This is a genomic window from Stenotrophomonas sp. GSD10 (assembly GCF_056172695.1).
The window spans coordinates 3,716,850-4,177,500 of the sequence record NZ_JAOCMC010000002.1; the positions used below are offsets into that span (position 1 = coordinate 3,716,850).

Consider the following 460,651-nt stretch of genomic DNA (forward strand, 5'->3'; position numbering starts at 1 on the left):
AGGCCCGGCAGATCCGCATGGCCGACGGCAGCACGCTGGACTACGACAGCCTGCTGCTGGCCACCGGCGCTACCCACGCCTACTTCGGCAACGACCAATGGGCCGATGATGCGCCCGGCCTGAAGACCCTGGACGACGCCATCGCGCTGCGCCGCAAGCTGCTGCTGGCCTTCGAACGTGCCGAGGCCGAACCGGACCCGGCGAAGAAGGCGGCGTGGCTGAGTTTCGCCATCGTCGGCGGCGGCCCCACCGGCGTTGAACTGGCCGGCACCCTGGCCGAGATCGCACGGCACACGCTGCGCAACGAATTCCGCCACATCGACCCGGCCAGCGCCAAGGTGCGCTTGGTCGAAGCCGGGCCACGCGTGCTGTCCTCCTTCCCGGAAGTGCTTTCGCTGAAGGCGCGCCGGCAGCTGGAAAAGCTGGGCGTGGAAGTGCTGACCGGCACCCCGGTAAGCGACATCGACAGCCAGGGCTTCAAGCTGGGCGATCAGTTCGTTCCGGCACGCACCGTGGTGTGGGCCGCCGGCGTGGCCGCCTCACCGCTGGCGCGCACGCTGGAGGTGCCGCTGGACCGCGCCGGGCGCGTGCAGGTGCAGCCGGACCTGACCCTGCCCGGTCACCCGGAGCTGTTCGTGGCCGGTGACCTGGCCGCACTGAGCCAGGCCGACGGCAAGCCGGTACCCGGCGTGGCACCGGCCGCCAAGCAGATGGGCAAGTACGTGGCCGAGGTGATCCGCGCGCGCCTGCACGGCAAGCCCGAGCCCGGTCCGTTCACGTATGCCGACTACGGCAACCTGGCCACCATCGGCCGCATGGCCGCGATCGTGCATCTGGGCCGGCTGCAGCTGTCCGGTGTGCTGGCGTGGTGGTTCTGGCTGGCCGCGCACGTGTTCTTCCTGATCGGCTTCCGCAACCGCCTCGTGGTGCTGCTGAACTGGGCGGTGGCGTACTGGAGCTACCAGCGCAGCGCGCGCATCATCTTCGGCGATGACCGCGACGACCGGCGGCCGAAGCGGTAGGGCCGCCAGCCGAAGGGTCGGATCCCTTTCCGCAGGAAAGGGCTCTGACCCCGTTGACGTCATCCACGCATGGTGTGGATCTACTTCATCCGTGGGCGCGACCATTGCTGGCAGAAGTCTTGCTTCCTCGCCGTGTCGGCAATCTGCGCCGCACCCCAGTGCCGGGTAATCCAGATCGTCAGTGCTGCGCTGCTCAGATGCCGGCGCAGCATGCCGCGATGAGGCTGCTGCGACAGGTGGCTTTGGGCAATCCAGAGGGCCTCCCGCTCCACTTCGGGCGCCTTCTTCTTCATCACGTCCTTGTCGAAGAACTGCGCGGCGAATCGCCAGGGATTCATCGATTGGTACTCCGCCTGTGGTTCAGTGCCGCACGCGGCCACATCACTGGCCGCGCGGCCGGCCGGCTTCGGTCGACCGTCCACCAGTGCCATCCCGAGCAGGTACAACAGGCCAGGCAGCAGCGCGATGCCGGCGACCAGCACTGCGATGCCGAGCCATGCGCGGCCAGCAGTGCGCATGGGTTATTCCGCCTTCGACTTCGGGTACCACAGCGCGTTGACGATGACCCAGCGCTGGTCGAAGCGCCCCATGTGGAAGTAGTCGACGAACCACGGGGTTTCCAGCCGCACCGAGGCGGCGTTGCCGGTCACGTCCAGCACCGTGCAGCGGCGGTCCCACTGATCCTTCGGCGTCTTCAGTGCGCCCTGCTTTGTCAGCGCGACCAGCTCCTCCTTCGACATCCGGCGCAGGCCGAGTCGCTCGTCGGGCGTATCGCCGAGCACCGCGCGCTTGGCCAGATCCGGATGAAGGGAACGGGCGACGCGCTGCGGGTCGGCCTCCAGCTGGCCATCGACGTAGTCGTGGCAGGTGGATTCGATGGCCGCGATCGTGGCCGGGTCGGCGGCGGGGCTGGCTGATGCGGAGAGAGCGAACAGCAGGGCAAGGGCGGACATCCGGGTCACCAGCGCTGAGGGCTGGGCGATCATGGCATGGCCGCACGCGCCCATCCACGCATGGCGTGGATCTACTGTAGAGCCGAGCCCATGCTCGGCGGATCCTCGTCGCCAATCCAGCAGCCGAGCATGGGCTCGGCTCTACGGAACAGCCTCGACAGGCGCCTGCAGCCAGGCCAGCTTGCGTTCGCGGGGCTGCTGCTTGAGCTGCCACTCGGCGCGCGAGGCGGCGGCCCGGTCCGGGTACTCGCGCACGGCCAGCACGCGCAGCGGCGGCCGGGCGCGGGTGTAGCGGGCGCCCTTGCCGGCCTGGTGGGCGGCGAAACGCGCGTCCACGTCGGTGCTGATGCCGGCGTAGAAGCTGCCGTCGCGGCATTCGAGCAGGTACAGGAACCAGGGGCGGAGGGACGGGGCCATGCCCGGATTATGCCGTGCTGCACTGCAGCGGATATACTGGCGCCCGAATGCAGGAGAGAGGCGCCGCGCTGGCGCCCGCCGAAGGCGCAGGCTCCCATGATCGCTCAGGCCGGTGGGCTGGAATCCCACCAACCATGCATTCGACTCGCCGAGCTGGAGAGAGGTCACCGGGCATGCCCGGGACGATCCGCCGAAGGGGCACGCGGCCTACGCCGCTGAACTCTCAGGCAAAAGGACAGCGGGAGCGGCACCGGTCGTCGTCATCCCGTCATTGCGCAGGCAGTGGCGGTATATGCGCATGGCCGGCCCCACCGCGCCCGGAGCCTGCCCCATGCTGCTGTCCATCATCTACCTGATCGCCATTTCCGCCGAAGCCATGACCGGCGCGCTGTCCGCCGGCCGCCGCCGCATGGACCTGTTCGGCGTGGTCATGATCGCCTGCGTCACCGCCCTCGGCGGCGGTTCGCTGCGCGACATCCTGCTCGGCCACTACCCACTGGGCTGGGTGAAGCATCCCGAGTATCTGGGCTTCACTGTGTGCGCCGCGCTGATCGCCACCTGGGTGGCGCGCTGGATGCACCACTTCCGCCGCACCTTCCTGGTGCTCGATGGCCTGGGCCTGATCGCCTTCACCCTGATCGGCTGCTCGATCGCGCGTGAGGCGGGCCATGCCACCCCCATCGTGCTGATCGCCGGCATGCTGACCGGTGCGTTCGGCGGCGTGCTGCGCGACATCCTCTGCAACGAGGTGCCGCTGATCTTCCAGAAGGAGCTGTACGCGATCATCGCGCTGCTGACCGGCGCGGCGTATCTACTGCTGCTGCACTGGGGCGTGGCCGACGCCACTGCCATTCTGTGCTGCCTGGGCGGCGGCTTCGCGATGCGCCTGCTGGCGATCCACTACCGCTGGGAAATGCCGAAGTTCGTGTATCACGACGAAGTGCATTGACCGCGGCCTGGCGGGTGCGCCTGCTTCCGGATCACTTGCGCAGGCGGGAGTTCATCGGGCTCCCGCCTGCAAGGATGCGCAGCCGGTAGGCCTCTGAGGGATAGACACTCCATGGGCTGTCACAGTCATCGCTGCCGGGGTCGACCTGCTCGAGCAGCTCGGGATCTATCCATCCGGACAGATAGTCAGGATCGGATCGTCTACTGAAGCCCGGGCAGTGAACCCCGCCCTCAACGACAATCTCGTTCTGGACGGTGGAAACGAAGCTGGCGTGCAGATCACGACCGACCTGTGTGTATGCGCCTGTCTCGAGATAGGTCTGCACGATCATGCTTCCCCTACGGCCAGAGTTCCATCGTTGAGCGAGCACGCGTGGAGATGCTCACACGCAAGATCGTCGCGCACGAAAACCCAACCACCACAGTCAAGATTGCGGGCGCTGAGACTGCCCAGGACGATCACACACAGCGTCTCGCTCAGATCATTGAGCGCCAGCGTGCCTTCCACGCTCAGATCTCCGTCGACGATCACGCAATCTGTTTCGCAGTCCGAGCGCCAGTCGCCAACGAGGGATGCTGCAGGCACCACCTTGAACGAAGAGGGGGACTCACGATCATCGCGCTGTTGGTCGGCAGAGGCCGCGATCATCGCCCTGGCCTTCAACGTCGTACGCAGAAGTGCCTGGTCTCCTTCGTTGCGGTAAAGCTCGATTCTTTCATCAAGTTCCGCCAGCAGGCTGGCCGTGGTCGCGGGAGACGAGGATTCGAACCAGTCCTCGATGACGGAGATCGCGTCATCGGCAATCGGGCCGCCTTTCAAGCGCACGAGGGCCATGGCGGCCTCTCCGGAAACTGATCGGCATTCTGGCTGCAGCGGGCTGTCGTCGGGGAAAACGTGCATCGGCGGGGTCCAACCAGGCGAGGCCCCGATCTTCGGCCGAAGCTGCAGACAGATTCCATGCAACTGTTCCGAAATCGTGCCGTGGCCTGCTCCTATCCACGCATGGCGTGGATCTACCGCGGCAACCGCATCGTCAATGGTCGGGGTTCGTACCACCCCGGCGATGTACCTGGCGCTGTCGCACATACGCAGCGCCAGGCGCATCGCCGGTGCGGACGGGCCGGTCTCCAACTCCGACCGGCCCTGATCGCGGCCGCACCCCCGCAGGCGCTGGCCGCCATCCACACACATGCCGCACTCGGGCGGCTTCCATCAGGCGGCTTCGGACACCTTCACTTCACGACGGGCGCGCACGGCCGCAGCCAGTCGCTCCAGTACCGTCACGGTGGTGTCCCAGTCGATGCAGCCATCGGTGATGCTCTGCCCGTAGACCAGCGGCTGGCCTTCCACCAGTTCCTGGCGGCCACCGACCAGATGGCTCTCGATCATCACACCGACGACGCGCTGTTCGCCGTCTTCCAACTGAACGGCGATGTCTTCGATCACCTTCGGCTGGTTCTCGGGGTTCTTCAGGCTGTTGGCATGGCTGGCGTCGATCATCAGGCGCGTCGGCAGCTTGGCCTTGGCCAGCGCCTGGCAGGCCTCGCCCACGCTGGCCGCATCGTAGTTCGGCTGCTTGCCGCCGCGCAGGATCACGTGGCAATCCGGGTTGCCGGTGGTCGAAACGATGGCGGTGCCGCCCTGCTTGGTCACCGACAGGAAGTGATGCGGATTCGAAGCAGCGCCCACCGCATCGGCGGCGATCTTCACGTTGCCGTCGGTGCCATTCTTGAAGCCGACCGGGCACGACAGCCCCGATGCCAGTTCGCGATGCACCTGGCTTTCAGTGGTGCGCGCACCAATGGCGCCCCATGCCACCAGATCGGCGATGTACTGCGGGGAGATCACGTCGAGGAACTCGACACCGGCCGGCAGGCCGAGCTTGTTGATGTCGCGCAGCAGGCCACGTGCGATGCGCAGGCCCTTGTCGATCCTGAAGCTGCCATCCAGGTCCGGATCATTGATCAGGCCCTTCCAGCCCACCGTGGTGCGCGGCTTCTCGAAGTACACGCGCATGACGATTTCCAGTTCGCCGGCCAGCGCATCGCGCAGCGGCTTCAGGCGCTGGGCGTACTCGATGGCGGCGTGCGGGTCGTGGATCGAGCACGGGCCGACCACCACCGCCAGGCGGTCGTCACGGCCGTGCAGGATCTGGTGCAGGGCCGCGCGCGAGGCGCTGACGGTGTCGGAAGCTTCATCGTCACACGGCAGCATCGCCAGCAGCTGGGCAGGCGGTGTCAGCGGTTCGATGGTGCGGATACGCAGGTCGTCGGTGTGCGGGGGCATGGGGGAGATCTCCGGAACGTTGGGGGTCCCCAGCGTGGCGGCATGAAAAAAGCCGCCAGGTTCGCTGGCGGCTTTCGGGAATGCGTCTGAAGCTTTCTTCAGGGTGAGCGCAGTCCTTCCTCCGCCAGTGGCTTCGGAAAGTAATACCAAAAGTAAAAGCTGGCGCGGGCTGCGTTCATGGGGTGTATTGATAGCACAGCTTTTGCGCAGTGCAAAATGTTTCATCCGCAACTGGGGAGGCGGTTCAGCGATGTGTGCGCGCGCACCGTGCATCGGCTGGCTGGCACGCGAAATCGCTCATTTGCCATGCACTTCCACATCCAACAGCAACCCTTCATGGATGTCGGCCCAGCGCTCCAGCACGCGGCCCAGTTCCTGCCGCGCTTCCTCCAGCTGTTCCGGGTTGAGCAGGGAACGGGCGGTGTAGAGGTCGGACACCAGCCGCCGCAGGACGGGCTCAGGGATGGCCACCGACGGCCCTTCCACTTCCGGCAGCTGCAGTGCCGGCGTGTCGCCAAGCGGGCCGTAAAGCGTTACCTGGAGCGTGCTCTGCATGATCGACTTCCGTGCGGATGACAGGGGCAATGCACTGTTTACCGCGTCCGGGTGACAGGCGCATGTGCCGTGGGCATCCGCAGGCGCTGCTACAAAGCGGCCAGATCGGTCAGGTGCTGCGCCATGCCATCGTCCGCACCCAGTGCGTTGGTGGTGCTGAAGTACCGATGCCAGCCGGTGGCAGCAATGCCTTCGACCAGAGCGTCGGCGTCTTCCCGGCTCGCGCACCTCCAGACGGCATAGAACTGTTCGCCGCTACCCTGCACTACGCCGGTGGCAACGCGGCCCATTGCCACCGACGTGATGCGGGCCGGATCGAACTGCTGCATGCCGGCACCGATGCGGTCGAAGAAGGCGGTGCGTTGCTCGGGCGGCAGAGCGGCCCAGGCGGGAGTGGCGGTGTAGAGCTCGATGAGGGTGTGGGACATGGGGTTCTTCCTTGAGGGTTGCCGGCCAGCGGCCGGCACTACCGCAACGGGGGTTGCCGGCCAGCGGCCGGCACTACCGCAACGGGGGTTGCCGGCCAGTGGCCGTTATTGCCGCAGCGAACGTAGTGCGCGCTTGCGGATGTAGGCGTTGGCGCTGCTGTGGTGTTCGCCTTGCCAGCGCGCGCACAGGTCGCGCAGCCAGCGCGGCTGGGTCTTGCCGGCATCGTTGAGCCAGTTGCCGACCGAATCCTGTACGTAGCGCTCGGGGTCGTTGGCCAGGGCTTCAAGCATCGGCAGTGCATGTTCTGGATGCTGCTTGAACAGCGCGATATGCGTGGCCCACACCCCGCGCGGACGCAGGGCTTCACAGGCGAAGCGACGCAGGTAGGGCGATGCTTCATCTGTCCACGGCAGCAGCAGCTCAAGCGCCTGCAGCGGTGCCGCCACGATGTCCATGCGCAGTGCCAGCCACGCCCATTCGCGCACGCCGAAATGCGGGTCATCGGCGAGTGGGCGCATCGCCTGCAGCTTCGCCGCAAGGGATGCAGAGCTGTCGCCGCCAATCAGGTAACAGGACCAGCCGCGCACGGTATCGGACATGTGCGCCCGCCAGTGCAGCGGATCACCCTGCCCGGCTTCGCGCAGCAGCGTCGCGGCCAACGCCATGCGCACGGTGATGCCTTTGCCTGCTGCGTCACGCATGCGTTGCACGGCGGCCGCTTGCAGCGCGGGCACCACCGCAGGCAACAGTGCGCCGAAGTCCACTGCCAGGCATTCGGCCAGATGAGTGGCGGCGGTGCTGCCGGTGTTGAGGGCACGAAGGCGCTCTGCCGGGATCGCGGCGCTCATGCTGCCGGCTCCCGACCCGCATCGGTGTGCTGCCAGACCTTGTACAGCAGCTGCGACAGCTGCTGCTGTTCACCCGCATCCAGCTTGTCGAACAGGCCGCCGATCCAGTCGCTGTGCTGTTCGAACAGGCGTTCGGCCAGGCGCTTGCCTTGGGCAGTCAGCACGATCTGCAGGCGACGGCCATCTTCGGCATCGCTGCGACGTTGCAGCAACCCTTCGCGCTGCAGGCCATCGAGCAGGCCGCTGATGGTGGCGCGGGTGACGCCGGCGCGCTCGGCCAGTTCATGCGGCGGCAGCGTGCCACCGGCACCGTGCAGCAGGAACAGCACGATGAAGCGGCCTTCACTGAGCCCGTGCGGCGCGAGCCGGCTGGCGCAGTCGCGATCGATCGCCGAGGACAGCGACAGCAGCTGGAAGCACAGACGCAGCTGGGCGACATTGGCGTGACCACGTCGCTGTGCTTCCTCCAGCAGGGCATGGTGCTTGGCTTCGATCATCGGTCGCATCATTATGATTAGGCGCCTAATCATAATATGAAAAGTACGCTCAGGTCGATCAGGCGTTGAGGTCAGGAATGCGTGACCAGCAGCAGCCGGGCGATCAGCCCGCCACCTTCGCGGGGCAACAGCAGCAGCTCGCCGCCATGCCGCCGCGCGGCGTTGGCGGCGACTGCCAAGCCCAGCCCGGTGCCACCGGTGGCGCGGCTGCGCGAGCTCTCGCTGCGCTGGAATGGCTGCAGCAGGCGCGCACGGTCGGCCTCGTCGATGCCGGGGCCGCGATCCATCACGTCCAGCTGCACCCTCTTGCCGGACACAGCTGCCCGCAGCTCTACCACGCCCGCGTAGCGATCGGCGTTGTCGATGAGATTGTCGATCGCCCGCCGCAGCAACAGCGCGTCGCCCTGCCACGGCAGCGCATCCGGCCCATCGAGGGAGATTTCGACGCCGCGTAGCAGCGCGCTCTGCACGCATTCCTCCAGCAGCGCGGCCAGGTCCAGTGGGCGCATCTGCAAGGGCTGCAGCTCACCACGTGCATAGTCGAGCACCTGCTCGATCATCGTGTCCATGCGCTCGATGTCGGCCACCATCCGCGCCGCCTGTTGCGGTGGCGCGAACTCCGCACGCAGGCGCAGGCCGGTCAACGGTGTGCGCAGATCATGCGCGACGGCAGCGAGCATGCGGGTCATCTCCTGCGCCTGTTCGTGCAACCGCTCGCGCCCGGCACTGATCGCGCGGGCCAGTACCTGCACCTCGCGCGGGCCATCGTCCGGAAGCGGTGTAGTGGCCTGCAGGTCCACGTTGGCGCTGGCCTCGGCCAGCCGCCGCAGGGGTCGGCCGAGGCGGATCGCTGCCCAGGCGGCCAGCGGTGCCAGCAGTACGGTTCCCGCCACCAGCGCCAGCACGACCTGCCGGCGCCACGCCGCCAGATCGCTGTGGTCGCTGCCCACCACCTGCCATCGACCATCGGCCCGGCGCACGGCCAGTTCGAACGGCGTCCACTGCATGGCGGTCAGCACCGCGACCTGTGCCTGCAACGCATCCGCACGCGCCTTGGCGTCGAGCACAGCGCCGCCTTCGATGACCTGCACCTCCGGCGCCTTGCCGCGGCTGCTCCAGACCAGCTTCACCTGCTCCAGCGGCTGCCCCAGCTGCGCGGCCACCAGATGGGTGAGCCAGTCATTGCTGATGCCCTCGGGTGCAGACACGCGGGTTTCCAGGTGCAGGCCCAGCGCCGCGGCAGAGCGTTCACCACGCAGCACCTGCATGGCCTGGTCCAGCCGCATCGGCGGCGGCGCCGGTCGCGGCATCCAGCCCACTACCGCCACGCTGACCAGGGTCGCCAGCAGCAGGCTGGCCAGGGCCAGCATCGCGATCCAGCGCGCGGTGGACCAGCGCGCCCTCACAGCACCTGTACCTCGGCGTCGAAGCGGTAGCCTTCGCCGCGCAGGGTCTGCACCAGTGCCTCGGCGCCGGGTGCTGCCTGGCCCAGCTTGCGGCGCAGGCGGCTGATCGCCAGGTCGATGGCACGGTCGACGCTCTCGCTGTCCTCGCCACGGGTCAACGACAGCAGCTGCTCGCGCCCCAGCACCCGCCCGGCACGCTCGGCGAGCGCCAGCAACAAGGCGAATTCGCCACGGCTGAGCGCCAGCTCGCCGCCATCGGGGGCAAGCAGGCGGCGCTGTTCGGGAAACAATCGCCAGCCGCAGAAACGCAGCTCGCTGGCTACCTGGGTGCGCAGTTTGTCCTGCCGGCGCAGCAGTGCGCGCACCCGCGCCAGCAGTTCGCGCGGATCGAAGGGTTTGCCCAGATAGTCATCGGCCCCCATCTCCAGGCCGATCACCCGGTCCGGCGCGGTGCCCATTGCCGACAGCATCAGGATCGGAATGGCGCGCGCCTGCAGCCGGCGGCATACCGACAGGCCATCCTCGCCGGGCATCATCCAGTCCAGGATGATCGCGTCCGGGCGCTCGCTCTGCAGCAGCACATCCAGCGCTGCGGCATCGGCGGCCACGCGCACCTGGTAGCCGTGCAGCAGCAGGCAGTCGGCAATGGCATCACGGATGCTGGCATCGTCATCGACAACGATGACCCGGGCGGGAGTGTTCATGCGGTCAGTATCGTGCAGGTGTGTATCAGGACGGTATCAACGCCGATATTCCGGCGATACGCCGATGCGCGCCAATGGGCCTCCCCATTCAACCCCGGAGACTTCCCGTGCGCCTCACCCTGCTGCCCCTGCTTGCCGCCGCCTTCCCCACGCTGGCCGCCGACACCCCCGAACATGTACTGCCGATGTGGATGCAGGGCGGGCACCCGACCGTGGCGCTCTCGCTGGATGGCCGGGCCGAACCGCTGCGCTTCGTGGTCGACAGCGCCGCAGGCGCGACACTGGTCGATGGTCGTGTGGCACGCCGATATGGCCTCGTCGATGGCAAGGCCGAAGTCTCGATCGCGCAGGGCGCCAGTACCTCGGGCGCGCAGCTGCGGCGCATGCGCACCACCACGTGGCAGCTGGGTAGCTGGCTGCTGCAGGCCAGCGCGCTGCAGGCCGATCTGGCGTCGCTGACCGAGGGCGACGACCCCGCCATCGACGGCCTGGTCGGCAATGACCTGACCGCACGCAGGGACACCCGGTGGGACTTCGTTCGAGGTGAGCTGTCGTTGTCGAGAACCGGCACCCTCCCCTTCGACGATGACAGCTGCCAGTCCAATGCAATGCCGGACCGCGCCGAGGGCCTGCGCGATTTCGGATTCATCACCCTTGCCTTCGGCGGAACGAACATCGCTGCCGTGGCCGTGGTCGATACCGGCGCCGCGCAGACCGTACTCAACGATGCCGCCGCGCGCGCCCTGGGATTGCGCACCGATGGCAGCGATCCGCGCGTGCGCGTGCGCCGCAATGGCACCGAAGGCCTGGGCGGGAAGCCGCACCCGACCTGGCTGTATACCCTGCCCGGCATGCACAGCGCCGGTTGGCAGCACCCGGCCATGGAGGTCAGGATCAGCGAGCTGCCGGTGTTCAAGGCCATCGGACTGGATAAGCGCCCCGCGCTGATCCTCGGCGCCGATGCCATGCGCGGCGGCCAGGTCGACATCAGCACCGGCGCGGCGCGGATCTGCCTGCGCCGCCCGTCCGACAGCTGAGGCCGGGCCATGACGCCGGCGACCGGCTGGCGTAGCATCGCGCCACGTCCCGCCAGGAGGTCCACGCATGCGCCGTGCTGCCCTGTTGTTGCTGACGCTGTTCCCGCTGGCCGTGCTGGCTGCACCGCCCCCGGTACCCACGCCGGCCCGCATCGACACCGAAGCCCGGCGGCTGATGCAGGCTGCCCATGCGCGCGGCATGGCGCTGGCGGTGATCGATGGCGGCAAGGTGGTGCACGTGGCCGCCTATGGCGAGCGCAATGCCGCAGGCGAGCCGCTGCGCACCGACACGGTGATGTACGCCGCATCGCTGACCAAGATGGCGTTCGGCCACCTGGTCGCACAGCTGGCGCAGGACCGGAAGATCGAGCTGGATGCCAGCATTGCCAACGCGCTGGACAAGCCCCTGCCGGACTACGCACCCGAGCCGAAAAAGTATGCCGACTACCGCGTGTTGGCCGATGATGCGCGCTGGCGCCAGCTCACCCCGCGCCTGCTGCTCAACCACGCCAGTGGCTTTGCCAACTTCGGGTTCCTCGAACCGGACGGCCGGCTGAAGTTCCACTTCGATCCGGGTAGCCGCTACGGCTATTCCGGCGAAGGGCTGATCCTGTTGCAGTTCGTGATCGAGCGTGGGCGGCTGGGCCAGGACGTCGGCGCATTGATGCAGCGGCAGGTGTTCGACCGCTTCGGCATGACCCGCACCAGCATGATGTGGCGTGAGGATTTCGCCGCCAACCTGGCCGATGGCTGGACGGCAGAAGGTGCGGCCGAACCGCACGATGAGCGCAGCCGCGTACGTGCGGCCGGGTCGATGGATACCACCATCGCCGACATGGCCCGCTTCGCCGCCGGCTACGTGCGTGGCGACGGTCTGTCCGCATCGATGCGCCGGGAGCTGGTGCGGCCGCAGCTGCCGATCACCACCGCCAGCCAGTTCCCCACCCTGCAGCCGGAGCTGCCGCCTGCACAACGGCACCGCAACCTGGCGGCGGGGCTTGGCGTGGTGACGTTCCAGGGCCCGCAGGGGGCCGGCTTCTACAAGGGCGGCCATGATGATGCGGTGGGCAATACGCTGGTGTGCATCGAACAGGGCCAGCGCTGCGTGGTGATCCTGGGCAACGATGTACGCGCCGAAGCAGCATTCCCGGCGTTGGTGCGCTTCGTGCTGGGTGAAACCGGCGTGCCGTGGGAATGGGAATACGGGGCGAACAAGCCGTTCGTGCGCTGATCGCATCGCCCAGCGCGCCCACAAAAAACCCCGCCTTGCGGCGGGGTTCTTGGTGCATCGGTAACGCGGGGACTTAGAAGTCCATGCCGCCCATGCCACCCATGCCGCCCATGCCACCGGCGCCACCCATGGCCGGCTCGTCCTTCTTCGGAGCTTCGGCAACCATGGCTTCGGTGGTGATCATCAGGCCCGCGATCGAGGCCGCGTTCTGCAGCGCCGAACGGGTCACCTTGGTCGGGTCCAGGATGCCGAACTGCAGCATGTCGCCGAACTCGCCGGTGGCGGCATTGTAGCCGAAGCTGCCGGTGCCTTCCTTGACCTTGTTGATGATGACCGACGGCTCTTCGCCGGCGTTGGCGACGATTTCGCGCAGCGGGGCTTCCATCGCGCGCAGGGCGATCTGGATGCCGTGGTTCTGGTCTTCGTTGGCACCCTTCAGGCCGGCCAGCGCGGTGACCGCACGGACCAGGGCCACGCCGCCGCCCGGGACCACGCCTTCTTCAACAGCTGCACGGGTGGCGTGCAGGGCGTCGTCGACGCGATCCTTCTTTTCCTTCATTTCGATTTCGGTCGAGGCGCCGACCTTGATCACGGCAACGCCGCCGGCCAGCTTGGCCACGCGTTCCTGCAGCTTCTCGCGATCGTAGTCGGAGGAGGTGTCCTGGATCTGGGTCTTGATCTGGCCGACGCGTGCGTCGACGGCAGCCTTGTCACCCACGCCATCGATGATGGTGGTGTTTTCCTTGGAAACCTGCACCTTCTTGGCGCGGCCCAGGTCCTTGATGGTGGCCTTTTCCAGCGACAGGCCCACTTCTTCGGAGATCACGGTGCCGCCGGTCAGCACGGCCATGTCTTCCAGCATCGCCTTGCGACGGTCGCCGAAGCCCGGAGCCTTGACGGCCACGACCTTGACGATGCCACGGATGGTGTTGACCACCAGGGTGGCCAGCGCTTCGCCTTCGACTTCTTCGGCCACGATCAGCAGCGGCTTGCCGGCCTTGGCGACGCCTTCCAGCACCGGCAGCAGGTCACGGACGTTGGAGATCTTCTTGTCGTGCAGCAGGATGAACGGGTCATCCAGGTCAGCGGTCTGCGACTGCTGGTTGTTGATGAAGTACGGGGACAGGTAGCCGCGGTCGAACTGCATGCCCTTGACCACGTCCAGCTCGTTGTCCAGGCCCGAGCCTTCTTCAACGGTGATCACGCCTTCCTTGCCGACTTCCTTCATCGCGTCAGCGATGATCTGGCCGATCGACTCGTCCGAGTTGGCCGAGATGGTGCCGACCTGGGCGATCGCCTTGTCGTCGGCAGTCGGCTTGGAGATGTTCTTCAGCTCGGTGACGGCGGCCACGACGGCCTTGTCGATACCGCGCTTGAGGTCCATCGGGTTCATGCCGGCGGCCACGGCCTTGGCGCCTTCGCGGATCAGGGCCTGGGCCAGCACGGTGGCGGTGGTGGTGCCGTCGCCGGCGTCGTCGTTGGTGCGGGAAGCCACTTCCTTCACCATCTGCGCGCCCATGTTCTCGAACTTGTCAGCCAGTTCGATTTCCTTGGCGACGGAGACGCCGTCCTTGGTGATGGTCGGGGCGCCGAAGCTCTTTTCCAGCACGACGTTGCGGCCCTTCGGGCCCAGGGTGGCCTTGACGGCATTGGCGAGAACGTTGACGCCGCGCACCATGCGCGAACGGGCGTCTTCACCGAAACGAATATCCTTGGCAGCCATTGCGATTACCTCGATGTTTGCGCCGGGCCGGGCCCGGCGACGAAAAGGGATGTCTTACTGAAAAGCAGGTCGCGCCGAGGCTCAGCCGATGATGGCGAGCACGTCGTCTTCGCGCAGGACCTTGTACTCGACGCCTTCGCTCTTGTACGAGCTGCCGGCGTACTGGCCGTAGATGACCTTGTCGCCGACCTTCAGCGACGGCGCGCGCACGCTGCCGTTGTCCAGCGGCTTGCCCGGGCCGACGGCCACGACTTCACCCTTGGTGGACTTTTCCTTGGCCGAATCCGGAATGACGATGCCACCGGCGGAGATTTCGTCGGCTTCGATCGGCTTGACCACAACGCGGTCGTGCAGCGGCTTGATGCTCATGAGAGACCTCTTAAGTTATTGATTGGTCTGAAAAAGTCTGGCGATGTTAGCACTCACCCCAGGTGACTGCCAGCATTGCTCGCGAAAAAGCCCGATGAATCGGGAGCAGGACAGAGATGGAGCTGGCCCCGGACCTTTCAAGGGCGGCCCCGGAAAAAATCTTCGCGGCCAGGCTTGCACGGTGCGGCCCTGCATGAAGACGTTCAGCCCGGTGAAACGCGTCGAATCGCGCGCCGACACCCTCGACTTTTGGTGATCAGCGTCGCACTGTCAGATATCTGACGTTCATTTACGACAAAGTGTCACCGGATCGGCCTTAGGCTCGGCCGCGCATTCCCAATCACAAGGAGTTGTCGATGCGATTGCTGTCCCCGCTTGCCGCCGCCTGCCTGCTGGCGCTGGCCGCCGCGCCGGCCCAGGCCGAGGTCTTCATCAACGAACTGCACTACGACGACAGCACCGCCGCCGGTGACGTCGGCGAAGCGATCGAGGTGGTGGCCACCGCCGGTGAGGATCTGTCCGGCTACCGCCTGTACCTGTACAACGGCAGCAATCCGTCGGCCGCCACGGTCTACGCCAACAACCCGGTCCCGGCCGGCAGCGCCGCCGGCTGCGGCAGCGCCAGCATCGCTGTGGTCAGCTACCCGACCAACGGCCTGCAGAACGGCCCGAACGACGGCATCGCCCTGGTCGATGCCAGCGGCAAGGTGGTCCAGTTCCTCAGCTACGAGGGCGCCATCACCGCCTCCGGTGGCCCTGCCGCCGGCATGACCAGCCAGAACATTCCGGTGGCCGAGACCAACAGCACCGCGCCGGGCACCTCGCTGCAGCTGACCGGCAGCGGCAGCCAGTACGCGCACTTCACCTGGGCCGAATCGGCCAGACAGACGTTTGGCAGCTGCAACAACGGCCAGACCTTCAGTGGTGGCGGCACGCCGGGCCCGAACACGCCGCCGTCGGTGTCCACCACCACCCCGGCACAGGGCAGCAGCACCTTCCCGGCCGCGGCCGATCTGGAAGTGGTGTTCAGCGAGACGGTGAACCTGGCCAGTGGCGCCTTCGCGCTGAGCTGCGGCACCTCCGGCAGCGTGCCGCTGACCTTCCCGGCCAGCGGCCGCAGCGTGAAGCTGTCCACGAATACCGCGCTGGTGGCCGGTGAAGCCTGCCGCTTCGACATCCGCGCCGCGCGCATCACCGACCTGCAGGGCGCGCACCCGGCGGCCGACAGCCGCATCGCGTTCACCGTGGCCAGCACCGGCGGCAACCCCGACCCGGGCAATCCGGGCGTGCCGGCCGGCTACTACTCGAAGGTGAACACCTCCAGCCCGAGCCAGCTGCGCTGCTCGCTGCACGCCACCATCAAGGGCCACACCGCCTACCCGTACAGCGGTTCGGGCACCAGCACCTGGACCATCCTGGAGATCGCCGACGAGGACCCGAACAACAGCGGCCGGATCCTCGATGCGTACCGCAACCGCAGCTACGCCAAGGTGACCGATCGCGCCGGCAGCGGCAGTGGCCTGAAGTACAACCGCGAACACACCTGGCCGAACTCGCTGGGCTTTGCCAGCACCACCGGTGACAAGGGCCTGCCGTACGCGCCGTATACCGACACCCACATGCTGTACCTGACCGATGCACAGTGGAACGCCGACCGTGGCAACAAGCCGTTCGCCAAGTGCGACGCCGGCTGCGGCGAGCGCGCCACCGAGGCCAACAACGGCCAGGGCGGCGGCAGCGGCGGTTACCCGGGCAATTCCAACTGGGTGCGCACGCCGGACGGCAACACCGGCACCTTCGAGGTGTGGGGCAAGCGCAAGGGCGACATGGCGCGTGCGGTGATGTACATGGCGATCCGCTATGAGGGCGGCAAGGATGCGGCCACCGGCCAGTCCGAGCCGGACCTGGAGCTGACCGACGACCGCAGCAAGATCGTCAAGACCAGCAGCTCGCCGGCCTACATGGGCCTGCTGTCGACGCTGATCGACTGGCACCTGTCCGACCCGCCGGATGATGCCGAGCGCGCCCGCAACGATGTGGTCTACAGCTTCCAGGGCAACCGCAACCCGTTCATCGACCACCCCGAGTGGGCGACCCCGGCGCTGTTCACCTCGGCCAAGCCGGCCACCTGCCAGCTGGCCAACTGAGTCCGCCTCCAAGAAGTTGCAGTCGCCCCTGTCCGGTCCTGACCCGGCCGGACAGGGGCCCTATACTCGACGGTCATGTCGACCGTCGATCCCGTCCTGCTGCTGTTGACCACCTGCCCGGACCGGGCCAGTGCCGAGCGCATCGCGCACGCGCTGGTCGGCGAGCGCCTGGCCGCATGCGTGACCCGGCTGGAGGGGGCGCAGTCGACCTACCGCTGGCAGGGCGAGGTCACTACCGACCCCGAGCTGCAGCTGCTGGTAAAGACCACCGCGAGCCGCGTCGATGACGCAATCGCCCGGATCGTCGAACTGCATCCGTATGAACTCCCGGAGTGCATCGCGGTCGAAACCCGGGCCGGTCTGCCGGCGTATCTGGATTGGATCCGGGCACAGACCCGGGAGGACACTGATTGAAGACTCTGTTTGCGCGTGGCGCTGCCTTGTGCGCCCTGTTGTGGCTCTCGCTGCCGGCGTTCGCGCTGGATGAGAAGGACCTGCTGCCGGTGGACCAGGCGTTCGCGCTGACCGCCACCGCCCCCGAGCGCGGCCAGGTGCAACTGCAGTTCAAGATCGCACCGGGCTACTACCTGTATCGCCACCGCACCAGCGTCAAGGCCGACCCGGCGTTCAACGCCGGCGCGTTGCAGATGCCGAAGGGCGACAAGCACCACGACGATTTCTTCGGCGAAGTTGAAACCTATCGCGAGCGCCTGCAGGCCACCCTGCCCGGCGCGCCGACCGACGCGGCCGGCACCATCAGCCTGGAAGTGCGCTACCAGGGCTGCGCCGATGCGGGGGTCTGCTACCCACCGCAGAAGCGCGTGGTGCAGGTCACCCTGCCCGGCGGCGCGGCACCGGCGGCGGCCCCGAGCGCGCGTACCGGTGCCGCCAGCCCGTTCAACAACCCACTGGCCGGTGCCGGCAACGGCGGCGGCCTGCGCCTGCCGGGTACGGCCAGCAACGGCCAGGCGCTGCCGCTGCCGTCGGAACAGGCGTTCGGCTTCGATGCCATCGCCAGCGATGGCAATACCGTGCTGCTGCGCTTCAGCCCCGCGCCGGGCTACTACCTGTATCGCGACCGCACCTCGCTGAAGCTGGAAGGCAGCGCCGGTGTGCTGGCCGACACGCCGCGCTGGCCGGCCGCACAGTCGCATCGCGATGAGCACTTCGGCGATGTCTCGGTGTATTTCAACCAGGTGGAAGTGCCGCTGCCGCTGCGCCGCACGGTTTCCGGGGCAGTCGACAGCACCCTGGTGGTGACCTTCCAGGGCTGCCAGACCGATGGCATCTGCTATCCGCCGATGACGCGGCGGGTGAAGCTGTCGATCCCGGCGGGAAAGATCAATGCCAGCGCCGACCAGGCACCGCCACGCACCGAGGTGATCAGCCCGTTGCCCGCCGCCACCGGAGCAGCGCGCGAAGGTGCCAATGGCGCGCCGCTGCGCCTGCTGCCGACCGTACCCAACACCGATGGCGGCGCTCCGCTTGCCACCGGCGCTGCGGGGCCAGCACCGGCAATGAGTACGCCGCCGATGCCCGCGGTGACAACGCCCTGCGCACGCGCCCACCGGCGAGCACGCCGAATCCGGACCGCTCGTTCGTGTGGGTGCTGCTGCTGGCGCTGGCCGGTGGCCTGGTGCTGAACCTGATGCCGTGCGTGCTGCCGATCCTGTCGCTGAAGGTGCTGAGCCTAGCGCAGAGCGGCGAAAGCCCGCAGCGCGCACGCAGCCACGCGCTCTGGTACACGCTGGGCGTGCTGGTCGCGTTCGCGGTGATCGGCGCGTTGATGGTTGGCCTGCGCGCGATCGGCAACGCGGTCGGTATCGGCTTCCAGCTGCAGCATCCGGGCGTGGTGGCCACGCTGGCCTACATCATGTTCGCGGTGGGCCTGAGCCTGTCCGGCGTGTTCACTCTCGGCGGCGGCATCGGCAACCTGGGCCAGTCGCTGGCCAGCCGCAGCGGCCCCGCCGGCGATTTCTTCACCGGCGCGCTGGCCTGTGTGGTCGGCAGCGCCTGCGTTGGCCCGTTCATGGGCGGCGCGATTGCCTACGCTTTCATCGCCCCGCCGCTGAAGGCGATGACGGTGTTCCTGTTCCTCGGCCTGGGCCTGGCGTTGCCGTTCCTGCTGGTCGGCTTCGTGCCCGCATTGGCACGCCGCCTGCCCAAGCCCGGCCCGTGGATGGAAACGCTCAAGCATGTGCTGGCCTTCCCGATGTATGCCACCGCGCTGTGGCTGCTGTGGGTGCTGGGCAAGCAGCGCGGCGTGGACGGCATGGCGCTGGTGCTGGGCGGCCTGCTGCTGTTCGCCTTCGGCCTGTGGCTGTTCGAACGCAACCGCTGGACCGGCTCGCGGGCGGTGACCCTGCTGGGCGTGCTGCTGGCGATCGGCGCACTGGTGCCGGCATGGAGCGTGACCCAGCTGGAACCGCCGGCGCGGGCGGCGCAGGCGGCCAGCGACAACGTGGTCGAATACTCCCCGCAACTGCTGGACCGCCTGCGCGCCGACAACCGCGTGGTGTTCGTCAACATGACCGCCGACTGGTGCGTCAGCTGCAAGGCCAATGAGCGTGCAGTGCTGTCGCGCCCGGAGTTCAAGGAACTGCTCAAGCGCACCAACGCGGTGTACATGCGCGGTGACTACACCAACGTCGACCCGCAGATCACCACGTTCCTGGAAGAGCACAAGGCGGTGGGTGTGCCGCTGTACGTGGTGTACGGCCCCGGCGCACCGCCGACCGTGCTGCCGACCCTGCTGACCCAGGCGGTGGTGGAGGAAGCGCTGCTGCGCACCGCACGATGAAGTGGCAACGGCCAGCGCTGCTGTGGACAGCGGTGCTGGCCGCCGGCCTGGGCCTGTGGGCCGGGCACCGGCTGGCCCCCACCCCGGCGGCGCCGGTTGCCGCAACGCCTGCACCTGCGGCCGTGCCTGCACCACCCCCACTGCAGGCCGGAGACCGGATGCCGGCCCTGTCGCTGCCCGACCTCGATGGCCGGCCATTGGACCTGCAGCAGCGCTTCAGCGGTCGCCCGTTGCTGGTCAACGTCTGGGCCAGCTGGTGCGCGCCGTGCGTGGAGGAGATGCCTGAACTGGCCCGTTTCGCCCACGCCCAAGGCGACGACGGGGTGCAGGTGCTGGGTCTGGCCCTGGATACGCAGGAGGACGTGCGCCGCTTCCTGCAGCGGGTGCCGGTGGACTACCCGATCGTGATCGAGACCCCGGGCCCACGCGACGCCAGTGTGCAGCTGGGTAATACCCAGGGCCTGTTGCCCTACAGCGTGCTGTTCGATGCGCAGGGGCGCATGGTGAAGGCGAAGCTGGGACCGTTCGCGCACGGCGAGATCGACGGCTGGGTGAAGTGAGGGTTCGGCAGGGTTGCACCCTGCACCCGCTTCAGGCCAGAGCAACAGCCGAAGCAACAGCTACAGCGGGCTTTCCGTGGGATGGCGGGGCGATGTCGGAGTGCGGGGACGCTGCAAGTACGTCCCTGTAAGCTTGGCAGCCGCATCCATGCGGCTGACACCCCGCGCTCCGACACCGCCCCACCTCTGACAGATTCCGATGGCTGTTGGTAGATGTCGACCTTGGTCGACACGGTAGATCCACGCCATGCGTGGATGGATCTCCATCGAAATCGAGTATTCCGACAGTTGAACGAAGAGCATCCACGCATGGCGTGGATCTACAGACCGCGGAGATCTGTCGAAGGCGGGGTGGGTCCGGTGGCGGGGGTGTCCGCGGCATGGATGCCGCGGCCAAGCCCCCAAGGACGGGTTTACGGCGTCCCCCGCCACCGGCCCCATCCTGCCATCCCACGGAATGCGCGCTGTTGCTGTTGCCCTGGCCTGAAGCGGGTGCCGGGCGCCGCCCGGCCGATACCCCTGCTTGACCGCAGGCAGGGCGCCCGGGAGAATTCCGCGACTAATTCTCATTTGCTGTTGCGCAGGATGCGGGCGGCAGCCTTCCGGGCCCCTCTCCTTCGATGTTCAAGAACGTCCTGTTCCAACTGCACTGGCTGCTGGGCATCACCGCCGGTGCCGTCCTGGCCGTCATGGGCCTCAGCGGCGCGGCGCTGTCCTTCGAGGACGAACTGCTGCGCGCGGCCAACCCCGGTTTCGCCGAGATCGCCGAACACCATGCCGACGGCCAGCACCCGCTTGCACTCAGCGAACTGGTGCCGCTGCTGCAGGCCGGCAGCGAGCGTTCCCTGCAGCGCCTGCGCGTGGATGCGACCGGGCAACGTCCCTCGGTGGCGCGTTTTGCTGGTGGCAAAGAACACTGGGTGTACTTCGACCCCTACAGCGGCGAACGCTTCAGCGCGCTGCGCGGGCAGGCTTTCTTTGATTTCGTCGAAGACCTGCACCGCCACCTCGCCGCCGGTGAACGCGGCAAATGGATCACCGGCAGCTGCGCAATCGCCCTGTTGTTCTTCACCCTGTCCGGCCTGTACCTGCGCTGGCCACGGCGCTGGTGGCACTGGCGCAGCTGGCTGGCGGTGGAATGGAAGCGCAGCGGCCGTGGCTTCCTGTGGAGCCTGCATTCGGTGGTCGGCACCTGGGTGCTGCTGATCTACCTGATGAGCGCGCTGACCGGCCTGTGGTGGTCGTTCGACTGGTACCGCAGCGCCGCCAACACCCTGCTCGGCGTCGCACCTGCGGCCAAGCACAAGGTGCCCACCGATGCGACGCTGGACCTGCAGCGCGTCGAAGCCACGCTGTATGCGTTGCCCGGCGTGCGCACCGGCTTCATCGACCTGCGCCTGCCGGAGAAGCCAGGCCAGCCTCTGAACATCCGGGTGATGGCCGGCGATCCGTCGCAGCGCGATGGCCACCATGATCGCGCCCACGATCTGCTGCAGCTGGACCCGGCCAGCGGTGCGGTCCTGGATGCGCGCCCCTATGCGCGCCAGGGCGCTGGCGGACAGCTGGCCACCAGCGTGTTCGCATTGCACTCGGGCAGTTACTTCGGTGTGCCGGGGCGTGTGGTGGTGATGCTCAGCAGCCTGGGCATGAGCCTGTTCTTCGTCACCGGCTGGATGCTGTACCTGGATCGCCGCCGCAGCCAGCGCGCGGCGCGCGGCCTGCGCCGGTCGCTGCCGGTCGCCGCCGCCGATGACGGCGCTGCGCCGTGGCTGGTGGTGCACGCCAGCCAGAGCGGGCTGGGCGAGCAGCTGGCCTGGCGCGCAGCGGCGCAGGTGCAGGCCGCCGGCCATGCGGTGCGGGTACTGCCGCTGGCCCGCGTCGATGCGGCCGAACTACAGCGCAGCACGCACGCGCTGCTGGTACTCAGCACCTTCGGCGATGGCGAGCCACCGGATGCGGCACGACGCGCCGCGCGACAGCTGCTTGCACAACGCCCGGACCTGTCGGGCCTGGAATTCGGGCTGCTGGCGCTGGGTGATCGCCAGTATCCGCATTTCTGTGGCTTTGGCCGCCAGGTCGACCGCTGGCTGATCGGCAACGGCGCACGCCCGCTGTTCGAACGCATTGATGTGGATGCCGCTGCGCTACCGGCCCTGCGCCAATGGCAGCTGCAACTGGCAACCCTGACCGGAATCGCCACCGATGACAGCGTGCTGCCATCGGCCACGGTGATGCACGACTGGCGATTGCTTGGCCGCGAGCGGCTCAATCCCGGCAGCGTCGGCGGTGCGATCTGGCACATCCGCCTGGCAGCCCCGGCGCAGGTGCAGTGGCAGGCCGGTGACATCCTGCATGTGTCGCCCCGCCACAGCGCACGACATGCCAGCGCGGTACTGAAGGCGCACGGGCTGGATCCACTGCAACCCCTGCTGGTGGAGGGTCAACCACGCACGCTGCTGGCACTGGCCAGCGAACGCGAGCTGCCCGATGCCGATACCGCGCTGGTGGTGCAGGACGCCTGCCTGTGGTTGGCCGGCCTGCCCGTACTGCCCGGTCGCGAATACTCGATTGCCTCCGCTGCGCAGGATGGCGCAGTGGAACTGGTGGTGCGGCTGACGCACGACCCGGCCGGTCGCGCCGGGCTGGGCTCGGGTTGGTTGTCGCTGCATGCCCCGGTGGGCGCTGGCATCGTTGCCCGCGTGCACCGCAATCCGGGTTTCCATCGCGTAGCCGCAGCACCGATGGTGCTGGTCGGCAATGGCACCGGCATCGCCGGCCTGCGCAGCCTGCTGCGCGAAGCTGCGCATGCCGGCGCGCACGGGCACTGGCTGCTGTTCGGCGAACGCCAGCGTGCCCACGACTTCCTGTTCGGCGAAGAGATCGAAGCCTGGCAGGCCGAGGGCCATCTGCAGCGGGTGGACCTGGCGTTCTCACGCGAGGGTGACGGTGGCTACGTGCAGGACTCGGCTGCGCGCGGCCTCCGATGTCCTGCGCGACTGGATGCAGCGCGGCGCGGTGATCCACGTCTGCGGTTCGTTGCAGGGCATGGCCGAAGGCGTGGACCAGGTGTTGCGTGAAGCCCTCGGTGATGAGGCGGTGGAAACGCTGCTGGAGAACGGCCGCTACCGCCGCGACGTGTATTGATTCCTGCCGCCGTGCATGGGCGTGAGCCGAGCATGGGCTCGGCTCTACAGTGTTTCCCGCACCTGATGTAGAGCCGAGCCTACGCTTGGCTGATTCCCTGCTGGCCGACAGGACAGCGCAGGCTAGGCCGCTGCGCGTGCCGCCGGCTGCGCCGGCCGCAGCCGGAACGCGCCCACGGCCTCTGCCAGAGCCTGCACCTGCGCCTGCATCTGTGCGGTGGAGGCACCGGCCTCTTCCACCAGACTGGCATTGCGTTGAGTGCTGGCTTCCATCTGCACGATGGTCTGGTTCACCTGCGCGATGCCGGCATGCTGCTCGTGCGAGGCGCTGCGGATACCGGCCAGCAGGTCCGCCAGCTGCTGCACGCTGCCCACGATCTCGCCCATGGTGGTGCCGGCCTGCCCGGCCTGCTGGCTGCCTTGGCCGACCCGCGCCACTGAATCCTCGATCAATCCCTTGATCTGCTTGGCGGCCTCGGCACTGCGCTGGGCCAGCAACCGTACTTCGGCGGCCACCACGGCGAAGCTGCGCCCCTGCTCGCCGGCGCGTGCGGCCTCCACGGCCGCGTTGAGCGCAAGGATGTTGGTCTGGAAGGCGATGCCATCGATCAGCTGGGTGATGTCGCCGATGCGGCGCGATGCCTCGCTGATGCCCTGCATGGTCGCCACCACCTGGCCAACGGCCTGCCCGCCGCGCTGCGCCACTGCCGCCGCACCCTGTACCAGCGCATCGGCACGCCCTGCCGCGTCGGCGTTGCGGCCCACCGTATCGGTCAGCTCGTGCATGGAGGCCGCCGTCTCTTCCAGATTGGCGGCCTGCTGCTCGGTGCGCTGCGACAGGTCGTGATGGCCGGCGACGATCTCGCCCACGCCGGTATCCAGATGCGACGTTGCTTGCTGGATGCGGGTGACGATACGCCCCAGCTGCGCCACGGTGGCGTTGGCATCATCGCGCATGCGCGCGAACACGCCCTGCAGATCACCGCCCATGCGCACACTGAGATCGCCGCTGGCCAGTGCCGCCAGCAGCGCCTGCAGATCGCCGAGATTGGCTTCAAAGGTGGCCAGCAGACGGTTGATGCTGGTTGACAGCGTGCGCACGAAGCCCTGCTTGCCGTCCAGTTCGATACGCCCATGCAGATCGCCCTGCGCGGCCGCATCGACCAGCGCGGCCACTTCGGTTTCCAGCAGGGTTTCCAGCGCGCGGCTGCGCCATTCCACCGCTACGCCAAGGTAGTGCCCGTCATCGATGATGGCGTTGGCGATCAGCTGGTAGCGCACGCCGGCATGGCCGATCTCACGCTCCTCGCGCTGGCGCACGCCGACCAGGTTGGCCAGTGCCGGGTGCAGCCGTACCGCCTCGCGGCCCACCAGCGCGTCAGCCGGCAGCGCCAACTGCTGCTGCAACGCCGGGTTGGCGTAGGCCACCTGGCCCTCGGCATCGATCACCATCAGCCCGGTCTGCGCGCTGTCCAGCGCCTGGCGCACACGGGTGTTGCCTCGGGCCACCGCACGTTCGGTATCGATGCGTGCACGCAGGCGCTGCTGCATGTCGACCAGGCGTTGCGCCAGCTGGCCGATCTCATCGTTGGCGTTGTACACGCGCAGGGTGGTGTCGAGGCGATCATCGGCGATGTCACTGGCAAAGCGCAGCGTGTCCTGGATCGGCTGACGTACCGCGCGCAGCACCAGCACCAGGCTGGTGATCAGCACGCCGGCCACCAGCAGCAGGGTCAACGCGAACAGTACGCTCATGGTGCGCGCGCCCGTCTGCTGGCGTGACTGTGCGGTGGCCAGCGCCAATACCTGGGCCTGCTGGAATGCGGCCAGCGCGGGAGCAACGCCGGCGGCGGTGTCCAGCAGCGACTGCGTCTCCACATCCAGGCCCACGCGGGCGGCGGTATAGGCCAGCAACGCGCCCTGGTAGCCTTCCATTCCGCTGCGCAGGGTGTCCTGCACATCGGCCGGCAGTCCGGCCAGCGCCAGGTCGAACGGCAGCTTTTCCTCGCTGGCACGGTCGGCATGGGCCGCATCGCCGTCGAGCAGCAGCAGCGCCTCCTGGCGGCGCATCTTCTGCAGCGTCAGCGCCAGTGCCGGTCGCTGCAGCCCATCCACCTGGGTCTGCAACGTATCAGCGGCCTGCTGCAGCTGCGCGGCAAGCCCGGCGTCACCCCGTCCCATTTCATCCACGCGCTCGAACAGTGCAGCCACACCCTGCGAGAAGGCGTCCACGGCTTCAGCCAGCGCCTGCAGTGCCTTGCGCCGGCCGGCGTCCATCGGCATCGCCCGCAATGCCCGCAGATCCGCCTGCAGCGCCTTCTGCGTGGCCAGCAGCTGATCGCGGTCGGCGTCATCGAAACTCCGCGCATACTGGGTCTGCAGGCGGCGGGCTTCGGCCACCCGCGTGGCTAGGCGGGCAGCCAGATCACTGCCATGCTGGTAGCTGGCCTGGTTGCGCGCGGCCTGCGCGCTGGTGTGTCCGGTCCAGGCGTAGACGGCGGCGATCGCCACCAGGCCCAGGCCGCAGACCCACAGGGTGGCCTTGAGCTTGTTGGCCACGCTGAGCCGGTGCGGCTGCAACCAGCGCAGCAGGCCGGGGAACACCCTGCGCCATGTGGCAAGACGCGTGCGCAGGGACCGGAGGTGGGGAACGACGGCCGACATGACAGGCTCCAGGCAGAAAGACGCACCTGTATCGGCCGGAATCGATGCACCTTTAGGGCTGTGTTCGATGCCTGCCCGCGCTTGCCGGCGCACGCGGCCTTTGTACCGGGCGCAGGCGACGGCGGGATGACACCGCGGCCGCGCTTGACCTCAACCCCGGTTGGGGAGCACAGTGGACCTCCCTCCCCGCCCGGTGCCGCCATGGCCACGCTCGATATCCCCCGTTACCTGCAACGCCTGCAGCTGGATGCGCCGCCACCGCCGACGCTGGCCGGGCTGACCCTGCTGCAGCAGCGCCACAACGCGTTGCTGCCGTTCGAGACCCTCAGCTGCCTGCTGCGCGATGCGGTACCGATCGACCTGGACAGCGTGCAACGCAAGCTGCTCGACGCGCGCCGGGGTGGCTACTGCTTCGAGCTCAATGGCGGCCTGCTGGCCCTGTTGCAGGCGCTGGGCTTCGATGCACAGCCGTTGAGCGCGCGCGTGCTGCTGGCCGCGCAGGACGATGAGCTGACCGCGCGCACCCACCTGCTGTTGCGCGTGCGGGTGGACGGTGATGACTGGCTGGTGGATGCCGGGTTCGGCAGCCTGACCCCCACCGTGCCGCTGCGCCTGCACGAAGCGCTGCCGCAGCCCACGCCACACGAGCGCTACCGGCTGCAGCGCCTGCCGGACGAAGGCGACTTCGTGCTGTCGGTCGAATCCAGCAACGAGTGGCGGGCGATGTACCGGTTCGACCTGCAGGTGCCTGCGCCGATCGACAACGTGGTGGGCAACTGGTACGTGTGCACCCATCCTGATTCCAGCTTTCCGGGCCAGCTGCGTGCGTCACTGACCGGGCCGGACTGGCGCCGCACCATCGGCAGTGGCAACTACACCGAGTACCGGCCCGGGCAGGCGCCGGACAAGCGCCCACTGCACGACGTCGGTGACGTGCGCGACGTGCTGCAGCAGCGCTTCGGCGTGCAGCTGCCGGACGACCCGCGGCTGGGCCCGGCGATCAACGACTGGCTGCAGCGCTCGCGCGCCGCGATGTTGTAGCGTCGAGCTTGCTCGACTGGGGCGTCGGCGGTGGAATCAACAGCAGTCGAGCAAGCTCGACTCTACGAGAGCGCTCGCGCGCCGCGCTGTTGTAGCGTCGAGCTTGCTCGACTGGGGGATGGGTAGCGGAATCAACAGCAGCCGAGCGTCGGCTCGGCTCTACAAGGTAGCGTCGAGCTTGCTCGACTGGGGCATCGGCGACCGAATCAACGGCCGTCGAGCCAGCTCGACGCTACGGATCGGTGGGCGCCTGCAGCGCGATGCGATTGCCTTCGCTGTCGCGGATCTCGGCGACGCGCCAGTCGCCGGCGTCGGCCGGTCCGAAGCGCAGTTCGGCGCCGGCCAGCAATGCGCGCTCAAGGCTGGCATCCACATCGCCCACGCCGATGTAGATGCGCGCGCCCTGCTCGGAGGGCCGGTAGTCCGCGCCCTGCACCAGCGCCATGCTGGCACCCGCTGCGTCATCCGAAAACGGCAGGTACGCCATGCGGCAGTCATGCAGCAGGATCGGCGCATCCACGTCCACCTGCAGCCATCGCTGGTAGAACGCGATGGCCCGTTCCAGGTCAGTGGTGGGTATCTCAACGTGCAGGATCGGGTTCATGCGCTTTCCTGGTGCTGGCAACTCAGATGATGTGCAGGGTAATCGCCTTCAGTACCGCGCGGGTGCGGTCGCGGGTGCCCAGCTTGTCGAGGATGGCCGAGACATAGTTCTTCACTGTGCCCTCGGCCAGGAACAGGCTGCGCGCGATCTCCTTGTTGCTGTAGCCCCCGGCCAGCAGCCGCAGGATCGCCACTTCGCGCTCGCCGAAGGTATCGGTGGGCGGCGCTTCATCGTGGAAACGATAGCGGGCGCGTACCGGCTCGGTGCTGACCGGCAGCAGCAGGGTTTCACCGGCGGCAACGCGCTCGATCGCCTCACGCAGGTCGGCCGGAGCCGCGTCCTTGAGCAGGAATCCCTGCGCACCGGCTTCGCTGGCCCGCAGCAATAGATCGCTTTCGTCAAAGGTGGTCAACAGCAGCAACGGCGTGGTATCACCGCGCGCACGCAGTTGGCGCAGGGCCTGGATGCCATCCAGGCCGGGCATGCGGATGTCGCTGAGCACCACATCAACCGGTTGCGCGGCCAGTGCATCCAGCAGTGCCTGGCCATCGTCAGCCTCCAGCACCACCTCCACACCCAGTCCCTGCAACAACGCGCGCAGGCCGGCGCGGACCAGCGCCTGGTCATCGGCCAGGGCCACGCGGATCGCCGCGCCGCTCATGCCGGCAACCACGCGGTCAGGTGCATGCCGCCCTGCGCGGTTCGGGCCAGTTCCAGCTGGCCGCGCGCCGCGGCCAGACGCTCGCGCATGCCGGCGATGCCGTTGCCTTCACGGATGCGCTCGGCGCGTTGGCCATCATCACGGATATCGATACGCAACTGCGCGTTCTCCTGGTTGATCGTCAGCCATACCGTCTCTGCGTTGCCATGCCGGGCGGCATTGGTCAGCGCTTCCTGCGCCAGCCGCAGCACGGTCTCGGCGATCAGCGGGTCGGTCACGCGCACGCCCTCGCCGATGCGCAGCTGCAGCGCAGGGCGCGGGAAGGGCGCGGCCAGCGCGTGCAGTGCGGTGGCCAGATCGAGGCCGCGATCATCGCGCATCGATTGCACCACCTGGCGGATATCGCCGAGCAGCTCGCCCGACAGCTGCTCGGCCAGCACCAGTCCTTCGCGCCCGGCCAGTGCCGGATCCGCCGCCAGTGCGCGCAGGTTCAAGCGCATCGCGGTGAGTTTGTGGCCGGCCACATCGTGCAGCTCACGCGCCAGGCGCAGGCGCTCGGCATCGCGTGCACTGTCGGCCAGCAGCGCGCGGGTCGCCAGCAGATCGGCATTGACCCGGGCCAGCGCGTCGCGGGCCAGTGCGCTACGACGCGCGTAGTGGGCGGTCAACGCGGCAAAGGCCTGGAAGCCGGCATACAGCAGCACCACCAGCAGCGGCTGGGTGAAGCCGCTGTGGCGAAGCACCGCGTACAACGCCAGGTTGGCCAGCACCGCAACAACCAGCATGAAGCGCGCCGGCCAATGCTCGGCCAGCTGCGCGACCAGCACCACCAGCAGCACCGGCGCCGTGCCGGTGCGTGGCTGCAGGGCGACCAGGGCGACCGCCAGTACGGCCTGCAGCAGTGCGGCGAACGCACGCGCGCCGGTCGGCATGGCGGCCCAGCCATGCACCACGAACAGCAGCAGGAACGCGACAAGCAACGCCTGGCTGAGGCCGGCGGCGGGGCCCCGCACGCCGAACGACAGGCCCACCACCAGCACGGTGGCCAGACCGGCGAGGCTGAGCGGACGCAACAGGTGGCGGAACAGGCTGGGCATGGCCCGATGCTGACGGGCGCGCCCGCAACCGGCAATGGGTCCGGCGCAGAAAGTGACTTCTGGCACGTCGAATCGATGACCACTGGCCCTGAACCCGGCGCCACGCCCCGCACAGACTGGCTCCACACCGCCGCACACCACCCACTTCCGGAGCCACCGCCATGATCCGCACCGCCCTGCTCAGCACCACCCTGACCGCCCTGGCCCTGGCCGGCAGTGCCCATGCCGCCGATCTTGCAGTGACCGTGCACGATGTCCGCGCGCAGACCGGCACCCTGCGCGTCGCCCTGGTCGACAGCACCAGCGCCTGGGACGGCAAGGTTGCGCCGGTGCAGGCGCAGCAGGCCAGGCCCAGCGGCGACAGCGCCCACTTCGTGTTCAAGCACCTGCCGGCCGGCAGCTACGCGGTGCTGCTCACCCACGACGAGAACGACAACGGCAAGCTCGACACCAACCTGGTCGGCATGCCGGTGGAAGGCTATGGCTTCAGCAACAACCCGCAGGTGATGCGCAAGCCGACCTTCGACGAAGCGCGCGTGACCGTGCCGGCTGCCGGCGCTGCCATCGACATCACCCTGCGCTGATTCCTGCATCCAGACCCGAGGCCACCATGGACCGTCGCCGCTTCCTCCGTACCCTGCTCAGCAGCAGCGCCTGCCTGGCCCTGGGCGCCACCGCACTGCGCAGCGCACCCGCCTTCGCCGGTGACCCGGCGCGTTTCGCGCAGGGCCTGCAGGCCCATCCGTGGCTGCTCGGCTGGCGCAGCGTCAGCAGCGAATGCCTTGGCCCTGCAACGGTACAGCTGCAGGGGCGGCTGCCGGTCGGCCTGGCCGGCACGCTGTACCGCAACGGTCCGGCCTGGACCGAGCGCGATGGCTTCCGCTATGACCACTGGTTCGACGGCGACGGCATGGTGCATGGCTGGCGCTTCAACGGCGATGGCAGCCTGACCCATCAGGGGCGCATGGTCGCTACGCCGAAGTTCAGCCGTGAACAGAAGGCCGGCCGTTTCCAGTATCCGGCGGCCGGCACCCACGTTCCCGCTGCGCTGCCCGTGCGCAACAACGATGACGCCAACGTGGCCAACACCTCGGTGACGATGATCAACGGCCGCCTGTTCGCACTATGCGAATCCGGCTCGGCGTTCGAAGTGGACCCCGATTCGCTGCAGACCCTCGGCCCGGTCACCTGGCGCCCGGACCTGGCGGCGTTGCCATTCTCCGCGCATCCGCTGCCGGACCGCGATGGCAGCGTGTGGAACTTCGGTTCGATCAGCCTGATGGGGGGCCACGGCCTGCTGGTCTGGCACATCGGCAAGGACGGCCAGCTGCGCAGTGCCAATGTGATTGAAACGCCGGAGCATGGCTACCTGCATGCCTTTGCGATGACCGAGCAGCACCTGGTGTTCGTGCTGATGCCGTTCGACTTCACCGGCACCGGCGGCAGCTTCTTCGAGCGCATGCAGTTCGCGCCGCAGCGCCCGGCACGCATCGCGGTGGTGGCCAAGGATGCGCCGGACAAGGCGCAGTGGTTCGAGGCGCCGTTCGCCGCGATCTATCACTTCGGCGATGCCTTCACCCGCGAAGGTGGCATCGTGCTGCGCGCGGTGCGCCACGACGACATCAACGAAGCGCGCTCGCCGATGAAGGAGGCGATGGCGGGCGATGGCGCGCACGCCGCGAACAGTGGCGCCGGCCTGGTCGAACTGCATCTGGACCTGCACCGTGGCCAGGCACGCTGGGAGTCATTGGACATCCGCGCGGTGGAGTTTCCGCTGTTCGACCCGCGCTCGGCCAACACGCGGGGGCGCGGCTGTACGCACCCACCATCGACGGCCCGGCCACCGCGCCGTACTTCAACGCGGTGGCGGCGTTCGACATCGAGCGTGGACGCCGCCAGCTGTGGCACTACGGGCCGGACATCATGGCCGAAGAGCACGTCTTCGTACCGCGCCCAGGCAGCCGCAACGCCGACGACGGCTGGTTGATCGGCACGCTGCTGGATCCGGTGAACCAGCGCAGCGGTCTGGCTGTACTCGACGCGCGCCACCTGGACGATGGCCCCCTGGCACAGGCATGGCTGCCCTACGCGGTGCCATTGGGCTTCCACGGTACGTTCGCTGCACGCGGCTGAGTCCACGCGGCGCGGACGTCCACGCTGGCATGCTGGAGTCCCCCTTTCCGCGGAGCCCTGCATGTCCCTGGCCGACCATCGAAGCGCGCTGGCGCCGCAGGGATTCCTGCGCGTGGCGATCAATCTCGGTAATCCCGTGCTCGCGCAGGGCGATGCGCGTTCACCACGCGGGCCATCACTGGAACTGGCTACCGCGTTGGCGCAACGGATGGGCGTGCAGGCCCGCTTCACCTGCCATGACGCCGCGGCTTCGGTGGTTGCTGCGGCTGCCGAAGATGCCTGGGATCTGGCCTTCCTGGCGATCGATCCGGCACGCGCCGACCTTATCGCCTTCAGTACGCCGTATGTGGAGATTGAAGGCACCTACCTGGTGCGCGAGGACAGCCCGGCACAGCAGGTGACCGATCTTGACCGCGACGGCCTGCGCATCGCCGTCGGTCGCGGCGCGGCCTACGACCTGTTCCTGAGCCGCGAGCTGCGCCATGCCGCGATCGAGCGCGCGGAGACTTCGGCAGCGGCCATCACCCTGTTCGACCAGCAGCACCTGGATGCCGCCGCCGGTGTGCGCCAGCCGCTGGCGGCCTGGGCGCAGGCGCATCCCGGCCACCGTGTGCTGGCCGATCGTTTCACCGCGATCCAGCAGGCGGTCGCGGCGCCGGCCTCGCGCCCGGCCGAGGCGTTGCGCGCATTGTTCGACGAGGTGGAAGCGATCAAGGCCGGCCCGTTGCTGGGTGAAGCGTTCGCGCGTGCGGGACAGGCGGTCACCCTGGTGCGGTGATTGTAGAGTCGAGCTTGCTCGACTGCTGTGCACGAAGACAGTCGAGCAAGCTCGACTCTACCGATACGAGGTCGAGCAAGCTCGACGCTACAGATGCACGCCGGCCATATGCCGCACATGCTCGGCCGCCTGCGCGTGCAGCCAGTCGCGGAAGGCAAGAAAACCACGGTGATGGGCCGAGCGTGGCGGGTACACCAGCCAGTGCGGCCAGTCGGTCTTCAGGCGCTGCTGGGACAGCGCGACCAGCTGGCCGGAGTCGAGCAGCAGGCGCGCACGCGTGACCCGGCCCAGGGCGACGCCCACACCGTCCAGCGCGGCCCGATGATGCGCTTCGGAATCATCCAGCACTGCCACGAAGCGGGGCGGCGGGCTCTGTCCACTCAAGGCGAACCAGGCGCCCCACGCACCGTCGGGATCACCGAGCAATGGCCATTGCGTGAGCGGGACACGATCGATGCCGCCCATGCGCTCGATCAGTGCCGGGCTGGCCATCGGCAGCAGCCACTCATCGAACAGCGGCTCCACCACCAGCCCTGGCCAGTTGCCACTGCCCAGCCGCAGCGCGGCGTCGAACTGGCGCTGGCGTTCAAAATCCACCAGCCGTTCGCTGGACTGCAGATTGATCTCGATCTGCGGATGCGCTGCCACGAAATGCCCCAGCCGTGGCACCAGCCACGCACTGGCCATCGACGGCACCGCGCTGATCGTCAGCACGTGCTCGGCACGCGCCGCATACGGCTGGAAGGCTTCGTTGATCGCATCCAGATGCGGGCCGACCTGGTCAAGCAGGCGCTGACCTTCCAGGGTGAGGGCGACGCCGCGCGCCTGGCGGACCAGCAGCGGCTGACCCAGGCGCTCTTCCAGCTGCCGCATCTGGTGGCTGAGCGCGCTGACCGTGAGGTTCATCGACGCCGCCGCGCGCGACAGGTTGCCGAGCCGGGCGGCAGCGACGAAGCCCTGCAGGGCATGCAAGGGTGGGCGGGTCACAAGGCTTGAACCTCTTTCAAGTCAGGCTTGCGGAAATGTCGCTTTTTGCCCCTCCATGCTGCCCGTATCGTGCAATCCACTCAAGTGGAGGCACGCTCATGAACATCTTCGGCAGCCTGTTGTTCCTGCATGGCCACATCGCCAGCGCCGAGCTGGCGCGGCAGCTGGCCAGCCCCTCCCCGGCTCCGCCGCCAAGCGGCACCCCTGATAGTGCCGGCCGCTGGCCGGCAACCTCAGAATGCCGGGACCACAAGGCTGCCGGCCAGCGGCCGGCACTACGCTAGCGTTGCAGCGCTTGCTGCACGGCGGCTGCCACATCGGTGTTGTCGATGTAACGGCCGTCGTTCCAGCGCACATGCTCGCGGTAACCGGCATCAACACCCCGCACGCGCTGGCCCAGCAGCTCCGCGCCGGCGCCCTTGGCCCACAGCGGCACCAGCGCGTTGGAGTGGTTGCCGGTGGGGCGGAAGCTCATCCCCGGCATGCGGCCACGGCCGTTGTTGCGCACCGGTTCGAATGCGATGTGCTGCGCATCCGGCCCCATCGGCATGCTGTTGTCGTGGTCGGTGGTGACGATCAGCAGGCTGCGTTCCCAACCGCCGTTGTGCTCGATCCATTCGACCACCGCCGCCACCGCGTCGTTGAACTCCACCGTTTCCTCGATCAGCCGCCCGTACTGCGGCTGGTCGCTGCATGCGCCGTAGTGCCATTCGGTGCCACAGGCGCTGGTGTGCGCGGCCCAGTCGGTGGCGCCGCCTTCCACCATCAGGAACAGGCCCTTGGCCGAACGCTGCTGCAGGAACCGCAGGGCGCCACGGGTCATGGTCGCCAGATCGGGCACGCTGTCGATCCTGCGCACGCCCGAAGGCGTGCTCGCATCCTGGCCCAGCACCTGCCGCTGGCGTGCCTGCTGCAGCGTATTGGCCACGCGCGGCACGCCGATCAACGGACGGTCGGCCGGCAGCCGGCCCTGCGCCAGCGCGAGGAAGTCCTCCTTGCTGCGGATCAGGCGCCATGGCCCGGCCGGGTTGCCGCCGATGGTGCTGCCCGCTTCCAGCTGCTGCCAGTCCTGCTGCGAGACCCACTCCCACGGATTGGCACAGCCTTCGGCCGGCGCAGCCGCCGTGCCCTGGCCACAGGCGCGTCCATCGACGCTGTAACCCGGGCCGCCGGTGCCCATCACCAGGTCCATATGCCCCTGCGCCAGCATCTGGTGCGCGATCGCGTGATAGTTGTTGCGCGATGGGTTCTGCGCAGCGAACGCGGCCGGGGTGGCGTGCGCGAACGGCACGGAGGTGACCACGCCGGTGGCCATGCCCAGGCGTTTGGCGCGCAGGGTGTTGAAGTCGACCACCCTGCCATCGTTGTCCACGTTGATGGCGTTGTTGTAGGTCTTGATGCCCGCGGACAACGCGGTACCTGCCGCCGCGCTGTCGGTCGCCACTGCGGCCAGATACTGGTAGCCGGCGAACGGCAGGTCCAGCGCGGCAACCGCCTCGGTGTCCCACGCCCTGGCCGCGTCGTAGCCGAGGGTCTGCGCAGTGTCGCCGGTCGGCTGGCTGCTGGAGTTCAGAGGGAAGGTGGTCACGGCCAGGCGCTGCGGGAACGCCGCATAGGGCGCACCCTCGCGGCTGCCGTACTGCCAGTAGGCGGCCGCATCCCAGGTGCCCCAACCGGCGCCGTCGTTGATCATCACGATCACGTTGTACGGTTGGACCGCAGCCGGCGCCGATGGCTCGGTGTGCAGGTTCGGCTGGCAGCCGCCGACTGCGGCCAGTGCAGCCAGCAGCAGGGCATGGCGCCCGCGACGTGGAAGGAATCGGCTCATCGTGGGTCCTGTCGGGCCACCCGCGGCCCGTGATGACCAAGTGTTATAAAGTTTCAATGTTGCAGCTTCATGCAGCCGCTGCGCGCTACCCTGCGCAGCTACCGTTGCCATCGCTGCCCCCATGCCGACTTCTTCTCCGGCGCGCGCGCCGCTCTCTGCGATCACCATTGACGCTGCAACCCGCGCGGTGATCCACCAGCACAACGCCGACACCGTTCGGCCGCCGGCATCGCTGACCAAGCTGATGACCGCCTACGCGGCGTATGCGTGCATCGCAGAGACCGGGCGTTCGTGGGACGAAACGGTCACCATCGCCGGCGACGACGTGCACGCGGTCGCCGCTGATGAAACGCGGATGGGCCTGCTGCCCGGCGAAACGGTCACCCTGGCGCACCTGCTGGAAGGAATGATGATCGTCTCCGGCAATGACGCCGCGCTGGCGATCGCGCGCCACCTGGATGGATCGCAGGGCGCGTTTCTGCAGCGCATGAACCACCATGCACGCCAGCTTGGCCTGCGCGATAGCGAGTTCGCCAGCGTATCGGGCATCACCACGCCACAGCATGCGTCCAGCGCGCGCGACATGGCGGTGCTGGCGGCCCATCTGCTGGCCGACCATCCACAGATCCTGGCCATCACCGCACAGCCTGCGTTCGCGCATGGCCGCTTCAGCCGCACCAACCAGAACACACTGCTGGGCGATGAAGGCGTGGACGGATTGAAGACCGGCTACACCCAGGCCGCCGGCTTCTGCCTGGCCGCCACCGCCTGCCGGGTGCTACCCGGGCAGGCGCAGCCGGTGCGCCTGATCACGGTCGTGCTCGGTTCGGACAGCCGCCAGGCGCGCGACGCGCGGGTGCGCGAACAGCTGGCCACCGGCTTCACCACGCTGGCCGGCGCCGTCATCGAGGCCTGAGCCCGGTCAGCGTCGCTTGACCGTCGCCACGATCAGGCGTTGCAGCTCGGCTTCGGCCACGCCCTGGTCCAGCGCGCCGGCGGCCACGGCCTCGGACAGGCTTTCGGCCGCGCCCAGGATGGCCCAGCGGCCGGCCAGCGGCACCGTGCCGTCCGCGGCAAACGGGCCCAGCCATACCTCGCAGTTGTCGATGAAGTCCTGCTGGTAGCAGCGCCGCACCTCCTGCAGTTCCGGCGCGCCGACCAGTGCCGACAGGATGCCCTGCACCTCGCGGCCCTGGCTGAGGATGCAGTCGATGTAGCCCGAGGCGATGGCAGCGGCGCGATCGCCCAGCCGCGCCTGGGCGCGATCGATGCGCTCGTGGAATACCTGCGTCTGCCGCGCATCGTAGTCGTGGTACAGCGCCGCCAGCAGGCCATGACGGGTCACGAAGTGGTCGTAGGCCACCGGCTTGGTCACGCCCGCCGCTTCGGCCAGCCGCCCCAGCGTCAACGCATCGGTGCCTTCCTCACCGACCAGCGCCCAGGCCACATCCAGCAGCTGGCGGGCACGTTGCTCTCGGGTCAGTCGGCGGCGCGTGGGAGCGGCGTTGGCAGGCATCGGTGGTACACGGCGATCAGTGCATCGGAGTACCGATTTTACGGCCGATTTCCACCGCGGTCTGCAGATGCGCGGCGGCCGCACCGCTATCGGCATCGAGCAGCAGTTCGGACGACACCACGCGCGCGCCGCAGTAGTCGAAGATGCCCATGTCGATCTGGGTCTTCATCGCTGCGCCATAGCCGCGCCGCTCGATCATCGCCGCGCCGGCCCCGCCGACGCCGACCAGATGCACGCGCAGGCGCTGCAGCTTCTTCTGTACCTTGCCGTCGGCGCCGTCCTGGTAGGCCCAGCCCTGGGTGAATACGCGGTCGATCCACCCTTTCAACAAGGCGGGGAACGACCACCAGTACAGCGGATAGACCAGCACCAGCGTATCGGCCAGGTCCAGCCGCGCGTGCTCGGCGGCAACATCGGCCGGTACCGCACCGGTGCCGCGGAACAGCGCCTGGTCCTCACGGTTGAAGCGCGGATCGAAACCTTCGGCGACCAGGTCGGCATGGGTGACGGTGTTGCCGGCATCGGTGGCCCGGATGGCGTCGCCGATGCGCTGGGCGATGGCATGGGTGAGCGATCCGGTTTCCGGGTGGGTGGTGACGATGAGGCTGTGCATGGGTGAATCTCCAGGAATCATTACCTACCAATAGTAAGTAGCAATATCCGGATCACCAGCACCATCGATGGGACGCTGTTTTTGCGTTCACCGTATAGTGCGCCCCATCCCGTGGAGATCGCCGACGATGCGCCGACGCCTGTTTGCCCCGCTGCTGGCCGTGTTGCTGTGCGCGGGCGCACCCGCCACCGCAGGCGAGCTCAGCCCCGATGATGCGGCAGCCCTGCGCGCGGAGGTGCGTGCGATGGTGGCGGCCTTCAGCCGTGGCGATGCGGCGTTCCTGATCGCGCGCACGCACCCCAGCCTGAAACGGCTGGCTGGCGGCGACGAAGCCTTCGCCCGGATCGCCAGTGATGCGGCGGCCCAGCTGCGCAGTGCGGGCGTGGAGATCGTCAGCGAGGACGTCGGCGTCCCCGGCCGGACCTACGCCGCCGGCGAAGAGGAGGTGTGTTTCGTGCCGCGGCACTCACTGATGCGGGTGCGCGGAACGGCAATCCGCAGCACCACCTTCATGGTGGCGGTGCGCCGCGTTGGTGATCCGGGCTGGACCTACCTGGATGGTTCCGGGTTGCAGGACAACCCGGGCCTGCTGCGCCAGCTGCTGCCCGCACTCGAGGCCGGTGTCCCGCTGCCCAAGCGGCAGATCGAAGCGTTGTAGGCGCCGGCCGATCCCTCCGCGCAGGGGAGACCTACTGGAACAGCGCGTTCAATGCCGCGCCCGGGGCCGCCTGTTGCAGTCCGTCGAAGCGACCGTCCTGCACGATCGGCCGGGTGGCTTGCATCAAGCCTCCCCACGCGGCGCGGGCCAGTGCACCGCCCAGGCTGACCCGGCGCACGCCGAGTGCGGCGATGTCCTGCAGGTTGAGCGGCGTGGGCCCACCGACCAGCAGGTTCACCGGTGTGGAGCCTGCCGCGGCAACCACCGCGCGGATCTGTTCCGGCGTACTGATGCCTGGCGCATACAGCACATCGGCACCGGCCTCGGCATAGGCGCGCAGGCGCTGCAGCGTGTCGTGCAGATCCGGTACGCCGACGAAGAAGTTCTCGGCACGTCCCACCAGCAGCACCTCGCCCCCGCCTGATCAATGGCGGCGCGCGCCGCACGCAGGCGCGCCACCGCGTCATCGATCGGGCGCAGCGGCGCGTCGGTCACGCCGCTGGCATCCTCGATCGACAGCGCGGCGATGCCGGTGTCGAGGGCCGCCGCCACCGCCTCGGCCACCTGCGGCGGGGACGCACCGAAGCCATCTCCGAAATCGGCGTTCAAGGGCAGCGGCGTCGCCGCGGCCATCAGCCGCAGGTGCTCCAGCGTGGCCTGCAGCGAAACCGCGCCGTCGGGCCGGCCTTCGCTCCAGGCGCAGCCGGCGCTGGTGGTGGCCAGGGCCAGGAAGCCCTGCCGCTGCAGATAGCGCGCACTGCCAACGTCCCAGGGATTGGGCAGCACGAAGCAGCCTTCGGCGTGCAGCTGGCGGAAGGTCGCGCGCTTGCGCCGGGTGTCGGCATCGGACAGGGACATGGCGGGCTCCGGGGCGGTACTCCGGCACCCTAGCCCGGTCCGTGCCCAGGCTCAATGGCACCGGCGGGAACCTGCATGAGGTGATGCCGCCTGCTTATTGGACGCCACCGGCCGGCCTGCCCGAGCGTGCCTTGTCGCCCCTGCGCTGCCGCCACGGAAACCCACATGCACCCTGACCTGCCAGCCCCGACCAACATCGCCATCGACGCTGACGACGACGCCCAGTGGGCCGAGCTGCTTTCGCCCAGCCGGCGGCGCCTGATCGCCTCGGCCGGGTTGGCGGCCGGCGGCCTGGCCAGTGCATCAACGGCGGCGGCAACGCCCCTGGCGACGCCACCGTGAACACCACCGAGCCGGGCCGTCCCGGCTTCCGCGCCATCGTGCCGCCGGCGCCCAAGGGCCGCAGCCCCTGGGGCGAGGCGACCGCAGGCGAACCCACCCCGCGCCCGGCCAGTGTGCGCCCCGGCGAAGCCACGTTGCCCAGCACGCCGCGCCCCTACACCGACATCAAGAGCTATCACGCGCACATCTACTTCGATGAGGACAGCTTCGAGAAGGCCGCGCTGCTGCGGCGCTGGGCGGCCGAGCGCTTCCCGGTGGAGCTGGGCAACTGGAACCTCGAACCACGCGGGCCGCACGTCACCCCCTCGTTCTACTTCGGCTTCACCAACGATCTGCTGCCCGTTCTGGTGCCGTGGCTGCAGCTCAACAGCCTGGGGTTGACCATCCTGATCCACCCGAACACCGGTGATGGCCGCGCCGATCACCTGTACTACGCGTTGTGGGTGAACCGGACCCAGCCGGTGAACGCCTACAGCTGGCCGGCGCCGGCGCCGGGCGAGCGCGAGCCGCTGGAAGAGGTGTTCCCGAACGTGGTGCCCACGCTGCCGCTGGAGACCTGACCGCCCTTCCGGTGGGTGCATGGCGACCTTCCGGTCGGTGCGCAGCCCCTCCGGTGGGTGCGTAGCTTGCTGCGCACCGAACTCCTTCCTCCACGCATGGCGTGGATCCATCCACCTGCCGCCATCATCGGTCTACGTGCACATATCCCCCGCCCACACGGCGTTCAGCGCGCCTTGATCCGGCGCGCCGCATACGGCCGCAAGCGCTTCGGCGAATTTCAAACGAACGATTGAAACGCGCCAAACTTCGCCGAACTGGACAGCATCCACCGCTTCCGCCAGACTGCCGCCCTTTCCCGTCTTCCGGATCCCATGGCGAAGCTGCTGGTCCTGCACGGCCCCAACCTCAACCTGCTCGGCACCCGCGAGCCGGAGGTCTACGGCCACACCACGCTGGCCGACATCGACCAGGCCCTGGCCGCCCAGGCATCGGCCGCCGGGCATGTCGTCGAAAGCCTGCAGTCCAACGCCGAGCATGTGCTGGTGGACCGCGTGCAGGCCGCGCGCAACGACGGAACCGCTTTCATCCTGATCAACCCCGCTGCCTTCACCCACACCTCGGTCGCCCTGCGCGATGCGCTGGCGGCGGTGGCGGTGCCGTTCATCGAGATCCACCTGTCCAACCCGCATACCCGCGAACCCTTCCGCCAGCACAGCTACTTCAGTGACAAGGCGGTGGGCGTGGTCTGCGGCTTCGGCGCCGACAGCTACCGCTACGCAATGGATGCGGCGCTGCTGCGGGTGTCCGCCACCTGATTGTCGACCCGGGCGCCACACGGCGCTCTCCTCACCTAGATAGATATCAAAGAGGCCCTCATGGATCTGCGCAAAATCAAGAAGCTGATCGACCTGCTGGAAGAGTCGAACCTGGCGGAAATTGAAATCAAGGAAGGCGAAGAGTCGGTACGCCTGTCGCGCGCCCCGGTGGCCGGCTATGCCGCCCCGGTCGCCGCCCCGGTGTATGCCGCTCCGGCCGCCCCGGCGCCGCAGGCGATGCCGATGCAGTCGCCGACCGAAGCCTCCACCGGCGGCACCGCCAAGCCGGGCCCGGCGCTGCCGGAAGGCCACGTGCTGCGCTCGCCGATGGTCGGCACCTTCTACGCCTCGTCCGCTCCGGACAAGCCGGCTTTCGTCAGCGTTGGCCAGCAGGTCAAGGAAGGCGAGACCCTGGCCATCATCGAAGCGATGAAGATGTTCAACCCGATCGAAGCCGACAAGTCCGGCACCATCGTCGCCATCCTCGGCGAGAACGGCCAGCCGGTGGAGTTCGACCAGCCGCTGTTCGTGATCGGCTAAGGGGCGGACGCCATGCTCGACAAAGTCGTCATTGCCAACCGAGGGGAGATCGCGCTGCGCATCCTGCGCGCGTGCCACACCCTGGGCATCCGCACGGTGGCCGTGCATTCCACGGTCGACCGCAACCTCAAGCACGTGGCCATGGCCGACGAGTCGGTCTGCATCGGCCCGGCACCGTCGCCGCAGAGCTACCTCAACATCCCGGCGCTGATCGCCGCCGCTGAAGTCACCGACGCGCAGGCGATCCACCCGGGCTACGGCTTCCTGTCGGAGAACGCCGACTTCGCCGAGCGCGTGGAAGAGTCCGGCTTCATCTTCATCGGCCCCAAGGCCGACACCATCCGCATGATGGGCGACAAGGTCGAAGCGATCCGCGCGATGAAGTCGGCCGGCGTGCCGTGCGTTCCCGGCTCGGGCGGCCCGCTGGGCGAAGACATCGTGGCCAACACCAAGATCGCCCGTGAGATCGGCTACCCGGTCATCATCAAGGCGGCTGGCGGCGGTGGCGGCCGCGGCATGCGCGTGGTGCACGCCGAAGCCTCGCTGAAGACCTCGATCGAAACCACCAAGAGCGAGGCCAAGGCCGCGTTCGGCAATGGCGAGGTCTACATGGAGAAGTTCCTGGAAAATCCGCGCCATGTGGAGATCCAGGTGCTGGCCGATGGCCAGGGCAACGCCATCCACCTGGGTGAGCGCGACTGCTCGATGCAGCGCCGCCACCAGAAGGTGGTGGAAGAAGCACCGGCACCGGGCATCACCGCCGAACAACGCGAGCAGATCGGCAAGGTGTGCACCGAGGCCTGCGTGCGCATCGGCTACCGCGGCGCCGGCACGTTCGAGTTCCTGTACGAGGACGGCCGCTTCTACTTCATCGAAATGAACACCCGCATCCAGGTGGAGCATCCGGTCACCGAAATGGTCACCGGCATCGACCTGGTGGCCGAGCAGCTGAAGATCGCCGCCGGCCAGAAGCTGTCGATCAAGCAGAGCGACGTGGTGCTTACCGGCCATGCCATCGAGTGCCGCATCAACGCCGAAGACGCTGAAACCTTCGTGCCGAGCCCGGGCACCATCACCGGATTCCATCCGCCGGGCGGCCCTGGCGTGCGCGTGGACACCCACATCTACAGTGGCTACCGCGTGCCGTCGAACTACGACTCGATGATCGGCAAGCTGATCGTGCACGGCCCGGATCGCGAAACCGCCATTGCCCGCATGCGGGTGGCGCTGAGCGAAATGGTGGTGGACGGCATCAAGACCAACGTGGCGCTGCAGCAGCGCATCATGCGTGACAAGGGCTTCCAGGCCGGTGGCCAGAACATCCACTACCTGGAAAAGCGCCTGGCCGAACGCAAGAACAAGCCGATCGCGCTGACCTGATCGGCAGCAGACGCTGGACATGAAAAGGGCGGGGATTTCCCCGCCCTTTTTCCATTCCCGTGGAGCCGAGCATGGCTCGGCTCTACAACGACAGGGTCAGCGCGCGTCGGCCGCCGTCGTCGGAATCTGCGACTTCGCCAGCGGGCGTACGCCGTTGGGCGAGCTCGGATCGACGATCACCATGGTTTCGGTCGAGCCATCCGGCCACACCACCTGGAAGGTGCTGCCCGCCGGAAGCGAGGTGAACGGCATGCCGGTCTGCGCACGATAGACCGCCGCCACCTGGCTGGCACCGGCGCGGCGTACGTCTTCTGGCGTCTTGACCGTGGTCAGTTCCACCTTCGACAGATGCCGGTAGCGGTCCTCATAGGTATCGATCATCAACAGGCCAACGGCACCGGCCGAGTAGGCCACAAACAGCGCCACCCAGAACCAGAACTTGGCCCCGTGCAGGAATCGACGGTAGTTCATCGCCCGTCCCTCTTTCCAATCAATCGCTTGATCCATTCCTTCATCTTCCCAGCACCTTGCGGTGATACCGCAGCGTCATATACGAAATCGCGGAAATCCTGCGTCCCATCCTGCGAACAGATCCCTCCGTTCGCACAAAAACTGTTGACCAGCACACTGTCGGCCCCACACGGTAGACCGAGTTCGCACGCGGCAAGCCGCCAGGCCAGTTCGCTCAGCTGTTCGCCGGCCACCAGGCCGTCCAGCGCGCTGTCGCCGGCCGCCCGCACGCCCATGCCCGGGGCGATGGCCATGTAGGCCTCCGGGTCACGCGAGGTACGCACGCGCTCGACCAGGTCACGACGGTATTCGGGAGAGTCATGCAGCGGTTCGCCTTCTGCGAACAGCGACGCCTCGGCGGCCAGGTTGCCCTGTGCGGCGGCCTTGCGACGTTCGGACAACACCAGCGCCGCCCCCAGCTTGTCGCCCGGCACGAAGCCACCGCATCGCTGCGCGACGCGCTCGCGTGCCTCGACCATGGCCGGCGCGGCGGTCAGCCCCAGTCCACTCAGCACATTGTTGTCCAGGCGGTAGCCGCCGGGGTCCAGTGCGTACTGCGCGCAGTAGTCGTACACCCGGCTGAGCATCCAGCGCGCCTCGTGATTGCCGCCATCGGCCTGGGCCCGCAGGCGCTGCGCGTAGGCGTACAGGTCGTTGGCATCTTCGATGTCGGCCCGGAGATCCAGCGGCAGGCCTGACGGCAACGCATCGCTGCGCTCGAAGGTGGCCAGCCGCCGCGCCAGCGCCTCGGGCACCACCGGCAACGCAGCGGTGTGGTCCACCGCCGAAACCACACCCGGTGAGTCCGCCCGCACGGCGGACGGCGCCACCGCGTGGCCGCTGGCCCGATACCCGGCCACGCCCAGCACGGCCACCGCCGGCAGCACGAGCAACCAGGTTTTGAGGGTCGGAGCCAAGGCCATCAGCAGCGGTGATCGTTCACGGCGCACAGGAAAGCGCCGAGTTTAGCAAGGCCCGGCAGGCCTGTCTGAACCGGCCCCGTTCATCCGGCAGCAGCATCTCAGGCAATACGGAGACGCCCCGATGGTCTAGCATGGCCCCCTTTCCCGCCATTGCCCCCACCGCCATGCCGTTCCTGGAACTGACCCTGCGTTGCACCGAAGCCACCCAGCCCCGCTATGAGAACGCGCTGGAGGACGTGGGCGCGCTGGCGGTCACGCTGCTCGATGCCGAGGCGGACACCAGCAACGAACAGGCCATCCTCGAGCCGGGCGTGGGTGAGACGCCGCTGTGGGACACCCTGGTGCTGAGCGCGCTGTTCCCCGCCGACAGCAACGCGCTGTTGCTGCTGGCCGCCCTGGAAGCCTTCGACCCGGAGCTGGACTGGAGCGGCGGCAGCTTCCGTGCCGTCGATGACGAAGACTGGGAACGCGCCTGGCTGGACCAGTTCCAGCCGATGGATTTCGGCAGCCGCACCTGGATCGTGCCGTGGAACCATGACCTGCCGGACGCCGCGCAGACCGCCGACGCCGCCGTGGTACGGCTGGATCCGGGCCTGGCCTTCGGCTCGGGCACCCACCCCACCACCGCGCTGTGCCTGCGCTGGCTGGACCAGCTGGCCGTGGACGGCCTGCTGCAGGGCCAGCGCGTGCTCGACTTCGGCTGTGGCTCGGGCATCCTGGCGCTGGCCGCGCTGAAGCTGGGCGCGGCCGAAGCGATCGGCGTGGACAACGATCCGCAGGCCCTGGTCGCCACCGCCGACAATGCCGAGCGCAACGGCGAGCAGGCGCGCATGCACGTCTACCTGCCGCAGGACGAACCGGTCACCACCTATCCGATCGTGGTTGCCAACATCCTCGCCTCGGCCCTGGACACACTGGCCGAACTGCTGGCCGCGCGCGTGGCCCCGGCAGGCCGCATCGCGCTGTCCGGCATCCTGCACGGCCAGGAAGGCGAACTGCTGCAGCGGTATGCCGCCTGGTTCGACGATCTGCAGGCCACCCAGGATGGCGACTGGATGCGTATCACCGGCGTGCGCCGCGCCTGATCGTGGTTGAATGACCGCTGGATCCGAGCCCGCGCCCTGAGCATGTCCGAGCCGAACCCGCCGCGCCGCCCCTGGCCACGTTCCTGCGCACCACGCCGGAGCGTACCGGCGCACCTGCAGGTGATGCACACGCACCGGACCCGGTTGCGAATGACACGCCGGCCAGCACCAGCGGGGCGTCGCCTGAGGCGTCGCTGCAAATGGCCGCACCGCAGGTAGCCGACGCGCTGCACGCCGATGCAGCGGTCATCGAAGACGATGCAGCGCTGGACCCGCCCGATGTCGTGCCGACACGGGTACCGGCCGCCGTGCGCGACACCCCGAGCTTCCTCGGCACTGCGCGCCCCCGTACCCTGCCGACGCCGCGCTGGCACTGGGCCCTGGTGGCCGGTCTGGCGCTGCTGCTGTTGCTGCAGAGCGTACTGGCCGATCGCGCGCGGCTGGCCGTCGACGCCGGCAACCGCGGCTGGTTGAGCGCGTTGTGCGGTGTGCTGCGTTGTGACCTGCCGGCCTGGCACGAGCCTGCCGCGTTCACCATGACCAGTCGCGAGATCCGCCCGCTGCCCGGGCAGCCCGGCGTGCTGCAGGTGCAGGCCAGCATCCGCAACGATGCACGCTGGGCACAGGCGTGGCCGGACCTGCGCCTGTCGCTGTCCGACGCCGATGGACGGGTGATCGGCAGTGGCGTGTTCGCACCGGCGCAGTATCTGGGCGAGAGCCCAGGCGCGGCCCTGTTGGAACCCGGCCAGAGCGCACGCATCGCCTTCCGCGTGCAGGAACCCGCTGCGTCCACCGTCGCATTCACCTTCGACTTCCTGTGACAGGTCAGAGACGACCAGCCGTGGCAGGTCGGGCACGCTCGCGCTAGACTGGCCGCCACCACCTCGTCCGGCCGCGCGCCCCGCGCGCACGGGCAACACAGATCGGGAACCCCCTTGAACGCTGTCCTCTCTCGTCCTGACAACAGTCGTGGCGCTCCCCGGCCACCGCTGCGTGAACACGTCGCCCAGTCCGTGCGCCGTTACCTGCGTGACCTTGATGGCTGCGACGCGGACGATGTCTACGAGATCGTGCTGCGCGAGATGGAGATTCCCCTGTTCGTGGAGGTGCTCAACCACTGCGAAGGCAACCAGAGCCGCGCCGCGGCGATGCTGGGCATCCACCGTGCCACCCTGCGCAAGAAGCTGAAGGAATACGGCATCAGCGCCTGAACGCCGCCCGCCGGGCATGGCCCGGCGCTACCGGTGCCGGGTCCAACGGGTTCCGGCAGATCCATGCCATGCGTGGATCAAACCCCGGCCGAATCACCCGCCGCCGCCCGCCTTCCGGCAATACCGCACCACGTGTAAGAACACCGGCGCATAGACGCGCGCCCGGGTAGTGCCGGCCGCTGGCCGGCAACCCATCAGCGATTGCAGGATGTTGCCGTTGCCGGCCAGCGGCCGGCACTACCGGCTCCAGAGAATCACCCGCCGCCGCCCGCCTTCCAGTAGTACCGCACCACGTGGAAGAACACCGGCGCGGCAAAGCACACCGAATCGAGCCGGTCGAGCATGCCGCCATGGCCTTCGATCATGTGGCCCCAGTCCTTGATGCCACGGTCGCGCTTGATGGCCGACATCACCAGGCCGCCCCAGAACCCCATCAGGTTGATCAGCAGCGACAGGCCGAACGCCTGCAGCGGGGTGAACGGGGTGATCCACCACAACGCCGCCCCCAGCGCACTGGCACTGAGCACCCCGCCCACGAACCCCTCCACCGTCTTCGACGGCGACAGCTTCGGTGCGATCAGGTGCCGGCCCAGCAGCTTGCCCCAGATGTACTGCAGCACGTCCGAGGACTGCACCACGATCACCAGGAAGGCGAACAGCAGCACGTTGCGCGAGGGGTCATGGCCCGGCACATGCAGGTTGAGCAGCAGCGGCACATGCGAAATGCAGAACACGCAGATCATCAGCCCCCACTGCACCTTGGCCGTCCGCTCCAGGTAGTGCGTGGTGTCGCCACCAATGGTGGACAGGATCGGCAGGAACAGGAACGCATAGACCGGGATCAGCAGCGTGTACATGCCATACCAGTCGATCCACACCAGGTAGTACTGCCAGGGCAGCACGATGTAGAACGCGGCCAGCAGCGCGTAGTAGTCGCCCGAGCGGGTCGGCGCCAGGGTGATGAACTCGCGCAGCGCGAACAGCGAGATGATCGCAAACAGCACGATCACGCCGGCACGGCCGAACAGCAGCGCGCCACCGACCACGATGGCCATCACCCACCATGCGCGGATGCGCGAGACCAGGTTGGCGATGACCGCGCTGGGTTGCCCGCGCTGGCGCCAGCGCAGCGTTTCGGACACCAGCGTGGCCAGTACCAGCACCGCGCCGACGCCGGCGAACAGCAGGCCGGTCTGCCGGCCCACGCTCTGCGCAGCCAGATCGCCGGAAACATCGATCAGGAAACTCATGCACGCCCTCCATTCGGCGCCAGATCCAGCAACGCCTGGCGACTGCGCGCCAGGAACGCGGCCTTGTCCTCATCGGCCTGCAGGCGCAACGGCGTACCGAAGGTCGCCGTGCACAGCAGCGGCAGTGGCAGGAAGCGGCCCTTGGGCATCACCCGCTTCAGGTTGTCGATCCACACCGGCACGAACTCCAGTTCCGGCCGTTGCCGAGCCAGGTGATAGATGCCGCTCTTGAACGGCAGCAGGGGTTCATCGCCCACGTTGCGCGTGCCTTCCGGGAACAGGATCAGCGAACAGCCTTCATCGACCGCTTCGCGCAGCACCTGCAACGGGTCCTGCTGGCGATGCCCGGCCTCGCGCTCGACCAGCACGCCGTTGAACACCGCGTCGATCAGGTAGCGGCGCAGGCCGTCGCGCTGCCAGTACTCGGCCGCCGCCACCGGACGCACCTGGCGGCGCAGGGCCGGTGGCATCGACGACCAGATCAGCACGAAATCACCGTGGCTGGCGTGGTTGCCGTAGTAGACGCGGTGCTCGCTGGACGGCGCGCAGCCGATCCACAGCGCGCGCGCGCCGGTCACCACGTGGATCGCGCCACTGCAGGCGCGTGCAATCAGTTCGGCGAACATCCCTCCCTCCCGTTCACGTCTGCGGCCACACAACCGCCAGCACCAGCAGTGCGACCTGCACAGCGGTCAACAGATACTGGCGCAGCAGCAGCCGGCGCATGCCGGCCCAGCGGGCGTCCCAGCCACGCAGCGGCGCATCGGGCGGTACGCGGCGCAGGCCACTGTCGTGCAGCAGCTGATCGATCCGGCGCGCAGCGGCTTCACCGTCCAGCCCTTCATCGCGCAGCAACCGCAGCAGGCTGGCATCCAGCGCCACCCGCCACGCGTGATAGGCCTGGGCGACGCCTGCCACCACGCTGAGCAGCAACAGGCCGGCGGCAAGCATCGCCAGTCCAGGTTCGATGCCGAGCAGCAGCAACGCCACCAGCAGCAGCCCCAGCGACAGGCTTGCTGGCCAACGCCCCTGCTGCAGCAGCAGCTGCATGGCCGCCATGTCAGGCGTCGTGCTCATGCAGGGTCTCCGGCGGCAACGGTGATCGCGTGCAGGTGCGCCTGGCCCAGCACGATGCCCGGACGTGCTGCACGCACGATCGCGACGGCCACATCGGCGTCGATCGCGCGACCACTGCGCAGCAACCAGGTGGCCACCGAGGCCGCACTGCGCGAGTAACCCAGCGCGCAGCACACCAGCAACGGCCCGTGCGCGCGCAGGCGCTCGATGGCCTCGGCCGCCTCTCGCAGCTGCTCCGGCTCTGGCACCACCAGGTCCAGCATCGGCACGCTGGCATAGGTGGCGCCCGGTGCGTGGCAGGACAGCTCGGCGCAGGCGTCCACCACGCCCACCAGCGGCGGCGGCAATGCGCCGTTGGGAATGCGGCCCAGCCACACGCCGTCCAGCACCGGCACCGGCTGCGGCGCGCGTCGCGTCCACAGCCGCGAATTGATCCACGCTGCCGCCAGATAAGGTGCCAGCAGCCAGCGTGCGCCCATGCTCAGGCGTCCATCGGCGCGCTTCTGGAACACCGCCGTGCCCAGCCCGGCATAGGCCAACGCCACCAGCAGCAGCGACACTACCGGCCACAGCAGCCACAGCGCGGCATCGCGCAGCAGCACCACCGGCACCAGCAACGCTGCGGCCCCGGCCAGGTACCGCACCGCCAGGCGCCAGCGCTTCGCCTCGCGTGCGGCATGCCAGGCCCGCAGTGGCGGCGTGCCCTGCTCCGGCCACAGCCAGACGCACAACCAACCGACCAGCAGGCCGGTGGGGATGTCGATGAAATGGTGCTGGAACGTGGTCAGCACCGAAACACCGATCAACAGTGCCCACACATGCAGCACCCAGCGCCACACGCCGTGCAGGTACTGCGCGAACTTCACCCACAGCACGATCAGCAGCACGATGTGCAGCGACGGTGCCTGGTTGAACGGCTTGTCGAAGCCCAGCAACACGTCGAACAGCCAGCCGAACACACCACTGATCTCCGGCCGCTGGAAGCTGAAACGCAGCGGCCACAGCAGGAAGCAGGTCACCGCGATCAGCTGTGCACTGAACAGCCGCAGCGCGTGCCGGTCCAGTTCCATCCGCCGCCGGCACAGGAAGAAGGAGACCGCGTAGAACAGATCGATCGACCAGTACGGCACGATCGTCCACGCCACGAACGGAATATGGGCCTCCCAGGCGAACGCAACAACGGGCAGCGCGGCATGCCGGCCGGCCATCCAGTTGGCAAAGCCATAACTGGCAAAGAAGAACGGCCCCAGCAGGGCCAGCCACAGCAGGGCGCGCCGCCAGGGGCGCCCTTCCACGGCCATCGGGGTTGCCGCCAGCGTCGCCATCACGCGGTCCGGCGTGCCAGCGACACGGTGAAGATGCCGAAGTCGTCGATGCGCTGGGCCACCTTCTCGAACCCCGCCAGGCGCACCAGCTCATCCATCTCCTGCTGGGTACGGCGACGCATCACCCACGCGGCGCCACCGCGATGGCTGGTCAGCGCGCGGGCGATGAATTCCAGCTGCGGGTGCCAGGGCTGGCCGGTGTAGGCCAGGTAACCGCCCACCGGCACGGTTGCGGCAATGCCCTGCAGTGAGCGCAGCACCGCGTCGTTGTCCGGGAACAGTTCGTACAGGCCCGACACCACCGCCAGCGTCGGCGCCGGGTCCACCTGTGCCAGCTGCGCCGGATCGAACGCATCGCCCTGCTCGAAGCGGGCGATATCGGCCGCCCCCAGGCGTTCAATCAGGGCCTGGCCCTGGGTCACGTTCAACGCGCTGAAGTCACGCAGCACGATGCGCTCGGCGCGCTGTTCGCCCTGGCCCAACGCTTCCAGCACATAGCGGCCATGACCGGCGGCGACGTCCAGCACACGCACCGGCGTGCCCTGCCCGCGCAGGCGCTGGGCAGCATCGCGCAACAACTCCTGCAGGTGCTGGCCACGCACGCGGATGCCGCGCCAGCCGATCGCATCGAGGTAATTGCGGTCGACCATGCGACCCAGCGGGCCCTTGCCGCGCGCTTCGTCGCGGTAGATGTAATCGAGCGTGCTGCCGGAATCGAAGCCGGTCTGCAGGCCCAGCGCGATGCCTTCGGACAACGTGCCACCAAAGCGCAGGCCACCGCGTACCACGCGCCAACGCAGATCCGCCACGCTGTTGCGTTCGGGCGGCCACGACAGAATCTCGGATTCTTCGAAGGTCGGGCCACGACGGTGCGCATCGCGCCGCGACAGCTCGCGCAGCGGTTCGGCGAAGCGTGCCTGGATGAAGCTGCGGATGCGCGCCAGTGCGGGCGCGCGATCACGTTCGCCCAGCGTGTCATGGAAGAAGCCCGGCAGGTGCACGCGCTCCTTGATCGGACTCGACAGGCGTTCGTAGAAGCGATCCTGCGGGCCACGGTGCACCACGAAATCCGAGCCGGACACCAGCAGCTGCACCGGCACGCTGATCGCCTGCGCATCGGCCACGATGCGGTCGGCCGCCTCGTACAGGCCCAGCAGCACGCGCACCGAAATCGGCCGGGTGATCAACGGATCGGTGCGGTAGCTCTCCACCCGCGCCGGGTCATGGGTCAACCACTGCGGCTTGACGTAGCTGTTGACGAAGAAATTGCCGCGCAGCTTCTGCATCAACGCCAGGCCCGGCCGTGCGAACGGCACGTACAGCTTCACCTTGAACGCCGGCGAGGCCATCACCAGCGCGCGCAGGCGCGGCGCGTAGTCATGCACCCAGGTGGCGGCAACGACCGCGCCCACGCTCTGCGCAATCACCACGATGTCTTCCACCGCGATGCCATGTTCGCTGCCGATGTGGGCGATGAAGCTGTCGAGGTCACGCACCAGCGCCGGGAAGCCCGGCGCATCGCCACGCGCGCCCGGCGAACGGCCATTGCCGCGCGCATCCCAGGCAAAGAAGGCCGTGTCGGGCAGGTCCAGCTCATCGACAAGGTGGGTGACCCGGCCGGAATGTTCATGGCCGCGATGCAGCAGCACGATGGCCTTGGTGGCCGGGGTTGCAGTGGTGCCCGCCCAGTACCGGTAGAACAGCGGTACCTGGTCGAAGCTGTGGAATTCCCGTTCCTGCGCCTGACGCATGCAATCTCCTGATTGTCTTCTTGTATCTGCTTGATTAATTCGTCGAAACCGCCGCTTCCCGCAGTCCGCGACGGACGCGGTTGATCATCGTCAGCACGCACAGCACTGCCATGGCCGCGGCCACGGCGCTGACCGTCAGTGCACCGCCCCAGCCAAACGCCAGCAGCAGGCCCAGCGCGCCGATCACGAAGGCACGGTCACTTTTCCCCATCGGGCCGTCATAGCGGCGGCTGGCACCGGCCATCAGCCCCAGTACGCCGGCGTATTCGCTCAGCGCCGCGGTCCAGGCCAGCAGCCACAGGGCCTCCGGTCGCACGCCCGGCACGCTGAGCAGGCTCAGGTACAGCGCCGCATCGGCGATCACATCGCACAACTCGTTCAGATAGGCGCCCAACCGTGACTGCTGGTCGAACTCGCGTGCCAGCATGCCGTCCACGGCGTTGAGCGCCATGCGCAGCAGCATCCACAGCGGCAGCAGCAGGTACAGCCATGGCTGCGCCGGCGCGCAGCACCACACCGCGCCAGCCACCAGCAGCGAGACCACGGCGGCGGCCACGGTCACCGCGTTGGCGGTGATACCTGTGCGGTACAGGCCGCGCACGGCCGGACGCAACAGGTCCTGGAAACGTCCTTTCAATGCATAGATCGACACGATCTGTACCTGCTGATCCTTGGCAGTCCGGGCACAGCCTACCCGATCGGGACGGTGCCGCCGCATCGAATTGCTTGCAGTCTGCGGCCCACCGGGCTGTGCCGAAGGCGGCCACAGCCCGTGCCGGCCGCCGATTTCGCCCGCCAGCGCCCGCCACCGGCCCCCACCGCCTACAATATCGGCCCCGCTCCGCTGCCGATTCTGTCCCATGACTGCTGATCTGTTGCCCGTCCGCCGGGCCCTCCTCTCCGTTTCCGACAAGACCGGTCTGGTCGAGCTGGCCACTGCGCTGGCGGCACGCGGCGTGGAGCTGCTGTCCACCGGCGGCACCGCCAAGGCCATTCGCGACATGGGCCTGGCCGTCAAGGACGTGGCCGAGGTCACCGGCTTCCCGGAAATGATGGACGGCCGGGTCAAGACCCTGCACCCGATGGTGCACGGTGGCCTGCTGGGTCGTTCGGGCCTGGATGATGCGGTGATGGCCGAGCACGGCATCGGCGCCATCGACCTGCTGGTGCTGAACCTGTACCCGTTCGAAGCGGTCACCGCCAAGGCCGACTGCACCCTCGCCGATGCGGTCGAGAACATCGACATCGGCGGCCCGGCCATGCTGCGCTCGGCGGCCAAGAACTTCGCCCGCGTGGCGGTGGCCACCGACCCGTCGCAGTACGCCGAGCTGCTGGCCTCGCTGGAGGCCAACAACGGCCAGCTGCCGGCCGCCACCCGCTTCGCATTCTCGGTGGCCGCGTTCAACCGCGTGGCCCAGTACGATGCTGCGATCAGCAACTACCTGTCGGCGGTCACCGCCACCGACGCCGCCGTGCCGGCCCGTGCCGAGTACCCGGCACAGATGAACTCCACCTTCGTGAAGGTGATGGACCTGCGCTACGGCGAGAACCCGCACCAGAGCGGCGCGTTCTACCGCGACCTGTACCCGGTGCCGGGCACGCTGGCCACCTTCCAGCAACTGCAGGGCAAGGAACTGAGCTACAACAACCTGGCCGATGCCGATGCGGCGTGGGAATGCGTGCGCCAGTTCGACGCGCCGGCCTGCGTCATCGTCAAGCACGCCAACCCGTGCGGCGTGGCGGTGGGTGCCGGCAACGGCGATGCCTACGAGCTGGCCTACGCCACCGACCCGACCAGCGCCTTCGGCGGCATCATCGCCTTCAACAAACCGCTGGACGCCGCCACCGCCAAGGTGATCCTGGACCGCCAGTTCGTCGAAGTGCTGATCGCTCCGGACTACGAGCCGGCCGTGCTGGAGTACGCGCAGAAGAAGGCCAACGTGCGCGTGCTGCGCATCCCGCACGGCGACGGCCTGAACAACTTCGACAGCAAGCGCGTGGGCTCGGGCCTGCTGCTGCAGTCGTCGGACAACCGCGGCATGACCCGCGACGAACTGAAGGTGGTCAGCAAGCTGGCACCGACCGACAAGCAGTTCACCGACCTGCTGTTCGCCTGGAAGGTCGCCAAGTTCGTGAAGTCCAACGCGATCGTCTACGCCAAGGACAACCGCACCATCGGTGTCGGCGCCGGCCAGATGAGCCGCGTGTACTCGGCGCGCATCGCCGGCATCAAGGCCGCTGACGCGAACCTGGTGGTCGAAGGTTCGGTGATGGCCTCCGACGCGTTCTTCCCGTTCCGCGATGGCATCGATGCCGCTGCCGCCGCCGGCATCAAGGCGGTGATCCAGCCGGGCGGTTCAATGCGCGATGCTGAAGTGATCGCCGCCGCCGACGAACATGGCCTGGCCATGGTGTTCACCGGCGTGCGCCACTTCCGCCACTGATCCTGGAGCGACACGGATGTCCGCAGTGTCGATGAAATCGCTGGCCGTGCTCGCCCTCACGGGCGCGGCCGTGCTGGCCGGCTGCAAGCCTGCAGCGGCGCCTGCGCCGTCGCCGCAGGCCGCCCCCGCGGCGCCTGCCGAGCCGACGGCGCAGATCAGCCGCACCGCGCGGCTGCAGGCCTTCCTGGTCCAGCGCTACGGCAAGAACGCCAGGCTCTCCGGGCAATGGCACGGCAGCTGGATCGACGATGGCGAAACCCGTCCGATGGACTGGCAGGTCTGCGCCGAGCAGCCGGTGGTGAGCGGCGACAGCTGGCAGCAGTTGCTGGCGGTCTGCGGCGCACTGTCCGAAGGCGCACACATCGACCCGGGCACGATCGACTTCTTCGTGTTGCGCCCGAAGGGCGATGGCTTCGAGGTGACCAGCGAACTGACCGGCGAGCGCTTCGGCAGCGGTGGCCAGCCCGGCACCGCCAGCATCATCCGCGCCGGCAGCGATTTCTATGGTTTCCGCGTCGAGGACGGCTGGTTCGGGCAGGGTTTCTCGCTGCTCTCGCAGTCGCTGATCCTGCCGGGCCCCAAGGGCTTGGTAGCCACCGGCAACGTGCGCAGCCATATCGACAATGACGCGCAGTACGAATGCGAGAACATCGACGTCGGCACCGATCCCGACAATGCCGAGAGCTGCCGCACCCGCCGCTTCAGCATCGATTTCGCGCTGCGTTTCGACGACAGCGACCGCAGCGCGCGCGTCTGGCCGCTGCTGATCGAGGAAACCGGCAGCACCTGCGGCGGCAAGCAGGTCCGGCAGGAACACCGCTTTACCCTGGACCCGAAGACCTGGGCCTATTCCTTCCCCGAATCGCTGCGACGCGAAGGCTGCGAGTGAGCCACGCGCGCCGCCGGGGATATCGATCTTCCCTTCCCACGCAATCTGGAATCTCGTGATGAACGTACTTGTCATCGGCTCTGGCGGCCGCGAACACGCCCTGGCATGGAAGCTGGCCCAGTCCTCCCGTGTCACCGAAGTGATCGTGGCGCCCGGCAACGCCGGCACCGCCAGCGAAGACAAGTGCCGCAACGTGGCGGTGAAGGTCACCGACATCGACGGCCTGCTGGCGCTGGCCCAGGCCGAAGGCGTGGCGCTGACCGTGGTCGGCCCGGAAGTACCGCTGGTGGCCGGCGTGGTCGACCGCTTCCGCGCCGCCGGCCTGCGCATCTTCGGGCCGACCGCCGCCGCCGCGCAGCTGGAAGGCAGCAAGGCCTATGCCAAGGATTTCCTGGCCCGCCACAACATCCCCACCGCGTTCTACGCCGTGCACACCGAGGTGGACGCGGCGCTGGCCTACATCCGCGACAAGGGCGCCCCGATCGTGGTCAAGGCCGATGGCCTGGCCGCCGGCAAGGGCGTGATCGTGGCGATGACCCTGGCCGAAGCCGAAGATGCCGTGCGTGACATGCTGTCGGGCAACGCCTTCGGCGATGCCGGCGCACGCGTGGTGATCGAGGAATTCCTCGACGGCGAGGAAGCCAGCTTCATTTCGATGGTGGACGGCGTGCATGCGCTGCCGATGGCCACCTCGCAGGACCACAAGCGCGTCGGCGACGGCGACACCGGCCCGAACACCGGCGGCATGGGCGCGTACTCACCGGCCCCGGTGGTCACGCCGGAGGTGCACGCACGGGTGATGCGCGAGGTGGTGAACCCGACCGTACAGGGCATGATCGCCGACGGCATCCCGTTCACCGGCTTCCTCTACGCCGGCCTGATGATCGATGCCAGCGGCGCGCCCAAGGTGATCGAGTTCAACGTACGTTTCGGCGATCCGGAAACCCAGCCGGTGATGCTGCGCCTGCAGTCGGATCTGGTCGAGCTGGTGGAAGCGGCCATCGATGGCCGCCTGGACCAGGTGCAGGCGCAGTGGGATGCACGCCCGTCGCTGGGCGTAGTGCTGGCAGCCAAGCCTTACCCGGAAGCGCCGATCACCGGCGACGTGATTTCCGGCCTGGGCGAGGTACCGGCCAGCGCCAAGGTGTTCCATGCCGGCACCACGCTGGACGCGCAGGGCCAGGTGGTCAGCGCCGGCGGTCGCGTGCTGTGCGTGGCCGCGCTGGGCGACAGCGTGCGTGATGCGCAGGCCAATGCTTACGCCGGCGTGGCCAAGGTGACGTGGGCCAACGAGTTCCACCGCAACGACATCGGCTGGCGCGCGATCGCACGCGAGGGGTGAGGCCGGCGCGGCATCAGGGCATCCACGCGTGGCGTGGATCCACTGGATCTTGCCGCATCCATGCATGACGTCGATCATACGAGGCTTGGGGTAGATCCACGCCATGCGTGGATTGAACACCATGGAAAAGCGAAGGCCCGGCAGAACCGGGCCTTTGCTTTACAGGACGGCTTCGAGTCCCTTCCGATCAATCAGGTTGAGCAACTTCAGTGATGGTCCGCTGGGCTTCTTCTCGCCCTGTTCCCAGCTGCGTACGGTGGAAACACTGGTATTGAGAACTCCCGCAAAGACCGGCTGACTGAGCTGCAATGACGTACGCAGGGCACGGATCTGGGCACTGCTGTATTCAGGGACCGGCTCAAGGCAAAGCGCTTCGTAGCTGCTCAACCGACGTTTATCAATGAAGCCATGCGCGTGCAGACTCACAGCCGCATCATGCACCGCTTCAAGAAGCGCACTTTTCGCGCGCCGTCGCTCAGGGGCTTCGTCATGGCCGATCTCCTGTAGATCCCCGTATTCCACGGCACGATTCAGCTGCGCCGTACTCATTTTCAGGAACTCCGATGCGTACAACTGCAGCGCATCCCGTTCCGCATTCGTGATCGCAGTACGTTCATTCTTCTCGTAGCCGAAAAGGAAGAACCAATGCCCGCCTCGCTGCGTGGCGACGATGATTCGAACGCTCCCACGCTTTCCTCGCCCCGGCAACGCAACGCGCTTCTTGAAGATTCCGCCGCCAAGATCAGCATCCACCAGACCCGCTTCCATTTCACGTACCGACCGGTACAGCGCAGCGTCGGACAGGGTGGTCCTGCGCATGCTGCGATTGAAACTTCGTGTGCGGAAGATGCGTGGCATGATCATACCGTGCCACTGCGTGGTACGGCGTGAACATCAGCATCCAGCACATGACCCGGTCGGCGCAATCACCGCCCTGGCGTCAGAGTAGAGACACGCCATGCGTGGCTAAGCCCCACAAATGAAAAAGGCCCGGCAATGCCGGGCCTTTCTTCATTCCAACGCCACCCCGCCTTACGCGGTGAACAGCGCCTTCATCTTCTTCAGCGCGTTCGCTTCAACCTGGCGGATGCGCTCGGCCGACACGCCGTACTCGTCAGCCAGCTCCTGCAGCGTCACCTTGCTGTCGGCATCCAGCCAGCGACGGCGGATGATGTCGCGCGAACGGGCATCCAGCTCGGCCAGGCCTTCGCGCAACAGCTGCATCTGGTTGTCTTCGCTGTCGGCACGCTCATAGGCCATCGACGGATCTTCGTCGTTGGCAACCAGGAACGCAGCCGGCGACGGCGGCGCGTGTTCGTTGTCCTCGTCGGTCGGCGCATCGAAACCGATATCGCGACCGGACAGGCGCGATTCCATTTCCATGACCTCGCGCTCGGACACGTTCAGGTCCTTGGCCACCGCGCTGACTTCGGCCGCGTTCATCCAGCCCAGGCGCGTCTTCGACTTGCGCAGGTTGAAGAACAGCTTGCGCTGCGCCTTGGTGGTGGCGACCTTCACGATGCGCCAGTTCTTCAGGATGAACTCGTGCATCTCGGCACGGATCCAGTGCACGGCAAAGGACACCAGGCGCACGCCCATTTCAGGGTCGAAGCGCTTGACCGCCTTCATCAGGCCGATGTTGCCTTCCTGGATCAGGTCGCCCAGCGCAAGACCGTAGCCGTTGTAGCCGCGGGCCACGTGCACCACGAAGCGCAGGTGCGAATGCACCAGCTCACGGGCGGCGTCCAGATCGTTGCCGTCGCGGAAGCGACGGGCCAGGTCCTGTTCGTCATCGACCGACAGCACCGGGATCTGGTGCACGGCACCGATGTAGGCGTCCAGCGAACCGAGCGCACTGGGAATCGGGAGATTGTTTGCCACAAGGGCAGTAGAGGTGTTCTGGCTCATAGGCACCCATCTTAGCAGTCCGGGATTTGGACTGCTAAAGGAGGAAAAAGTTCCAGCGTCCTATTGATGCAACACTGGTCCCAAACAGAGCCCTACCGTAGCGCGATTTGATGACAGTGGCGAGCATGCTTTTCGGGATTCACAATCCCTTGGAATTCAAGCAATTACCTGCCGGAAACCGGCCGAATCCGGTCAAGCGGAGCTGAACGGGCCGTTCCGGAGGCCCATTCAGGACCGAAAACGTTGCCCGGTGTTCAGGCCCGGCCGCCCGCCGGCGCTCAGAGCGCCGAACGCGGCGGCAGCGACCAGTCGATCGGCGTCTGCCCGCGGCGCTGCAGGTACTCGTTGGCCATCGAGAAATGGCGGCAGCCGAGGAACCCCCGGTGCGCCGACAACGGCGACGGGTGCGGCGACTTCAGCACGCGATGGCGACGGGTGTCGATCACCTTGCCCTTCTGCTGTGCATAGGCGCCCCAGAGCATGAACACCAGGCCTTCGCGTTCGCGGTTGAGCACATCCACCACGTGATCGGTGAAGCCCTCCCAGCCACGGCCCTGGTGCGCACCGGCCTTGCCCTCTTCCACCGTCAACACGGCGTTGAGCAGCAGCACGCCGCGTTGTGCCCACGGCATCAGGCAGCCGTGGTCCGGGCGCGGGAGACCGAGATCGCTCTCGATCTCCTTGTAGATGTTCAGCAGCGACGGCGGCACCGGCACACCCGGCGCCACCGAGAAACTGAGCCCATGGGCCTGGCCGCGGCCGTGGTACGGGTCCTGCCCGAGGATCACCACCTTCACCTGCTCGAACGGCGTGGCGTCGAACGCAGCGAAGATCTGCGGGCCGGGCGGGAACACCGCCGCACCACCGGCCTTGCGCTGGCGCAGGAACGCGGACAACTCACGCATCTGCGGCTGCAGCAGGTAATCGCCGACATGCTGCTTCCAGCTCGGTTCGAGTTGGATCGTCGGGGTGTCGGTTACTTCATCGATCATCGCAACACTTCATCGCAACAGGGGTCCATCGTTCAATCGGGCCAGGCGCAGCTGGAACAGCACCTTGGTGACCAGCAGCCGCTCTTCGATCGGCTTGAGCACCAGGTCGTTGGCGCCGGACTGCAGCAGCCCGGTCTGGTTGTGCGGGTTGCCGTCGCCGGTCATCACCAGCACCGGCAGGCGGCGCTTGCCGTAGCCGAAGTCGACGCGCACGCGCTGCACCACGTCGCGGCCGCTCAGTTCGCCCTTCAGGGTGACGTCGGTCAGCACCAGGTCGATGCGGTGGCGGCTGCGGCCCAGCGACTCGGCGGTGAGCAGGGTGAATGCCTCCTCGGCACTGACCACGTGCAGCACATTCAACTGCTGGCGCTCGAGCATGCGCTTGGTGGCCTCGGCCACCACGCGGCTGTCCTCGATATACAGGATGGTCGCGCCGGGAATGGTCTGCGGCTGCACATAGCCGCGGATGAAGGTCGCCAGTGCCTCGTGGCCCAGCGCCTTGTCGAAGTAGTCGGTGACGTACTCGGTGAAGCGGCGCTGTTCCAGGTGCTGCTGGGCATCGCCGGACACCACGATCACCGGCACGTAGGCCTGGCCGGCAGCTTCGCGGACCATCCGCGCCAGTGCCAGGCCGTCGCCATCGCGCAGGGTCAGCGAGGTCGTCACCAGGTCCACCGGGCCCTGCGCCAGCGCCTGCTGCGCGTCTTCGATGCTGTCGCAGCCGATCACCTCCACGCCTGGCAGGTCACGCTGCAGGACGTCGGCGATCAGCTTGCGCACCAGCTTCGACCCATCGACCACCATCACCCGCGTCGCGGGCCCTTCAAGGTGCTTCAGCGCTTGCGGTTGCATGCCGGTCTCAGGTGTCGGTGGGGCGGGTCTGGCGGAGGAAGTGACCGGTGACCAGCCACGCGCCCAACCAGCCCAGCAGCAGCGTGCCCAGCAGGACCAGGCTGCCATGCAGCAGATCCAGACCGTGCAGCACGAACGGGCTGCCGTAGCTGCGCGAGAGTTCGGCCAGCGGCAGGCGCAGCGCGGCACCGGCGGCGCCGATCAGGCCCAGCGCGACCGCGCCGGCGCCCAGGCCGTACCACGCGCCCAGGTACAGGAACGGGCGGCGGATGAAACCATCGCTGGCGCCGAGCAGCTGCAGCACGCCGATTTCTTCGCGACGCGCCTGGATGTCCAGGCGTACGGTGTTGCCGACCACCAGCGCGGCGCCTGCGCCGAGCAGCACCGACAGCACCTGCACCAACCGCGCACCGAACGCCAACCAGGCGTCCAGGCGCTGGCGCCACAGCGCATCGTGCTGCACCAGGTCGGCCTCGGGCAGGCTCTCCAGCGCGCGCGCCAGGCGTGCATCGTCCTTGCCCTGGCCCGGGGTGATCACCAGCAGCGATGGCAGCGGATTGTCGTTGAGCGCGTCGATCGCCTCGCCGAGCCCGGCATCGCGCAGCTCCTGCAGGCCCTGCTCGGGCGTGCGCACGTTCACTTCGGCCACGTCATCGCGGTCACGCAGCTGGCCGGCCAGGCGCAGCGCACCGGGGCCGTCGACGTTGCCCTTGAGGAACACATTGATGTCGCGCGACTGCTGCACGCTGCCGGCGAACTGCTTGAGGTTGTCCAGCGCGATCGACAACCCCAGCGGCAGGGCCAGCGCCAGCGCCATGACCATTACCGTCAGCAGGGTCGCCCACGGCTTGCGGAAGGCGCGGCCGAGGCTGAAGACCACGCTGTGCGCGTGGTGCTGGAACCAGACGCCCACGCGCGAGGGTGCGGCGGCTTCGCTGTTTTCGTTCTTGGCCATGGGTTACTCCGCCAGGTCCTGCGGCGAGATGTCGTCCACCAGCCGGCCGTGGTCGAGGATCAGCACGCGCTTGCGCATGCGGCGCAGCAGCGGCAGGTCGTGGCTGACCACCAGCACGCTGGTGCCACGCGAGGGCAGCTCGGCGAACAGGGCCATGATTTCCGCGGCCAGGGTCGGATCGAGGTTGCCGGTCGGCTCGTCGGCCACCAGCAGCTTGGGCTCGCCGACGATGGCGCGGGCGATGCCGACGCGCTGCTGCTCGCCCGCGGACAGCTGCGAAGGCAGCGCCTTCTCGCGGTGGCCCAGGCCCATGCGCTCGAGCACCGAGCGCACGCGCTTGCTGATATCGCCACGGCGGGTACCGCGCAGGATCAGCGGCAGCGCCACGTTCTCGGCGATCGAGCGGTCCATCAGCAGGCGGTGGTCCTGGTAGACCGCGCCGACTGCGCGCCGGTGTCGGGGCACGTCGCCACCGCGCACCTTCAGCAGGTTGCGCTCGTCGAACACCACCGCGCCGCGGCTGGGCCGCTCGTCCAGGTGGATCAACTTGAGCAGGGTGCTTTTGCCCGCACCGGAATGGCCGGTGACGAACAGCATCTCGCCCGGCGCGACCTCGAAGCTGACATCGATCAGCGCCTCGTGGCCACCGGCGTACTGTTTGCTGACATTGTCGAAGCGCAGGACACTCATGGCCCGATTATGCAGGAGCGGCGCGACAGATCGGTAGCGCCGGGCCGCTGGTGGGTGCCGACCGTTGGTCGGCACACCCTCAAGGTCGCCCGACCAACGGTCGGGCGCTACCACTTAGTTGCCAGACAGCATCCGGCGGATCTTGCGGCCGATGCGGGTCAGGAACGAATCGCCGGTATCGGCAGCGGTGCGCACCGGCTTGGCCACCACCTGCACCGGGGTCACCGGGCTGGCGCCGTTGCCGGCCGTGGCCTGCACGCCCTCGGCACCCTCGACCGGGCGGCCGTGGCGACGACGACGGCGCTTGCGCGGCTTGCGATCGCCCTCGGCGGCACCTTCCGGCGCACCTTCGGCACGCGGCGGACGCGGCGGGCGTGGGGCCTGGGCCACGGCGGCTTCGGCACCTTCGGCCGGTGCGGTGGCCGCCTGTTCGCCTTCCACGCGTGGCTTGCGCGGGCCACGCGAACGGCGCTCGCCGCTGCGCTCACCGTCGCGACGCTCGCCGCGGCCACCGCCGGAGCGGCCACCACTGCGGCCACCGCCACGACGCTCTTCCTCGGCGGCGCGGGCTTCGCGCGCTTCACGGAAGATCTGGCCGACGCTCTCGTTCTCCTCGCCTTCCTCGCCTGCGGCCGGGGCCGGGCGTTCCGGGCGCGGCAGCGCGGTCAACAGTTCCTTGGTGACCGGCTCGGACGGAATCTTCTGCTCGATGTAGGCCTCGATGTCCGGCAGGCCCATTGCGTAGCGCTCGCAGGCGAAGCTGATCGCATCGCCCTCTTCACCCAGGCGCGCGGTACGGCCGATGCGGTGCACGTAGTCTTCGGCATCGAACGGCAGGTCGTAGTTGTAGACGTACTTGATGCCGTCGATATGCAGGCCGCGCGCAGCCACGTCGGTGGCCACCAGGATTTCCAGCTGGCCCTTCTGGAAGCGGTTGAGCAGGCTCTCGCGCTTCTTCTGCGGCACGTCACCGGACAGCACGCCGACGCGGTAGCCGGCCTTTTCCAGCGAACGGGCGACGCGTTCGACGAACACCTTGGTGTTGACGAACACCATGGTGCGGGCGCCTTCGCTGCGCGAGAGCAGGCCCAGCAGCAGCGGAATCTTCTCGTCGTCGGCCGGGAAGTAGATGCGCTGGCGCACGCGCGCAGCGGTGATGGTTTCGGCTTCGACCACCAGCTTCTGCGGCTCGTTCATGTGCTCGTAGGCCAGCTCCAGCACGCGATGGCTGAGGGTGGCACTGAACAGCAGGGTCTGCCGGATGGTGCGCTCGGGCATGCGGCGCAGCAGGAAGCGGATGTCCTTGATGAAGCCCAGATCGAACATGCGGTCGGCTTCGTCCAGCACGCAGATCTCGCAGGCGTGCAGCGAGACCACCTTGTGCTGCTTCACGTAATCGATCAGGCGGCCCGGCGTGGCGATGATCACGTCCACGCCCTGCTGCAGGATCTCGCGCTGCTTGTCGTAGTCGACGCCGCCATAGACCAGCGCGAAGCGCAGGCCGAGGTCGGAACCGAACTTCACCGCATCCTTGTGGATCTGGATGGCCAGTTCGCGGGTCGGCGCAAGGATCAGCGCGCGCGGGTCTTCCGGCTTGCGGTCGGCCAGCGCCGGCCGGCTCAGCAGGCGGTTCACGACAGCAACCAGGAAGGCCAGGGTCTTGCCGGTGCCGGTCTGGGCCTGGCCGGCAACATCACCGCCGGCCAGCGCGACCGGCAGGGTCAGTGCCTGGATCGGGGTGCAACGGGTGAATCCGGCTCCTTCAAGGCCGGCCTGCAGGGCCGGATGCAGCTCAAAGGAGGAGAAGGTCAAATCGGTCAGCGGTTTGTCGCTCATGGGTCCGTCTTGGTATGGCCGTCGGCCCGTGGGGCGGGCGGCACTTCATCGTCTAGGGGCACCGTCGCAAACTGCGGCCCCTGCGGCGGGTTGGCAGGCAGGGACCACCCGGTCCGCACGCCGCACAATGCCCCAGTTTAACGCACTCGGGCCGGCAAACCGGAATGGCCCGTCTCACGCCACTGAGAGACAGCGCCCCTCTTCACCCAGCCACACCGCACTTGAACGCCCTGCCGGCCGCTGCTGGTGTCGCCGGCTGCCATCCCCATTTCCTGGAAGACAGTGAAATCGGACACATACCGGGCTTCGAAGCGATCACGATACGCTGGGTTCCAGCCGGCGCCTGTCCCCGCCCTGCGATAGGGGTACACTGCCGGCCGTGAGCGTCCAGGCATCCCGCCGAACGCACCGCGGCAGAGCGCCGCGAGGCAACGACGAGGGTCGCGCCACCGGGCATGGCCCAGTTCACCCACCTCCGGCATGGCCGGGTGCAATCCAAGACGAGAAACCAAGATGAGCGACAAGGTTGTACATGTCGGCGACGCCGACTTTGATAGCGCAGTGCTGAATTCCAAGGAACCGGTGCTGGTCGATTTCTGGGCCGAGTGGTGTGGCCCGTGCAAGATGATCGCCCCGGCGCTGGACGAGCTGGCCGATGCCTACCAGGGCCGCGCCAAGATCGCCAAGGTCAACGTCGACCACAACCGTGCGCTGGCCGCCAAGTACCACGTGCGTTCGATTCCGTACCTGGTCGTGTTCAAGGACGGCGAGAAGGTCGGCGAGCAGATCGGTGCGGTGGGCAAGGCTCAGCTGGCCGGCCTGCTGGACAAGGCGCTGGCCTGATCCTGCTGTTTCACGGCAGCCGCCGCGTGCGGCTGCCGTCGGGCGCACCGCGTCCATGATGAATGCTGTTCCCGGCGACCCTTGCACGGCGCCGCGGGCCGATGATAGTGTCGGCATATCCGGCCGCGTTCGCGTGCCGCACCCTCTGGACGCCGTTTCTTCCAGACCCATTCCCAACGTTCGCCGCCCCAGCCGGGCGCTCGCACCTTCAAGCGAGGAATAACGCTCTTGTCCGATAACACTCCCGAAACCGGCAGCGCTGAAGCGCCCGCCGAAAAGCGCGTGCGCAAGGCCCGCGTAAGCAAGGCAGCCGCTCCGGCCGCCGCCGAAACCAGCGCCGCTCCGGCGCAGCCGACCCTGCCGCTGGCAGCCGCGCCCGAAGCGCCGGCGCCGGCCGCTGCGCCCCCTGCGCCGAGCGCGCCCGCCGCCGAGGCCCCCGCCAGCAGTGGCGGCGGCGAAGGCGGTGAGGGCCGCGAATCCGGCCAGCCGCGGCAGCAGAACCACCAGGGTGGTGGTCAGAACCAGAACCAGAACCAGAATCCGTACAACCAGAACCAGCAGGGCCAGGGCCAGGGCAATCGCCGTGACCGCTTCCGCAACCGCCGCGACCGTGATCGCAATGGCGGTGGCAACGGCGGCCGCTTCCGCGATGACGGCATGCCCAACGATGGCGGCGACCAGCAGCCGTTCGTGCCGCGCCCGCACGCCAATGTGCCGGAAGGTTTCCCGGTCTACTCGCTGAGCGATCTCAAGCGCATGCCGGCGCAGAAGCTGCTGGAGATTGCCGAGCAGCTGCAGATTTCCGAAGGCGTCGCCCGCGCCCGCAAGCAGGACGTGATCTTCGCGCTGCTGAAGGTGCTGACCCGCCACGGCGACGGCGTCGCCGCCGATGGCGTGCTGGAAATCCTGCCCGACGGCTTCGGCTTCCTGCGCGCGGCCGAAGCCAGCTACCTGGCCGGCCCGGACGACACCTACATCTCGCCCAGCCAGATCCGCCGCTTCAACCTGCGCACCGGCGACCACCTGTCCGGCCGCATCCGCTTCCCGAAGGACGGCGAGCGCTACTTCGCGCTGTCGATCGTGGACACCATCAATGGTGAGCCGCTGGAAGCGTCGAAGAACAAGGTGCTGTTCGAGAACCTGACCGCGCTGTTCCCGCGCCGCCGCTTCACCCTGGAGCGTGGCAACGGTTCGTCGGAAGACATCACCGGCCGCATCCTCGATCTGATGGCGCCGCAGGGCAAGGGCCAGCGCTCGCTCATCGTGTCGCAGCCGAAGGCCGGCAAGACCATGATGATGCAGCAGGTGGCCACGGCCATCACCACCAACCACCCGGACGTGCACCTGATCGTGCTGCTGATCGACGAGCGCCCGGAAGAAGTGACTGAAATGCAGCGCACCGTGCGCGGCGAGGTCATCAGCTCGACCTTCGACGAGCCGGCCGCGCGCCACGTGCAGGTGGCCGAAATGGTCATCGAGCGCGCCAAGCGCCTGGTCGAGCACAAGAAGGACGTGGTGATCCTGCTGGACTCGATTACCCGCCTGGCCCGCGCCTACAACAACGTGGTGCCGAGCTCGGGCAAGGTGCTGACCGGTGGTGTGGATGCCAACGCCCTGCACCGCCCGAAGCGCTTCTTCGGTGCCGCGCGCAACGTGGAAGAAGGCGGCAGCCTGACCATCATCGCCACCGCGCTGGTCGACACCGGCTCGAAGATGGACGAGGTGATCTACGAAGAGTTCAAGGGCACCGGCAACAGCGAAGTGCACCTGAGCCGCCGCATCGCTGAAAAGCGCGTGTTCCCGGCCATCGACATCAACCGTTCCGGCACCCGCCGCGAAGACCTGCTGATCGAGCCGGAGCTGCTGCAGAAGATCTGGATCCTGCGCAAGCTGCTGCATCCGATGGATGAAATGGCCGCGATGGAATTCCTGCTGGACAAGATGAAGAACACCAAGTCCAACGACGAGTTCTTCGGTTCGATGAAGCGCTAAGAGAAAAGCCCCGCACTGCGGGGCTTTTTGCCTCGGGAGCGGCGCATCCACGCATGGCGTGGATCTACCGATAGCGCCGGGCCATGCCCGGAGGTGTGTGTCTACGCGCAGATCTGCCGCGGATCCAGTTCCAGGTCACGACAGACACGATCATGCACCAGGTGCGCTGCCCGATGCCTGAGGCCAACGGCGCCCAGCCAGCCGGGAACAGGGGGCGTCAGCGTCTCCCAGACGTCAGCCTGCAATCGTCCCCGCAACGTGATCAGCAGCAGCCGGGCTTCATCCTTCGCGCCCGCGAAATACGATGCAAACGCAAACGTCTCCATGCAGATGCTGTGATAGCTGTCGCCCTGGCAGGAGGCGATGTCCTGCAGACGACCCTGCAGGGTTTCGGGAACCGCATCGGCCCACTTCAGTATCGCGCGGCGCAGCCGGGCCGCCGTTTCCTCGTCGCCAAGCTGACGGGAGATCCCTCGCATCGTGTGGTAGGCGTCTTCCCCAGCAACGGTCAGCGCGTCGTCCAGAACCGCCTGTGCCGCCACGATGTGCGAGCAGCTGCCAGCGGGCGCACGTTCCACGATCCATTCGGCGAACCGGACATGTTCGTCATATTCCCCACCCCATCGCGGCAACGTGCCACGCGCGTACTGGTAGATGGCCGGGGTGTGGAATCCGCTGGTCGCCAGCACCTGGTTGAACCACTCGGTCCGCTTTCCCTCGCCCACACCGATCACCACGTCGCAATGGATCAGCCCTGCCAGCGCCATCGCATCTGCCGGGTTCCGTTCAACGATGCAGGCGAACTTTTCGTAGGCCTTCGTCATGATCTTCGGATACCGGCGCCGACGCAGGAAAGGAATGTCGTTGGCGTAGGTTTCCGCGCGTATTGCCCACGCATCGACCACATCGCCGTACGCAGCGATCAGCAGCGGATGCGGAGACGTCGGGATGGCGCCTGACCATGCCTGCAGCCTTCGACGCGCGTGGCGATTCGATGCCAGGCGCCACACAAGAGGCTCATAGGTTTCGGCCGACAGCGTTTCCATCCAGCCGTCAAGCGAGGCGAAGTCTCCCTTCTTCAGCGCACCCAAGGCCCGCGAAAGATGCGGTTCGATGAAGTGCGGCCGGTGCATCGCACAGGGAATCACCCGCAGGGTCTGGAGAACGCGTCGCATGATGGATGACCTTGGGCAAAGTCATCCATCGTCTTCCGCGCCAGCCCTTTTGACCATCGGACAAGTTGTAAAACGTGCCGGGGAAACGCCGGGCATGGCCCGGCGCTACCGTGGCCCTTACGGGCAGGCCACCGCGCCCTCGGCGTTGGCCGTGTTGGCGGTCAGCTTGACCTGGGTGAAGGCCGCGGCGAACGGCTTGTCCGCGCTGACCGCGAACGGCGCCTCAACCGCCCCCAGATCCACCCCCTGCCTGGCGAAGCACGCCAACGGCACGGTCACCGTCTGCTTCTGGCCGGGAGAGAGCTTGCCCAGCAACGGGGCAATGTCCACCCCGCCCTCGCAGCCGGTACCGCACTGCATGGTCACCTTCACCGCCGACGCCGGGCGCTTCACCAGCTGCACATCGAACTGCAGCGCGCCGTTGCCGCGTGCCAGTGCGCCGAGATTGCGACGTGAGGTGCTGCGCGCAATCAGCTGCGCGGGCGCCAGCCAGGTCACCTCCCTGGCATCCTGCTGGGTGTTCACCTGCACGGTACGCACCTGCACCACCGGCTTGCCGGCAGGCCAGCGCAGCGTGGCATTCAGATCGTTGCCCAGCGGCTGGGTGGCGCCGCCCGCGGCCACGTTCAGCGCGAACGGCGGCGTGTCGGCACGATTGAAGATCGGCAGCACGGTCACTTCGCCGCAGCTGTCCGGAGTGGCTTCATCGAGCCTCGCGACCTTGCCGCCCTTTGCGTAGCTAAGGCCATAGCCGAGCGCGAACAGCGCAGGCTCCTTCGCATCCTGGCGATCAATCGGTGCCGGGCACGGCACCCCGGGCCACGGGAAGCTCAGGCGGCCACGGAAGTCGTGCGCGGGCTTGCCACCCTTGCCGGCCACCAGCACATCGGTCACGCCCTTGCCTTCGGTACCGGGCAGCCATGCTGCAACGAAGGCGCTGGACAGGTTGAGCAGGTCGTTGGTGTACATCGGCCGCCCGGACAGGTAGACCGTCACCACCGGCTTGCCAGTGGCTGCGGCGGCCTTCAGCACTGCCAGGTCCTGCGGGTAGGCGCGGCTGTGGCTGACCGTGTCGGAGGGCAGGATGTCGCCGTTGGTCTCGGCGTAGGGCGTTTCACCGATCACCGCCAGCACCACATCGAAGGCCTTCGGGTCGATGCCCCGGCCATCGGCGCTGAAGTTGATCTTGTCTGCGCCCAGTTCGGCGCGCAGCGCGCCCAGCACCGAATCGGCGTTGGGGAAATCGGCGTTCCTGTTCTCGGTACCCTGCCAGGTCAGCGACCAGCCACCGGACTGATCACCGATGTTGTCGGCACCCTTGCCGACCACCAGCACGCGCGCGTCGCGGCGCAGCGGCAGCACCTTGCCTTCGTTCTTCAGCAGCACCAGCGATTCGCGCACCGCACGGCGCGCCAGTTCGCGGTGCTGCACGGCGGTGGCATCGCCGGCATAGCGACTGTCCGACGGCTTGTGCTCGAACAGGCCGGCGCGCAGCTTCACCCGCAGGATGCGCGTCACTGCATCATCGATGCGCGCCATCGGAATCTCGCCGCTCTGCACCTGCGCGGTGGTGTTGGCGATGAACGCCTTCCAGTCATCGGGCACCATCACCATGTCGATGCCGGCATTGATCGCCTGTGCGCAGCTGTCGTTGCGGCAGCCCGGCACCTGGGCGATGCCGTTCCAGTCGGAGACGACGAAGCCGTCGAAGCCCATCTTGTCCTTCAACGCATCGGTCAGCAGCGCCTTGCTGCCATGCATTTTTCCGTAGTCGATCCCCGCCGCGCGGTCGTTCCAGCTGTTGAACGAGGCCATCACCGTCTGTGCGCCTTCGCCCAGTGCGCCGTAGTAGCCCTGCGCGTGAACATTGATCATGGTGGCCTTGTCGACCAGCGCCTCGCCCTGGTCGCGGCCATTGTCGGTGGCGCCATCTCCCAGATAGTGCTTGGCCGTGGTAATCACGTTGCCGTCATCCTTGAACGTACCCTGCGCGCCCTTGACGTAGGCGTGGGCGAAGCGACGGATCACGCTGGGGTCGGACGAATAGCTTTCATAGGTGCGGCCCCAACGCGGATCGTGGGCGACTGCCAGGGTCGGCGCGAACACCCAGCCGATACCGGTGGCGCGCACCGAGCGCGCAGTCGCCTCGCCAATGCGCTCGATCAGTTCGGCATCGCCGGCCGCGCCCAGGCCGATGTTGTGCGGGAACAGAGTGGCGCCAAGGACGTTGTTGTGGCCGTGCACCGCATCGGTACCCCAGATCACCGGCACCGGCGTCTTTGCGTCGGTGGCCAGCGACGCAGCGTGGTAGGCATCGGCCAGCGTCAGCCAGGCCTGCACGCCGGCGTGCTTGTCCATGCCCGGCCAGGAGCCGCCGCCGTTGAGCACCGAGCCGATGTAGTACTGGCGTACCTGTTCCGGCGTGATCGTCTTGATCTCGGCCTGGGTCATCTGCCCGATCTTCTGCGCCAGCGTCATCTGCGCAAGGATGGTCTGCACGCGGCGTTCGATGTCCGCGTCGGTGGCGATCGCGCTGTGCACGCGCGGCCAGTCCTGCAGGCGTTCGCCGCTGGCCGGTGCGGCACCGGCGGGGACGGCAAGGGCAGCCAGCAGACAACTGGCAAGAAGGGTCTGGATGGGGCGATTCACTGGGCTCTACCTCCGTGGATGATGTTCCTGGCGTGCGGGCCTGCAGCAGCACGACAGTGCGGGCATTCGCGCAACGGTCCTGACAGCGCTGTCATATAAGTCCGCCTGCGCACTGTCAATCGTTGTTCGAGCGCAGGGCGGTGGCGGTCGCGCAACCACGGGCCCTGGCGCGTTACAGGCGCGCTACAGTGGTGCCCGGGTGCTGCATCGCGACAAGGAATCGGGACGTGCCAGCGCACCGCATGTCGTGGCAACATCCGCCTGCTTCGGCAACACCGACCGGGCCGCCACGCACTACCATCGCCGCGTGCCCGCCGCCTTCCAGGAGGATCCATCGCACCATGCGCAGTCGAATCGAGGATGTGGCCGCCGTTGCCGGGGTTTCGATCAAGACCGTGTCCCGCGTGCTCAACCATGAGCCCAACGTGCGCGAACAGACGCGCGAGCGGGTGCTGGCGGCCGTGGCACGGCTGGGCTACAAGCCCAACCCGTCGGCGCGCAGCCTGGCCGGCCAGCGTTCGTACGCGTTGGCGCTGGTCTACAACAATCCCTCGCGCAACTACCTGATGGAGATCCAGAGCGGCATGCTGGAAGCCTGCCATGCGCAGCACTACAACCTGATCCTGGGGCCGGTCGGCACCGGCCGCCGCACCCAGCCCGACCTGGCGGCATTGTTCGAGAACTCGCGCCCGGATGGGGTGGTGCTGATCCCGCCGCTGACCGACGACGAGGTGGTGCTGTCGTACCTGGAAGAGCACGGGATTCCGTTTGCCTGCATTGCACCGCGGCACCCTGAAGGCCGCATCGGCGTGCGCATGGATGAAACCACCGCCGTGGTCGAACTGATCGGCCATCTGGTCGCGCAGGGCCACCGCCGCATCGGTCACATCAAGGGCCCGCGTGCACACGGCGCCTGCCAGTGGCGCCATGCCGGCTACCGCCAGGCACTGCGTGATGCCGGCATCGCCTACGACCCGCAGCTGGTGGTCAACGGCCAGTTCTCGTTCGAGTCCGGCGTGGATGCCGCCAATGCCCTGCTCGACCTGGACCCTCCGCCGACGGCGATCTTCGCCGCCAACGATGACATGGCCGCTGCCGTGTACCGGGTGGCCGGCGAGCGCGGGTTGCGCGTCCCGCGCGACCTGTCGGTGTGCGGCTTCGACGATACGCCGATCGCCGGCCACATCTACCCGGCACTGACCACCGTGCGGCAGCCGACCTCGCACATGGGCCGGTTGGCCACCGAACAACTGATCGAGCACATCCGTGCCGACCTGGCCGGGCGCATGATCACCGTCGAGCACACTGTGCTCGAGCGCGAATCCACCGCGCCACCACGCCGACGCTGAGGCGGTCTGGGGGGCTCATGGCGACCGCAGCCGTGAGCCATTCCACGCGTAGAAGGCGATGTACAGATAGCACAGCGCCGGCAGCAGGAACGACAGCTGCAGGCCATGATGATCGGCCAGCCAGCCCATCGCCAGCGGAATGACCGCGCCGCCGACGATGGCCATCACCAGCAGGCTCGAGGCCTGGCCGGTGAGCGCGCCGAGGCGGGCGATGGCCAGGGCGAAGAGGGTGGGGAACATGATCGAGTTGAACAGACCGATGCTCACTACGGCCCACGTCGCCAGCCCGCCACCGGTGGTTGCGGTGATGCCCAGCAGCAGCACCACCACCAGCGCGAAGCCACCCAGCAGGTGGCGTGCGTCCAGCCGCGCCAGCAGGGCTGCGCCCAGCAGGCGTCCGACCAGCGCGCCACCCCAGTACAGCGATACGTAACCGGTGGCTTCCTGTTCGCTCATGCCCTGGCCAATGCCCGGCGAGGACAGGAAATTGACCAGCACGCTGCCGATGGAAACTTCAGCCCCCACGTAGAAGAAGATGGCCAGCACGCCCAGCCGCAGATGACGGTGGCGCAGCGCGTCCCACACGCGGCCCTGCGTGCTGCGACTGTCTTCAACACCGGCGATGGTGGGCAGGCGGAACATCCAGATCGCTGCCGCCAGCAGGAACAGCACCAGCGCCAGGCCGAAGTACGGCAGCTGGACCGATTGCGCCTCGGCGGCGCGGTAGGCCAGTGCGTCGGCCGTGGGCAGCAGCGCCAGCTGTTGCTCGCTGCGCGGCTGCGCCGACAGGATCAGCAGTCCGCCGAACAGCGGCGCCAGGGTGGTTCCCAGCGAGTTCATCGATTGCGCCAGGGTCAGCCGACTGGAACTGGTGCGCTCGTCGCCCAGCAGCGCAACGTAGGGATTGGCCGCCACCTGCAGCACGGTGATGCCGGTGGCCAGCACGAACAGTGCCGTCAGGAACAGGCCGTAGACATGCGCGGCCGCCGCCGGCCAGAACAGCAGTGCGCCGATTCCGGCGATGGCCAGCCCGGCCACGATGCCACGCTTGTAGCCCACTGCCGCGACCAGCCGCCCTGCCGGCAGGGACATCAGGAAGTAGGCACCGAAGAAGGTGAACTGGACCAGCATCGCCTGCACCCAGGTCAGGGCGAACGCGGCTTTCAGGTGCGGAATGAGGATGTCGTTGAGGCAGGTGAGAAATCCCCACATGAAGAAGATCGCGGTGACCACCGCCAGTGCGCGCGTGTTGCCCTGGATGTGGTGTCCGCGAACGGTCGTTGCTGTGTCCAATGCCTGTCCTCCCGGTCAGTGTTCGAAGCCATCAAAGGGTCACGCAGGACATGCACGGGTCATCGGCACTGTCCAGCGCTGTCAGACTGCCGGGTCGTGCGCTGTGTCCCCACCTGCAAACGCTCCGCGCAGTTTCGTTTTGCACCGCACAACGATTTTCCGCATTCGGATTGGCAGCGCTGTCATGCCGTGAAAACAGCTGAAAATGCCATCAAACAAGGCAATTCACTGCTGCAGGCACGATCATGGCAACGGTTACATGCGGACCTGCGCGGCCGCCTGCGTGGTGCTCTTGATGGCAGTTTGTTGACAACGCTGTCAACCGTGGCTCCAATCCGGCCACACGCAGTGACCCGTATTGAGACGACGCAGGATCGCCACCACCGAATTCCCTGGGGAGGGAGCTTCCATGAAGACGTACAAGGCTGTACCTCGCAAGACGATGCTCACGTCCGCCCTGCTCGCCGTGCTGTCGGCGCCGGCCTGGGCACAACAGGCCACCGGCACCGCGCCGGCCGATCCCACCACGCTCGACGCGGTACAGGTCACCGGCATCCGCGGCAGCCTGCAGTCTTCGATGAACCTCAAGCGCGACAGCCAGGGCGTGGTCGATGGCATCGTTGCCGAGGACATCGGCAAGTTCCCCGATACCAACCTGGCCGAGTCGCTGCAACGCATCAGCGGCGTATCGATCGACCGCACCTCCAGCGGCGAAGGCTCGAAGGTGACGGTGCGCGGCATCGGTCCCGACTACAACCTGGTGCTGTTGAACGGCCGCCAGATGCCGGCGTCGAACCTGGGCAACGGCGGCGGCGGCCTGTCCGGCTCGCGTTCGTTCGATTTCGCCAATCTGGCATCCGAGTCGGTGTCTGCGGTGGAGGTCTACAAGACCAGCCGCGCCGACAATCCGGCCGGCGGCATCGGCGCCACCATCAACATCAAGACCCTGCGCCCGCTGGAGTCGGAACCGGTGATCAGCCTGGGGCTGAAAGCGGTCAACGATTCGTCCAACGACAACCTGCCGCGCACGCTGCAGGGCTCGAACATCACCGGCGAGCTGTCGGGCATCTTCAGCCAGCGCTACGCCGATGACCGCTTCGGCGTGGCCTTCAGTGCCAGCCACCAGGAACGTGACTCAGGCTTCAACCAGGCCACCGTGGCCGAAGGCTGGGCCACGTTCCAGGGCAATGAGCGCGAGGACTGGCGCGCCCTGCCACAGCCGGGCCAGGGTTATGCCAACCGCATCACCAACCGCCCTGGCCAGGACGATGTCTACGGCCGGCCGCAGAACACCGCCTACAACGTCAATGGCGTGCAGCGCCAACGCACCAATGCGCAGGCTACGTTCCAGTGGAAACCGGCCGACAATGTCACCACGACGCTGGACTACACCTATGTCGAGAACAAGGTGCAGCAGCAGCGCAGCGAACTGTCGGTGTGGTTCAACTATGGCCCCGGTGACAGCACCTGGACCAATGGCCCGGTGGCCGCGCCGATCATCTACAGCGAGGACATGACCAACTCGGACGTGTCGATGGGCGGCGCCAAGCTGGCCACCAAGACCGGCATGCATTCGCTGGGCTTCAACGTGGACTGGGAAGTGAACGACGCGCTGGACCTGTCCTTCGATGCGCACAACTCCACCGCCGAATCGCAGCCGGACAGCCCCTACGGATCGGCCGGCGTGCTGGGCGTGGCCGCGTTCGTGCGTGGCACCACCACCGTCGACTACAGCGGCGATCTGCCCATCATCAACATCGCGCTGCCTCCCGGTGGCGTGCAGGCCTCCGATGCACTGGTCACCGGCTCGGTGTTCCAGAACAGCTACAACAAGTCCAAGGTGCAGCAGTACCAGGGCCGCGGCACATTCCGTTTCGCCGACTACTCGGCACTGGATTTCGGCATCGGCCACACCCAGGTGGAGAACCGCTCGGCGTCGGCCATCATGCAGCGCAATACCTGGGGCGGGCTGGGCACGCCCTCGGACTACGCCGATGACATCTGGTACGCCGACAACATGGCCCGGTACTTCAAGGCCTTCAGCGGCCACAACGATCCACGCCTGACCGGCCAGTTCCTGGTGTTCGACTTCGACCGCCTCATCGACCGTGCCGCGCAGGTCGGCAGCGCGTCCGATCCGGCCTGCCCGAGCTGCTATTACGCACCCACCGAGTATTCCGAAGACATCCGCACCACCGAGAGGACCCGCAGCGCCTACCTGCAGTACCGCACCACCTTCGACTGGTCGATGCCGTTGCATGTGGCCGTGGGTGCGCGTTACGAGCAGACCGAGGTCGAATCCAACGCACTGGTGCGCGTTCCCACCGGCATCAGCTGGAGCTCGGCCAACGAGTTCAACATCGACTATGCCGCCGACCGCGGCTTCGCTGCTGGCAAGGGCAAGTACGATTACGTGCTGCCGAACCTGGATCTGAAGCTGGACCTGAGCGAATCGCTGGCGCTGCGCGGCAGCTACAGCCGTACGCTGGGGCGGCCCAGCTGGACGCAGATCCAGAGCGGGCAGTCGCTGGCCGACATCGTGCGCACCCAGGGCGGCAGTGGCTCGCGCGGCAATCCCGGCCTGGAACCGTTGATCTCGGACAACTTCGATCTTTCGCTGGAGTGGTACTACGGCGAGGCCAGCTACGCTTCGGTGGGCTTCTTCCGCAAGAACATCAAGAATTTCATCAGCGATACCATCGTGCGCGAGAACGCCGGCACGCTGCACACGCCGGTGGGTGGTGCCTACTGGAACGAAGCGCTGGCTTCCGGCTGCGGCACCACCGACATGCCCTGCATCCGCGATTACATCTTCACCAACCACGCCGGTGCCCCGGGCGTGACCTATACCGGGACCAACTCGGCCGGGCAGAAGACCGGCACCATCGTCGGCCAGCCGGGCGACCCGGTGGCCGGCTTCGACATCACCGTGCCTGCCAACCAGCATTCGGATCACCTCGATGGCTGGGAGGTGGCGGTGCAGCACCTGTTCGGGCAATCCGGGTTCGGCGTGGCCGCCAACTACACCAAGGTCAAGTCGGGGCTGACCTTCAACAACCTCAGCCTGGGTGACCAGTACCCGATGATCGGCCTGAGCGACTCGGCCAACGTGGTGGCCTTCTATGACCGCAACGCCTGGCAGATCCGCGCCGCCTACAACTGGCGCGACAAGTTCCTCAACGGCATCGGCGGCCAGGGCCCGAACCCGAACTACACCGCTGCCTACGGCCAGCTGGATCTGAACATCAGCTACGCGGTCAACGATCAGCTGACACTGAGCCTGGAAGCGATCAACCTGACCGACGAGACCATGCGCACGTACTCGCGGCATACCAACATGCTGCGCTATGCCACGCAGACCGGGCCGCGCTACATGTTCGGCGTGCGCTACAAGTTCTGATCCCGCTGCGGGCCCTGCCGCGCCGCACGCACACGCGGCGCGGCCGGCGCAGGTGCATCATGGCGGCACTGACGGCGGCCGGGCGTGGGCCCGGCGCTCCCTGCCCTGCTGGATGTCCAGACATGCTCCCTGCTCCCCGTCCCATCGAAGAAGTGACCGGCCTGGATCCGGCAGATCTGGCCGCGCAGCTGCCCGGCTGGACCACGCCCCGGGTGATACGCGGGCTGGTCTCGCACTGGCCGGTGGTGGCGGCCGCGCGCGCGTCTCCTGCCGCCGTGGTGGCCCACCTGGCCCGCTTCGACCACGGCCAGATGCCGGTCACGGCGACCACCGCGGCGCCCGAGGCGGGCGGCCGGCTGTTCTACAACGAAGACATGAGCAGCTTCAATTTCCGCCGCGAGCAGGTCCCGCTGAAAGTGCTGCTGGCGACCCTGCTGAAGTACGCCGCGGTGGCCTCGCCGCCGTCCATCTACGTGGCCTCGACCACGCTGGACAGCTTCCTGCCCGGCTTCTCCGCCAGCAACGGGCTGCAGCTGGGGTGGCCGACCCGCTCACCAGCATCTGGATCGGCAACCGCTCGCGCATTGCCGCCCATCAGGATGTGCCGGACAACCTGGCCTGCGTGGCCGCCGGACGCCGCCGCGTCACCCTGTTCGCTCCCGAACAGGTGCGCAACCTGTACATCGGTCCACTGGACTTCACCCCGGCGGGGCAGCCGATCAGCCTGGTTGACTTCCACGCACCGGACTTCGAGCGCTTTCCACGCTTCCGCCAGGCGTTGGCGCAGGCGCAGGTGGCCGAACTGGCACCGGGCGATGCCGTCTACATCCCCTCGCTGTGGTGGCACCACATGGAGGGGCTGGAGGCGTTCAACGTGCTGGTCAACAGCTGGTGGCGACCGGTACCGGCATGGATGGATTCGCCGATGAACGCGTTGATGCTGTCGATCCTGGCGCTGCGCGACCTCCCCGAGGCGCAGCGCGCGCAGTGGCGCGCCCTGTTCAATCACTACGTGTTCGACGCCGATCTGTCGACCAGCGCACACATTCCAGCGCAGGTACAGGGCGTGCTGGCCCCGCTGACAGCCGAGAGTGCCACGCAGATCCGGCAGACCCTGCGCCAACGCCTGCAGCGCTGAGCCGGGCAGCGGCCCCTGCTTCACCCGCAGCGGTTGCGTTTGTGGCGATAATGCAGCCCCGCACCCGGCGGCGCCCGCCGGCGCTGCACGCCCTTCGCTTCATGTAGCTCTGCATGCGCCTGATTTCGCCCCGCCTCAACCTGGGCAAGCTGATCCTTGCCCTGGCCCTGCTCAGCGCCATCATCGCCCTGGCCAACACGTTGCTGGCCAGCTACCGCGTGCAGCGCGACCAGCTGGTCGGCAATACCCTGGAAGCCAACCGCGTCTACGCCACCAAACTGGCCGAGACCACCCAGAACTTCCTGCTGGGGGCCCAACAGGAACTGGCCTACGCCGCGACCCGGCTGGGCCAGAGCGATCTCGACCCGGCCCAGGCCCAGGACGAGGCCAGTCGCCTGCAGCTGCAGACCAACAGCTTCAACTCCTCGCTGGTGGTCGATGACGATGGCCTGGTGATCGCCACCTCGCCGCAGACGCTGCAGCTGCAGGGCGAAATCCTGCACAGCGTCGGCAACAATGCGGCCCTGGCGGCGCGCCAGCCGATGATCAGCGATCCGTACCAGTCGGCCACCGGCAAGCTGCTGGTTTCGCTGTCACATCCGATCTTCGACCGCCAGGGGCGTTACCGCGGCTACGTCAGCGGCACGCTGTACCTGCGCCAGCGCAGTGCGCTGCACACGCTGCTGGGCAAGCACTACTACCGCGATGGGTCCTACCTGTACGTGGTGGACCGCCACGGCCGCCTGCTGTACCACGCCGATGGCAAGCGGGTGGGCGACTACGTGGTCGGCAACCCGGCGGTGAAAGCGGTGATGCGCGGCGAGCGTGGCGCGCAGCAGGTACGCAATCATCTGGGCGTGGCGATGCTGGCCGGCTACGCACCGGTCGCCGCCACCGGCTGGGGCATCATTGCCCAGCGCCCGACCGAGGCGACGCTGCAGCCGCTGTCGCGGCTGATGACCGCAGTGATCTGGAACGCCATCCCGCTGGGACTGCTGTCGCTGCTGATCACCTGGTGGTTTGCCCGCCGCATCTCGCTGCCGCTGTGGCAACTGGCGCGCAATGTGCAGGGGGCGAGGACACCGGCAACGCGATCAACCACGTCAGTGGCATCCGCGCCTGGTACTTCGAGGTGGCCCAGCTCAAGCACGCGGTGCTGCACAGCTTCAATGCGCTGCAGGACCGCATCGGCACGCTCAACCGTGCCAACCGTACCGACCCGCTGACCGGGCTGCTGAACCGCCGTGGCCTGCAGCAGGCACTGGATGCGTTGCAGGTGCAGGGCATCCCCTTCGCGATCCTGGCGCTGGACATCGACCGCTTCAAGGCGATCAACGATGGCCATGGCCACGATGTCGGCGATGCGGCCATCGTCCACATCGCCGACCAGATGCGCCGCTACTCTCGCGACAGCGATTTCCTGTGCCGCGCCGGTGGCGAGGAATTCCTGCTGCTGCTGCCCGGCATTGGGGTCGAGCCGGCACGGCAGGCCGCCGAACGCCTGCGCCAGCATATTGCCGATCATCCGTTCGCAGCGGTCGGCAGTATCACCGTCTCGCTGGGCGTGGCCCATTTCCCCAGCTTCCACGTCGATGCCGAGCAGGCGCTGCGGCTGGCCGACAAGGCCCTGTACATGGCCAAGGAGCAGGGCCGCAACCGGGTGGTGGTGTACCCGTACGCGGACTGAAGCGACGACGGCGGCCTGCGCCGAGGGCGATCACGCCAGGCGGTGGCTGGCCGCGTAGGGCGGCGTATCCGGATAGTCGCCACTGACAAAGCGCGCCTGCAGACCCTGCCACCACGCCGGATCGAACAGATGCCGATAGTGCTCGCGCACGGCGGCCAGCTCGCCGGCGGGCAGGCCCATGAACGGACCGAAGCGCTCGGGGAACACATCGCGCGCGCCCACATGGAACCAGGGTTCATCGGCCAGCGCCTCTTCGGGCGTGCGCGGCTGCGGCCAGGCGCGGAACACGCAGTCACTGACCAGGCACAGTTCGTCGTAGTCGTAGAACACGGCACGGCCATGCCGCGACACACCGAAGTTCTTCGGCAGCATGTCGCCGGGGAAGATGTTGTTGCGCGCCATGTCGGTGATCGCCTGCGCGTAGTCAAGCACCGCCGCCCGCACCGCTTCCGCCCCTGCTCGCGCAGGTACAGGTTCAACGGACGGAACCGGCGCTGCACGTAGCACAGCGCGATCTCCACCTCATCGCCATCGAGGCGGACGCTCTGCGCGCATTGCTGCAGCAGTTCATCCAGCAGCGCCGGCGCGAAGCGCTCACGCGGGAAGCGCAGATGCCGGTACGGCTGCGCGTCGAGCAGGCGGCCGACGCGATCCAGGTTGAACACCAGTGCGTACTTCTCTTCCACCTGCTGGCGCGACATGGCCTTTGGCCACGCGAAACGGTCACGGATCAGCTTGAACACCAGCGGGTAGCTGGGCAGGGTGAACACTGCCATGACCATGCCCGGGTGCCTTCGGCAGGCACCAGGCGCTCCTGCGGATGCTCGTTGAAGTGGCGGAAGAAGGTGCGGTAGCGCTCGGTCTTGCCCTGCTTGGCACGCCCCAGCACCGTGTAGATCTCGTCGATGGGCTTGCCCGGCAGCAGGCTGCGCAGGAACACCACCGCATCACCGACGGTGGCCAGGTCGGCCTGGAAGTAGCTGCGTGATACGCCGAACAGGTGCGCGACATCGCGGCGCCGGGTCAGCACCGCGTCGGCACGCAGGCCACGCTCGTCGTTGACCAGGGCGATCACACAGGGCGAGAAGCGGTGCTCGCCGAACACACGACCGACCAGGTAGGCACGACGCTCGCGATAGAACACCGTGTCGAGCAGTTCAATGCTGCGTACCGGTGTATCGCCCCAGTGCGCCAGATCATCCTGCAGACGCACCACGATCGCCGCCGCGCAGCGCAGCTGGTGCGCATAGGGGATGTCGAAGCGGTAGTCGGCCAGCACCCGCTGCAGGGCTTCCACTGGACGCGTTGGCGAGACGGCATAGGTATGCCGCGCGACCGGGTGGGTGATCGCATCGGACGGCTCGACATCGAAGGCGATGAACTCCAATGCCGGGTCCACGCCGCGGGTGGCGAACAGGCGACGCGACAGCGTGTTGTAGTAGGTCTTGTACAACTCGGCGTCGATCAGCCCGTGCAGCAGTGCGCTGTAACGTGCATGCACCTGCAGCCACAGCGCGCGCTCGGCCACCCGCTCGCCGGCCAGGCGGCGCAGGGCGTCCATCTGTCCGGCGATGCACAGGTCGTACAACGCGATGCGCTCGACCGCGTCCTGGCGCGCACCGGCCCAGTCACGCTGTTCGAAGCGCTGGCGTGCACGCGCGGTAATGGTTGCGAAACGGGCGTGGTAATCCTCGAAGCCATCGGCGATGGCCACCGCGATGCGCGGTGCCAGGTCGGCGGCAATGTCGGGCTGGGACATGCACGGCTCGGCAGGAGGACGGGCATCCACCATACGCTGCCGTGGGGTGGCTTGTGTAGCGTCGAGCTTGCTCGACGGCTTCTTGGCCTCCCGTAGCGTCGAGCTTGCTCGACGGCTTCTTGGCCTCCCGTAGCGTCGAGCTTGCTCGACGGCGTCATGCAGAAGCCGTCGAGCAAGCTCGACGCTACGCCGGCGTGCCATCAAAAACGCAACGATTCCTACAGACCCGGAGCCACGGCGTTGCCTACCCTTTCAGGCCCACAACGGCACGAGGTGACGCATGCAGCAAATGACCCTGATCCCACGCATGGAGGAAGGCACCGTGATCCCGCAGCGCGCCCGTGACGGCTACATCAGCGCCACCGTGCTGTGCCAGTCCGTCAACAAGCGCTGGTCGGACTACCGGGCACTGAAATCGACGGAGGAGTTCCTGCACGAGCTGACCGTCCAGACCGGGTTGGCCGAGCATGAACTGATCCACGTGGTCTCCGGTGGCAACCCGACCCTGCAGGGCACCTGGATCCACCCCTACCTGGCCATCAATCTGGGCCAGTGGCTGTCGCGCAGGTTCGCGGTGAAGGTCGCGCAGTGGGTGGTTGAATGGCAGCAGGGGCGTGCCAACGCGGTGATGCCCACGCATATCGAGCGCTATCTGCAGAACCGGGCCAAGGTGCCGTACACCCATTTCTCGATGCTCAACGAGCTGACGTTGAACCTGATCGCACCGCTTGAAGACGCCGGTTACACCCTGCCGCAGGCGCTGGTGCCGGACATCTCCGAAGGGCGCCTGTTCTGCAAGTGGCTGAGGGACCAGCGGGGCGTCGACACCAACGCACTGCCCACCTATGACCACAGCTACCCGGATGGGCGCACGGTGCCGGCCAAGCTGTACCCCAACGAGTTCTACGAGGACTTCCGCCGCCACTTCAACGAAGTATGGCTGCCGGAAAAGGCGCCTGCCTATTTTGCCGCGCGCGACAGCAAAGCGCTTTCATTCGTGACCACGCTGCTGCTTCCGGCGCCGTAAGGGTGGCGTCGCGCGTGCCCGGCAGCCGCTGACTCTCCCGTAGAGTCGAGCTTGCTCGACTGCGCCATGTGGAATCAGTCGAGCAAGCTCGACGCTACGGGAAGCCAGAGCCGTCGAGCAAGCTCGACGCTACAGACCTGGGTGGCTCAGATCGCCAGCTCCGCTTCCACGTCCTGCACCTTGCGCCGCGCAAGCGCCAGGTTGGACTTGGTCCGGTCCAGCACGATGTAGAAGAACAGGCCCTTCTTCTTCGCCACCGGGCGCATGATGTGATACGCCTTGCCCAGCGAAATCAGGATGTCCTCGATGGTGTCGTTGAGGTTCAGCGATGCGGCGGTCTTCATCTTGGCGCGGATCACTTCGGTGTTGCCGGCGGCGGCCACTTCCATGTCCATGCCGGTGCCGGCTTCGCCCAGCAGCATGCCGCTTTCGTAGTCGACCAGCGCCACCGCCTGCGCGCCGTCGATGCCCATCAGTGCGTTCAACGATTCAGTCAATCCAGCCACGTCGCTCCCCTCTCAATGTTGGTTCGAGCCCCTCGGTCCCCTGCGGATGGGCTCACGCTCCGCCGAGTTCGGCCAGGATCGCCTGGCCACATTCCCTGCTCTGCCACAGCACCTGGCCGATCACGCTGCGCTGGTCGCAGGCCGCCATCAGCAGCAGCGGTGCGCGCCCTTCGGCCTGGATGGCCAGCATCAACACCTTGCCGCCGGCGGCCTCCAGCATCAGCGTCTGCAGATCACCCAGCACCAGTTCCCGCCCCACCGCTGCGGCCAGCGCCAGCATCGCGCTGGTCATCGCCGCCAGCCGTTCGCCGCGTCCCTCGGCGCCGGCGCTGACCAGGGCGAAGCCATCCACGCTGGCCAGCACCACCGTGCGTACCCCTCCACCCGCTGCCGCAGATCCTGCAACAGTGGTTGCAGGCGCTCGCGCTGACCGGCATCGGGCAGCACCGCCACCTGCCCGTCAGCCATGCGCAGCCACCAGCGCGTGCGCTTCCATCTCACCCATCAGCACATCCATCAGCAGCAACCCCTGTTCGCGGTCACGGGCGTCCACGGCCAGCAGCGGCAGCGGTTGCCCATCCAGGCAGGCACGTGCGGCCCAGTCGTCGGGTGCGGCGTGCGGCGCCTGGTCGAGGTGGGTCACGGCCACCACCAGTGCCAGCGCCGGCGCGAAGGGGCGCAGCACCTGCAGGTAGTCCTCCAGTTCGGCCGCCACGCCCGCGCGGCGCGCATCCAGCAGCAGCACGGCGCCACGCGCGCCCTGCAGCAGGATCGGCCACAGGAAATCGAAGCGCTGCTGGCCCGGCGTGCCATACAGACGCAGCCGCTCGCCGTTGGGTAGATCGATGTCGGCATAGTCCAGTGCGACGGTGGTCGATGCCTTGTCAGCGCCGAGGCGGTCACTGTTGGCCACGTCGGTGTCGATCACCGCGCCGGCCGCGATGCTGCGCACCAGCGTTGATTTGCCACTGCCCATTCCGCCCAGCACCACCACCTTGTGCTCACGCATTGCGCTCGCTCCCGCGCAGGTGCCGCCACAGGCGGGCGAGCAGGCCGCTGTCGGTACCGGTGCCAGCGCCACCTGCGGTCAGGCGGGGCGTGGCCGGGGCCGCCTGCAGTTGGGCGTAGCCGCACAGGTAGGCGGCATGGATGAAATCGCGGACCGCCGCCGCAGGCAGTTCGAGCAGCGTGGCGCATTCTTCAACCGTGCAGGCACGCTTGAGCAGCAGCGAGCACAGGCGGAAGCCATCGTGATCGTGGCCGAGCACGCGGAAGTCGGGCCAGCGCAGCAGCTTCACCGGGGCACCGCGCAGGCGTTCGTCCAGCGCCTGCCAGTGGCGGCTGCGTTGCGCCCACTGCCACAACAGCGGCCGCAGCGGCTGGCGTGGCCGGTTGCCCGCCAGCGCCTGCAGGCGCTGCAGGGTCAGCGCGTCCAGCTGCAGTCGCTCGAACGCATCGGCCAGGCGCTCCACCAGCGCCGCCGCCGGTTCCTGCAGCAGCACGCCGTGGTCGTGCTCCAGGTCCATCAGCAGCAGAGGTTCACCGGCATCGCTGAGCAGCACCTGGCCCTGGCGCAGCGGCAGCCGCTCACGCAGCAGGCGGGTGATGGCGTGCGCGCCATCGGCCAGGCGGATCGGTGCAGGCGTGTGCATGGGCAAGGGCTCCGGTGCCAGCTGCATGCCACGCAGCGCGCGGCCGATAGCGCCATCGTCGAGTACATCCTGGTGGCCATCGCCGTCGCGCAGCTGGCCACCGATGTCCTCGATCCAGCAGTGCAGGCGCGGGCGCTGCTGGCGCATGCGCTGGGCTGCATTGCGCAGCGCGGGCGTATCGCGGATGACCAGCAGATCGCAGTCGTCCAGATCCTGGCTGCGACGGATCTGGCCATCCGGCAGCGCCGAGGCCAGGCGCAGCCGCTGCAGCAGGGCGTGCTCGCCCTGGATGTCGGTTCCCACTACCAGCACGCGTGCCATCCGTGTTCCCCGTGCGACCACCTCCCCGGTGGTCTCGCGTCGCCAAGGCTAGGGCATTGCCGACGAAGGCCGTCGTGATCGACTGCTCAGATTGAAGGCCGTTGCGAACCCGCGCATATCCGTTCTGCGACAGCCATCATGGGCAAGTTTCATGCCCTCTTGACGGCATTACGACGGTTGACGGATTTCACGGTTCTGGTCGCTGAGGGGATGGGGTCGGAGCCCTCTGCGCGCAGAGGGATCCGACCCCGAAGGCAAAGAAACCCGCGCCGAAGCGCGGGTTCCGAGGTCACACGCGGACGGCGATGGATCAGCCGCGCAGCTGCTCCAGCGCGGCGTTGAAGGTCGCGCTCGGGCGCATCGCCCTGCTCGCCTTGGCCACGTCCGGACGGTAGTAGCCACCGATGTCCACAGCCTTGCCCTGCACCGCGATCAGCTCATCAACGATCTTCTGCTCGTTGTCGGTCAGTGCCTTGGCCAGCGGCGCGAAGCGCGCCTTCAGTGCGGCGTCTTCGTCCTGCGCAGCCAGGGCCTGGGCCCAGTACAGCGCGATGTAGAAGTGGCTGCCGCGGTTGTCGATGCCACCGAGCTTGCGCGACGGCGACTTGTCGTTGTCCAGGAACTGGCCGTTGGCCTCGTCCAGCGCCTTGGCCAGCACTCGGGCGGCGGCGTTGTCGTAGCGGTTGCCCAGGTGTTCCAGCGACGCGGCCAGGGCCAGGAACTCACCCAGCGAATCCCAGCGCAGGTAGTCCTCTTCCACGAACTGCTGCACGTGCTTCGGGGCCGAACCACCGGCGCCGGTCTCGAACAGGCCACCACCGGCCATCAGCGGCACGATCGACAGCATCTTGGCGCTGGTGCCCAGCTCCATGATCGGGAACAGGTCGGTCAGGTAGTCGCGCAGCACGTTGCCGGTCACCGAGATGGTGTCCTCGCCCTTGCGGATGCGGTCCAGCGAGAACGCGGTGGCTTCCACCGGCGGCAGGATGCGGATGTCCAGGCCGGCGGTGTCGTGGTTCTTCAGGTACTGCTCGACCTTGGCGATGACCTGCGCGTCGTGGGCACGGGCGGCGTCCAGCCAGAACACGGCCGGGGTGCTGCTCAGGCGGGCGCGCTCGACGGCCAGCTTGACCCAGTCCTGGATCGGCGCGTCCTTGGTCTGGCACATGCGCCAGATATCACCGGCTTCCACCGCGTGTTCGAAGACCACGGTGCCGGCGTCGTCGGTGACCTTGACCACGCCATCGGCGGCGATCTGGAAGGTCTTGTCGTGCGAGCCGTACTCTTCGGCCTTCTGTGCCATCAGGCCGACGTTCGGCACCGAACCCATGGTGGCCGGGTCGAAGGCGCCGTGCGCCTTGCAGTCGTCGATGACGGCCTGGTACACGCCGGCGTAGCAGCGGTCCGGAATGACGGCCTTGGTGTCCTGCAGCTTGCCTTCGGCGTTCCACATCTTGCCGGAGTCGCGGATCATCGCCGGCATCGAGGCGTCGACGATCACGTCGCTCGGCACGTGCAGGTTGGTGATGCCCTTGTCCGAGTTGACCATGGCCACGCCCGGACGCTGTGCGTACTCGGCAGCCAGATCGGCTTCGATTGCAGCGCGGGTGGCCTCGGGCAGCGACGGCAGGCGCACAGCCAGGTCACCGATGCCATTGTTGGCATCGAAACCGGCCTGCTTCAGCACGTCGGCATGCTTGGCCAGCACGTCCTTGTAGAACTCGTTGACCGCCACGCCGAACATGATCGGGTCGGAGACCTTCATCATGGTCGCCTTCAGGTGCAGCGAGAACAGCACGCCCTGGGCCTTGGCATCGGCGATCTGCTCACCGATGAAGGCGGCCAGCGCCTTGCGGCTCATCACCGCGGCATCGACGATCTCGCCGGCCTTGACCGCGGTCTTTTCCTTCAGCACGACGGTGCTGCCGTCGTTGCCGTGGAAGGTGATCTTCAGCGAACCGGCGTTGGCCAGGGTGGCCGACTTCTCGCTGCCGTAGAAATCACCGGCGGCCATGTGCGCGACATGCGACTTCGAATCCGACGCCCAGGCACCCATGCGGTGCGGGTGCTTGCGCGCGTAGTTCTTCACCGACAGCGGCGCACGGCGATCCGAATTGCCTTCGCGCAGCACCGGGTTCACCGCGCTGCCCTTGACCTTGTCGTAGCGCGCCTTGTAGTCGCGCTGCTGGTCGTCGGCCGGGGTTTCCGGGTAATCCGGCAGCGGGTAGCCCTGGTCCTGCAGTTCCTTGATGGCCGCCTTCAGCTGCGGCACCGAGGCGGAGATGTTCGGCAGCTTGATGATGTTGGCGTCCGGGGTGGTCGCCAGCTGGCCCAGCTCGGCCAGGTCGTCGCTGACCTTCTGCGCGTCAGACAGCAGTTCCGGGAACTGCGAGAGGATGCGGCCGGACAGCGAGATGTCACGGGTTTCCACCACGATGCCGGCGGTGGCGGTGTAGGCGTCGACGATCGGCAGCAGCGACTGGGTCGCCAGGAACGGGGCTTCGTCGGTCAGCGTGTAGAGAATCTTGGACATGGGGGACTTGGACTCTGTAGCAATGCTCAGGGAAGGCCGGCGCCAGCGCCGGGCCACGTGCAACCGTGTCGCTTTCCCCGCCGCGGTCAGGGTGGGCGCGCGGCGGGGAAACCCTGCATTGTCGCGTTTTCAGCCGCGCGGGGCAAAGCCGCGCCATACGCGGCGGTACTGCACGGCGGCAACGCTGTGATCCATCCACGCATGGCGTGGATCTACGGGAGGCTGCCTGATGTGCATCCACGAGTGGCGTGGATGGGCTTGCCCATCGCCCAATAAAAGGACGCAGCCTCGCGGCTGCGTCCATCGTGAGCCCTGCCGGGAGAGAGTCGGCAGAACTTACTTGACCTCGAACTCCTGCGGCGTTCCAGCCGCCTTACCATCGACCATGACTTCAGCGCGGTACTTGCCCGCCGGCCAGCCATTGGCATTCTTGAAGGTGATGTTGGTGGTCTCGGCACCACTGGTGTTCAGCGTGGCGTTCTGCTCGCCGGCCACCTGGCCGTCCTGGAAGGTCAGCTTGGCGCCAACCGCGACATTGTTGGCGCTGCCGTCGGTCCGCACGGACACGACCACGTCGTCCTTCGGCGCGAACAGCGCAACCGGCGCCACCGACTTGTCGGCCGCGGCGGTCTTGCCCACGGTCACGGTGGAGACAGTGACGGCTGCAGCCATCGGCGGCGGCGCGCCGGTCATCGGTGCCGGCGCCGGCTCGGCCGGGGCGGTCGCGGCCGGAGCAGCGGTGCTGTCAGTGGACGACTCTTCCTTCTTCTTGCAACCGACCAGGGCAACGCTGCCCAGCAGGGCGGCGATCAGGGCGGTCTGGAGCGGGGTGGTCTTGATCATTCGGGGTTCCTCCCAGGGATTGTCGGACGGCGTTCGATCGCCGGCTTACTTCGGCGGCAGCTTCAGGGTCTGGCCCGGAAAGATCTTGTCCGGGTCATCGAGCACATCGCGGTTGGCTTCGAAGATCTTCTTCCAGGCATTGGCATCACCCAGGTGCTGCTTGGCGATCTTCGACAGCGAATCGCCCTTCTGCACGGTGTAGGTGCCGCCGCTCACCACGTCGGCGGTACTGTCCACCGAAGCGCTGACGCCGGAGAAGTCCGCCTTCGGTACCTGCTGGGCGGTGCTGTCGACGCTGCCACTGACGCCGGAGAAATCGGCTTTCTTCTCGGTACTCATCCACAACTCCCGTCTGCATGACTACGTGGCTTGCACGGTGCCATGGCGGTTGTTAAATGGGGATGGTGCAGATGTGAAGCCGCCCCCGGGGGCGGCTGAACAATCGGGAGAGCCGGTGCCCGGTAGTGCCGGCCGCTGGGCGGCTTGCCCTTGCCCTGGACGCGGGTTCCTTGCGGTTGCCGGCCAGCGGCCGGCACTACCGGTTACTGGCGCAGCTCGCGGTAGGTCGTGGCCGGGACGGCGATGCCGGGGCTGGCACGCCAGGGATTGATATCCAGGCCACCACGGCGGGTGTAGCGGGCCTCCACTTCCAGCCACTGCGGCTGGCAGCGCGCGGACACCTCGCTGAAGATGCGCTCAACGCACTGCTCGTGGAACTCGGCGTGCTCGCGGTAGCTGACCAGATAGCGCAGCAGGCCGGCACGGTCGATCTTCGGGCCACGGTAACGCAGGCTGACCGTGGCCCAGTCCGGCTGGCCGGTGACCGGGCAGTTGGACTTCAGCAGCGCCGAGACCAGGGTCTCCTCCACCACGTCATCGGCATTGGCCGAGAGGAAGTCTGCCTGCGGCGGGCCGTAGCAGTCGATCTCCAGTTCCAGCCCATCGATGGACTCGCCGAGCGGCGTCTCGCGCAGGCCCGGCAGGCCGAACTCGACCTGGACCGGCGCACCGGCGCAATCCGACAGATCCGCCACGATGCGCGCGCGCAGTGCTTCGGCGCTGTCGATGCGGGTGCTGTTGAGGGAGTTCAGGTACAGCTTGAACGACTTCGATTCGATCAGCCGTGGCGAGGTGCACGGTACCTGCACGGTGGCGACGGCGACCTGCGGCTTGCCGCGCGGATCGAGCCAGCTCAGCTCGAAGGCATGCCAGCGGTCATGGCCGACGAACGGCAGCGCGGCGTCATCGAGGCCGATCTCGGCGCGAGCGCCGCTGCGGGGATGGGAAACAGCAGGCCGGGATCGTACTGCGACGGGTAACTGACCTCGCGACCGAGGCTGGAGTCCTGGGGGTGTTCATGGTGGGCATTGTATCGCGCGCAGGGCGGGCCTTCGGCCGGGCCGGCCAACGGCGGAGCCCCTCCGTGGTGGTTGTGTTGGCTGGTCGCGAAAGGCGGTCTATCGGCTTGGCCGGGAGGGCAGGCGGGTCGGGGGACGCCGTAAACCCGTCCCTGGGGGCTTGGCCGCGGCATCCATGCCGCGGACACCCCCGCCCCGCCTGCCCTCCCGACCCCTGACAATTCTCTGCACGCGGCTACCACCACGGGAAAGATCAGAAAATCAAAATCAAAAGCCGATCCTTCAGACCTTCACGACGTCTGCCGTGCCGACCAAGGTCGACACCTGCCAACAGCCGCGTGAACCTGTCGGGGGTGGGGCGGTGTGGGTCTGCAGGACCGTTGGCGCCATGGATGGCGCCATCGAGCCCCCATGGACGGGTTTACGGCGTGTCCTGCAGGCCCACACCGCCCCGCCCAACCAGCAGAAATCCAGCACCGTTTTTGCCGTTGACGTTGCCGTTGATTTAGGCGGGTGCAGGGCTGCAAGCCCTGCCGGCACCCCTCACCCCGCAGGCGTGCCGGCACCGTGCAGGTAATCCAGGCTCACCTGCATCAACGCACGGAACCCAACATCCAGCGCCTTCTCATCCAGCAGGAACTTCGGCGAATGATTCGCCGGCGCCGTCGCCGGGTCGATGCCCACGCTGGTGGACCCGACGAAGAAGAACATGCCCGGCACTTCCTTGGCGTACAGCGAGAAATCCTCCGCGCCCATCTGCAGCGGCGGCTCGTAGACGTTGTCCTTGCCGACCACCGCCTGCAGGCTCGGCAGCATCTTCGCAGTCAGCGCCGGGTCGTTCACCGTGGCCGGGTTGCCTTCCGATTCGTAGATGTCGGTCACTGCCTTCGCACCGTGCGCGGCGGCGGTGTGTTCGGCCACGTTGCGCAGGTCGGCGAAGATCTGCTGGCGCATGCCTTCATCGAAGGTGCGGATGGTCCCGACCATCTCCACCTCATCGGGAATGATGTTGTAGCGGATGCCACCGTTGATCGCGCCGAAGGTCAGCACCGCCGGCTGCTTGGACAGGTTGGCGCGACGGCTGACGATGGTCTGCGCGGTCCCCACCAGATCGGCGGTGGCCACGATCGGGTCAACGCCGTTCCACGGTGCCGAACCGTGCGTCTGGCGGCCGATCACCTTGATCCCGAAGCGGTCCGAGGCGGCCATCAGCGGGCCACCGCGCACCGCGATCTGCCCGGCCTGCACGCTGGAGAACACATGCAGCCCGAACACCGCCTCCGGCTTGAAGTCGGCGAACAGGCCTTCCTTCAGCATCAGCGCGGCACCGCCCTCTTCCGGCGGCGGCGCCCCTCTTCGGCCGGCTGGAAGATCAGCATCACCTGGCCCGGCAGATCCTTCTTCATCGACACCAGCGCCTGGGCCACGCCCAGCAGGGTGGCGGTGTGCGCGTCATGGCCGCAGGCATGCATCACGCCCACGGTCTGCCCGCGGTACTGGTCGGTGGCCTTGGAAGCAAACGGCAGGCCGGTCTGCTCGGTCACCGGCAACGCGTCCATATCCGCGCGCAGCGCGATCTTCGGGCCCGGCTTGCCGCCTTCGATGATCGCCACCACGCCGTGATGGGCAATGCCGGTCTTCGGCTTCAGGCCCATCGCACGCAGGCGCTTGGCGACCTCGGCCGAGGTGCGCGCCTCGCGGTTGGACAGCTCCGGGTGCTGGTGGAAGTCACGGCGCCATTCGACCACCTGGGCCTGCAGCCGCTGCGCGGCGGCGGTCACTTCCGGGCGCTGCCCGTCCTGGGCGTGGGCAAGGGCCGGCAGGGCCAGCAGCAGGGCGGACAGCAGAAACGAACGACGCATCGCGATCTCCACAGCAAGGGGTTCCAGCTGAATGTAGGGCAACAGTGCGGCCACGGGAACCTCCGGCGCTGGATCCGGTCTTAGCGCCCGTCCCATCCGTCATGCAGGAAACGCGATGTGGCACAGGTATGCTTTGCGCATTGCCGCCGGCGCCCCGCCCGGTCCAGTCCTCTCGGAGTCCTCGTAATGTCACGTGTTTGGAAGATCGTGCTGCTGGTCGTGGCGGTGCTGGTGCTGGCCGTGGTCGGCCTGCGCGTCATGGGCGGCGGCAAGGACAAGGCTGGAAAACCCGCAGCGGGTGCGCGCCAGGGCGGTGAAGACCCGGATGCCGGCCCGGTGCCGGTTACCGTGGTCGATGCCACGCGCCAGGACGTGCCGGTGTATGCCAGCGCACTGGGCACGGTGACCGCGATGAACACCGTCACGGTCAGCCCGCAGGTCGGCGGCCAGCTGATGAGCCTCAATTTCCGCGAAGGCCAGGAAGTGAAGCAGGGTGACGTGCTGGCGGTGATCGACCCGCGCACCGCACAGGCCAGCTACGACCAGGCCGCGGCCGCCAAGCGCCAGAACGAAGCGCTGCTGGCCACCGCGCGCTCCAACTACCAGCGCTCGAACGCGCCGGAGTATCGCCAGTTCGTGGCCAAGACCGATCTGGATACACAGCGAAACCAAGTGGCACAGTACGAAAGCGCGGTGGCCGCCAACGAGGCCAGCATGCGCTCGGCACAGGTGCAGCTGCAGTACACCAAGGTCACCGCACCGATCACCGGCATCGCCGGCATCCGCGCGGTCGATGCCGGCAACGTGGTCAACGCCGGTACTGCACTGGTCACGCTCACCCAGATCCATCCGATCCACGTGCTGTTCAACCTGCCCGAACGCCAGCTCGGCGACGTGCGCCAGGCGCAGGCCGCCGGCGCGGTGCCGGTGGCGGCGCTGGACCGTGCCGACTCGCACGTGTTGTCCGGCGACGGCAAGCTGGATGTGGTCGACAACCTGATCAGTGCCGACACTGGCACGTTCAAGGCACGCGCCCTGTTCGACAACACCGACAATGGCCTGTGGCCGGGCCAGTTCGTCAACGTGCGCATGCAGCTGCGCACCATCGGCGGCGGTGTGGTCATCCCGACCCAGGCCGTGCTGCGCGGCCCGGACGGCGAGTACGTCTATGTGGTGCAGGGCGACAACACGGTGAAGATGCAGACCGTGCGCAGCGGCGTGGAAGTGGGCGACAGCCAGGTGCAGATCGCCGAAGGCCTGAAGGGCGGCGAGCGGGTGGTCAGCGAAGGCCAGTTCCGCCTGAAGCCGGGCAGCAAGGTCACCGCGCTGAAGCCGGGCGAGACCCCGGCCGCACCGACCGAGGCCGAACTGAAGGCGGCCGAGCAGAAGAACGCCGGCGGCGGTGGCCGTCGCGGTGGTGGCCCGCGCTGAGCGCAGGCCACTGATCTCCCTCGCGCCGGCGCACCTGCCGGCGCCGACATTGAAGTGCCAGCAAGGATCAGTCCGTGGGCTTTTCGACGATCTTCATCCGCCGCCCGATCGCCACCTCGCTGTTGATGGCGGGGCTGTTGCTGCTGGGCATCCTCGGTTACCGCCAGCTGCCGGTGTCGGCGCTGCCGGAAATCGATGCGCCCAGCCTGGTGGTCACCACCCAGTATCCCGGTGCCAATGCCACCACCATGGCCTCGCTGGTCACCACGCCGCTGGAGCGCCAGTTCGGGCAGATCTCCGGGCTGGAGCTGATGACCTCCGATTCGTCGGCCGGGTTGTCGACGATCATCCTGCAGTTCTCGATGGACCGGAACATCGACATCGCCGCGCAGGACGTGCAGGCGGCGATCCGCCAGGCCACCCTGCCCTCGTCGCTGCCCTACCAGCCGGTCTACAACCGGGTGAATCCGGCCGACGCGGCCATCGTCACCCTGAAGCTGACCTCCGACACGCGCCCGCTGCGTGACGTCAACAACTACGCCGATTCGATCCTGGCCCAGCGCCTGTCGCAGGTGCAGGGCGTGGGCCTGGTCTCGATTGCCGGCAACGTGCGCCCGGCCGTGCGCATCCAGGTCAATCCGGCACAGCTGTCGAACATGGGGCTGACCCTGGAGGAGCTGCGCAGCGCGCTGACCCAGGCCAACGTCAATGCGCCGAAGGGTTCGTTGAACGGCAAGACCCAGTCCTACAGCATCGGCACCAACGACCAGCTGGCCAGCGCCGCCGAGTACCGCGACACCATCATCAGCTACAAGAACGGCCGCCCGGTGCGGCTGTCCGACGTGGCGCAGGTGGTTGATGGCGTGGAGAACGACCAGCTGGCCGCGTGGGCCGATGGCAAGCCGGCGGTGCTGCTGGAAGTGCGCCGCCAGCCGGGCGCCAACATCGTGCAGACCGTCGAGCGCATCCGCGCCATCCTGCCGCAGCTGCAGGGCGTGCTGCCGGCCGACGTGCACCTGGAAATCTTCAACGACCGCACCGAGACCATCCGCGCCTCGGTGCATGAAGTGCAGTTCACCCTGATCCTCACCATCGGCCTGGTGGTGGCGGTGATCTTCGTGTTCCTGCGCCGGCTGTGGGCCACGATCATTCCGTCGGTGGCGGTACCGCTGTCGCTGGCCGGCACCTTCGCGGTGATGGCCTTCGCCGGCATGTCGCTGGACAACCTCTCGCTGATGGCGCTGGTGGTGGCCACCGGCTTCGTGGTGGACGATGCGATCGTGATGATCGAGAACATCGTGCGTTACATCGAGCAGGGCAAGAGTGGCAAGGAAGCGGCCGAGATCGGCGCGCGCCAGATCGGCTTCACCGTGCTGTCGCTGACCGTGTCGCTGGTGGCGGTGTTCCTGCCGCTGCTGCTGATGCCCGGTGTCACCGGTCGCCTGTTCCACGAATTCGCCTGGGTGCTGAGCATCGCCGTGGTGCTGTCGATGCTGATCTCGCTGACGCTCACCCCGATGATGTGCGCCTACCTGCTCAAGCCCGATGCCCTGCCGGAAGGCGAAGACGCGCACGAGCGCGCAGCGGCGGCCGGCAAGCAGAACCTGTGGACGCGCACCGTGGGCCTGTACGAACGCAGCCTGGACTGGGTGCTGGGCCACCAGCGCCTGACCCTGGCGGTGGCCGGCGGCGCGCTGGTGCTGACCGTGCTGCTGTACGTGCTGATTCCCAAGGGTCTGCTGCCCGAACAGGACACCGGCCTGATCACCGGCGTGGTGCAGGCCGACCAGAACATCGCCTTCCCGCAGATGGAACAGCGCACCAAGCAGGTGGCCGAAGCGCTGCGCCAGGACCCGGACGTGACCGGTGTATCGGCCTTCATCGGCGCCGGCAGCATGAATCCCACGCTCAACCAGGGCCAGCTGTCGATCGTGCTGAAGGAACGCAGCCAGCGCGATGGCCTGGAGGAGATCCTGCCGCGCCTGCAGAAGGCGGTGGCCGGCATTCCGGGCGTGGCGCTGTACCTGAAGCCGGTGCAGGACGTGACCCTGGATACCCGCGTGGCCGCCACCGAGTACCAGTACTCGCTGTCGGACGTGGATTCGGCGACGGTGGCCACCCAGGCCACACGCCTGACCGAAGCGCTGCGCAAGCGCCCGGAACTGGCCGACGTCGACAACAATCTGTCCAACCAGGGCCGCGCGCTTGAACTGAACATCGACCGCGACAAGGCCAGCGTGCTGGGCGTGCCGATGCAGACCATCGACGACACGCTCTACGATGCGTTCGGCCAGCGCCAGATCTCGACCATCTTCACCGAGCTCAACCAGTACCGCGTGGTGCTGGAAGTGGCACCGGAGTTCCGCACCAGTACCGCACTGATGGAACAGCTGGCCGTCGCCTCCAACGGCGCCGGTGCGCTGACCGGCACCAATGCCACCAGCTTCGGCCAGGTCACTTCGTCCAACTCGTCCACCGCCACCGGCATCGGCGCGCAGAACACCGGCATCACTGTTGGCGCCGGCAACATCATCCCGCTGTCGGCGCTGGCCGAAGGCAAGGTCAGCAGTGCGCCGCTGGTGGTCAGCCACCAGCAGCAGCTGCCGGCGGTGACGGTCTCGTTCAACGTGGCGCCGGGCTATTCGCTGTCCGAAGCGGTGCGGGCGATCCAGGAGACCAAGGACAGCCTGGACATGCCCACCCACCTGCATGCCGAGTTCATCGGCAAGGCCGCCGAGTTCACCGGCAGCCAGACCGATGTGGTGTGGCTGCTGCTGGCCTCGCTGGTGGTGATCTACATCGTGCTGGGCGTGCTGTACGAGAGCTACATCCACCCGATCACGATCATTTCCACCCTGCCGCCGGCCGGCGTCGGCGCGCTGCTGGCGCTGATGGTGTGCGGCCTGAGCCTGTCGGTGGACGGCATTGTCGGCATCGTGCTGCTGATCGGCATCGTCAAGAAGAACGGCATCATGATGGTGGACTTCGCGATCGAGGCACGTCGTGCCGGTGCCAACGCGCACGAAGCGATCCGCCGCGCCTGCCTGCTGCGCTTCCGCCCGATCATGATGACCACCGCCGCGGCCATGCTCGGCGCACTGCCGCTGGCACTGGGTACCGGCATCGGTTCGGAACTGCGCCGCCCGCTCGGCATCGCCATCGTCGGCGGCCTGCTGCTGTCGCAGCTGGTGACCCTGTACACCACGCCGGTGATCTACCTGTACATGGAGCGCTTCTCCGAATGGCTTGCGCGCCGCCGCGAACAGCGCGCGTTGCGCAACGGATCGCTGCAGGAGCCGCAGGCATGATCCACGCCCCGCTGCTGCGGGGGCCGCACGATGAACCTGTCCGGCCCCTTCATCCGCCGCCCGATCGGCACCGCGCTGCTGGCCATCGGCCTGTTCATGGTCGGGCTGATCTGCTACCTGCGCCTGGGCGTATCGGCGCTGCCGAACATCGAGATCCCAGTGATCTTCGTGCACGCCAGCCAGTCCGGTGCGGACGCGGCGACCATGGCCAGCACGGTCACCGCGCCGCTGGAACGCCATCTTGGCCAGCTGCCGGGCATCGACCGCATGCGCTCGTCGAGCTCGGAAGGCAGCTCGCTGGTGTTCATGATCTTCCAGAGCGGCCACAACATCGATTCGGCCGCACTGGACGTACAGACCGCGATCAACTCGGCGCAGGCCGACCTGCCTTCGGGCATGGGCTCGCCGATGTACCAGAAGGCGAACCCGAACGACGACCCGGTGATCGCCATCGCGCTGACCTCGCAGACGCAGTCGGCCGACGAGCTGTACAACGTGGCCGATTCGCTGCTGGCGCAGCGCATCCGCCAGATCAGCGGCGTCGCCTCGGTGGACATCGCCGGCGCCTCGACGCCGGCCGTGCGCGTGGACGTCAACCTGCGCCTGATGAACGCGCTCGGGCTGACCGCCGACGACCTGCGCAACGCCGTGCGCGCCGCCAACGTGACCTCGCCCACCGGCTTCCTCAGCGATGGCAACACCACCACCGCGATCATCGCCAACGACTCGGTGGCGCGCGCCGCCGACTTCGCCGAGCTGGTGGTCAAGACCCAGGGCGATGGCCGGGTGATCCGCCTGAAGGACATCGCCAATGTCTACGACGGCCAGCAGGACGCCTACCAGGCGGCGTGGTTCGACCACAAACCGGCGGTGGTGATGTACGTGTTCACCCGTGCCGGCGCCAACATCGTGGAGACCGTGGACCGGGTCAAGGCGCAGATTCCGACCCTGCGCGACTACCTGCAGCCGGGCACCACGATGACGCCGTACTTCGACCGTACGCCGACCATCCGTTCGTCGCTGCATGAAGTGCAGATCACCCTGCTGATCAGCCTGGCGATGGTGGTGCTGACCATGGCGCTGTTCCTGCGCCGGCTGGCACCAACGCTGATCGCCGCGGTGACCGTACCGCTGTCGCTGGCCGGTGCCGCGCTGGTGATGTACGTGATGGGTTTCACCCTGAACAACCTGAGCCTGCTGGCGCTGGTGATCGCGATTGGTTTTGTGGTCGACGATGCGATCGTGGTGATCGAGAACATCATGCGCCACCTCGACGAGGGCATGCCGCGCATGCAGGCGGCGCTGACCGGTGCACGCGAAATCGGCTTCACCATCGTCTCGATCACTGCCTCGCTGGTGGCGGTGTTCATCCCGCTGCTGTTCGCCAGCGGCATGATGGGCGCGTTCTTCCGCGAGTTCACCGTCACCCTGGTGGCGGCGATCGTGGTCTCGATGATCGTCTCGCTGACATTGACCCCGGCGCTGTGCAGCCGCTTCCTCAGCGCCCACGATCATGCCGCGCCGCCGTCGCGCTTCGGCCGCTGGCTTGATGCCGGCCACGAACGCATGCTGCGCGTGTACACGGTGTTCCTCGACTTCTCGCTGCGCCATGCGCTGCTGATGTCGCTGACCCCGCTGATCCTGATCGGCGTCACCGTGTTCCTGTTCGGCGCGGTGAAGAAGGGCGCGTTCCCGCCACAGGACACCGGCCTGATATGGGGCCGCGCCAACTCCAGCGCCACTGTGTCCTTCGAGGACATGGTCGCCCGCCAGCGCCGCATCACCGACATGCTGATGGCCGACCCGGCGGTGAAGACCGTGGGCGTGCGCCTGGGCAGCGGCCGCCAGGGCTCCAGTGCGCAGTTCAACATCGAGCTGAAATCGCGCAGCGACGGCCGCCGCGAAACCACCGCGCATGCACTGGCACGGTTGAGCGCCAAGGCCGACCGCTACCCGGACCTGCAGCTGCGCCTGCGCGCGATCCAGGATCTGCCGAGCAACGACGGCGGTGGTTCCAGCCAGGGCGCGCAGTACCGCATCTCGCTGCAGGGCAACGACCTGGCCGCACTGCAGGAATGGCTGCCCAAGCTGCAGGCGGAACTGAAGAAGAACCCGAAGCTGCGTGACGTCGGCACCGACGTGGACAACGCCGGCCTGCGCCAGAACATCCAGATCGACCGCGCCAAGGCCGCACGCCTGGGCATCACCGTCGGCGCCATCGACGGCGCGCTGTACGGTGCGTTCGGCCAACGCCAGATTTCCACCATCTACTCGGATATCAACCAGTACAGCGTGGTGGTCAACGCCCTGCCCTCGCAGACCGCCACCCCGGCGGCGCTGGACGAGGTGTACGTGCGTGCGCGCAACGGCGACATGGTGCCGATCACCGCGGTGGCGACCCAGGTTCCGGGCCTGGCGCCATCGCAGATCACCCATGAAAACCAGTACACGACGATGGACCTGAGCTACAACCTCGCGCCCAACGTGAGCATGGGCGAGGCCAAGGCGATCATCGACGCGACCGTGGCCGGCATGCGCATGCCGGGCGACATCCGCCTGGCCGACGATGCCGGTTTCGGCTTCAACTCCGACCCCAGCGACATGCTGATCCTGGTGCTGGCGGCGATCCTGACCGTGTACCTGGTGCTGGGCATGCTCTACGAGAGCCTGATCCACCCGGTCACCATCCTGTCGACGCTGCCGGCGGCGGGCGTGGGCGCGCTGCTGGCCCTGTTCGGCACCAACACCGAACTGTCGGTGATCTCGATGATCGCGCTGGTGCTGCTGATCGGCATCGTCAAGAAGAACGCGATCATGATGATCGACTTCGCGCTGGTGGCGCAGCGCGAGCACGGCCTGGCACCGCGCGATGCCGCGCGCGAGGCCAGCATCGTGCGCTTCCGCCCGATCATGATGACCACCATGGTGGCGATCCTGGCGGCGGTGCCGCTGGCGATCGGCCTGGGCGAGGGCTCCGAGCTGCGGCGCCCGCTGGGCATCGCGATGATCGGTGGTCTGCTGTTCTCGCAGAGCCTGACCCTGCTCAGCACGCCGGCGCTGTACGTGATCTTCTCCTGCCTGGCCGAACGCTGGCGGGCACGTCGCGTACGCAAGCGCGAAGCCAAGCTGCTCAAGCGCGCGCAGCGGGCCTGATCGGATCCGCCGGCCGCTGGCCGGCTTTGCCGACGCCCACGCCATGGGGTGGATCTGCCGGCCAGCGGCCGGCACTACCCTGGATGTGGTCGGTGGGAGTTGGTGGGTGCGGACCGTTGGTCCGCACTCTGCACGCCGACAGGTTTGACGCGCCCCAGCGAAAAGAGAACAATCCGCATCCAGCCATGGTCCTGCGCCCGCGAGCGGCGCCCCGCTGCCACCTCCGGCCAGCCTGCGTGATCCCAGCCACCGACCTTTCCCCCACGTGTGGGCGGATGGCCCGTGGCCGTCCGCCGAGGATCAGCCCACCATGTCCCTGCATCCGCTGTGCCGCCCGGCCCTGCTTGCCGTTTCCCTGTCCGTGGCCTGCGCCGCACAGGCCCAGTCCGCTCCCGAACGCAGCGCCCGCGGCCGCAGCGCCACCGAGCTGGATGCGGTCAAGGTCACCGCCGAACGCACCCATGCCGATACCGGCGCCCTCGGCGATCGCGCCCTGCGCGATACGCCGTTCGCCATCACCGCAGTGGGCCGTGAGCAGATCGAGCAACGCCAGGTGGTGTCGTTGGGCGAAGCGTTCGCGCTCGACCCGTCGGTGACCACCCAGGTCAGTGCCTACGCCAGCGGCTGGAGCTCGCCGATCCGCAACCGTGGCATCGACCTGAACTTCGACAGCTATCGGGTCAACGGCCTGCAGGTGTCTTCGTGGGGCACCGAGTGGCCGCTGGAAGTGATGGAACAGGTCGAGCTGCTGAAGGGCCCGCTGGCTTCCTGTATGGCTTTGGTGCCCCCGGCGGCCTCGTCAACTACGTGACCAGGAAGCCGACCGACAGCCCCACGTTCTCAGCGCAGCTGGGTTGGCGGGAGCAGGGCATCATCAGTGGCGGCATCGATGCCGGCGGCCGCTTCGGCAACGAGCAGATGTTCGGCTACCGCTTCAATGCGTACCGGGAAAAGGGCGAAACCTTCAACGGTGGCCATGTCGACCGCAAGGTCGGTGCGCTGTCGCTGGACGCGCGCCTGAGCGATGCGCTCACCTGGATCTTCGACGGCGTGTTCCAGGCCCGTGACCTCAGCGGCGAAGCGCCGCAGTATTACTTTCGCGGCCTGACCTCGGTACCGCGGCCGATCGCCGGCGACGTCGACAACGGCGTTCCCGGCACCTACTACGACACCCGCTCCAGCCTGCTCTCGACCGCGCTGGACTGGCAGATCAACAGCGCCTGGAAGGCCAGCCTCAGCTATGGCGTCACCACCTCGTGGAATGACGTCAACAAGATCTTCGCCTACATCGACTCGCCCAACGGTGACTACGACGTCAATGTCTACGAGCTGGGCGGCAAGAGCGAGTGGAAGCTGGCACAGGCGCAGGTCCAGGGCAGCTTCCGCACCGGCAGGCTCGCGCACCAGCTGGTGGCAGGGCTCAGTCACCAGACCGGGCTGGGCTGGGACCGCCCGTACGAATGGAACCTGATCGGCCGCGCCAACCTCTACCAGCCTTCGCCACTGCGCCACGATGCAGTGGGCTCGCGGGTGATGAGCCGTGGCGACGAAACCGTGCAGACGGCCGTGTTCGCCAGCGACACCGTCGACCTCGGCGGCGGTTGGTCGCTGCTGGCCGGCTGGCGCTACAACGACTACGAAACCAAGGGCCGCTACCACACCTATCCGGTGACCCCGACCTACGCGCTGATGTTCAAGCCGCGCGAGGACGTGACCCTGTATGCCAGCTACATCGAATCGCTTGAAGCCGGCAGCCGCGTCGGCACCGGCTACATCAATGCCGGCGACGTGCTGGACCCGACCCTCAGCAAGCAGTACGAGATCGGTGCCAAGGTGGAGGCGTCGCGCTGGAACGCCAACGTGGCCGCGTTCCGGTTGGAGCGTGGCGCCACCATCGATGCGCTCACTCCGGCCGGCAAGCGCCTGGTGCAGGACGGCATCACCCTGTACGAAGGCGTCGAGGCCAGCGCCGACCTGCACCTGACCGATACACTGACCGTCGGCGGCGGCGTGACCTGGCTGGACCCGACCTACGATCGCCTGTCACCGGACAGCGCATCGCAGGAAGGCAACCGCACCGCCGGCGCTGCACGCTGGAACGGTGTGCTGCACGCCACCTACCAGCTGCCGTGGCTGGATGGGCTGGAAACCTACGCGGTGGCGCGCTACTACGGCGATGTCTGGTACGACGCCGACAACACCCTCAAGCTGCCCGACTACACCCTGGTCAACGCGGGCGTGGGCTATCGCCTGCTGGCCTCCGGCCATCCGGTCGTGCTTCGCGCCAGCGTGGAGAACCTGGCCAACCGCCGCTACTGGTCCAACGCCGGCATCGGCCTGCCACGCACCTTCGCCGTGAGCGTGCGCTGGGAGATGTGATGCACCGTTAGTGCCGGCCGCCGGCCGGCGCCTTGCACCTCGGTCCGGATACATGAGGAGCCGGCCAGCGGCCGGCGCTACCGCGTCGTCCTGCGCAGGCTGTCCCCTTCACCCCACACCCGCAATAATGCAGTTCGACCGTTCCGCCGAGCCTGCATGTCCACCCGCCAATCCCGCCTCAGCCGCCTGTGGGCCCACGAAAAGGCCAGTTATGGCCTGCGCGTGTTCATCGCCCTGAGCGCGGCGATGGCGGTGTGCTGGCAGCTGGATGCGCTCACGGCCCTGCCCGGCGTGTTCCTCGGCATCATCGCCAGCGCCATTGCCGAGACCGACGACAACGCGTGGGGCCGGACCAAGGCCGTGCTGCTGTCACTGCTGTGCTTCTGCATCGCCGCGGCCTCGGTCATCTGGCTGTTCCCGTGGCCGTGGATCTTCATCGGCGCGCTGGCGTTGTCCACCTTCGGCCTGACTCTGCTGGGTGCACTCGGCGAGCGTTATGCGTCCATTGCCCAGGCCACGGTGACGCTGGCGATCTACACCATGATCGGCCTGGAGCAGCATGGTGCCAGCGACCTGCACACTGCGCTGGAGGCGGTCAGCCACCTGCTGGCCGGTGCGCTCTGGTACGGCCTGCTGTCGATCCTGTGGACCGCGCTGTTCGCCAACCGACCGGTGCGCGAACGCGTGGCGCGGCTGTACCAGGAACTGGGTCGCTACCTGCAGTTGAAGGCCGCCCTGTTCGAGCCGGTGCGCGAGGCGGACCTGCAGCGCCGCCAGCTCGACCTGGCCGAGCAGAACCGGCGCGTGGTCGGTGCTTTGAACGAAGCGAAAGCTGCGATCCTGGCCCGCTTCGGCCGCTCCGGCCGCCCGGGCGTGAACTCCGGCCTGTACCTGCGGCTGTACTACATGGCGCAGGATTTCCACGAGCGCGCCAGCTCCTCGCACTACCCGTATGGTGCTCTGGTCGATGCCTTCTTCCACAGCGATGTGCTGTACCGCTGCCAACGCCTGCTCGACCTGCAGGGCCAGGCCTGTACGCGGCTGGGCGAAGCGATCCGGCTGCGCCGTCCGTTCGTATATGGCCAGAGCAACCAGCAGGCCGGGCGCGATCTGGCCGATGCGCTGGCCTACCTGCGCGACCAGCAGCGCCCGCAGTGGCAGCGTCTGCTCGGTTCGCTGGACCTGCTGGTGCACAACCTGCGCAGCATCGAGCGCCGCCTGCTGGATGCCGAGCGCTCCGAGGCCAGCCTCGACAACGTCGATACGCGGCTGCGCGACAGCAACCCGCACACGTTGCGCGAGATGGGCGTGCGCCTGCGCCAGCAGCTCACGCCCGGGTCGGTGCTGTTCCGCCACGGCCTGCGCATGGCACTGGCGCTGATCGTCGGTTTCGCAGCGATCCGCCTGTTCAATGCGCAGAACGGCTCGTGGGTGCTGCTGACCATCGTGTTCGTGTGCCGGCCCAACTTCGGCGCCACGCGGCAGCGCCTGGCCCAGCGCATCGTCGGCACCCTGGCCGGCCTGGTGCTCACCTGGGCGTTGCTGCAACTGTTCCCGCAGCTGCATGTGCAGTTGCTGATCGCGCTGCTGTCGGCGCTGCTGTTCTTCTTCACCCGGACCGACCGCTACCTGGTGGCGTCGGCGGCGATCACGGTGATGGCACTGACCTGCTTCAACCTGATCGGCGACGGCTTCGTGCTGATCGTGCCGCGCATGGTCGATACCCTGCTGGGCTGCGCGATCGCAGCCGCCGCCGCATTCCTGGTCCTGCCCGACTGGCAGGGGCGCCAGCTGCACCGGGTACTGGCACGCGTGCTGGAGACCGCCGCCCGCTATCTCGAATCGGTGCTGGGCCAGTACCGCAGCGGCATGCGCGACGACCTCGCCTACCGCGTCGCCCGCCGCGACATGCACAATGCCGACGCCGCGCTGTCCACCGCGTTGTCCAACATGCTGCGCGAGCCCGGGCATGTGCGTCGCAATCTGGATGCCGGCTTCCATTTCCTGGCCTTGTCCAACACCTTGCTCGGCCACCTGTCGGCCCTCGGCGCACACCGCGACCAGGTCGACAGCTATGCCGGTGATCCGCTGGCGCTGGCCGCCGGCGAGCGCGTGCGCAAGGCGCTGCAGCAGCTGGCGGGCGCCCTCACTGCACGCCAGCCGGTGACCGAGGATGACAATGATGCCGACCGCGCGGTGGCCGCCGAACTGGAACAGATCGACGAGGCGATGCCGCCGAAGCTGCAGCTGATCCGCACGCAGATGGCGCTGGTACTGCGGCTGCTGCCGAAGCTGCGGGCGGCGGCCAACGAGGCGGTGCGTACGCTCACCTGACAACGTGCCGCCGGGCATGGCCCGGCGCTACCAGCGACGCAACAGCGCGTTGCGTCTGGCGCTGCAGCCCGATCACGCAGCCGCGCCGATACTGGGTGACCCCCTGCTCACGGATTCCCGCCATGAAGATCGAACTCAGCGGCCGCACCGCACTGGTCACCGCCTCCACCGCCGGCATCGGGCTGGCCATCGCGCAGGGCCTGGCCGGCGCCGGTGCGCGGGTCATCCTCAACGGCCGCAGCGCCGACAGCGTCGAACGCGCACGCCTGCAGCTGCTCGCCGCTGTTCCGGGAGCCGAGGTGATCGGCGTCGCCGCGGACCTGTCCGACGCGGCCGGCGTCGACACGCTGCTGGCCGGCCTGCCCAGAGTCGATATCCTGGTCAACAACGCCGGCATCTTCGGGCCGGAAGACTTCTTCGAGACCGACGACGCCACCTGGGACCGCTACTGGCAGACCAACGTCATGTCCGGCGTGCGCCTGTCGCGCGCCCTGCTGCCCGCGATGGTCGCGGCCGGCTGGGGCCGCGTGCTGTTCATTTCCTCCGAATCGGCGCGCAACATCCCGGCCGACATGATCCACTACGGCGTCAGCAAGACCGCGCAGCTGTCGCTGTCGCGCGGCCTGGCCAAGCGCGTGGCCGGCAGTGGCGTCACCGTCAACGCGGTGCTGCCCGGCCCGACCCTCTCCGATGGTTTCGCCGCGATGTTCGAAGATGAACGCCAGCGCAGTGGCAAGCCGCTGGAGCAGATCGGCCGCGAGTTCGTGATGGCACACCGGCCGTCCTCGGTGATCCAGCGCACTGCTACGGTCGAGGAAGTGGCCAACATGGTGGTGTACCTGGCCTCGCCACAGGCCTCGGCAACCTCGGGTGCAGCGCTGCGCGTGGATGGCGGCGTGGTCGACGATATCGTCTGAGATCGATGGAGGTGTGCGGACCAACGGTCCGCACCCACCCCGTCCGCACCCACAGCGGACGGGCAGGAATGCTAGGCTGCGCCGGTCAAGGAGGCTCCATGTCCGGTCACAACCAGTTTGCCCTGCTGCGCCAGCGCCGTTTCCTGCCGTTCTTCGTCGTACAGGCGCTTGGGGCGTTCAACGACAATGTGTACCGGCAGGCCATCATCAGCATGTTGCTGTTCATGGCCGTTCCGGAAGAGGAACTGGGCCTGTACGCCACGCTGGCACCGGCCATCTTCATCCTGCCCTACTTCCTGTTCTCGGCACTGGCCGGGCAGATCGCCGACAAACTGGAAAAATCGCGGCTGATCGTGATCACCACTACCATGGAGATCGTGATCATGTCGCTGGCCGCCACCGGCTTCCTGATCCAGAGCCTGCCGGTGCTGCTGGTCGCGCTGTTCTGCACCGGCATGCAGTCGACCCTGTTCGGCCCGGTGAAGTACTCGGTGCTGCCCTCGGTGCTCAAGCCTGAAGAACTGACAGGCGGCAACGGCCTCGTCGAGATGGGCACCTCGATGTCGATCCTCTCCGGCATGATCGTCGGCGGCCTGGTGTTCACGGTGGCCGGCAGCCACGGCACGGTGGTGGCGGCATGCGCGATCATCGCGCTGGCGGTCTGCGGCAACATCGCCGCGCGGCTGATTCCCAAGGTCGATGCCGGCGACCCGAATCTGAAGATCAACTGGAACCCGCTGCCCGAATCGCTGGCGGTACTGCGCATGGCGCGCCAGCAGAAGGCCGTGCGCAACGCGATCCTGGGCGTGTCCTGGTTCTGGTTCGTCGGCACCGTGCTGACCTCGCAGCTGCCGGCGTACGCGGTCGCCAACCTCGGTGGCGAACCGACCCTGTACATCTTCGCACTGGCCCTGTTCTCGGTCGGCACCGGGGTCGGCTCGCTGCTGTGCGAGAAGCTGTCGGCGCGCACCGTGGAAATCGGCCTGGTGCCGCTGGGTGCCTTCGGCATGACCGCGTTCCTGCTGGATCTGTACTTCGCCCGCAGCGGTGAGGCGACCGCGCACGGGTTGACCATCGGCACGTTCCTGCAGCAGCCGGGGAGCCTGCGCATCGTCATCGATCTTGTCGGAATCGGCCTGTTCACCGGCATCTTCGTGGTGCCGCTGTTCGCGCTGATCCAGAGCCGCACGCCGAAGGCACAGATGTCGCGCGTGTTCGCCGCGCTGAACATCCAGAACTCCGGCTTCATCGTGGCCGCCGCGCTGTTGTCGCTGGCCGCGCACAAGCTGCTGCACTGGACCATTCCGCAGCAGTTCCTGGCACTGGCCATCGCCAATGCCGTGGTGGCGATCTACATCTTCACCATCGTCCCCGAATTCCTGATGCGCTTCCTCAGCTGGTTGATGGTGCGCACCCTGTACCGGCTGCGCCCGCACGGCATCGAGGCCAACGTGCCCGACGAAGGCGCTGCACTGCTGGTCTGCAACCACGTCAGCTACATGGATGCGTTGATCCTGTCGGCGACGATCCCGCGCCCGGTGCGGTTCGTCATGTACTACCGGATCTTCAACATCCCGGTGATGCGCTGGATCTTCCGCACCGCCAAGGCGATCCCGATTGCCGGTGCGCGCGAAGACCCGGCACTGATGCAGCGCGCGTTCGACGAGATCGATGCGGCACTGGCCGAGGGCGAGCTGGTCTGCATCTTCCCGGAAGGCGCGTTGACCAGGGATGGCGCGATGGCGCCATTCAAATCCGGCGTCGAGAAGATCCTCGAACGGCGGCCGGTGCCGGTGGTGCCGATGGCGCTGCAGGGCATGTGGTCGAGCATGTGGAGCCGGCGCGACAGCCGCCTGGGCCGCATGCGCGTGCCCCGCCGCTTCCGCGCCACCATCGACGTGGTGGCCGCGCCGGCCGTGGACGGCCATCACACCGATGCCGCCGCCCTGGAAGCCCAGGTCCGCGCCCTGCGTGGCGATCACGCCTGACGCAGCAGTCCGGGCTCGGACCAGCCCCTGGCATACGCCACCGTCAAGTGCCGGTGGCGTCATGTCGCCGATGTAAACGCATACATGCAACGCCGGTTGCGGTAGATTACGCACCCACAGGGGGAGGTTGGCCACGTTCACCGGGGTCCAGCCACCAAGGAATGGAGTCTTGCTTTGAATCAACCACCACCGCTCAGCCGTCCGGTCTACATCCCCAACCATCTGGTCTGGGCGATCCTGACGACGCTGTTCTGTTGCCTGCCGCTGGGCGTGGTGTCGATCGTCTATGCCTCCCAGGTCGATGGCCGCCGCGCGGCCGGCGATCTGCCCGGGGCCTACGATGCGTCGCGCAAGGCAGGCTGGTGGGCCGTGGCTTCGGCCGTGGCGCTGCCGGTCCTGTTGCTGTTGTGGTTCGGGCTGTTCGGCGGCTTGGCTGTGCTGGGCGCTCTTTCCGACCATTGATTCACCACCACCACCCATCAAGGAGCTTGAACCCATGAACACCGCTACTCCGCAGGTCCCGAACAATCTGGTCTGGGCAATCCTGTCCACCCTGTTCTGCTGCCTGCCGGCGGGCATCGTGTCGATCGTCTACGCCGCCCAGGTCAACGGCAAGCTGGCCGCAGGCGACGTCGCCGGTGCCCAGGATTCGGCCGCCAAGGCCAAGAAGTGGGCCATCTGGTCGGCCATCGCCGCCGTCGTGGTGGGCGTGCTGTACGGCATCCTCATCGTGGCCGTCGGCGGCATGGGCGCCATGAGCGGCGGCAGCAGCTACTGATGCCTCCGGACGGATCCGGTGCCCGCGCCGGATCCGTTGCCGCATGTCTGCCCGTCCTGCCCATTCCCGCTTTGCCCGCTGGGCACCGCTGCTGGCCGCCACCGGTCTGGCCGCAGGTGCTGCGGTGGTGCTGCGCCACGTCAATCCATATGTTGCCGGCAACCCGTTGCCGAGCTGCCCGCTGTACGCGCTGACCGGCCTGTACTGCCCGGGCTGTGGCAGCACCCGCTGCCTGTATTCACTGGTCCACTTCGACTTGCCCGGCGCAATGGCGATGAACCCGCTGCTGGTCGTCAGCCTGCCCTTCCTGCTGCTGATGCTGCTCAATGCCGCTGGCTTCCGCCCCCGCCTGCTCGACCCGCTGATGCGGGTGCTGGCCAATCCCACCTTCTGGCTGTGGCTGCTGCCCGGCTATGCGCTGCTGCGCAACCTGCCGTGGGCGCCGTTCACCGCGTTGGCACCGATCTAGGTTTCCGGCCAACGGCGCAGCCCCTCGTGGTGGCGCGATATCTGAAGGTAGAAGCCTGGGAGTTGGCCGGGCGGGATGGGCTTGCGGGGGACGCCGTAAATCCATCCCTGGAGGCTTGGCCGCGGCATCCATGCCGCGGACACCCCCGCAAGCCCATCCCGCCCGGCCACGGACAGTTTCCGTGCGCGTCCACCACGGAAAAGAAAGAGAAGATCAAAAGCGGAAGCCGATCGCTTCGCTCTGCATCCACGCATGGCGTGGATCTACCGTGTCGACCAAGGTCGACACCCACCGAAAATCTCAGTTGACCCACCGTCACCGGGAAACTGTCGGGGGTGGGGCGGTGTGGGGCTGCAGGACCGTTGGCGCCATGGATGGCGCCATCGAGCCCCCATGGATGGGTTTACGGCGTGTCCTGCAGCCCCACAGCGCCCCGCCCAATCCTCAGCAACCCAGAGCCGCTTTGGCTTTGGCTTTGGCTTTGGCTTCAGCCTCTGCAGGTGCAGGGCTGCAAGCCCTGCAAAGCACCTACGTCACCCAGCCTGCAATCACCAGCAGGGCCAGCACGGCCAGCCACAGCAGCAGCATCCGCCACACCAGACTCATCGCATCACGCAGTTCCGGCAGGCGCTGCCACACCGGCAACAAGCCCGCTTCGGTGTAATCGTGCGCGTCCTCGCGCAGTTCGGCGTTGACGCTGGCGCGTGCCACCGCGCCGAGGAAGGCGATGCCTCCGGCCAGGCGCTCGCCATGCGCCTGGCGCCACGCCTTCCACGCCGTATCGAAATTGCCGACCAGCGCCATCGAGAACGCCATCAGCTGCGCCACCGGCCACTCGGTCCAGCCCAGCAGCCGCTGCGCCACTGCCAGCGCCTCGGCCGGAACACGAGCGCGCATCGGGCTTTCCGCCATCAGCGCCAGCAGTCGATAGCCCAGTGCACCGGCCGGGCCAAGCAACAGGAACCAGAACAGCACCGCGAACCAGCGCCGCAGTGCATTGAGCACGGTGGCTTCCACCAGCGACGGTACATCCTCGCGCAGGCTGCCGCCGGCGGCCTGCAGGTTGCGCATGGCCGCCTGCCGGGTCGCCGCATCATCGGCATCGATGACCGCCTCGATATCGCGATCCAGGTCGCGCGGGCCCCAGCACCACGCCAGCACCACCACCCCCAGCAGCAGCGACGGCAGCCCGAACAGCACCCCGCGCAGCAGCCATGCCAGCAACGCCATCAACAGCAGTGGCGGCAACAGGGCAAGGGCGACACCTGCCGGTCCATGCCAGGCCTTGCCACCGCGCGCGTCCAGCCAGCCCAGCCAACGCCGGAAGCCCTCGAAGCGACGCAGCGAAGCGGCAGCGGCCGGAGCGACATGGCCCAGGGCCAGTGCAACCAGCACGGCGGCCAGAGTGGTGAACATGGCAGGTCTCCCTACAAAACAGAACGCGTGGCGCCGCTACCTTACCTGTCGCAGCCGCCGCTTCACGAATGGCCCGCACTGTAACCCGGGCCGTGTTCAGGTGGCGGCAATACCGGGCCGTTGCATGCCCGCTGGCCGCCTGCCGTCACGCCTTCTGCTGGCGGTACCAGTGCTCGATCAGGCCACGCGAAATCGAGATCGGCGGTGACAGGCGGATGCCCTGCCCGTCGTCATGGGCATCACGCGCCAGCGCAGCGCCCACCTCTTCTGCACTGAACCAGCGCGCATCTTCCAGCTCACCGTCCACCGTCGGCAGGTCGTCCTGGGCCTGTGCTCGGAAGCCGACCATCAGCGCGCCGGGGAACGGCCACGGCTGCGAACCGAGGTACTGGCAGGCGGTCACCCGCACCTTGCTCTCCTCGTGGACTTCGCGCACCACGGTCTGCTCGAAGGTCTCGCCCGGTTCGACGAAGCCGGCCAGCACCGAGTAGCGCCGCGGCGCCCAGTTCGACTGGCGGCCGAGCAGCAGGCGGCCCTGGTTCTCCACCGCCACGATCACGGCCGGATCGACACGCGGGTAGTGCTCGGTGGAGCACTGCGCGCAACGGCCCACGAAACCGCCGCGTGCAAACGCCACGGCGCCGCCGCACACACCACAGAAGCGGGTGCGCGCGTGCCAGTAGGACATGCCGCGCGCGTAGCTGAAGGCGGTTGCATCGGCCATCGGCCACAGCAACGCGGCCTGGCGCAGGTCGAGGCGACGCGGTGCAGTGGCGGTCACATTGGCAGCTTCGACCGAGAACCAGGCCTGTTCGCCGCGCAGGCCGAGGAAGATCGCGGCACCGGGGCCACCGCCGATATCGGCGCCGGTTACTGCCAGCGGCTGATCGTCATCGTCGGTGAAGGCGCTGCCGTCGTGATCGAGAACAAGGATGCGCGCGCCCGGCCACAGGCGCGCCAGTGCTTCGGCATCGTCGCGCAGGGCATCGGCGCGCTCCAGCGGTTCGCCCACGAAGGCGAAACCGGAAAGCGGCGAAGGAGTATTGGGCATCCGGCAAGCGTGCCGCCAATCGATGCAGGTGGCAAGCCGCAGGCTTTGCGGAAACCGTGTGTGGAGCTTGCTCCACACACCTTGTCGCGCGGGACACAGGCCCCGCGCCCTGCCTACATGCTGAAGCTGCTGCCGCAGCCGCAGGTGGTCTTGGCATTCGGGTTGCGGATCACGAACTGGGCACCGGTCAGGCTCTCGGTGTAGTCCACCTCGGCACCCATCAGGTACTGCAGGCTCAGCGGGTCGACCAGCAGGGTCACCCCGCTGGTCTGTACCGCCAGATCATCGTCGGCCCGGTTCTCGTCGAACTCGAACCCGTACTGGAAGCCCGAACAGCCGCCTCCCTCGATGTACACACGCAGGGCCAGGTCGGGGTTGCCCTCTTCCTGGATCAGGGATCTGACCTTGGCGGCCGCCGACTCGGTGAAGTTCAGCGGGCGCTCCAGCGACTGGTAATCGGGCGCGGCGGCCGGGGTGGCGCCGGGCAGGGAGACTAGCGTGCTCATGGCGTCAGCATGGGGGCGCCGACGACGGCTTTCAAGCCATCGCCTCGGCCAGCTTACGGCGCGCGGCGGTGTCGCCCTTGCCCGCATTGGCGTCGTCGCCTTCCGGGGCCGGCAGCGCCGCCATCGGGGCGCTGGCATGGATCAGGCGGCCGTTCAGCTGGGCGCCCGCATTCATTTCCACCACCTGGTAATGGACGTTGCCGTTGACCCGCGCGCTCGGCGTCAGTTCAACCTTCTCGGTGGCGTGCACATCGCCGTCCAGGCGGCCACTGATGACCACCACCTGGGCACGGATCTCGCCTTCGATCACGCCGTGCTCGGCCACCGTCAGGGTCGCGCCACTGGCGCCCTCGGCGGCGATCACCTTGCCGTGGATGCGGCCTTCCACATACAGGCCACCACTGAACTCCACATCGCCGCGGATCACCACCTGGTTGCCGATCAGGGCGTCGACCACCAGCTGGCCATCACGGTTGGATTTGCTGTTCCCGAACATCTGCCTACTCCCCTTTGCTGGCCGGCGCACCGGCCTGTTTCCAGTCGAATACCTGGGTGGTACCCCCGTACCACTCCCCAATGTCACCCGCACGCGTTGCGGGGTGAAGTCAGCCGGCAGCATGACGCTGCCGGTGATCTGCTGGAAGTACCGGAACGAGTAATCCTGCCCCGGTACCTTGCTGCGCTGGTGCAGATCATCCCAGCTGATCGTGGCCAGCTTGCCGTTCTTCACGCCTTCCACGGTGAAGCGCATCTGCCCCTGGCTGATGGCACCGCGGTTGAGGTTCTGGGTCAGCACGGCGGTGTACTGCCAGGTGCCGGCGGTCTCCGGGCTGAACTCGATGGAATGGGTGTTCAACCCCTTGCGCTGGCTGGTCGAGCCGACCAGGCGTTCGTAGAAGGCGACATCGGCACGCAGGCCGGCGATTTCCTCATCACGCTCGGCCAGGGAGGACTGCACCTCGGTATTGGCGGCGCGGCTGATGCGGTCGGAGGCTTCCAGCGTGGCCTGCTTCTGGCGCAGCTCGGTCAGTTGCCCCTGCAGCGTCTCGGCGCGCTTCTCGGCGGCCTGCAGGCGCTGGCCCTGGGCATCGCGCGGGGTGGCCATCCAGCAGCCACCGAGGACCGCCAGCACCAGGCTGAGCAGCCAGATGCCGCCGATCACCAGCAGGCGTCGACGGTCGGCGGGGGCTGCGAGGCACCCGGCAGGCGCACCTGCACGCGCATGGGTGGGCGGTTGTTCATGGGTGGATTCCGGGGCATCGCCAGGGCGATACCGGTACGGCCCCTGTGGCAAACGACGGGCTAGTGTATGACAGGACGGGTGGGTTTCCTGCGCAGTGGCCCGCCACGGTCTGTGGCGTTCAGCCACGCCATCGTCGATAGTGTGGCCCCCTGCACAGTTCCGTCGCCGGAGCACCGCCATGACCGAAGCCCACCTGTTCGTGATCGGCATCCTGCTGGCCTGGCTGGCCGGCATCCGCGTCTACCTCACCGTGTTCGGCGTCGGCCTGGCCGGCCTGCTTGGCTGGGTCGACCTGCCCCCGCCCTGCAGGCCACCGAATCGTGGTGGGTGCTGGGAACTTCGGCGGCGCTGGCCATCACCGAATTCTTTGCCGACAAGATTCCCGGTGTGGACTCGGCCTGGGACCTGGTGCAGACCCTGGCACGCGTGCCGGCCGGTGCCTTCCTCGCCGCCGCCACGCTGTCGCCGGATGGGCAACTGGGAACCGGCGCGCTCGCTGCCGGCGCCGGCGTGGCGTTGGCCAGCCATGGCCTGAAGGCGGGCACCCGCGCCCTGCTCAACACCTCGCCGGAACCGGCCAGCAACTGGGTGGCCTCCGCCGCCGAGGACACCGTGGTGATCGGCGGCCTGGCGTTGGCGCTGGCGCACCCGTGGATCGCGCTGGTGGTGGTGCTGGCCTGCAGCCTGGCCGGTGCACTGGCGGTGTGGCTGGTCTGGCGCGCCCTGTGGAAAGGCGTGCGCTGGCTGGCACGCGGCGGCTCGGCGTCGGTAACAAGGCCATCCGGCAGCGGCTGATCACCAGGCTTGTCGCATAATGGACGCGAACACCAGGAGCACCGATGGCCGCAAACGAATCCCCGCGGGCGCCCGCCCGGGACGCGCTGAAACCCCGCCGGCCGACCACTGGCAGCGCTGGGCACACCCGGTGACGGCTCCGGTGATGGCAACACCGCCGCCTCCGGCCAGCCCGGCGGCAACGGCTCCGCCCCCGCTCGTGCCCCCGGCGCTGCCTGGCGCGGCGGCGCTGGCCGACGCCGGCAACTCGGACCCGGCCCCGCCGCCTGCGGACTCGCCCTATCGCGTGCTGATCGTCGAGGACGACCGTGCCCAGGCGCTGTTCGCGCAGAGCGTGCTGCACGGCGCCGGCATGCAGGCGATCGTGCACAGCGATGCCGACGGCGCGCTGCAGGCCATCAAGGAACACCATCCCGACCTGATCCTGATGGACCTGCACCTGCCGGGGCTGGATGGCATGCGGCTGACCGCCCTGATCCGCCAGCAACCCGGCCTGCAGCTGCTGCCGATCGTGTTCCTCAGCGGTGACCCGGATCCGGAGCGCCAGTTCGAAGTGCTCGACAGTGGCGCCGATGACTACCTGAGCAAGCCGATCCGGCCCCGTCACCTGATCGCGGCCGTGGCCAACCGCATCCGCCGCGCGCGTGCGCAGGCCGCGACGCTGCCGGGTGTGGGCGGTGCGCCGGCCACCAGCAATCCGGAAACCGGCCTGCCGACGCGCCACCATGTGCTGCAGCAGCTCAATGCCGCGCTCGCCCACCGCGACGCGGGCGGTGTGTTCTTCATCGAGGTGGCCAGCGCCCTCGGGCTGCGCGAGCGCTACGGCTACGCCGCCTTCGAGCGGCTGATGGTGCAGGCCGGGCAACGTCTGGCCGAGGCCGGCGAACCGCATCTGCTGGCCCGCCTGAACGACAACAGCTTCCTGCTGCTGGCGCGCAATGCCGGCGAAGACTCGCTGGAAGGCATCGCCGCGACCCTGCGCGAACAGCTCTCGGCGCGCGCCTTCGTGATCCGCGATGACGAGTCGGTGCACCTGCGTGGCGTGGTTGGCTATGCGCCGTTGTCGCCGGGCTTCGATGACGCCAGCAGCGCGCTGGAAGCGGTGGAAAGAACCACCCTGCAGGCGCGCCTGCTCAGCGCGGGCGTGGCCGGCCACGTGCATCGCCAGGCCGTGACCGAGCAGGAGCACCTGGCCCTGCTGGAAGGCCAGCTGGAACTGGCCTACCAGCCGATCGTCGCCGTTGCCGGTGGCAATACCGCGCAGTACCAGCTGCTGCTGCGCCTGCGCCAGGCCGATGGCACGGTGCTGGCCGCCGGCCAGGTGATTCCGGCGGCCGAAGCGGCCGGCCGCATTGCCGACCTCGACCAGCAGGTGATGGACCACGCGCTGGGCCTGCTGGACCTGTACCGGCATGCCACCCAGCCGCTGAACCTGTTCGTTTCGCAGTCGCTGCGCACCCTGCAGCGCGATGCCTTCGGCGACTGGCTGCTGGAATCGCTGCAGCAACGCGATCTGCCCGGCAGCGCGCTGGTGATCGACGTGCGCCTGCCCGACGCGCTGATCCACACCGTGCCGTTGCAGCAGTTCTGCCAGCGCATGGCCAGTGCCGGCGTACGTTTCTGCCTGAGCCAGTTCGAGCCCGGCGCCGACGCCGACGCGCTGCTGACCCAGCTGCCGCTGTCGTTCGTGCGCATGGCCGCGCGCTTTTCCAGCAGCCATTCCAACCCGGCCACGCGCGAGGAACTGCGCCGGGCGATCGAACAGGCGCACGCCGCCGGGTTGCAGATCATCGGCCAGCAGATCGAAGACCCGCAGGCCGCCGCGGCGATGTGGGTCGGCGGTGTCGACTACATCCAGGGCAACATGGTGCAGTCGGCCGGCAGCGATCTGAACTTCGACTTCCACAACGCGGTGCTCTGAGGTGCCGCTGTGGGCGGCGCTGCTGGTGGCTCTGGCGGTGGTGGCCTGCGCGCTGCTGCTGTCGAGCCTGCGCCTGCGTGCGCAACGGCATGCGCTGAGCGCGCTGCAGCGCAGGCATGACGCACTGCTCGGCGAGCGCGACCAGCTGCGGCGGACCACCGAGCGCCAGGGCCAGCTGGAGCAGCAGCTGCTGCAGGCCAAGCAGGCGGCCGAGGCGGCGGTGCTGGCCAAGGGCGAATTCCTGGCCACGATGAGCCACGAAATCCGCACCCCGCTCAACGGCATCCTGCCGATGCTGGAGCTGATCGCACGCGGGCCGCTGGGCGACGACCAGCGGCAGATGCTGGCCACCGCGTCGGCCAGCTCGCAACAGCTGCTGCGCATCGTCGACGACATCCTCGATTACTCACGGCTGGAAGCACAGGCACTGGAACTGGAGATCACCAGCTTCAACCTGCGCGATCTGCTCGACGGGGTGGTGCAGCTGATGCAGCGGGCCGCCGACAACAAGGGCCTGGCACTGGCGTTGCAGCTGGACCCGTCGGTGCGCCTGCCGGTGCGCGGTGATCCGGTGCGCCTGCGCCAGGTGCTGAGCAATCTGCTGGCCAACGCCATCAAGTTCACCGCACGCGGCCAGGTGCAGCTGCGCGTGCTGCGCCTGGGCGAAGCGGCCGCGCAGCATCAGCTGCGCTTCGAGATCATCGACACCGGCATCGGCATCGATGCGGCATTGCAGGCCCGCCTGTTCCAGTCCTTCAGCCAGGCCGACGCCTCGACCACCCGCATCTATGGCGGAACCGGCCTGGGCCTGGCCATCTGCAAGCGCATCATCGACCTGATGCAGGGCCGCATCGGTGTGCAGTCCACGCCCGGCCACGGTGCCACGTTCTGGTTCGAGATTCCGCTGCTGAAGGTGCCCGGCGACCTGCCTGCGATGGCGCGCGCCCCGGCCCCGCTGCTGCTGTTCAGTACCGACGCGACGCTGCAGGCACGCGTGCAGCGCATCGCGGCCCATCACGGTCTGCAGGTGCAGGTGCTGGCGCAGCTGGACGCCGTGGTCGAGCGCCTGCGGGCAGCGCCCGGCCCCGGGCAGCTGGCACCGGCCTGGCTGCTGGCCGATGCACGTGCGCGTCGCAATGGCGGGGCCACGCTGCAGCAGGTCGTGGCCGAACGTGGCGAGGATGACACCCTGCAACTGCTGTGGCTGCAGGACGAGGCCATGCCGGCGCGCGCGCGCCAGCACCGGCTACCCACCGACTTCGAAGATGCTGCCCTGCATACACTGCTGGGGGCGCCGGTGGCCCACGCACGGCCCTCGGCCCTGCTGGCCAGTGCCGAAGCCCTGCCGGCGGCGGCGACGCTGGCGCCGCTGCATCTGCGCGTGCTGCTGGTGGAGGACAACACGGTCAACCGGATGGTCGCCGAGCAACTGCTGCGCGTGTTCCAGTGCGATGTCCGCCATGCCGCCGATGGTGAGCAGGCGCTTGCTGTGCTGCGCGAAGGCGGCACGGACGTGGTCCTGATGGATTGCCAGATGCCGGTACTGGACGGCTATGCCGCCACACGCCGCTGGCGCGCCGAGGAAGCCGAGGCCGGGCGCACGCGCCTGCCGATCATCGCGATGACCGCCAATGCCATGGCCGGCGACAGGGAGCGCTGCCTGCAGGCCGGCATGGACGACTACCTGTCCAAGCCGATCGCGCGCACCGCGTTGCATGCGCTGCTGCAGCGCTGGACCGGGGGCAAACCTGCGTCACTGCCCCTACCTGCCGTAGAGCCGAGCCATGCCCGGCTGGCGGAGCTCGACTGCGATCAGCCTGGCGATCGTCGAGCAAGCTCGACGCTACAGACCAAGCCACCCAGCGCGGCACCCCAACCGGTGCTCGACCGCGATGTGCTGGACGAACTGCACGCGGTGATCGGCGAGGCGGCCATCCGGATCGTTACGGTCTTTCTTGAAGATGCGCCGGCGATGGTGCAGCAGTTGCAGCTGGCCGCGCAGAACGGTGATGAATCGCGCCTGCAGGCCGTCGCGCACAGCCTGAAATCATCCAGCGCGAACGTGGGTGCGCTGTCGTTGTCGGCGGTTGCTGCACGCATCGAGCATGAAGCGCGCAGTGGCAGCCTGCAGCGCCCCGCCGTGGCGGTCGCGCTGCTGGTGGCCGAATTCGCCCGTGCACGGGTGGCGCTGACGGGCTACCTGGCGCAGCACCGGTAGCCGGTAGAGTCGAGCTTGCTCGACTGGGCCATGCCGGACACGACGGAGCCGTCGAGCAAGCTCGACGCTACGCGGACCCGGCGTCAGGTCACTCTTCCAGCTTGCTCAGCAGGTACTTCGGCTCGCCGATGCGCTCGATCAGGTCAAGCTGGGTTTCCAGCCAGTCGATGTGCTCCTCTTCCGAATCGAGGATCTTCACGAACAGCTGGCGGCTGACGTAATCGCCCACCGAATCGGCATATGCCACGGCCTCGCGCAGGGTGACCACACCGTCGCGTTCGAGCGACAGATCGCACTGCAGGATCTCGGTCGGGTTCTCGCCGATGCGCAGCTTGCCCAGCGCCTGGAAGTTCGGCAGGCCTTCGAGGAACAGGATGCGGTCGGCAAGCATGTCGGCATGCTTCATCTCGTCGATCGATTCCTTGTACTCGTGCTCGGCCAGTTCCTTGATGCCCCAGTTCTTGAGCATCTTGGCGTGCAGGAAGTACTGGTTGATCGCGGTCAGCTCGTTGTAGAGGACCTTGTTGAGGAATTCGATGACCTTGGTATCGCCCTTCATGGCGGTGCTCCTGCGCGCTGAAAACGCGGGCACTTTAACCCCTTGCGCGCAGGCGTGAAGGAACGCGAATCGTGCGCATTGGCCAGTGCGGCCAGCGGTGAACCGGATGTGGGCGTGGCGTGGGCGCCGCGCGAAGGGCGGATCAGGCCGCCTGCAGGCCCAGCACCGGCAGCGGCAGGTCGTGGGTGTTCAACGCCTTGGCCAGCAGATCACCCGCCATGTCCAGGCAGGAACCGCAGGTCGCGCCGCAGCCGGTACGCATGGTCAGCTCGCCCACCGAGGTGACGCCCTGTGAGGCGGCTTCACGGATCTGGTGGTCGGTGACTCCGTTGCAGATGCAGACGTACACAGGCAGGAACCGGGCTGACAGGCCAGAAGCGGCCTGTTGCCTATTCCAATGGAAACGAGAATGGTTGTCAATCAAGGACATGAACCATTCTCGATACCGTTCAGCCGATCAGCTCGCCGGGCCGTCGCCCTGGGCCTTCTTGGGCCAGTAACCGCGGGTACGGGGGCGCTTGCGCGGGCGGTCGTGACCGGCGTTGTGCCCCGGCATCCAGGCCTCGGCAGCGCTCTTGGGCATGGCAGTGACGCCCTGACCTGCGACCCCGCGTGCCAGTGGCGCCAGATGTCGCAATGCGCGGGCATAGACGCCGCGCTTGAACATCACCACATGCTCCACCGGGTACCAGAAATCGACCCAGCGCCAGTGATCGAACTCGGGCGAGTCGGTGTGGTCCAGCTTCACATGCGATTCGTCGCCGGTCAGCCGCAGCAGGAACCAGACCTGCTTCTGGCCGATGCAGACCTGCCGCTCATTGCGGCGGATGGCGCGCGCCGGCAGCTTGTAGCGCAGCCAGCCGGGCGTTGCCCCGAGCACTTCCACATGCTCAGGCAGCAGGCCGGTCTCTTCCTGCAGTTCACGATACATGGCCTCGACAGGCGTCTCGTCGGTGTTCATGCCGCCCTGCGGGAACTGCCAGCCGTCCCGGCGCACGCGTCGTGCCCAGAACACCTGGCCGTCCTGCCGCATCAGCACAATGCCGACGTTCGGTCGATAGCCGTCCGGATCGATCACGATGCGGACTCCTAAAAATCTACTGTCCGGGACTATCCCATGCCCTCTGCCGGCCCACAAGCTCGGCACAAAAGTGTTGACATGCCCGTTACACATCCGCAGAATAGCGGGCTCACCAAGGCTATGTAGCTCAGCCGGTTAGAGCACAGCACTCATAATGCTGGGGTCGGTGGTTCGAGTCCACCCATAGCCACCACATTGAAAATGAAGTTGTTTTTCAATGTGAAAAGTGAGAAAATAGTTGCACGTTTTGCCCCGTCGCCAAGCGGTAAGGCACCTGACTCTGACTCAGGCATTCGGTGGTTCGAATCCATCCGGGGCAGCCAAACAAAAAGAAAAAAGCCTGATCGAAAGATCAGGCTTTTTTCTTTTTTGTTTGGTCACGCATTCCCACCAAGAGCAGCCGAGCATCGGCTCGGCTCTACAAAGACCGGGGGACGGGCATGCGAAGCCATCGGTAGTGCCGGCCGCTGGCCGGCAACCTCCAACCTCGAAATCCACAACCCAGAAACGACAAAAGCCCGGCCGAAGCCGGGCTTTTGCGTTTCCATCCAGCGGGCTCCCGAAGGAGCCCAACCAGGCGCGATGGATCAGCGCTTGGAGAACTGGGTGGCGCGACGGGCCTTGTGCAGACCGACCTTCTTACGCTCGACTTCACGGGCGTCACGGGTCATGAAGCCAGCCTTGCGCAGCTCGGACTTCAGGGTTTCGTCGTACTCGACCAGTGCACGGGCGATGCCCAGACGGATCGCACCGGCCTGACCGGTGGTGCCGCCGCCAGCGGCGGTGACCAGGATGTCGAAGCTTTCGGTGTTCTTGGTCAGCTCGAGCGGCTGGCGCACGATCATGCGCGCGGTCTCACGACCGAAGAACTCGTCCAGCGGACGGCCATTGACGGTGATGTTGCCCGAACCCTTGCGCAGGAACACGCGAGCGGTGGAGGACTTGCGGCGGCCAGTGCCGTAGTTTTGAGTGATAGCCATGATTAGATATCCAGAACCTGCGGCTGCTGTGCGGCGTGCGGATGCTCAGTGCCGGCGTAGACCTTGAGCTTGCGGTACATCTGGCGACCCAGCGGGCCCTTCGGCAGCATGCCCTTCACGGCGATCTCGATCACGCGCTCCGGGTGGCGCTCCAGCGCCTGGGCCAGGGATTCGGTCTTCAGGTTGCCGATGTAGCCGGTGAAACGGTGATACATCTTGTCCTGCAGCTTCTTGCCGGTGACGGCAATCTTTTCTGCATTGATGACGACCAGGTAGTCGCCGGTATCAACGTGCGGGGTGTAGACCGGCTTGTGCTTGCCGCGCAGACGGCGGGCCAGCTCGGTGGCGAGACGGCCCAGGGTCTTGCCCTCGGCGTCGACGAGGTACCAGTCGCGCTGGACGGTCTCGTTCTTGGCAGTGAAAGTGCTCATGAAGAACTCTAGGTTAGGTCGGGCTCATTGCGGCGAAAGGCTCACCGGAACTCTGCCACGCGTTGTGAAAAGGTGAAGCGTAAGAGGCGGGATTGTACTCACCTTGGCGGCCGGGTGCAAGCCGCACCCAGCGCCGGGTTGGCAGGGGCCCGGGCGCGGGCGAGAATCGGGGGTCTTCCGCCCCATCGCGTACCGCCATGACCGTGCTCCGCCAGACCACCCCGCTGGACCACCTGCTGACCGAGGCGCAGCGCGCCCTGGACACGGTGTTCGGCAACCCGCCGGCGGCCCGCCCCTACCCGGCCGCCGACACCGCCGAGCCGGGCATGGACAACGCCGAGCGCCGGCACGCGGCCGGCCTGATGCGGATCAACCACGTCGGCGAGGTCTGCGCGCAGGGCCTGTATTTCGGCCAGGCCGCCGTGGCCCGCGACCCGGCCACGCGTGAACACCTGCTGGAAGCAGCCCAGGAAGAGACCGACCATCTGGCCTGGTGCGCCACCCGCCTGGGCGAACTGGACAGCCGTCCCAGCCTGTTCAACCCGCTGTGGTATGCCGGCAGCTACACCATCGGCACCCTGGCCGGGCTGCGCGGCGATGGCTGGAACCTGGGCTTCGTGGTCGAGACCGAGCGCCAGGTGGAGGCCCATCTGGACGAGCACCTGGTCGACCTTCCGGCCGGCGACCTGCGCAGCCGCGCGGTCATCGCGGTCATGAAGGAAGACGAGGCCCGCCACGCGGACCACGCCGAGCAGGCCGGCGCACGCCGCCTGCCGTTCCCGATTCCGGGCGCGATGGCGCTGGCCTCCAAGGTGATGAAGACCATCGCTTACCGCATTTGAAGGGTCGCCCGCACCAACGGTGCGGGCCTACCAGGAGGTGCGCCGGGGTCCGACGGTGGGGCCCGACCGTTGGTCGGGCCATCAATCAGTTGGGCGAGACCAGCTTCAGGCCGATCACACCGGCCACGATCAGGCCCACGCAGGCCAGGCGGGCCGGCGATGCGCTGTCGTTGAACAGGTAGATACCCAGCACGGCCACGCCCAGGGCGCCGATACCGGTCCAGATCGCATAGGCCGTACCGACCGGGATGCTCTTCATCGCCTGGCTCATCAGGTACAGGCTGATCAGTGCGGACACCACCGTGACAACGGTGGGCAGGGGCTTGCTGAAGCCTTCGGAGTACTTCATTCCAAGCGCGAAACCGATCTCGAACAGACCGGCCAGCAACAGGTAGATCCAGGGCATGGGTGGGGGCTCCTTACCTTTTTTGACAAAAACGAAACGGCCCGGTGTTTTCACACCGGGCCGTGGGTCGGTACATCACCGTGGAACTATACCGCTTGCGCAACACAGGTTCCACGGGGCGGGTCGTCCCGCCTGGGTGGCGATGCCTGCGGGCATCGCACATGGGGCTTACTCGGACAGGTTGCGGCCGTGGAACAGCTCTTCGATCTCGCGCTTGAGCAGCGCTTCGATCTTCATGCGTTCCTTGAACGACAGGTTCTTGGCCTTTTCCTCGAACAGGTACTGGTCCAGGTCGAAGTCCTTCAGGTGCATCTTCGTGTGGAAGATGTTTTCCTGGTAGACGTTGACGTCGAACATCTCGTAACGCGACTTGATGTTCTTGGCCAGGAAGTTCTGGATCGAGTTGATCTTGTGGTCGATGAAGTGCTTCTTGCCCTTCACATCGCGGGTGAAGCCACGGACGCGGTAGTCCATGATCACGATGTCCGACTCGAGGCTCTCGATCAGGTAGTTCAGGGCCTTCAGCGGCGAAATGACGCCACAGGTGGCCACGTCGATGTCCGCGCGGAACGTCGCGATACCTTCCTGCGGATGGGTTTCCGGGTAGGTATGGACGGTGATGTGGCTCTTGTCCATGTGCGCGACCACGGCGTCGGAGATCAGCTCCTTGCCGGCCAGCTTCTTGTCGATCACCGGTTCTTCGGAGATCAGGATGGTCACCGAGGCACCCTGCGGGTCGTAGTCCTGGCGGGCCACGTTCAGGATGTTGGCGCCGATGATCTCGGCGACATCGGTCAAGATTTGAGTCAGCCTGTCGGCGTTGTACTCTTCATCGATGTATTCAATGTAACGCTGACGCTCCTCTTCGGTGCGCGCGTAACACACGTCATAGATGTTGAAGCTCAGCGCCTTGGTGAGGTTGTTGAAACCCTGCAGCCTCAGGCGAGGCAACGGCTTGACCACGGCGGTCGATTCCTGTGTAAGAAGGGGAAAGGGTGAATTATGGGGCAAACTGCCCCCGGGGGAACGTGAAGACGCAAGAGTTCTGGCACACTGTTTGCCCTTAACAATTGCGCTGGTTAAGCTCCGCTATCGACCCCGTGAATCCGTTCATGCGCAGAGGGAGCGCCCCTATCGTGTCAACCGTGCGCCTAGCTAGCAGTCCACTGGCCCTGGATATCGCCACCATCGATCGTTTCCTGGCGCACAGCCACCGGCGGCGATATCCCACCCGTACCGACGTCTTCCGACCCGGTGACCCGGCGGGAACCCTGTATTACGTCATCAGCGGCTCGGTTTCGATCATGGCCGAGGAAGATGACGATCGCGAGCTGGTGCTGGGCTACTTCGGTGCCGGCGAGTTTGTCGGCGAGATGGGCCTGTTCGTCGAATCGGACCGCCGCGAGGTGATCCTGCGGACCCGTACCGCCTGCGAACTGGCTGAAATCAGCTACGAGCGCCTGCATCAGCTGTTCCTCGGCCCGCTGTCGGCCGATGCCCCGCGCCTGCTGTACGCGCTGGGCCAGCAGATCTCCAAGCGCCTGCTCGACACCAGCCGCAAGGCCAGCCGCCTGGCATTCCTGGACGTTACCGACCGGATTGTGCGCACTCTGCACGACCTGGCCCAGGAACCGGAGGCGATGAGCCATCCGCAGGGCAGCCAGCTGCGCGTTTCGCGCCAGGAACTGGCGCGCCTGGTCGGCTGCTCACGCGAAATGGCCGGCCGCGTGCTGAAGAAGCTGCAGACCGATGGCCTGCTGCATGCCCGTGGCAAGACCGTGGTGCTGTACGGCACCCGTTGATTGCCGGGGGCAGTCCTGTAGAGCCGAGCCCACGCTCAGCTGCCATTGGCGTACAGCAGCCGAGCGTGGGCTCGGCTCTACACGGCCTCTGCGCGGCCTGCTGGGCTAGGCTCGGTGCATGGAACTGAGCAGCGAATTCTGGTGGTTCATCCTCATCGGCCTAGGCGCACAGCTGGTGGACGGCGCGCTGGGCATGGCCTTCGGCCTGGTGTCCTCCTCGGTGATGCTGAGCATGGGGCTGCCGCCCGCGCAGGTCAGCGCCAGCATCCACACCGCTGAAGTGTTCACCACGGGCGCTTCCGGCGTGTCGCACCTGGCCGCCGGCAATGTCGACAAACGCCTGTTCCTGCGTCTGGCCCTGCCCGGTGCGGTCGGTGGCGCGCTGGGCGCCTACGTGCTCACCCAGATCCCCGGCGACATCATCCGGCCGCTGATCTACCTGTACCTGCTGGTGCTGGCCATCATCATCCTGGCGCGCGCCGCGGGCCGCTGGATGCCACAGGGCGAGATCCGCCGGGTGCCGGTGCTGGGCTTCTTCGCCGGCCTGCTGGACGCCAGCGGCGGTGGCGGCTGGGGTCCGGTGGCGACCTCCACCCTGCTCGCCCGTGGTGGCCAGGCGCGCACCACCATCGGCACGGTCAATGCCGCCGAGTTCATCGTCACCCTGACCATCTCGGCCACCTTCCTGCTCTCGATGGGCGTGCAGCACCTGCAGATCGTCGCCGGGTTGCTGATCGGCGGCATGATGGCCGCGCCGGTGGCGGCCATCCTGGTCAAGCGGGTGAAGGAGCGCTGGGTGCTGGTAGCGGTGGGCGTGCTGGTGCTGGGCATCAGCCTGTTCCAGATCGGCCACGCGGTGTACGGGCACCTGTATCGCTGAGGCATCCCCTGTAGAGCCGAGCCATGCTCGGCTGATGGCGCACGGATACCGCAACGAAGAGCAGCCGAGCATGGCTCGGCTCTACAGCAGGCTCGGCTCAGGCCTTGTCGCCGCCGCGCTCGACGCAGCCCCAGTTGAGGATGCGGGTGCCGGCCGGCAACACGCTGCGGAAGAAATCCACCTTGGAGCGCTTCGGGTTCACCACCACCGGCGCCTTGGCGGCCAGCAGCAGCGGCAGGTCGGCGGTACTGTCCGAATACGCGATATCGATATCGCCGTAACCGCGCTCGCGCAGCATGCGCATCTTCTCTTCGTTGTGGCAGTGGCGGGTCGGGCCGACGCCACCCAGCCGCGGACCGACCTCGGTGCCGATCACCGGCACGTCCTGATGGGCGACGAACGCCAGGATCGCGCGCGCCAGCTCCGGCGGCGCGCCGGTGGCCACCACCACCCGGTCGCCCTTGGCGCGGTGCGCGGCGAACACTTCCAGCGCCTGCGGCAGCAGCTTGGCGCGCATCTGCGCCTCGTTGCGCAGCACATAGGCGTCGATCACGCGGTTGAAATCACGCGCGCGATGCAGGCCGAAGCTGCCGATCCACACGTAGACCGAAATGCCGGCACGGCGCGTGGGCAGCATCGCCACCATCGGCCCGGCAATCGGCGTGACCAGCAGTGCGGCCAGCATGCGCAACGGGTTGCGCTTGATCAGCGAGGCGAACAGGTGAGTGCCCGAATCGCCATCGTAGAGGGTGTGGTCGAAGTCGAAGACCACCAGCGGCGCATCCCCGCGCGGCGTTGGATAGTGCGTTGTCATGCCGCGAAGAATAGCTGACGCAGGCCCTCGCCCGGCTCTTCCACGCGCATGAAGGCCTCGCCGACCAGGAAGGCATGGATGCCGGCGTCGCGCATCAGCGCCACGTCCTGCGGGCCGAGGATGCCGCTCTCGGTGACCAGCAGGCGATCACGCGGCACCGCCTTCTGCATGTCCAGGGTGGTCTGCAGCGAGACCTCGAAGGTGCGCAGATTGCGGTTGTTGATGCCGATCATCGGCGCCGGCACCTGCAGCGCGCGTTCCAGCTCGTCGATGTCATGCACTTCCACCAGCACGTCCATGCCCAGCGACAGCGCCAGCTCGGACAACGTGGCCAGCTGGGTGTCATCCAGCGCGGCGACGATCAGCAGGATGCAGTCGGCGCCGAGCACGCGCGCTTCGTACACCTGGTAGGCATCGATGACGAAGTCCTTGCGCAGCACCGGCAGCGTGCACGCCTCGCGGGCCTGCTGCAGGTAGGCGTCGGCGCCCTGGAAGAAATCGACGTCGGTCAGCACCGACAGGCAGCTGGCACCGCCGAACTCATAGCTGACGGCGATGTCCGCCGGGCGGAAGTCCGGGCGGATCACGCCTTTGGACGGGCTGGCCTTCTTCACCTCGGCGATCACCGCCGGGTCGCCGTTGGCCACCGCCGCCTGCAGCGCGCGCACGAAGCCACGTACCGGCGGGGCGCTGGCCAGGGCGGCCTGCAGCTCCTCGAGCGGGCGCTGGGCGCGGCGCTGGGCTACTTCTTCGGCCTTGCGGGCCAGGATCGTCTGCAGGATGTCGCTCATCGTCGTCGCTTCGGTACTGGGGCGGTGAGGACGGCCATTATCGGCCATCGGGTGGGTCAGGCTGAACCGCGCGCTCAGGCAACCAGCGCGCGGGTGGTGTCAACGTACTGCTGCAGGCGCTGGCGGGCGCTGCCGTTGGCGATGGCGGCACGGGCGCGGGCCAGGCCGTCGCCAATGTCGCTGGCCACACCGGCCACGTACAGCGCCGCGCCCGCGTTGAGGGCAACGATATCCAGCGCCGGGCCCGACTCGTTGTCCAGCACCGCGCGCAGCAGGGCAATGGACTGCTCCGGGCCATCCACGCGCAGGTTGCGGCTGGCCGACATGGCAATGCCGAAGTCTTCCGGATGGATCTCGTACTCGCGCACCTTGCCGTCGCGCAGTTCGCCCACCAGGGTGCCGGCGCCCAGCGAGATCTCGTCCATGTTGTCGCGGCCCCAGACCACCATGGCGCGCTCGGTGCCCAGTTCGCGCAGCACGCGCGCCTGGATGCCGACCAGATCGGGATGGAACACGCCCATCAGCACCGCCGGCGCGCTGGCCGGGTTGGTCAATGGGCCGAGGATGTTGAAGATGGTGCGCACCCCCATTTCGCGGCGGACCGGGGCCACCACCTTCATCGACGGGTGATGGATCGGCGCGAACATGAAGCCGATGCCGGTCTGTTCGATGGCCGCGGCCACCTGCGCCGGCTGCAGCTCGATCACCGCGCCCAGCGCTTCCAGTGCATCGGCGCTGCCGGACTTGGAGGACACGCTGCGGTTGCCGTGCTTGGCCACGCGCGCACCGGCGGCGGCGGCGACGAACATCGCGCAGGTGGAGATGTTGAAGGTGTGCGAGCCATCGCCACCGGTGCCGACGATATCAACCAGGTTGGTGGTGTCGGCCACCGGCACTGGCCGGGCGAATTCACGCATCACGGTGGCCGCCGCGGCGATTTCGTCCACGGTCTCCTTCTTCACGCGCAGGCCGGTGAGGATCGCCGCGGTCATCATCGGCGAGACATCGCCACGCATGATCTGCCGCATCAGGTCGACCATTTCGTCGAAGAAGATTTCGCGGTGCTCGATGGTGCGGTGCAGGGCTTCCTGGGGGAGAAGCTCATGGGAATGCTCCTTGGATCAGGCCGCCGGGCGCTGCAGGAAATTGCGCAGCAGGGCGTGGCCGTGTTCGGTGAGGATGGATTCGGGGTGGAACTGCACGCCTTCCACCGGGAACTGGCGGTGGCGCAGGCCCATGATCTCTTCGATCGAACCGTCGTCGTTCTCGGTCCAGGCGGTCACTTCCAGCACGTCGGGCAGGCTGTTCTTGTCCACCACCAGCGAGTGGTAGCGGGTGGCCTGGTAGCGGTCCGGCAGGCCGGCGAACACGCCCTTGCCTTCATGGCGGATGGGCGAGGTCTTGCCGTGCATGATGTTGCCGGCACGGATCACCGTGCCGCCGTAGACCTGGCCGATGCCCTGGTGGCCCAGACAGACGCCGAGGATCGGCGTGGTCGGGCCCAGGCGCTGGATCAGTTCCAGCGACACGCCCGCTTCGTTGGGCGTGCACGGCCCGGGTGAGATGACGATGCGCTCAGGCTTCTGCGCGGCGATCTCGTCCACGCTCATCGCATCGTTGCGCACCACCTTCACTTCGGCGCCCAGCGTCTGCAGGTACTGCACGAGGTTGTAGGTGAAGCTGTCGTAGTTGTCGATCATCCACAACATGGTCAGGTTCCGTCGCTTATCAGGAAAATGGCGTACACGTTTTCGGTGTAGGTGATGGGCGCGGCCACCAGCAGTTCGCCGGGCGCGGGTGCCGCGGCAGCACGGCTGCCGGTCACCTGGACGCGATCCAGCGAATTGCCGTCTGCCGGTGCGTAGGCGTAGCTGTCGGCGGCCGGCCCACTGTTGGGCCATGTGCCGGCCTGCACACCGTAGGCAAAACTCGGGGCCACATCGGAAATGCTGTAGAGACCGGTGATCTTCGCGCCATAGGCGCCGGCCAGGCCCTTGGCCGACGCGCGGGTCTCCGCTGCCGCCTCGGCCTTCAGCTCGGCGCGCAGTTTGGCCGCATTGGCGTAGGTGGGTGTGGCCGTGTTCACCTGCACTTCGCGGCTGACCTTCAGTTCACCCAGGAAACCCTTCAGTGCCTCGGCAGTGGCAAATGATGCGCTCAGGCTGCGGCTTGCCTCGATGCCGTTGTAGACCTCCTCGTCATCGCGGTAGCGCGTCGAGGGCGATATGCCCAGGTTGTCGGCGCGCACGCTGTCGCTGAGGGCACCATGCTTTTCGAACAGCTTCAGCACCTGCTCGGTATTGCCCTGCACGCGTCGGCGGGCACCTTCGGTCTGCAAGTCGATGCTGGCCAGCTCGACTTTCACGCCAAAGCGGTCCGGCATCACCGCCCGGGTTGCGCTGCCCTTCACCAGCAGGTGCGGCTGCGAAGGAATGGTATTGGCCTGTGCCCACGCAGACGGGGCCATCGTGGCCAGCAGTGACGACCACAGCAATGCGCTCAGCAGCTTCATGCGGTACTCCTTGTCGTGGATGGGAACAGCGGAAGGTGCCGCGGCGCAGGCCACGGCACGGAAAGGCTCACAGGCCCTTGGCGGCCTGGGCGACGGCGCGGAACAGCGCGCGGCCCTTGTTCATCGTCTCGTCCCATTCCTTGTCCGGGTCCGAGTCGTAGACGATGCCGGCGCCGGCCTGCACGTACAGGCGGCCATCCTTGATCACCGCGGTGCGGATCGCGATCGCGGTATCGGCATCGCCGTGCCAGCCGATGTAGCCGATGCTGCCGGCGTAGACATTGCGCTTGATCGGTTCCAGCTCGCGGATCACTTCCAGCGCGCGGATCTTCGGCGCACCGCTGACCGTACCGGCCGGGAAGGTGGCGCGCAGCACGTCGGCGTAGCTCAGGCCCGGCTGCAGCTGCCCGGTCACTTCGCTGACGATGTGCATGACGTGGCTGTAGCGTTCGATCACGAACTGCTCGCCCACTTCCACGGTGCCTGCCCTGGACACGCGACCGGCATCGTTGCGGCCGAGGTCGATCAGCATCAGGTGCTCGGCGCGTTCCTTCGGATCGGCCAGCAGTTCGGCTTCCAGCGCCAGGTCCTGTTCGACGGTGGCACCGCGCGGGCGGGTGCCGGCGATCGGGCGCACGGTCACTTCGCCATCCTGAAGGCGCACCAGGATTTCCGGCGAGGAGCCGACCACCTGCAGGTCGCCGACATCCAGGAAATACATGTACGGCGACGGATTCAGTGCACGCAGCGCGCGGTACACATCCACCGGGCGCGCCTTGAACGGCACGCTCAGGCGCTGGCTCAGCACCACCTGGAAGATGTCACCGGCGCGGATGTATTCCTTGCTGCGCTGGACCGCATCGACGAAGCCTTCGCGGGTGAAACCGGAAACAAAATCGGACTCGTCCAGCACGTCGCTGTTGAGCGGCGCCGGATAACCGGCGCCCGGTGCGCGCAGCTTCGCAGTCAGTGCGTCCAGGCGCGCCTGCGCCTGTTCGAACGCACCTTCGACGCGCGGGTCGGCATGCACGATCAGGTACAGCCGGCCCTTGAGATTGTCGAACACCGCCAGTTCGTTGGAATCCAGCAGCAGGATGTCCGGCGTGCCCAGCTCATCACGGCCGGCCGGCGGCGCCAGACGCGGTTCGATGTAGCCGATGCACTCGAAGCCGAACCAGCCGACCAGGCCTCCGGTGAAGCCCGGCAGGCCTTCCAGCTTGGGCACCGAGTGGGCGCTGCGCAGCGCCTCGACCTCGGCGAACGGGTCGGCCACCTCGCGGGTGTCCACCACCTGGCCGTCCTCGCGCACGGTCAGCGTGTGACCGTGGAAGGCGTACACGCGGCGCGCCGGCAGGCCGATGATCGAGTAACGACCAAAGCGCTCGCCGCCTTCGACGGATTCAAACAGGTAGGTATTGGGGCCGTCGGCGAGCTTCAGATAGACCGAGAGCGGCGTGTCCAAGTCGGACAGCACTTCGCGGACGACGGGAATATGGGTGTGGCCTTCAGCGGCCTGCAGCTGAAACTGAGCGTGCGAGTTCAAGACGACTTTCCTTCCGGGACACAGCGTTATGGGGGCGGACGACGGCAACGGGCCACCATCGCCACCAACGGCGTGCGGAAGAAAGGGTATGCGGGGTCGTCAGGCTGGACACCCCTTGACTGTATCGCAGGATCGGCGGGAGGGAAACCCTGGGAAACTGAACCACGGCGAGCACGGGGCCGGCGGCGGGGCCGGTGATGGGGACCGCGGCGGCGATCGGCGCGGAAACCGGTAGAGTCGACTGTTAGTCGACTGCTCTTCCATCAGGTGCCGGAAATGCCCGCGTTGCGCGTGCAAGTCGACTAACAGTCGACTCTACCCAGTCGACTCTACCCAACGGCGCTACCCCTGCCCGCCCAGCAACGGGCAACCGGCCGGCAGATGCATGCGCACCCGGCCTGCCACGCAGTCGATGCGGAACCGCTGGGCCTGCACCGGCTCGCCGTCCAGGTTCAGGGTCAGCGCCTTCGGCGCGTCGATCTGCAGCCACGGCAGGCGCGCACGCGTGGCCAGCTGTTCCAGCGCGGCCTGGGTGCCGGACTTCAGCATCTGGCCGAGGGTGGCGGTGACTTCGCCTTCCAGCTCCGGAAGCACCGTCACATCCAGCAGCCCATCGTCGATCAGCGCCTGCGGGCACAGCTGCTGGCCGCCACCGGCCTGGCGACCGTTGCCGATGCCCAGGGCGATGAAGTCGCCTTCCCACGCGAAATCCGGCCCCGACAGGCGCGCGTTGATCGGCTCGATCCGCCCCAGCTTGGCAATGCCGGTGATCACGTAGGCAAGGCCGCCCAGCATCTTTTTCAGCCCGGCGTCGGTCTCCACGGTGACCTGCGTGCCGAAGCCGCCGCTGGCCAGATTGGCGCACCACCACGGCGTGCCATCGGCGTCCACGCGCAGCAGGTCGATGGCGTGCGGCGCGGCCTGCCCGATCAACGCGAAGGCCCCCTTCGGTTCGGTGGGAATGCCGGCGGCGGTGGCGAAATCGTTGGCGGTGCCCATCGGGATCAGCGCCAGCGAGGGCAGCATGTCCGCTGCTTCCTCACGATGCGCCAGCGTCTCGGCCACCGCACTGAGCGTGCCATCGCCACCGGCAGCAACGATCACATCCACGCCGTGATCAATCGCCTCGGCCACGTAGCGCTCGGCGTCACCGTCCTCCCAGGTCACCCGCACTTCCAGCTGCACGCCCTGCCCGCGCCAGTGGCCGACCGCGTCGCGCAGTTCGTCATTGCCTGCGGACTTGCCGTTGAGGATCAGGCGCCAGCGCGGGGTGGTCATGCGGTGCTTCCAGGGATGGGGCGGCACAGGCTAGCAATGCGCTGTTTGTCCGCAGTGAATGTCACGCAGGTGTCATTCAGCTGCCGGAGAATGGAAGGCCATAGCAGGGACGACGGATGGAGGCAGGATCAGCCTCCCACGCATGCAGCGAGGCCACGCCAGCGATTGGCGTGGCTTTTTTTGGGCTGCGCAGGGAGTGCGCACCCAGGTTCGCACCCACCACACACCTCATCCGTTGGCGAAATCGTGCAGCGCCTGGCCCTGCAACCGGTACACGGTCCACTCGTCCTGCGGCTTCGCGCCGGCAGCGGTGTAGAACTCGATGGCCGGGGTGTTCCAGTCCAGCACCGACCATTCGAACCGACCGCAGCCTTCAGCCACGGCCTGGCGTGCGATGTATTTCAGCAGCGCCTTGCCGGCACCGCCGCCGCGCTTTTCCTGGCTGACGTACAGGTCTTCCAGGTAGATGCCCTTGCGGCCCAGCCAGGTGGAGTAATTGTAGAAATACACGGCGTAGCCGATGGCCTCGCCGTCGGCTTCGCAGATCAGCGCGTGCGCCGTGGCATCGGCACCGAACAGACTCTCGGCGATGCCGATCTCATCGGTCTGCACCGAATGCTCGGCCTTCTCGTAGATCGCCAGCTCGCGGATGAAATGCAGGATCAGGCCAGCATCGGCCACGGTGGCCGGACGGATGTTCAACAGTGCCATGCGCAGATAAAGGGGACGGAGGGAATCAACCGAGATTAATCCCCTCCGTCCCCTTTTTGTCAGCGGGCGGCGGCGACGTTGGCGCGCATCTGCGCGATCACGTCCTGGTAGCTGGTCTTGGCGTTGAAGATGGCCGAGCCGGCGACGAAGGTGTCAGCGCCGGCGGCGGCGATCTCGCCGATGTTGTCGGCCTTCACGCCACCGTCGATCTCCAGGCGGATGTCCTTGCCGCTGGCATCGATCATCTTGCGCACCACGCGCAGCTTGTCCAGCGCCGATGGGATGAACGCCTGGCCGCCGAAGCCCGGGTTGACCGACATCAGCAGCACCAGGTCCAGGTCATCCAGCACCCAGTCGAGGATGTCCACCGGGGTGGCCGGGTTGAGCACGATGCCCGGCTTGCAGCCCAGCGAACGGATCAGCTGGATGGTGCGGTGCACGTGGCGGCTGGCCTCCGGGTGGAAGCTGATGTAGGTGGCACCGGCCTCGGCGAAATCGGGAATGATGCGGTCCACCGGCTCGACCATCAGGTGCACGTCGATCGGCGCGGTCACGCCGTGCTTGCGCAGGGCCTGGCAGACCATCGGGCCGATGGTCAGGTTCGGCACGTAGTGGTTGTCCATCACATCGAAGTGGACCCAGTCGGCGCCAGCGGCGAGGACGTTGTCGACTTCCTCGCCGAGACGGGCGAAGTTGGCGGAGAGAATGGACGGGGCGATGAGGCAGTTGGACATGGCCGGGGCCTTCGGAACGGGGAAAAGGTTCTCCCGCCCGCAGGCGGGGCTCAGGGGTCAGCGCTTGCGCAGGGTCTTGATGCGGTCGTAGGCGGCGTTGATCCGCCGCGACTTCTGCTCGGCCTGCTGCTGCAGCTCGGGGCGGCACCGCCCAGCTTGTCGGGGTGGTACTGGGAGATCAGCTTGCGGTAGGCGCGCTCGACCTCGGCATCGGTGGCCTCCGAGGTCAGCCCCAGCTCCCGGTACGGGTTCTCCTTGTTCAGGCGGAACCAGTCCGAATCAAAGGCGTGGCCGATCAGCAGGCCGACCACCGCGCCGAACAGCGGATTGGGCCGGAACAGCAGGGCGCCGGCGATGAATCCGAGCAGTTTTCCGTACCAGCGCATGGCGCTCCGGGGGCGACCGACGAAATGGACGCTCATTTTACGTCACAGCGGGCCCGGACGGCTTTACACTAGGCCGCCCGCTGGTCAGCGGGCCCGCCGGGTCCGTTGGGCAGCCGTATCGACAACGCCCCAGGAGTGCCCGTGCCAACCACGCTGTTGCAATCCGATCTCCCCGGCCTGCCCTTGCGCCATCGCGGCAAGGTGCGTGATGTGTTCGATATCCCGCGCGAGCGGCTGCCCGCAGGGACCCCGCCGGGCGACTACCTGTTGATGGTCGCCACCGATCGCCTGTCGGCGTTCGACGTGGTGCTGCCCGACCCGATCCCGGGCAAGGGCGAGATGCTCTGCCAGGTGTCCAATTTCTGGTTCGCCAAGACCGCGCACCTGATGCCCAACCACCTGACCGGCATCGACGTGGCCAGCGTGCTGCCCGAAGGCGTGGACCCGGCCCTGTATGCCAAGCGCGCGGTGGTCACCCGCAAGCTGAAGCCGGTGCCGGTGGAAGCGATCGCCCGCGGCTACCTGATCGGCAGCGGCTGGAAGGACTACCAGCGCACCGGCAAGGTCAGCGGCATCGACCTGCCCGACGGCCTGCGCCAGGCCGAGCAGCTGCCCGAGCCGATCTTCACCCCTCGACCAAGGCCGCCGTGGGCGACCATGACGAGAACATCGATTTCGATGCGATGGTGAAGCAGGTCGGTGCCGACCTGGCCGAGCGCGTGCGCGACGCCACCCTGCGCATCTACAAGTTCGCTGCCGACTACGCCCGCGAGCGCGGCATCATCCTGGCCGATACCAAGTTCGAGTTCGGTACCGATGCCGATGGCCGCCTGTACATCATGGACGAGATGCTGACCCCGGATTCCTCGCGTTACTGGCCGGCCGACGAGTACGAGGTGGGCACCAGCCCGCCGAGCTACGACAAGCAGTTCGTGCGCGATTACCTGGAGACGCTGGACTGGGGCAAGACCGCCCCGGGCCCGAGCATCCCGGCCGAGATCATCGAGCGCACCCGCGCCAAGTACGCCGAGGCGCTGCAGCGCCTGGCCGGGATCAGCGTCGATTGATGCCCCTGCGCCCCCGGCCGGAAAGGCCGGGGGCGTTTCGAAGGGTAGTGCCGGCCGCTGGCCGGCAACCGCGCGAACTCGGCTATGCTCTGGATTGCCGGCCAGCGGCCGGCACTACCGTTGTTCGAGGAAGCGACGCAGCATGCAGACATCCACCGAGCTTGCGCGGCCGATCGACCGCTATTTCGCCAGCTACTCCGATGACCACCGCAATGTGATCAACCAGCGCATCCACGTGGTGGCGGTGCCGGCGATCCTGTGGTCGGTGGTGGCCCTGTTGTGGTGCCTGCCGCCGCTGATCACCTGGTTCCAGTACGGCATCTGGTCGGCGTTCGCGATGTTCAGCGCCTGGTGCTTCTACAACAAGCTGTCGCGCCCGCTGGGCATCGGCATGCTCATCCAGTTCTTCGTGTTCGGCTGCCTGTGCCGCCTGCTGGAGGCCGAGATCGGCCTGCACAACCTGTTCTGGCTGGCGGTGGGCGTGTTCGTGGTGGCCTGGGTGGCGCAGTTCGTCGGCCACAAGTTCGAGGGCCGCAAGCCCAGCTTCCTGACCGACCTGACCTACCTGCTGATCGGCCCGGCCTGGGTGATGGCCAAGTTCTACCGCAAGCTCGATTGGCGCTACTGACCTGCCCGCCCGGCCGCGGCCTTCGTTTCCTGAACGGGCAGATTCCGTCACCCTCACTCCACGGCGGCCCTGCCAGCCTGCGCCGGTGACCCGCTCCCCACTTCCCGCCCGTCGACGGCAGCCCCTGTGCGACAGGGCCTGCGGTCTCCCTGCGTGGGCGTAGGGTGATCCCCGAGGGCAGCCAGCGAGGGACCGCAGGAACGTGATGTTGCGCCGCAGAAAAAATGAATCAGCGGACGTTACATGCAATTGATCGCTGTTCGATGGGTTTCGGCGACATTTCGCAGCCTGTTATCCTCCCTGACCTGCTCGTGAATCATGGATTCCCTGCATGCTCCCCAGCCTGCCCCTGCTGCTGGCCCTGCCGTTCCTGATGGCAGCGGCCGTTGCGGCCTTCCCCGTAGTTCGCGCTCGACTGCTGCCTGGCTGGCGGCGCTGGCGCCGTTGGGTGGACTGGCCATCCTCGGCTGGCTGACGCCCGCTGTACTCGATGGCCAAGTGGTCCGCACCCTGGTGCCGTGGCTGCCGCAGATCGGGCTGGACTTCACCCTGCGCCTGGACGGGCTGGCCTGGATGTTCGCCGGGCTGGTGCTGGGCATCGGCGCGCTGGTGGTGCTGTATGCGCGCTACTACCTGAGCCAGCAGGACAACGCGCACCGCTTCTACTGCTACCTGCTGCTGTTCATGGGCGCCATGCTCGGCATGGTGCTGTCGGGCAACCTGCTGTTGCTGATGATCTTCTGGGAAATGACCAGCATCAGCTCGTTCCTGCTGATCGGCTTCTGGTCGCACCGCCAGGACGCCCGCGAAGGCGCGCGCATGGCGCTGGTGATCACCGGTGGCGGCGGCCTGGCCCTGCTCGGTGGCGTGTTGCTGATCGGCCGCATCGTCGGCAGCTTCGACCTGGACGTGGTGCTGGCCGCCGGCGAGCAGATCCGCGCCAGCGCGCTGTACCCCTACGCCCTGTTCCTGGTGCTGGCCGGCATCTTCACCAAGAGCGCGCAGTTCCCGTTCCACTTCTGGCTGCCGCATGCGATGGCAGCGCCCACCCCGGTCTCGGCCTACCTGCATTCGGCCACCATGGTGAAGGCCGGCGTGTTCCTGCTGGCGCGGCTGCATCCGGCGCTGGCCGGCAGCGACCTGTTCTTCTACACGGTCAGCGGCATCGGCGCGCTGACCCTGCTGATCGGCGCCTGGAACGCGATCTTCCAGCACGACCTGAAAGGCCTGCTGGCCTATTCGACGATCTCGCACCTGGGCCTGATCACCCTGCTGTTCGGCCTGTCCACGCCGATGGCGGTGGTGGCCGGCGTGTTCCACATCCTCAACCACGCCACCTTCAAGGCCTCGCTGTTCATGGCCGCCGGCATCATCGACCACGAGACCGGCACCCGCGACATGCGCAAGCTGGGCGGGCTGAGGAAGCTGATGCCGTTCACCAGTGCACTGGCGATCATCGCCTCGCTGGCGATGGCCGGCATCCCGTTGCTCAACGGCTTCCTGTCCAAGGAAATGCTGTTCGCCGAGGCACTGACCGCCGGTGGCGGCCCGGGCGCGATGCGCACGGCGGTGTCGATCGCCGCGCTGCTGGCCGGCGTGTTCGGCGTGGCCTACAGCCTGCGCTTCGTGCACGACACTTTCTTCGGCCCCGGCCCGCATGATCTGGACCGCGTGCCGCACGAGCCGCCGCGCTGGATGAAGGTGCCGGTGGAGCTGCTGGTGGTGATCTGCATCGCGGTGGGCGTGGCGCCGGCGCTGACCGTGGCGCCGGTGCTGCATGCCGCTGCGGCGTCGATCCTCGGCAATGCCATGCCCGAGTACAGCCTGGCGGTGTGGCACGGCTTCAACCTGCCGCTGGCGATGAGCGCGATCGGCGTGGTCGGCGGCGTGGCGCTGTACTTCGGCCTGCGCAGGCTGATCAACCTGCACGCGGTGGAAACCCGCACCACCGGCCGCAACGTGTTCCATGCACAGCTGGATGCGATTTCCGCGCTGGCCATGCGCCTGACCAACGGCATCGCCAATGGCAGCCTGCAGCGCATGCTGCTGGGCCTGGTGCTGGTGGCCATCACCGTGGCCGCCGCGCCGTTCGTGGCCAATCCGGCCTCGCCGAACTGGACCGCGCCGCAGCCGATGCCGCTGCTGGGCTGGGCGTTGTGGCTGGTGATGATGGCCTGTGCGGTGGCCACCCTGCGCGTCTACAAGCAGCGCCTGCTGGCGGTGCTGCTGGTCGGCGGCGTCGGCCTGATGGTGGCGCTGACCTTCGTGTTCCTGTCCGCGCCCGACCTGGCCCTGACCCAGCTGCTGGTGGAGATGGTGACCCTGGTGCTGATGCTGCTGGGCATGAACTACCTGCCGGCGCAGTCCGGCCCGGAGCGGCCGCGCTGGCGCAAGCGCCGTGACGCGGTGATCGCGATCATTGCCGGTGCCGGCCTCGGCGCGCTGGCCTATTCGGCGATGACGCTGCCGCCGAACACCATGGCCGGCGAGCTGCTGGCCCGCGCCTTGCCCGAGGCTTATGGCCAGAACGTGGTCAACGTGATCCTGGTCGACTTCCGCGGCTTCGATACCTTCGGCGAGATCACCGTGTTCGGCATCGCCGCACTGGTGGTGCACGCGCTGCTGCGGCGTACGCGGATGGCCCCGGAGCAGATCATGCCCGGCCCGCCGATCAAGCTGCCGGTGCCGGCCGACCTTGCGCAGATCATGTTCCCGCTGACCCTGACCGTGTCGATCTTCCTGTTCCTGCGCGGCCACAACGCACCGGGTGGCGGCTTCATCGCCGGCCTGGTGCTGGCGGTACCGCTGCTGATCCAGTACGTGATCCAGGGCACCGCGTCGGTGGAATCGCGCTTCGGCTTCGACTACATCCGCTGCATCGGCATGGGCCTGCTGATCGCCCTGCTCAGCGGCTGCGCCTCGATGCTGTTCGGCGTGCCGTTCCTGACCAGCGGCCACCTCGACCTGCACCTGCCGCTGATCGGCGAGGTGCCGCTGGCCAGCGCGATCGGTTTCGACATCGGCGTCTATCTGGTGGTGTTCGGCGGCGCGATGCTGATGCTGTCGATGATGGGCACGATCAAGCCCTCGCGTACCCGCACCGCCCGCAAGGGTGAGATCGACCTGCAACGCCGTTCGGCCCGCACCGGGGAGATGCACTGATGGAACTGGCCCTGGCTACCGCGATCGGCGTGCTGACCGCCATCGGCATCTATCTGCTGCTGCGTGCGCGCAGCTTCGATGTGATCCTCGGCATGACCTTCCTGTCCTACGCCACCAACCTGCTGATCTTCGCCGGTGGCCGCGTGGTGCTGGGCAAGGCGCCGGTGCTGCAGGAAGGCGTGGACAGCCACCTGGGCAACTACACCGACCCATTGCCGCAGGCGCTGGTGCTGACCGCGATCGTGATCGCCTTTGCGATGACCGCAGTGAGCATCGTGCTGGCCATGCGCAGCCGTGGCGACAACCACAGCGATCACGTGGACGCGCACGAGCCGGATGATGACCTGCAGGATGAGAGCGCACCGCCGCGCCAGGGCGGGGACCGCGCATGAACCATCTGGTGATCCTGCCGATCCTGATTCCCCTGCTCGGCGCCGCACTTTCGCTGTTTGTCGAACACCGCCGCTACGGCCCGAAGGTGCAGCGCGCGGTGGCCTGGACCTCGCTGTCGGCGCTGGCCTTGGCCGTGGCCCTGCTGTTCGCCAGCACGGCCAGCGGCGAGATCGACGTCTACCTGCTCGGCGACTGGCCCTCACGGCTGGGCATCGCGCTGGTGGCCGACCGGCTGTCGGCGTGGATGCTGCTGACCACGCTGCTGCTGGCCATTCCCTGCCTGCTGCACGCCTGCTCGGGCTGGGACCGGCGCGCCCCGCACTTCCATGCGCTGTTCCAGTTCCAGCTGGTCGGCCTGAACGGCGCGTTCCTCACCGGCGACATCTTCAACCTGTTCGTGTTCTTCGAGGTGATGCTGATCGCCTCCTACGGCCTGCTGCTCAGCGGTGGCCGCGGCCTGCGCATGCGCATCGGCCTGCACTACGTGGTGTTCAACGTCACCGCCTCGACCCTGTTCCTGATCGCGCTGGGCCTGCTGTACGCCTCGCTGGGGTCGTTGAACATGGCCGAGCTGTCGCAGCGCATCGCGCAGGTGCCACCGGCGCAGCTGACCCTGGTGAAGGCGACGATGGGCCTGTTGCTGCTGGTGTTCTGCGCCAAGGCCGCATTGATGCCGCTGTACCTGTGGTTGCCGGAAGCGTATTCGCGCGCACCTGCGGCGGTGGCTGCACTGTTCGCGATCATGACCAAGGTCGGCCTGTACTCGGTGCTGCGCATCCAGATGCTGTGGTTCGGCGATGATGCGGGCGCGATGGCCGGCTATGGCCGCGACTGGCTGCTGTGGGCCGGCGTGGCCACGCTGGTGCTCGGCGGTCTGGGTGCACTGGCCGCGACCCGCCTGCGCGTACTGATCTCCTACCTGGTGATCGTGTCGGCGGCCACCCTGTTCATCGCCTTCTCGGTCGGGACACCGCAGGTGCTCTCGGCCGGCCTGTACTACCTGCCGCACAGCAGCTTCGTGGCCGCTGCGCTGTTCCTGATCGCCGATCTGATCCGCCGCCGCCGTGGTGGCGCCAGCGATCGCAAGGAGGTGGTGGCACCGATGCCGGGCAAGGAAACGCCGGCGGTGCTGTTCCTGATCGGCGCGGTGTCGGTAGCGGGCCTGCCGCCACTCTCCGGCTTCCTGGCCAAGGCCGCGCTGCTGGCCGGCATGCCGGCGCAGTACACCGGCCCGGTCTGGACCGCGGTGCTGGTCAGCAGCCTGCTGGTGATCATGGGCCTGACCCGCGGCGGCATCCGCCTGTTCTGGCGCGTGCCGCCGGTCGATCCGGAGGCACCGAAGCCGCGCAAGGCACGCCTGCGCCGGGTCGAGTTGTACGCCGCCTGCATCCTGCTGGGCTACGGCATCGGCATGACCCTGGCCGCCGCCCCGCTGATGCGCTACACCGACGCCACCGCTGCACAGCTGCTGCAGCCCAGCGAGTATGTGCAGCAGCTACGTGCGACCACGCCGGAGATCCGCCAGCCATGACCGCCCAGCGCTCCCTGTTCCGTCGCCTGATTCCCTCGCCGATGCTCAGCATCATGGTGGTGGCGTTCTGGCTGCTGATGTCCGACAGCTTCACCCTTGGCCAGATCGTGCTGGGCCTGCTGCTGGGCGTGGTGGTGCCGCTGTTCGCCGCGCGCCTGGACCGCGAGTTCGCCCGCATCGGTACGTTGCGGCCGCTGCCCAAGCTGCTGTGCGTGACCCTGTGGGACATCCTGATGTCCAACATCCGCGTGGCCATCCAGGTGTTGGGCCCGGAGAAGAACATCCATCCGGGCTTCATCTGGCTGCCGCTGGACATCGCCAACATCCACGGCATCGCTGCGCTGACCAGCATGATCACCCTCACCCCGGGCACGGTCTCGGCCGCGCTCAGCGACGACCGCCGATTCCTGCTGGTGCACGTGCTGCACCTGGAGGACCCGCAGGACCTGATCGATACGATCAAGCGCCGTTACGAGGCGCCGTTGATGGAGATCTTCCCATGACCGGTTTTGAAGTCATCCAGACCACCCTGGTGGTATGCATGCACGTGGTCGGCCTGGCCATGCTGCTGGCCACCTGGCGCCTGCTGCGCGGGCCGACCGTGCCCGACCGCATCCTCGCGCTGGACACCCTGTCGGTGACCGCGATCGCCGAGCTGATGCTGTTCGGCATGTACCTCAACTCGCCGATCTACTTCGAGGCGGCGCTGATCATCGCCATGCTCGGCTTCGGCAGCACCGTGGTGCTGAGCAAGTTCGTGCTGCGCCGGGACATCGTCGAATGATCACCGCGATCCAGATCGGCCTGTCGATCCTGCTGCTGTTCGGCTGCTTCTTCATCCTGGTCGGCGCACTGGGGCTGGTGAAGCTGTCCACCTTCTTCAAGCGCCTGCACGCACCGACCAAGGCCAGCACGCTGGGCGTGGGCTGCGTGCTGGTGTGCTCGGTCTGCTACCACATCTTCCTGGGCCAGGACCCCCAGCCGCGTGAGCTGCTGATCACCGTGTTCCTGTTCATCACCGCACCGATCAGCGCGCACATGATGGCCAAGGCCGCGCTGTCGCTGCTGATGGAAACCCGCCCCAGCCTGCCCGGCAACGAGCCGGCCGCCGAAGAGCAGCTGCCGCCGCCGGAACCGGTGCGCGAGGAAGAAGAGCACGCGCAGGGCCGGTAACCCTGTGCGGGTGGGTGCCGACCGTTGGTCGGCACGGAATCCACCGCATCCACGCGTGGCGTGGATCACCGTTACAACGCCGGGGCGCCCACCAGCAGCAGCTCCAGCACGAACCAGCCGACGAACGCGACCAGCAGAATCGCGCCTTCACCGCGGCTGATCTTCAGGTCGCCGCGCAGCATCGGGTACAGCACCAGCGCGAACGCCAGCAGTGCCGGCAGTTCCAGCCGCACGAACGAAGCCGGCAGCGCCAGCGGTTGCAGCATCGCCATCGCGCCGACCACCAGCAGCAGGTTCACCGCGCTGGATCCCAGCACATGCCCCAGCACCATGTCGCCATGCCCGCGGCGTGCGGCCGCGATGGCCGTGGCCACCTCCGGCAGCGCCGTGCCGATCGCCACCGGCAACAGGCCCACCAGCAGCGGCGTCCAACCCAGCGCGGCGCCGAAGTCCGCAGCGGCACCGACCACCAGTCGGGCGCCCCAGTACAGCGCCAGTACCGAGATCAACACCCGCAATACGTTCAATGGCAGGCTGGTGCGGCTCAGCGCGGATTCGGCAATGGCCGCCTGCACCTCGGCGCTTTCGCTGCGACCACGGCGCAGCAGCAGCACCTGCATGACGATGAAGCCAGCCACCAGCACCGCGCCTTCCCAACGCACCAGCCGGCCATCCAGGCCGAACAGGATCAACAGCACGCCGGCCGCCAGCAGCGCCCCCACAACACCGTCTGCAGGCGTGCGCGCAGCAGCAACGGCGCCACCATGGCCGCCACGGCCAGGGTCAGGCCCAGGTTGACCACGCTGCTGCCCACCGCATTGCCCAGTGCCAGCTCGGGCTGCCCGACCGCCAATGCGCGCGCGTTGACCGCCAGCTCGGGCAGCGAGGTGGTCACCCCGAGCAGCAGCAGGCCTGCGGTGAAGGGCGTGGCCCCGAAGCGTTGGGCCAGGCCGGACACCGCCTTGATGATGGAGTCCCCGCCCAGTGCCAGCAGCAGCAGGCCAAGCAGGAACCAGGCAATGGCAATGGCGATCATCGAGCACTCCCCAGCGGTCGTGGCGCGATTCTACGCTGGGCCCAGCCGCGTGGCTGGGCCGTGGATCAAGGATCAGCCACAGCCTTCGGCATAATCGACCTGCGGCGTGCGGCCGACCCGCCAGGCGCCGACCCGGCCGTCGGCACCGAGCGCGAAGTCGATCACCGCCGCGCCCTCCTGCGCCGGACGCACGCGCAGGTGCTGGGCCTTCTCGTCGTACTTGTCGGGGCCAACGTCGGCGCGCTCGGGATACAGCACCTGCAGTTCGCCCAACGTCATCCCGACCTTGCCACCGCCCGGCGCGGTGATCGCCGCACTGCGCACGTCATAGCGCACCAGCCTGCGGGCCTCGATCATCAGGCGCGGATCCTCGGCGCCCTGCGGGCGCAGGAAGTAGCAGCCGTCATTGCTGTCGTCGGTCGGCAATGGCTTGCCGGCAGCGTCGGTACCCAGCCCTTGCAGCGGTGTGCCGAAGCCACTGCGGACCTCGGCGATGCCGGCGCCGAGCGTTGCACCGGCGTAGCCATCCAGCCGCGCGGGGCTGTCGGTACGGGGATCGGCCGGCGATCGGGTCGCCAGATCGGCATCGGCCGCTGCAGTGGGCGGCGCCGTGCCTTTGGCCGGGGCCTCAGCGGGTGTTTCAGGCGCACGGCCGCAGGCGGCGAGCGAAAGGAGCAGAAGACCAGCAAGTGGAAGATGCTTCATCGGTGCGGTTCCCTGGCACGTGGTTGGCTGCACGCTAGCGCAGCGCGCGTGCAGGCGCTGCATTGTCATCGCCGTTTCATCGCCTTCGTTCAGGCTCGGCGTGCACCGACTTGGCTGTCCCTTCCATGCAACCGCGCAAGACCGATCTCGCCCGAACCGCGCTGCAGGCCCACCGCGCGCCGCTGGACATGCGCCAGCGGCGGCTGCTGATCCTGTGCGATGGCCAGCGCAGCATCGCCGAACTGACCGGCCTGCTCGGGCAGGAAGCGCCCGCGATGGTCATCCAGCTGGTGCAGGCGGGGTACCTGAGCACCGGCCCGGCAGCGGCGGCCCCCTCCCCCAGCCGTTGCCGAGCCGGCCAGGGCATTGCCGGCGCAGGTGCCGGCAACGCCCGCCGCCACGCCAGTCGAACGCCGCCGCTCGCTGGTGGCCGCACGCATCTATGTGCTGGGCATCCTGGAAATGCAGCGGCATCCACAGGCAGCGGCGCTGTTCCGCGACCTGCAGCAGGCACGCGCGGAAGACGAGGTGGTGCAGCGGCTGCATTCGGCGATGCGGATGCTGCCCGGGCTGACCTCGGACGGCTATTGCCAGCGCGTGCGGCAGCGCCTGCTGGAAGCCCTGCCGTTGGAGCATTGCGACGCCTTTGCCGAGGTGGCGTAAGCATGGGTTCCGGCGGAGAGCATCCACGCCATGCGTGGATGCGATCAGGATCCGTGCCGACCAACGGTCAGCACCCACCAACCTAGCGGGTCGGCCGGAAATTATTGCGCAGCCCGTTCCAGCACTGCTGGTAGTCGCCCTGGCGATGGCTGGCGGCCAGCGCCTGCGCGGTCGGGCGGATCACCGCGCGGGTCTCGAACATGAAGGCCATGGTGTCCTTGATCACATCGGCCTTGGACAGATCGGCATTGGAGGCCTTGTCGAAGGTCGGCGCGTCCGGGCCGTGACCGCTCATGCAGTTGTGCAGCGATGCGCCACCCGGCACGAAGCCTTCGGCCTTGGCATCGTAGGCACCGTGCACCAGGCCCATGAATTCGCTGGCGATGTTGCGGTGGAACCACGGCGGACGGAACGTGTTCTGCGCCACCAGCCAGCGCGGCGGGAAGATCGCGAAGTCCATGTTGCTGGTCCCCGGCGTATCGCTGGGCGAATGCAGTACCAGGAAGATCGACGGGTCGGGGTGGTCGTAGCTGATCGAACCGATGGTGTTGAAGCGGCGCAGGTCGTAGCGGTACGGCGCGTAGTTGCCGTGCCAGGCCACCACGTCCAGCGGCGAATGGTCGATCGGCGCGCGCCACAGGCGGCCTTCGAACTTGGCGATCAGCTCAAAATCACCGTCCACATCCTCGAATGCGGCGTGCGGGGTCTCGAAGTCGCGCGGATTGGCCAGGCCGTTGGAGCCGATCGGGCCCAGGTCGGGCAGCTTCAGCAGCGCACCGTAGTTCTCGCAGATGTAGCCGCGGCTCGGGCCATCGGGCAGTTCGACGCGGAAGCGCACGCCGCGCGGAATCACCGCGATCTGCTGCGGTTCGATCTCGATCACGCCCAGCTCGGTCAGCAGGCGCAGCGCGCCCAGCTGCGGCACGATCAGCAGTTCGCCATCGGCGTTGTAGAAGTAGCGGCCGACCATGTCGCGGTTGGCGGCATACAGATGGATGCCAACACCCGCGTGCGCATCGGGCGAGCCGTTGCCGCCCATCGTGTACAGGCCTTCGACGAAATCGGTCGGCAGTTCCGGCAGCGGCAGCGGGCTCCAGCGCAGCTGGTTCGGCGACGCCGGCTGCGCGCCGAAATCGCACTGCAGCTGCGACTGCGCGAACGGGGTGAATTCGCCGTGGGTCACCCCGGGCGGATCCGGTACAGCCAGCTGCGGCGGTTGCTGCCGCGCGGCGCAGTGAACGCGGTACCGGTCAACTGTTCGGCGTACAGGCCGTGGGCTACCTTCTGCGGCGAGTTCTGCCCAACCGGCAGCGCGCCGGCGACGGCCTCGGTGGCGAATTCGTTGCCGAAACCGGACTGGTAGCCGCGGGCGGTGATGGCGGTGGACATGGGGGCTCCTGAGATTGCCGGCCAGCGGCCGGCACTACCATTCAATCAGGCAATGCCGGCGGGAGGCCGACATTGCCCGTGCAGACCTTACAGCACGCCGCGGCGGATCTGGTCGCGCTCGATGCTCTCGAACAGCGCGGTGAAGTTGCCTTCGCCGAAGCCTTCGTTGCCCTTGCGCTGGATGATCTCGAAGAAGATCGGGCCGATGCAGTTCTGGGTGAAGATCTGCAGCAGCTTGCGCTGGTGGGTTTCCGGATCGGCATCGATCAGGATCTTGTTCTTCGCCAGGCGTGCCACGTCTTCACCGTGGTTCGGCACGCGCTGGTCAATCACGTCGAAGTAGGTCTCCGGCGTGTCGAGGAAGTCCACACCCTGCGCGCGCATCGCTTCAACGGTCTCGTAGATGTTCTCGGTGAAGCAGGCGATGTGCTGGATGCCCTCGCCCTTGTACGCGTCCAGGTACTCGTTGATCTGGCTCTTCGGGTCGGACGATTCGTTCAGCGGGATACGCACGATGCCATCCGGGGCGGTCATCGCCTTGGACACCAGGCCGGTCTTGAGGCCCTTGATGTCGAAGTAGCGGATCTCGCGGAAATTGAACAGTCGCTCGTAGTAGTCCGACCACTGCTGCATGTTGCCGAAGTACAGGTTGTGGGTCAGGTGGTCGATGAAGGTCAGGCCGAAGCCGAACGGATGCAGGTCAGCGCCGGCGATCGGCTCGTAGTCACCGTCGAAGATGCTGCCCGACGCGCCGTAGCGGTCGACCAGGTACAGCATGCAGTCGCCGATGCCCTTGATGACCGGGGCGTTGACTGCCTTGCTGTCCGGCTTGAAGGCGATGGCTTCGGCGCCGTTGCCCAGCGCGGTCTGGTAGACCTCCTGGCCCGGCTTCTTGAAGCGGATGGCGAAGCCGCAGGCGCACGGACCGTGCTTTTCAGCGAAGTCCGAGGCGAACGAATCGGGGTCTTCGTTGACCAGGAAGTTGACGTCGCCCTGGCGATAGACGGTAATCGGACGCTGCTTGTGCTTGAGCACCGCGCTGAAGCCCATCTTCCGGAAGTACGCGTGCAGCTCCTGGCCACGGCCGGCCGGGGCGGCGAATTCGACGAACTCGAAGCCGTCGATGCCCATCGGGTTCTCGAAGGTGGTGACCTGCATGCCGGGGTTGGGGTGCGAGGCGGTCGGGACTGCGGTATTCATGGCGTGGCTCCGAATCGGTACCGCATCGGTACAAACCAGGTGCGGGCAGGTTGGGACCCGGCGAGAATGCAGGGTCTGGACCTTCCCCTTATAGTTACACTTGAAACCACCAGCAAGGTGCACCGCAACATGAGCCCCGCCGATCCCGTCTCGACCCGCCTGCGTGCCTCGCACGTCCTGCTCGACCTGGAACAGTTCCTGCCGTACCGGCTGAGCGTGCTGTCCAACCGGGTCAGCGGCAATATCGCCAAGCTGTACGGCGATCGTTACGGTCTGGCGATTCCCGAATGGCGGGTCATCACCATCCTGGCGCTGTACCCGGGTTCCTCGGCCAGCGAGGTCTCCGACCGCACGGCGATGGACAAGGTGGCGGTCAGCCGCGCCGTGGCCCGCCTGCTGGAGCGCGGCTTCATCAAGCGCGAGACCCACGGCGACGACCGCCGCCGCTCGGTGCTGGCGCTGTCGGCGGCCGGCTTCGAGGTGTACGAGACCATCGCACCGATGGTGATCGAGATCACCCGCAAGCTGATGTCGGTGCTGAGCGAGGAGGAGGAGCAGCTGCTGGAAAAGCTGATCCTGCGCCTGGCCGGCGATGGCCTGGAGCGGATGGGCGAAGGGGTGTGAGGGCGCATCCTCGCGCGGCGTGGACCCGCCCTGCCTTGCAATCGCGGGCAGCGCATGTCGCCTCCCGCCCGGTTCCGCCCCCGACATCCAGGACACGCCGTGGGCCAACCGCGATGGGCGCCTGCGGAAGGACACGCGTCCCGCTGATGTCGACCGCCCTTGTCGCTTTGGTCTATCAACGTGCCGACATCGGGCCTATAGCGCCCGACCTCATGAGCGCGTGTATCGAAGCAGCCTGATTCAACAGATCTGTCTATTGGACCGCCCGCCTTTGCGGCATGACGGTGTGCGTAGTGCCGGCAATTGCCGTGCCTCGCTTCCAACAAGGCTGGATTTGCCATGGATGACACGCCTTCCACGCTATTGCCTGCCCAGGCGCTGCTGGCGGACCTCAGAACGTTGATCTGCGCTGCGCGCAGCAGGATGCACAGGACCATCAACGCCGAGTTGACCCTGCTCTACTGGCGGATTGGACGCCGTATCCAGGCAGACCTCTTGCGAGGCCATCGGGCGCGCTACGGAGACGTTGCCTTCCGGCGGATCGCTGCCGCGCTGACCGCCGAGTTCGGCACGTCCTTCGGAGAAAAGAGCCTGCGCAGGATGGTGCAGTTCTGCAACGCATTCGCGGATGAGCAGATTGTCGTATCACTGGTACGACAATTGAGCTGGACGCATTTCATCGCGCTGATTCCGCTTGCCGATCCGCTCAAGCGCGACTTCTATACGCAGATGGCCGCCACCGAAGGCTGGAGTGTGCGCACGCTGCGCCAGCGCATCGATTCGATGCTGTACGAACGCACGGCACTGTCCAGCCAGCCCGAACAGACCATTGCCGATGAGCTGGCTGCCTTGCGCAGCAACCAACGGATTTCCCCGGGCCTGGTGCTCCGCGATCCCTATGTGCTGGACTTCCTGGGCTTGAAGGACAGCTGGGACGAGCAGGACCTGGAAGGGGCGATTCTTCGGGAAATGCAGGGATTCCTTCTCGAGCTTGGCGCGGGTTTCAGCTTTGTCGCCCGCCAGAAGCGCATCCAGATCGACGATGACGACTTCCATCTGGACCTGCTGTTCTACAACCGCCGCCTGCGCAGGCTGGTGGCTGTCGAACTGAAGATCGGCGAGTTCAAGCCTGCCTACAAAGGACAGATGGAACTCTATCTGCGCTGGCTGGACCGGTACGAACGTGAGGAGGGAGAGGAGGCGCCCCTGGGCATCATCCTGTGTACCGGGAAGAAGGCAGGCCAGATCGAGCTGCTGGAGCTGGACCGGTCGGGCATCCACGTTGCGGAATACCTGACCACCCTGCCCGCTCGTGAGGTCCTCAGGCAGAAAATGCAGGCCGCGCTGGAGCGGGCCCGGGAACGCCTGCATACGGCAACACCCGGCCCACGCTAGATCCACGCCACGCGTGGATGGCGACTCGCCGGTGCGGCTTCGGTGGGGGCAGCGCCCTTTCCTGCGGAAAGGGATCCAACCCCGGGGCGCTCGGAGTCAGCTCAGATGCTTGCGCCGCGCATGGATCCACGGCACCGCCAGTGCCGCGATGGCACCGCCGGCGAAGCCGAGCGAGGCGGCAACCGTGGCCGCTTCGACCGCCCCCGGCAACGCCAGGGCCGCAGCCACCAGCAGCAGCGACGGCAGGCCGACGAAGGTGCCCAGGAAGAAGTGCCAGCGCGGCGACCAGGTGTTGAGCTGCAGCAGGCTGACCGGCTGCCAGGCTTCGGAGGCGGCGTCCTCGGCGATCTTCGCCACCGCCTTGCCCAGATCCACTTCGGGCAGCGCGCGCCCCAGTCGCGCGGCGGCCAGCAGTTCGGCCACCGCGTCCACCGGCGGGAACGTGGTCGGCCACGCCGCCGGCGCCGGCACGCCATAGGCGGTCAGCAGCGGTACGCTCAGCCAGGGTGCCACCAGCGGCCGCATGCGGCGGCGGCCATGCACGCACCAGATCTGCGGCTGGCCGTGCGCGGTGACGCTGTACAGCGCCAGTTCGCTGGCCGGCGGATAGCCCAGCATGGTCACCCGCGCGGCCAGGCTGTCCTGACCCATCGCGCGCAGGAAGCCGGGCCGGCTGCGCCCTTCCTGCATCCACGCCAGGCCCAGCGCGCCGACCAGGTAGGCTTCTGCCACGTCCTTGCTGCCGGCAGTGGCGCGCTCGTCGCTGGCCAGGTACCACGCCAGTGATTTCGGTTCGGACGCATCGGCCAGGCCCCAGCGGCTGTCGTCGCCCAGCACATGGCGCACCGGCAGGCGCGCCGGAGCGGTCTCGCCGCGCTCGCCCGGCTGCAGGAACGGCAGCACGCCCTGGATGAAGGTGGACAGTTCGATCGCACGCACGCCGTGGCCCTGCCATTCCGGCGGCAGCAGGCCGGCCAGCTGGCCCTCGGCGGCCAACGCGTCCAGTCGCGATTTCTGCTCCACCAGTTTCTGCACCGCGCCCTTCAGCACCACGTTGTCGGGCAGCGCGATCTGCGGCAGGCGGTGGCGGGGCGGCGCCAGTTCAACCGTGTCCGCGCCGGTGCCGGCGTCATCCAGCAGTGCTTCCTGCGGCGGCAGGGTCACGCCCTCGCCTGCTCCGGCCTCGGCCAGGTCGCTGGCGGGTTCGGGCAATCGTTCGGCGTGGTCGCTGTGCATGGGCGTTCCGGTAGGGGGCATCGACGGGATGTCGACTGAGGTCCTTGCCGGTAACGGCGAGCGCGTTGCGAAGTTGAGATACCGATTCAGGGAGTGTGACGGCGCGCGCAGTAGAGCCACGCGAGGCGTGGATGTGCCTCAATGCCGACCAACGGTCGGCACCCACCAGGTTGGTGGCCAGCAGATGGCACCCACCAGAGCCTGCCGGCCAGCGGCCGGCACTACCGGGCAGGTGCCCATTGCTTGAGGAAGGCGCTCACCCGCGCGGGCTGGAACGCTTCGCCCCGACGCAGCTCGGCGGTGGCCTGCGAGACCAGCAGGCTGCCGTCGGCATCCAGCACCAGCAGGTGCGGATAGTCGCGCTCCATCACCGGGAACTGGGCGAAGAAGGCGGTGTTGGGCTGTTCGTCACTGGCATTGACCTTCACCCACACGTAGTGGGCATCGCGGAAGCGGCGCAGGTCGCCGTTGCCTTCCACGATCTCATCCAGCGCGTGGCAACGGTCGCAGGCGGCGTTGCCGACCTCCAGCAGGATGCGCTTCTTGCCGCGCTGGGCTTCCACCTTGGCGGTGGCCAGGTCGTCGGCGGGGTTGCGGGCCGGGTCGAACTGCGCGCCGAGCCCGGCGATGGCGGCGATGTCCGCCGCCACCGGGGTGTTGCCCGAGGCCACCGGTTCGCTGGGGTCAGCGACCGGTGGCTCGGTGGGTCGGGTATCCAGAGGCTGCGTGGGCTCGGCGGCGGCAGGCGGTTGCGGTTGGGAACAGGCGCCGATCAGCGCCGCACAGACCACCACCATTGCACCACCGAGCTTCATGCGCATGCCTTCTACCCTCTCATCATCATTTGACGCCGTGCATCAGCTTGTTGATCAGCGGGGCGATCAGGAACAGCACCACGCCGGAGCCGATCAGGGCCCAGAACCCGAAGGTATACCCCTTCAGGGCCGACTCGACCGTCATGCCGCCTTCACCACTGACCACGCCGGCGAAGATGCCCGACAGGTTGTTGCCGATGCCGGTGGACAGGAACCAGCCGCCCATGCCGAAGCCGACCAGGCGCACCGGGGCCAGCTTGGTCACCATCGACAGGCCGATCGGCGACAGGCACAGCTCGCCCACCGACTGGATGACGTAGACCATGAACAGGGTCCAGAACGGAATCTTGCCGTCCACGACCATCTGCGACAGGGCGTACATCAGCAGGGCGAAGGCGGCGCCATTGAACAGCAGGCCCAGGCCGAACTTGCGCGGGATGGACGGATTGGCGCGGCCCAGGGCCACCCAGATCCAGGCGATGACCGGTGCCAGGGTGATGATCGCCACCGAATTGACCGACTGGAACCACGCGGTCGGGAAGGTCCAGTCACCCATCTGGCGGTTGACGATGTTCTCGGCCAGGAAGGTGAACGAGCTGCCGGCCTGTTCGAAGAACATCCAGAACATCACGTTGAAGGCGAAGATGATCAGCATGGCGATCACGCGGTCGCGCTGCACCTTGCCCTCGCGGATGCCTTCCACCAGCAGCAGGATGGCCAGCGCGGTGAACATCGCGCCCAGGATCCAGGCCAGCGCGGTGGCGCCGGTGGCCAGCAGGAAGTAGGCCACCGGAATGGCGATCACGGCACCGACCAGCACCATGATGATGCGGCCGAAACCTTCGGCGCCGGCCGGCGGTGCGCCGATGCCCTTCAGGCCGGCACGACCGATGTAGAACCACACCAGCGAGATCAGCATGCCCACGCCCGAGGCGATGAACACCACCTTGTACGACGGCATTTCCGAGGTACCGAACACCTTGCGGGCCAGGTACTCGGTCAGCACCGGGGCGATCATCGCGCCGATGTTGATGCCCATGTAGAAGATGGTGAAGCCCGAATCGCGGCGCTCATCCTTCAGCCCGTACAGCTTGCCGACCATGGTCGAGATGTTGGGCTTGAACAGGCCGTTGCCGACGATGATCGTGGCCAGGCCGAGCTTGAAGATGTGCTCCTGCGGCAGCGAGATCATGAACAGGCCGGCGGCCATGATGATCGCACCGGTCAGGATCGAACGCTGGTACCCCAGCACCCGGTCGGCGACGTAGCCACCGAAGATGGCCGCGGCGTACACCAGCGCCAGATAGGCGCCGTAGATGCGGCTGGCGTCGCCCTCACCGGCGGCGTTGCCGCTGTAGAACTGGGAGACGATGTACAGCACCAAGGCCCAGCGGATGCCGTAGAACGCAAAGCGCTCCCAGAACTCGGTCATGAACAGCATCCACAACGGGCGCGGGTGGCCCAGCGTGGTCTTGAAGTCCGGCAGCGCCGGCTCCGGGGTGTTCGCAGTGGCGTTTACGCTCATGCGGGTTTCCTGGTTCGGTGGATGACGAGCACGTCCGATGTGCAGTTGAAGCAACGCGCGAGGATCACCGACTTGTGGCGTTCACGTCAAATACACGCCGTTTGAGGCAGGTGCCAGCCTGCTCGCTGAACTTGCATCTGAAACGATCCAGCCACCTGTCGGGGTCCAAGCTGAATGCGGGTCAGCCCAGCTCTGCCGGGGGCGCAGCCTGCAGGGTGGTGCGCACCTGGAACAGCTCGGGGAAGAAGGTCAGCTCCAGCGCCTGGCGCAGGAAGCCCACCCCGGACGAGCCGCCGGTGCCGCGCTTGAAGCCGATCACCCGCATCACCGTGCGCATGTGGCGGAAACGCCAGAGCTGGAAGGCGGTCTCCAGGTCCACCAGGTCTTCGCACAGCGAGTATTCGCGCCAGTAGCGGTCGGTGTCCTGGTAGATGCGCTCGAACACCGGCTGCAGGGCGTCGTCGGCCACATGCGGCTGGGTCCAGTCGTGGTTTTCATACACGGCCGGTACGGCATGGCCGAAGCGGGCCAGGTACTTCAGGAATTCCTCGTACAGGCTGGGCGCCTCCAGCACCGTGCGCAGCTGCGCCTGCCCGGCCGCATCGTGCTCGAACACCTGCAGCATCTGCGCGTTCTTGTTGCCCAGCAGGAACTCGATGTAGCGGTACTGCAGCGACTGGAAGCCCGAGGACGGGCCCAGCACGTCGCGGAAACCCATGTATTCGGAGGGGTCAGCGTTTCCAGCACCGACCACTGCTCGGTCAGCTGGCGCAGCACCTGCTTGCTGCGCGCCAGCACCTTGCGGCACTGCCAGACTTCATCGCGCTGCAGGAAGCCGATCGCCGCACGCAGTTCGTGGCCGAGCAGCTTCAGCCACAGCTCCGAGGTCTGGTGCTGGATGATGAACAGCATCTCGTCGTGGTGCGGCGGGTTGGACAGCGGCTGCTGCGCGCTCAGCAGCTGGTCCAGCCGCAGGTAGCCGCCGTAGGTCAGGCGCCCGTGCAGATCGGTGTGGATGCCGGCTTCGAGGTCGCGTTGGTTGTTGTCGACGGACATGGGTGGGACCAGATCAGGGGCGGCAAGGGTAGCGCGTTGCCGCCGCGCTGGCAGCCGCCGGGTCCATACCGGGGCGTGCGGTTGGCCGTGGAGCATCGGCCGATGCCGGGGCTGCGCGTGGAACCGATCAGGGCGTTGCGCTGGCGGTCAGCCAGAGGCGTATTCTGATGCTTTGCAGCAACGACTGAATACGCTGTTGTTATTGGCCCCCACCCGCCGGCAGGGGTAAAACGGGGAATCGCCGTGTTGCGGCGCAGGAAGGCTATTCCGTACGCGTTCCTTAACATGGCGATTCATATCATTTGTAACTTCTCTGTCGAAGGTGCAGTACGCAATGACGGTTGCCGCTGAATTCAAGATCGAATACCTGCAGTACCTGGACGCGGACGGCAAGCTCGTCCGCGATGACCTGCCCGCGTCGCTGCGCGACCCCAAGGTCCTGGTACCGCTGTTCAAGCAGATGCTGTTCGTACGCACGTTCGACAGCAAGTCCATCGCGCTGCAGCGCACCGGCAAGCTCGGCACCTATGCCGCCTGCCTGGGCCACGAAGCGGCGCACGTGGGCATCGGCGCTGCGATGCAGAAGGACGACGTGTTCGCTCCTTCGTACCGCGAGTACGGCGCGATGTTCATGCGTGGCGTGCGCCCGCACGACGTGCTGATGTACTGGGGCGGCGACGAGCGCGGCAACGATTACGGTGGCAACGCGGCCAAGGACTTCCCGTTCTGCGTGCCGATCTCCACCCAGTGCCTGCACGCCGCAGGCGCCGCGCTGAAGTTCAAGCTCAACAAGGAAGCGCAGATCGCCGTGGCCGTGTGCGGTGACGGCGGCAGCTCCAAGACCGACTTCTACGCAGCACTGAACTCGGCCGGCGCCTACAAGCTGCCGCTGATCCTGTGCATCGTCAACAACGGCTGGGCCATCTCGGTTCCGCGTTCGGCCCAGACCGGTGCCGAGACGCTGGCGCAGAAGGGCCTGGCCGGTGGCCTGCACTGCCTGCAGGTGGACGGCAACGATCTGATCGCGGTGCTCGCCGCGATGGAACAGGCGCGCGAACGTGCGCTGGCCGGCGACGGTGGCACCGTGCTGGAACTGATGACCTACCGCCTGTCCGACCACACCACCGCCGATGACGCGCGCCGCTACCGCGACGACGCCGAGGTGAAGGATGCCTGGCAGCGCGAACCGATGCTGCGCCTGCGCAAGTACCTGATCAACGCTGGTGTGTGGAGCGAAGAAGAAGAAACCGCCTGGGTTGCCGAGTGCGGCACGCGCGTGGACGAGGAAGTGAACCTGTACCTCAACACGCCGGTGCAGCCGGTCGAGGCGATGTTCGATTTCCTGTATGCCGATCCGCCGCCGGACCTGCTGGCCCAGCGTGCCCAGGCGATCGCCCTGGAGAAGCGCCATGGATGAGATCAAGAACGGCGCGCCCGGCGCGCACACCAACGCCGCCGACAGCGCTGCCATCGCGCGCGGAGAAGAAAGCATGACCACCACGCCGATCACCCTCATCGAAGCCATCACCCAGGCCTTGGCCTGGGAGCTGGAGCACGACCCGTCGGTGCTGGTGCTGGGCGAGGACGTGGGCGTCAACGGCGGCGTGTTCCGCGCCACCGCCGGCCTGCAGCAGCGCTTCGGCGCCGAGCGCATCCTCGACACCCCGCTGGATGAAACCACCATCGCCGGCCTGACCATTGGCCTGGCCGCGCAGGGCATGAAGCCGGTGGCCGAAGCCCAGTTCGATGGCTTCATGTACCCGATGGTCGACCATATCGTCTGCCACGCCGCACGCCTGCGTTACCGCACCCGTGGCCGCCTGCACTGCCCGATGGTGCTGCGCGTGCCGTGGGGCGGTGGCATCCGCGCGCCGGAACACCACAGCGAAGCCAACGAGGCGATCTTCACCAACGTGCCGGGCCTGCGCGTGGTGCTGCCGTCCTCGCCGCAGCGCGCCTACGGCCTGCTGCTGGCCGCGATCCGCGAACCGGATCCGGTGATCTACATGGAGCCCAAGCGCATCTACCGCCAGTACAAGGAAGTGGTCGTCAACGACGGCGAAGCCTTGCCGCTGGACGTGTGCTTCGTGCTGCGCGACGGCACCGACGTGACCCTGGTGACCTGGGGCGCGCAGGTGAAGGAAGCGCTGGAAGCGGCCGACAAGCTGGCCGGCGAAGGCATCAGTGCCGAAGTGATCGACGTGGCCACGCTGCGTCCGCTGGACTTCGCCACCATCGCCGAGTCGGTGGCCAAGACCGGCCGCTGCGTGATCGTGCAGGAGGCCCCGAAGACCGCGGGCTTCGGCGCCGAGATCGCCGCGCGCCTGGCTGAGGAATCGATCTACGACCTGCTGGCCCCGGTCGAGCGCGTTACTGGCTACGACACCCACATTCCGCTGTTCCGCCTGGAAATGAAGTACCTGCCGAGCGTTGAGCGGATCGTGGCGGCGGCCAAGCGCGCGGTGGCGGCCGGCTGACATGCGGGCCCGCCTTCTGGGGGCTTACCGCAGCCAGTATCCCAACCCGCTCCGGTTCCGCGCCGGCCAGATCGTCGAAGTCGGTGTACGTGACGAGGAATGGCCGGCGTTTGCCTGGGTACGCACCAACGATGGGCGCGCTGGATGGGCGCCCATCGCCTGGTTGCAGCTGCTGGACGAGGGTCGCGCCGAAGCCCTGTGCGACTACGACGCCCGCGAGCTGGATGTGGAAAGCGGCGAGATGGTGAAGCTTCATCACGAACACGGTGGGTGGTGGTGGTCCGAGCGCGCCAATGGCGCGACGGGCTGGCTGCCGGCCCGCGAACTGGAACTGCTGGAAGAGAACTGCAAATGAGCCAGACCAAGAATTTCAACCTGCCCGACCTGGGCGAAGGCCTGCCGGACGCGACCATCGTCGAGTGGTTCGTCAAGGAAGGCGATGTGATCAAGCTGGACGAGCCGCTGGTCTCGATGGAGACCGCCAAGGCCGTCGTCGAAGTGCCCTCGCCGTTCTCCGGCAAGGTGCTGAAGCTGTCCGGCGGCGCCGGCGACATCATCCCGACCGGCTCGGTGCTGGCCAGCTTCGAACTGGACCCGAACCTGCCGCAGCGCGCTGATGGCCAGGACACCGGCCACAGCCACGGCCATGCCGCGCCGGCCGCCGCACCGACCCCGCCGCCGCTGCCGACCGCCGCCGCTCCGGTGGCTGCTGCAGAAGCCAAGCCGGTTGCCGCCGAGCGTGATGACGCCGGCACCGTGGTTGGCGCGATGCAGAGCTCCAACGCCGTGCACGCCGAGCAGGCGCTGGCCGTCGGCGGCGTCAAGGCCGTGCCGGCCGTGCGTGCGATGGCGCGCAAGCTGGGCGTGGACCTGAGCCGCGTGCCTGCCACCGGCACCGATGGCGCGGTGACCATGGCCGACGTCAAGCAGGCCGCCGCCAACGGCACCGCCAAGCTCGGCGCTACGCCGGCGCCGGTCGCTGCCGCCGCGTATGCCGCCCCGGCCCCGGCGCAGGTGTCTGCCCCGGTGCAGAGCGAAGCCCGCACCCCGCTGTCTGCCGCCGGCAAGCCGATGCGCACCCAGCCGCCGGGCGTGGTCGCCAAGGGCCAGCCGGAGCCGCTGAAGGGCGTGCGCCGCAACATGGCCCGCGTCATGGCCGATGCGCACAGCAAGGTCGTGCCGACCACGCTGAACGACGACGCCGACATCCATGCCTGGCTGCCGGGCAACGACGTCACCGCACGCCTGGTGCGTTCGATCGTGGTGGCCGCGCAGAAGGTGCCGGCGATGAACGCCTGGTTCGACGGTGAAGCGCTGACCCGCACCCTGCACGCCCAGGTGGACATCGGCATCGCCGTGGACACCGACGATGGCCTGTTCGTGCCCGCGCTGCGCAATGCCGACATGCTCGATGCGCGTGGCATCCGCGAGGGCGTGAACCGCCTGCGCGAGCAGGTCGAATCGCGTTCGATCGCCGCTTCGGAACTGAGCGGCTACACCATCTCGCTGTCCAACTTCGGCATGTTCGCCGGCCGCTACGCGACCCCGGTCGTGGTGCCGCCGTGCGTGGCCATCGTCGGTGCCGGCCGTGCCCGCCACCAGATGACCCCGGTGATGGGCGGCGTGGAAGCGCACAAGGTGATCCCGCTGTCGGTCACCTTCGACCACCGCGCGGCCACCGGCGGCGAAGCCGCACGCTTCCTGCGCGCGATGATGGACGACCTGGCGCTGGCCAGCTGATCGGCCACCCTCTCTGAAACACAGGAAACGCCGGGCAATGCCCGGCGTTTTTTGGCCAAGCGCGGCGATCGGCTGCCTTGGCACCTGCCTTGGTAGAGTCGAGCTTGCTCGACTGCTGTTCGCGAAGAGCCGTCGAGCAAGCTCGACGCTACGAAGAGCGAAAAGCAAAAGGCAGAAGCCGTCGAGCAAGCTCGGCGCTACCTGTCAGCCGACCAGCGCGCTCGATGCCACCACATGCTGGCCCGGCTGCGGTACCAGCGCCGCCTCGACCAGTGCCTTGGCGATTTCAGTGGCCGGATTGATCCGCCACGCACGCGGCAGCACCGGCCCCAGCACGCCCAGCACCTTCAACGCGAGGCGCTCGCCACGGCGCACCTCGGTGCGCTCGCCGCCGATCAGCCCCGGGCGAACCAGGGTCAGGGAATCAAAGCCCAGCGTGGCCAGATCGCGCTCCAGCTCACCCTTCACCCGGCTGTAGAAGATCGACGACTGCGGATCGGCACCCGCCGCGGAGTTCAGCACATAGGTGCGTGCGCCCTGGGCCCGTGCCAGGCGGGCGAACGCCAGCGGGTAGTCATGGTCGATGCGGCGGAAGGCCTCGCGGCTGCCGGCCTGGGCCATGGTGCTGCCCAGCGCGCAGATCACCGCGTCCACACCGGCCCACTCTGGTGCGTCCGGCAATGCGTTGAAGGCCAGCACCGGGTTCTCCAGCTGCCCGTGGGTCCGCACCAGCGGCCGGCGCGTCGGCGCCACCACGGCGCTGCAACGCGGGTCGTCCAGCAGCCGGGACAGGGTCAGCCCGCCGACCAGGCCGGTCGCCCCCAGCAACATCACGCGCATCACCACCTCCACTGCGGCATCCTGTCGCCCATCCTAGCCGTTCAAGCGATCGGCGGCCGCGCCGATATGCTGGAACCTGCCCCTGCCAACCCCAGGATTCGCTCCATGACGGACCAGCCCGACCCCCGCCCCGCACCCGGTACCGCCCTTGGGCCGCCGGCACGCGTGCGCGCGGTGGCCGACGATGGGCGGGGTGACCGCGTGGTACTGCAGGGCGGCGGTGGCGTGGCCCTGCAGCAGCTGTTCGCCGGCGCCGATGCGCCGGAGCCGCTGCTGGCCGCGTTCGCCAATGGCATGGCCACCCTGCCCGGCGAACTGGGTGACATGGGCGACCGCCTGCAATCGGCACAGGCCAGCGCCGATTGGCCGCGCTATGGGCGGGCCATGCGGCAGCTGATCGACAAGTACATCCGTACCATCGAGCAGCATTCGCCGGACGGCCAGCCGGAAAGCCTGCGCCTGTCCGAACAGCTGCGCCTGCTGCTGGGCGGCGCGGTCGTCGCCCTGCTGCAGCACGACCCGGACCTGCGCGAGCAGGCGCAGGCGCTGGCCACGCGCCTGCGCCAGTGGCAACCGGGTACCGCGCTGGAACCGATCGAACAGGGCGTGCGCGAACTTGGCCACCAGGTGGGCGTGCGTGCCGAGAGCTGGCAGGAGCAGCAGGCGCTGCTGCTGGAGCTGTTCGCCCTGCTGCTGGAGAACGTCAGCGAGCTGCTGGATGACCGCAGCTGGCTGCAGGGCCAGATCGCCGCGGTGCGCCAGCTGCTGGATGGTCCGCTGGAAGCCGAAGCGGTGGAGCGCACCCGCGCCGAGCTGCGCGAGGTGATCTACAAGCAGGGGCTGCTGCGCCAGGGTATCGACGATTCGAAGGCGGCGATGCGCGGCTTGATGGGCGAGTTCATCGAGCGCATGGATGGCATGGCCACCAGCACCGGTGAATACCACGACCGTATCGGAAGTTACGCGCTGCAGCTGCGTGAGGCGCGCAGCATCGCCGATCTCAACCAGCTGCTGCAGGACGTGATGCGCGACACCGGCAAGGTGCAGCAGCAGGCGGCGCAGGCCCGCGACCACCTGGCCAACGCGCGGCAGGAAGTGGAGCGTGCCGAACAGCGCATTGTCGAACTGGAGCAGGAACTGCGCGCGGCCGGTGATCTGGCGCGCATCGACCCACTCACCCAGGCGCTCAACCGCCGTGGTCTGGACGAACTGCTGCAGCGCGAGCTGGCGCGTGCCGCGCGCAATCACTCGCCGTTGGGCGTGGCGGTGATCGACCTGGATGATTTCCACCAGACCAACGATGCGCACGGCCATGCTGGCGGCGATGCGCTGCTGCAGCACCTGGTGAGCGTGTGCAAGCTGCTGCTGCGCGCCACCGATGGCATCGCGCGGCTGGGTGGCGACGAGTTCGTACTGGTGCTGCCGGAAACCCAGGGGCCGACAGCATGGCCACCGTACAGCGCCTGCAGCGCTCGCTGGCGCACCGCGTGCTGACCGTGCAGGACCGGCGCGTGCCGGTGCACTTCAGTGCCGGCCTGGCGCAATGGCAGCCCGGCGACGATGCCGACGCGCTGCTGCGGCGCGCCGATGATGCGCTGTATGCGGCCAAGCGCCAGGGCAAGAACCGGGTGCAGGCGGGTTGAATGACCCTTGCGTAGAGTCGAGCTTGCTCGACTGCTTTTCCTCCCCGCAAACAGCCGTCGAGCAAGCTCAACGCTACGGCCGGTAGCGGCGGCGCGCAGCGCCGTAGAGCAGCCGAGCGTGGGCTCGGCTCTACACGTTACTTCCCGCGCAGCTTCTGGAACCCGGTCACTGCCGCCAGCACGATGGCACCGGCGATGATGCGCTGTATGCGGCCAAGCGCCAGGGCAAGAACCAGGTGCAGGCGAGTTGAATGACCCTTGCGTAGAGTCGAGCTTGCTCGACTGCTTTTCCTCCCCGCAAACAGCCGTCGAGCAAGCTCAACGCTACGGCCGGTAGCGGCGGCGCGCAGCGCCGTAGAGCAGCCGAGCGTGGGCTCGGCTCTACAGATTACTTCCCGCGCAGCTTCTGGAACCCGGTCACTGCCGCCAGCACGATGGCACCGGCGATGATGCGCTGTATGCGGCCAAGCGCCAGGGCAAGAACCGGGTGCAGGCGGGTTGAATGACCCTTGCGTAGAGTCGAGCTTGCTCGACTGCTTTTCTTCCCCGCAAACAGCCGCCGAGCAAGCTCGACGAAACCGCCGCTAGCGGCGGCGCGGAGCGCCGTAGAACAGCCGAGCGTGGGCTCGGCTCTACACGTTACTTCCCGCGCAGCTTCTGGAACCCGGTCACCGCCGCCAGCACGATGGCACCGGCGACGATGCCCACCACCATGTTGGCCGCGGCACTGATCAGCCAACCCCACGACCCTTCGCCGCCCATCGCCTGCACCGCGTGGTGCAGCGCCGGCACGTTGTGCACCAGGATGCCGCCGCCGACCAGGAACATGGCGATGGTGCCGGCCACCGACAGGAACTTCATCAACCACGGCGCCGAGGCAACCAGGCCACGACCGAACGCGGCGAGGGCACCGCCCTTGCGCGACAGGTACAGGCCGACGTCGTCGAGCTTGACGATGCCCGCCACCAGCCCATACACGAACACCGTCATCGCCAGCGCGACCACCGCCAGCGTGACCACTTGATTGGTGAACGGCGCAGTGGCGACCACGCCCAGGGTGAGCACGATGATCTCGGCCGAAAGAATGAAGTCGGTGCGGATCGCGCCCTTCACCTTGTCCTTCTCCCACGCCACCATGTCCACTTCGGCGTCGGCCAGCGCCTTGCGGCGCTCGGCCTGGCGCTGGGCATCGTCGTCGGAGGAATGCAGGAAGCGGTGCGCCAGCTTCTCCACGCCCTCGAAGCACAGGAACGCACCGCCGATCATCATCAGCGGCACGATCAGCGGCACGTTCCAGCCGCGGCCATGCAGCCACGCCTCCAGCGCGCTGATCGCCAGCGCCGCCGGTACCAGGATCACCTTGTTGACCAGCGAGCCCTTGGCCACCGCCCAGACCACCGGCAGCTCGCGGTTGGCGTTGACGCCGGTCACCTGCTGCGCGTTCAGCGCCAGGTCGTCGCCGAGCACGCCCGCGGTCTTCTTGGCAGCGACCTTGGTCAGCACCGAGACATCGTCGAGCAGGGAAGCGATATCGTCGAGCAGGGCAAACAGGCTGGCACCGGCCATGGGGCGTCCAAGAGAGGGAATGAGCGGATTCTGACCGATACCGGGGCCGCTGCGGAAGCCGGCGAGTTCACCGCGTGCCTACCCTGCCCCGGCGACACTGCAGGACCCGCACACTGCCGGCCAGCGGCCGGTACTACCCCGTCTTCGCCGCATGGGAGTTCCGCTTGAGCAACCCGCCCACCGCCGCTGGCAATCCTCCGCTGGTCAAGGGCATGAACCGGCGCAGCCAGATCCTGCGCCTGTTGATGCGCTACCGCCATTCGGGCGTGTTCTCGGGCATGAACCTGGACGCGGCCAGCAACCACGCCGACGTGCCGGCCGATGGCAACCCGGAGCAGTTCGTCAGCGACCTGGAAGCGCTGGGGCCGACCTTCGTCAAACTGGGCCAGATGCTGTCCACGCGCCCGGACATGGTGCCAGTGGAGTTCGCCACCGCGCTGGAGCGCATGCAGGAAAAGGTGGCCGAGGTACCGGTCGAGCGCATCCACGCCATCGTCGAGCAGGAGCTGGGGGCGCCGGTGAACAAGCTGTTCGCCGCGTTCGATCCCGAGCCACTGGGGTGCGCATCGCTGGCCCAGGTGCATCGCGCGGTGCTGCACGATGGCCGCCAGGTCGCGGTGAAGGTGCAGAAGCCCGAGGTCGCCGCACAGGTGCGTTCGGACCTTGAAGCGCTGCGCAGCTTTGCGCTGGCGGCCGACCATCTGACCCAGGTCGGCCGCCGCGTTCGGCTGCGCGACTGGCTCAACGAGTTCGCCAAGACGCTGATGCAGGAGCTGGACTACCACGCCGAGGCCGAGAACCTGTCGCGCTTCGGCCGCCACCTCAAGCCCTTCCGCCGGCTGTGGGTGCCGCAGCCGATCTGGGACTACAGCAGCCAGCGCGTGCTGACCATGGAGCTGGCCACCGGCGTGCGCGTGGATGCGATTCCCGGCGTGCGCCGCACCGAACAATCGATGGACCCGCTGGCGGCCGCGCTGATCCGCGGCTACCTGGACCAGATCTTCGTGCACGGCGAAATCCACGCCGATCCACATCCAGGCAACCTGCGGGTGATGCCCGACGGGCGCCTGGCGATCTTCGACCTGGGCATGGTCGCGCACATGCCGCCGCGCCTGCGCGAACGCCTGCTGAAGATCCTGTTCGCCGCCGTTGATGGCCGTGGCGAGGAAGTGGCCGATGACCTGATCAGCATCAGTACGCGACTGGAAGCGTTCGACGAAGAGCGCTACCTGCGCGAAACCGGCCAGCTGATCGCACGCTACGCGGCCAGCGGCAGCTTTTCCGAAGGCCGCGTGGTGCTGGACATGGTGCGCATCGCCACCGCCTGTGGGCTGCGCACGCCACCGGAACTGAGCCTGCTGGGCAAGGCCCTGCTCAACCTGGAAACGGTGTGCCGGCTGCTGGCGCCGGAGTTGGACACACGCCGCATCGTCGAGCGCCAGCTGCAGCACGTGATGCGCGCACGCCTGAAGAAATCGCTGTCGGCGGCCAACATCGCCAGCGAGGCGATGGAACTGCAGCAGCTGCTGCGCGACGGGCCGCGCAAGCTGTCGGACATCATGGCGCTGCTGGCCGAGAACCGCCTGCAGATGAAAGTGACCGGGCTGGAAGAATCGCGGTTGATGGAGAATCTGCAGAAGATCGCCAACCGCGTGGCCGCCGGCATCATCAGTGCTGCCTTGATCATGGCCGCTGCGATGATGATGAAGATCGACACCGGATGGCATCTGTTCGGCTATCCACTGATCGCGCTGGTGCTGTTGTTGATCGGCGTGGTGCTGGGGCTGGGCATCGTGACCAGCGCCTTGCTGTTCGATCGTCGCGCGCGTGCACGCGAAGAACGGGGCCATCGCTGACGTAGAACAAACCGCCGTATTCATGCGGTTTTTAATGCAATCCAACGAAGCCTTTCACGCTCGTTTTACCTTCTGAGCGCGATTTCGCGCGCGTCATTTCAACAAACATTTCAGTCAGGTTCGTGCATGCACTATCGGGTCATCGGCCTGTCATGTGTATGTGCTTGCGGCAGCGCCGGTCGGATGGACACGCGTCGGTACGACGTCCATCGCCACCACCCCGTCACTGCCGAAGCTGCCTATGCTCTGGATACTGCTGCTGTCGTTGTTGCTGCTGTGCTGGTTGTTCCTCGCGTCCGCAAAGTGGGTGTGGTGGAAGGCCGCTGCATTCTCGCTGCTGCTGCTCATGCTCAGCGCGTGGTGGCTGATCGACAAGCTCTCGGGTGATGGGCTCAACGCCGCCACCCTGTACCACCTCGGCGCGGACATGGAGGGCGCCGGCGTCTCCGACTTCAAGGGCTATATCGCCGGTTTCATCGTGCTGGCGCTGGTCTCGCTGCTGCCGCTGTTTGCCACGCGGGTGAAGCGCTGGCGCCGGCCCGGCCCGGGCGGTGCATGGTTTGCCGGTTTCGCGGCCGTGTGGCTGGCCACGGTCATGATCAGCCCGCTGGCCCGCGACGGCCAGCGTCTTTACCAGCAGCTGCGCCCGGTCGATTTCGCCCGCATCGCCCCTGAATACCAGGTACCGACGCAGCCGCTGCAGCGCCCGCGCAACATCGTCTGGATCTACGGTGAAAGCCTGGAGCGCACCTATCTGGACGAGGCGGTGTTTCCCGGCCTGATGCCCAACCTCAACCGGCTGGCCGCCAGATCGCTGGACGTGCGCGGGCTGGCCTCGGCCGAAGGCAGCGGCTGGACCATCGCCGGGCTGGTGTCGTCGATGTGCGGCGTGCCGCTGACCACCTCGCAGGGCGATGAGAACAGCATGGACCGCATGGGCAGCTTCCTGCCCAAGGCGGTGTGCCTGGGCGACTACCTGAAGCAGCAGGGCTATACCAACCACTATCTGGGCGGTGCCAACGGCCGTTTCGCCGGCAAGGGCCAGTTCCTGGCCAGCCACGGTTTCGACGAAGTACACGATCTGGACTGGTTCAAGCAGCAGAAGAAGATCAGCCGCGTGCACTACTCGCCGTGGGGCGTGCACGACGACGTGCTGCTGGATACGGCCTACCAGCGCTTTGAGCAGCTGTCGCGCGAGGGGGCACCGTTCATGCTGACCACGCTGACCATGGATACGCATCACCCGGCCGGGCATCTGCCGGTGGCCTGCAAGGGCCAGCGTTACCAGGGCCCGTACGGCAACATCAACATGCTCAACGCGCTGAAATGCAGCGATCGGCTGATCTCGCAGCTGGTGCAGCGCATCCAGGCCAGCCCGTACGGCAAGGACACGCTGATCGTGATCGCCTCCGATCATCTGGCCATGCCCAACGATCTGAGCCACATTCTGACCCAGCAGAAGCGCGAGAACCTGCTGCTGTTCCTCGGCGATGGCATTGCCCCGCGGCAGCTGGCCAGCGACGCCGGCACCACGCTGGATTCGGGCGCCACCCTGCTCAGCCTGCTGGACCCGAACCTGAAGACGATGGGCTTTGGCCGGTCGCTGATCGACCCACAGCGCGCGCCCAGCGCCAGCGTGGCCACCCGCCGCGAGGGCGGCCGCGATTACCCGCAGTACCTCGCCTTCGCCCGCTCGCTGTGGCTGGGCGAGCCCACCCGCGAACTGAAGATCAACGGCGACGACCAGGTGCTGGTCGGCCTGCAGCAGGTGCAGCCGCCGGTGCTGCTGGAGTACGACAAGAACTGGGGCCTGAAGTCGGTGTACCTGGAGAACACCTCACGCCAGTTCGATGATGCGGACCCGGACAACACGCTGGCCTATGTCGATCGCTGTACCGCGTTCGAGGATGGCTCGGCCGATGGCGACTGGTGTGCACTGCTGGTCAACCGCGATAACGGCATCAAGCTGTACCGCGACAACGACCTGCGTGGCGGCATCGCCGTGGATGCGCCGCTGGATGCGTTCCAGGGCCCACGCCCGAGCGTGCGCCAGGCGCACATGATCACCCAGAAGGGCCGTCGCACCCGTGCCGGCCAGTACATGCTGCAGCTGGTGGCGAGCACGCGCCCGGATCGCGGCTTCTGGATCGAAGCGGTGTCCTCGCAGCGCAAGGTGGTGCTGGCCCAGCAGTGGGTGCTGCCTGATGCGGACGGCAAGATCAACGTGTCGTTCGGGCTGGACCACGAAGTGGACGATCTGGAGATCCGCGCGTGGTTGAACCATGCCGAGAAGCTGGCGGTGGATACCTTCGCACTGGTGCCCTCGCGCAGCCGACCGCGCGGGTAGATCCACGCCATGCGTGGATACGCTCGGCGGAAGGGGTCAGATCCGTTTTCCTGCGGAAAGCGAATCTGACCCCGGATGGATGTTGCCGGCCAGCGGCCGGCACTACCGCGAGGGCAGGGCGTAGCCCAGCAGAGCCCCCTAATCCTGCGGGTCGCGGGTGATGTGGATGTCGGTCGGCGTCGACAGCGGAATGTTCCGCTCGGCCAGAATCTGCAGCAGGCTGAAGTACAGATCGCTGCGGGTGGCATACACCTGCCGCGGGCTGGCCACATAGGCAAAACTGTTGATGGTGATCTGCCCTCCGGCGATGCTGTCGATGTAGACCGACGGCTCCGGCTGCTTCAGCACGTTGGTATGCGCGGCGTAGGCCTGCAACAGCGCATCGCGCAGGCTGCCGACATCGGTGCTGGGCGGCACTGCGAACTGGATCTGGATGCGCCCCTGGTTGTTGCCCATCGTCATGTTGCGCACGGTCTTGGTGACCAGCTCGGAATTGGGCACGATCAGCGTCGACCGGTCGCTCACCTGGATCTCGGTCGAACGCAGGCTGATGCGGCGGATGTCGCCTTCCTGGTCACCCAGCTTCACCCAGTCACCAATCTTCACCGGACGCTCGGCCAGCAGGATCAGGCCGGACACGAAGTTCTGGGTGATCACCTGCAGGCCGAAGCCGATACCCACCGACAGCGCGCTGACCAGCAACGCCAGCTTGCTCAGCGGCAGGCCCATCGCCGAAAGCGCCCAGAACACGGCGATGATGATGCCCAGATACCGGGCGACCGTACTCACCGAATTGCGCGCGCCCAGATCCAGCTCGGTCTTGGGCAGGTAGGTATCGGTCAGCCAGCGCTGCACCAGCTGGGTGACGGCCAGGCCGGCCAGCAGCACCAGCACCGCCAGCACGATCCCCATCGGCTTCAACGTGGTGCCGCCCAGCGGAATGCCGGTGGTGAGCAGCGAAGCGAAACGCTCCACCACCGCACCGATGTTGCCGAACGGCGCCACCAGCGCCAGCAGTGCCAGCAGCACGACCACCGTACGCAGCGCCGCCGACAGCAGCACGCCGGCCTGCTCCAGCCGCGAGACGCTCAGGCCGGTGCTGAGCAGGATGGTCTGGCCGACCTTGCTGTCGGCGTTGAGCATCCAGGTGCTCAGGTCATCCACGAACTTGAACAGCAGGGTCGCGGCCAGCACCACGATGCTGCCGCCGATCAGCTGCTGGTTCACGAACTTGGCGAAGTTCAGGTAGCCCAGCAACGTTGCGACGATGGCGGCCACCACCGCGATGTTGCCGGCCACCCGGGCCAGCACCAGCCAGCTGCTGCGCCGCACTGGCGTGCTCGCGCCCTGCCCGTCGGCCTGTGCCTCCAGCTTGGCTTCGGCTTCGGCGGTCTGCCGGCGGTGCAGGCGGGCCAGCGTCACCAGCATGGCCATGATCAGGCCGAGGTAGGTCAGCGCGATCAGGCCATCCAGCGCCACCGTGGTCACATCGCTGGTGCGCGTGGCCTGGTCGATCGCCACCAGCACCGTGCTCAGCCAGGCCAGGGCTGCCGCGCCCCAGGCGTACTTGCGCAGCTTCAGTGCGGCGGTGTCATCCAGGTTCAACAGGCGCCACGATGGGCGCTTGGGCACCAGCAGGCAGGCACTGAGTGCGGCGATGAAGGCGGCGCGGAAGGTCGCGGTCTCCAGGCCGTCGGCCACCACCTGCAGGCGCGGTGCGATCGCATCGATGGCCTTCAATGCCGCCATCAGTACCACCACCGCATAGCCGGGCAGCAGCGTGCCCACCAGCAGCAGCCACATGGCCAGGCCGGAACGGCGCAGGCGGCCATCGGGCGCACGCTCGGACGCGGCAAAGCGCCGCCCCAGCGTGCGCAGCCACAGACGCAGCGGGAACATCATCACCAGTGCCACCACCACGCCCAGCAGCAGGGTGCCCCAGCCATGGGTGGCGATGCCGGCTACCAGCGCAGCGCGCCCCTGCTCGGCCAGCGGGGCGACGCGCGCGATGTCGATCGGCAAGCGCTCGGCGACGTTGCTCCACAATGCCGGCGACAACGGCGAGGCCACCTTCTGGCCCAGTTCTTCGGTGCGCTGTGCGGTGCGCTGCTGATCGATGTCGGTCGCAAGCTGCTGCGCGCGTACGGCGCTGGCCTTGGCCTGTGCGACCGAGGCGGCCAGGTTGTCACGCTGCTTGGTGAGGGTGCGTCGTTGCGCTGCCAGTTCGGGCGGCTCGGTAACGCCTTCGGCAGGCGTGCCCAGCTGCGCCAGTTGTTCGTCCAGGCGATCCTTCTGCGGCTGCAGCGCCTTTTCCAGTGCCTCGGCGTCACGCCGTGCCTTCGAGGCGTCCTCGGACAGCATGGCCAGTGTTTCGATGGCCTCCGCATCACCGCGTTTGCGGTCAACGTCCTTCAGCTTCGCATCGATGTCCGCCAGCTGCTGCTTGGGCGTGGGGTCCTCATCCTGCGCAAGTACCGGCGCGGACAACAGGAAGACGCTGCACAGCAGCAGGGCCAGCCAGGGCCCCCGTTTACGGATCAATTGCAGGAAGGAAGACAAGCCAGCCACACCGGTTCACGCGGACCACCGCGCCTGCGCGCGACTATACGGCAGAGCCGGTAAAGGGCGGATGGAAGGGCCGTCGAGCAAGCTCGACGCTACGCGGCAACCCCCATTTCCGGCACGGACAGGGCCGCTGGGTAGAGTCGACCGCTGGTCGACTATCGCGCGCAGCGCGGGGTTCTGCGATCTGGTCGAAAAGCCGTCGAGCAAGCTCGACGCTACGCGGCAGCACCCATTGCTGGGATGGAAGGGGCCCGCTGGGTAGAGTCGACCGCTGGTCGACTATCGCGCGCAGCGCGGGGGTGTGCGATCTGGGCGAAAAGCCGTCGAGCAAGCTCGACGCTACCCATCTACGCGGTCACACGCCCCATCGCCAGCATCAGTACTTCAGCCGCAGCTCTTCCACTGTGGGCTGCTGCAGCGCATACCAGTCCTGGAACTCTTCCTCGGTGATCTCATCCGGCGCATACACCGCCACCGGGTGCCAGTCGTGGTCGGTGGGCAGCGGCTGGCGCGGGCCGGCACGCAGGCTGTAGCTGACGCCTTCGTAATCCACCAGGTCATCGACCTGTGGCCACTGCTCGCGCGCGAACGCGGATTCACTCTTCAACAGAATCACCTGGTACATCGGCACCTCCACCTCGGTTGGAACGGAAAAGACCGGCGCTGGTGGCAGGATACCGCCGCGCCGGTGACAGCGGACGCAGCGCCGGGGCGACGCAACGTTCTGGACACGGCCATCGCCCCGGCTTCACCCGTCCGTGGCAGGGCCATCGGCATCGTGGGGGCCCCTGCACAGCCCTGCCCAACGATGACCGAACTGCCGCCCCTGAAGACCGTTGCCGACCTGCGTCTGCCCCGCTACCTGGGCACCTGGTACGAGATCGCGCGCCTGCCCATGCGCCACGAACCGGAGGGCTGCACCGATGTGTCGGCGCACTACACCCTGCTCGACAACGGCAACGTCGGGGTCACCAACCGCTGCCGCATGGACGGTGAGATCGAGGAGGCCAGCGGCGAAGCCTGCGCCATCGACAACGACAGCGCGCGGCTGGAGGTCAGCTTCCTGCCCAAGGGCCTGCGCTGGCTGCCGTTCGCCAAGGGCGACTACTGGGTGATCCAGGTTGCGCCGGACTACAGCGTGTCACTGGTCGGCAGCCCCGATCGCAAGTACCTGTGGCTGCTGGCCCGCGAACCCCGCCTGGACGCCACCGTGCAGGACCATTATCTGGCGGCCGCACGCCTGCAGGGCTTCGATCTGTCCGAACTGATCCAGACCCCGCATACCGGCCAGCCCACGGCCTGAGCCACCACCGCCATGGACCTCAAGAGTGGCTACCCGTGGTGGGCGGTACGCAACGGCCTGATCCACGCCTTCCCGCCACTGCAGCAGGACCTGCGTTGCGACGTGCTGGTGGTCGGCGGCGGCATTACCGGTGCGCTGATCGCCGACGAGCTGTCCCGGCATGGCCAGGATGTTGCGGTGATCGAGCAGCGCGACATCGGCTGGGGCAGCACCGCCGCCAGCACGGCGCTGCTGCAGTACGAGATCGACACGCACCTGCTGGAACTGACCCAGCGCTACGGCCATGACGCGGCGGCGTCGGCCTACCTCGCCTGTGCCGAGGCGATCCCGGCGCTGGGCGAGGTGGCGCACGGCCTGAAGGACGTGGATTTCCGGCGGCTGGACAGCCTGTACCTGGCCAGCCGCACACGCGACGTGCCACGCCTGATGGCCGAAGGCGATGCCCGCCGCAGCATCGGCCTGGATGCCCGCTGGCTGGGGCCGGACGCGCTGCGCGAGCGCTTCGACGTGGCGGGCGGCGGCGCCCTGCTGACCCGGCAGGCGGCCCGCGTCGACCCGTACCGGCTGACCTACGCGCTGCTGCAGCGTGTGCGCCGGCGCGGTGGCCACGTGCATGACCGCACCATCCTGCATACGCTCACGCCCAGCACGCGTGGCGTGAGCGCTCGCACCGAAGACGGTGCCACCCTGCGTGCGCGCCATGTGGTGCTGGCGATGGGCTACGCCAACCAGCAGTGGTTGCAGCAGCGCGTGGCCCGTAACCGCAGCAGCTATGCCTTCATCACCGATCCCATCGACACGGACCTGCTGGGGCGGCTACGGAACACGATGGTGTGGGAAAGCGCACGGCCCTACCTGTACCTGCGCGCCACCGGCGACCACCGGCTGCTGGTGGGGGGCCTGGACGACGCCATCGATATCCCCGCCCGCCGCGACCGCCGCGTGCAGCGCAAGGCCGACCAGCTGATGAAGCAGCTGCGGCACTGGTTCCCACGGCTGGACCCGGTGCCCGCCTTCTCCTGGGCCGGCACCTTCGCCGAGACCGCCGACGGCCTGCCGTTCTTCGGCCCGCACGCGCAATGGGGCCCCCGGGTGCACTTCGCCATGGCCTACGGCGGCAACGGTATTACCTATTCCATGATCGGCGCGCAGCTGCTGCGGGCCCGCATCGCGCGGCGGAAGCACCCGCTGGAGGAGCTGTTCGGGTTTGGGCGGGTGGCCTAACGCCGAGGATTGAACCGATGGCGTAACGCCTTGGTAGAGTCGAGCTTGCTCGACTGCTTCTGCCCATCACAGTCGAGCAAGCTCGACTCTACAAGGGCCTCAGTCGAGCAAGCTCGACTCTACGGGCCCGCGACAGGCATCATTCAAGCTGGCCCTGCTAGCGTCGGGCTGTACCGCCGCATGTTGCGTGGTCCCTGTCCGCTGGAGCGCCGTGATGATCCGCCCCCTCACCCTGCTGCTGTGCCTGGCCCTGCCGGGAACCGTGCTGGCCCAGTCCGCTGCCGGCGCCACCGCGCCGCAGGCCGCTGGCCTGGATCTGACCCTGCCGCAGGCGCCGATGCGCTACCTCAACGATCCGTCCGTACAGCAGGATCCGCCCGGCACCTATTACGGCGACAAGAGCGGCCCGCGCGTGCACGACGACGCGAAGATCGCCGATGTGACCGACGACAAGGTCAAGGTGTCCGGCAGCTTCACCACCGGCATCGGCTATTCCAAGGGCGGCGGCAACAGCCACTACAACGCGGCCACGCTGAACCTGAGCAAGAACTACACCACCGATGAAGGCAAGACCCGCGGGGTCAACCTCAACATCCATGTGAGCGAGGGCAAGGGCCCGGGCTTCTTCGGCCCCTATGGCGGCTACTACGGCCGTGGCCCGGGCTGGGATTACCCGCCGCCGTACGGCTGGTGATCATTCTGTAGAGCCGAGCCCATGCTCGGCTGTTGTTGGCCGCAAAGCCGAGCATGGGCTCGGCTCTACATCGGCCGGAATCAATCCAGCCAGCCGTCGCGCTCGCTGTGCAGGATGCGGCCGTCATGGCCACTCAGGCGCACTTCCACCTTCTGGTTGCGCGCATTGCGGGCTTCCAGCGTCCAGGTCGCGCCATCGCGTTCCAGCGAGTGGATGTCCCGCAGGCCATGCGCCTGTGCCCGTGCCAGCACCTGCTCGGTGCTCAGCAGCGCACGGCCGCTGTGCTCGTCGAAGATCTCGCCGGTCTTGGGGTCCACAAAGACCTCGCTGAAGCGGCCATCGGCGCGGCTCACGTCCGCTTCCCACAGGCCATCCTCGCGTTCGATCTCGTGAATCTGGGTGTAGCCAGCCTTGCGCAGGGCCTGTTCGGCCTGGGCCAGGCCCAGCGGCGCGGCCTGCACGGCCGGCGCCAGCGCCAGGGTGGCAACGGTGGCGAGGGTGAGCGACTTCAACATGGGGGTTCTCCTGTTCGTGGCCGGACCATCCCGGCAACGCCACGATGCCCGCCTGGGTTAACAGCGCCCTAGCCACGGCTGTTAGCCAACGGTTAGTCGCCATCGGCACACTCACGCCCGTTCCCCCTCTCTTTGCGGCGTGCGCGATGCTCTCCACCCTGCCCCTGTTGCTGGCCCTGTCTGGCCCCCTGGTCGCCGCCGCGCCCGTGCAGGACCCTGCCCAGCAGGTCGCACGCCGCGAGGTGCAGCAGGGCCGATACGTGCCACTGGAAGGCGTGGTCCGCGATGCCCTGCGGCGCTACCCCGGCCAGCTGCTGGAAGTGGAACTGGACGACGGCGTCTACGAGGTGGAGATCCTGCGTGGCGACGGCGTGGTGGTGGAGCTGGACTATGATGCGCGCAATGGAAAGCTGCTGAAGACGGAGCTGGACGACTGATGCGTATCCTGCTGGTCGAGGACGATGCCGCGCTGGTGCAACGCCTGGTGCCGTTGCTGGAGCAGGCCGGCTATGTGGTGGAGGCGGTGTCCGATGGGCGCCAGGCCGAGGAGATCGGCCAGATCGAGGAGCTGCAGGCGGCCATCGTCGATCTCGGCCTGCCCGGCCTGGATGGGCTGAGCGTGATCGAGCGCTGGCGCGGCAACGGGCGCCACTTCCCGGTGCTGGTGCTGACCGCGCGCGGGCGCTGGCACGACAAGCTGGCCGGCTTCGATGCCGGCGCCGACGACTACCTCACCAAACCCTTCCAGGCCGACGAGCTGGTGCTGCGCCTGCGCGCGTTGATCCGCCGCAGCCACGGCCACGCCAGCCCGCGCCTGCACTGCGGCCCGTTGCAGCTGGACATCAACGGCGGCCGCTTCGAGCTGGACGGCCAGCCGCTTGCGCTCAGCCCGCAGGAATTCCGCCTGCTCAGCTATTTCATCCACCACGTCGGCCAGGTGATCGGCCGCGACCGGCTGGGCGAACAGGTCTTCGATGGCGGCCTGGATGCGGATTCCAACGCGCTGGATGTGTTGCTGGGGCGGGTACGCCGCAAGCTCGGCGCCGAACTGATCCAGACCGTGCGTGGCCAGGGCTGGCGGCTGGCGGCGCCATGAGCCGGCAACCCTCACTGCGGCGCCGCCTGCTGCTGGCCGGCGGCCTCGGCCTGATCCTGGTCTCGGTGCTGGCCAGCGCGCTGCTGGGCGAACTGTTCAAGCGCAGCGCGCGCGACCGCCTCGACCACGAGCTGCAGCAGGACATGCTGACCCTGGTGGCGCAGATGGAAGTGTCGGCCGATGGCCAGCTGCAATTGCGCCAGGAACCCAACGACGCGCGCTTCCAGCGGGTGTTCTCCGGCGCCTACTGGCAGATCGCCGATGCCGGCGGGCGGGTGCTGCTGCAGTCACGCTCGCTGTGGGACCAGACGCTGCCCGCCGCGGCCGATGGCGCGGCAGAGCGCAACCTGCCCGGGCCGATGCAGCAGTCGCTGCGGGCGCGGGTGCAGCAGGTGCGCCTGCCGCGCGCGCAGGCACCGTTCGTGGCCGTGGTCGCCAACGACCGCAGCGCTCTGGATGCCGACGTCGCCACGTTCCGCCAGCGCAGCTTCATCGCCCTGGGCGTGCTGGTGGCTGCGTGGCTGGCGGTGCTGGCCAGCCAGATCCAGTTCGGCCTGCGTCCGCTGCGCGGGCTGGGCCAGCAGCTTGAACGCATCCGCCGCGGTGAGGCCGAGCGCATCGACCGCGACCGGCTGGACCGCGAGATCGTGCCGCTGGCCGATGAGCTCGATGCCCTGCTCGATCACCACCAGCGCATGGTCGCGCGCGCGCGCAGCAGTGCCGAAGACCTGGCGCATGCGCTGAAGACGCCGTTGAGCGTGCTGGCCGCCGAGGCCCAGGGTGAAGGCCGCGACTGGCGGCGCACCCTGCACGAGCAGGGCGCACGCATGCGGGCCAGCATCGACCGCTATCTGGCCGCCGGGCTGGCGGTGGACCATCGGCAGCGCAGCGAGGTGGCCCCGGCCGCCGAAGCGCTGTGCCGGCTGATGACCCGCGTGCATGCCGGGCGCCACATCCGCTTCCAGATGGATGTTGCCCCCGGCCTCACCTTTGCCGGTGCCAGCACCGATCTGGAAGAAATGCTGGGCAACCTGCTGGACAACGCCGGCAAGTGGGCGCGCAGCGAGGTGCGCCTGCGCGCCCTGGCCCAGCAGGATCGCCTGCATATCGAAGTGCGCGACGACGGCCCCGGGCTGGACAAGGCCAAGCTGGAGAGCGTGCTGCAACGGGGCGTACGCCTGGACGAACGCGTGGAAGGCAGCGGCCTGGGCCTGGCAATTGCGGCCGAGATCGCCGCCAGCCATGGCGGTTCACTGCGGCTGTCGAACGAGAACCCGGGGCTGCGCGCACGGCTGGAGCTGCCGCTGGCGGGGTGATCGCCGGGCTCGGCCAGAACAGCAGCCGAGCGTGGCATCAGCGCGGCGCATATTCCTGTAGAGCCGAGCCATGCTCGGCTCAGCGGTGGTGCATCCACCAGCAGTCGATCGCATCCAGCACGATGTGGATGATCAGACCGATGCCCACCAGCCGCGTCTTCTTCGGCACACACAGGCCGGCATACACCGCAATCGCCGGTGCAGTATGCAGCGGGTGGAAACCGATGCTGCAGCGGTTCGGCGCGTAGATCGGGTCGGCCAGCAGATGGTCCAGGTCGATGATCCAGCCCAGCAGCATCAACAACCACGCCGAGGCGAAACGCTTGCGCCAGAACAGCCATGCCAGCAGGGCTGGCACGGCGGCATGCAGGAACAGGTGGAAGATCGCGCGCGCGCTCATCGGGGCAGGTAGCGCCGGGCCATGCCCGGCGTTCCCATGAACATCAGACCAGCGGTTCGTCAGACAGGTAGGTGTAACCGGTCAGGCCCGCTTCCAGCGCCTGCGACAGTTCCTGCGCCCGTTCCGGCGAAAGGTCGGCCGCCGCCACGCGCTGGGCATAGGCCGCACGCAGGTCGTCCAGCTTGTAGCCCACGTAGTCCAGCATCACGTCGGTGGTGTCGCCACGACGCTGCTGGGTGATCGCGTAGCCATCGGCATCGGCCAGCACTTCCACCGCGTCGGTGTCACCGAACAGGTTGTGGATGTCGCCCAGGATTTCCTGGTACGCACCCACCATGAAGAAACCGATGCGGTAACTTTCGCCGTGCTTGATCGCGTGCAGCGGCAGCGAGCTATCCAGGCTTTCGTTCTCGACATAGGTCTTCACCATGCCGTCCGAATCGCAGGTCATGTCGGCGATGATGCCGCGGCGGTCCGGCGTTTCGTTCAAGCGCTCGATCGGCACGATCGGGAACACCTGGTCGATCGCCCACGCATCGGGAATCGACTCGAACACGCTGAAGTTGACGAAGTACTTGTCGACCAGGCGCTCGTTCAATTCATCCAGCGCCGGGCGATGGCTCTTCTCGTCATAGCTCAGGCGCGCACGCACGCCGTGGGCGATGGCGTAGAACAGATCGTCGATGCGCGCACGCTGCGGCAGATCGATCTGGCCCAGCGCGTAGCTGGCCAGGCCTTCGGCGTGGAAGTGCTGCGCTTCCTGGAACAGCTCCACCGCCGGGCGCACGTCCAGTTCCTCATGGATCTCGCGCAGGTGACGGATCGCCGCCGGCTCGTCGTCGTGCTGGTCCGGCACGCGGCCTTCCTGCGCCTGCTCCACTTCAGAGACATTGGCGATCAGCACCGCGTGGTGCGCGGTCATCGCGCGGCCGCACTCGGTGACGATGCGCGGCGGGGTCAGACCGTGTTCTTCGCAGGCGTTGGCCAGCGGCTGCACGATGTTGCTGGCATAGGAATGCAGGCCGTAATTGATCGAGCAGAAGCTGCGCGAACGGGTGCCTTCGTAGTCCACGCCCAGGCCGCCGCCCACGTCCACATGGGTGATCTTCGCGCCCAGCTGTGACAGCTCGACGAAATAGCGGGTGGCTTCGCGCATGCCGTTGGCGATGTCGCGCACGTTGGAAATCTGCGAGCCCATGTGGAAGTGCAGCAGGCTCAGGCAGTCGGCGTACTCGGTATCGCGCAGCGACTTCCACAGGTCCAGCAGCTGGCGCGGGGACAGGCCGAACTTGGCCTTGTCGCCACCGCTGTTCTGCCACTTGCCGGCACCCAGCGAGGCCAGGCGCATGCGCACGCCCAGGCCCGGCTTCACGTCCAGCGCCTTGGACTCTTCCAGCACCAGCTTCAGCTCGGACGGCTTCTCGATGACGATGAAGGTCTGCAGACCCAGCTTGCGGCCGATCAGGGCCAGGCGGATGTACTCGCGGTCCTTGTAACCGTTGCAGACAATCAGGCCACCCGGGCGCGACAGCGCCAGCACCGCCATCAGCTCGGGCTTGCTGCCCGCTTCCAGGCCGAAGCCTTCGCCGTGGTGGCTGGCCAGGGTGCCGGCCACGCCACGATGCTGGTTCACCTTGATCGGGTACACGGCGGTGTAGCCGCCGGTGTAGTCCCAGTCCTGCTGGGCCTGGGCGAAGGCCGCCTGCAGCTTGCCCAAGCGCTGGCCGAGGATGTCCGGGAAGCGCACCAGCAGCGGCAGCTTGGCACCGGCCGCGCGCGCGGCGTCCACCACCTTGGGCAGCGACACCACCGGGCCATCGGCCCCGGTCGGTCTCACCACCATGTGCCCAGCCTGATCCACATCGAAATAACCATCCGCCCAATGCGGGATCGAGTAGGTCTTGCGGGCTTGGTCGAGGGACCAATCGGTCATTGCAGTCGGCCTTGTGGCAAATAAAGGGGGGCATGATAACGCCTATATGCCCACAGGTTCGTTATCATGCGCGCCCGCGCCCGTGGCAGGTCTGAACCTGAACGGGCCGATCCGTCCGGATGTGGCATCTGTGCCACGCGGCCCCGCCCGCCAGCCCGGCTTTACCCCTCCGAACAGGACCGTACTTCCATGACTGACAGCAACAACTGGTACATCGAACACTTCGAGCGCACCGGCTCGGCCATCGGCTACCGCATCACCGGCAAGCTGGACGAGGTGCAGTCGCCGTTCCAGAAGATCGAGATCTTCCAGACCACCGACTGGGGCAACCTGATGACCATCGACGGGGCCATCATGCTGACCAGCAAGGACAACTTCTTCTACCACGAGATGATCAGCCACCCGGTGCTGTTCACCCACGCCGCGCCCAAGCGCGTGGTGATCATCGGTGGCGGCGACTGCGGCACCCTGCGCGAAGTGCTCAAGCACAAGGGCGTGGAGAGCGTGACCCAGTGCGATATCGACGAGCAGGTCACGGTGATGGCGCGCAAGCACTTCCCGGAACTGTGCGACTCCAACGACGACGCCCGCGCCGAGCTGCTGTTCGACGACGGCGTGGCCTACATGGCCAACTGCCCGGCTGGCAGCGTGGACGTGGTGATCGTGGACTCGACCGACCCGGTCGGCCCGGGTGAAGGCCTGTTCAACAAGGCCTTCTACGAGAGCTGCTTCAAGGCCCTGAAGGACGACGGCATCCTGGTGCAGCAGTCCGAATCGCCGCTGATGCAGCTGGAGCTGATCAACGAAATGCGCACCGAGATGGGCAAGGCCGGCTTCGGCTCGTTCAAGACCCTGCCGTTCCCGCAGCCGTGCTACCCCACCGGCTGGTGGAGCGTGACCATGGCGCGCAAGGGCGACAGCAGCTTCGACTTCCGCCAGGCCGACTCGGCCGCCAAGACCTTCAACACCCTGTACTACACCGCCGCGCTGCACACCGGCGTGCTGGTGACCCCGCCGTTCGTGCAGGCGGCATTGAAGGGTTGATCCAAACAAAAACCCGCGCTGACAACAGCGCGGGTTTTTCATATCTGTAGAGTCGAGCTTGCTCGACTGCTTTTGCACCCAGCCGTAGAGCAGTCGAGCAAGCTCGACTCTACAAAGGCGTTCGGTCAGATCGCCCAGATACCGGCAATCACCGCCACCACCAGGCCCCACTTGATCACCTGGTAGGCCACCACGCTGCGCTCGCGCAGGGCCTTGGCCTTCAGCCGCACCTTGTACAGGCCACCGAAGGCCTTGTTGACGCCACCGGTCGGGTCACCCGGCAGGTTCGGCGAGGCACCGCCGGCCAGCAGCGTGGCCGCCACCGCACGGTTGAACAGGCCCGGCAGGCCGAAGTGCAGCGGGCGGGCGATATCGCAGAACAGAATCACGCGGTCCTGGTCGGTCTCGTTGTGCGCATGGTGGATGTAGGTCTCGTCGAACATCATCCACTCGCCATCGCGCCAGCTCTTCTTCACCCCGTCCACCACGATGTAGCAGCCATCGTCGTTGGGCGTGCTCAGGCCCAGGTGCAGGCGCAGCGAACCGGCGAACGGGTCGCGGTGCGGGCGCAGTTCGCTGCCCGGCGGCAGCTGCGCGAACATCGCCGCGCGCACATCGGGAATCGATTCGATCAGCGCCACGGTCTTCGGGCACATGGCCTTGGCCGACGGGTGCGACGGGCCATACCACTTCAGGTAGAAGCGCTTCCAGCCACGGCGGAAGAACGAATTGAAACCGGCATCGTTGTAGCTGCTGGAGGCGGCGATCTTCTGCGCATCGCGCAGCGCCAGCGCCTCGTCGCGGATCACCTGCCAGTTCTGGCGCAGCGGCTCCAGCTGCGGCAGCTCCTTGCCCGGGTCCAGGAACGGCGTGGTCGGCACCTTCGAGAACAGGTACATGATCACGTTGATCGGGGCCATGAAACTGGAGTGGTCCAGCAGCTGGCGCGACCAGCGCGCACGCACCTTGCCGCGGAAATGGATGTACAGCACGCAGGCCACGAACAGCACTGCAAGGACGATCTTGATGGTCAAAGCACTTTCCTCCAGCCGTGGCCGGAACGGGAAACGGGGGCGATGCACGGCCTGGCGGCCAGCACCGGTGGGGAACGCGGCAGGGAGCGGGGACGTGCCGAAGGGGGCGGCCGCCGATGTCGCGGATTAACAGCTTATGGTCGGCAGGGCGTGCGTCGGGGTCAAGCGGAGCGTGCACCGCATTCAGCCCAGCGTGCCCGGCCTGCCGGGCATTGGACGTAAGTGATTGATCATCAATGACTTGCCAGACAAGTGAGACAGAATTGTCCGAGCAGGCGCGACGAACTGTTCCAGCCACGACCCCGACATTTCTCCGACAAATCGTGGAATACCGAACTGGCGGGTACTAAAATTAACGAAAGCTTAGTAACTTCCTGTAACACCGGTTCGCTTGACGCTCTGCGCCACCCACCGGGTCGTCCGAGACCCCGACATGTATCTTCCTGCCCTGCCCCCTCCTCCTGCGGCGATGACGCCGCCGGCCCGCTGCTGCTCAAGCGCGGCGAACGCTTCCTCGCCCCCGATGTCTACCGCACCTGCCTGGATGGGCGCGAGGCGGTGGTCAAGGACTACTCCCGCTACCGTGGCACCCCGGTCTCGCTGATCGCCCGGCTGATGGTGCGCCGCGAGGCACGCATGCTGCAGCGCCTGGGCGGTTGGAAGCACGCCCCGGCCCTGCTCGGCACGCTGGGCGGGCTGGCGCTGGGCATGGAATTCATTCCCGGCCAGACCCTCAGCAGCGCCCAGGCGGTCGGCAACGAGGTGTTCGAACAGCTGCAGCACGCCCTCAGCCGCCTGCACGCCGCCGGCATCACCCATAACGACCTGCACGGCACCAATGTAGTGGTCAGCGCCGGCGTACCGGTGCTGCTGGATTTCACCTCGGCCTGGCGTGCCCCGCGCTGGCTGCGGCGCAACCCGCTGAGCCGGCAGATGCGCCGCAGCGACATGAAGAACCTGCTGAAGATCCGCCAGCGCGTGACCGGCCAGGCGCCGAGTGCCGCGCAGGCCGCGCTGGTGGCCGACCCAGGCTGGGTGGCCGCCGTGCGCCAGGGCTGGAAGCGGTTCTACAGGTGGGCCAAGCGCCGCTAAGCGCTTTCGTAGAGTCGAGCTTGCTCGACTGCTCTTTGTAGAGTCGAGCTTGCTCGACTGCTCTTTGTAGAGTCGAGCTTGCTCGACCGCCCTTTGTAGAGTCGAGCTCGCTCGACTGAAGCGCAGGGCAGTCGAGCAAGCTCGACTCTACAAAAGCCGGGTTACAGCCCGTCCGCGCCCGATTCACCGGTGCGAATATGCATAAAGCCGGGTTACAACGCGTCCGCGTCCAGCTCGCCGGTACGAATACGCACCACGCTGCCCAGGTCGTACACGAACACCTTGCCATCGCCGATCTTGCCGGTGCCGGCCGCCTTCACGATGGCTTCGACCACGGCCTCCACCTGGTCATCGGTCACCGCCACTTCCAGCTTCACCTTGGGCAGGAAGTCGACCACATACTCCGCCCCCGGTACAGCTCGGTATGGCCCTTCTGGCGACCGAAGCCCTTCACTTCCGTCACCGTGATCCCGGTAACCCCGCGCTCGGCCAGCGCTTCGCGCACGTCGTCGAGCTTGAACGGCTTGATCACCGCCATGACCATCTTCATCGTCGATCTCCTGTATTCCGGCGTGGAGGATAGCGCCTGAACGCGGCCCGTGCGAAACCCCTGCCGCCTGTTCGCGGCCCCGGGGCCAGCAGTATCCTTATGCCTGAACGCCCTGCCCGCGCAGGATGCACGGGCCTAACTCACGGAGCACACCATGATCGACCTGAACCAAATCGATGACCTGGCGCGTCGCCTCAGCGACATGGTGCCGCCGGGCCTGCGCGAATCGCGCGAGGAACTGCAGGCCACCTTCAAGAGCGCACTGCAGGCCGGCCTGGCCAAGCTCGACCTGGTCACCCGCGAGGAGTTCGAAGTGCAGCGCGCCGTGTTGCTGAAGACCCGCGAGAAGCTGGACGCGCTGGAAGCGGCCGTGCGCGAACTGGAAGGGCGCTCGACATCAGATTGAGTTGACGCCACTTTCGCCAGACGGCGAGGCGAAAAGCAGACTACCGCTCATCGTCAAGCGCGAAGTGCCTCACGTCCTCGAGATCGAACACGGCACGATCCTGCGTCAGCCGAATCCGCCCGGACACCTGCACGCTGGCAGAGATATTGCACAGGCCAGGACTGTTACGCTCCAGGCATACACGCTTCTGTTCGGCGTAAAAACGTGCGACCGAACTGGCGGCCCCATGCTTGCCGATATCGAGGATACGTGCGCCATCGCTGCAGCGGGAGTTGCGCAGAACCTCTTCGTGGCGGTTATCCGTTACATATCGAGCTGACAACACGACCTCTTCCCGATCATACTCGCCGGGATTCTTAGCGATGGCACACAGCACTTCATCATGAGGATCGTCGATTACGGTTGTCGCTCCCCCACTGGCACAGGCAGATAGCAGCAGGCCCAGCATGGGCACTAATGACGCTGATTTCATAGTCATTTGTCCTTCTCGGTCTTGGGCTGACGTGCTTCCCAGTTTGCAACAGAACCCTCCACCCCCTTGGCCTGTTCACTCTTGCTGATGTTGATCCCAAGGCCTTTCGCAACAACCGCCTCCGTGCCGTAAGCACTCCGCTCTGTGGCACGAACCTCATCACTGGTGGCCGCGGGGCTGGACGCGCTGGAAAAGGCCGTACGCGAGCTGGAAGGCCGCAGCGCCGCAGAATGAAAAAGGAGGCGCACGGCGCCTCCCACTTACAGAGTATTTCGCGGATGGGGCCTTGCCGCAAGGCCCTTGCGGCGCCCTAGACTCGCCGGCCTGTCGATCCGGCAGGACAGTCAGGGGCAGTGCCGATGGCACAGGACACCGAATGGACACCCGTTACGCATGACACCTGCGGCCAGGTCGCCGGGCCGTTCTATCACGGCACCCGCGCCGATCTGGCGGTGGGCGAGTTGCTGAGCGCGGGCTTCAGGTCCAACTATCGCGACAGCGTGGTGATGAACCACATCTACTTCACCACGATTGCCAAGGGCGCCGGGTTGGCTGCGGAGATGGCCCGGGGTGACGGGCGGCCGCGCGTGTATGTGGTGGAGCCGACCGGGCCGTTTGAGGACGATCCGAATGTGACCAACAAGAAGTTTCCCGGCAACCCGACGCGGTCGTATCGCAGCGCGCAGCCGTTGCGGATTGTTGGGGAGATTACCGAGTGGGAGCTGTACGACGCTGAGTTCGTTAGACAGTTGAAGGCGTTTGTTGCTTCGGGCAGTGGGGAGATCATCAACTGATGAGCGCTACACGCGGAGCGCTGGGCTCTTCTTCATCGGCATCGTAGATGTCCAGCCCGAGCTCGATGCCGCGCTGCCCCAAGGCGAGCAACGCGCGCGGCGAAAGCGAGACACCATCATTGCCGCTGCCCATGAAAAGGCCACAGAACAGGTTCGGCCGGAACGGTGCCAAAGACTGCCATGCAGCGAGATCGCTGGTGAGTTGATCGACGATCTCGAAGATCTGGGCTTCCAGATCCTCAGGCTCACGCCTAGCCGCACCGAGTCGCCAGCTTCCGGTCCTGGCGATACGCACGGCGCCGGGTTGGCTGCCTGTGAGCTGCTGACCCTTGTGATGCGCGGCGGTTGGGCTCGCGTCCAGCAAGGCAGTGACCTCGTCTGGAATGAGGTCATCCCCGAAGAACCGGAGGGTGACCAAGGAGTGATCGAATACGGTCATTGGATTTCAGTTGCGTGCGTTCTGCTCTGTCAGCTTTCGGCCAGAAGCCGACATCCGCTCGGCACAGTTCTAACCAGCACTTGCCCCAACGCCTTGCTACTTCACCGCCGCACGCCACGCGGGCCACGCCTCGCCGATCACGCCCAGCGCGGATTTCAGGAACAGCAGTGCGATCACCGCGCCTGCTGCGATGTCCGGCCAGCCGCTTCCGGTCAGCGCTACGCCACCGGCAGCCACCAGCACACCGATGTTGGCGGCGACATCATTGCGGGAACACTCGAAGGTGCTTTTCATGTTGATGTTGAGCGCGCGGAACCGCCACAACAGTGCCAGGCACACCAGATTGGCCACCAGCGCGATGGCTCCAAACCCCAGCATCAAGCCACTGGAAGGTGGCACGCCGTGGATCAGCTTGCTGACCACCTCCACCACGATGAAGACAAAGAAGGCCAGGATCAGCAGCCCCTTGGCGAGGGCCGCACCGGCCTCCCAGCGCGCCCCCGGTTCACTGCCCACAGGCTCAGGCCGTAGACGATCGCGTCGCCCAGCATGTCCACGGCATCGGCCTGCAGGGCACTGGAGTGCGCCACGATGCCCGCGCCGAACTCGATGAAGAACATCGCCAGGTTGATGATGAGTACCGCCACCAGCACGCGCCGCTGCGCACTGTGAAGGGCCAGCACTTCCAGTTCCTGGCGCTTGTGGCCGCAGCAGTGGTCCATGGGTGTCTCCCGCCAGGCTGTGGCCGGGCTTGAAAAAGGATGGGAGAGTCGTTATCAACCCTGTAGCCCCTACAAGGTCAAGCCCATGCCCAGCCACCTCACCATCGGCCAGCTGGCCCGCCAGACCGGCACCAAGGCCGAAACCATCCGCTATTACGAAAAGATCGGCCTGCTGCAGCCGCCGCTGCGCTCGGAGGGCAACTACCGCTACTACGGCGCGCAGGACCAGAGGCGCCTGTCGTTCGTGCGCCGCGCCCGCGAGCTCGGCTTCTCCATCGAACAGATCCGCGAGTTGATTGCCTTTGGTGAACAGCGGGAGTACGAGTGCAGTTCGGTGGACGATGTGGTGAAAGCGCACATCGCAGACATCACGCGCCGGATCCAGGACCTGCAGGCGTTGCAGGGCGAGCTGGAGCGGATGATCGGCAATTGCCCGGGCGGACGCGTGGCCGACTGCAGGGTGCTGGAAGCCCTTCAGCCGCAGCCTGCCGCTTGACCTTGTAGCCGCATCAAGGTTTACAACGCCGGGCTACTTCGCCACCGCGCGGCCCTGCCGCCCTGACGACCCATGCCCCTGCTGCCCCATCCGCTTGCCCTGGCGCTGAGCGCCACCCTGCTGTCCGCCGTTGCCCCGGCCAATGCACATGAACCGCCCGCCACGCACGACGACCACCACGATGAGGCCGTGGAGCTGGATGCGGTGGTGGTGCAGTCAACCCGGTCAGGGCGCCGCGTTTCCGACGAACCGATCCGGGTAGACGTCGTATCGCAGGAAGAGATCGAAGAGAAGCTGCTGATGTCGCCGGGCAACGTCTCCATGCTTGTGGCGGAGACGGCGGGCGTGCGGGTGCAGAACACCTCGCCGGGCATGGGTGCATCCAACATCCGCATCCAGGGCCTCCGCGGCCGATATACCCAGCTGCTGGCCGATGGCCTGCCGCTGTACGGCGGCCAGTCATCGTCCATCGGCCTGCTGCAGATTCCCCCGACCGACCTTGGCAGTGTCGAGATCATCAAGGGCAGCGCGTCGGCGTTGTACGGCCCGGCAGCGTTGGGCGGCGTGGTGAACCTGATATCGCGCCGGCCCAAGGAAACCGCCGAGGCCGAAATGCTGCTCAATGCCACCAGCCGTGGCGGGCAGGACGTAACCGGCTACGCAGCAGGGCCGCTGGCCGAGCACTGGGGCCTCTCGGTGGTGGGTGGCTACCATCGCCAGGACCGCCAGGACCTGGAGGGAGACGGCTGGGCTGACATTCCCGGCTACGAGCGTGCCACGGTCCGGCCGCGGTTGTTCTGGGAATCGGAAAACGGAGCGCGTGCACTGCTGACGGCTGGCGCAATGCGCGAGAGTCGGCTGGGCGGAACACTGCCTGGTCAACGGGCGCCCGACGGGCAGCCCTTCGCTCTCACGCAGCGCACGGAACGCGTTGATGCCGGCGCGGTGGTCGATGTTCCAATGCGCGAGAGCGACCGCCTGCAGCTGCGCGCGTCGGCCATGTCCACCGATCACGACCACGGGTACGGCCCTGAGCAGGACAACGACACCCACCAGACCGGATTTGCGGAAATCAGCTATGCGTCCGGCGTAGATGCCACCAGCTGGCTGGCGGGCATTGCCGCGCAGCAGGACCGGTTCCGCTCCGCCCGATACCCACAGTTTGATTACCGCTACACCGTGCCCGCCCTGTTCGTGCAGGCCGAGCAGGCGCTGCGCGGTGACCTCACGCTTTCCGGCAGTGCGCGCTGGGATGACCACAGCGTCTATGGCGGGCACTTCAGCCCCCGCGTGTCACTGTTGTTCCGCCCTGACGAGTGGACCCTGCGCGCGTCGATCGGCAGAGGCTTCTATGCGCCTACACCCTTCGTCGAACAGATCGAGGCCGCTGGCCTGTCACGCCTGGAGCCGCTCACCGGCCTTCGCGCGGAAATCGCTACAACCGGGTCCATCGATGCAGGCTATGTGCGTGGCCCCTGGGAGATGAACCTCAGCGTGTTCGCATCCGATATCGACCATGCGGTACGCCTGGTGGAGTCTGCGGCCGCGCCGGGTGAACGTGTGCAACTGGTCAATGTAGACGGCGTCACCCGCACCCGGGGAGTGAGCTGCTGCTGCGCTATCGCTGGCAGGACATCACGGTGACCGGCAGTTATGTCTACACCGATGCGCGCGAACCCGGTGAAAAAGGCGCCGGTCGCCGCCTGGTCTCACTCACACCCCGGCATAGCGCAGGCCTGGTTGCCATGTGGGAACAGCATGACCGTGGCCGCATAGGCCTGGAAGCCTACTACACCGGCATCCAGGCGCTTGACGACAATCCCTGGCGCCGACGCAGCCGACCATATCTGGAAGTCGGTGCACTTGGAGAGATCGTGCTGGAAAGAGTCAGCCTGTTCCTCAACCTGGAAAACATCCTCAACGTCCGCCAGAGCGGCTACAACCCGATGCTGCGTCCTCGCCGCGCCGACGATGGGCAGTGGACCGTGGATGCATGGGCGCCGCTGGAAGGGTTTGTGGTGAACGGTGGCGTGAGGCTGAAGTTCTAAGGTTGAGCTGATGCGAGAGGCGGTGTCCGCTTCCGGCCAGAAGCGGACGTGGACCAATGCAATCAAGTCGCGCGGCGTACGCGCCGGTTCGAGTGAATTGTTGTCCCGCGCTCTAGTCGTTCCCGGACTGATACTTCTTGTTTGCACCCGCAGCAGTGAAGACAACAATATTTGCAAGCCGGTTAACTTCATCTCGCAGCTGAGCAATCTTGTCCGGCGGGTCACCCGCTTCGATGGCATGTCTTTTTGCGACCATTGCACGCGCCAAGAACTCGCCGGCGGGCTCTGCCGCGTTCTTGAACTTGCTAGGGCGGCTAGGCCGCCTCACCATTGCCTGGGCAAATCGACCCTTTAGTATGTAGAGGAGGAACAGCGTGGCCTCCTCGAAGATCGCCCTGGGATTATTTCTATTTGCCAATGGGGTTTTGAACTCGTGAAGCATTTCAAGCTCCAGTGCGTCAGGAACCTGGCGGGGAGGGACCAGCTCTTCTGGCGCCGCCAACTGTCGGCAGCGATCGGCGATTCGTGGGGTGTTAAAGCTAATGTCCTCAGCTAGGTGCGCGAACTCGTTTCTGACCTTAGCTACAAGTGAGAGACGCATTCTCTCTGAGTCGTCAATCAGTCCAAGCATGAAGGCAATCTTGACCCGGCCCATGTAAGACCCAAGCTCCTGTCCAGGTGCAAAAACGTCAAGTCCGGGAGGGTGGTCCTCGACCATGACAGCCGCAAGAAGCGTGCGGAGTGCGTCATCGATGACCGCGGCCGCGACAATTGCCGCGGCTCGGTCACTGGCACCGGCAAACTCTGCATCTAAGACTTCAAGAGGAGTCATGTGTGTTCTGCCATCTAAGGCCTGAGCTAAGCCGGCGCGCGAAGCGACGTCGGCATCAATTAACGGTAAGCCGCCTCATGTCGTTGCGGCACCCCATGCCCAATTCTCACCGACTGCGACAAAGATCTCAGAATTGAATCTGCGGGCTGCGAAAGCAGCCTTAACCTTATTACGAACATAGTCGCGCACTTCGCCAGAACTGCTGCCCTTGAATGCCCCCATCGCAGAGGTAGTTGGAATGACTACGTCCCCACCACTATCTGACGTTTGCACTTTTCTTAGTCCCATCTCTTCGAGGTCAGCATATGCATTCTTGTAGTCCTGGCTGCTCGCGTTCTTGAGGTCGAAAGTGCAGAAAGCTAAATAGCTCATTGGCAATACCTCCGTGTTGTTTGCTATTCCGCCTTAATTATCCAACAACCTGGCCCCTGGCTCCGTGCGACCAATCTGTAGTGCGCCGAATGATCGACTAGCCCTTGATCCAGCTTGATCTTAGGGTAGGTAGGCCCGGCTAACAAGCAGTGATCACCATATGCGGATACGTCTTCGATGACCGCTCTCGGTCGCATCACGCCCCACGGCCAGAAGGGGTAGGCAGATTGACTGCCATTAGCCCTGCGCGGAGCCTTTGAGCGTATTGTAGGCTGTACACGCGATTGGTCCTGACACTGCAGCCTGAACTACGTGCTGCGGCCTTTCCACAGACTTAGTATGCCTGTTGTATGAGAGCGGCATGTGCTGATACCTAAAGGACGAAGTGAAAGAAGATGTGGCATGAGAGAAGATGCTGCCTGACAGAGTAACTATCCTGAGGATTCGACGCATCTCGAGCTGGCCGCATTGATCAATTGGGGGAATTCTATGCGCCTTGTGTTCTTCGATGAGACAAAAAACGATCAGCAGTACCCCTCGTATCACATCGGCGCAGTAGTGATCGAGGACACACATCTTCTAGAGGTTGAGGGCATCGTCAATGCTCTCGCAACGGACGTATTTGGCAATGCGCATCTATCTCAAGACACCGAGTTCCATGCAGCGGAGATCTATCATCGCAAGAAGAACTTTAAGGATTGGGACAGCTTCGATCTTCGAATTGATGTGCTGCGAAGGCTTGTTGGCATTCTCAGTCTCGATTGCGTACATCTAATTGACATACAGATCAATTGCGATCTGTTGACGGAGAACCAAAGCGCTGAGGACATCGCGTTCATGTTCCTCTGCGAACGCTCAAATGACTTCATGCGAAAGCATAAGGATCTCGGTATGCTCATCGGAGATCGTGAGAGTGACAAAGGCGCAGCCAGACATGCTGGATCTCTCTCTCATTACAAAGCGAAAGGGACCGGCTTTGCTTTCGGTCGTGAGATTCGGAACCTTGTCGATTCCGTTCACTTTACGCATTCACATCTCAGTCGATTCCTTCAGCTTGCTGATGTATACGTTTGGCTCCAGCAGTTCCGTGTTAGGAATCGAGGGTCGACGAATCCCCGGCATCAAGCTGTGCTCTCCCTGCTCAAGGAGGAGAACGTGAATCTGTTTGCGAGCAAGTACAAAGAGTGGCCGAAGCGGGATTGAGTTGCTAATCTCACACGATTTCTGAGGCCTCCTGAGCTTCCCGAACATCGAAGACCCACTATCAGCTTGCTATTGCGGCTCCTACTGGCAGAAAGGGAACTTTAGCACTGCAGGCACGCCGCGTCCGACCAAGCGTCCGCTTCCGGCCAGGAGCGGACAATCACAAAGCCCAGGTCAATCCGCTCCACGAAATGGGCCAGGCTTGAAAGAACTGCCAGGCTCACACCCGATACTCCAGCGTTACATAGCTACGGCCGGCAGCTTTCTCCAGCAGGACAATCAGCCGATCATTGAGCTTAAGGTAGCTTGGGAGGCAGCGATCGGCACCAATGAAGCGAATCTGGTAATACTCACCAAATCCGGCGGTGCCATGATAGATCTCGGCCTCGTACCGCTCCCCATGCGGGAGCGTGACTAAGACCAGCTTGTGATCGAGTTTGAGGGAGAGCAATTCATCATGGGCGAACTGACTCTTCGGGATGGTGATTGGATGGCAAGAACCGTGCAGAAACGATCGGTTTGCCGTGAACTCGAAGCTCGCCACATGTCCCCCAATGAGCCACAAGGCCGAAGTAAAACCGGGCCGTGAAACGGCCTCGGCTTGAATGAACTTTCAGGCTTTGCCCGATGCAATTTCGGCCTTGAGTCTCTCGACAGTTGGCTCCCCCAGTCACGGGGATGTTTGATAACGACCTGACCACCATTGCCAATTCGCTCTGCCAGCTCGGCAAGAGATCTGGCATGGCGTTCGGGCCAGCCATTGGCCAAGGCAAGAGCCTCTACAGCTGCATGGGTTAACGGTACTCCTTCCGCATGCAGTGCCTTGAACAGTTCCTTGGCACGAGCCTCATCCAGCGGGTGGGTGATACCTGTTGCAACATTGACAGTGGAGGTCAATACACCGATGGAGCGTTCCAACAGTTCAGACAATTTCTGCTCTCCAATTAGGGACCAATCATCTTTTAGGTGGACCCGTGGATCCAGTGATGCAGACTACCCTCAAAGCATCGCGTGAGGGCTTTCGCCTCGATGATGCTCGATCTTAGGGCGACTGAGTGCAACCAACAAGCCAGCGTATTGCCGTACCCAGCGCCCCGCTCAATGACCATTCAAACCTCGCACGGGCAATAGTCTGGACGCCCATTTTGGGTTGACGGCAGCACTGACCATCCGGCACCGAGTGCCTGGCCGCCAACAGCTGGAAACCTATAGCTCGCTGGCTGGACCCCGCCTTGGTTAAGAATCCGGTTTCGCTGCCCGGCCTTGTTCGAGATTCACGGACATCACAGAATGTCGGGCGCAGGACCGGCGAAGAAGCCCCCCTTGTAATCCCCGTAGCAGAGGGCATACGCTAGCTGCGGCGCCCGCCCTGCTTGCACACGAGCAAAAACAGGCCGTATCCCATGATCGACTCTACTTCTGGCCAGCTGCCGGGGACTTAAACGTGTGCGCCGGACCCGGATAGGCTTGGCCATCGAGGGCGAGTCATGAACATCAAGCAATATGCGTTTCAGGTCCATGCGCACCTTCGGGCGCAGGGCTCCACGTCGCTAACCCGTAGCCAGATCCACGAACTGCTGGCGGCAGCCGCTGGCTTTTCTACTCATGCCGCATTCCATCACCAGGCCACATGGTGCGACGTCGCTTGGCGCGATACCGGGCTCGTGGTGGATGGAGGCAGGATCATCCAGCGATGTCTGCAGTTTGGGATCTCACCCGAGGAGGCAGAGCGCGTAGCCCCCTGCTTGGCCAACTTCCTCGAGGCATCCGGCTACGCGCCGGTGCGTTTTGACGAGATCATTGCGGCGCTGGCGAGCGATGAAGGCGAGTGGATGGAGATTGACGAGAGGGAGTCGCCTGTCGTCGACACGTGGATCTCGACCATCCTGATCAGCCGCATGCAGCAAGACTTTGATGCGTTGCGTGGCGAGCTCCCTCTGCTGCTCGAGGGATTGGAGGCGGCCGCGGCGCGGGGCGTTGCCGCAGCGCACTTGGCAACTGCGTACGTGCTCGATGCGTATGGCGATCTGCCAGAAGAAGACGGCCACCGTTTCGGTAGTGAGCTGCGTCGCCGTGGCCAGTGGTCGACCGAGCCCGTGAGTTTCGCGGAGATCGCCGAAGGCGTAGACAGCTTCATTCAAGTCGTGGCCAAGCATCGGTACCACCTCCTTGAGGCGGGACGGGGCAAGGATAGGCGTGCGCTGTTGCTCACAGCGGAGCGCTACGGAGATCCCGGCGTTCTCGAGCTTGAGCCGTCGGATGACATGGATCCGTATGAAATGGCTGACTTGGCCGATGCGAATGGTCGACCCGAGCTGGCCTATCAGTGGCTGGCAATACGCGCGCGCTCGGGAGACGTAGCTGCCATGCGTACGCTTATTGAAGATCGCGACGAATCGCCGTTCCGCGCTTGGGTCTGGATGCATCTTTCGCGCATGCTGGGTCGAGACCTGAGCCAGGATCGATTTGAAGCGATCAACGAACTCGGTAGGCCGTACGACGACGATGTCGGCGGGCCAGCGTATGTAGGGGGAGACGACGGAATCGAGCTGGAGCCCCTTGCAGCTGATGAGAACAGGCGCGCCGAAGAAGAGGCTGCTCAGCTGTTCGCCGCAATCGAAGAGCACTACGAACTGAACTGATCACGCTCGGTCATGGGCAGGCTCCCGCTGAAGGGGCCTGCCCGTGATCTTGCGGCAGGCATGCCTAGCCGGAACGCAGCAACGATCCGATGAGAAACACCGACGCCAGTGCCGCCCAGGACAGTACCGCGATGGTGATCAGCAGCACCTTCCGATGCATCACCTGCGCCTCCTGCCGATAGGGCGCCTTGCGGTCGTACGGCCTGACCAGCCCCGACAGTTCACCCGGGATGCTCAGCGCCCCCAACAGCAACAGGGCGAGCACGCAGAACCCGAACACCGTTCCGACATCACCCACCCGGGCGACGTCGGCGGGGGCATGGGATTGGCTGACAAGAGCTTCGAAGAACACCCCAACCCAGTCGGCCAAGAGCGCGGCCATGATTGCGACGAACCCCAGATGGCTGAAAAGATGCACCCAGAAGCGGGCCGGTAGTTTCATCGCGTGTGGTCCTTTATCCTGGTACCGGTCACCTTGGTCATTGTCTCCATTCTCCGTGTCGCGCAGCCGCCTGCCGCGAAACAGCCCCAATCGTGCGCCCTTGCCAATCTTGCACCAGACAGTGCAACCATGGACGATCCTCCTGCCACTGATGAGCATCTGAAAGCTTCATCCAAATGGGGATTGAGCATGCGTCTGTTCAAACTATCCTGCTTGCTCGCAACGCTCGGCTTCATTGCCCCAGCCTGCCACGGAAGTGAACCAGGCCAAGCCAGGCATGAGCGCTGCCTGCAGCTGATCGAGCAGCATGTTGAGGACTCGAGGGGATGGGACAGGACGTTGTACCGCATCGAGGAGGAAGGCTCCGGAAATTCGGATCGAGGGTTCGCTGTGCAGTACCTGGAGGACCTGAAAGTGCTCCTGCCCCGCGACGGGTTGAAATCTTTCCACGTTGATGTCGACCCGACGTGCAACGAAATCGTTCGTGAAACCTACTACCAGTAGAACCTCTCGGACGTTGTCGGTACCAACACCTCCTCTTAGCATTGCGCACAACAGCGGGCAATCAGTGTTGCGCCGCTGCTCAGCAGTGATCGGGCCCAGCAGGAGGCTGCGCCCGCAAGGCTGGCTCCAACACTATCCATTGCAGTGTTTCGGTTGCCACTCAATTCGAGTCCCGATAGCGATTGAAGCGATCCGTCGTCCAATCACAAAAGCGGCTCGGCTGTGAAAGAAGTATCGAGCCGGCCCCTACTTGAACATGTCCATCAAGTCGTTGTCTTCATGCCGCTGCTCCCACGTGGAGAGAAAGCAGAAACTCACCCCGCTGCGCATGGCAGCCTTCTGGAAACCGGCCAGTTCTTCCTTCGTGACCGGGTATTCAACCGGATCAAAGTGCAGTAGCGCCCACGGCTTGACGAGTGAGAAACCTGGCGTGAGCTCCGAGAAGATCGCCTTGAGCTGAGGCCCAAGCGTGGTGAAATCCTTGATCGCCCCCGCGCGATTGCCCAGTGCGTGGCACTGGCGGCGAATCGTTCTGTCCCCACCCACTACGCGGGCCATGAAGTGGTCCTGGTGCACTTGAACGTAGATCAGCTGACGGCGAAAGATCTTCATCCCTTTCTCGGCTCCGGCCACTCAACGGCCATCCATGCCCTGTCGCGCCCGCCCATCAAAGCGCGGGGCGCATCTTCGCTTCCCCGAACCCCTGCGCAGCAGGTACATCGCAACCAGGAATGGCCAGAGCGAGTTGATGGACGAGAACACGCGCTGAGTCAGCCCTCTGTAGCCCTCCGGGTCCGCGCCCACCACATTCAACCATAGATAGACGACGCTCGCGATGCTCACCAGAGCGGTCACGGCGTACGCCCTTCGGTTGGCAGACCACGCGCTCAACTCGATGTGCGACATCGCCGGCGCGATGATGTTGGCGATACCGATGGTGTAGAAGCCGTGCATCGGATGACCCATGGGCCAGAGCCCGTTGGTCAGCATCGAGACGCCAAAGATCATCCAGCAGATGGCACCCAATGCAATGCGACGCCCGGATTCGCGCCACACCCCGATAGAGAACGCCACGAACCCCACACCGGAGCCGATGGCGGCGATCCTGGCGCAGATGCTTGCGAGCGTGGGCGCCTGCAGCAGCTCGCTGGCGTGCTGTGCAAGCAGGTTGTAACCCGGTGCGAATACGGCGGCGACGCTGGTCCAGAACAGGAACCACGGAAGCGGGATCAGACCCGCGCAGAGAAGCAGTCGGCTGCGGCGTTGCACGTGCAGTGATCCTTGTATTGGCCTGAGCCAGTGGGTGGAATCCGTTCGAGCGCTGCAGAACTTTGCTGCTGCGGGCAGGACGGTCCTGATTGACTACAGCGGTAGTCAGATTGCGCGCGGCACTCGGTAGGTTCAATAGGCAGGAAGTCATTTAAACCATCTAGCCGGTGTCGCAGCGGTTCGGTTGCATGAGCGATCACGCATGCCCGATGAGCGAGTGCTGTCGCATTTGCCGCACCCTGCATCCTTGATGGAAGGATCTGACGACTCCGTTCCAGAAGTGCCTGTACGCCAAGCCCGTCAAGGCTCTCGCCCCTTTCCGCGCTATGCGACAATGCCGAAAACGTCTTGGGTTTTGGCGGCATTGACCCCTACCCTTGGCATTCCACACAACGGCGAGTAATCGTTGCTCCGCCACCGTGCATCGGTGGCCGGGACTCGAAAACCCGTTGTTGTGATGAAGTTTGCGCTTGCCAGCCGGCATCAACTTTCTTGGTGCCGGCTGGCAATCCGTCTGCCGGCTATGGCGGGCGGGGCGTGGGGGCCTCGTGCCCGCCGGCGATCATCACACACCGGTTTTCGAGCCACGCCCTGTCCGCCACCTTTATCGGTGGCGGCTTCCGCCTGCTTGCACGGAGCCTGCCATGACCACGCCGCACTCCCCGCCCCCGCGCCCCATCCAGGAGGCGCCGTCACCCGCGCCCGCGCCGGACCCCAACAGCCTCATCGCCACCCTGCGCGCCATCGGCGCTGGCGCTGCCGCCGACGGCCGGCCCTGGCCCGAACGTCACCTGCTGCGCAGCCGACAGGTGGCGATGTCCGACGCCGACTGCGCGGCAACCGGCCAGCGCATCGTGCAGGAAATCCTGTTGGCGGCCGAGCGCACGCGACAGAACGGTGAGCCCGAGCAGTACGTGGGCGACCGCGTGATGGAAGGGTTGGTGATGGCCGATATGGCGCTCACGGCGTTCATCCACGAGCGCATGCGGCCCAAGGCCTGAGGTCGGGGTGAGTGATGAAGAAGCAAAGCCTTGTCGCTGCGGCGACCTGCATCGTGGTGATCGCCGTGGTATGGGCCGCGTCGCCCGAGCCAGCGAGTGATCGGGAGTGGGCCTACCAGAAGCTGAAGCCCTTCGATTACCGGTTGCTGCACGGCGACGCGCTGGGCTTTGTTACCGCCAAGGCCATCGAAGGCTTTGAATTCCACACGCGCTATGCTGGGGCGACGTCTTTCGAGATCCGGTGTAGGGGCGTTGTGGTGATGGAGGTGGAGAGTGCGCCCTCGCGCGTGCTGATCCGGATGCCTGCCGATGCCGCGTGGCGGGCACCGGATATCGAGCGCCTGCGCATGAGCTTCGAGCGTTGGCTGTTTGTGCAGCAGATTGAGGGGCGGCTGCTGGTGGAGCGTGCTGGGCCATCTTGGGTTGAGGCGCGGTTGAGGCGCTTCGATGGGTCGATACCGGATACGCAGAGGTGTCTGTTTGGGAATTGAATTCCGAATCGCCGTACTACTCGAAACCAGGGCGACGTCATGCACATGCGTAGGAATCGGCGCACACAAGGCGTAAGGTCGAGACCGCAGAGGCTGCATCAGCAAGAGAGGATCCAACTGGCCAGGAAGCCTTCTGCGCGCACAAGCAGGGTGGGCAGCAGGGAGATAAGAGTCCCATGACAAGCGCAAAGAACAGCTTTAGAGATGCCATTATCCTTCTGAAAAAGGGCCAAGCCAGTGACGCGCTTCTCATAGCCGAATCACTAATAGATTCCGGGGATGAATCTACCCGTCTAGACGGGCATGTCTGTCGTGGAATGATCTACGAAGACGGTGGGCGGGATATTGAGATTGACCTCCCTGCCTCACTCGACAGCTATCGGCGCGCCTCGCTTATTGCTCCCGGCTCGCTGACGTTTCTTCATCTTGCACGCGTCCTCCTGAAGATGGGAGACGCTGCCGCAGCGTATCGCTATCTGGAAGCGTCTTCGAGCTACGGAGTTACTCCCGAATTGCTTCTTGGATTTGCGACGTATCATGAAGAACAAGTACCGATGCATTCGGAAGAAGCCAAGCACTTCTATAGACGAGCTGCCTTACGCGGCCTGTTTTCCGGATTCTTTGGGTATGCCCGGGTATCGCGCAAGATCGGACAGAATGGAAGGGCTCTCGCGATGGACAGCGTGCGCATCATTCTAGGGCCCTTCATTGCGCTCGTTCTCGGCGGTCGGGCGAGGCATCAGTTCTGAATCATGATCATTGGCATCACCGCGTGACAAGCAAAGGTGTTCATTTCGGAATTGGATTCGGAATCCTCGTGCTACTCAAGGCCGGAGGACGTCGATCCGGAAAAATAGGGACGCCAGGATGAAGTCACTTGCCAGCTTTTTCGTCGTTGCCATCATCCTGCTTTGTGGGCTCGGATGGGTGGTGTATCCGACCACATTCGAGGCTGAGCTAAGGACCTATCGAACGATCTCCGACGACGAATTTTCGCTTGTCCGAAAAGAGGCCATGGACCTCTCCGGTGCGACAGCATCAAAGGGAATCAGGATCGTCGCCGGGGAACCTGGGTCGCCGTCTTTCGGCTTCTACTGCAAAGGCGTTCCATTGCTCTTCGTCGATAACAGCTCGATCCTGATGACCATGAGTATCATGGCTGGGGCCGATGCCCGTGCGCCTGATGTCATGCACTTCCGTAGCCAGCTGGAAGCTCGACTGCAGCCGTCGGGAGCCCCTTTGGATCCACGCCCAGCGTTGGATCAGTTCGGCCTGTTGAACTCCATCGTCCTGAAGTACCGCGATGGCATTGATGTTGCCCAGCAGTGCAAGTAGCGGCGGCATCACTATGTTGCACGGTGAAGGGCAGATTGCACCCCTAAATGACCCACCCTGGCTGCTCATCTGCGCCTGAGCGGCTTGCGGTAGTGAGTCACCCTGCTACCCATCTGTGAGAACGAAAAACCCGCCAATTTGAGCATGCCGCGAACTAGCGCGTCAGAGGCTTGGCGGGTGTGTTAGAGCCAGCGTAGCGAGTCGGATACTTGCCTGCAAGAAGTTATGTGTGGGTTTGATCGGTCGCGAATGCCTGCTCGCAGAGAACGTTGCAAGAAGTTGGCCCTGATTCGACAGGCAACGTGGAGCGCGTGTCCAGCCAATCGGAAGCTCATTGGGTCCCTTGGCGCGGCTGTACGGATGGCGGTCGGATTCCGTCACTCAGTTGCCCGCAGGCGTCGCCGCGATAGAGGCCACGCGCATTCCAACGACCTGCCAGAATCCCCCTAGCCGCTTCACCCGCAATTCCCGATGGTTTGCCACAGCGCGCCTGCCGCACCATCAAGCGTCCCTCCGCAGGAAACCGTTCATGAGCCTGGCGCTGGTCCACAGCCGTGCCCGCGCCGGGGTTGATGCCCCGCTGGTGCGGGTGGAAGTGCATCTTTCCGGTGGCCTGCCCGCCACCCAGATCGTGGGCCTGGCCGAAACCAGCGTGCGTGAATCGCGCGAACGTGTACGTGCCGCCCTGCTCTGTGCACGCTTCGACTTCCCGCAACGGCGCATCACCTTGAATCTCGCACCGGCCGACCTGCCCAAGGAAGGCGGGCGCTACGACCTGGCCATCGCGCTGGGCATCCTCGCGGCCAGCGGACAGGTCGATCCGCAGTCGCTGCTGCAATACGAATTCCTGGGCGAGCTGGGACTCACCGGCGAACTACGCCCGGTGGCCGGTGCATTGCCCGCCGCGATTGCCGCCGCTGAAGCCGGACGCATTCTGGTGGTTCCGCCCGGCAATGCCGCCGAGGCGGCGCTGGCCGAGCACGCCGATGTACGGGTGGCGCGCACGTTGCTGGAATGCTGCGCCGGGCTGGGCAACCCGCGCCTGTTGCCGCCTGTGGAGCGCGTGGACATCCCACCGCTGCCGCTGCCCGATCTGGCCGACGTGCGCGGGCAGGGGCATGCGCGGCGCGCGTTGGAGGTGGCTGCGGCCGGTGGCCATCATCTGCTGCTGATCGGCAGCCCGGGCTGCGGCAAGACGCTGTTGGCCTCACGCCTGCCCGGGCTGCTGCCGGATACCGAGGAGGCCGAAGCACTGCAGCTGGCCGCCATTGCCTCGGTCAGTGGCGAAGGGCTGGACCCGAAGCGTTGGCGGCAACGGCCGTTCCGCGCTCCCCACCACAGTGCGAGCGCGGCGGCGCTGGTGGGCGGCGGCAACCCGCCCTGCCCCGGCGAGATATCGCTGGCCCATCACGGCGTGCTGTTCCTGGATGAACTGCCCGAGTGGAACCGCAGCGCGCTGGAGACGCTGCGCGAGCCGCTGGAGTCGGGCCATATCCGTATTTCCCGTGCGGCGCGCAGTGTGCAGTACCCCGCGCGTTTCCAGCTGGTGGCGGCGATGAACCCGTGCCCCTGCGGCTGGGCCGGTGACCGCAGCAACCGCTGCCTGTGCAGTGATGAGCGCATCAACCGCTATCGTGCACGCGTGTCAGGGCCGCTGCTGGATCGTATCGATCTGCATATCAGTGTGGCGCGCATGGATGCGGTGGAGCTGCGCGAGAGCACGCCGCTGGGTGAGCCCAGTGCAACGGTGCGTGCACGAGTGGAAGCCGCCCATGCCCGGCAACAGGCGCGCGGCGGGCTCAATGCGCATCTGCCGCCCGCCGCGCTGCGCGCATGCACGCGATTGAGCGAGGCCGATCAGGGCTTGCTGGAGCAGGCGATTGAATGCCTGCAGCTATCGGCACGGGCGATGCACCGGATTCTGCGGGTGGCGCGCACGATTGCGGATCTGGCCGGTTGCGAGGTGATCCAGACTGCGCATCTGGCTGAGGCGATCGGGTATCGGCAGTTGGATCGGGGAAGACACAGGGTTGACGGTATCGCGGGCAAGGAGGTCAAGTAGCAGGTGCTTGGATAAGGAATTCACCTACACAACTATCAGGAATTCCCTACAAGACATTCTCTTGATCTGAACATCAGAATCGAGGTCTGACAGAACTGATCGAGCAACACTCGACAGTCTCTGTTGTCACAGGGGGCGCAAGGGGACGGCGCAACAGCTTGTTCGTCGGAACGTGACGCCAGCACCGGTCGGCATCTCGCCAAAGGCCGAGATCGCCAACGTACTTGCACGAAGGAAGGCTTCATGCGGATCTGGCAATCGCGCGCGCTCCTCGGTTTCACGCTGGCCGCCTTCTGCGGCGGGGTGGCAGCAGACAACACACCCATCACTCCTCACAGCGAGTACTACAAGCGTATTCGCACGGGCGAGATGGTCTCGCCACTGTCGTCCGATCTCTTCGGTGAGAGAATCACGCTGAGCTCAGGGGCAACAGAGTTCGTCGTTACCGATATCGATCTGCCGGGAAATGCACCTCTGCCCGTGCGCCTGCAACGACGATTCGCGATCCAGTCCTTCAAGGACAGGACGCCGTTGGGAGGCTTCGGCAGCTGGGATGTGGAGGTGCCCTATCTGCATGGCACCTTCGACGCAAGCTCGAAGTGGAACACCAGTTCCAATGGGGGCACGCAACGCTGTAGCGCGACATTCTTTGCCAAGGTACCCGCGAACATTTCGCCCTACGAAGTCTGGTCGGGGAACATGCTGCATCTTCCTGGCGAAGGCGACCAGGAGATGCTGTTCATCGGCAATGCCGACACACCCAATCCGCGGCCTACTGACGGGACGACCTACAATTGGGGAACGCGCAGCAGCATGCGCTTCTCGTGCCTGCCCGGCACGGCCAACGGCTACCCCGGCGAGGGTTTCCTCGGACTGGATGGCGCCGGGAACCGATATTTCTTCAATGTGGGTATCGAGCGGAACGCCGGGCTTCTCGACGTGGGCGTAACGCGCGTCGGCATGGTCCGTGTGCTTCTAATGGCCAGCCGGGTGGAAGACCGTCACGGCAACTGGGTGGCCTATGACTACTCCGGCGACAGACTGGTAGGCATCCGCGCCAGCGACGGCAGAAGCATCGCCATTGCCTATGATGGAGACAGGATTGCCTCTGCCACCACCAGCGGCCGCACCTGGAATTATGAGTACAACGCCAGCTCAGGAACACTTGGCTTCTCGCGATGGCCAACGCTCAAGACGGTGGTGCAGCCTGACGGAACCCGGCTCGGCTACGAGTACAGCTGGCAGGACCCCGGATACGGTGGCCTGAACCCGGGCTATGAAGCTTGGGATGGCGATCCCAGCAGGTGCCGCAAACCCGGCTTCGACCCGTCCTCGTTCACGCTGATCGCAACACATCCGGCAGGCACGCGAGGTCAGTTCGATTTCGAGTACAGCAGGCGTACCCGCACAGGCGTGGGTGCAAACGCGTGCGCCGCAGTTGGGGGCGCTATTACCAGCGCGTCTCAGGCTCATTCGACCTGTACGCCATCAAGCGCAAGACGCTCAGCGGAGCCGGGTTGGGCTCCCAGACCTGGTCCTATGAACAAGGTGGCTACAACTTCGGCATCCCCAACTCTTCGGTAGCCACCGTGGTGGATCCGGACGGCACACGGCACCACAGCGTCTTCGGTATCAAGCTTGACGAGAATGAAGGCCAGCTGCTGCAGGAGTCGGTGCGCGCACCGGACGGTCAGATCGTCCAGGTCAGCACCAATACCTATGTCACCGCAGCCGAAGCGCCGTCCATGCCCTTCCCCGCCAGTTACGGTGCGTTCTCTGCGGCTGACGATCTCTTTGCGAACCGCATTCGGCCCTTGAAGCAGACGACGCTTTCGCAGGATGGCGTGGACTTTGTCAGTACAGTCAACCAGTTTGACGCGCATGCACGCGCGATCGTCCAGACCGAGAGCAACTCGCTGGGCCGTTCGCGTGTGCTGCGAAGCACCCTCTTCGACGACACCGGACGATGGATCCTGGGCCAGGTATCGCGCGCCACACAAACCGTCACGGGCACGGAGATTGAGACACAGAGAACCGAGTTCGACGCGCTGTCCCGGCCGCAGCGGACCTATGCATTCGGCCTGCTGCAGCAGACGCTGGCCTATCACCCCGACGGCACCTTGGCATCCGTCGCCGATGGCAAGGGCAATACGATCACACTCAACTCCTGGAAGCGTGGGCTGCCGCAAGGTGTGGGGTTCCCGGATGGGAGTGGTTCCACCCTGCAGGTAGACGACAATGGTTGGGTGCGCGTTGCGGTTGAACCCAACGGTGCGAGCCGCAGCTTCGACTATGACCCGATGGGGCGTATCGTGCATGCGACGCAGGCGGCATCTGACAGCGTGGCATGGAACCCGACGACAACGCAGTTCTCGGCGGTGGCGGCCGCGGAAGTAGGTCTGGAAGGCGGCCACTGGAAGCGTGAGTCGAGTACGGGCAATGCGCGCTCCGTGACCTACTACGACGCGCTCTGGCGTCCGGTCTTGGATGAGCGGTTTGACGCCGCAGATCGAACCAGCACGTTGCAGCAGACCGTAACCCGTTACGACAGCAACGGGCGGACAATCTTCGCCTCCTACCCCACACGTGGCGCCAACGACTTCCGCTCAGCGCTTCCTGGCACCCATACGAGCTACGATGCCCTGGGACGTGCTGTACGCAGCGAGCAGGACAGCGAGCTCGGCCGGCTGGTGACCACCACCCAGCAGCTTGGTGGCGGATCGGTCAGGGTCACCAACCCGCGAGGCATTGCTACCACCACCGACTACCTGATGTATGGCCAGCCGAGCCAGGACACTCCGATCAGGATTGCTCACCCCGAAGACGTTGTGACCGAAATCCAGCGCGACACCCTGGGCAAGCCGCTCTCGATCCTGCGCAGGAACGGCGATGGCAGTGTCAGCATCCGTCGCCAGTACGTGTACGACGAAGCGCAGCGCATGTGCAAGAGCATGGAGCCGGAATCGGGCGCGACGGCGATGGCATATGACGCGGCGGGCAACATCGTCTGGTCCGCCTCGGGCCTTACCCTGCTGGGCCCCCAATGCGACAGCGGCGCGGCGCAGGCCTCGCCGTCACGTGTGGACCGCACCTACGACAGCATGAATCGGCTGCTGACGCTGCGCTTCTCCGACGGCCAGGGCGACCAGGACTGGAGCTACTGGCCCGGCGGCAGCGTCAAGCGCGTGCAGACCCGCAACAGCGGCGCAGCGACGACCAACGAGTACGCCTACAACCTGCGCGGCCTGCCGACGTCTGAGACGGTGGTCCAGGACGGTATGCAGGCGTGGGCGTTGGGCTATGGCTATGATGCCAACGGTTCATTGGCAACCCTCGTGCAGCCTTCCGGGCTGACAATCGAATACGGTCCGAATGCGCTGGGGCAACCGACGCGCGCAGGCCGTTATGCCAGCAATGTCCGCTATTACGCAAACGGCGGCATGAGCGCCTTCACCTACGGCAACGGTGTCACCCACCAGATGGCACAGAATGCGCGAGGGCTTCCTGATCGAAGTACTGATAGCAGGTCGGACGCCAAGGTCATCGACGATGGCTATGATTACGACGCCAACGGCAATGTCGCAGCAATCAGTGACGGACTCCCCGGCGCACCCGGAAACCGCGATATGCGCTACGACTCACTGGATCGCCTCAGCTCGGTGATCGCGCCGGGCTTTGGCAACGCGAGCTACGGCTATGACGTGCTGGACAACATCGTGTCCGCGAAGGTCGGGGCGCGGCAGCAGGCATTCGAGTACGACTTCAACAACCGCCTGACCAATGTTCGTGATGCTACCAATGGCGCAACGGTCACGGGCCTGGGTTATGACGCGCAAGGCAACCTGAAGATCCGCAACGGCATTGCGTTCCGTTTTGACTTCGGCAACCGCCTGCGCGAGGTGGATGGCAGGGAGGCCTATCAGTACGACGCACATGGGCGTCGCACACTGGCCAGCGCGCAGAGCGGCAACATCCGGTCCTTCTATGACCAAGGGGGCGTGCTGCGCTATCAGCACGACCAGCGACAAGCCAAGGGTCTGGATTACATCCAGCTCAACGGCAGCCTGGTGGCGAAACGTGCCGTCGACATCGCACCTGCAGCACTGGTGGTCACGGCGCCGGGCTACAGCGGAAACGGGAGCTACGCCGTGAGCTGGTCTGCAGTTGCCGGTGCACAGCAGTATGAAGTGCAGGAATCCAGCGCCGGCAACTGGCAGTCCATCTATCAGGGACCTGCATTGACCGTCGCCCTCACCGGTCGTGCCTCGGGCAGTTACCGCTACCGTGGCCGCGCCTGCAACGGCACTGTGTGCGGCGCGTGGGGCGCCGAGACAGTCACCCAGGTTGAGCGTGCGCCGACGTCAGCACCGGTCATGACAGCTCCGGCACAGGGCATCAACGGCAACTACAGTCTTAGTTGGTCTGCGGTGGCGGGGGCTGCGCGCTATGTCCTGGAGCAGGCCGATAGCGCCGGTTGGACCGTCATGATCGATGGCGCTGGCCGTAGCCACCAGATTTCGGCTGCGCCAGCCGGCAGCCATCGCTACCGGGTGAAGGGCTGCAATCCGCAGGGGTGTGGTGCGTACTCCGCTGAAGTCTCAGTCACTTCGCTGTACGCCCCCGCAGTGCCGACAGTCTCAGTGCCGGCCGCCAGCTACAACGGCAGCTTCACATTGACCGTTTCGGCCACCGCGCAGGCCAGCACGTACAGGATCGAGCAGCAGCTCAATGGCGGCGCGTGGACGGAGACCAACCGCATCAGCGGGACGCAGCTGAACATCACCGGCCAGACGGCGGGGAACTACGGATACCGGGCGTTTGCGTGCAACGACGCGGGTTGCAGCGCGGCCAGCGCAACGGCATCGATTGTCGTGACCTTGCCGCCAACTGCGCCTCCGACGATCAGCCTACCGGGATCGATCTACAGCTCAACGGTGAGCATGTCCTGGACGGCCGTGCCCGCGGCGGTTACCTATCAGCTTACAGAGGGGCTCAACGGGAGCGGTCTTGCGCTGGTACAGGACGACCCCGCAACCGGCGCGGCGCGTGGTGGTCGGTCCCCTGGGGTCTGGAGCTATGCGGTGCGCGGCTGCAACATCGCCGGATGCGGCGAATGGTCGGCTACGGCCAGCATCCGAGTAATCGGGCCACCGCCCGCACCCACGATCCAAGCACCACAGACCGTCGGCGCCGGTGCCAACTACGTGATCAATCTGCTGCAAGTTGCGGATGCCACGGGGTATCAGATCGATGAAAGTACCGACGGGGGCAACTGGACGCTGATCTCCCAGGATCTGGCGGTCACATTGAACAAGGGCAACAACGGCGGCGCCTACTTCTATCGCGGCCGTGCGTGCAATCCCGCTGGATGTGGTGCCAACAGCGCCACAGCGCAGGTCTCTGTATTCAGCGCGCCGGCAGTACCTACCAACGTCAGAGTTACTCGGAGCGGCCCGATGAACTGCACCGTCATGTGGAGTTCGTCCCCCGGCGCAACCCGGTACGAGGTCAGAAATGCCCGCGGCCAGGTTCAGGGCACCACCAGCATCGTCTTTGACTACGACGCACGTTGCCAGGCGCCTTACTCGGCGCGTGCCTGCAATGCGCAGGCGTGCTCGGCCTGGTCGAGGGGGACTGACATGATGCGCATGACGCTGAAAGGATTGGCGTGCACGCTGACCGGACTTCTCTTCGTGACCATGGTCCCCACCATGGCCAGCGCAGCGGAGACGGTGACCTACATCCACACGGACGCGCTGGGCTCACCGGTTGCAGAGACCGACGAGGCCGGCAACGTGATCAAACGGTACGTCTATGAGCCCTATGGGGCAGTGGTGGGCGGTGGCGTATCGGATGGTCCCGGGTACACCGGGCATGTGAGCGATGCGTCGACCGGGTTGAGCTATATGCAGCAGCGGTACTATGATCCGCAGATCGGAAGGTTCCTGTCGATAGATCCGGTGACGGCAAGCCTTGGACCAAACTTCAACCGATACAGCTATGCGGCGAACAATCCATATCTATTCACTGACCCGGATGGTCGCGATTGCAAGTCGAAGGACGGTACGACCACGTGCACGGTTCCAATCACCGGAAGCAAGATTCCCGGAAAGATTTCTTTCCCGACTCCAGGAGGCGTAGCAGGCGAGCAGAAGAGCTCGGACCGGTCCTATCACAAGTACAACTACCCGACACCCCACAATAAGTCGGACAAGGCGGTCCAGCGGGCGATTACGAATGACCCGACTCCGGGTGACGACAAGCCAGCAACGCCGACGGGAACAAAGAACAACGCAACACCGAGTGGTGCACGGGGGCTAATGGCGAGGGCTGGAGAAGCTTTTGGGAACGATGGCGATAGCCCGGTTAAGAGCTATTCGGTGACGTACCGTGGGAATACCTGGACCATCAACGTTACCCAGCCCGGGCATGGCCTTCATTTTGGCTACGTACTTCGTGGCTCAGTGGACGGAAAAGCAATGTCGATCGGTGAGGGTTGGGGATGGCCTCAAGCTATCCCGGGACTAGCGGGGTATATCAATGATGTATGGGAAGGACACAACCAGAAGAATATCGACGATGCAAAGTAGAATGCTTCGGGTTGCTATCGCGATTGTGGCAGGAGCAATCCTACTCGTGCCTGGGTTTTTGATGGCCGTTGCTTGGGGTGGCACCTTAAACCTGGAGGTTGCCATCGCAGCCACGGTTGTTTCGATCGCAGTGGCCATCTGGCTGCCAAAATGGAGATGGGGTGGTGCGGTCATTGCTGCTTTGCTGATTGCTGTGCCCCCATTCCCGTACTGGACGAGCTGGGATGAGAATGCGGGGCAGCATTTGCACTTCTTCCACGGCTACAACCTACAAAGCTTGCCTATGTTTAGGTTCGTTGTTGTTTTTTTGGTGGCTATGCTGCTCTTTGCAGTTATCTTTTGGTCGATTGGCAAGCGCCCGGTTACCAAGGCCCCTTAGATCGCAGCGATGTTGATCATCCATGCTTCAAGCAACAAGCCCGCCCTTTGGTGGGCTTGTTGCTTGATGCATGGCCGTCCTGCGCTGCGCCAGGTAACGAGAGTACGGCGGCCCTACTCATGGACGTCAATGCGTGGTTCCGACCGGCTTGCCGTCGGCGTCACCGACGACATCGACGCCGCAGCGAAAGGCAGCCAACGCCCCGACGTTGCCGTCAGTGGACCTCGTAAAAGGCGGCTATTCATGGGGAGCACTTGATGCTCCGGTCGGCATCGACCCTGGTTGGAGATTGACGATCATGACGCCAGAATTTCTAAAGTACCTTGTAGGAGCACTCTGCATCGCCGGAATTGCGTCGACGCTTCTTGCGAATCGTGAGCTTCACAAGATGCAGTCAGATTCCCCGCAGTTGTTGCGTGAAGTGGGGATCGAACGCATCGATTGGTGGCTACGCTGTATTGCGGGCGTCTATCGACTGGCCTTCGGCGATCAACGTCGAAGACTGTCACTCAAGCGCCGCTTGATCTTCAGCGTCCTATGCATTGCATATCCTTTGGGAATTCTTCTGCTCGGGCCATTCTTTCAAACTTCTTAGCGGAAGCGATCTGAGGCTACTTGTCGAATGTGACTTCGAACCGTCGCCACCGCGAGTCACCTAGGCCGTAGAGTTCGTAGACTCAGCGAGGTGGCTGGAGTTCCGATCAGCACACGGCGTTGGCGGCCCGAAGATGTGAATGCGTGAGCCTGATTGCATCGCAGCGGCTGCATCCAGAATCACGTTGGATGCGTCACGAGGCTCCAGACGCTGGGGCGCAGGCTTGCTTGGGAACAGCGGCAATCGGGTGGAAAAATACCCCGGCCGCATGCCCAAAGGACAGAGACGGTACCGGGGTGTACCCGGACACGCTAACGCGCGGGAGACACGCATTGCAATCAGCCGCAGTGGATACGGCAGATGCATCTACCACGCCCAGCCTTATGCAGCCATGCGCGAAGAGCAGTCGACTGACAGTCGACTCTACCAACTACCCACTTCTACAGCGGTCGACTGGCAGTCGACCCCACCAAGGGCTGGCATCACGCCGCCGTACCCAGCCGCCCACGCTTGGCCAGCACCGCCACCCGACGGCTGACCAGCGCGTGGAGCTCCGCCAGCTCCGACGCGCGGTCAGCCGTCATGTTGCCGCCGAACACCACGCGCGACAGTGCCACCTCGTCACTGTCGTGCGGGTACTGCCAGCGGTCGCGATAGACCTTCTGGCAGACCAGCCAGGCCAGCCGCAGCCCGCCACCGGGCAGCGGCTGCACCACACGCTCGTACACCTGCCAGAACTGGTACTCGGCCCGCAGGTCGATCGCAGGCGCCACGGACAGCGCCTGCCGGGGCCGTCCTGGGCCCCGGATGCCGAACAGCGGTGATTGCGTGTGGTGCTGTGCCATGCCAACAGGATGACGCAGCAACATTGTGGGAACCTTGCGCCGCCGCCAGAAAATCCCTGTTGATTGCGCAAGGCAGGGGTTGGGGGTCAGAACGCCATCGAGGTACTGAACATCAGCTGCCGGGGCGCGCTGCGCTGCAGGGTCTGGTAATCGCCCGAGAACGACGAGCCGGCGATGGTGGCGGTGCCGATGTTGTGGCGGTTGAACAGGTTGCTCACGTCCACCCGCAGCTCCAGCCCGGGCACTGCACTGTCCGCGCCGAACCGGTAGGCGGCATAGGTGTTGACCTGCCAGAACGTGGGCACGCGGATGTCGTTCTCGTAGGTGAACGGCTGGCGCAGGTACGAGGTGCTGGTGGCACCGAAGCGCCAGTCGCCGAAGTGCGCGGATAGATCACTCACCAGCGAGATCTGCGGGTAGCCCGGCTGGGCGTTGCCCTTGATCGGGTACACGGTGTCGCCCACCACGAAATCGCTGTCGTAGTACGAACGGGCCACGGCCACGCCCTGGTAGAACTGCAGGTGGTCGGTCAGGTCGGCGGTGATGCCCAGGTCGGCGCCGATCACGTGCATCTTCGGCATCAGCCGCACGGTGTTGATCTGCGCGAACTGGGTGCCGATGGCGGCCGACAGCAGGCGGTTGCGGATATCGCTGTAGAACACATCTCCCGTGATCGTCAGCCGGTCGAAGCGGTGCGACGCGCCCACGGTCAGGTTCCAGTTCTTCTCCGGGCGCAGGGTGCCGGCCACGCGGTCGAACTCCTCCTGATCGGTGATGGTCCACGCCGAGGCGGTGTAGCCGATGTTGCCGCGCTGGGCCACGCGGTAGCCGTTCATGGTGTTGGCCAGGTCGATGAAGGCGTCGGTGGATTCGGTCGGGCTCCAGAACAGCGAGACGTGTGGCAGGAAGTTGCTCTTCGCACGCAGCGTGCCGTTCACCGGCCGGTCCTCGGCATCGCCGAGGCCGCCGCCACCGGTGCGGAAATCCACGGCCTTGAAGCCGACGCCGAGCTTCAGCGTGTCATTCAGCACGATGTCGTCCTGCAGGTAGAACTGGCGCGAGCGGGTCACCCAGCTCGAGGCGTTGTCGGTCTTGAACGCCGGTCCGTACACATCGAACGGCCCGGTGGCCTTCAGCGGCGGGCCCTCGCCCAGCAGCGGCTGCTGGTACCACTCGGTCTTGGCTGCGGCCTTGCTCTTCTCCTGCCAGAAACCGGCGGTGAGGGTATGCGCACCGGCTTCAAACTGCAGGTTGACCATGCCACCGAGCCGGTTCAGGCGTGGCGTCTGCACCTGCTCGGAGAACGGTGCACCGTTGGGCGACGGCACGGTGGGGTCGGTCAGCGTGGCCTGGGTGTGGCTGTTGGCGTTGTACAGCTGCACGTTGCCACGCAGTGCCGGGGTGATCTGGAAGCGGTGGTTGATCGAGGACACGCGGTCGCGGGTGATCTGGCCGGTGTCGTACGGAATCAGTTCGGACAGCTCACCGCAGGTGTAGGCGCCGCAGGATTTGTCTGCGTTCTCCGGCGAGGCCACATACCAGGCCCACGCGTAATCCGGATAGAAGATGTCGGCCTTCCAGCCGAGCTTGCGGATCATGTCGAAGGAGATGTTGTTGTAGCCCCACACCTTGGCCTTGCTGTCGGACAGGAACACGGTTAGATCGCCCCAGGCCACGTCCTGCTGCAGCTTCAGGTCGCCGCGCAGGAAGTTCTGTGTGCCTTCGCCCTGGTACTTGTCGGCCGACACGCGCTGCAGGTCGACCAGCACTTTCGGGCCGTGTTCGCCCAGCTGGCCGCTCTGCCCGGAGACGGTGGTGACCAGGGTGCTGTTGCTGCCCACGCCCTGCTTCACGCGCAGGCTGGGCGTGTCCTGCAGTTCGCGCAGGCGGTATTCCAGGCTGCCGCCGTTGACGCTGCTGGAAAACACGCTGACCGGTGCGCCGCCCGGGCTGACCGTGATCGCGCCGATGCCATCGGGCACACCCACATTCACCACGCTGGTGCCGGTGAGCGAAAGGAAGCCGTTGTCGTTCAGCGGTACGCCTTCAAAGGTGATGCCCATTTCATTCATGCGGAAACCGCGCACGAACAGGCTGGTGGCCGAGATATCCAGGCCCAGGCCGTCGGTGGCGGTGTAGCTGGCGCCGGGCACCTGCTTGAGCATGGCCAGGCCGTTGTTGCCGGTGACCACCGCATCGAGGTCTTCGGCCTTGATGATGTAACGGTTTGGGCCGACCACCTGGGTCGGCGCGACGGCGGCGCCGCGCGGTGTGGCGATCACCTGCAACGCGTTCAAGGTGGTGGGCGTGTCGTGCGCGGTGTCCGCCGATTCGGCGGCATGGGCCGGTGCGGCGATGGCGGTGAGGATCGCCAGCGCCAGGCGCGTCGTGGGTGGGGTGTTCATGCAAAGATCCAGCGTGCAGTGGGGAAAGAGGGCGCAGGCGCACGCCCAGCACGGGGCGGCACCGATATCGGCGCGCTGGCTGGTGATGCGATTGCGTTGGGGGTGACGGCGCAGTGCGCGCCGGTCAGCGGCGGGGAAGACGATCCTCAGCCGCTCAATGCGATGGCGTGATTTCGACGTGCGAAAGTCTTGCATCGCTCGGCCGCATCCGCCATCGCGCGGTGGTACAGCGCCGATGGCGATGGGGATGGGTGGGGTATACGTGGGTATAGCCATGCGTGTGCCAACCCAGGTTGGCACCTACCGGGACTACCGGCACGAATGGGGTCTGGTAGAGGCCGACCTTGGTCGGCGCTTGCCGATTGCGTGTGCCAACCAAGGTTGGCACCTACCAGAGGGTGGCCGCGCGGTTACTGCAGGACAAAACGCTCGATCGCGCGCGCCACGCCGTCATCGGCATTGCTGGTGGTTTCAAACCGCGCCACGGTCTTTACCGCGTCGATGGCATTGCCCATCGCCACGCTGGTGCCGGCATACTGCAGCATGGTGAGGTCGTTCTCCTGGTCACCAATGGCCATCACGTTGTGGCGGTCGATGCCCAGGTGCTCGGCCAGTTTCTGCAGGCTCGGGCCCTTGCCAGCACGGTGGTCGAACACTTCCAGGAAGAACGGTGCGCTTTTCAGCACGGCAAACCGCTCGGTCAGCTCGCTGGGCAGACGTGCGATGGCCGCGTCCAGCACTTCGGGCACATCAATCATCATCAGTTTGATGAAGGACATCGACCGATCCATGTCGGCCACCCGGCGGTACGACAGCGGCATCCGCGAGAGATGCGAGTCGGCCACGGTGTAGTAGCTGATGTCCTGGTTGGGGTGTAGATGCGCTGGCTGTCCAGCGCCTGGAAGTGCACGCCCAGTTCGCGCGCCACCTGCTCGCAGAACAGGAAGTCATCGAAGCTGAGCGGATACTCGACCACGGTTTCGCCGGTGCCGATGCGCTGCACCAGGCCGCCGTTGCAGGCGATGCAGTAGTCGTCGTCGCCATCGATGCCCAGTTCGTGCAGGAACGGGGCCAGGCCGGGAACCGGGCGGCCGCTGGTCAGCACGATATGCACGCCCAGCGCGCGGGCCTGTGCGATGGCCTGCTTGGCCCGTGCAGTGAGCGTGTGGGCCGGGTCCAGCAGGGTGCCATCCATATCGATGGCGACCAGTTCGATGGTCGATTGCCGGCGGCCCATGTCCATTGCGTTGCACTCGTGCGGGGCGGGCCAGTTTAGCGCCTCATGCCCGGTTCACCTCTTTGCCCACATTGGCCGGGATACTTCAGGGGCCTGTGCGTCCCCCACCGCAGGACGGCCCGCTGACCGCCCTTCCCTGGAAACCCTTTCGACGCATGACCTACCGTGCCCCCGACCCCAACGACACCGCGCCACTGGCCCAGCAGATCGAGCAGATGATCGACGAACTGCCCGGCGAACGGGTCAGCGTCGGTACCCTGCTCAGCGCCCTGGGCGATGAGGGCCTGCTGCTGGTGGTGATCCTGCTTTCGGCCATCTTCATCATCCCGGTGTCGATTCCCGGGCTGAGCACGGTGTTTGGCGCTTCGATCCTGCTGATCGGCCTGAGCCGGCTGCGCAACCGCCCGCTGTGGGTGCCGCAGAAGCTGGCACGCCGCGAGATCGCCACCGAAACGCTGAAGACCAACCTCGGCCGTGCGTTGAAGTGGGTGCATCGCATGGAACGGCTGTCGCGGCCGATGCGGCTGGCGGTGATGGTGCGTTCGAAGAAGATGATGCGCCTGAACAACCTGGCGCTGGTGGTGGCCACGGTGCTGCTGATGGCGCCGGCCGGCCCGATTCCCTTCAGCAATACGCTGCCGGCGTTGGCGCTGATGTCCTTCGCCATTGGTTTCATCCAGCGCGACGGCGCGGCGGTGGCGGCCGGCTATGCCTTCGTGGTGGCCACGATGGTGTACTTCGGCGTGCTGCTGGGCGGCGTGGGGTTTGCCGCCGAATCGGTGTTCAGCGGGTTCCGCAGCGGTACCTCATCTGTGTAGCGTCGAGCTTGCTCGACGGCTTCTTCCAACAGCAGTCGAGCAAGCTCGACTCTACAAGCCAAAGCAGTCGAGCAAGCTCGACTCTACAAGGCTACTTGGCTGACACCCGCCACACCACGTCGCCCACGTCGTCGGCCACCAGCAGTGCGCCCTCGGCGTCCATCGCCATGCCTACCGGTGCGCCCATCAGGGTCTTCTCATCCTTCGAGGCGAAGCCACTCACCACGGTCTGTGGCCGCCCGGTCGGCTTGCCATCCTTGAACGGCACGTACACCACTTCGTAGCCGCTCAATGGCGAGCGATCCCAGCTGCCGTGTTCGCCGATGAAGGCACCGCCGTGGTACTGCGCGGGCAGCGCCTGGCCTGTATAGAACAGCAACCCCAGCGGCGCCACGTGCGAGCCGATGGCGTAATCCGGCACGATCGCCTTGGCTACCAGGTCCGGCCGCTGCGGCTGCACGCGCTCGTCCACGTGCTGGCCGTAGTAGCTGTAGGGCCAGCCGTAGAAGCCGTCTTCCTGCACCGAGGTCAGGTAATCCGGCACCAGGTCGGCGCCGATTTCATCGCGCTCGTTCGCCACCGCCCACAGCGTGCCGGTGCTCGGTTCCCAGTCCAGGCCGGTGGGGTTGCGGATGCCCGAGGCGAAGATGCGGCTGCCACGGGTGGCCACGTCCACTTCCAGCACCACCGCGCGGCGGTACTCCACCGCCAGGCCGTTCTCGGTGATGTTGCTGTTGGAGCCCACGCCCACGTACAGCTTGCGGCCGTCGCGGCTGGCCAGCAGCTCCTTGGTCCAGTGGTGGTTGATGGTGCTGGGCAGATCGGTGAACTCGCGGCCCTTGTCGGTCATGCGGGTTTCGCCGGGCACGTAGTGGAACTGCACGATGTTGCCGGTGTTGGCCACGTACAGGGTGTCACCGATGAGCTGGATGCCGAACGGCGAATGCAGGCCCTCGATGTAGACGTGCTGGGCCCAGGTGGTGGTGCCGGGCGTGCGCCGCAGCAGGGTGACCCGGTTGCCGCCCTTGCCGGCCTTGCCCGAGCGCGCCTTCACCTTGCCGGCGATCCACTGCTTGGGCGTGGTGACCGGCTCTTCACCCGGGCCGTTGCCTTCCACCACCAGCACATCGCCGTTGGGCAGGGTCAGCAGGCGGCGCGGATGCTGCAGGTTGGCGGCGATGCGCTCGATCTTCAGGCCCTCGGCCACCGTGGGCGATTGACCTTCGGCCCAGCCGACGCCCTTGGGCACCTGCATGGGCGGCATCAGGAAGTTCTGCGGTGCCGGCAGCGGTGGCTTCGCGCCGGACTGGTCGGTGGGGTGGTACTCGGCCTTGCCCGCGCAGGCGGACAGCATCACCGCCAACGAAAGCATCGCAAGGGTGGGCAGGAAGGGCTTAGCCATGACGACCTCCGTGCCGCACCGGCGGCTGCAGCGACAGCAGGATGAGCCCCAGCGCGATCAGCGCCACGGTCAGCGCCGACAGGATCGTGCCCGGCACGGCAACGGCGTAGGCGTCGCGGCTGTGCACGAAGGCGTTCCAGATGGCCAGCAGCACCGCCACCAGGTTGAGGAAGAAATCGATGCGGTCGATGCCGGTGGCACTGCCGTTACGGCGCCAGACCGCGAACAGGTTGATCAGGCGCGGCACGATGGCGATCAGCAGGCCGAAGGTGATCAGCCAGGCGGCGGCCTTGCCCCACATCACCTCGGCGCTGTTGAGGTAGATCGCATCGAAGATCAAGGCGCCGACAAAGAACCCGAACGGAATCGGGTTCAACAGGCTGAACAGGGTGGTGCCAAGGCCGCGATGGGCCTGGGCCAGGGGATTGACCATCATCGTGCTCCGCGCGGAAGGGGCTCGGGCTGTAGTAGCACAGCCGGATGTGAAGCCGCGCGATGAGACCCGGTCGATCCACGCCATGCACGGATGCGGGCTGCCAACAGAAATGTGTAGTCGTTATTACCGTGCGTCATGAGTGTTTGTGACGCATCTCCCATATCGAAACATTCGTGCCCATTTGACGTAGGGGGGACTCGTGGTGTCGCGTTTGGCTCGTTGCGATGGGGCAGTTCCGCCCCGCCGTCCTGCCATGCCGATTCACAACAGAAGGATTCGTGTATGAAGCGACACACGCAACGCTCCGCGCCACCGCGCTCCGCGCGCCTGGCCCTTGCCACTGCCCTGGTGCTGGGCAGCCTGGCCGCCACCGCCCAGGCCCAACAGGCCGATCCACTGGCCGGAATCCAGTGGCATCTGCTCAATACCGGGCAGACGGTGCCGGCCGATACGCTGCCGGTGGCCGGCAACGATCTGAACGTGGATGGCCTGTTCCGCAATGGCATCCGCGGCCAGGGCGTCACCATCGCCATCGTCGATGACGGCCTGCAGATCGCCCACCCGGACCTGGCCACCAACGTGGCGGCGGTAGCCGGCAAGAACTTCGCCAATGGCTCCAACAACCCCACACCCTCCAACCCGGACGCCGACAACCACGGCACCATGGTCGGCGGCATCGCCGGCGCGGTGGGCGCCAACAACCGCGGCGTGCGCGGCGTGGCCCCGGCGGCGACGCTGAAAGGCTTCAACCCGATTTCGAGTTCGGCCCAGGGCAACCAGCAGAGCAACATCGAGTACGCCTGGTGGGATGGCGCCGAATCGGCCGATGTGCAGGTGTTCAACAACAGCTGGGGCGCTGGCCCGGGCAATCCGAACCTGCCCTTCGCCTACAGCCAGAACGACATCAGCGCCTACGAACAGGCCCTGTCGGGTACCCGCGGTGGCCGGGGTGGCATCTACGTGAAGTCGGCCGGCAACAACCACAACAACGGCACGCTCTCCACCGGCCAGGACATCTGCACCGCCGACACCAAGAACCGCAACACCGGCTGCGTGCCCGCCGGGCGTGACCCGCGCAACAACCTGTTCAACGTGATCACCGTGGGTGCGGTGCGCGCCGACGGCGTGCGTTCGTCGTATTCCTCCACCGGTTCGGCGCTGTGGGTGTCGGCCTTCGGCGGCGAGTACGGCCTGCAGGCGCAGTACGCGCCCGGGCTGGTGGCGCGTGCCTACGACCCGGCCATCGTCACCACCGACGTGACCGGGTGCGCGCAGGGCAGCAACAAGAACACCAACCGCCAGAACACGCTGGACAGCAACCAGTCGGCCATCGACAGCACCTGCAACTACACGGCCAAGATGAACGGCACGTCCGCTTCGGCACCGATGGTGTCCGGTGTGGCGGCGCTGGTGCTGGAAACCAATCCGAATCTTTCCTACCGCGATGTGAAGTACATCCTGGCCACCACCGCCACCCGCACCGACCCGAACCGGGCGGCGGTGACGCTGGCCGATGGCCGCGTGCTGGTGCCGGGCTGGACGGTGAACGCCGCCGGACGCGCCTACAGCAACTGGTACGGCTTCGGTGTGGTCAACGCCGCGCGTGCAGTGCAGGTGGCGGAGAACTTCCAGTCGCTCGGCGCGCTGGTGGACAGCGGCTGGCGCAACACCACACGTACGGTGGCCATCGGCAACACCTCGGCCGCCGCCGCGCGCCTGACCTTCCAGCTGGCCAATGGCGCGCGCAACATCGAGAGCGTGCAGCTGGGCTTCCGCGTCAACCACAGCAACACCCGCCAGCTGCAGTTCGTGCTGGTCTCGCCCAGTGGCACGCGCAGCGTGGTGCAGCCGGCGTTCACCGCCATCGGCTCGGGCACCAATGGTGTGCAGCGCAACTTCACCAGCTGGGACCTGCTGTCCAGCAATGCCTTCCTGGATGAGAACGCCACCGGCACCTGGACGCTGGAAGTCACCGACATGGGGCAGGCCGCGAACGCTGCATCGCGTGGCAACCTCGAATTCTTCAAGATCCGCGTTCTGGGGCACTGACGATGAAGACGACCATTCTGTTGAGCACCCTCGCCTTCGCGGCGATCACCTCCACCGCCTGGGCACAGAGCTCCGGCCAGGCCCCCGCTGCAAGGACCCTGTCGACCGTGGACGCACAGGCACTGAAGGCCGAAGCCACCGGGCGTAGCTTCGATGTGGGCGGCAACCGCTTCCGCCTGGCACCGTCGGCCACCGTGCAGCAGGCCAGTGGTGGCCAGTTCAAGATCACCCCGGCGGCGGACGCCGCCGCGGCAAGCAGCGGTGCCCGCAGCAAGCGCTCCCTCGATGCCGGCAGCACCGGCGCGGCGGCGCGGCTGGATGCCGGTGCCGGCAAGTTCGCCGCGGCGGTGTCCAATGATGGCGCGCCGGTGGTGGCGACTTCGCGGGTCAAGGTGTTCTTCACCGATGCGGCCTCGGCGCAGCGTGCGGCGACCGCCACCGGTGGCACCGTGGTGAAGGTGTCCAAGGCTTCCGGCCGGGCGATTGTCGAGTATCCGTCGGTGAACGCGGCGCTGGATGCAACCACCAAGCTGCTGTCGACCGCCGGCGTCAAGGCGGCCGAGCCGGACGTGGTGCAGTGGGAAGAAACCAAGTAAGGCGTTGAGTGGTGCCCCCGGCCGGTTGGCTCTCCTGGCCGGCCGGGGGATTGGTTCTGCCAGGGCGTGCCGACCAACGGTCGCCACCCACCGGGCGGCGAGCATGTAGAGCCGAGCCTATGCTCGGCTGCTGTCTGCTGGGTGCTCGGTGAACGCTGAGCCGAGCATGGGCTCGGCTCTACAGCTGTACCAACCAAGGTTGGCACCTACCAGGAGCAGATCCGGATGTGCCGACCAACGGTTGGCACCCACCATTTTCCCGACCTGCCGACCAACGGTCGGCACCTACCAGCATCAGCGGGCGGCGAGTGTGCCGGTGTGCTTGAGGCTGCAGCTGGCCAGTGCGTCGTTGCCGGCGGCCGGATGAGCCGGTTCCAGCAGCAGGCGCTGCACATCGGAGAACAGCTTCTCCACCGGCATGCCGTAGGGCGCGAACAGGCGCAGGCGGCCCTGGCGATCGAACACGTAGCCACCGGCGATGTGGCTCATGGTGTAGGTGTCGGGCAGCTGGCCCGGTTCCTTCTCGTAGAACGCCTTGAAGTCGCTGGCCATCGCGGCCAGCTGCGCTTCGTTGCCGACCAATGCCATCGCCTTGGGGTCGAACGCTTCCACATAGGTGCGCGCGACCTCGGGCGTATCGCGGGCCGGGTCGACACTGACGAACACCACCTGCAGCTGGTCGGCATCCTTGCCCATCAGGTGCTTGACCTGGCCCAGCTCGACCATCGTGGTCGGGCACACATCCGGGCAGCTGGTGAAGCCGAAGAACAGATAGGTCACCTGGCCCTGTAGATCCTTCGGGCCACGTACGGTGCCGTGGCTGTCGGGCATCGACCACTGCTGGCCGAGTTCCTCGCAGGCGATGTCCTTGGAATAGAAGTCCATGCGCGACTGCGCGCTGCAGCCGGCCAGCAGCCCGAGCAGCAGGCCTGCGGCCAGCCGCAGGCCACGATGGGGGAACGCAATGCCTTTCACGGGTCGCAGGCTCAGTTGATCATCATGTGGTAGTGCATGCTCCAGATGATCCAGACCGACAATGCGACGACGATGAACAGGATCACCAGGGTGAACACGAAGCTGGCCAGGTTCCACCCGCCTTCGGACTTGCGGTCCATGTGCAGGAAGAACACCAGCTGCACCAGGATCTGCGCCACCGCGAAGCCCACCAGCAGGAACAGCGTGAGCGGCCGCGACAGCACCGGGTTCATCACCAGCGCGAACGGCACCACGGTCAGCAGCACGCACAGCACGAAGCCGATCAGATAGGACTTGGTGGAGCCGTGTGCATTGCCGGCGCGCGAGGTTTCGACGTGGGCCATGTCAGAAGGCTCCGATCAGGTAGACGAAGGTGAAGACGCAGATCCACACCAGGTCCAGGAAGTGCCAGAACAGGCTCAGGCACGAGATGCGGGTGATGTTGGTCGGGGTCAGGCCCCGGCGGTACACCTGGTGCATCACCACCGCCATCCAGATCAAGCCACTGGCCACGTGCAGGCCGTGGGTGGCGACCAGCGCGAAGAACGCCGACAGGTAAGCACTGGTGCTCGGGCCCGCGCCTTCGTGGATCAGGTGCGAGAACTCGTAGATCTCCATGCCGATGAACGAGGCACCGAGCACGAAGGTCACGCCCAGCCAGCGCAGCACCGCCGAGGCATCGTGACGATGCATCGCCAGCACGGCCTGGCCGTAGGTGATGCTGGACACCAGCAGCAGGAAGGTTTCGGTCATCACGAACGGCAGCGAGAACAACTCCTTGCCGGTCGGGCCGCCAGCGTAGGCGGTGCTGAGCACCGCATACGAGGCGAACAGCGAGCCGAACAGCACCAGGTCGGACATGAGGTACACCCACATGCCGAACACCTTCATGCCGCCCTGCTCGTGGGCGTGGTCGTGCGCGTGCAGGTCCTCGTGCACCTGTGTGTTGCTGGCCAGCTCCGGGCGGGTCAACAGGTTCATGCGCGTACCTCCTTCAGCTTGGCCAGATTGGCCGCTTCGGTGCGCGCCACCTCTTCGGAGCTGACGTAGTAATCCACGTCCTCATCGTAGGAGCGCACGATCAGGGTCACGATCATCGCGATGAAGCTGGCCGCGGCCATCCACCAGATGTGCCAGACCAGGGCAAAGCACAGCACCAGGATCCAGATGTTGAGGATCAGCGGCACGCCAGTGTTCTTCGGCATGTGGATCGGTGCGTACTTCTTCGGCGGCGGCGGCAACCCACGCTTCTTCGCTTCATGGAAGGCGTCCAGCTCGTCGGCCTTGGGCACCACGGCGAAGTTGTAGAACGGCGGCGGCGACGGCGTGGCCCATTCCAGCGTGCGTGCATTCCACGGGTCGCCGGTCAGGTCCAGGTTGCGCTTGCGGTCACGCACGCTGACGTAGATCTGCACCAGCATCAGGATGATGCCGGCGAACACGAACAGTGCACCGATGAAGGCGGCGATCAGGTACGGCGTCCACGCCGGGTTGTCGTACTGGTTCATGCGACGGGTCATGCCCATGAAGCCGAGCATGTACAGCGGCATGAAGGCCAGGTAGAAGCCGATCACCCAGCAGGCGAACGACCACTTGCCCAGGCGCTCGTTGAGGGTGAAGCCGAACACCTTCGGGAACCAGTAGACGAAGCCGGCCAGGTAGCCGAACAGCGCGCCACCGATGATGGTGTTGTGGAAGTGTGCGACCAGGAACAGGCTGTTGTGCAGCAGGAAGTCCGCGCCCGGAATGGCCAGCAGCACGCCGGTCATGCCACCGATGGTGAAGGTGACCAGGAAGGCGATGGTCCACAGCATCGGCACGCTGAACTCGACGCGGCCGCCGTACATGGTGAACAGCCAGGTGAAGATCTTCACGCCGGTGGGGATGGCGATGATCATCGTCATGATGCCGAAGAAGGCATTGACGCTGGCACCGGAGCCCATGGTGAAGAAGTGGTGCAGCCAGACCACGAACGACAGGATGCCGATCGCCAGCGTGGCGCCGACCATCGACTTGTAGCCGAACAGCTTCTTGCGCGCGAACGTGGCGGTGACTTCAGAGAAGATGCCGAACGCCGGCAGCACCAGGATGTACACCTCCGGATGGCCCCAGGCCCACACCAGGTTCACGTACATCATCGGGTTGCCACCCAACGTGTTGGTGTAGAAGTTGAAGTCCAGGTAGCGGTCCAGGGTGAGCGCGCCCAGCGCCACGGTCAGGATCGGGAACGCAGCGATGATGATCACGCTGGTGACCAGCACGGTCCAGGTGAACACCGGCATCTTCATCAGGGTCATGCCCGGCGCACGCATGCGCAGGATGGTGATGAACAGGTTGACGCCGGTCAGCAAGGTGCCGATGCCCGAGGCCTGCAATGCCCAGATGTAGTAATCGACACCCACGCCTGGACTGAACTCGATGCCCGACAGCGGCGGATAGGCCACCCAGCCGGTCATGGCGAATTCGCCAACGCCCAGCGAGATCATCATCAGCGCCGCGCCGACCACGAAGATCCAGAAGCTGAAGGCGTTGAGGAACGGGAACGCCATGTCGCGCGCGCCGATCTGCAGCGGCACGATGATGTTCATCAGGCCGACCACGAACGGAGTGGCCACGAAGAAGATCATGATCACGCCGTGCGCGGTGAAGATCTGGTCGTAGTGTTCGGGCGGCAGGAAGCCGTCACTGCCCGGCCCGGCCGCCGCCAGCTGCGCGCGCATCATCAGCGCGTCGGCAAAGCCACGCACCAGCATGACCAGCGCCACCACCACATACATGATGCCGATCTTCTTGTGGTCCACGGTGGTGAACCAGTCGCGCCACAGCGGGCCCCACAGCTTGAAGTACGTCACCGCGCCCAGCAGCGCGAGGCCGCCCAGCACCATCGCCGCCAAGGTGACCACCACGATCGGCTCGTGCAGTGGCACGGCCTCCCACGTCAATTTGCCCAACATGTTCGTTACTCCTGGGAAACCTGGACGCCAGCGGCAGCGCCAGCCGGGGCCGCGGCAGTGGTGTTCTCACCGACACCGATGAACTGGTCGATGACCTTCTTGAACAGCAGCGGTTCAACACTGGAGAAGTGCTGCACCGGTGCGTTCTTCGACGGTGCGGCCAGCGCCTTGAACTGGGTGAAGCTGAGCGCGTCCGGCGCGCTGCGCACCTCGGCCACCCAACGCTCGAAGTCTTCGTTGCTGCTGGCGGTGGCGATGAACTTCATGTTCGAGAAGCCATGCCCGCTGTAATTGCCGGACATGCCGCGGAACTGGCCCGGCTCGTTGGCGATCAGGTGCAGCTGCGTGCGCATGCCGGCCATCGCGTAGATCTGCCCACCCAGCTGCGGGATGAAGAAGGTATTCATCGTCGAGTTGGAGGTGATGTTGAACGCCAGCGGGCGATTGGCCGGGAAGTTGAGCTGGTTGACCGTGGCGATGCCCAGGTCCGGATAGACGAACACCCACTTCCAGTCGGTGGCGATCACCTCCACGTGCAGCGGTTCACCGGCCACGTCCAGCGGCTTGTACGGGTCCAGTTCGTGGGTGGACTTCCACACGATCACCGCCAGCACCGCGATGATGATCAGCGGCACGCCCCAGACCACGATCTCCACCTTGGTGGAGTGCGACCAGTCCGGCGTGTATTTCGCCTTGGTGTTGCCGGCGCGGAAGCGCCAGGCGAAGACGAAGGTCAGCACGATGGCCGGTATCACCACGATCAGCATCAGGCCGATGCAGATCAGGATCAGGTCGCGCTGGGCGAGCCCGACCATGCCCTTCGAATCCAGCAGCACCCAGTCACAGCCCGACAGGCCGACGCAGGCCAGGGCGAGCAGCGCCAGGCGGATGCGGTTCCAGCAGATATTCATTGGAGGTCAACCCTGTTGAAGAAGCGCGCTTGACCGGCCCGCCTGCGCGCAGCGCCCGGGCGTGGAGCGGCTACACTGTGGGTACGAGGTCGCCTACAAGCAGGCGATCCACTCCAATCAAGCCCATACAAGATACATCATTGTATGGACTTGTGCACTCGCACGTATGGAAAAATCTGACCGATGACGCCTCCTGCCGCCGGCCGCCGCCTGAAACACCCCAACCGGACCTGGGTTCGCCCCTTCCGCGAGGGCGGCGGACCGCTGTACCTGCAGATTGCCCAGCAGGTACGCGAGGCGGTGGATGATGGCGTGCTGCGCCCGGGCGACCGCCTGCCGCCGCAGCGTGATCTGGCCCAGCAGGTCGGGGTCGACCTGACCACCGTCACCCGCGCCTTCGCCGAGCTGCGCCAGGCCGGGCTGCTGGACGCGCAGGGCGCCGGCGGCACCTTCATCGCGCTGTCGGCCGGCAACCGCAGCACCTCGGTCGACCTGAGCATGAACATCCCGCCGCTGCTGGGCAGCACGCCGTTCGCGCAGGGGATGGAGGCCGGCTTCCAGCACCTGGGCCAGCAGCTGGGCCAGGGCGAACTGATGAGCTACCACGTCGGTGCCGGCAGCCGCGAGGACCGCGCCGCCGCCGTGCAGTGGCTGGCGCCGATGCTGGGCACGGTGGGTGCCGACCAGGTGGTGATCTGCCCCGGCGCGCAGACCGCGCTGTGCGCGCTGATCCTGGCCCGTACCCAGCCGGGCGAGCTGATTGCCGCCGAACCGCTGACCTACCCCGGCCTGCTGGCCGCCGCGCGCGTGCTGCAACGGGGCGTGGTGCCGGTGGCGATGGACGCCGAGGGCATGCTGCCCGACGCGCTGGAGGAGGCCTGCCAGCTGCGCCGGCCGCGCCTGCTGTACCTGGTGCCGACCATCCAGAACCCGACCACGGCAACCATGTCGGCGCAGCGCCGGCAGGCCCTGCTGGCGGTCGCCAGGCGCCACGATCTGACCGTGATCGAAGACGATCCCTACTGGTTGCTGGCTGGCGATGCCGCACCGCCGCTGGCCGCGCAGCGCGATGCCGGCTGCCCGGTCTACTACATCTCCACCCTGTCCAAATGTCTGGCGCCGGGCCTGCGCACCGCCTACCTGGTAGTGCCGGGCGGCGAGCCGATGGAGCCGGTGCTGGACGCGCTGCGCGCGATCGCGCTGATGCCGACCCAGTCGATGGTGGCCGTGGCCTCGCAGTGGATCCACAGCGGCCAGGCCCAGGACATGGTGCAGCGCTTCCAGCAGGAGCTGCGCGAACGCCAGGCCATTGCCGCGCAGTACCTGCCCTCCGCGCGCGCGCGCACCCGGCCGGCCTGCACGTGTGGCTGCCGCTGCCGCCACGGCTGGACCAGTACCGGCTGATCCAGGCTGCGCAGGAACAAGGGCTGGGCATCGCCAGCTCCGATGCCTTCAGCGTGGAGGAGCCGCCGCAGGGCAACGCGATCCGGCTGTCGCTGGGCGGCGCCGTCGACCAGGGCACCCTCGCCGGGGCGCTGGCCAAGCTGAACGAGATCCTGTCTGAAGCGCCCGAGGCCCGGCACAGCGCCATCGTCTGATCGGCCCGCATGGCGTAATATCCATACAAAGTGATATTTTGTATGCAATGTATGGATGAAGGGACGTGCATCGATGCGCGCCGAGAAACTGAGGTTCCACCTGGTCATGGCCGCCTGTGGTGGCTTCGTGGTGTTGATGCTGGCCGCGCTGGCCTGGGTCTGCCTGCAACCGCAGACCGCCAGCGTGCAGGCCGCCGAGCGCCACGCCATCGAGCAGTGCGTGCAGCGCAGCGAGGATCCGTCGCGTAGCGAGATCCAGCGTCGCGCGCAGGCCGATTCCTGCCGCGAGATGCGCAAGCAGTACGTGCACAAGTTCGGTCGGGAAGATTCCTGATGGGCGCAGCCGCGCCGCGCCGTCGCTGGCTGCTGCCGGCGATGATCGCCCTCGCCTGCCTGTTCATGGCCGGCGTTGCGGCTGCGCTGTGGCAGTACTTCGGCTACAGCGCGCAATCGACCTTCGCCGAACAGGCCATCGTCTTCGACGACGCGCAGTTGCGCCTGCCAGCCGATCTGGCCGGTAATACCGGCCGCATCCGCGTGGTGCATTTCTGGGACCCGGCATGTGCGGTCTGCAACCGGGAGACCGGTGCACACCTGAGCTACCTGATCAGCATGTACCGCCGCGCCGGCATCGACTTCTATGCGATCCGCCGCCCCGGCACCCAGGGCGAGCTGCCCGAGCCGCTGCGCAGCAAGGTGATCACCCTGCCGACCCTCGAAGGGATCGAGCACATCCCGGCCAGCCCGGCCGTGGCGATCTGGGACCGACAGGGCCACCTGGCCTATGCCGGCCCGTACAGCATCGGCATGGTCTGCAACTCGGCCAACAGTTTCGTCGAACCACTGCTGGACAAACTGGTGCGCGGCGAAACCGTGCGCCCGAAAGGACTGCTGGCCGTGGGCTGCTACTGCCCATGGCAGGCCAAGCGCTGAGGACGCGCAATGACATCACTGGCTCCGGGTGGCGTGGCCGCCGCAAACAACAACGGCGGTCACCTGTCCGAACCGACCGATGGTTATGGACAGGCTCCCGCCGTTGGAAGCAACGATACGCCCCGACATGCTCCGTACATGCCGCGACCGGATGTCGCAGCGCGCGAATGGGTGCAGGACGTGTTCGCGCACAGCGGGCCGATCTACCTGCGCATCGTCAATTCGCTGGAACGCACGGTGCGCCGTGGCGGCCTTGCGCCGGGCCAGCGCCTGCCGTCGCAGCGCGCGTTGGCGCAGCAGCTGGGCATCGACCTGACCACCGTCACCCGCGCCTTCGATGAAGCACGCAAGCGCGGCCTGATCGAGGCGCGCGGACCGCAGGGCAGCTTCATCGCACCGCCCAAGGCCGGCTTCGAGCAGCGGGTGGACCTGAGCATGAACGTGCCACCGGTGCCCGATGCCGACGCGCTGGCCGAGACCCTGCGCCGTGGCGCCGCCGCCGTGCTTGCGCGCAGCAATGCACCGAACCTGATGACGTATCACCTGGGCGGCGGCAACCCGACCGATCGCCACGCGGCGGCACGCTGGCTGCAGCCGATGCTCGGCGCGGTGGACGACAGCTGCCTGCTGCTGACCGAAGGCGCGCAGGTGGCGTTGGCCGCCATCCTGGTCAGCCAGGGCCGCGATGGCGATACCATCCTGTGCGATGCGCTGGTCTATCCGGGCCTGCTGCAGGCGGCTGCCGCACTCGGGCGGCGACTGCTGCCGGTGGTCAACGACGAACACGGCATGTGCCCCGACGCGCTGGCCCGGCAGGCACGCGAAAGCGGCGCGCGGCTGGTCTATCTCAACCCCACCTGCCAGAACCCGACCGCGCTGACGTTGCCGCTGCAGCGGCGCGAAGCGCTGGCACGCGTGCTGGAACGCGAGGGTCTGCTGGCGATCGAGGATGATCCGTACTGGCATCTCGCTGAAGATGCACCGACACCGCTGGCGGTGCTGGCCCCGCGCCATGTGTTTCATGTGGCAACCCTGTCCAAGGTGATCAGCCCGGGGTTGCGCACCGCCTTCGTGCGCTGCCCGGGCAGCACGCAGGCCGATGCGATGGCCTCGGCGCTGAGGGCCACCCGCCTGATGGGTCACCCGCTGGTCTCGGCGCTGGCCAGCCAGTTGCTGCTGGACGGCTCAGCGCAATCGCTGCTGGCGCAGGTACGCAGCGAGGCGCGCGAGCGCATCGGCATGGCGCGCTATCTGTTGGCACCCTCGCTGCTGGTGCGTGCAGAAGGCCTGCATGCCTGGTGCCGGGTGCCAGCGCCCTGGACCGATGCCACGCTGGTGCGTACTGCACAGCTGCAGGGGTTGGCGATCGCGCCGTCATCGGCATTCTGCCCGCCGGGAGTGGAGCATCACAATGGCGTTCGACTGTCGCTGGGCCTGGCGGCCGACCGCCGGCAGCTGGAGAATGCGTTGCGTCGGATTGATCGGCTGTTGTTGTCGGACGCGTTGCCGGCAATCGACCGGTAGTGCCGGCCGCTGGCCGGCGGAAGATTCCCCGGCACGGTTGGAATGTGCCAACCAAGGTTGGCACCCACCAAAGCAGGGTCAGGCCAACGCGGCCAGCGCCTGCACCAGCGCGTCCATCTGCGCCGGCCGGGTGAACACCGACGGTGTCACCCGCACGCAGGCGCCCGATTCCAATCCATCACGATGGGTGGTGAACACCCGATGTTCATCCAGCAGCCGCTTCTGCAATGCGATGTTGTCGGCCACGCTGGTGCGCCCGCGCAGACGGAAGCTGGCCAACGCACTGGCCAAGGCCGGGTCGGGTGACGACAACACTTCGATATGCGCCATCTGCCGCGCCGGTGCCGTCCAGCGTTCGCGCAGGTAGCGCAGGCGCGCCTGCTTGTTGGCCGCGCCGATGCGCTGGTGCAATGCGATCGCCTCCGGCAACGCCAGGTAGGCGGCAAAGTTGACCGTGCCGGTATGCACCCGGCTGCCGACGCGGCCATCGTCGGTCTCGCCCATGTACGGGTCCAGATCCGCCACGCGTCCGTTGCGCACGTACATCGCACCGACACCAACCGGCGCACCGATCCACTTGTGCAGGTTGATGCCAACGAAATCGGCCTTCAGCTGCGGCACCGCGTAATCGATCTGGCCGAACCCGTGCGCGGCATCGACGATCACATCGATACCGCGTGCGCGGGCACGCTCGGCGATCTCCGCCACCGGCAGCACCAGCCCGTGGCGATGGCTGACCTGGGTCAGCAGCACCAGCTTCAGGCGTGGCAGCCGTGCGAACGCCGCCTCATAGGCCTGCACGATCTGCGTGTGGTCCGGCACCGCCGGCAGCGCGATGCGCTCGACCTGCACGCCACGGCGCTGCTGCAGCCAGCGCATCGCGCCGATCATGCTGTCGTAGTCGATGTCGGCATACAGCACCTGGTCGCCGGGCTGCAGGCGGTTGTAGCCGCCGATCAGCGCCAGCATCGCCTCGGTGGCACCCCGGGTCAGCGCGATCTCGTCGCTGCCCACGCCCAGCAGTTCGGCCACCTGCCGCTGCACTGCCATGTACTGCGCCGGGAATTCCCGGCGCCCATACCAGGCGTTGCCACGGTTCACCTCGGCCGTATGGCGCTGGTAGCTGGCCAGCGTCTCGCGCCCCATCGCGCCCCAGTAGCCGTTCTCCAGGTGGTTCACTTCGTCGGTGATGTCGAAGTGGCTGGCCACGGCGGACCAGTAATCTTCATCGCGGGCCAGCACGTCCGGCGCCACGGTCGTTGCGGGAATCTGCATGGGTGCAGCGTAACGCGCAGCCGCCGTGGCAGGCAGTGAAGACAGAGCGGCCGCCGCCGGCAGCAAGGCACCGGCACGCAGCAGGTTGCGGCGACGGCGGTCCATCAGAAGGTCAGCCGATACTGCGCGTACAGATTGGCACCATCGGTGTCGTACGGCGCATTGCGCGAATACACCAGGCCACGGCTGGCCTGGAAGGTGGCCTCATCCGGATAGCGGTCGAACACGTTGTCGGCGCCGACGCGCAGGCTGTGGTGTTCGTTGATGCGATAGCCCACGGCGAGGTCGAGGAAGCTCATCGCGCCGAAGCGCTGGTAGATGTCGCCCACCGCGTTGCCGCTGGAATCAGTCCAGGCACCGTAGTAACGCATGCGCGCCATCAGCGACCAGGCGCCGATGTCCCAGCTGCCGGTGAGGCTGCCCTTGTGCTCGGGCAGGCGGTCTTCGAACAGCACGCGCTGGGTTTCGTTGGTGGCCACCGAGGTGCTGCCATTGTCCACGCGGGTGCGGTTGTAGTTGTAGGCCAGGGTCAGCGTCATGCGGCCGGCGCCGAGATCACGCAGGTAATTGCCCACCACGTCCACACCGGTGGTGGTGGTATCGAAATCGTTGGTGAAGAAGTTCACCGAGGTGTAGCCCAATGGATTCGGTGTGCCGGCCGGGATGGCAAAGCTGGCCGACTGGCTGAAGCGGTCGGTGAGCTTGATCTGGTAGACATCCACCGAACCGGACAGGCCCAGGTCGGTGCGCCAGGTCAGGCCCAGCGAGGCGGTACGCGATTCTTCCGGCTTCAGCGGCCTGGCACCGAGCAGCTGCGCCAGCGGATCGTTCGGCGACAGGCGGCCACTGGTGAAGATCTGCAGCGTGCGCGTGTCCAGACCCTGGCTGGTACTGGTGGTGTTGAGCTGGGCCGGCGTGGGCGCGCGGAAGCCGGTCGACACGGTGCCGCGCAGAGCCACATCCGGGGTGATCGCAAAGCGCGCCGACAGCTTGCCATCCAGTGTGCTGCCGAAGCTGGAGAAGTCCTCGTAGCGGCTGGCCGCGCCGATGCTCCAGCGCTCGCCCAGCGGCACTTCCATATCCACGTAGGCAGCCTTGCTGCGCTGGCTCCACTGCCCGGCCTGGCTGGCCGAGAAGCCCGGTGCGCCATTGGCATTGGCCTCCAGGCCGGCCACGGCGCCCGGACCCACCGCGTACGACGCCGGGTCGCCGGCGCGTACCTGGTAGGTCTCCTGGCGGAACTCGCCACCGAAGGCGACGTTGATCGGCTTGGACAGCGCGCCCACATCCCATTCGTAGTTGAAATCGGCGTTGGCGTTCTTCTCGGTCTGGGTCAGGCGGCCGAGATCGAACGCGGTCGGGCTGGCCGGGCCGAGCGAGGCATTGATCGAATTCTTCAGGCTGTAGTCGATGGCGTTGCGGCCATACGAGGCGCTGACATCCCAGCGCAGCTTCGGCGTGATCTCGCCACGCACGCCGGCCACCAGCTGCAGATCGTTCTGCACGTTGCCGTACTGCGGGCTGAAGCCCACCGGATAGATCGAGCGCAGGTTCCAACCCGGGAAGATCGGCGTGGTGCGGTAGGCACCGGTGGTGGTGTCCGGGTTGCGCCAGTTGAAATCGCTGACGCCATCACTGCGGCTGTACAGGCCGAACGCATACAGCTCCAGCGTATCGCTGGCGTTGGCCTTCACGTTGAAGCCGACGCGTCGGCTTTCCAGCTCCGGCTGGCCCCAGCGCTGCACCGGGTTGGGCACGGCCAGTTCGGGGTGCCCGGCCTGGAAGGCGATGGCATCCGGGCGCTGGCGGGTACGCGAGGTGGCATCGGAGTTGGACGATTCGGCGAACAGTACCAGGCTGCCGTAGTCACCCAGCGACCAGCCGGTGCGCGCACTGAAGTCGCGCGACGCGCCATCGCCCTGCGCATACTGCGAATAGCCGGCCGTGATCTCGGTGCCGGGGCCGTCTTCGAGAATGATGTTGATGACACCGGCGATGGCGTCCGAGCCGTACTGCGCCGATGCACCATCGCGCAGCACTTCGATGCGCTTGATCGCACTGGTCGGAATCTGCGCCAGGTCGGCCGCCTGCGCACCGCGGTTGCCGAGCAGCGCGCTGCGGTGGAAGCGGCGGCCATTGACCAGTACCAGGGTCTGGTCCGGCGACAGACCGCGCAGCGTGGCCGGGCGCACGAACACCTGGCCATCGGCCATCGGCAGGCGCTGCACCACGAACGATGGCACCAGCTGCGCCAGCACGTCCTTCAGGTCGGTGGATTCAACGGACTTGATGTCTTCCTTGCTGAACACATCCACCGGTGCCAGCGTTTCGAACTGGGTGCGGTTGGAGGCGCGGGTGCCGGTCACCAGCATCGCATCGAGCTGGGTCGGCGCGGCGCGGGTGCCACTGCTGGCATCGGCCTCCGCTGCCATCGCGCCTCCTGCGCTGGCCATGGAAAGGGCAAGGAGGATGGAACGCGAAAGCTTCGAACGATGCACGGCAGGGCTCCGGGAGAACGCGACAGGGCCAGCGCCAATGCGGACTGTGCAGGGCTGGACAAGGCGCGCAGTCTCGGTGCGATCTGTGAAGGAGGCATGACGTCAGTGCGACAGCTCGGTGCCAGCGATGCGCAAGAACTGCTAAACGCCGCGCCCGTCGATCCGCTACTGTGCCCGGCATTGAAATCGGGGAACGGCAGGATGAGCGCGGCAGGCAAGGCGTTGTGGTACATCGAAACCCATGCGGATCTGCCGCTGGCACTGGCCGATATCGCTGCGGCGGCCGGACTGTCGCCGTTCCACCTGTCGCGCCTGTTCCAGGCCCGCACCGGCACGTCGGTGGTGCGCTACCTGCGTGGACGGCGACTGACCGCTGCCGCGCAGCGCCTGGCCAACGGTGCGGGCGACATCCTGCAGGTGGCGCTGGGCGCCGGCTACACCACCCATGCCGCGTTCACCCGCGCCTTCTGCGAACAGTTCGGGCAGACCCCTGAACGGGTGCGCGAACAGGGCACCGATGGGCTGGCGCTGGTGCAGGCGATCCGCGTGGACGATGCGCCGACCGCCTGTACGCAGGCGCCGCGCCTGCTGGACACACCCGCCTTCCAGCTGGCCGGCATCGGCATGCGCCATACCCGCGACAGTGGCGGTGCGATTCCCGGCCAGTGGGCCCAGCTCAACCGCGAGTGGCCGACGCCTGCACCCGTCAGTTTCGGCGTGTGCTGCAACAGCGACGACGACGGCGGCTTCGATTACATCGCCGCGCTGCCGGTGGGCTCGCTTCGCCCTGTGCCTGCGCACTGGCAGCGCGTGGACGTGCCCGCACGACGCTATCTGGTGGCCTGGCATGCTGGGCATATCTCGGCCATCCGTTCGACCTGGTTCTGGCTGCTGGACCACTACCTGCCCGGCTCCGGCCTCAGCCTGGCCGATGCGCCGGACCTGGAACGCTACGACACCCGCTTCGATGAGCACACCGGCCACGGCGGCGTGGAGATCTGGTTGCCCGTGGACGAACGCCCCTGCTGACATGGAAGTGGATATGCACATGAGAACCACGGCCTTCGGCGTGCTGCTGATGACAGCCTCCCTTTGCGCCCATGCCGACGGCGTACGGGTGGCCGGCGAACGCCACGGCAGCACGACCGTGGCCAGCGCCGCGGTGCGCGATGCGCAGCACCGCGACAGCCTGCGCTACACGGTCTGGTATCCAGCGCCGGCCCGCAGCCGGGAAACCGCCCTGACCATCGGCCCACCCGATGCGCCGCTGTTCGATGTCGGCCGCGCGGCGATGGCGGCTCCGGTCGCCGGCGAGCGCCTGCCGACGCTGCTGCTGTCGCATGGCAATGGTGGTAGTGCACGCATGATGGGCTGGTTGGGCACGGCGCTGGCGCGCGCCGGCTATCTGGTGATTGCGGTCGATCATCCCGGCAACAACGGTGCCGATGAGATGACCCTACCCGGCAGCCTGCTCACTTGGCTGCGCGCGGACGATCTGCGCACCGCGTTGGCGGCGGTGAAGGCCGATCCGATTCTGGGACCCCATATCGACGCCCAACGGCTGGGCGTGGTCGGCTTCTCCGCCGGCGGTTACACGGCGCTGCTGGCCGCCGGCGCACGCCCGGATCTGCAACGCCTGCTGGCATTCTGTCGCGCGCATCCCGATGACGGCGTGTGCCAACCGCAGCAGGAAGCCGCCACGCACACAATGGAAGCACGCCTGGCCGCTGCGGCTTCGCCCGCGCTCGCTGCCTGGATCGCCGAGGCCGACAGGTCACGCACGATTCCCGGCGTGCGGGCGGTGTTCCTGCTGGCACCGGCCATCGTGCAGGCATTCGCGCCTGAACAGCTGTCCTCCTTGCGGCAGCCGGTGTCGATCCTGCTGGGCGACGCTGACAAGGTTGCCCCACCGGCGAGCAATGGCAACGCTGCGCAGGCAATGATTCCGGGTGCGACGCTGACGCGCCTGCCGGATGTTGGCCACTACGATTTCCTGTCCGAGTGCACTGCACCCGGCCGGCAACGGCTGGCGGCGCTGTGCAGCACCGTCGTGCCGAAGGCGCAGACCCACGCACAGACGATTGATGCGACAGAACGTTTCTTCAGCGATGCCCTGCGCTAGTGGCCGCCGGGCAGGGCGCGGCGCTACAGTAGATGCATACAGGGAGGATGGGCCATGCGTCTGCTGCACCTCACGCTGCCGGTGTCCGATGTAAGCGCGGTCGCTGCGTATTTCCACGATGTGCTGCAACAGCGCGTGGTCGGCCACCATGTGCACATCGGCTGGAGCACGATCGAACTGCAACCGGCCGAGGGGCGACCGGTTGGTGGCGTGCACCTGGCCTTCAATGTGCCCGACAACCGCTTCGGCGAGGCGATGACCTGGTTGCGCGAGCGCACGCCATTGCAGCGCAATCCTGCCGGGCTGGACTACTTCGCGCTGGAAAGCAGCTGGCAGTCGCAGTCGGTGTACTTCACCGGCCCCGACGGCCTGATCCTGGAGCTGATCGGTCGCCGCCGCCTGCCGGCCAGTACGCGCGCAGGCGCTTTCCACGGCAGCGAGCTGACCTGCCTGAGCGAGGTTGGCCTGCCCAGCCATGATGTTGATGCGGTGCGCGAGCAGTCCCACCTGCACTTCGGCCTGCAGCCGATCAGCCCACCTTCGGCGCAGTTCGCCCCCATGGGCGACGACGAGGGCCTGCTGATCGTGGTGGCGGCCGATCGCCGCTGGTTCCCGGAACAGAAGGACCTGCCCAATGCACAGGGCCTGCAGCTTCAGGTCGGCGATGTGGCGGGCCCCGGTGTTGTGGAAGACGTTGCGCTGGGCTGGCGGGTACGGGCAGCCTGAACTACCAGCTGCCCGACGCACCACCGCCACCGCTGCGGCCGCCGCCCCGGACCAACTGCTGGAACTGCTTGAGGATGCGCTGGACGATGTGCTGCTGGAGGTGCTGCGTTGGCCAGCGGATGAGCCGCGGCCACCGCGCACCCTGTCAGCCGGCAGCAGGGTGAAGATCCACACGAAGTACAGCAGCAGCGTGCCCGCACTCCAGCCGATTGTTGCCGCAAGACGTGCAGCCGGCTCGGCCCGTTCGATGGCCAGCAGTGCGCAGAGCGCGTAGCCAGCGCTCAGCAGCAACAACACCGCGAACCGCAGTGCAAAGCTGCGGCGATCCTTGTGCCAGCGCGCGCGGCCGGCCTGTACGAGGAAAAACACCAGCATCGCGGCAATGCCCACGGCCAGGTCCAGCAGCGTGTGCAGGGCCAGGCTGGGCGGCAACTGGCCCCGCAGCAGCATCACCACCAAGAAGCCCACACTGACCGCAAGCAGGCCCAGCAACACCACGCGCAGCGCGCGGCTACGACGCCAGCACCAGCCGAGCAGGCTCACCACCGGTACGCACAGCGCCAGCACGAAGCACAGCGCCGCCAGCGCAGCCCGGGGCGCCCACAGCGCCGCCGCCAGCATCCCCATGGCCACGACAGCGGTCACCAGCATCGGGCGGCCCCAGGCCGGCAACCGTTTCGCTCGCGCCTGCGCCGGGGTGGCCGCCGGCGATGTTCCGCGCCGGCGCTCGCGATGCCTGCGTGCGAAGTCGTCCGCTGTCTTTGCCGCCGGTCGTGTGGACGGCGAACGCCACAGACCGGCGAGGAAGCCGGCCAGCAGCGTCAGTGCAACCACCGAATCGGCGCTGCGCCAGTCCGGTGGGAGCACGTTGCGTGCCGACGGCTCTTCCCATTCCGGCAGCGCCTCGCCGTCGATCAGCGCGACCAGCACCTTGGTTCCTTCCAGGAGGCCCTGGTCGAGGTCGCCTTCGCGGAAGCGCGGCACGATCGCCTTGTCGATGATGCGCGCAGCGTAGGCATCGGGAATCGCGCCTTCCAGGCCGTAGCCGGTCTGGATGCGCACGCGGCGGTCCTGCACGGCCACCAGCAGCAACACGCCATCATCGACACCGTCGCGGCCCAGCTGCCACTGCTCGAACACGCGCTGTGCATACGCTTCGATGCCCTCCTCGCCAACGTGGTCGACCACCAGCACCTGCAGCTGCGCGCCGGTGCGCGCCTGCAGCTGTAGCGCCTGCGTATGCAGCGTGTTGCGGGTGTCCGCCGACAACGCATGGGCGCTGTCCACCACCGGATCATCCAGCGCAGGCACCGCAACGGCGGCCATCCCCCCAGCGGCAACAGGCACAGCAGCAGCCACAGCCATACCGTGGCCCGGGTCCGCTTCACCGCGCGCGGCCCGCTCATGCACCCTGCCCCTGCTCGATCCGCGCATGCAGTGCCCGCAGCTGTGCGGCCAACTGGTTGAACACCTGCAGATCGGCCTCCACCAGAGTCGGCCAATCCGGTGTCTGCCCCAGCAGTTGGGCCACCTGTTCGTTCGGCGCGCGATCAAAGCCTTCGCCCAGCACGGCCAGATAGCGCTGGCGGAAGCCCTCCGGGTCGCGCTGATCCTGCACATAGAACTGCACCGCCAGCAGACCCGCATACAGGTAATTGACCAGATAGTTCGGGTCGTCGTACATCAGGCGCTTGCTGATCCAGCTGCTGCGCAGCGGTGGGTAGCGCTCCGGCTGCTGGCCAAAGCGCGCCAGCACCTGCCCGGTGAGGGCATCAAGGTCATCGGCAGTGCCCAGCGACTGGGCGGCCACGCCCTGGTAGATCGACTGCTCCAGCTGCGCTTCCTCGGACGAGGTGAACAGCTGCAGCACCATGTCGTCCAGCAGTGACTTCAGGTAGTAGGCCCTGGCCCTGGGGTCCTGCGCCTGCTGGTACAACCGGTCGCGGAAGCGCAGCTCGTTGTAGATGGCGAACGCCTCGGTCAGCCACGGGCTGCCGTTGCGCTGCAGCGGCGATGCATGGCCACGCTGCATCCACTCACCGTGCAGGGCATGGCCGGCTTCGTGGGTGATCTCGACGTCGCTTTCCAGATCGCCACTGCGCACGCCGACGAACAGCATCGACGGCGCGCCGGGGGCATTGATCGGGAACGCATCCGCACTGCGGTCGCCACGCTCGGTGGCCAGATCCATACGGTGGTTGGCCGGATCAAGCAGCGCACGCAGTTCGGCGACGTACGCCGGCCCGAGAACCTGCATCGCTTCTGCGGCGTTGTCGCGCAGCTGCGCCCGTGTCAGCACCGGCGGCGTATACCCGGCGTCGGGCACCGTGGTATCCCAGATCTGTGGTGCATCGATGCCGGACTGCGCCGCGTGGCGCAGCAGCATGTCCTGGTAGGCGCGACGATCCCCGGCATGCTGTTCGATCGCCCGCAACGTGGCGTCCACCGTCGCTGCATCCAGGCCCATGTGCTGATAGCCCCGCGCCGGTGCCGAACCCTGCCCCTGCAGGCGCGCGGTCGCATCGTTCACCTGCACCAGGCCCAGCAGCACCGAGGCCATCGGTTCGCGGCGCGATTGCAGGCCCTGCCAGTAGCCCTTCCAACCGGCCTCGCGCAGCGCGGTCGCGATGCTGGGCCAGCACCTGCCTGTCGCGCCCGGTATCCCAGTGCTGCCCGTCGCGTTCGATCTGCGGGTACTCGGCCGTGCGCAGGATCTGCCCACGCAGGCGCGCGAAGCTGTCCAGCGCAGGATCGGCCAGGGCATCCACGGCCTGCTCCAGCGCGGGGTTGACCGGGGCGGCGGCTTCCTTCAGCGCACGCGCGCGAAGCAAGCCATAGGGCCGCGCCCAGGCAGCGTCCGCAGGCACCTCGCGCAGCGCGGCGCGGCCGGTACGGGCGATGCGGCTGCACAGCCCCATCACCTCGTCCAGCGCCTGTGCCGGGCGATGATCGCGCGCATTGCGGGCGGCCTGCAGGTGCAGGTAGCTGTGATGGCGCAGGCACTGCGCTTGCATCGCCTCGGCCTGCTGGAAGCGCTCCTCGGGCGCGATGCCGGCCGCGTGCTGCAGGGTCTCCAGCTGCTTGCCCAGTGCCTCACGGGCGGTCTGTTCAGCCGGGGCGCTGGCGAAGTAGGCGCGGTCGTCGGCGCGCAACGACTGCGCGCCCAGGCCGGTGAAAGGCGCCATCGCCAGCAGCACGGCGATGGCGGTGGTGGTGCGCATCCTGCGAGCGTGCATCGGCATCTCCCTGCCTGGACCAGGCGTCGAGCCTAGCAGCCATCCGCCTTCCCCGCCTGTGCGGGTCAGGCATCAGATCGCCTCATCCTCACGCTTGACCAGCGTCCAGCACGGCGCCTGCGCAAAGGTATAGGTCTGCTGGTCGCTGCTGTCCGGCGTGCGGATCTGTACCTGGCGCTGTCCATCGGCCAGCGTGCTGACCTGCAGTTCGCGCCCCTGCCCGGCCAATGCGGCCGGATCGGGCATCACCGGCCATTCGACGTCGGCCAGCGCCAGACGGCTTTCCACCTTGCGCGGTTCGGGTTCGGCCTCGGGGTCGATGTAACTGTCCAGCAGTGGATCGGCGGTGGCTTTTTCCTGCAGCGCGATCTCGCTGCCGAAGTGCGCCAGGAAGGCATCGAACTCCGGGTATGGGCAGTCCGCGCTCGCGCGCGCCGGTGCGCGCTGCACCACGGCGGCCGTGGTCGCCGGCGCCGGTGCGGCGGACGCGGCTTCGGCGGGAAGCGCCTGCGGAGCAGGTGTGCAGGCCGCCGCACCCAGCCCTGCGACAAGCACCAGTACAGCGGATGCGCGATAGCGACGCATGGGATCATCCTGAATCCGGTTCGGTCGCCCCATGCTACCGCGCGCCCTACACTTGCAGCATTCCACCTGTCCGGGACTCCCATGCATCGCGTCCTGCTCCTGATCGGCCTGCTGCTGCCCGCGCTGTGGCCGACCGTGGCGATGGCCGTCGACCTCCACCAAGGCGACCTGCTGTTCGTCACTGCCGGCCACAGCGGCCTGAGCGCGGCCATCGACGATGCCACCGGCACGCAGGGCAGCACCGGCTTCGACCACGTGGCCCTGCTGGCTGCCACGGCGAAGGGCTGGGAAGTGCTGCATGCCGACGAGAAGGGATCGCGCCGGCAACCGCTGTCCGCGTTCCGCCAGGAGGCGCAGGCCAAGCAGCGGCAGATTGTGGTCTATCGCCTGCGTGCACCGGAGCGGAACGCGATCGAGGATGCGGTGGCCACCGCGCGCACGATGCTGGGCAAGCCGTACAACACGTCGTATGTGTTGAACGAGGACAGCTACTACTGCTCGGACTTCATCGAGCGCGCGTTCCGGGCGCACCACGTGTTCGCATTGCAGCCGATGAACTTCCGCAATGCGCAGACCGGCCAGATCGCCCAGCACTGGGTCGACCTGTACCGCGGCATGGGCATGGACGTGCCGCAGGACCAGCCCGGCACCAACCCCAACGACATGTCGGCCACGCCGGTACTGCAGCGCGTCGGCGTGCTGGAATAAGCGAACTGGAACAAGCGAAGCCCCGCACAGGGCGGGGCTTCAGCGGTCACACTGCGCGTGCGGCGCGGTCATTCTTCTTCGTCGTGGCCGCCCTGCTGCTGGTTCTGGTTGCGCTTCTGCTGTTCCTGCTGCTGTTGCTGCTGCTGGTCGCGGCCACGGCCCTGCTGCTGATCCTGCTGGTTCTGCTGGCCCTGCTGCTTCTGGTTCGGGTTCTGGTTCTGCTGTGCCATGTCCGATCTCCAAAGCCACGCGCGGAATGCGGTGGACGTGGCCATCGTCTGCAGCGGTTGGTTAATCACGCGTGGGTGCGCGGCTACATCCATGTGTACGGGCGTGAATGAACACGCGCGAACCCTTGCGGCACAAGCCACTGAAGGATTCATGCGGGTTCGGCATGTGCTCATGCCCGGGTCAGCCGGGCACGCATTCATGGCTTATGCGGGTGGAAACACGCGCTGAACGGATCGGCTTCAGGGCATCACCGGCGGCACATAGGTCAGGGTCATGCCCAGCAACCACAGCAGGCCCAGCACCAGCGGGATATGCACCAGCAGCTGGATGAAGGTGAAGCCCACGATGTCGCGCGCCTTCAGGCCCAGCACGCCCAGCAGCGGCAGCATCCAGAACGGATTGATCAGGTTCGGCAGCGCTTCGGCGGCGTTGTAGACCTGCACCGCCCAGCCCAGGTGCGCCTTCAGTTCGTTGGCGGCCTGCATCACGTACGGTGCCTCGATGATCCACTTGCCGCCACCGGACGGCACGAAGAAGCCCAGCACCGCCGAGTAGACGCCCATCACCAGCGCGAAGGTATCGGTGCTGGCCACGTGTACGAACAGGCTCGACAGCCGGTGCGCCAGCGTCTGCCCGTCACCGCCGGCGGCGTGGGTGAGGATCATTGCAATGCCGCCGTACAGCGGGAACTGGATCAGCACGCCGGTGGTGCTCGGCACTGCCTTGGCCACCGCGTTGAGGAAGCTGCGCGGGCGCCAGTGCAGCAGCAGGCCCAGCGAAATGAACAGGAAGTTGTAGGTGTTGAGGTTGGCGATGGCGGTGACCAGCGGCTTGTTGGCGAACTCGTTGAACAGCCAACCAAAGGCGAGGAACGAGAGCAGCACGGTCAGCAGCGGGCTGTACTCCAGCCATTCGCCAGGACGGGTGCGCTGCTGCAGCGGTTCCGGCTCGGCCTGTGCGGCGCCGGGGAAATCCTCGGCGGTACGCGCACTACCGGCAGCCGGCGCGGTGAGCCAGGCAATCAGCAGCGAGACCAGGATCAATGCCGCGGTCAGTGCGATCGACTGCCACAGGAAGATGGTTTCGGTGAACGGCAACACGCCGGTGATCTCGACCAGCCCCGGCGGCATGCTGGCCGGGTTGGCCTGCAGCTGCGCGGCCGACGAACTCAAGCCCATCGCCCACACCGCGCCCAGCCCCAGGTAGGCCGAAGCACCGGCGGCGCGGTAATCCATGCGCAGTTCGCTGCGGCGGGCCAGCGCGCGCACCAGCAGGCCGCCGAACACCAGCGAGAAGCCCCAGCTGAGCAGCGAGGCCAGCATGCTGATCAGGCCGACGTAGACCACCGCGCCACGACCGGTACGCGGCACCCGTGCCAGGAAATCGATGAAGCGCGCGACCACCGGCGCGGTGGCTACCGCGTAGCCGCCGATGACCACGAAGGCCATCTGCATGGTGAACGGAATCAGGCTCCAGAAGCCGTCGCCGAAGGCAATGGCGGTGGCCTGCGGAGTCGAGCCGAAGCTCATCGCGGCCAGCGCGACGATGACCACGCCGAGCACCGCGAACACATACGCATCGGGGAACCACTTTTCCGCCCAGGCGGCCGAGCGCAACGCCGCGCGCGCCATCCAGCCGTCCTGTACTGCTGCCGTCGAGGCCATCACCTACCCTCCCAGGTTCGATGAGCGGATTCTGGGCGGTGGGCTGCAGGCTGTCAGTCGCCTATTGGTCGTAGAGTCGAGCTTGCTCGACTGCTCTGGCTTGGGCGCGAAGAGCAGTCGAGCAAGCTCGACGCTACCCCGGTAGTGCCGGCCGCTGGGCTCAACGCAGCGCCAGGTCCACGGCGATGCCGGCAAACAGCGCGGCACCCACCCAGTTGTTGTGCAGGAACGCCTTGAAGCACGGGCCGCGCTCGCGCTTGCGGCAGATCCAGAACTCGTACACCACCAGCGCGGTGGCCACCGCCACGCCCGCCAGGTAGTAGCCGCCCAGCCCGCCGCGCACGCCGACCAGGGCCATGGTGGCCAGGAACAGCGCGTACAGCACGCCCTGGATCACCAGGTCCAGGTCGCCAAACAGGATCGCGGTGGAGTGCGAGCCCATCTTCAGGTCATCCTCGCGATCGACCATGGCATACCAGGTGTCGTAGGCGGTAGACCACAGGATGTTGCCGGCATACAGCAGCCAGCCCAGCATCGGCACTTCACCCTGCACGGCGGCAAACGCCATCGGGATGCCCCAGCCGAACGACATGCCCAGGTAGACCTGCGGCAGATGGGTGTAGCGCTTCAGGTACGGGTAGCTGGCGGCCAGGAACACGCCGATGAAGCTCAGGCCGATGGTCAGCCCGTTCATGGTCAGCACCAGCCCGAACGCCACCAGCATCAGCACCGCGAACAGGGCCAGCGCGGCGCGGCCACTGATCGCACCGGTGGCCAGCGGGCGCGCCTTGGTGCGTTCCACGTGCGGGTCGAGCCAGCGGTCGGCGTAGTCGTTGATGACGCAACCGGCCGAGCGGGTCAGCCACACGCCAGCGGTGAACACGAACAGGGTCCACAGCGGCGGCAGGCCGCCGGCAGCCAGCCACAACGCCCACCAGGTGGGCCACAGCAGCAGCAACGTGCCGATCGGGCGATCAGCGCGCATCAGACTCCAGTAATGCCGCCAACGCGGCGTCGCCGGCGACTGCGGCGAAGTGAGGGGGTATCAGCCATGCCGATAGGATACTCCTGGCCCTCCGGCAGGGCTTTGCATGACGGGGGAGATTTGTTCGGCGAAACTGGATAGAATGCCCGTCCCGCACCGCTTCATGGCGCTGCGATGCCCGCCCCGGCACTGGCCGACGGCGCGGCGGTTCTACAACGCGCCCGTAGCTCAGCCGGATAGAGTAGTGGCTTCCGAAGCCATTGGTCGGGGGTTCGAATCCCTCCGGGCGCGCCATCTTCCCCTGCTCCACCCCGTTCCTGCACCTAGGGCATGCGTCGAGCGTAGCTTCGATTTGGGTCCGGTGTGGCACGGCAGATCCGGCTGCGTGCGTGCCTGATCATGCCGGGCAACCAGCACAGCACCGACAGCAGGGCCAAGATCGCGGCCAGCCAGAACCATCGGCCCAGGGTGTAGGCCCAGATCAAGGGAAATACAGCCAGCATGGCGATGAACTGTGTGTACAGCAGATAGAGCGTGTGCATGCCCAGACGTGGGTCCGAGCGCAGCACCACGCCACACCCGCGGCAAGCCGTCCTCGCTTGGCGTTTCCCTGCGGAGTGCAGTGGAAACCGCTGGCCTGCGGCGGCGCAGAGTGGGCAGGTGAAGGTCATCAATCGCATGCGCTGTCTGCCCTTGCACATCCTGATGGATGCCACAGCATACGGCGGATGCAGCAACGCCGGGCATGGCCCGGCGTTGCCGTTGGTACGCAGATCAGTATTTACCGTCGAACGCGAAGATCGGCTTGCGCTGCTTCCACGCACCGGCGGTGAAGTCCGGGAACTCCAGCGTCTGGAAGCTGTTGGCGATCGACTGCTCGCTCAGGGGGTGATCGCGCTCCAGGTCACCGCGTCGTAGATGTCGATCGGCATCGGCGCCCTGGCCTTCAGCGCTTCCACAAAGGCGTGGATGACGAACCAGTCCATGCCACCGTGGCCGGCACTGGCGGCGGTATCGGCATTCTGCTTCCACAGCGGGTGCTCGTATTCGTCCTGGTACTTCTTGAACTCTTCCCACTGGTGCGGCGGGCTGCGGCCTTCAATGTGGATCGAGTGGTTCACGTCCATCCACAGGCCCTTGGTGCCCTGCACGCGGAAGCCCATCGAATACGGGCGCGGCAGCGAGGTGTCGTGCTGCAGCAGGATGGTTTCGCCGTTCTCGCAGGCCAGCGTAGTGGTGACGATGTCACCCAGCTTGAACTTGACCTGGGTGCTGGGGTGGGTGGTGCCGCCACTCTTGGCCACGGTGTACTCGTGCAGACCACGGGCCTTGGTCGCGAAGGCATTGATGTGGGTGAAGCGGTTGCCGCGGTTGATGCCGGTGTACATCGCGCACGGGCCGATGCCGTGGCTGGGGTACAACTCGCCGTTGCGCTCCACCGAATGCTCGGTGCGCCAGCGCGCTTCGCTCCAGCCCTTGGGGCCGAATTCCACGCCGCTGTCGTAGGGCTGGTTCGGGTCGCCGGAATTGAACTTCACCCCGCGCAGGTCGTGCTGGTAGCCGGCCTGCAGGTGCACCAGCTCGCCGAACAGGCCCTGCCGCACCATCTGCAGCGCGGCCATCACGTCGCGCCGGTAGCAGACGTTCTCCAGCAGCATGTACGGCGTGCCGGTGCTCAGCTGGGTCTTCAGCACATCCCAGTGGTCCTGCAGGGTGATGCCGGCCACCACTTCGCAGCCCACGGCTACGCCGGCCTGCATCGCGGCAATCGCCATCGGCGCGTGGTATTCCCACGGCGTGGCAATGATCACGCCATCGACGCCCTTCTGTTCCAGCAGGCGCTTCCAGGCGTGGGTGTCGCGGTCCTGGCCGTAGGTCTTCGGCGCCGGCTTGCCGGCCTTGGCTACCATCTCCATGGCACGGCCGAGCATGATCGGCTCGATGTCGCACAGCGCGACCACCTCGACGTCGTCGCGGCGCACCAGTTCCTTCAGCAGCACCAGGCCGCGCATGCCGGTACCGATCATGGCCAGGCGCACCTTGCGCCCGCGCGCCCATGCCGGGGTCTGCGGCAGCAGGCTGCTGGCGGCGACTGCGGCACTGGCCGCGATGAACTCCCTACGCTTCATGGCAAACATCTCTCCTCTTGGCAGCGTGCCGGCCGCAGCCGGCACGCCAGGTCACGCAAACGGAATTACTTGAACCGGTAGCCGATGGTCACACTGTAACCACGGCCGAAGATGGTTGCGTAGTCACTGGAGTCACCCAGGAAGCTGTTCGGGTCGTAGAACGGCAGGCGATTGAACAGGTTCTTGACGGTGAAGCTCAGGTTCCAGGCATCATCCGGGCGCCAGGTGACGCTCATGTTGGCGGTCCACCACGACGGTGCGCCGTCGCACTTGCTCTTCTGCAGGGCCAGGTAGCCGCCGGTGCAGGTTTCCTTGTTGTTGCTCTCTTCGTCGATCTGGTCGGTAGCCCACTTGGTGCCACCCACATAGTTGACGAACATGCTGGTGGTCACCTGCTTGTAGGTCCAGTCAGCGTTGAGCGTGGCACGCAGGCGCGGGTTGTTGTAGTAGCCCACCACGTCGCCGTAGTACCAGCCGTTCTCCGCATCCATGTAGAAGCGGTTGCGGTTGGCAATGGTGGCGGCCAGGCCGAGGTTCAGGTTGCCCCAGTCACCCAGCGAGAAGCGGCTGCGCGCATCGATGTCGAAGCCATCGATCAGGGTCTTGCCGCGGTTCTTGTACTGGCCCACCACGCTGGCCACGTTGCCGGCCGAGTAGCCCGGCAGCACCGACGGGCAGCTCACGCCGCTGGCCGGGTCCGAGCACATCGAGGCCAGCTGCGCCAGGTTGGCGCGGTCGCTGTCGGTGATCGGCGAGCGCGACATCGAGATGATGTCTTCCATGCGGCGGTAGTCCGGCGCGACGATTTCATTGTCGCGGTAGATGAACCAGTAGTCGGCCGACACCGACAGCCAGGTGGCCGGCTCGTAGACGAAGCCGAGGGTGGCGATCTTGGCCTTCTCCGGCTTCAGGTCCTTGTTCGGCTGGGTCATGCGTGCCACGGTGCGGCTGCAATCGACGTTCAGCAGGTTCTTGCCCAGGTCGACGTCACCCGGCCGCTGCGACTTCAGCAGCAGGTTGGCGATGGCATTGGTCTCGTTGCAGCGCAGCTCGTCGCGGAAGCCGCCCAGCTGCGCGAACACGCCACCATTGCCGGACTCGGCCAGGCTGGGTGCGCGGAAGCCGGTGGAATAGGTACCGCGCAGCATCAGCTGGTCGAAGGCCTGGTACTTGAAGCCGATCTTCGGTGCCACGTTGGCGCTGAAGTTCGGGTACTTGTCCACGCGCACCGCCGCATCCAGTTCCAGCTTGTCGGTAATCGGCGCCACGGTCTCGGCGAACAGCGCATAGGTGTTGCGCTTGCCGTCGAACCACGAGCCACCCTGCTGGGTGATCAGGCCGTTGGCGGCGTCGGCGTTGCCCGGGGTGTAGAAGGTTTCGCGGCTGGCGTTGAAGCCGAAGGCCGCGCGCATCTCACCGGCCGGCAGCTGGAACAGCGGGCCTTCGATCTTGCCGTCGAGGGTGTGCAGGCGGGTCCACGACTGGATGTCGAAAGTCGGGAACGCTTCACGGATCAGCGCGGCGTTGGCTTCACTGATTTCACCGAACTTGTACGCCGGGTGGTCGGAGATGATCACCCGGCCGGTGCCCGGATCGATCGTGTACGGACCGAAGGCCTTCTCGAAGCCCTTGGTGTTGACGTTGATCGTCTGGTAGGTGGTGGAGTGGGTACCGGCGCTGGCGAACGCGGTTTCCCAGTTCCAGTCACCGCGGCTGCCACGCGCACCGGCCAGCACGCGGTAGCTCTTGTCGGTGTTGCGCTGGCCGAAGTAGCTCGGGCCGGCATCCTGCAGCAGGTAGTTCAGGCCGACCACGCCGCCCATCATCGCCTTCATCTGCGGGCTGGCGTGGTTGTACTCGTTGTTCGGGCCCAGGAACGGGTACAGGAACTGGTTGACGTTGTTGCCGGTATTGCGCGAGAACCAGCTGGTCGGGTTGCCGGTGGTGGTGCCGTAGGTGCGCGGGGTGCCGCCGTTGGCGCGCAGGTCGATGTCGGTGTAGGTCGCCTCGGCGAAGATCTCGGTGCTGTCACCGACCAGGAAGGTGCCGTTGAGGTAGGCGGTGTTGCGCTCGGACTTGGCGCCGGCATCGATCTCGTTGTTCATCCAGGTTTCCCAGACGCAACGCGGACCGGCCGCTTCACTGGTCAGCACGTTCTTGCAGCCCGGCGCGGCTTCCTGCACGCGGCGGCCGGTGACCGGATCGAAGGCGAAATAGCTGCCGGGGTTGAACTCGCCCGGCTTGCTGCCCACGCCCAGGCGCAGGTTGTTGAGATAGTTCGGGTTGTTGACGTAGTACTGGTCGGGGCGCTTGTCGTAGAAGTCGCTCAGCGGGATCGCGTCGCGGCGGTACATGTTCACCGCGCCGTAGATGTTGAAGCGGTTCTCGGTCAGGTCGCCGAAACCTGCGGTGATGCTGGCCTGGCGCTCACCGTAGGAGTCGATGCGCGAAGAGGTGTCGTTGGTGAAGGTGATCTCGGCGCCCTGGAAGTTGCGCTTGGTGATCACGTTGATCACGCCGGCCACCGCGTCGGTGCCGTACACCGCCGAGGCGCCGTCGGTCAGCACTTCCATGCGCTCGATGGCGGCGGCCGGGATCGCATCGATGTTGACGAACTGGGTCTGGAAGCCGGCCGGTGCGCCGTAGTACGACAGGCGACGGCCGTTCAGCAGCACCAGCGTGCCCTGCGCGCCCAGGCCACGCAGGTTGGCCTGGGAGGCACCGTCGGAACCGGTGAACAGCGAGCGCGCATCCTGCTGTGCCGGGCGTGCAGCCGGCAGGTTGTCGAGCACCTGCAGCAGCGTGCGCGCGCCCATGTTCTGGATGTCCTGCTTGCTGATCACCTGCACCGGCGAAGCGGTTTCAACGTCGGTGCGGCGGATGTTGGAACCGGTGACCTCGATGCGAGCCAGGTCGGTGGCCTTGTCCTTGCTGTCCTGGGCGAAGGCGGGAACGGCGACCGACAGCAGCACGCCGGCGATGGCCAGCGACAGCGGAGCGATCGAACGACAGGGGGGCGGTGGTGGCGTGCGGGCAACATCGGGGTTCTCTCCTGGCAGGGGTGCAGCGCAAAAGTGAGCGCGTAGGCGTTCGGCGGGCAAAACGCTCCCGGGCCACGGCCATGAGGGCCGTAGTCGGATTGGGCGGGGGAGGAGCGGTGTTACGTGGGGGTCATGGGGCGACGATGCTGGCGGAGTCGCCCTCCTGGCCGATCAGCACGGCGTTGGCCCAGTTGGCGCAGACCTGGGCGGGTTGGCTGCCCTGCGCACCCAGCGTGCGCAGGCTCAGGCTGGAAAGGCCACGGATGTCCAGCTCCGGCTTGACCACGCCGGGCGCCTTCACCAGGCCACTGTCGTACAGCAGGCGGTTGTCACCCCAGACCTGGAACTGCAGGCCACCGGCGTTGCGGCAGGCGTCGTCGATGCCGAGGTCGGCGCGCAGCAGGTGCCAGCCGCCCTGCAGGCGCAGGTCGATGCGGCTGCTGGCGCCCACGCCCAGGCCACGGCGGAACTGCAGGCCATTCATGCGCATGCCGGCATCGCCATGGAAGGCCTGGTCGGCGCGCACCTGGCTGGCCAGCGCGGCCGGCACCGGCAGCTCGGAGAGATAGCGCTGCCGGGCCGGTCGCTCCGGTTCCTGGTGTTCGAGGATGTGGAAGGTGGACAGCGCGATCGGGCCGACGTCGCGCGGCTGCAGCGCATCGAAGGCGCGGGCGCTGCCCTGTGCCGCAGTGACCATCGGGTCGGTGCTGCTGGCGCCATCGCCCTCGGGGTTCTGCACGCTCAGCACGCGGAAGCGCAGCAGGCGACCGGCGTGGGCCGGGAAGTCGATGCGCTGCACGCCCTCCTTCAGCTGCAGGCGGCCACGCGCGATCGGTTCGCCCCATTCGCCGTTGCTGTCACCCAGGTACACCTCGTAATCGCGTACCTGGCCGTGCTTCCAGTTCTTGTCGTTGCGCGGTGCGATGTCGATGCCATCGATCATCCTGCGCTCGCCGAAGCCGATCACCCACTCATGCGCACCGGTGCGCACGGCCTGGTTGCGCACGCTGCGGAACCAGGTACCCGGGTAATCATCGAAGGCATTTTCCAGCGCATGGCCGGGTTCTTCGGCCGGGCGGTTGACCACCAGCAGGCTGTCGGCCGGCAGTTCGCGGCCGAGCACCGGCGCGGCCGGATAGGCATCGTCGGCAGCGGCGGCGGCGACCGCGAAGTCCAGCTGCAGCTGCAGCGGCTGGCGGATGTCCTGGGCGGCGGTGCGCACGTGCAGGGTGCCGCGACGCTCGGCCGCATCGAAGTACCAGCCCTCAGCTGCGCCGTTGAACGCGGCGGCATCGGCCAGCGCCGGCAATGCGCGGCCAGCGGCCTGCACCGCACGCGGCGCCTGCCGGCTGAGCACGCGCAGGCCATAGCGACGCTGCGCCCGCTGGCCGTTGTACTGGCCCTGCACGGCATCAATCTGCACCTGCACCGGGCCGCTGCCCTGCGCCGGCGCCTGCACGCGGACCCGCTGCGTGCTCGACTCGCCCTGCTGGTAGCGGCGGGTGTTGCCATCGTCTTCGTACAGCGTGTACTGCGAATCGCCCTGCGGGTACAGATCGAAGGTCACTTCATCCAGCGGCTTCTCGCCATCGAACAGCATCGACGGGTACATCGGCAGGATCGCACCGGCGCGCACGAATACCGGCAGCGTGGCCAGGTCCACCTGGCGGTCGAGCTGGCGGCCGTCGGCGCCGGCCTGCACGCGGCGGCCATCCCAGTAGTCGATCCAACCGCCTGCCGGCAGGTGGATGTCACGGCGCCAGCCACGGCTGGCGGCCTGGCTGCGGTACACCGGCGCCACCAGCAGATCGCGACCAAGCAGGAACTGGTACTTGTAGGTTTCATCCTGCGCATGCGGATCGCGCGGGTTGTCCCACATCAGGCCACGCACCGGCGGTGCGCCGGTCTGCGCAGCGTCGTGCACCAGCCCGTACATGTACGGGGTCAGGCGCATCTTCAACTTCAGGTAGTCGCGGTTGATGCTGCGGTAGGGTTCGTCGTACCACCACGGATGCTTGCGTGCGTTCGACGACCAGCCGCTCATGCCCATCAGTACCGGCGTGAACGCCTTCCACTGCAGGTCGCGGGTGAAGGTCTCGGCGCTGCCGCCGAAGATCGCATCCACATCGCCGCTGGCGTAGGCCATGCCGGACAGGCCGGAGCCGACCAGGGTCGGTACGTGCCAGCGGATGTAGTCCCAGCTGCTGCTCTGGTCGCCGGTCCAGGCCACCGCATAACGCTGGATGCCGGCCCAGCCCATCACCGTCCACAGGAACGGGCGCGAATCGGAATTGTCGAGAATGCCGTTGAACGCCTGGCGGTTGGCGTCCATCGCGAACTGGTAGCCCTTGCCGGTCCAGGCCACGTCCAGCTTCTGCACGCGGCTGCCCGCCTTGCCCACTTCCCAGGCGATCTTGTCCACGCCGTTCTCGGTCCACAGGCCAGTGCGGAAGCCGTAGCCGGCCAGCCCCTTCACCGTTTCCGGCAGCTGCTTGTAGCCACAGCCGTAGCCATCGTTGGGCAGGATCCAGCCGCCGGGCATGTCGTGGGCGCGGTACTGCTTGGCCACGCTGTCGATCACATCCGGCGTGGTGCCGGTCGGGCCGTCGCTCCAGCCTTCGGGCACGGTGCCGGGCTTCTTCGCGTTGTCGCCGTCGTTGTAGCAGTCGGCATCGCCGTAGGACAGCGCCCAACGCGCGACCATGTTCGGGCGGCCGGTCAGCTGGGTGTAGCGCTCGATCAGCTTCGGCAGGTCCGCGCCAACGAAGTAGTAGGCATCGAAACGGTCTTCGCGATGCAGCAGCGTGGCCTGGTCGGCCTCGCGCAGATCGTAGCTGCCATCGCTCCAGGTATTGCGCAGCATGCCCCAGCCACGGCTGCTCAGCAGCATCGGCGCCGGACTCGGGCGGTCGCCCTCTTCCCAGCCGCCGGAATAGGACACCTCCAGCTCGCGGCCCTTGAACTGGTAGCGGCCGTTCTGCTGGCCGCCACCGTAATAGCCTTCATCGGCCTGCGAGGACAGCACCTGCACGCTCTGCGCAGCATCCAGGTCCAGCGGTTGCAGTTCCTGCCACAGGGCGGTCGGCTGGCCGTTGCCCAGGCGTTCCAGGCGCAGGCGCAGCGGCTGCCGCTGCACATGCAGCACCAGCGCATCGGTACGCACGCGGATCTCCTGCGCGTCTTCTTCCAGCTGCGCCTGCACGTTCGCCTTGGGCTGTGGCAGCACGATCGGCGCGGCCTTGTCGCCGGCGCCGGTCAGCGTGCCCTTGCGCCCAGCCTGCACGCGGATGATGTCGGCAGCCGGCAGTTCGATGCGGATGCGCGCGCCGCTGTCGGTCTGCAGGTCCCAGCCGCGCACGCCGTCGCGGTTGTCGCTGGCGCTGACCGAACGCAGGTTGCCGACCGGCTCGGCATGGGCCGACGTGGACGCCAGCATCAACGCCGGCAACAAGGCCAGCAGCAGCGGCGAGCGACGAACGCAGTTTTCCACGCGGACTCCCAACCCGTTCACCGGGCGTTTCGAAAGCGATTGGGCCGACTCTAGGCCAGCGATTCGAAAGATGTCAACAAATTGAAAGGAAAAAGGAAGATATATTCCTTTGAAACGAAAGTTTGTGCATTGCAATACTTTGTGTAAGCGCTTGCAGGCGCCTGTTAAGCATTGTGCGATACGGCATGCGGTCGTTTCTTGCGTTTTCCTGCAGGGGCGACACAGGGCGAAGCCGGCGTCAGATTTTCTTTCTTTTTGCTTTCGCTATTTGACATTTCGAAAGAAAACGCAGATGGTGCGCTGGCCCAACTGGAACCTCCGAATGGACGTCACCCTGCTTTCCGATGTGTCCGCCTGGCAGCGCCTGGGCGGAGCCGATACCGCTACCGAAATCGCCCAGCAGCCTGCGCTGTGGGAAGCCCTCGCCCAGGACCTGTCGCGTGCCTGCGACCGCCTGCAGGCCTTCCTCGGCGACAGCCTCAACGATCCCAACCAGCGCGTGCTGTTCACCGGCGCCGGCAGTTCCGGCTTCATCGCCGAGATGGTGGCCGATGCGATCAACGCACAGTGGGCCGCCGACGTACGCGTGGTGCACACCACCAGCCTGCTGACCCATCCGGCGCTGTACCTGCAGCGCGACCGCCCGACCCTGCTGGTGTCGTTCGGCCGCAGCGGTTCCAGCCCGGAAAGCGTGGCGGCCGTGGAGCGCGTGCGCAGCGATGTGGATGACGCGCGCTTCCTCGACATCACCTGCAACGCCGATGGCGAACTGGCCCGTCGCGGTGCCGGCCGTGCCGACACCTGCACCCTGCTGATGCCCTCGGCCAGCTGCGACCGCGCCTTCGCCATGACCAGCAGCCTGACCTGCATGCTGCTGGCCGCGCTGACCGTGTTCGATCGCTCGCCGTGGGAGGCACGCGTCGCGCGCCTGAAGCAGATCGCCGCGCTCGGCCGCGAAGGCCTGGCGCAGTGGGATGCACCGGTCGCGGCACTGGCGCAGCGCCCGTTCAACCGGGTGATCTACCTGGCCAGCGGTCCGCTGGAAGCGCTGGCCCGCGAGTGCGCGCTGAAGGTGCTGGAGCTGACCGCCGGCCGCGTGCTGGCGCTGGCCAACACCCCTCGGCTTCCGCCACGGCCCCAAGTCCACGCTGGATGGCGACACCCTGGTGGTCGTGCTGCGCAGCGTGCAGCCGCTGGCGCGCCGCTACGAACAGGACCTGCTGGAAGAACTGCGCCGCGACGGCGTGGCCGGCCAGGTGCTGGCGATCGGCCCGCATGCGGATATCGGTGCGGACGACGAATACACGCTCACCGTGCCGGCACTGGACGACCCATGGCTGGCGCCGGTGTGGCTGGGCTTTGCGCAGCTGTTCGCACTGCAGCGCTCGGCCGCGCTGGGCCTGACCCCGGACAACCCGTTCCCGGACGGCACCGTCAACCGCGTCGTCAAGGGCGTCACCATCCATCATGGCTGAGCTGATCGCCCACGCCTGCTACGGCATCGACATCGGCGGCACCAAGATCGAACTGGTGGCGTGCGATGCAGCGATGCAGGTGACCTGGCGCCGCCGCGTCAGCACACCGCAGGGCGACTACGACGGCTTCCTGCAGGCCATGCTGGGGCTGGTGGCCGAGGCGGATACCGCACTGGGCCGCAGCGACGCGGCCATCGGCATCGCACTGCCGGGCGTGCGTGACCGCCGCACGGGCCGCCAGCTCAGCGCGAACGTGCCGGCGCTGACCGGGCACAGTGTTGCGGCGGATCTGCAGGCGCGGCTGCAACGCCGGCTGCACTTCGGCAACGACCTGCAGTGCTTCGCCCTGTCCGAGGCACACGGCGGTGCCGCCGACGGTTACCCCAGCATGTTCGGCGCCATCCTCGGCACCGGTGCCGGTGGTGGTTTCTGCCTGCAGGGCCGCCTGCTGTCCGGCTTCAACGGCCTGGCCGGCGAATGGGGCCACTGGAGCGTGCCCGGCCACCTGCTGCAGCGTCATGGCCTGCCACTGATCGACTGTGCCTGCGGCCTGCAGGGCTGCGTCGAGCGCTATGTCTCCGGCAGTGGGCTGGCGATGATCGAACGCCACCTCGGTGGCAACGCCGCCGACGCCAGCGCGGTGATCGCCCTGGCCGAGGCCGGCGATGCGCGTGCACGCCAGGCGCTGGACATCCACCGCGACCTGCTCGGCCACAGCCTGGCCGCACTGGTGCTGGCGCTGGACCCGCACGTGATCGTGCTGGGCGGCGGCCTGTCGCAGTACGCGCCGCTGTACCAGCAGCTGCCGGCGGCCATTTCGGCCCATCTGTTCAACGGCGTGCAGGTCCCACCGATCGTGCCGCCGCGCTTCGGTGATGCCGGCGGCGCACGCGGTGCCGCCCTGCTCGCCTGCCAACCTTCGTTTTCCTGATCGACCGGAGCCTGACCATGTCCCCGTTGCAGACCCTGCTTGCCTCCCACCGCGCCGGTGCCAATGTCGGCCTGTACAGTGTCTGCTGCAGCAACGAGCAGGTGCTGCGCGCGGCCATGCACGTGGCGCTGGCGCACGGCACCGTGCTGCTGATCGAGGCCACCTCCAACCAGGTCGACCAGTTCGGCGGCTACACCGGCATGACCCCGCCGCAGTACCGCGACTACGTGGGTGCACTGGCCGATGAGGAAGGCTTCCCGCGCGAACGGCTGATCCTGGGCGGCGACCACCTCGGCCCGAATGCCTGGCAGAAGCGCCCGGCCGCCGAAGCGATGACTCATGCGCGCGTGCTGATCGAAGCCTATGTCGCCGCCGGTTTCCACAAGATCCACCTGGACTGCAGCATGTCCTGCGCCGATGATCCGGTGCCGTTGCCCGATGCCATCGTCGCTGCACGTTCGGCCGAGCTGGCCGAGATTGCCGAACGCACCGCAACCGAACACGGCCTGCCGCCGCCGGTCTATGTGATCGGTACCGAAGTACCGATTCCCGGCGGCGAAGCCTCGCTGGCCGAAGGCCTGCAGGTGACCACGCCGGCCGCCGCCGCGCAGACCCTGGCCATCCACCAGCAGGCCTTCGATACGCCGCAGCTGCGCGATGCCTGGCAGCGCGTGATCGCGATGGTGGTGCAGCCGGGCGTGGACTTCGACCACAGCAGCGTGCACGAGTACGACGCCGCTGCCGCCAGCACGCTGGCCGATTTCCTCGAACAGCAGCCGCGCATCGTGTTCGAGGCGCACTCCACCGACTACCAGCGCGAGAGCGGCCTGCACGCGCTGGTGCGCGACCACTTCGCCATCCTCAAGGTCGGCCCGGCCGCCACCTTCGCCTACCGCGAAGCGCTGTTCGCGCTGGCCGCGATCGAGGCCGAGCTGCTGCCGGCCGCCCAGTGTTCGCGCCTGCCGCAGGTGCTGGACGAGGTGATGGTGGCGCAGCCGAAGTACTGGCAGTCCTACTACCAGGGCGATGAGGCCGCGCTGCGCCTGCTGCGCAGCTATTCCTTCAGCGACCGCTGCCGCTACTACTGGGGCGAGCCGGCGCTGGTACAGGCGGTGCAGACCCTGTTCGCCAACCTGGAACAGCACGCGCCGCCGCTGGTGCTGCTCAGCCAGTACCTGCCGGAACAGTACCGCGCCGTGCGCGAGGGCACCCTTGCCAATACGCCCACCGCGCTGGCGCAGCACCGCGTCGGCCTGTGCCTGGGCGAGTACGCCCGTGCGTGCAGCGCCAACCAGGCCGGAACCCGCGCACAGGCTGCACGCTCGGCTGTCGCCGCTGCGGCGAACGGCTAATCTCTACCTTTCCCCGCGAAACCGAGAATGGCCATGCGCAACACCCGCTCCCGCCGGCAACAGATCCTGCAGCTGCTGATCGAGCATGGCTCGGTGCAGGTGGCCGATCTGGTCGAGCGCTTCGGCGTGTCGGCGGTGACCATCCGCGCCGACCTGACCCACTTCGAAGCGCAGGGCCTGGCCAACCGCACCCACGGCGGCGCCACCTTGGTGCGCACGCCGCCGCAGGAACAGGACATCCACGAGAAGGACGCGCTGAACCTGCCACTGAAGGAATCGATCGGTGCGTGCGCCGCGCGCCTGGTGCGGCCTGGCGACAACATCATCATCGATTCCGGCTCGACCACGATGACGCTGGCCCGCCACCTGCGCGCCCATCGCGATGTGACGGTGATGACCAACGGGCTGAACATCGCCTGGGAACTGGCCAATGCACCCGGCATCAACGTGCTGCTGACCGGTGGCCTGCTGCGCCAGCAGTCGCTGTCGTTGCAGGGCAGCCAGGCCGAGGCCAGCCTCAACTCGTATAGCTTCGACACGCTGTTCCTGGGTGTGGACGGCCTGGACCTGCAGTTCGGCCTGACCACCCATGACGAGGCCGAAGCCCGCCTCAACCATCGCATGGTCGAGCGCGCACGCCGCGTCGTGGTGCTCACCGATGCCTCCAAGTTCGGCCGCGTGAGCCTGCACCGCATCGCCCGGCTGGACCAGATCCACACCATCATCACCGATGCCGGTATCGACGATGCGACCCGTGAGGGCCTGCAGCGTCTCGGCATTGAAGTGATCATCGCCGAGCCACCCGCATGACCGACACCCGCTCCCTGCACGGCCGCGTCCTCACCCCGCTGGGCTGGCGGCGTGGCCAGGTCCACTTCGATTCGCAGGTACGCCAACTGAAGGTGGATGACCACAGCGGCGGCGATGATCCGCAGCTGCCGGTGATCCTGCCCGGCTTCATCGATCTGCACGTGCATGGCGCGGCGGGTGTGGACCTGATGCAGGGTGGCGACGTGGCGCGCACCATCGCCCGCACCCACCTGCGCTTCGGCACCACCACGCTGCTGGCGACCACCATGACCGCCGGCCTGGACGAGATCGAGCACGCGCTGCAGGGCGTGGCCGCAACCATGGCGGCACCCGATGCGGAGGCCGCCTGCATCGCCGGCGTGCATCTGGAAGGCCCCTTCATCAGCCCGCAGCGGCTGGGCGCGCAGCCCAACCGCACGATCGAGGCGACGCTGGCACTGGTGCAGCAGCTGCATGCGCTGGCGCCGATCCGGGTGATGACGCTGGCGCCGGAGATCGGCGAGCACACCGCGCTGATTCCCGCGCTTTCGGCGATGGGTATCCGCGTGCAGCTCGGCCATAGCGCCGGCACCTACGAGGACGGCGTGGCCGCGCTGCAGGCAGGCGCCTCCGGCTTCACCCATCTGTTCAATGGCATGACCGGCGTCGATCACTATCGCCCGGGCATCGCTGCGGCCGCGCTGGCGCATGCGCAGTACGCCGAAATCATCCCCGACCTGCAGCACATCCACCCCGGCGTGATCCGTCTGGCCGCGCGCGCGATCCCTCGCCTGTACGCGGTGACCGACGCCACCGCCGCCACCGGCATGCCCGATGGCGAGTACGCGCTGGGCGAGCAGCGCGTGCACAAGTGCGGAGGCTGCGTGCGCCTGGCCACCGGTTCGCTGGCCGGCAGCGCGCTGACCATGGACCAGGCGCTGCGCAACCTGGTGCGCGTCGGCCTGGAGCTGGCCGATGCCTCGCAGCGCGTTTCCACTTTCCCGGCCGATTACCTGGGCCTGGGCGATCGCGGCCGCATCGCGCCCGACGCCCGCGCCGACCTGGTGGTGCTGGATGCCGAACTGCGCCTGCAGCAGGTGGTGGTCGGCGGGCATGTGATTGATCTGAACGCTGTACACGCCTGAAGTACTGCTCTTCGCAACACCGAAAACGCCTGACGCACCGCCGTTCGTAGAGTCGAGCTTGCTCGACTGCTCTGCCACGCCATGCGCGCTCAGTCGAGCAAGCTCGACTCTACGAAAGCAATCCGCACTGAAACGTTCCCAGGGAACCTGCTGATGACCGCAAGCACCGCCCCGCGCTGGCCCGTACGCTACCTGCTCTTCATCGGCGGCCTCGGTGGCCTGCTGTACGGCATCGACATCGGCATCATCGCCGGCGCCCTGCCCTACCTGGAGGCCACCGCCAGCCACGCCTGGCAGCTCAGCAGCCAGCAGCTCGGCTTCGTCGTTGCGGCGGTGCTGCTGGGCAGCGTGTTGTCCTCACTGTTCGCCGGCATGGTCGCCGACCTGATCGGCCGCCGCGGTGCGATGCTGCTGGCCGGCGTGCTGTTCACCGCCTCGATTCCGATCATGGCGCTGGCCTCCGGCTACACACCGCTGCTGCTGGGCCGCCTACTGCAGGGCGTCAGTGGCGGCCTGATCGGCGTGGTGGTGCCGCTGTACCTGGCCGAGGTCCTCAGCCCCGAGCGGCGCGGTCGTGGCGCTGCCATGTTCCAGCTGCTGCTGACCATCGGCCTGGTGCTGGCCGCGTTGATCGGCCTGTACCACGCGCATGCCGTGGATGCGGCCGCCGAAGCGGTGCGCTCGCTGCCGGTCGCGCAGCAGGCGCAGGAGCTGTTCACGGTGAAAGACCATGCCTGGCGCACCATCTTCTGGAGCTGCCTGGCACCGGGCCTGCTGTTCTGCGCCGGCATCTTCTGGCTGTCCGAATCGCCGCGCTGGCTGGTGCGTCGCGGCCGCGTCGATGATGCCCGTCGCAGCCTGCAACGCGTATTGCCGGCGGCGCAGGTGGAGACCACGCTGGCGCAGATCCAAGCGCCGGAATCGAGCAGCAGCGACGGCAAGCGCGATCCGCTGCTCAGCCGCCGCTATGTGGTGCCGTTCCTGCTGGCGTGCGTGGTGCTGGCCTGCACCCAGGCCACCGGCATCAACTCGGTGCTGGCCTACGCGGTCAACATCCTCAACCAGGCCGGGCTGTCCGGCTCGGTGGCCAACAGCGCCGACGTGGCGATCAAGCTGCTCAATGCGGTGATGACCGTGGTCGCGCTGCTGCTGGTCGACCGCAAGGGCCGCAAGTTCCTGCTGATGCTCGGCAGTGGCGGCATCTGCGTGGCCCTGCTGGCCGCGGCGACATTGTTCTTCCAGGCCGAGCGTGGCCGCGCTGACGTGCAATCGCAGCTGCAGGCCGCCGTCAGTGGCGATGGCCTGCAGCTGGTGCTGGATGACGCGCAGTGGCAGCGCCTCGGCGCCGGCATCGACAGCGAAGGCCGGCCGATGCAGCTGACCGTGTCGTACGCCTACGGTGACTTCACCAATGTGCGCGCCCTGCGCAGCGACAACCTGACCGATCGCGAGCTGCGCATCGAGCGCGCCGGCACCGTGCAGCCGGACAGCGTGATCGGTGCGTTCTTCCGCAAGCTCCATCTGAACCCGTTCGCCGACCCGGCCAGCGCCGTGCAGGCACCGCTGCGCATCGAACAGGCCCGCATCGGGCCGGTGCCGCCGCCCGCACACGGCTGGGCGGTGGCCACCTGCATCCTGGTGTTCGTCGCGTTCTTCGCCGTCGGTCCCGGCGTCTGCGTGTGGCTGGCGCTGTCCGAGCTGATGCCCAACCGCATCCGTTCCAACGGCATGAGCATCGCGCTGCTGATCAACCAGTTCGTGTCCACCACCATCGCCGCGATCTTCCTGCCCACGGTGGGCCACTACGGCTACGCCAGCATGTTCGTGTTCTGGGCAGCGTGTACCTTCGTGTTCTTCCTGGTGGCCGCATTGTGGCTGCCGGAAACCAAGGGAAAGTCGCTGGAAGAGATCGAAGCGCGGTTTGCAGGGAAGCGCGGTTGATTGCCGCGTCGTGAATGCACTGCCCCATTCTTAGGAGTTTGTCGCGAATAGCCTGATCTGATGTCGGCAAGCGTGATCCACTCCACAGGAATGCTCTGACACGTCGTCACCGGCGGCGCCCTGCCCAACAGTTCTCCCACTACCCGAGGGAGATTCTGCATGGGCACGGAAGCCGCTGTTGTCGCACTGATGCGGGCGATCACGCTCGACGCCCGGCAGCCACGCCAGCTGCGTCTGCAGGGGCTGCACGAGGCGTGGGTGGTCGAACGCTTCGAAGGCACCGAAACGGTCTGCGGCGACAACCGCCTGCAGATCGACTGCCTGGCCACCGATGCGTTCCTGGACCTGGACCCGTGGCTGGAACAGCCGCTGACCCTGCAGCTGCGCCAGGCCGACGGCGCGCTGCGGCAATGGCACGGGCTGTGCACCGAAGCGGCGCAGCTGGGCAGCGATGGCGGCCTGGCCCGCTACCGGCTGATCCTGGAGCCGTGGACCGCGCTGCTGCGCCTGCGCCGCAACGCGGTGATCTTCCAGGACCTGGACACCCGCGCGATCTGCGAGCAGATCTTCGCCGACTATCCGCAGGCGGTGTTCCGCTTCGACGTGCAGGCCGCACTGCCGGTACGCGCGATCACCACCCAGTACCGCGAGACCGATTGGGCCTTCGTCACCCGCCTGCTGGCCGAGGCCGGCCTGGCCTGGCGCATCGAGCAGGCGCAGGGCGATGAGGCCGCGCACACGCTGGTGGTGTTCGAGCCGGGGGCCGAGCTGCCCGACACTGGCCGGGTGCGCTTCCATCGCGCCGACATGGCCGAGGCCAGTGACGGCATCACCGCTTTCGCCGAGCGCCAGCAGCTGGTGCCCAACGCCAGTACCGTGGCCAGCTGGCACAGCGAGCAGGTGACTGCGGTGGCCGCGCAGTCCAGCGCCGACGCCGGCAGCCTGCCGGCGCTGGAAGTCTATGTGCAGCCACGCGCCGGCCGCTTCGCCCAGGCCGGCTGGGCCGATGCCGAAGCGCAGGCGCGGCTGGACGCGCTGCGCGTGGGCCAGGTGCTCTACAGCGGCAGCGGCAGCGAGCGCCAGCTGGCCGCCGGCAGCACCTTCCGCCTGGCCCAGCACCCGCAGCACGAAGGCCAGGCCTTCCAGCTGCTGGCGGTGCAGCACGTGGCGCTGAACAATCTCGACCAGGGCATCGCCGAGCTGCTGGGCAGCCCGGCGCTGGAGCGCGGCGCCTACCGCAACAGTTTCCTGGCTACCGGCGCCGGCGTGCCGCTGCGCGCCCTGCCGCAGGACCGGCCGACCCTGCATGGCCCGCAGACCGCCCGCGTGGTCGGCATCGCCAACACCGCAGTCACTCCCAGCCGCGAGCACCAGGTGCGCATCCAGTTCGGCTGGCAGCGCGGCAGCCAACCCAACCCGGGCGGCCTGACCGACACCGGCAGCGCCCAGCCCGGCCATGCGCCCGGCGACCACACCAGCGGCAGCTGGGTGGCGGTGGCCGAATGGGTGGCCGGCCCGAACTGGGGCACCGCGTTCCTGCCACGGGTGGGCAGCGAGGTGCTGGTGGAATTCCTGCACGGCGACATCGACCAGCCGCGCATCACCGGCCAGCTGTACAACGGCGAGGTGGCCCCGCCGTTCGGCGGCGGCATCGACGAGAACGCGCGCCACCCCGGCGTGCTCAGTGGCCTGCACACCCAGGCCCATGACGGCAGCGGCACCCAGCAATGGGTGATGGACGATACGCCGGGCCAGCTGCGCACCCGCCTGCACAGCTCGCTGGCCGACAGCCGGCTGGAGCTGGGCTACCTGATCGCGCACCAGGACACGGCCCGCGGCGCACTGCGTGGCGAGGGCTTCGAACTGGCCACCCAGGGCTGGGGCAACGTGCATGCCGGCGAAGGCCTGCTGCTGTCGGCCAGCCTGCAGGAACGCGCGGCCTCCACGGTGATGGACAACGCCAGCGTGGTGGCCCAGCTCAAGGGCGCCGAGCGCAGCCTGGAGCAGATGCAGCAGACCCTGGCCCAGCAGCAGGTGCCGGGCCTGGCCGAGTTTGAACGTACCAAGCAGCTGCGCGAACAGATCGACCCGAAGGCGCAGGGCCGCTTCCAGGGCGAGGTGAACGGGCAGAGCGCGATGAAGCCCGGCAGCGACGGCCGCAGCCCCGGCGAGCAGCCGGTGGAACGGCTGGGCACACCGCTGCTGCTGGCCGAAGCGCCGCACCACATCGCCTGGACCACCCCGGCCAGCGCGGTGGCCTATGCCGGGCAGAACCTGCAGATGACGGTGCAGCAGGACCTGCACGTCAGCGCCGGCGAGACCCTGGCCACGGTGTCGGGCGAGCATGTCTCGCTGTTCGCGCAGAGCGGCCCGCTGCGGGTGATCGCCGCGCAGGGTCCGGTCAGCCTGCAGGCCAACGATGGCGAACTGGAACTGCTGAGCGATCAGGCACTGACCATCACCGCCACCGACGACCGCATCGACGTGCTGGCGCAGACCAAGGTGGTGCTGCAGGCCGGCAACAGCGCGATCACACTGGAGGGCGGCAACATCACCTTCAGCTGCCCGGGCGAGTTCAAGGTCAAGGCGGGTGAGCATCCGTTCATGGCTGGAGAGTTCAAGCCCGCAGGCATCGTCGCGTTGCCGAGGCAGCTTGCGCCGCGCTTGAAGTATCGCGGGAAGCTTCGGGTAGTGGATGCGCAGCAGCGGGCGCGGCCCAGTACGTACTACAAGATTGTCACCGCTGCGGGCGAGGTATTGGCTCAGGGCGTTACCGATGACAGTGGGCGCAGCATTACGGCCGCCACAGAAGCGCTGACAGGCGTGACCGCCTACATCGGCCGCGGCCGATGGCGCATCGAGGAATCGGTCATCGACGAAGACAACGCCTGCGGTTGCTGATGCCTGCATGCCCTCCCTGTACACAGAAGGAGCTGATCTTGATTGCCCATGAGCACCCGGTGTCGAACGGAATCACCGACCTGAGATTCTCCACATCCCTGGGGACACCCGTCGAAGGCCTGCACTATCGCCTGAGCGATGGACGCGGCAGAACGCATGCGGCGATCACCAGCGCCAATGGTGCTGGCGTCCGACTGCACACACACAACAAAGGTTCAGCCACCAACGCAGAGAACCCGTGGTTGCTGGATGGTAACGTGATTCTCTCGCTAGAAGTGCAGCGTGACGATGGCTCGTGGGCCCTGATCGGCAGCTTTCAGCATGAGGCAAACATTCACAAGCAGGTGAACATCATTGCCCCCGCCATTGCTGTACCGCTGCAGATGGAACCGATCTGACCTGGTAGAGGAGAACATCGAATGAATCGACCGATCCGGCCCCTGCAGGTCCCCTTCCACACCGAGATTGATGGCGACGGCGTAACCATGACCGTCTGCCAATTAGATCGGGTGTACTACGCCAAGATCAAGTTGCAGATGAAGAGCAATGGCCGGATTTCTCCCGCCTCCATCCTGCCATACGTGGTTGTACATGCCACGCCGGAAGCTCCCGACAGATGGAGAGTTGCTCCACATCCATCCGACTTTGTCCAGCGTACAAATAGCACTGGAACCATTCTTGTCAGAGTCGGAGGAGCAGGCTGCTACCGTCTATACGTTAAAGAACCCACAGAGAACTTTGTCGAGAACGACGTATTCGAGATAAAGCAGCACGTGCTCGCTGACGGAAGACAGAGCGGACGTGAAGTTCAACCATTGGTAGAACTTGAAGTGAATGAAGATTCAGACTGCACTCTATCTATACGGACATTGAATCCCAATAGCCTTTCGCGTACACGAGGAGCTGGAGATGACAGCATTCCGAATGACCGGGATGTACTCAGGTTCACTGATGCTCACAAGGACCAAGAGTTGCAGAGCGCCCTTGACCTTGGGAATCACCTCATATCCTTCCAACTCTGGGCCGATGCCTCACGCACCTACGGAACCCAGCATCCAATTGTGCAAGGCAGTGCTTATCGGGAAGCATTGACTACCTTCTACGGTGAAGGACTGACCGTCGGCACTGGTGCGGGTGACAGCACACACGATCGCTTTCTGACTATCGGTGGACGAGAGGTGGAGTTCAATCACCAATCGACCACTGGCGGAAGAGGCAGACTGTCGTTCCTCGAAGACAATGGACAGCCCAGAAATCGCATGACAGCGGATGAATCCTTGCGACGGACGTATCCAGCAACGATGGATTTTCTGCTGAGAATGATGAATGACCTGGATATAACGTACGTACGGGTCACAGGGGCGTGGCGTCCCCACGTCGGCTCTACTCGACACCGCTACGCGTCAGCCTTGGACATCACGCACGTTCGGGCAACAGTAATGGATGAGAATGGCCAACCACAGATTGTCGCGATCCACTTCCATCGCAGAATCTCGCCCGCCTCCAATCCGCTAAGAACTGGCGGAGATGAGTCTCCGCAAAGGACCAGAATGCGTGAGTTTTCTCATAGAGTTCATGAGTACATTGCCAACGCACGAGCGCAACTTGTAGCCGGCTGGCTGGGCGGACCGTGGGCACTCACCTATGGTGACCTAGGCGTTAGAACTGCAGGGAACTCCGGTGATCTCGCCATTCGCACTGACGCGACCCATGAGCATCACCTTCATATTAGTGTGGGGAACGAACAGCCATGAAGCTGATCGAGGTTCTACTTATCGCAGCAGCCGCAGACTTCCACTCGGATTTTGAGAGGCTACCTGGCAGCGCCATCGGCCCAATCAACTGTCCGCCCCCCTGTCACCATACGCACGACGGAGGGTCGCATCTATGAGTGTCGACCGGAGGAGGGACAGGATCCCTACGTCGACGTCACTCCACCCGACGACAAGGCCCACTGGAAGCTTCCCTTCGGCTCACCAATGCCCCCGCCTTACGGTACCGGTAGCTACCGTCCCGTTGAGGATTGGCCGTTCCGGGCAATCATCTCGCGTGACAATCCGGCAGCGCACAACGTCGAGTACTACTACATCTTCGACCAGCATGGGGTAGTGGTCGATTCCAATGCCCCTGATGCAACTGGTGATCGAATGACGGAAGTACGAGTCTCCGGCGTTCGACTGTGGCCCACCGCGAAGATCTACTACCGCATGCGGCTGCCCAACGCGGGCGAGGGCATGGAACCACGCAGATCGATGGAGCGCGTCGCAGCCGCCGCCAATTTCGCATTGATCCTCGATGGAGGAAGGCTATGCCCGGTGCTGGATGAGAGTTACATCAGCGAATGGCCAATCGCTGATGAGTCGACTTACCCCGCAGGGAAATACATAAATGGACACTGTGGAGACGCATACCGGATCCCATCGCAGTTCTCCGAAAATGACCCACGCAATCCACGCTACTACACCTACCCAGGATTCAAGGCCGGCGGCCTCGATCTCTTATGGAGCTTCCAGCGTCATGATGAGCCGGAGCGTCCACTCCTCAACCGAAAAGGTGAATGTGTAGCCTTCTGCACGCACCTGCCCGCCCCTATCGCTCCACCGGCGCAGACCCGGTGATGTGCTTCTCCAGCGCTGTGGCATCACTACCGGTCAACCCACTCAGATTCATCGATTCAGAGAACGGTCCCTGCACCGTTGCCACCATCAGCACCCGGCCATCCACGCTGATCGCCATGCGCTGGCCGACCATGGCCGCCGTGCCATCGTGGATGCGCTGGTGCGCCTCGGGTCGATAGCGGATCTGCAGTGCCGTCAGGCCGTAGTCATCCTGCACAGAGCGCACATCGGCGATGTCCGCGCTGGTGGCAATCGGGGCTCGCGCAGCGTCAATGTCTCGTCCTGCCACTGCATCGGCACGCCCTTGCCGGCCGCATCGACCGCGCTCAGGCGCACATCCACACCGGGAAGTGGCGGGCGGTCCGCTCCCACCCGCGTACCGGGCGTGGCCGCTGGCATGCAGCCGGCCAGAGCCATTGCCGCACCCAGCACCACCGGAAGCAGCGCCCTCACTTCAGCTTCCGCAGCTTGAATGCCACCAGCACCTGCAACAGCCCGTACAACAGGCTGCCGATGCCGATCCACAACGTGGTCACGGCCACACCCGCATACGGGTTGGCGGCGAACAACAGACCCAGCACCACGGCCAGCACGCCACTGAGGATCAGCAGCCACTCGCCCTGGATCTGCTTGCGCACGCGGATCGCGAACACGATGCGGTAGATGCCGGCCACCAACAGCCACGCGGCCAGGAACAGCACCAGCACACTGGCGGTGGCCAGCGGATTGATCACCGCCAGGATGCCGAAGCCCAGCGAGGCGATGGCATACAGGGCCAGCCAGCCCCGCGAAGCGCCACTGCCTCCGGTCACCAGCGCGAACAGGCTGATCACGCCTTCGACAATGGCCACCACGCCCAGTGTCCACGCCAGCGCCATCGCCGCCGACAGCGGCCAGCCGACGGCAACAATGCCGAAGCCCAACGCAACCAGGCCGTACAGCAGCAGGATCCACCAGCTGCGCCCAACCGCCGACAACAAGGGAGACAAGGGGGAATTCATGGCCACTCCTTCGATCCGGAATCGCCCCCATCCTAGCCCCTCCCCATGAAAGCGGCGATCACGGCACCCGCGCGCAGACCCACACGCGCACCTCGTCGGCGCCCGCCAGGCGCAGCGTCTCGGCAATCTCCATGACCGTGCTGCCGGTGGTCATCACATCGTCCACGACGGTCAACCGTGCAGGCACCGGCCCGCGCACATCGAAGGCATCGAACAGGTTCTCCCGGCGCTGTTCGGCGCTGCGCTCGGACTGCGGTGCGGTATGCCGACGCCGGTACAGCCCGTGCCAGACCGGCATCGGCAACAACCGGCACAGTTCCGCAGCCTGGTTGTAGCCACGTTGGCGCAGGCGCCGGTTGTGCAACGGCACCGGGGCCAGCGGCGGGCACGACCACGGCGGTGCAGCACGCAGCATCAGCTGTACCAGCAGGCGTCCGGCGGCCAGATCCTGGTGGAACTTGTAGCGCACCAGCAACTGATCGACCGGTGGCAGGTACAGCAGGCTGGCATGGGTGGCGGCCTGCGGTGGTGCTTCCTCGCGGCAACTGCCGCAGACGATCAGCGCGGTGTCCGGCAGCGGCAGTGCGCAGCGCAGGCAGGCACGGCCGGACCAGGGCAGATCGGCGAGGCAGGCGCGGCAGAGGTCGAGATCATCATGGCCCGGGTCACCACAGACCAGGCAGCGCAACGGCATGAGCAGATGAAGCAGCGAGTGGAACATGCCGTGGAAGGCGTTGGCAGGTGACAGGCGCATGGCCCAGCCTTCCATGGCATCACGCGCGTGACCATCGGCAGACGCCGCATCCCGGTATCAGGCCGCGCTGCCCATGCCATCGGTGCGTACCTTGGTCAATATTCCCTCGATGCGACTAGCTGGCGCGTTCGCGCGCTGCCGCCGGCATCAGCAGCAACTCCGCCAACCCGCGATAGATCGGCACCCGGCACACCAGCCCGGATACGCCACGCGCAATCAGCACCGTGGCCAGGATCGGCAGCAGCAGATCGCCGCTGTCGGTCAGTTCCAGTGAGATCACCGCCGAGGTCAACGGCGCCTGGGTGACGCCGGTGAGGTACGCACACATGCCCAGCAGTACGAACGCGCGCGGGTCCACGCCGGGCATCAACACGGCGAGGTTGTGGCCCAGTCCCGCGCCGACCGCCAGCGCCGGCGAGAACAGGCCGCCGGGGATGCCGGCGACATAGGAGGCCAGATTGGCCAGCAGCTTCATCAGTCCGAACTCGTGGCCGACCAGCGCCTGGCCCTGCACCAGGCTGCGCGCCTGCTCGTAGCCGGTGCCGAACGCCCCTTCGCCGAACACCAACGCCAGCAGCACCACCACCAGACCGCAGGCAGCGGCCAGCAGTACCGGATGGCGCTGCCGCAGCTGGCCCAGCCAACGCGGCCGACCCGCGGCACTGGCCAGCACCGCGCGTGCGAACAGGCCGCCCAGCAGGCCCGCCACCACACCACACAGCAGGATCGCCAGCCAGCCCTGGCCCAGCGGCAGGCGCGCGCTCACATGGCCGAAGTAGGTGTAGTTGCCGAGCAGGCCCAACGACACCACGCCGCCGACGATCACCGCAGTCAGCAAGGTGCCGGAGAAGCGATGCTCGAAGCGGCCACTGAGTTCTTCGATGGCAAACACGATGCCGGCCAACGGCGTATTGAACGCGGCAGCGATGCCGGCGGCGCCACCGGCCAGCAGGAAATGCGAGAGCTCACGCGGATCCTTGAAGCCGAACCAGCGCCCGAACAGATACATCAGACTGGCGCCCACATGCACAGTCGGGCCTTCGCGGCCCACCGACGCGCCGCCCAGCAGCGACAGCGAGGTCAGCAGCAGCTTGCCGGCCGAGACCGCAGGCGAGAGATTGCTGCTGCGGAATGACTCATCCGGCTTGTCCAGCGCGGCGATGACCTGCGGAATGCCACTGCCGCGGGTCGGTTTCAGCACACCTGCGGTCAACCAGGCCAGCAGCGCGAAGATGCCCGGCGTGAGCAGCAGGGCCCACCACGGCGAGTGCGCGGTGATGCGCTGGAACACATGGAAGGCCGCGTCGCTGGCCTTGGCGAACAGGATCGCCACCAGTGCCACGGCTACGGCGCCGCCCCACAACGCGGCGCGCCGGCGCCAGGCCTCGCTGAGAACCAGCGCGGTGATGCGGCCGCGAAGGCGATGGAGATCGGTCATGCTGGGCAGTCTGGACGCGGCGGGAGCACGCGGACGGCGGCTACTGTGGCTGAAGGCCTTGCAGGATGCGGTGAAATGCAGCACCCACCGCAGCGCGACGGACAATCAGTCCTCGTCCAGCGCTTCCGGTACCGTCACTTTCCGTAGCAGCTTCAACGTGTGCCCTTCCAGCACATAGAAGTAGGCGTAGTGTCCGGTCCTGTCGTAGTTGCTGTCGTACTCGGTGCCTTCGGCCACCACCAGCGCGCTGTGCGGATCGATCCTGACGATGTTCGGGCCGAGTTCCCCGCCCAGGCTCTGCGGCAGCGGCGTGCCGGTGCGCAGGCTGATGAAGGTCTGCGAGAAGCAACCGGTGCCGCAGCCCCAGCCAGCGACGGTGTACTCGCCCGCGAACTCGACCTTGCCGTCCTTCAGTGCCGCCGACATCCGTGTCTTGAACATGCGCGCTTCACGCGTACTCATGTCCAGCGCAGCGGCTGGCCCCCTGTAGACCTTCGCCACCGGATAGTCGGCGAGCTTCGGGCCGCCTGCCTCGCCACTGAAGATCGCCTCGCGGATACGGGCGTTCTCGCCGATTTCCGCGGCCGTGCGCTCGTCCGACGTATCCTCCTCTGCCAGCGGCTGTGCGGCCTGCACCTGCACGACGGCGCGCTGCCGCAGACGCTCGTTGCTCGCCTGGAAGCTCTGCGCCAGCGCATCACAGTCTGGCTTTGAGACGCCGCACTTCACCGACATCTGCAGGGCCACCTGACCGTCTTCGGCCACCAGCTCGCGCCGGACAATCGAGGGGTGCCAGCCATTGGCCGGCGTGGTGACGGACCAGAACACCGGCCCGGCCGGATCGTGCAGCACGATCCAGTCGTTCTCCTGGCGCTCGCTGATCGAGGGCTGCGCACGCAGTGCGGCCAGCGCCTGCTGCGGGGAGGTGTAGGTAATGGCGCCGCGCGCGCGGCTTTCCGCGTGGGCCTGCACGGCCCACCCCGTACACAGCAGCAGCGCGGTGATCACCCCGGCCCATCTGCGCCTGCCTGGCACCGGCAACGTCTGCATTCCCTGCTGTCCGAAGGTGGCTCCGGCCGATGGTAGCGCCCGCCGCGATGGGACGGGAATGGCTTCATTGCTGTAAACCATAAAAAGAACATTGCGGTTGACAGTAAATCCTCCGCCACCCACACTGCCGCCCTCGCTCCACTCGTATCCCAAGGTCCCGCCATGGCTGCTGCCATCCGCCACGACTGGCAACACGACGAACTGCAGTCGCTGTTCGAGCTGCCGTTCCCCGAGCTGCTGTTCCGCGCTGCAGCGGTCCACCGCGAGCACTTCGACCCGGCCCAGGTACAGGTCTCCACGCTGCTGTCGGTGAAAACCGGCGGCTGCCCGGAAGACTGCGCGTACTGCCCGCAGGCGCAGCGCTACAGCACCGGGGTGAACGCGCAGAAGCTGATGGACACCGATGCGGTGCTGGCCAAGGCGCGCCAGGCCAAGGCTGCCGGTGCGTCGCGCTTCTGCATGGGCGCGGCGTGGCGTTCGCCCAAGGACCGCGACATCCCGAAGGTGGCGGCAATGATCGCCGGGGTGAAGGCGTTGGGCCTGGAAACCTGCGCCACGCTGGGCATGCTCAGCGGCGAACAGGCACGCGCCCTGAAAGACGCCGGGCTGGACTACTACAACCACAATCTGGACACCGCGCCGGACTACTACGATTCGATCATCCACACGCGCCAGTACCAGGACCGCCTGGATACGCTGGAACACGTGCGCGATGCCGGCCTGAAGACCTGCTGCGGCGGCATCGTCGGCATGGGCGAAACGCGCGCGCAGCGCGTTGGGCTGCTGCTGGCGCTGGCCACGCTGCCGGCGCATCCGGATTCGGTGCCGATCAACAAGCTGGTGCAGGTGGCAGGCACGCCGCTGCATGGCAGTGCCGAGCTGGATCCGTTCGAGTTCGTGCGCATGATCGCCGTGGCGCGCATCGCCATGCCGCGCGCGATGGTGCGGCTGTCGGCCGGTCGCGAGGCGATGAGCGACGAGTTGCAGGCGCTGTGCTTCCTGGCCGGGGCCAATTCGATCTTCTACGGCGACAAGCTGCTGACCACCGGCAACCCGGAAAGCGAACGCGACCTGGCCCTGTTCGCCCGGCTTGGGCTGCAGCCGATGGCGGTGCAGGTCGATGCCGAAGGGCATGACCACGGCGGCACCGTGCATGCCGATATCAGTGCCGATGCGCCCGGCTGCGGCTGCGCTCACGCGGCCTGAGACGCGGCACAGGCAGGCGCCGCAGCAACGCGCTACCCTAGCCGCCCCGTCGCCGCATTCAGCCGCCATGGCCCGCCCCGACCTGACCGCCCGCCTCCACGCCCAACGCGCCCTGCGCGATGCCCAAGGCCGACGCCGCACGCGGCGCACGGTCAGCCGCCGTGATGGCGTCCGCCTGGAAGTGGACGGCCAGTGGCTGACCGGCTTCTGCAGCAACGACTATCTGGGCCTGGCCCAGCAGTTCAGCGTGGTCAACGCACTGCAGGATGCCGCCGCGCGCGAAGGCGCCGGTGCCGGTGCCTCGCACCTGGTCTGCGGCCACCACGCGATGCACGACGCGCTGGAGCGCGAAGTGGCCGAGTGGCTGGGTTACCCGCGTGCGTTGCTGTTCGGCAGTGGCTTCGCCGCCAACCTGGCGGTGCAGCAGGCGCTGCTGAGCGAAGAGAACGACGTGTGCGTGCAGGACAAGCTCAACCACGCCAGCCTGCTCGATGCGACGCGGCTGGCCGGTGCACGCCTGCGCCGCTACCCGCATCTGGATGCGGAAGGGGCGATGCGCCAGCTCAAGCATGCGCCGGAGGGCGCGGCGATGCTGGCCACCGACGGTGTCTTCAGCATGGACGGTGACATCGCGCCCTTGCGTGCGCTGTCGCTGGTGGCACGCCTGCAACAGGCCTTGTTCTATGTGGACGATGCGCACGGAGTGGGCGTGGTCGGCGATGGCCGTGGCGCCGTAGCCGCCGCCGGGCTGGGCGTGGACGACGTTCCGCTGCAGCTGGTGACGCTGGGCAAGGCGCTGGGCGGTTCCGGCGCGCTGGTGCTGGGTCGCGACGACCTGATCGAGCATCTGGCCGAGACCGCGCGCCCCTACGTCTACACCACCGCCCTGCCGCCGGCGATGGCCGCTGCTGCACTGGAAGCGGTGCGCCTGGCGCGCCGGGACAACTGGCGGCGTTCCAAGCTGGCCGACCTGATCGCCCTGTTCCGCGGCGAAGCGCGCCGCCACGGGCTGGATCTGATGGCGTCGGAAACGCCGATCCAGCCGCTGCTGTGCGGCGATGACCACACCGCCGTGGCAATGTCCCAGGCACTGGAACAGGCCGGCTGGCTGGTCGGTGCGATCCGGCCGCCGACCGTGCCGGAAGGCAAGGCACGGCTGCGCGTCACCCTGTCCGCGTTGCACACGCCGGAACAGGTGCGCGGCCTGGTCGAAGCCATCGCCAGCGCGCGCGACCGCGTGGCCCTGTCCGTGCGCGAAGCCGCGCCGCCGCCACTGCCCGCCTTTGCCTGAGTCTGCTGTCGTTCCCCCATGCATATCGAAGTGACCGGCCAGGGGCCGGACCTGGTACTGATCCACGGCTGGGCCCTGCAGGGCGGCGTGTTCGCGCCGCTGGTGGAGCGCCTGGCGGATCAGTTCACCCTGCATCGTGTCGACCTGCCCGGTCACGGCCACAGCCGCGAAGACACCACGCCGCTGCGCCTGCCGTTCGTGGTCAACGCCATTGCTGCGGCCACGCCGCCGGCGGTGTGGTGCGGCTGGTCGCTGGGTGGCCTGTTCGCGCTGCACGCAGCAGCGACGCTGCCCAAGGTGCGCGGGCTGGCGATGATCGCCGCTACGCCGCGATTCGTGCGCGGCGAGGACTGGCCGCATGCGGTGGAACCGGCGGTGTTCGAGCAGTTCGGGCGCGAGCTGGCCACTGACTTCGGCGGCACCCTGGAACGCTTCCTGGCGCTGGATGTGATGGGCTCGGCGCATGCCCGCGAGGAGCTGCGCACCCTGCGCCAGCGCCTGGTCGAGCGCGGCGCGCCGACCGAACGCGCCTTGCTGGAAGGCCTGCGCCTGCTGGAAGGCACCGATCTGCGCGGCGCGCTGCCCACGCTGGGCAAGCCCAGCCTGTGGATCGCCGGCCAGCGTGACCGCCTGGTGTCGCCGGCGGCGATGCAGGCCGCTGCGGCGGTTACCCCGTGCGCGCAGGCGCTGACCATCGCCCACGGCGGCCACGCGCCCTTCCTCGGCCATGCCGACGAGGTGGCCGCCGCCCTGCAACACTTCGTTGCCGGCCTGTCACCGGCCGATGGCGGACAATGAGCGCCTTCCGAATTCGGCAGGACTGACGCATGGATCTGGGTATCACTGGCCGCTGGGCACTGGTCTGCGGCGCCAGCAAGGGGCTCGGCCTGGGCTGCGCGCGTGCACTGGTGCGCGAGGGCGTGAACGTGGTGATCGTCGCCCGTGGCGAGGCTGCACTGCAGGTCGCTGCCGAAGAGCTGCGTGCACTGCCCGGTGCCGGTGAGATACGCACCGTCGCCGCCGACGTCACCACCGAGGCCGGCCGGGGCGCGGCGCTGGCCGCATGCCCGCAGGTGGACATCCTGGTTACCAATGCCGGTGGCCCGCCGCCGGGTGACTTCCGCACCTTCGAGCGCGACGACTGGATCGCTGCGCTGGACGCCAACATGCTGGCGCCGATCGCCCTGATCCGTGCCACCGTGGACGCGATGATCGAGCGCGGTTTCGGCCGCGTCGTCAACATCACCTCCTCGGCGGTGAAGGCCCCGATCGACATCCTGGCGCTGTCCAATGGCGCGCGCAGCGGCCTGACCGGTTTCGTCGCCGGCCTGTCGCGCCGTACCGTCGCGCACAACGTCACGATCAACAACCTGCTGCCCGGCCAGTTCGACACCGACCGCCTGCGCGCCAACTTCGCCCACAGTGCGGGCAAGGGCGGCGACGCAGGTGAAGTGGCTGAGCGCCGCCGCCAGCAGATTCCCGCCGGCCGCTTCGGCACGCCGGACGAATTCGGCGCCGCCTGCGCCTTCCTGTGCAGTGCGCAGGCCGGTTACCTCACCGGGCAGAACCTGCTGATCGACGGCGGCGCCTACCCCGGTACGTTCTGAGAGAATTTCGCAATGCCGTCCCACTTCGATGCCCGCCATGTCCGCCGCGCGTTCTCGCGTGCCGCCACCCGCTACGACGCCGCTGCGGCACTGCAGCGCGAGGTGCAGTCGCGGTTGATCGAATCGCTGGACTACCTGGAGGCACGCAAGCCGGAGGTGGTGCTGGATATCGGCGCCGGCACGGGTCATGCCAGTGCGCTGATGAAGAAGCGCTGGCCGAAGGCGCAGGTGATCGCCCTGGACATGGCGCTGCCGATGCTGGACCAGGCCAAGCGCCAGGCCGGCTGGTGGAAGCCGTTCCAGCGCCTGTGCGGCGACGCCACTGCACTGCCGCTGGCCGACAACAGCGTGGACGTGATCTTCAGCAACCTGTGCCTGCAATGGGTGGATGACCTGCCGGCCGTTTTCGCCGGCTTCCGCCGCGTGCTCAAGCCCGGTGGCCTGCTGCTGTGCTCGACCTTCGGCCCGGAAACGCTGGTCGAGCTCAATGAGGCCTTCGCCGCCGCCGATGACCGCCCGCACGTGAGCCGCTTCGCGCAGATCGCCCAGTTCGGCGACGCGCTGATGATGGCCGGTTTCCGCGACCCGGTACTGGACCGCGACCTGTTCACCCTGACCTACGACGACCTGCCTTCGCTGATGCGCGAGCTGCGCGCGATGGGCGCGACCAACGCCCGCGTGGACCGCCGCCATACCCTCACCGGGCGCGGTCGTTTCGCCGCCGCCGCCGCGGCGTACGAGCCGATGCGTCGCGCCGACGGCAAGCTGCCGAGCAGCTGGGAAGTGATCTACGCCCACGCCTGGGCGCCGGACCCTGGCGCGCCGATCCGCGAAGGCGGGCATGACGTGGCCTCGGTGCCGGTGTCGGCGATTCCGATCCGGCGCAAGCAGACCTGACGGTCTGGTAGTGCCGGCCGCTGGCCGGCAACCTCACGATTCCATGGTGGGCATCTGCCGGCCAGCGGCCGGCACTACCGCATGCCACGCCGATCAGATCGCGGTACCGCCAGTATTGTGCCGACCAAGGTCGGCACCTACCAATGGCAGGTATGGGCCGGCGCGCGAACCGGGTATCGCCGGGCCACGCCCGGCGGCCCCTCAGGTATTGGCCGGTGAACTCAGCGGCGGGCGCACCAGATCGCGGTGGAAGAAGTAGATCTCCTGCACCAGGAAGCGCCAGCTGGTGTGGAAGCTGCGGAAGCGCGTGCTGGGCGTGGACGAGGCCAGCGCATCGATGCCCAGCGCCTTGCTCAGGCGCAGCGCGCGCGCCATGTGCAATGGGTCGCTGACGATGATCACCCGGTGCAGGTTGCGCTGATCCATCAAGCGCTTGGCTTCCACCAGGTTCTGCACGGTATTGCGCGAGGCGGTCTCGATCAGGATCGCGTCGTCCGGCACGCCATGCTTGAGCGCATAGCGCCGCGCCACCTGCGATTCGGAAAAGCGCGCGCCGGTACCACCGTAGCCGCCAGTGAAGATCAGCAGTGGCGCGTACTGGGCCTCATAGAGATCCAGGCCATGCCGGATGCGTTCTTCGAATACCGGTGACGGCTTGGCGTCATAGGCCGCCGCACCGAGCACGATGATGGCGTCGGCCTTCGCCGCCTGGTCACGCTCACCGATCCAGACGATCCAGGCGGTCACACCCAGCAGCCAGATCACCAGCACCACGAACAGCCGCCAGATCCAGCCCAGCAGGCCGGTACGCCGCCGCTGCCGGTCGCGACTCATGGCGCGCCCCAGCGCAGTGCCGGCAGGTCGACATTGCCGCCGGACAACACCAGCCCCACGCGCAGCCCCGCAAAGCGCTGCGGCTGCGCCAGTACCGCCGCCAGCACGGTGGCCGAAGACGGCTCCACCACCTGCTTGAGGACCTCCCACAGCAGGCGCATCGCGGCCATCGTGGCTGCGTCATCAACCACGATCACCTCGGCGCCGGCAGCGCGCAGCAACGCGAAGTTGGGCGCACCGATCAGCGTGCGCAGGCCGTCGCAGATCGTGTCCGGAGTGAAGGCGCCCTGGCGCGCGCCGGCGGCCAGCGAGCGCGCCGTGTCATCGGCACCGGCCGGCTCGGCCAGCACCAGCCGGGTCTGCGGGCTGGCATGCTGCAGCGCCAGCGCGGTGCCGCTGGCCAGGCCCCCACCACCCACCGGGACCACCAGCACGTCGAACGGACCGTCGCTGTGCAGCAGCTCCAGTGCGGCGGTGCCCTGCCCGGCCATGACCGCCGGGTCGGTATAGGGATGCACCAGGGTGGCGCCGGTATCGGCCTGCACCTTGGCACAGGTGGCCTCGCGGTCGGCGATGGTCGGCGGGCAGTGCCAGAGCGTGGCGCCGTGGCGGGCGATGTTGGCCAGCTTGGCCGCGACCGCCCCTTCCGGCACCACCACATGGCAGGGAATGCCCCGGGTGCGGGCGGCCAGCGCGAGGGCAGCACCGTGGTTGCCGGAAGAGTGGGTGACCACGCCGGTGCTGGCGCGATCGGCATCCAGCGACCACACCGCGTTGCAGGCACCACGGAACTTGAACGCGCCGCCGCGTTGCAGATGCTCGGCCTTGAACGCCAGCTGCGCGCCGGCCAGCGCATCGAGCGTGCGCGAGCGCAGCACCGGGGTCACGCTGGCATGCGGCGCGATCCGCGCAGCGGCAGCCAGGACATCATCGGCACGGGGCCACAGTGAATCGCTCATGACGCAAGATTAACGTATGGCTCCTCGCTGGCGACCCCGGCACAGGTCATGCCAGCATGAGGACCTTCACCTCCATTCATCCTGGCCAGTGAAGTTAAGGGCCGATTCAACGCCTGCGCACGAAGCTGACTGCACAACCCGTCCTCTGGGGGGACCCACCATGAAAACGCGCCTGATGCTTGCCGGTGGCCTGATGTTGGCCCTGACCGGCTGCACCACCTACGACTATGTCAGCGGTGGCCGCAGCGGCAGCTACTACCACGGTGCGCCGTCGGTGGAATACCGCTACCCGGCCGGCTATCCCTACAACTACGGCTACCCGTACTACGGCGGCTATGGCGGCTACTACGGCGGCTATGGCAACCCGTACTACTCGCGCCCGATCTACCGCCCGCCGCACAACCATCGTCCGCCGCCGCGCCCGCCCGGCAACGGTGGCGAGAACCGTCCGCCGCCGTCGCGGCCGTCGTACAACGGCGGTTCGCCGTGGCGCAACATGGACTCGATGCGTCGCCCGCCGCAGTCGAACATCCAGCCATCGGCACCCCCGCCGCAGGCCCGCCCGGCGCCGGCACCGAGCGCGCCGAGGATGAACGGTTCCCCCTGGCGCAACATGGATCGTGGGACGCAGCGCACACTTGAGCGCTGAACCGTCTTGCATTTCACACGGTCCAAGCCGCAATCTACGGGGACAGTGACGGCCCGCGTCACAAAGTGACAAAAACGACATGGGCCGTCGCAAACAGCTCTACGTCGATATCCGACAGGAACATCTGGATCCCCCTGTTCCGGCCCTGTCGGATGTCGGCACCTCTGATGGCAGACGGCCCCGCATCGCGGGGCCGTTTGTTTTGGGTGCCGCCGCAAGGGCATCCACGCATGGCGTGGATGGAGCCTTTGCCGGGATGCTCCAAAAAACAGGGCCGGACAGTCCCCCGACTGCCGGCCCTCTGCTCCCCCACCGTGCGCCTGTACCGGCCCCTGTTCCAATTCCGGTCACGGGCGCCTGCGGCGCCAGCCACGGTGGGTGCTATTGGGTTATCTGCAAAAAACCTGCCAACTTTAGTGTTGATTTCGGCGCCGACCCGATGGCGCCGACGCCGCCACCCCGATTGGCGCTAAAATCGCCACCCCGGCGCCGCCCCCGGTCGCGCCCGCCCCCAGCTGAACAGCCTCCATGAACCCGTCCTTCCATCGTTACGACGTCATCGTCATCGGCGGTGGCCACGCCGGCACCGAAGCCGCGCTGGCCGCAGCCCGCACCGGCGTGCGCACCCTGCTGCTGACCCACAACATCGAAACGGTGGGCGCGATGAGCTGCAACCCAGCCATCGGCGGCATCGGCAAGGGCCATCTGGTCAAGGAGATCGACGCACTGGGCGGTGCGATGGCGCATGCCGCCGACCGTGCCGGCATCCAGTGGCGCACGCTCAACGCCTCCAAGGGCCCGGCCGTGCGCGCCACCCGCTGCCAGGCCGACCGCAACCTGTACCGCATGGCGATCCGCGCCATCGTCGAAAGCCAGGCCAACCTGACCGTGTTCCAGGCGGCGGTGGACGATCTGGTCATCGAAGGCGACGCCGTGCGCGGGGTGATCACCCAGACCGGCCTGCGCTTCGACGCCGAGGCGGTGGTGCTGACCGCCGGCACCTTCCTGGCCGGCAAGATCCACGTCGGCCCGACCCAGTACGCCGCCGGCCGCATGGGCGACCCACCGGCCACCACACTGGCCGCGCGCCTGCGCGAGCGCCCGTTCCAGGTCGACCGCCTGAAGACCGGCACCCCGCCACGCATCGATGGCCGCTCGCTGGACTACAGCGTGATGGACGAGCAGCCCGGCGACACGCCGCGGCCGGTGATGTCCTTCCTCGGCTCGGTGGACGAGCATCCGCAGCAGGTCAGCTGCTGGATCACCCACACCACCGAACAGACCCACCAGATCATCCGCGACGCGCTGCACCGCTCGCCGCTGTACAGCGGCCAGATCGAAGGCATCGGTCCGCGCTACTGTCCGTCCATCGAAGACAAGGTCGTGCGCTTCGCCGAGAAGGCCAGCCACCAGATCTTCGTCGAACCCGAAGGCCTGGGCATCGTCGAGATCTACCCCAATGGCATCTCCACCTCGCTGCCGTTCGACGTGCAGCTGGAGATGGTACGCAGCATCGTCGGTTTCCAGAACGCGCACATCACCCGCCCCGGCTATGCGATCGAGTACGACTTCTTCGACCCGCGTGGGCTGAAGGCTTCGCTGGAGACCAAGCTGGTCAACGGCCTGTTCTTCGCTGGCCAGATCAACGGCACCACCGGTTATGAGGAAGCCGCCGCGCAGGGCCTGCTGGCCGGCCTCAACGCCGCGCGCCAGGTGCGCGGGCTGGATGGCTGGTGCCCGCGTCGCGACGAGGCGTACCTGGGCGTGCTGGTGGATGACCTGATCACCCACGGCACCAACGAGCCGTACCGCATGTTCACCAGCCGTGCCGAATACCGCCTGCAGCTGCGCGAGGACAATGCCGACCAGCGCCTGACCCCGGCCGGCCGCGAGATGGGCCTGGTCGATGACCGCCGCTGGAACGCGTTCGAGACCAAGCAGGCCGCCGTCGCCGCCGAGCGCGCGCGCCTGGGTGCGCTGTGGGCAACCCCCGCCAATGCGCTGGGCCGTGAAGTGCAGGACACGCTGGGCGTGGCGGTCAGCCGCGAAACCAACGTGCTGGACCTGATCAAGCGCCCCGAGCTGGATTACGCGCAGCTGATGCAGGTGCCGTCGCTGGGCCCGGCGGTGGCCGACGCCAAGGTGGCCGAGCAGGTGGAGATCGGCGTGAAGTACGCCGGCTACCTGGACCGCCAGCGCGAAGAGATCGAGCGCCAGCAGCGGCATGAAGCCACGCCGATTGCCGAGGCGTTCGACTATGCAACGGTGCGCGGGTTGTCGGCCGAAGCGCTGCAGAAGCTGGAGCGTGTGCGCCCGCAGACCATCGGCCAGGCGCAGCGTATTCCGGGCATGACCCCGGCAGCGATCTCGCTGCTGCTGGTGCACCTGGAGCGCGCGCGCCGCGGCCGCGTGGCGTAACGCGGGACCGTCCGCTTCTGGTGGGTGCCGACCAAGGTCGGCAGCTACCGGAACGAACGCGTTACCGAGCGTCGGCACCGCCGCCCAGCACCTTGAACAACGTCACCCGGTTGCCCGCGTCCTGCTGCTGCAGCGCGATCAGGTCCTGCTGCGCGGCGTACAGGCTGCGCTGTGCATCCAGCGCCTGCAGGTAGCCATCCAGCCCGGTGCGGTAACGCGCGTCGGCCAGCGTGTAGCTGCGCTGGCTGGCGGCCACCAGCGCGCGCTGCGCGTCCATCTGCGCGCTCAGGTGATCGCGCGTGGCCAGCGCATCGGCCACTTCACTGAAGGCCTGTTGGATCGCCTTCTGGTACTGCGCGATGCTGATGTCTCTGCCGATCTTCGAGGCATCCAGCGAGGCTTTCAGTGCGCCGGCATGGAAGATCGGCGCGGTGATGCTGGGCGCGAACGACCAGCCACGGGTGCCAGCCGAGAACAGCGTCGACAACGCGGTGGAGCTGTGGCCGTAGTTGGCAGTCAATGTCAGCGTCGGGAAGAATGCAGCGCGCGCGGCACCGATATCGGCGTTGGCGGCCTGCAACGCATGCTCAGCGGACAGCACATCCGGGCGCTGCAGCAGCACGCTGGAAGGCAGGTTGGCGGGCAGCGGTGCCAGCGCGACGCTGCCCTCCAGCGTCTGCGCGGTGGGCAGCAGAGCCGGATCCAGCGGCGCCCCAACCAACAACTGCAATGCATCACGATCCTGCGCCTGCTGTGTCTGCAGCCTGGCGAGCGCGCCGCGCGCGGCTTCCACGCTGGTCTGCACCTGCGACAGGTCCAGCCCCGAGGCCAGCCCCTGCGCATGGCGGGCCTCGGTGCGCTGCAAGGTCTGCTGCTGGCTGTCCAGGGTCTGTTGCGTGAATGCCAGCGACTGCCCATCGGCCGCCAGCGCCAGCCAGGCCGTGGCCACTTCTGCGACCAGGCTGGTGCGCGCGGCGCGCTGGTTCTCGGCACTGGCCAGCCAGTTCTGCAGGGCCTCGTCCTTCAGGCTGCGGATGCGCCCGAACAGGTCCAGCTCCCAGCTGCTGATGCCGACCTGCACCGCGTCGGACTCGGTCACCTGGGTGGCCCCGGTCTCACTGTTGGCATCGCTGACCCGCGAACGGGTGACGCTGCCGCTGGCGTCCACCGATGGCAGCAGCGCTGCACGCTGGATGCGGTACTGCGCACGCTCCTTCTCCACCTGCAGCACCGCCACGCGCAGGTCGCGGTTGTTCTGCAGCGCCAGCGCAATCACCTGCTGCAGGCGCGGTTCGAGGAACACCTCGCGCCACGCCGGCATCGCCAGTGCCGGGTCGGCCTCGCCGGTGGCGGCATTGCCGAACTGCACCGGCACCGGGGCCTCGGGCCGCTGGTAATGGGGGCCATGCTCACGCAGCCACCGAGCACGGTGGTCATCGTTGCGGCCGCCAGGGCGCGCAGCAGCATCGGCTTCATGGGCTTGCCTCCGCGGCAGTGGCTTCGGCCGGCGCGCGGCCCGGGAACAGGCGGCGCACCAGCAGGTAGAACAACGGTACGAAGAACATGCCCAGCACCATCGAGGCGACCGTGCCGCCGGCCACGCCGGTACCCAGCGAACGGCGCGCGGCCGAACCGGCGCCGCTGGCGAACACCAGCGGCAGCACGCCCATCAGAAACGCCAGCGACGTCATCACGATCGGTCGCAGCCGCAGGTAGACCGCCTGCAGGATCGCCTCGCGGGTGCTCCTGCCCTGCTGTTCGAGGATGCGCGCGAACTCGACGATCAGGATGCCGTTCTTGGCCGCCAGGCCAATCGTGGTCAACAGGCCGACCTGGAAGTACACATCGTTGTTGAGGCCGCGCAGGTTCATCATCAGCACTGCGCCGAACACGCCCACCGGCACCGCCAGCATCACCGCGAACGGCACCGCCCAGCTTTCATACAGCGCGGCCAGGCACAGGAACACGAACAGCAGCGAGATGGCGTACAGCATCGGCGCCTGATTGCCCGACAGCTGTTCCTGGTAGGCCATGTCCGACCAGGCGTGGCTGAAGCCTTCCGGCAGTGTGTCGGCCAGGCGCGCGATCTCGGCCATCGCCTCACCGGAGCTGACGCCCGGCGACGGCTGGCCGGTGATCTCCATCGCCGAGATGCCGTTGTAGCGCTGCAGTGCGGCCGGTGCGCTGGTCCAGTGCGCGCTGACCAGCGATGACAGCGGCACCATCTGCCCGGCCTGGTTGCGCACGCTCCAGCGCTCGATGTCCTGCGGCTGCATGCGCGCTTCGGCGGTGCCCTGGATGAACACCTTCTTGATGCGGCCCTTGTAGATGAAGTTGTTGACGAAGTCGCCGCCCAGCGCGGCATTCAAGGTCTCATTGATGTCCTGTGGATTCACGCCCATGGCCTGCGCCTTGGCGTCATCCACCTTCACCGCGTACACCGGCGCGTCTTCCAGGCTGGCGTAGCGCACGTTGACCAGCTTCGGATCCTTGGCGGCTTCCTTCAGCAACGTGTTGCGCGCAGCCACGGCGGCCGCATGGCCAGCACCGCCTTCGTCCTGCAGTTCCAGGGTGAAGCCGCCGGCATCACCGAGGCCGAGGATGGCCGGCGGCGAGGTGATGAACACCTGCGCATCGGGCACGCTGGCCATCGCCTTGGTGAGCCGTGCCGCGATGGTATCGGCGTCGTCCTTGCGGTCATCCCAGTCCTTCAGGCGGATGAAGGCCTGGCCGACGTTCTGGCCGCTGCCGGTCACACTGAAGCCGGCGGTGGCCTGGATCGACAGCACGCTGTCGTCCTTCACCGCTGCGGCACTCAGACGATCCATCACCGCACGGGTCTGTTCGAGCGTGGCGCCGGCCGGCAGCTTCACCAGCGCGTTGAGCATGCCCTGGTCCTCATCGGGCAGGAATGCACCCGGCAGGTGCCACAGCAGCAGGCCGGTGGCCACGCTCAGCACCAGGTAGAACAGCACACCCAGCGTGCGCCGGCCAAGGAAACCATCCACGCGATGGCGCAGGCCGTTGGACGTGCGCTCGAAGCGGTGGTTGAACCAGATAAAGAACTTGCCCAGCAGGCTCGGTTCGCCAGCGTGGTCGCCATGCGGATGGCCGCCCTTGGGAATCTGATGCAGGATGCTGCCGCACAGCGCGGGAGTGATGGTCATCGCCACCAGCACCGACAGGATCATGGCCGCGGCGATCGTCACCGAGAACTGGCGATAGATCACCCCGGTGACACCGCTGAAGAACGCCATCGGCAGGAACACCGCGGTCAGCACCAGCACGATGCCGACCAGCGCGCCGGTGATCTGGCCCATCGCCTTCAGCGTGGCCGGCTTCGGTGCCAGCCCTTCGAAGGTCATCACCCGCTCCACGTTCTCCACCACCACGATGGCATCGTCCACCAGCAGGCCGATGGCCAGCACCAGCGCGAACATGGTCAAGGTGTTGATCGAATACCCGAACGCGGCCAGCACGCCGAACGTGCCCAGCAGCACCACCGGCACCGCGATGGTCGGGATCAGCGTGGCCCGCCAGTTCTGCAGGAACAGGTACATCACCAGCACGACCAGCGCGATCGCCTCGATCAGGGTGATCACCACCTCCTTCAGCGAGATGGTCACGAACGGCGTGGTGGTGAATGCCACGTGGGCGGTGTAGCCATGCGGCCAGTACTTCTGCAGCTGCTGAAGCCGCGCATCGATGGCCTTGGACACGGCGATCGCGTTGGCACCGGCATTGAGTTCGATGCCCAGCGAGGCCGACGGCTTGCCGTTGAAGGTACTGATGCTGTCGTAGCTCTCCGGCCCCAAGCCGATCGTCGCCACGTCGCCCAGGTGCACCACGCTGCCGCTGGCGTCAGCCTTGAGCACCACCTGCGCGAACTGTTCGGGCGTGTGCAGGCGGCTGCGCGCGGTCACGGTTGCGTCCAGCTGCTGGCCCTTCAGCGCCGGCTGGCCACCCAGCTCACCGGCCGACACGTCGGTGTTCTGCGCCTGCAGCGCGCTCTCGATATCCGAGGGCATCAACGCGTACTGGCGCATCTTCTCCGGATCCAGCCAGATGCGCATGGCGTATTCCTGGCCGATCGGCTGGATGTTGCCGACACCACTGACGCGGCTGATCTGGTCGTCGATGCGCGCTTCCATGAAGTTGGCGACATCGAAGTTGTCCATGCTGTCGTCTTCGCTGGTGAACGACAGCACCTCGAAGATCGAACCACTGGACTTGGTGATGGTCAGGCCGTTCTGCTGCACCGCCTGCGGCAGCGTGGCCATGGCGGCCTGAAGCTGATTCTGCACCTGCACCTGCGCCGTATCCGGATTGGTGCCGGTGGCGAACACCAGGTTGACCTGCGCCGAGCCGTCGGAGGCACTGGTCGAGGTCATGTACATCAGGTGATCGAGGCTCTGCTGTGACTGCTCGATGACCTGGGTGACCGCGTTTTCCACGGTCTGCGACGAGGCACCGGTGTAGGTGGCGCGGATGGTGATGGTCGGTGGCGCGATCTGCGGATAGCGGTCCACCGGCAGGATCAGGATCGCAAGCAGGCCGAGCAGGCTGACCGCAATGGCGATCACCCAGGCGAAGATCGGCCGGTCGATGAAGAAACGAACCATGTGCGGCAGGCCTCAGTGCGACGTTTCGTCGGTGTTGCCGTTCGGGTCGATCGCCGGCATCGCCGCCAGCTGCGCCGTCGTGGCCGCCACCGCCTTCACCTGCTGGCCGAGCGATACCGCGCTGCCGTTGCTGACGATCACCCGATCGCCGGCCTTGAGGCCGTCGGTGATCTGCCACTGGTTGCCGACCACCTGGCCGGTGCTGACCCGGCGCTCGATCACGTGGTCCCTGGCATCGAGCAGGCGCAGCAGCGGCTCGCCGCGCTCGTTGCGCAGCACCGCCTTCTGCGGCACCAGCAGTGCGCGCGCATCAGTGGCCATCGGCAGCACCGCCTTCAGGTACATGCCCGGCAGCAGCAGACCCTCCGGATTCGGGATGACCGCGCGCAGCACCACGTTGCCGGTGCCCGGATCCACCGCGCTGCCGACGAACTCCAGGGTGCCTTCATGCGCATAGGTGCTGCCGTCTTCCAGCAGCACCTTCACCTGCGCCTTGCCATCGATGGCCTTCACCAGGCCCGCATCGAGCTGCTTGCGCAGCGCCAGCATCTGCGTGCTGGACTGGGTGACGTCCAGATACACCGGGTCCAACCGCTGGATGGTGGCCAGCGCGGCGTCCTGCCCGGCCGCGACCAGCGCACCGGCGGTGACGCTGGAGGTGCCGATGCGACCGTCGATGGGGGCGGCCACGCGGGTGTAGTCGAGGTTGATGCGCGCGGCCTGCAATGCCGCGCGCGCGGCAATCACGTTGGCCTGCGCCTGCTTCAATGCCGAGGTGGCATCGTCGGCGTCCTGCTTGCTGGCTGCATCCATGCCCAGCAGCGCGCGGGTGCGCTCGGCCTTCGGTTGTGCCGACAGCACGGTGGCCTCGGCCTGCGCCAGCTGGCCACGGGCGGTATCGAAGGCCGCCTGGTAGGGCGCCGGATCGACCTGGTACAGCAGCTGCCCTGCCTTGACCTGCTGGCCTTCGGTGAACAACCGCTGGCGGATCAGGCCACCGATCTGCGGCCGCACCTCGGAGATCTCGAACGGGACCGCCCGGCCCGGCAGCGTCTGCTGCAACGCCAGCGGTTGCGCACTGGCTGTGATGACGCCGACCTCGGGCGTGGCCGGTGCGTCGGTCCTGCCTTCCGAGCAGGCCGCCAGGGCCAGCAGCAGGGGCAACAGCAGCGGACGGGAAGTACGGAAAAGCGGGCACAGGAGTGGCATGGGGGCGTGGGGGCCTTGCGTTGACCCCGGCACGCTGCCGTGAAACTGTGCAGAGAATATGGAGATTGTGCGACCGGCTCAGCTGGCGCTTGCTTTCAGCGCTGCATGCGCCGCTAATGGCCCGGCAATGGCGAAGATTCGACTCACATTCGGCCTGACCGCGAAGACCTTCCTCGCGATCTTCACCGCCTGCCTGCTGGTGCTGGCAGTGAACGGCATTGCCAGCCGCGTGGCCTTCCAGACCGGCTTCCTGGATTACCTCAACGACCAGGGCGACCTGCGCATGCAGCGCCTGATGCCGCACCTGCAGCGCGAGTTCCGCGAGCACAGCGGCTGGGAGCACCTGCGCGGCAACGCCGATCGCTGGGCACGCATGTTGCGGCCGGATCTGGCCCATGGCCACGAAGGCCCGGTGCCCCCGCTGTCCGACCAGACCGGCGTGCCTTCGCGGCTGGGCCTGTTCGATGCGCAGCACCGCTGGGTGGCCGGCAACCCCGACGCCACCAGCGATGACGAGCCGCATGCGGTGCAGGTGGATGGGCAGACCGTGGGCTGGCTGGGCATGGTGCCGTTCCAGACCGTCATCGCCACCAACGATCTGAATTTCTACAACACCCAGGTGCGCGCCTGGTGGGTGATCGGCATTTCACTGCTGCTGGTGACCGTGCTGCTGGCCTGGCTGGTCTCGCGCGCGCTGCGGCAGCGCCTGGCCAAACTGGCTGCGGCCACGCACCGTCTGGCCGCCGGCGATTACGCCACCCGTATCGAGCGCACCAGCGATGATGAACTGGATGCGCTGGTGAACGACTTCAACCGGATGGCGCAGGCGCTGGACGATACCGAACGCAACCGCCGCGCCTTCATCGCCGATATTTCGCACGAGCTGCGCACACCGCTGGCGGTGGTGCGCGCCGAGCTGGAGGCGATCGAAGATGGCATCCGCCCGCTGGACCGCGCCAACCTCGGCGCTCTGCAGGGTGAGATCCGCCAGCTGGGCAAGCTGGTCGACGATCTGCACGACCTGTCGATGACCCAGTCCGGCGGCCTGGCCTACCGCTTCGCGCCGCTGGACCTGGGCGCACTGCTGCGCAGCGAGCTCAACGGCATGCGTGTGCGCTTGGCCCATGCAGGCCTGGCACTGGAAGAAGACCTGCCCGCCACGCCATTGCAGGTGTCCGGTGACGAACGGCGCCTGCAGCAGGTACTGGCCAACCTGCTGGAAAATGCACTGCGTTACACCCATGCCGGCGGCCGTGTGCAGGTACGGGCCACCCGCATCGCCGACGGCGTGCGGCTGGTGGTGGAAGACACCGCGCCGGGCGTGCCGGCCGACAAGTGCGCACTGCTGTTCGAGCGCTTCTACCGGGTGGAAAGCTCGCGCAACCGCGCCAGCGGCGGCAGTGGGCTGGGCCTGGCGATCAGCCACAACATCATCCTCGCCCACCACGGCCACATCCACGCCGAACCGTCGCCACTGGGTGGCCTGCGCGTGGTCATCATCCTGCCGGAGCCTGCATGAGCACGTCCCCCGCCGACGCCGCGAAGATCCTGATCGTCGAGGACGAGCCGCGCCTGGCCTCGGTGCTGCGCGACTACCTGGCCGCCGCCGGCATGGCCAGCCACTGGGTGGACGACGGCGGCCAGGTGATCGAGGCGTTTGCGCGCTACCAGCCGGACCTGGTGCTGATGGACCTGATGCTGCCGCAGCGCGATGGCGTGGACCTGTGCCGCGAACTGCGCGCCAGCAGCGATGTGCCGGTGATCATGGTGACCGCGCGGGTGGAGGAAATCGATCGCCTGCTGGGCCTGGAGATCGGCGCCGACGACTACATCTGCAAGCCGTTCAGCCCGCGCGAGGTGGTGGCGCGGGTGGTGGCGGTGTTGCGCCGCTACCGCCCCGATCCGGCCACGCGGGCCAGGGCCGGCCTGTGCATCGATGAGCCGGCCGCGCGCGCCACCTGGAACGGCAAGGGGCTGGACCTGACCCCGGTGGAGTACCGCCTGCTGCGCACCCTGCTGGCCACGCCCGGGCGGATCTGGGCGCGCGATGAACTGCTCGACCGGCTGTACCTGGACCATCGGGTGGTGGTCGACCGCACCGTCGACAGCCACGTGCGCAACCTGCGCCGCAAGCTGGCCGACGCCGGCATGGACGAAGATCCGATCCGTTCGGTGTATGGAATGGGATACAGCTACGAGCCCTGATCGCGTTCGCCGGGTACGGCCCGGCAACTCCTGCCGGCCAGCGGCCGGCACTACCGATGCCTCTGCCGCGTATCATCGTCGCAAATGCCCTGATTTGCGGAGACACCGATGAACCCATTGCGCCCCTTCCGCGACAAGATGCCGGTCCTCGGCGAGCGCGTGTACATCGATCCGGCCTGCACGGTCATCGGTGACGTGGAACTGGCCGAGGACGTGTCGGTGTGGCCGGGCACGGTCATCCGCGGTGACGTCAACTACGTGCGCATCGGCGCGCGCACCAACGTGCAGGACGGCACCATCATCCATGTCAGCCACCACAGCCCGTACAACAAGGCCGGCTACCCGACCCTGATCGGCGAAGGCGTGACCGTCGGCCATGGCTGCATCATCCACGCCTGCACCATCGGTGATTACAGCCTGATCGGCATGGGCGCCTGCATCCTCGACGGTGCCCGGGTGGAACGCCATGCGTTCGTGGGTGCCGGTGCGGTGGTCGGCCCGGGCAAGGTGGTCGGCGAAGGCGAGCTGTGGGTCGGCAACCCGGCGCGTCCGGCACGCACGCTCAGCGACAAGGAGGTCGAATCGCTGCACTACTCGGCCGACCACTACGTGCGACTTAAGGACCAGTACCTGGCCTGAGCGGGCAACAGCGCCACGCGGCTCTGCTAAAGTCTGGGCCCGACCAGGACCTGTCGAGACGCCCATGCCCGTGGTTGCCTGCCGGAGAGGACTCCTGCACCCACACCCCAGGCCACGCTGCTGATGGCCGCCCCGATGCTCGACACCTACCGCGAGGTGGTGACGCCGGAGGGTGTACCGCTGCAGCTGCCGGCCGCCGGCCCGGTGCCGCGGGCGATGGCCTGGCTGGTCGACCTCGGCATACGCTTCGCCGTGCTGGTGGTGATGTCGTTTCCGCTGGCACTGCTGGACGAGTTCGGCTCCGGGCTCTATCTGGCGTTGATGTTCCTGGTCTACTGGCTCTACCCGATCGTCTGCGAGGCGCTGTGGGGCCGCACCCTGGGCAAACGCGCACTGGGCCTGCGTGTACTTGCCCGCGATGGCGCGCCGGTGGGCTGGATGGCGGCGATCACCCGTAACCTTCTGCGCACCGTGGACATGCTGCCGTTCGGCTATGCACTGGGCCTGGTCAGCAGCCTGTTCGACGCACATGGCCGGCGCCTCGGCGACCTGGTGGCCGGCACCGTGGTGGTGCACGCGCCGGCGCAGTACCTGCCGCCACCACCGACCATCGACAGCGTGCTGGTGCCGCCGCAGCCGCTGCGCCCGGAGGAACAGGCCGCCGTGCTGGCCTTCGCCGAGCGCGCGCCGCGGCTGTCGCCGGCACGCCAGCAGGAGCTGGCCGGCATTGCCGAGCCCCTCACCGGCACCCACGGCCAGGTGGGCGTGTTGCGCCTGTATGCAATGGCCAACTGGCTGTTGGGGCGGCGATGAAGCAGGAGCAGTTCGTCGCCCGTTACCAGCAGGAATGGCAGGACCTGGAGCAATGGCTGCGGCTGCGCGCCGGTGTCTCGCGTCGCCGGCGCCGCCAGGCCAGTGAGCTGGCCCTGGACGATACCGCCTTCCCGCAACGTTACCGGCGCCTGTGCCAACAGTTGGCCCTGGCCCGCGAGCGTGGCTACAGCCCGCAGCTGGTACAGCGCCTGCAGCAGCTGATGCAGCACGGGCACAGCGTGCTGTACCGCACGCCGCCCACGCGCTGGCGTGCGGCACTGGAATTCCTGGTCGGCGGCTTCCCGCAGCTGGTGCGAAGCCAGGCGCGCAGCATGGGCGTGGCACTGGCGATGTTCGCGCTGCCGACCGTGGCCTGCTTCGTGCTGGTGCAGCTCTACCCGGACCTGATCCATCAGCTGATGGACAACCGCCAGATCGCCGAGATGGAGCGCATGTACGACCCGGCCGCCGAGCGCCTGGGCCGCGACAGCGGCACCGACTGGATGATGTTCGGCCACTACATCATGAACAACATCAGCATCGCCCTGCGCACCTTTGCCAGCGGCCTGCTGGCCGGGCTGGGCACGCTGCTGGTGCTGCTGTTCAACGGCGTGATCTTCGGTTCGGTGGCCGGTCACCTGCAGCACATCGGCCACGGCGACCCGTTCTGGCGCTTCGTGGTCGGCCACGCCGCCTTCGAACTCACCGCCATCGTGATTGCCGGTGGCGCCGGCCTGCAGCTGGGCATGAAGCTGCTGGCACCGGGCCGGCGCAGCCGCCTGGACGCGCTGGTCGAAGGCGGACGCATCGGCGCGCGGCTGTGCCTGGGCGTGGCCTTCATGCTGCTGGTGGCGGCGTTCATCGAGGCGTTCTGGTCGTCGATTGCCGAAGTACCGGCATGGGGCAAGTTCAGCGTGGCCGGCGTGTTGTGGGCCGGCGTGCTGCTCTGGCTGTGGCGTGGCGGGCGCGGAGGCGGCGATGCGGATTGACCGCCTGGACGTGGTGCTGCGTGCACGCAGCGGCTGGGAGGCGATGGAGCTGGGCAGCGCCCTGGTCCGCCGCCATGCCCGCGCGGTGTGGGGCAGCTGGCTGCTGGCCAGTACACCGCTGTTCGTGATCTTCAATGCACTGGGTTGGTGGCTGGATGCCTTCGGCTGGGCGTGGCTGGCCATGTGGTGGTGCAAGCCGCTGTTCGAGCGCGCGCCTCTGTACGTGCTGTCGCGCGGCATCTTCGGCGAACCGGTGACGGCGCTGGGCGCCCTGCGCGCGCAACGCAGCTGGGGCCACAGCGGATTCTGGGGTTACCTCGGCTGGCGCCGCTTCAGTGTGCTGCGCAGCCTGTGCCTGCCGGTGAACCTGCTGGAAGGCAATGCGCCGAACCAGCGTGGTCCCCGCCGCCGCGCGGTGGCCGCCGGTGCGGCCGGCGCCGCGACGGCGCTGACGGTGCTGTGCATGGTGTTCGAAGCGGTGCTGGTGTCCGGCGCGATCGGCGCGGTGTTCATGTTCATGCCGCTGGAGCTGATGTCCGAATCATGGCGCGCGGCCTGGGACATGATCGGCAAGGACACACCGGCCTGGGCACGCTTCGGCTTCAACCTGGCGTGCTGGCTGGCCTCGGTGCTGATCGGCCCGTTCTTCGTCGGTGCCGGCTTCGGCCTGTATCTGAACCGGCGCACGCAGATGGAAGCCTGGGACGTGGAGATCGCGCTGCGCCGCCTGCGTGGGCGCTTGCTGCCGGTCGCCCCGACGCTGGCCCTGCTGCTGTGCCTGGCACTACCACTGGCGGTCGGGCCGGTGCACGCGCAGAACGCACGGCAGACCGCCGAAGAGGCCTACACCGCCGGCCTGGACGACACGCCGGACGAGGAAGCCGCCACCGCCGACAATGACCCGGCCAACGCTCCGGCGACCATCTTTGGCACCGCACCGGTGGATACCGCAGGGTTCCGCCAGGCGGTGAGCCGCGCCTATGAAGATCCACTGCAGCGTCCGACGCGCCAGGTCACACACTGGAAACCGATCGAGCAGGCCGAGGAAAAGAAGAAGGACGACAAGGCGCTGCAGCGCGACAGCCGCAACACGAGTGAACGCAAGGCCCGCAGCAGCGGCATCGCCTGGCTGGCGCGCCTGGCCGAGTGGGGCCTGTGGGGCCTGCTGGGCGTGCTTGTGCTGGTGCTGCTGCTGACCGCCCGGGTGTGGCTGCCGTGGCTGCGTGGCAGTGGCCGGCGCAAGGTCGTCGCCGCGCCAGAGGTGGTGGAAGATCACGTGGAACTGCCGGCCGTGCTGCCACCGGATGTGGCCACCCAGGCCGGCCTGCTGTGGGACCAGGGCCGGCCGCGGCAGGCGTTGGCCCTGCTGTACCGCGCCAGCGTGCGTACCGTGGGCGAGCGCAGCGGCATCGCCCTGCCCCCGGCGCCACCGAAGCGCAGTGCCTGCGCGCATCGCGGCGCATGCCCGAGGCTGCCGACCGTGACCTGTTCGCGCGCATCGTGCGCATGTGGCAGTACGCCGCCTACGGTGGCCGCCTGCCCAGCCGCAGCGACTTCGACGCGCTGGCCGCAACGCTGCGCCAGCAGTACCGGTGGCAGGCATGAGCCCGCGCCTGTTCTGGTCGTTGTTGCTGGGTGTACTGGTGCTGCTTGGCGTGCCGCTGACCATCCTCTACCTGCGCACGCATGAGCGCGTGACCGAAACCATCACGCTGCCCGCGCAGGGCGAGGCCGCCTACAACCCGCTGTACGTGCTCGGCCAGGCGCTGCGCGCCGATGGTATCGAGGTGCATGCACGGCCCCGGCTGGAGCTGCAGCAGATGGCACTGGGCCGGCACGACACGGTGGTGCTGCTGCAGGACAGCAGCGAACTGTCCGCACCGGTGGCGCGGGCGCTTTTGGACTGGGCCGGGCGCGGAGGTCATCTGCTGGTGCGCACCCCACCGCCGGCCGAGGATGACGCCGGCAGCACGCAGGGGCCCTTGCTGGACCAGCTGGGCGTGGACAGCCTGTTCCAGCGCAGCGAGTGCCAGCCGTTCCATGTGCAGGATGATCCCGGCCACGTGGAATTCTGCACGGGCAGGCGCTTCACCCTGGGCTTTGCCGCCAGCGCGCAGGCCGAGCGTCGCTGGGGCAGCGATCACGACCTGGTGTTCGCACGCCTGCACCATGGCCAGGGTCGGGTAAGCGTGCTGGCCGACATGGCATTCATGCGCGGCGAGGTGGATTCGCCTGCCGCGCGCCTGGCGGCCGCCGCCGGCAACGCCAGCGACGGACTGCACGATCGTGCGCACCGCGACCTGACCCGTTACCTGCTTGATCCGAACTACGGCAAAGGCAGCGTCTGGCTGGTCTATGCCAGCCGTCCGCCGTCACTGTGGGCACGCGTGTTCTACCAGGGCTGGCCGCTGTGGGCACCGCTGCTGCTGGCCATCCTGGGCTGGCTGTGGGGCCGCTCGCAACGCTTCGGCAGCCTGTTGCCATCGCCGGTGCTGGAGCGCCGCTCGCTGCTGGAACACGTGCGCGCCAGCGGCGAACTGCTGCTGCGTTTCGGCCAGGGTGCGCGCCTGTACGACGCCGTGCACGCCTTGTTCCTGCATCGCCTGCGCCTGCGCGCACCGGTCGCCGCCGCACTGGAGGGCGCACCGCGCGAACAGGCCATCGCCGAACTGCTGGCCTGGCCGCGCAGCCGCGTTGCCAGCGCACTGACCCCGCCACCGCCGCACGATTCCTCCGCCCTGCGCGAGCGCATCCGCTTGCTGCTCCAGATGAGATCCCTGCTATGACCGAAGTTCCCGAACTGCCGGCGGCGGCCCACGCCCGCCTGATCGAACGCGTCGATGCCGTCCGCCAGGCCGTCGGCCATGCCTTCATCGGCCAGGCCGACGTGCTGGACCAGATCCTGGTGGCCCTGCTGGCCGGTGGCCATGTGCTGATCGAGGGTGTGCCCGGGCTGGGCAAGACCCTGCTGGTGCGGGCATTGGCCCAGGCGTTGGAGCTGGACTACGGCCGTGTCCAGTTCACCCCTGACCTGATGCCCAGCGACGTCAGCGGCCACGCCGTGTACGACCCGAAGAGCGAGAGCTTCAAGATCCGCCGCGGGCCGGTGTTCACCCACCTGCTGCTGGCCGACGAGATCAACCGCGCACCGGCCAAGACCCAGTCGGCACTGCTGGAAGTGATGCAGGAGGGCCAGGTGACCATCGAGGGCAAGGCCTTCACCCTGGCGCCGCCGTTCATGGCGCTGGCCACGCAGAATCCGCTGGAGCAGGAAGGCACCTACCCGTTGCCGGAAGCGCAGCTGGATCGCTTCCTGTTGAAGGTGCTGATCGACTACCCGCAGCTGGAGGACGAGAAGCGCATGGTGGCCGCGATCACCCGTGGCCGCGCCGCCAGCGATTTCGACCTGAGCCAGGTGCCGCGCGTGCTGGGAGCCGGCGAGCTGCTGGAACTGCAGCGTGCCACCGCGGCGATCAGCATCGATGACGAAGTGATCGACTACGCGGTGCGGATTGTCGCCGCCACCCGGCAGTGGCCGGGCATCGCGGTGGGCGCCGGCCCGCGCGGCAGTATCGCGCTGGTGCGCGCATCGCGGGCGCAGGCGGTGCTGGCCGGTCGTGACTTCGTCACCCCGGACGACGTACGCGACATTGCGCGCCCGGCGCTGCGCCACCGTATCGCGCTGGCACCGGAACTGCAGATTGAAGGGCAGGACGCCGATGATGTGCTGGGCGCGCTGCTGGCCAAGGTGGAAGCACCGCGCCGATGAGGCCGGCCCCGCTGCTGCTGGCGCTGTTGCTGGGCTGGGCTGCACTGGGCGGCCTGGTGCTGGGCGGGTTGCTGCCACGCTGGAGCTGGGTGCTGGTGGCCGTGACCATCGCGCTGCCCGCCCTGTGGGATCTGTGGCGGCAGTGGCGGCGTCCGTCGCCGCAGGTGCAGCGCGAACTGCCCGAGGCGCTGGCGCTGGGCGTTCGCCGTGAGGCCGCGCTGCGCCTGCAGGCAGCGCAGGCCATGACCGTGCAGGTGTTCGACCTGGTACCGGGCGGCTGGCCGCTGGAATCGCTGCCGCAGCGCGTGCGGTTGCAGGCCGGCACCGCCTCCACCCTGCATTACCACCTGCAGCCGCTGCAGCGTGGGCACTTCCGCTTCGAAGGCGTGCACCTGCGCATGCGCTCGCCGTGGCGCCTGTGGTGGCAGCAGCGCACCCTGCCACCGGCGCTGGACGTGCGCGTCTACCCGAACTTCGTGCCGCTCACCCGCTTTGCGTTGTTCAGTGCCGACCAGGCCTCGCGGCTGGTCGGTGCGCACGTGAAGCGCCGCCGTGGTGAAGGCACCGACTTCCACCAGATGCGCGAGTACCGCATCGGCGACAGCCTGCGCCAGCTCGACTGGAAGGCCACCGCGCGGGCGCGCAAGCTGATCTCGCGCGAGTATCAGGACGAGAAGAACCAGCAGCTGCTGCTGATGCTCGACAGCGGGCGGCGCATGCTGGCCAGTGAAGGCGGGCTGTCCCATTTCGACCATGCGTTGAACGCCTCGCTGGTGGTGGCCTACCTGGCGCTGCGCCAGGGTGATGCAGCCGGCCTGTTCGCCGCCGGAGGCGAGCGCCGCTGGGTGGCGCCGCAGCGTGGCATGGGCACGGTGGAGCATCTGCTGCGCGCCAGCTATGACCTGCAACCGCGCGCGGTGGCCACCGACTACCTGGCCGCCGCCACCGAAGTGTCGCTGCGCCAGCGCCGGCGTGCGCTGGTGATGCTGGTCAGCAACGTGCGCGACGAGGACATCGAAGACCTGCTGGCGGCCGTGCGCCTGCTGCAGCGACGCCACCTGGTGTGCGTGGCCAGCCTGCGCGAGCGCGAGCTGGACGGCGCGATGGAGGGTGACGTGCAGACGCTGGAGGAAGCCGCGCGTGCCGGTGCCGCCGCCCTGTATCTGCAACAGCGCGCGAAGGCGCACGAGGCGCTGCGCAGCGAGAAGGTGATGGTGCTGGACGTGACCGCCGACGCCCTGCCCGGTGCGCTGGTGGAGCGCTATCTGGCAGTGAAGCGCGAGGGATTGCTCTGATACCAACGATCGCGCTGGTAGGCGCCAACCTTGGTTGGCACGGAACCCACTGCGCCGACCAAGGTCGGCATCTACCAACAACGGTTGCCGGCCAGCGGCCGGCACTACCACTGCAACAACCGACGCATCGCTCTGGTAGGTGCCAACCTTGGTTGGCACGAAACCCACAGCGCCGACCAGGGTCGGCATCTACCAACAACGGTTGCCGGCCAGAGGCCGGCACTACCCGCCCTGCCACCGTCAGACGTAGATCCGCGTCGGCGCCTCGTCCACGATCGCGTGTGGCACGAAGCGCGCGCTGTCGCGGGTGATCGCGCTGTCGTCCTCGCGGATACCGATGCCGCAGGCATGGTCACCGATCACCCAGCTGCCGATCAGCGGGTAGCCACCTTCGAAGTGGGTGAGCGGATGCGCACGCTGGATGATGGCCGGGCCCTCATACGGACCGTCGCTGCGCTGGGTGCTGCCATCGGCCAGGTGCATCTCGATGTTGGCACCTTCGCGCGAGAACAGCGGCTTGCGCACCCAGCCCGACGCCAGCGTGATGCCGTCGTCGAAGTGCGCTTCCAGCAGGTTCGGGTGGCCCACGTTGCGCTGCCACAGCAGCGGCAGGATGCCCTTGTTGCTCAGCACCGCCTTCCACGCCGGTTCCAACAGCTGTACGCCCGAACCAGGCAGCGCGCGGCCGAATTCCTCGGCCATCAGGTCTTCCAGCGGGTACAGCTTGAACAGCGTGCCGATCACCGAATCGTCCAGCGCGGTGAAGCGTCCGTCCTCGGACAGGCCGATATCCTCGATGGCGATCGCCTGGCCATGCAGGCCGGCCTGCGAGGCGCAGTCGCGCAGGTAGTCGACCGTGCCGCGATCCTCGTCCGAACTGCCCACCGCGCTGAAGTACAGCGGCGGCGGCAGCTGCGTGGCCAGTTCGCCAAAGCGCTCGACCAGCGCCTCGTGGATGGCGTTGAACTGGTCGGCGTGCTGCGGCAGGCGGCCGGCATTGCGCTGGTCCTCCAGCCACTGCCACTGGAAGAAGCTGGCCTCGAACAGCGAGGTCGGCGTGTCGTAGTTCAGTTCGTACAGCTTGGCCGGACCGGTGCCGTCGTAGGCCAGGTCCAGGCGGCCATAGAGGTGTGGCTGGCGCTGGCGCCAGCTGTCGGCGATCCAGTCGCGGTAGTGCGACGGAATCGCCAGCTGGTCCATCAGCCGTTCGCTGGCGATGACATCACCGACCAGGTCCAGCGCCATCTGGTGCAGCTCGGCGCTGGGGTCTTCGATGTCCTGTTCGATCTGGCGCAGGGTGAAGGCGTAGTACGCGCTTTCATCCCAGTACGGCTGGCCGTCAATGGTGTGGAAGCGGAAACCCGCTTCGTCCGCGCGTGCCCGCCACTGGGCACGCTCGGCAATCCGGATGCGCTGCATGGGTCGATCAGCCGCCCACGCTGCTGCCGCTGCGGCGGGCGCTGGTGCTGCCAAAGCCGCTGCGGCTGGCGGTGACCGCACGGTTCGGCTCGCTGGTGACCGGCGCCAGGCCGGCCTTGCCGGCGCCGATGCCGCTGGCGGTGTTCAGGCCACCGCTGCCGCCCGGGGCCGGGCGCGCCCAGCCGGCACTCTTGTCCTGGTAGGCCGGCGACGCCGCCGGCGCCTGCGGGGCCAGGCCACCGCGGTTGCTCAGCATCTGCGACATGAAGAAGCCCATCATCATCGGGCCGATGAACGAGGTGCCGGCCGAGGTGTGCTGCTGCACGCACTGTTCCGGCTTGTAGTCCTGCTCACAGGCTTCCTTGCTGGCGTACTTCGGCGCTGCATCGGCAGCCTGCTTCTGCGCTTCGGCGAAGGCATTGCGGCACGACGACGGATCGCCGGTGGCCTCGGTGCAGGCCTCGACGGAGGTGTACAGGCCTTCCTGCACCTTCACCTCCGGCTCCTTCTGGCAGGCGGTGAACAGCAGCGGCGCGGCGCTCATCAGCAGCAGCGCGGTGGTGCGGGAACGTTTCATGGCCTCATGCCCTGTCGACGGATCAATAGCCCAATGATGCCAAATTCACCCCAACAACCGGAATCAGCAAAGTACGAAAGATGAACGGGTTTTCATTTTCGTCCGGCAGCACACCGCTCTGGTAGGTGCCAACCTGGGTTGGCACACACGGCACAGCGCCGACCAAGGTCGGCATCTACCCAGAACGGGTGGTTGCAGCAGCAACCGAAAAATTGGCCATGATCGGCCGACCCCCACGTCGTACGGCCCGCCCGTTCCGCCAGCCATGCCTGAATACCGCTCCCGCACCTCCACCGCTGGCCGCAACATGGCCGGCGCTCGCGCCCTGTGGCGTGCCACCGGCATGAAGGATGGCGACTTCCACAAGCCGATCATTGCCATCGCCAACTCCTTCACCCAGTTCGTGCCCGGCCACGTGCACCTGAAGGACCTCGGCCAGCTGGTCGCGCGCGAGATCGAAAAGGTCGGCGGCGTCGCCAAGGAATTCAACACCATCGCCGTGGACGACGGCATCGCCATGGGCCACGACGGCATGCTGTACTCGCTGCCCAGCCGCGAGATCATCGCCGACTCGGTGGAGTACATGGTCAACGCGCACTGCGCCGACGCGCTGGTGTGCATTTCCAACTGCGACAAGATCACCCCTGGCATGCTGATGGCTGCGCTGCGCCTGAACATCCCGGTGGTGTTCGTGTCCGGCGGCCCGATGGAGGCCGGCAAGACCCAGCTGTCCGAGCACAAGCTGGACCTGGTCGATGCAATGGTGGTGGCCGCCGACGACAGCGCCTCCGACGAGAAGGTGGCCGCGTTCGAGCGCAGCGCCTGCCCTACCTGCGGTTCCTGTTCGGGCATGTTCACCGCCAACTCGATGAACTGCCTGACCGAAGCGCTGGGCCTGTCGCTGCCCGGCAACGGCTCCACCTTGGCCACCCACGCCGACCGCGAGCAGCTGTTCCTGCGCGCCGGCCGCCTGATCGTCGAACTGTGCCACCGCTGGTATGGCGGCGAAGAAGCGAGCGCGCTGCCGCGCGGCATCGCCACCCCGGCCGCGTTCGCCAACGCGATGACCCTGGACATTGCCATGGGCGGTTCCACCAACACCATCCTGCACCTGCTGGCCGCCGCGCAGGAAGCCGAGGTCGACTTCGACCTGACCCACATCGATGCGCTGTCGCGGCGCGTGCCGCAGCTGTGCAAGGTGGCGCCGAACACGCCCAAGTACCACATGGAGGACGTGCACCGCGCTGGCGGCGTGTACGGCATCCTCGGCGAACTGGCCCGCGGCGGCCTGCTGGATACCACGGTGCCGACCGTGCACAGCCGCACCCTGGCTGACGCCATCGAGCGCTGGGACGTGGCGGTCAGCAACGAACAGAGCGTGCACGAGTTCTTCCGCGCCGGTCCGGCCGGCATTCCCACCCAGGTCGCCTTCAGCCAGGCCACGCGCTGGCCCACGCTGGACGTGGACCGCGCCGAAGGCTGCATCCGCAGCGTCGAGCATGCCTATTCGGCCGAAGGCGGGCTGGCGGTGCTGCGCGGCAATCTGGCGGTGGATGGCTGCGTGGTGAAAACCGCGGGCGTGGATGAGTCGATCCACGTGTTCGAAGGCACGGCGCGCGTGTATGAAAGCCAGGACGCGGCTGTGGCCGGCATTCTGGCCGACGAAGTGAAGGCCGGCGATGTGGTGGTGATCCGCTACGAAGGCCCGAAGGGCGGCCCGGGCATGCAGGAAATGCTGTACCCCACCAGCTACCTGAAGTCGAAGGGGCTGGGCAAGCAGTGCGCCCTGCTGACCGACGGCCGCTTCTCCGGCGGCACCTCGGGCCTGTCGATCGGCCACGTTTCGCCGGAAGCGGCCAGCGGCGGCACGATTGGTCTGGTGGAAGACGGCGACCGCATCCGCATCGACATCCCGGCACGCCGCATCGATCTACTGCTGGACGAGGCCATCCTGGCCCAGCGCCGCGCAGACGCTGACGCGCGTGGCTGGAAGCCGCGTACACCGCGACCGCGCAAGGTCACCAGCGCGCTGAAGGCCTACGCCCTGCTCGCCACCAGCGCCGACAAGGGCGCGGTGCGCAACACCGCCCTGCTGGGCGATTGAGTGGCCCTGGGGTCAGAGCCCGGATCGCGGCATGGGGTCGGATCCCTTTCGCAGAAAGGGCTCTGACCCCGCTAGCGCACCTCCATCCGCGCCCCTGCACTCACCAGCACCTCCAGCGAGGAACGACGGACGAAAGCCGCGTAGGCATCGCCACGGGTTTCGAAACGCAGGCCCGTGCTGCTCCACGACTCAGGATCGCCTTCCAGCACCACGCCGTGCCTGTCCAGGAATGCGGAGCGGAAGAAGGCATCCAGTGCCTCGTCCCCCTCCTGCAGCAGGCATGAGCGAAGATGCTGGTCTTCGACGGCATTGATCGGGATTACCCAGTAGGCACGGTCCTGGCCGACATCCGGGAAATCGGCGTGGATGCAGAAGGCATAGAACAGACGGCCTTCATCGGACAGTACGCCCTGGATCAAACCATCGTAGTACTCCGAATAGAACTCGATCTGCATCTACCTGCTCCAGACCTGCAGCGCTGGCGGCTGCTTTGATGGCGGTTATCACAGTGCCCAATGATCGATCAGCAAATCGCCATCCGCTTCGTCCAGGTGGTTGACGCCCCCTGCGGGGATGCAGACGTTGTGCTTTGCCGCGATTTCCATCCACAACGAACGCAGCCTGGATGAGTCAGCCATCTTCATCCTGATTCACTTCCGGGTCGCGAATTCGATCAGGAGCCCTTGGAACATCTGTCCGGTCCAGGTTCACCTCGAATACCTCACCGTCCTCGATGTAGAGCTGTACGTCGTTGTCGTGTGAGAGCCGGATGTCCAGAACCCAGACCTGCGGAGCGCCCGTCAGCGCATCGCAGAGATCCGCCGTGGATGCCTCTACCGGTCCGTTCGTCATCCGATCTCGAAGGTCATTCAAGGCCGTTGGCGAATTTTTTCCCGAAGGAACATCCATGTGCACTATCAGCCACATGTCCTCCGCACCGAAGTTGGCCCTTAGCGCCTCACTTACCCTGTTCCCTGTGATCGGGAACCCCCAAGCGATTTCGGACATGATCATGGCTCTCCGTTGGGCCACCGCGCGGGTTCGTGCGAAGGCGCGCCTTAGCCGTATCAGAATCGTAACGAAGTTCGTGTGGATGCTGATGATCACCTTGTCGGCCATGGCCAAACGTCCAACCTTGTCGCCTACATGCAGCACCCGCGCCTTTTCGCCACTCAATCGGAGAAATAGAGTGGCGACATTCCAGCCAATCAAATGCTGGAACCAAGGCAGGAGCTGCCCCATTTGGCCTCCCTACTACTCTCGATAGTTGACTGATACAGCCACCCCAGCCGCGAGAGCCTCCACATCAGAAAGATTGGCCACCTCAAATACGGAATAGGTAACCTCACCCGTCAACTCCCGCAGCTCCGATGAATCTTCCAGATCCGAGTCAACCGAAATCAGCTTTCTGATTCCAGCGAATCGGTACTCGGCCTTCTGCCCCTCGATCTCCAGATGGCTACTTTCACCGACCTGTTCGTACTCAGCCGCCAATCCCAGCGCCCGCAGCATTGCCTTGTCCTCATCATCCTCTGAAACAAGGTAGACGTTCTCATGAACTACGTAGGAGCTCTGACCTACATAGCTGTAGTAGAAAATTGCATGTGCGCAATACCACATTCAACACCTCACCCGTCTTCTTCCCGCTTCGACTTGTTCCTGGGTCTCCGAGCCTTCTCCCCAGCATGCCGCTTGCACTCTGCTCAAGACGGTACTCGGACGCCATTGGCACGGCGTTCCAGCTGACCTGATCGCTTCCGCTGTTGCTGGCCCCGGTTCGGGATACTCACCGCGCGGTTGCGAGGCTAGCTTCGCAGGCCCTTGGTAATCTCAAGGAGAAATCCATTCAACCCCACAGGATCCCCCGTCCCCGGATCAAAGTCTTCGACCATTCGTGCCATCACATCCGTCAGGCCACCCAAACGCACCAGCACTTCCGAAACAAAATCCACCTTGGCCGCGAAGAGAGTCACATCCTGATCGAGACGAACCACCCACTCACTCGAACGGGACAGTACATAGTGGTCAGCAAGGAAGCGCGCATCCTCGGCAAGGAATTCATGCAACGAGCAAAGGCTGGGCGCGGCAAAGAATCCGTCCCTATCCGCTTCGACATCCTTGAACGAAACAATCTCAATTTGTTTCAAGGAAGATGGGCGGCCCAGGTGCACATCCAACCACGCAATCCATATGTCTTCAGGGGCGAAGTACTCATGGCGATTTCTGTCGAAAGCAATCCCAGCCCAGCCTTCAGCCACAATAGGACTGTCAGGCGGCTGCGCATCAGACAATGTTCCATGAAGAAGATCTTTCGATGAGCCTGCAGCCATATCGCCTGATCCTTCTCGTATCTGATCATCGTGGTTGGAACGTTACTTCCCGCAGGATGATGCCAGGTGGTGTCTGAGCCCTTTGCCGGACCATCCTTGCAAGGAAGGTTGGCGGCATGCCGATTCGCATTGCTGCCATTTTTACCGAGCTGCGCAGATCGGACGTCCCTGCGCCCTGAGCCGGCCCCATCCCAGCGACACGCATCCCGTTGGCGGGCTTCCTTGTAGGACTTGGGAACTTTCCTGCGGTCAGTTCCTTGTCAAGAAGCCCCCATCAACGTCCGAGGTCGGCTCATTGAGTTCATCATTGAACCCTTCCCTGATTGCACTGAGCGCAATCCGCGCATCCACGCCATAACCCGACTCAAGCGCCTTCGAAAGATGGCGCGCAACGTCTGCCAGGATCACGCCCCATGCCTTCTCTTCCGAGATCCTGGAGGTCTCTTTGTACAGTCCAACCTTCATCGAGCAATGGAGCGCTTTTGCAGCAATCCACACTCGAAGCATCTCAACTGAATTCTCATCTTCCAGAGCCGCTTCCGGAACAGGACGCTCATTCATGACCTGACTTCCCACCTGCTTGGTGACACTTCATTCCACTGAAGCGGATGACGCTGATCAACTGGCGTATCCCCGGGCCGAACCGCACCTTTCCCTTCCGCCCGATGCTCGGCCAGCCAGTTCTATCCGATTCCCCCACACCCGGCAATCAAACAACTCTGAAACCGCAATCCCGATACGCCCATCCGTTACCCTGCCCGGCATGACCCAACGCCCGACGCGCCAGCCCCTCATCGATGCCCTGCGCGGATTCGCGCTGCTCGGCGTGTTCCTGGTCAACCTGCGCTTCTTCTCGCTCGACGCGCTGATGACCGAGGCCGCGCAGCAGGCCCTGCCCAGCGCTGCACTCGACCATGCCCTCCGTACCGGCATGGAGTGGCTGCTGGACATGAAGGCGATCACCCTGTTCTCGCTGCTGTTCGGCATGGGCGTGGCGATGCAGATGGGGGCAACACCCCGGGCCGGATGGCCGCGCACCTGCGGCGGATGGCCGTGCTGCTGGTCATCGGCCTGCTGCATTCGGTGCTGCTGTGGTGGGGCGACATCCTGCTGGTGTATGCGGTGGTCGGCCTGCTGCTGCCGCTGTTCCGGCACTTCGGCAATCGCGCCCTGCTGGTCAGCGGCGTGGCCATCGCTCTGCTGCTGCCGCCCCTGCTGTCGCCGTGGATCCGCGACTGGGTGGCCCTGCTGACTCCACGCGCGCAGATGAATGCCATGGCGCTCGATGCGTTGGCCAACGGCACGCTGGCCCAGGCGTGGTGGCGCAACCTGCAACTGGCGGCGTGGCTGAAGCTGAGCAACTGGGCGTTGCTGTTCTTCGTGCTCGGGCGCTTCCTGCTGGGCTACTGGGCTGGCCGTCGCGGCCTGCTGCAGCAGCCGCAGGCGCATCTGCCGCTGCTGCGTTCACTCGCCGCAGGTGGGCTGCTGCTGGGCGCCGCATTCCTGTGGATCGATGCTACGGCCGATGTACTCAAGCAGGCCTGGCCGGTGTTGCGCGGTGGCGTACCGGGCTACCTGCTGCGCGTTTCGTACCGCGTTGCACCGCTGGCTCTGGGCATCGCAGCGGCGGCGATCTTTGCCCTGCTCTATCTGCGCCCATGGGCTGAACGCGTACTGCGCGTGTTCGTTCCTGCCGGGCGCATGGCACTGAGCAACTACCTGCTGCAGAGCGCGATCTGCGTGCCGCTGTTTGCCGGCTTCGGGCTGGGCATCGGCCCGCTGCACGGGCTGTGGCCGGTGCTGCTGGTAGCGGCCGTGGTGTTCCCGCTGCAGTTGTGGGCGAGCGCGTGGTGGCTGCGCGGCCATCGCTTCGGGCCGGTGGAATGGCTGTGGCGCAGCGCCAGCGAAGGGCAATGGCTGCCATTGCGGCGGTAGAAAAGGGGACGGAGGGAATCAAGTCCTGACCGGAAGCCTGGCGTCCGCCGGGCATGGCCCGGCGCTACCGGAGTGCCTCAGCCAATCACGCGCTTGAACGGCGGCAGCGCGTCGATGATGCGCTTGCCGTAACGGCGGGTCAGCAGCCGCGAATCGAGGATGACCACGCGGCCGGTGTCGGTGGAGGTGCGGATCAGGCGGCCGGCGAACTGGGTCAGCGTGCGCAGCGCGTGCGGAATGGCGATCAGGTTGAAGGCATTCAGCCCGCGCCCCTCGAACCATTCGCTGAGGGTGGCGGTCTGCGGGTCGGTCGGCACCGCGAACGGTACCTGGGTAATCACCACGGTGGTGCAGGCCTCGCCGGGCAGGTCGAGGCCCTCGCCGAACGAGTTCAGGCCGAACAGCACCGAGCCCTCGCCGGCTGCGACGCGGCGCAGGTGTTCGTCGATCAGGCGGGTCTTGGACATCTCGCCCTGCACCAGCACCTGCTTGCGGCGCGCGGCCGACATCAGGCCGGCCACCTTCTCCATCTTCCAGCGCGAGGTGAACAGCACCATCGAGCCCTTGGCCCAGTCCAGTTCGGTGTCGAGATAGCGTGCCACTTCACGCGGATGGCCTTCGCGGTCGTCCGGGGTGACCGGGAACTTCGGCACGATCAGCTCGGCCTGGTTGGGCAGGTCGAACGGCGAGGACAGCGAGACCATCTCGGCCTGTTCGGGGATGCCGTTGTCGATCGCCAGCGACTGGAAATCGCCACCACCGGTCAGCGTCGCCGAGGTCATCACCACCGAATCCACTTCATCCCACAGCAGCTTGCGCAGCACGTGCGCGGCCGACACCGGCGAGCCGTGCAGCACCAGGTCGCCGTCACGGGTGGCGGTGACCCAGCGCGCCATCGGCGGCGCGCCGTCCTTGTCCTCGCGGCGCCAGGCCTGCCACAGGTTGTACTGCTGTTCGATCATCTCCAGCGCCATGCCCAGGTTGCGCTGCAGACGCTCGCGTGCGGCGTCGTCCGGCTTGCCCTTGGCCACCTGCGCGGTGGCCGCATGCGCCCAGTTGTAGAGGCTGCGGGTATCGTCGGCCAGTGCTTCGATCGGCTCGCGCCAGGCCTCGGGCAGGCGGCCGTTGGCGGCGCGCCACATCGGTTCCTCGTCGGCCGGCGCCGGCATCCACACCCGCTCGATGTGGTCACGGAACACGCGCAGCTGCTTGGCCACGTTGCTGGCCACCTCGATCGCCTCGTTCGGCAGCAGGTTGCCGAGGCGGTCCTTGTCGACCGCGCGGTAGGCACCGGCGATCAGGATCTGCAGGCGACCGGTGCGCTTGGCCATTTCATCCAGCGCCAGGCTGGCCGCGCCCTGGTCGATGGCCACGTTGCCGATGTGATGGCCTTCGTCCAGCACCAGCAGCATGTCCGACGGCGGTGCGATCAACGGCTGGCCGTTGTCGCTGTCGCCGATCGACAGTGCCGACAGCAGCAGCGCGTGGTTGGTGACCACGATCTGCGCATCGCGCACGGTGTTGCGCGAACGCAGCACCGCGCACTGCGCCGAATACGCACAGCGGCGCCCGGCGCAGCCCGAGGCCGGCGTGGTGATGCGGCTGCGCAGGCCGGGGCTGATGGTCTCCGGTGCGTTGTCGATATCACCGTCCCAGCTGCCGCTGGTGAAGGCGTCGGTCAGGCGCTTGGCGATGTCCATCTCGATCGGCGCCAGGGGCCGGTCGAACAGTGGCGCGTCATCCTCGAACATGCCGCCCTGCGAGCCCTCGCCCTGCGCCTCGGCGGCATTGCGCGTGCACAGGTAGCGGGTGCGGCCCTTGGCCAGCGCCACCGTCGCTTCCAGGCCGGTGGCCTTGAGGAAGTTGGGGATATCACGCTCGACCAGCTGCGACTGCAGGGCCACGGTGCCGGTACTGATCACCAGCTTCTTCTTGCTGGCCAGCGCGATCGGCACACCCGCGGTGAGGTAGCCCAGGCTCTTGCCGACGCCGGTGGGCGCCTCGACCACGCCGACGCCGCCACTTTTGGACAGCGCGCGCGACACCACGCCGATCATCTGGCTCTGCGAGCGGCGGGTGGAAAAGCCGGGCGTATTGGCCTGCAGCGTCGTGTACGCCTTGCGGATCGCGTCCTTCAAGGGGTCATCGAGCGTGCGCGGAGCGGCGACAGTTTCGGTCACGCCGGGAACTACCGTGGCTGGATCAGGCCGGCCATTGTCGCATGGCCGGCCGGGTTCACCGTCGCTGGCAGCCTGAACGGGCCAGCGGCGACGCCCGCTGGCGGTCACGGTCCAATGGCCGCGCCGTGGGTGGGGCAGATGCGCCGGGGCGGGCCGGCGCCAGCGGTCAGGCCGCCGGGATCGTGCGGGTGCGCAGCAGGCGCACCAGCGCCCACACCAGCAGCACCACGCCCAGCGCCTCGACCATCGCCAGCGCGAAATGCAGCACTCCGAGGATGGCGCTCAGGCTCGACACGGCGCTGAAATCACCACTGCGCACCATCCACATCGGCAGGATGCCCGCCGCCATGCCGCCGATGCTGGCCAGCAGCAACAGCAGCAGGCCGACCAGGGCACCGGTGCGGGTGGCATCGCGCGGTGCACCCACCACCCAGACCAGGCCCACGCACAGTGCGATCAGCACCGGCAGGCGCACGCCCACCAGGCTCAACACCGTGACCAGCAGGGTTGCGTTGTCCATCGCTCAATCCTCGCCGGCCAGTACCGCCGCACCCTCGCGCAGCGACTGGTAGACCTCATCGGTCTGCGGGCGCACGCCGTGCCACTGCAGGAAGCTCTCGGCGGCCTGTTCGACCAGCATGCCCAGGCCATCGACGGTATTGCGGCATTCCGCCGCGCGCGCCCAGGCCAGGAAGGCGATGGCCGCCTCGCCGTAGTTCAGGTCGACGGCGGTGGTCATCGAGTTGACCAGCGACAGCGGCAGCTTGAACTCGACGTCGCGGTCGCGGCCGGCCGAGGTGGCGTTGACGATCAGTTCGAAGTCGCCCAGCTCGCGCAGGTCTTCCCAGTAGCGGCTGATCGCGCGGCCCGGCTCACCCATCGCATCGATCAGCTCATCGGCGCGTTCCGGCGTGCGGTTGACCACCACCAGCTCGGTGATGCCGGCATCGAGCAGTGCCGGTGCGACGCTGCGCGCCGAACCACCGGCGCCGATGAGCAGCATGCGGCGGCCACGCAGGTCCAGGCCGTGGCGATCGGTCAGGTCGCGCACCAGGCCGATGCCATCGGTGGTGTCGCCGTGCCAGCGGTCGCCCTTGCGCAGCAGTGTGTTGACCGAGCCGGCGCGGCGCGCGCGTGCGGTCAGCGTGGTGCACACCGAGAACGCGGTTTCCTTGTGCGGCAGGGTGACATTGGCGCCGACACCACCCTCGGCGGCGAAGGCCTCCAGGCCGGCCAGGAACGCCTCCGGGGCCAGATCGATGGTGCGGTAGTCGATCGCGATGCCTTCCTGGCGACCGAACGCAGCGTGGATCTGCGGCGACTTCGAGTGGGCAACGGGGTGTCCGAAGACGGCGTAACGGTCGGTCATGGAATCCTCAAGCTGGCTAGACTGATGCTCTTTCGTGCACGGACCTGGATGATGCGTCTCACCCCGCCCCTGCTGGTGCTCGCCGCCAGTCTACTCTCTGCCCCCGTGGCGATGGCGTTGAACGAGTACGGCATCGAAGGCATGGGCGTGGTCTCCACCCGCGCCGACGAGGGCCGCGCCACGATCAGCGCCGATGGCCAGCGCATCGTCTTCGCCCGCCGTGGCGAGGCGGGCTGGGGCCTGTGGCAGGCGCGCGTGGTCGACGGCCGCTGGCAGCAGGCGCAGGCGCTGCCGGTGGACGTGGCCGGCGAGGTGGTCGATCCGTACTTCAGCCGCGACGGGCGCTGGCTGCTGTTCGCGGCCGGGCGCGATGGCCGGCTGGCGCTGTACCGGGCCGCGCTGGCGGCCGATGGCCAACTGGGCAAGGCGCAGCCCTGGCGGGCGACGGTGGACGCCGCGAAGAACGCGGGCCAGCCCTGAGCGCGGATGGCCAGCGGCTGCTGTTTGCCCGCCAGCAGGGACGTGGCGCTGGCTGGGACCTGTTCGTGGCACCTCTGGACGCGCAGGGCGCGCGTGGCCCGGCCAGCGCACTGGCCGCGTTGAACAGCGCCGGGGACGAGACCGACGGCGACTGGCTGGGCAACGACGGCGTGGTGGTGTTCAGCCGTGGCAGCGGCGCGACCGCGCAGGTGTGGAGCAGCGGTTGTGCGTGGAGCGGCGCGGCGCTGCAGCCGTTGGGTCTGTCGTTCAACCAGGCCGGCGGCTGGACCGGCGCGCCGGTGATCGACAACGCCAAGCCGGGCGAAATGATGGTGGCCAGCAGTGCGGCCAAGGCACCGCGTGCCGGTGGCGTGGACGTGTACCGGTTGGCGGTGCCGAAGGTGGCGCCGGTGCCGGGGTGCGTGCCGGGCGCACGCTGACGGCGCTACCGGTAGATCCACGCCATGCGTGGATGATCGTTCGGTAGATGCCAACCTTGGTTGGCACATGCGCAAGCGCCAACCACGGTTGGCGGCTGCCAGAACGCGAGGGTCAGCGCGACAACACCTTGGCGCGCTGCTGCTCGTACTCGACCTCGCTCAACTGGCCATTGTCCTTGCGCTGGTTCAGCGCGGCCAGTTCGGCCTGCACGCTCTCCGGCAGGGCCTGCTCACGGGCCACGTGGCGGGCGGCCGAGAGCTGCTCCGGCGGGCGCTTGCCGGCCCGCCAGGCGGCGATGAAGACACCGACGATGATGGCGCCGAACACCAGCGTACCGATGCCCCAGATCAGCCATTGCATCCATCCCAGTTCGGGTCCCATCGCCTATTCCTCCGTCTATCGAGGCGCTATTGTCAGCGCTCGCGCAGCCATCGCGCCACCTGCGGCGCGAAATAGGTCAGCACGCCATCGGCGCCGGCGCGCTTGAAGCCCAGCAGCGACTCCAGCACGCAGGCCCGCTCGTCCAGCCAGCCATTGGCGAAAGCCGCCTTCATCATCGCGTACTCGCCACTGACCTGGTAGGCGAAGGTCGGCACGCCGAAGGTCTCCTTCACCCGGCGCACCAGGTCCAGGTAGGGCATGCCCGGCTTGACCATCACCATGTCGGCGCCTTCTTCCAGGTCCAGCGCGATCTCGCGCAGCGCCTCGTCGCCGTTGGCCGGGTCCATCTGGTAGGTCTTCTTGTCGGCCTTGCCGAGACTGGCCGCGCTGCCCACCGCATCGCGGAACGGGCCATAGAACGCCGAGGCGTACTTGGCCGAGTAGGCCATGATGCGCACGTTGAGGTGGTGCTCGGCATCCAGCGCGCGGCGGATCGCACCGATGCGGCCGTCCATCATGTCCGACGGCGAGACGATGTCCGCGCCGGCTTCGGCATGCGACACCGACTGCTTGACCAGCGCCTCGACGGTGATGTCGTTCAGCACGTAGCCCTTGTCGTCGATGATGCCGTCCTGGCCATGGGTGGTGTACGGATCCAGCGCCACGTCGGTCATCACCCCCAGTTCCGGGAAGCGCGACTTCAGCGCGCGGATCGCGCGCTGGGCCAGGCCGTCTTCGGACCAGGCGGCCGAAGCGTCCAGCGACTTCAGCGACGGGTCGATCACCGGGAACAGATCGATCACCGGAATGCCCAGCTCCAGCGCCTCTTCGGCCACCTTCAGCAGCTCTTCGATCGACAGCCGGTCCACGCCCGGCATCGACGGCACTGCGGTGCGGCCGGCCTGTTCGTGCACGAACACCGGGTAGATCAGGTCGTCGGTGGTCAGCGTGTTCTCACGCATCAGGCGGCGCGAGAACTCGTCGTGGCGCATGCGGCGCGGGCGGTACAGCGGATGGGACATGGCAGGCTCCGAGGAGTGGCTATTGCAACAGGTAGCCCTGCGGCAGCAGGGGTTCGGGCAAGGGGCGTTCGCCGAGCGCGTCGAGCTGGTCGATTTCGATGGTGCGCACCAGCGCATCCAGCGGCAGGTCGTTCGGCTCCAGGCCGAACGGGTCCTCCATTTCTTCGCCCAGCTGGTCCAGGCCGAAGAAGGCATAGGCCAGCACCGCCGACAGCACCGGCGTGCCCCAGCCCAGCGAGCTGGCCAGGCCGAAGGGCAGCAGCACGCAGAACATCCACGCGCAGCGGTGCAGCAGCAGGGTGTAGGCGAACGGCAGCGGCGTGGTCAGGATTCGCTCGCAACCAGCCTGGATCGACGACATCGCGTGCAGGCGCTGTTCCAGCTGGGTGTAAAGGATCGGGTCCAGTTCGCCACTGCGCAGCGACTGGGCCAGTTCGGCGGCGATCATCGCCAGCAGTGCGTCAGGGACGTTTTCGCGCTGGCCCAGCTGCTCGCGCTGCGGCTTGTCCAGCCAAGGCACGGCCGCCAGCGCCACCACGCGCCCGCGCAGGCGCGCCGCCAGGGCATGGGCGAAGGCCGTGGTGAGGTAGGCGATGCGGCGGCGGCGGCCTGCATCGTCAGGCAGCAGCAGGTGCACCTGGCGGGCCAGCGAGCGCGATTCGTAGACCAGTTGGCCCCACAGCTTGCGGCCTTCCCACCAGCGGTCGTAGCAGGCGCTGTTGCGGAAGCTGAGGAAGATCGACAGGACCAGGCCGAGCAGGGTGAACGGGGTCACCGAGAAGCGCTCGATGCCGGTCGGCGGCGCCAGCTCCACCACCGCCGCCACGGCAATGGACAGGATCAGGATGGCCAGCACCTTCGGCGCGATCGCCGGAACGATCGAGCCGCGCAGGATGTACAGCAGTTGCCAGCCGTGGGGACGGGGTCGGATGATCATGGGGCAGCCGCGCCGGGCGCGGATTCACAGGCACGCGGGGGCTCGCGCAGTCATTCATTGTACGCCCCTGCCCGGCCACCGGCCGTGCGCCTGCGACGCCCGGTCGCACCCGCCGGCGGTTCAGATCACGCCGCCGCCCAAGCCCAGGCGCAGGATGCCAACCACCACCACGATGCCGTTCAGCACCAGCCCGGCCCAGGCCCGGCCACGCTTGCTCGGGTGGGTGAACAGGATGCCCAGCGCGGCGATCACCGCACCGACCGCGGCGAACGGGATCAGGAACCAGTTGCCCCAGCCCAGCAGCGGAATCAGCGCCAGGATCATCCACAACAGCGCCAGTACGCCCCACAACAGACTGATCACACCCATGCCGCTCTCCTGCAGTTGGTTCCTGGCCCCACCATAATCGTTCCCGGGGCCGCCGCCTACTGTCGTTGGCAGGGCTGTCACCGGCACCGTGCTAGCGTCTGCACTGCCTGCCCACGGGCGGGTGTTGGCGCCGATTCAGAGTGGCCCGCCGATGATCGCAACCAGTCCTACAGGGGTCGTGCCATGAACATCCGTTGGGCCGCGCTGGCGGCCATCCTGCTGGTCAGCGCCGGCTGCGCCAGTACGTCCAAGGTGATGCTGGGCCGCGCCCGGGCACCGATCGATCCGGCGCTGGTGCAGATCTATTCGACGCCACCGGCCGGCTCCCAGGAGATTGCCCAGCTGGAGTCGGCCTCGGCGGTCGGCTTCGGCACGCAGGGCCAGACCGATGCTGCGGTGGCACGCCTGAAGCGTGAAGCGGCGGCACTGGGCGCCAATGGCGTGGTGCTGATGGGGGTGGGCAGCAGCGGCTCGCCCGTGGGCATGTCGGTGGGTGCCGGCACCTTCGGTTCGCATGTCGGCGGTGGCGTCGGCATCGGCATTCCGACCACGCAGAAGCGTGCGGCCGGCGTGGCGATCTGGGTGCCGAACCCGGCACCGCCGGCGCGATTGCCGACACAGGTGATCACCCCGCAACCGCAGCGGTGACCAACGCGGACCACCGCAGGGAATGCCGGCCAGCGGCCGGCACTACCCCTGCAACAACCGACGCATCGCTCTGGTAGGTGCCAACCTTGGTTGGCACGAACCCACAGCGCCGACCAAGGTCGGCATCTACCAACACCGGTTGCCGGCCAGCGGCCGGCACTACCCGGTGATGTTCAGCGCTTGTACTTCGGCACGAACACCTTGTTCACCGCGTCGGCCAGCTGGTCCGGCGGCAGCAGGCCCTGGTCGAGCAGGAAGTTGTTGAACGCCAGGCGGTCGAACTTTGCGCCCAGTGCCAGCTCAGTCTGCATGCGCAGTTCCAGGATGCGGGTGTAGCCATAGAAGTAGCTGCCGGCCTGGCCCGGCATGCGCACCATGTAGCGGTCCAGTTCCTGGGTGGCCATCGCCTTGGACAGGCCAACCTGCTCCATCAGCACGCGCTCGCCATTGGCGCGGTCGGTCAGGCCGAGGTTGAGCATCGGGTCGAGCATTGCGCGCGCCGCACGCAGCAGGCGGAACTGCAGGGCGATCATCTGCCCGTCCAGCGGCTCGTACGGCACCATCTCGGCTTCGGCATACAGCGCCCAGCCTTCCACGTTCACCGAATTGAACGCGAACATGGTGCGCGCCAGCGACACGCCACGCTCGACCATCGCGGTGAACTGCAGCTCGTGGCCGGGGCGGCCTTCATGCGCACTCAGGGTCCAGGCGGCCGAACCGAAGTTGAAATCATCGTACTGTGCGCCCGGGCCTGCAGCCGGATTGCCCAGCGGCAGCACGAAGGTGCCCTGCTGCCCGGTGTTGTTGACCAGCGGCGCCGGCAGGAAGTGCGGGGCCGGGCTGGCCGCGCTCTCGGCCGCCGAACCCAGGCGCATCTGCATGGCGCGCTTGGGTACATCGACGATGGCGTGCTCGCGGATCAGCGGATCGATCGCATCGATCACCTTGCGGTAGTGGCCTTCCAGCTGGTCGTCGGCGATCTTGTCGGCCTTCAGCGCGCGGATCACCGCCACCGGGTCGCTCGGGTCGGCCACCTTCAGGCCCTTGTCCTTCACCACCAGCGGCGCCAGCTGCTGCATCGCCGAGCGGGTTTCCATGAACTCCAGCTGCGCGCGCTGCATCAGCAGCTTCGGGTCGATGTCGATGCCGACCTGCTTGAGCTGGTAGGCGTACAGCGGCGCCGGCAGGCGTGCATCGGTGCGCGCCCTGGGCAGCACGTCCTTGCGCGTCCACGCCGCGTAGTCCTTCATCTGCCCGGCCAGCGTCTTCATCGCTTCATCGGCACCGGCGATCTGGTACTTCTTCAGCAGCGACTCGATGCCGCTGATGTAGGTCTCGACGTTGTCCAGCGACTGCTGCACTTCGATCTTCGTCGGCTGCAGCAGGCTGCTGTCCTTCAGCCGCTCCTCGTAGCGCTGGCGCGCCAGCGTGGTGAAGGCGGTGCCGCCCGGCTGCAGGCCGGCATAGGCCTTGAGACGATCGATCGCCTTGGCCCGGCGCTCGGCTGGCACCTGGTCGGACAACAGCAGGTTGAGGCCGCTGAACACCGTCTGCGGTGCGTCGGTCCACGGCAGCAGATACTTCTCGTTGAGCTCGCTGCCTTCGATGTTCTGGTTGGCGGCATGGATCATGATCTCCAGGTCCTGGCGGACGTTGGGATCCTTCTCGGTGGCCAGCTTCGCCTTCAGTTCGTCGCGCGCCCTGGCCATCGCCGCGCGGTAGCGCTTGTCGTTGTCGGGGCCGAGATCGGCCACCTTGTCGTCATAGCCAGGCACGCCGAAGAAGCCGGTTTCCTCTGGCTGGAACGGGCCCTGGGCATCGAGCAGGATCTGCGCCAGTGCATTGCTGCGGGCCACCCAGGCCGGGCTGGCCGGCGTGGCGGCCTTGGCGGTGGGTGCGGCCAGTGCCGGCGGGGCGGACAGCAGCGGGGCGGCGGTCAGGGCCAGGGCAACGGCCAGCGCGATCGGCTTCATGGTGCACTCCAGGACAGGGTTGCCCGCACCCTACGCGCTCAGGGCGATGGCGACAATCGGCTGGAGGTCATGGGCGGACCGGCATGAATGCGCGCGCCCGCCCGGGTATCCGGTCATGGCTCGGGGTAGAAATTGGCAATCACCCCTCGGGTCTCATTCAACACTCTGACGTTGTGATGGGTCTCTTTCGTCCCTGCGGGCAAACCGTTATGACCGAGGTCAGGCGACGACCAGAGATTTATCCGTTCACATGGTGCTCCGGAGCATTCATAGGACATCAGTGTCCTCCATCGTCCAGGCGCATTTTCCGGCGCCTGATAGCCATGCCCATAAGAAAATCTCGGGGGACGAACGGTGGCGTTCGCGGGCTCATGATCTGCACCGAACAGGTGCCCGATCTCGTGGGCAAGGCTGCTGGTCGTGGCACCGAGACAATTCCGTTCCACTACCGCGAATGCGGTTTCCTTCGTCGCAAGCACGCGCTGCGATTGCCCACAGACCGACCGTGACGGACCGGTATCAATGATCATCAGCACGATGTCTGCCTTCTCGATATCACGAACCTGATGCATGACGCCGAGTGCGCCTCTTCTTCCGGCAACCAGATCGTCAAGCGTCTGCGTAACACCGGTTTCCTGATAGCCGGAAAGGACGTTGGCGGCGCGCTCGAATTCAACCTTGATTCCGCTATGAGAGAAACTCTCGTTGGCTAAACAGACGGCCTCCCGCATTTCAGCGAAGACCACCTCACGGTCATCGCCGAGGGCCGTAGTTCCGTAGCCAAACAGGACACGTACTGTCGATGTCGCCTCCTGCTCAACGTCGCCAGAACTGACCACATCGGGCGCATCCGGACTGGCATCGCGAACCGGTGCCTCGCGTGGAAGCCGGCGAAAATCCTTTCGAATCAGCACACCGTCTCGCAGTTCGTATCGAAAGCTCCCAATGTCAAAGATGGCCCTCAGTTGCCCGTCAGCAGCCTCGGTGATCCGAACCGCTCTCTTCGCATCCATGCACGAAGATGGTGCCTTAGATGTAGATGTAGATGCCATCGTTCCGGTCCAACGAAGCCGGGCAGATGGCATCGCAGCCACTGCTCCTGCATCCGTGCCCACCGGGACATAGACCGGGTCTGGAGCCGCATTCAATCGCGGGCCTGCAGTGCGCTCCAATCGCACGATTGCATCGAAGAGATCCACTTCGATCACATCGTCGGTCAATGCCTCTGGGTGAACGTCGACACGGCGAATCCAGTCGACAATGTTATCCTCGTGCTGCTTACGAATCTGCAGACCGGGATCCCATCCGCCGACAGGAATCTCAATGAACTTGGATGCCGCCTGCGCAGTCCAGGATGCACTACTGAACAGCACGACGGCCAGAGAGAATAGAGCTGTTTTCATGATCTACTCGTAGTATCGGTGCCACATGGCATGACGAACGCTACGGCCTTGCTACTGACCACTTGGAGACTTTCGTCACATAGGCTGTGGGAGACAGCGATGTCGAGTAGCATGCGACAAAATCTCCCTATGCAAGCTCAGGATTGGCCAGATCTGAAGCGCTGAAATTCGGCCCCGCCATGCCAGCGATACTCAATTAACTGGCGCTTGCGACACCTGATGGTCCGGCCGCCGGTCCCTCACATCATTGCGCTCATTGAACACAGCGCGGCGCGTATCGCGCTTCACCAGCTGATTGCCGTTGAGGGTATAGCGCCAGACGCCGTGCCTGAATCCCGCGCGTGCGCCCGAGGCCCTCAATCTGATGCTTATGCGCTGCGGCTGGCTGAGCTTGGGGTTTGCATCCGGGGACGTGCTTTTCACCGTTCCCGTCCATTGCACGCTGGACATCGTGACAACTTCGCGATGGACGCCCTGCGCACCATCAGAGCGGTACATGACCTCTTCCGCGGTTTCGAACAAAGGGACGGAAGGATCGCGGACAAGGTGGAGAACAACGTCATACAGGTTGACGGTAATCTCGTCTGCGGCCAACGCAAGCTCATTCACTCGAACCAGACGCACCCATTCCACGGTGTCGCCACTCGCACGCAGGCGCTGCTCTGCCTGGGCCACCAATGTATCGGCAAGCGCCTCCACGAATGGCTCAGCGGCCATGGCCTGCGAGAGCCATACCGGCGCGTAGAGCAGCAACCCCGCCAGCATCCTGATCGCTTCTCTTCGCATTGCATGGACCTCCGGGACAGGACCGACGTCGGCTGCCTGGGGCAGCACGATACGTTTCGATCAATCTCTAGAGGAATGCGGGCAAGGTCGCAATGGTCAACCGCGACAGCCCCAGCCAAGCATGTGTGGCAGGGCATTCTCACGGCTCAACACCCCGATGTAACAAGTCCCGCTTACGACACGACGACCAAGCCAAAGCCCTGCGCTGCGCTGCGCGCGACAGTCGACTGACGGTCGGCGCTCCTCCCGCCGCTTCAAGTGGAGATCACAGCGCAACGCCCTCGCTGCACCCACCACGATCACGGCATTCCTGCAGCGCACACTCGTCCGCCGCTTCATCGTCATCCAGCGCGCTCAGGTCGAAGGTCTGCTTGTTCTCGCCCAGCACGTACATCACCGGGTAATCCCATACGTCATCGCGGCGGCTGCCCTGCACGAACAACCGCCCGTGCGCGCGGGAGCCCTCCAGGGCCACGGTCAGGCCAACGTCGCGCTGGCCGTCGATCGCGGTCTGCATGCTGCCCAGTGGCATCGATCCGGTACGCAGGGGTTCACCGAACGCTTCCACCAGTTCGACACTGCAGCCGGCGCGCCGCAACGCCTCGCGCATCGGCGGGCTCTCGCGTGCCGCCTCGCTCCAGCGCAGCACGCTCCAGGCAACGATGCCGCCGGCCACGCCCAACACCAGCACGACGGTCAGGGGCATCGCCCAGCGCCAGTGCCGACTCCACCATCCGGCGGGTCGGGCGCAGTGGCTGGGAATGGGCGGTGGCAGGGTCATCGGCGGGCTCCTTCCCGGCTATGGATCAGGGTTTCAGGCAACGCCCCAGGAAGGCTTCGGCCACACGGTAACGATGCAGGGCATCGGCACCGGACAGGCCGTGCTTGGCACCCGGGTAGGTCATCAGCTCGAACGGCTGGCCGCGCTTCTGCAGCGCGCTCATCAGGCTGGTCGAATTGGTGAACAGCACGTTGTCGTCGGCCATGCCGTGGATCAGCAGCAGCGGCGAGCGCAGGCCGTCGATGTGGGTCAGCACGCGCGCTTCGCGGTAGCCGGCTTCATTGCGCGCCGGCAGGTCCATGTAGCGCTCGGTGTAGTGGCTGTCATACAGGCCCCAGTCGGTCACCGGGGCACCGGCCACGCCGCAGGCATAGCTGTCGGAGGCCTTGGCCAGCAGCATCAGGGTCATGTAGCCGCCGTTGGACCAGCCCTGTACGCCGATGCGCGCCGGGTCCACCCACGGCTGCTGCTTCAGCCAGGCCACGCCGCGCAGCTGGTCGGTCACTTCCACCGTGCCCTGCTTGCCATACAACGCGCCACCAAAGTCGCGGCCGCGGCGCGGGTGCCGCGGTTGTCCAGCGAGAACACCACGTAACCCTGCTGGGCCAGGTACTGGTTGAACAGGTGATCGCCACGGCCGGGCCAGCTGTCGGTGACGGTCTGGCTGGCCGGGCCGCCGTAGACGTACACCGCCACCGGGTAGCGCTTGGACGGATCGAAACCGGCCGGCTTGATCAGGCTGTAGTTGAGCGGGGTCTTGCCGTCGGCTGCGGTGAGCGTGCCGAACTCGACCGGGCGCTGCGCATCGCGGTAGCGCGCATACGGATGCTTGGGATCGGCCAGGTCGTTCTCGACCAGGGTGGCGATCTTCTCGCCGTTGGCGCGGAACAGTTCGATCTGCGGCGGCGTGCTGCTGTTGGACCAGCTGTCGACATAGACGCTGGCATTGCGGGCGAAGCTGGCGCTGTGCATGCCCGGTGCCTTGGACAGGCGCTGCGGCTGGCCGCCCTGCAGCGACACCGCGTAGATCTGGCTTTCGCGCGAGCTGTCGATGCCGGCGCGGAAGAAGGCCTTGCCGGCCTTCTCATCGACCGCCAGCAGTTCGTCCACCGGCCAGTTGCCCTGGGTCAGCGCGGTGGTCTTGCCTGCGCTGTCGATGCGGTACAGATGCTGGAAACCGGTGCGCTCGGACGACCACAGCACGCTGCCGTCCTGCAGGAAGCGCAGGCTGTTGTGCAGCGGCACCCAGGTCGGGCTGGTCTCGTGGGCGAGCACGCGCTGGCGGTTGGAATCGAGTGCCACTTCCACCAGGTCCAGCTGCTTCTGGTCACGCGACTGGCGCTGGAAGCTCAGGTGCCGGGCATCGCGCCAGTCGACGCGGGCCAGATAGATGTCCTGTTCCTTGCCCAGGTCGACCCAGCGCGGCTGCGCGTCGGCGGCCGGTGCGATCACGCCCAGCTGCACGCGCACGTTGGCATCGCCGGCGGCCGGATAGCGCTGTTCGATCACATCGGTGCGGTCGGCATAGACCTCGTAGCGTTTCTGCACCGGCACCGGCGCTTCGTCGATCCGGGCAAAGGCAATGGCCGAATCATCCGGCGCCCACCAGTAACCGGTGTGGCGGTCCATTTCCTCGTCGGCGACGAACTCGGCCACGCCGTTGCCGATGGTGCTGCTGCCGTCGCCGGTCAGCTGCAGCTGCTTGCCGCTGGCCAGATCGATCACCCACAGGTTGCGGCCGCGGATGAAGCTGACGAAGCCGCCCTTCGGCGACAGCTTGGCGTCGGTGGCGAAGCCTTCGCCGTGGGTCAGCTGGCGCACCGCCGCCTGGCCCTGCTGCTTGAGGTCGTACAGGTACAGCTCGCCGCCCAGCGGGAACAGCAGGCGCTGCGCGTCCGGCGACCACTGGTAATCGACGATGCCGGTCATCGCGGCGATGCGCTGGCGCTCGCGGCGGGCCTTTTCTTCGTCGCTGAGGGTCTCGGTGCCCGGCAGCACGACCTTGGAATCGACCAGCAGGCGGGTCTGGCCGCTCCCAATGTCGTAGCTCCACAGGTCCAGCTGGTTGCGGTCGCTGTCCTTGCCGCGCAGGAAGCTGACCTGCGAACCGTCCGGTGCCACCTTGGGCTTCATCAGGGTCGGGCCGGACAGCGGCAGCGGGCCGGTGATGGCTTCCAGGGTCAGCTTTTCAGCGTGGGCGGCGGTTGTGGTGGCGAGCATGAGGGCGAGCGAAGCGAACAGGTGGCGCATGGAGGATCCCGGCAAACGGCAGGTCCGCCCCCGCGATGGACGCGGAGCGGTCGTCCCCCATCCTAACCAAGCCTGTGCGGGAAGGCAGCATGACCTTCTGCCCATAAGGCGTGCTGACGAGTGCCGACCAACGGTCGGCACCCACCGTACCGGGTCAGCGCTGGCCGAACAGGTGCTTGCGCTCTTCGTCGCTGAGCGGCTTGCCGGCGTTGGGGTTCACCTGCTGGCGCAGGGCATAGGCGCGCTGGGTGGCCGGGCGTGCGGCGATGGCGTCGTGCCAGCGCTTGAGGTTCGGGAACGCGGCGAAATCCACCGGCAGCTTGTCGTAGGCGCCGATCCACGGATAACTGGCCATGTCGGCGATGGTGTACGCGTCGCCGGCCAGGAAGGCGTGCTGGGCCAGGCGCTTGTCCATCACCCCGTGCAGGCGGCGCACCTCGCTGTCGTAGCGCTCGATGGCATACGGGATCTTGTCCGGCGCGTACACGTTGAAGTGGCCCATCTGGCCACTCATCGGGCCCAGGCCGGCCATCTGCCAGAACAGCCACTCCAGGGTGGTCACGCGGCCGCGCGGGTCGCTGGGCAGGAAGCGGCCGGTCTTCTCGGCCAGGTACAGCAGGATCGCGCCGGACTCGAACACGCTCTGCGGTGCGCCGCCATCGGCCGGAGCGTGGTCGACGATCGCCGGCATCTTGTTGTTGGGCGAGATGGCCAGGAATTCAGGCTTGAACTGGTCGCCCGAGCCGATGTTGACCGGGTGGATGCGGTACTCCAGGCCGGCTTCCTCCAGCAGCAGGGTCACTTTGTGGCCGTTCGGGGTGGGCCAGTAATACAGGTCGATCATGGCAGCGGCTCGGGGTACGGAAGGGAACCTGAAGTCTAGTGCGTGAGTTGGGTTGGCACCGTCATGGCGGGCCAGTAACCTCGCCACTCCCCCGCAACGCAGCATCCCCCGCATGAGTGCAAACCGTCCGCCGATCTCCCCCATGTCGACCCTGATCTTCGCCTCGCGCTGGCTGCAGCTGCCGCTGTACCTGGGCCTGATCGTGGCGCAGTGCGTCTATGTGTTCCTGTTCGGCAAGGAACTGTGGCATCTGATCTCACACTCCGCCTCGATGGGCGAACAGCAGATCATGCTGATCGTGCTGGGCCTGATCGACGTGGTGATGATCTCCAACCTGCTGGTGATGGTGATCGTCGGTGGCTACGAGACCTTCGTTTCGCGCCTGCGCCTGGAAGGCCACCCGGACCAGCCGGAATGGCTGAGCCACGTCAACGCCAGCGTGCTGAAAGTGAAGCTGGCGATGGCGATCATCGGCATCTCCTCGATCCACCTGCTGAAGACCTTCATCGCCAGTGGCGCGCTGGGCGGCATCCCGCTGTGCCCGCCGGAGCGGATGGCATCGGCCGCCGCCAACATCGGCGAGCAGACCTGCTCGACCTTCACCGCCGAAGGCGTGCTGTGGCAGACCATCATCCACTGCGTGTTCATCCTGTCGGCCATCGGCATCGCCTGGACCGACAAGCTGATGTCCAGCAGCCACAGCAAGCCGCACGACCACTGATGTCGTTGCCGGCAGTGGCATGACGCCGCTGCCGCATCCCGGCCACCGCCCCTTGTACGCGGCGGTGGCCGGGATGCTAGATTGCACCCTCGCCGTTGCCGGCGGTGGCGTCGGGAAACGTCACCCTGCCGCGCCCGGACCGCAGGTCCCGGCCATGCGTATCAATGATTTACGTCACGTCGTCTTCTAGAGGGGAGCAGGATGTCGCACGTCTCAACGATCACCGCCGCGCGCCGGTGGCTGCCGGTTGCCCTGGCCCTGGCGCTGGCCGCCTGCTCGGGCAAGGAAGAAACACCCGCACCGGCACCGGGCACCGCACCGGCGGCCACCGCGCCGGCCGCCCCGGCGGTCGCGGCCAAGGTGCAGTCGATGGGCACCGAACAGCTGCGTGAATCGGCCAGCCAGGCCCTGCGCGAGAACCGCATGTATGCCCCGGCCGGCGACAACGCCATCGAGTACTACCTCGCCCTGCGCGACAAGACGCCGGACGATGCCTCGGTGAAGAGCGCACTGACCGACCTGCTGCCCTACACCCTGATCGCCGCCGAACAGCACCTGGGCCGCGAGGATTTCACCGAAGCGCAGCGGCTGGTGGCCCTGATCGAGAAAGTGGATGCGTCCGCGCCGGCACTGCCGCGGCTGAAGGATGGCCTGGCCAAGGGCGTGCAGAACGCCGCCAAGCGCACCGAGGCCGAAGCCGAGAAGGCGAAGAAGGACGCCGAGGACCGCAGCAAGCAGCAGACCGAGCAGCAGCGCCTGGCCGAGCAGCGTGCCAAGGAAGCCGACGCCGCCAAGCAGATCGCCGCGCAGCAGGATGCCACGCGTCGCGACAACGAGCGCCAGGAGGCCGAACGCCAGGCCGCCGCCCGTCGCGAGGCCGAGCAGAAGCAGCAGCAGGCCGCTGCCCAGCAGGCCAGTGCCGCACGCCAGGCCGCCGCACCGGCCGCCACTGCTGCACCGAACCTGCGCCCGGTCAGCACACCGGCGCCGCGCTATCCGGCCGAGGCGCTGCGTGCGGGTACCTCCGGCGAAGTGCTGATGGAAATCACGGTCGGCACGGACGGTTCGGTGATCAACGCCCGCGTGCTGCGTGCAACCCCTCGCGCGTGTTTGATCGCGAGGCGCTGAACGCGGTGAAGCGCTGGCGCTTCGAGCCGGTCGGCGCGCCGGTCACCACCCGCCGTACCCTGGTGTTCGCACCGGGCGGCTGACCGCAGAAAAAGGGGACGGAGGGAATCAAGTCGCTTCCGCCCCTCCCTGACGCCAAGGCCCGGCATGCCCGGGCCTTGTGCGTTTCAGGCCGCCGCATCGATCAGCCGCTGCAGCGCAGGGTCGCGCGCGGCCAGGATCTGGAACAGGCCCAGTGCGTGCAGGCCTGGCAGCAGCGCACGCAGGTCGGCCTCGGCAGTGGCGCGGGTGGCAGCGGAACTGGCCGGATCCTGCCAGTGGCGGACGCTGGCCAGGAAGGCACCCACGCTGCCTTTGCGCACGGTGAGGCCGTTCACCTGCACCTCGTTCTGATGGTCGGGGAGGATGTCCTGTGGCTGCATGAGGGTGCTCCTGTGAGATTGGGGGCCCAGTGTGGCGCCCGCGCGCGGGCGTTTCTGCCGTATAACTGCCAATTGATATGGCAGATCAGACACCAGTGCGCTTGATCGCCCCTGCTTTGGCGAACACCGAAGGCGGCCCCAGCGTGCTCGCTTCCCAGCTGCGTGTGCCCGGACGACGCCGCACCGCGCGCCACCAGCATGTGCGCGGCCAATTGCTGGGCGCCCACCGCGGCCTGCTGCGGATCGAGGCCGGCGACCTGCACTGGCTGCTGCCGGCGGGGCACGTCGCCTGGCTTCCGCCCTCGCTGCCCCACGCACTGGTGGGCGCGGACGAGTTCGATGGCTGGAGCCTGTACTTCAGCGCTGCGGCCTGCATGGAACTGCCCACGACACCGCGCGTTTTCCAGCCCAGCACGCTGTTGCAGGCCGCGACGCTGCGGGCGCTGCAATGGCAGCATCGGGCACTGGACGCGGCGCAGGAACGCCTGGCCGGCGTGATCGCCGATGAGATCACTGCCAGCACACCGCTACCGCTTGCCCTGCCGCAACCGCGCGACCGACGCCTGCGGCGGATCGCCGCCGCACTGGCACGCGCCCCGCACGACAACCGCAGCATCGAGGACTGGGCCGCCAGCGGCGGGCTGTCCAGCCGCAGCCTTGCCCGGCATTGGCTGGCCGAGACCGGCATGACGCTGAGCCAGTGGCGGCAGCGACTTCGCGTGCTGCTGGCGCTGCCACACCTGCTGATGGGTGAGTCGGTGATCAGTGTTGCGCTGTCGATGGGCTACGACACGCCCAGTGCCTTCATCGCCGTGTTCAAGCGCGAGATGGGGGTGACGCCGGCGCGGTATGGAAAAGGGGACGGAGGGGATTAAGTCGCTTCTGCCCGGCCCCACAGCCCTGCGCGGCAACCTCTGATGGCCTTGCCTGCGATGGTCACGGCACGCTGGGACTCCCTTGCAAACGTGGATTCCCATGCCCAGACAAGCGCGCCTGATGTTGGCCGGCTACGCCTATCACGTGACCCAGCGCGGAGTGAACAGAGGTGCAATCTTCGTCGACGATATCGACCGGCAGCTGTTCCTTCACCTGCTGCGCAGTGCATTCGACAAGTACCACGTAGCGCTGCATGCATATGTACTGATGGACAACCACATCCATCTTCTGGCCACGCCAACGACGCCGCTGGGGCTGGCCAACGCCATGCGCGTGCAGGGCAACAACTACGTGCAGGCCTTCAACCAGCGGCATGGACGCAGCGGCCCGCTCTGGCAGGGCCGCTTTCATTCCTCGATGATCGATGCCGATGCCTATCTTCTCAGCGTGTACCGCTACATCGAGCGCAACCCGGTCCGGGCCGGCATGGTCGCCGCTGCGGGAGATCATCCGTGGTCCAGCGCGCAGGCCCATCTGAACCAGCGCGACGATCCTCTGCTGACGCCGCACCCCGCCTTCCTGGCGATTTCACCCGACACCGAACGCAGAGCCGCACTGTATGCGCAGTTCCTGCGCGATACAGGCGCGTCCGCCGACGTGCCTGCCATCCGTGCCCATAGCAGCAGGCAACGACCGTTGGGGGACGCAGCCTTCCTGCAGCGGGTGGAAGAGACCCTTGGGCGATCCGTGGTGATGCGGGCCAGGGGACGCCCTCGCAAAACGGGGACGGAAGAGGCAAAAGCGACTTAATCCCCTCCGTCCCCTTTTTTGCGGTCAGCCGGAAATGGCCAGGCGCTCGTTGTGGTACCGGCGCACGGCGGCGAACCACAGCACTGCGGCCAGGCCCAGGCTGGCGCCGAGGTAGATCGCCCACACCGATGGGGTGATCATCTCGTGGCGGATCACCTTCAGCAGCATCTGGTTCTGCGACAGGAACGGCACTGCGTACTGCCACAGTTCGCTCTTCAGCGGATACGCCACCAGCGCGTAGCCCGGCAGCATCGGCAGCAGCATCAACCAGGTCATGTGGCTCTGCGCTTCCTTCATGCTCTTGGCGGCGGCCGAGAGGAAGGTCAGCAGCGAGGTGCCGATCAGCAGCATCGGCAGCATCACCAGCAACATCTGCAGCATCGAGCCGATGTTCATGTTGAACTGGCGACCGACATTGCCCGGTGCGATCTGCGCGCTCACCTTGAACGCCACCAGGGTCAACAGCAGCGAGATGAAGCCGACCACGCAGGCCGCCGCGATCTTGCCGCTGACGATCGCGCTGCGCGAGCCGGGCGTGGCCAGCAACGGTTCCAGCGACTGCCGCTCACGCTCACCGGCGGTGGCATCCATCACCAGATAGGCGCCACCGATGAACGAGGTCAGGGTCAGCAGCACCGGCAGCAGCATCGACAGGATCATGCCGCGCTTGGCTTCGGCACTTGCCATATCCTGGCGTGCCACATCCAGTGGGCGCGCCACCTGCGCGTCGATGCCACGCGACATCAGCCGCAGCGCGCCCACCTGGCCGTTGTAGGTGGCCAGGGCAGCTTCCAGGCGCGCACTGGGAACTTCAGCGGCGCGACGGGTGCTGTCCTTGATCACCTCCACCAGTGCCGGCTTGCCATCGGCCCAGTTGCTGCCGAAGTCATCGCTGATGCGCAGCGCGACGTCGATGTCCTGGCTGCGGATCGCCTCCGCCAGTTCCTTCGGTGCCGGGGTGGCATTGAGGCCCTGCGCAGCGAGGAAGCGCACCAGGTTGGGCGCGTTCTCCGCACCGATGGTGGGAATCTGCAACGGTTGTTCGATCTGCGTGCGCACCCGGCTTTCGGCCAGCTTGCCCATGCCCAGCAGCAGTACCGGGTACAGCAGCGGCCCGAACAGCAGGGTCAGCAGCAACGTGCGGCGATCGCGCGACAGATCGCGCAGTTCCTTGCGCATCACCGTCATCAAGGTCGACATCATGCTCATGCGTGCAGGCCCTCTTCGCTGCCGATCAGTGTCACGAATGCATCTTCCAGATTGGGCTCGCCGGCCTGCGCGCGCAGTTCATCGGCACTGCCGGCGGCCATCACCGTGCCCTTGGCAATGATCACGATGTGGTCGCACAGCGCCCCGACCTCCTGCATGATGTGGCTGGACAGGATCACGCAGCGGCCTTCTTCGCGCAGCCCCAGCAGGAAACGGCGCAGTGCGCGGGTGGTCATCACGTCCAGGCCGTTGGTCGGTTCATCCAGGATGACATTGCGCGGGTCGTGCACCAGCGCGCGCGCGATCGCGGTCTTGGTGCGCTGGCCCTGCGAGAAGCCATCGGTCTGCCGGTCGAGGATGTCGCCCATGTCCAGTGCATGGGACAGCACCTCGATGCGTTCGCGGATCTTCTGCGCGGACAGGCCGTGCAGTTCGCCGAAGTAGGCGATGTTCTCGCGTGCGGTCAAGCGCTTGTAGACGCCACGCGCATCGGGCAGCACGCCGAGGTGGCGGCGCACTTCCACCGGGTCGCGCGCAGCGTCGATGCCATCGACGGTGATGCTGCCCTGGTCGGGGGTCATCAGCGTGTAGAGCATGCGCATGGTGGTGGTCTTGCCGGCGCCGTTGGGGCCAAGCAGGCCGGTGATGCGGCCATCCTCGGCGCGGAAGCCGACGTTGGACACCGCCTGGATGCGCCCGCTGCGGGTGTCGAAGGCCTTGTGCAGGTTGTCGGCGACGATCATGGTTCCCATCCGTTGAACGAGGTGAACGCCGGCACGTAGCTCAGCGTGTCCAGGCAGCTGGCGTCGAGCGCCTTGGCATCGGTCTTGTCGATGAACTGGCCGAGCAGGCGCGGCATGCAGCCGGCAGCCAGGGTGCCGTGGCCCTGACCGCGGGCCACCAGCGCGCGGCCGTTGGGCAGGCCCTTGAGGACCTGTTCGGCGTAGCGCGGCGGGGTGACCGGATCCAGCTCACCGGACAACAGCAGCGCCGGTACCTCACTGCGCAGAGGTTCGGCATTGGCCGGCGCCGCGGGCTGGTGCGGCCATACCGGGCAGGCGGCGAAAAATGCACTGGCCACTTCGTTGCCGAACAGGCGGTCGGGGTTCGCAGGCGGTGCGCGGTAGCGCGGCGCATCCTCGCTGCAGATCACCGACCACTGCATGCCGCGGTTGATCTGGAAATCCATGCTGCGGTTGGCACCGCGCGCCAGCGACGCCAGCGGTGCATAGCGGCCCTGTGCGGCTTCATCCAGCACCAGCGGCAGCAGCGAGGAGAACTGCGGCACGTAGGAGAAGGCGAACGCCAGGCCCACCACGCTGTCCGGGCTCAGCACGTCCTGGCGTGGCGCGTTGGTGCCCGGGTCGCGATAGTCAACGGTTACCGGTGCACGGCGCAGGGTTGCGACCACGCTGCGCAGCTGGGCAGCGGTATCGACCGGGAAACGCTTGCTGCACGCCGCATTCTTGCGGCACTGCGCTGCCTGTAGCGTGATCGCGTCTTCGAAGGTGTTGGCGAAATCTCCGCCGACCACCAGCTCATTGGGCACTACGCCATCGATGACGATGCTACGGGTGTGCTGCGGGTAGGCGCCGGCATAGCGCTGGGCCACCCGAGTGCCGTAGGAGCCGCCGACCAGGTTCAGCTGGTCCACGCCCAATGCCCGGCGTACCGCGTCCAGGTCGGCGATTGCCTCGCTGGTGGTGTAGAAGCGCGCGTCGGCGCGTCCCTTCAGCGATGCGGCGCAGCGCTGGGCGTAGTCGCGCAGCAGGGCCTCGCTGGGAGCGGCCTCCTCGTCGATGGGCAGCGGCTTGCCGTCCGCGCCGAGGCAGCTCAGCGGATTGGAGCCGCCGGTACCGCGCTGGTCGATCAGGAAGATGTCGCGCTGCTTGCGGACCTGGCGCAGCGCGGTGTCGACGATGACCGCCACTTCGCTGGCGGCCTGGCCGGGGCCGCCGGCAAGGAAGAACACCGGATCGGGTTGGCTGGCACCATTGTCGCCCGACTCCAGCCAGGCAATGCGCAGGTCGATGCGGCGACCGTCAGGCCGGGCGCGGTCTTCGGGTACCTGCAGCGTGGTGCATTGGGCCGCGACGTTGGCGCTGGCGCCTTCGCTGGACAGCGTGCAGGGCTGGAATGCCAGCGTGCCGTAGCGGCGGCTGGGTGCATCGGCACCGCCCTCGGCATTGCCCGAGGGTGATGGACTGCAGCCGGCCAGCATCAGGCTGGCCAGCATGGTGGCCAGTGCGAGGTGGTGTCTTTGCATCGTGCTCGTTTCCCCTGGAGGACGTTCCTGCCGACCACGACGGGCTGCCGCGGAAGATGTGACCCAACTTACACGGGCACGGCGTCGGCGGCGATGGGCAAGGGCGAAACCGCCTCCGGGGCTGCACAGACCAGGCGGTCGCGTCCCTCGGCCTTGGCACGGTAGAGGGCGGCGTCGGCAGCCGCCAGCAACAGCCCCAGCTCGCCCTGCCCGGCGTCCACGGCCAGGCCGACGCTGGCGGTGACGGCCACCGGCCCCTGGGCCAGGGGCGCCGGCCACTGCTGCAGGCGCACACGGATCATCGCCGCCAGTTCCACCGCTTCGCGCTGCGAGCTGCCTGCCAGCACCAGCACGAACTCCTCGCCACCGTAGCGCCCCAGAAGGTGGTCGCGTCCGCGCAGGCACTGCTGCAGCACATGGGCAAAGTGGCGCAGCACGTCGTCGCCGGCCGGATGGCCCCAGCGGTCGTTGATCGTCTTGAAGTGGTCCACGTCGATCAGCAGCAGCACCAACGGTCGTCGCTGGCGGCGCAACTGCTGCAACCGGGCCTGGCCGTCGGCCAGCACCGCACTGCGGTTGAGCAGGCCGGTCAGTCCATCGGTACGCGCGGCATGGCGAAGATCGACCAGCATGCGTTCAACCAGCAGCAGCACCATGGCGAAGCAGCGCGCCAGCTCCAGCATCACGCCGGCCAGATAGGTGGCAAACATCGGTGATCCGGTGCGCATGATGTCCTCGCCGGCGTCAGGCGCAACCGGCAGCCACAGTCGAACCGCATACAGCGCGGCCTCAGCCAGGAACACCGCCGCGGCCAGCCGGCAACTGGTGCGCTGCTGCGGCGGCGCGTAGCGCAGCAGCAGCACGGCAATCCAGCCGTTGACCAGCACCGCGAACACACTGAACACCTGCAGGCGGATGCCCAGGTCGGGCCACATCACCAGGAACGCGAAGATGCAGGCCATGAACGTGGCCGCCAGCAGCAGCGGGCGCCACAGCGGCAACGGTCGCTCCAGATGCAGGGCCACGCCCCGCAGCATCATCAGACCGCAGGCCGCCATTGCCGCGTTGCCGGCCAGCACCGCGGGGACCAGCGGCAGATACGGGCGCAATGCCAGCAGGGTCACCCCCAACGTCATCAGCCACAGGCTGATCGTCCATTGGCGCAGCACCGGTTGCCCCCGCAGCACCAGCAGCAGCAGCGAAAACCCCATCGCGATGCCGATGCAGAGCAGGAAGCCAAGCACGGTGATGGTAGGGAAATGCAGGGACATTCGCCGCTCGTCGGCAGGGGCGCCGCGCGCATCTTAGCGCCTTGCGGCCACCGGCTGAGGCTCCTGCCCCGGGCCGTGGAATGCAAGGTCGGAAAACGGCGAGCACCCTGCGCACGCCCCGGCGCAGAATGCGGTGCACACAAGGAGACCGGCATGCACACGTGGTACCTCGGTGGCATCGACCACCGCCCGTTCCTGCACCTGTTCGAGAAGAGCGACACGGCGTTGGCCGCACTGGGCGTCCAGCGCCGCTGGGCCGGCGCGCACGGCGGCCACCCCTGCCGGGTGGGACTGAACGATCCGCCGCCGGGCAGCGAGCTGCTCCTGCTCTCGCATGTCCATCTGCCGCTGCACTCGCCCTATCACGCGTCCGGCCCGATCTTCGTACAGCGCGGGGCGACCCGATGCGTGCTGCCGCCTGGCGAAGTACCGTCCTATGTGCAGCGCCGGATGATCTCGCTGCGTGCCTACGATCACGCCGCGCTGATGCGGGAGGCGCAGATCGCCGCAGGCAGCGAGGTCGGTGCGCAGCTGGATCGGCTGTTCGCCGATCCGGCGGTGGCCTTCGTCCAGCTGCACAACGCGGCCCACGGATGTTTCTCGTGCCAGGCCGATCGGGTCGCTGTGGCATCCCCACCGCGTGACCTTCATGACGTGATCGATGGCACGCCGGTCACGTGATCGCCCGCGCATCCGTTCAGCCCCACGTGAAGCCCGCGGGAAGGGCTTCACATGCGCAGTCACGGATCGGCATCTTCGTGGTTCCGCCCCCTGCATCGCGACTCGATACTCGCGGGGGTGCCGCCGAAAGTCCGCCGTGCAGCGCAGCTCCTGCGGTCACCGTTCCCTTTCGACGACCACAAGGATGCGCCATGTCATTCCGATCCACACCGCTGCTGGCCACCGCGTTCGCCGCCGCAGGCCTGGGCCTGGCCGGCACTGCGGCCGCCCACGGCACCATGACCACACCGGTCAGCCGCGTCTATGCCTGCTTCCAGGGCAATCCCGAGAATCCGACCAATCCGGCCTGTGCCGCCGCCAAGGCGATCGGCGGCTCGCAGGCGTTCTACGACTGGAACGGCATCAACCAGGCCAACGCCAACGGCAACCATCAGGCGGTGGTGCCCGATGGCAAGCTGTGCAGCGGCAACAACCCGACCTTCCGCGGCCTGGACGTGGACCGCAGCGACTGGCAGACCACGCCGATCCAGCCCGACGCCAATGGCAGGTTCACCTTCGTGTTCAAGGCCACCGCGCCACACGCCACGCGCGACTGGCGCTTCTTCGTCACCCGCGAAGGCTGGCAGCCGGGCAGCCCGCTGCGCTGGGCCGACCTGCAGGAATTCTGCACGCTGGGCAACACGCCGCTGTCGGCCGATGGCACCTACAAGCTGCAGTGCACGCTGCCGCAACGCACGGGCCAGCACGTGATCTACAACACCTGGCAGCGTTCGGATTCGACCGAAGCGTTCTACACCTGCATGGATGTGCGCTTCCAGGGCGGCGGCGGTACGGCCCCGGCGCCGCAATGGCAGGATGCCGGCCCAGTGACCGCACGCGGCGAGCTGCCGGTCGGCACCACCCTGGCACTGCGCGTGTTCAATGCCAACGGCAATGACGTGGAGCGCGTCGAGGCCACGCTGGTCAGTGGCCAGACCGCAGCCGCGCAATGGCCGCTGGTGCTGGCGCGCAAGGTCAATGCCAGCGCGCAGCATGCACGGGTGGGCGTGCTTGCCAATGGCGTGATCACGCCGTCGGCCTCGGCCACCGCCAACCGCGTGTACCTGAAGGACGGCAACCGCTTCCAGCTCGACACCAAGGTGCCGGATCCCGGCACGCCGTCGCCCGGCGGTGACTACGACAGCGTGTATCCGGTCGGCATCGGCAGCTACGTGCCGGGCCAGACAGTGGTGAAGGGCAGCGACGGTAAGCTGTACGCCTGCCGGCCATTCCCGGAAGGCGCGTGGTGCAACGTCAATGCCGAGGCGTATCGCCCGGGCGTGGGCTCGGCCTGGCGGGATGCCTGGATCGCGTACTGAGCCAGGTTCCGGGGGCGGCGTGAGGCCGCCTCCGGTTCATCGGGTTGCCGGCCAGCGGCCGGCACTACCCTGCTCCATGCGGTTGCCGGCCAGCGGCCGGCACCCTGGCTTACTTGCTGCTGACGTACTTCTCGCGGCGGATCTGCGGGTTGCCCAGGCCGGCGCCCTTCAGCAGCTCGGCGCAGGCATCGACCATGTCCGGGTTGCCGCACAGGTAGGCGATGTCGGTGGCCGGGTCCGGGGTGAAGCCGGCCAGTGCCTGCTGCACGTAGCCGTGCTGCACGTCCGGGTGCGGATCGGCCGGCAGTTCGCGCGACAGGCACGGAACATAACGGAAGTTCGGATGCTTTTCGGCGAAGCTGTAGAAATCTTCGCTGTACAGCAGCTCGCCCGGACTGCGTGCGCCCTGCAGCAGCACGATCTGCACACCGCGCTCGGCCATGGCCGTTTCCAGCAGCGGCAGCATCGAGCGGTACGGGGTGACGCCGGTGCCGGTAGCGATCAGCAGGTAACGCGCGTTGTGGTCGCCGGGGTTCAGGCAGAACCGGCCGTACGGGCCGGACGCGCTGACCTGGCCGCCGTGCTCCAGCGCCTCGAACAGGGCCGTGGCGGCGCCACCGGGCACGAAACTGACCGCGATATCCACCGCCTCGCCCGGGCCCAGCGCGTGGTCGTGGATGGTCGCCAGCGAGTAGCTGCGCTTGGTTTCGGTACCGTCGGCGTAGCTGAAATGGACCTGGATGAACTGGCCTGGCTGGAAATCCAGCGGCTGTCCGTCGTCACGCACGAACTGGTAGTGGCCGACGGTCGGGGCCAGCATGCGGCGGCCGACCAGCTTGAGGGGGAATTGAACAGGCACGACTTTTCGGGACAGTGTGTAGCCGGGGCAAGCCCTCGGGGTCTTCTATAATAGCCCCTCCCCGCCCCTCTCCAGCGCCAGCCCATGGGCGCGAAGGCTTCGAGCTTGGCATCCCAGAACGATACGGCGCCCGCCCTGCGCGTGCGCGACCTGCGCAAGACCTACGACAACGGCACCCAGGCCCTGAAGGGCGTTTCCCTGGAAGTGGCCCCGGGCGACTTCTTCGCCCTGCTCGGCCCCAACGGGGCCGGCAAGTCGACCCTGATCGGCATCATCAGCTCCCTGGTCAACCTCAGCGAGGGCCAGGTGGAAGTGTTCGGCAGCGACCTGGTGCGCAACCGCAGCGCCACCATGCGCCTGATCGGGCTGGTGCCTCAGGAAATCAACTTCAACCTGTTCGAGAAGCCCTTCGACATCCTGGTGAACTACGCCGGCTTCTATGGCGTGCCGCGCGAGGAAGCCGAGCAGCGCGCCGAAGAGGAACTGAAGCGCGCGCACCTGTGGGAAAAGGCACAGGTGATGAGCCGTACGCTGTCCGGTGGCATGAAGCGCCGGCTGATGATCGCCCGCGCGATGATGACCCGCCCGCGCCTGCTGATCCTGGACGAGCCAACCGCCGGCGTGGACATCGAGATCCGCCGCGACATGTGGCGGGTGCTGAAGGAGATCAACGCTGCCGGCACCACGATCATCCTCACCACCCATTACCTGGAAGAAGCCGAGTACCTGTGCCGCCACCTGGCGATCATCAACCATGGCCAGATCGTCGAGCAGGGGCCGATGCGCGCCCTGCTGGCCAAGCTGGACGTGGAAGGCTTCCTGCTGGACATCGACGGTGACCTGCCGGCGCAGCTGCCGGTGATTGAAGGCGCGACGCTGACCGCGCCGGACCCGCACACGCTGGACATCGACATGCCTCGCGCAATGGACCTCAACCGCGTGTTCGCCACGCTCAACGAGTCCGGCATCCGCGTGCGTTCGATGCGTACCAAGAGCAACCGCCTGGAGGAGCTGTTCGTGCGCCTCACCGGCAACCTGGAGAAGCCTGCATGAGCACCACCGAGCTGACCGACGGCCAGCGCAACCGCGTCGCACTGATGACCATCGTGCGTCGCGAAGTCGCCCGCATCATGCGCATCTGGGGCCAGACCCTGGTGCCGCCGGCGATCACCATGACCCTGTACTTCCTGATCTTCGGCAACCTGATCGGGTCGCGCGTGGGTGACATGGGTGGCTACACCTACATGCAGTTCATCGTGCCGGGCCTGGTGATGATGAGCGTGATCCAGAACAGCTATGGCAACATCAGTTCCTCGTTCTTCGGCGCCAAGTTCGGCCGTCACGTGGAAGAACTGCTGGTCAGCCCGATGCCGAACTGGGTGATCCTGTGGGGCTACGTGGCAGGCGCGGTGCTGCGCGGCCTGATGGTGGGCGTGATCGTGCTGATCATCGCGATGTTCTTCACCCCGGTGCGCATCCCGCACCCGCTGGTGATGCTGACCACGGTGATCCTGGGCGCGACGATCTTCTCGCTGGCCGGTTTCATCAACGCGGTGTATGCGAAGAAGTTCGACGACGTGGCGATCGTGCCGACCTTCATCCTCACCCCGCTGACCTATCTGGGTGGCGTGTTCTATTCGGTGAAGCTGCTGCCGGGCTGGGCCGAAGCGGCCACGCACGCGAACCCGATCTTCTACATGGTCAATGCGTTCCGCTATGGCCTGCTGGGCAGCAGTGACGTACCGCTGCCGGTGGCCTACGGGTTGATGCTCGGCTTCGTGGTGGCGCTGACGGCGCTGGCGCTGTGGCTGCTGCGCCGCGGCGTGGGCATGCGCAGCTGAGTAGTGCCGGCCGCTGGCCGGCAACCGTCCATCCACACCATGCGTGGATGAAGCTGCCTGTAGAGCCGAGCCCATGCTCGGCTCTTTTTCTGCGCGCCTAGCCGATGGACATCAAGGCACAGCCGAGCATGGGCTCGGCTCTACAGAATGCAACGGCGCCTTCCGCCTGCAATCTCCGGCACAATCGCAGTTCTGATTCCCCCAGAACACGGTGAACGTGCAATGCGCATCCTGATCCTCGGCGCCGGCGGTACCGGCGGTTACTTCGGTGGTCGCCTGGCCCAGGCCGGTGTCGATGTCACCTTCCTGGTGCGCCCGGCACGCGCTGCACAGCTCGACCGCGATGGCCTGGTCATCCGCAGCCCGATCGGCGATGCCCGCTTCCCGGTGCAGCACGTCACTGCCGACGCCCTGCCCGCGCTCGCTGCGGAAAAGCCCTTCGATCTGGTCATCCTCAGCTGCAAGGCCTATGACCTGGACAGCTCGATCGACGCCATCGCCCCGGCCGTGGGTGCCAGCACCAGCGTGCTGCCCATCCTCAATGGCCTGCATCATTACAACGCGTTGGATGCGCGCTTCGGTCGCGAGGCGGTGCTGGGCGGCCTGTGCTTCATCAGCGCCACCAAGGCCGCTGACGGCGCCGTGCTGCACCTGGGCAAGCCGGCCAAGCTCACCTTCGGCGAGCGCGATGGCAGCGCGATCTCCGCGCGCGTGCGTGCCATCGCCGCCGCCTGCGCGCAGGCCGATCTTGATCACCTGGCCAGCGAACGCATCGGCCAGGAGCAGTGGATCAAGTACACCTTCCTGACCGCACTGGCCGCCGCCACCTGCCTGCTGCGTGCGGACATCGGCACCATCGTCGCCACCGATGATGGCCAGGCCATCGTGCGCGGCCTGTACGACGAATGCCTGGCCGTGGCCGAAGCCGCCGGTGAACCGATTCCCGAGGCCGCGCAGGACACCGCGCGCGGCACCTTGACCCAGGCCGGATCTGCGCTGAAGGCCTCGATGCTGCGTGACCTGGAAGCCGGCCAGCAGGTGGAGGCCGAGCAGATCGTCGGCGACATGCTGGCGCGGGCGCGCAAGGCCGACCAGGAAGGCCTGTTGCTGCAGGTCGCCTACAGCAGCCTGCAGGCCTACCAGGCCCAGCGCGGCGGGTGAGCCACATGCCGCAGCCGTCGCGGGTGCTGATCCTCGGCCTGGGCTGCAGCGGCCGCGTGCTGGCCACGCAGCTGCAGGCACGCGGCGTGCAGGTGGCGGGAACAGTGCGCGATCCAGCAGCGGCCCCCGACGATGGCCTGCGTCGGCACCGGTTGCAGGCCGACGCCGCGCCTTCAGCTGCCCTGCTCGATGAGATCGCGCGTGCCGAGGCCGTGCTGTGCAGCGTGCCGCCGGATGCCGAGGGCGATCCTGCCTTGCGCCTGCTGCTGCCGGTGCTGCAGGCCAGCCCGGCCCTGCGCTGGGTCGGCTATCTGTCATCGACCTCGGTGTATGCCGACCGCGCCGGCGGCTGGATCGACGAAACCAGCGTGGCCGACGCCAGCGAGGCCGCCGGCGTGCAACGCAGGCTGGCGGAGGCCCAGTGGCGGGCGCTGGCCGGACAACGCGGCATCGCCTCGGCAGTGTTGCGCCTGCCCGGGCTGTACGGGCCGGGTCGCAATGTGCTGGTGCAGTTGGCACAGGGCCGTGCACGCCACGTGGTGCGGCCCGGGTTGGTGTTCAACCGCCTGCATGTGCAGGATCTTGCCGCGGTGATCATCGCCGCGATGCAGCGACCGGTCGCGCAGGGGATGTACCTGCCCAGCGACGACGAGCCGGCGCCGCCGCAGGAGGTGCTGGCCTTCGCCGCGCAGTTGGGCGGCTTTGCGATGCCGCCTGCGGTGGCCTGGGACGACCCGGGGCTGAGCCCGGCCCTGCGGCGCTTCTACGAAAGCAGCAAGCGCATCGACAGCCGTGGCACGCGTGCGGCGCTGGGCTGGCAGCCGCACTTCCCGAGTTACCGTGAGGGCCTGCGCGACCTGCTGGAATCGCCTTGAACCACTCGTAGCGTCGAGCTTGCTCGACTGCTTTCGCACGGCAGTCGAGCAAGCTCGACTCTACGACGCGGGGTGGGCGCGTTCCCTGCCGCGCTTCCCGAGTTACCGCGAAGGCCTGCGCGACCTGCTCCGGTAGTGCCGGCCGCTGGCCGGCAATCGCGCGATGATTGCCGCGTTCATGCTGTTGCCGGCCAGCGGCCGGCACTACCATCAACCGGCGTCGGGCAGCCGGAAGAACGTGCGTGCGGCCGCCGTGGCATTGGCCGCGGTCACTGCCACGTCCTCGCCACGGTCACGTGCCAGTTCTTCCACGATGTGCGAGAGGAACATCGGTTCGTTGCGGCGATCCTTCGGCATCGGCTTCAGCGTGCGCGGCAGCAGGTACGGTGCGTCGGTCTCGATCATCAGGCGGTTGGCCGGGATGTTCTTCACCAGTTCGCGCAGGTGCGCGCCACGGCGCTCGTCGCACAGCCAGCCGGTGATACCGATGTACCAGTCCTGGTCCAGGTAGTCGAACAGTTCGTCGCGTTCACCGGTGAAGCAATGCACCACCGCCGGGCCGATGCGACCTTCGAAGTTCTTCATCTGCGCCATGAAATCGGCATGCGCGTCGCGCTGGTGCAGGAACAGGGGCTTGCCATTGTCCGCGGCCAGCTGCAGCTGGCGCTCGAACGCGCGGTGCTGGGCCGGGCGCGGCGAGAAATCGCGGAAGTAGTCCAGCCCGCACTCACCCACCGCCACCACTTCCGGATGTGCATGCAGCGCGCGCATCTCGGCATCGCATTCCTCGGTGTATTCCACCGCGTGATGCGGGTGCACGCCGGCGGTGGCATACAGGAAGCCGGGGTGCTGCTGGGCCAACTGCACGGCCAGCGGTGAGTGCTCGCGGCTGGCACCGGTGATGACCATCTGCACCACGCCGGCCTGGCGCGCGCGGTCCAGCACGGCGTCGCGGTCGCGGTCGAAGGAATCGTGGGTCAGGTTGGCGCCGATATCGATCAGGTGCATGGGGGGCTGCAGGACAGTGTTCCCGCCCATTGTAGCCCGCCACTACGGTGGATCATTCCACGTTGCGATCGTGGCGCTCCCAGCGCTCAGGCAGATTGAGCGCCGCGCAGGGTTCACAGACGAGGTCGCCATTCTGTTGGCGGATGAACCGCATCCCCGCGTCGGGGTGCGCTGCGCAGATGTCGCGCGCTCCACCGTCGACCAGCAACCGGAAGCCGTCCGGATCGTGGCACACCGTCAGGGTATTGAAGGTCAACCCCATTCTGCTGCGGGCGAACTGGGCAAGAAAGATGAAGGCCTGGTCGCCGGACAGTTCCAGTGAGGGAAAGTCTGGCGAGCGCAGGACGCCCTGCTCGTACGCAAGCCGCACTGACGATTCATCACTCATGCCCTGCGGCAGGTAGCGCTGCTGGATGTCCGCGCCCAGCAGGCGCGCCATCGGGTGGGCCGTGTCGGATATCACGGCGCTGGCATTGCTGCACGGGGGCAGCAGCAGAAGTGAAGCAAGCAGGAGACGGGTACGCATGTGCAATTGGGAGGCAGGGCGCGCCACCAGAACACCCGCAACCGTGCGGGGTCAAGCCAAGTCGGCGTTTGGGCGCTTATCCTTGGCGTATGAAACCGCCTGTTTTCCCGATTTCCCCGTTGCTGCCGCAGATCCAGCAGCACCTGGCCGCGCAGCCGCGGCTGGTGCTGGAAGCGCCACCTGGCGCCGGCAAGACCACCCAGGTGCCGCTGGCGCTGCTGGATGCGCCGTGGCTGCAGGGCCGGAAGATCATCCTGCTGGAACCGCGCCGGGTCGCCGCGCGCAGCGCTGCTCTGTTCATGTCGCGGCAGCTGGGCGAGGAGGTCGGTGGCACGGTCGGCTACCGCATCCGCTTCGAGAACAAGGTCTCGGCGCGCACGCGCATTGAAGTCGTCACCGAAGGCATCCTGACCCGCATGCTGCAGGACGACCCAATGCTGGAAGAGGTCGGCGCGATCCTGTTCGATGAATTCCACGAACGCCACCTCAGTGGCGATCTCGGCCTGGCCCTGGCGCTGGACGTGCAGGCGCAGCTGCGCGACGACCTGCGCCTGGTGGTGATGTCGGCCACGCTGGATGGCGAGCGGCTGGCGCGCTTCCTCGATGCACCGCGCCTGAGCAGCGAGGGCCGCAGCTACCCGGTGGCGATCAGCCATTTCCCGGCGCGCCGCGATGAAGCGCTGGAGCTGCAGGTGCGCCGCGCGGTGCAGCAGGCGCTGGCCGAACACCCCGGTGACCTGCTGGTGTTCCTGCCCGGCCAGCGCGAGATCGCGCGCGTGCAGGCGGGGTTGCAGGAATCGCTGGATGCCGGCATCGAGGTGCTGGCGCTGCATGGCGAGCTGCCGGTGGAACAGCAGGCGCGCGTATTGCAGGCCGCCAGCGACGGCCGCCGCCGCGTGGTGCTGGCCACCAATGTGGCCGAGTCCTCGGTGACCCTGCCTGGCGTGCGCGTGGTGATCGACAGCGGTCAGGCGCGCGAACCGCGCTACGACCCCAACAGCGGCTTCACCCGGCTGGACGTGGTGGCCATCGCGCAGGCCTCGGCCGACCAGCGTGCCGGCCGTGCCGGACGCGTGGCCGAAGGCGTGGCCTGGCGACTGTGGCCACAGTCGCAGCGGCTGGAGCCGCAGCGCCGCGCCGAGATCGACCAGGTGGAACTGGCCGGGCTGGCGCTGGAACTGGCAGCCTGGGGCAGCAGCGACCTGCGCTTCCTCGATCCGCCACCGTCAGGACCGATGGGCGCGGCGCGCGAACTGCTGCAACGGCTCGGCGCATTGTCCAGCAGCGGCGCGATCACCGCGCTCGGCCGCCGCGTGCTGGCGCTGGGTACGCACCCGCGCATGGCGGCGATGCTGCTGGCCGCGCCGGATGCACGCGCACAGGCACTGGCGGCGGATCTGGCCGCGCTCCTTGAAGCCCGCGATCCGCTGCGCCAGGGCGGCGACGCCTTGGCTGCGCGCTGGCGGGCACTGGCGGCGTTCCGCAACGGCCGTGCACCGGGCGACGCCAACCGCAGCGGGCTGGCCGCCATCGATGCGGCCGCCAAGCAGTGGCGACGACGCCTGCGCTGCGAAGCCACGCCGCCGGCAAGCATCGAGGCGCACGAACTGGGTGACCTGCTCGCGCACGCCTTCCCCGACCGGATCGGCTTCCAGCATCCCAGTGATCCACTGCGCTACCTGCTGGCCAATGGCCGCAGCACGCGCCTGCACGAACTGAGCGACCTGCGTGGCGAACCGTGGCTGGTGGCCAGCGAACTGCGCTTCGAAGCGCGCGATGCGCTGCTGCTGCGGGCCGCACCGGTGGACGAAGATCGGCTGCGCAAGGCGTGGCCGGAGCGCTTCGTCACCGAAGATGTGGTGCGCTGGGACAGTGAGCGCCGCGCCCTAGTGGCGCTGCGCGAGACCCGTTTCGACCGCATCGTGCTGGACAGCCGCTCGGCCGGCCGGGTCGATCCGCAGCATGCCGCGCAGGCGCTTACCGACGCGGTGGCCGAGCTCGGCCTGCAGGCGCTGCCCTGGACCGAAGGCCTGCGCCAGTGGCAGGCACGGGTGGAATCGCTGCGGCGCTGGATGCCCGAGCTCGGCCTGCCCAACTGCAGCGACGACGCCCTGCTGGCCACGCGCGCGCAATGGCTGCAACCGGCGTTCGCCGGCAAGACGCGATTGGATGCGCTGGATGAATCCAGCTTCGGCGAGGCACTGAAGTCACCGCTGGAGTGGTCACAACGGCAGCTGGTCGAGCGCCATGCACCGACCCGCATCACCGTGCCTTCAGGCTTGGAACGGCCGATCACCTACGCGTTGGACAGCGAGAACGGTGAGCCACTGCCACCGGTGCTGGCGGTGAAGCTGCAGGAACTGTTCGGCCTGGCCGACACCCCGCGCATCGCCGATGGCCGCGTGCCGTTGACCCTGCACCTGCTGTCGCCCGGCGGACGCCCGTTGCAGGTCACCCAGGACCTGCGCAACTTCTGGGAGAACACCTACGCCGAGGTGAAGAAGGAAATGAAGGGTCGCTACCCGCGCCACCCCTGGCCGGATGACCCGTGGACGGCCACGGCCACGCATCGCGCCAAGCCACGCGGAACCTGAGGGGCGGGGTCGGATCCCATTGCATCGCAATGGGCTCTGACCCCCGTACATGAGCGGTAGTGCCGGCCGCTGGCCGGCAACGCTTTCCACACGGTGCCACGAGGCTGCCGGCCAGCGGCCGGCACTACCGGGCGTGGACGCGGTCGGCCCTATCGAGTGCGGACCCTGCCCGATCCTGAATGGCTGCGGTAGAGTCACGCCACGCGCAACGCCGACTGACATACCGTTTACGGGCAACACGCGACACTGGACTTCGACCCGAGGCAAAGGACCCCCGCATGAGCAAGCTGACCGTAATCACCGACCGCGCTCTGGAGCGCGCCCTGGAACTGGCACACACGGCCGGCGACGGCCTGAAGAGCGCCGGTGGCAGCCTGCGCAATGCGGACTGGATCAAGACCGGTGCCGCCATCGGCGCGGTGAAGACCGGCGGCAAGGCCGCCACCAAGTTCGTGCGCCGCAACCCGGCAGTGGCGGTAGCCGCTGCAGCGGTCGGTGTCGGCCTGCTCGGCTATGCGCTGTACCGCAAACAGCAGAAGAAGAAGGCCGCCAACGGCCAGGTGGTGGATGGCCAGGCGCATCGCATCAGTGCACGTGACCGTCGCAATGCCACCGTGGTCGACGAGCACAGCGATATCGGCAGCGACGCCTGAGTTGCCGAGTGGGTCAGAGCCCTTCCTGCGGAAGAGGTCTGACCCCGTCAGCCTGTGAGGGCCGGACGCCACAAGGCCTCCGGCCCTTTCTGTTTCAACCGATCTGCCGCCACTGTCCGGGCCGCAGATCGTCCAGCCGGTACGGCCCCATCGATACGCGCACCAGGCGCAGCGTCGGCAGGTTCACCGCTGCGGTCATCCGCCGCACCTGTCGGTTGCGGCCCTCACGGATCGTGATCGCCAGCCAGCTGTCGGGCACGGTCTTGCGGAAGCGCACCGGCGGATCACGCGTCCACAGCGACGGCGCCGGATCGAGGCGCTCGATCTTCGCCGGCAGCGTCGGCCCGTCGTTGAGCACCACGCCGTCGCGCAGCTGTTGCAGCTGCTCATCGCTGGGCGTGCCTTCCACCTGCACCCAGTAGGTCTTGTCGGCCTTGTGCTTCGGGTCGGTCAGCTTGTGCGCCAGCGTGCCGTTGTCGGTCAGCAGCAGCAGGCCTTCGCTGTCATGGTCGAGCCGGCCCGCGGCGTACACGCGCGGCGGCAAGCCGAACCCGGCCAGCGTCGGCCGCGGCGGCACGCTGCGGTCGGTGAACTGGCAGAGCACGTTGAAGGGCTTGTTGAAGGCGATCAGCATTGCGGGCACGGCGGGCGGCGGATGGCACATTGTCCCACGCCGCGCCACGCGCCACGTCCCTGTAGTGCCGAGCCCATGCTCGGCTGCTGTTGTTCCCTGTCGCGCTGCGCGCGATGAGCCGAGCATGGGCTCGGCTCTACAGGGTCAGCGCATGCCCCCTTACGGCTTGATGAAGCGCAGGGTCATGCGGTCGCTTTCGCCGATCGCCTGGTACTTCGCATCATCTGCCTTGTCGTGCTGGTTGGTCGGCGGCAGCGTCCACACGCCGTTCGGGTGGTCCTTGGTGTCACGCGGGTTGGCGTTGACCTCGCTGCGCGCCTCCAGCTTGAAACCGGCGGCCTCGGCCATCGCGATCACCTGCTGCTGGCCGACATAGCCGGTGTCATCGTCGTCGGCCACATCGGCCTTGGCACGATGCTCGACCACGCCCAGCACGCCGCCCGGCTTGAGCACGTTGAAGAAGCCCTGGAACATGCCCTGCGCCTGACCGGCCTTGCGCCAGTTGTGCACGTTGCGGAAGGTCAGCACCACGTCGGCCGAGTTGGCGGGGCCGAACACCGGCTTGGCCGGATCGTAGGCCACCACGGCGGTCTTGCCGAACTGCGCCGGTGCAGCGGCGTACTTCTTTTCCAGGCTGTCGCGGCTGCGCTGCTGGTAGTCGCGGCCGCGGCCCTCGGCCACGGCCATCGGATCGACCACGGCGGCGACATAATGGCCCTTGTCATGCAGCAGCGGCGCCAGGATTTCCGAGTACCAGCCGTTGCCCGGGGTAATCTCGATGACCGTCTTCTCCGGTGCGACCTTGAAGAAGGCCAGGGTCTGCGCGGGATGGCGATAGGTGTCGCGCTTGGCATTGTTCGCGTCGCGGGTCGATGCCTTCACCGCCGCATCGATGGCCGGTGAGACCTGGATCTTCGCCGGCGCCACCGTGGCCGGTGCGGCGAATGCGGGAACAGCGGCAAGCAGGGCCGAAGCAAGCAGCAGGCGGCAACCACGCAGGGACGAAGCAGGCATCATCGGAGCGACTCCAGCGGAAGATGCGGCGAGACTAGCAGCCGCAGCGCCCCAGGTGTTCACAAAACGTTATGGGCGTGCGCGTTGCGGAACACTGTTTTGTGGCCACCGCCGCAGCACGGTCACACAACGCGTTCTATTCTGGAACACTTCCCCAAGGAGTCCGTGCCCATGACGGCAACCCGCGAACTGGGCCGTTCCGGCCTGCATGTACGTCCGCTCGCCTTCGGCGGCAACGTGTTCGGCTGGAGCGCCGATGAAAAGGCCAGCTTCGCCCTGCTCGATGCCTTCGTCGATGCCGGCTTCAATCTGGTCGATACCGCCGATGTGTATTCGGCGTGGGTACCCGGCAATGTCGGCGGCGAATCGGAAACGCTGATCGGCAGATGGTTCGCGCGTAGCGGCAAGCGCGACAAGGTGGTGCTGGCGACCAAGGTGGCCAAGTGGGCCGAGCGCCCCGGCCTGACCCCGGACAACATCAATGCCGCCGTCGAGGATTCGCTGCGCCGCCTGCAGACCGACGTGATCGATCTGTACCAGGCACACGAGGACGACGAGTCCACACCGCTGGAAGCCACGCTGGCCGCATTCGGCCGCCTCATCGAAGCCGGCAAGGTGCGCGCCATCGGTGCCTCCAACTACAGCGCCACGCGCCTGGCCGATGCGCTGAAGGTGTCCACCGACTACAAGCTGCCGCGTTACGAAACCCTGCAGCCGGAGTACAACCTGTACGACCGTGCCGGCTACGAAAGCGAGCTGGAACCGCTGGTGCAGCGCGAACAGATCGGCGTGATCGGTTACTACGCGTTGGCCAGCGGCTTCCTCAGCGGCAAGTACCGCACGCCGGCCGATGCGGCCAAGAGCCCGGCGCGTGGCGAGACGGTGGTGAAGCGCTATCTGAACCCGCGCGGCCTGCGCATCCTGCAGGCGCTGGATGACGTGGCCAGCAAGCACCGCGCGACCGCAGCGCAGATCGCGCTGGCGTGGCAGATCGCGCGGCCGTCGATCACCGCGCCGATCGTCAGCGCCACCGGCGTCGAGCAGCTGCACGAGCTGCTGGCGGCGGCGAGCCTGTCGCTGAGCGTGCAGGATGTCGCGCAACTGGACGCCGCCAGCACGGAAGCGTGAGACCCGGTAGTGCCGGCCGCTGGCCGGCATTGCACACATACCGAAGAAAATAATTGAACAAAATGGTTGCGCACGACTAAATCGTGGTTTATCGTGCGCACCTCGTTTCAACAACCACTGGAAACTTCCCTTGAACGCGCATTCCGTCGCCATCGCCAAACTGCTGCCATGCCTGCGCATGGACGTGCTGGCGCGCGCGTTCCGCAAGGAAGACCTGCTGACAACGGCCTGATACCCGCCCTGCGGAGATCGGCCACCCCGATCTCCGAGGCTTGACGACGCCCTCGGAACGCAAGTCCCGGGGGCGTTTTCGTTTGCGTCGACACAAGGACCCGCGATGCCAGAACTGCACCCCGCGCGGCAGCCCGCCACGCACTGACCCAGGTTTTCCCGCCGCGCCGGAGGATTCTCTTCGTGCCAATGGCAACGCCTGGACATTATCTGCATCGCACCCAAACATTATCGCTCGCGATAATGTCGGTGGCCTGCACCCTCGACTACCAACGGTCCCGTTTCAACCACGGGCTGGTGCGCGCGGCGATGCCGTGGCGTATGCCGGAGGTCGCGGACATGCCATCGCCTGGATCGCCTGCTGGAGGCAGGCGCCGGTTCGCCGGCTCGCGGTTCGATTCCGCGCGGTTCACCACTGGATAGCTCAGTAGGGATAGAGCAACGGATCCTGATTCCGTCTGTCGTGGGTTCGACTCCCACTCCAACCACATGACCTTCCACGTCATGACAAGAAGCAACACCCGGGGCGCACGCCCCAGCGGCCATCGTCGCCGGTTCTGCGAACGCCTCCGGGCGCCGCAGGAAGGGCAACGGACCGCACGCCGGGCCTCGGCCTGTCACCACTACCTGCCCCACCCTGCTCCGGTGCTGTCTGCCGGCAGCGATGGCCGCAAGGGTGACGACGCACCGCAGGCCCCGCGCGCGGACCGTCCGCCGATGGCCGCCCTCTTCCGCCGGCGGCACTGCGTGTGACGCCGGCCCTGCCACGACCTGTTCGACCCGGGTCATGGCATTCATTCCATCGGGTCGAACCACCAGAGCCATACAAGGAGAGACTCCCATGTTCTGGACCATCAAGGTCGTGATCGGCGACGGCGAGCGCGGCCTGGTGTATCGCAACCGTCGTTTCCAGCAGATCCTGCTGCCGGGTGTGCACCGCCTGTCGCTGTTCGGCGGCCGCCCGCAGGTGGACATCCACAGCGCATCGAAGGGCGCGGCCTACACCGGCAGCGACCAGGACAGCCTGATCGAAGCGCTGGGCGCGACGCTGGACACGCACTTCGTGCTGGCCAACGTCGGCGCCGGTGAGGTCGGCCTGTTGCTGCGCAACGGCCGCATCGATGAAGTCCTGCCGCCGGGCAGCCGCCGTCTGTACTGGCGCGGTTCGGTCGACACCCAGGTGCGCGTGCTGGCACTGGGTGACGAGCCGTACGTGCCGGTGGACGTGCAGCAGCGCCTGGGTCAGCTGGGCGTGCTGCCGCGTGTGGCGGTGATCAGCACCGTGCCGAGCGAGTCGGTCGGCCTGCTGTTCATCGATGGCACGCTGCGGCAGACGCTGGGTGCCGGCCTGCACGCGTTCTGGAACTTCAACGGCAACGTGTCGGTGGAGCGGGTGGAGCTGCGTGCGCGTTCGCTGGACGTGTCCGGCCAGGAACTGCTCAGCCGCGACAAGGTGACCCTGCGGGTGAACCTGGCCGCGACCGTGCAGGTGGTCGACCCGGTGCGTGCACACCGCACGCTCAGCAACGCCGATGAGTTCATCTATCGGCAGCTGCAGTTCGGCCTGCGCCAGGCGATCGCCGCACGCAGCCTGGACGAGCTGCTCGGTGACAAGGCCGCGCTGGACGGCGAGATCGCCGCCCATGTACAGGCCGCGATCGAGGGCCACGGCGTACGCCTGCTCGGCGTCGGCATCAAGGACGTGATCCTGCCGGGCGAGATGAAGGAGATCCTCAACGGCGTGGTGCTGGCCGAGAAGCAGGCCCAGGCCAGCGTGATCCGCCGCCGCGAGGAGGCCAACGCCACGCGCTCGCAGCTCAACACCGCAAAGCTGATCGAGGACAACCCGGTGCTGATGCGCTTGAAGGAGCTGGAGGCGCTGGAGAAGGTCACCGAGAAGATCGACAAGCTCACCGTGTTCGGCGGCCTGGACGGCGTGCTGAAGCAGCTGGTGACGATCAGGTAGGGGGCAGCGGCGGCGCAGGGACGCGCCGCCGGCCCATCAAGGACAATCAACAAGACAATGGACACGCAACAGAACTATCAATGGCTGCACGCCGAGGGGACCACGCCGATCAAGGGCTGGGTCAACGGTGTGCCGCTGGAAGCACAGGCCCACGAGCAGCTGCGCAACATCGCTGCGATCCCGTTCGTCGGGCCGTGGGTGGCAGTGATGCCGGACGTACACCTGGGCAAGGGCGCGACCGTCGGCTCGGTGATCCCGACCCGCGGTGCAATCATCCCGGCTGCGGTTGGCGTCGACATCGGCTGCGGCATGGCGGCGGTGCGCACCACGCTGCGCGCCAACGACCTGCCCGATGACCTGCGGCAGCTGCGCAACAGCATCGAGCGCAGCATCCCGGTTGGTAATGGGCGAGGTGGCGAGCATCACCGCATGCCCGACAGCATCCACACCCGGCTGGTGCAGTCCGGGCTGGCCGCCGGGCTGGAGAAGATCAAGGACAGGCATCGGAAGATCCGCACCGACAAGCTCGACCGCCAGCTGGGCACGCTGGGCGGCGGCAATCACTTCATCGAGCTGTGCCTGGACGAGACGGACACGGTGTGGGTGATGCTGCACAGCGGCTCGCGCGGTACCGGCAACCTGATCGGCACCTACTTCATCGAGAAGGCGCGCGAGGAGCTGGCACGGCGTGTGCTCGGCTTCCACCTGCCGGACAAGGACCTGGCGTTCTTCATGGAAGGCGAGCCACTGTTCGACGACTACGTGGAGGCGGTGTCGTGGGCGCAGGACTACGCGCGGCAGAACCGCGAGGCGATGATGTCGCGGGTGTTGGCCGAAATGCGCCACCGCTTGCCGAAGTTCCAGCTGGCGGCGATGGCGGTGAACTGCCACCACAACTACGTGCAGAAGGAAACGCATCACGGCCAGGAGCTGCTGGTGACGCGCAAGGGCGCAGTCAGCGCGCGCGAGGGCGAGCTGGGCATCATTCCCGGCAGCATGGGCACGCGCAGCTACATCGTGCGCGGCAAGGGCAACGCGGACAGCTTCCACAGCTGCAGCCACGGTGCCGGCCGGGTGATGAGCCGTGGCGCCGCACGCCAGCAGATCACGCTGGCACAGCATCGCGAAGCCACCGCACACGTGGAATGCCGCAAGGACAGCGGCGTGCTGGACGAGTCACCGGCAGCGTACAAGTCGATCGACGATGTGATGGCGGCGCAGCTGGACCTGGTCGACGTGGTGCATACGCTGCGGCAGGTGCTGTGCGTAAAGGGGTAAGGGAACGGTGCCGGCCAAGGCCGGCACCCACTGCGCCTCAATCGTGCTCGACGCCGCACCACCCTGGCAGATAGCGCGCATCGGCGTGCCGCGCATGTTCGGTGGCGGTGGCCACCGCCTTGCGGAAGTCGCGGCGGATCAGCTTGCGGGACATCCGCTGGCGGAAGTAGTCGGCCCACAGGAACTCGGCGAACGGCTGCACCGACTTGGCGTAGCCACCACTGCGGCGCACCTCGCCGGCCAGCGAGCGATGCGGATCATCGGCCAGGTCCAGCAGCGATTTCGGCATCGCCGACGGCGGCTGGCGCACGCCCTCGGCATCGAACGGATGCGCCCAGCAATAGCGTTCCATCACCGTCCAGAACAGCTTGCGTGGCAGGTGCGAGAGATCAGCCTGCACGGCGGTCAGTACGTGTTCGATGCCCTCCTCGTGCAGGGCCACTGCCAGATGATGGTGGTCGATCAGGTACAGCCGGTTCGACGGCCCCACCACCACCGGCACCATGTGCCGCCCCAGATAGCGCTCCTCGCCCTCCTTCGGCAAGGTCTTCCACTGCGCGCGCTTGCGCTGCACTTCCAGCAGGCCCACGCTCATCTGCGTCGGCCGCAGTTCGAGGATGGCGACCGGCGACAGCCGCGGTTCGGGAATGCGGGTCATGGCGTACCTCGTGCGTGGTAGTGATCAACGGCCTGCTGCACGCTGGGGGTTGTTCCCCCTGGCCCCAGCAGCGCAGCGATGCCGAAGCGGTCCAGTGCCTGCATCGCGCGCAACGAGCCCAGCCGCGCAATGACGAACACGATGCCCTTCTGTTGGCACAGGCCGATCACCTCGCGCAGGCTCTGCGCTGCGCTGTAGTCGATCTCGACGATCGCGCTGCCTTCCAGCACGATCAGCCCCGGCGCGGGCCTCGCATCAACGCTGGCCAGCAGCTGGCGCTTGAAGCTGTCAGCGTTGGCGAACAGCAGCGGTGCCTGGAAGGCCAGCACAGTCACCCCGGGCTCGGTCTCGCCGCGGCTGCCCGGCCACCAGACCGTAGTGCCCGGCAGGCGCGACAGCACCAGCATCGGGCTGTGCGCGATCATCCACACGCCATGCAGCAGGGCCAGCCCCACGCCTATCGCAATGCCGGACTGGATCGGCAGACACACCACCGCCAGGAAGGTGAGCACCGCCAGCAGCGCTTCGCCGCGCGCCCGGCGAGCGATGTCGATCAGCACGCGCAGGCGGAACAGGCGCACCGCCACGAACAACAGCACACCGGCCAGTGCGGCCTCGGGAATCGCACCGAGCACGCGGCCGCCGCAGAACGCCAGCAGCATCACCAGCGCGGCTGCAATCAAGGCACCCAGCTGCGAGGTCGCACCGGCTTCCACCACCACCGCGGTGCGCGGCGGGCTGGCATTGACCGGGAAGGCGCCGAACGCGGCCGACAGCAGGTTGCCGGCACCGACACCGAGGAAATCCTTGTTGACGTCGGGTTCTTCCTCGCCGGGAAACGCGCGGTCCACTGCAGCCACCTGCATGATGATGACCAGAGTCAGCAGCAGCGCCAGCGGCACCAGGGTGGTGAAGGTTTCCAGCGGCGGAAGCTGCCACGAAGGGGGATAGGGAGACACCGCACCGAGGGTCGTCACGCCCAGCCGCTCGGCCCCCAGCGTGGCGACCAGCAGCGTGGCGATGGCCACCGCGATCAATGCGCCGGGAATGCGCGGATTGATCCGGTCGCACAGTGCCATCGCCAGCAGCACGCCGAAGCCGATCAGGGTCGGCAGCAGCTGCGCGTGCGGCAGTGCCCGCAGCAGCTCGTACAGGCGTTCGGGCAACGCGCTGGAAGACACGCTGACGCCCAGCGCCACCGGCAGCTGCGAAGCTGCGATGTGGACAGCGATGCCGCCGAGGAAGCCGGTCACCACCGGTACCGACAGCAGCGCGGCCACCACGCCGATGCGCAGCAGCGCCGCCATTGCCAGGAACGCGCCGACCATCAGCGCCAGCACCACCGCGGTGCCGGCCAGCGCGCCAGACTGCTGCGCGGCCAGGCCGACCAGGGTAAGTGCGAAGATCGGGGTGATGGTGGAATCGGCGCCGACCGTCAGCCGCCGGTTGCGGCCCAGCAGCACGAAGCCGAGCGTGCCGCCGACAAAGGCGTAGAAGCCGACCTGCGGTTCGAAGCCACCCAGCCGCGCCGTCGCCATCTGTTCGGGCAGGGTGATCGCGGCCAGGGTGATGCCCGCGATGGCATCCCGCGTGGCCTGCGCCGGGCGCCAGCCACGCAGGCCCTGCAAGGGCGCCAGGAGAGATCGGAGGCGGTTCGCTTCGTCCATGCCGGGTCCGGGCGCGGGGTGTTGCCACCACTATCTGCGTTGGACAGTGGATGCCGCGTCAGTAGATCCACGCCATGCGTGGATGGAGCAGCGCCGACCAAGGTCGGCATCTACCGGAACACGTGCGTTCAATGCGGCACGCTGTCCTCGGCCACCAGCGCGTGGTGCATGCCGATACCTGCACGCACGCCTTCGGCAGCGGCCAGGGTGATGTTGCCGACCGTGGTCGCATCGCCGGCGGCGTACACATTCGGCACCGAGGTCTGCTTCATCGCGTCGACCTCGATCAGCACGCCCAACGGGCTTTCCACCAACGCGCAGCCCAGCTGCTGCACCAGCGGCGTCGCCATCGCCTGCGTGGCCGGCACGAACAGCGCGCGTTGCGCGATGCGGCGGCCATCGGCCAACTCCACTTCCAGCCAGGTCGGCTGATCGCCCTGCACGCTCACCACCGGCGTCGTCTCGATCTGCACGCCGCGCTGCTGCATCGCCGCCAGCTCCTCGTCAGTGATCGCCAGGCCCTGGCTGAAGAAGGTGACATTGCCCCAGTCGGCAAACAACGGCGCCTTGGCGGCCGACATCGGATGACCGCCGAGCAGGCCGATGGCGCCGCCACCGACTTCATAGCCGTGGCAGTAGGGGCAATGCAGCACGGTGCTGCCCCAGCGCTCGGCCAGGCCCGGCAACGCCGGCAGCTGGTCGGCGATGCCGCTGGCCAGCAGCAGCTTGCGCGCCGCCAGCACCTGGCCATCGGCGGTACGCACTTCCACACCGTCGGTGGTGGCATGGGCCTGCACGGCCTCGGCATTGAGCCAGCGCACACTGGGGTAATCCAGCAGTTGCTGGCGCGCGGTCTTCAGCAGCTCGGCACCACTGATGCCGTCCAGCCCGAGCACGCCGTGCGAGTGGCTGGCGAAGCGATTGCGCGGTGAACCGGCGTCGATGATCGTGACCGGCCGACGGGCACGCGCCAGGATCAGGCCAGCGGCGATGCCGGCATAGCTGCCGCCGACGATGAGCACATCAGGATTCATGGTGACCTTCCAGGGAGCGATGATGAGCGAGATGACGGGCGAAGTCGGCGCCGAGCTGATCCAGCGTGGTCGCCTGCAGGCGCGCTTCCAGCAGCCGCTGCGCCTCGCGCGCGCCCTCCAGCAGGGCGTTGTTGACCAGCTGCTGGATCGGGCAACCACGGCCGGCATCGCGCGTACCGACCTGCACCAGCGCGGGCGCCCCGACGGCCAGATAGATGTCGTGCAGGGTGATCGCTGCGGCTTCGCGTGCCAGCTGGCTACCGCCACCGTGGCCGCGCGTACTGTTCACCAGCCCGGCCTTGTGCATCTGGGCCAGCAGGCGGCGGATCACCACCGGGTGGGTCGGCAGGCACGCGGCCAGCTGTTCGGAGGTGCGCGGGCCCTGCTGGCCGACCAGGTGGGCCATCACGTGCAGGGCGTCGGAGAGCGGGTTCGCAGATTTCATGTAACTACAGTAGTTACATTTAGATCCCCTGTCGAGAGTCTGCTTTCGTTCCATCTGGACACATTTGTCCTATGAAATGTTTCCTTCACCTCCTTGAACGAAACGCGAATGTGATGAACGTCGCACTTCAGAGGGGATCGAAACCGGTCGATACCGCATCGCCCCTTCCCGAGAGTGCTCCCACATGAATGCGTCCACCCGTGCGCCGCGGCTGCAGTCCAAGCTGCTCGGCGCGGTTTCCGTTGGCCTGGCTGTGGTTCTGCTGTGCGCCCTGGCCGGCCTGGCATCTGCTTGGCTGAAGCTGTCCACCGAAGTCCCGCCCGAAGTCGCGCACAGCCGCGATGCAGAACGCCTGCAGCGCGAGTTCCGCGGCCAGGTGCAGGAATGGAAGAACGTGCTGCTGCGCGGCCATGACGACGCGCTGCGCCAGCGCCATCTGGACGCGTTCGACAGCGAGGGTCGCCTGGTCGAGCAGCTGGCCAAGGGCCTGCTGGCCAGCCCGGATGCACGCACGCGTGAACTGGCGCAGGCGTTCACCGGCCTGCACGCGCAGCTGCAGCGCGATTACCACGCCGCGCTGCAGGCCTTTGCCGAAGCCAGCTACGCGCCGGCCGCCGGCGACGATCTCGTGCGCGGCAAGGATCGCCCGGTGGCGAGTGCGCTGGACGCGTTGAGCACGCACGCCACGCAGGTGGCTGAAGCGGCGGTGGCGGCGCGCTCGCAGCAGGCGCGGCAGACCCTGCTGCTGTGCGCGGCGCTGACCGTGCTGGCGCGGCGCTGCTGCTGATGGGACTGGCCTGGTGGTTGCGACGCGCCGTGGTGCAGCCGGTGCTGGCGGTGGAAGCGGCCGCCCGCGCGGTGGCCGCCGGCGACCTGCAGCACGTGGTGCAGGTGCGCAGCCGCGACGAGATCGGTCGCCTCGCACAGGCCATGCAGGCGGTGCAGTCCACGCTACGCGGCGTGCTGGATGCGCAGACCGCGATGGCGCAGGCGCATGAGGCCGGCACCATCAGCCACCGCATGGATGCCAGCGCCTTCCCCGGTGCGTTCGGCACCATGGTGGCCGACAGCAATGCACTGGTCGAGGCGCACATCCAGGTGAAGATGCGCGCGATCGCGATCATGGGCCGCTACGCCATCGGCGACCTGAGCCAGGACATGGAGCGCCTGCCCGGCGAGAAGGCGGTGATCACCGAGGCGCTGGATGCGGTCAAGCACAACCTCGGCGCGATCAATGGCGAGATCCGTCGTCTGGCCGAAGCGGCCGCCGCCGGCGACTTCAGCCAGCGTGGCGACAGCGCGCGCTTCGAGCATGATTTCCGCGCGATGGTCGACGGCCTGAACCGGCTGATGCAGACCACCGAGCTGAACCTGGGCGAGGTCTCCAGCATGCTGCGCGCGATTGCCGACGGCCGCCTCGGCGCACGCATGCACGGCGATTTCCAGGGCGTGTTCGCACGCATTGCCGGCGACGCCAACACCACCGCCGCACAGCTGGCGACCATCGTCACCGACATCAAGCACGCCTCCGGCAACATCCACACCGCTGCTGCGGAAATCGCCGCCGGCAACAACGACCTGTCGCGCCGTACCGAGCAGCAGGCGGCCAATCTGGAAGAGACCGCTGCCTCGATGGAGGAACTGACCTCCACCGTGCGCCAGAACGCCGAGCACGCGCGCCAGGCCAACCAGCTGGCGATCGGCGCGCACAGCGTCGCCTCGCAGGGTGGCAGCGTGGTCGGCCAGGTGGTGGCGACAATGGGCGCGATCGAGACATCGTCACGGCAGATCGCCGAGATCATCAGCGTGATCGATGGCATCGCGTTCCAGACCAACATCCTGGCCTTGAACGCCGCAGTGGAAGCGGCACGCGCAGGCGAACAGGGCCGTGGCTTTGCGGTGGTGGCCAGCGAAGTGCGCACGCTGGCGCAGCGTTCGGCGGGTGCCGCGAAGGAGATCAAGGCGCTGATCGAAGCCTCGGTGGAACAGGTCGGCCACGGTGCGCAGCGCGTGCGCGAGGCCGGCGACACCATGGCCGAGATCGTGGCGTCGGTGCAGCGCGTGACCGACATCATGGCCGAGATTTCCGCCGCCTCGCAGGAGCAGAGCGTGGGCATCGAGCAGGTCAGCCAGACGGTGATCCAGATGGATGGCACCACCCAGCAGAATGCCGCGCTGGTGGAAGAAGCCAGCGCCGCCGCGCGCAGCCTGGAGCAGCAGGCAAACCGCCTGATCGATGCGGTGGATGTGTTCGACCTGTCGAGCACGGTCGCAGCGAAGGATGCGCTGGCGCGCGCGGCGTGAGGGATCCGGTTGCCGGCCAGCGGCCGGCACTACCGGACGGGATAGCGCCCGACCGTTGGTCGGGCGACGGCAGGATCAGTGCGGACCAACGGTCCGCACCCACCGAAACCTGCGGTAGCGCCGGCCGCTGGCCGGCAACCCAACGACCCGGCCGCAACCTTCAACGCAGGTAATCGCTCTTGGCCATCGCTTCACCCAGGTAATCCAGGAACGAGCTGATCCGCGCCGACACCGCGGTGTTGCGGTAGTACACCGCATGGATCGGCTGATACACATCCAGCGTCTGCGCGGCCAGCACCGGCACCAGCGTGCCGGCGGCACGGTCGCGATCGGTGACGAAATCGGACAGGCAGCTGATGCCCACCCCTTCCACCGCCAGCCGGCGCAGGGTTTCGCCGCTGGATACCGCAATATCCGGGCGTACCAGCAACTGGCCGTCGGCATCACCGGTCAACGGCCAACGGTTCAGCGACTCCGGTTCATTGAAGCCCAACAGGGTGTGCTGACCCAGCGCCGCCACACTGGCCGGTTCACCGTGCGTGGCCAGATAGGCCGGGCTGGCGACCAGCTGCAGGCGGCATCGCCCCAGCGAACGGGCATGCAGGGTGGAATCGGTCAGCGGGCCGATGCGGATGGCCAGGTCCGTGCGCCGTTCCAGCAGGTCGATATAGCGCTCGGAGCTGTTCAGCTCCAGCTGCACCTCGGGGTAGCGCGCGCGGTAGCCGGACACCAGCGGCGCGATCACGTGCAGCACGAACGGCATCGCCGCATCCACGCGCAGGCGTCCGGCCGGACGCTCGCGGCGCGCGGCCATCTGTTCCTCGGCCGACTCCACCGCGTCAATGATCGCCCGGGCGTGGCGCAGGTAGGCCTCACCCTCGGCGGTCAGGTGCAGGCGGCGCGTGGTGCGGGTCAGCAGGGTGGTGCCCAGCTTGTCCTCCAGCCGTCCCAGCGCACGGCTCACGCCGGAAGGGGTCTGCCCCAGCTGCTCGGCAGCGGCACTGATCGAGCCACTGTCGATCACGGCGAGGAAGGCCTGCATTTCGTCGAGGGTGGTCTTCATGCCGCCATTATTGACCAACAGGCAAGAGTGATTGGCGTGAAGACCGGTTTTTCCGCAAAGGTGGGCCGCGCACACTGCGCGCCTTCCTCTCTCTGGAGCCTGCCATGATCCGTGGCATTCCCCTCGCATTGCTGGCCTTGACCCTCGGTGCCTTCGCCATCGGCACCACCGAATTCGTCATCGTCGGCCTGATCCCGACCATCGCTGCTGACCTGCAGGTCAGCCTGCCCTCGGCCGGCCTGCTGGTCTCGCTGTACGCGCTGGGCGTGGCCATCGGCGCGCCGGTGCTGACCGCGCTGACCGGCCGCGTGCCGCGCAAGCAGCTGCTGGTGGCGCTGATGGTGCTGTTCACCGTCGGCAACGTCATCGCCTTCCTGGCGCCGGGCTACACCTCGCTGATCGCTGCACGCATCCTCACCGGCCTGGCCCATGGCGTGTTCTTCTCGATCGGTTCGATCATCGCCACCGCGGTGGTACCGAAGGAGAAGGCGGCCAGTGCGATCGCCATCATGTTCACCGGCCTGACCGTGGCGCTGGTGACCGGCGTGCCGCTGGGCACCTTCATCGGCCAGCACCTGGGCTGGCGCGCCACCTTCCTGGCAGTGGCCGCGCTGGGCGTGGTCGCCCTGCTGGGCGCGCTGCTGTTCGTCCCGCGCAACCTGCCGCAGAGCGTGCCGGCCAGTTTCCGCCAGCAGATGGCCGTGCTGGCGCAGCCGCGCCTGCTGCTGGTCTATGCGATGACCGCGCTGGGTTACGGCGGTACCTTCCTGGCCTTCACCTACCTGGCGCCGATCCTGCAGGACGTCACTGGCTTCTCGGCCAATGCGGTCAGCCTGGTGCTGCTGGTGTACGGCGTGTCGGTGGCGATCGGCAACCTGTGGGGCGGCCGCCTGGCCGACCGCATGGGCCCGGTGCCGGCGCTGAAGCGCATCTTCGCGCTGCTGGCGGTGGTGCTGTTCGTGCTCACCTTCACCGCCTACAACACCTGGCTGATGCTGCTGACCGTGCTGGCACTGGGTGCGGTGGCATTCGGCAACGTGCCGGGCCTGCAGGTGTACGTGGTGAAGCAGGCGCAGCGCTACGCACCGCAGGCCAGCGACGTGGCCTCGGGCCTGAACATCGCCGCCTTCAACATCGGCATCGCCCTGGGCGCCTCGCTGGGTGGCCTGGTGGTGGAGCACGTCGGCCTGATGCACACGCCGTGGCTGGGTGCGCTGGTGGTGGTGGGCGCGTATGCGCTGACCGTGCTGAGCGGCCGCCTGGACCGTCGCGACGGTGTCGATGACCGTGCCGAGGGCATTGCCGTGGCCGCACATTGATTCATGCAATGCAGCGTTGCCGGCATGCATACGGCACCTGCCCTACCCTCTTCCTTCTGCGACGCCCTCCCCTTGGAGCTTCACATGACTGTCCCCGCTTTTGGCCTTGGCACCTTCCGCCTGAAGGACCAGACCGTGATCGACTCGGTGCGCAACGCGCTGGACGTCGGCTACCGCGCCATTGATACCGCGCAGATCTATGGCAACGAAGCCGAAGTCGGCCAGGCCATCGCCGAGTCCGGCGTGCCGCGTGATGATCTGTACCTGACCACCAAGGTGTGGATCACCGAGTTCAAGCGCGATGCGCTGCTGGCCAGCCTGCGTACCAGCCTGGAAAAGCTGCGCACCGACCGCGTCGATCTGGCGCTGATCCACTGGCCGTCGCCGAACGACAAGGTCGACGTGCCGATGGAGGAGTACCTGCCGGCGCTGGCCGAAGCCAAGGCGCAGGGCCTGACCCGCGCGATCGGCATTTCCAACTTCACCATCGCCCAGACCCGCAAGGCGATCGAGATCCTCGGTGCCGAGGCCATCGCCACCAACCAGATCGAGATCCACCCGTACCTGCAGAACCGCCTGCTGGTGAAGTTCCTGCAGGACAACGGCATCCACATCACCGCCTACATGAGCCTGGCCTATGGCGAGGTGATCAAGGACCCGGTGATCCAGGCCATCGCCGGCCGCCATCAGGCCACGCCGGCGCAGATCGCGCTGGCCTGGGCATTGCAGCAGGGCTTCTCGGTCATTCCGTCTTCGACCAAGCGCGAGAACCTGGCCAGCAACCTGGAAGCGGCCGCGATCCGCCTGACGGACGAAGACATGGCGCAGATCGCCAAGCTCGATCGTGGCCACCGCCTGGCCAATCCGGAAGGCATTGCGCCGGCCTGGGATTGATCCCGACCGCGATTGCGGAACGGAATCGGTGGGTGCCGACCTTGGTCGGCACTGACCTGTGATCGATCGTTGAAACAGCGTGCCGACCAAGGTCGGCACCTACCCATGATCGATCGTTGAAACAGCGTGCCGACCAAGGTCGGCACCTACCGTTCACTCCCTGCTCTGCAGCAACCACCCGCGCATCGCTGCACTGACTTCTTCAGGCTTCTCCATCGGCGCCAGGTGCCCGCAATCGGGCACCACCACCAGCTGCGAATGCGGCACCAATGCGTGCATTTCCTCGCTCACCGCCAGCGGCGTGATGCGGTCGTTGGCACCGCACACGATCAGCAGCGGATCGCGGTAGCCCGCCAGCACGTCATGGCCATCGCGTCGCTCCAGCGCACTCTGGCGCAGGAACACTTCCGCCCCCAGGCGGGCGGTCATGTCGCGCACGCGCTGCACCAGCACGTAGTCGTCCAGCCGCGATGCGTCGATGTAACTGCGCATCAGCGCATCGCCGAAGCCGTGGAATTTGCCCGGCAGGCGCACGCTGGCGCGCTGGCTGCGGCGCTGTTCGGCACGCTCCGGTGAGTCGGCATGGATCGAGGTATCGATCAACGCCAGCTGCATCACCCGTTCCGGCGCAATGCGCAGGATCTGCTGGGCGACGAAACCACCCAGCGAGAAGCCCGCCAACGCGAAGCGCTCCGGCGCCTGCGCGAGCACATCCTCGGCCACGGCCTGCAGGGTTTCGCCACGGGTCTGGTCGCCTACGGTGCAATCGGCAGTATCGGCCAGGTCGGCCAGCTGGGCACGCCACAGCTCGGCATCGTTGAGCAGGCCGGGGAGCAGCAACAGGGGGATGCGGTCGGTCATGGGGCTATTGTCGCGCCAGCGGGGTGACGGAACCATGCCGCAACGGGTGATTGCATTGTAGAGTCGAGCTTGCTCGACCGCCCTTGCCGTAGAGTCGAGCTTGCTCGACCGCCCTTGCCGTAGAGTCGAGCTTGCTCGACCGCCCTTGCCGTAGAGTCGAGCTTGCTCGACTGCAGCCATGACAGTCGAGCAAGCTCGACGCTACGAAACCCCAGAGCAGTCGAGCAAGCTCGACGCTACGAAACCCCAGAGCAGTCGAGCAAGCTCGACGCTACGACACGGACGCGACCATGGCAGATCCCTACAACAGCAGCCCCACCTCCCCGCCCGCCCTGCGTTTCGACGACGCGCTGGTCACCACCGCCTTCGAGCTGCCTGGCCATCGGGTGGTGCGCAACCTGGGCGTGGTGCGCGGCATCACCGTGCGTTCGCGCTCGATCGTCGGCAACTTCCTTGGCGGCATCCAGACCCTGTTCGGCGGCAACATCACCATCTACACCGAGTTGTGCGAGCAGGCGCGCGAGGAAACCTACCGCGACATGGTCAAGCACGCGCGGCAGCTGGGCGCCAACGCGATCATCGGCATGCGCTACGACGCCACCGATGTGATGACCGGGCTGACCGAGGTGCTGTGTTATGGCACGGCGGTGGTGGTGGAGCCGCTGCGATAACGCGATGGTAGAGTCGAGCCTGCTCGACTCAGGCGCGCCCGTGCGATGCAGGACAGCCGAGCGTGGGCTCGGCTCTACAAAGGCGTTTCGGGCACTTCGACCTGCTGCACCGGCAGGGTCACCACCATCACCGTCGGGTCGTCCGGGTCCAGCTTGGTCTTGAAGCCCAGGCTCTGGCACATCGCCAGCATGGTGCTGTTCTCGCGCAGCACCTGGCCCTCGACCACATCCAGGCCCAGCCACTTGGCGTACTCGATCATGATCGCCATCAGGCGCCAGCCGATGCCGTGGCCCTTCAGGTCCGAACGGATCAGGATGCCGTACTCGCCGCGGTGGTAATCGGCATCGGCGTGCAGTCGCACCGCGCCGAGCATTTCGCCGCTGCGCGGTTCAATGGCCACCAGCGCGATCGAGCGCGCATAGTCGAGCTGGGTCAGGCGCGCGATGAATTCGTGGCTGAAGTGCTTCACCGACTGGAAGAAGCGCAGGCGCAGGTCCTCGTCACTGACCCGGGCGAAGAATGCGCGGAACAGTGCATCGTCTTCCGGCCGCACCGGCCGCACGAACGCGCGACCGCCATCGGACAGTTCGATGGTGCGCTCCCACTCCTTCGGGTACGGGAACACCGAGAAGCGCGGATGGCCGCGGCCCTTGTGCAGGATGCGCGAGGGTGCCACCGCTACACGCGCGTCAAGGGCGAGGATGCCCTTGCTGTCGACCAGCAGCGGGTTGATGTCAAGCGTGCGCACTTCCGGGATGTCGGCAGCCAGCTGTGCCAGCTTCACCAGTGCCAGGGCCAGCGCGCGTTCGTCGGCAGCCGGCACATCGCCATACGCCTTGAGGATGCGCGAGGCGCGGGTCTGCCCGATCAGCTCATGGGCCAGGCGCAGATCCAGCGGCGGCAGCGCCAGTGCCTTGTCGTTGATCACTTCCACTGCCGTGCCGCCACGGCCGACCACGATCACCGGGCCGAACGTGGCGTCATCGGCGATGCCGACGATGATCTCGCGCGCCTTGGGGCGGACGATGGTCGGCTGCACCAGCAGGCCATCGATGCGCGCGTCCGGCCGCAGCTGGCGCGCGCGCGACAGGATCGCGTTGGCTGCGCTCTGCACCGCCGGCAGCGTGGTCAGGTTCAGGCGCACGCCATCGACTTCCGACTTGTGCGGGATATCCGGCGACAGGATCTTCAGTGCCACGCTGGCGCCACGCTCCAGCAGGGGCTGCGCCAGATCCATCGCCTCGTGCGCATCACGCGCGTGCATCACCGGCGCCGACGGAATACCGTAGGCCTTGAGCAGCTCGTGGGTGGCCAGCGGGTCCAGCCACTGCTGGCCATTGGCCAACGCCGCATCGACCAGCGCGCGTGCGGCCGCCGCGTCGACACTGAAGTCCTGCGGCAAGCTGGGCGGCGTTTCCATCAGCGCGTTCTGCGCTTCGCGGTAACGCACCAGATGCTGGAAGCCACGTACGGCCTCGGCCTCGGTGGGATAGGTCGGCACCCGTGCCGCGTTGAGCGTGGCGGTGGCCTGGTCGTCGTTGCCCAGCCACACCGCGAACACCGGCTTGTCGCGGTGGTGGCGCGGGCGCAGGCCAAGCGTGCGCGTGAGCGCCTGCGCAGCGTCTGCCGATGAGGTGAATGCGGTCGGCACGTTGACCACCATCACCGCGTCATTCTCGTTGTCGGCCAGCAGCGCTTCGATGGCCGCGGCATAGCGATCACCATCGGCGTCGACCACGATGTCCACCGGATTGCTGCGCGACCAGCCCTGTGGCAGCACCGCATCGAGCTTCTCGACCGTGCTGTCGGACAGGTTGGCCAGCGTGCCGCGCAACGCGATCAGCTGGTCCACGGCGAGCCGGCCGACACCGCCGCCGTTGCTGAGAATGGCCAGCCGGCGGCCGGGGAAGGTGCCCAGCCGGCCCAGCGATTCGGCAGCGGTGAACAGTTCGTCCAATGCACCCACGCGCAGCAGGCCGGCGCGGTTGAACGCCGCCCCATACACATCGTCGGCGCGCGCCAGTGCCTGCACATGGGTATCGCGGCTGCCCGGCTGCACGCGTTCGGCGCGACCGGATTTCACCACCACCACCGGCTTGGCGCGCGCGGCGGCACGCGCAGCGGACATGAACTTGCGTGCGTCCTTGATCTGCTCGACATACAGCAGGATGGCGCGGGTGCGGTAGTCGGTGGCGAAGTAGTCGAGCAGGTCGCCGAAGTCGACGTCCAGGGTGTCACCCAGCGACACCACGGCAGAAAAACCGACCGAGCGCGCCACACCCCACTCCACCAGCGCAGCGGCAATGGCCGAGGATTCGGAGATCAGCGCAAGATCGCCAGCCTGCGGGAAATGCGCGGCGATGCTGGCGTTGAGCCGCGCATGCGGCGCGATCACGCCCAGGCAGTGCGGGCCGAGAATGCGCAGGCCGTGCTTGCGCGCCACCGCCTCCACCTGCGCCGACAGCGAGCCCGGGCCTTCACCGAGGTGTGCGGTGAGGATGATGGCCGCCTGCACGCCACGTTCGGCAGCGGTACGCACCACCTGCGGCACGATCGCCGCCGGTGCGGTGATCACCACCAGGTCCGGCACCCAGTCCAGGTCCTTCAGCCGCTTGACCGTGCGGATGCCATCAATCTCAGCATGCCGTGGGTTGATCCACGCCACCTTGCCGGGGAAGCCGGTGCCGCGCAGGTTGCGCATCACTGCGCGGCCGGCCGAGCGCTCACGCGGGCTACCGCCGATCACCGCGACCGACTGCGGACGGAACACGGACTGCAGGTGGTAGGTACTCATGCGCCTACGGTAACCAAAAAGGGGACGGAGGGGATTAAGTCGTTTGTGCCACAAACGACTTAATCCCCTCCGTCCCCTTTGCATGCGTGCCGACCAAGGTCGGCACCCACCAGAGCACGGGGGCTTCGGCTTACAACAACGTGCCGTGCAGGATCATCGCGGCGATGCTGAAATAGATCACCAGTCCGGTCACGTCCACCAGGGTGGCCACGAACGGGGCCGAGGCGCTGGCCGGGTCGAAGCCGAGGCGCTTGAGGATGAACGGCAGCATCGAGCCTGACAGCGAACCGAAGGTGACGATGCCCACCAGTGCCGCACCGATGGTGATCGCCAGCAGGATCCAGTGCTCACCGTAGTCATGCAGGCCGCCCAGCTGCCAGATCACGATGCGCACGATCGCCAGGCAGCCGAGGATGGCGCCCAGCACCATGCCGGTCGGGATCTCGCGGATCGCCACCTTCCACCAGTCACGCAGGCGCAGTTCGCGCAGCGCCAGGCTGCGGATCAGCAGCGAGGTGGCCTGCGAGCCGGAGTTGCCACCCGAACTCATGATCAACGGAATGAACAGGGTCAGCACCACCGCGCGCGCCAGTTCGTCCTCGTAGTGCTGCATCGCGCTGGCGGTCAGCATCTCGCCCAGGAACAGCACGCTGAGCCAGCCGGCACGCTTGCGCAGCATCTCGAAGAAGCCGATCTGCATGTACGGCTTGTCCAGCGCTTCCATGCCACCGAACTTGTGTGCGTCCTCGGTGGATTCCTCGATCAGCGCATCCAGTACGTCATCGACGGTGACGATGCCGAGCATCTGCTGCTGCGCATCGACCACCGGAATCGCCAGCAGGTCGTGGCGGCGGATCAGCCGCGCCACTTCTTCCTGGTCCATCAGCGCGTCCACCGTCACCGGCGGATTGACCTGCGCCACGTCCAGGATCGACTCCTCCGGCAGGCCGGTGATCAGCCGGCGCATGGTCACCACCTGCTGCAGCTGCTGTGTTGCCGGGTCCAGCACGTAGATCGCGTACACCGTCTCGCGGGTGCGCTCGACCTGGCGGATGTGCTGCAGGGTCTGCGCCACGGTCCAGCTGGCCGGCACCGCCACGTACTCGGTGGTCATCAGCGCACCGGCGGTGTTCGGCGGGTAGCTGAGCAGCTTCTGGATGGCCTGGCGGGCGTCGGTGCCGAGCAGCGGGATCAGCCGCGCGCGCTCGTCCTCGTCCAGCTCGTGGACGATGTCGGTGGCGCGGTCGTCGGCCATCAGCCCGAGCAGGGCGGCGGCGCGGGCCGGCGGCAGCACCGCCACCAGCTCGCCGCTGCGCTGCAGCTCGGGGGCTTCCAGCATCTTCACCGCACGCGGCAACGGCAGCGCCGCCAGCGTGTCGGCGGCGCGGGTCAGCTCCAGCGTATTGAGGAACTCCACCGCGTCGGCGGTGTTGTAGTTCGCCAGCGGTGCGGCCAGGGCAGCGGCATCGGCCACCGGGCGCAGCAATTGCTTCTGGTTCATCGGGTTTGCCTTGTGGGGGTGCGACCTCGCGCAACGCCAACGCAGGCAAACCGTCCCGATGTCAGGCGGTGGCCATCACTGGCGTCGAACGAGGTCGACTTCTACTGTCGCTGGACATGGGTTGGGAACTCCGGGATGGGTGTACTGCCTGACACGCTCGACAACGGCGGGGCCGGCAGCGGCGGGCAGTCTGGACCTGCCGGCACGCGCGGTCAACCCTGGCCCGGGCGGGTGGTCAGGCACCCCTGGGGTCAGAGCCGCTTGCTGTGCAAGGGGATGCGCCCTCCAACATGCGCGCATAATGCATGCGCGCATAATGAAGGGGTGGCCTGCACGGCCGCGCTCCCCGGACGAACGCAGCACAGGCCCCCGCGATGACCAGGTATTCCCATGCATAGCGGTGGTCTGGAATTGGCCCTGGTGCTGCTGCTGGCGGCGGTCATCGCCGTGCCGGTGTTCAAGAAATTCGGCTTCGGCGCGGTACTGGGCTATCTGGCGGCCGGCGTGGTGCTCGGCCCGGACGGGCTGGGCTTTGTGCAGGACGCCGACCGCATCCTCGGCGCGGCCGAAATCGGCGTGGTGATGCTGCTGTTCGTGATCGGCCTGGAGCTGTCGCCGGCACGCCTGAAGGTGATGCGACGCTCGGTGTTCGGTGCTGGCGCGGCGCAGGTGGCGCTGTCCGGGCTGGTGCTGGGCGGCCTGCTGCTGCTCGACCATTTCCAGTGGAAAAGTGCGCTGGTGGTGGGTGTGGCGCTGGCCCTGTCGTCCACCGCGGTCGGCCTGCAGCTGCTGTCCGAACACAAGGCGATCAACAGCGACCATGGCCGCCTCGGCTTTGCCATCCTGCTGTTCCAGGACCTGATCGCGATCCCGCTGCTGGCGGCCATTCCGCTGCTGGGCGGGGTGAAGAACGAGACCCTGCGCTGGGAGGATGCCGCGGTCGCGCTGGGCGCGCTGGCGGTGGTGATCCTGTGCGGGCGGCCGGTGCTGCGCCGGGTGTTCAGCACCATTGCCCGCACCCGCAGCCCGGAAGTGTTCACCGCCACCGCGTTGCTGGTGGTGCTGGGCACCGCCTGGTTCATGCAGGAGGCCGGCCTCAGCCCCAGCCTCGGCGCGTTCCTGGCCGGCGTGCTGCTGTCCGACTCGGAGTTCCGGCACGAGCTGGAATCGCAGATCGAGCCGTTCAAGGGGCTGCTGCTGGGCCTGTTCTTCATCGCGGTGGGCATGGGCATCGATCTGGACCGCATCGCCGCCGAACCGTGGATGATCGCCGGGGGCGTCGGCATCCTGCTGGTGGTCAAGTTCGGCCTGCTGTACGCGGTCGGCCGCGTCGCCCGGCTCAGTTCGCGGCAGTCGCTGCTGCTGGGCAGCGTGCTGTGGCTGGGCGGTGAGTTCGCGTTCGTGGTGTTCAACGAAGCGCAGCGCGCGCACCTGCTGGGCAACGCCAACCATGACCGGCTGGTGGCCATCGTCGGCCTCTCGATGGCGATCACGCCGCTGTTGATGATCGCGCTGCTGAAACTGCTCGGCCAGGAGAAGGCCGCGCCGCGCGAGCCGGCCGACGCCGACAAGGTGGCGCCGGACAACCGGCCGAAGGTGCTGATCGCCGGCATGGGCCGCTTCGGCCAGGTGATCGCGCGCCTGCTGACCGCGCAGAAGGTGCCGTTCGTGGCGCTGGAGGCGAACCCGGACACCGTGGCCGACCTGCGCCGTTTCGGCAACCAGCTGTACTACGGCGACCCGACCCGGCCGGAGATGCTGCGCGCGGCCGGCGGCGAGCATATCGATGTATTCGTGATCACTGTGGATGACCCGGAAACCAACCTGCGTGCGGTACGCATGGTGCGCCGCCTGTACCCGGACGCGACGGTGCTGGCGCGCGCGCGCAACCGCCAGCATGCGTGGCGGTTGATGGACATGTCGGCCGAGCCGTTCCGCGAGGTGTTCGGCACCAGCCTGGAGATGAGCGGGCGCGTGCTGACTGCACTGGGTGTGGCGCCGAACGTGGCCGAACGCCACGTGCAGCGCTTCCGCGAGCACGACGAACAGCTGCTGCGCGACCAGTACCTGGTCTACGACGACGAGGCAGCGGTGATCCAGACCTCGCGTGATGCACGCAACGACCTGATGCACCTGTTCGAGGCCGACGCGGAAAGCGACGACAAGTAGGCGTGCCGACCAACGGTCGGCACCCACCGTGGGCAGGATCGGCACCCACCCGATCGATGGCGGACCCGGTAGTGCCGGCCGGTGGCCGGCAACCCGGGGATTCCGCAGGTTTCATCAAGTTGCCGGCCAGCGGCCGGCACTACCCTCTCTGCGGGATCAGCCGTTGTCGCGCAGGAACCGGGCCATCGACGAGACGCCCGGCACGCGCGGTTCGAACTCGCCGGCCACATCGATGAAACCGCGCATCACCGCGATCTCGCGCGGACTGCGGTTGAGGCTGTCGCGCACTTCCGGATCAGCACCGGCGCGCAGCAGGCGCTGCACCAGCAACGGCAGGCCATGCAGGGCAGCCAGGTGCAGTGGGCCGAAGCCACGCGGATCACGTACCTCCAGGCTCACCTCTTCATCGAGCAGGCGCTCCACCGCCGCCATCACCACCTGCTCATCGCAGGCGGTGCCGGGCTCGGCGCGTGCGCCCAGCAGCAGCAGCAACGGCGTGACCGAACCGGCGGCGGCCTGGTCCGGTTCGGCGCCGGCCAGCAGCAGCGTGTCGAGCAGGGCGAGCAGGCGCGAGCGGTCGCGGGCACTGAAGCCGTACAGCGCGGCACAATGCAGCGGACCCAGCTGCTGCGCGTCACCAGCATGCACGTCGGCACCGGCGGTGAGCAGGCGCGCAACGATGTCCGGCAGGCCCAGCGCCGAGGCCAGCATCAGCACGGTCACCCCGCCCGGCAGGCGGTGTTCCAGCTTGGCGCCGGCGTCGAGCAGGGCCGAGACGATATCCACCTGGCGCATGCTGACCGCCGCCGACAGCGGCGTGGCACCACTGGCCGCCGCGTGCTGCGGATCGGCGCCGCGCGCCAACAGCAGGTCGGTCACCGCCAGATGGCCGCCACCGGCCGCGCGCAGCAGCGCGGTGCAGCCCTGCGCATCGACGGCATCGACGGCGAAGCCCAGATCGATCAGGCGGCGCACTGCATCGACGTCACCGGCCATTGCGGCAGCCGGCAGATCGGCCTCGCGCAGGGTGCGGCGCGGCAACGGCCACACCCGCCAGTCCAGCCAGTCGGCCAGATCGCGGCGACCAATCGACAGCGCCACGCCCAGTGGCGTCTGGCCATCGGCGGCGCGGGCTTCCGGCGAGGCACCGTGCTGCACCAGCAGCTTCAGCGCGCCTTCGCGGGCCAGCGCGGTGGCCAGATGCAGGGCGGTCATGCCGTGGCTGTCGCGCGCCTCGCGATCGACGCCCGCCTTGAGCAGCGCCTGCTGCAGGCGCAGCCAACCCAGGCGCACCGCCAGCGACAGCGGTGGATCGCCGGCCGGCGACGCGGCGAACGGGTCGGCGCCGCGTTCCAGCAGTTCCAGCGCCAGCTGTTCCAGGCCGCGCGCGGCCTGATCATGCTGCGCACAGGCGGCGAGGAAGCGCGCCAGGCCACCGCGACCGGCCGGCGACAGGCCACGCTGCAGCATCACGTGCAGCGCCGGCACGGCATCGATGCCGCGCGACAACAGCGCGAACATCGGGGTGTCCGAGCAGGCATCACGTACGTAGGGATCGGCACCGTGGGCCAGAAGCCAGTCGACCGCGCGCGGTTCCAGCGCCAGTTCCGGATCGAGCAGCAGCCCGCCCAGTTCTTCCGGCTGGCACAGCTTGGCCAGCGCGGCCATGCCGTCGGTATTGCCGAAGCCCAGCGCTTCGCGCAGCAGGGTCAGCGGCGGGCGGTCCGGCAACAGGCCACTGGCACTGGCGGCTTCGCCACGCTCGGCCAGGCCATCGCTGACTGCGGCCGGCAACGGATAGGCCGGATCCAGCAGCGCGACGATCGCCCAGCGGCCGGCTTCGGCGGCGTAGTCCACCGCACGGCGACCGACCGGATCGGTCGCGTCGGCGGCGATGCCCAGTTCCACCAGGCGCTTGATCAGCAACGGCGAGACATCCTCGGCCATCACCGCCAGCTGAACCGCATTGCGGCCTTCGCCATCCACGGCGACCAGGTCTGGCTTGTGCGGCAGCAGGTGTTCGACCACCGCGGCGCGACCGGCGCGGGCGGCTTCCAGCCAGGGCGTGCGGCCCAGTGCGTCGCGCGCTTCCAGATTGGCGCCGGCACCGAGCAGCACGCCGATGATCTCCACGTGACCGGCCAATGCTGCCTCGTGCAGCGCACTGCGGCGCTGGCGGTCGCGGGCATCGGCGCGTGCCTTGTGCTTGAGCAGCAGTTGCACGCCGGCCGGGTCGTCGTCTTCGGTGGCGGCGGCGGCGAGCAGTACCGGGGTGCCGTCGGCCGGCTCGCTGCGGGCACCACGTTCAAGCAGGAAGCGCGCCAGGCGCCAGTTGCCGACCTGGCAGGCCACCGCCAACGGCGACCAGCCATCCTGGTTCAGTGCGTCGACTTCGGCAGCGGCATCGCGCAGCAGCGCGGCCACGCCCGGGTCGGAACTGCGTGCGGCATGGTGCAGCGGGGTGTTGCCATCGCTGTCGGTGGCGCGCGAGTCGGCGCCGTTGGCGAGCAGGGTCATCACCGCCTCGGGGCGGCCATGCCAGCTGTCACGGGTGGCTGCCAGCAGCGGCGTCATGCCACGGTGCGGCGCATTCACATCGACGCCGCGGGCGATCAGTTCGCGCAGCAGGCGCAGGTCCGGCAGCACGGCGGCCAGCACCGCCAGGCTGCGCTGGTCGCGCCAGTTCGGGTCGGGCAACGCATAGGGATCGGCACCGGCCTGCAGCAGCTGCAGGCCACGGTCGATGCGGCCGTGGCGGGCGGCTTCATACAGCGCCGGCGTCAGTTCCTGCGGTGCCAGTGCTTCCAGCGGCGCGGTTTCGGCCACTGCGGAGAACAGCGGTTCGTGTTCGCTGCTGGCCGTAGCCAATGGGCTCGGGCGCGACGACACCAGCGGTGCGGGCGCGACCCGCTGCAGCAGCAGATGCAGCAGCGGCGACAGCAGAACCACCGCCAGCGCGGCCGGCCAACGTGCGCCTTCCGGCAGCAGGCCCGGCCATGCCGGCAACACCACCAGCGCGGCCAATGCGATCACCAGCGCCGCCACACCGAGGCCGCGCCAGGCGGTCAGGTCGCGCCCGGCCAGCGCCTGCCAATGCTGGGCCAGGCTGCCATCCAGGCGCTCGACATCGTTCCACAGCGGCCAGGTGCGCCAGGCGGCGAGCAGGCCGGCACTGACCAGCACGCTCAGGCCGAGCACTGCCGCCAGGCTGCCGCTGTCACGCAGCGCCGCCAGCGGCCAGGCCAGCAGCAGTGCCAGCAACACCGGCGCGGCCGACCACAGCGCCAGCAACGCCGGCAGGTCCTGGCGTGCCACCACTTTCAGCGGCAGCAGCGCGCGGCTGCGCCGCCACCACGACACGCCCAGCGCGAACGCCGGCTGTGCCAACGCGGCAAGGATCGCCCCCGCGATGCCGCCCACGGCGGCACCCAGCGCCAGCGCGGCGCCCACGGCGAAGGCGATCGACAGGGCGCGCGGACGGGAGAGGTCAGTCATAGTGGCGCGGCATCAGGCTGGCCACCGACGGCGGCACCTGCAGATAGAAACCACGCTCGCCCATTTCGCTGCGCACCTTGTCCGGGTCGGCCTGGGCCAGGCGGCGCTGGGCATCCAGGGCCACGTCCAGGACGAAGGTGAGCGTGCCCAGCGAGCGGAGCAGCGGCGCAGGCAGCGCGCTGAAATCATCGCGTCGGGGAACGTAGACGTAGGTGTCCGGCTTGAGTTGGCTTTTATAGACGTAGGCGTGCATGTCCACGGGACGATAACCCGGGAAGAGCCGTGATTGTGTCGGAAAGCCGACACCGGGGAAAGCCGTCAGCCGACGATGGCGGCGTGATCGACGGTGTTTCCCCGGCAGGGTTCAGCAATGTGGCGACGGCGTTCAGGCAACGCCACGCGCTCAGTTGGCCGCGATCTCTTCGGTCATCAGCGGATCGAGCGTGGGGTTTTCCAGCCAGCGCGCCACATCGCCGCCCAGTGCCTCGGCCACCCGCTTCAGGGTGGTGCAGGCGCGGAAGGTGAAGGGCCGGCTGGTGGTGCGCTTGAAACTGAAATTGCCGACCACGCGGCCGTCTTCCTTCAGCTCGCCATAGATGCGCCCCCACTTCGGTCCTGAAATGGCGCCGCCCCCTGCGGCGTGAGCCTTGGTCACGACGATGTCCAGGCGGCGTCCGGTGTCCTCGCCGGGTGCGGCAACCACTACCCGGCCACCGGCATGGCGCACGATGCTGCTGCTCAGGTCGCGGCCGAATTCGCATTCCTGGCGGATCAGCTCGCCGCCGACCTCGGCCCGGTACGGCACCTCGGCGGCAATGCGGATAGGCGTTGCATCGGCGGCGTGCGCGGACCACGCAGGCACGCAGCAGAAAGCCACGGCCAGGGCCGTAGAGCGCATCGATTTCATGGTGTCCCCCTGTGGACGGCATTCCCCGCCCGCAGGCGGGGATGACGGTGGCTTACTTGACCTTGGCGTAGGTGCCCTTCAGCGCCACGCCGGCGACGAAGGTGCCGGCCCAGCACTCATAGTTGGTGCTGCTCTTGAACTCGTTCTTCTTGTAATAGCTGACGATGTCGACCACGGCGTTGGCACCGCGCGACCTGGCGCCATCCTGCAGTGCGCGCAGCGCCGACAGCGCGACCCAGCGGCAGGCTTCGGCGTCGCTCTTGTTGGCGGCGTTGGTCTTCTTGTTGGTCACGTCTTCGCCCAGGCGCTGCTGCACGCCGACCGGCTGGCCGGCCAGGTAGAAGCGCACGCTGCCGTCAATGCCGGCGTCCTTGGCGGCCTGCGAACTGACCAGTTCCTGCAGGGACTGCTCGACGCGGGTATCGCGCGCGGAGGCGGTGGAGCTCAGGGCCAGCAGCGCGGTGGCAGCGGCGATCATCAGGGTACGGCGCATCGAAACATCTCCTTGTCGAGGGTGCGGGGTAACGGGAACGGTGCAGTCACACGTTGGATCATTCGCTCCAGCGGCGGAACACCAGCGAGGTGTTGATGCCGCCGAAGGCGAAATTGTTGCTCATCACGTACTCGGCCTGAAGTTCGCGGCCCGGCCCGGTGATGAAGTCCAGCTGGCCACAGCGCGGGTCGACCTCGGCCAGGTTCAGGGTCGGCGCGAACCAGCCGGCACGCATCATCTCGATGCTCAGCCAGGCCTCGAACGCACCACAGGCGCCGAGCATGTGGCCGACGTAGCTCTTCAGCGAGCTGATCGGCACGCGGCTGCCGAACACCTGCGCGGTGGCCTGGGTCTCGGCGATGTCGCCGTGGTCGGTGGCGGTGCCGTGGGCGTTGACGTAGTCGATCTGCGCCGCATCCAGGCCGGCATCTTCCAGCGCCAGGCGCATCGCCTGGGCCATGGTGTCGGCGCTGGGCTGGGTGACGTGCTGGCCATCGCTGTTGGTGCCGTAGCCGACCACTTCGGCAAGGATGGTGGCGCCGCGCGCCTGTGCATGTTCCAGGTCTTCCAGGATCAGCGTGCAGGCGCCTTCGCCCAGCACCAGGCCATCGCGGCCGGCATCGAACGGGCGCGGCGTGCTCTGCGGTGCATCGTTGCGCACGCTGGTGGCGAACAGGGTGTCGAACACCGCCGCAGCGGTGGCATCGAGCTGCTCGGCGCCACCGGCCACCATCACCGTCTGCTTGCCGCTGCGGATGGCCTCATAGGCCGCGCCCACGCCCTGGCTGCCCGAGGTGCAGGCGCTGGAGGTGGTGTAGACACGCCCGGACAGGCCGAAGAACACGCCGATGTTGACCGGCGCGGTGTGGCTCATCATCTTCAGGTAGGTGGTGGCGCTGATGCCATCGGTGGTGAACTCGTTGAGCATGCGCCCGAATTCGCCGGTGGCCTCGTGGCTGCCGGATGAGGAACCGTAGGCCACGCCGGTACGACCGCTGCGCAGCACCGGATGTTCGTGCAGCCCGGCCTCGCGCAGCGCCACTTCGGTGGCGCGCACCGACATGATCGCGACCTTGCCCATCGAACGGGTGGTCTTGCGGTTGTAGTTGGGCGGCAGTTCAAAGTCCTGTGCCGGTGCGGCCAGCTTGGTGTTCAGCCCGGAATAGACGTCCCATTCGGGCATCGCGCGCACCGCGTTGCGGCAGCTGCGCAGGTGCGCCTCGATGGTCGGCCAGTCATGGCCAAGCGGACTGATCGCGGACGCACCGGTGACCACCACGCGACGATCGGCGGCCATCAGAGCATGCCTCCGTTCACCGAGATCACCTGGCGGGTGATGTAGCCGGCCGGTTCGGACAGCAGGAACGCCACCGTGGCCGCCACTTCGTCGGGACGGCCGACGCGGCCGGCGGGAATCAGCTTGAGCGCGTGTTCAACCACTTCGTCGTTGAGCATTTCGGTCTCGATCAGGCCCGGGGCCACGCAGTTGACGGTGATCTGGCGGCTGGCCAGTTCCAGCGCCAGCGCCTTGGTGGCACCGATGATGCCGGCCTTGGCGGCGCTGTAGTTGACCTGCCCGCGGTTGCCGGCCAGCCCGGACACCGACGACAGGGTGACGATGCGGCCCGGCTTGCGCCGACGCACCATCGGCATGATCAGCGGATGCAGTACGTTGTAGAAGCCATCCAGGTTGGTGTGGATGACCTGGTCCCAATCGTCGGCCGACAGTGCCGGGAAGGCGCCGTCGCGGGCGATGCCGGCATTGCAGACCACGCCGTAGTACGCGCCGTGCGCTTCGACATCGGCCTCCAGCGCGGCGCGTGCGGCCTCGCGGTCGGCCACGTCGAAGACCAGCACGCGGGCCTGCGGGCCCAGGGCCTGGATTTCGGCCACCACGGCCTGTGCTTCGTCCACGCGACTGCGGCAATGCACCACCACGTCGAAGCCATCACGCGCGATGCGCAGCGCGATGGCCCGGCCGATGCCCCGGCTGGCGCCGGTCACCAGCACGCTTCGATTCCCTGTCATGCCTGTCCACTCTCCAGATAGGCCATCGCGTCGGCCGGTTCGAACACCGACACGTTGGCTGTCGCCCATTCGTCCTCGCCTGCCAGGATGCGGCAGGCGAACATCCCCAATCCATTGTCACCCAACAGCTCGCAGCGCGCCTGTACGCGCAGGCGGGTGCCACTGGCGAAGCCACTGCGCGCGCTGTTGTAGCGGCGGCTGCCGAGCAGGAATCCGAGCTGCGGCGGCTTGCCGGCCGCGCGTGCGCGGCAGCCGGCCCAGGCCGCGATGGCCTGCGCCATGTATTCGATGCCGACCCACGCCGGCACCTGCCCGTCCTCGACGAACAGGCCGGCCTCGGGCACCACCAGTTCGGCCTCGATAGCGTCCTGGTCCCACTGGGTGATGCGCTCCAGCAGGCACATGTCCTGGCGGTGCGGCACCACCTCTTCGATTGCGTACAGCGTGTTCATCGACGCTCCAGCGCCAGCACGGCATTGCTGCCGCCGAAGGCGAACGAATTGCTCAGCACCCTTCGCGGCGGCTGCGCCAGGCGGGTAGCCGGCGCCACCAGCGGCAGCACCGGCAGCGCCGGATCGGCCACGCCATCCCACCAGTGCGGCGGCAACTGCTGCTGCGGATTCTCGGCCAGCAGGATCCAGCACAGCGCGGCTTCGATCGCACCCGAGGCACCCAGCGTGTGCCCGGTCAGCGGCTTGGTCGAGCTGGCCGGCACGCCAGTGCCCAGCACCTGCGAGACCGCCAGGCTTTCCATCGCATCGTTGTGGCCGGTGGCGGTGCCATGCAGGTTCACGTAGTCCACTTCACCAGCCGCCCAGCCGGCGCGCTGCAGCGCCTGCTGCAGGGCGTCGATGGCACCCAGCCCCTGCGGGTCGGGCGCGGACATGTGGTGGGCATCGGCCGATTCGCCCCACCCGGCCAGGCACACCGGGCCCGGCTCGCGGGTAAGCAGGAACAACGCCGCGCCTTCGCCGATGTTGATGCCGGCGCGGTGCTGCGAGAAGGGATTGCAGCGCGACGCCGACACCGATTCCAGCGCGCTGAAGCCAGCCACGGTGAAGCGGCACAGCGAGTCGGCACCGCCGGCGATGACCGCATCGACGATGCCGGCGCGCAGCATGCGCGCGGCCGACATCAGCGCCTTGGCACTGGACGAGCAGGCGGTGGACAGGGTCCAGGCCGGGCCTTGGGCGCCGCTACGCTGGCGCACGAACTGCGCGGCGGTGCCCATTTCCTGCTGGGCGTAGTCGAAGCCCTGCGGCCATTGGCCCTGTTCGGCGTGGGTGCGCAGCGCCTGCTCGGATTCACCGATACCCGAGGTGCTGGTGCCCAGCACCACCGCTACGCGCTCAGCACCGTGGCGGGCGATGGCGGCACTCACCGCCGGCGCGATCTGCGCCAGTGCTACCTCCAGCAGCGCGTTGTTGCGCCCGCGCAGGGCGACCGGCAGATCCTCCAGCGCCGGCAGCGGCGTGTGCACTTCGCCCAGCGCCAGGGTGCGCCCCGGCAGCAGGTGGTCGTTGTCGCTGAGCCCACCTGGTGCATCGGCAAACAGCGCCGACGCCACCGCGGCACGGCCCTCGCCAAGCGCGCAGACCACGCCCAGGTCGTTCAGGTAGATCGGTGCACTCATCGGTCCTGCCCGGCCATGTCGATCGATTCGATGCGCAGCGCATAGCCCTCGGCGCGGTTGTCCAGCTGCACGCTGCCATCGTCCAGGCGCTGCAGCTGCAACCACACCACGCCATCGCGCGACAGGCTGCGCTGCTGGCCGTCATCGCTGACCTGCCAGCCGGCCGGCAGCGCGGCGGCGATGGCGGCGGTTGGCCACAGCGCGAACTGCAGGTCGTCCAGCACACGCTCGGCGCGCACCTGCGGCGGCAGCCACGGCGCGCGCTGCTGGGTCAGCTGATGGCCGTCCCACTGCAGGCGCACACCGGTCTGGCCCATCGCCTGCACGGCCAGCTGCACCTGGTGTGCATCGGCTTCCAGCAGCGCATCGAGGTCGCGCTCATGGCTGCCGAAACGGAAATGCAGCTGCTGCTGCAGCGCCAGCGGCGCCGGCAGGCTGGCCGGCGACAGGCGCAGCGGCGGCAGTTCCACCTGTGGCTTGGGCATGCGCCCGGCACAGGCGGCCAGCAGCAGGCACAGCAGCAGGGCCGTGGTGCGGACGATCACGCGCTGCACAGTTCCTCCAGCACGCGCATGCGGCGGCCACTTTCGTCGGCCACATACGGGTTGTTGGTGTCCCAGGCGTATCCGGCCAGGATGGAACTGATCATGTTGCGCACTTCCGGCTGCTGCTGCGGGTGGTAGATGATCTTCTGGAAGCCGCCCTGGTACCAGCTTTCCACGAAGCGGCGGAAGGTCTTCACGCCCGCGCGCAGCGGCCTGGAGAACTCCGCCTCCCAGTCCACGGTTTCACCGGCATAGCGGCGCTTGAGGCAGTCGCTGGCCAGCTGCGCGGACTTGAAGGCGATGGTGACGCCGGAAGAGAACACCGGATCGAGGAACTCACCGGCGTTGCCCAGCAGCGCATAGCCCGGGCCCCACAGCGAGCTGACATTGGCCGAGTAGCCGGTGATGCGGCGCACCGGCAGCACCGCCCATTCGGCATTGGCCAGCAGCCCGCTCAGGTTCGGGTCCTCGCCGACGATGGCCTGCAGCTTCTGCAGGTCGTCGCCTTCGTAGCGTTCGAAGAACGACGGCTCGGCGACCACGCCCAGCGAGCAGCAGCCGTTGGAGAACGGGATCGTCCAGTACCAGACGTCGATGTGTTCGGGGTGGGTGGTGATCAGGATCTTGTTGCGGTCGAAGTCCGCTTCGGCCGGAATGTTGTCGCGCACGTGGCAGAAGATAGCGCCGCGCACCGGGAAGTTGGACGGCGATTCCAGCTGCAGCAGGCGCGGCAGCAGGCGTGCGAAGCCGGAGGCATCGAGGATGAAGTCGGCTTCGATGCGGTATTGGCTGCCATCCGGGCGGCGTACGTTCACCGCCGGCTGTTCACCGGGTTCGACCGACAGCACTTCATCGCCGAAGCGCAGTGTGGCGCCCATGCGCTCGGCGCCGCGTGCCAGCACGTTGTCGAAGTCGGCGCGCTGCACCTGGTAGGTGGTGCCCCAGCCGGGCGAGAACTTCTTCCTGAAATCGAACGCGGTACGCGCTTCGCCGTGCACGAAGGCGGCACCGTTCTTGTACTGGAAACCGGCCTCGACCACGTCCTGCAGCAGCCCGGCCGCTTCGATGTACTCCATGCTCTGCGGCAACAGGCTTTCGCCGATGGAGAAGCGCGGGAACTGCTGGCGCTCCAGCATCAGCACCTGGCGGCCCTGCTGGCGCAGCATCGCCGCAGCGACGGAGCCGGCCGGGCCCGCCCCGATGATCAGGATTTCAGTGCGTTCGACAGCATCCACAGCAGTACTCATCGGGGCGTCCTTGTTGCTCGATCAGAAGAAGAGAAGAAAACCGGAAGGCGGGCTCAGGCCGGCGGCACGTCGTGCGGCGGTGGCCGGAACAGCGGCGAGATCAGCCAGACCAGGCCGATGCCGAACAGCAGGGTCAGGCCGAAGGCGCGCAGCGCCGGAGTCTGCGACAGGCCCAGCAGGCCGAACGACAGCCAGGTACTGGCCGCGCCCACGCACACCGCCAGCCACGCGCTGGCATCGCCGCGATGCTCGATCAGGAAGATGCCGTAGTCGATGCCCATGCCCAGCAGCAGCATCAGTGCCAGCACGTTGAACAACTGCAGCGGCTGGCCGAACAGGCCCAGCAGGCCCAGGGTCAGCGCACCGGCGATCAGGGTCGGTGCGAACACCCGCCAGGCCTGGCGGCGGTAGCGCAGCCACAGCGCACCGAACACCAGCACGATGCCGACCAGCAGCAGCCCACCCATCAGCTTGCGGTAGTGGCCGAGCAGCTGCGAGAAATCGGCGGTGCGGTCGACCCAGCGCACGCCCGGCAGGCCCTCGGCCGCGCCACGCAGGGTCGTCAGCGCATCGGCGCGTGACAGGTCATCGACCATCACCACGCTGATCATCTGACCGCCCACCGCACCCACCCACAGATGGCGGAACGGCTGCGACGCCGGCGAGGCGAGGAAGGCCTCGGCAGTCAGCGGCGTGGCGGCGAAATCGGGGCGCGGCAGCGGTTCACCCACCGCCTCGGACACGGCATCCAGCACGCCCGGTTCCACCTTCGCGGTCAGCGCCGCATCGGCCTGCTGCCGCGCCGGCGATGGCAGCCAGTCGCTGATCGCGCGGTAGCCGCCGATGCGCTTGTCATCGGCCAGCGCACGCAGGCGCGTCGTCAGTGCCTCTTCGCGTTGCAGCAGCTGCGCCGCATCGGCGCCCTGCACCAGGTAGAACTGCGCCGGGCTGGGCATGCCCAGCAGCTGGCTCAGGCGGATCTGCTGGGCCATCAACGCCGGCGGCGAAGACTGCAGGCTGCGCAGGTCGTCGTTGCTGTGCAGGCGCGCGATGCCGAGCGCTGACAGCACCAGTGCGGCCACCACGAAGATCGCCACCGGTCGCGTGCCGTGCAGGCGCGGGAAACGTTCCAGCGTGTTGCCCAGCCACTGCGAGAAACGGGTCTGGCGGATCTCACCACCATCCAGCCACGGGAACCAGAAGATCACCGTGAGGAAGGCGGCGGCCAGGCCGACCACCGAGAACAGCGCCATCTGGCGCAGGCCCGGGAACGGGGCCAGGCCCAGCGCCAGATAGGCCAGCGCGCTGGTCAGCAGGGCCAGCCACAGGCCCGGCAACAGGTGCCGCAGCAGTTTCCAGCGGCGATCGGCCGGCTCGGCCTGGCGCGAGGCGAACCAGTGGATGCCGTAGTCCTCGGCCACGCCCACCAGCGACGCGCCGAACACCAGGGTCAGCACGTGTACCTTGCCGAACACCAGCACGGTCACCGCCAGTGCCACGCCGCAGCCGATCAGCAACGAGGCGGCGACCAGCAGGATCGGCCGCAGCGAGCGGAAGGCCAGCCACACCAGCAGCAGCACCGCGGCCAGCGAGCCCCAGCCGATGGTGTTGATCTCCTGGTTGGCCTGTACCGCGGCGGCTTCTGCGTGCAGCGGAACGCCGGCATGCAGGATTTCCAGCGACGGCGCAGCCGCCCTGGCGGCCTTCCCGGCTCGTTCCAGCAGGCCATCAAGATGGCGCTCGCCATCGAGCTGGAAGGCCGAGCCCGGCGTATCGAACTGCAGCGCCGCCCAATGCTTGCCCTCGGCTTCGAGCAGGCCGTCATCGCCCAGGCGCAGGCCCGACCCCTGCGCCTGCTGTTGCCACCACTGCGGCCACAGCGACAGCGGGTCCTGCCGCCAGTCGGTCAGGCGCGGCGCACCCATCGGGCCGTACAGCACGGCCAGGGCCTGTTCGGCCAGCGTCCCGGTGTCGCTGTTCTGCAGCTGGTTGCGCTGGCCGGGAGTCAGCAGGCGGTCGCGGTACGGCGCGTAGAACGCGCGCGCCTCATCGAACCAGCCTTCGATCGAACCACTGGGCACCAGCAACGCGCTGTCGGCATCGGCAGCCATCGCCGCGGCGAACGCCGCCTGCGCGCGCTTGGCGGCGGCGCCGTCCTGGCTGCCGAGCAGCACCACCACCTGCCGCGAACTGCCATCGGCGATGCGCCGGGTGACATCGCTCAACAGGCGGTCATGCGCATCCTGCGGCAGCAACGCGAGGATGTCGGTGTCGATCCGCGACTCCTGGCTCCACAGGCGCCACTGCTGCACGCCCAGTACCAGCAGCAGCACCAGCCAGGCGATGCCCAGCCAGTGCCACCAACGCCGCAACCGGTCCGGTGCGTTCAACGCCACGGCGTCACTCAAAGCGGCGTGCCTCATCGGGGTTCAGCGTGGCCGGGGCCTCGCTCAGCGCGCTGAACTGGATCTGCGTGCGGTCCTTGTTGGCCTCGACGATCTCCACCTGGCGCACGTAGCGGTCACCCTCCAGGGTCAGCGATTCGAAGGCCTTGGCCAGCATTGCCGACTTCGGTGTCAGGCGCAGGCGCCAGCCCTGCCCTTCGCGGCTGGCAGCAACGTTGAACTGGCTGGACAGCGCCTGCACATCACCACTCATCAGCGCGAACATGATCGCGTTGACCGAGCGCATCGCCGGCTGCTGGCGCGCATCCAGCTCGACGCGGGTGCTGCCATCACGCTGGCGGCTGAGGATGCGGTCGGCAGTGACCACCACTTCAGAAGGGAAGGGCTTGAGCGTGGTCCAGATGACGCCGTGCTGGCGTGCGACTACGAACTGGCCCTGCGAGCGCAGCGGGTTCTTGAAGCCGCTGACCTGCTTTTCCTGGGTGAACTGGCCACGCAGCACGTCGGGCCGCGCCACCGCCTGGGTGATCGCATTGACGGCGGGGTCGGCCGCCTGTACACGCGGTACGGCCACCAGCAGCAGCGCACACAGCAGCACGCTCGAAAGACGGGCAAGCATACTCACGGCGCAGGCACTCCCAGGCGTTCCCACAGCACCGGCGGGCACTGGTACAGCATTTCCTTGCTGGCCGCGTCCACCGCGACCTGGATGGTCATCGCGCGGGTCAGCACCTGGCCACTTTCCGCATCGAGGATTTCGTACTCGATCTTCAGCCGGTTCTCCCATTCCACGATGCGCGCGACCACGCGCAGGGCCTGGTTGAACAGCAGCGGGCGCACGTACTTCACCCGCGCATCGACCACCGGCCACAGGTAGCCCGATTCGAGCATCTGCGGGTAGTCGTAGTCGTAGCGGCCGAGCAGCGCGCAGCGCGCGATCTCGAAGTACTTGAAGTAGTTGCCATGCCAGACCACGTTCATCGGATCGCAGTCATGGAAGGCGGGGGTCAGCGTGATTTCGCCGACCCGTTCAATGGCCTCATTCACCGGCATACAGCTCCCAACGTTGCGCGCGGATCTCCACCAGCAGTTCCCGCAGTTCGCGATCCAGCGCGCGGTCTTCTTCGACCAGGGCGATGCGCTGCCCCAGGTCGGCGTACATGTCGGCCAGACTGCCATGCAGCTGCGCATTCAGGCCAACCCGCTCGCGCAGGGCCAGGCCCTGGCGCGCGGCGATCAGCATCGCGGCTACCACCTGTTCGGTCAGCTCGATCACGCGCAGGCAGTCGCGCGCGGCGATGGTGCCCATGCTGACCTTGTCCTGGTTGTGGCATTCGGTGGAGCGTGAGAACACGCTGGCCGGCATGGTCTGCTTCAGCGCCTCGGCGGTCCACGCCGACACGCTGATCTGCAGCGCCTTCAGGCCATGGTTGATGGCCGCGCGCGGGCCGGTGGCCGCCGACAGGTTGGCCGGCAGGCCGTGGTTGTAGCGGGCATCCACCACCAGTGCCAGCTGCCGGTCCAGCAGGTCGGCGACGTTGGCCACGGTGTTCTTCAGGGTATCCATCGCCAGCGCGATATGGCCGCCGTAGAAGTGACCGCCGTGCAGGATGCGCTCGCCGTCGGCGTCGATCAGCGGATTGTCGTTGGCGCTGTTCAGCTCGGTTTCGATCAGCTGGCGCAGGAACGGCAGGCTGTCCTCAAGCACGCCGATCACGTGCGGTGCGCAGCGCAGCGAATAGCGGTCCTGCAGGCGCTGTTCATTGCGCGGCGGACGCTCGCTGTGCAGGTCGCTGCGCAGGCGTGCGGCAATGCGGCCCTGGCCCGGGTGCGGCTTGGCCGCAAACAGGGTCTGATCGAAGTGGTGCGCGTTGCCGTCGCTGGCCAGCACGTTGAACGCGGTCAGGCGCGTGGCCATGCGCGCCAGGTAATCGGCGCGCTGCCAGGCCAGGCAGGCCAGGCCGGTCATCACCGCAGTGCCGTTCATGATCGCCAGGCCTTCCTTCGGCCGAAGCTTCAGCGGGGTCATGCCGATCTTCGCCAGCACCGGGCCGGCCGGCTGCACCTGGCCTTCGAACAGCACTTCGCGCTCGCCACACAGCACCGCCGCCACATACGACAGCGGGGTCAGGTCACCACTGGCACCGACCGAGCCTTCGGCCGGAATCATCGGCAGCACATCGTGCTGCAGCAGCGTGGCCAGGCCTTCGAGCAGCGCCACGCTGACCCCGGACATGCCGCGCACCAGCGAGGCCAGGCGCGCGGCCAGCACCGCGCGGGTTTCAACCGGGTCCAGGTAACGGCCCAGGCCGCAGCCGTGATAGGTGTACAGGTGGTGCGGCAGCTCAGCCACCAGCGCCGGCGGAATGTTCACCGTGCACGAATCGCCGTAGCCGGTGGTCACGCCGTAGATCACGCCATCCTCGCGCAGCAGGCGGTCGAGGAAATCGGCGCCGCGCTGGATGTGCGCGCGGAACGCCGGCGCGTCGCTCAGCGCGGCCTCGCACTGGCGCTGGGCCAGGGCCACCACGTCTTCGATGGTCAACGGTGCATCGCCAAAGCGGCACACGGGTACGGCGTCAGTCGTCATGCGGAGCCTGATCCCAGAAGGGGAAGAAATTGAACCAGTCCAACGGGGACTGGATGACCTGGAGTTCCAGCCAGCGCGCGAAGCGCTGGGCCTGTTCGGCCAGCGCAGCATCGCGCGAGCCACGCGGCAGCACGATGCGTTCGGCGAACTGTTCAAACGCCACCCGATAGCCCTCGCCCTGGTGCAGGCAGGCCATGGTGTAGACCGGGCAGCCCAACGCCGCGGCCAGCACATAGGCGCCGATCGGGAATGGCGCGCGATGGCCGAGGAAATCGGCGGTGACGCTGCGGCCGCCCTGCACCGGCGTGCGGTCGCCGACGATGGCGACGAAGCCACCGGCCGCCACGCGCTCGGCCAGCATCACCGCGGTGGCCGGTCCCATTTCGGTGACCTGCACCAGTTCCACCGCCGCCAGCGGGTCCAGCCGCTGCAGCAGGCGGTTGAAGCGCTGTGCATGCGCGGTGTGCACCAGCACGGTGATGCGGAACCCCGGCACCTGCTCGGCCAGCACCTGGCACAGTTCCAGGCAGCCGATATGCGCGGTCAGGATCAACCCGCCTTCGCGGCGCGCGATCTTGTCCAGCACCAGGTCGCGGTGCAGGTGGATGCGCTCGGGCGGGTAGCGCCCGCCAAGGCCGAGGATCTTGTCCAGCATCGTGTCGGCGAAGGCGAAGAAGTGGCGCAGGCTGTCGCGCCGTGTCGGCGTGCGGCCGAGCACGCCGCTGTATGCCTGCAGGCGCTGCAGGTACTGCATCGAGGCCTGGCGGCCGACGCGGTTGCCCAGCCAATGGCAGGTCACCACCGGCCACACGCACAGGCGGAACGGCCAGCGCCCGAACCAGCGGTGCACCCAGCACAGGAACAGCACGCCGGCCACCGAAGTGGACTCGCCGATGTCGGCCCAGTGCGGGGCGTCGTGCGTGGTCGCCATCTCAACCCTGCCCGCGCAGGCGGCGCCACAGCAGGCGCGGCGCGCGCCAGAGCATGCCGAAGAACAGGCGGGTGTGCATGCGGCTGATGCGCACGTTGTCGCGCCACACATCGAAGTGCGACACCCCATCAGACGGATAGGTCACGCGCGTGGCCAGGTGTTCAACCGGCAGCTGCCGCCAGTACAGGCGCACCATGATCTCGGTGTCGAAATCCATGCGCCGGCCGATGGTCTCTTCGCCGATCAGGCGCAGCACCGGCGGCAGCGGATACACGCGGAAGCCGCACATGGTGTCGCGCAGGTGCAGCGACAGCGTGTTGATCCAGACCCAGATGTGGGTGGCATAGCGGCCGTACAGGCGCGCTTTGGGAACACTGGCGTCGTAAGCCGGAATGCCGCAGATCACCGCGTCCGGATGCGCACGCGCGGCCTCGATGAAGCGTGGCAGATCGGCGGTATCGTGCTGGCCGTCGGCATCGATCTGCAGCACGTGGCTGTAGCCACGCGTGGCGGCTTCGGCGAAGCCGGCCAGCATCGCGCCGCCCTTGCCCTGGTTGACGTCCAGGCGCAGCAGGTCGACGCCCTGGCGCTGTGCCAGTGCACGCAGCACCGCCGCACAGGACGCGTGCGAGCCGTCATCGACCAGCAGGCATGGCAGGCCGGCGGCCTGCACGCCATCGACCACCGCCGCGATGGCGTGCTCGTGGTCGTAGACGGGAATCACCACCAGTGGCGCGAACGCGGCACCGGCAACGGCCGGGTCAGTCCACATCGGCGAACACCACCTTGCCGCTGGCATGCACGCCGTGGCCGGAGGTATAGCGGAACGTGAGCACCCCGCGCGCGGCATCCCAGTCCAGCTGCAGGGTCAGCTCATCACCCGGGCGCGCCACGTGCTGGAACTTCACCGCATCCATGCGCAGGAAGGCAGCGGGCATCGCGAACGCCTGGCGGCCGAAGCGCACCGCCCAGTCCAGCTGGGCCACGCCAGGCAGGATCGCTGCCTGCGGGAAGTGACCCTGGAACGGCCGCAGCGCCGGGTCGAGGGTCATGCGCAGGGTGGCGCTGTCCGCGCCGCGCTGGTCCCATATCGCTTCGGGCATCAGCGGCTGGAACAGCGCTGCCAGGGCGGCCTGGGTCACCTTGCCCTGCGCGTTGATCGGCAGCGCCTGCACCAGGCGCCAGCGACGCGGCCGGGTAACCGCGTCGTGGGCAGAGGCCAGGCGCGCGCCCAGGCGCTGGCCGAGCGCGCGGCGCGCCGCATCGCCACCCTCCAGCAGCGCGCGGTCGGCCGGCACCACCACTGCGGCCAACTGCTCGCGCTGTCCCGGCAGCACCAGCACGCGCACGTCATCCACTTCGGCGTCTTCGTGCAGCGCGCGCTCCAGCGCATCCAGCGATACACGGCGCTCTTCGATCTTGACGATGCGGTCGGCGCGGCCCAGCAGGCGGAAACGGCCATCGGCCAGCGCCTCGACCCGGTCCTGGGTGCGCCACCAGTCGGCGTTTTCCAGGTGCGCCGAGGCCACCGCCAGGCAGCCGTCGTCGATCCGCCACTGCACGCCCGGCAGCGGCTGCCATGGCGGCAGGTCGGTGTCCCAGCGGCGCCAGGCGATGCCGCCGGTCTCGCTGCTGCCGTACACCTCGGTGGGGGCCACGCCCAGCCACTGCCGCACCTGCCGCGCCGCCTCTTCCGGCAGCGGGCCGCCGGAGGAGAACACCGCGCGCAGGCGGCCATGCAGGCTGGTCCAGTCGAGCTGTTCGGGCAGGCGCTTGAGGTGGGCCGGGGTCGCCACCAGCACCGTATCGCTGGCGGCCAGCGCGCCCACCAGGTCTTCGTGGAAGAACCGACGCGGATGGATCAGGCGGCCGGCGGCCAGCGGCCACAGCACGCGGAACAGCAGGCCGTAGATGTGCTGGTGGGACACCGTGCCATGCACCTGCACGCCGTCCAGCTGCGCGCCGAAGGCGGCCTGCAGCGCGTCCACTTCGCGCGTCAGCTGGTCCATGCGCTTGCTGATCGCACTGGGCTGGCCGGTGCTGCCGGAGGTGAACACACACAGCTCGCAGGCGCGCTCGTCCAGCGCCTGCAACGGGCCATCCAGCGCTGCGTCCAGCGGCGTCAGCGGCCGGTAATCGGCGGACACATCGCCAGCGAAACCACTCACCTGCGGTTGCAGCGCCTGCAGCGTGGCCGGCAGGTTGTCGGCGGCCAGGAACACCCGCTTGCCGGCATGCCAGGCACCGAACAGCGCTGCCGCGAAGGCCACCGCATCATCGAAATAAAGCGCCCAGTCGCGGCCATCGGCGGCGGCAAAGGCCGCGCGCCAGGCCAGCACCCGCTGGCGGAAGCGGAGGTGATCGATCACCTCGCCTTCGCAGAGGCCGATGCGGCGCTGCGGCTGCGGGTCCACCAGCAACCGGTCCAGGGCGATCCACTCAGCCATGCGCGTGCGCCGCCTTGACCCGCCGCCGCACCAGCCACTCTCCTGCAAACAACACGCCCATCATCACGTACGCCAACAATCCGTTGTAGAGCATCCAGACCCGGTCCGACGCGTACAGCGCGGTCAGCAGGGCCAGGCTGCCGTTGAGAACGAAGAAGCCGCACCAGACCTGGGTGACGCGGCGGGTATAGGCCACCGCAAACGGTGGCAGGTCCGGCTCCTGCAGCCGCGCCAGGCGCTCCACCAGCGGCGGGCCGAAACGCAGGCTGGTGCCGAACACCGCCAGCATCACCGCGTTGACCAGCGCCGGGTACAGCTTCAGCGGCAGCGCCTGGTTGAGTACGGTGGCCAGCACGGCCAGCAGGCCGGTACCGGCGGCGGCGGCCCACCACAGCGGCTGGCGCGTGCTCAGCGCCCGCAGCACCGCCAGGGCAAACAGCAGCAGCGACAGCCAGCGCGGCTCGAAACGGCCCATCGCCAGGTACACCAGCAGCGGGTAGGCCAGCGAAATCGCGGCCACCACGACGGTGCGTGCGCGTGCCATGGCGAAGCCGCCGGCGCTGCGGTCAGGCGGCTGCCTGGTCCGGCAACAGCCCATGCACGACATCGACGATGTCCTGCACGGTGCGCACGGCCTTGAACGCTTCCGGCTGCAGGTTGCGGCCGAGCAGCGGCTTGAGCTGCACGATCAGGTCCACCGCATCGATGCTGTCGATGTCCAGGTCGTCGTACAGGCGCGCCTCGGGGGTGATCCGCGCAGGCTCGATCTCGAAGCTGTCGGTCAGGATGCTGACGATGCGTTCAAACAGTTCATTCTTGGTCATGGCAGTTCCTGGCGCCGTTACGACTGGCGGGCGGCGACGAACTCGCCGAGCGCGCGCACGCTGGAGAAATGGCGACGGGTTTCTTCCGAATCGGCCGAGAGGCTGACACCGTACTTCTTCTGCAGCGCCAGGCCCAGCTCCAGCGCATCGATCGAATCCAGGCCGAGGCCTTCGACGAACAACGGCGCGGTCGGATCGATGTCCTCCGGCGTGATGTCCTCCAGCGAAAGGGAGGAAATGATCAATTCCTTGATCTCGTGCTCAAGTGCTTGCACGGGGCGGCTCTCCAGACAGGTCGAAATAACGAGAAAGGTGCTCGGTAACGCGGCGTGCCGCCAAGGCATCCCCCTTGGCGAGTCGTCTTCGGCCAGGAAAGGCGCGATCGGGATATCTTCGCCGATCTGCAGCCGAACGTGAAAGCGACGTGAGGGTACACGATACCACTTCTGTCCCTTGGTCAGGGTCGGGGGTACAGGTGATCCGCACCGGGGTGATGTCCAGCCGGCCGCGCACGGCGATGTTGGCCGCGCCCCGCTGCAGCCGCGGCGGCTGCCCGGGCACGCTGCGGGTGCCTTCGGGGAAGATGACCAGGGTGCCGCCGGCCTGCACCGCCGCAACGCAGTCGTCCACCAGCCCGGCGCCGTCGTCGTTGGAGATGTAGCCGGCCGCCCGCACCGGGCCGCGCATGAACGGGTTGCAGGCCACGGCCCGCTTGACCACGCAGTCGGCGTTGGGCAGCAGCGCGATCAGGCAGACCACGTCGATCAGGGTCGGATGATTGGCCAGAACCAGCAGGCCGTCGCGCTGCAGGCGCTCGCGGCCCTCGATCTGCAGGGTCATCACCCCCAGCCGGCACATCAGCCGGACATGGCTGGCGAAGGCCGCCTGCACCACCCGGCGGGCCCGGCGGCGGCGGGCCATCGGGTCACGCATCAGCATCAACAGCGGCATCACCAGCAGGCCCAGCAGCAGGCCGCCCACGCCGAACGCGGCAAAGCTCAGGCCGGTGCCGAACACCCGCCAGGCATGGTCCAGGCGGCGCTGCAGCTCAGCCACGGCGCCCCCAGCGCCAGCGCTGGCCCTGGGTCACGTGCTCCAGCGCCGGCGCAGCGGACAGCAGGAAGCGGTGCAGGTCCAGCGCGTGCGGCAGCGTGCCCGGCGCGGTGCTGGCTTGGCCTTGGGCCGGCTGCCACTGCAGCGACAGGGTCGGATGGCCCGCGGCGGGCGCGGTCAGTCGCCAGCACCAGGCGAAGAACGGGTCGGGTTCGTCGGCGAACGTCGCGTAAATACGTGGCAACGGCGATTCATAGACCACCACCCGCACTTCGCGCGCGCCATCGGCCAGCAGGCCGGCGGCCTCCAGGCAGGCGGCCTCGACGGTGGACTGCCCGGCGGCCAGCGCCAGGTAGTTGCCGCGGTGGCCACGGGCGATCGAGTACAGCGCGGCGATCGCGTTGTGCACCGACAAGCCGAAGCCGGTCGGCGACAGCGGTTGTTCGCCGATCAATGCGGACAGCAGGTCCATGGATCGGGCGACGTCGCCGTGGCGGCTGGCGAACACCAGCGGCACCTGGCTGTCAGCGCCCTGCCCGTCCTCGCACCAGCACGCGGCCTGGATCGCCATCCGGCCCAACCGCTCGATACGGCGGCGCTGCATCGCCGGCACCTCGGCCAGCGCCGGGGTGTCCTCGCCCTGCGGCAGGTACGGTGCCTCGGCCCAGCGCAGCCACTGGCTGCGCTCGCTCAGGCCGGGCGCCCAGGCGGCCCAGTCGACGATGGAGAATTCGATCATTTAGCGGTGGTGCTTCAATGGGAGAACGATAGGCACGAGCCATTACGGCGACGCGCGGCGGCCCCCATTCCTGCGGCCGTGCGTCCGTCCAGGACGTCGCCGGCTGCCCCCTGGCCGCCGGAAAGGAGCGCACGCTAGCACGTCCGGCACGGGGTGTGCAGGTTTCACATTCCCCAACGCGGGCCCGCCACCCTCGGGTCCGCGTTTGGATCGATCAGTGGTAACCGGTATCGGCGTGCACCTTGCCGCGGAATACCCGGTAGGACCATGCCGTATAGCCGAGGATGACCGGCAGCAGAACGACCAGCCCGACCAGCGTGAAGCCCAGCGAGGAGGCCGGCGCGGCGGCCTCCCAGAGCGTCATCGACGGCGGAAGCAGGTACGGCCACATGCCCAGCACCAGGCCGAGGAAGCCGAGTACGAACAGCGCCAGGCTGAGCAGGAACGGCGGCAGGTCGCGGCGCGGATGGGTGGCGCTGCGCCACAGCGCGGCCGCCACCGCCAGGGTCAGCAGCGGTACCGGCGACAGCCACCAGAAGTTGCCGTCGCTGAACCAGCGCGCCATCAAGCGCGAGTCGAGGAACGGCAGCCAGCTGCTGACCAGGCCCATCGCCGCGATCACCGCCACCACCAGCGGCCGGGTCAGCTGCCGCGCCAGCGCCTGCACGCGCCCTTCGGTCTTCAGGATCAGCCAGGTGCTGCCCAGCAATGCGTAACCGGCCACCAGCGCGGCACCGGTCAGCATCGCGAACGGGCTGAACCAGGCGAACGGGCCGCCGTGATAGGCACCGTCCACCAGCGGGATGCCCTGCACCAGCGTGCCCAGGATCACGCCCTGCGCGAACGTGGCCAGCAACGAGCCGAGCGCGAAGGCCACGCTCCACAGCCGCCGCGAACGATGCGCCTTGAAGCGGAACTCGAAGGCCACGCCACGGAACACCAGCGCCACCACCAGCAACAGCACCGGCAGGTACAGCGCCGACAGCAGCACCGCATACGCCTTGGGGAACGCCGCCAGCAGGCCGGCGCCGCCCAGCACCAGCCAGGTCTCGTTGCCGTCCCAGATCGGCGCGGCGGTGTTCATCATCAGGTCCAGCTGGTCCTCGTCCTCGGCGAACGGGGCGAGGATGCCGATGCCGAGCACGAAGCCGTCCAGCACCACGTACATCAGCACGCCGAAGCCGATCACCGCGAACCACGCCACCGGCAGCCAGGTCATCAGGTCCATGTCAGCGCTCCTCCAGCGGCTCATCGGCCGCCGACAGCGGGCGCGCCGGGGTGTGGCTGCCATGATCCAGCGACGGCCCTTCGACGTAGGGCTGCGGCCCATGGCGCAGGATCTTCACCAGGTACCAGATGCCCCAGCCGAACACGAACGCGTAACCGACCACGTAGACACCCAGCGACAGCGCAGTCATCCACGCACTCTGCGGGCCGACCGCATCGGCGGTGCGCAGCACGCCGTACACCACCCACGGCTGGCGCCCCATCTCGGTGACGAACCAGCCCGACAGCAGTGCAATGAAGCCGCTGGGCAGCATCCAGTTCCAGCCACGCAGCAGCCACGGTGAATCCAGCAGTTTGTTGCGCCACAGCTGGAAGGCCGAGACCCAGGCCAGCAGCAGCATCAGCGTGCCCAGCCCGACCATGATGCGGAAGGCGAAGAACACCGGCGTCACCGGCGGCCGCTCGCTGGCCGGTACCGAGGTCAGCGGATCGAAGGTGCCGTCCAGCGAGTGGGTGAGGATCACGCTGCCCAGCTTCGGGATGGCTACTTCGAAATCGTTGCGCTCTTCCTTTTCGTTGGGCAGCGCGAACACCACCAGCGGCACGCCCTCGCCTTCCCGGGTTTCGTGCCAGTGCGCTTCCATCGCCGCGATCTTCATCGGCTGGTGCTTGAGCGTGTTGAGGCCGTGCATGTCGCCGACGAAGATCTGCACCGGCACGGTCAGCGCCGCGAATGCCACGGCGGCGATCAGCATGCGCCGGCCCGCTTCCACGTGCGTGCCCTTGCGCAGGTACCACGCGCCCACGCCACCGATCACGAAACAGGTGGTGATGAACGACCCCAGCGCCATGTGCGCCAAGCGGTAGGGGAACGAGGGGTTGAACACCACCTGCCACCAGTCCACCGGATGCACGATGCCGTTGACCATCTCGTAGCCGGCCGGCGTATGCAGCCAGCTGTTGGACGACAGGATCCAGAACGTGGAGAACAGCGTGCCCAGCGCCACCATGCAGGTGGACAGGAAATGCAGGCGCGGCGAGACCCGGCCCCAACCGAACATCATCACGCCCAGGAAGCTGGCTTCCAGGAAGAACGCGGTCAGCACTTCGTAGGTCAGCAGCGGGCCGATCACGGTGCCGGCCACTTCGCTCAGACGCGGCCAGTTGGTGCCGAACTGGAAGGCCATGACGATGCCGCTGACCACGCCCATGCCGAACGACACCGCGAAGATCTTCTGCCAGAAGAAATACAGTTCGCGCCACACGGGCAACTTCGTGCGCAGCCAGCGCCACTCGATGAAGGCCAGCCAGCTGGCGGTGCCGATGGTGAAGGCGGGGAACAGCACGTGGAAACTGATGACGAATCCGAACTGGATCCGGGACAACAACAACGCGTCCAAGGGACGCCTCCTGCCTGCGACCGGTGGGATACCGGACCACTTTAGGAGGAATTGGTTAACGTGGGATGCGACCCGGTGACGCGCTGCTTCACTTTGTCGCAGGGGCGGACCGGGGCCGCCGGCGCACCGCTCTGGTGGGTGCCAACCTACCCACTCTGGTAGGTGCCAACCTTGGTTGGCACACCGCAAGGCGCCGACCAAGGTCGGCCTCTACCAGAAGCAACTGCAACCGGCTTCCGCCGGCGGGGGCTTCACCGCCAGAAATACCAGGCCGCTGCAGCCAGCAGTGCGCCAAACAACAGCACCTGCACCACCACATAGCCCACGCCGCTGTCGCGCGACTCAGCGGTAATGCGCTTGTGCAACGCCTCACTCACATCCGGCGTTTCTTCCTGCTGCGCCTGCTCACGCAACGCCTGTGCCAGCGCGCGCGCTTCCGCATCGCGGGGGTCGGTCGGTGGGTTCACAGCAGTTCTCCGGCGGTGGCGTGCCGCGTCAGTTCCTGTTTCAGGACCTGGCGTGCGCGGAACAGGTGGCTCTTGATGGTACCGCGTGCCAGCCCGGTCACCTGTTCGATCTCGGCCAGATCGAAATCTTCCAGATAATGAAGCCCGACGATCAGGCGCTGTGGCGGGCTCAGCCGTTCCAGTGCCGCGCCCAGCTGGCGCCCGGCCTGCAACGCCTCGCTCAGCTCCGCCGGCCCAGGGCCTTCATCACCGGCGCCCAGTTCCTCGGGCACCTCCACCGCCACCATCCATTGCGCTTCCAGCCGCCGCCGCCGCAGGTACTGCAGCGCCGTGGTGTAGGCCACCCGCGAGACCCAGGTGCGCAACGAGGATTCAAAGCGGAACCGGTGCAGCTGGCGGAACACCGCCAGGAAGGTCTCCTGCAGCAGGTCGGCCACCTGGTCGCGGTCACCGACCATGCGCCCGATCACATGCGCGCAGGTGCGTTGATGGGCCTGCACCAGCTGCGCGAAGGCCGCTTGCGAGCCATCGATGATCGCGCTGACCAGGGCGCGGTCGTCGTCCGCGGCCGGTGCCGGTTCGACGGGGACGTCGCGGTGACGCCCCCGTAATGCCGCCAGTGCTCCGCCCAGCAGGCTCATGCGCGGGGCGCCCCCTGTGCCCGTGGCATGCCAGCCTCAGCCCTTGCGTGCGGCGGGGCGGGTGAAGTGCCAGGCCAGCAGCTGGCCGAGGCCGGCACTGCCGACCATCGCCGCAGCGGCGCCGAAGGTCAGCTCGCGTGCGCCGATCGCCTCCAGCAGGCCCATCGCCACGGCCAGGCTGACCAGGCTGATGCCCCAGCGCAGCGCGCCCTGGCGGCGGCGTTCCTCTTCCAGCACCGCCAGCGAGCGGATCACTTCCTCCGGCACGTGTGGTGCCACCAGCTTGCTGCGGGCACGGGCATCGGCGATGGCATGGATCGCATAGGCGATGCAGATGAAGAGGGTGATCGGGATCAGTTCCTGCATGGTCGGGCTCCTGTTCGGTGGATGATGCGGGTTCAGGAGAATGGATGCGCGGCCACGGCGACCGGTTGCAGCATTTTGCCGATTCCGCTGCCATGACCTGTGGCCCCCTCCCCGGCGCAGGCGGCTGCTACCCTTGCCCGGTTTCCTCATCTGGTGCGTCCGCCCATGTCCCGAGTGCTGCCCCTGTCCCTCCTGCTGTCGGCCGTACTGGCCGCACCGGCCGCGCATGCCGCGCCGACGCCGATCACCATCGAACAGGCCATGGCCGACCCGGACTGGATCGGTCCGCCGGTCGAAAAGGCCTGGTGGTCGTGGAACAGCCAGCAGGTGGAATACCAGCTCAAGCGCAACGGCAGCCCGGTGCGCGACACCTTCCGCCAGCCGCTGGCCGGTGGCGTGGCCGCGCAGGTGGCCGATGACCAGCGCGGCACCCTGGACGTGGCCGAGCCGGTCTACGACCGCAGCCGCAGCCGCAGCGCCTTCGTGCGCAATGGCGATGTGTTCGTGCGCGACCTGCGCAGCGGCGCACTGACCCAGCTGACCCGCAGCAACGAGCGTGCGGGCAACGTGAACTTCGCCGCCGACAACGGCGTGATCTGGCGCGTCGGCCAGAACTGGTTCCACTGGACCGCCGCCAGCGGCGTGCAGCAGGTGGCCAGCCTGAAGGCCGAGAAGGACCCGCGCACGGCGCCGAAGGCCGACGTGCTGCGCGACCAGCAGCTGCGCACGCTGGAAACCCTGCGCCGCGACCGTGACCAGCGCGAAGCGCTGAAGGACCAGGACCAGCGCTGGCGCCAGGCCGACCCGACCCGCGCGCCGGGCCCGGTGTACCTGGGCGCCGACGTGGAGATCGGTGACAGCGTGCTGTCGCCGGACCTGACCCACCTGATCGTGGTGACCAAGCCGAAGGACTTCGACGACGGCCGCACCAGCAAGATGCCGCTGTACGTCACCGAATCGGGCTACGAGGAAACCGAGGACACCCGCACCCGGGTCGGCCGCAACGGCTTCGAACCGCACACCCTGTGGTACGTGGACGTGCGCACCGGCAAGGCCGAGAAGGTCTCGCTGTCGGGCCTGCCGGGCATCAGCACCGACCCGCTGGCCGAGCTGCGCCGCAAGGCCGGCAAGGATGCGCTGAAGGGCGAGCGCAGCGTGCAGGTGATGAGCGACTTCATGGGCGGCGGCATCCGCTGGAGCGCCGACGGCCAGCAGGCCGCGGTGATGCTGCGCGCCAACGACAACAAGGACCGCTGGATCATCAGCGTCAACGCTGCCGACGGCCGCGTGCAGAACCGCCATCGCCTCACCGACAACGCCTGGATCAACTGGGGCTTCAACGATTTCGGCTGGATGGCCGATGGCCGCACGCTGTGGCTGCTGTCCGAGGAATCGGGCTTCTCGCACCTGTACACCCAGGCCGGCACCGCCAAGCCGCAGGCGCTGACCAGCGGCAAGTGGGAAACCTCGGCACCGGTGCCGTCGGCCGATGGCAAGGGCTTCTACTTCCTGTGCAACCAGCAGGCCCCGCATGACTACGAAGTCTGCTCGGTCGACACCGGCAACCGCCAGGTGCGCGAGCTGACCAGCCTCAACGGCGTGGAAGACTTCTCGCTGTCGCCGGACGGCCAGCAGCTGCTGGTGCGCTACTCCGGCGCCTACCTGCCGCCGCAGCTGGCGGTGCTGCCCAGCGCCGGTGGCCAGGCCCGCGTGCTGACCGATACCCGCACCGCCGACTACAAGGCGCGCCAGTGGATCCAGCCGAAGCTGGTGGCGGTGCCGTCCAAGCACGGCGCCGGCGTGGTCTGGGCCAAGTACTACGAGCCGGAAACCAAGGAGCCGGGCAAGAAGTACCCGATCGTGATGTTCGTGCACGGCGCCGGCTACCTGCAGAACGTGCACCAGCGCTATCCGGCCTACTTCCGCGAGCAGATGTTCCACAACCTGCTGGTGCAGAAGGGCTACATCGTGCTGGACATGGATTACCGCGGCAGCGAGGGCTACGGCCGCGACTGGCGCACGGCGATCTACCGCAACATGGGCCACCCGGAACTGGAAGACTACAAGGACGGCCTGGACTGGCTGGTCGACACCCAGCAGGGTGACCGCGACCACGCCGGCATCTACGGCGGTTCCTACGGCGGCTTCATGACCTTCATGGCGCTGTTCCGTGCCCCGGGCACCTTCAAGGCCGGCGCCGCGCTGCGCCCGGTGGTGGACTGGCACAACTACAACCACGGCTACACCAGCAACATCCTCAACACCCCGGACATCGACCCGGAGGCGTACCGCGTGTCCTCGCCGATCGAGTACGCGCAGAACCTGCAGGACAACCTGCTGATCGCCCACGGCATGATGGATGACAACGTGTTCTTCCAGGATTCGGTGAACCTGACCCAGCGCCTGATCGAACTGCACAAGGACAACTGGTCGATCGCACCGTACCCGCTGGAACGCCACGGCTACGTGCGTGCCGATTCCTGGCTGGACCAGTACAAGCGCATCCTCAAGCTGTTCGAGCAGAACCTGAAGTGAGCAGACTGGCATGAGCCGCGCCGCGCCACGATCCACATCGTGGCTGCGGTCATCCTGGATGACCGCGGCCGGGCGCTGGTGGTGCGCAAGCACGGCGCCACCCGCTTCATCCAGCCGGGCGGAAAGCCTGAACCCGGCGAAGCGCCACTGCAGGCGCTGGCCCGCGAACTGGACGAGGAGCTGGGCATAACGTTGCGCACCGATGCTGCCATCGCGCTCGGTGTGTTCGAAGACTGGGCAGTGAATGAGCCCGGCCACCGCGTGCAGGCGCAGGCGTGGTGGGTGCGGGTGGACGGCACGCCACAGGCGCGCGCCGAGATCGCCGAACTGGCCTGGGTGCCGCTGCAGCCGCCGCATGGCCTGCCCTTGGCACCCTTGAGCGAACACCATATCCTGCCGGCCGTCGCCACCCGGGTGACGGCCCGCTGATCGCGCGGGCATCGACTGCAAGGACACCGGATGTCAGTCCCGCCACCCGTCTCCCTCCGCGCGGCAGCCCCTGTCAACGACTGGGTACGCCCGGTGGCCCTGTCCTGCCTCTGGGTGTCCGCCGCCTGCACCGTCGCCCTGCTGCTGGTCACGCTGCTGGCCTGGCCGCTGGTCCACAGCGAAATCTGGCAATCACTGGCGCTGGACGCCTGGCACATCGGCATGGATCGCACCGTGTTGTGGTTGCTGAGCCACCCGGTGGCGGCTTTGCTGCTGACCGCCCTGGCCTGTGCCCTCTCCACCGCCGCCAGCTGGGGCCTGCTGCGCCTGAAGCCGTGGGGCCTGTGGAGCTTCATCGCCCTGCTGCTGCTCACCGCCCTGGCCAACTTCGTCGTGACCGGCTGGTTGGACGGCGTGGCCGCACCGCTGATCCGCCTGCTCGGCGATTCGCCCGAGGCGCTGCGCTCCCTGCAGATCCAGCGAAGGCTGTTCATCGCCACGATGTACGCCGCATCGTTGGCGCTGGCGCTGTTGCAGGGCGGCGTGGCCTGGCGCCTGCTGCGCCCGGACATCCGCGCGCGGTTCCACTAGACGCCCCACTTCTGCACGACAAGGACCGTCGCATGCGCCTGCTGACCCTGCTGCCCGCACTGCTGTTGTTGGCCGCGCTGCCTGCCACTGCCGCCACCGATGCACTGCGCTGCGGCGAGTACCGCAGCACCGATGGCGGCGTGGCCCTGGTGTTCGAATCATCCACCACCGGTTATCAGGCGCTGCACGGCCAGGAACGCGCGCCGCTGCGCATCGACCGCAGCGCCGGCGATCTGCGCCTGGTGTTTCTCGACGACGGCGTATCCACCGCCATCCGCGTGGCTGCTGACGGGACGCATATCGGCGACGGTGTGGCCGACTACACGCTGCATCGGGCCCAGGCCTGCCAACGCGCCCCTGCGCCCCGCGCCGACGGCTGCCTGGCGCACCCTGCGCTGTGCATTGCGCGGCTCGCTGAGGCGCCTCCGGAACAGGCCCAACGCGCGTGCGAGGAAGGCGTCGGCGCCGGCTGCTCGGCGCTGCTGCGCCACTTTCTCGCTGCGTCCACCACCGGGGACGGGCAGCAGGACGCGCCCTTGCCGGCCGTGCAGCGCGCCACGCTGCAGCAGCTCTGCCTGCAACAACGCGGTGGTCGCTTCTGCACCGGGGTGGCCGAACAGCAGTTGATCGCACGGGAACCCGCGCTGGCGGTGCAGGCCCTGCAGGTGGTCTGCGATGCGGGCCGCATCAGTGCCTGCGAACGTGTCGCACCGCTGCGCGATCTCGGCGCCGATCTGCGCCTGGTGCCGGCCCGGCAGCTGCCCTGCGGCCCCTACCAGGCCGACGGGGAGCCTGGACACACTCACATTCGACGATGCCGGGCAGGTCAGGGTCGATACGCAGGACGTGCGCGCGCTGCTGCTGGACGGCACCCTTCACATACACCACGACAATGGCGCCGACTACGTGCTGGGCCTGCTGGCCAATGGCGATCTGCTGGGGCTGGACGCGTTTACCGGATACCAGCGTTACCGACGCCCGCCGGGTGCCCCGCAGTTTTGTCGCGAACGACCTGCCCGGCGCTGAAGCCGCGACGGCAGGTCCTGCGTTCCGGCGGATTTGATTGCAGATCGAAACGGGCTGGCTATCGTGGCCCGCGTCTTTCTGCCCTGGCCTCGAAATGTCTGCATTCGCCCCGCGCACCCTGCTTCCGCGCTGCATCGTGTTGCTGTCCCTGCTGTTCTGCGCCCAGCGGGCGGCCGCATCCGGTCTGCCACGCTGCGGCGTATTTGAGGCCGACGGCGGCGGCACCCAGCTGCGCGTGGACGGCCCCGACCGTGGGGTTGAGAAAAACAAGCACATCTCTGATCGGCCCTTCGTTGTGCAGGGGATCGAGGGCAGGCTCAGCCTGGTCGATCTCACCTTCGGCTTTGCATCTGAACTGGACGTCCAGCGTGGCGGTCGCGTCCTGCAGAAGGGCAGCACGCGCTACCGTCTCATCCAATCGGCGGCGTGCCTGCCCGCGGTCAAGCATGCGCCAGGCAGCTGCCTGGCGGACGCGCAGCAGTGCCTCGACAACCATCATGAGCTGAGCCTGTCGGCACTGGAATCAGCCTGCGCCGAAGGCGTTCCGCGACTCTGTCAGCGCCTGCCCGAGCGCTATCGCGAGGCTGACCAGGCCCCCGACCGCGATACGCCGACCGAAGCACAGATCGCGGTGATACAGGCCACCATGGAAAAGGCCATGGCCGAGATGGATTTTCCACGACAGTGTCGCGACGATGACGCTGCGGCCGACGCCGATGCCTGCATGGCCATTCTGGAAGAGCGGCCGGAGCTCGTCGAGGCAGTCGCCACTGCCATTCGTACGGCCTCGGTGGCGGCCAGCATGGTTGAAGTGTTCTCGCCTGCAGTCAAGCCCACACTGTCGGATACTCGGCTGCAACGCCTGCAGGGGCTCTGCACGAAGGTGGGCGAAAGTAGCTTCTGCGAGGATGTCGCCAAGCTGCAGTGGACCGCCGGCAATTTTCAGCAAGGCCGGGCGGCCTTGCAGGTGGCCTGCGACGGCGGCGACGAGCGATCATGCCGTCAGGCGTCCGCGTTGCTGCAACTGGGGGAAGCGCTGGTGCAGCACCCCGCCACCGCCGTGCCCTGTGGCCACTATGCAGCCTCCGGCGGGCTGATGGACGAACTGACGTTCGGCGACGGTGGCATGGTGGAGGTTGGCTTCGGCTCGCGAGTACGCGCGCGTACAGGACGGCCAGATCCGCATGCGCCACGAGCGTGGGGCTGACTACGTACTGCAACCGTTGGCCAACGGCGACTTGCTGGGGCTGGACGATTCGACGCGTTTCCAGCGGTTCCAGCGGCAGCCGGGCAATGCACAGTGCAGCGCGCCACTGGTGTTCGACGAAACTCCGTTCCCGCAGGATTGCCCGCGCGCACCGATCGACGGCGAAGCCGAAGTCTGCTGCACGGCCGGCAGGATGCAGGGCTGCAATGTGCTGGGCAGCCGCGCCGCACTGAACGGGAGGTGGATCGAGGCCAGCCAGCATTACCAGAAGGTCTGCCAGGCCGGTATCCGCGAGGGCTGTGAGAACCTGGTCAGCGTGATGGAGAGCAGCAGCAGGGTAGACGTCCGCCCCATGCTTGAGGCCATCTGCGAGGCCGATGGCAGTGGCCGCCATGTAGCCTGCGACGTGCTGGCGACGCGCAACTGGGGGTTGCTGGAGTTCGGCCAGGCTCTGGACCGCGCGGTCCAGGAACAGTCCGTGCACGAAGATCGGACCAGACCGGCCCCACGCACCCCCAACCACAAGCAGTAAGGGAGCTTGCCTGGCCGGGCCCTGCGGTAAAGTACGCGCCATGAACGACTTCGAGCGCGTGCGCGCCTACCTCACCGACCTGCAGGACCGCATCTGTGCGGCGATCGAGGCCGCCGACGGCCAGGCCCGCTTCCAGGAAGACCTGTGGCAGCGTGCCGAGGGCGGTGGCGGGCGCACCCGCGTGCTGCGCGACGGCGCGGTGTTCGAGCAGGCCGGCATCGGCTTCTCCGACGTGGCCGGCAGCCGCCTGCCGCCGTCGGCCTCGGCCAACCGCCCGGAACTGGCCGGCGCCTCCTGGCGCGCCACCGGCGTGTCGCTGGTGTTCCACCCGCTCAACCCCTACGTGCCCACCACCCACGCCAACGTGCGCTTCTTCCAGGCGCAGCGCGACGGCGAAGTGGTGGCCAGCTGGTTCGGTGGCGGCTTCGACCTGACCCCGTTCTACCCGTTCGACGAGGACGTGCAGCACTGGCACCGCGTCGCACGCGACCTGTGCGCGCCGTTCGGCGACGAACGCTACACCGCGCACAAGCGCTGGTGCGACGAGTACTTCTTCCTGCGCCATCGCAACGAAACGCGCGGTGTCGGCGGGCTGTTCTTCGATGACCTGCACGGCGATTTCGAGCGCGATTTCGATTATCTGCGTGCAGTCGGTGATGGCTTCCTCGATGCCTACCTGCCGATCGTGCAGCAGCGCAAGGACACACCCCATGGCGAACGCGAGCGCGAGTTCCAGCTGTACCGCCGTGGCCGCTACGTGGAATTCAACCTGGTCTACGACCGCGGCACGCTGTTCGGCCTGCAGAGTGGCGGCCGCAGCGAGAGCATCCTGATGAGCCTGCCGCCGCGGGTGCGCTGGGAATACGGCTTCAGTCCCGAAGCCGGCAGCGCCGAGGCACGCCTGGCCGATTACCTGGTGCCGCGCGACTGGCTCTGAGCTTCCGGCGCCACGCCTGACGCGTGGTGCCCTCCCGCCTGCGCTGCGCTGCGCGCCGTACGGCTCCCGTTCCACTTCCTTCAAGGACGAACCGATGTTCCCTGCAGTATCCCTTCGCCCCCGCGTTGCGGGCTGGCGCGCCCTGCTGTTGCTCGCGCTGGCCTCGACCAGCCTGCCGGCCGCCGCGCAGTCGATGGCCTGCGGCACCTACACGCAGGACGATGGCCATGCCACGCTGACCATCGAGAGCGAAGCGCACGGCTTCATTGCCGGCCCCTACCAGGCCACCGAGCAGCTGCGGTTGGCGCGCCAGGACAACATCCTGGCGATGGGAAATCTCTCCACTGGCGCGCTGGAGAACCGCGAGTTCAGCGACGACGACCGCACCATCACGGGCGGTTACCACGATTTCCGCCTGGAACGCGCCGCAGCCTGCAAGCCGGTGCCGGACATGGTGGAAGGCAGCTGCATGGCCAACACCAGCGATTGTCTGGAAGCCCTGCCCCGCGCCGAGCCGGCGCAGCTGCACGCGTGGTGCAGCGAGGGCATCGAGGTCGCCTGCAACACCCTGTATGACCACTACCAGATGGAGGCCGACCGCGAGCGCCCGCAGCTGACCGGCACCGAACCGGTAATGCCCGACATCTGCCGCGAAGAATCACCGGCCTACGAGGCGGACAGCTGCATGGCCATGGTCAAGGTCATGGCCGGCGAGTTGATCGGGCGCTCGATCATGGGGCTGGACAAGTCGCGCAGGGCGCCGCTGACGGCCGCGCAGCTGGATGAGCTGACCGCCCTGTGCCGGCAGCAGCAGGGCGAGACGTTCTGCGACAAGGTGGCCGATGCCCTGTGGACCGGCGGACGCCTGCAGCCGTCGCTGGACGCATTGCAGCGCTCCTGTGCGCAGCGCGCCGAAGCGTATGCCTGCACTCCGGCCAAGGCCCTGGCGCCGCTGTCCGGGCTGGGCGCGGCATCGCTGGCGGCGGTGCCTGCCAGCGCATTGCCGTGCGGCAGCTATGAGGCCACAAGCGGCCTGCTGTCGGAGTTGCGCTTTGTCGACACTGGGCTGGTCGAGGTGCCCGGGCTGGATACCCGCCTGCGCGCGCGCCTGCAGGACGGGCAGATCCACATCCGGCGTGACGTCGGCAGCGATTTCGTACTGCAGCCGTTGGCCAACGGCAACCTGGCCGGAATCGACCGCGACCACCGCTATGCCTACTTCGTGCGCAAGCCGGCCGCCGCTGATGGCAGCTGCCAACCGCCGCTGGCCTTCGTGGAAATCCCCATGCCGCTGGACTGCCCGACCGTCGGGAGCCGGAACGGTGCCGAGGCCTGCTGCAGCGACGGCAAGCTGCTGGGCTGCAAGGTTGCCGGCGAAGCACGGTACAAGGCCGAAAAGTGGGCCGCGTCGTTGCCCTATTTCGAAAAGCTGTGCAGCGCCGGTGTTCGCGAAGGCTGCCTGGCCATGGCAGAGGTGTACGCGAAGACAGCGGACCCGAAGATTCCGCAGGCCATGGCGGCACTGTGCGCCAAAGACGGCAAGGGCACCCATGTGGCCTGCGACGTGGACGCGACGCGCAACTGGCCGGCGCTGAAGGCCGCAGCCACGCCCTGACGCCAGGCACCTGTAGCGCCGAGCCCATGCTCGGCTGAAGCACCTGTAGAGCCGAGCCCATGCTCGGCTGATGAACAGTGCAGCCGAGCATGGGCTCGGCTCTACAAGGTCAGGTGCTCTTCCGGGGAATGATGGTGATGTGCCCGTTGATCTCCAGCAGGGCCAGCTCCACATCCTCCACGCCCAGGCAGCCCTGCTGGCGCATGGCGGCCTCGAAATCCGCACGGGTGACCTGCTCACGGCGCAGAACGGCGTCGAACAGGTGCCCATCGCGCGCGATCACCACCGGTTCGCCCTCGACCAGGCGCTCGATACGACGGCTGCGGGTGCTCACCCAGCCCACCCCATAGTTGAGCAGGATCAGCGTCGCCGCCAGCAGCAGGCCGCCGCCCAGCGAGGTGTCGGTGCCCAGCAGCGCGTTCTGCACCGCATTGCCCAGCAGCACCACCAGCAGCACGTCGAACGGGGTGATCTGCCCCAGCGGCCGCTTGCCGCTGAGCCGGACCATGCCCAGCACCACGACATACACCACCACCGCGCGCAGGATGAATTCCCACCAGGGCATCGCCAGTGCGAACAGATCGGGCATTGCGGGTTCCCCTGCTGGACAGTGGCCCAGCCTAGCACCTGGGGTCAGATCCCTTTGCCCGCCGGGCAAAGGGATCTGACCCCATCTGCGGTTCCGGCGGCACAAATAAAAAGCCCCGCTGACCAGGGGGAGGTCAACGGGGCCGGGGAACGGGCACTTGGGGAGGAGTCCCCGTTCCGAGATCTGCTCCAGGGGATGGGAGAGATCCACAACAGGCGTTGCGCCTGTCGGGAGTTATAGAAGCACTCCGAACACTAACGGTTCGTGAAGGGGCCCAATTTAATGAACATCAATCAGGGCGACATTCATGGTCGAGTCAGAAACCTCTGACTTATGAACAAATTCACGACGTTTTCGGCCCGAAATGCCCTCAGTGCGCTTCATCCCAGTTGTTGCCGATCCCGGTATCGACCACCAGCGGCACCCGCAGTTGGGCCGCTTGCGACATGCGTTCCACCACCTGCAAACGCAAGTCTTCGACGAAACTACTTTCGGTTTCGAACACCAGTTCGTCGTGCACCTGCAGGATCATCCGCGCCGGTGCGCCGCTGTCACGCAGCCACTGGTCCACGTCCACCATCGCCCGCTTGATGATGTCGGCGGCGGTGCCCTGCATCGGCGCATTGATCGCGGCACGCTCGGCACCGGCGCGCAGGCCCTGGTTGCGGGCATGAATGTCGTTCAGGTAGAGGCGGCGGCCGAACAGGGTTTCCACGTAGCCCTGATCGCGGGCCTGCTGGCGCATCCGCTCCATGAAGTCGCGCACGCCCGGGTAGCGGCTGAAGTACAGCGCCACATAGTCCTGCGCCTGGCCACGGTCGATGCCCAGGTTGCGCGCCAGGCCGAAGGCGCTCATACCGTACATCAGGCCGAAGTTGATCGCCTTGGCGGCGCGGCGCTCGTTCGGGGTCACCTCCTCCAGCGTGCGCCCGAACACCTCGGCGGCAGTGGCACGGTGCACGTCGGCGCCCTGCTCGAAAGCACGTACCAGGCCCGGGTCTTCGGACAGGTGGGCCATGATCCGCAGCTCGATCTGCGAATAGTCGGCGGCCAGCAGCTGGAAGCCCTCCGGTGCGATGAACGCGCGGCGGATGCGGCGGCCATCTTCGGTGCGGATCGGGATGTTCTGCAGGTTCGGGTCCGAGGAGGACAGGCGGCCGGTGGCGGCACCGGACTGGTGGTAGCTGGTATGCACCCGGCCGGTGTCCGGGTTGACCATCTCCGGCAGCTTGTCGGTGTAGGTGCTGCGCAGCTTGGCCAGCCCGCGGTAATCGAGGATCACGCGCGGCAGTTCGTGCTGGTCGGCGATCGCCTCCAGCGCCTCTTCATTGGTGCTGGGCTGGCCCTTCGGGGTCTTCACCACCGCCGGCAGCTTCAGCTCGTCGAACAGCACGGCCTGCAGCTGCTTGGGCGAATCCAGGTTGAAGCTGCGCCCGGCCAGCTCGGTGGCCTTCTGCTGCGCGGCCAGCATCCGCGAGGACAGGTCCTGGCTCTGCCGGCGCAGCTCGTCGGTGTCGATCCGCACGCCGTTGGCTTCAATCGTGGTCAGCACTGGAACCAGCGGCATCTCGATGTCGCGGTACACGCTGTCCAGCGCCGGCTCGGCCAGCAGCTGCGGCTGCAGCGCGCGGTGCAGGCGCAGGGTGATGTCGGCGTCTTCGGCCGCATAGCGGCTGGCTTCGTCGATGCCCACCTGCGAGAACGGAATCTGCTTGGCGCCCTTGCCGGCCACATCCTCGAACTTGATGGTGCTGTAGCCCAGGTAGCGCAGGGCCAGCGAATCCATGTCGTGGCGGGTGGCGGTGGAGTTGAGCACGAAGCTCTCCAGCATCGTGTCGTCGTGGTAGCCCTGCACGTCCACGCCATGGCGGCGCAGCACGTGCAGGTCGTACTTGCCGTGCTGGCCCAGCTTCTTCTTCGCCGGGTCCTGCAGCACCGGGCGCAGCGCGTCCAGCACCTGCTGCATCGGCAGCTGCGCCGGCGCGCCGGGGTAATCGTGGCCGACCGGAATGTAGGCGGCCTTGCCCGGCTCGACCGCCAGGCTGACGCCGACCAGGCGCGCGCGCATCGCATCCAGTGCGTCGGTCTCGGTGTCGAAGCTGATCAGCTCGGCCTGCTGCAGGCGCTCGACCCAGGCCTGCAGCTGCTCGGCGGTGAGCACGGTCTCGTACTCACCCGGTGCGGCCAGCGCCGGATCCAGCGTACCGGCCGCCGGGGCCTCGGCGCTGCCACGGGCGAAGCCGGCGGCGGTGCCACGCAGGCTCGGGGTGGCTTCGCTGGCCACTGCCGGTGCCGGCAGCGGCGCACCCAGTTCCTTCAGTGCCTGGGTGAAGCCGTAGCGTGCGTACAGCTCGGTCAACACCGGCACGTCCTGCTCGCGCAGCGCCAGCGTGGTCGGGCTGGCCTCCAGCTCCACATCGGTACGGATGGTCACCAGCTCGCGGTTCAGCGGCAGGCGCTCCAGCGCAGCGCGCAGGTTTTCGCCGATCTTGCCCTTCATGGTCGGCGCGGCCGCCATCACCCCGTCCAGGTGCTGATACTCGGCCAGCCACTTGGCCGCGGTCTTCGGCCCGCACTTCTCCACGCCCGGCACGTTGTCGACGGTGTCGCCCATCAGCGCCAGCAGGTCGATGATCTGGTCGGCGCGCACGCCGAACTTGTCCATCACCGCCGCGTCCGAATCCATGCGGCTGCCGGTCATGGTGTTGACCAGCTCGATGCCCGGGCGGACCAGCTGCGCGAAGTCCTTGTCGCCGGTGGAAATGGTCACCTTCAGGTCCTGCGCCACGCCCTGCAGCGCCAGCGTGCCGATCACATCGTCGGCTTCCACGCCGGGCACGCGCAGGATGCTGATGCCCAGCGCCTCGACGATGCGGCACATCGGCTCGACCTGGCTGCGCAGCTCGTCGGGCATCGGCGGGCGGTTGGCCTTGTACTGCTCGTACAGGTCGTCGCGGAAGGTCTTGCCCGGCGCATCCACCACAAACGCCACATAGGCCGGGCGCTCCTTCAGCGTGGAACGCAGCATGTTGACCACGCCGAACAGCGCGCCGGTGGGTTCACCCTGTGCATTGGACAGGGGCGGCAGCGCGTGGAACGCGCGGTACAGGTAACTGGACCCGTCGATCAGGACTAATCTGCTCATGCGGCGATTCTACGCGCCCCCGCCTGCACCGCGGCGACACGGCGCCGACGTGGCGATGGGGCATAATCCAAGCTCATTCCAGGCAAGGGAACCCCACCCATGAAGACTCTGATGCTGGCCTCCCTGCTCCTGCTGGCCGGCTGCGCCAGCATGGGTGGCGCCGGGGCTCCCCGGTGGACGTGAAGGGTGCCGATGTTTCCAAGCGCACCATGGACAACGGTGACACCATCGAGGAATACCGGGTGTCCGGCCAGCTGCGCATGGTCAAGGTGACCCCGGCGCGTGGCGCACCGTTCTACATGTACGACAAGAACGGCGACGGCCGCTTCGACAACGACAAGGACGGCGTGTCGCCGGTGTACTGGAAGCTGTACAGCTGGTGAGGTGGCCGGGGCCGGATCCCTTTCCAAAGGAAAGGGCTCTGACCCCCATCATGGCAATCGGCACGGCCCCCACAAAAAACAACGCCGGCGCGCATCCTGCGCACCGGCGTCGGGTCCCTCCCCGGGAACGCTTGAATCATCGGGTGTGGATCAGCGGATCACCAGCACCGGCAGGGTGCTGCGTGCCAGCACTTCGGCGGTCTGGCTGCCCAGCAGCACGCGGGTCACGCCACGGCGGCCGTGCGAGGTCATCACGATCAGGTCGCTGCTGCGCTCGCCCGCGGTCTCGATGATGCCGTCGGCCGCATAGCGGTCCAGCACATGCACCGGGTTGGCGGTAATGCCCTGCTCGGCGGCCTTGGCCAGCGCCGGCTGCAGCACCTTCTGCGCGCCTTCCTCGCGGTCGGCCTTGTACTCGGGGCTGTTCATGTACCCCACGCTCCAGCCCATGGCGTCGTACATGCCGACGGCCCACGGCTCGGAGACGGTCACGATATCGACCTCGGCATTGAGGTCCTTGGCCAGCTCCAGGCCCTTGGCCAGGCCCTTGTCGGCCAGCTCGGAGCCGTCGGTGGCAATCAGGATGCGCTTGTACATGGTGGGGCTCCGTCGCGATCAGCCAAATGGAAACGCCACCATTGCACACCCGATGTGCAGGCCGCGCCTTGAGCAGGATCAATCCGGCGCCGCGCAGCGGCACGCGAGCATCGCCCGCCAGGCGGCGGGCGGGTCGGCCATGACCGTAGAGTCGAGCTTGCTCGACTGCTTCTGCTCGCAAAAGGCAGTCGAGCAAGCTCGACTCTACCGCTGCTTTCCTCAGGCGATCTGCACCACGCGTGCGTTCTGGCACAGCGGGTAGCTGGCCACGAACCCGGCGATCGCCTCACGCATCGCCTCGAACGACTGGCCATACATGTACAGCGCGGTCTCGCTCGGGCCCTGCCACCAGCTGCAGATCTCACCCAGGCCTTCGATGCGCTCGGACAGCTGCTCGAACACATGGTTGGAGTCGCATTGTTCGTAGACCTCGTCCGGCAGGTTCAGGCCATCGAGGTAGATGCCCAGACCCTCGGTCACGCCGAAGTGGCGATTGGCCTCGCCCGCGCCTTGCAGCTGTGAGCCCTTCGGCGCACCCAGCTGTTCCAGCAGGTCGATCAGCTTGGGCACGCCGGCCGCATCCACCAGCGCCACCTCGATATCGCCGTACAGCACCTCGCCCTCGTCGGAGGTCGCGGTGCCACCGCCGACGATCTCGCCGATCTCGGCAGCCTGCATCAATGCGTCGAGCGGATCCTCGAACAATTCATGACGATGCGCGGGCTGCAGCTTGGCGTTCAACATCACGGTGACGTGCAGGGTCGGTTCGGTCATCGGGGCGTTCCTTGAGGATGTGGCCGCTATTGTAGAGTCGAGCTTGCTCGACTGCTTTTTCCGCCAGAAGCAGCCGAGCATGGGCTCGGCTCTACAACAGCCCGTCAGCGCAGGAACGGCGCCACTTTGCGCTTCAGCAGCTCCACCAGCACCGGGTCCATGTAGTCGTAGTCGTCGGGGATATCCAGGCAGATCACCCGCTTGCCATTCAGCCATGCCTTGTAGCGGCTGGACAACCGGTTGCGGTGGGCGCGCTCCATCACGAACACGATATCGGCCCACTGCAGCAGCTCGGGGCTGAGCACTTCCTCGGCGTCGGCCAGCAGCCCGGCCGAGGCGGTCTCGATGCCCGGCCAATCGGCGAAGACCTGCTCGGCCGTGGGGCTGCGCAGGCGGTTCTGGCTGCAGAGGAAGAGCACGTTGCGGGTCATGGCTGCAGCGTATCGGGGTCGGATCCCTTTTCCAACGGAAAAGGGATCCGACCCCGACGGTGAGGTCCCCCGACGGTGATCAGATCACCGTCAGGTTGGCGTAGGCCATCACCAGCCACTTGCTGCCGGCGTCGGCGAACTCGACCTGCACGCGGGCGTGCGCACCGCTGCCTTCGTAGTCGGTCACCATGCCTTCGCCGAACTTGGGATGGGTGACCAGCGCACCGAGCTTGACCGGCGGTGCCTCGATCGAGGCATGGCCCATCACCCGGCTGGCGCCCATCGAGGCCGTCCGCGAGACCTGCACCTTCGGGCGCACTTCGTGCAGCAGCTCGCGCGGGATCTCGCGCAGGAAGCGCGACGGCAGGCTGTAGTTGTCCTGGCCGTGGATGCGACGCGACTCGGCATAGCTCAACACCAGCTTCTGGCGCGCGCGGGTGATGCCCACGTAGGCCAGCCGGCGCTCTTCCTCCAGTCGCCCGCTTTCCTCCAGCGAACGCGCGCTGGGGAACAGGCCTTCTTCCAGGCCGGCCAGGAACACCAGCGGGAATTCCAGGCCCTTGGCCGAGTGCAGGGTCATCAGCTGCACACCTTCCTCGCCGGCCTGCGCCTGGCCTTCACCGGCCTCCAGCGCGGCATAGGCCAGGAACGCGACCAGCTCGTCCATGTCCTCGCCCACTTCCTCGATGTCATCGGCACGGCGCACGAAGCGCGAGGCGACCGAGACCAGTTCGTCGAGGTTGTCGGTGCGCGATTCCGAATCCAGCGCGTTGCGGCTTTCCTTGCTCCAGTGCTCGCGCAGCTGCGAGCGGGCCAGCACGTGGTCCACGCGCTCGGCCAGGGTCATGTGCAGGGTCTGCGCCTGCAGCTCGTTGACCAGCACCAGGAAGCCGGCCAGCGCATTGCGCGCACGTGCGGCCAGTGCGCTGCCCTGGGTCACCAGCATGGTCGCTTCCCACAGCGAGATGCCCTGCGCGCGCGCTTCGCGGCGCACTTCGTCCAGTGTGCGGTCACCGATGCCACGGGTGGGCGTGTTGACCGCGCGCTCGAACGCCGCGTCATCGTTGCGGTTGGACAGCAGGCGCAGGTAGGCCAGCGCGTCCTTGATTTCGGCACGCTCGAAGAAGCGCATGCCGCCGTACACACGGTATGGCACCTGTTCGCTCAGCAGGGCTTCTTCCAGCGCGCGCGACTGCGCGTTGCTGCGGTAGAGCACGGCCACTTCGGTGTAGCTGCCACCATCACGCACCCACTGGCGAGCACGCTCGACGATGTAGCGCGCCTCGTCCATCTCGTTGTACGCGGCGTACAGGTCGATCGGCTCGCCGTCGCCGCTGTCGGTCCACAGCTGCTTGCCGATGCGGTCGGGATTGTGCGCGATCACCGCGTTGGCGGCGCCGAGGATGTTGGCGGTGGAGCGGTAGTTCTGTTCCAGGCGGATGGTCTGCGCACCGGGGAAGTCGCGCAGGAAGCCCTGCACGTTCTCGACCTTGGCGCCGCGCCAGCCGTAGATGGCCTGGTCATCGTCGCCGACCACGAACACGTGGCCTTCATGCCCGGCCAGCACGCGCACGAAGGCGTACTGGATGGCGTTGGTGTCCTGGAATTCGTCCACCAGGATTTCGCGGAAGCGGGCGCGGTAGTGCGACAGCAGCGCCGGGTTGTCACGCAGCAGTTCATGCGCGCGCAGCAGCAGCTCGGCGAAGTCGACCAGGCCGGCGCGGTCGCAGCGCGCCTGGTATTCGATGTAGGCCTGGCGCATGGTTTCCAGCCACGCATCGTGCGGTTCGGGCTGGATGTGCTGCGGGCGGCGGCCTTCGTCCTTCTGCGCGTTGATCCACCACGCGATCTGCTTGGCCGGGTACTTGCCGTCGTCCAGCTCCAGCGCCTGCACCACGCGCTTGACCAGCCGCAGCTGGTCATCCGAATCCATCACCTGGAAGCCTTCGGGCAGCTTGGCGTCCTGCCAGTGCAGGCGCAGCAGGCGGTTGGCCAGGCCGTGGAAGGTGCCGATCCACATGCCGCGGCTGCCATTGGGCAGCTGGGCGTCGATGCGGTGGCGCATCTCGCCGGCCGCCTTGTTGGTGAAGGTCACCGCGAAAATGCCGTGGGTCGGCACGCCTTCGACTTCATGCAGCCAGGCGATACGGTGGGTGAGTACGCGGGTCTTGCCGGAACCGGCACCGGCCAGCACCAGGTGGTGGCCGGGGGAGCGGAGACGGCTTCGCGCTGGGCCGGGTTCAGGCCATCAAGCAGGTGGGAGACATCCATGCCCCCATTTTACGGCATCGCCGTCGCGGCTCCTGCGACCGTCTGCGTTGCCAGCGCCTGCGCCTGCTGACGCAGTTCAGGCACGGCCAGGCTTTCCCACAGGCTGCCGATGCGCAGGCTGCCGAGTACGCCCAGCCGCGCCTGCGGCTGGCCACCGGCAGCGCGCAGGCGGTCGCCCGGCACCGTGCTGTCCAGGCCCAGCCCATGCGGGCCGGGGCGGGCAAGTCCATCGGCCTGCAGCTGCTGCAGCAACGGATTGCGCAGCGCGCTGGCGCGGGTTTCGACGCCGGTGGCGTTGATCACGCCGCCAATCGTCCATTGCTGTTCATTGCCCGAGGCATCGCGGCCGGACAGCTGCACGGCATCGCCCTCGCGCCAGACGCGTTGCAGACGGGCGCGGTGGACGCGCAGCTGGCCGCTGTCGATCAGCGCCTGCAGCTGAACATCCACTTCTTCGGCGATGCGGTGGCGATGCACGTCCCAGTAGCGCACCACATGGCGCAGGAAACGGCGCTGGTCGGCGGCGTCGAGGCTGCACCACAGCGCCTGCCCGTGCGGGCGGATACGGTCCATCACGCCCTGCCACGGCAGGCCATCGGCCTGCGCCTGGCGCGCGAAGCCGCGCAGCGCGTGCAGGCGCCGGCGCAGGTTCATCGGCAGCAGCACCGCCGGATCGAAGCTGGGCAGGCCGCCGTGCGCGTGTGGCAGCGGCAGCAGGCCATGGCGCGAGATCACATGCAGCGGGCCGGTGTGACCGGCGGCGACCAGCGCCAGCACCGTGTCGGCCATGCTCAGGCCGGAGCCGACAATGGCCACGGCCTGTTCGCCGGCCAGGGTACGCACACCGTCGTAGTCCCAGGCCTCGATCACGTCATCGGCGGGCAGCGCGTCGGCGCCGGGCACCGGCAGCGGGCGCATGCTGTTGCCGGTGGCCAGCACCGCCTGCGCGGCGTGCAGCGTGCCGCCATCGCCGAGCGTCAGCTGGTAGCCGTGGTCATCCGGTTGCAGGCCCAGCACCGGCTGCGCGATCACCTGCAGCTGCGCCGGGCTGGCCGCCACGGCCTCCTGCAGGCGCTGCTGCAGATAGGCGGCAAAGAAGTGGCGGCACACATAGCGCTCGCCCAGCACCTCGCGCGCCTCGCCCGGGTAGGCGTTGGCGGCTATCAGGTAATCGAGGAAATCGCCGGGCTGGTCGGCAAACGCGCTCATCTTCGCCGCCGGCACGTTCAGCAGGTGCTCCGGCCACGGCGTGGCATAGGCGATGCCCTGGGCCAGCTGCGAGGCCGGTTCGAAAATGGCCAGCGCCAGCGGCGCCCGGGCCTGGCGCAGTACCTGGATCGCCACCAGCACCCCGGCCGCACCACCACCGATGATTGCCAGGTCCAGTTCGCCATTACGCGGTGAATCAGTCATGCGCCGATTGTAGGCCATCGGCGATGACAGGCCGGGTTGCCGAAATGGGCGGTTGCCGCCGCCTCACATCAACGCATCGGCCAGCCGTGCGATGCCCTCGCGGCTGCGCCGCCAGGTGGGGCGGCTGCGCCACTGCTGCAGATCCAGCTGCCGCGATTCGCGCAGGTAGCCATCCTCGATCGCGCACAGCTGCTGCACCAGCGCGCGGTCATAGCAGATCAGGCCGATTTCGGCATTCAGCGCAAACGAGCGGATATCCATGTTGATCGAGCCGAGTACGGCGATGTCCTCGTCCACGCTCATGTGCTTGGCGTGCAGGAACTGCGGTTCATACAACGCGATGCGCACGCCACAGCGCAGCAGCTCGTCGTAGTAGGCCTCCTGAGCCCACGAGGTCAGCCGCTGGTTGTTGCTGGCCGACAGGATCAGCTGCACGTCGACGCCGGACAACGCGGCAATGCGCAGCGCGCTGAGGGTGGCTTCATCAGGCACGAAGTACGGCGTGACCATCACCAGCCGGCGCCGTGCCAGATGGATCAGCGCCGCCACCGCATCGCGCGCGTTGCTGTACGGGTAGGCCGGGCCGCTGGGCAGCAGCTGGGTGGCGATGTCGTCGCTGCACTCGGGCACATCGGCGATCACGTCCAGGCGCTGGCCGGTTTCCATGTACCAGTCGCTGGCGAACACCGCCTCCAGATGCGCCACCGCCGGGCCGCGCACGCGCGCCACCAGTTCGCGGTTCGGGTGACCCGGCACGAACTGCGGGCCGGCCAGGTTCTGCGAGCCCACATAGGCCACTTCGTTGTCGATCACCGCGATCTTGCGGTGGTTGCGCAGGTCCATGCGCCCGCTGCGGCGCCAGCGCAGGCCGCCGGGCAGCATCGCGCGCACTTCGATATCGCGCGCTTCCAGACGGTTGCGGTAGGCGCGCAGGCCGCGCTTGGCGCCCACCGCATCGAGCAGCACGCGGCACTGCACGCCGCGCGCGGCGGCGCGCTGCAGTGCCTCGACGATGGCCTCGCCCACCGCGTCGTCGAACATCAGGTAGTACAGCAGGTGCACGCGGTCTTCGGCCTGGTCGATGTCGGCGATGAGCGTGTGCAGCGAGTCGTCGTAGTCGGTCAGCAGATCGACCGCATTGCCGTGCACCGGCATGAAATCGCCCTGGCGCTGCACCAGCGGCACGATCTCGGCGCTGGCGGTGTCCGGCTGCGGGGACCAGCGCAGGCGGTGCTGCAGCGCCTGCTCCTCGCGGATCACCTGCGAGGCTTCGGCCTGGCGGCGGATGCGCTCGCGCGACAACCACGGGTGGCCGAACAGCAGGTACAGCGGCAGGCCCAGCAGCGGCACGAAGCCGACCAGCAGCAGCCAGCTGCGTGCCGCACCCGGCGTGGTGCGGGTGGGAATCCAGCACAGCGCGACCAGCCGGATCAGCCAGTCGATCAGCAGCAGATACGAACCCAGCAACCACTCGAACAGCATCGCGTCGCCCGTCGGGAGGTGATGGGCCATTCTGCCCAGCAGGGTGTGTAGAGTCGAGCTTGCTCGACTGCCGTTGGGCAGCCGAGCGTGGTTCGGCTCTACAAGGGCCGCAGGGAAGGCCGTCGAGCAAGCTCGACGCTACGGGATGGCTCAGTGCCGCACCGGCACCTCGCACAGCTGGCGCACCGAATCGGCGTGACGGCGGCCGTTGAGCGCCATGCAGGCAATGGCCTGCGCGGCCCGCTCCAGCTGCGCCTCCGGCAGCGTCGGCGGTGCGCCGTTGGCCAGTGCCAGGTGGTGATCGCACAGCAGCAGCGCCATGCCCTCGATGCCTTCCAGCATGCGCTGCAGGCGCAGCCAGCCCAGTTCCAGGTCCAGCCGGTGTGACGGGGTGTTCATGCAACCTCCTTCAACGGATCTGGCCACCGTGAAGGTGGCGGACGATGCGTGGTTGCAATACCGGGAAGCAATCAATGAGCAAACGAACCGGCGGGCGCGAGGCCCCCACGCACCGTCCGCCATAGAGGCGGATAGGCCACCAACCGTCGCCGGAGGGATCTCCGGCGACGGCGGGCGAGTCTACTCATGATTGACTTCACGGGATTGCAAGCCCGGCCACTGCAACCGCAGCGGCCAGCCATCATGGGCACGGCAGGGCCTGTCGTTCCAATCGATTTGAACCGCGCGAAGTGCCGGAACCGGTAGGCACAATCACTTATCGCATTCGGCCCATCATTCCGTGCACGGCGCCATTGGCGACAGCGTGCGCAGGGACTGCCCAGTGCCGACCAACGGTCGGCACCCACCCAAAGGGGAATGCCCGAACGGTCGGCACCCATATCTGGATGCCAGGCATGAAAAAACCCGCCGCAAGGGCGGGTTTCTTCGCGGGGATCAGCAATCCTTGCGGATTACTTGATCTTGCCTTCCTTGTACAGGACGTGCTTGCGCACGACCGGATCGTACTTCAGGAATTCCATCTTCCCCGGGGTGTTCTTCTTGTTCTTGTCGGTCGTGTAGAAGTGGCCGGTACCGGCCGAGGAAATCATACGGACCTTATCGCGCTTGCCTGCCATGATGCTTTACTCCTCAGACCTTTTCGCCGCGCGCACGCAGCTCAGCCAGAACGGAATCAATGCCGTTCTTGTCGATGGTGCGCAGTGCATGCGCGGAAACACGAAGCTTGACCCAGCGGTTCTCGCTGGCCACCCAGAAACGGCGCTCGTGCAGATTCGGCAGGAAACGACGACGGGTCTTGTTGTTGGCGTGCGAGACGTTGTTACCCGTCTGCACTCGCTTGCCGGAAACCTGGCATACGCGGGACATTGCGCACCTCGATAGTAGTAGTTGTCAGCCCGTAGCCCGGGAGACGGCGGCCTCGATGGTTGCCCACCACACGTCAAGAGAATCAAAGGGTTACGCTGGCGTTGGGCGGCCGGGGACGTGCTCCCGGGGGCGCCGCCCGGTAGAAAACCGGACACAGCGAGCCGCGCATTATGCACGCGTTCAAGCACTTGCGCAAGTTACCCACAGGCCGTGGGCTGAACACGACGGCGGGAGCCCTTGTAGAGCCGAAGGTAGCGGCAGGAGCCGCTGCCAACGTCGCTTGCGACGGCCCGTAGGGTGACGGTCAGGACGACCGGCATAGCCCACGCTCGGCTCAGGCATTCCGGGACACAGCAGCCGAGCGTGGGCTCGGCTCTACAACAACGACCGGGCCGGCTCAGCGCAGGTGCGGGATGACCTGGGCCAGCAGATGGGCATCCTTCAGTGCACCGTGCAGGCCGCGATTGCCGGGAATGCGCAGGCGCTGCAGCACATCGTCCAGTTTGTTGCCCTGCCCGGGCCAGCGCCCGCGCGCCAGCTTCAGGCTGCAGGTGACGCGGCAGTGCTGGGCCAGCGTGGCGGGAATGCCGGCCAGGCGCAGCTCGTTATCGAGGAAGCCGACGTCGAACGTGGCGCTGTGCGCGACCATCTCGCTGCCGCGCAGGAACTCCAGCAGCTCGGCGGCCTTGCTGGAGAACAGCGGCTTGCCCACCAGCATCGCATCGCTGATGCCATGCACGCGCTGCGCGCCCCAATCGACCCTGCGCTGTGGTTGCAGGTAGGTGTGGAACTGGCGCCCGGTGAGCTGGCCATCGATCAGTTCGACGGCACCGATCTCGATCACGCGATGACCGAGGCGATGGGAAATGCCGGTGGTTTCGGTATCCAGTGCGACGATGCGGCTCATCAGGGCGTGCGTTCTCCAGTACGTGCCCCCGGATTTTCGCACGCGATCGATGCACTCACCCCAACGCTTCCACCACCCAGTCAATGAACACCCGCAGCCGCTGGCTCATGTGCCGGTTCGGCGGGAACATCACATGCATCGGCATCGGCGGCAGCTGCCAGTCCTTCAGCAGCGGCAGCAGCTCGCCACGCGCCACGTGCGGTTCAGCCATGTAGCGGGGCAGCGCCACCACGCCGAGCCCCGCCAACGCAGCCGCCAGATAGGCGTTGCCGTCGTCGAAGCCGACCGTGTAGCGGCCCTGCACCTCGATGCGCTCATCGCCGCGCTGTGCAGTGAACACGCGGGCACGGCCACTGCGCGGGCTGAGGAAACCCACAATGTGGTGGTCCGGCCCTTCCAGCGCGCGCGGATCGACCGGCACACCGAAACGCTGCACGTACGCCGGGCTGGCGTGGAAACCGATCGGCAACGCTGCCAGCGGCCGCGCCACCAACGCCGGATCGGCCGGCGTGCCGCCACGGATCACGCAGTCGACGTTGTCGGCGATGACATCGACCTCGCGATCACTCACGCCGATATCCAGCTGGATCTCCGGGTAGCGCGCCTGGAACTCCGGCAGCGCCGGTACCAGCCGCAGCCGTGCGTAGGGCCCGGGCACATCCACGCGCAGGCGCCCACGCGGCTGGGCGGCCGCGTCGCCCAGCCCGCCTTCCACCTCGTCCAGTTCGGCCAGCAGCCGGGCGATGCGCGGGTAATAGGCCGCACCGTCGGCGGTGACACTGACCCGCCGCGTGGTGCGGTTGAGCAGGCGCAGCCGCAGGTGCGCCTCCAGCTGCTGCACCAGCTGGGTGGCCGTGGTGCGGCTGATCTGCAAGGTGTGCGCGGCGCGGGTGAAGCTGCCGGTTTCCACCACCCGGGCAAACGCCCGCATCGCCTCGAAACGGTCCATGGCTGGCCGCGATTGTTTGGAATTGGCAATCAATCTAGGCCGATCATCGCGGTTTATCCAGACAGCGCTGGTAGGGAGGATGGCGTTCTCTCCCTCAGGATCTTCCCCATGTCACAGCGTGATGTCGTTTTCCCCGCCGGGCGCCAGGCCCTCTATGAGCGCAACCGCTACTCGCCGGCGATCCGGTCCGATGGCTTCCTGTTCGTTTCCGGCCAGGTCGGCAGCCGCGAGGACGGTTCGCCTGAGCCGGACTTCGAGATGCAGGTGCGCCGCGCCTTCGAGAATCTCAATGCGGTGTTGGCTGCCGCAGGCTGCACATTCGATGACGTGATCGACGTGACCGTGTTCCTGGTCGATCCGGAAACCAACTTCGAGAAGGCTTGGGCGATCGTGCCGGAGTACTGGGGCGAGGCGCCGCACCCGACCCTGACCGGTATCGGCGTGACCTGGCTGTATGGATTCCAGTTCGAGATCAAGGTGATCGCGAAGCTGCCGTGACCGCTACTGTAGAGCCGAGCCCATGCTCGGCTGGTCGTGCGAAAGCAGCCGAGCATGGGCTCGGCTCTACAGACGCGCAGCCCGGTGTCCGACCCCACGGGCCGATAGGCGTGCCGACCAAGGTCGACACCCACCGGGGCAGAAGGCCCCACGCCGGCCACCTGAACGGGAGATTCCGACGTATTCCCGAAGCGGCCATTGATATTGTATCCGGCGAAAACCGCTTGCTAGCCTCCCCTTCATGCGCTGGATCACCCGCCACCTCCGTTCGACCCTGCTGATGCTGCTGATGGCGGCATTCGTGGTCGTGCCGGTGGCCGACGCGCTGGCGTGCACGGTGGAACCGCATGCCAGCACGGTGCATGTGGAGTCCGCACCGGATGCCGATGGCGATGCCGACAGCAAGCATGCCGGTGCCTGTGGCCACAACCACTGCCACCACTCCAACCTCAGCCTGCCGGCACACGCGCTGGCCGCGTTCGGGGCGCCGCTGCCGGCGCGCTGGATGAGTGCGGGCGATGCGGCGACCTACGCGGTCGCCCAGGATGAATTGACGCGTCCACCCCGGGCGTGAGTTGAGCGCGTCCCGCGATTGCGGGCTCCCGTTTCACTCACAACCGGAATCCCCTATGTCGATCCTGACACCTCGGTCGCCGCGTGCGGCCGGGCTGGTCGTCGCCGTGTTGCTGGGCCTGGCCCCGGCGGCATCGGTGATGGCGCAAGCCGCCCCTCCTACGACACCCTGCTTGAACGCCTGGACCAGCTGCCCGGCACCCGTGTGGGCACGGCACTGGCCGAGGCCGCCGATGCGCGCGCCGACCAGGCCCGTGCGCTGCCCAATCCCTCCCTTTCCTGGTCGGCCGAGAACGCCTGGGGCTCCGGCACCTACCGTGGCATGGGCAAGGCCGACACCGTGCTCACCCTGTCCCAGCCGCTGGAGGTCTGGGGCCAGCGTGGCGCGCGCGTTCGTGCCGCCCGGGCCGAGGCACAAGCCGCTGCCCTGCGTGGTTCGCAGAGCCGCAGTGATGTCGCCAGCCAGCTGGCGGTGGTCTACGCACAGGCAGAAAGTGCACTGCGCCGCTACACCCTGGCCGAAGAGGCACTGAGCCTCACCCGCGATGACGCCAACGCCGTCAACGCGATGGTCAAGCAGGGCCGCGAACCGCAACTGCGCGCCGTGCAGGCACAGAGCGAAGTGGCCAATGCCACAGCGTCGCTGGATGAAGCCCAGGCGTTCCGCGATGCCGCGCTGGCCCGCCTGGCCGGCACCGCGCTGCTGGATGCGCCGGTGCAGTCGATCGACAACAGCCTGCTCGACCGCGCGCCACCGCTGCCGCGCGGTGCCACCGATACCGCACTGGCGGTGCGCATCGCCGAAGCCGAAGCCGATGCGGCCGGCAAGCTGGTCGATGTGGAGCGCAAGCGCGCCCTGCCCGACCTCAGCGTCACCGCCGCGCAGACCCGTTTCCGCGAAGGCGGCGAGCGTGCCTACAACCTCGGGCTCAGCCTCAGCATCCCGCTGTTCGACCGCAACCGTGGCGGCATCCGCGCCGCCAACGCCGACCAGCGCGCGGCCGAGGCACGCCTGGACCAGCAGCGCCGCGACAGCGAGGCCGAGCGCCTGTCCGCCGTGGCCGGGTTGAAGGCCGCTGGCAGCCGTACCCGCGCCGCCGATGAAAGCGTGGTCGCCGCCGAAGAGGCGTATCGCCTTGCACGCATCGGCTTCGACGCCGGACGCATCTCGCAGCTGGAACTGCGCAGCACGCGCAGCGCCCTCATCGCCGCCCGCGGCACCGCCGTGGATGCGCGCCTGTCGCGCGTCGGCGCGGAAATCGATCTTGCCCGCCTGGAAGGGCGCGCACCTTTGTGGAGGCCCCATGACTCTCTCCCGTTCCTTTCCCCTGATCGGCGGCCTCCTGCTGACCGTGTTCCTGGCCGGCTGCGCCGGCAACGCGCAGACACCTGCAAATGAAGACCCCGCTGCGGCCAAGGCCGGCGCCGACGATGGCCACGGCCATGCCGCCGACAGCAAGGAGGCCAAGGCAGAAACCGCGAAGGCGCCGGCAGACGCCGATGAAGGCGTGGTGCAGCTGACCCCGGAGCAGATCAAGGGCTCCGGTATCGAAGTGGTTGCCGTCGGTCGCGGCGGTGGCGGTTCAACCCGCCTCGCCGGCCGTGTCGAGCCCTCGGTCGGTGCGCGTGCCTCGGTGGCCTCCACGGTGACCGGCCGCGTCGAACGCGTGCTGGTCGCACCGGGCACCGCGGTGAAGCAGAACCAGGCACTGGCGATCGTGGTCAGCGGCGAAGCAGCGGTGTTCCGCGCCAATGCGCTGGCCGCATCCGCCGAAGCCGAGGCCGCGCGCCTGGCCTATGGCCGCGACAAGGCGCTGGTCGACCAGGGCGTGGTCGCGCGCCAGGAAATGGAAGCCTCGCGCGCCCGCTCGTTGGCCGCCCAGGCGCAGGCCGCTGCCGCGCAGGCGCAGGCCGCCGCCAACGGTGCGCCTGATGCCAGTGGCCGCGTGCGCATCACCAGTCCGGTGGCCGGCATCGTCGGCAACGTGCAGGTCACCCCGGGTGGCGTGGTCGCCGCCGGCAGCGCCGTGGCCGACGTCGCCGATCCGGCGATGAACGAGCTGGTGTTCACCGCACCGCCGGCGCTGGCCGCGCAGGTCACGCCGGGCATGAAGCTGGAGGTGAGCGTGCCGGGTGGCAGCTTCACCGCCACCGTCACCGGTTCGGCCGCCGACGTGCGCCAACAGGGCGGCGTCGCGGTGATCCGTGCTACCCCGGTCGATGCCTCGCTGCCGCCGGCCGGTTCGCCGGTGTCAGCCGTGGTGGTCACCGAAGGCCAGGACGGTTCGCTCAGCGTGCCCGCCGATGCGGTGCAGAACGTCGATGGCAGCAGCGCGGTGTTCGTCGCCGTCGATGGTGGCTTCAAGGCGCAGCCGGTGCTGGCCGGGCGTCGCGCCGGCGACCGCATCGAGATCCTCGGTGGGCTGACCGGCAACGAGCGCATCGTCGGTGCCAACGCCTTCCTGCTCAAGGCCGAACTGGCCAAGGGCGAAGCCGAGCACGGCCACTGAGGAGGCGACCATGTTCAAGCTGATCATTGAAACAGCGGTGCGCCACCGCTGGCTGGTGGTGTTCATGGCCGCGTTGATCGCTGCGGTGGGCCTGTTCCAGCTGGGCAAGCTGCCGATCGACGCGGTGCCGGACATCACCAACCGCCAGGTGCAGATCAACACGGTGGCGCCGGCGCTGACCCCGGAGCAGATCGAGCGGCAGGTGACCTACCCGCTGGAAACCGCGCTGGCCGGCATTCCCGGCCTGACTACCACCCGTTCGTTGTCGCGCAATGGTTTCTCGCAGGTCACCGCGATCTTCACCGATGCCACCGACATCTACTTCGCGCGCCAGCAGGTGGCCGAACGCATGCGCGAAGCGGCCGATGACCTGCCCGATGGTGCGTCGCCGATGCTGTCGCCGGTCACCACCGGCCTCGGCGAGGTGCTGATGTGGACGGTGGACTTCACCACGTTCGATCCAGCCAGGCTGGCCAAGCCCGGTGACGCCGGCTGGCAGGCCGGTGAGGTCTATCGCACGCCGGAAGGCAACCTGCTGCGCACGCCGGAAGAACGCGCGACCTACCTGCGCACCGTGCAGGACTGGATCATCGCGCCGCAGATGCGCTCCAGCCCGGGGCTGGCCGGTGTCGATACCGTTGGCGGCTACGTCAAGGAATACGGCGTGCATCCGGACAGCGCGCGGCTGGCCGCGCACGGCCTCGGCCTGGCGGACCTGGTCACTGCCCTGCAGCGTTCCAACGTGCAGGCCGGCGCCGGTTTCGTGCAGCGCGCCGGCGAAGGCCTGGTGGTGCGTGCCGATGGCCTGGCGCTGACCACCGAGGACCTTGCACAGGCGCCGGTGGCCACCCGCAATGGCGTGGTGGTGCGCGTGGCCGATGTGGCCACCGTGGAACTGAGCCGCGCGCCGCGCCTGGGTGCAGCCAGCCGCAACGGCCACGAGGCCGTGCTGGGCACCGCGCTGATGATTGCCGGTGGCAACAGCCGCACCGTGGCGCAGGCCGCGGCCGCACGCCTGGAACAGGTGAACAAATCGCTGCCGGCCGACATCGTGGCCGCGCCGGTGCTGGACCGCAGCGTGCTGGTCAATTCCACCATCAAGACCGTGGCCAAGAACCTCACCGAGGGCGCGCTGCTGGTGGTGGTGGTGCTGTTCCTGCTGCTGGGCAACCTGCGTGCGGCGACGATCACCGCGCTGGTGATTCCACTGTCGTTCCTGTTCGCAGTGATCGGCATGAACCGCTTCGGCATCAGCGGCAACCTGATGAGCCTGGGTGCGCTGGACTTCGGCATCCTGGTGGACGGTGCGGTGATCGTGGTCGAATCGACCCTCCTGATGCTGGGCCAGCGCCGCGCCGAACTGGGCCGTGCGCTGACCGCGATGGAACGCCTGCGCGTGGCCGCCGACTCGGCAATGAAGATGGCGCGCCCGGCGGCGTTCGGACAGCTGATCATCCTGCTGGTATTCGCACCGATCCTCACGCTGGAAGGCGTGGAGGGCAAGACGTTCCACCCGATGGCGGCCACCTTCATGCTGGCCCTGGTGGGTGCCTTCATCTTCTCCTTCACCTTCGTGCCGGCGATGGCCGCACTGCTGGTGCGCGAGCCGAAGCTGAAGGACGGCGATGCCCATGCCGACGATGGCGAGCACGAAACCAAGCTGATCCGTGTGCTGCGCGCGCGCATCGAGCCGGTGGTGCGCAAGGCCGTGGCGCATCCGCGCACGGTGCTGGCCGGTGCGGTGATGATGGTAGTGGTGGGCATCGGTTCGTTCTCGCTGCTGGGTCGCGAGTTCATGCCGACGCTGGACGAAGGCAACGTGGCGATGCAGGCATTGCGCGTGCCGTCGACCTCGCTGGAGCAGTCGCTGGCGATGCAACTGGCACTGGAAAAAGCGATCGCCAAGCAGCCGGAAGTGGAGACCGTGTTCTCGCGCACCGGTACCGCCGAGGCGGCGATCGACCCGATGCCGACCAACATCTCCGACAGCGTGATCGTGCTGAAGCCCCGCAAGGACTGGCCCGATCCGAAGCTGGCCAAGGACGCACTGGTGGCGCGCTTCGAAAAACTGGCCGGGCAGCAGCTGGGCAACAGCTTCGAGTTCAGCCAGCCGATCGAACTGCGCTTCAACGAGCTGATTTCCGGCGTGCGTACCGACCTGGCCGTAATGATCTTCGGCGATGACTTCAGCCAGCTGCAAAAGGTGGCCGACCAGGTGGCGCTGAAGCTGCGCGCAGTGAACGGCGCTGCCGACGTGCGGGTAGAGCAGATCTCCGGCCTGCCCACGCTGAACGTGGCGATCGATCATGTGGCGGCGGCGCAGTACGGGCTGACCGCGGCGGATGTGAGTGATGCGCTGTCCACCGGCATCGGTGGTACCGCCGCCGGCAAGATCTTCGAAGGTGATCGCCGCTTCAACGTGGTGGTGCGCCTGGACGATGCCTCGCGCAACGATCCGGACCAACTGGCGTCACTGCCGATCGCTACGCCGTCCGGGCTGGTGATTCCGCTATCGTCGGTAGCACGCATCACGGTCAGCGAAGGGCCGAACCAGATCAGCCGCAACAACGGCAGCCGCCGCGTGGTGGTGCAGGCCAATGTGCGTGGCCGTGACCTGGGTGGTTTTGTCGGAGAGGCACAGGCCGCAGTGGCCGACGTGGCGCTGCCGCCGGGGGCCTACCTGACCTGGGGTGGCCAGTTCGAGAACCTGCAGCGCGCGGAGAAGCGGCTGGCGACAGTGGTGCCGGTGGTGTTCCTGCTGATCGGCAGCCTGTTGTTCATGGCCCTGCGCAGCGGCAAGGAAGCCGTTCTGGTGTTCAGCTGCGTGCCGTTGGCAATGGTCGGCGGCATCCTCGCGCTGCTGCTGCGTGGCATGCCGTTCTCGGTGTCGGCGGCGGTCGGCTTCATCGCCGTCTCCGGCGTGGCCACGTTGAACGGCCTGGTGCTGATGCAGGCGATCCGCGAACGCCTGGATGCCGGTGACGTGCCGCTTCAAGCGGCGATCAACGGTGCCTCCAGCCGCATCCGCGCGGTACTGACCACGGCGCTGGTGGCGATCGTCGGCTTCATTCCGATGGCGATTGCCAGTGGTTCCGGTGCGGAAGTGCAGAAGCCGCTGGCGACGGTGGTGATCGGTGGCCTCATTACCGCCACCGTGCTGACCCTGCTGGTGCTGCCGACGTTTGCCGCGCGCGTGGCCAAGCCGCGGGCGGTCGGCTGAGGTTGGGGTCGGATCCCTTTCCACAGGAAAGGGATCCGACCCCGTGACCGGATCGGGTTGCCGGCCAGCGGCCGGCACTACCTGGTAACGGTCAGGCCTTCTTGCGCTCGGCGATGTAGGCCTGGATCTGCTGTTCCAGCACGGGCAACGGCACCGAGCCCTGCTTGAGCAGGGTGTCGTGGAAGCCCTTGATGTCGAACTTGTCGCCCAGCTCCTTCTCGGCCTGCGCACGCAGGCGCACGATGGCGATCTCGCCGAGCTTGTAGCTCAGCGCCTGGCCTGGCCAGGAAATGTAGCGGTCCACTTCGGTGGTCACTTCATGCTCGCTCAGCGCGGTGTGGTCGCGCAGGTAGGCCAGCGCCTGCTCGCGCGTCCAGCCCTTGCTGTGCACGCCGGTGTCGATCACCAGGCGCGCCGCACGCCACATTTCGTAGGTCAGGCGGCCGAAATCCTCGTACGGGGTTTCGTAGATGCCCATCTCCACGCCCAGCTTCTCGCAGTACAGCGCCCAGCCTTCGCCATAGGCGGAGATGTAGGCGTTGCGGCGGAACTCGGGCAGGTTCTTCTGCTCGGCGGCGATGGCGCCCTGCAGCGCGTGGCCCGGATCGGATTCATGCAGGGTCAGCGCCGGCAGGTTGTACAGCGGGCGCGACGGCAGGTTGTAGGTGTTGAGCCAGTAGGTGCCCATGCCACCACGGCCGGCGGTCCAGAACGGTGCGATGTCCGGCGGCACCGGCACGATGGTGAAGCGCGCGCGCGGCAGCGTCATGTACTTGCCGAGCTGACCATCGGCCCGCTTGGAGATCCACGCAGCACGCGACAGCAGCTCTTCCGGCGTCTTGGCATAGAACTGCGGGTCGGTGCGCAGGAAGGTCAGGAACTCGGCGAAGCTGCCCTTGAACTTCACCTGCTTGATGATGTCGTTCATCTCGCCCTGGATGCGAGCGACTTCGTCCAGGCCGATGCGGTGGATCTCGTCCGGCGACAGGTCCAGCGTGGTGTATTCGTGGATCTGCTGCTTGTAGTACGCCTTGCCGTCCGGCATCGCTTCGGCGGCCAGGGTGGTGCGCGCCTGCGGCACGTACTCGCTGACGAAGAAGGTGCGCAGCTGCTGGAACGCCGGCACCACCTTGCCGCTGATCGCTTCACGCGCCTGCGCCTGCAGCTTGGCCTGCTCGGCGGCTGGGATGCTGTTGGGCAGTTTCTTGAACGGCGCGTACAGCGGCGACTCGGTGGGATCCATCAGTTCGGCGACGGTGGCGATGGAGACCTCGCGGCCATCGAGCACCGCACGCGGCACGCTGAAACCACGCTTCAGGCCGGCGCGCATGTTCTCGGTCTGCTGGCCGAAGTAGCGCGGCACATCATTCAGGCGGGCGATGTAGTTCTGGTAGTCCTGCGCGGTCTTCATCTCGCGCCGGGCCATGAAGGACAGGTTGGACCAGAACGAGGAGTCGGCGTTGAACGGCATCTCGTAGCCGCGCAGGCGCACTTCCTCGGCCAGGTTGAACACCTGGTCGTGGTAGATCGCGTAGTTGACCTGGTTGTCGGCCGACAGGGTCTTCGGGTCGATCTTCTTCAATGCGGCCAGGGTTTCGTCCCAGACCTTCAGGCGCGCCTGCTGCGCGGCCGGGCCGACGTCGGGCATGCGGGTGGCATTGGCCGGCGCGTCTTCATCTTCGCTGGCCTCGCCGCCGCCTTGCTGGCGCCACTTCCATTCCTTCTCATACAGCGCGCGGAAGGCGGCATCGGCAGGCGATTCGGTGGCCACGCTGGCTGGCGCGGCAGCGGCGGGCGGCGCGGCCAGGGCCACGGCGGGGGCGGACAGGGCGATCAGCAGGGCAACGGCAAGACGGGTTTTCACGAGCACAGGTTCCCGGGAAGGCAGACCCCGATCATGGCACCCCCACCGCCGGTGGCATGGGACGAAGGTCCTGCCTGCAGCGCCGGAGGCGCGTGGTAGAGCCGACTGGGTAGAGCCGACTGTTAGTCGGCTGCTCTTCCGCCAGACGTAGCAAAGCCCGCGCTCCGCGCGAAAGTCGACTGACAGTCGACTCTACCCACGGCAGACCGCATCCCGGCGCAGCCTCAGTGGCTGGCCCTGTCGCGCTTCCAGCCGCGGTGCTTGATGTCCAGGTGCAGGCTGTACAGCGCGGTGAACGCCGGGAACAGGTTCTGCAGCACGCCCACCGAGTCCTGCTTGGCCGAGAACAGGAAGTAGCTCAGCGTCATCAGGCTGCCGACCACGCTCATGTACCAGAACAGGCGCGGGATGACCGGCTTGCCGGCGCGCTTGGAGGCGATGAACTGGACCAGCCAGCGGCCGCCGAACATCAGCGCGCCGGTGTAGCCGATCAGCTTCCAGCCGGTCACGTGCAGGCCGGTCCAGTACAGCCAGGTCAGCGGCTGGTCCAGCCAGTGCAGCTCCAGTTCCATCAACGCTCCTCCACTGCGGTGCGCTTGCTGCGGGTGATCAGCCAGGCCACGCCGCGCAGGTCGCGGATGCCGACCAGCGCGCGGCCCAGGTTGTTGTACTTGGACACGCCGGCGGTGCGGTGGCGGTGGTTGACCGGCACGCTGGTGGTCTTCCAGCCTGCGCGCTGCATCAGCGCCGGCAGGTAGCGGTGCATGTGGTCGAAGTACGGCAGGTCGAGGAACGCGCTGCGCTCGAACAGCTTGATGCCGCAGCCGGTATCGGGGGTGTCGTCGCGCAGCATGCGCGCGCGGATGGCATTGGCCCAGCGGCTGGCCCAGCGCTTGCTGCCGCTGTCCTGGCGGTTGACGCGCCAGCCGGCGAACAGCTTCACCTGCGCCTCGGCGGCATCACGCGCGGCCAGCAGCTTGGGAATATCGGCCGGATCGTTCTGGCCGTCACCATCGAGGGTGGCGATCCAGGGCGCCCGTGCGTGCTTGACGCCGGTGCGCACGGCGGTGCTCTGCCCGCTCTGGTTCACGTGGTGCAGCACGCGCAGTTCCGGCGTGGTCGCCTTCAGGCCCTGCAGCACGGCCAGGGTGTCATCGCGCGAGTGGTCGTCGATGTAGACGATCTCGAACGGCAGCCGGCCGCGCAGCGCGGCGGTGATTTCAGCGACCAGCGGGGCGACGTTGTCACGCTCGTTGAACACCGGAACGACAACGGAAAGCTCGGGTTGGCTCATAAGGCACTCGGCCAGAGGGAAACAAAGACCGCGCATTCTCCGAAACCGAGGTTATCCGAAGATGAACCCGGCGGCGTGAGGATCCCTCCTCAGGCGCAGTCGCCAAAATACTCGCGGCACCACGCCACGACGGGCGGCAGGCCTTGTTCGATCGGGGTCACCGCGTCGAAGCCGAAAGCGTCATGGGCGCGTCGGGTATCGGCCATCGTGCGCACCATGTCGCCGGGCTGCATGGGTTTGTAGACCTTCTGCGCGGGGCGGCCGGCGGCCTGCTCGATCACGCCGATGAAGCGCTCCAGCTCGACCGGCGTATGGTTGCCGAGATTGAACACCCGGTGCGGCACCGGACCATCGGCCGGATGCGCGAGCGCGCCGAGGATACCGGCCACGATGTCGGAAACATGTGTGAAATCGCGCTGCATGCGGCCTTCGTTGAACACGTCGATCGGCCGCCCGGCCAGCACCGCGCGCGAGAACAGCAGCGGCGCCATGTCCGGCCGGCCCCACGGGCCATACACGGTGAAGAAGCGCAGGCCGGTGGCGTGCAGGCCGTACAGCTGCGCATAGGTGTAGGCCATCAGCTCGTTGGCGGCCTTGGTGGCCGCGTACAGCGAGCGCGGCTGGTCCACGCGCTGGTCTTCGGAGAACGGCGGCGTGGCCGAATCGCCATACACCGAGCTGCTGGAGGCATACACCAGGTGCTGTACGCCGCGATGGCGGCACAGCTCCAGCATGTTGACGAAGCCGACCAGGTTGCTGTCGACGTAGGCCTGCGGGTTTTCCAGCGAATAGCGCACACCGGCCTGTGCGGCCAGATGAATCACCGCGGTCGGCTGCACCTCATCGAACAGCGCGGCCAGGCCGTCGCGGTCGGTCAGGTCCAATGTGCGCAGGTCCAGCGTCGGGCACAGCGCAGCCACGCGATCACGCTTGATCTGCGGGTCGTAGTAGTCGTTGAAGTTGTCCAGGCCGACCACGGACTGGCCGGCCTCCAGCAGCGCGCGGGCGGTGTAGGCACCGATGAAGCCGGCAGCGCCGGTGAGCAGGATGGTCATCGCGGGTCTCGATCAAAGCACCCCGCTGCCAACGGCATGGCCGACGTCGCGGGGATGCGTCGGCCCGCGTGATGTGGCGCCGGGCTCAGCCCTGGCGCGTGCGCAGCTTTTCCAGCACGCCGTCCAGGGTGTCCAGGTCGGTGTAGTGGATGATCAGCTTGCCCTTGCCGCCACGGCCGTGATTGATCGCGACCTTGGCGCCGAGCGCTTCGGACAGCTCGGTTTCCAGCGAGGCGATGTCGGCCTGCTGCACCTTCGGCGTGGCCACCGGGCGGTTGCTCGGCACCTTGCCGGCCGCAAAGGCCTGCGCACGGCGCTCGACCTCGCGCACCGACCAGCCTTCATCGGCCGCTTCCTGTGCCAGCTTGCCGGCCAGCTCGGGAGCCAGGGTCAGCAACGCACGGGCGTGGCCCATTTCCAGGCGGCGCGTTTCCAGCAGCAGGCGGATGGCCACCGGCAGCTCCAGCAGGCGCAGCAGGTTGGACACCGCCGCACGCGAGCGGCCCACCGCTTCAGCGGCCTCGGCATGGGTGAGGGTGAACTCGCTGATCAGGCGCTGCAGCGCCTCGGCTTCTTCCAGCGGGTTGAGGTCTTCGCGCTGGATGTTCTCGATCAGCGCCATCGCAATGACGGTGCGGTCTTCCAGCTCGCGCACCACCACCGGCACTTCGTCCAGGCCGGCCAGCTGCGAGGCGCGCCAGCGGCGCTCACCGGCGACGATTTCGTAGTTGCCGGCCGGCAGCTGGCGCACCAGGATCGGCTGGATCACGCCCTGCGACTTGATCGAATCAGCCAGCTCGGACAGCTTGCCCTCGTCCATCTCGCGGCGCGGCTGGTACTTGCCCGGCTGCAGCTGGCCCACGGCCAGCTTGCGCAGCACTTCACCCGGCAGCGGCTCGATCACCGCGGTGGTGGCCTGCACCTGGCTGACCGCGCCTTTCGGGCCCAGCAGCGCATCCAGGCCACGGCCGAGGCCCCGCTTCTTGGCTGCCGGCTTGCTGCTGGTCATCAGACGGTCTCCACGGCCTTGGCGGCCTTGTTGCGTTCGTTGTTGCGGCGGATGATCTCGCCGGCCAGGCCCAGGTAGGCCACGCCACCGCGCGAGGCGCGGTCGTAGCCGACGATGCTCTGGCCATGGCTGGGCGCCTCGGCCAGGCGCACGTTGCGCGGCACGATGGTGCGGAACACGCGGTCGCCGAAGTGCTCGGTGAGCTCGGCCGACACCGCGTTGGCCAGGTTGTTGCGCACATCGAACATGGTGCGCAGCACGCCTTCGATCTCCAGCGCCGGGTTCAGGCTGGTGCGCAGCGCTTCGATGGTTTCCACCAGTGCGCTCAGGCCTTCCAGTGCGTAGTACTCGCACTGCATCGGCACGATCACCGAATCGGCGGCGGCCAGCGCGTTGAGCGTCAGCAGCGACAGCGCCGGTGGGCAGTCGATCAGGATGAAGTCGTACTCCTCGCGGATCGGCGCCAGCGCGCGCTTCAGGCGCTGCTCGCGCTCGCTCTCACCCATCAGCTGGATTTCGGCGGCGGTCAGGTCGATGTTGCCGGGCAGCAGGTCGTAGCCCTCGGCGGTCTGCACGCGCACGTCGGCGGCGCTGTTCTCGCCCAGCAGCAGATCGCAGGTGGAGGCGGCCAGCTCGCGCTTGTCCACGCCGCTGCCCATGGTCGCGTTGCCCTGCGAATCAAGGTCGACCAGCAGCACGCGCTTGGGTGCGTTGGCCAGGGAAGCGGCCAGGTTGACGGCGGTCGTGGTCTTGCCGACGCCACCCTTCTGGTTGGCGATGGCGATGATGCGGGCCATGCAGGTGTGCCTCGTCGACGGATGGTTGGGACCGGTCATTATGCGTACAACCGGCCCCGGGCGGAAATCGTGAATCGCCAACCCGTTGTTCCACAAGGGGCTGGCGACGGCAATCAAGGACCTGTAACGGTGACCAGGTGGCGTTCGCCGGCCAGGCCGGGCACGCTCAGCGGGGTCACCTCGCGCACCTGCCAGCCGGCCGGCAGCTCCGCGATCTCCTCATGCGGGTAGACGCCCTTCATGGCCAGCAACACGCCACCGGGGCGCAGCAGGTGGCCACCGACACGGACGATGCCGGCCAGGGTGTCCATCGCGCGCGCGGTCAACTGGTCGTAGCGACCGGCCTCGTCCAGCGCCTCGGCCCGCGATTCGGCCACGCGGGCATTGCCCAGACCCAGCTGCCGCACGGCCTCGCGCATGAAGCGGGCCTTCTTGCCGTTGCTCTCGACCAGGGTGACCTGCAGGCCCGGGCAGGCGATGGCCAGCGGGATGCCGGGCAGGCCGGGGCCGGTGCCGAGGTCGGCCAGGCTGCCATCGGCCACGAACGGCTGCATCGCCAGCGAATCGAGCAGGTGGCGGGTGACCATCTCCTGCGGGTCGCGGATGGCCGTGAGGTTGTAGGTGCCGTTCCAGCGGTGCAGCAGGGCCAGGTAGCGCAGCAGCGGCGGCGCCAGCGCGGCGTCCAGGCCCATGCTGGCCAGGCCCTGTTCCAGCGTGGCGGCCACGCTGGCGGGAAGTGGGTGTTCGCTCATGCCGGCATTATCGCCGGTTTTGCGCGCTGAATCGCCGATTCAGTGCGGATACCAGGCCAATGCGGCGCGGAACTGCCCGGTGGCCTGCCACTCATGCAGATGCCAGCGGGCGGCCTCGCCCAGTTCCGGGTCGCACCAGCGCAGGTGCAGGGCGCCATCGGCCCCTGGCGCCAGTTGCAGGCGGTGCAGGCCGAACGAGATGCCCTGCCCGTGCGCCTTCAGCATCGCCTCCTTGGCGCACCACACACGGAAGAACCAGTGCTCGCGGGTGGCCTCGTCCAGGCTTTCCAGCCAGGCCACCTCGGCGGGGTGGAAGAAGCGCTGCACGATTTCCAGCAGGCGCGCGCGCGGGCGCAGCAGTTCCAGGTCCACGCCCAGGCGGACGCCCTCGCCCAGCGCCACCAGCAGCACCTCGCCGCTGTGGCTCCAGCCGGTGCCGTAGTGGGCCAGTGCACCGCTCAGTTCCGGCCGGCCCTTGTCATCGCGCACCAGCGGCAGGGTATCCGGCGCGGTGCCCAGCGCCTGCGCCAGCACCTGCCGCGCCTGCGGTTCGCCGCGCTGGCCCGGCACATGCGGGCGCCGCCAGACCGTCACCGGGCCGAAGCGCCAGGGACCATCGAGGGTGGCTGGCAGGCTCATCCGCACGCGCCCATCACGCAATTGCACGACGGGTTCACGGCCGAGCGCGTCAACTGGTCACAGTTTCCCACCGGAGGTTCGATCATGGGCATCATCATCTGGCTGATCGTCGGCGGCATCGTAGGCTGGCTGGCCAGCATCATCATGAAGCGCGACGCCCAGCAGGGCATCATCCTCAACATCGTGGTCGGCATCGTCGGCGCGCTGATTTCCGGCTGGCTGTTCGGCGGCGGCATCAACGAAGCGATCACCCTCCGCACCTTCCTGTTCTCGCTGATCGGTGCGGTCATCCTGCTGGCGATCGTCAACCTGTTCACCCGCAAGAGCATACGGTGATCTGAGGGTCGTGCCGGCCGCTGGCCGGCAGACGTTCCAGAACGGGCCCGGCAATCGTCGGGCCCCGTTCGTTCATCCCAATTGCACCCACGCCGGCGCATGGTCGCTCGGGCGTTCCCAGGTGCGCGGCTCGCGATCGATGCCCGAGGCCACCGCACTGCCCTTCAGCGCATCAGACACCAGGGTCAGGTCGATGCGCAGGCCCAGGTTGCGGCGGAAACCAGCGGCGCGGTAATCCCACCAGCTGAACACACCGGCTTCGTCGTTGTGCAGGCGGAAGCCATCGTGCAGGCCCAGCTGCAGCAGCTTGTCGAGTGCGCCGCGCTCGGCGGTGGAGGTGAGGATGTGGTTTTCGTTCCACACCTCCGGGTCGTGCACATCGCGCGCGTCCGGGGCGATGTTGAAGTCGCCCATCACGATCAGCTTCGGGTGACGCTGCAGTTCTTCGGCGATCCAGGCGTGCACCGCCTCCAGCCAGCGCAGCTTGTACTCGTACTTGTCGGTGCCGATGTCCTGGCCGTTGACCACGTACAGGTTGATTACCCGCAGGTCGCCGAAGGTGCCGGCGATGACGCGCTTCTGCTCGTCCTCGAAGCCGGGAATGCCGATCTGCACGTCCTGCGCCGGCTCACGCGACAGCAGCGCCACGCCGTTGTAGGTCTTCTGGCCGGCGAACACGCTGCGGTAACCCGCGGCGATCAGCGCCGCATCGGGGAACTTGTGGTCCTCCAGCTTGGTTTCCTGGATACCGACGATGTCCGGGCCGAAGTCCTTGAGCCACTGCTCCAGGTGCGGCAGGCGGACATTGAGCGAATTGACGTTCCACGAGGCGATCTTCATGGGGGCATTCTACCCGGCCCTGCTTTGGTAGGCGCCAACCTGGGTTGGCACACGGATGCCCCGCGTGCCAACCAAGGTTGGCACCCACCGGTAGTGCCGGCCGCGGGCCGGCAACCCCATGAACCCTCGGCGAGACGCTGCATTTGCCGGCCAGCAGCCGGCACTACCGAAGCAGCAGCTTCAACAACCCCGCAATCTTCGAATACGGCGGCCGCAGCCGGTCACTGGCCGCCCAGCGCGACTGCCACAGCACCGGCAGCCGCTTGCTCATCGCATCGAACCCGGCGCGGCCGTGGTACGCGCCCATGCCGCTGGCCCCCACCCCGCCAAACGGCAGGCCATCGGCGGCGAAGTGCAGCAGCGTGTCATTCACCGTCACCCCGCCGGCCACCACCTGGCCGAGGATGCGCTCCACCGTCGCCTTGTCATGGCTGAAGGGGTACAGCGCCAGCGGGCGGTCGCGCGACAGCACGTCGGCCAGCGCCGCATCCAGATCCGGGTAGGCCCGCACCGGCAGGATCGGGCCGAAGATCTCCTCGCGCATCAGCTCCAGGTCGTCCGGCGGGTCCAGCACCACGGTCGGCACCAACAGGCGCTCGCGGTCGGCACGTGCCTCATCCACCTGTGCCAGCGGAATGACCGGCACACCGCGTTCGCGCGCCTGCGCCAAGTACCCCTGCAGGCGCCGGTACTGGCCGTCGTTGATGATGCGGGTGTAGTCGTCGGCATCGCTGAAGTCGCCATAGCGCTCGCGTACCTGCTGCTGCAGCGCCTGCACGAACTCGCGCTGGCGCGCGGTATCGATCAGCACGTAATCCGGCGCGATGCAGGTCTGGCCGGCGTTGAACCACTTGCCGGTGGCCAGCCGCGCGGCGGCCATCTCCAGCGGAAAATCACGGCAGACGATCGCAGGCGACTTCCCACCCAGTTCCAGCGTGACCGGCACCAGATGCTCGGCGGCCGCCGCCATCACCTTGCGGCCCACGGCCGTCGAGCCGGTGAACAGCAGGTGGTCCAGCGGCAGCGAGGACACCGCCGCGGCCACGTCCGCCCCACCCTGCACCACCGCCACCCGATCGGGCGGAAACACGCTGGCCAGCAGGTCGGCCAGGAAGGCGCTGGTGCGCGGCGTGTGTTCGGAGGGCTTCAGCAGCACGTGGTTGCCGGCCGCAATCGCAGTGGCCAGCGGCACCAACGCCAGCGTGACCGGGTAGTTCCACGGTGAGATCACCCCGACCACGCCCAGCGGCGTCGGCCGCAGCTGCGCGCGCGCCGGCCACAGCCGCCAACCGGCGCCCACCCGTTGCGGATTCGACCAGCGCCGCAGATGGCGGCGCAGGTGGTCGATGGCTGACAGCACGCTCATGCCATCGGCCAGTTTCGATTCGGTGTGGGCGCGGTGGCCGAAGTCTTCGGCGATGGCCGCGGCCATTTCGTCCAGGCGTGCCTTCAGCGCTTCGCGCAGGCGGCGCAGGTCGGTGTCGCGCTGGTCGAGCGAAGGGCGCTGGGCCTGCCAGGCGCTGCGCAGGGTGTGCAGGATGGCGGGGAGGTCGGCTGGGGCGGTGGTGGTCATGGACCGATTGTAGGGTCGAGCCGTGCCTGGCTCGCATGCCAACCTTCACGCCGTGGCACAGGGTCTCATTCGTTCGTCTCCCCACCGCCGCGCGTGCGTTCACCCTTTGATGCAATCCCCGCCATCACTACGCCATCTGCTGGTCGGTACGCTCTGCCGGGCATGACTGCGGCTCCGGCAGTTGCAACGGAGTATTGATCGGGTACCCGGGGCTGCCGTAGGCGTAACAGGAGGTGGTGACCTGAATTTCATCGCAGGGCAGGAAATGAACGGTGATGCCGCAGACTTTCTGATCGGTGTAATCCGGTAGGGGACGACTTTGCTGTGCCTGCGCTTCTGCGCCAGGATTCTCTTCTCCCAAGCCAAAAATTTGGGCCAATCTTCTGTCCCAGGAAAATCTCTTGTGCTTCCAGCTCCCGTTTCCCAGTCAACCCGTACCATCAGGCCCGGATACCAGAGTGCTGGTGTGCTGTAGCAACAGCCTCCACCGCCGCCTTGATATCGACCAATGCTGTCAATCGCCGAACGGCCATCGACACTGAATCGGTTGATCGCCCAGTGGGTATGGTTGACGCCGTAGATGGCACTGGCATCCACAGCGTAGGCAGACAAGAGCAGAGGTGATCCGGCAAGCAATGCCAGCACCACGCGCTTCAGAACAAGCATCACTGACACTCCATAAGGTGTAGTCCTCATATCTTGCCCGAGGGCACCAGTGCCCTACTCAGGCGTAAACTCCCGCCTCCAGTCACGCAGGATCTCGACCTCACGCGCGATCAGCACCGACGATGCTGCGGACGCGTCCGAGAACAGCTCACCCGAAACTGGAGTTCTTCTCAGGGGGCTTTGGGGTCACCTACGAAGAAGTGGGGGTAAAGCAGTAAGGATCATCGCCCGACTCCGTAGGCTGCTTCACCAACGTTGCAAAAACGGCATTCGTCGGCATGCTCGGCTTGGCGACTGAACACCACGGATGCGACGAGACGATGTCCTCAATCCGCGCACCAGCCCGGCGGAACTCCGTGGGACTGAAAACCTTGCCGAGAGAGACGCGATGTACCCGATAGCTATCGAAATCCGGTTGTGCCTCGACGAGCCATCCTGAGTTGTCATGCGATGTGCAACTGCAATCGCAGGTCACCAATGTTGCGTTTGGTACGGCGCTGTTCCAGGACAGCCAGACCGCCTCTGTCTTGCAAAGTTGTTTGATCACGGGCGATCTTTCCTCGACTCGCAGGCTTCCCTGCGGTGCCGTGCCGTCGGCAGCCACATGCGTCTCTGCGTTGGCCGCTGACGCTGAGACAGCGATGATCGCTGCCAGAAGTACCCTGCGCATGCCCAGATCCGATTCGATGAGTCACCCATGCTATGGGACGCACTTACCAGCAAAGGGAATTCGGGCCGATTGCGTCAAAAGTTTGCGGGTCTGGCTAGAAATCTTCGTGTTCCGTGTGGCTGGATACGTCACCTCTCACCGGCACGATCGATTATTGGTCTGATATGTAGATTCGTACTTGTTTCATTGCCGCAGGCTGTCAGCCCGCTGAAGGTAGTGTCCCACCCCAATAACATGCGTAGATGCGACGCGCACATGCATTTCTGATCGGATGCCTTCTCATTGCCGGAGCTTCCGATGCCAGCGAGCAGTCCATTGATGTCGCGGCGGTCGGCCTGAACACCGAGCGCGAACACATCCCATTGGTGGGCGACACCCTGGCCGCCGTCGTCGGCGAGCTTGAGGGCGATGCCACACCCGGCGCCAGTATTGTCAGGATGCTCGAGACACTTGCAGAGAGACTCGAACGTACGACCTGCCATGTACAGACCCCCGTCAACGACAACTCACGTTCGTCCGGTGTGACATGCAGCGGACCCGGTGTAGGCAGCCTTTTCCCCTATTACGCCGCCTTGCGGCAGGCGAGGACACCGGCGGAGCATGATCGGCACGGCCGTCGCTTCCTGGACGCCTATGCGGTGCTGCTCAGGGATGCACCCGATGTCGCCCTCATGCGACCAAGCGAGGATGAGGCGGTAGATGGGTTGCTACATGTTCTCTTTCCGTTCGAAGCCTGGGACGAGAAGCTGAACATTCCACGCCCTGACGGGCACTTCCCGTTTGTTCCTGTGTGCAACCTCGTTGTGGCTCGCGCTGCGCGCTGCCCAGGAGCCGACCAGTTGCGTAGAGAGATCGGGCAGGCAGGCGATGAGAGTGAACAGCGCTTGTTCTGCCTCAAGGAGTTCTCGAGGCGAAGGCTGGCGGAGAAAGGTGAGTGCCCCGGAATGGCCATCACAAGCCCTTGATACCCATCGCATGCTCGCGCCTGCAAATGACGGTTTCCTGGAGAATGAACTTGTTGAGCTTGATCTTAGCCGTGCTCGCAACAGTGGCTGCAACAGAGGATGCGAAGGCTGACGGCGGAAAATCGGTAACCGCTGGCAGCAACATCTCACTCCGATACGACGGTGAGCAGAACGGTCGCTACCGGAACGTGTCAGTGATGAAGCAGGGCAAGCTGGTGCTCCGCATGGAACTGAGCGAGCGCTCTTACTCCCGGTTCGAGTACGACCGCGATCCGGCGACGTCTCCTGACGGCCGGTATGTGCTCGTCTCTGATGTGGAATCCGGTGAGGTTGGCATGCCCGATGGGCGCGGTTCTCTGCATGAAAGGCAGTACTGCGGTTTCATCGACACACGAAGCGGCTGCCTGTTCGCGCGTCAGACCGGGCAATTCTGTGGAGGGCACTTCAATGATGCTGGCGCCTGGGTATCTCCGGCCCTTTCCGACCTGACCCTTTCTGAGGGGCGCCCTACCGCAGAGGACTATGCCTCAGGCCGCCTAGGCCCTTCGGATGCGCCCGGTGGCTCCCTCGACAATCTGCTTCGCTGCGACCCGCCTGGTCCAGGCAACAGGGACCACTACAGGAAGCTGATCGATGCAGGGACCTTTGAGGTCATGCCTTTGCAGAGAGAGGCGCTGTATGGCGGGTAGAGTCGGCTGTCAGTCGACTATCGCGCGCAGCGCGGGCTTTTCAGCAGTCCTCCAAGAGCAGTCGACCAACGGTCGACTCTACCCCGTCGCCGCCCCACAAACAGAAAGGCCGCGGTGTGCACCGCGGCCTTTCCTTCATTGCATGGAACCCACCGCTTACTTGGTGATGTCCACGTTCTTCGTTTCACGCAGGAACAGGCCGCCGATCACCACCGACATCAGCGCGATGCCGATCGGGTACCACAGGCCGTAGTAGAGGTTGCCGGTACCGGCCACCAGCGCGAAGGAGATCGCCGGCAGGAAGCCACCGAACCAGCCGTTGCCGATGTGGTACGGCAGCGACATCGAGGTGTAGCGGATGCGGGTCGGGAACAGTTCGACCAGATAGGCGGCGATCGGGCCGTAGACCATGGTCACGTACAGCACCAGCAGCCACAGCATGAAGATCGTGCCAGCGATGTTGATGCGTGCGCCGTCGGCCTTGGCAGGGTAACCGGCAGTGGTCAGGGCGGTCTTCAGTTCCGCACCGAACGCGTCGGCCTTGGCCTTGCCGTCTTCCTTGGTCAGGCCCGCGGCTTCATACGAGGTGACGCTGGCGCTGCCCACGTTCACCATCGCCAGCGAACCGGCGGCGGCAGGCTGCACGTCGTACGGCACGCCAGCCTTGGTCAGCGCGGCGGTGGCCACGTCGCAGGAACTGGTGAACTTGCGCAGGCCGACCGGATCGAACTGGAACGAGCAGGTGTTCGGATCGGCCACGACCAGTGCCGGCGAGCTGCTGCGGGCCTCTTCGATGGCCGGGTTGGCGAAGTGGGTCAGGCCCTTGAAGATCGGGATATAGGTGACGGCGGCCAGCAGGCAGCCGGCCAGGATGATCTTCTTGCGACCGATACGGTCGGACAGCCAGCCGAAGAAGATGAAGAACGGCACGCCCAGCGCCAGCGCCGCGGCAATCAGCAGATAGGAGGTGGTGGCGTCGACCTTCAGCATGCTGCTGAGGAAGAACAGCGCGTAGAACTGGCCGCCGTACCAGACCACGGCCTGGCCGGCCGCCGCGCCGAGCAGGACGAGCAGCATCAGCTTCAGGTTGCCGCCCTTCAGGCTGTCACGGAACGGCGTCTTGGAGCCCTTGCCTTCCGACTTCATCTGCTGGAACAACGGCGATTCGCTCAGCTGCAGGCGGATCCACACCGAGATGCCCAGCAGCAGGATCGAGACCAGGAACGGGATGCGCCAGCCCCAGGCTTCGAAGGCTTCGTTGCCCAGGAAGTAGCGGCAGGCCAGGATGATCAGCAGCGACATGAACAGTCCGAGCGTGGCGGTGCACTGGATGAAGCTGGTGTACAGGCCACGCTTGTCTTCCGGCGCATGCTCGGCCACGTAGGTGGCCGCACCGCCGTACTCGCCGCCCATGGCCAGGCCCTGGGCCAGGCGCAGGATGATCAGGATCACCGGCGCGGCGAAGCCGATCGAGGCGTAATTGGGCAGCACGCCGACCAGGAAGGTCGAGATGCCCATGATCAGGATGGTGACCAGGAAGGTGTACTTGCGGCCGATGCGGTCGCCGAGGCTGCCGAAGAAGGCCGCGCCGAACGGACGCACGAAGAAGCCGGCGGCGAACGCCAGCAGGGCAAAGATCATGCCCGTGGTTTCATTGACGCCACTGAAGAACTGCTTGGCGATGATGGCTGCGAGCGAGCCGTACAGGAAGAAGTCATACCACTCGAACACCGTGCCGAGGCTCGATGCGAAAATGACTTTCTTGTGCCCTTGGGTCAGGGTGCCCGCTTTGTGTGCGGAGCTGGATGTGCTGGACATGGGACATTTCCCTCGGTAGATGCCGACCCTGGTCGGCACTCAATTCGGTAGGTGCCGGACGTTGGCCGGCACGCAATCTCTGTAGGTGCCGACCTTGGTCGGCACTGCTTTAGAAGCTGTACTTGGTGGTGAACTGCAATCGGGTGATGTCACCCTTGTTGCCGTTCTCCACTTCGCGACGGCCGTACATCAGCTCCGCACCGATATCGACCTTGGGCAGCGGCGAGTAGAAGATGTTGCCGCGGATGCTCTGCACGCTCTTGGTCACCAGCGGGCCGAGGATGCTGTCGTTGTCGTAGTCGCTGCGCGCATAGATCAGGTTGGTGCGCAGTTTCGGCGAGAACGCATGCCGCCAGCCCACGTAACCGGCAAGCACGCCGGTCGGGTTGAGCTCGTCGCGGGCCACGTCGTAGGCGCTGTCAGCGGTGATGCCCAAACCGATGTAGCGGGCGATGCCTTCGCCGCCGGTCAGCTGGTAGTGCAGCGAATCGCTGTCACCCATCACCCACTTGCCGCCCAGGGTCAGACCGCCGGCCACCTTGTCGGCCTTGGCGCCGGTGGCCTGGTTGTCGACCTTCAGCTGGCGGACGATGCCGCCGACACCGAAGGTGCCCCAATCACCCTTCCAGCCATAACGCATCGTGAGGTCGGGCAGGCTGCCACGGTCGGAGTTGGCGCTGGCGTTGGTCCAGGTCCCGGTGACCGGGTTGCGGGTGCCGGTGAGGGTGGTGGTTTCCGGGTTTTCCAGTGCGACGCTGAAGCCACCCTGGGTGTAGCGCACCTGGGCCTGGCGCACGAAGATCACGCCATCGGTGGGGCCGACGAAGTCGACCGCTTCCGGCAGCGCGGCCGCATCCATGAAGTTGGACCATGTCTGGCCCGCCATCCAGTTGTTCCAGTACATGTAGGCATGACGCAGGGTCACGCCGTAGGTATTGGTGGCGGTCTGGTTGCCCAGCGAGTTGCCGAAGAAGTCCATCTCGAAGAACGCACCGGCCTTGTTGCCCGATTCGCTCACGTTGTCGATGCCGAGGTTGAAGCGCGAGAACTTGGCGTGGGCGTTGAAGTCGGTGCCCGAACGCTTTCCGCTACCACCGGCGCCTTCCACCGGGGTCTGGCCCGGCAGGTACAGCGAACGGCCGGTAGCGTCGTCGGCCAGCTGGCCATCGCTGGTCTGGGTGGCCAGGAAGTCGGCCTTGATGAAGCCGCCGATCTTGACCGTGGTGCCCGGCGCGGCGCCCGGGGTAAGGGTAGTGACCTGGATCGGCTGCTTGCCGGCCGGCACCGAAGCAACCGGCTTCTGCGCGGCCTGCACGCTGCGCACGTCGGTCACGGCCTGCTGGGTCTGGGTGATCTGGGTCTGTTGTTGTTGCTGCGACGACAGCAGCAGCTGGACCTGGCGTTCCAGTTCGGCAACGCGTGCTTCCAGCGCTTTCTCTTTGGCGGTCTCTGCGAACGCCATGCCCGGTGCGACCAGGGCGACCAACAGGCAGGCCGCCAAAGGTGTGCGCACGGCTTTCAACGTACGGTGGCTCATGTTGCCCTCTCTCCCAAGTGGCAAGGTGATGCCGCGCGTGGGGCACGGTCGAGCCGAGACTGCGGGGCGATTATGTATAGCGGCTATTCGCCATTGGTCGAACCCGGCCCTGCTGGGCGCTCACTTTCGACCATGGTCTAACCAGAGTGGTGACGCGACCGGGGGTGGATGGGGCAAACTGAGGGGGATCGGTCGCCGCAATGCTGCGACCGCACACACAAAGTCAACGTGCAAGTGAGGGTGCCATGGCTGATATCTACCCCGTCGATCCGCAGTTCGCCGCCAAGGCACGCATCGACAAGACGTCCTACCAACAGCAGTACCAGGCTTCGGTGACCGACCCGGATGGTTTCTGGGGCAAGGCCGCCGAACGACTGGACTGGATGCGCAAGCCGACCAAGATCAAGAACGTCAGCTACGACCTGTCCGACTTCCACATCAAGTGGTTCGAGGATGGCGAGCTCAACGCCAGCGTGAACTGCCTGGATCGCCAGCTGGAAAAGCGCGGTGACAAGACCGCACTGCTGTTCGAGCCGGACAGCCCGGATGCGCCGGCCCAGCACGTGACCTATCGCGAGCTGTACGAGCGCACCTGCCGACTCGGCAACGCGCTGCGCAACCTCGGCGTCAAGAAGGGCGATCGGGTCACCATCTACCTGCCGATGATCGTCGACGCCGCGGTGGCCATGCTGGCCTGCGCACGCATCGGTGCGATCCACTCGGTGGTGTTCGGTGGCTTCGCGCCGAACTCGATCGCCGACCGCGTCAGCGACTGCCAGAGCAAGTTGATCATCACCGCCGACGAAGGCCTGCGCGGTGGCCGGAAGATCCCGCTGAAGGCCAACGTCGATGCCGCGCTGAAGCTGCCCGGCACCAATACCGTGGAAACCGTGCTGGTGGTGCGCCACACCGGCGGCGCGGTGGACATGCAGGCACCGCGCGATCGCTGGTTCCACGACGTGGTGGACAGCCAGCCGGCCAGCTGCGAGCCGGAGCGCATGAACGCCGAAGACCCGCTGTTCATCCTCTACACCTCCGGTTCCACCGGCAAGCCGAAGGGCGTGCTGCACACCACCGGTGGCTACCTGCTGTACGCGGCCTACACCCATGAAGCGGTGTTCGACCTGCGCGAGGACGACATCTACTGGTGCACCGCCGACGTCGGCTGGGTCACCGGCCACAGCTACATCGTGTACGGGCCGCTGGCCAACGGCGCGACCTCGCTGATGTTCGAAGGCGTGCCGAACTACCCGGACACCTCGCGCTTCTGGAACGTCATCGACAAGCACAAGGTGAGCATCTTCTACACCGCCCCGACCGCCATCCGTGCGCTGATGCGCGAGGGCGAGGAGCCGGTGAAGAAGACCTCGCGCGCCTCGCTGCGCCTGCTCGGCAGCGTCGGCGAGCCGATCAATCCGGAAGCCTGGCGCTGGTACTACGAGGTGGTCGGCGACAGCCGTTGCCCGATCGTCGATACCTGGTGGCAGACCGAGACCGGCGGCATCCTGATCTCGCCGCTGGCCGGCGCGATGGACCTCAAGCCCGGTTCGGCCACCCTGCCCTTCTTCGGCGTGCAGCCGGCGCTGGTCAACGCCGATGGCGAGATCAAGGACGGCCCGACCGAGGGCAACCTGATCATCCGAGATTCCTGGCCGGGCCAGATGCGCACGGTGTACGGCGACCACCAGCGCTTCATCGACACCTATTTCCGCACCTACCCGGGCAGCTACTTCACTGGCGACGGTTGCCGCCGCGACGAGGACGGCTACTACTGGATCACCGGCCGCGTCGACGACGTGATCAATGTCTCCGGCCACCGCATCGGTACCGCCGAAGTGGAAAGCGCGCTGGTCTCGCACCCGAAGGTCGCCGAAGCGGCCGTGGTCGGCTTCCCGCACGACGTGAAGGGCCAGGGCATCTACGCCTATGTGACCCTGGTGGCCGAAGAGGCCCCGAGCGACGAGCTGCAGAAGGAACTGGTCGCCTGGGTGCGCAAGGAGATCGGCCCGATCGCCACGCCGGACCACCTGCAGTGGGCGCCAGGCCTGCCCAAGACCCGCTCGGGCAAGATCATGCGCCGCATCCTGCGCAAGATCGCCGAGAACGCACCGGACCAGCTCGGCGACACCTCGACCCTGGCCGACCCGTCGGTGGTGGCGTCGCTGGTGGACGAGCGTAAAGTGCGCTGATGCACGACCTGGGGTCGGATCCCTTTCCGCCAGGAAAGGGCTCTGACCCCAGGGGCTTGGCCCCCGAACAGTTTCCTCCACGGTTCCCCCCGACCATGACCACCCTCCTGATTGCCGATGACCACCCGCTTTTCCGCGAAGCCCTGCGCGGCGCCGTGCAGCGGGTCATCCCCGGCGTGCAGCTGTTCGAGGCCGACAGCGTGGAAGCGCTGTACGCGCTGGCCGACCAGCACAACGACGCCGACCTGGTCCTGATGGATCTCAACATGCCCGGTGCGCAGGGTTTCAACGCACTGGTGCACATGCGCTCGCTGCACCCGCACCTGCCGGTGGTGGTGGTCTCCGCGCGCGAAGAAGCGACGGTGATGCGGCGCGCGCTCGACCACGGCGCGCTCGGCTTCATTCCGAAGTCGGCCGACTCGGACACCATCGGCCATGCGCTGGGCACCATCCTCGACGGCGAGACCTGGGCACCGCCGGAAGCGCACAACGTACCGCCAACCGAACGCGAGGAGCGCGAAGTCGGCCAGCGCCTGCGCGAGCTGACCCCGCAGCAGTTCCGCGTGCTGCAGATGCTGGGCGCCGGTCGTTTGAACAAGCAGATCGCCTACGACCTCAACGTCTCCGAAGCGACGATCAAGGCCCACGTCACTGCCATCCTGCGCAAGCTGGGCGTGACCAACCGCACCCAGGCCGTGCTGATGGCCGGCAAGCTGGCGATCGACGACGACGCCATCGTGCTGCCGCCGGAAGAAGACTGATTGTGACCGACTATGGAGCCGAGCATGGGCTCGGCCCTACAGACGTCATGATGCCCCTGTAGAGCCGAGCCCACGCTCGGCTGCTCCTTGCCTCAATACCAATCACTCCTCAAGCGGCCATCGACTCCACGCATAGGGGTACTCCCCGATGCACGTGGCCAGCCCAGCACGCACCGGATTGGCCGCGATATACACCGCCTGCGTGCGCAGGCATTCATCACTGCGCAACGCATGGTCGTAATACCCCGGCTGCCAGATCGGCGCGTTCGCATCAACGCGCGTGCCAATGGATCTTCCACTCCTGGACTTCAGGATCTGCATGCAGCCGGCGAGCGTGCCGGTACGCAACTCGATCAACCAATGCAGGTGGTCCGGCATGATCACCCAGGCGAGGGAGAAGGTGCGACCGGTCCGCTCTACTGTGCGCAGGGCTTCGATCAGCAGATCAACGTTGGCCTTGTCACTGAACCAAGGACGACGCGCATGCGTCACTGTGGTGATCGCATAGACATTGCCGGTATGCGACCAACGACCATAACGGAGTGCGGGACTGGCCATGCCCGAAGACTATGCTTCGACCGACGGGCTCTCCATCGGGGCAACACTACAAGTCCCGTCAGCCGTTTCCCCGCTGTAGAGCCGAGCCCATGCTCGGCTGCGTTTCGCCTGAGAACCGCGCTACGCGCGTGAGCCGAGCGTGGGCTCGGCTCTACAGGTACCCCTGCTTACCCCACGCCGTGCAGGTGTTCGTACAGGATCGTCGCGCCGATGATCACCAGGATCACGCCACCGATGATCTCGGCGCGCTTGCCGACCATGCTGCCCAGCACGCGGCCGAGCATGATGCCGACGGTGACCATGGTCAGCGTGCACAGGCCGATGACTGCGGCCATCACACCGATATGAACGTCCATGAAGGCCAGGCCGATACCCACCGCCATCGCATCGATGCTGGTGGCAAAGCCGGTCAGCGCCAGCTTCCAGAAACCGTGGTGCTGCGAAGGATCTTCTTCTTCCTCGGCGTTGTCCGGGCGCAGGCCGTTGTAGATCATGTGGATGCCCAGCGCACCGAGCAGGCCGAAGGCGATCCAGTGGTCGAAGGCTTCCACGTACTGCAGGGCGGCACGGCCGAGCAGCCAGCCGATGATCGGTGTGATCGCTTCGATGACGCCGAAGATGATGCCGGCGCGCAGCGCATCGCGGAACACCGGCTTGCGCATGGCAGCACCCTTGCCGATCGCCGCGGCGAAGGCATCGGTGGACATGGCAAAGCCGATCAGGAGGATCGAAATGGGGGACATGGGCGGCTGCTGAAGGTCGGGCAAGGACGGACGCACGGCTCGCGCTCGCGCCCAACCTGACGTTGCGCGCGCGGGCCGCTGGTCTCGCCAACCATCATGGTTGTCCACGCCACGGCGCATTGGCCGAGTATGTTGACGTGGACGATTCCTGCGAAGGAATCCGGCTACTCCCCAAGGGGACGCGAAGCTTAGCACCGCGATCCGCGCGTGGCGCATTTCCAGGCAAACGCGCAGGCAGGGCTGGTTTGTATAGCGATGGCTATATCAGCACCGGGCTGCGCGCGGAGCCGAGCACGGGCTCGGCTCTACAGAACCCCGCGGCACCTGCATCTGTAGAGCCGAGCCGACGCTCGGCTGCTTTTCGGCCCGACCACGGAGACCCGCGCTCCGCGCGGAGCCGAGCACGGGCTCGGCTCTACAGTTACCAATCAGGCATCGCTGTTGCCGGCATCGCGCAGCGCGCCCAGGAAGGCGCGTAGCGAGGCCGGTTTGATCGGCTTGGTCAGCACGCGGTAACCGCGATCGCGTGCCATCCGCTTCAGTTCATCGCGACCATCGGCGGTCAGCAGCGCACCCGGCAGCGGGTAACCGGCGGCTTCTCGCAATGCCACCAGCGCATCCAGGCCGTCCATGCGGTCGTGCAGGTGGTAGTCCACCAGCATCACCTGCGGGCGCTCGGCAATCTTCTGCAGCGCCTGATCAACGGTGGCGGCAGTGATCACCTGCACCTGCCAACGGCCGAGCAGCGCGCGCATGCCGTCCAGGATCTCCTCGTCGTTGTCCACGCACAACACGCGCAGGCCGGCCAGGGAATCGCTGCGCACCGGTGCGGCGGCCGCCGCCGCGGGCGCGACCAGCTCGGTGTAGCCAGGCAGCGGCGCCACCCGCGGCAGAATGATCGAGAACATCGAGCCACTGCCTACCCGGCTGCGTGCGTTGAGGCGATGATCGAGCAGGCGCGAGATGCGCTGGCAGATGGAAAGGCCCAGCCCCAGGCCCTGTTCGCCCCAGTCGAACGGCTGCTGGTAGCGGTGGAACTCGTCGAAGATCTGCCGCATGTGGTGCTCGGGAATGCCGGGTCCGGTATCCCACACCTGCAGTTCCACCTCATCACCACGGTGGCGTACCGCCAGCACGATGCGCCCCTGCCGTGTGTAGCGCAGCGCGTTGGCCAGGAAGTTCTGCAGCACACGGCGCAGCAGACGGCGATCGCTGCGTACCCAGGCCGGCCGCGCGAACAGGTCCAGGCGCAGTCCGCGACCGGCGGCGACCGGCGTGTACTGCGCGGCCAGCTCGCGCATCAACGCGCTCACATCGAACTCGCCGATCACCGGGTGCAGACCACCGGCATCCAACCGCGACACATCCAGCAGGCCATCAAGCAGTTCTTCGGCAGCACGCAGCGACGCGTCCACGCGCTCGGCCAGATGCCTCTGCTCGTCGCTCACGTGGTCGCTGTCACGCAATGCCGAGGCGAACAGCCGCGCGGCGTTCAGCGGCTGCAGCACGTCATGGCTGATCGCGGCCAGGAAGCGCGTCTTCGACTGCTGCGCGACCTCAGCCTCGTGCGAGCGCTCGGCCACGCGCTGTTCCAGCGTCTCGTTGGCTTCCAGCAGTGCTTTTTCCGCGTGCTTGTAGTCGGTGATGTCGTTGTAGCTGGTCACGTAGCCACCGCCGGGCAGCGCCTGACCACGCATCTCGATCACCTTGCCGTCGCTGCGGGTGCGCTCGAACACATGCGGTGAACCGGCACGCATGTAGCCGATGCGGCGGTTGATCTGTACCTCGATATCGCCTTCGCCCAGCTCACCGCGTTCGGCGTTGTAGCGGATCAGGTCGGCCACCGGGCGGCCCACGTAGAGCATGCCGTCGGGGTAACCGAACATGTCCTGGTAGCGGCGGTTCCAGGCGGTCAGGCGCATGTCCGGGTCGACCACGCTGACCCCGGCGCTGATGTTCTCCAGCGTGGTCGACAGGATCTCGCGGTTGAAGCGCAGCTCCTGCCCGGCTTCGTCCAGCACCGCCACCACTTCACCCAGGTCCATGCCCGAACCGCGCAGCAGGCTGGTCAGCAGCAGGCGTGCGGAGGCTGCGCCGATCGAGGCGGCCAACAAGCGTTCGGTGAACTGCACCCAGGGCCGGTCGGCGGGCGCGGAGGATTGCAGCTCGCGGCCCAGCGACTGTGCCTGCTCGAAGAACGAACGCCGCGCATGGCGCTCGCCAACCACGCGCGAGGCCAGCGCCAGCAGATCGCCCACATGCACGTGCCCGGGCCAGCCACCTGCCACCGACGGGCGCTCGGCATACGGGTCGAGGAACGGCGCGGCACGCAGGCGCTCGTCCACGCCGGGGCGCCAGCGCGCGGACACCAGCATCATCGTTGCCGCATTCACCAGCAGCGACCAGAAGGTGCCGTGGGTCAGCGGATCCCAGCCGGTCATGCCGAACAGCTGCTGCGGGCGCAGCCACTCGATGCCGAACGGTCCGTGCTGCACCCAGCCCGCATCAACCCAGCCGGCCATGGTCATCGCCGGCAGCAGCAGGGTGTACAGCCAGGTGGCGAAGCCCAGCAGCATGCCGGTCTCGACGCCGCGACGGCTGGCGCCACGCCAGTACAGGCCACCGATCAGGCCCGGCGCGAACTGTGCCACTGCGGCGAACGCCATCAGCCCGTACGAGGCCAGCGTGCTGTCGTTGCTGCTGGTGCGGTAGTAGCTGTAGGCCATCAGCGCCAGCATCAGGATCGCCAGGCGGCGGATCCACAGCACGCGCGAGGCAACATCGGCCGCTTCCTGATGGTCGCCACTGCGGCGCAGCAGTACCGGCATCACCAGATCGTTGCTGACCATGGTGGCCAGCGCGATCGAGGACACGATGACCATGCCGGTGGCGGCCGAGAAACCGCCCACATAGGCGATCAGCGCCAGCGCGTTGCGGCCTTCGGCCAGTGGCAACGCCAGCACCATCGAATCATCGGCAACGCTGCCACCGGTGCCGAACAGGGTCACGCCTGCGGTGGCGATCGGCAGCACCATGGCCGAGATCAGCACCAGGTAACCGCCGAACATCCAGCGCGCGCGGCGCACGTCGCGCACATCACCGCACTCGACCACGGCCACGTGGAACTGGCGTGGCAGGCAGATGATGGCCAGGAAGCTGAGCAGTGTCTGCGAGATGAAGCCCACCGGCGGCAGGCCGGTGAACAGCGTATGCACCGATTCGACCACCGCGTCGGTGCGGTTGCTCAGCCACAGGTAGGCGAACACGCCCACCGCCAGCATGGCCAGCAGCTTGATCACCGATTCGAAGGCAATGGCCAGCATCATGCCGTGGTGGTGCTCGGTGGCATCGACCTGGCGGGTGCCGAACAGGGTGGCGAACAGCGCCATCAGCAGCGCCACGTACAGCGCCGGGTCGCTGAAGAAGCCGGTCGGCCCGGTGTTGCCGGTCAGCACCTGCAGGCTCATCGCCACCGCTTTGTACTGCAGGGCCAGGTACGGAATGATGCCGATCAGCGCGATGATCGCCACCAGCGCCGCCAGCCGCCGCGAGCGGCCGAAGCGCGAGGAGATGAAATCGGCGATGGAGACCACGTTCTGGCTGCGTGCGATCAGTGCCAGGCGCTCGATGATGCGCCAGCCGAACAGCAGCAGCAGCAATGGGCCGATGTAGATCGGCAGATAGCCCACGCCGTTGCGCACGGCGGTGCCGACCGCGCCGTAGAAGGTCCACGACGAGCAGTACACGGCCAGCGCCAGGCTGTAGACCACCGGCCGCAGCCACGGCCGGTCGGGGTACATCGGCCGACGGTCACCCCACCACGCTACGCCGAACAGCAGCGCGGCATAGGCAACCGAGACCAGCAGCAGGATCCAACTGGAGACCACGCGTGTGTTTCCGTCGGAGGAGGGGCCAGTAGATCACGACCGTTGGTCGTGAGGGTAGGTCATGACGGTGGGTCACGACCGTTGGTCGTGACCGGGTTTCTGTGCCCACCAACGGTGGGCACCCACCAGCAACCGGCCTTATTCCGCCGGTACGCCCATTTCCTTCAGCAGCTCGGGCGCCGGGTAGACCTTGGCCAGCAGCCAGCGCAGGTAGCGCATGTCCACGTGCACGGCGCGCTTGTAGCGCGGGTCGAACCACCAGCTGGCGCTGACCGATTCCCAGTTGCTGTCGAAGTTCAGGCCGATCAGTTCGCCCTTGGCATTGAGCACCGGCGAACCGGAGTTGCCGCCGGTGGTATCCAGGTTGGTCAGGAAGTTGACCGTCTGGGTCTTCAGCGCCGGGTCGGCGGTGCTGCCGAAATCACCCTTGGCGATCGCCGCCAGCAGCGGCTTGGGTGCATCGAACGGATAGGCGTTGGTGTTCTTCTCGACGATGCCGGCCACGGTGGTCACCGGCGAGTAGGTCACCCCGTCGCGCGGGTGCAGTGCCTCGACCTTGCCGTAGCTGATGCGCAGGGTGCGGTTGGCATCGGGGTACACCGCGCGGCCCTGCTTGGCACGCCAGGCGAACAGCGCCTGCATGTAGGCCGGGCGCAGGCGCAGCTGTTCGCCTTCGCGGGTCTTGCTCTCGTTCTCGATGCGCAGCTGCGCGGCCACCAGCGGGCCGGCCACGGCGATCAGCGGATCGGCGGCCAGCGCCTTGCCTTCGCGCGCGGCGGCAAAGCGCGACAGGCGCTGTGCCTCGTCACCCAGCTGGGTGCCGGCGTACAGGGTGTCCAGCGCCTTGGCCAGCTGTGCCGGGGTGCGGCCGAAGGCGGCGTCGAACTCGGCCACGCGCTGCGCATCCGGCAGCTGCTGGTAGCGGGTCAGCAGGGTGGTCAGCAGGGCCTTCTCGACCTCCGGCGCGTAACGGCGCTGGACCTGCTTGAGCACGCCTTCGATCATCGCCTGGTCGCGCTGCTGGTAGCCGTTCTCGCGCTGCGCGTCCGGCTTGGCCGATTCGATGCGCAGGCGTTCCAGCAGCAGCGCCGAGCGCAGCAGCTGGCTCTGTGCGGCCATCTGGTCCAGCAGCAGGTCACGCTCGCCCACCGCCGCACCCTGCGACAGGTTGGCCAGCAGCGCCTTGATGTCGCCCTGGTACCTGCGGTCGGTGGCGGCCAGCATCGCCGTTTCGTCGGCGGCACGCTGGGCCTTGGCATCGCTGCGCAGCAGGCCTTCCAGCTCGCCGGCGGCGCGCTTGCGGTTGTTCTTCAGCGACTGCAGCTGCGAGGCGTAGCGGGTGCGCGCCTGCGCGTCCTTGGCGCTGGCGGCCTCGATGGTGTCGATCATCTGCTGGAACACCGACACGCGGCGCGGCAGCACGGCATCGATCTGGCCGGCGAATTCGGCCGCGGTGCGGTGGCGGTAGGTGATGCCCGGGTAACCGGCCAGCATCGCGTAATCGCCTTCCTTGGGGCCTTCCACCGACATCTGCAGGTGTGCCGGCGCCTGGTAGGGCACGTTGTCCTTGCTGTAGGCGGCCGGCTTGCCGTCCTTGCCCACGTAGGCGCGCAGCAGGGTGAAGTCACCGGTGTGGCGCGGCCACATGAAGTTGTCGATTTCGTCGCCGTAGTTGCCGATCGCACGCGGCGGTGCATACACCAGGCGCACATCGCTCAGTTCCAGCTGGGCGATGCGGTAGAAATCGGTGCCGTAGTACATGTTGGCCACCGAGCAGCGCACGCTGCCGTCCTTCTCGCACTCGGCCACGATCTGCTTGCTGGCCGCGTCCACCGCATCGAAGTAGGCGCGGCCGGTCTTGCCGCGGGCCTGGGCCAGCACCTGATCGGTCACCTTGTCGAAGCCGACGGTCACCAGCACGCGGAAATCCGGGTTGGCCGGGCGCTCGTCGGCGCGGCCATTGGCGATGAAGCCGTTGTCGATCAGGTTGTGCTCGGGCGAGCTGTTGTACTGGATCACGCCCATCGCCACGTGGTGGTTGGTCAGCAGCAGGCCGTCGGCGGACACGAACGAACCGGTGCCACCACCGGCGCGCACCACCGCGCTCAGCGGCGGCGCGGTGACGTTGGCCAGGTCGGCCGGATTGCCCTTGAAACCGGCCGCCCGCAGCGGCTTGGCCAGCTCCGGCAGCTGAGTCGGCATCCACATGCCTTCATCGGCATGCGCGCCGGCGGCGAGGGTCAGGCCCAGGGCCAGGGCGGTGGGAAGGGCTTTGCGTGGCGACATGAGGCAATCCGGTACGACAGAACAGCCCGGGACCATAGCCGCTGGGGCCCGGCGGGGCAACGGCCGATGGTTGGGGGTGGGTATTGCACCCGCCGGGCGTGGCCCGGCGTGGCCCCATCCACGCATGGCGTGGCGCTACTTTTCCCTGCGCCAGTTGATCGAACCACGGTTTTCCACCGTGCTCGATTCCACTTCCACGTCGAAGCCACGGCGCAGCAGGTACTTCAGCGTGATCACCGAACCGGCACCGACCAGCGACACGCCGTAGCCGACGTAGAGCTTGGGCGAGATGTACTTGCCGACGCCGATCACCGAACCGCCCAGCGCGCGCGACTGGCTCACACCAGCATCGTCCAGGCCCAGCTTGGCGCCCAGCTGCGAGGCCAGCAGGCCGCTGCCGGCCGACAGTGCCGCCGAAGCTGCATTGACCTGCTGGGTCTGGTCGCTGCTGGCGCCGGTCAGGCTGCGCCCCAGCACCAGATAGGCCAGTGCTTCGGACTGCGACATCGCCGGATCGGACCACACGTCCGCGCGCGGCTGCTGCGCGCGCCCGGTCACATCGATGCCGGCGGTGACATCACCGATCCGGCGCTCGGCGCGGATGTTGATGCGGGGGTCGGACACCGCGTTGTAGTTCCAGGTGAGATTGCCACGGGTGATGGTCAGGTCCTGGCCGTAGGCCTTGTAGCGACCGCTCACTTCCAGGCCACCGTTGGCGGTCATCTCGCGGCCCGGCTTGGCCCACACCTGCATCTTGCCGGTCAGCGCGCCCTTCAGGCCGAAGCCGGTCATCTTCACCTTGTCGCCGAGGCTCACCGTCAGGTCCATGTCCAGCGGCGAGGTGCGCGACTCTTCCGGATCCACCGGGTCGAGCACCACCACGTCTTCAGACACCGAGGTCCCGCGGTCCAGGCGTTCGAGGTCGATATCGGCCTCGGGCACATGCACGGTGCCGCGCAGCTCCATCGCCGCCTTGGCCAGGGTGAAGTCGAGATTGGGATTGGCGACGATGCGCAGTTCGCTGGTGTTGGACAGCAGCACGTTCTCGCCATGGATCTTCAGCTGCAGCGGCTGTGCATCGCCGAACCACGACAGGCCACCATCCACATACAGCGTGCCCTGGCCGGAGTTGGCTTGCGCGGTGATCTTGGCCGAACCATCCGGCTGGGCCACGAAGCTGCCCTTGCCCTGGTCGAAGGTCAGGCCCAGCGCCGGGAATTCGCCCTTGAAGTTGCTCAGCTGTGCATCACCGCCCAGCGATGGCTGGCCGCGCGTGCCGCGCAGGCTGACGTGGCCTTCGATCAGGCCGGTCGGGCGCACAATGTCCGGCGAGAACAGCTCCAGCCAGTACAACCGCGACATGTTGAGGTAGAGCTCACCGTTCAGCGGCGCACTGGCTTCCCAGCCGGTCTGCATCTTGGCGTCGACGAAGCCGTTGCCCTGGAAGCCCATGCCCAGGTAGCCCTTGATGCTGGCCGGGGTCATGTCCAGCTTCAGCGAGAACTGGTCATAGCGCACCAGCTCGCCACGGGTGGTATCGCCCACCGTGACGCGGCTCTCGCCGAGGCGGATGCCGCCTTCCTTCGAGCGCACTTCCACGTGGCCTTCCCAGGCGTTGCCGCGCGGGCGGATCTGTGCGTCCAGGCTGACCTCACCGCGCAGGTTGATGCGGCGACCGGACTGCGGTGGCAGCCACGGCTGCACCAGCGCCAGCGGCAGCGCGTCACTGCGCACCACCAGGCCCTCGCGCGGCCAGTTCGCCTGTGCGCACAGCGCGCCGCTGCTGGCGGCGGCCAGGCAGGCTTCGGACAGGGTGTAGGTGCTGCCATTGATCGCGAACGCCGCCGGTGCGCGCAATGACCAGGCATCGCCCTTCACCGGTGCGATGCGCAGCGACGCCAGCTCGCCGCGCCACTGCGTGCCCTGCTGGCGCACGCTGCCCTGCAGCTCCACCGCGCCCATCTCGTTGCGGGTCTGCGCGGCCAGGCGCAGGTTGGAAACACTACCCTGCGCATCGATGTTGAGTCGTTCCAGCAGCATGCCGGCGTTGACCTGCTGGCCCTGCACCGCCAGCGTGCCGCTGTCGCCGCGCCAGGGCAGGTGGCCCTTGATGCTCACGCTCTCGGCGCCGTAGCCATCCCAGTTGAGGTTGTTGCCGACCAGGTCGGCGGTAATGTCCGGTGCGTCGCGCGGGCCCTTCACCTGCACCTGGCCGCGCAGGCCGCCATCGGCGCCCGGCAGCAGATCACTCAGCTGCAACGGTTCGAAACGCGCATCGATGTCGAGGCGGTCGCCGACCTTGCCCGACGCGGTCACCCGGCTGCTGCCCAGGGCCAGCTTCAGCTCGCCCTGGCCTTGATCACCCTGCAGCGCGAACTTGCCCTGCGCATCGAGATTGCGCTGGCGCAGGATGCCCTTCAGCGACGGCAGATCCACCGTGGCCTCCAGGGTGGCGGCGGTGCCCGGCGGCGCATTGGCCGGCGGCGGCAGCTGACGGCCCTTGGACGCCAGATTGCCGGACAGGCGGCCGTTCCAGCCCGGCACGAAATAGCCGGGGTCGAAGTCCTTCAGCGTGGCCTTGGCGTCCCAGTCCAGCTGCGGCGCCCACGCCACCTGGCCTTCCACCTGCAGCTGGCCACCCGGCGTCTGCGCCTGCAGCTGGTGGATCGACGCGGCCTGGTCGTTGCCACGCACGTCGAAGCGCAGCTGCGCCTTCTGTGCATCACGTTCGACATCGGCGCGGCCGATCGCCGCCCAGGCCTTGAGCGTACCGGCCAGGCCGAAGCGTGCTTCCTTCAGCGTCACCGGCACCGGTGCGCTGCCGGCGGTGTTCGGGTCGGGCGCCGGCACGTAGGTCAGATCGTGCGCCACCACCGAGAAATTGAGCGTCTGCTGGTCTTCCTTGCTGAAATCGGCGGTGCCTTCCAGGCGCGCTTCACCGCCCAGGCCCTTCACCACCAACGGCGACACCTTCAGCACCTGGTCCTGCAGCGAGACCACCGATGGGGCCAGCTCCAGTTCCTGCTCACCCTGCTTCACCCTGCCGTGCAGGTTGGCGTTGCCGCCCTTGCCGCTGGCAGTGAAATCCAGCGCCAGCGGCGCGATCGCCGAACCTGCCAGGGCCGGCGACAGCAGCGTCAGATCCAGCTCCTCACTGCGCACGCTGGCGTTCCAGGTCGGATCGGTGCGCCCGTCGAACACCAGCATCGCGTGCAACGGCTTCGGTGCACGCCCGGCCACGGCCACTTCCATGTGCGCCAGATCGCCGCGTGCCACCAGCCCCACCGTGGCGGCGGTGCGCCCACGCGGTGCCGGCAGCACCGCGGTGACGGTCACGTCGGTGTCGTAGTCCTTGGCCGGGATATAGCGGCCCTGGGCAGTGAAGTTGCCCATGTCGCTGTCCACCACCAGCTTGCGCGCCTGGAATTCGCCGTTGGCGATCTCGATGCCACCGCGCACGCGGCTGATGTCGATCACCGGCTCGTTGGCCTGGCTGATGCGGAAACCATCGATGGCGATGGCATCGGCCTGGATCGCCAGCGGCATCTCGATCTGCGGCAGGGAATCCGGCCACGACGGCAGCTTGAACGGCTCATCGCTCTTGGCCAGGTTCAAGGTCGCGTTGGTCAGCTCCAGCTTGTCCAGCAGCAGCTTGCGGCCCAGCAGCGGGCGCAGGTCCGGCTCCAGGTGCGCACGCTCGGCGTGGAAATGGATGTCGTCATAGCGGAAATCGACGTTGTACAAGGTCAGCGGACCGGCCACCGGGCCATCCACCTTGTCCCAGGTGAAGCTGGCACCCACCGGCAGGCGCGCCACCACCTGCGCCAGCAGCACGTCACGGCCGGCCACGGTCTGCAGCAGCCAGTACACCGCCAACAACGCCAGCAGCACCAGGCCGATCACACCCACGCCGGACCAGGCCCAGAAGCGCCGGCGGCGGTAGAAGCGCACGCGCGGCGGCGTGTTCGGGTTCGGGCTCGGTGCGGGCGTGCTCACAGGTCCGCTCCGATGTTCAGGTACAGCTGGAACTGAGAATCCGGATTGTTCAGGCCGTGGGCGATATCCACGCGCACCGGACCCACCGGCGATTTCCAGCGCACGCCGAAGCCGACGCCGGTATGCAGGTCGATGGTGTTGTCGAAGGCACTGCCGGTATCGACGAACACCGCCGCACCCCACGGGCCACCGTTGAAGTAGTGCTCGTACTCGGCCGAGCCGATCACCAGGTTCTTGGCACCCAGCGCGTACTTGTCCGGTGCCGGCGTGCGCGGGCCCACCTCGCGGTAGGCGTAACCACGGATGCTGCGGTCGCCACCGGCGAAGTAGCGCAGGCTCGGCGGCATCGCCACCAGGTCGCTGGTCCAGGTAGTGCCGCCTTCGCCGCGCAGGATCAGGCGATTGCTTTCACCCACCGGGATGTACCAGCGCAGCACGGCATTGGCCTGCACGAAGCTGGTATCGGAGCCGGCGCCCTCGACGCCGGCACGCATCGTCGCGGTTCCACTGATGCCCTTGCGCGGGAACATCTCGTCGTCGACGTTGACGTAGTCGGCGACCATCTGCGGGTACACCAGCGTCGAGGTGTTGTAGACCGCATCGGTGAACTCGGTGCCGGAGGCATAGCGCCAGCGCTCGCGCAGCGCGTTGATCGAGGCGATCGCGGTCCAGTGCTCGTTGATCTCGCCGCTGCGGCTGGCAATCAGCTTGAAGTTGCGCAGGTCGATGTAGTCGGTCTGTTCGTCGTAGGCGCTGGCGGCGAAGGTATACCAGCCGTCCAGCCAGTTGAAGGCGGGGATGCGGTAGCTGGTCACCAGGCTCTTGCGCTTCTGCGCATAGTCCAGCTGCGTGTTCATCTTGTGCCCGCGGTTGTTCAGGAACCGCCGCTCGATGCCGCCTCGCACACCCGGCCCGCTCTCGCTGCCGTAGCTCAGACCGGCCGTGTAGATGGTGCGCTTGGCACGGGTCAGCTTCACATCCACCGGCACTTCGCCGTTCTCATCGGCCTGGTCGGGCCGCGGCTGGATGTCGATCACGCTGAAGTAGTCCAGCTTGGTCAGCGACTGCCGCAGCCGGTCCAGCTTGCCCTCATGGAAATAGCTGCCCTGCTCCCAGTACACCAGCGGGTCGAACAGCTTGTCGACGAAGTAGTCCTGCTCGAAACGCACCGGGCCCATGTTGTAACGGCGGCCGCTGTCCCAGGTCAGGTCGATGTCGGCGGCATTGTCGGCACGGGTGATCTGCACCTGGCGCTGGGTGTAGTCGGCATCGAAATAGCCGCGTTCAGCCAGGCGCCGGGTGATGGTGATCTTGCTGGCTTCGTACTGGGTATGCTCGAAGCGCTGGCCCTTGCGCGGCTTGAACGCGGCCAGGTCATCCTGCAGGTACTGGTCGTACATGGCCGGGCCGGTGATGTCGATGTGCTCGCGGCGCACGGTCACCGGGGTGCCCTTGTCGACATGGATCAGCACCCGCACATGCTCGTTCTCGCGCGGGGCTTCAACAGTGATCACCGGGTTGTAGTAGCCGAACGGCTCCAGCGCCTGGCGGGTCTGCCGCTCGGCCTGCGACAGCAGGTACTCCAGGCGCGATTCGCCCTGTTCCTTGCCGATCGTGTCGTACAGCGACAGCGATTCCTGGATGTTCTCGATGATTGCGGCGTCGTCGCCCTTGTCCAGTCCCTTGATGTCCACCTTGTCGATGGTGCCGCGCGCGTGGGCCACGGAGGTGGCGGCCAGCGACAGGACCATCAGCGGCAGGGCGTAATTCTTTGGCTGCATGCGGCACAGCATACCGACCGAAGGTGACGATGCGAAATGCATCACGCCCTTGAGGATCGGTTGTTAAGTTGCGGTCAAATTACGCGCCTGTGTGGCGATCATCGCGATCGCAGGCGAGGATGCCGGCAGCGTGTGCGCTGCCGGCGATGACCCCGATGGACATCCGCGGTAGTGCCGGCCGCTGGCCGGCAACATGGCATTGCGGGATCCTGGCAATGCCGGCCAGCGGCCGGCACGACCGATACGGCGTCAGCTCGACAGATGCTCGATCGCCGCCACCTTGCCCAGCCGCTCGCCCAGCAGCGTCAGCAGCGCCAGGCGGTTGCCACGCAGCGCCGGATCCTCGGCGTTGACCATGACGCCGTCGAAGAACGCATCGACCTGCGGACGCAGGCGCGCCAGGCGTGCCAGCACGGCCACGTAATCCTTGTGCTGCAGGCTGGCGCCGGTGTCATCGATGGCCGCAGTGACCGCCTCGGCCAGCGCGCGCTCGGCATCTTCCTGCAACAGCGCCGTGTCGATCTGGCCCGGGATATCACCCTCGGCCTTGCGCAGGATGTTGCGGATGCGCTTGTTGGCCGCAGCCAGCGCCTCGGCTTCCGGCAGCGCGGCGAAGGTGCCGATGGCATCCAGGCGGCGGTCGAAGTCGTACAGCGAGGCTGGCTTGAGCTCGGCCACGGCGTTGAAATGCGTGGCCGGCACGCCCTTGTCGCTGTAGTAGCCCTTCAGGCGGTCGAGGATGAAGTCGTACAGCTCGCCGACATCGGCCTGCACGTTGCGCGCGGCCAGCCCGGCGTTGGCGCTGGCCAGCAGCGCGCGCAGGTCAAGCTCGAAGCCGCTTTCGATGATCGTGCGGGCCAGGCCCAGCGCATTGCGGCGCAGGGCGAACGGGTCCTTGTTGCCGGTCGGCTTCAGGCCCGCGGCGAAACCGCCGGCCAGGGTGTCCACGCGCTCGGCAATGGCCAGCACCTTGCCCAGCGCCGACAGCGCGATGTCATCGCCACCGAAACGCGGCTGGTAGGCCTCGTCGATGGCCAGCGCCACCTCGGCCGCTTCACCACCGGCCACCGCGTAGTGGCGGCCGGCGATGCCCTGCAGTTCCGGGAACTCATTGACCATGCGCGACTGCAGATCGTTCTTGGCCAGCTCGGCGGCGCGTCGGGCCTGCGCAGCGTCGGCACCCACCTGCGGCGCGATCGCTTCGGCCAGCGCGGCCACGCGTGCCACCTTGTCGGCCACGCTGCCCAGCTTGGCCTGGTAGGTCACCGTCTTCAGGCCGTCACCCATCGACACCAGGCCCTGCTTCAGGTCCTCGTCGAAGAAGAACTTGGCATCGGCGAAGCGCGGGCGGATCACGCGCTCGTAGCCCTTGGCCACTTCGGCCACGTCCTTCGATTCGATGTTGGCGATGCCGATGAACTTCTCGGTCAGCGTGCCGCTGTCGTCCAGCACCGGGAAGAACTTCTGGTTGATTTCCATGGTCTCGATCAGCGCTTCCTGCGGCACCGCCAGGAACGCGCGCTCGAAGCTGCACAGCACCGCCGACGGCCACTCGACCAGGTTCACCACCTGCTCCAGGTTGTCCTCGGTGATGCGGGCGCTGCCACCGGCCTTGCCTGCGGCGGTCTCGACCTCGGCCACGATGCGCGCGCTGCGCTCGCTCGGGTCAACCAGCACGAAGGCGGCGCGCAGCGCTTCAACATAGTCCTGCGGCTGCGCCAGCGACACGGCCTGGTCGTGGTGGAAGCGATGGCCACGGCTGACGCGGCCAGCCTGCAGGCCGAACAGTTCGGCCTCGACCACCTCGGCGCCGTGCAGCAGCACCAGCCAGTGCGCCGGGCGCGCGAAGCCCCAGGCGTGGTCGCCCCAGCGCATCGGCTTGGGAATCGGCATCGCCGCGATCGCCTCGCGCAGGATCTCCGGCAGCAGGCTGGCGGTGCGCGCACCCGGGCTCACCGCGCGGTGCACGAAGCGCTCACCCTTGTTGTCGGTGGTCTTTTCCAGCGCGGTCCAGTCGATCCCGGCCTTGGCCGCGAAACCCTGCAGGGCCTTGGTCGGCTGGCCTTCGGCGTCCAGCGCGATGTTCAGGTACGGGCCCAGCACTTCGCTGCGCTGTTCCGGCTGTTCCAGGCCCACGCCGGGCAGCAGCACGGCCAGCCGGCGCGGGGTCGACAGCGGGCGCGCATCGCCCAGTTCCAGCGCGACGCCGCGGCTGCGCAGGCCTTCAACAACGCCGTCGAAGAAGGCCTGGGCCAGGCCCGGCAGCGCCTTGACCGGCAGCTCCTCGGTGCCCAGTTCGATCAGCAGGGGGGACAGTTGGCTCATCGGTTCGATCCTGTGGTGGGGCGCAGCGCGCAACGCGTCCGGCGCCCCGGAAGTTGAGGGAGGGAGAGCGGCCGTCAGGCCTTCTTCGCGCCCGGGAAGCCCAGCTTCTCGCGCTGCTCGTAGTAGGCCTTGGCCACCGCCTGGGCCAGCGCGCGCACGCGCAGGATGTAGCGCTGGCGCTCGGTCACGCTGATCGCGCGGCGTGCGTCGAGCAGGTTGAAGGTGTGGCTGGCCTTCATCACCTGTTCGTAGGCCGGCAGCGGCAGGTTCACTTCCACCAGCTTCTGCGCCTCACGCTCGCAGGCATCGAAGCGATGGAACAGCTCTTCCACGTCGGCGTATTCGAAGTTGTAGGTGCTCTGCTCCACCTCGTTCTGGTGGTAGACGTCGCCGTAGGTCACCGGCTGCCCGTCCGGGCCATAGGTCCAGACCAGGTCGTAGACGTTGTCGCAGTTCTGCAGGTACATGCACAGGCGTTCGAGACCGTAGGTGATCTCGCCCAGCACCGGGCGGCATTCCAGGCCACCGGCCTGCTGGAAGTAGGTGAACTGGGTCACTTCCATGCCGTTGAGCCAGACTTCCCAGCCCAGGCCCCAGGCGCCCAGCGTCGGCGATTCCCAGTTGTCCTCGACAAAGCGCAGGTCGTGCACCAGCGGGTCGATGCCCAGGGCCTTCAGCGAATCCAGGTACAGCTGCTGGATGTTGTCCGGCGCCGGCTTCATCGCCACCTGGTACTGGTAGTAGCGCTGCAGACGGTTCGGGTTCTCGCCGTAGCGGCCGTCGGTGGGGCGCCGCGACGGCTGCACGTACGCCGCGTTCCAGCCTTCCGGACCGATCGCACGCAGGAAGGTGGCCGGGTGGAAGGTACCGGCGCCCACCTCCAGGTCGAGCGGCTGGATGAGCACGCAGCCCTGCTGGGCCCAGAACTGGTTCAGGGTCTGGATCAGGCCCTGGAAGGTGATCGGAACGGTCGGGGTCGCGGACATTCGGACGATTCTTGGCCGGCAAGGGGGTGCGCTAGTATAACGGCCGACCTGCGGGGCATTCCGTACCCGGGAGGAGCAGGCAGATGGAACATCGGCTGCCGGTGGGCACGCCCGGCGAAGCTGGCGGCGTACCGCTGCCGTGGGGACGCCTGCAGTTCGAGCAGGTGGCCGCGGCCCTGATCGCCGACGGCCTGGTGGCCGAACAGGAACAGGAGCGCATGCGGTTTTCCGCGCAGGGCGCGCGCAACGCCAGTGAAGTGCACCCGCTGGTACTGCTGTCCAATCTCAAGCTGGCCGCCCGCGACGGCGGCGAGTTGACCCTGGAGCGCCTCACCGAATGGCTGGCCCGGCGCACCGACAGCCGCTACCTGCGCATCGACCCGACCCGGGTCGACGTGGCCACGGTCACCGCGCTGGTGTCCCACGCCTATGCCCGCCGCCATCGCTTCCTGCCGCTGGCGGTGGATGCCGAGCGCGTGCTGGTGGCCACCAGCGAGCCGCTGGTGCAGGAATGGCGCCGTGACCTGCAGCACCTCACCCGCCGCCGGGTCGAGCTGGCGGTGGTCAATCCGTTGGACCTGCACCGCTACACCATGGAGTTCTATGGGGTGACCCGCTCGGTGCGGGGCGCCCGCGGCGACGTGCGCGGCGAGGTCAACACCACCCTGCCCAGCTTCGAGCAGCTGGTTGAGCTGGGCCGCACCGGCGACGTCAACGCCGACGACCAGCACATCGTGCACATCGTCGACTGGCTGCTGCAGTACGCCTACGAGCAGCGCGCCTCGGACATCCACCTGGAGCCGCGCCGCGAGATGGGGCGCATGCGTTTCCGTATCGACGGCGTGCTGCACAAGGTGTTCGAGGTACCCCCGGCGGTGATGACCGCCGTGGTCAGCCGCATCAAGGTGCTCGGCCGCATGGACCTGGCCGAGCGCCGGCGCCCGCAGGACGGCCGCATCAAGACCCGCTCGCCGGGCGGCCGCGAGGTCGAAATGCGCCTGTCGACCATGCCCACCGCCTTCGGCGAGAAGTGCGTGATGCGCATCTTCGACCCGGATGCCGCCTTCAAGAGCATCGACCAGCTCGGCTTCAGCCCGCAGGAAGCCGCCGGCTGGAACGCGCTGGTCGAGCGCCCGCACGGCATCGTGCTGGTCACCGGCCCAACCGGCTCGGGCAAGACCACCACCCTGTATTCCACGCTGAAGCGGCTGGCCACCCCGGACGTGAACGTGTGCACGGTGGAAGACCCGATCGAGATGATCGCACCCGAGTTCAACCAGATGCAGGTGCAGGCCAACATCGACCTGGACTTCGCCAGCGGCGTGCGCACCCTGCTGCGGCAGGATCCGGACATCATCATGATCGGCGAGATCCGCGACCTGGAAACCGCGCAGATGGCGGTACAGGCCTCGCTGACCGGCCATCTGGTGCTGTCCACCCTGCATACCAACGACGCGCCCTCGGCGGTCACCCGCCTGCTCGACCTGGGCGTGCCGCACTACCTGCTGGCCAGCACCCTCAACGGTATCCTCGCCCAGCGCCTGGTGCGTACGCTGTGCCCGCACTGCAAGCAGCCGCACAGCCTTGGCGCGGCCGATTGGGCGGTCCTGGCTGATAGCCAGGAGGCATATCCAGATGACGCCACACCCTGTCGACCGGTCGGTTGCCTGGAGTGCCGACGCACCGGATTCCTCGGCCGTATCGGCCTGTATGAGCTGCTGCCATTGGGCTCGCGGCTGCGCGGGCAGATCCGTGCCGACATGGATCTGGCCGGTTTCAGTCGCGCCGCGCGGGCTGAAGGGCTGCGAACGCTGCGCCAGGCCGGGCTTGAAAAGGTGGCACAGGGGCTGACTACAATCGAGGAAGTCCTGTCAGTGCTGCCCCCTCCGGATGAACCCAGCGCCCTTCCTGATCGTTGAAACCGGCCGCCCGGTGCCGTCGCTGCGCCGCTACGGGCGCTTCCCGCACTGGATCCGCGTGGCCGCCGGGCTGGAAGAACACGAGACCGTGGTGGTCGATGTTGAACATGGCGATGCATTGCCCGACCCGCGCGCCTTCGCCGGCGTGCTGGTGACCGGCTCGGCGGCGTTCGTCACCGACCACGCCGACTGGAGCGAGCGCAGCGCCGCATGGCTGCGCCAGGCTGCCCACGACGACCGCCCGTTGTTTGGCATCTGCTACGGCCATCAGCTGCTGGCGCACGCGCTGGGCGGCGAAGTGGCCTACAACCCGGCCGGCCGCGAGTCCGGCACGATCGAGCTGGAACTGCAGCCGCAGGCCGCACAGGACCCGCTGTTCCAGGGCCTGCCGCAGCATTTCGCCGCGCACGCCACCCACCTGCAGACCGTGCTGCGCGCGCCCGACGGCGCCGAGGTGCTGGCCCGTTCGCCGCTGGACGGCTGCCACGCCTTCCGCTGGGGGCGCCAGGCCTGGGGCGTGCAGTTCCATCCGGAGTTCGCCACCCACCACATGCGTGGCTACGTGCGCGCCCGCGCCGACTGCATCGGCCGCCACGGCGGCTGTGCCCGCAGCATCGAGCGCGCGGTCAGTGCCGCGCCACTGGCGCGCCAGCTGCTGCGCCGCTTCGTCCGCCAGGCGCGGCTGTCTTCCGCCCAGCCGGTGGCAAAACAGGGATAATCGGCGCCACGGGCAGCCGCCCGGCCCCCTCCTGTCCTTCCCGGATGTCCATGAAAGAGATTCGCAAGCTGCCGGCTTCGGCGGGCGCCCAGTGGTTGCTGGATACGTTCTCGCTGTACCGGCGTGCGCCGCTGCAGCTGGCCCGGATCGGCCTGACCTGGCTGCTGGTGAGCTGGGTGGTCACCCTGCTGTCGACGCTGATTCCCGGTGCCGCTGGCCTGGCCGTGCAGCTGATGACGCTGGCCATCTCGCCGATCATGTTCGGCGGCATGCTGTACGCCGTGGGCGAGATCGACGAAGGCCGCCCGGGCCTGGCCTCGCACCTGCTGCAGCCGATCCGCGACCACCGCGTCAGCCACCTGCTGGTGCCACTGGCGATCCAGGTGCTGGCGGTGCTGCTGCTGGGCGCGCTGCTGTTCCTGATGATCGGCCGCGAGGGCTTCACCGCCTTCAGCGAGGTCATGACCAAGATGGAAGAGATCAGCCGCAGCGGCCAGCAGATCAGCCCGGACGATGCGGCTGCGCTGGTCGCCAACCTGCCGGCCAAGCGCATTGCGCTGTGGATGCTGCTGGTGTTCCTGAGCGCGGTGGCGCTGTCGCTGGCGATGTTCACCCAGCCGGCACTGGTGGTGTTCGACAAGCAGAGCGGCATGCACGCGCTGCGTCTGAGCCTGCAGGGCTGCATCGAGAACATCGGCGCGATGATCGTGTTCGCCGTTCTCGGCCTGATCGCCGCGTTCTGCATGTACATCCTGTTCGTGATCGTGATCCAGATCGCGATGCTGATCGGTGGTCCGCTGGCAGCGGCCTTCATCGCCCAGCTGGTGCTGACCACAGTGCTGATGCCGCTCTACGTCGGCGCGGTCTATGCCGCGTGGAAGCAGATGTTCGTACATCGCGGCAGCCGCGCGGCCCCGCCGATCCCGACCACGCCGACCTCCAGCGACATCTTCCACGCCTGACCGGTCCCACCGGTAGCGCCGGGCCATGCCCGGCGGTGGCATCACATCGAACCCCGCACGCCGGGCATGGCCCGGCGCTACCGCATCACGCGGCGGGTTTCTTCACTGCCGATGACGGCACCAGCCAGCGTGCGGCGTGGATGCCCAGCTCGTACAGCAGGCACATCGGAATCGCCAGCATCAGCTGCGACACCACGTCCGGCGGGGTCAGCACCGCCGCCAGCACGAAGATGCCGACGATCGCGTAGCCGCGCCCTTCCTTGAACTGCTGCGGCGTCACCCAGCCCAGCAGCACCAGGATCACCATCGCCACCGGCAGTTCGAAACTGCCGCCGAAGGCGAAGAAGATCGCCAGCACGAAGTCCAGATAGGCATTCGCATCCGGAGTGATCGCGATCACGTCCGGGCTGAAGGTGGTCAGGAAGTGGAACACCGCCGGCAGCACCAGGAAGTAGGCGAACGCACAGCCGGTGTAGAACAGCAGCACCGATGACACCAGCAGCGGCACCGCCAGGCGCTTCTCACGCGCGTACAGGCCAGGCGCAACGAACGCCCACAGCTGGTACAGCAGCCACGGCACCGCCACGAACAACGCCACGAAGAAGGTCAGTTTCAACGGTGCGAAGAAGGCGCCGGCCGGATTGGTGGCGATCATCGTCTGCCCGTTGGGCAGCTGCGAAACCAACGGCTCGGCCAGGGCGTTGTACAGCCGCTGGGTAAACGGCAACAGCCCCAGCAGCACCACGCCCAGGCCCAACAGCGCGCGCACCAGGCGCCCGCGCAGTTCCACCAGATGTTCGACCAGCGAGCTTTCGCCGAAGTCCTGTTCGCTCATGGATGCCGCTCCGTGCTCTGCGGCTGCGGCGTCGCACTGGTTTCGACGGCCGTGCCAGCCGCGGGTGGAACCGCAGCGCCCTCCTGTGCCGCAGCGTCGGCCGCCACAGGTTCGCTCAGGTGCGGCGGAACATCCGCCGGCGCCGGCGCGCGCACTTCCTGCGCCAAGGCGTCCCCTTCGTGCTGCGCCTGCTGGGCTTCGCGACGGATCGCCTCACCGCTGGCGCGCAGCTGGTTCTCGGTGTCCTGCATGCCCTGGCGCACGTCCTGCATCTGCCGTTTGATCTCCTCGGCCTGCAGCTCGCGTTCCAGTTCCTGTTTCACCGAATCCCACTGATTGCGGGCACGACGCACCCACAGGCCGGCGAAGCGAGCCGCCTTGGGCAGGCGCTCGGGACCGAGCACCACCAGGGCGACCACCGCAATCACCAGCAGTTCGCTGAAGCCGATATCAAACACCGCGACCGCTCCGGATCAGCGAGCGTTGCGGTCGTGCTCGTCCTGCGCGGTGCGCGAGGCATCCTGGCTGCGCGACTCGTCGCCCAGCTGCGCGTTCGGCTTGTCCTCGTCGCGCATGCCCTTCTTGAATTCCTTGACCGCCGAGCCGAGGTCCTTGGCGCCGCTGGTCAGGCGCTTGGTGCCGAACACCAGCAGAACGATCGCCAGCACGACCAACCAATGCCAGATGCTGAAACTGCCCATAAAGACGCTCGTTACGTTAGTGATCAGGCTGTCGAGCATAGCGCACCGGCTGTTAACCGGCGCGCGTGACAAAAGTCAGTTTCCGCCCAGCGTTTCCGTGCGGATTTCGCCGTCGTTGACCGGCTGGAAGCCCTGCTGCTGCGGCGGCGGGTTCTGCGGCACGTTCTGCAGCGGCGCCGTGGTGGCCTCGGCCGGGGCCGCAGGAGCTGCCTGAACAGGCGCCGGCGTCGGCGCCACGGCCGGGGCCGCCGCGCGCGGTGCGTTGCCGCCATTGCCGGCGCGGTTGTTGCGCGCCGCGTAGGTGGCTTCTTCCAGACGATCGCGGAAGGCGACCACATCCATCGACGGCGCACCGGCGGCGCGGCCCTCGAAGATCATCCGCGGCGTGGTGTTGCTGCCGTAGGCGTCCAGATTGGCGGCATCATCGATCTGCAGCACCGCACCGTCCAGGGCAACACCGGCAAACAGGCCACGGGCACGCGACCACGACCAGATCTCGGCCTTCAGCTGGCCGTCGGTGGCAGCGGCGGCATTGCGGCCGACCGGACCGGCCGCAACGCCGGCATCGGCGCCCAGCGTGAACTTGCCGTTGACCAGATTGTCCAGGCTGCGGTCATTGCGGAACACCAGCACCACGTCCGAGGACTGCACACCGGCCTGGAAGCCGATGCTGCCGCCGGTCAGCTTCACGAACACCGGGCTGGACCAGGCGCCATTGGGCATGCGTACCGACATCAGGCCATGGCCGCGGCGTCCGCCGATGACCAGGCCGGCCTTGATCGTGTCGGGAATGACGATGACCGCGCGGCCTTCGTCGAGCAATTTGTCCGGAATGCCCTGTTCAGGGATTTCCTGGATTTCAGCCAGCACACGCACCGCGTTGCGGGCGCGCTGGTCTTCCTGCGGTCCGGCCATGGCCTGGCTGGACAGCAGGCTGGCGGCGATCAGCAGGGCTTGGATCGGGCGACGCATGGCAGGCTCCAGAAGTCAGTCCATAGGAAGATATAGCAAGTGACTGAAATTAGTAGTGTTGTCATGAATCTCCAATGAGCGTTCCCTGCTCACATTGATGCGCGCTATGCCTGCAATCCGAACCCTGCATCCCGGCGCGGCGCCGGATCGGCGACAATGACGCCCATGCTCGACGCACCCGATACCGCCGTGCTGGCGGTCAACCTAGGCACGCCCGAAACGCCGAAGGCCCCCGCCGTACGCCGTTACCTGGCTGAATTCCTGTCCGACCCCCGCGTGGTCTCGATCCCGGCGCTGCTGTGGCAGCCGTTGCTGCGCGGGTTGATCCTGCCGCTGCGCAGCGGCCGTTCCGCGGCCAAGTACGCCCAGGTCTGGCTGCCCGAGGGTTCTCCGTTGATGGTGCATACGCGTCAGCTGGCGCAGGCCATGCAGCGCCTGCTGCCGGCGCTGACGGTGCGCCACGCCATGCGCTATGGCGAACCCGCGCTGACCGGCGAACTTGACCGCCTGGCGGCCGAAGGCGCGCGCCGCATTGTGGTGCTGCCGCTGTACCCGCAGTACTCGACCACCACCACGGCCTCGGTCGAGGATCGTGTTGATGCCTGGCAGGGGCGCAATCCGGGCGTGACGGTCAGCCTGGTGCGTGACTATTCGGTCGATCCGGGCTGGGTCGAGGCCGTGGCCGGCTCGATCCGCCGCTATTGGGAACAGCATGGCCGCGGCCAGACACTGATGTTCTCCTTCCATGGCATTCCGCAGCGCCTGGCTGACGCCGGCGATCCGTATCCGCAACGCTGCCAAGCCAGCGCGCAGGCCATCGCCCAAGCGCTGGGCCTGAGCAGCGACCAGTGGCAGATGGGCTACCAGTCGCGCTTCGGCCGCGAACGCTGGTTGCAGCCGTACGCCGAGCCGAGCCTGTGGGCGCTGGCCGAGTCCGGGGTGAAGCAGATCGATGTGGTCTGCCCGGGCTTTGCCACCGATTGCCTGGAAACGCTGGAAGAGGTGGCGCTGGGCTTCACCGAGACACTGGCCGAGCGTGGCGCGACGATGCGCTACATCCCGTGCCTCAACGCCGATGCGGAGCACGCACGCGCACTGGCACAGCTGGCCGTGGCCGCGCTGGCATGAGTCTGCAACCGTTTGAACTGGAGGTCGCTGGCGCGCGCGTTGCCGGCCTGCGCCATGACGGTGACGGTCCGCGCGTGCTGGCCCTGCATGGTTGGCTCGACAATGCCGCCAGCTTCGTGCCGTTGGCCCCGCACCTGTCAACGCTGCAGCTGGTGGCGATCGACCTGCCCGGGCATGGCCACAGCGCGCACCTGCCGGCGGGCGCCAGCTACACCACCGCCGCCGCGATCTGCCACGTGCTCGATGTGGCCGATGCGCTGGGTTGGGACCGCTTCAACCTGCTCGGTCATTCGATGGGTGCCGGCATCGCCAGCCTCACCGCCTCGGTCAGCGATCGCGTGGAACGGTTGGTAGCGATCGAGGCACTGGGTGGCCTGCGTGGCCCCGAGGAAGACACCGCCCATCGCCTGCGCGAGCATGTGAATGCCACGCGCGGGCTGGCGCGCAAGCAGCTGCGTGTATTTCCCGATCTGGCCGCACCGATCCGTGCGCGGATGATGGCCAACCAGCTCAGCGAGCCCTGTGCACGTCTGCTGGTCGAACGTGGCGTGGAACCGGTCGAGGGCGGCTATCGCTGGTGCAGCGACCCGCGCCTGATGCTGCCCACCGCGATCCGGCTCAGCGAAGGTCAGATCGACAACCTGCTGCAGGCCATCGCCTGCCCGACGCAGGTCATCTACGCCACGCCGGCACAGTCCTACTACCCCGAGCCGATGCGCAGCGACCGCCTGCGCCACCTGCGTGATGGACGGCTGGCGCTGTTCGCCGGCAACCATCACCTGCACATGGAAACGCCGGCGCAGATCGCCGAGGTGATCCTGCGCTTCCTCGCCGTCGACAACGCCGGCTGAGTCGCAGCCTCCGCGCACTTCACTCTGCGCGTTTGCGGCCGATACATCAGTTGCGGGCCCCTGCGCCCGCGGCACGCAGGTCCGGTCGGGCCTGCGGCGTGTGTCAGGTTCTGCAAGGAAGTCCGCATGCCCGCTCTGCTGCACCGTCACCCACAGGATGTGGCCACGGTGTCCCGTCTCCGCGTCGCTGTCCGCGCCGCATTCCCTGAATTCCCGGTCCATGTCCTGCACGCGCCTATCTGCGTGCGCTGCGGCGTGGCCGTTGTCGTCTGCTGATCCAGGAGTCGCCGATGTCCGTTGTATCCTCCCGCCCCCCGATACCACCCGCCTGCCGCACCTGCTGCAGCTCGCCCGCCGGGGTGACCGCCATCTGCTGATCGGCAGCGCAGCGCTGGCTGCCGCAGGTCTGTGGCTGGCCCTGCGCGGCAACCATCTGCTGGAGGCTTCGCTGGCAGCGGCTGCCGTGTTGCCGGCGGCGTGGCTGGCCGGCCCCCTGGCCGGCAGTGCCATCGCCCGCAATGGTCTGGCGCTGCTGCTCGCAGCGCAGCTGGCAGGGGTAGGCGCGATCGTCGGCCTGTCGCCCGCACTGCCGATCGCATTGCTGCTGGGGGTTCTGCTGGGCCACCGCGATCGTCTGCCGGTATGGCTGGCAGGCGCTGTCGGCGCGCTGTCCCTGCTGGTTCCGCTGCTGCACGGGGCCGCGCCAGGCCCGGCGCTGCTGCAGGCCGGCGTGCTCGCCGGGCTGACCGTGCTGCTCGGTCAGGTCGCCCAGCGCCTGCGCCAGCAGACCGAGGCACTGGGCCATGGTCCGCGACGGTTGGCCGCGCTGGCGCGCGACATCGCCACCGGCGCAGACCTGGCCGCGCATGCCAACACCACGGCCTACGCACCCGGCTCGCTGGCCCATGCGCTGGCCGATACCGCGCGGCACGTGCAGGCGCAGCGCAGTCGCGAGGCCGCCGCCAATGCCGAGAACGCACAGATCCGCCAGGCCTTGGATGCCTCGCGCACGGCGATGATGATCGCCGACAACGACCACGTGATCCGCTATGTGAACCGCTCGGTGGTGGCCCTGCTGCGCAACCAGCAGGCAACGCTGCGCCAGGCCTTCCCGGACTTCGACGCGGAGCGCCTGGTCGGCAGCAGCATCCACCGCTTCCACGCCAATCCCGAGCGTATCCGCGCCATCCTCAATGGACTGCAGGTCACCCACAACGGCAAGGTGCAGATCGGCCCGGTGCACTTCGCCCAGGTGGTTACTCCGGTATTCGACGCACAGGGCCTGCGCCTGGGCTTTGCGGTGGAGTGGCATGACCGTACCCATGAACTGGCGCTGGAGAACGCGGTGGCCGGCATCGTCGCCGCTGCCGCTGCCGGTGACCTCGACCAGCGCCTGCAGGAACGCGAAGGCGCCGGCTTCCTCGATGGCCTGACCGGCGGCATCAACCAGTTGCTGGACACGCTCGGCAGCACCGTTGATGAGGTAAGGCAGATGCTTTCTGCGCTGGCCAGTGGTGATCTCGACCGACGCATGCACGGCGAACACCACGGCGCGTTCGCCGCGATCCAACGCGACGCCAATGCCACCGCCGGCCAGCTCTCTCGCATGGTGGGCCACATCCAGCAGTGCGCCGCCTCGATCAGCACGGCCGCCAGTGAGATCGCTGCCGGCAATGGCGCGCTGTCCGAGCGCAGCGAGCGTCAGGCGGCGCATCTGCAGGAGACCGCAGCATCGATGGAGGAACTTACCTCCACCGTCCGCCAGAACGCCGCCCATGCGCGCCAGGCCAGTGAGCTGGCCGCGTCCACACAGAGTGCCGCCGGCGACGGCAACGCCGTGATGCAACAGGTGGTCGACACCATGCAGGCCATTGAAGGCGCGTCGAAGCGGATCGGTGACATCACCGGCGTGATCGACGGCATTGCCTTCCAGACCAACATCCTGGCGCTGAATGCTGCAGTTGAAGCGGCGCGCGCCGGCGAGCAGGGCCGTGGCTTCGCCGTGGTTGCCAGTGAGGTACGCGTGCTCGCACAGCGTTCGGCCGCTGCGGCACAGGAGATCAAGGCACTGATCGACGAAGCCGGCCGCCAGGTCGGTGAGGGCGCCCAGCTGGTCGCCGATGCCGGCCAGCGCATGCAGGGCATCGTCGGTGGCGTGGAGAACGTCAGTCACCTGATGCGCGAGATCTCCGCCGCATCGCAGGAACAGTCGATCGGCATCGAGCAGATCAACCAGACCGTGGTGCAGATGGACCAGGCGACGCAGCAGAATGCCGCATTGGTGGAGGAGGCGACCGCCGCAGCACGCGAGCTGCAGTCGCAGGCGGGAACGCTGGACGATGCAGTTTCGGTGTTCCGACGGCAGGAATCACACGGCGTGGCACGGGTCGCCTGATCTCTGCCTCCAACACGCTCCACGTGAAGACGGCGCCCGCAGGGCGCCGTTTTTTGCGTGTTCTGCGTGATGGGCCACGCCGATACAGCTGCCGAGCGTCGATCCCTGGTAGTGCCGGCCGCTGGCCGACAAACGATCATTCCGTGGGCCTGCTGCGGGTAGCTGCCAACCTTCGTTGGCATCTTGGTTCCGCTCGGAGGGCAGCCACGCATGGCGTGGATCCATCGTTGATCCCCCTGCCATCGGTAGTCGCCAACCTTGGTTGGCGCCGCCGCTCGCGGCGGTTCCATCAACGCGTCTGCCGGCCAGCGGCCGGCACTACCCGGTGTTTCCTGCGCACAAAGAAAACCCCGCTGCGCAAGCAGCGGGGTTTTGGGTATAAACCCTGGCGATGACCTACTCTCGCATGGCTTGAGCCACACTACCATCGGCGCAGCTGCGTTTCACTTCCGAGTTCGGGATGGGATCGGGTGGTTCCACAGCGCTAATTTCACCAGGGAGGCTTTTGGAGAGTCGCACTCGTCCCGTTGGGACAAGGCGCCAGCCTCGCATAGTTCTTGTGACGTAGCGTGCACTTGGATGCTCTTACGACGTTGTCGTAAAGCCAAGGCAACTTGAGGTTATATGGTCAAGCCGCACGGATCATTAGTATCAGTTAGCTCAATACATTGCTGTACTTACACACCTGACCTATCAACCACGTAGTCTACATGGTTCCTTCAGGGGGCTTGTGCCCCGGGAGATCTCATCTTGAGGCGCGCTTCCCGCTTAGATGCTTTCAGCGGTTATCGCTTCCGAACATAGCTACCCGGCAATGCCACTGGCGTGACAACCGGAACACCAGAGGTTCGTCCACTCCGGTCCTCTCGTACTAGGAGCAGCCCCTCTCAAATCTCCAACGCCCATGGCAGATAGGGACCGAACTGTCTCACGACGTTCTGAACCCAGCTCGCGTACCACTTTAAATGGCGAACAGCCATACCCTTGGGACCGACTACAGCCCCAGGATGTGATGAGCCGACATCGAGGTGCCAAACACCGCCGTCGATATGAACTCTTGGGCGGTATCAGCCTGTTATCCCCGGAGTACCTTTTATCCGTTGAGCGATGGCCCTTCCATACAGAACCACCGGATCACTAAGTCCTAGTTTCCTACCTGCTTGATCCGTCGATCTTGCAGTCAAGCACGCTTATGCCTTTGCACACAGTGCGCGATGTCCGACCGCGCTGAGCGTACCTTCGAGCTCCTCCGTTACTCTTTAGGAGGAGACCGCCCCAGTCAAACTACCCACCATACACGGTCCCCGACCCAGATAATGGGCCCAGGTTAGAACGTCAAGCACGACAGGGTGGTATTTCAAGGATGGCTCCGCTGCAGCTAGCGCCACAGTTTCATAGCCTCCCACCTATCCTACACAGACGAACTCAACGTTCAGTGTAAAGCTATAGTAAAGGTTCACGGGGTCTTTCCGTCTTGCCACGGGAACGCTGCATCTTCACAGCGATTTCAATTTCACTGAGTCTCGGGTGGAGACAGCGCCGCTGTCGTTACGCCATTCGTGCAGGTCGGAACTTACCCGACAAGGAATTTCGCTACCTTAGGACCGTTATAGTTACGGCCGCCGTTTACTGGGGCTTCGATCAAGAGCTTCGCCTTGCGGCTGACCCCATCAATTAACCTTCCAGCACCGGGCAGGCGTCACACCCTATACGTCCACTTTCGTGTTTGCAGAGTGCTGTGTTTTTGATAAACAGTCGCAGCGGCCTGGTTACTGCGACCCTCTTCAGCTATAGCTCGCACGAGCCACCAAAAAGGGTGCACCTTCTCCCGAAGTTACGGTGCCATGTTGCCTAGTTCCTTCACCCGAGTTCTCTCAAGCGCCTGAGAATTCTCATCCTACCCACCTGTGTCGGTTTACGGTACGGTCTGCGTAAGCTGAAGCTTAGGAGCTTTTCCTGGAAGCGTGGTATCAGTGACTTCGCCATAAAGGCTCGTCTCGGTGCTCGGTCTTAGAGGATCCCGGATTTGCCAAAGATCCAAACCTACCGCCTTTCCCCAGGACAACCAACGCCTGGTACACCTAACCTTCTCCGTCCCTCCATCGCACTTACGCGAGGTGCAGGAATATTAACCTGCTTCCCATCGACTACGACTTTCGTCCTCGCCTTAGGGGCCGACTCACCCTGCGCCGATTAACGTTGCGCAAGGAAACCTTGGGCTTTCGGCGTGCGGGTTTTTCACCCGCATTATCGTTACTCATGTCAGCATTCGCACTTCCGATACCTCCAGCGGACTTCTCAATCCACCTTCGCAGGCTTACGGAACGCTCCTCTACCGCGCATAACAAAGTTATGCACCCCAAGCTTCGGTTCAGTGCTTAGC

373 protein-coding genes, 4 tRNA genes, 2 rRNA genes, 44 pseudogenes and 3 riboswitches (2 of these 426 only partly in view) are annotated in these 460,651 nt (G+C 67.2%); of the genes and pseudogenes, 181 read left to right on the forward strand and 242 right to left on the reverse strand.

What is annotated here, in order from left to right:
* A protein-coding gene (locus tag N4G47_RS17350) for an NAD(P)/FAD-dependent oxidoreductase (RefSeq protein WP_475289061.1) crosses the window boundary here: on the forward strand, window positions 1-1,022 show its 3' portion. Its footprint begins 259 nt before the window's first position; only the last 1,022 of its 1,281 coding nucleotides appear in the window; its start codon lies beyond the left edge, outside the window; its stop codon occupies window positions 1,020-1,022.
* A gap of 80 nt (window positions 1,023-1,102) precedes the next feature.
* Here the strand turns inward: N4G47_RS17350 and N4G47_RS17355 are convergent, their stop codons facing one another.
* The 3 genes from N4G47_RS17355 to N4G47_RS17365 all read right to left on the reverse strand — a co-directional run bounded on the left by N4G47_RS17355 (window position 1,103) and on the right by N4G47_RS17365 (window position 2,392).
* Window positions 1,103-1,540, reverse strand: a complete 438-nt coding sequence (locus N4G47_RS17355) for a hypothetical protein (protein WP_475289063.1) — start codon at window positions 1,538-1,540, stop codon at window positions 1,103-1,105.
* A gap of 3 nt (window positions 1,541-1,543) precedes the next feature.
* On the reverse strand, window positions 1,544-1,975 hold the full coding sequence (locus N4G47_RS17360) for a nuclear transport factor 2 family protein (RefSeq protein ID WP_475289065.1): 432 nt from the start codon (window positions 1,973-1,975) through the stop codon (window positions 1,544-1,546).
* Window positions 1,976-2,116: 141 nt separating this feature from the next.
* Window positions 2,117-2,392, reverse strand: a complete 276-nt coding sequence (locus N4G47_RS17365) for a GIY-YIG nuclease family protein (protein ID WP_475289067.1) — start codon at window positions 2,390-2,392, stop codon at window positions 2,117-2,119.
* 40 nt (window positions 2,393-2,432) lie between these two features.
* Window positions 2,433-2,522: riboswitch (glycine riboswitch) on the forward strand.
* Window positions 2,523-2,535: 13 nt separating this feature from the next.
* Window positions 2,536-2,641, forward strand: a riboswitch (glycine riboswitch).
* Between the two features lie 82 nt (window positions 2,642-2,723).
* Between N4G47_RS17365 and N4G47_RS17370 the strand changes: the two genes are divergently transcribed.
* Complete coding sequence (locus N4G47_RS17370; protein ID WP_107231868.1) at window positions 2,724-3,341, forward strand: trimeric intracellular cation channel family protein; 618 nt, start codon at window positions 2,724-2,726, stop codon at window positions 3,339-3,341.
* Window positions 3,342-3,372: 31 nt separating this feature from the next.
* On the opposite strand, the gene N4G47_RS17375 is transcribed toward N4G47_RS17370, so the two are convergent.
* The 9 genes from N4G47_RS17375 to N4G47_RS17415 all read right to left on the reverse strand — a co-directional run bounded on the left by N4G47_RS17375 (window position 3,373) and on the right by N4G47_RS17415 (window position 10,066).
* Complete coding sequence (locus N4G47_RS17375; protein ID WP_475289069.1) at window positions 3,373-3,672, reverse strand: hypothetical protein; 300 nt, start codon at window positions 3,670-3,672, stop codon at window positions 3,373-3,375.
* On the reverse strand, window positions 3,669-4,532 hold the full coding sequence (locus tag N4G47_RS17380) for a hypothetical protein (protein WP_475289071.1): 864 nt from the start codon (window positions 4,530-4,532) through the stop codon (window positions 3,669-3,671). The genes N4G47_RS17375 and N4G47_RS17380 overlap by 4 nt, the downstream gene beginning before the upstream one ends.
* A gap of 21 nt (window positions 4,533-4,553) precedes the next feature.
* Window positions 4,554-5,627 carry a 3-deoxy-7-phosphoheptulonate synthase gene (locus tag N4G47_RS17385; protein WP_475289073.1) on the reverse strand — a complete coding sequence of 358 codons (1,074 nt, stop codon included), beginning with the start codon at window positions 5,625-5,627 and terminating at the stop codon, window positions 4,554-4,556.
* Between the two features lie 297 nt (window positions 5,628-5,924).
* Window positions 5,925-6,182, reverse strand: a complete 258-nt coding sequence (locus N4G47_RS17390) for a hypothetical protein (RefSeq protein WP_295571849.1) — start codon at window positions 6,180-6,182, stop codon at window positions 5,925-5,927.
* Between the two features lie 89 nt (window positions 6,183-6,271).
* The gene (locus N4G47_RS17395; RefSeq protein WP_475289075.1) at window positions 6,272-6,610 is read right to left on the reverse strand and encodes a DUF6616 family protein; all 339 of its coding nucleotides are present in this window, start codon (window positions 6,608-6,610) and stop codon (window positions 6,272-6,274) included.
* Between the two features lie 105 nt (window positions 6,611-6,715).
* Window positions 6,716-7,459: a DNA alkylation repair protein gene (locus N4G47_RS17400; RefSeq protein WP_475289077.1), complete on the reverse strand. Its 744-nt coding sequence runs from the start codon at window positions 7,457-7,459 to the stop codon at window positions 6,716-6,718.
* Window positions 7,456-7,956: a MarR family winged helix-turn-helix transcriptional regulator gene (locus N4G47_RS17405; protein ID WP_475289080.1), complete on the reverse strand. Its 501-nt coding sequence runs from the start codon at window positions 7,954-7,956 to the stop codon at window positions 7,456-7,458. The genes N4G47_RS17400 and N4G47_RS17405 overlap by 4 nt, the downstream gene beginning before the upstream one ends.
* 71 nt (window positions 7,957-8,027) lie before the next feature.
* Window positions 8,028-9,326 carry a sensor histidine kinase gene (locus N4G47_RS17410; protein ID WP_475289970.1) on the reverse strand — a complete coding sequence of 433 codons (1,299 nt, stop codon included), beginning with the start codon at window positions 9,324-9,326 and terminating at the stop codon, window positions 8,028-8,030.
* A gap of 32 nt (window positions 9,327-9,358) precedes the next feature.
* Window positions 9,359-10,066, reverse strand: coding sequence for a response regulator transcription factor (locus N4G47_RS17415; RefSeq protein ID WP_475289082.1), 708 nt, complete (start codon window positions 10,064-10,066; stop codon window positions 9,359-9,361).
* 74 nt (window positions 10,067-10,140) lie between these two features.
* On the opposite strand from N4G47_RS17415, the gene N4G47_RS17420 reads away from it, so the two are divergent.
* Both N4G47_RS17420 and N4G47_RS17425 read left to right on the forward strand, forming a co-directional pair.
* Window positions 10,141-11,103: an aspartyl protease family protein gene (locus N4G47_RS17420; RefSeq protein ID WP_475289084.1), complete on the forward strand. Its 963-nt coding sequence runs from the start codon at window positions 10,141-10,143 to the stop codon at window positions 11,101-11,103.
* A gap of 67 nt (window positions 11,104-11,170) precedes the next feature.
* Window positions 11,171-12,334 carry a serine hydrolase domain-containing protein gene (locus N4G47_RS17425; RefSeq protein WP_475289086.1) on the forward strand — a complete coding sequence of 388 codons (1,164 nt, stop codon included), beginning with the start codon at window positions 11,171-11,173 and terminating at the stop codon, window positions 12,332-12,334.
* 73 nt (window positions 12,335-12,407) lie between these two features.
* On the opposite strand, the gene groL is transcribed toward N4G47_RS17425, so the two are convergent.
* On the reverse strand, window positions 12,408-14,057 hold the full coding sequence (gene groL / locus N4G47_RS17430) for a chaperonin GroEL (RefSeq protein WP_100443702.1): 1,650 nt from the start codon (window positions 14,055-14,057) through the stop codon (window positions 12,408-12,410).
* An 81-nt stretch (window positions 14,058-14,138) separates the two neighbouring features.
* Window positions 14,139-14,426 (reverse strand): co-chaperone GroES, encoded by a 288-nt coding sequence (locus tag N4G47_RS17435; RefSeq protein ID WP_049427125.1) that lies wholly within the window; start codon window positions 14,424-14,426, stop codon window positions 14,139-14,141.
* 356 nt (window positions 14,427-14,782) lie between these two features.
* On the opposite strand from N4G47_RS17435, the gene N4G47_RS17440 reads away from it, so the two are divergent.
* The 5 genes and pseudogenes from N4G47_RS17440 to N4G47_RS17460 all read left to right on the forward strand — a co-directional run bounded on the left by N4G47_RS17440 (window position 14,783) and on the right by N4G47_RS17460 (window position 23,077).
* Window positions 14,783-16,573 carry an endonuclease gene (locus N4G47_RS17440; RefSeq protein WP_475289090.1) on the forward strand — a complete coding sequence of 597 codons (1,791 nt, stop codon included), beginning with the start codon at window positions 14,783-14,785 and terminating at the stop codon, window positions 16,571-16,573.
* A gap of 75 nt (window positions 16,574-16,648) precedes the next feature.
* The gene (gene cutA, locus N4G47_RS17445) at window positions 16,649-16,987 is read left to right on the forward strand and encodes a divalent-cation tolerance protein CutA (protein ID WP_475289092.1); all 339 of its coding nucleotides are present in this window, start codon (window positions 16,649-16,651) and stop codon (window positions 16,985-16,987) included.
* Window positions 16,984-19,373: pseudogene (locus tag N4G47_RS17450) on the forward strand (protein-disulfide reductase DsbD family protein). The gene cutA and the pseudogene N4G47_RS17450 overlap by 4 nt, the downstream one beginning before the upstream one ends.
* Complete coding sequence (locus tag N4G47_RS17455) at window positions 19,370-19,933, forward strand: TlpA family protein disulfide reductase (protein WP_475289094.1); 564 nt, start codon at window positions 19,370-19,372, stop codon at window positions 19,931-19,933. The pseudogene N4G47_RS17450 and the gene N4G47_RS17455 overlap by 4 nt, the downstream one beginning before the upstream one ends.
* 620 nt (window positions 19,934-20,553) lie before the next feature.
* Window positions 20,554-23,077 (forward strand): annotated as a pseudogene (locus N4G47_RS17460) (PepSY domain-containing protein).
* A 122-nt stretch (window positions 23,078-23,199) separates the two neighbouring features.
* Here the strand turns inward: N4G47_RS17460 and N4G47_RS17465 are convergent.
* On the reverse strand, window positions 23,200-25,740 hold the full coding sequence (locus N4G47_RS17465; RefSeq protein ID WP_475289096.1) for a methyl-accepting chemotaxis protein: 2,541 nt from the start codon (window positions 25,738-25,740) through the stop codon (window positions 23,200-23,202).
* A 201-nt stretch (window positions 25,741-25,941) separates the two neighbouring features.
* Here N4G47_RS17465 and N4G47_RS17470 point away from each other — a divergent pair, with 201 nt between their 5' ends.
* Complete coding sequence (locus N4G47_RS17470; protein ID WP_475289098.1) at window positions 25,942-26,781, forward strand: arylamine N-acetyltransferase family protein; 840 nt, start codon at window positions 25,942-25,944, stop codon at window positions 26,779-26,781.
* Window positions 26,782-27,013: 232 nt separating this feature from the next.
* On the opposite strand, the gene N4G47_RS17475 is transcribed toward N4G47_RS17470, so the two are convergent.
* The 3 genes from N4G47_RS17475 to N4G47_RS17485 are packed head-to-tail and all read right to left on the reverse strand — an operon-like array spanning window position 27,014 to window position 29,143.
* Complete coding sequence (locus tag N4G47_RS17475; RefSeq protein WP_475289100.1) at window positions 27,014-27,385, reverse strand: VOC family protein; 372 nt, start codon at window positions 27,383-27,385, stop codon at window positions 27,014-27,016.
* A gap of 22 nt (window positions 27,386-27,407) precedes the next feature.
* Window positions 27,408-28,046 (reverse strand): response regulator, encoded by a 639-nt coding sequence (locus N4G47_RS17480; RefSeq protein WP_475289102.1) that lies wholly within the window; start codon window positions 28,044-28,046, stop codon window positions 27,408-27,410.
* On the reverse strand, window positions 28,043-29,143 hold the full coding sequence (locus N4G47_RS17485) for a sensor histidine kinase (protein WP_475289104.1): 1,101 nt from the start codon (window positions 29,141-29,143) through the stop codon (window positions 28,043-28,045). The genes N4G47_RS17480 and N4G47_RS17485 overlap by 4 nt, the downstream gene beginning before the upstream one ends.
* A gap of 161 nt (window positions 29,144-29,304) precedes the next feature.
* On the opposite strand from N4G47_RS17485, the gene N4G47_RS17490 reads away from it, so the two are divergent.
* The 3 genes and pseudogenes from N4G47_RS17490 to N4G47_RS17500 all read left to right on the forward strand — a co-directional run bounded on the left by N4G47_RS17490 (window position 29,305) and on the right by N4G47_RS17500 (window position 32,054).
* Window positions 29,305-29,727 (forward strand): DUF2141 domain-containing protein, encoded by a 423-nt coding sequence (locus tag N4G47_RS17490; protein WP_475289105.1) that lies wholly within the window; start codon window positions 29,305-29,307, stop codon window positions 29,725-29,727.
* A gap of 26 nt (window positions 29,728-29,753) precedes the next feature.
* A pseudogene (locus N4G47_RS17495) lies at window positions 29,754-31,276 on the forward strand (carotenoid oxygenase family protein).
* Between the two features lie 61 nt (window positions 31,277-31,337).
* Window positions 31,338-32,054 carry a transporter substrate-binding domain-containing protein gene (locus N4G47_RS17500; protein WP_475289107.1) on the forward strand — a complete coding sequence of 239 codons (717 nt, stop codon included), beginning with the start codon at window positions 31,338-31,340 and terminating at the stop codon, window positions 32,052-32,054.
* 87 nt (window positions 32,055-32,141) lie between these two features.
* On the opposite strand, the gene N4G47_RS17505 is transcribed toward N4G47_RS17500, so the two are convergent.
* Both N4G47_RS17505 and N4G47_RS17510 read right to left on the reverse strand, forming a co-directional pair.
* Window positions 32,142-33,041, reverse strand: a complete 900-nt coding sequence (locus N4G47_RS17505; RefSeq protein WP_249842705.1) for a LysR substrate-binding domain-containing protein — start codon at window positions 33,039-33,041, stop codon at window positions 32,142-32,144.
* Between the two features lie 280 nt (window positions 33,042-33,321).
* Complete coding sequence (locus N4G47_RS17510; protein ID WP_475289109.1) at window positions 33,322-34,869, reverse strand: alkaline phosphatase; 1,548 nt, start codon at window positions 34,867-34,869, stop codon at window positions 33,322-33,324.
* Between the two features lie 121 nt (window positions 34,870-34,990).
* On the opposite strand from N4G47_RS17510, the gene N4G47_RS17515 reads away from it, so the two are divergent.
* Window positions 34,991-35,785: a D-alanyl-D-alanine carboxypeptidase family protein gene (locus N4G47_RS17515; RefSeq protein ID WP_475289111.1), complete on the forward strand. Its 795-nt coding sequence runs from the start codon at window positions 34,991-34,993 to the stop codon at window positions 35,783-35,785.
* A 6-nt stretch (window positions 35,786-35,791) separates the two neighbouring features.
* Here the strand turns inward: N4G47_RS17515 and N4G47_RS17520 are convergent, their stop codons facing one another.
* Window positions 35,792-36,385 carry a TetR/AcrR family transcriptional regulator gene (locus N4G47_RS17520; RefSeq protein ID WP_475289113.1) on the reverse strand — a complete coding sequence of 198 codons (594 nt, stop codon included), beginning with the start codon at window positions 36,383-36,385 and terminating at the stop codon, window positions 35,792-35,794.
* 16 nt (window positions 36,386-36,401) lie between these two features.
* Complete coding sequence (locus tag N4G47_RS17525) at window positions 36,402-36,998, reverse strand: NAD(P)H-dependent oxidoreductase (protein WP_475289115.1); 597 nt, start codon at window positions 36,996-36,998, stop codon at window positions 36,402-36,404.
* 127 nt (window positions 36,999-37,125) lie between these two features.
* Here N4G47_RS17525 and N4G47_RS17530 point away from each other — a divergent pair, with 127 nt between their 5' ends.
* Window positions 37,126-37,656, forward strand: coding sequence for a hypothetical protein (locus tag N4G47_RS17530; RefSeq protein ID WP_475289117.1), 531 nt, complete (start codon window positions 37,126-37,128; stop codon window positions 37,654-37,656).
* Between the two features lie 31 nt (window positions 37,657-37,687).
* Here the strand turns inward: N4G47_RS17530 and N4G47_RS17535 are convergent.
* Window positions 37,688-38,514: pseudogene (locus tag N4G47_RS17535) on the reverse strand (isocitrate lyase/PEP mutase family protein).
* Window positions 38,515-38,679: 165 nt separating this feature from the next.
* On the opposite strand from N4G47_RS17535, the pseudogene N4G47_RS17540 reads away from it, so the two are divergent.
* The 4 genes and pseudogenes from N4G47_RS17540 (at window position 38,680) to accC (ending at window position 42,092) form a co-directional block, all read left to right on the forward strand.
* Window positions 38,680-39,416: pseudogene (locus N4G47_RS17540) on the forward strand (DOPA 4,5-dioxygenase family protein).
* A 312-nt stretch (window positions 39,417-39,728) separates the two neighbouring features.
* Window positions 39,729-40,172, forward strand: a complete 444-nt coding sequence (aroQ, locus tag N4G47_RS17545) for a type II 3-dehydroquinate dehydratase (protein ID WP_475289119.1) — start codon at window positions 39,729-39,731, stop codon at window positions 40,170-40,172.
* Window positions 40,173-40,232: 60 nt separating this feature from the next.
* On the forward strand, window positions 40,233-40,712 hold the full coding sequence (gene accB / locus N4G47_RS17550; protein ID WP_032129560.1) for an acetyl-CoA carboxylase biotin carboxyl carrier protein: 480 nt from the start codon (window positions 40,233-40,235) through the stop codon (window positions 40,710-40,712).
* A 12-nt stretch (window positions 40,713-40,724) separates the two neighbouring features.
* Entirely contained in the window at window positions 40,725-42,092 is a 1,368-nt protein-coding gene (accC, locus tag N4G47_RS17555; RefSeq protein ID WP_032129559.1) for an acetyl-CoA carboxylase biotin carboxylase subunit, read from the forward strand.
* 96 nt (window positions 42,093-42,188) lie between these two features.
* On the opposite strand, the gene N4G47_RS17560 is transcribed toward accC, so the two are convergent.
* Entirely contained in the window at window positions 42,189-42,563 is a 375-nt protein-coding gene (locus tag N4G47_RS17560) for a hypothetical protein (RefSeq protein WP_475289122.1), read from the reverse strand.
* The gene (locus N4G47_RS17565) at window positions 42,560-43,525 is read right to left on the reverse strand and encodes a hypothetical protein (protein WP_475289124.1); all 966 of its coding nucleotides are present in this window, start codon (window positions 43,523-43,525) and stop codon (window positions 42,560-42,562) included. The genes N4G47_RS17560 and N4G47_RS17565 overlap by 4 nt, the downstream gene beginning before the upstream one ends.
* Window positions 43,526-43,689: 164 nt before the next feature.
* Between N4G47_RS17565 and prmA the strand changes: the two genes are divergently transcribed.
* The 3 genes from prmA to fis all read left to right on the forward strand — a co-directional run bounded on the left by prmA (window position 43,690) and on the right by fis (window position 45,821).
* Window positions 43,690-44,610, forward strand: coding sequence for a 50S ribosomal protein L11 methyltransferase (prmA, locus tag N4G47_RS17570; protein ID WP_475289971.1), 921 nt, complete (start codon window positions 43,690-43,692; stop codon window positions 44,608-44,610).
* A gap of 200 nt (window positions 44,611-44,810) precedes the next feature.
* A complete protein-coding gene (locus tag N4G47_RS17575; RefSeq protein ID WP_475289126.1) occupies window positions 44,811-45,431 on the forward strand; it encodes a DUF3426 domain-containing protein in 621 nt (206 codons plus the stop codon).
* 114 nt (window positions 45,432-45,545) lie between these two features.
* The gene (gene fis / locus N4G47_RS17580; protein WP_005419706.1) at window positions 45,546-45,821 is read left to right on the forward strand and encodes a DNA-binding transcriptional regulator Fis; all 276 of its coding nucleotides are present in this window, start codon (window positions 45,546-45,548) and stop codon (window positions 45,819-45,821) included.
* A 254-nt stretch (window positions 45,822-46,075) separates the two neighbouring features.
* Here fis and N4G47_RS17585 read toward each other — a convergent pair whose 3' ends face one another.
* From N4G47_RS17585 to N4G47_RS17610, 6 genes are read right to left on the reverse strand one after another with little or no spacing between them, the layout of a single operon-like run.
* A complete protein-coding gene (locus N4G47_RS17585) occupies window positions 46,076-47,071 on the reverse strand; it encodes a phosphatidate cytidylyltransferase (RefSeq protein ID WP_475289128.1) in 996 nt (331 codons plus the stop codon).
* On the reverse strand, window positions 47,068-47,697 hold the full coding sequence (locus tag N4G47_RS17590; RefSeq protein WP_107233222.1) for a lysophospholipid acyltransferase family protein: 630 nt from the start codon (window positions 47,695-47,697) through the stop codon (window positions 47,068-47,070). Before N4G47_RS17590 ends, N4G47_RS17585 begins: the two co-directional genes overlap by 4 nt.
* A 13-nt stretch (window positions 47,698-47,710) precedes the next feature.
* Window positions 47,711-48,148 (reverse strand): hypothetical protein, encoded by a 438-nt coding sequence (locus N4G47_RS17595; protein WP_475289131.1) that lies wholly within the window; start codon window positions 48,146-48,148, stop codon window positions 47,711-47,713.
* Window positions 48,145-49,449 (reverse strand): phosphatase PAP2/dual specificity phosphatase family protein, encoded by a 1,305-nt coding sequence (locus N4G47_RS17600; RefSeq protein ID WP_475289972.1) that lies wholly within the window; start codon window positions 49,447-49,449, stop codon window positions 48,145-48,147. The genes N4G47_RS17595 and N4G47_RS17600 overlap by 4 nt, the downstream gene beginning before the upstream one ends.
* 23 nt (window positions 49,450-49,472) lie before the next feature.
* Window positions 49,473-51,224 carry a bifunctional alpha/beta hydrolase/class I SAM-dependent methyltransferase gene (locus N4G47_RS17605; protein ID WP_475289132.1) on the reverse strand — a complete coding sequence of 584 codons (1,752 nt, stop codon included), beginning with the start codon at window positions 51,222-51,224 and terminating at the stop codon, window positions 49,473-49,475.
* A 34-nt stretch (window positions 51,225-51,258) separates the two neighbouring features.
* Window positions 51,259-51,876 carry a CDP-alcohol phosphatidyltransferase family protein gene (locus N4G47_RS17610; RefSeq protein ID WP_475289134.1) on the reverse strand — a complete coding sequence of 206 codons (618 nt, stop codon included), beginning with the start codon at window positions 51,874-51,876 and terminating at the stop codon, window positions 51,259-51,261.
* Between the two features lie 208 nt (window positions 51,877-52,084).
* Between N4G47_RS17610 and purH the strand changes: the two genes are divergently transcribed.
* From purH to purD, 3 genes are read left to right on the forward strand one after another with little or no spacing between them, the layout of a single operon-like run.
* Complete coding sequence (gene purH / locus N4G47_RS17615; RefSeq protein WP_475289136.1) at window positions 52,085-53,668, forward strand: bifunctional phosphoribosylaminoimidazolecarboxamide formyltransferase/IMP cyclohydrolase; 1,584 nt, start codon at window positions 52,085-52,087, stop codon at window positions 53,666-53,668.
* Window positions 53,669-53,684: 16 nt separating this feature from the next.
* The gene (locus N4G47_RS17620) at window positions 53,685-54,557 is read left to right on the forward strand and encodes a hypothetical protein (RefSeq protein ID WP_475289138.1); all 873 of its coding nucleotides are present in this window, start codon (window positions 53,685-53,687) and stop codon (window positions 54,555-54,557) included.
* A gap of 58 nt (window positions 54,558-54,615) precedes the next feature.
* The gene (gene purD, locus N4G47_RS17625) at window positions 54,616-55,899 is read left to right on the forward strand and encodes a phosphoribosylamine--glycine ligase (protein WP_475289140.1); all 1,284 of its coding nucleotides are present in this window, start codon (window positions 54,616-54,618) and stop codon (window positions 55,897-55,899) included.
* Window positions 55,900-56,058: 159 nt separating this feature from the next.
* On the opposite strand, the gene N4G47_RS17630 is transcribed toward purD, so the two are convergent.
* The 7 genes from N4G47_RS17630 to rhlB all read right to left on the reverse strand — a co-directional run bounded on the left by N4G47_RS17630 (window position 56,059) and on the right by rhlB (window position 63,132).
* Window positions 56,059-56,757, reverse strand: coding sequence for a type II toxin-antitoxin system RelE/ParE family toxin (locus N4G47_RS17630; RefSeq protein ID WP_475289143.1), 699 nt, complete (start codon window positions 56,755-56,757; stop codon window positions 56,059-56,061).
* A gap of 174 nt (window positions 56,758-56,931) precedes the next feature.
* The gene (rpoH, locus tag N4G47_RS17635; RefSeq protein WP_049428989.1) at window positions 56,932-57,807 is read right to left on the reverse strand and encodes an RNA polymerase sigma factor RpoH; all 876 of its coding nucleotides are present in this window, start codon (window positions 57,805-57,807) and stop codon (window positions 56,932-56,934) included.
* 278 nt (window positions 57,808-58,085) lie between these two features.
* Window positions 58,086-58,799: a uracil-DNA glycosylase gene (gene ung / locus N4G47_RS17640; RefSeq protein ID WP_309338817.1), complete on the reverse strand. Its 714-nt coding sequence runs from the start codon at window positions 58,797-58,799 to the stop codon at window positions 58,086-58,088.
* A 9-nt stretch (window positions 58,800-58,808) separates the two neighbouring features.
* Window positions 58,809-59,651, reverse strand: a complete 843-nt coding sequence (locus tag N4G47_RS17645; protein ID WP_049424094.1) for a response regulator — start codon at window positions 59,649-59,651, stop codon at window positions 58,809-58,811.
* A 7-nt stretch (window positions 59,652-59,658) separates the two neighbouring features.
* A complete protein-coding gene (gene ftsX, locus N4G47_RS17650; protein WP_475289146.1) occupies window positions 59,659-60,606 on the reverse strand; it encodes a permease-like cell division protein FtsX in 948 nt (315 codons plus the stop codon).
* A gap of 3 nt (window positions 60,607-60,609) precedes the next feature.
* Complete coding sequence (gene ftsE / locus N4G47_RS17655; RefSeq protein ID WP_014648630.1) at window positions 60,610-61,296, reverse strand: cell division ATP-binding protein FtsE; 687 nt, start codon at window positions 61,294-61,296, stop codon at window positions 60,610-60,612.
* 114 nt (window positions 61,297-61,410) lie between these two features.
* Complete coding sequence (gene rhlB, locus N4G47_RS17660; RefSeq protein ID WP_475289148.1) at window positions 61,411-63,132, reverse strand: ATP-dependent RNA helicase RhlB; 1,722 nt, start codon at window positions 63,130-63,132, stop codon at window positions 61,411-61,413.
* Window positions 63,133-63,645: 513 nt separating this feature from the next.
* Here rhlB and trxA point away from each other — a divergent pair.
* Together trxA and rho are read left to right on the forward strand one after the other, a co-directional pair.
* Window positions 63,646-63,975 carry a thioredoxin gene (trxA, locus tag N4G47_RS17665; protein ID WP_005411275.1) on the forward strand — a complete coding sequence of 110 codons (330 nt, stop codon included), beginning with the start codon at window positions 63,646-63,648 and terminating at the stop codon, window positions 63,973-63,975.
* Between the two features lie 228 nt (window positions 63,976-64,203).
* Window positions 64,204-65,967: a transcription termination factor Rho gene (rho, locus tag N4G47_RS17670; RefSeq protein ID WP_409460559.1), complete on the forward strand. Its 1,764-nt coding sequence runs from the start codon at window positions 64,204-64,206 to the stop codon at window positions 65,965-65,967.
* Between the two features lie 101 nt (window positions 65,968-66,068).
* Here the strand turns inward: rho and N4G47_RS17675 are convergent, their stop codons facing one another.
* Window positions 66,069-67,142, reverse strand: a complete 1,074-nt coding sequence (locus N4G47_RS17675; RefSeq protein WP_475289151.1) for a hypothetical protein — start codon at window positions 67,140-67,142, stop codon at window positions 66,069-66,071.
* Window positions 67,143-67,259: 117 nt separating this feature from the next.
* Entirely contained in the window at window positions 67,260-69,791 is a 2,532-nt protein-coding gene (locus N4G47_RS17680) for a glycoside hydrolase family 3 N-terminal domain-containing protein (RefSeq protein ID WP_475289152.1), read from the reverse strand.
* Between the two features lie 341 nt (window positions 69,792-70,132).
* On the opposite strand from N4G47_RS17680, the gene N4G47_RS17685 reads away from it, so the two are divergent.
* Window positions 70,133-71,140 carry a LacI family DNA-binding transcriptional regulator gene (locus tag N4G47_RS17685; RefSeq protein WP_409460561.1) on the forward strand — a complete coding sequence of 336 codons (1,008 nt, stop codon included), beginning with the start codon at window positions 70,133-70,135 and terminating at the stop codon, window positions 71,138-71,140.
* 15 nt (window positions 71,141-71,155) lie between these two features.
* On the opposite strand, the gene N4G47_RS17690 is transcribed toward N4G47_RS17685, so the two are convergent.
* On the reverse strand, window positions 71,156-72,352 hold the full coding sequence (locus tag N4G47_RS17690) for a sugar MFS transporter (protein ID WP_475289973.1): 1,197 nt from the start codon (window positions 72,350-72,352) through the stop codon (window positions 71,156-71,158).
* A gap of 490 nt (window positions 72,353-72,842) precedes the next feature.
* Here N4G47_RS17690 and N4G47_RS17695 point away from each other — a divergent pair, with 490 nt between their 5' ends.
* From N4G47_RS17695 to N4G47_RS17705, 3 genes and pseudogenes are all read left to right on the forward strand, one after another.
* Entirely contained in the window at window positions 72,843-75,833 is a 2,991-nt protein-coding gene (locus tag N4G47_RS17695) for a TonB-dependent receptor (protein ID WP_475289155.1), read from the forward strand.
* 122 nt (window positions 75,834-75,955) lie between these two features.
* A pseudogene (locus N4G47_RS17700) lies at window positions 75,956-76,971 on the forward strand (cupin-like domain-containing protein).
* Between the two features lie 113 nt (window positions 76,972-77,084).
* Window positions 77,085-78,658: pseudogene (locus N4G47_RS17705) on the forward strand (sensor domain-containing diguanylate cyclase).
* Window positions 78,659-78,688: 30 nt separating this feature from the next.
* On the opposite strand, the pseudogene aceK reads toward N4G47_RS17705, so the two are convergent.
* A pseudogene (gene aceK / locus N4G47_RS17710) lies at window positions 78,689-80,417 on the reverse strand (bifunctional isocitrate dehydrogenase kinase/phosphatase).
* Window positions 80,418-80,706: 289 nt separating this feature from the next.
* Between aceK and N4G47_RS17715 the strand changes: the two are divergent.
* Complete coding sequence (locus tag N4G47_RS17715) at window positions 80,707-81,444, forward strand: KilA-N domain-containing protein (protein ID WP_475289157.1); 738 nt, start codon at window positions 80,707-80,709, stop codon at window positions 81,442-81,444.
* 146 nt (window positions 81,445-81,590) lie between these two features.
* Here the strand turns inward: N4G47_RS17715 and N4G47_RS17720 are convergent, their stop codons facing one another.
* The 9 genes and pseudogenes from N4G47_RS17720 to N4G47_RS17760 form a co-directional block, all read right to left on the reverse strand.
* Entirely contained in the window at window positions 81,591-81,950 is a 360-nt protein-coding gene (locus N4G47_RS17720) for a hypothetical protein (RefSeq protein WP_107233246.1), read from the reverse strand.
* Window positions 81,951-82,002: 52 nt separating this feature from the next.
* Window positions 82,003-82,418: pseudogene (locus N4G47_RS17725) on the reverse strand (roadblock/LC7 domain-containing protein).
* The gene (locus N4G47_RS17730) at window positions 82,411-82,959 is read right to left on the reverse strand and encodes a GTP-binding protein (protein WP_249842672.1); all 549 of its coding nucleotides are present in this window, start codon (window positions 82,957-82,959) and stop codon (window positions 82,411-82,413) included. The pseudogene N4G47_RS17725 and the gene N4G47_RS17730 overlap by 8 nt, the downstream one beginning before the upstream one ends.
* Window positions 82,952-83,923, reverse strand: a complete 972-nt coding sequence (locus N4G47_RS17735) for a hypothetical protein (protein ID WP_475289159.1) — start codon at window positions 83,921-83,923, stop codon at window positions 82,952-82,954. The genes N4G47_RS17730 and N4G47_RS17735 overlap by 8 nt, the downstream gene beginning before the upstream one ends.
* 310 nt (window positions 83,924-84,233) lie before the next feature.
* A complete protein-coding gene (locus N4G47_RS17740; RefSeq protein WP_475289161.1) occupies window positions 84,234-86,456 on the reverse strand; it encodes an NADP-dependent isocitrate dehydrogenase in 2,223 nt (740 codons plus the stop codon).
* 336 nt (window positions 86,457-86,792) lie between these two features.
* Window positions 86,793-87,299, reverse strand: coding sequence for a hypothetical protein (locus N4G47_RS17745; RefSeq protein WP_107233251.1), 507 nt, complete (start codon window positions 87,297-87,299; stop codon window positions 86,793-86,795).
* Window positions 87,300-87,344: 45 nt separating this feature from the next.
* Complete coding sequence (locus tag N4G47_RS17750; protein WP_107233252.1) at window positions 87,345-87,638, reverse strand: LysM peptidoglycan-binding domain-containing protein; 294 nt, start codon at window positions 87,636-87,638, stop codon at window positions 87,345-87,347.
* Between the two features lie 203 nt (window positions 87,639-87,841).
* A pseudogene (gene queF, locus N4G47_RS17755) lies at window positions 87,842-88,707 on the reverse strand (NADPH-dependent 7-cyano-7-deazaguanine reductase QueF).
* 493 nt (window positions 88,708-89,200) lie between these two features.
* Window positions 89,201-90,519: pseudogene (locus N4G47_RS17760) on the reverse strand (amidohydrolase).
* Window positions 90,520-90,705: 186 nt separating this feature from the next.
* On the opposite strand from N4G47_RS17760, the gene N4G47_RS17765 reads away from it, so the two are divergent.
* From N4G47_RS17765 to N4G47_RS17810, 10 genes and pseudogenes are all read left to right on the forward strand, one after another.
* Complete coding sequence (locus tag N4G47_RS17765) at window positions 90,706-91,950, forward strand: efflux RND transporter periplasmic adaptor subunit (protein ID WP_475289164.1); 1,245 nt, start codon at window positions 90,706-90,708, stop codon at window positions 91,948-91,950.
* A gap of 74 nt (window positions 91,951-92,024) precedes the next feature.
* On the forward strand, window positions 92,025-95,258 hold the full coding sequence (locus tag N4G47_RS17770) for an efflux RND transporter permease subunit (protein WP_475289166.1): 3,234 nt from the start codon (window positions 92,025-92,027) through the stop codon (window positions 95,256-95,258).
* 30 nt (window positions 95,259-95,288) lie between these two features.
* Complete coding sequence (locus N4G47_RS17775; protein WP_475289168.1) at window positions 95,289-98,411, forward strand: efflux RND transporter permease subunit; 3,123 nt, start codon at window positions 95,289-95,291, stop codon at window positions 98,409-98,411.
* 310 nt (window positions 98,412-98,721) lie between these two features.
* Window positions 98,722-100,790, forward strand: a pseudogene (locus tag N4G47_RS17780) (TonB-dependent siderophore receptor).
* 156 nt (window positions 100,791-100,946) lie between these two features.
* On the forward strand, window positions 100,947-103,124 hold the full coding sequence (yccS, locus tag N4G47_RS17785; RefSeq protein WP_475289170.1) for a YccS family putative transporter: 2,178 nt from the start codon (window positions 100,947-100,949) through the stop codon (window positions 103,122-103,124).
* Window positions 103,125-103,246: 122 nt separating this feature from the next.
* Window positions 103,247-104,041, forward strand: a complete 795-nt coding sequence (locus N4G47_RS17790) for an SDR family NAD(P)-dependent oxidoreductase (RefSeq protein WP_475289172.1) — start codon at window positions 103,247-103,249, stop codon at window positions 104,039-104,041.
* A 98-nt stretch (window positions 104,042-104,139) separates the two neighbouring features.
* Window positions 104,140-106,029, forward strand: a complete 1,890-nt coding sequence (locus tag N4G47_RS17795) for an MFS transporter (protein ID WP_475289174.1) — start codon at window positions 104,140-104,142, stop codon at window positions 106,027-106,029.
* Window positions 106,030-106,203: 174 nt separating this feature from the next.
* Entirely contained in the window at window positions 106,204-106,491 is a 288-nt protein-coding gene (locus N4G47_RS17800) for a CD225/dispanin family protein (RefSeq protein WP_057497552.1), read from the forward strand.
* A 34-nt stretch (window positions 106,492-106,525) separates the two neighbouring features.
* A complete protein-coding gene (locus N4G47_RS17805; RefSeq protein ID WP_107233261.1) occupies window positions 106,526-106,807 on the forward strand; it encodes a CD225/dispanin family protein in 282 nt (93 codons plus the stop codon).
* 43 nt (window positions 106,808-106,850) lie between these two features.
* A complete protein-coding gene (locus N4G47_RS17810; RefSeq protein WP_107233262.1) occupies window positions 106,851-107,276 on the forward strand; it encodes a DUF2752 domain-containing protein in 426 nt (141 codons plus the stop codon).
* A 528-nt stretch (window positions 107,277-107,804) separates the two neighbouring features.
* Here the strand turns inward: N4G47_RS17810 and ampE are convergent.
* The 5 genes and pseudogenes from ampE to N4G47_RS17835 form a co-directional block, all read right to left on the reverse strand.
* Window positions 107,805-108,692 carry a regulatory signaling modulator protein AmpE gene (ampE, locus tag N4G47_RS17815; protein WP_475289177.1) on the reverse strand — a complete coding sequence of 296 codons (888 nt, stop codon included), beginning with the start codon at window positions 108,690-108,692 and terminating at the stop codon, window positions 107,805-107,807.
* 145 nt (window positions 108,693-108,837) lie between these two features.
* Entirely contained in the window at window positions 108,838-109,743 is a 906-nt protein-coding gene (gene nudC, locus N4G47_RS17820) for an NAD(+) diphosphatase (protein ID WP_475289179.1), read from the reverse strand.
* 113 nt (window positions 109,744-109,856) lie between these two features.
* Window positions 109,857-110,249 (reverse strand): iron-sulfur cluster insertion protein ErpA, encoded by a 393-nt coding sequence (gene erpA, locus N4G47_RS17825; protein ID WP_057497547.1) that lies wholly within the window; start codon window positions 110,247-110,249, stop codon window positions 109,857-109,859.
* Between the two features lie 31 nt (window positions 110,250-110,280).
* Complete coding sequence (locus N4G47_RS17830; RefSeq protein WP_107232919.1) at window positions 110,281-110,745, reverse strand: bactofilin family protein; 465 nt, start codon at window positions 110,743-110,745, stop codon at window positions 110,281-110,283.
* Window positions 110,746-110,749: 4 nt separating this feature from the next.
* Window positions 110,750-111,491, reverse strand: a pseudogene (locus N4G47_RS17835) (DUF6776 family protein).
* A gap of 179 nt (window positions 111,492-111,670) precedes the next feature.
* Between N4G47_RS17835 and N4G47_RS17840 the strand changes: the two are divergent.
* The 3 genes and pseudogenes from N4G47_RS17840 (at window position 111,671) to N4G47_RS17850 (ending at window position 116,426) form a co-directional block, all read left to right on the forward strand.
* Window positions 111,671-112,287: pseudogene (locus N4G47_RS17840) on the forward strand (DUF4126 domain-containing protein).
* Window positions 112,288-112,306: 19 nt separating this feature from the next.
* A complete protein-coding gene (locus tag N4G47_RS17845) occupies window positions 112,307-114,208 on the forward strand; it encodes an EAL domain-containing protein (RefSeq protein WP_475289182.1) in 1,902 nt (633 codons plus the stop codon).
* Between the two features lies 1 nt (window position 114,209).
* Window positions 114,210-116,426 (forward strand): ATP-binding protein, encoded by a 2,217-nt coding sequence (locus N4G47_RS17850; RefSeq protein ID WP_475289183.1) that lies wholly within the window; start codon window positions 114,210-114,212, stop codon window positions 116,424-116,426.
* Window positions 116,427-116,514: 88 nt separating this feature from the next.
* Here the strand turns inward: N4G47_RS17850 and bfr are convergent, their stop codons facing one another.
* The 3 genes from bfr to N4G47_RS17865 all read right to left on the reverse strand — a co-directional run bounded on the left by bfr (window position 116,515) and on the right by N4G47_RS17865 (window position 118,063).
* Complete coding sequence (bfr, locus tag N4G47_RS17855; RefSeq protein WP_005414691.1) at window positions 116,515-116,985, reverse strand: bacterioferritin; 471 nt, start codon at window positions 116,983-116,985, stop codon at window positions 116,515-116,517.
* 142 nt (window positions 116,986-117,127) lie between these two features.
* Window positions 117,128-117,334 carry a (2Fe-2S)-binding protein gene (locus N4G47_RS17860; protein ID WP_107232914.1) on the reverse strand — a complete coding sequence of 69 codons (207 nt, stop codon included), beginning with the start codon at window positions 117,332-117,334 and terminating at the stop codon, window positions 117,128-117,130.
* A gap of 108 nt (window positions 117,335-117,442) precedes the next feature.
* The gene (locus N4G47_RS17865) at window positions 117,443-118,063 is read right to left on the reverse strand and encodes an RNA pyrophosphohydrolase (protein WP_475289186.1); all 621 of its coding nucleotides are present in this window, start codon (window positions 118,061-118,063) and stop codon (window positions 117,443-117,445) included.
* 119 nt (window positions 118,064-118,182) lie between these two features.
* Here N4G47_RS17865 and N4G47_RS17870 point away from each other — a divergent pair.
* Together N4G47_RS17870 and N4G47_RS17875 are read left to right on the forward strand one after the other, a co-directional pair.
* Window positions 118,183-118,259 (forward strand) — tRNA-Met (locus N4G47_RS17870).
* 55 nt (window positions 118,260-118,314) lie between these two features.
* Window positions 118,315-118,389, forward strand: a tRNA-Gln gene (locus N4G47_RS17875).
* 264 nt (window positions 118,390-118,653) lie between these two features.
* Here N4G47_RS17875 and rpsI read toward each other — a convergent pair.
* A complete protein-coding gene (gene rpsI, locus N4G47_RS17880; protein ID WP_005411311.1) occupies window positions 118,654-119,046 on the reverse strand; it encodes a 30S ribosomal protein S9 in 393 nt (130 codons plus the stop codon).
* A gap of 2 nt (window positions 119,047-119,048) precedes the next feature.
* Window positions 119,049-119,477 (reverse strand): 50S ribosomal protein L13, encoded by a 429-nt coding sequence (gene rplM, locus N4G47_RS17885; RefSeq protein ID WP_005414692.1) that lies wholly within the window; start codon window positions 119,475-119,477, stop codon window positions 119,049-119,051.
* Window positions 119,478-119,674: 197 nt separating this feature from the next.
* On the opposite strand from rplM, the gene coq7 reads away from it, so the two are divergent.
* Entirely contained in the window at window positions 119,675-120,319 is a 645-nt protein-coding gene (gene coq7, locus N4G47_RS17890; protein ID WP_475289188.1) for a 2-polyprenyl-3-methyl-6-methoxy-1,4-benzoquinone monooxygenase, read from the forward strand.
* An 85-nt stretch (window positions 120,320-120,404) separates the two neighbouring features.
* Here the strand turns inward: coq7 and sugE are convergent, their stop codons facing one another.
* Both sugE and speD read right to left on the reverse strand, forming a co-directional pair.
* Window positions 120,405-120,725: a quaternary ammonium compound efflux SMR transporter SugE gene (sugE, locus tag N4G47_RS17895; RefSeq protein WP_475289190.1), complete on the reverse strand. Its 321-nt coding sequence runs from the start codon at window positions 120,723-120,725 to the stop codon at window positions 120,405-120,407.
* A gap of 168 nt (window positions 120,726-120,893) precedes the next feature.
* Window positions 120,894-121,688, reverse strand: coding sequence for an adenosylmethionine decarboxylase (gene speD, locus N4G47_RS17900; protein ID WP_005411315.1), 795 nt, complete (start codon window positions 121,686-121,688; stop codon window positions 120,894-120,896).
* Window positions 121,689-121,837: 149 nt separating this feature from the next.
* Between speD and crp the strand changes: the two genes are divergently transcribed.
* Both crp and N4G47_RS17910 read left to right on the forward strand, forming a co-directional pair.
* Window positions 121,838-122,527, forward strand: coding sequence for a cAMP-activated global transcriptional regulator CRP (crp, locus tag N4G47_RS17905; protein ID WP_010482649.1), 690 nt, complete (start codon window positions 121,838-121,840; stop codon window positions 122,525-122,527).
* 118 nt (window positions 122,528-122,645) lie between these two features.
* Window positions 122,646-123,407: a sulfite exporter TauE/SafE family protein gene (locus N4G47_RS17910; protein WP_249842651.1), complete on the forward strand. Its 762-nt coding sequence runs from the start codon at window positions 122,646-122,648 to the stop codon at window positions 123,405-123,407.
* Between the two features lie 97 nt (window positions 123,408-123,504).
* On the opposite strand, the gene N4G47_RS17915 is transcribed toward N4G47_RS17910, so the two are convergent.
* From N4G47_RS17915 to N4G47_RS17960, 10 genes and pseudogenes are all read right to left on the reverse strand, one after another.
* Entirely contained in the window at window positions 123,505-124,221 is a 717-nt protein-coding gene (locus N4G47_RS17915; RefSeq protein WP_475289192.1) for a haloacid dehalogenase-like hydrolase, read from the reverse strand.
* Entirely contained in the window at window positions 124,218-125,012 is a 795-nt protein-coding gene (gene trpC / locus N4G47_RS17920; RefSeq protein ID WP_049426871.1) for an indole-3-glycerol phosphate synthase TrpC, read from the reverse strand. The genes N4G47_RS17915 and trpC overlap by 4 nt, the downstream gene beginning before the upstream one ends.
* A 74-nt stretch (window positions 125,013-125,086) precedes the next feature.
* Window positions 125,087-126,094 carry an anthranilate phosphoribosyltransferase gene (gene trpD, locus N4G47_RS17925; protein WP_475289974.1) on the reverse strand — a complete coding sequence of 336 codons (1,008 nt, stop codon included), beginning with the start codon at window positions 126,092-126,094 and terminating at the stop codon, window positions 125,087-125,089.
* Between the two features lie 39 nt (window positions 126,095-126,133).
* On the reverse strand, window positions 126,134-126,721 hold the full coding sequence (locus N4G47_RS17930; RefSeq protein ID WP_014038739.1) for an anthranilate synthase component II: 588 nt from the start codon (window positions 126,719-126,721) through the stop codon (window positions 126,134-126,136).
* Between the two features lie 2 nt (window positions 126,722-126,723).
* Complete coding sequence (locus N4G47_RS17935) at window positions 126,724-127,524, reverse strand: SIMPL domain-containing protein (RefSeq protein WP_475289195.1); 801 nt, start codon at window positions 127,522-127,524, stop codon at window positions 126,724-126,726.
* Between the two features lie 67 nt (window positions 127,525-127,591).
* Window positions 127,592-129,067 (reverse strand): anthranilate synthase component I, encoded by a 1,476-nt coding sequence (gene trpE / locus N4G47_RS17940; protein WP_475289196.1) that lies wholly within the window; start codon window positions 129,065-129,067, stop codon window positions 127,592-127,594.
* A 342-nt stretch (window positions 129,068-129,409) separates the two neighbouring features.
* Entirely contained in the window at window positions 129,410-130,345 is a 936-nt protein-coding gene (gene yegS, locus N4G47_RS17945) for a lipid kinase YegS (RefSeq protein ID WP_475289198.1), read from the reverse strand.
* Window positions 130,346-130,573: 228 nt separating this feature from the next.
* Window positions 130,574-131,056 carry an N-acetyltransferase family protein gene (locus N4G47_RS17950; RefSeq protein WP_475289200.1) on the reverse strand — a complete coding sequence of 161 codons (483 nt, stop codon included), beginning with the start codon at window positions 131,054-131,056 and terminating at the stop codon, window positions 130,574-130,576.
* Window positions 131,057-131,115: 59 nt separating this feature from the next.
* Window positions 131,116-131,790, reverse strand: a complete 675-nt coding sequence (rpe, locus tag N4G47_RS17955; protein WP_032127160.1) for a ribulose-phosphate 3-epimerase — start codon at window positions 131,788-131,790, stop codon at window positions 131,116-131,118.
* 57 nt (window positions 131,791-131,847) lie between these two features.
* Window positions 131,848-132,176 (reverse strand): annotated as a pseudogene (locus tag N4G47_RS17960) (J domain-containing protein).
* Between the two features lie 141 nt (window positions 132,177-132,317).
* Here N4G47_RS17960 and N4G47_RS17965 point away from each other — a divergent pair.
* The 8 genes and pseudogenes from N4G47_RS17965 (at window position 132,318) to N4G47_RS18000 (ending at window position 140,130) form a co-directional block, all read left to right on the forward strand.
* Window positions 132,318-133,243 (forward strand): annotated as a pseudogene (locus N4G47_RS17965) (phosphoribosylaminoimidazolesuccinocarboxamide synthase).
* A gap of 142 nt (window positions 133,244-133,385) precedes the next feature.
* Window positions 133,386-133,871 carry an Mpo1 family 2-hydroxy fatty acid dioxygenase gene (locus tag N4G47_RS17970; RefSeq protein WP_475289202.1) on the forward strand — a complete coding sequence of 162 codons (486 nt, stop codon included), beginning with the start codon at window positions 133,386-133,388 and terminating at the stop codon, window positions 133,869-133,871.
* Between the two features lie 331 nt (window positions 133,872-134,202).
* Window positions 134,203-137,033: pseudogene (locus N4G47_RS17975) on the forward strand (monovalent cation/H+ antiporter subunit A).
* The gene (locus N4G47_RS17980) at window positions 137,033-137,425 is read left to right on the forward strand and encodes a Na+/H+ antiporter subunit C (protein ID WP_475289204.1); all 393 of its coding nucleotides are present in this window, start codon (window positions 137,033-137,035) and stop codon (window positions 137,423-137,425) included. Before N4G47_RS17975 ends, N4G47_RS17980 begins: the two are co-directional and overlap by 1 nt.
* On the forward strand, window positions 137,422-138,957 hold the full coding sequence (locus N4G47_RS17985; RefSeq protein WP_475289206.1) for a monovalent cation/H+ antiporter subunit D: 1,536 nt from the start codon (window positions 137,422-137,424) through the stop codon (window positions 138,955-138,957). Before N4G47_RS17980 ends, N4G47_RS17985 begins: the two co-directional genes overlap by 4 nt.
* Window positions 138,954-139,460 (forward strand): Na+/H+ antiporter subunit E, encoded by a 507-nt coding sequence (locus N4G47_RS17990; RefSeq protein WP_475289208.1) that lies wholly within the window; start codon window positions 138,954-138,956, stop codon window positions 139,458-139,460. The genes N4G47_RS17985 and N4G47_RS17990 overlap by 4 nt, the downstream gene beginning before the upstream one ends.
* Complete coding sequence (locus N4G47_RS17995; protein ID WP_005411334.1) at window positions 139,457-139,741, forward strand: K+/H+ antiporter subunit F; 285 nt, start codon at window positions 139,457-139,459, stop codon at window positions 139,739-139,741. The genes N4G47_RS17990 and N4G47_RS17995 overlap by 4 nt, the downstream gene beginning before the upstream one ends.
* On the forward strand, window positions 139,738-140,130 hold the full coding sequence (locus tag N4G47_RS18000; RefSeq protein WP_475289210.1) for a Na+/H+ antiporter subunit G: 393 nt from the start codon (window positions 139,738-139,740) through the stop codon (window positions 140,128-140,130). Before N4G47_RS17995 ends, N4G47_RS18000 begins: the two co-directional genes overlap by 4 nt.
* Before the next feature lie 71 nt (window positions 140,131-140,201).
* On the opposite strand, the pseudogene N4G47_RS18005 reads toward N4G47_RS18000, so the two are convergent.
* Together N4G47_RS18005 and N4G47_RS18010 are read right to left on the reverse strand one after the other, a co-directional pair.
* Window positions 140,202-141,166 (reverse strand): annotated as a pseudogene (locus N4G47_RS18005) (sodium:calcium antiporter).
* Between the two features lie 72 nt (window positions 141,167-141,238).
* A complete protein-coding gene (locus N4G47_RS18010) occupies window positions 141,239-141,871 on the reverse strand; it encodes a hypothetical protein (RefSeq protein ID WP_475289211.1) in 633 nt (210 codons plus the stop codon).
* Between the two features lie 125 nt (window positions 141,872-141,996).
* On the opposite strand from N4G47_RS18010, the pseudogene N4G47_RS18015 reads away from it, so the two are divergent.
* Window positions 141,997-142,534 (forward strand): annotated as a pseudogene (locus N4G47_RS18015) (hypothetical protein).
* Between the two features lie 82 nt (window positions 142,535-142,616).
* On the opposite strand, the pseudogene hmgA reads toward N4G47_RS18015, so the two are convergent.
* A pseudogene (gene hmgA / locus N4G47_RS18020) lies at window positions 142,617-143,923 on the reverse strand (homogentisate 1,2-dioxygenase).
* An 87-nt stretch (window positions 143,924-144,010) separates the two neighbouring features.
* A complete protein-coding gene (hppD, locus tag N4G47_RS18025; protein ID WP_475289213.1) occupies window positions 144,011-145,123 on the reverse strand; it encodes a 4-hydroxyphenylpyruvate dioxygenase in 1,113 nt (370 codons plus the stop codon).
* A 129-nt stretch (window positions 145,124-145,252) separates the two neighbouring features.
* Between hppD and N4G47_RS18030 the strand changes: the two genes are divergently transcribed.
* Both N4G47_RS18030 and N4G47_RS18035 read left to right on the forward strand, forming a co-directional pair.
* A complete protein-coding gene (locus N4G47_RS18030) occupies window positions 145,253-145,747 on the forward strand; it encodes a MarR family winged helix-turn-helix transcriptional regulator (protein ID WP_475289215.1) in 495 nt (164 codons plus the stop codon).
* A gap of 339 nt (window positions 145,748-146,086) precedes the next feature.
* Window positions 146,087-147,142, forward strand: coding sequence for a PDDEXK nuclease domain-containing protein (locus tag N4G47_RS18035; RefSeq protein WP_475289216.1), 1,056 nt, complete (start codon window positions 146,087-146,089; stop codon window positions 147,140-147,142).
* A 96-nt stretch (window positions 147,143-147,238) separates the two neighbouring features.
* On the opposite strand, the gene N4G47_RS18040 is transcribed toward N4G47_RS18035, so the two are convergent.
* The 4 genes and pseudogenes from N4G47_RS18040 to N4G47_RS18055 form a co-directional block, all read right to left on the reverse strand.
* Complete coding sequence (locus tag N4G47_RS18040) at window positions 147,239-148,378, reverse strand: hypothetical protein (RefSeq protein WP_475289218.1); 1,140 nt, start codon at window positions 148,376-148,378, stop codon at window positions 147,239-147,241.
* A 221-nt stretch (window positions 148,379-148,599) separates the two neighbouring features.
* Window positions 148,600-149,199, reverse strand: a complete 600-nt coding sequence (locus tag N4G47_RS18045; RefSeq protein ID WP_475289220.1) for a thioredoxin family protein — start codon at window positions 149,197-149,199, stop codon at window positions 148,600-148,602.
* Window positions 149,200-149,218: 19 nt separating this feature from the next.
* The gene (locus N4G47_RS18050; protein WP_107232891.1) at window positions 149,219-150,718 is read right to left on the reverse strand and encodes a peptide MFS transporter; all 1,500 of its coding nucleotides are present in this window, start codon (window positions 150,716-150,718) and stop codon (window positions 149,219-149,221) included.
* 181 nt (window positions 150,719-150,899) lie between these two features.
* Window positions 150,900-151,774 (reverse strand): annotated as a pseudogene (locus N4G47_RS18055) (tryptophan 2,3-dioxygenase).
* Between the two features lie 334 nt (window positions 151,775-152,108).
* Here N4G47_RS18055 and pdhA point away from each other — a divergent pair.
* Genes pdhA through N4G47_RS18075 form a run of 4 tightly spaced genes read left to right on the forward strand, consistent with a single transcriptional unit; the run spans window position 152,109 to window position 155,991 of the window.
* A complete protein-coding gene (pdhA, locus tag N4G47_RS18060) occupies window positions 152,109-153,191 on the forward strand; it encodes a pyruvate dehydrogenase (acetyl-transferring) E1 component subunit alpha (RefSeq protein WP_107232889.1) in 1,083 nt (360 codons plus the stop codon).
* On the forward strand, window positions 153,184-154,251 hold the full coding sequence (locus tag N4G47_RS18065) for an alpha-ketoacid dehydrogenase subunit beta (RefSeq protein WP_181358752.1): 1,068 nt from the start codon (window positions 153,184-153,186) through the stop codon (window positions 154,249-154,251). Before pdhA ends, N4G47_RS18065 begins: the two co-directional genes overlap by 8 nt.
* A 1-nt stretch (window position 154,252) precedes the next feature.
* Entirely contained in the window at window positions 154,253-154,606 is a 354-nt protein-coding gene (locus N4G47_RS18070) for an SH3 domain-containing protein (protein ID WP_107232888.1), read from the forward strand.
* Window positions 154,603-155,991, forward strand: a complete 1,389-nt coding sequence (locus tag N4G47_RS18075) for a dihydrolipoamide acetyltransferase family protein (protein WP_475289223.1) — start codon at window positions 154,603-154,605, stop codon at window positions 155,989-155,991. The genes N4G47_RS18070 and N4G47_RS18075 overlap by 4 nt, the downstream gene beginning before the upstream one ends.
* 204 nt (window positions 155,992-156,195) lie before the next feature.
* On the opposite strand, the gene N4G47_RS18080 is transcribed toward N4G47_RS18075, so the two are convergent.
* On the reverse strand, window positions 156,196-156,831 hold the full coding sequence (locus N4G47_RS18080; RefSeq protein ID WP_475289225.1) for a Rossmann-fold NAD(P)-binding domain-containing protein: 636 nt from the start codon (window positions 156,829-156,831) through the stop codon (window positions 156,196-156,198).
* Between the two features lie 105 nt (window positions 156,832-156,936).
* Between N4G47_RS18080 and N4G47_RS18085 the strand changes: the two are divergent.
* Window positions 156,937-158,474 (forward strand): annotated as a pseudogene (locus N4G47_RS18085) (GGDEF domain-containing protein).
* A gap of 639 nt (window positions 158,475-159,113) precedes the next feature.
* Here N4G47_RS18085 and N4G47_RS18090 read toward each other — a convergent pair.
* Window positions 159,114-160,040, reverse strand: a complete 927-nt coding sequence (locus N4G47_RS18090; protein WP_475289227.1) for a DUF808 domain-containing protein — start codon at window positions 160,038-160,040, stop codon at window positions 159,114-159,116.
* A gap of 212 nt (window positions 160,041-160,252) precedes the next feature.
* Here N4G47_RS18090 and N4G47_RS18095 point away from each other — a divergent pair, with 212 nt between their 5' ends.
* Together N4G47_RS18095 and N4G47_RS18100 are read left to right on the forward strand one after the other, a co-directional pair.
* On the forward strand, window positions 160,253-161,896 hold the full coding sequence (locus N4G47_RS18095; RefSeq protein WP_249844939.1) for an ABC1 kinase family protein: 1,644 nt from the start codon (window positions 160,253-160,255) through the stop codon (window positions 161,894-161,896).
* A 241-nt stretch (window positions 161,897-162,137) separates the two neighbouring features.
* Complete coding sequence (locus tag N4G47_RS18100; protein WP_475289230.1) at window positions 162,138-164,243, forward strand: phosphoglycerol transferase I; 2,106 nt, start codon at window positions 162,138-162,140, stop codon at window positions 164,241-164,243.
* Window positions 164,244-164,381: 138 nt separating this feature from the next.
* Here N4G47_RS18100 and N4G47_RS18105 read toward each other — a convergent pair whose 3' ends face one another.
* Window positions 164,382-166,811, reverse strand: coding sequence for a DUF3772 domain-containing protein (locus N4G47_RS18105; RefSeq protein ID WP_475289233.1), 2,430 nt, complete (start codon window positions 166,809-166,811; stop codon window positions 164,382-164,384).
* Window positions 166,812-167,184: 373 nt separating this feature from the next.
* Entirely contained in the window at window positions 167,185-167,433 is a 249-nt protein-coding gene (locus N4G47_RS18110) for a hypothetical protein (RefSeq protein WP_006474562.1), read from the reverse strand.
* A 183-nt stretch (window positions 167,434-167,616) separates the two neighbouring features.
* On the opposite strand from N4G47_RS18110, the gene N4G47_RS18115 reads away from it, so the two are divergent.
* The 3 genes from N4G47_RS18115 (at window position 167,617) to N4G47_RS18125 (ending at window position 170,029) form a co-directional block, all read left to right on the forward strand.
* Window positions 167,617-168,111, forward strand: a complete 495-nt coding sequence (locus tag N4G47_RS18115) for a lipocalin family protein (protein ID WP_107232880.1) — start codon at window positions 167,617-167,619, stop codon at window positions 168,109-168,111.
* A 12-nt stretch (window positions 168,112-168,123) separates the two neighbouring features.
* Window positions 168,124-169,335: an NAD(P)/FAD-dependent oxidoreductase gene (locus N4G47_RS18120; protein WP_475289236.1), complete on the forward strand. Its 1,212-nt coding sequence runs from the start codon at window positions 168,124-168,126 to the stop codon at window positions 169,333-169,335.
* 214 nt (window positions 169,336-169,549) lie between these two features.
* The gene (locus tag N4G47_RS18125; RefSeq protein ID WP_107232878.1) at window positions 169,550-170,029 is read left to right on the forward strand and encodes a hypothetical protein; all 480 of its coding nucleotides are present in this window, start codon (window positions 169,550-169,552) and stop codon (window positions 170,027-170,029) included.
* A gap of 80 nt (window positions 170,030-170,109) precedes the next feature.
* Here the strand turns inward: N4G47_RS18125 and N4G47_RS18130 are convergent, their stop codons facing one another.
* Entirely contained in the window at window positions 170,110-170,544 is a 435-nt protein-coding gene (locus N4G47_RS18130; RefSeq protein ID WP_475289239.1) for a PepSY domain-containing protein, read from the reverse strand.
* A 146-nt stretch (window positions 170,545-170,690) separates the two neighbouring features.
* Here N4G47_RS18130 and N4G47_RS18135 point away from each other — a divergent pair, with 146 nt between their 5' ends.
* From N4G47_RS18135 to N4G47_RS18145, 3 genes are read left to right on the forward strand one after another with little or no spacing between them, the layout of a single operon-like run.
* Window positions 170,691-170,981, forward strand: a complete 291-nt coding sequence (locus N4G47_RS18135; protein ID WP_475289241.1) for a PepSY domain-containing protein — start codon at window positions 170,691-170,693, stop codon at window positions 170,979-170,981.
* On the forward strand, window positions 170,981-171,640 hold the full coding sequence (locus tag N4G47_RS18140) for a response regulator transcription factor (protein WP_107232875.1): 660 nt from the start codon (window positions 170,981-170,983) through the stop codon (window positions 171,638-171,640). The genes N4G47_RS18135 and N4G47_RS18140 overlap by 1 nt, the downstream gene beginning before the upstream one ends.
* Complete coding sequence (locus tag N4G47_RS18145) at window positions 171,637-172,956, forward strand: ATP-binding protein (protein ID WP_475289243.1); 1,320 nt, start codon at window positions 171,637-171,639, stop codon at window positions 172,954-172,956. The genes N4G47_RS18140 and N4G47_RS18145 overlap by 4 nt, the downstream gene beginning before the upstream one ends.
* Window positions 172,957-173,035: 79 nt before the next feature.
* Here the strand turns inward: N4G47_RS18145 and N4G47_RS18150 are convergent, their stop codons facing one another.
* Both N4G47_RS18150 and speA read right to left on the reverse strand, forming a co-directional pair.
* The gene (locus N4G47_RS18150; RefSeq protein ID WP_049417052.1) at window positions 173,036-173,356 is read right to left on the reverse strand and encodes a DUF6122 family protein; all 321 of its coding nucleotides are present in this window, start codon (window positions 173,354-173,356) and stop codon (window positions 173,036-173,038) included.
* Between the two features lie 43 nt (window positions 173,357-173,399).
* Window positions 173,400-175,289, reverse strand: coding sequence for an arginine decarboxylase (gene speA, locus N4G47_RS18155; protein ID WP_475289245.1), 1,890 nt, complete (start codon window positions 175,287-175,289; stop codon window positions 173,400-173,402).
* A 189-nt stretch (window positions 175,290-175,478) separates the two neighbouring features.
* Here speA and speE point away from each other — a divergent pair, with 189 nt between their 5' ends.
* On the forward strand, window positions 175,479-176,333 hold the full coding sequence (gene speE, locus N4G47_RS18160; RefSeq protein ID WP_103282140.1) for a polyamine aminopropyltransferase: 855 nt from the start codon (window positions 175,479-175,481) through the stop codon (window positions 176,331-176,333).
* 125 nt (window positions 176,334-176,458) lie between these two features.
* On the opposite strand, the gene N4G47_RS18165 is transcribed toward speE, so the two are convergent.
* The gene (locus tag N4G47_RS18165) at window positions 176,459-177,367 is read right to left on the reverse strand and encodes an aspartyl/asparaginyl beta-hydroxylase domain-containing protein (protein ID WP_475289247.1); all 909 of its coding nucleotides are present in this window, start codon (window positions 177,365-177,367) and stop codon (window positions 176,459-176,461) included.
* Between the two features lie 486 nt (window positions 177,368-177,853).
* Between N4G47_RS18165 and N4G47_RS18170 the strand changes: the two genes are divergently transcribed.
* Entirely contained in the window at window positions 177,854-178,459 is a 606-nt protein-coding gene (locus tag N4G47_RS18170; RefSeq protein ID WP_475289975.1) for an RIO1 family regulatory kinase/ATPase domain-containing protein, read from the forward strand.
* A gap of 212 nt (window positions 178,460-178,671) precedes the next feature.
* Here N4G47_RS18170 and N4G47_RS18175 read toward each other — a convergent pair.
* A pseudogene (locus tag N4G47_RS18175) lies at window positions 178,672-179,009 on the reverse strand (P-II family nitrogen regulator).
* 154 nt (window positions 179,010-179,163) lie between these two features.
* On the opposite strand from N4G47_RS18175, the gene ubiK reads away from it, so the two are divergent.
* Window positions 179,164-179,415 (forward strand): ubiquinone biosynthesis accessory factor UbiK, encoded by a 252-nt coding sequence (ubiK, locus tag N4G47_RS18180; protein ID WP_249842616.1) that lies wholly within the window; start codon window positions 179,164-179,166, stop codon window positions 179,413-179,415.
* 40 nt (window positions 179,416-179,455) lie between these two features.
* On the opposite strand, the gene N4G47_RS18185 is transcribed toward ubiK, so the two are convergent.
* Entirely contained in the window at window positions 179,456-179,863 is a 408-nt protein-coding gene (locus N4G47_RS18185) for a hypothetical protein (protein WP_309340218.1), read from the reverse strand.
* Between the two features lie 383 nt (window positions 179,864-180,246).
* Here N4G47_RS18185 and arr point away from each other — a divergent pair, with 383 nt between their 5' ends.
* Complete coding sequence (arr, locus tag N4G47_RS18190; protein ID WP_475289250.1) at window positions 180,247-180,681, forward strand: NAD(+)--rifampin ADP-ribosyltransferase; 435 nt, start codon at window positions 180,247-180,249, stop codon at window positions 180,679-180,681.
* Here the strand turns inward: arr and N4G47_RS18195 are convergent.
* Both N4G47_RS18195 and N4G47_RS18200 read right to left on the reverse strand, forming a co-directional pair.
* Complete coding sequence (locus tag N4G47_RS18195) at window positions 180,674-181,120, reverse strand: DUF4279 domain-containing protein (protein ID WP_475289252.1); 447 nt, start codon at window positions 181,118-181,120, stop codon at window positions 180,674-180,676. The two genes, arr and N4G47_RS18195, sit on opposite strands and share 8 nt — an antisense overlap.
* Window positions 181,121-181,216: 96 nt before the next feature.
* A pseudogene (locus tag N4G47_RS18200) lies at window positions 181,217-181,842 on the reverse strand (cation efflux transmembrane domain-containing protein).
* A gap of 85 nt (window positions 181,843-181,927) precedes the next feature.
* On the opposite strand from N4G47_RS18200, the gene N4G47_RS18205 reads away from it, so the two are divergent.
* From N4G47_RS18205 to N4G47_RS18215, 3 genes are all read left to right on the forward strand, one after another.
* Window positions 181,928-182,338 (forward strand): MerR family transcriptional regulator, encoded by a 411-nt coding sequence (locus N4G47_RS18205; protein WP_475289254.1) that lies wholly within the window; start codon window positions 181,928-181,930, stop codon window positions 182,336-182,338.
* A gap of 72 nt (window positions 182,339-182,410) precedes the next feature.
* Window positions 182,411-183,982, forward strand: a complete 1,572-nt coding sequence (locus tag N4G47_RS18210) for a TonB-dependent receptor plug domain-containing protein (protein ID WP_475289256.1) — start codon at window positions 182,411-182,413, stop codon at window positions 183,980-183,982.
* Window positions 183,979-184,386 carry a hypothetical protein gene (locus tag N4G47_RS18215; protein WP_475289258.1) on the forward strand — a complete coding sequence of 136 codons (408 nt, stop codon included), beginning with the start codon at window positions 183,979-183,981 and terminating at the stop codon, window positions 184,384-184,386. The genes N4G47_RS18210 and N4G47_RS18215 overlap by 4 nt, the downstream gene beginning before the upstream one ends.
* Before the next feature lie 112 nt (window positions 184,387-184,498).
* On the opposite strand, the gene N4G47_RS18220 is transcribed toward N4G47_RS18215, so the two are convergent.
* Together N4G47_RS18220 and N4G47_RS18225 are read right to left on the reverse strand one after the other, a co-directional pair.
* Entirely contained in the window at window positions 184,499-185,218 is a 720-nt protein-coding gene (locus N4G47_RS18220; RefSeq protein WP_475289260.1) for a hypothetical protein, read from the reverse strand.
* A 75-nt stretch (window positions 185,219-185,293) separates the two neighbouring features.
* Window positions 185,294-185,590, reverse strand: coding sequence for a hypothetical protein (locus N4G47_RS18225; RefSeq protein ID WP_346602418.1), 297 nt, complete (start codon window positions 185,588-185,590; stop codon window positions 185,294-185,296).
* Window positions 185,591-186,079: 489 nt separating this feature from the next.
* Between N4G47_RS18225 and N4G47_RS18230 the strand changes: the two genes are divergently transcribed.
* Complete coding sequence (locus N4G47_RS18230) at window positions 186,080-186,793, forward strand: DUF3800 domain-containing protein (RefSeq protein WP_475289262.1); 714 nt, start codon at window positions 186,080-186,082, stop codon at window positions 186,791-186,793.
* A gap of 220 nt (window positions 186,794-187,013) precedes the next feature.
* On the opposite strand, the gene N4G47_RS18235 is transcribed toward N4G47_RS18230, so the two are convergent.
* Complete coding sequence (locus tag N4G47_RS18235) at window positions 187,014-187,337, reverse strand: hypothetical protein (RefSeq protein WP_475289996.1); 324 nt, start codon at window positions 187,335-187,337, stop codon at window positions 187,014-187,016.
* A 119-nt stretch (window positions 187,338-187,456) separates the two neighbouring features.
* A pseudogene (locus N4G47_RS18240) lies at window positions 187,457-187,723 on the reverse strand (DUF1889 family protein); the annotation flags it as partial.
* Between the two features lie 557 nt (window positions 187,724-188,280).
* Between N4G47_RS18240 and N4G47_RS18245 the strand changes: the two are divergent.
* Window positions 188,281-189,435 (forward strand): hypothetical protein, encoded by a 1,155-nt coding sequence (locus N4G47_RS18245; protein ID WP_475289264.1) that lies wholly within the window; start codon window positions 188,281-188,283, stop codon window positions 189,433-189,435.
* A gap of 64 nt (window positions 189,436-189,499) precedes the next feature.
* Here the strand turns inward: N4G47_RS18245 and N4G47_RS18250 are convergent, their stop codons facing one another.
* Window positions 189,500-189,877 carry a hypothetical protein gene (locus tag N4G47_RS18250; protein ID WP_475289266.1) on the reverse strand — a complete coding sequence of 126 codons (378 nt, stop codon included), beginning with the start codon at window positions 189,875-189,877 and terminating at the stop codon, window positions 189,500-189,502.
* 33 nt (window positions 189,878-189,910) lie between these two features.
* Between N4G47_RS18250 and N4G47_RS18255 the strand changes: the two genes are divergently transcribed.
* Entirely contained in the window at window positions 189,911-190,381 is a 471-nt protein-coding gene (locus N4G47_RS18255; RefSeq protein WP_279923482.1) for a hypothetical protein, read from the forward strand.
* 246 nt (window positions 190,382-190,627) lie between these two features.
* Here N4G47_RS18255 and N4G47_RS18260 read toward each other — a convergent pair whose 3' ends face one another.
* Together N4G47_RS18260 and N4G47_RS18265 are read right to left on the reverse strand one after the other, a co-directional pair.
* Entirely contained in the window at window positions 190,628-190,993 is a 366-nt protein-coding gene (locus tag N4G47_RS18260; RefSeq protein ID WP_249842609.1) for a hypothetical protein, read from the reverse strand.
* A 21-nt stretch (window positions 190,994-191,014) separates the two neighbouring features.
* The gene (locus N4G47_RS18265; protein ID WP_475289269.1) at window positions 191,015-191,650 is read right to left on the reverse strand and encodes a DUF998 domain-containing protein; all 636 of its coding nucleotides are present in this window, start codon (window positions 191,648-191,650) and stop codon (window positions 191,015-191,017) included.
* Window positions 191,651-192,294: 644 nt separating this feature from the next.
* Here N4G47_RS18265 and N4G47_RS18270 point away from each other — a divergent pair.
* From N4G47_RS18270 to N4G47_RS18310, 9 genes are all read left to right on the forward strand, one after another.
* Complete coding sequence (locus N4G47_RS18270) at window positions 192,295-192,651, forward strand: hypothetical protein (RefSeq protein ID WP_475289271.1); 357 nt, start codon at window positions 192,295-192,297, stop codon at window positions 192,649-192,651.
* A gap of 14 nt (window positions 192,652-192,665) precedes the next feature.
* On the forward strand, window positions 192,666-193,142 hold the full coding sequence (locus N4G47_RS18275) for a cold-shock protein (protein WP_475289273.1): 477 nt from the start codon (window positions 192,666-192,668) through the stop codon (window positions 193,140-193,142).
* Window positions 193,143-193,318: 176 nt separating this feature from the next.
* Window positions 193,319-193,891 carry a hypothetical protein gene (locus tag N4G47_RS18280; protein WP_475289275.1) on the forward strand — a complete coding sequence of 191 codons (573 nt, stop codon included), beginning with the start codon at window positions 193,319-193,321 and terminating at the stop codon, window positions 193,889-193,891.
* A 118-nt stretch (window positions 193,892-194,009) separates the two neighbouring features.
* Window positions 194,010-194,477 carry a hypothetical protein gene (locus N4G47_RS18285; RefSeq protein ID WP_475289277.1) on the forward strand — a complete coding sequence of 156 codons (468 nt, stop codon included), beginning with the start codon at window positions 194,010-194,012 and terminating at the stop codon, window positions 194,475-194,477.
* A 529-nt stretch (window positions 194,478-195,006) separates the two neighbouring features.
* Window positions 195,007-196,539, forward strand: coding sequence for a YifB family Mg chelatase-like AAA ATPase (locus tag N4G47_RS18290; protein ID WP_475289279.1), 1,533 nt, complete (start codon window positions 195,007-195,009; stop codon window positions 196,537-196,539).
* A gap of 243 nt (window positions 196,540-196,782) precedes the next feature.
* Entirely contained in the window at window positions 196,783-198,123 is a 1,341-nt protein-coding gene (locus tag N4G47_RS18295) for a hypothetical protein (protein WP_475289281.1), read from the forward strand.
* Between the two features lie 1,394 nt (window positions 198,124-199,517).
* The gene (locus tag N4G47_RS18300; RefSeq protein WP_475289976.1) at window positions 199,518-203,129 is read left to right on the forward strand and encodes an RHS repeat-associated core domain-containing protein; all 3,612 of its coding nucleotides are present in this window, start codon (window positions 199,518-199,520) and stop codon (window positions 203,127-203,129) included.
* A gap of 1 nt (window position 203,130) precedes the next feature.
* Complete coding sequence (locus N4G47_RS18305) at window positions 203,131-203,508, forward strand: hypothetical protein (protein ID WP_475289283.1); 378 nt, start codon at window positions 203,131-203,133, stop codon at window positions 203,506-203,508.
* Between the two features lie 133 nt (window positions 203,509-203,641).
* Complete coding sequence (locus N4G47_RS18310) at window positions 203,642-204,103, forward strand: hypothetical protein (protein WP_475289285.1); 462 nt, start codon at window positions 203,642-203,644, stop codon at window positions 204,101-204,103.
* A 482-nt stretch (window positions 204,104-204,585) separates the two neighbouring features.
* Here N4G47_RS18310 and N4G47_RS18315 read toward each other — a convergent pair whose 3' ends face one another.
* The 3 genes and pseudogenes from N4G47_RS18315 to yidA form a co-directional block, all read right to left on the reverse strand.
* On the reverse strand, window positions 204,586-204,972 hold the full coding sequence (locus tag N4G47_RS18315; RefSeq protein WP_249842601.1) for a hypothetical protein: 387 nt from the start codon (window positions 204,970-204,972) through the stop codon (window positions 204,586-204,588).
* Between the two features lie 62 nt (window positions 204,973-205,034).
* A complete protein-coding gene (locus N4G47_RS18320; RefSeq protein WP_475289288.1) occupies window positions 205,035-207,353 on the reverse strand; it encodes a TonB-dependent receptor in 2,319 nt (772 codons plus the stop codon).
* 410 nt (window positions 207,354-207,763) lie between these two features.
* Window positions 207,764-208,596: pseudogene (gene yidA / locus N4G47_RS18325) on the reverse strand (sugar-phosphatase).
* A gap of 149 nt (window positions 208,597-208,745) precedes the next feature.
* Between yidA and N4G47_RS18330 the strand changes: the two are divergent.
* Complete coding sequence (locus tag N4G47_RS18330; protein WP_309340278.1) at window positions 208,746-209,408, forward strand: exopolysaccharide biosynthesis protein; 663 nt, start codon at window positions 208,746-208,748, stop codon at window positions 209,406-209,408.
* A 91-nt stretch (window positions 209,409-209,499) separates the two neighbouring features.
* On the opposite strand, the gene N4G47_RS18335 is transcribed toward N4G47_RS18330, so the two are convergent.
* Both N4G47_RS18335 and N4G47_RS18340 read right to left on the reverse strand, forming a co-directional pair.
* On the reverse strand, window positions 209,500-210,810 hold the full coding sequence (locus N4G47_RS18335) for a PQQ-dependent sugar dehydrogenase (RefSeq protein WP_475289291.1): 1,311 nt from the start codon (window positions 210,808-210,810) through the stop codon (window positions 209,500-209,502).
* Window positions 210,803-211,243, reverse strand: coding sequence for a DUF2231 domain-containing protein (locus N4G47_RS18340; protein WP_249842596.1), 441 nt, complete (start codon window positions 211,241-211,243; stop codon window positions 210,803-210,805). The genes N4G47_RS18335 and N4G47_RS18340 overlap by 8 nt, the downstream gene beginning before the upstream one ends.
* Before the next feature lie 285 nt (window positions 211,244-211,528).
* Here N4G47_RS18340 and N4G47_RS18345 point away from each other — a divergent pair, with 285 nt between their 5' ends.
* A complete protein-coding gene (locus N4G47_RS18345) occupies window positions 211,529-213,295 on the forward strand; it encodes a S8 family serine peptidase (protein ID WP_475289293.1) in 1,767 nt (588 codons plus the stop codon).
* A gap of 2 nt (window positions 213,296-213,297) precedes the next feature.
* A complete protein-coding gene (locus tag N4G47_RS18350; protein WP_475289295.1) occupies window positions 213,298-213,891 on the forward strand; it encodes a S8 family serine peptidase in 594 nt (197 codons plus the stop codon).
* A gap of 294 nt (window positions 213,892-214,185) precedes the next feature.
* On the opposite strand, the gene N4G47_RS18355 is transcribed toward N4G47_RS18350, so the two are convergent.
* From N4G47_RS18355 to cyoA, 5 genes are read right to left on the reverse strand one after another with little or no spacing between them, the layout of a single operon-like run.
* Entirely contained in the window at window positions 214,186-214,866 is a 681-nt protein-coding gene (locus N4G47_RS18355; RefSeq protein ID WP_475289296.1) for an SCO family protein, read from the reverse strand.
* A gap of 11 nt (window positions 214,867-214,877) precedes the next feature.
* The gene (gene cyoD / locus N4G47_RS18360; protein WP_475289299.1) at window positions 214,878-215,210 is read right to left on the reverse strand and encodes a cytochrome o ubiquinol oxidase subunit IV; all 333 of its coding nucleotides are present in this window, start codon (window positions 215,208-215,210) and stop codon (window positions 214,878-214,880) included.
* A gap of 1 nt (window position 215,211) precedes the next feature.
* Window positions 215,212-215,847: a cytochrome o ubiquinol oxidase subunit III gene (cyoC, locus tag N4G47_RS18365; RefSeq protein WP_475289301.1), complete on the reverse strand. Its 636-nt coding sequence runs from the start codon at window positions 215,845-215,847 to the stop codon at window positions 215,212-215,214.
* On the reverse strand, window positions 215,844-217,820 hold the full coding sequence (gene cyoB, locus N4G47_RS18370; RefSeq protein ID WP_475289303.1) for a cytochrome o ubiquinol oxidase subunit I: 1,977 nt from the start codon (window positions 217,818-217,820) through the stop codon (window positions 215,844-215,846). The genes cyoC and cyoB overlap by 4 nt, the downstream gene beginning before the upstream one ends.
* Window positions 217,821-217,825: 5 nt before the next feature.
* Window positions 217,826-218,731 (reverse strand): ubiquinol oxidase subunit II, encoded by a 906-nt coding sequence (cyoA, locus tag N4G47_RS18375; RefSeq protein WP_475289307.1) that lies wholly within the window; start codon window positions 218,729-218,731, stop codon window positions 217,826-217,828.
* Window positions 218,732-218,914: 183 nt separating this feature from the next.
* Here cyoA and N4G47_RS18380 point away from each other — a divergent pair.
* From N4G47_RS18380 to N4G47_RS18395, 4 genes and pseudogenes are all read left to right on the forward strand, one after another.
* A pseudogene (locus N4G47_RS18380) lies at window positions 218,915-220,329 on the forward strand (aminotransferase-like domain-containing protein).
* Window positions 220,330-220,384: 55 nt separating this feature from the next.
* The gene (locus N4G47_RS18385; RefSeq protein WP_249842587.1) at window positions 220,385-220,663 is read left to right on the forward strand and encodes a hypothetical protein; all 279 of its coding nucleotides are present in this window, start codon (window positions 220,385-220,387) and stop codon (window positions 220,661-220,663) included.
* On the forward strand, window positions 220,663-221,262 hold the full coding sequence (locus tag N4G47_RS18390; protein WP_475289312.1) for a DUF6436 domain-containing protein: 600 nt from the start codon (window positions 220,663-220,665) through the stop codon (window positions 221,260-221,262). Before N4G47_RS18385 ends, N4G47_RS18390 begins: the two co-directional genes overlap by 1 nt.
* Before the next feature lie 9 nt (window positions 221,263-221,271).
* On the forward strand, window positions 221,272-222,786 hold the full coding sequence (locus tag N4G47_RS18395) for an aminotransferase-like domain-containing protein (RefSeq protein ID WP_475289316.1): 1,515 nt from the start codon (window positions 221,272-221,274) through the stop codon (window positions 222,784-222,786).
* Window positions 222,787-222,864: 78 nt separating this feature from the next.
* On the opposite strand, the gene N4G47_RS18400 is transcribed toward N4G47_RS18395, so the two are convergent.
* Together N4G47_RS18400 and N4G47_RS18405 are read right to left on the reverse strand one after the other, a co-directional pair.
* Window positions 222,865-224,166, reverse strand: a complete 1,302-nt coding sequence (locus tag N4G47_RS18400) for an aminotransferase class V-fold PLP-dependent enzyme (protein ID WP_475289320.1) — start codon at window positions 224,164-224,166, stop codon at window positions 222,865-222,867.
* Window positions 224,166-226,559, reverse strand: coding sequence for a TonB-dependent receptor plug domain-containing protein (locus N4G47_RS18405; RefSeq protein WP_475289323.1), 2,394 nt, complete (start codon window positions 226,557-226,559; stop codon window positions 224,166-224,168). The genes N4G47_RS18400 and N4G47_RS18405 overlap by 1 nt, the downstream gene beginning before the upstream one ends.
* 201 nt (window positions 226,560-226,760) lie before the next feature.
* On the opposite strand from N4G47_RS18405, the gene N4G47_RS18410 reads away from it, so the two are divergent.
* From N4G47_RS18410 to N4G47_RS18420, 3 genes are read left to right on the forward strand one after another with little or no spacing between them, the layout of a single operon-like run.
* Window positions 226,761-227,588: an AraC family transcriptional regulator gene (locus N4G47_RS18410; protein ID WP_475289325.1), complete on the forward strand. Its 828-nt coding sequence runs from the start codon at window positions 226,761-226,763 to the stop codon at window positions 227,586-227,588.
* Between the two features lie 49 nt (window positions 227,589-227,637).
* Window positions 227,638-228,681, forward strand: coding sequence for an alpha/beta hydrolase family protein (locus N4G47_RS18415; RefSeq protein ID WP_475289977.1), 1,044 nt, complete (start codon window positions 227,638-227,640; stop codon window positions 228,679-228,681).
* A 54-nt stretch (window positions 228,682-228,735) separates the two neighbouring features.
* Window positions 228,736-229,407 carry a VOC family protein gene (locus tag N4G47_RS18420; RefSeq protein WP_475289328.1) on the forward strand — a complete coding sequence of 224 codons (672 nt, stop codon included), beginning with the start codon at window positions 228,736-228,738 and terminating at the stop codon, window positions 229,405-229,407.
* Window position 229,408: 1 nt separating this feature from the next.
* Here N4G47_RS18420 and N4G47_RS18425 read toward each other — a convergent pair.
* From N4G47_RS18425 to N4G47_RS18435, 3 genes and pseudogenes are all read right to left on the reverse strand, one after another.
* A pseudogene (locus tag N4G47_RS18425) lies at window positions 229,409-230,813 on the reverse strand (TPM domain-containing protein).
* Window positions 230,810-232,643: pseudogene (locus N4G47_RS18430) on the reverse strand (M3 family metallopeptidase). Before N4G47_RS18430 ends, N4G47_RS18425 begins: the two co-directional pseudogenes overlap by 4 nt.
* Window positions 232,644-232,715: 72 nt before the next feature.
* The gene (locus N4G47_RS18435; RefSeq protein WP_475289330.1) at window positions 232,716-233,228 is read right to left on the reverse strand and encodes a hypothetical protein; all 513 of its coding nucleotides are present in this window, start codon (window positions 233,226-233,228) and stop codon (window positions 232,716-232,718) included.
* Window positions 233,229-233,309: 81 nt separating this feature from the next.
* On the opposite strand from N4G47_RS18435, the gene N4G47_RS18440 reads away from it, so the two are divergent.
* Window positions 233,310-233,936, forward strand: coding sequence for a YiiX/YebB-like N1pC/P60 family cysteine hydrolase (locus tag N4G47_RS18440; RefSeq protein WP_475289333.1), 627 nt, complete (start codon window positions 233,310-233,312; stop codon window positions 233,934-233,936).
* 68 nt (window positions 233,937-234,004) lie between these two features.
* Here the strand turns inward: N4G47_RS18440 and N4G47_RS18445 are convergent, their stop codons facing one another.
* From N4G47_RS18445 to ubiA, 3 genes are all read right to left on the reverse strand, one after another.
* On the reverse strand, window positions 234,005-234,166 hold the full coding sequence (locus tag N4G47_RS18445; RefSeq protein ID WP_010482135.1) for a hypothetical protein: 162 nt from the start codon (window positions 234,164-234,166) through the stop codon (window positions 234,005-234,007).
* Window positions 234,167-234,406: 240 nt separating this feature from the next.
* Window positions 234,407-235,831, reverse strand: coding sequence for a short-chain fatty acid transporter (locus N4G47_RS18450; RefSeq protein ID WP_475289337.1), 1,425 nt, complete (start codon window positions 235,829-235,831; stop codon window positions 234,407-234,409).
* A 160-nt stretch (window positions 235,832-235,991) separates the two neighbouring features.
* Window positions 235,992-236,816 carry a 4-hydroxybenzoate octaprenyltransferase gene (gene ubiA / locus N4G47_RS18455; protein WP_475289341.1) on the reverse strand — a complete coding sequence of 275 codons (825 nt, stop codon included), beginning with the start codon at window positions 236,814-236,816 and terminating at the stop codon, window positions 235,992-235,994.
* A 217-nt stretch (window positions 236,817-237,033) separates the two neighbouring features.
* Here ubiA and N4G47_RS18460 point away from each other — a divergent pair.
* Window positions 237,034-237,110: transfer RNA gene (locus N4G47_RS18460), tRNA-Arg, on the forward strand.
* A 29-nt stretch (window positions 237,111-237,139) separates the two neighbouring features.
* On the opposite strand, the gene N4G47_RS18465 is transcribed toward N4G47_RS18460, so the two are convergent.
* From N4G47_RS18465 to N4G47_RS18480, 4 genes and pseudogenes are all read right to left on the reverse strand, one after another.
* A complete protein-coding gene (locus N4G47_RS18465) occupies window positions 237,140-237,358 on the reverse strand; it encodes a hypothetical protein (protein ID WP_475289345.1) in 219 nt (72 codons plus the stop codon).
* A 232-nt stretch (window positions 237,359-237,590) separates the two neighbouring features.
* Window positions 237,591-238,945: pseudogene (locus tag N4G47_RS18470) on the reverse strand (Gfo/Idh/MocA family protein).
* A gap of 65 nt (window positions 238,946-239,010) precedes the next feature.
* The gene (locus tag N4G47_RS18475; protein WP_475289349.1) at window positions 239,011-241,917 is read right to left on the reverse strand and encodes a TonB-dependent receptor domain-containing protein; all 2,907 of its coding nucleotides are present in this window, start codon (window positions 241,915-241,917) and stop codon (window positions 239,011-239,013) included.
* 199 nt (window positions 241,918-242,116) lie between these two features.
* Window positions 242,117-245,476 (reverse strand): TIM-barrel domain-containing protein, encoded by a 3,360-nt coding sequence (locus N4G47_RS18480; RefSeq protein ID WP_475289353.1) that lies wholly within the window; start codon window positions 245,474-245,476, stop codon window positions 242,117-242,119.
* A gap of 322 nt (window positions 245,477-245,798) precedes the next feature.
* On the opposite strand from N4G47_RS18480, the pseudogene N4G47_RS18485 reads away from it, so the two are divergent.
* The 10 genes and pseudogenes from N4G47_RS18485 to N4G47_RS18530 all read left to right on the forward strand — a co-directional run bounded on the left by N4G47_RS18485 (window position 245,799) and on the right by N4G47_RS18530 (window position 258,628).
* A pseudogene (locus N4G47_RS18485) lies at window positions 245,799-246,951 on the forward strand (SIS domain-containing protein).
* Window positions 246,944-247,882 (forward strand): ROK family protein, encoded by a 939-nt coding sequence (locus tag N4G47_RS18490; RefSeq protein WP_475289356.1) that lies wholly within the window; start codon window positions 246,944-246,946, stop codon window positions 247,880-247,882. Before N4G47_RS18485 ends, N4G47_RS18490 begins: the two are co-directional and overlap by 8 nt.
* Before the next feature lie 17 nt (window positions 247,883-247,899).
* Complete coding sequence (locus N4G47_RS18495) at window positions 247,900-249,234, forward strand: D-tagatose-bisphosphate aldolase, class II, non-catalytic subunit (RefSeq protein ID WP_475289361.1); 1,335 nt, start codon at window positions 247,900-247,902, stop codon at window positions 249,232-249,234.
* Window positions 249,235-249,267: 33 nt separating this feature from the next.
* Window positions 249,268-250,044: a DeoR family transcriptional regulator gene (locus N4G47_RS18500; RefSeq protein WP_107232922.1), complete on the forward strand. Its 777-nt coding sequence runs from the start codon at window positions 249,268-249,270 to the stop codon at window positions 250,042-250,044.
* Window positions 250,041-251,168 carry an N-acetylglucosamine-6-phosphate deacetylase gene (locus N4G47_RS18505; protein ID WP_475289368.1) on the forward strand — a complete coding sequence of 376 codons (1,128 nt, stop codon included), beginning with the start codon at window positions 250,041-250,043 and terminating at the stop codon, window positions 251,166-251,168. The genes N4G47_RS18500 and N4G47_RS18505 overlap by 4 nt, the downstream gene beginning before the upstream one ends.
* Before the next feature lie 153 nt (window positions 251,169-251,321).
* On the forward strand, window positions 251,322-253,109 hold the full coding sequence (locus N4G47_RS18510) for an MFS transporter (protein ID WP_475289372.1): 1,788 nt from the start codon (window positions 251,322-251,324) through the stop codon (window positions 253,107-253,109).
* Between the two features lie 189 nt (window positions 253,110-253,298).
* Window positions 253,299-256,010 (forward strand): type VI secretion system Vgr family protein, encoded by a 2,712-nt coding sequence (locus tag N4G47_RS18515; protein ID WP_475289978.1) that lies wholly within the window; start codon window positions 253,299-253,301, stop codon window positions 256,008-256,010.
* Window positions 256,011-256,048: 38 nt separating this feature from the next.
* Window positions 256,049-256,408 carry a hypothetical protein gene (locus tag N4G47_RS18520; protein WP_475289375.1) on the forward strand — a complete coding sequence of 120 codons (360 nt, stop codon included), beginning with the start codon at window positions 256,049-256,051 and terminating at the stop codon, window positions 256,406-256,408.
* A 21-nt stretch (window positions 256,409-256,429) separates the two neighbouring features.
* The gene (locus N4G47_RS18525) at window positions 256,430-257,764 is read left to right on the forward strand and encodes a hypothetical protein (protein ID WP_475289379.1); all 1,335 of its coding nucleotides are present in this window, start codon (window positions 256,430-256,432) and stop codon (window positions 257,762-257,764) included.
* A 225-nt stretch (window positions 257,765-257,989) separates the two neighbouring features.
* Window positions 257,990-258,628, forward strand: a complete 639-nt coding sequence (locus N4G47_RS18530; RefSeq protein ID WP_475289383.1) for a hypothetical protein — start codon at window positions 257,990-257,992, stop codon at window positions 258,626-258,628.
* On the opposite strand, the pseudogene N4G47_RS18535 reads toward N4G47_RS18530, so the two are convergent.
* The 5 genes and pseudogenes from N4G47_RS18535 to N4G47_RS18555 form a co-directional block, all read right to left on the reverse strand.
* Window positions 258,600-259,027 (reverse strand): annotated as a pseudogene (locus N4G47_RS18535) (SecDF P1 head subdomain-containing protein). The gene N4G47_RS18530 and the pseudogene N4G47_RS18535 overlap by 29 nt on opposite strands.
* 50 nt (window positions 259,028-259,077) lie before the next feature.
* On the reverse strand, window positions 259,078-259,629 hold the full coding sequence (locus N4G47_RS18540; RefSeq protein ID WP_295571584.1) for an HdeD family acid-resistance protein: 552 nt from the start codon (window positions 259,627-259,629) through the stop codon (window positions 259,078-259,080).
* 58 nt (window positions 259,630-259,687) lie between these two features.
* Window positions 259,688-260,383 carry a ComF family protein gene (locus tag N4G47_RS18545; protein WP_475289389.1) on the reverse strand — a complete coding sequence of 232 codons (696 nt, stop codon included), beginning with the start codon at window positions 260,381-260,383 and terminating at the stop codon, window positions 259,688-259,690.
* A gap of 115 nt (window positions 260,384-260,498) precedes the next feature.
* The gene (locus N4G47_RS18550; protein ID WP_475289393.1) at window positions 260,499-261,821 is read right to left on the reverse strand and encodes a chloride channel protein; all 1,323 of its coding nucleotides are present in this window, start codon (window positions 261,819-261,821) and stop codon (window positions 260,499-260,501) included.
* 105 nt (window positions 261,822-261,926) lie between these two features.
* Window positions 261,927-262,829 carry a hypothetical protein gene (locus N4G47_RS18555; RefSeq protein ID WP_475289397.1) on the reverse strand — a complete coding sequence of 301 codons (903 nt, stop codon included), beginning with the start codon at window positions 262,827-262,829 and terminating at the stop codon, window positions 261,927-261,929.
* Window positions 262,830-263,033: 204 nt separating this feature from the next.
* On the opposite strand from N4G47_RS18555, the gene bioB reads away from it, so the two are divergent.
* From bioB to bioC, 5 genes are all read left to right on the forward strand, one after another.
* The gene (gene bioB / locus N4G47_RS18560; RefSeq protein ID WP_475289401.1) at window positions 263,034-264,077 is read left to right on the forward strand and encodes a biotin synthase BioB; all 1,044 of its coding nucleotides are present in this window, start codon (window positions 263,034-263,036) and stop codon (window positions 264,075-264,077) included.
* A gap of 67 nt (window positions 264,078-264,144) precedes the next feature.
* Window positions 264,145-265,368 carry an 8-amino-7-oxononanoate synthase gene (bioF, locus tag N4G47_RS18565; RefSeq protein WP_475289405.1) on the forward strand — a complete coding sequence of 408 codons (1,224 nt, stop codon included), beginning with the start codon at window positions 264,145-264,147 and terminating at the stop codon, window positions 265,366-265,368.
* 18 nt (window positions 265,369-265,386) lie between these two features.
* Complete coding sequence (bioH, locus tag N4G47_RS18570) at window positions 265,387-266,166, forward strand: pimeloyl-ACP methyl ester esterase BioH (RefSeq protein WP_475289408.1); 780 nt, start codon at window positions 265,387-265,389, stop codon at window positions 266,164-266,166.
* A gap of 29 nt (window positions 266,167-266,195) precedes the next feature.
* A complete protein-coding gene (locus N4G47_RS18575; RefSeq protein ID WP_475289410.1) occupies window positions 266,196-266,975 on the forward strand; it encodes an SDR family oxidoreductase in 780 nt (259 codons plus the stop codon).
* 12 nt (window positions 266,976-266,987) lie between these two features.
* Entirely contained in the window at window positions 266,988-267,872 is an 885-nt protein-coding gene (gene bioC, locus N4G47_RS18580) for a malonyl-ACP O-methyltransferase BioC (protein WP_107232504.1), read from the forward strand.
* Between the two features lie 201 nt (window positions 267,873-268,073).
* Here bioC and N4G47_RS18585 read toward each other — a convergent pair whose 3' ends face one another.
* Window positions 268,074-268,718, reverse strand: a complete 645-nt coding sequence (locus tag N4G47_RS18585; RefSeq protein ID WP_475289979.1) for a YdcF family protein — start codon at window positions 268,716-268,718, stop codon at window positions 268,074-268,076.
* Window positions 268,703-269,665, reverse strand: coding sequence for a pyridoxal-phosphate dependent enzyme (locus N4G47_RS18590; RefSeq protein ID WP_475289416.1), 963 nt, complete (start codon window positions 269,663-269,665; stop codon window positions 268,703-268,705). The genes N4G47_RS18585 and N4G47_RS18590 overlap by 16 nt, the downstream gene beginning before the upstream one ends.
* Window positions 269,666-269,825: 160 nt before the next feature.
* On the opposite strand from N4G47_RS18590, the gene N4G47_RS18595 reads away from it, so the two are divergent.
* Entirely contained in the window at window positions 269,826-270,314 is a 489-nt protein-coding gene (locus N4G47_RS18595; RefSeq protein ID WP_475289420.1) for a hypothetical protein, read from the forward strand.
* Between the two features lie 528 nt (window positions 270,315-270,842).
* Window positions 270,843-272,732: a tRNA uridine-5-carboxymethylaminomethyl(34) synthesis enzyme MnmG gene (gene mnmG / locus N4G47_RS18600; protein ID WP_475289423.1), complete on the forward strand. Its 1,890-nt coding sequence runs from the start codon at window positions 270,843-270,845 to the stop codon at window positions 272,730-272,732.
* A 61-nt stretch (window positions 272,733-272,793) separates the two neighbouring features.
* Here mnmG and smeC read toward each other — a convergent pair.
* The 3 genes and pseudogenes from smeC to smeA form a co-directional block, all read right to left on the reverse strand.
* Window positions 272,794-274,208: pseudogene (gene smeC, locus N4G47_RS18605) on the reverse strand (multidrug efflux transporter outer membrane subunit SmeC).
* Window positions 274,205-277,354, reverse strand: a complete 3,150-nt coding sequence (smeB, locus tag N4G47_RS18610; RefSeq protein ID WP_475289425.1) for a multidrug efflux RND transporter permease subunit SmeB — start codon at window positions 277,352-277,354, stop codon at window positions 274,205-274,207. The pseudogene smeC and the gene smeB overlap by 4 nt, the downstream one beginning before the upstream one ends.
* 12 nt (window positions 277,355-277,366) lie before the next feature.
* Window positions 277,367-278,563, reverse strand: a complete 1,197-nt coding sequence (gene smeA, locus N4G47_RS18615; RefSeq protein ID WP_475289429.1) for a multidrug efflux RND transporter periplasmic adaptor subunit SmeA — start codon at window positions 278,561-278,563, stop codon at window positions 277,367-277,369.
* Between the two features lie 127 nt (window positions 278,564-278,690).
* On the opposite strand from smeA, the gene baeS reads away from it, so the two are divergent.
* The 9 genes and pseudogenes from baeS to N4G47_RS18660 all read left to right on the forward strand — a co-directional run bounded on the left by baeS (window position 278,691) and on the right by N4G47_RS18660 (window position 288,273).
* Window positions 278,691-280,082, forward strand: a complete 1,392-nt coding sequence (gene baeS / locus N4G47_RS18620) for a sensor histidine kinase efflux regulator BaeS (RefSeq protein WP_475289432.1) — start codon at window positions 278,691-278,693, stop codon at window positions 280,080-280,082.
* The gene (locus N4G47_RS18625; RefSeq protein ID WP_249842543.1) at window positions 280,079-280,768 is read left to right on the forward strand and encodes a response regulator; all 690 of its coding nucleotides are present in this window, start codon (window positions 280,079-280,081) and stop codon (window positions 280,766-280,768) included. Before baeS ends, N4G47_RS18625 begins: the two co-directional genes overlap by 4 nt.
* Before the next feature lie 108 nt (window positions 280,769-280,876).
* Complete coding sequence (locus N4G47_RS18630; protein ID WP_475289436.1) at window positions 280,877-281,407, forward strand: gamma carbonic anhydrase family protein; 531 nt, start codon at window positions 280,877-280,879, stop codon at window positions 281,405-281,407.
* 123 nt (window positions 281,408-281,530) lie between these two features.
* A complete protein-coding gene (locus N4G47_RS18635; protein ID WP_107232516.1) occupies window positions 281,531-282,220 on the forward strand; it encodes an RDD family protein in 690 nt (229 codons plus the stop codon).
* Window positions 282,217-283,209: a stage II sporulation protein M gene (locus N4G47_RS18640; RefSeq protein ID WP_107232517.1), complete on the forward strand. Its 993-nt coding sequence runs from the start codon at window positions 282,217-282,219 to the stop codon at window positions 283,207-283,209. The genes N4G47_RS18635 and N4G47_RS18640 overlap by 4 nt, the downstream gene beginning before the upstream one ends.
* A pseudogene (locus N4G47_RS18645) lies at window positions 283,199-284,814 on the forward strand (DUF4129 domain-containing protein). The gene N4G47_RS18640 and the pseudogene N4G47_RS18645 overlap by 11 nt, the downstream one beginning before the upstream one ends.
* Window positions 284,811-285,995 carry a DUF4350 domain-containing protein gene (locus tag N4G47_RS18650; RefSeq protein WP_475289439.1) on the forward strand — a complete coding sequence of 395 codons (1,185 nt, stop codon included), beginning with the start codon at window positions 284,811-284,813 and terminating at the stop codon, window positions 285,993-285,995. Before N4G47_RS18645 ends, N4G47_RS18650 begins: the two are co-directional and overlap by 4 nt.
* The gene (locus tag N4G47_RS18655) at window positions 285,992-286,978 is read left to right on the forward strand and encodes an AAA family ATPase (protein ID WP_475289441.1); all 987 of its coding nucleotides are present in this window, start codon (window positions 285,992-285,994) and stop codon (window positions 286,976-286,978) included. Before N4G47_RS18650 ends, N4G47_RS18655 begins: the two co-directional genes overlap by 4 nt.
* Window positions 286,975-288,273, forward strand: a complete 1,299-nt coding sequence (locus N4G47_RS18660; protein ID WP_475289444.1) for a DUF58 domain-containing protein — start codon at window positions 286,975-286,977, stop codon at window positions 288,271-288,273. Before N4G47_RS18655 ends, N4G47_RS18660 begins: the two co-directional genes overlap by 4 nt.
* A 240-nt stretch (window positions 288,274-288,513) precedes the next feature.
* On the opposite strand, the gene N4G47_RS18665 is transcribed toward N4G47_RS18660, so the two are convergent.
* On the reverse strand, window positions 288,514-289,692 hold the full coding sequence (locus N4G47_RS18665) for a glutathionylspermidine synthase family protein (protein WP_475289448.1): 1,179 nt from the start codon (window positions 289,690-289,692) through the stop codon (window positions 288,514-288,516).
* 7 nt (window positions 289,693-289,699) lie between these two features.
* A complete protein-coding gene (locus tag N4G47_RS18670) occupies window positions 289,700-290,269 on the reverse strand; it encodes a DUF1190 domain-containing protein (protein WP_107232523.1) in 570 nt (189 codons plus the stop codon).
* Between the two features lie 265 nt (window positions 290,270-290,534).
* Here N4G47_RS18670 and ilvD point away from each other — a divergent pair, with 265 nt between their 5' ends.
* Window positions 290,535-292,373 carry a dihydroxy-acid dehydratase gene (gene ilvD / locus N4G47_RS18675; protein ID WP_475289453.1) on the forward strand — a complete coding sequence of 613 codons (1,839 nt, stop codon included), beginning with the start codon at window positions 290,535-290,537 and terminating at the stop codon, window positions 292,371-292,373.
* Window positions 292,374-292,444: 71 nt separating this feature from the next.
* Here the strand turns inward: ilvD and N4G47_RS18680 are convergent, their stop codons facing one another.
* From N4G47_RS18680 to N4G47_RS18710, 7 genes are all read right to left on the reverse strand, one after another.
* The gene (locus tag N4G47_RS18680) at window positions 292,445-292,828 is read right to left on the reverse strand and encodes a hypothetical protein (RefSeq protein WP_475289456.1); all 384 of its coding nucleotides are present in this window, start codon (window positions 292,826-292,828) and stop codon (window positions 292,445-292,447) included.
* A gap of 48 nt (window positions 292,829-292,876) precedes the next feature.
* Complete coding sequence (locus tag N4G47_RS18685) at window positions 292,877-293,017, reverse strand: hypothetical protein (protein ID WP_475289458.1); 141 nt, start codon at window positions 293,015-293,017, stop codon at window positions 292,877-292,879.
* The gene (locus N4G47_RS18690) at window positions 293,004-293,615 is read right to left on the reverse strand and encodes a hypothetical protein (protein ID WP_475289459.1); all 612 of its coding nucleotides are present in this window, start codon (window positions 293,613-293,615) and stop codon (window positions 293,004-293,006) included. The genes N4G47_RS18685 and N4G47_RS18690 overlap by 14 nt, the downstream gene beginning before the upstream one ends.
* Before the next feature lie 12 nt (window positions 293,616-293,627).
* Window positions 293,628-293,993: a DUF4288 domain-containing protein gene (locus N4G47_RS18695; RefSeq protein WP_249842529.1), complete on the reverse strand. Its 366-nt coding sequence runs from the start codon at window positions 293,991-293,993 to the stop codon at window positions 293,628-293,630.
* 185 nt (window positions 293,994-294,178) lie between these two features.
* Window positions 294,179-294,703 (reverse strand): hypothetical protein, encoded by a 525-nt coding sequence (locus N4G47_RS18700; protein ID WP_475289462.1) that lies wholly within the window; start codon window positions 294,701-294,703, stop codon window positions 294,179-294,181.
* A gap of 249 nt (window positions 294,704-294,952) precedes the next feature.
* On the reverse strand, window positions 294,953-295,264 hold the full coding sequence (locus N4G47_RS18705) for a DUF5076 domain-containing protein (protein WP_107232531.1): 312 nt from the start codon (window positions 295,262-295,264) through the stop codon (window positions 294,953-294,955).
* 148 nt (window positions 295,265-295,412) lie between these two features.
* A complete protein-coding gene (locus N4G47_RS18710) occupies window positions 295,413-295,619 on the reverse strand; it encodes a hypothetical protein (protein ID WP_475289464.1) in 207 nt (68 codons plus the stop codon).
* Between the two features lie 110 nt (window positions 295,620-295,729).
* Between N4G47_RS18710 and N4G47_RS18715 the strand changes: the two genes are divergently transcribed.
* The gene (locus N4G47_RS18715; RefSeq protein ID WP_475289467.1) at window positions 295,730-296,638 is read left to right on the forward strand and encodes a DUF418 domain-containing protein; all 909 of its coding nucleotides are present in this window, start codon (window positions 295,730-295,732) and stop codon (window positions 296,636-296,638) included.
* A 77-nt stretch (window positions 296,639-296,715) separates the two neighbouring features.
* Here the strand turns inward: N4G47_RS18715 and dinG are convergent, their stop codons facing one another.
* From dinG to aroE, 3 genes are all read right to left on the reverse strand, one after another.
* A complete protein-coding gene (gene dinG, locus N4G47_RS18720) occupies window positions 296,716-298,818 on the reverse strand; it encodes an ATP-dependent DNA helicase DinG (protein WP_475289469.1) in 2,103 nt (700 codons plus the stop codon).
* A 166-nt stretch (window positions 298,819-298,984) separates the two neighbouring features.
* Window positions 298,985-299,338, reverse strand: a complete 354-nt coding sequence (locus tag N4G47_RS18725; RefSeq protein WP_475289472.1) for a hypothetical protein — start codon at window positions 299,336-299,338, stop codon at window positions 298,985-298,987.
* 3 nt (window positions 299,339-299,341) lie between these two features.
* Window positions 299,342-300,187, reverse strand: coding sequence for a shikimate dehydrogenase (gene aroE, locus N4G47_RS18730; protein ID WP_475289474.1), 846 nt, complete (start codon window positions 300,185-300,187; stop codon window positions 299,342-299,344).
* Between the two features lie 48 nt (window positions 300,188-300,235).
* Here aroE and N4G47_RS18735 point away from each other — a divergent pair.
* Window positions 300,236-301,107, forward strand: a pseudogene (locus tag N4G47_RS18735) (TolB family protein).
* Window positions 301,108-301,219: 112 nt separating this feature from the next.
* On the opposite strand, the gene N4G47_RS18740 reads toward N4G47_RS18735, so the two are convergent.
* From N4G47_RS18740 to N4G47_RS18755, 4 genes are all read right to left on the reverse strand, one after another.
* Window positions 301,220-301,489 carry a gas vesicle protein GvpG gene (locus tag N4G47_RS18740; RefSeq protein ID WP_010482214.1) on the reverse strand — a complete coding sequence of 90 codons (270 nt, stop codon included), beginning with the start codon at window positions 301,487-301,489 and terminating at the stop codon, window positions 301,220-301,222.
* 32 nt (window positions 301,490-301,521) lie between these two features.
* Complete coding sequence (gene hemB, locus N4G47_RS18745; RefSeq protein WP_249842523.1) at window positions 301,522-302,511, reverse strand: porphobilinogen synthase; 990 nt, start codon at window positions 302,509-302,511, stop codon at window positions 301,522-301,524.
* Window positions 302,512-302,530: 19 nt separating this feature from the next.
* Window positions 302,531-303,448: a bestrophin family protein gene (locus tag N4G47_RS18750; protein WP_107232537.1), complete on the reverse strand. Its 918-nt coding sequence runs from the start codon at window positions 303,446-303,448 to the stop codon at window positions 302,531-302,533.
* A gap of 120 nt (window positions 303,449-303,568) precedes the next feature.
* Window positions 303,569-303,817, reverse strand: a complete 249-nt coding sequence (locus N4G47_RS18755; RefSeq protein WP_006475755.1) for a hypothetical protein — start codon at window positions 303,815-303,817, stop codon at window positions 303,569-303,571.
* Between the two features lie 183 nt (window positions 303,818-304,000).
* Here N4G47_RS18755 and N4G47_RS18760 point away from each other — a divergent pair, with 183 nt between their 5' ends.
* The gene (locus tag N4G47_RS18760; RefSeq protein WP_475289477.1) at window positions 304,001-304,465 is read left to right on the forward strand and encodes a hypothetical protein; all 465 of its coding nucleotides are present in this window, start codon (window positions 304,001-304,003) and stop codon (window positions 304,463-304,465) included.
* Between the two features lie 173 nt (window positions 304,466-304,638).
* Here N4G47_RS18760 and N4G47_RS18765 read toward each other — a convergent pair whose 3' ends face one another.
* The 6 genes and pseudogenes from N4G47_RS18765 to N4G47_RS18790 form a co-directional block, all read right to left on the reverse strand.
* Entirely contained in the window at window positions 304,639-306,438 is a 1,800-nt protein-coding gene (locus N4G47_RS18765; protein ID WP_475289479.1) for a DUF885 domain-containing protein, read from the reverse strand.
* A gap of 113 nt (window positions 306,439-306,551) precedes the next feature.
* Entirely contained in the window at window positions 306,552-307,841 is a 1,290-nt protein-coding gene (locus N4G47_RS18770; RefSeq protein WP_475289481.1) for a M12 family metallo-peptidase, read from the reverse strand.
* 192 nt (window positions 307,842-308,033) lie between these two features.
* Window positions 308,034-308,627: a hypothetical protein gene (locus N4G47_RS18775; protein ID WP_475289483.1), complete on the reverse strand. Its 594-nt coding sequence runs from the start codon at window positions 308,625-308,627 to the stop codon at window positions 308,034-308,036.
* Between the two features lie 265 nt (window positions 308,628-308,892).
* Window positions 308,893-309,408 (reverse strand): cytochrome c oxidase assembly factor Coa1 family protein, encoded by a 516-nt coding sequence (locus N4G47_RS18780; RefSeq protein WP_475289485.1) that lies wholly within the window; start codon window positions 309,406-309,408, stop codon window positions 308,893-308,895.
* 25 nt (window positions 309,409-309,433) lie between these two features.
* Window positions 309,434-311,658, reverse strand: a pseudogene (locus tag N4G47_RS18785) (S9 family peptidase).
* Between the two features lie 154 nt (window positions 311,659-311,812).
* Entirely contained in the window at window positions 311,813-312,502 is a 690-nt protein-coding gene (locus tag N4G47_RS18790; RefSeq protein ID WP_475289488.1) for a glutathione binding-like protein, read from the reverse strand.
* 112 nt (window positions 312,503-312,614) lie between these two features.
* Here N4G47_RS18790 and N4G47_RS18795 point away from each other — a divergent pair, with 112 nt between their 5' ends.
* Window positions 312,615-313,223 carry a TIGR00645 family protein gene (locus tag N4G47_RS18795; RefSeq protein WP_475289492.1) on the forward strand — a complete coding sequence of 203 codons (609 nt, stop codon included), beginning with the start codon at window positions 312,615-312,617 and terminating at the stop codon, window positions 313,221-313,223.
* Between the two features lie 201 nt (window positions 313,224-313,424).
* A pseudogene (locus N4G47_RS18800) lies at window positions 313,425-314,434 on the forward strand (energy transducer TonB).
* A gap of 84 nt (window positions 314,435-314,518) precedes the next feature.
* Here N4G47_RS18800 and N4G47_RS18805 read toward each other — a convergent pair.
* A complete protein-coding gene (locus N4G47_RS18805) occupies window positions 314,519-314,773 on the reverse strand; it encodes a hypothetical protein (RefSeq protein ID WP_107232544.1) in 255 nt (84 codons plus the stop codon).
* 77 nt (window positions 314,774-314,850) lie between these two features.
* Here N4G47_RS18805 and N4G47_RS18810 point away from each other — a divergent pair, with 77 nt between their 5' ends.
* Together N4G47_RS18810 and N4G47_RS18815 are read left to right on the forward strand one after the other, a co-directional pair.
* The gene (locus N4G47_RS18810) at window positions 314,851-315,648 is read left to right on the forward strand and encodes an AraC family transcriptional regulator (protein WP_475289495.1); all 798 of its coding nucleotides are present in this window, start codon (window positions 314,851-314,853) and stop codon (window positions 315,646-315,648) included.
* 100 nt (window positions 315,649-315,748) lie between these two features.
* Complete coding sequence (locus N4G47_RS18815; protein ID WP_475289498.1) at window positions 315,749-316,459, forward strand: REP-associated tyrosine transposase; 711 nt, start codon at window positions 315,749-315,751, stop codon at window positions 316,457-316,459.
* A 24-nt stretch (window positions 316,460-316,483) separates the two neighbouring features.
* Here N4G47_RS18815 and N4G47_RS18820 read toward each other — a convergent pair whose 3' ends face one another.
* From N4G47_RS18820 to N4G47_RS18835, 4 genes are all read right to left on the reverse strand, one after another.
* Window positions 316,484-317,668: an ABC transporter permease gene (locus N4G47_RS18820; protein WP_475289500.1), complete on the reverse strand. Its 1,185-nt coding sequence runs from the start codon at window positions 317,666-317,668 to the stop codon at window positions 316,484-316,486.
* Entirely contained in the window at window positions 317,665-318,411 is a 747-nt protein-coding gene (locus tag N4G47_RS18825) for an ABC transporter ATP-binding protein (RefSeq protein ID WP_107232550.1), read from the reverse strand. The genes N4G47_RS18820 and N4G47_RS18825 overlap by 4 nt, the downstream gene beginning before the upstream one ends.
* Window positions 318,408-319,934, reverse strand: coding sequence for an alpha/beta hydrolase (locus tag N4G47_RS18830; RefSeq protein ID WP_475289503.1), 1,527 nt, complete (start codon window positions 319,932-319,934; stop codon window positions 318,408-318,410). The genes N4G47_RS18825 and N4G47_RS18830 overlap by 4 nt, the downstream gene beginning before the upstream one ends.
* Window positions 319,935-320,002: 68 nt before the next feature.
* Complete coding sequence (locus N4G47_RS18835) at window positions 320,003-321,205, reverse strand: GGDEF domain-containing protein (protein WP_475289505.1); 1,203 nt, start codon at window positions 321,203-321,205, stop codon at window positions 320,003-320,005.
* A 153-nt stretch (window positions 321,206-321,358) separates the two neighbouring features.
* On the opposite strand from N4G47_RS18835, the gene N4G47_RS18840 reads away from it, so the two are divergent.
* Both N4G47_RS18840 and N4G47_RS18845 read left to right on the forward strand, forming a co-directional pair.
* Window positions 321,359-321,886, forward strand: a complete 528-nt coding sequence (locus N4G47_RS18840; RefSeq protein ID WP_475289507.1) for a DUF1203 domain-containing protein — start codon at window positions 321,359-321,361, stop codon at window positions 321,884-321,886.
* A gap of 191 nt (window positions 321,887-322,077) precedes the next feature.
* Window positions 322,078-323,244, forward strand: a complete 1,167-nt coding sequence (locus N4G47_RS18845) for a lytic polysaccharide monooxygenase (protein WP_475289508.1) — start codon at window positions 322,078-322,080, stop codon at window positions 323,242-323,244.
* Between the two features lie 109 nt (window positions 323,245-323,353).
* Here N4G47_RS18845 and N4G47_RS18850 read toward each other — a convergent pair whose 3' ends face one another.
* Window positions 323,354-324,103 (reverse strand): ferredoxin--NADP reductase, encoded by a 750-nt coding sequence (locus N4G47_RS18850; RefSeq protein WP_475289509.1) that lies wholly within the window; start codon window positions 324,101-324,103, stop codon window positions 323,354-323,356.
* Between the two features lie 84 nt (window positions 324,104-324,187).
* Here N4G47_RS18850 and N4G47_RS18855 point away from each other — a divergent pair, with 84 nt between their 5' ends.
* The 4 genes from N4G47_RS18855 to N4G47_RS18870 all read left to right on the forward strand — a co-directional run bounded on the left by N4G47_RS18855 (window position 324,188) and on the right by N4G47_RS18870 (window position 327,980).
* On the forward strand, window positions 324,188-325,156 hold the full coding sequence (locus N4G47_RS18855) for an ABC transporter ATP-binding protein (RefSeq protein WP_295558528.1): 969 nt from the start codon (window positions 324,188-324,190) through the stop codon (window positions 325,154-325,156).
* Window positions 325,153-325,944 carry an ABC transporter permease gene (locus N4G47_RS18860; protein ID WP_295558530.1) on the forward strand — a complete coding sequence of 264 codons (792 nt, stop codon included), beginning with the start codon at window positions 325,153-325,155 and terminating at the stop codon, window positions 325,942-325,944. Before N4G47_RS18855 ends, N4G47_RS18860 begins: the two co-directional genes overlap by 4 nt.
* A 222-nt stretch (window positions 325,945-326,166) precedes the next feature.
* Window positions 326,167-327,105: a 2-dehydropantoate 2-reductase gene (gene panE, locus N4G47_RS18865; RefSeq protein ID WP_475289510.1), complete on the forward strand. Its 939-nt coding sequence runs from the start codon at window positions 326,167-326,169 to the stop codon at window positions 327,103-327,105.
* Between the two features lie 5 nt (window positions 327,106-327,110).
* A complete protein-coding gene (locus tag N4G47_RS18870; RefSeq protein WP_475289511.1) occupies window positions 327,111-327,980 on the forward strand; it encodes an NAD-dependent epimerase/dehydratase family protein in 870 nt (289 codons plus the stop codon).
* Between the two features lie 210 nt (window positions 327,981-328,190).
* Here the strand turns inward: N4G47_RS18870 and N4G47_RS18875 are convergent, their stop codons facing one another.
* Both N4G47_RS18875 and N4G47_RS18880 read right to left on the reverse strand, forming a co-directional pair.
* Window positions 328,191-328,988 carry a TatD family hydrolase gene (locus tag N4G47_RS18875; protein WP_475289512.1) on the reverse strand — a complete coding sequence of 266 codons (798 nt, stop codon included), beginning with the start codon at window positions 328,986-328,988 and terminating at the stop codon, window positions 328,191-328,193.
* Window positions 328,989-329,040: 52 nt separating this feature from the next.
* On the reverse strand, window positions 329,041-329,514 hold the full coding sequence (locus N4G47_RS18880; protein ID WP_475289514.1) for a hypothetical protein: 474 nt from the start codon (window positions 329,512-329,514) through the stop codon (window positions 329,041-329,043).
* Window positions 329,515-329,603: 89 nt separating this feature from the next.
* On the opposite strand from N4G47_RS18880, the gene hrpB reads away from it, so the two are divergent.
* Both hrpB and N4G47_RS18890 read left to right on the forward strand, forming a co-directional pair.
* On the forward strand, window positions 329,604-332,108 hold the full coding sequence (gene hrpB / locus N4G47_RS18885; protein WP_475289518.1) for an ATP-dependent helicase HrpB: 2,505 nt from the start codon (window positions 329,604-329,606) through the stop codon (window positions 332,106-332,108).
* A 278-nt stretch (window positions 332,109-332,386) separates the two neighbouring features.
* The gene (locus N4G47_RS18890) at window positions 332,387-332,761 is read left to right on the forward strand and encodes a hypothetical protein (protein ID WP_107232582.1); all 375 of its coding nucleotides are present in this window, start codon (window positions 332,387-332,389) and stop codon (window positions 332,759-332,761) included.
* Between the two features lie 94 nt (window positions 332,762-332,855).
* On the opposite strand, the gene N4G47_RS18895 is transcribed toward N4G47_RS18890, so the two are convergent.
* A complete protein-coding gene (locus N4G47_RS18895) occupies window positions 332,856-333,395 on the reverse strand; it encodes a pseudouridine synthase (RefSeq protein ID WP_475289522.1) in 540 nt (179 codons plus the stop codon).
* A gap of 159 nt (window positions 333,396-333,554) precedes the next feature.
* Window positions 333,555-334,412, reverse strand: a complete 858-nt coding sequence (locus N4G47_RS18900) for a class I SAM-dependent methyltransferase (protein ID WP_475289525.1) — start codon at window positions 334,410-334,412, stop codon at window positions 333,555-333,557.
* Window positions 334,413-334,580: 168 nt separating this feature from the next.
* On the opposite strand from N4G47_RS18900, the gene N4G47_RS18905 reads away from it, so the two are divergent.
* The 4 genes from N4G47_RS18905 (at window position 334,581) to N4G47_RS18920 (ending at window position 339,012) form a co-directional block, all read left to right on the forward strand.
* A complete protein-coding gene (locus tag N4G47_RS18905) occupies window positions 334,581-335,537 on the forward strand; it encodes an aldo/keto reductase (RefSeq protein ID WP_475289526.1) in 957 nt (318 codons plus the stop codon).
* Window positions 335,538-336,184: 647 nt separating this feature from the next.
* Window positions 336,185-336,256 (forward strand) — tRNA-Gln (locus N4G47_RS18910).
* 353 nt (window positions 336,257-336,609) lie between these two features.
* Complete coding sequence (locus tag N4G47_RS18915; RefSeq protein WP_475289528.1) at window positions 336,610-337,734, forward strand: slipin family protein; 1,125 nt, start codon at window positions 336,610-336,612, stop codon at window positions 337,732-337,734.
* Window positions 337,735-337,791: 57 nt separating this feature from the next.
* Window positions 337,792-339,012, forward strand: a complete 1,221-nt coding sequence (locus N4G47_RS18920; RefSeq protein WP_475289531.1) for an RtcB family protein — start codon at window positions 337,792-337,794, stop codon at window positions 339,010-339,012.
* A gap of 37 nt (window positions 339,013-339,049) precedes the next feature.
* Here the strand turns inward: N4G47_RS18920 and N4G47_RS18925 are convergent, their stop codons facing one another.
* The 4 genes from N4G47_RS18925 to N4G47_RS18940 all read right to left on the reverse strand — a co-directional run bounded on the left by N4G47_RS18925 (window position 339,050) and on the right by N4G47_RS18940 (window position 342,816).
* Entirely contained in the window at window positions 339,050-339,670 is a 621-nt protein-coding gene (locus N4G47_RS18925; RefSeq protein WP_475289533.1) for a ParB-like protein, read from the reverse strand.
* Complete coding sequence (locus N4G47_RS18930; protein WP_475289535.1) at window positions 339,667-341,337, reverse strand: SulP family inorganic anion transporter; 1,671 nt, start codon at window positions 341,335-341,337, stop codon at window positions 339,667-339,669. Before N4G47_RS18930 ends, N4G47_RS18925 begins: the two co-directional genes overlap by 4 nt.
* 128 nt (window positions 341,338-341,465) lie before the next feature.
* Window positions 341,466-342,371, reverse strand: a complete 906-nt coding sequence (locus N4G47_RS18935) for an NAD(P)/FAD-dependent oxidoreductase (RefSeq protein WP_475289537.1) — start codon at window positions 342,369-342,371, stop codon at window positions 341,466-341,468.
* Window positions 342,361-342,816 carry an Rrf2 family transcriptional regulator gene (locus tag N4G47_RS18940; RefSeq protein WP_249842491.1) on the reverse strand — a complete coding sequence of 152 codons (456 nt, stop codon included), beginning with the start codon at window positions 342,814-342,816 and terminating at the stop codon, window positions 342,361-342,363. Before N4G47_RS18940 ends, N4G47_RS18935 begins: the two co-directional genes overlap by 11 nt.
* Window positions 342,817-343,000: 184 nt before the next feature.
* Here N4G47_RS18940 and N4G47_RS18945 point away from each other — a divergent pair.
* Window positions 343,001-345,120, forward strand: a pseudogene (locus tag N4G47_RS18945) (methyl-accepting chemotaxis protein).
* Between the two features lie 160 nt (window positions 345,121-345,280).
* Here N4G47_RS18945 and N4G47_RS18950 read toward each other — a convergent pair.
* A complete protein-coding gene (locus tag N4G47_RS18950; RefSeq protein WP_475289539.1) occupies window positions 345,281-346,183 on the reverse strand; it encodes a LysR substrate-binding domain-containing protein in 903 nt (300 codons plus the stop codon).
* Window positions 346,184-346,287: 104 nt separating this feature from the next.
* Here N4G47_RS18950 and N4G47_RS18955 point away from each other — a divergent pair, with 104 nt between their 5' ends.
* Window positions 346,288-347,502 carry an MFS transporter gene (locus N4G47_RS18955; RefSeq protein ID WP_475289541.1) on the forward strand — a complete coding sequence of 405 codons (1,215 nt, stop codon included), beginning with the start codon at window positions 346,288-346,290 and terminating at the stop codon, window positions 347,500-347,502.
* Between the two features lie 84 nt (window positions 347,503-347,586).
* The gene (dkgB, locus tag N4G47_RS18960) at window positions 347,587-348,396 is read left to right on the forward strand and encodes a 2,5-didehydrogluconate reductase DkgB (protein ID WP_475289543.1); all 810 of its coding nucleotides are present in this window, start codon (window positions 347,587-347,589) and stop codon (window positions 348,394-348,396) included.
* 153 nt (window positions 348,397-348,549) lie between these two features.
* Here the strand turns inward: dkgB and N4G47_RS18965 are convergent, their stop codons facing one another.
* Window positions 348,550-349,257 (reverse strand): alpha/beta fold hydrolase, encoded by a 708-nt coding sequence (locus tag N4G47_RS18965; RefSeq protein WP_475289545.1) that lies wholly within the window; start codon window positions 349,255-349,257, stop codon window positions 348,550-348,552.
* Window positions 349,258-349,547: 290 nt separating this feature from the next.
* Here N4G47_RS18965 and N4G47_RS18970 point away from each other — a divergent pair, with 290 nt between their 5' ends.
* Entirely contained in the window at window positions 349,548-349,928 is a 381-nt protein-coding gene (locus N4G47_RS18970) for a YbjQ family protein (protein WP_107232596.1), read from the forward strand.
* 74 nt (window positions 349,929-350,002) lie between these two features.
* Here N4G47_RS18970 and N4G47_RS18975 read toward each other — a convergent pair whose 3' ends face one another.
* On the reverse strand, window positions 350,003-352,723 hold the full coding sequence (locus tag N4G47_RS18975) for a bifunctional acetate--CoA ligase family protein/GNAT family N-acetyltransferase (protein ID WP_475289547.1): 2,721 nt from the start codon (window positions 352,721-352,723) through the stop codon (window positions 350,003-350,005).
* A gap of 130 nt (window positions 352,724-352,853) precedes the next feature.
* Window positions 352,854-354,224, reverse strand: coding sequence for a magnesium transporter (gene mgtE, locus N4G47_RS18980; protein WP_475289549.1), 1,371 nt, complete (start codon window positions 354,222-354,224; stop codon window positions 352,854-352,856).
* Between the two features lie 390 nt (window positions 354,225-354,614).
* Between mgtE and N4G47_RS18985 the strand changes: the two genes are divergently transcribed.
* Window positions 354,615-356,393: a monovalent cation:proton antiporter-2 (CPA2) family protein gene (locus N4G47_RS18985; RefSeq protein ID WP_475289551.1), complete on the forward strand. Its 1,779-nt coding sequence runs from the start codon at window positions 354,615-354,617 to the stop codon at window positions 356,391-356,393.
* Between the two features lie 156 nt (window positions 356,394-356,549).
* Here N4G47_RS18985 and N4G47_RS18990 read toward each other — a convergent pair whose 3' ends face one another.
* From N4G47_RS18990 to N4G47_RS19120, 27 genes and pseudogenes are all read right to left on the reverse strand, one after another.
* Complete coding sequence (locus N4G47_RS18990) at window positions 356,550-359,888, reverse strand: ankyrin repeat domain-containing protein (RefSeq protein ID WP_475289554.1); 3,339 nt, start codon at window positions 359,886-359,888, stop codon at window positions 356,550-356,552.
* Complete coding sequence (locus N4G47_RS18995; protein ID WP_475289980.1) at window positions 359,881-360,141, reverse strand: YcgL domain-containing protein; 261 nt, start codon at window positions 360,139-360,141, stop codon at window positions 359,881-359,883. The genes N4G47_RS18990 and N4G47_RS18995 overlap by 8 nt, the downstream gene beginning before the upstream one ends.
* Window positions 360,142-360,291: 150 nt before the next feature.
* Entirely contained in the window at window positions 360,292-360,795 is a 504-nt protein-coding gene (locus N4G47_RS19000) for a hypothetical protein (protein ID WP_475289556.1), read from the reverse strand.
* 52 nt (window positions 360,796-360,847) lie between these two features.
* A complete protein-coding gene (locus N4G47_RS19005; RefSeq protein ID WP_475289559.1) occupies window positions 360,848-361,288 on the reverse strand; it encodes an excinuclease ATPase subunit in 441 nt (146 codons plus the stop codon).
* 58 nt (window positions 361,289-361,346) lie between these two features.
* On the reverse strand, window positions 361,347-362,585 hold the full coding sequence (locus tag N4G47_RS19010; protein ID WP_475289561.1) for a beta-ketoacyl-ACP synthase: 1,239 nt from the start codon (window positions 362,583-362,585) through the stop codon (window positions 361,347-361,349).
* Complete coding sequence (locus N4G47_RS19015; RefSeq protein WP_107232605.1) at window positions 362,585-363,316, reverse strand: 3-ketoacyl-ACP reductase FabG2; 732 nt, start codon at window positions 363,314-363,316, stop codon at window positions 362,585-362,587. Before N4G47_RS19015 ends, N4G47_RS19010 begins: the two co-directional genes overlap by 1 nt.
* Window positions 363,313-363,768: a hotdog family protein gene (locus tag N4G47_RS19020; RefSeq protein ID WP_475289564.1), complete on the reverse strand. Its 456-nt coding sequence runs from the start codon at window positions 363,766-363,768 to the stop codon at window positions 363,313-363,315. The genes N4G47_RS19015 and N4G47_RS19020 overlap by 4 nt, the downstream gene beginning before the upstream one ends.
* Entirely contained in the window at window positions 363,765-364,949 is a 1,185-nt protein-coding gene (locus N4G47_RS19025) for a beta-ketoacyl-[acyl-carrier-protein] synthase family protein (RefSeq protein WP_475289566.1), read from the reverse strand. The genes N4G47_RS19020 and N4G47_RS19025 overlap by 4 nt, the downstream gene beginning before the upstream one ends.
* Entirely contained in the window at window positions 364,946-365,503 is a 558-nt protein-coding gene (locus tag N4G47_RS19030; protein ID WP_475289568.1) for a DUF3261 domain-containing protein, read from the reverse strand. Before N4G47_RS19030 ends, N4G47_RS19025 begins: the two co-directional genes overlap by 4 nt.
* Window positions 365,491-366,741: an NAD(P)/FAD-dependent oxidoreductase gene (locus N4G47_RS19035; RefSeq protein ID WP_475289570.1), complete on the reverse strand. Its 1,251-nt coding sequence runs from the start codon at window positions 366,739-366,741 to the stop codon at window positions 365,491-365,493. The genes N4G47_RS19030 and N4G47_RS19035 overlap by 13 nt, the downstream gene beginning before the upstream one ends.
* Window positions 366,742-366,794: 53 nt before the next feature.
* A complete protein-coding gene (locus N4G47_RS19040; protein ID WP_475289573.1) occupies window positions 366,795-369,164 on the reverse strand; it encodes an MMPL family transporter in 2,370 nt (789 codons plus the stop codon).
* On the reverse strand, window positions 369,142-369,765 hold the full coding sequence (locus tag N4G47_RS19045; RefSeq protein ID WP_475289981.1) for an outer membrane lipoprotein carrier protein LolA: 624 nt from the start codon (window positions 369,763-369,765) through the stop codon (window positions 369,142-369,144). Before N4G47_RS19045 ends, N4G47_RS19040 begins: the two co-directional genes overlap by 23 nt.
* A gap of 2 nt (window positions 369,766-369,767) precedes the next feature.
* On the reverse strand, window positions 369,768-370,199 hold the full coding sequence (locus tag N4G47_RS19050; RefSeq protein ID WP_197591585.1) for an acyl-CoA thioesterase: 432 nt from the start codon (window positions 370,197-370,199) through the stop codon (window positions 369,768-369,770).
* Window positions 370,186-371,736, reverse strand: a complete 1,551-nt coding sequence (locus N4G47_RS19055) for an HAL/PAL/TAL family ammonia-lyase (protein WP_475289575.1) — start codon at window positions 371,734-371,736, stop codon at window positions 370,186-370,188. The genes N4G47_RS19050 and N4G47_RS19055 overlap by 14 nt, the downstream gene beginning before the upstream one ends.
* Window positions 371,726-372,667 (reverse strand): LpxL/LpxP family acyltransferase, encoded by a 942-nt coding sequence (locus N4G47_RS19060; RefSeq protein ID WP_475289577.1) that lies wholly within the window; start codon window positions 372,665-372,667, stop codon window positions 371,726-371,728. The genes N4G47_RS19055 and N4G47_RS19060 overlap by 11 nt, the downstream gene beginning before the upstream one ends.
* A 1-nt stretch (window position 372,668) precedes the next feature.
* Window positions 372,669-373,439: a glycosyltransferase family 2 protein gene (locus N4G47_RS19065; RefSeq protein ID WP_475289579.1), complete on the reverse strand. Its 771-nt coding sequence runs from the start codon at window positions 373,437-373,439 to the stop codon at window positions 372,669-372,671.
* Window positions 373,429-375,114, reverse strand: coding sequence for an ApeI family dehydratase (locus N4G47_RS19070; RefSeq protein ID WP_475289583.1), 1,686 nt, complete (start codon window positions 375,112-375,114; stop codon window positions 373,429-373,431). The genes N4G47_RS19065 and N4G47_RS19070 overlap by 11 nt, the downstream gene beginning before the upstream one ends.
* The gene (locus N4G47_RS19075) at window positions 375,107-375,658 is read right to left on the reverse strand and encodes a COG4648 family protein (RefSeq protein ID WP_249842469.1); all 552 of its coding nucleotides are present in this window, start codon (window positions 375,656-375,658) and stop codon (window positions 375,107-375,109) included. Before N4G47_RS19075 ends, N4G47_RS19070 begins: the two co-directional genes overlap by 8 nt.
* Window positions 375,659-375,680: 22 nt before the next feature.
* Window positions 375,681-375,938, reverse strand: a complete 258-nt coding sequence (locus N4G47_RS19080; RefSeq protein ID WP_057497823.1) for an acyl carrier protein — start codon at window positions 375,936-375,938, stop codon at window positions 375,681-375,683.
* Between the two features lie 17 nt (window positions 375,939-375,955).
* Window positions 375,956-376,213, reverse strand: coding sequence for a phosphopantetheine-binding protein (locus tag N4G47_RS19085; RefSeq protein ID WP_005411610.1), 258 nt, complete (start codon window positions 376,211-376,213; stop codon window positions 375,956-375,958).
* Window positions 376,200-376,994: pseudogene (locus tag N4G47_RS19090) on the reverse strand (lysophospholipid acyltransferase family protein). Before N4G47_RS19090 ends, N4G47_RS19085 begins: the two are co-directional and overlap by 14 nt.
* Window positions 376,987-377,730 (reverse strand): beta-ketoacyl synthase chain length factor, encoded by a 744-nt coding sequence (locus tag N4G47_RS19095; RefSeq protein ID WP_475289586.1) that lies wholly within the window; start codon window positions 377,728-377,730, stop codon window positions 376,987-376,989. The pseudogene N4G47_RS19090 and the gene N4G47_RS19095 overlap by 8 nt, the downstream one beginning before the upstream one ends.
* 214 nt (window positions 377,731-377,944) lie before the next feature.
* On the reverse strand, window positions 377,945-378,958 hold the full coding sequence (cydB, locus tag N4G47_RS19100) for a cytochrome d ubiquinol oxidase subunit II (RefSeq protein ID WP_475289588.1): 1,014 nt from the start codon (window positions 378,956-378,958) through the stop codon (window positions 377,945-377,947).
* A gap of 1 nt (window position 378,959) precedes the next feature.
* Window positions 378,960-380,357 carry a cytochrome ubiquinol oxidase subunit I gene (locus N4G47_RS19105; protein ID WP_475289590.1) on the reverse strand — a complete coding sequence of 466 codons (1,398 nt, stop codon included), beginning with the start codon at window positions 380,355-380,357 and terminating at the stop codon, window positions 378,960-378,962.
* A 251-nt stretch (window positions 380,358-380,608) separates the two neighbouring features.
* Complete coding sequence (locus tag N4G47_RS19110) at window positions 380,609-380,824, reverse strand: hypothetical protein (RefSeq protein WP_475289592.1); 216 nt, start codon at window positions 380,822-380,824, stop codon at window positions 380,609-380,611.
* Window positions 380,821-381,465: an RNA polymerase sigma factor gene (locus N4G47_RS19115; protein WP_475289594.1), complete on the reverse strand. Its 645-nt coding sequence runs from the start codon at window positions 381,463-381,465 to the stop codon at window positions 380,821-380,823. The genes N4G47_RS19110 and N4G47_RS19115 overlap by 4 nt, the downstream gene beginning before the upstream one ends.
* A gap of 36 nt (window positions 381,466-381,501) precedes the next feature.
* On the reverse strand, window positions 381,502-381,831 hold the full coding sequence (locus N4G47_RS19120) for a hypothetical protein (protein WP_010482336.1): 330 nt from the start codon (window positions 381,829-381,831) through the stop codon (window positions 381,502-381,504).
* A gap of 165 nt (window positions 381,832-381,996) precedes the next feature.
* Here N4G47_RS19120 and N4G47_RS19125 point away from each other — a divergent pair, with 165 nt between their 5' ends.
* From N4G47_RS19125 to N4G47_RS19135, 3 genes are all read left to right on the forward strand, one after another.
* On the forward strand, window positions 381,997-384,366 hold the full coding sequence (locus N4G47_RS19125) for a S9 family peptidase (protein ID WP_475289597.1): 2,370 nt from the start codon (window positions 381,997-381,999) through the stop codon (window positions 384,364-384,366).
* A gap of 39 nt (window positions 384,367-384,405) precedes the next feature.
* Complete coding sequence (locus tag N4G47_RS19130; protein ID WP_475289599.1) at window positions 384,406-384,795, forward strand: NUDIX hydrolase; 390 nt, start codon at window positions 384,406-384,408, stop codon at window positions 384,793-384,795.
* A 93-nt stretch (window positions 384,796-384,888) separates the two neighbouring features.
* Window positions 384,889-385,386: a hypothetical protein gene (locus N4G47_RS19135; RefSeq protein ID WP_475289601.1), complete on the forward strand. Its 498-nt coding sequence runs from the start codon at window positions 384,889-384,891 to the stop codon at window positions 385,384-385,386.
* 158 nt (window positions 385,387-385,544) lie between these two features.
* Here N4G47_RS19135 and N4G47_RS19140 read toward each other — a convergent pair whose 3' ends face one another.
* Window positions 385,545-386,186 carry a hypothetical protein gene (locus N4G47_RS19140; RefSeq protein WP_475289603.1) on the reverse strand — a complete coding sequence of 214 codons (642 nt, stop codon included), beginning with the start codon at window positions 386,184-386,186 and terminating at the stop codon, window positions 385,545-385,547.
* A gap of 46 nt (window positions 386,187-386,232) precedes the next feature.
* Between N4G47_RS19140 and N4G47_RS19145 the strand changes: the two genes are divergently transcribed.
* The 5 genes from N4G47_RS19145 to N4G47_RS19165 all read left to right on the forward strand — a co-directional run bounded on the left by N4G47_RS19145 (window position 386,233) and on the right by N4G47_RS19165 (window position 390,703).
* Window positions 386,233-386,412 carry a hypothetical protein gene (locus N4G47_RS19145; RefSeq protein WP_475289605.1) on the forward strand — a complete coding sequence of 60 codons (180 nt, stop codon included), beginning with the start codon at window positions 386,233-386,235 and terminating at the stop codon, window positions 386,410-386,412.
* A 94-nt stretch (window positions 386,413-386,506) separates the two neighbouring features.
* On the forward strand, window positions 386,507-387,619 hold the full coding sequence (locus N4G47_RS19150) for a hypothetical protein (RefSeq protein ID WP_475289607.1): 1,113 nt from the start codon (window positions 386,507-386,509) through the stop codon (window positions 387,617-387,619).
* A complete protein-coding gene (locus N4G47_RS19155) occupies window positions 387,597-388,151 on the forward strand; it encodes a hypothetical protein (RefSeq protein WP_475289609.1) in 555 nt (184 codons plus the stop codon). Before N4G47_RS19150 ends, N4G47_RS19155 begins: the two co-directional genes overlap by 23 nt.
* Before the next feature lie 40 nt (window positions 388,152-388,191).
* Window positions 388,192-389,088, forward strand: coding sequence for an oxygen-dependent coproporphyrinogen oxidase (gene hemF, locus N4G47_RS19160; RefSeq protein WP_475289611.1), 897 nt, complete (start codon window positions 388,192-388,194; stop codon window positions 389,086-389,088).
* A gap of 94 nt (window positions 389,089-389,182) precedes the next feature.
* Window positions 389,183-390,703: a hypothetical protein gene (locus tag N4G47_RS19165; protein ID WP_475289613.1), complete on the forward strand. Its 1,521-nt coding sequence runs from the start codon at window positions 389,183-389,185 to the stop codon at window positions 390,701-390,703.
* 109 nt (window positions 390,704-390,812) lie between these two features.
* On the opposite strand, the gene N4G47_RS19170 is transcribed toward N4G47_RS19165, so the two are convergent.
* Both N4G47_RS19170 and polA read right to left on the reverse strand, forming a co-directional pair.
* A complete protein-coding gene (locus tag N4G47_RS19170; protein WP_475289615.1) occupies window positions 390,813-391,292 on the reverse strand; it encodes a DUF421 domain-containing protein in 480 nt (159 codons plus the stop codon).
* Window positions 391,293-391,662: 370 nt separating this feature from the next.
* Window positions 391,663-394,437 (reverse strand): DNA polymerase I, encoded by a 2,775-nt coding sequence (gene polA, locus N4G47_RS19175; RefSeq protein WP_475289618.1) that lies wholly within the window; start codon window positions 394,435-394,437, stop codon window positions 391,663-391,665.
* Between the two features lie 99 nt (window positions 394,438-394,536).
* On the opposite strand from polA, the pseudogene N4G47_RS19180 reads away from it, so the two are divergent.
* A pseudogene (locus tag N4G47_RS19180) lies at window positions 394,537-394,820 on the forward strand (DUF2782 domain-containing protein).
* Between the two features lie 150 nt (window positions 394,821-394,970).
* On the opposite strand, the gene N4G47_RS19185 reads toward N4G47_RS19180, so the two are convergent.
* The 11 genes and pseudogenes from N4G47_RS19185 to N4G47_RS19235 form a co-directional block, all read right to left on the reverse strand.
* Entirely contained in the window at window positions 394,971-395,417 is a 447-nt protein-coding gene (locus N4G47_RS19185) for a universal stress protein (RefSeq protein WP_475289621.1), read from the reverse strand.
* A 219-nt stretch (window positions 395,418-395,636) separates the two neighbouring features.
* A complete protein-coding gene (locus N4G47_RS19190; protein ID WP_475289623.1) occupies window positions 395,637-396,191 on the reverse strand; it encodes a hypothetical protein in 555 nt (184 codons plus the stop codon).
* 104 nt (window positions 396,192-396,295) lie between these two features.
* The gene (locus tag N4G47_RS19195; protein WP_475289625.1) at window positions 396,296-396,622 is read right to left on the reverse strand and encodes a low molecular weight protein tyrosine phosphatase family protein; all 327 of its coding nucleotides are present in this window, start codon (window positions 396,620-396,622) and stop codon (window positions 396,296-396,298) included.
* 79 nt (window positions 396,623-396,701) lie between these two features.
* Window positions 396,702-398,893 (reverse strand): annotated as a pseudogene (gene uvrD, locus N4G47_RS19200) (DNA helicase II).
* A 9-nt stretch (window positions 398,894-398,902) separates the two neighbouring features.
* Window positions 398,903-400,324, reverse strand: a complete 1,422-nt coding sequence (locus N4G47_RS19205; RefSeq protein WP_475289627.1) for an FAD/NAD(P)-binding protein — start codon at window positions 400,322-400,324, stop codon at window positions 398,903-398,905.
* Between the two features lie 45 nt (window positions 400,325-400,369).
* Complete coding sequence (cls, locus tag N4G47_RS19210; RefSeq protein ID WP_475289982.1) at window positions 400,370-401,788, reverse strand: cardiolipin synthase; 1,419 nt, start codon at window positions 401,786-401,788, stop codon at window positions 400,370-400,372.
* Window positions 401,789-401,938: 150 nt separating this feature from the next.
* Window positions 401,939-402,187, reverse strand: coding sequence for a hypothetical protein (locus N4G47_RS19215; protein ID WP_475289628.1), 249 nt, complete (start codon window positions 402,185-402,187; stop codon window positions 401,939-401,941).
* A 512-nt stretch (window positions 402,188-402,699) separates the two neighbouring features.
* Complete coding sequence (gene rpmG, locus N4G47_RS19220; protein WP_169411268.1) at window positions 402,700-402,867, reverse strand: 50S ribosomal protein L33; 168 nt, start codon at window positions 402,865-402,867, stop codon at window positions 402,700-402,702.
* A 10-nt stretch (window positions 402,868-402,877) separates the two neighbouring features.
* Window positions 402,878-403,114, reverse strand: coding sequence for a 50S ribosomal protein L28 (rpmB, locus tag N4G47_RS19225; RefSeq protein WP_005411638.1), 237 nt, complete (start codon window positions 403,112-403,114; stop codon window positions 402,878-402,880).
* A 397-nt stretch (window positions 403,115-403,511) separates the two neighbouring features.
* Complete coding sequence (locus N4G47_RS19230; protein ID WP_475289629.1) at window positions 403,512-404,021, reverse strand: DNA polymerase III subunit epsilon; 510 nt, start codon at window positions 404,019-404,021, stop codon at window positions 403,512-403,514.
* A 55-nt stretch (window positions 404,022-404,076) separates the two neighbouring features.
* The gene (locus N4G47_RS19235) at window positions 404,077-404,970 is read right to left on the reverse strand and encodes a LysR substrate-binding domain-containing protein (RefSeq protein WP_475289631.1); all 894 of its coding nucleotides are present in this window, start codon (window positions 404,968-404,970) and stop codon (window positions 404,077-404,079) included.
* A gap of 108 nt (window positions 404,971-405,078) precedes the next feature.
* On the opposite strand from N4G47_RS19235, the gene N4G47_RS19240 reads away from it, so the two are divergent.
* The 5 genes and pseudogenes from N4G47_RS19240 (at window position 405,079) to N4G47_RS19260 (ending at window position 411,771) form a co-directional block, all read left to right on the forward strand.
* Window positions 405,079-405,468, forward strand: coding sequence for a RidA family protein (locus N4G47_RS19240; protein WP_475289633.1), 390 nt, complete (start codon window positions 405,079-405,081; stop codon window positions 405,466-405,468).
* Between the two features lie 241 nt (window positions 405,469-405,709).
* On the forward strand, window positions 405,710-406,042 hold the full coding sequence (locus tag N4G47_RS19245; protein ID WP_475289635.1) for a hypothetical protein: 333 nt from the start codon (window positions 405,710-405,712) through the stop codon (window positions 406,040-406,042).
* A gap of 55 nt (window positions 406,043-406,097) precedes the next feature.
* Window positions 406,098-407,349 (forward strand): annotated as a pseudogene (locus N4G47_RS19250) (TolC family protein).
* The gene (locus tag N4G47_RS19255) at window positions 407,346-408,551 is read left to right on the forward strand and encodes an efflux RND transporter periplasmic adaptor subunit (protein WP_475289638.1); all 1,206 of its coding nucleotides are present in this window, start codon (window positions 407,346-407,348) and stop codon (window positions 408,549-408,551) included. Before N4G47_RS19250 ends, N4G47_RS19255 begins: the two are co-directional and overlap by 4 nt.
* 10 nt (window positions 408,552-408,561) lie before the next feature.
* Window positions 408,562-411,771, forward strand: coding sequence for an efflux RND transporter permease subunit (locus N4G47_RS19260; RefSeq protein WP_475289640.1), 3,210 nt, complete (start codon window positions 408,562-408,564; stop codon window positions 411,769-411,771).
* A 91-nt stretch (window positions 411,772-411,862) separates the two neighbouring features.
* Here the strand turns inward: N4G47_RS19260 and N4G47_RS19265 are convergent, their stop codons facing one another.
* The 8 genes from N4G47_RS19265 to N4G47_RS19300 form a co-directional block, all read right to left on the reverse strand.
* Window positions 411,863-413,635, reverse strand: a complete 1,773-nt coding sequence (locus N4G47_RS19265) for a DUF885 domain-containing protein (protein WP_475289642.1) — start codon at window positions 413,633-413,635, stop codon at window positions 411,863-411,865.
* Between the two features lie 224 nt (window positions 413,636-413,859).
* Window positions 413,860-414,207, reverse strand: coding sequence for a lipid-A-disaccharide synthase N-terminal domain-containing protein (locus tag N4G47_RS19270; RefSeq protein WP_475289643.1), 348 nt, complete (start codon window positions 414,205-414,207; stop codon window positions 413,860-413,862).
* Window positions 414,207-414,929 carry a glycosyltransferase family 2 protein gene (locus tag N4G47_RS19275; RefSeq protein ID WP_049443806.1) on the reverse strand — a complete coding sequence of 241 codons (723 nt, stop codon included), beginning with the start codon at window positions 414,927-414,929 and terminating at the stop codon, window positions 414,207-414,209. Before N4G47_RS19275 ends, N4G47_RS19270 begins: the two co-directional genes overlap by 1 nt.
* Before the next feature lie 89 nt (window positions 414,930-415,018).
* Window positions 415,019-415,984, reverse strand: a complete 966-nt coding sequence (locus tag N4G47_RS19280) for an NAD-dependent epimerase/dehydratase family protein (RefSeq protein ID WP_475289645.1) — start codon at window positions 415,982-415,984, stop codon at window positions 415,019-415,021.
* Between the two features lie 85 nt (window positions 415,985-416,069).
* A complete protein-coding gene (locus tag N4G47_RS19285) occupies window positions 416,070-416,993 on the reverse strand; it encodes a ParB/RepB/Spo0J family partition protein (RefSeq protein ID WP_008267278.1) in 924 nt (307 codons plus the stop codon).
* Window positions 416,993-417,790: a ParA family protein gene (locus N4G47_RS19290; RefSeq protein ID WP_106549809.1), complete on the reverse strand. Its 798-nt coding sequence runs from the start codon at window positions 417,788-417,790 to the stop codon at window positions 416,993-416,995. Before N4G47_RS19290 ends, N4G47_RS19285 begins: the two co-directional genes overlap by 1 nt.
* 113 nt (window positions 417,791-417,903) lie before the next feature.
* A complete protein-coding gene (rsmG, locus tag N4G47_RS19295) occupies window positions 417,904-418,542 on the reverse strand; it encodes a 16S rRNA (guanine(527)-N(7))-methyltransferase RsmG (protein ID WP_012481632.1) in 639 nt (212 codons plus the stop codon).
* A 39-nt stretch (window positions 418,543-418,581) separates the two neighbouring features.
* Window positions 418,582-419,181, reverse strand: a complete 600-nt coding sequence (locus N4G47_RS19300) for a 4'-phosphopantetheinyl transferase family protein (RefSeq protein WP_475289646.1) — start codon at window positions 419,179-419,181, stop codon at window positions 418,582-418,584.
* 84 nt (window positions 419,182-419,265) lie between these two features.
* Here N4G47_RS19300 and N4G47_RS19305 point away from each other — a divergent pair, with 84 nt between their 5' ends.
* On the forward strand, window positions 419,266-419,517 hold the full coding sequence (locus N4G47_RS19305) for a GlsB/YeaQ/YmgE family stress response membrane protein (protein WP_014648887.1): 252 nt from the start codon (window positions 419,266-419,268) through the stop codon (window positions 419,515-419,517).
* 72 nt (window positions 419,518-419,589) lie between these two features.
* Here N4G47_RS19305 and xth read toward each other — a convergent pair whose 3' ends face one another.
* The 5 genes and pseudogenes from xth to N4G47_RS19330 form a co-directional block, all read right to left on the reverse strand.
* Entirely contained in the window at window positions 419,590-420,357 is a 768-nt protein-coding gene (gene xth, locus N4G47_RS19310) for an exodeoxyribonuclease III (protein ID WP_475289648.1), read from the reverse strand.
* 163 nt (window positions 420,358-420,520) lie between these two features.
* On the reverse strand, window positions 420,521-421,930 hold the full coding sequence (locus tag N4G47_RS19315; RefSeq protein WP_475289650.1) for a coniferyl aldehyde dehydrogenase: 1,410 nt from the start codon (window positions 421,928-421,930) through the stop codon (window positions 420,521-420,523).
* A 127-nt stretch (window positions 421,931-422,057) separates the two neighbouring features.
* Window positions 422,058-422,300 (reverse strand): DUF3304 domain-containing protein, encoded by a 243-nt coding sequence (locus tag N4G47_RS19320; RefSeq protein WP_475289983.1) that lies wholly within the window; start codon window positions 422,298-422,300, stop codon window positions 422,058-422,060.
* Window positions 422,300-422,626, reverse strand: a pseudogene (locus N4G47_RS19325) (DUF3304 domain-containing protein); the annotation flags it as partial. The pseudogene N4G47_RS19325 and the gene N4G47_RS19320, both read right to left, overlap by 1 nt.
* Before the next feature lie 160 nt (window positions 422,627-422,786).
* Complete coding sequence (locus tag N4G47_RS19330; protein WP_475289652.1) at window positions 422,787-423,266, reverse strand: hypothetical protein; 480 nt, start codon at window positions 423,264-423,266, stop codon at window positions 422,787-422,789.
* Window positions 423,267-423,508: 242 nt separating this feature from the next.
* Between N4G47_RS19330 and N4G47_RS19335 the strand changes: the two genes are divergently transcribed.
* Window positions 423,509-424,231: a hypothetical protein gene (locus tag N4G47_RS19335; protein ID WP_475289654.1), complete on the forward strand. Its 723-nt coding sequence runs from the start codon at window positions 423,509-423,511 to the stop codon at window positions 424,229-424,231.
* A gap of 44 nt (window positions 424,232-424,275) precedes the next feature.
* Window positions 424,276-424,920, forward strand: coding sequence for a hypothetical protein (locus N4G47_RS19340; protein ID WP_475289655.1), 645 nt, complete (start codon window positions 424,276-424,278; stop codon window positions 424,918-424,920).
* Between the two features lie 156 nt (window positions 424,921-425,076).
* On the opposite strand, the gene N4G47_RS19345 is transcribed toward N4G47_RS19340, so the two are convergent.
* Both N4G47_RS19345 and N4G47_RS19350 read right to left on the reverse strand, forming a co-directional pair.
* Window positions 425,077-426,738 (reverse strand): MFS transporter, encoded by a 1,662-nt coding sequence (locus tag N4G47_RS19345; protein WP_475289657.1) that lies wholly within the window; start codon window positions 426,736-426,738, stop codon window positions 425,077-425,079.
* A gap of 109 nt (window positions 426,739-426,847) precedes the next feature.
* Window positions 426,848-428,275 (reverse strand): DcaP family trimeric outer membrane transporter, encoded by a 1,428-nt coding sequence (locus N4G47_RS19350; RefSeq protein ID WP_249842433.1) that lies wholly within the window; start codon window positions 428,273-428,275, stop codon window positions 426,848-426,850.
* A 245-nt stretch (window positions 428,276-428,520) separates the two neighbouring features.
* Here N4G47_RS19350 and acs point away from each other — a divergent pair, with 245 nt between their 5' ends.
* Window positions 428,521-430,464: an acetate--CoA ligase gene (acs, locus tag N4G47_RS19355; protein ID WP_475289658.1), complete on the forward strand. Its 1,944-nt coding sequence runs from the start codon at window positions 428,521-428,523 to the stop codon at window positions 430,462-430,464.
* A 95-nt stretch (window positions 430,465-430,559) separates the two neighbouring features.
* Window positions 430,560-431,225, forward strand: coding sequence for a response regulator transcription factor (locus N4G47_RS19360; RefSeq protein WP_005411662.1), 666 nt, complete (start codon window positions 430,560-430,562; stop codon window positions 431,223-431,225).
* A 102-nt stretch (window positions 431,226-431,327) separates the two neighbouring features.
* Here N4G47_RS19360 and N4G47_RS19365 read toward each other — a convergent pair whose 3' ends face one another.
* The 8 genes from N4G47_RS19365 to glyQ form a co-directional block, all read right to left on the reverse strand.
* Complete coding sequence (locus N4G47_RS19365) at window positions 431,328-431,783, reverse strand: REP-associated tyrosine transposase (protein WP_475289660.1); 456 nt, start codon at window positions 431,781-431,783, stop codon at window positions 431,328-431,330.
* 167 nt (window positions 431,784-431,950) lie between these two features.
* Window positions 431,951-432,526 carry a manganese efflux pump MntP gene (locus N4G47_RS19370; RefSeq protein ID WP_107232655.1) on the reverse strand — a complete coding sequence of 192 codons (576 nt, stop codon included), beginning with the start codon at window positions 432,524-432,526 and terminating at the stop codon, window positions 431,951-431,953.
* Between the two features lie 10 nt (window positions 432,527-432,536).
* A riboswitch (yybP-ykoY riboswitch) is annotated at window positions 432,537-432,705 on the reverse strand.
* A 249-nt stretch (window positions 432,706-432,954) separates the two neighbouring features.
* Window positions 432,955-436,413 (reverse strand): hybrid sensor histidine kinase/response regulator, encoded by a 3,459-nt coding sequence (locus tag N4G47_RS19375; protein WP_475289663.1) that lies wholly within the window; start codon window positions 436,411-436,413, stop codon window positions 432,955-432,957.
* A gap of 138 nt (window positions 436,414-436,551) precedes the next feature.
* The gene (locus tag N4G47_RS19380; protein ID WP_475289665.1) at window positions 436,552-438,699 is read right to left on the reverse strand and encodes a S46 family peptidase; all 2,148 of its coding nucleotides are present in this window, start codon (window positions 438,697-438,699) and stop codon (window positions 436,552-436,554) included.
* 135 nt (window positions 438,700-438,834) lie between these two features.
* Window positions 438,835-442,695 carry a translocation/assembly module TamB domain-containing protein gene (locus N4G47_RS19385; protein WP_475289667.1) on the reverse strand — a complete coding sequence of 1,287 codons (3,861 nt, stop codon included), beginning with the start codon at window positions 442,693-442,695 and terminating at the stop codon, window positions 438,835-438,837.
* Window positions 442,692-444,488, reverse strand: a complete 1,797-nt coding sequence (locus N4G47_RS19390) for an autotransporter assembly complex protein TamA (protein ID WP_107232659.1) — start codon at window positions 444,486-444,488, stop codon at window positions 442,692-442,694. Before N4G47_RS19390 ends, N4G47_RS19385 begins: the two co-directional genes overlap by 4 nt.
* A 237-nt stretch (window positions 444,489-444,725) precedes the next feature.
* Window positions 444,726-446,801, reverse strand: a complete 2,076-nt coding sequence (gene glyS, locus N4G47_RS19395) for a glycine--tRNA ligase subunit beta (RefSeq protein ID WP_475289670.1) — start codon at window positions 446,799-446,801, stop codon at window positions 444,726-444,728.
* 74 nt (window positions 446,802-446,875) lie between these two features.
* Window positions 446,876-447,787 (reverse strand): glycine--tRNA ligase subunit alpha, encoded by a 912-nt coding sequence (glyQ, locus tag N4G47_RS19400; RefSeq protein WP_049430272.1) that lies wholly within the window; start codon window positions 447,785-447,787, stop codon window positions 446,876-446,878.
* Window positions 447,788-447,870: 83 nt separating this feature from the next.
* On the opposite strand from glyQ, the gene N4G47_RS19405 reads away from it, so the two are divergent.
* Genes N4G47_RS19405 through N4G47_RS19415 form a run of 3 tightly spaced genes read left to right on the forward strand, consistent with a single transcriptional unit; the run spans window position 447,871 to window position 451,386 of the window.
* Window positions 447,871-449,706 carry a GspE/PulE family protein gene (locus tag N4G47_RS19405; RefSeq protein ID WP_475289672.1) on the forward strand — a complete coding sequence of 612 codons (1,836 nt, stop codon included), beginning with the start codon at window positions 447,871-447,873 and terminating at the stop codon, window positions 449,704-449,706.
* On the forward strand, window positions 449,678-450,424 hold the full coding sequence (locus N4G47_RS19410) for a glutamine amidotransferase (protein ID WP_475289674.1): 747 nt from the start codon (window positions 449,678-449,680) through the stop codon (window positions 450,422-450,424). The genes N4G47_RS19405 and N4G47_RS19410 overlap by 29 nt, the downstream gene beginning before the upstream one ends.
* A 50-nt stretch (window positions 450,425-450,474) precedes the next feature.
* A complete protein-coding gene (locus N4G47_RS19415; RefSeq protein WP_057497774.1) occupies window positions 450,475-451,386 on the forward strand; it encodes a BPSS1780 family membrane protein in 912 nt (303 codons plus the stop codon).
* Window positions 451,387-451,471: 85 nt separating this feature from the next.
* Here N4G47_RS19415 and tatC read toward each other — a convergent pair whose 3' ends face one another.
* The 4 genes from tatC to N4G47_RS19435 all read right to left on the reverse strand — a co-directional run bounded on the left by tatC (window position 451,472) and on the right by N4G47_RS19435 (window position 453,894).
* Entirely contained in the window at window positions 451,472-452,221 is a 750-nt protein-coding gene (gene tatC / locus N4G47_RS19420) for a twin-arginine translocase subunit TatC (protein WP_057497773.1), read from the reverse strand.
* Window positions 452,218-452,679 (reverse strand): Sec-independent protein translocase protein TatB, encoded by a 462-nt coding sequence (tatB, locus tag N4G47_RS19425; RefSeq protein ID WP_475289677.1) that lies wholly within the window; start codon window positions 452,677-452,679, stop codon window positions 452,218-452,220. Before tatB ends, tatC begins: the two co-directional genes overlap by 4 nt.
* Before the next feature lie 15 nt (window positions 452,680-452,694).
* Window positions 452,695-452,922, reverse strand: a complete 228-nt coding sequence (gene tatA, locus N4G47_RS19430; protein WP_005420453.1) for a Sec-independent protein translocase subunit TatA — start codon at window positions 452,920-452,922, stop codon at window positions 452,695-452,697.
* A gap of 75 nt (window positions 452,923-452,997) precedes the next feature.
* A complete protein-coding gene (locus tag N4G47_RS19435; RefSeq protein ID WP_107232664.1) occupies window positions 452,998-453,894 on the reverse strand; it encodes a lipid-binding SYLF domain-containing protein in 897 nt (298 codons plus the stop codon).
* 165 nt (window positions 453,895-454,059) lie between these two features.
* On the opposite strand from N4G47_RS19435, the gene hemH reads away from it, so the two are divergent.
* The 3 genes and pseudogenes from hemH (at window position 454,060) to N4G47_RS19450 (ending at window position 458,268) form a co-directional block, all read left to right on the forward strand.
* The gene (gene hemH, locus N4G47_RS19440; RefSeq protein WP_475289984.1) at window positions 454,060-455,022 is read left to right on the forward strand and encodes a ferrochelatase; all 963 of its coding nucleotides are present in this window, start codon (window positions 454,060-454,062) and stop codon (window positions 455,020-455,022) included.
* On the forward strand, window positions 455,019-455,873 hold the full coding sequence (locus tag N4G47_RS19445; RefSeq protein WP_475289681.1) for an alpha/beta fold hydrolase: 855 nt from the start codon (window positions 455,019-455,021) through the stop codon (window positions 455,871-455,873). The genes hemH and N4G47_RS19445 overlap by 4 nt, the downstream gene beginning before the upstream one ends.
* 290 nt (window positions 455,874-456,163) lie before the next feature.
* Window positions 456,164-458,268: pseudogene (locus tag N4G47_RS19450) on the forward strand (methyl-accepting chemotaxis protein).
* 383 nt (window positions 458,269-458,651) lie between these two features.
* Here N4G47_RS19450 and rrf read toward each other — a convergent pair.
* Window positions 458,652-458,766, reverse strand: a 5S ribosomal RNA gene (gene rrf, locus N4G47_RS19455).
* Between the two features lie 126 nt (window positions 458,767-458,892).
* Window positions 458,893-460,651, reverse strand: a 23S ribosomal RNA gene (locus N4G47_RS19460) (it continues 1,121 nt past the right edge of the window).

Coding starts and splice junctions, on each gene's coding strand:
- N4G47_RS18970 (WP_107232596.1), top strand. CDS start 349,548: ATGGCAGATCCCTACAACAGCAGCCCCACCTCCCCGCCCGCCCTGCGT.
- ftsX (WP_475289146.1), bottom strand. CDS start 60,606: ATGGCCAAGAACGAAAACAGCGAAGCCGCCGCACCCTCGCGCGTGGGC.
- N4G47_RS18445 (WP_010482135.1), bottom strand. CDS start 234,166: ATGGCACAGCAGAACCAGAACCCGAACCAGAAGCAGCAGGGCCAGCAG.
- N4G47_RS17950 (WP_475289200.1), bottom strand. CDS start 131,056: ATGGCACTGTTGAACATCCGTCCGGCCACCGTGGCCGATGCTGGCCTG.
- coq7 (WP_475289188.1), top strand. CDS start 119,675: ATGACCGTGCTCCGCCAGACCACCCCGCTGGACCACCTGCTGACCGAG.
- N4G47_RS18120 (WP_475289236.1), top strand. CDS start 168,124: ATGGACCTCAAGAGTGGCTACCCGTGGTGGGCGGTACGCAACGGCCTG.
- N4G47_RS18205 (WP_475289254.1), top strand. CDS start 181,928: ATGCCCAGCCACCTCACCATCGGCCAGCTGGCCCGCCAGACCGGCACC.
- N4G47_RS18345 (WP_475289293.1), top strand. CDS start 211,529: ATGAAGCGACACACGCAACGCTCCGCGCCACCGCGCTCCGCGCGCCTG.
- pdhA (WP_107232889.1), top strand. CDS start 152,109: ATGACGGTTGCCGCTGAATTCAAGATCGAATACCTGCAGTACCTGGAC.
- N4G47_RS18845 (WP_475289508.1), top strand. CDS start 322,078: ATGTCATTCCGATCCACACCGCTGCTGGCCACCGCGTTCGCCGCCGCA.
- purH (WP_475289136.1), top strand. CDS start 52,085: ATGACTGCTGATCTGTTGCCCGTCCGCCGGGCCCTCCTCTCCGTTTCC.
- N4G47_RS19165 (WP_475289613.1), top strand. CDS start 389,183: ATGTTCCCTGCAGTATCCCTTCGCCCCCGCGTTGCGGGCTGGCGCGCC.
- glyQ (WP_049430272.1), bottom strand. CDS start 447,787: ATGTCCGCGACCCCGACCGTTCCGATCACCTTCCAGGGCCTGATCCAG.
- N4G47_RS17745 (WP_107233251.1), bottom strand. CDS start 87,299: ATGATCAAGACCACCCCGCTCCAGACCGCCCTGATCGCCGCCCTGCTG.
- N4G47_RS18630 (WP_475289436.1), top strand. CDS start 280,877: ATGAACCCATTGCGCCCCTTCCGCGACAAGATGCCGGTCCTCGGCGAG.
- nudC (WP_475289179.1), bottom strand. CDS start 109,743: ATGCCCAATACTCCTTCGCCGCTTTCCGGTTTCGCCTTCGTGGGCGAA.
- N4G47_RS18860 (WP_295558530.1), top strand. CDS start 325,153: ATGAGCACCACCGAGCTGACCGACGGCCAGCGCAACCGCGTCGCACTG.
- cyoC (WP_475289301.1), bottom strand. CDS start 215,847: ATGAACCTGTTGACCCGCCCGGAGCTGGCCAGCAACACACAGGTGCAC.
- N4G47_RS19125 (WP_475289597.1), top strand. CDS start 381,997: ATGTCCCGAGTGCTGCCCCTGTCCCTCCTGCTGTCGGCCGTACTGGCC.
- N4G47_RS19070 (WP_475289583.1), bottom strand. CDS start 375,114: ATGGCTGAGTGGATCGCCCTGGACCGGTTGCTGGTGGACCCGCAGCCG.
- N4G47_RS18670 (WP_107232523.1), bottom strand. CDS start 290,269: ATGAAACGTTCCCGCACCACCGCGCTGCTGCTGATGAGCGCCGCGCCG.
- N4G47_RS18145 (WP_475289243.1), top strand. CDS start 171,637: ATGAGCCGGCAACCCTCACTGCGGCGCCGCCTGCTGCTGGCCGGCGGC.
- N4G47_RS19350 (WP_249842433.1), bottom strand. CDS start 428,275: ATGAGCCACCGTACGTTGAAAGCCGTGCGCACACCTTTGGCGGCCTGC.
- N4G47_RS18510 (WP_475289372.1), top strand. CDS start 251,322: ATGACCGCAAGCACCGCCCCGCGCTGGCCCGTACGCTACCTGCTCTTC.
- N4G47_RS17600 (WP_475289972.1), bottom strand. CDS start 49,449: ATGGCCGTGGAAGGGCGCCCCTGGCGGCGCGCCCTGCTGTGGCTGGCC.
- N4G47_RS19195 (WP_475289625.1), bottom strand. CDS start 396,622: ATGACCCGCAACGTGCTCTTCCTCTGCAGCCAGAACCGCCTGCGCAGC.
- N4G47_RS19240 (WP_475289633.1), top strand. CDS start 405,079: ATGTCACAGCGTGATGTCGTTTTCCCCGCCGGGCGCCAGGCCCTCTAT.
- groL (WP_100443702.1), bottom strand. CDS start 14,057: ATGGCTGCCAAGGATATTCGTTTCGGTGAAGACGCCCGTTCGCGCATG.
- N4G47_RS18385 (WP_249842587.1), top strand. CDS start 220,385: ATGAAGGGACGTGCATCGATGCGCGCCGAGAAACTGAGGTTCCACCTG.
- N4G47_RS19025 (WP_475289566.1), bottom strand. CDS start 364,949: ATGAGTGCACCGATCTACCTGAACGACCTGGGCGTGGTCTGCGCGCTT.
- N4G47_RS18320 (WP_475289288.1), bottom strand. CDS start 207,353: ATGAACACCCCACCCACGACGCGCCTGGCGCTGGCGATCCTCACCGCC.
- N4G47_RS18040 (WP_475289218.1), bottom strand. CDS start 148,378: ATGCACAGCGACCACGCCGAACGATTGCCCGAACCCGCCAGCGACCTG.
- ubiK (WP_249842616.1), top strand. CDS start 179,164: ATGATCGACCTGAACCAAATCGATGACCTGGCGCGTCGCCTCAGCGAC.
- N4G47_RS18700 (WP_475289462.1), bottom strand. CDS start 294,703: ATGGCTGCAGGCTCATCGAAAGATCTTCTTCATGGAACATTGTCTGAT.
- N4G47_RS19075 (WP_249842469.1), bottom strand. CDS start 375,658: ATGGCACGCGCACGCACCGTCGTGGTGGCCGCGATTTCGCTGGCCTAC.
- N4G47_RS17405 (WP_475289080.1), bottom strand. CDS start 7,956: ATGATCGAAGCCAAGCACCATGCCCTGCTGGAGGAAGCACAGCGACGT.
- N4G47_RS19245 (WP_475289635.1), top strand. CDS start 405,710: ATGCGCTGGATCACCCGCCACCTCCGTTCGACCCTGCTGATGCTGCTG.
- N4G47_RS19170 (WP_475289615.1), bottom strand. CDS start 391,292: ATGCCCGATCTGTTCGCACTGGCGATGCCCTGGTGGGAATTCATCCTG.
- N4G47_RS17765 (WP_475289164.1), top strand. CDS start 90,706: ATGTCACGTGTTTGGAAGATCGTGCTGCTGGTCGTGGCGGTGCTGGTG.
- N4G47_RS18090 (WP_475289227.1), bottom strand. CDS start 160,040: ATGGCCGGTGCCAGCCTGTTTGCCCTGCTCGACGATATCGCTTCCCTG.
- N4G47_RS18625 (WP_249842543.1), top strand. CDS start 280,079: ATGAGCACGTCCCCCGCCGACGCCGCGAAGATCCTGATCGTCGAGGAC.
- N4G47_RS18130 (WP_475289239.1), bottom strand. CDS start 170,544: ATGTTGAAGTCGCTCACCCTCGCCACCGTTGCCACCCTGGCGCTGGCG.
- bfr (WP_005414691.1), bottom strand. CDS start 116,985: ATGAAGGGCGATACCAAGGTCATCGAATTCCTCAACAAGGTCCTCTAC.
- N4G47_RS18440 (WP_475289333.1), top strand. CDS start 233,310: ATGCATCGCGTCCTGCTCCTGATCGGCCTGCTGCTGCCCGCGCTGTGG.
- N4G47_RS19390 (WP_107232659.1), bottom strand. CDS start 444,488: ATGCTGTGCCGCATGCAGCCAAAGAATTACGCCCTGCCGCTGATGGTC.
- N4G47_RS18280 (WP_475289275.1), top strand. CDS start 193,319: ATGACAAGCGCAAAGAACAGCTTTAGAGATGCCATTATCCTTCTGAAA.
- N4G47_RS17500 (WP_475289107.1), top strand. CDS start 31,338: ATGTCCCTGGCCGACCATCGAAGCGCGCTGGCGCCGCAGGGATTCCTG.
- cls (WP_475289982.1), bottom strand. CDS start 401,788: ATGCTGTTCGAGTGGTTGCTGGGTTCGTATCTGCTGCTGATCGACTGG.
- N4G47_RS18755 (WP_006475755.1), bottom strand. CDS start 303,817: ATGGGTGTGATCAGTCTGTTGTGGGGCGTACTGGCGCTGTTGTGGATG.
- speA (WP_475289245.1), bottom strand. CDS start 175,289: ATGACCGATTGGTCCCTCGACCAAGCCCGCAAGACCTACTCGATCCCG.
- hemB (WP_249842523.1), bottom strand. CDS start 302,511: ATGTCCCATCCGCTGTACCGCCCGCGCCGCATGCGCCACGACGAGTTC.
- N4G47_RS18100 (WP_475289230.1), top strand. CDS start 162,138: ATGCTCTGGATACTGCTGCTGTCGTTGTTGCTGCTGTGCTGGTTGTTC.
- N4G47_RS18765 (WP_475289479.1), bottom strand. CDS start 306,438: ATGAAGCCGATCGCGCTGGCCGTTGCCCTGGCCCTGACCGCCGCCCCG.
- N4G47_RS19060 (WP_475289577.1), bottom strand. CDS start 372,667: ATGGCGACCACGCACGACGCCCCGCACTGGGCCGACATCGGCGAGTCC.
- N4G47_RS18810 (WP_475289495.1), top strand. CDS start 314,851: ATGGCAGATCAGACACCAGTGCGCTTGATCGCCCCTGCTTTGGCGAAC.
- purD (WP_475289140.1), top strand. CDS start 54,616: ATGAACGTACTTGTCATCGGCTCTGGCGGCCGCGAACACGCCCTGGCA.
- N4G47_RS18975 (WP_475289547.1), bottom strand. CDS start 352,723: ATGAGTACCTACCACCTGCAGTCCGTGTTCCGTCCGCAGTCGGTCGCG.
- bioC (WP_107232504.1), top strand. CDS start 266,988: ATGCCGTCCCACTTCGATGCCCGCCATGTCCGCCGCGCGTTCTCGCGT.
- trpC (WP_049426871.1), bottom strand. CDS start 125,012: ATGAGCGACATCCTGCAGACGATCCTGGCCCGCAAGGCCGAAGAAGTA.
- N4G47_RS19270 (WP_475289643.1), bottom strand. CDS start 414,207: ATGGAACTGGAGCTGCACTGGCTGGACCAGCCGCTGACCTGGCTGTAC.
- N4G47_RS19050 (WP_197591585.1), bottom strand. CDS start 370,199: ATGCCGGTGAATGAGGCCATTGAACGGGTCGGCGAAATCACGCTGACC.
- ung (WP_309338817.1), bottom strand. CDS start 58,799: ATGATCGATGAAGTAACCGACACCCCGACGATCCAACTCGAACCGAGC.
- N4G47_RS19340 (WP_475289655.1), top strand. CDS start 424,276: ATGAACTTGTTGAGCTTGATCTTAGCCGTGCTCGCAACAGTGGCTGCA.
- bioB (WP_475289401.1), top strand. CDS start 263,034: ATGGCTGCTGCCATCCGCCACGACTGGCAACACGACGAACTGCAGTCG.
- N4G47_RS17730 (WP_249842672.1), bottom strand. CDS start 82,959: ATGCGTGAGCACAAGGTGGTGGTGCTGGGCGGAATGGGCAGTGGCAAA.
- N4G47_RS17830 (WP_107232919.1), bottom strand. CDS start 110,745: ATGTTCGGGAACAGCAAATCCAACCGTGATGGCCAGCTGGTGGTCGAC.
- N4G47_RS17930 (WP_014038739.1), bottom strand. CDS start 126,721: ATGTTGTGGATGATCGACAACTACGACAGCTTCACCTACAACCTCGTG.
- smeA (WP_475289429.1), bottom strand. CDS start 278,563: ATGCCACTCCTGTGCCCGCTTTTCCGTACTTCCCGTCCGCTGCTGTTG.
- N4G47_RS18415 (WP_475289977.1), top strand. CDS start 227,638: ATGACAGCCTCCCTTTGCGCCCATGCCGACGGCGTACGGGTGGCCGGC.
- N4G47_RS19035 (WP_475289570.1), bottom strand. CDS start 366,741: ATGAGTACTGCTGTGGATGCTGTCGAACGCACTGAAATCCTGATCATC.
- N4G47_RS18225 (WP_346602418.1), bottom strand. CDS start 185,590: ATGAGCTATTTAGCTTTCTGCACTTTCGACCTCAAGAACGCGAGCAGC.
- N4G47_RS18150 (WP_049417052.1), bottom strand. CDS start 173,356: ATGAGCGCGCGCGCGATCTTCCACCTGTTCCTGCATGCCGCCGTGCCA.
- glyS (WP_475289670.1), bottom strand. CDS start 446,801: ATGAGCCAACTGTCCCCCCTGCTGATCGAACTGGGCACCGAGGAGCTG.
- N4G47_RS17805 (WP_107233261.1), top strand. CDS start 106,526: ATGAACACCGCTACTCCGCAGGTCCCGAACAATCTGGTCTGGGCAATC.
- N4G47_RS17750 (WP_107233252.1), bottom strand. CDS start 87,638: ATGAGTACCGAGAAGAAAGCCGATTTCTCCGGCGTCAGTGGCAGCGTC.
- N4G47_RS19300 (WP_475289646.1), bottom strand. CDS start 419,181: ATGAGCCTGCCAGCCACCCTCGATGGTCCCTGGCGCTTCGGCCCGGTG.
- N4G47_RS19205 (WP_475289627.1), bottom strand. CDS start 400,324: ATGGCCTACAATCGGCGCATGACTGATTCACCGCGTAATGGCGAACTG.
- N4G47_RS17935 (WP_475289195.1), bottom strand. CDS start 127,524: ATGAAGCTGCTGAGCGCATTGCTGTGGTCGTCACTGCTGGCCACGATG.
- panE (WP_475289510.1), top strand. CDS start 326,167: ATGCGCATCCTGATCCTCGGCGCCGGCGGTACCGGCGGTTACTTCGGT.
- N4G47_RS18285 (WP_475289277.1), top strand. CDS start 194,010: ATGAAGTCACTTGCCAGCTTTTTCGTCGTTGCCATCATCCTGCTTTGT.
- rplM (WP_005414692.1), bottom strand. CDS start 119,477: ATGAGCACTTTCACTGCCAAGAACGAGACCGTCCAGCGCGACTGGTAC.
- N4G47_RS19290 (WP_106549809.1), bottom strand. CDS start 417,790: ATGGCCCGCATCATCGCCATCGCCAACCAGAAGGGTGGCGTCGGCAAG.
- N4G47_RS18900 (WP_475289525.1), bottom strand. CDS start 334,412: ATGATGCCTGCTTCGTCCCTGCGTGGTTGCCGCCTGCTGCTTGCTTCG.
- N4G47_RS17410 (WP_475289970.1), bottom strand. CDS start 9,326: ATGCTGGCCCTGGCCAGCCTGCTGCTGGCGACCCTGGTCAGCGTGGCG.
- N4G47_RS18195 (WP_475289252.1), bottom strand. CDS start 181,120: ATGACCGTATTCGATCACTCCTTGGTCACCCTCCGGTTCTTCGGGGAT.
- N4G47_RS19415 (WP_057497774.1), top strand. CDS start 450,475: ATGAAAGAGATTCGCAAGCTGCCGGCTTCGGCGGGCGCCCAGTGGTTG.
- N4G47_RS18855 (WP_295558528.1), top strand. CDS start 324,188: ATGGGCGCGAAGGCTTCGAGCTTGGCATCCCAGAACGATACGGCGCCC.
- N4G47_RS18295 (WP_475289281.1), top strand. CDS start 196,783: ATGCGGATCTGGCAATCGCGCGCGCTCCTCGGTTTCACGCTGGCCGCC.
- N4G47_RS17475 (WP_475289100.1), bottom strand. CDS start 27,385: ATGAACCCGATCCTGCACGTTGAGATACCCACCACTGACCTGGAACGG.
- N4G47_RS18790 (WP_475289488.1), bottom strand. CDS start 312,502: ATGATCGACCTGTATTACTGGCCCACCCCGAACGGCCACAAAGTGACC.
- N4G47_RS17620 (WP_475289138.1), top strand. CDS start 53,685: ATGTCCGCAGTGTCGATGAAATCGCTGGCCGTGCTCGCCCTCACGGGC.
- N4G47_RS17560 (WP_475289122.1), bottom strand. CDS start 42,563: ATGAACTACCGTCGATTCCTGCACGGGGCCAAGTTCTGGTTCTGGGTG.
- N4G47_RS19360 (WP_005411662.1), top strand. CDS start 430,560: ATGACCACCCTCCTGATTGCCGATGACCACCCGCTTTTCCGCGAAGCC.
- N4G47_RS19370 (WP_107232655.1), bottom strand. CDS start 432,526: ATGTCCCCCATTTCGATCCTCCTGATCGGCTTTGCCATGTCCACCGAT.
- rhlB (WP_475289148.1), bottom strand. CDS start 63,132: ATGAGCGACAAACCGCTGACCGATTTGACCTTCTCCTCCTTTGAGCTG.
- N4G47_RS17520 (WP_475289113.1), bottom strand. CDS start 36,385: ATGCCTGCCAACGCCGCTCCCACGCGCCGCCGACTGACCCGAGAGCAA.
- cyoB (WP_475289303.1), bottom strand. CDS start 217,820: ATGTTGGGCAAATTGACGTGGGAGGCCGTGCCACTGCACGAGCCGATC.
- N4G47_RS18505 (WP_475289368.1), top strand. CDS start 250,041: ATGACCGACACCCGCTCCCTGCACGGCCGCGTCCTCACCCCGCTGGGC.
- baeS (WP_475289432.1), top strand. CDS start 278,691: ATGGCGAAGATTCGACTCACATTCGGCCTGACCGCGAAGACCTTCCTC.
- N4G47_RS19315 (WP_475289650.1), bottom strand. CDS start 421,930: ATGACCACCACCGCCCCAGCCGACCTCCCCGCCATCCTGCACACCCTG.
- N4G47_RS18690 (WP_475289459.1), bottom strand. CDS start 293,615: ATGGGGCAGCTCCTGCCTTGGTTCCAGCATTTGATTGGCTGGAATGTC.
- mnmG (WP_475289423.1), top strand. CDS start 270,843: ATGAACCCGTCCTTCCATCGTTACGACGTCATCGTCATCGGCGGTGGC.
- N4G47_RS18595 (WP_475289420.1), top strand. CDS start 269,826: ATGAAAACGCGCCTGATGCTTGCCGGTGGCCTGATGTTGGCCCTGACC.
- N4G47_RS18870 (WP_475289511.1), top strand. CDS start 327,111: ATGCCGCAGCCGTCGCGGGTGCTGATCCTCGGCCTGGGCTGCAGCGGC.
- N4G47_RS17810 (WP_107233262.1), top strand. CDS start 106,851: ATGTCTGCCCGTCCTGCCCATTCCCGCTTTGCCCGCTGGGCACCGCTG.
- N4G47_RS18640 (WP_107232517.1), top strand. CDS start 282,217: ATGAAGCAGGAGCAGTTCGTCGCCCGTTACCAGCAGGAATGGCAGGAC.
- N4G47_RS18770 (WP_475289481.1), bottom strand. CDS start 307,841: ATGAAAACAGCTCTATTCTCTCTGGCCGTCGTGCTGTTCAGTAGTGCA.
- N4G47_RS19305 (WP_014648887.1), top strand. CDS start 419,266: ATGGGCATCATCATCTGGCTGATCGTCGGCGGCATCGTAGGCTGGCTG.
- N4G47_RS18875 (WP_475289512.1), bottom strand. CDS start 328,988: ATGCACCTGATCGATATCGGCGCCAACCTGACCCACGATTCCTTCGAC.
- N4G47_RS18680 (WP_475289456.1), bottom strand. CDS start 292,828: ATGCAGATCGAGTTCTATTCGGAGTACTACGATGGTTTGATCCAGGGC.
- N4G47_RS17480 (WP_475289102.1), bottom strand. CDS start 28,046: ATGAGCGGCGCGGCGATCCGCGTGGCCCTGGCCGATGACCAGGCGCTG.
- N4G47_RS18955 (WP_475289541.1), top strand. CDS start 346,288: ATGATCCGTGGCATTCCCCTCGCATTGCTGGCCTTGACCCTCGGTGCC.
- N4G47_RS18315 (WP_249842601.1), bottom strand. CDS start 204,972: ATGTTGCTGCGTCATCCTGTTGGCATGGCACAGCACCACACGCAATCA.
- N4G47_RS19080 (WP_057497823.1), bottom strand. CDS start 375,938: ATGACCAAGAATGAACTGTTTGAACGCATCGTCAGCATCCTGACCGAC.
- N4G47_RS18895 (WP_475289522.1), bottom strand. CDS start 333,395: ATGCTGATCGCCTTCAACAAGCCCTTCAACGTGCTCTGCCAGTTCACC.
- N4G47_RS17565 (WP_475289124.1), bottom strand. CDS start 43,525: ATGGCCTTGGCTCCGACCCTCAAAACCTGGTTGCTCGTGCTGCCGGCG.
- N4G47_RS19045 (WP_475289981.1), bottom strand. CDS start 369,765: ATGCTTGCCCGTCTTTCGAGCGTGCTGCTGTGTGCGCTGCTGCTGGTG.
- N4G47_RS17605 (WP_475289132.1), bottom strand. CDS start 51,224: ATGCGTCAGGCGCAGGAACGGGAATTCCACAGCTTCGACCAGGTACCG.
- N4G47_RS17375 (WP_475289069.1), bottom strand. CDS start 3,672: ATGATCGTGCAGACCTATCTCGAGACAGGCGCATACACACAGGTCGGT.
- N4G47_RS17455 (WP_475289094.1), top strand. CDS start 19,370: ATGAAGTGGCAACGGCCAGCGCTGCTGTGGACAGCGGTGCTGGCCGCC.
- N4G47_RS18495 (WP_475289361.1), top strand. CDS start 247,900: ATGTCCCCGTTGCAGACCCTGCTTGCCTCCCACCGCGCCGGTGCCAAT.
- N4G47_RS19055 (WP_475289575.1), bottom strand. CDS start 371,736: ATGACGACTGACGCCGTACCCGTGTGCCGCTTTGGCGATGCACCGTTG.
- N4G47_RS18655 (WP_475289441.1), top strand. CDS start 285,992: ATGACCGAAGTTCCCGAACTGCCGGCGGCGGCCCACGCCCGCCTGATC.
- N4G47_RS17435 (WP_049427125.1), bottom strand. CDS start 14,426: ATGAGCATCAAGCCGCTGCACGACCGCGTTGTGGTCAAGCCGATCGAA.
- N4G47_RS17395 (WP_475289075.1), bottom strand. CDS start 6,610: ATGTCCCACACCCTCATCGAGCTCTACACCGCCACTCCCGCCTGGGCC.
- N4G47_RS18825 (WP_107232550.1), bottom strand. CDS start 318,411: ATGATCGTCGCCGACAACCTGCACAAGGCCTTCGACACCCGCAGCGGG.
- N4G47_RS18950 (WP_475289539.1), bottom strand. CDS start 346,183: ATGAAGACCACCCTCGACGAAATGCAGGCCTTCCTCGCCGTGATCGAC.
- N4G47_RS18035 (WP_475289216.1), top strand. CDS start 146,087: ATGGATGACACGCCTTCCACGCTATTGCCTGCCCAGGCGCTGCTGGCG.
- N4G47_RS17795 (WP_475289174.1), top strand. CDS start 104,140: ATGTCCGGTCACAACCAGTTTGCCCTGCTGCGCCAGCGCCGTTTCCTG.
- N4G47_RS18490 (WP_475289356.1), top strand. CDS start 246,944: ATGGCTGAGCTGATCGCCCACGCCTGCTACGGCATCGACATCGGCGGC.
- accB (WP_032129560.1), top strand. CDS start 40,233: ATGGATCTGCGCAAAATCAAGAAGCTGATCGACCTGCTGGAAGAGTCG.
- N4G47_RS18125 (WP_107232878.1), top strand. CDS start 169,550: ATGATCCGCCCCCTCACCCTGCTGCTGTGCCTGGCCCTGCCGGGAACC.
- N4G47_RS19215 (WP_475289628.1), bottom strand. CDS start 402,187: ATGAACACCCCGTCACACCGGCTGGACCTGGAACTGGGCTGGCTGCGC.
- prmA (WP_475289971.1), top strand. CDS start 43,690: ATGCCGTTCCTGGAACTGACCCTGCGTTGCACCGAAGCCACCCAGCCC.
- trxA (WP_005411275.1), top strand. CDS start 63,646: ATGAGCGACAAGGTTGTACATGTCGGCGACGCCGACTTTGATAGCGCA.
- N4G47_RS18665 (WP_475289448.1), bottom strand. CDS start 289,692: ATGCAGCGCATCCGGATTGCCGAGCGTGCCCAGTGGCGGGCACGCGCG.
- N4G47_RS19345 (WP_475289657.1), bottom strand. CDS start 426,738: ATGTCCAGCACATCCAGCTCCGCACACAAAGCGGGCACCCTGACCCAA.
- cutA (WP_475289092.1), top strand. CDS start 16,649: ATGTCGACCGTCGATCCCGTCCTGCTGCTGTTGACCACCTGCCCGGAC.
- N4G47_RS19280 (WP_475289645.1), bottom strand. CDS start 415,984: ATGACCATCCTGCTCACCGGCGCTGCCGGCTTCATCGGTGCCTACACC.
- N4G47_RS18140 (WP_107232875.1), top strand. CDS start 170,981: ATGCGTATCCTGCTGGTCGAGGACGATGCCGCGCTGGTGCAACGCCTG.
- sugE (WP_475289190.1), bottom strand. CDS start 120,725: ATGCCCTGGATCTACCTGTTGCTGGCCGGTCTGTTCGAGATCGGTTTC.
- N4G47_RS18350 (WP_475289295.1), top strand. CDS start 213,298: ATGAAGACGACCATTCTGTTGAGCACCCTCGCCTTCGCGGCGATCACC.
- N4G47_RS19285 (WP_008267278.1), bottom strand. CDS start 416,993: ATGACCAGCAGCAAGCCGGCAGCCAAGAAGCGGGGCCTCGGCCGTGGC.
- N4G47_RS18725 (WP_475289472.1), bottom strand. CDS start 299,338: ATGGACAACGCAACCCTGCTGGTCACGGTGTTGAGCCTGGTGGGCGTG.
- N4G47_RS19185 (WP_475289621.1), bottom strand. CDS start 395,417: ATGTACAAGCGCATCCTGATTGCCACCGACGGCTCCGAGCTGGCCGAC.
- accC (WP_032129559.1), top strand. CDS start 40,725: ATGCTCGACAAAGTCGTCATTGCCAACCGAGGGGAGATCGCGCTGCGC.
- speE (WP_103282140.1), top strand. CDS start 175,479: ATGACTGACAGCAACAACTGGTACATCGAACACTTCGAGCGCACCGGC.
- rpmB (WP_005411638.1), bottom strand. CDS start 403,114: ATGTCCCGCGTATGCCAGGTTTCCGGCAAGCGAGTGCAGACGGGTAAC.
- cydB (WP_475289588.1), bottom strand. CDS start 378,958: ATGGACCTGATGACCTGGCTGCCGGTGGCGTGGTTCGCGGTGATCGGC.
- N4G47_RS18935 (WP_475289537.1), bottom strand. CDS start 342,371: ATGAATCCTGATGTGCTCATCGTCGGCGGCAGCTATGCCGGCATCGCC.
- N4G47_RS19275 (WP_049443806.1), bottom strand. CDS start 414,929: ATGAGCCAACCCGAGCTTTCCGTTGTCGTTCCGGTGTTCAACGAGCGT.
- N4G47_RS17385 (WP_475289073.1), bottom strand. CDS start 5,627: ATGCCCCCGCACACCGACGACCTGCGTATCCGCACCATCGAACCGCTG.
- N4G47_RS17380 (WP_475289071.1), bottom strand. CDS start 4,532: ATGTGTGTGGATGGCGGCCAGCGCCTGCGGGGGTGCGGCCGCGATCAG.
- N4G47_RS19155 (WP_475289609.1), top strand. CDS start 387,597: ATGCGCCACGAGCGTGGGGCTGACTACGTACTGCAACCGTTGGCCAAC.
- N4G47_RS18530 (WP_475289383.1), top strand. CDS start 257,990: ATGCCCCCGCCTTACGGTACCGGTAGCTACCGTCCCGTTGAGGATTGG.
- hemH (WP_475289984.1), top strand. CDS start 454,060: ATGCTCGACGCACCCGATACCGCCGTGCTGGCGGTCAACCTAGGCACG.
- tatA (WP_005420453.1), bottom strand. CDS start 452,922: ATGGGCAGTTTCAGCATCTGGCATTGGTTGGTCGTGCTGGCGATCGTT.
- N4G47_RS19000 (WP_475289556.1), bottom strand. CDS start 360,795: ATGAAATCGATGCGCTCTACGGCCCTGGCCGTGGCTTTCTGCTGCGTG.
- N4G47_RS18290 (WP_475289279.1), top strand. CDS start 195,007: ATGAGCCTGGCGCTGGTCCACAGCCGTGCCCGCGCCGGGGTTGATGCC.
- ilvD (WP_475289453.1), top strand. CDS start 290,535: ATGCCTGAATACCGCTCCCGCACCTCCACCGCTGGCCGCAACATGGCC.
- N4G47_RS18420 (WP_475289328.1), top strand. CDS start 228,736: ATGCGTCTGCTGCACCTCACGCTGCCGGTGTCCGATGTAAGCGCGGTC.
- N4G47_RS17630 (WP_475289143.1), bottom strand. CDS start 56,757: ATGCCACGCATCTTCCGCACACGAAGTTTCAATCGCAGCATGCGCAGG.
- yegS (WP_475289198.1), bottom strand. CDS start 130,345: ATGACCACCCCGCGCTGGCGCCTGATCCTCAACGGCAAGTCCGCAGGC.
- N4G47_RS18820 (WP_475289500.1), bottom strand. CDS start 317,668: ATGAGCATGATGTCGACCTTGATGACGGTGATGCGCAAGGAACTGCGC.
- N4G47_RS18395 (WP_475289316.1), top strand. CDS start 221,272: ATGACATCACTGGCTCCGGGTGGCGTGGCCGCCGCAAACAACAACGGC.
- N4G47_RS18000 (WP_475289210.1), top strand. CDS start 139,738: ATGATCACCGCGATCCAGATCGGCCTGTCGATCCTGCTGCTGTTCGGC.
- N4G47_RS19190 (WP_475289623.1), bottom strand. CDS start 396,191: ATGACCGAACCGACCCTGCACGTCACCGTGATGTTGAACGCCAAGCTG.
- N4G47_RS17515 (WP_475289111.1), top strand. CDS start 34,991: ATGCCGACTTCTTCTCCGGCGCGCGCGCCGCTCTCTGCGATCACCATT.
- hrpB (WP_475289518.1), top strand. CDS start 329,604: ATGAAACCGCCTGTTTTCCCGATTTCCCCGTTGCTGCCGCAGATCCAG.
- N4G47_RS17525 (WP_475289115.1), bottom strand. CDS start 36,998: ATGCACAGCCTCATCGTCACCACCCACCCGGAAACCGGATCGCTCACC.
- N4G47_RS17465 (WP_475289096.1), bottom strand. CDS start 25,740: ATGTCGGCCGTCGTTCCCCACCTCCGGTCCCTGCGCACGCGTCTTGCC.
- N4G47_RS17585 (WP_475289128.1), bottom strand. CDS start 47,071: ATGAGTTTCCTGATCGATGTTTCCGGCGATCTGGCTGCGCAGAGCGTG.
- N4G47_RS18695 (WP_249842529.1), bottom strand. CDS start 293,993: ATGTGGTATTGCGCACATGCAATTTTCTACTACAGCTATGTAGGTCAG.
- N4G47_RS19015 (WP_107232605.1), bottom strand. CDS start 363,316: ATGACAGGGAATCGAAGCGTGCTGGTGACCGGCGCCAGCCGGGGCATC.
- xth (WP_475289648.1), bottom strand. CDS start 420,357: ATGAAGATCGCCTCGTGGAACGTCAATTCGCTCAATGTCCGCCTGCCG.
- N4G47_RS17915 (WP_475289192.1), bottom strand. CDS start 124,221: ATGACAACGCACTATCCAACGCCGCGCGGGGATGCGCCGCTGGTGGTC.
- N4G47_RS17470 (WP_475289098.1), top strand. CDS start 25,942: ATGGCCACGCTCGATATCCCCCGTTACCTGCAACGCCTGCAGCTGGAT.
- N4G47_RS18925 (WP_475289533.1), bottom strand. CDS start 339,670: ATGACCCGCATTCCCGAACCGCGGCTGTCGCCGGTCGCCATCCTCGAA.
- N4G47_RS17990 (WP_475289208.1), top strand. CDS start 138,954: ATGACCGCCCAGCGCTCCCTGTTCCGTCGCCTGATTCCCTCGCCGATG.
- N4G47_RS19005 (WP_475289559.1), bottom strand. CDS start 361,288: ATGCGCCGTACCCTGATGATCGCCGCTGCCACCGCGCTGCTGGCCCTG.
- dkgB (WP_475289543.1), top strand. CDS start 347,587: ATGACTGTCCCCGCTTTTGGCCTTGGCACCTTCCGCCTGAAGGACCAG.
- N4G47_RS18760 (WP_475289477.1), top strand. CDS start 304,001: ATGAACATCCGTTGGGCCGCGCTGGCGGCCATCCTGCTGGTCAGCGCC.
- N4G47_RS18185 (WP_309340218.1), bottom strand. CDS start 179,863: ATGCTGGGCCTGCTGCTATCTGCCTGTGCCAGTGGGGGAGCGACAACC.
- N4G47_RS19150 (WP_475289607.1), top strand. CDS start 386,507: ATGTCTGCATTCGCCCCGCGCACCCTGCTTCCGCGCTGCATCGTGTTG.
- N4G47_RS18045 (WP_475289220.1), bottom strand. CDS start 149,199: ATGCGCATGAAGCTCGGTGGTGCAATGGTGGTGGTCTGTGCGGCGCTG.
- N4G47_RS18500 (WP_107232922.1), top strand. CDS start 249,268: ATGCGCAACACCCGCTCCCGCCGGCAACAGATCCTGCAGCTGCTGATC.
- N4G47_RS18550 (WP_475289393.1), bottom strand. CDS start 261,821: ATGACCGATCTCCATCGCCTTCGCGGCCGCATCACCGCGCTGGTTCTC.
- N4G47_RS17590 (WP_107233222.1), bottom strand. CDS start 47,697: ATGTTCGCCGAACTGATTGCACGCGCCTGCAGTGGCGCGATCCACGTG.
- N4G47_RS17735 (WP_475289159.1), bottom strand. CDS start 83,923: ATGGCACGCGTGCTGGTAGTGGGAACCGACATCCAGGGCGAGCACGCC.
- N4G47_RS18095 (WP_249844939.1), top strand. CDS start 160,253: ATGAACCGGCGCAGCCAGATCCTGCGCCTGTTGATGCGCTACCGCCAT.
- N4G47_RS19115 (WP_475289594.1), bottom strand. CDS start 381,465: ATGAGCCTGCTGGGCGGAGCACTGGCGGCATTACGGGGGCGTCACCGC.
- N4G47_RS18705 (WP_107232531.1), bottom strand. CDS start 295,264: ATGAATGAGCGTCCTGTTCCGGAAGCGGCTCTGGAAGATGAGAATTCA.
- N4G47_RS19380 (WP_475289665.1), bottom strand. CDS start 438,699: ATGTCGCCACGCAAAGCCCTTCCCACCGCCCTGGCCCTGGGCCTGACC.
- N4G47_RS17490 (WP_475289105.1), top strand. CDS start 29,305: ATGATCCGCACCGCCCTGCTCAGCACCACCCTGACCGCCCTGGCCCTG.
- N4G47_RS17530 (WP_475289117.1), top strand. CDS start 37,126: ATGCGCCGACGCCTGTTTGCCCCGCTGCTGGCCGTGTTGCTGTGCGCG.
- N4G47_RS17360 (WP_475289065.1), bottom strand. CDS start 1,975: ATGTCCGCCCTTGCCCTGCTGTTCGCTCTCTCCGCATCAGCCAGCCCC.
- N4G47_RS19330 (WP_475289652.1), bottom strand. CDS start 423,266: ATGCGCAGGGTACTTCTGGCAGCGATCATCGCTGTCTCAGCGTCAGCG.
- N4G47_RS17995 (WP_005411334.1), top strand. CDS start 139,457: ATGACCGGTTTTGAAGTCATCCAGACCACCCTGGTGGTATGCATGCAC.
- N4G47_RS18830 (WP_475289503.1), bottom strand. CDS start 319,934: ATGCAAAGACACCACCTCGCACTGGCCACCATGCTGGCCAGCCTGATG.
- N4G47_RS18660 (WP_475289444.1), top strand. CDS start 286,975: ATGAGGCCGGCCCCGCTGCTGCTGGCGCTGTTGCTGGGCTGGGCTGCA.
- N4G47_RS18905 (WP_475289526.1), top strand. CDS start 334,581: ATGACGGCAACCCGCGAACTGGGCCGTTCCGGCCTGCATGTACGTCCG.
- N4G47_RS17365 (WP_475289067.1), bottom strand. CDS start 2,392: ATGGCCCCGTCCCTCCGCCCCTGGTTCCTGTACCTGCTCGAATGCCGC.
- N4G47_RS18245 (WP_475289264.1), top strand. CDS start 188,281: ATGAACATCAAGCAATATGCGTTTCAGGTCCATGCGCACCTTCGGGCG.
- N4G47_RS17485 (WP_475289104.1), bottom strand. CDS start 29,143: ATGCCCAGCCTGTTCCGCCACCTGTTGCGTCCGCTCAGCCTCGCCGGT.
- rpe (WP_032127160.1), bottom strand. CDS start 131,790: ATGTCCAACTGCCTCATCGCCCCGTCCATTCTCTCCGCCAACTTCGCC.
- N4G47_RS17970 (WP_475289202.1), top strand. CDS start 133,386: ATGCAGACATCCACCGAGCTTGCGCGGCCGATCGACCGCTATTTCGCC.
- N4G47_RS18030 (WP_475289215.1), top strand. CDS start 145,253: ATGAGCCCCGCCGATCCCGTCTCGACCCGCCTGCGTGCCTCGCACGTC.
- cyoA (WP_475289307.1), bottom strand. CDS start 218,731: ATGAATATCTGCTGGAACCGCATCCGCCTGGCGCTGCTCGCCCTGGCC.
- N4G47_RS18985 (WP_475289551.1), top strand. CDS start 354,615: ATGCATAGCGGTGGTCTGGAATTGGCCCTGGTGCTGCTGCTGGCGGCG.
- N4G47_RS18410 (WP_475289325.1), top strand. CDS start 226,761: ATGAGCGCGGCAGGCAAGGCGTTGTGGTACATCGAAACCCATGCGGAT.
- N4G47_RS17390 (WP_295571849.1), bottom strand. CDS start 6,182: ATGCAGAGCACGCTCCAGGTAACGCTTTACGGCCCGCTTGGCGACACG.
- N4G47_RS18110 (WP_006474562.1), bottom strand. CDS start 167,433: ATGTACCAGGTGATTCTGTTGAAGAGTGAATCCGCGTTCGCGCGCGAG.
- mgtE (WP_475289549.1), bottom strand. CDS start 354,224: ATGAACCAGAAGCAATTGCTGCGCCCGGTGGCCGATGCCGCTGCCCTG.
- N4G47_RS19230 (WP_475289629.1), bottom strand. CDS start 404,021: ATGAGCCGCATCGTCGCACTGGATACCGAAACCACCGGCATTTCCCAT.
- N4G47_RS17980 (WP_475289204.1), top strand. CDS start 137,033: ATGGAACTGGCCCTGGCTACCGCGATCGGCGTGCTGACCGCCATCGGC.
- N4G47_RS18835 (WP_475289505.1), bottom strand. CDS start 321,205: ATGTCCCTGCATTTCCCTACCATCACCGTGCTTGGCTTCCTGCTCTGC.
- rpoH (WP_049428989.1), bottom strand. CDS start 57,807: ATGAGCCAGAACACCTCTACTGCCCTTGTGGCAAACAATCTCCCGATT.
- N4G47_RS19445 (WP_475289681.1), top strand. CDS start 455,019: ATGAGTCTGCAACCGTTTGAACTGGAGGTCGCTGGCGCGCGCGTTGCC.
- N4G47_RS18465 (WP_475289345.1), bottom strand. CDS start 237,358: ATGCACACGCTCTATCTGCTGTACACACAGTTCATCGCCATGCTGGCT.
- polA (WP_475289618.1), bottom strand. CDS start 394,437: ATGAGCAGATTAGTCCTGATCGACGGGTCCAGTTACCTGTACCGCGCG.
- N4G47_RS18230 (WP_475289262.1), top strand. CDS start 186,080: ATGCGCCTTGTGTTCTTCGATGAGACAAAAAACGATCAGCAGTACCCC.
- N4G47_RS18220 (WP_475289260.1), bottom strand. CDS start 185,218: ATGACTCCTCTTGAAGTCTTAGATGCAGAGTTTGCCGGTGCCAGTGAC.
- N4G47_RS17415 (WP_475289082.1), bottom strand. CDS start 10,066: ATGAACACTCCCGCCCGGGTCATCGTTGTCGATGACGATGCCAGCATC.
- N4G47_RS17425 (WP_475289086.1), top strand. CDS start 11,171: ATGCGCCGTGCTGCCCTGTTGTTGCTGACGCTGTTCCCGCTGGCCGTG.
- N4G47_RS18715 (WP_475289467.1), top strand. CDS start 295,730: ATGGCCGCGCACCTGCGGCGGATGGCCGTGCTGCTGGTCATCGGCCTG.
- N4G47_RS17685 (WP_409460561.1), top strand. CDS start 70,133: ATGCGCAGTCGAATCGAGGATGTGGCCGCCGTTGCCGGGGTTTCGATC.
- aroQ (WP_475289119.1), top strand. CDS start 39,729: ATGGCGAAGCTGCTGGTCCTGCACGGCCCCAACCTCAACCTGCTCGGC.
- N4G47_RS18965 (WP_475289545.1), bottom strand. CDS start 349,257: ATGACCGACCGCATCCCCCTGTTGCTGCTCCCCGGCCTGCTCAACGAT.
- N4G47_RS19435 (WP_107232664.1), bottom strand. CDS start 453,894: ATGCGTCGCCCGATCCAAGCCCTGCTGATCGCCGCCAGCCTGCTGTCC.
- N4G47_RS18075 (WP_475289223.1), top strand. CDS start 154,603: ATGAGCCAGACCAAGAATTTCAACCTGCCCGACCTGGGCGAAGGCCTG.
- rpsI (WP_005411311.1), bottom strand. CDS start 119,046: ATGGCTATCACTCAAAACTACGGCACTGGCCGCCGCAAGTCCTCCACC.
- N4G47_RS18080 (WP_475289225.1), bottom strand. CDS start 156,831: ATGCGCGTGATGTTGCTGGGGGCGACCGGCCTGGTCGGCGGGCTGACC.
- N4G47_RS19405 (WP_475289672.1), top strand. CDS start 447,871: ATGGAACATCGGCTGCCGGTGGGCACGCCCGGCGAAGCTGGCGGCGTA.
- N4G47_RS18940 (WP_249842491.1), bottom strand. CDS start 342,816: ATGAAATCTGCGAACCCGCTCTCCGACGCCCTGCACGTGATGGCCCAC.
- N4G47_RS18540 (WP_295571584.1), bottom strand. CDS start 259,629: ATGAATTCCCCCTTGTCTCCCTTGTTGTCGGCGGTTGGGCGCAGCTGG.
- N4G47_RS19040 (WP_475289573.1), bottom strand. CDS start 369,164: ATGAGGCACGCCGCTTTGAGTGACGCCGTGGCGTTGAACGCACCGGAC.
- N4G47_RS19020 (WP_475289564.1), bottom strand. CDS start 363,768: ATGAACACGCTGTACGCAATCGAAGAGGTGGTGCCGCACCGCCAGGAC.
- N4G47_RS19010 (WP_475289561.1), bottom strand. CDS start 362,585: ATGGCCGCCGATCGTCGCGTGGTGGTCACCGGTGCGTCCGCGATCAGT.
- N4G47_RS17845 (WP_475289182.1), top strand. CDS start 112,307: ATGGACGCGAACACCAGGAGCACCGATGGCCGCAAACGAATCCCCGCG.
- N4G47_RS19410 (WP_475289674.1), top strand. CDS start 449,678: ATGAACCCAGCGCCCTTCCTGATCGTTGAAACCGGCCGCCCGGTGCCG.
- yccS (WP_475289170.1), top strand. CDS start 100,947: ATGTCCACCCGCCAATCCCGCCTCAGCCGCCTGTGGGCCCACGAAAAG.
- N4G47_RS18275 (WP_475289273.1), top strand. CDS start 192,666: ATGAAGAAGCAAAGCCTTGTCGCTGCGGCGACCTGCATCGTGGTGATC.
- N4G47_RS17690 (WP_475289973.1), bottom strand. CDS start 72,352: ATGTGGGGATTTCTCACCTGCCTCAACGACATCCTCATTCCGCACCTG.
- N4G47_RS18915 (WP_475289528.1), top strand. CDS start 336,610: ATGTTCTGGACCATCAAGGTCGTGATCGGCGACGGCGAGCGCGGCCTG.
- N4G47_RS18400 (WP_475289320.1), bottom strand. CDS start 224,166: ATGGACCGCCGTCGCCGCAACCTGCTGCGTGCCGGTGCCTTGCTGCCG.
- cyoD (WP_475289299.1), bottom strand. CDS start 215,210: ATGGCCCACGTCGAAACCTCGCGCGCCGGCAATGCACACGGCTCCACC.
- N4G47_RS17985 (WP_475289206.1), top strand. CDS start 137,422: ATGAACCATCTGGTGATCCTGCCGATCCTGATTCCCCTGCTCGGCGCC.
- tatC (WP_057497773.1), bottom strand. CDS start 452,221: ATGAGCGAACAGGACTTCGGCGAAAGCTCGCTGGTCGAACATCTGGTG.
- N4G47_RS18070 (WP_107232888.1), top strand. CDS start 154,253: ATGCGGGCCCGCCTTCTGGGGGCTTACCGCAGCCAGTATCCCAACCCG.
- N4G47_RS18805 (WP_107232544.1), bottom strand. CDS start 314,773: ATGCAGCCACAGGACATCCTCCCCGACCATCAGAACGAGGTGCAGGTG.
- N4G47_RS17790 (WP_475289172.1), top strand. CDS start 103,247: ATGAAGATCGAACTCAGCGGCCGCACCGCACTGGTCACCGCCTCCACC.
- aroE (WP_475289474.1), bottom strand. CDS start 300,187: ATGACCGACCGTTACGCCGTCTTCGGACACCCCGTTGCCCACTCGAAG.
- erpA (WP_057497547.1), bottom strand. CDS start 110,249: ATGAGCACGCTAGTCTCCCTGCCCGGCGCCACCCCGGCCGCCGCGCCC.
- N4G47_RS17675 (WP_475289151.1), bottom strand. CDS start 67,142: ATGCGACGCGTTCTCCAGACCCTGCGGGTGATTCCCTGTGCGATGCAC.
- N4G47_RS19335 (WP_475289654.1), top strand. CDS start 423,509: ATGCGACGCGCACATGCATTTCTGATCGGATGCCTTCTCATTGCCGGA.
- N4G47_RS18010 (WP_475289211.1), bottom strand. CDS start 141,871: ATGAAGCATCTTCCACTTGCTGGTCTTCTGCTCCTTTCGCTCGCCGCC.
- N4G47_RS18880 (WP_475289514.1), bottom strand. CDS start 329,514: ATGCGTACCCGTCTCCTGCTTGCTTCACTTCTGCTGCTGCCCCCGTGC.
- acs (WP_475289658.1), top strand. CDS start 428,521: ATGGCTGATATCTACCCCGTCGATCCGCAGTTCGCCGCCAAGGCACGC.
- crp (WP_010482649.1), top strand. CDS start 121,838: ATGCGCAGAGGGAGCGCCCCTATCGTGTCAACCGTGCGCCTAGCTAGC.
- hemF (WP_475289611.1), top strand. CDS start 388,192: ATGAACGACTTCGAGCGCGTGCGCGCCTACCTCACCGACCTGCAGGAC.
- N4G47_RS17645 (WP_049424094.1), bottom strand. CDS start 59,651: ATGCAACCGCAAGCGCTGAAGCACCTTGAAGGGCCCGCGACGCGGGTG.
- N4G47_RS18920 (WP_475289531.1), top strand. CDS start 337,792: ATGGACACGCAACAGAACTATCAATGGCTGCACGCCGAGGGGACCACG.
- N4G47_RS18710 (WP_475289464.1), bottom strand. CDS start 295,619: ATGGTCGAGTGCAGCGCTGGGCAGGGCCTGCTGCGCGGCCTCGGTCAT.
- N4G47_RS18135 (WP_475289241.1), top strand. CDS start 170,691: ATGCTCTCCACCCTGCCCCTGTTGCTGGCCCTGTCTGGCCCCCTGGTC.
- N4G47_RS17510 (WP_475289109.1), bottom strand. CDS start 34,869: ATGAGCCGATTCCTTCCACGTCGCGGGCGCCATGCCCTGCTGCTGGCT.
- N4G47_RS18340 (WP_249842596.1), bottom strand. CDS start 211,243: ATGGTCAATCCCCTGGCCCAGGCCCATCGCGGCCTTGGCACCACCCTG.
- N4G47_RS17715 (WP_475289157.1), top strand. CDS start 80,707: ATGACCCTGATCCCACGCATGGAGGAAGGCACCGTGATCCCGCAGCGC.
- N4G47_RS18780 (WP_475289485.1), bottom strand. CDS start 309,408: ATGACCCTGCCACCGCCCATTCCCAGCCACTGCGCCCGACCCGCCGGA.
- N4G47_RS18270 (WP_475289271.1), top strand. CDS start 192,295: ATGACCACGCCGCACTCCCCGCCCCCGCGCCCCATCCAGGAGGCGCCG.
- N4G47_RS18260 (WP_249842609.1), bottom strand. CDS start 190,993: ATGAAGATCTTTCGCCGTCAGCTGATCTACGTTCAAGTGCACCAGGAC.
- N4G47_RS18065 (WP_181358752.1), top strand. CDS start 153,184: ATGGATGAGATCAAGAACGGCGCGCCCGGCGCGCACACCAACGCCGCC.
- N4G47_RS17910 (WP_249842651.1), top strand. CDS start 122,646: ATGGAACTGAGCAGCGAATTCTGGTGGTTCATCCTCATCGGCCTAGGC.
- hppD (WP_475289213.1), bottom strand. CDS start 145,123: ATGAATACCGCAGTCCCGACCGCCTCGCACCCCAACCCCGGCATGCAG.
- N4G47_RS18815 (WP_475289498.1), top strand. CDS start 315,749: ATGCCCAGACAAGCGCGCCTGATGTTGGCCGGCTACGCCTATCACGTG.
- N4G47_RS18650 (WP_475289439.1), top strand. CDS start 284,811: ATGAGCCCGCGCCTGTTCTGGTCGTTGTTGCTGGGTGTACTGGTGCTG.
- N4G47_RS18390 (WP_475289312.1), top strand. CDS start 220,663: ATGGGCGCAGCCGCGCCGCGCCGTCGCTGGCTGCTGCCGGCGATGATC.
- N4G47_RS17740 (WP_475289161.1), bottom strand. CDS start 86,456: ATGTCCAAGATTCTCTACACGCTGACCGACGAAGCCCCGTTCCTGGCG.
- N4G47_RS18795 (WP_475289492.1), top strand. CDS start 312,615: ATGAGTGCAAACCGTCCGCCGATCTCCCCCATGTCGACCCTGATCTTC.
- N4G47_RS18890 (WP_107232582.1), top strand. CDS start 332,387: ATGAGCAAGCTGACCGTAATCACCGACCGCGCTCTGGAGCGCGCCCTG.
- N4G47_RS18750 (WP_107232537.1), bottom strand. CDS start 303,448: ATGATCATCCGACCCCGTCCCCACGGCTGGCAACTGCTGTACATCCTG.
- N4G47_RS18525 (WP_475289379.1), top strand. CDS start 256,430: ATGAATCGACCGATCCGGCCCCTGCAGGTCCCCTTCCACACCGAGATT.
- N4G47_RS18990 (WP_475289554.1), bottom strand. CDS start 359,888: ATGACTGACCTCTCCCGTCCGCGCGCCCTGTCGATCGCCTTCGCCGTG.
- N4G47_RS18740 (WP_010482214.1), bottom strand. CDS start 301,489: ATGGGACCCGAACTGGGATGGATGCAATGGCTGATCTGGGGCATCGGT.
- ftsE (WP_014648630.1), bottom strand. CDS start 61,296: ATGAGTGTCCTGCGCTTCGACAATGTCAGCAAACAGTACGCCGGTGGC.
- N4G47_RS17595 (WP_475289131.1), bottom strand. CDS start 48,148: ATGAGCACGACGCCTGACATGGCGGCCATGCAGCTGCTGCTGCAGCAG.
- N4G47_RS18300 (WP_475289976.1), top strand. CDS start 199,518: ATGGCATATGACGCGGCGGGCAACATCGTCTGGTCCGCCTCGGGCCTT.
- N4G47_RS19120 (WP_010482336.1), bottom strand. CDS start 381,831: ATGCAGGAACTGATCCCGATCACCCTCTTCATCTGCATCGCCTATGCG.
- N4G47_RS19065 (WP_475289579.1), bottom strand. CDS start 373,439: ATGTGGACTGACCCGGCCGTTGCCGGTGCCGCGTTCGCGCCACTGGTG.
- arr (WP_475289250.1), top strand. CDS start 180,247: ATGGCACAGGACACCGAATGGACACCCGTTACGCATGACACCTGCGGC.
- N4G47_RS17575 (WP_475289126.1), top strand. CDS start 44,811: ATGGCCGCACCGCAGGTAGCCGACGCGCTGCACGCCGATGCAGCGGTC.
- N4G47_RS18545 (WP_475289389.1), bottom strand. CDS start 260,383: ATGCGCCTGTCACCTGCCAACGCCTTCCACGGCATGTTCCACTCGCTG.
- N4G47_RS17440 (WP_475289090.1), top strand. CDS start 14,783: ATGCGATTGCTGTCCCCGCTTGCCGCCGCCTGCCTGCTGGCGCTGGCC.
- N4G47_RS19235 (WP_475289631.1), bottom strand. CDS start 404,970: ATGGACCGTTTCGAGGCGATGCGGGCGTTTGCCCGGGTGGTGGAAACC.
- rsmG (WP_012481632.1), bottom strand. CDS start 418,542: ATGAGCGAACACCCACTTCCCGCCAGCGTGGCCGCCACGCTGGAACAG.
- N4G47_RS18840 (WP_475289507.1), top strand. CDS start 321,359: ATGCACACGTGGTACCTCGGTGGCATCGACCACCGCCCGTTCCTGCAC.
- N4G47_RS18210 (WP_475289256.1), top strand. CDS start 182,411: ATGCCCCTGCTGCCCCATCCGCTTGCCCTGGCGCTGAGCGCCACCCTG.
- N4G47_RS19255 (WP_475289638.1), top strand. CDS start 407,346: ATGACTCTCTCCCGTTCCTTTCCCCTGATCGGCGGCCTCCTGCTGACC.
- N4G47_RS18575 (WP_475289410.1), top strand. CDS start 266,196: ATGGATCTGGGTATCACTGGCCGCTGGGCACTGGTCTGCGGCGCCAGC.
- N4G47_RS18515 (WP_475289978.1), top strand. CDS start 253,299: ATGCGGGCGATCACGCTCGACGCCCGGCAGCCACGCCAGCTGCGTCTG.
- N4G47_RS18450 (WP_475289337.1), bottom strand. CDS start 235,831: ATGGCCTCGACGGCAGCAGTACAGGACGGCTGGATGGCGCGCGCGGCG.
- N4G47_RS18775 (WP_475289483.1), bottom strand. CDS start 308,627: ATGCGAAGAGAAGCGATCAGGATGCTGGCGGGGTTGCTGCTCTACGCG.
- bioF (WP_475289405.1), top strand. CDS start 264,145: ATGGCCCGCCCCGACCTGACCGCCCGCCTCCACGCCCAACGCGCCCTG.
- N4G47_RS18250 (WP_475289266.1), bottom strand. CDS start 189,877: ATGAAACTACCGGCCCGCTTCTGGGTGCATCTTTTCAGCCATCTGGGG.
- N4G47_RS18590 (WP_475289416.1), bottom strand. CDS start 269,665: ATGAGCGATTCACTGTGGCCCCGTGCCGATGATGTCCTGGCTGCCGCT.
- N4G47_RS18995 (WP_475289980.1), bottom strand. CDS start 360,141: ATGCACGCCTACGTCTATAAAAGCCAACTCAAGCCGGACACCTACGTC.
- N4G47_RS18435 (WP_475289330.1), bottom strand. CDS start 233,228: ATGCGTCGCTATCGCGCATCCGCTGTACTGGTGCTTGTCGCAGGGCTG.
- N4G47_RS18330 (WP_309340278.1), top strand. CDS start 208,746: ATGACCTACCGTGCCCCCGACCCCAACGACACCGCGCCACTGGCCCAG.
- N4G47_RS17355 (WP_475289063.1), bottom strand. CDS start 1,540: ATGCGCACTGCTGGCCGCGCATGGCTCGGCATCGCAGTGCTGGTCGCC.
- smeB (WP_475289425.1), bottom strand. CDS start 277,354: ATGGTTCGTTTCTTCATCGACCGGCCGATCTTCGCCTGGGTGATCGCC.
- N4G47_RS19095 (WP_475289586.1), bottom strand. CDS start 377,730: ATGATCGAATTCTCCATCGTCGACTGGGCCGCCTGGGCGCCCGGCCTG.
- N4G47_RS19260 (WP_475289640.1), top strand. CDS start 408,562: ATGTTCAAGCTGATCATTGAAACAGCGGTGCGCCACCGCTGGCTGGTG.
- N4G47_RS18050 (WP_107232891.1), bottom strand. CDS start 150,718: ATGAGCGTAAACGCCACTGCGAACACCCCGGAGCCGGCGCTGCCGGAC.
- N4G47_RS18335 (WP_475289291.1), bottom strand. CDS start 210,810: ATGGCTAAGCCCTTCCTGCCCACCCTTGCGATGCTTTCGTTGGCGGTG.
- ampE (WP_475289177.1), bottom strand. CDS start 108,692: ATGTTCACCACTCTGGCCGCCGTGCTGGTTGCACTGGCCCTGGGCCAT.
- N4G47_RS17370 (WP_107231868.1), top strand. CDS start 2,724: ATGCTGCTGTCCATCATCTACCTGATCGCCATTTCCGCCGAAGCCATG.
- N4G47_RS17400 (WP_475289077.1), bottom strand. CDS start 7,459: ATGAGCGCCGCGATCCCGGCAGAGCGCCTTCGTGCCCTCAACACCGGC.
- N4G47_RS18685 (WP_475289458.1), bottom strand. CDS start 293,017: ATGAAGATGGCTGACTCATCCAGGCTGCGTTCGTTGTGGATGGAAATC.
- N4G47_RS17775 (WP_475289168.1), top strand. CDS start 95,289: ATGAACCTGTCCGGCCCCTTCATCCGCCGCCCGATCGGCACCGCGCTG.
- bioH (WP_475289408.1), top strand. CDS start 265,387: ATGCATATCGAAGTGACCGGCCAGGGGCCGGACCTGGTACTGATCCAC.
- N4G47_RS18930 (WP_475289535.1), bottom strand. CDS start 341,337: ATGGACGAAGCGAACCGCCTCCGATCTCTCCTGGCGCCCTTGCAGGGC.
- N4G47_RS17420 (WP_475289084.1), top strand. CDS start 10,141: ATGGGCCTCCCCATTCAACCCCGGAGACTTCCCGTGCGCCTCACCCTG.
- N4G47_RS18305 (WP_475289283.1), top strand. CDS start 203,131: ATGCTTCGGGTTGCTATCGCGATTGTGGCAGGAGCAATCCTACTCGTG.
- ubiA (WP_475289341.1), bottom strand. CDS start 236,816: ATGCGCGCTGATCGCCCGATCGGCACGTTGCTGCTGCTGTGGCCCACC.
- N4G47_RS17695 (WP_475289155.1), top strand. CDS start 72,843: ATGAAGACGTACAAGGCTGTACCTCGCAAGACGATGCTCACGTCCGCC.
- N4G47_RS19365 (WP_475289660.1), bottom strand. CDS start 431,783: ATGGCCAGTCCCGCACTCCGTTATGGTCGTTGGTCGCATACCGGCAAT.
- N4G47_RS18635 (WP_107232516.1), top strand. CDS start 281,531: ATGGCCGCCCCGATGCTCGACACCTACCGCGAGGTGGTGACGCCGGAG.
- N4G47_RS18115 (WP_107232880.1), top strand. CDS start 167,617: ATGACCGAACTGCCGCCCCTGAAGACCGTTGCCGACCTGCGTCTGCCC.